Here is a 452,857-nt window from a genome sequence, read left to right on the forward strand (position 1 = left end):
CGCCAGGCCGCTTTCGGCGAGTCGAGAACGATGCGTGCCGCGAGCAACCGCTCGGGCTGTTCGGCACGACGCAGCTGGCGGGACGCCGAGACCTTGAGAACCCAGGGGCCGATCACGTTGAGGACGGCCAGGGCGGCGCCGAACAGTCCGGCGAGGACGACGACGGTGATGACGAAGCCGCCGATTGACGGGAACACCGAGATCAGCACGAAGGCGATGGCGATGGCACCGGCAGCGAGAAGGGCGCGGATCCAGTGCACGCTCGACACGGTCGTGCGGGTGCGGACACCGAGTGGTGAGATCACGACGCGACGGAGGCCGATGACCGCACTCGCGGACGCGAGCACGAGCACACCGGCGAAGACGAGGGCGATCAGTGGCGGTGGAAGGATGACCGCGCCGAATCCGAGCGGTTCGCCCCGGAAGGGGATGAGCCCGATCAGAGGGCTGATCGCGAGGTGCCCGAGGACGCCGGCGAGTGCTCCGGCGGCGGCGACGAGGGCAGACTCGGCGACCGTGACCACGGTGACGCCACCGGGGGTGACCCCCAGCAGGCGAAGTGTCGAGAGTCGTTCGTCACGGCGACGCGCCGACAGGCGTGCCGCCGCGCCGCCGAGCGACATCAGTGGGACGACGAGAAGCACGAGGGCGATCGCCGCGAGCGCCTGATACAGAGGGGCGTAGTCATCGGACCACCCCCAGAACGACTGGGCTCCACCGATCACCGTCAGGACGAGCGTCGTCACGACACCGAACGCGATGACCGGGAGCGCGAGCACGCTGTTCTGCCCGGGAGCAGGGCGCAGCAGCATGGACAGGACATTGCCGTTCACGCGGCCACCGCCGAGGGGATGATGCGACCGTCGCGGACGGCGATCGTCCGGGTGCAGCGCGCGGCGACATCGGGGTCGTGGGTCACGACGACGAGTGTCCGCCCTTGACCTGTCGTCGACCACAGGAGTGCGTCCATCACCTCGGACGACGTCTGCGAGTCGAGGGCGCCGGTCGGTTCGTCGGCGAAGACCAGTTCTGCACCGGTGGCCTGCGCACGGGCGATGGCCACCCGCTGGGCCTGCCCGCCCGACAGCTCGCCGATCCGACGCTCTTCCATCCCGGCGAGCCCGAGCGCGGCGAGCCAGGAGGCCGCGTGCGGGACGGCATCCCGTCGCCGGACACCGTTGATCATGGAGGCGAGGGCGACGTTCTCCACGGCCGTGAGCTCTGGGATGAGGAGTCCCTGCTGGAAGACGAAGCCGAACCGCTCGCGCCGGAGCCGGGAACGGGCTGACTCCCCGAGGGCGGTGACCTCGATCGGCGCGCCTTCGGCCGGACGGAAGACGACACTTCCCGCATCGGGCGCGGTGATACCTGCCAGAACGTGCAGGAGCGTTGTTTTGCCGGAACCGGAGGCACCCATGATCGCGACGGACTCGCCGCGACCGATCGCGAGGTCGACACCGGCGAGTGCGCGGGTCATGCCGAAGGTCTTGCTGAGGGCGTGGGCTTCGATCACAGGAACATTCATGATCCCAGCCTCTCCGTCGCCCCGCCCTGGGTCGTCGGCCTGGCGGATGACGATGCGGACCCGAGGTCATCCCGTCGAATGAGATCGGGTCCGCACGTGTCTCAGAGAGCGCGCTGCCAGCCGCCGGCGTACGACACCGGGACGAAGCCGATCGCCTCATTGATGTTCAGCATCGGCCGGTTCTCCTCCGCGTTGAAGGTGGAGACCACGGTGGAATCCGGCATCAACTCCCGCCAGCGGAGCAGATTCGCACACTTCACGATCGTGCCGAGACGATGCCCCCGGTGGTCCTTGCTGACCAGAGTGCCGAACTGGTGCGTGACCCCGGTGCGGTCGGCCGCGATGAGAAGCTCGTTGTAGGCGACGAGCTCTCCGGTGGACACGTGTTCGACGGCGACGACCGAGACGGCCTGACCTGCACCGAGGAGACGCGCTTCGCGGCGCACGACGCGCTCCGCGTCCCAGGCCTCCTCGGGGAAGTCCATGTCGCCGCTCGGCGCATCCGTCGACAGCCGCGCGAGGACCCCGGCGAAGCCGTCCCGCAGCTGCGGCGGGGTCGGCATGTTCCACTCGATGACGCGATAGTCGGCTCCGGCCACTGCGAGCGCGTCGTCCAGCGCGGTGCGCAAGGGGGCAGGGTCGCTCCGGAGGTCGAACTCGCTGTTGCGCTCGACCTGCTCCAGGACGAACCCGTTCGCCTCGGCCAGGTCGGAGAGTGGGGTCGCCGGGATGCGACCCCACCCGGTGCGCGGAACGAGCATCCGGTCGGCGTCCTTCGGGCGGTGGAGACTCCAGAGCTGCAGAAGACTCCGACCACGCGCACGCGCTTCCACTTCGGCGCGGGCGAGCAGAGCATCCTCGACGCCCCGGCCCCAGTGCGCTTCCGGCACCAGCAGGTCGAGCTCCGCGGCATGCGCCTCGGCCTCCTGCGCGAAGGAGACCGTGATCATCCCGACGATCTCGTCGTCCACGCGGGCGACGAAACCGAGGTCGAGTGAATCGGTGTCGTCCTGCCAGTCCGGGAGCATCTGCGCGGCGTCTGGAGCGAGATCGGGCAGACCGACCTGCTCGTCGCAGATTCGCCGGTTGAGTTCGCCGTATGCGCGGAAATCCGCGGCGTCGTCATCGTCCAGGGAGACCGGCACCACCAGGGGGGTGATCGTCGGTTCGATGGTCGTCATGTCTTTTCCTTCGAGTGGGGCTTCCGAGGGAGCCGGTGTGTGGAGCGGGTGCCCGCATCCGCCCGTGACGAGCACGGGCGGATGCGGCGCGGGGGATGGGGGAGCTGTCACGGCCGGACGTCCGTCAGCGCATCCCCCGCTGCATGTCGAACGTCAGCAGGGCGGACGACTCGGCGGCGGAGCGGTGGCGCTGCTCTCCGAGGAGGAACAGCTCGGACGGGTCGATGTACAGGCCGCGGCGGTGTCGCTGCGGGCGCTGCGCCCTCTGGAACAGCCAGAGGCCGATCCGGAGGGAGAGACGATCCGCGAGCGAGAGGCGGCGCAGTTCGTCGGGACGGGGGATCTGGAGGACCTCACGGTCCTCGATATCGGGCGGGTGGGAGACGCTGCGGTGCAACGTGGTGTTCACGGTGATTCCTTCGTGAGTGATGGTGAGATGGGGTGCGGAAGCACCGACGCCCGACCGCCGAAGCAGTCGGGGACGGTGCGGAGGGATGCGGCTCCTCGGTCCTGCGAAGACGCAGATGCCGAAGGCGGCGGAAGATCCGTGATCTGGAGCAGATCAGAGGGTGGGGCGCGGAAGGACCGACCGGAGACAGCCCACTACGGGCCGGGATTCTCGGGGTGCGGTTCTAGCAGAGCGCGCTCGAGCGGACGCCGGCGGTTACCGAGAACGCAGGGCGCGGCGCAAAGTGCGCGGGCGCGGCGAGGCCAGTGGCCTGTGCGTTGAGCTGAATCATCATCGGTAACCTCCTTTCGTGTGGCGATCCGGAGGCCACCGTAGCGAACGCGCGCCGGAGACGTCAAGCATCTGGTCCCGGACTCGGCGTGTCGCGACCCTATCCGGTTCCGTGGGCATCCGCGCGGGATCACCGTTCCGGCCCGGAATTCCGGTAGCGTAGCCGCGTGATTCTCCCCGGACGAGCGGTGCCCGCATGCATCTGAAGAGCCTGACGCTCAAAGGGTTCAAGTCGTTCGCGCAGCCGACGAGTTTCGTGTTCGAGCCCGGTGTCACCTGCATCGTCGGTCCGAACGGCTCCGGAAAGTCCAATGTCGTCGACGCCCTCGCCTGGGTGATGGGGGAGCAGGGGGCGAAGACCCTGCGCGGCGGCAAGATGGAGGACGTGATCTTCGCGGGCACCTCGACCCGCGGTCCGCTCGGGCGCGCCGAGGTGCAGCTCACCATCGACAATGCCGACGGCGCTCTGCCGATCGAGTACGCCGAGGTGACGATCAGCCGCACGCTGTTCCGGAACGGTTCGAGCGAGTATGCGATCAACGGCGAGGGCTGCCGTCTTCTCGACCTGCAGGAGCTCTTGAGCGATTCAGGTCTGGGGCGCGAGATGCACGTGATCGTGGGTCAAGGACGTCTGGACACGGTGTTGCAGGCCTCTCCGGAAGATCGACGGGGCTTCATCGAGGAGGCCGCCGGAATCCTCAAGCATCGGCGACGCAAGGAGAAGACCCTCCGCAAGCTCGACGCCATGCAGACCAATCTCACCCGTCTGAGCGACCTCGCCGGAGAGATCCGGCGCCAACTCAAGCCCCTCGGGCGCCAGGCGGAGATCGCGCGGGAGGCGCAGACCATCGCTGCCGTGGTCCGTGATGCCAAGGCGAGGATCTTCGCCGACGACGTGGTCGCTCTGCGCACCGCTCTGGCCGACCACACGCGCACCGAGCACGAACGCCACACCGAACGCCTGGTGCTGTCGGACCAGGCGGAGACGGTGCGGGCGAGCATCGCGCGCCTCGAGCACGAGCAGAACTCGGTCGCCGTCGACGAGGCGCGCAGCGTCGCCTTCGGGCTGGAGCAGGTGCAGGAGCGGATGCGCGGCCTCTACACGCTGGCGAATCAGCGCCTCGCGTTGCTCGGATCGGAGGAGGACGACGCCGCCGTCACCACGGTCACCGTCACTCAGGCCACGATCGACGAGGCGAAGGAAGAGATCGACGTGATCTCCGCCGGGCTGGGGGATGCGCAGGACGCGGCCGCGTCGGCGAGCCGCGAAGTGGTGCAGGCCCGCGCAGAACTGGACACGCTCGACGTGGACATCGCCGAGCAGAGCGCACTGGTCTCCGAGTACGACATGCGCATCTCCGCGCTGCGTGGCACGGCCGACGCGGCCTCCTCGGCCCTCGCCGCGGTGCGTGGGGCCGTTCTCCGGCAGGAGAATGCGCTCGAAGCGGCGAACATGCGTCGTCGAGAGGCCGCGGAGGCGCTCGAGGCGATCGACGATGCCGAGGCGCCCGAGGGCACCGCCGTCGAGTACGCCGCCGCGTACGACAGTGCCCAACGCGCCTCCACGGCGGCGGAAGCGGAACGGGAGACCCTGCGCGAGCGCCTGCACACCGCTGAGCGTGAGGTCGATGCTCTGACGGCGAAGGCCGCCGCTCTGAGCAGCGCACTGGCGCTGTCCGGTGGAGCGGCAGAGGTCGTCGAAGCCGGTGGGCGGGGCGTGCGCGGGCTCGTCGGTGACTCCGTGCAGGTCCGCGCCGGCTTCGAAGCAGCGATCGCGGCGGTGCTGGGCCCGCTCGCCGAGGGCGTGCTCATCGATACCGCCGCCGATGCCTTCGCGCAGGCCGAGCAGGCGGCCGAACATCGCCGGGGAGTGGTCGACTTCGTCGTCGCGGACGTGCCTGCCCCCCGGTCCGTGGTCGTCGCACCGATCGACGGTGTCACGCCTGCGGTGGAGACCGTCACCGCCCCCGATGGTGTTCTCGGCATCCTGTCCCATGTCCTCATCGCGAACGACCTGGACGCGGCTCGTGCTGCGCGCACAGCGCTCGACACGGCGGGCGACACGTCCACGACGATCGTGACGGTCGGTGGCGATGTGATCACGGCGCACACCCTGCGAACCGGGTCCGGCGGCGAGCGCTCACGGCTCGAACTCGCCGCGGAGCGGGATGCCGCAGCGGAACGACTCGCCGAGGTCCAGATCGTGGTCGACTCCCTCCGTGAGGCTCGGGAGGATGCAAACGAAGCGGTGGAGACGGCCCGCCGCCAGGCGAAAGATGCGCTGCGGGCTCTCCGCGAACACGACGCCGCTCTCGCCACGCATGCGGAGCAGCTGAACCGGGTCACGGTGCGGCACGAGTCCGCGGTCGCCGAGTGTGAACGGCTCGAGACGGGGCTCGCCCAGGCGCAGGCCGCGGTTGCCGACGCCGAGGCGAAGGCCACCGATGCGAAGGTCGCACTGGACGAGGCGATCGCCACACCGCGGCCGGTACTCGACGCTTCCGCCCGCGACGGACTCCTGGAGGCGCTCGAACTCGCCCGGGAGGGAGAACTGCGGTCACGTCTCGAGATCGAGACTCTGCGTGAGCGGGTGCGGGCTGCCCAGGCGAGGGTGGCGAGTCTCGAACGGCAACGCGAACAGGAGCGGGATGCCGCGGCGGAAGCCGCACGCCGCGCCGTGATCCGTCGCGCTCAGCGCGAGGCTGCCTCCGGGGTGGCCGACGAACTCCCGCGCATCCTCGACTCGCTCGACCGATCGGTCACGGAAGCCCGTGTCGCTCTCGCCGAAGCCGAGGCGGCGCGCTCGGCGCAGAACCAGGAACTCGTCGCCCTGCGTGCCCAGGAGACGTCGCTCCGGGAACGCCTGGCCGGGCTGACGGAGAGCGTGCACGGGCTCGAGCTGCAGATCCACGAGAAGAAGCTGCACCTGAGCAGCCTGCTCGAGCGGGTGTCGTCCGAGCTGTCGCTCGACGAAGATATTCTCGTTGCGGAATATGGTCCCGATCAGCTGGTTCCTCGTGATCCGGGGACGGAACAGGCCGCCGAGGACGCGCACGACGACACCGCCATCCCGTTCGATCGTCGTATCCAGCAGCGTCGTCTGGCCGAGGCGGAGCGGAAGCTCGCGCAACTCGGCCGGGTGAACCCTCTGGCGCTCGAGGAGTTCGCTGCGCTCGAACAGCGCCATGCATTCCTCACGGAGCAGCTCGCTGACCTGACGCAGACGCGGGAGGACCTCCTGACGATCATCGCCGACCTCGACGAGCGGATGGAGACGATCTTCGCGAGCGCCTTCGAAGACACCAAGGAGGCCTTCGGCCAGGTCTTCCCGCTGCTCTTCCCCGGTGGGACCGGGAGCATCTCGCTGACCGATCCCGACAACTTGCTGACGACCGGCATCGAGGTGTCGGTGCGTCCGGTCGGGAAGAAGATCGAGAGGCTGTCGCTCCTCTCCGGCGGTGAGCGTTCGCTGGCTGCCGTCGCGCTGCTCGTGGCGATCTTCAAGGCGCGGCCGAGCCCCTTCTACATCCTCGATGAGGTCGAGGCCGCGCTGGACGACGCGAACCTCGGGCGGCTGCTCACGGTGTTCGAGCAGCTGCGGGAGAGCTCCCAGCTGCTCATCATCACCCACCAGAAGCGCACGATGGAGATCGCGGATGCGCTCTACGGTGTCTCGATGCGTCAGGACGGCGTGTCTGCGGTCGTCGGGCAGCGGGTCGGCGACAGGGCGGCCGCTGCCGTCTGACCGATCGAGGTCGGCTTCGCGGTCGATTCGCCTGCGCTACCCGTAGGCTGGAGGGATGGCGGAGAAGTCTTGGTCACTCGGTCGCGCACTGCGCGGCATGTTCGTCAAACCCACGATCGATGAGACCACGTGGGAGGACCTCGAGACAGCGCTGATCACCGCGGACTTCGGTCCCGACATCAGTGAGCGCGTCGTCGAGGAACTGCGTGCGAAGGTCGACAAGTACCGCACCACCGATCCCCAGGACCTGCAGCGAATGCTGCGGGAGACCCTGGAGGAGCACTTCGCGAAGTTCGACACCACCCTCAAGCTCACCGAGCGTCCCGCCGTCGTGCTGGTCGTCGGGGTCAACGGCGTCGGCAAGACCACGACCATCGGCAAATTCACGAAGTTCCTCCGCGGCTACCAGCGCAGTGTCGTGGTCGGTGCGGCGGACACGTTCCGTGCTGCTGCGGTCGATCAGCTCGCCACGTGGGCGCAGCGCGGGGGTGCAGCGATCGTCCGCCCGCAGCAGGAAGGTCAGGATCCCGCCTCCGTCGCCTTCCAGACTGTCGAGTACGCCAAGCGCGAAGGCATCGAGATCGCGATCATCGACACCGCCGGGCGTCTGCACACCAAGGGCGGTCTCATGGACGAGCTCACCAAGGTGCGGCGGGTGATCGAGAAGCAGGCGCCCATCAGCGAGGTCCTTCTCGTCCTCGACGCGACCACCGGGCAGAACGGCGTGATGCAGGCAGAGGCCTTCCTCGAGCACGCGGGCGTCACGGGGCTCGTCCTCACCAAGCTCGACGGCTCGGCCAAGGGCGGGTTCGTGCTGGCCGTTCAAGAGCGCACCGGTATCCCGGTGAAGCTCCTCGGCCAGGGGGAGGGGATCGACGATCTCACCGGTTTCACGCCTCATGTCTTCGTCCAATCCCTGGTCGGCTGAGGACGGGACTACCGCCGTGAGCACGAGGCTGGTTTCATAGCGTTATGGCGATCGAACACGACTACTTCGGACTCCTGTCCTCGGGCCCCGACGGCTCGATCTTCTGGTCGGAGACCGTGGAGCTCGGTGACCAGAGCGTCACCGTCGATCTGACCGCGCCGGACCAGGACGATGTGTCCGCCGACGCGCTCGACATCGCCGCCGGACTCATCGCCGGCCTCGAGAACGTGGACGGGACGGCACGTCGCGGCATGCTGGCCGAGGTGGACGACCGCACCAGCGAGGTGACCGAGTACATTCTGCAGCAGCAGGAGGCCTACGGCGATGACCTCCCTGACGTCCTCGTCGATGTGTCGGGCGACGCCGCGGTGGACATCATCCGCTCGCTCCGACTGATGAGCATGACGATCCTGGCCGACGAGCACGGCGGTTCGGAACCCTTCGCCGTGCTCGAGTACGCCCTGGACGACAGCTCGTCCGACGATGTCCTGCTCGTGAACCTCGGCTCGGACGGTTCCGTCCAGTCGGTGATGAGCGCCGACTGAGGCGCCACCGCCGCGGGTGGCGCCTCAGACCCGGCAAGGTCAGACGGCCTGCGCGAAACCGAGGTCCGCGCTGTCTGCGATGTGCGCGAGGTGCTCGGGGATCTCTCGTCCCTTCGACACCATCGACTGTGCCCACAGACGACCCGCACGGTAAGACGAGCGCACGAGGGGGCCGGCGAGGACGCCGAGGAAGCCGATGCGCTCGGCCTCTTCCTTGAACTCCACGAACTCGGCCGGCTTCACCCAGCGCGCGACGGGGTGATGGCGCGGTGACGGACGCAGGTACTGCGTGATCGTGATGATGTCGCAGCCGGCGTCATGGAGGTCGTGCAACGCCTGGACGACCTCCTCCGGTTCCTCGCCCATCCCCAGGATCAGGTTCGACTTCGTGATCAGACCGGCGTCGCGGGCCTGCGTGAGGACGTTGAGGGAGCGCTCGTAGCGGAACGCCGGACGGATGCGCTTGAAGATGCGGGGCACGGTCTCGACGTTGTGCGCGAACACCTCAGGGCGGGCATCGAAGATCTGCCCGAGGAAGGCCGGATCGGCGTTGTGCTCGTTCGCGAGCAGTTCGACGCCGGTGTTCGGGTTGAGCTCGTGGATCTTCCGGACGGTCTCGGCGTTGAGCCAGGCGCCCGTGTCGGGGAGGTCGTCCCGCGCGACGCTCGTCACCGTGGCGTAGCGGAGGTTCATGCGCACGACGCTCTCGGCGACGCGGCGGGGCTCGTCGGTGTCGTAGGCGTCGGGCTTGCCCGTGTCGATCTGGCAGAAGTCGCAGCGGCGGGTGCACTGCGAGCCCCCGATGAGGAACGTCGCCTCCCGGTCCTCCCAGCACTCGTAGATGTTCGGGCAGCCGGCTTCCTGACACACCGTGTGCAGGTCCTCGCTCTTCACAAGAGAGTGCAGCGCCGTGTATTCCGGGCCCATCTTCGCTTTGGTCTTGATCCACTCGGGCTTGCGCTCGATGGGGGTCTCGGCGTTGCGGACCTCCAATCGGAGGAGCTTGCGTCCTTCGGGGGCGGCGGTCATGCGGGAACTCCTGCGTACTCGGTGAGGAAGGCGGTCGTGACGTGATCGATGACGTCGGCGGGGGAGACGTCGGCTCCGACGATCTCGCTCACGGTGGTGACTCCGGCATCGGTGATGCCGCACGGGATGATCCCGCGGAATCCCACCAGGCTGTTGTCGCAGTTGATCGCGAAGCCGTGCATCGTGACGCCCTGCTGCACTCGCACGCCGATGGCCGCGACCTTGTCCTCCGAGAGCGGGCGGCGAACCCAGACGCCGCTCCGTCCGTCGACCTGGTACCCGTCCACTCCCAGAGGGCGGAGCACGTCGATCAGGATGCGTTCCAGCCGCCGCACGTGAGCGACGACGTCCATCGGTTCGGGGAGCCGGACGATGGGATACCCGACGAGCTGGCCGGGTCCGTGCCAGGTGATCTTTCCCCCGCGGTCGACGTCGATGACGGGTGTGCCGTCCTGAGGGCGTTCGTGCGGCTCGGTGCGCTTGCCGGCGGTGTAGACCGCCTCATGCTCGAGCAGGATCAGCGTGTCCGGTCGACTTCCGTCCACCACCTCGGTGTGAACGCGGCGCTGCAGTTCCCACCCGTCGGCGTACGGCACGAGGTCCGGAGCCAGTCCCGGAGTGAGGATGTCCAGCATGAACGTCTCCCATCATCGATTAGTTGGATTGGGTCTAACAATACTCCCGACGAGACGCATCGGATGCATACCGGTCGCGCGCGGTAGCGTGAGGGCATGAGTTCCACCGGCCGTGCGGGGCGCCCCAAGGCGTCGTCCCGCGAGACTCTCGCGGAGGCCGCATGCGAGCTCTTCCTCGAACGCGGGTACGACGGCACATCGGTGGCCGACATCACTCAGCGCGCAGGCGTGAGCCGATCGAGCTTCTTCAACTACTTCACTTCGAAGAGTGACGTGTTGTGGTCCGGCGTCGACGAGCGGATCGAAGACGCGCTCGAGTCCCTCGACGATCTCGGGACGCGCGCGACGGGCGAGGCCGTCCGGGACATCCTTCTGCTCGTCGTCCGAGACTTCGCGCCCGATGCATTGGCTCTCGCGCTCCGTAACGCGGCCGCCATGGGGCTCGAGGATGAACTCGTTCGCGACACCGGTCTGCGTCTGGCGAAGCTCTCTGCAGGAGTGTCGCGCGCGGCTCGCGGTTCCGGGGTCGATGCGGTGCGTGCCGACATCCTCGGCGCCGCGCACGCCGCGGCCGTCTTCTCGTCGCTGCGGGTCTGGGCCGAGCAGGGGGCCGGCCGGGGTACTCCGGAAGCCGTACTCGCCGATGCGCTGGGGACGATCCACGACCTTCCCTGGTCGGACTGACCCCGCTCGGCGACCGAGCTCCGCGCTGCGCTGAGCGTGGAGGCTCCGCTCGCGTAGAATCGACAGCACCATGGCTACCTTTGGCACGCTCTCCGATCGGCTCACCGAGACCTTCCGCAACCTTCGCACGAAGGGAAAGCTCACCGCGGCCGACGTCGACGGCACCGTACGGGAGATCCGTCGCGCGCTGCTCGACGCCGACGTCGCGCTCGTCGTCGTCAAGGACTTCACCGCCAGAGTGCGTGAGCGCGCGCTCGGTGACGAGGTCAACAAGGCGCTGAACCCCGCGCAGCAGGTCGTGCAGATCGTCAACGAGGAGCTCGTCCAGATCCTCGGCGGCGAGCAGCGTCGGCTGCAGTTCGCGAAGACCGCTCCGACCGTGATCATGCTCGCGGGTCTGCAGGGTTCGGGTAAGACGACGTTCGCGGGCAAGCTGGCGAAGCAGCTCGAGGGCGAAGGGCACACGCCCCTCCTGGTCGCCGCCGACCTTCAGCGCCCGAACGCCGTCAACCAGCTCCAGGTCGTGGCGGAGCAGGCCGGCGCCACCATCTACGCCCCGGAGCCCGGCAACGGCGTCGGGGATCCGGTGAAGGTCTCGCGCGATGGTGTCGAGTATGCGCGACGTCAGCAGCACGATGTCGTGATCATCGACACGGCCGGCCGTCTCGGCGTCGACGCCGAACTCATGAAGCAGGCCGCCGACATCCGCAAGGCGGTCACCCCCGACGAGGTCCTGTTCGTCATCGACGCGATGATCGGTCAGGATGCCGTCAACACGGCCAAGGCGTTCCAGGAGGGTGTCGACTTCACCGGCGTCGTGCTGTCGAAGCTCGACGGCGACGCACGTGGTGGCGCGGCTCTCTCCGTGGCCTCCGTGACCGGCCGTCCGATCATCTTCGCGTCGACGGGCGAGCGCCTCGAAGACCTCGAGCCGTTCCACCCCGACCGTATGGCGAGCCGGATCCTCGACCTCGGCGACATCCTGACCCTCATCGAGCAGGCCCAGCAGGCCTTCGACGAGGAAGAGGCCATGAAGATGGCCGAGAAGCTTGCGACCGAGGCCTTCACCCTCGAGGACTTCCTCGACCAGCTTCAGCAGATGAAGAAGATGGGTTCGATGAAGAAGATGCTCGGGATGCTTCCGGGCATGGGGCAGATGAAGCAGCAGCTCGAGGACTTCGACGAGCGTGAGATCGATCGCACCGAAGCCATCATCCGTTCGATGACGCCGGGGGAGCGGCGAAACCCGAAGGTGCTCAACGGCTCGCGCCGTCTGCGCATCGCCCGTGGTGCCGGCATGACGGTCACCGACGTGAACCAGCTCGTGCAGCGGTTCGAGCAGGCCGCGAAGATGATGAAGACGGTAGCCCGAGGGGGCACGCCCAACATCCCCGGTATGGGTGCGGTGCCCGGCATGGGACGTCCCGGTGCTTCCTCGAAGCGGGGGAAGGGCAAGAAGGGCAAGTCTTCCGGCGGTTCTCGTTCGGGCAACCCGGCCAAGCGCGCTGCGGAGAACGCGGGCATCACCTCCTCGGCCGCACCCACGGGGTCGGGCTTCGGGTTGGGTAATGCCCCCCAGGCTCCCAGCGAGGCCGATCTCGCGGAGATCCAGAAGCTCTTCGGCAAGGGCTGAGCCTGGTCAGCGCGGAGCGGTGAGCACGGGCGCGACCGCCGAGGCGGCGGGACGTCCCGGTCCTGCTGCCGGACGCGCAACGATCTGGCCCAGCACCAACGCGCCGAGCGTCAGCACGAACCCGATGGCCTGGAGTGGCGTGAACCACTCGCCCGCGACGAGCGCACCGAGCAGGGTCGCGACGATCGGGGAGAGCAGCGCGAGGAGCCCCGGCACGATCACCGGCAGTTGCTGGACCCCGCGGAACCAGAGCGAGTAGGCGACGATCCCGCCCACCGTGCCGAGCCACAGATACCCGAGCGTGGCTTCACCGTCGATCCGCGATGGTACCCCTTCGACGAGCAGAGTGACCGGCAGCAGCAGAAGCCCTCCAGCGCCGAGCTGCCAGCCGGCGTAGGCCACCGGTCCGACCCCGCTCGGCCTGCCCCAGCGCTTGGTGAGGATCATCCCCATTCCGGTCGCGGTGACACCGCCCAGCGCGGCGAGGACTCCCCAGAGATCGAGATCCGCCGCAGGGCCGAGGACGACCAGGGCGACACCGCCTGCTCCGACGACGGCGGCAGCCGCGGTGAGCGGTCGGATGCGCTCCTGCAGCACGAGCGAACCGAGAGCCAGCACGATGACCGGTTGAGCACCGGCAACTGCTGCCGCCACCCCGCCGGGGAGGCGTTCGGCAGCGAGGAACAGGAGAGGGAAGAACGCGCCGATGTTGAGTGCGCCGAGTGCCATCGACTTCCACCACCACGAACCGTGCGGAAGCCGTCGGCTCAGGACGACGGCGAGAATCCCGGCGGGGAGGGAACGTAGGAGCGCGGCGAACAGAGGGTGCCCGGGCGGGAGGAGTTCTGTCGTCACGAGATAGGTGGTCCCCCAGGAGATCGGTGCGAGGGCGGTGAGGAGCACGAGCATCACGCGGTTCATACCTCCAGCGTGCGCGCCGTGCGCCAATGAGTCCAACGCATGTTTGTCACAGCTTGCATGAGGGTTGATCATGGATTCATGGAACTCCAACAGCTCCGGTACGTGGTGGAGGTGGCTGCCACCTCCAGCTTCACCAGGGCCGCCGAGCGTTGCTTCGTGACTCAATCGGCTCTCAGCCACCAGATCGCTGCACTGGAGCGGGAACTCGGCCTGCGACTGTTCATCAGGTCGAGTCGGAGCGTTCGATTGAGCGAGGCCGGCGAAGCGTTCGTCGGGCACGCGCGTGCCGCGGTCCGGGCAGCGGAGCAGGCACGGGAGGATGCCGCCGCCGTCGACGGCGCGGTGGTGGGGACTCTCCGCATCGGTGTCATCCCGACCGTGACCGCAATCGATCTCCCCGCCGTCCTCGTGGCGTTCCGCAGACAACATCCGCAAGCACGAGTCGAACTGCAGGTGGGGAACAGCGACACGCTCGTCGCCCGGCTTCGTCGCGGCGATCTCGATGTGGCGCTTCTGGGCCTGCGCGACGGCGTGGACCCGGTCGGCGTGGCATCACGTGTCCTGTCGCGTGACCGACTCGTGGCGGCGGTCCCTCGCGGGCACGCTCTTGCGGGCGCCGAAGCGATTCAGATCGAGGACTTGGCCGATCAGACCTTCGCGGACTTCCCGGCTGCGACCTCCGGCCGGGCGCAGAGCGACGCCGCGTTCACGTCCGCGGGAGTGACGAGGGATGTCGCGTTCGAAGCCGACTCGGCCACTCTCATCCTCGGGCTCGTCGAGGCGGGACTGGCGGTCACGCTTCTCGCGCCGGAGACGGTGTCGCGATCGGGAGCCGATGTCGTGACCATCGACATCCTCGACGGTCCCCGGCGGGTCGAGTACGTCGCCTGGGACCAGGCTGCGCCCCGGACGGTGGCCCGGGCCTTCCTCGCGGTGCTGGCTGCGGTTCCGGGGGAGCACGGATCCGAAGCCTCGTCCTCCTCATGAGGATGCAGGAAGATGCGAGAAGCGGGTCCGGAGGTGAACTCCGGACCCGCTTCGCTTCACTCGACGCCGTTACTTGACGTCTTCGTCGACCCAGTCCATGGACTTCGTGACGGCCTTGCGCCACAACCGGAGCTGGCGGTCGCGCTCGGCTTCATCCATCGAGGGCTCCCAGCGCTTGTCCTCCTGCCAGTTCGCGGAGAGGTCATCCAGACCGTTCCAGAAGCCGACGGCGAGACCGGCGGCGTAGGCGGCACCGAGAGCCGTGGTCTCGGCGACGACCGGGCGCACGACGGGGACACCGAGGACGTCCGCCTGGAACTGCATGAGCGCGTCGTTGGCGACCATGCCGCCGTCGACCTTGAGCTCCGTCAGATCCACACCGGCATCGGCGTTGACCGCATCCAGCACGTCGCGGGTCTGGAAGGCCACGGCCTCCAGTGCGGCGCGCGCGATGTGGTTCTTGTTCGCATACCGGGTGAGGCCGACGATCGCGCCCCGGGCGTCCGGACGCCAGTAGGGGGCGAACAGTCCCGAGAACGCGGGGACGATGTAGACGCCGCCGTTGTCCTCGACCTGCTCGGCCAGCTTCTCGACCTCGGGGGCCGAGGAGATGATGCCGAGCTGGTCGCGCAGCCACTGGATGAGCGACCCGGTGACGGCGATCGATCCTTCGAGTGCGTAGTGGGTCGGTCCGTCGCCGAGCTTGTAGCCGACGGTGGTGAGCAGCCCGTTCTTCGAGTGGACGACTTCTTCGCCCGTGTTGAAGATCAGGAAGCAGCCCGTGCCGTAGGTGTTCTTGCTCTCGCCGGTCTGGAAGGCGGCCTGCCCGAACGTCGCGGCCTGCTGGTCGCCGAGGATGCCGGCGATCGGCGTCTCCCGCAGGAGCGAGGAGCTCTCCGCGGTGCCGTACACCTCGGACGAGGAACGGATCTCCGGCATCATCGAGCGCGGCACGCCGAACGCTTCGAGGATGTCATCGCGCCACTCGAGGGTTTCGAGGTCCATGAACATCGTGCGGGACGCGTTGGTGACGTCGGTCGCGTGCACGCCTCCGTCGGCGCCACCCGTGAGGTTCCAGAGAACCCAGCAGTCGGTGGTGCCGAAGAGCAGGTCACCTGCTTCCGCCTTTTCGCGGGCCCCCTCGACGTTCTCCAGAATCCACGCGATCTTGGTCCCCGAGAAGTACGTCGCGAGGGGCAGACCGACGACCGGCTTGAACCGCTCGACACCGCCGTCGGCCGCCAGGCGGTCGACGATCTCCTGCGTGCGGGTGTCTTGCCAGACGATCGCGTTGTAGATCGGCTTGCCGGTGTTCTTGTCCCACACGACGGCGGTCTCGCGCTGGTTGGTGATACCGACGGCCGCGATGTCGTGGCGGGTCAGGTCGGCGCGGCCCAGGGCCAAGCCGATGACCTCTTGCACGTTGCGCCAGATCTCCGCCGCGTCGTGTTCGACCCAGCCTGCCTTCGGAAGGATCTGTTCGTGTTCCTTCTGTCCGGTCGCGACGATGCTGCCCTTCTTGTCGAAGATGATCGCGCGGCTCGACGTGGTTCCCTGGTCGATGGCGATGATGTAGTCAGCCACTTGTGCTCTCCTTTGAATTCCAGTGCGGATGGGGTGTCGATCAGCCGGCGAGGCCGAGCAGCACGGGCGCTGCGAGTGCGGCGATCACACCACCGATGAGCGGACCGACGACGGGGACCCACGAGTAGGACCAGTCGCTGGCACCCTTGCCCTTGATCGGCAGGATCGCGTGAGCGATGCGCGGGCCGAGGTCACGGGCGGGGTTGATGGCGTAGCCGGTCGGACCACCGAGGGACGCGCCGATCGCGACCACGAGCAGGGCGACCGGGAGTGCGGTGAGCGGTCCGAGGCCTCCGGGGGTACCGACCTCGATGTCGCCGTAGTCCGCGAACGCGAAGATGACGAACACGAGCACGAACGTTCCGATGATCTCCGTGATGAGGTTCCACCCGTAGGAGCGGATCGCAGGACCGGTCGAGAAGACGCCGAGCTTGTTGGCCGCCTCCGGCTCCTCGTCGAAGTGCTGCTTGTAGGCGAGCCAGACGACGATGGCACCGAGGATCGCGCCGACGAGTTCAGCGGCCGTCGCGGTCAGGAACATCACGAACGAGATCTTGCCGGCGACGAAGAGTCCGATGCCGACGGCGGGGTTGAGGATCGCACCGGAGTACGCCGAGACGAGCACACCGGCGAAGACCGCGAGGCCCCATCCCCAGTTGACCATCAGGAAGCCGCCGCCGAAGCCCTTGTTCTTCGCAAGGGCCACGTTGGCCACGACACCACATCCGAGGAGGACGAGCATCGCTGTGCCGACCAACTCCGAGAGGAAGTAGAGACCGAGATTCACATCAGCCGTGTCTTCTTTGACCTTTCTTATGTGTCGAGGCCCCTCTGCCCCGACACGTTATGGGGGTTGCGCCGCGAGGAGGGCGGCTGTCCGAAGTCCAGTCAGCCGCGGGCGCGGGACTGGATATCGAGTCCGTGCCGCTCGTTGAGCAGCTGACGTGTCTGGTCGAGCTCGGCGTCGTGACGCGCGCGGTCCCAGCCGAGCAGCGGAGCGAGCGCGTCGGCGATCTCATCGAGGACCTCGGCGTCCGCGTTTCCGGTGAAGGCGATGCTGGTGCGCCGCAGCACGACGTCTTCGAGGCGACTCACCATCTCGTTGTGCACCATCCATTCGAGTTCGCGGGTCGAGAGGTCGCCCTTCGCGAGGGGCTCGTCGGTACCCTGCTCGACATACTCCCAGACCTGGGCGGCGCGTGTGCCGTAGCGTGCGATCAGGCGGTCGGCACGTGCGCCGGCGCCGGCGAGGTTCTCCTGCACCCAGATACGCTTCGCCTTCTCCGTACGCGGGAACTCGCGGCCGCCGCCGATTGCGCGCCCGGCCGTCGAGACGGTCCTGGTACGGCCGAGCAGGCCGAGCACGACATCGGACAGCGACTCGCCGAGCGCGCGGAACGTCGTCCACTTGCCGCCGACGAGGCTCACGAGCGGTACCGCGCCCTTCTGGTCGACTTCGATGCGGTAGTCGCGGGAGACGAAGCCCGGTGCCGTGTCCTCATGACGCGGCAGTGGGCGGATACCCGAGAACTTGTAGACGATCTGGTCGCGCGCCACCGGGATCGTCGGGAACACGTGGTGGATCAGGTCGAAGAAGTAGTCGACCTCCTCCTCGGTGCACACGGGCACCTCGCGCGGGTCGGCGTCGATGTCGGTCGTGCCGACCAGGACCCGCCCCTTGAGCGGGTAGATCAGGACGATGCGGCCGTCGGAGTGCTCGAAGAAGATCTCACGGCCCTGCGTGGCCTCGAGCAGCTCGGGGTGGTCGAGCACGATGTGCGACCCCTTGGTGCCGCCCATATACTTCGTGTCCTCGCCGAGCGCATCGTTCGTCAAGTCCGTCCAGGGGCCCGAGGCGTTCACCACGACATCGGCCTGCACGGAGAACTCGGTTCCGCTCTCGCGGTCGCGGAGGATCACCTTGTCGCCGTCGCGGGCGATCGCTTCGACGTAGTTGAGCGCATGCGCGCCCGGGTGAGCTGCGCGTCCGTCCTGGAGCACGTCGAGAGCGAGACGCTCCGGGTCGTGCATGGAGGCGTCGTAGTACGTCGCGGTGTACTTGATCCGCGGGTCGAGCGAAGGCAGTTCGGCCAACGACTTCTTCCGACCGAGGAAGCGGTGCCGCGGGACCATTCCGCCGTCGCGTGAGAACGTGTCATAGATCGTGAGACCAACCTTGATGAGGAAGGCGCCGCGCTCCTGCGGCTTGCCGCTCTTGTGCGTGAGGAACCGCAGGGGAGCGGAGAGGATGCCGGAGAAGGTGGAGTAGATCGGGATCGTCGTCTGCAGCGGCTTGACGTAGTGCGGAGCGATCTTGAGCAGGCCGTTGCGCTCTTCCACCGACTCGCGCACGAGGCGGAACTCACCGTTCTCGAGGTACCGGATCCCACCGTGGATCATCTGGCTCGATGCGGAGGACGCGCCGGAGGCGAAGTCGCCGCGCTCGACGAGGACGACGTCCACTCCCTGCAGTGCCAGATCACGGAACGTGGAGATTCCGTTGATCCCGCCACCGATGACGAGGACGCTCGTACGTCCGGACTCACGGACGGTGCTGACCTCTGCGCGCTCCGCAGACGAGTGTGTGGAATCGATCATCGTCGACCCTCTCTTCCTTACTTGCCAACCAGCATCGACCTGTGTGGCATCTCGCGCAAGCCCACTGCACATATGTGCAAGGATCGGGGGTGAGGAGGTCACGATGGTCGGTCAGGCCGCGGAAACGCGCGACAGCAAACTGATCGCGGCGCTCACCGCCGCGCAGCTCTACTACATGCAGGACAAGACGATGGAAGTCATCGCGCAGGAACTCGGCACCTCCCGATCCTCCGTGTCCCGCCTGTTGAGCTTCGCCAGGGAAAGCGGCCTGGTCGACATCCGCATCAATTCGCCGTTGGAACGTCTCGGGATGCTCGAGCAGCGCATCCGTGACCGGCACCGTGTGGCTGCGCACGTGGTGCCGATGCCGGAGATCCTCAGCGAAGTCGAACGTCTCGAGCGTGTGGCGCTCACGGCGGGTCGTCTGCTGTCGCAGTTCGTCGATTCGAACATGGTCATCGGAGTCGCGTGGGGCTCGACGATCAGTGCGGTGAGCCGTGGACTCACACAGAAGGAGACGCACAACACCACGTTCGTGCAGCTCAACGGGGCCGGGAACACCCAGACGACCGGCGTCGAATACTCCAGCGACATCCTGCAGCGGTTCGGCAGTGCCTTCGGCGCGCAGGTGCAGCAGTTCCCCGTCCCCGCTTTCTTCGATGACCCGGCGACCCGGGAGGCGATGTGGAGGGAGCGGAGCACGCGGCGTGTGCTCGACCTTCAGGCCAAGATGGACGTCGCCGTCTTCAGCCTGGGTTCTCCCGCGGCGGAGGTGCCGAGCCGTGTCTACGTCGGCGGCTACCTCGGGCGTGACGATTACCGCAGCCTGCGCGAGGACCACGCGATCGGCGATGTCGCCACGGTCTTCTTCCGATCAGATGGTTCCTGGCGGGACATCCGCGTCAACGCGAGGGCGACCGGCCCCGGACTCGATCGTCTGCGCCGCGTCCCTCGCCGGGTCTGCGTTGTCTCCGGTATCCCGAAGTTGGTGAGTCTCAGGGCTGCTCTGGCGGCCGGACTCATCACCGACGTGGTCCTCGACGAAGGTCTCGCACGCCGTCTCGTGGAGGACTGAAAGGCGCCGGGAGTGTCAGTCCTCGTCGGTCGACGACTCCGGACCGGAGCGGAACTCGCGGATCAGGTGCTGCACCACGGCGGTGAGATCGCCGCCCGCGGCATCGGCGACGGCGAGCTGCCGCGCGTAGCTGGCGCCGCCCTCCAGGATCGTCCCCACGCCGCCGAATTCGCGTCCGCACCCCAACTCCACCGCGACGGGGGCGAGCGACTCGAGCGTCTCGGTCAGGTGCTCCCGTACGGGGCGCTGGGTGCCTGCGGCGTCGACGATGACGCGGGCGTCGAGTCCGTATCGTGCCGCCCGCCACTTGTTCTCGCGGTGGAACCAGGCGGGAAGTTCAGGGAGAGTCCTGCCCTCGTCGAGTTGCCGCGAGAAGTGCTCGACGAGCACCTGCACGAGTGCGGCGACGGATGCCAGCTCCGGGAGGGTGGACAGGCCGTCGCAGGCGCGTACCTCGATCGTGCCCCACCGTGGGGCGGGGCGGATGTCCCAGCGCACCTCGGTGGCATCTTCCATCACGCCGGTCCGGACCATGTCCTCGAGGTACGACTCGTACTGCGACCAGTCGTGCAACGGCCACGGGAGTCCTGCTGTGGGCAGCTGCTGGAAGACCAGCGCACGGTTCGACGCGTAGCCCGTGCGTTCGCCGGCCCAGAACGGGCTCGACGCCGCCAGAGCCTGCAGGTGCGGGAGGTAGCCGGCGAGTGCGTTGATGAGGGGGAAGACCTTGCGGTGGTCTTCGACTCCGATGTGCACGTGGATGCCCCAGATCATCATGTTGCGTCCCCACCACTGGGTGCGCTCGATCAGGGTGTGATACCGCGACTTGTCCGAGACCTGCTGATCGAACCACTGGGCGAACGGGTGGCTTCCGGCTGACAGCAGCTCGATCCCGGCGGGGTCCGTGGCCGAACGCACGGAGGTGATCGCGTTGGCGATGTCGTCGACGGCGTGCGCCACGGAGTCGCCGATTCCACTCGTCACCTCGATCGTGTTGGTGAGGAGCTCACCCGTGACCGTGTGGCGTTCATCCGCGCTCTCCCTCTCCAGCGCGGCGAGCAGTTCCGGGGCGCGCCCGACGAGGTCACCGCTGGCCGGGTCCGCCAGCATGATCTCCCATTCGAGGCCGACGGTGGAGCGGGCCGAAGAGGCGAACTCGAGTTTCACCCGCACAGTCTGGCACGGGCGCGACGCGACACGGCAACAGCAGTTTCGTCGCGTTTCGCGTCAGGCGCGTGCATCTGGCAGAATAGAGGGCTGGACCACCTGCTCGACCCTCTATCCAGCAGGTACCACTCATTTGAGCTTCCGCCGGGTGTGCACCCCACTCTCCAGGCGATCAGTTCGTTTCCTTCCACACAATTCAGGAGAATCGTGGCTGTCAAGATTCGTCTCAAGCGCCTGGGCAAGATCCGTGCGCCGTACTACCGCATCGTCGTCGCCGACTCGAAGACCAAGCGCGATGGTCGCGTGATCGAGGAGATCGGCAAGTACCACCCCACCGAGGAGCCCTCGTTCATCGAGGTCGACTCCGAGCGTGCGCAGTACTGGCTCTCCGTCGGCGCGCAGCCGACCGAGCAGGTCGCCGCCATCCTCAAGATCACGGGCGACTGGGGCAAGTTCAAGGGCGACAAGGACGCGAAGTCCACGCTCAAGGTCGCCGAGCCGAAGGCTCCCTTCGAGGTCGACGCATCCAAGAAGTCCGTCGTCAAGCCCAAGGCCGAGAAGAAGGCGGAGGCTCCCGCTGAGGAGGCTCCCGCCGCCGCCGACGCGGAGGCCGCTGAGGCTCCCGCCGCAGACGCGGAGTAATCCGTCGTGCTCGCCGCCGCGCTCGAACACATCGTCAAGGGGATCGTCGATCACCCGGAGGATGTCCGTATCAACGAATCCACATCGCCGCGAGGCGATCTCCTCGAGGTGCGCGTGCACCCCGACGACCGTGGACGCGTGATCGGGCGCGGCGGCCGCACCGCGAAGGCCCTTCGCACGCTGGTCAGCGCTCTTGCTGACGGGCGTCGGGTCCGCGTCGATGTCGCGGACGACTGACGTGGTGTCGAAGGACCGCAATCAGGGCAAGAACCAGCTGCGCGTCGGACGTCTCGTCAAGGCGCACGGCCTGAAGGGTGGGCTCAAGCTCGAGCTCTACACCGACAACCCCGAGGGGCGATTCGTCCCCGGTGCCGGTTTCACGTTGCAGGTGCCCGAGGCATCTCCGTGGCACGGCAAGGACATCACCGTACGTGAGTATCGAGTGATGAACGGCAACCCGGTCGTCTTCTTCGAAGACGTCGACGACCGCGACGCGGCCGAGAGCCTCGTCAAGGCGATTCTCTGGATCGACCAGAACGTCGACGAGGTCGAGGACGACGCGTGGTTCGACCATCAGCTCGTGGGGCTCGATGTCGTCCGTGATGACGCCATCATCGGTCGGGTCGTCCGTGTCGAGCACTTTCCCGCCCAGGATCTCCTCATCGTCAAGGCCGGTGAGAGCGAGGTCATGGTGCCTTTCGTCTCGGCGATCGTGCCGACCGTCGACGTCGCCGCAGGGCGTGTCGTCGTGACTCCTCCTGCGGGGCTCTTCGAGGAGCTTCCCGACGTCGCCGACACCGATCCGCAGGCGGACTCGGGCGCCGAAGCGGCCGAGTGACCGCTGATACGGTTCACCCGTGCGCATCGATGTCGTTTCCATCTTCCCGTCGTATTTCGACGGACTGACGCTCTCCCTGCTCGGCAAGGCTCAGGCGTCCGGCCTCATCGACCTCCGTGTTCGGGATCTGCGGGACTGGACTTCGGATCGGCACCGTACCGTCGATGACACGCCGTACGGCGGCGGCGCCGGCATGGTGATGAAGCCCGAACCGTGGGGGCTCGCACTCGATGAGCTGACCGCTGCGTCGGCATCGCACGTCGATGAGCGCCCCACCATCATCTTCCCATCTCCTGCCGGCGAGGTGTTCACACAGAAGACGGCCAGACAGCTCGCGACGCGCCAGCATCTCGTGTTCGGGTGCGGGCGCTATGAAGGCATCGACGAGCGCGTCTTCGAGTACGCCGCGGACCTCGGCGAGGTGCGTCTGATCAGCCTCGGCGATTACGTGCTGAACGGGGGAGAGGTCGCCGTGATGGCGATGATCGAGGCAGTGGGACGACTCATCCCCGGAGTGGTCGGCAATCCGGAGAGTCTCGTCGAGGAGTCGCACGAGGACGGCCTGCTGGAGTACCCGTCGTACACGAAGCCCGCGTCATGGCGTGAACGATCGGTGCCCGATGTCCTGCTGAGCGGTAATCATGCCGCCATCGCGACCTGGCGTCGCGAGCAGCAGTGGGAGCGCACGCGCCGGCGTCGACCCGACCTCCTGCCACGCGACGAGACCTCGGCATTTTGACGTCGATCCCGGTCAGAGGATGCCTTCCGAGGATCGGGTGATCTCGAAGACGACGCCGTGAGGATGTCGCAGTGCCAGCGCGTTCGTCGGGTCGAGTCCTCGCAACTCCGCGCGCAGCATCCGTCCGATCATCTCGTGGCTCACCAGCAGCGGCGCGCCGGTGGCAGCCCACCCGCATGAGCTGAGCGCCTTCCGGGCGCGCACGCGCGCCTGAGCGTAACTCTCCCCACCGGGGAACGCCCATCCGTAGCGGTTCGCAGCTCGCTCCTCCCGGAGCGTGGGATAGAGCTCGTCGATCTCGTCCCAGGTCATCCCCGCGAGTTCGCCGTGGTCGATCTCCGCGAGTTCGGGGACCTCGATCATCTCGGCGCCGATCCGCTCCGCGATGATGGCCGCGGTCTGCGTGGCTCGTCCCAACGGGCTCGTGCACACTGTCAGGACTCCGGCGTCCCGGAGGCGCTCGGCGACGGCGTGCGCCTGCGCCACCCCTTCATCCGTCAACGGCGAATCCCGTTGTCCCTGCAGCCGGTGTTCGAGATTCCAGGTGGTCCGCCCGTGCCGAGCGAGGAAGAGACGCTCGGGGACGTGACGATCCTGCGGAATCATGGACTCAGGATGGCACACGGGCTCCCGGTCAGTCGACGCCGAGGAAAGACCTGTCCGTCAGCACGATCGGTCCGTCCTCGGTCACCGCGATGGTGTGCTCGGAGTGCGCACCTCGGGACCCGTCCGCGCTGCGCAGGGTCCATCCGTCCGGGTCGGTCACCAACTCGTCGGTCGTCGCGAGGAACCAGGGTTCCAAGGCGAGGACGAGTCCTGCGCGCAGGGGGAAGCCGCGGCCTGCGCGACCGTCGTTCGGCACATGCGGATCCCCGTGCATGGTGCGACCCACGCCGTGTCCACCGAAGTCGGTGTTGATCGAGTGCCCCTCGCCGTGTGCGACGGCCGCCACGGCCGCCGAGATGTCGCCGATGCGATTGCCGACGGTGGCGGTCTCGATGGCTGCTGCCAGTGCGCGCTCCGTCGTGTCGATGAGGCGCAGATCCTCGTCGCGCGCGGCGCCCACGACGAAGGAGACGGCGGAGTCGGCGACCCAGCCGTCGACGGCCACCGCGAAGTCGAGGGTCACGAGGTCGCCGTCGCGCAGGGCATAGTCATGGGGGAGTCCGTGCAGCACGGCGTCGTTGACCGAGGTGCAGATGACCTTGCCGAACGGGCTCGCGCCGAAGGACGGGTGGTAGTCGATGTAGCAGGACTCCGCGCCTGCCTTGCGGATCATGTCGTGCGCGCGACGGTCGATCGAGAGGAGGTTGGTCCCGACCTTGGTCTCATCGCGCAGCGTCGCCAGCGTCTCGGCGACGAAGCGTCCTGCGGCGCGCATCTCGTCGATCTCGGCAGGGGTGCGCAGTTCGATCATCGGTTGTCCTCTCGTCATCTCCATTCTCCCTGATCCGAGGCCCCCGGATCTCCGACCGCTCTCAGCGAACATCGGGTCACGGGCACGTGTCCCGTCGTACGATCTGAGCATGTGGTTGCGACGGGCGTTCTTCCGCTGGCTTCTTCCGGCGGCGTTCCTGCTGCCGCTGTGGCTTCTGATCGGGTGGGGAGTCTTCCAGGGCGGCTGGGCGATCCTCTGGGTGTTGCTCATCGCGATGCCGTCCGTCTTCCTCGGACAGCTCCTGCTGACGCTCCTGACGCGCTCGCGTCCCTCCGTTCGCATCGAGCGCGCGGTCTCCTGGTGGGATGTGGGCGGTTTCACGCTCTGGCACGGTCTGACGATCGCGGTCGGTTTCTTCATCGACGGGGTGTTCCCGTGGGTGCTCACCGGCGCGATCGTCGTCGGCATCGCGCTCGTCTGGCTCCAGGTGTGGCAGTTGTGGCAGGAGGCCAGGGGGAGCGGCTCGCGGCTGCGCGAGACCATCACCTGGTCGACGATCCCGACCGCCGACGAGCAGGTCCCTCCGACCAGAGCGCACGAGGTCATCGTGGTGCGGGAGACCGACGGCCGCGACTGAGGTCCGGTTTTGGCCGAGCACGCCTTCCATGGCAGAATGAGTGTTTGTGCTGTGACCGGCTCTGCCACAGGGGAGCCCGCGGACGCATCAGCTCCGTACAGTTCATCCCTTTTCTTGTTCCTTTGAATACATGCATGCGACCTGTGGCGGGTGCAGAGAGAGACGATCATGCAGATCCTCGACGCCGTCGACGCGGCTTCCCTCCGTTCGGACATTCCGGACTTCTTCCCCGGTGACACCGTCAAGGTGCACGTCAACATCACCGAGGGCAACCGCTCCCGTATCCAGGTCTTCCAGGGCGTCGTCATCGGCCGCCAGGGCGACAGCGTGCGCGAGACCTTCACGGTCCGCAAGATCAGCTTCCAGGTCGGCGTCGAGCGTACCTTCCCGGTGCACTCCCCGGTGATCGACCACATCGAGGTCGTCACCCGCGGTGATGTGCGTCGCGCGAAGCTCTACTACCTCCGCCAGCTGCGTGGCAAGAAGGCGAAGATCAAGGAGAAGCGCGACCGCTGAGTCGCAGCATCTCCACAGCACCCCGGGACACGATGTCCCGGGGTGCTTCGTTCTCTCCCCGGTGTGCGAACCTAGATAGCGTCGCCGCACGACGGTGCATGATCGTGAAGGAACCTGATGACTGAATCCTCGTCCGCGCGCACGGCCAGACGTCGCCGCGGGTTCCTGGTCTTCCTCCGCGACGTCCTGGTGATCATCGTCATCGCCGCACTGGTGTCGTTCGTGGTCAAGACGTTCGTCGTGCGGTCTTTCTACATCCCCTCGGCGTCGATGGAGCGCACGCTCCTCGTGAAGGACCGGATCCTCGTCGATGAGCTCACCCCGCGGTGGGCGGCGTACGAACGCGGTGACGTCGTCGTGTTCAAGGACCCGGGCGGGTGGCTCGATCCCCAGCCGCAGACGCCTGCTCAGCCTCCTCTCGTCCAGGCGGTCGACTGGGTGCTGAACTTCGTCGGCATCTCCGCGACCGACTCGCAGGACCATCTCGTGAAGCGGTTGATCGGCCTTCCGGGAGATCACGTCGTCTGCTGCAACGCACTGGGTCAGATCACGATCAACGGTGCTCCGATCGACGAATTGAGCTATCTCAACCTGCCCGACGGCGACACCGCCGCCTCCAATGAGCCATTCGACGTCGTGGTGCCGGAGGATTCGGTCTGGCTGCTCGGCGACAATCGTGATCGTTCCCGCGACGCCCGTGCGCATCAGGACCTTCCCAGCGGAGGCTTCGTGCCCATGGAGAACATCGTGGGCAAGGCATTCCTGACCACGTGGCCGTTGAACCGGATCGGACCCATTGACGGGCATCACGACATCTTCACCGGGGTTCCGGATCCCGAATGACTGTCATCACCCCGAAACTGACTCTCGAGCGCCGGCTCCTGAGGGAGTGCGAGCTGATCATCTCGCTCGACGAGGTCGGTCGGGGGGCACTCGCGGGTCCGGTCGCCGTCGGCGCCGCCATGATGGATGCCACAGGTGCTCGTCGGCGTGTCCCCGAGGGGCTTCGCGATTCGAAGCTCGTGACCGAGAGAAGGCGTCCGGAGGTGGCGGAGCGAGCGGCCGCGTGGGTGCAGGCATCAGCGGTCGGATGGGCGACCGCGCAGGAAGTCGATGACATCGGCATCATGTCCGCCCTCGGCCTCGCCGCCTCGCGCGCGGTGCAGTCGATCGCCGATCAGGGCGCGACTGTCGAAGACGCGCTCATCCTGCTTGACGGCAACCATGACTACGTCTCGAGGATCCATCCCGTGCCGCTGCGTGTCCGGCCGGTGATCAAGGCGGACCGCGACTGTGCATCGGTGTCCGCCGCGTCCGTGATCGCGAAGGTCGCCCGCGACGGGTACATGGCCGAGCTTCACGAGACTCATTCCGCGTACCAGTGGAATCGGAACAAGGGGTACGCGAGCCCGGAGCACCGCGATGCCATCCGCAGCCACGGACTGTCCCCGTTCCATCGGGCCTCGTGGGCGATCGCGGACGTACCCACGCTGTTCTGAGCGGTGCGATGCCGCGCCCAGCGGCCTGCGACTCTAGGATGGACTCATCATGGATGAGGAAGCCTTCGACGATTACGACCGCGAACTCGAGCTGGCCCTGTTCCGGGAGTACCGGGACGTGGTCTCGCAGTTCCAGTACGTCGTCGAAACCGAGCGCCGCTTCTATCTGGCGAACGAGGTCAACGTCGTGCGTCGCGACAGCGAGCACGACTTCTACTTCGAGATTTCGATGACGGACGTGTGGGTGTGGGACATCTATCGTGCCGACCGGTTCGTGAAGGCCGTGCGCGTCCTCACCTTCAAGGACGTGAACGTCGAGGAACTGCAGCGTCGCGAGTTCGAGCTCCCGCAGGAGCTGTCGCTCGACGGTGAGTAACTCTCTCCACACTCCACCCCACGGGTGAATTCTCCCCAGGGCCCGCGCCGACGACGTCGAATCGAGCCGTGCGACGTGAGTGCCGCGTGATGCTGAGTCCATGGCAGCGAAGGATGAACTCGGCAGAGCCGGAGAAGAGCGCGCCGCGCAGCACCTGACGGGGAACGGCTACACCGTTCTCGCGAGGAACTGGCGGTGCGCGCAGGGAGAGATCGACATCGTCGCCACGCTCGGAGAGCACGTGGCGATCGTGGAGGTGAAGACGCGGCGAACGGTCGCGTTCGGGCACCCGTTCGAAGCGATCGATGCACGGAAGCGCCGTCGACTGTGGCAACTCGCGCACGCCTGGGCCCGCGAGAATCCCGAGGCGGCACGGGGGAGGGCCGTGCGACTCGAAGTCATCGGGATCGTGGGAGCCGACCCGGCACGCGGGACGCTCGAGCATCTCGTGGACATCGGATGAGCACTGCGCGTACCTGGGCGGTGGCGCTCACCGGTGTCGACGGGCATCTCGTCGAAGTCGAGGCCGACCTGTCGAATCAGACGCCCGAATTCCGCATCATCGGGTTGCCGGACAAGTCTCTCGGCGAGGCCGTGCAGCGGGTCCACAACGCTTGCAAGAACGCGGGTCTCGATCTCCCTCGACGTCGGCTCACCGTGAACCTCTCCCCGGCGAGTCTTCCCAAGCACGGCGCAGGTTTCGACCTCGGCATCGCCATGGCCGCGCTGGCGGCAGGAGGGGCGATCGGGTTTCGGTCGATCGCGGCAACGGTTCACATCGGCGAACTCGGACTCGACGGGCGGATCCGCCCCGTCCCGGGCGTCCTTCCCGCGGTCTTCGCCGCCGCACGCGCCGGGTTCGAGACCGTGATCGTCCCGCGCGGCAACGAGTCCGAGGCGAGGCTCGTGCCGGGGGTCGAGGTGCGCGCTGCGGGCTCACTCGCAGAGGTCGCGGTTTGGCACGGCGCCGACGTCGAGGTGCCGGACGTCGACGTCGTCGAATCGGCGTCGGTGCCGGTGGCCGATCACCCGAGACTCGATCTGTGCGACGTCGTCGGTCAGGGTGAGGCGGTGGAGGCGCTCCTGGTGGCGGCGGCCGGCGGACACCACATGCTGCTGAGTGGTCCTCCGGGAGCAGGCAAGACGATGCTCGCTCGGAGGTTGCCCGGGATCATGCCGCTGCTCGACGAACAGGAAGCACTCGAGGTTGCGTCCATCCGATCGCTCAGCGGCGAAGCCGTCGGCGCACTCGATCGCGTGCCGCCGCTGGAGGCTCCGCACCACAGCGCCTCGGTCGCTGCTCTGGTCGGCGGCGGCTCGCGGACGGCACGACCTGGGGCGATCGCGAGGGCGCACGGCGGGGTGCTCTTCCTCGACGAGGCAGCGGAATTCTCGCGGGTGGCGCTCGACGCCCTGCGCCAGCCGTTGGAGTCAGGCGCGATCGAGGTCCACCGCGCGGGCTTCACTGCGCGGTTCCCGGCGAAGTTCCAGCTGCTGCTCGCGATGAACCCGTGCCCGTGCGGCAACTATGGCGTGAGAGGGTCCGAGTGCATCTGTCCGCCGATGTCGATCCGCCGGTACTCCACGCGATTGTCCGGTCCGCTTCGTGACCGCGTCGACATCGATCTCCAGGTCAGTCGTGTCGCGGCATCCCGGGCGATGGGTGAGGCCGGCGGGGAGACGACGACGGCGCAGGCGCGGGTCCGGGTACAAGCCGCCAGGGAGCGTGCCGCGCATCGGTGGCGGAGCAGTCCGTGGAGACGCAATGCGGATGTACCGGGGACCTGGCTGCGTCAGGGCACTCAGCGCCTTCCGGCGGCCACGCGATCTCCGCTCGACCGGGCGCTGGAGCGCGGTCTGCTCACCCTGAGGGGATACGACCGAGTGCTGAGAGTGGCGTGGACGATGGCGGACCTGGCCGAGATCGAACAACCCGGTGTCGAGGAGATCGGGCGTGCGTTGCACCTGCGGAGAGGATTGCCGAGATGATGCGGCTACTGCTGGGGGACACCGAACTGATGGCTGCCGCCCGCCGCATCCACGGGGGCGAAGCGGTGGCGGATTGCGTGGCGCGAGCGGCCTGGACGGTGATCGCCGAACCCGGAGATGCAGTCGCAGGCGCACTGATCGGCGCGCTCGGAGCGGTGGAGGCCCTCTCCGTGGCAGCGGGAGGTAGAAGCAGGTCGCCGTTCACCGATGACACCGGCGAGGTAGGCTTCCGGGCGCTTCGGGAAGCCCAAGCGCGATGGCGTCCTCGGCTGCAGCAGGAGGCCGTGCGATCGGCCTTTCTCGGAGCACTCGAGATCGGCGCGCGGTTGGTGATCCCCGGCGATCCGCAGTGGCCGGATGCCCTCGACGATCTCGGACCCCACGCGCCGAGCGCGCTCTGGGTGCGCGGGCGCATGGAACTGCTCACAGCGTCCCCCCGTGTGTCGATGGTCGGCGCCCGCGCCTCGAGCGGTTACGGGGAGCAGGTGGCCGCTGAGCTGGCTGGTGATCTCGCCTCGACAGGGGCTGTGGTGGTGTCCGGCGGGGCCTACGGCATCGATGGGGCGGTGCATCGGGCGGCGCTCGGCGTCGGTGGGGCGACCATCGCGTTCCTCGCCGGGGGAGTGGACCGCGCGTATCCGGTCGGTCATCAGCGATTGCTGCAGCAGATCTCTGAGCACGGGGCGGTGGTGAGCGAGCCGCCATGCGGCACCGCCCCGACGAAGTGGCGCTTCCTCGCACGGAACCGCCTCATCGCCGCACTCGGACAGGCGACGGTCGTCGTCGAGGCCGGGTGGCGCAGCGGCTCTCTGAACACCGCGGGTCACGCCGCGACACTCGGTCGTCCGCTCGGTGCCGTACCGGGGCCGGTGACCTCGGCGTCGTCCGCGGGATGCCATCGTCTGTTGCGCGAGTACGACGCGCAGTGCGTCACTTCGGCAGCGGAGGTGCGGGAGCTGTGGGGGCAACTCGACGGCGTGCCGACAGTCGGTGCACTCGAGGCTCCGAACAGGAGGCGCGTACTCGATGCGCTGACCACGCGGTCGGTGCTCTCCGTCGATGAGATCGCCCGACGCTCTGGCCTGTCTGCCGAGCGGGTGAGGTCTCTTCTCGGGCTGTTGCACTTGGAGGGCGATGTCGATGCCGACGGAACGGGCTGGCGTCGGGCACCACGCCCGCGAGGCGGGTGACTCTCAGGCCGACACCGCGGCGAGGCTCCGGATCACGCTCGCCCGACCGGGGCAGAGTGGGAGGTATGGAACTCACGGCCGCCGCCGAGGCGTTCGTCGATCACCTGGAACGGGTGCGTCGGCTGTCGCCGGCGACCGTGAAGGCCTACCGCTCCGACCTTCGGGACCTCGCAGCGTCCACGGGCAGTGTCCAGCTCGAAGACGTCGACCTCGACGCGCTCCGGGACTGGCTCTGGTACGCGACGCAGCGCGGCGATGCGCGCTCGACCCTCGCGCGGCGTTCTGCGGCAGCACGGTCGTTCTTCCGGTGGGCGCACGAACAGGAGCTCGTCTCTCAGGATCCGAGCCTTCGTCTGGTCACCCCGAAGAGGGGGCGCACTCTCCCGACCGTTGCGTCGCGGGAGGCGATGACCGCGTTGCTCGATGAGTATCGTGACAATGCCGCCGCAGGGGACCCGGTCGACTTGCGAGATCACGCGATCCTCGAGCTCCTGTACGGGTCGGGTATGCGGGTCTCCGAGCTGTGCGGGCTCGACATCGACGACCTCGATCTCGACCGAGCGACGGCGCGGGTGCTCGGCAAAGGGGCGAAGGAACGAGTCGTCCCCTTCGGCGCTCCCGCGCGGGACGCGTTGGACGCCTACCTCCGACGCGGGCGACCCGTCCTGGTCGCCAGAGCACGCACCTTCAGTCCCGCGGTGATGCTGGGGAGTCGGGGCGCTCGGGTCGGACCGCGAACGGTGTACGAGCTCGTCGCACGCGTGCTGGCGCCGATCGTCGGTGCCGAGACCATAGGACCCCACGCGCTCCGTCACACGGCCGCGACGCACCTCCTCGATGGCGGTGCGGATCTGCGCGCCGTGCAAGAGATCCTCGGTCACGCGAGCCTCGGCACCACGCAGATCTACACGCACGTCTCTGCGGAGCGTCTGACGGCAACCTATCGGCTCGCGCACCCGCGTGCGTGATCGTCGCTCACGGAGGTGATCGTCTCCGTGCGTCAGAGCGGCGCGCAGCAGGGGAGCAGGATCGACCGCGGGATATCCCCGAAGAGTAGGAGCGGGTTGATGTAGGCGCCATCCCGTCTCACACCGATGTGGAGGGCCCCAGCCGGCGTGTGCCCGCCGACATCGACCGTGCCGATCTCCTGGCCGGCCGACACCGCATCACCGGGATCGAGCGTCGAGCGCAGGGGTTCGAACGTCGTCACGAGACCGTCGGCATGCGTGATCGTCAACAGCGGGCGATCGACGACGGTTCCGCGGAACGCGATGACCCCGTCTGCCGGAGCGACCGCGATCGCCCCGACGGACGAGACCAGGTCGACGCCTCGATGCCCTGCGCCGTATTCGTGCGCAGGAGCGCGAAAGGGCTCGACCACGGCCCGCGTGCCCAGGAGGGGCCATCGCCATCGAGGGAGGTCCGAGGCTTCCGCAGTGCCGAACGAGCCCAGCGTTGCGAGCAGGACGACAAGGAGGAGTCCGATCACGGAGCCGGACCAGGTGCGAGAGTGAAGGCTCATGCGGGGATCCTGTCGCGTGATTCCGGTCCGTGATCGGCGTTCCTGCGGTATGGATGGCGACGGTGATCAACTCAGCGGGGACCGCCTCGGTGCAGAGGCAGTGAGGCCGCGGCATCCTGTATGCTGGAGGAGCACCTCGATATCGGGGTGACTACGCGTGCCCAGAGCGATCTCATCGCGGCATCGACACCCACAGGTCCTTCTTCCGAGGGGGAGGGTGCGTGCCGGGCACCAGGAAGTCCGGTCATCCGATCGGCTTGACAACCTCAACGGTACAGAAATGTGCCAGAACCAGGAGACGACCATGGCTGTGGTCACCATCCGCCAGCTGCTCGACAGCGGCGTGCACTTCGGACACCAGACCCGTCGGTGGAACCCGAAGGTCAAGCGCTTCATCCTCACGGAGCGCAGCGGCATCCACATCATCGATCTTCAGCAGTCGCTCGGCTACATCGACAAGGCCTACGACTTCGTCAAGGAGACGGTCGCCCACGGTGGCACCATCCTCTTCGTCGGCACGAAGAAGCAGGCGCAGGAGATCCTCGCCGAGCAGGCGACCCGCGTGGGCCAGCCCTTCGTCAACCAGCGCTGGCTCGGTGGACTCCTCACGAACTTCTCCACGATCTCGAAGCGTCTCGCACGCATGAAGGAGCTCGAGGAGCTCGACTACGAGACGCCGGCGAACAGCGGCTTCACCAAGAAGGAGCTCCTGCTCAAGAAGCGCGAGCTCGACAAGCTGCACAAGTCGCTCGGTGGTATCCGCAACCTCACCAAGACGCCTTCGGCTCTGTGGGTCATCGACGCCAAGCGCGAGCACCTCGCGATCGACGAGGCCAAGAAGCTCGGCATCCCGGTGATCGGCATCCTCGACACCAACGCGGACCCGGACGACTTCCAGTACCCGATCCCCGGCAACGACGACGCGATCCGTTCCGTCTCGCTGCTGACCCGCATCATCGCCGACGCCGCGGCCGAGGGCTTGCAGCAGAAGCACAACCCGGAGACGGGTGACGCTGAGCCGCTCGCCGACTGGGAGAAGGAGCTCCTCGAAGCTCCGGCCCAGGAGGTTCAGGAGTCCGCTGACGCCGCTGAGGTCGTGACCGCTGCCGACGAGGCCGCTGTCGTCGAGACCCCGGCTGCCGACGAGACCGCAGCCGACGAGGCCGGTGCCGAGGCTCACGACGAGGCGATCGCCGCTGCTTCCGGTGAGGAGACCGCTGAGGTCGCCGCCGCCGAGGCCGCAGACGCCAAGTAATCCCTCGTACACACCTACCTAACGAAGCAAGGAGCCACCACACATGGCCAACTTCACCATCGCTGACCTCAAGGCTCTGCGCGAGCAGCTCGGCACGGGCATGGTCGACACCAAGAAGGCGCTCGAGGAGGCCGACGGAGACGTCGCGAAGGCCACCGAGATCCTGCGCCTGAAGGGTGCGAAGGGCAACGCGAAGCGTGCTGACCGTTCCACCAGCGAGGGACTGATCGTCGCTCGTGAGCAGGACGGCGCCGTCACCCTGCTCGAGCTCGCCTGCGAGACCGACTTCGTCGCCAAGAACGAGCGTTTCATCACGCTGGCCGACAAGGTCGCCGATGCGGCCGCTGCGGTCAAGGCCGACTCGATCGAGGCAGCTCTCGCCGCCCCCGCGGGCGACAAGAGCGTCGAGCAGCTGATCTCCGAGGAAGCCGCGATCATCGGCGAGAAGGTCGAACTGCGTCGCGTGCGCACGATCTCGGGCGACAAGGTCGAGGTCTACCTGCACCGCACCAGCAAGGACCTGCCGCCGCAGATCGGTGTCGTTGTCGCGTACTCGGGCGACAACGCCGAGACCGCGCGCAGCATCGCGCAGCACATCTCGTTCGCCAACCCGTCGTACCTGTCCCGCGAGGACGTGCCGGCGGACGCCGTCGACAAAGAGCGTGAGATCGTGACCGAGATCTCCCGCAACGAGGGCAAGCCGGAAGCGGCTCTGCCGAAGATCGTCGAGGGTCGCGTGTCCGCCTTCATCAAGCAGGTCGCCCTGCTCGAGCAGGACTACGCGAAGGACAACAAGCTCTCTGTCGCCCAGGTGGCGAAGGACGCCGGTATCACCGTGACGGACTTCGCGCGCTTCAAGGTCGGCGCGTAGCGACGTCGAAGGGGTTCGGATCGTCATGATCCGAACCCCTTCTTCATGCCCACGAGGCACTATCTTGAATCGGGACGAGAGGACACCCACCCATGACTGAACGCACCGGACGCCGTCGCGTCCTTCTCAAACTCTCCGGCGAGGCCTTCGGAGCGGGACAGCTGGGTGTCAGCCCCGATGTGGTGTCCCAGATCGCCCGGGACATCGCCGCGGCCGTCGACCGGGTGGAGGTCGCGATCGTCGTCGGTGGCGGCAACTTCTTCCGCGGCGCCGAGCTCAGCCAGCGCGGCATGGACCGCGGACGTGCCGACTACATGGGAATGCTGGGCACCGTGATGAACGCCCTCGCCCTGCAGGACTTCCTCGAGCAGGCCGGAGCCGCGACCCGCGTGCAGTCGGCGATCTCGATGACCCAGGTCGCCGAGCCCTACATCCCTCGCCGCGCGGAGCGCCACCTCGAGAAGGGGCGGGTCGTCATCTTCGGTGCTGGCGCTGGTCTCCCGTACTTCTCCACCGATACCGTGGCGGCCCAGCGCGCGCTCGAGATCGGAGCCGATGAGGTGCTCGTCGCCAAGAACGGGGTGGACGCGATCTACACCGCCGATCCCCACAAGCACGCCGACGCCGAGCGCATCGAGCAGGTCACCTACCGTGACGCACTCCAGCGCGGGCTCAAGGTCGTCGACTCGACCGCATTCAGCCTGTGCATGGACAACAGCATGGACATGCGTGTGTTCGGGATGGAGCCTGCGGGCAACGTGACGCGCGCCCTGCTGGGAGAGGCCATCGGCACCCTGGTCACCGCGTGAGCGTGTGACACGGCGGAGCCGCCTCCGCCCGATAGAATTTCCAGAACACCCCGACGATAGGAGTCACCGTGATCGCGGACGTCCTCGCTGAAACCACCACTCGTATGAACCGGGCGGTCGAAGCTGCCAAGGAGGACTTCTCCACGGTGCGCACCGGTCGTGCGAACCCGCAGATGTTCCAGAAGGTCCTCGTGGACTACTACGGCACGCCGACCCCCATCGCGCAGCTCGCATCGCTGGCGAACCAGGAGGCGCGCACCCTCATCATCACGCCGTACGACAAGTCGGCGCTCAAGGCCATCGAGCAGGCCATCCGGGACATGCCAAACCTCGGCGTCAATCCCACCAACGACGGCAACCTCGTCCGCGTCACGATGCCCGAGCTCACGGCTGAGCGCCGCAAGGAGTACGTCAAGCTGGTCAAGACCAAGGCTGAAGACGCGAAGGTGCATGTCCGCGGTATCCGTCGTAAGGCGAAGGACGAGCTGGACGCGCTCAAGAGCGAACTCGGAGAGGACGAGATCGCCCGCGGTGAGAAGGAGCTCGACGGTCTGACGCGTCAGCACGTCGAACTCATCGACGACGCGCTGAAGCGCAAAGAGGCCGAACTCCTCGAGGTGTAGTCGGGATGTCTGACGAAACGCGAGATGCCGATGACGGCACGCCACCGACGCGCCGGGATGCGCGTGGTGGTGCGCCGGCCGACGGCATCCCGCTCGTGGACGCGGCGTTTCCGTCCTTCGACGCGGACGCGATTCCGCCGCGTCCGCCGCTCCCGGTGACCCCGGAGAACACGTCGCAGGTCCCCCTCGCGCCGCTGGACACAGCTGACCACAACGCGATCCGTGAACAGTGGCGAGCCGCACGGGATGAGCTCGGCAGCCACGTCTCACACGCACGGGATCAGCTGGATCAGGCCAACGAGCGGATCAAGCAGCGCACAGGCCGCGACCTCATCCTCGCGATCCTGATCGGACTTGCGTTCGGCGCTGCTCTGCTCGCATCCTTGCTGTTCATCAAGGCGCTCTTCGTGCCGTTCGCTCTCGCCGCCGCGCTGTTGGGCGTGTACGAGCTCTCCCGCGCGCTGCGGGCGTCCGGCAGACGGATCGACGTCGTGCCCCAGCTGATCGCCGCGGCTTTCCTGGTTCTCTCCGCGTACTTCGCCGAACCCTGGCTGTGCTGGGTGATGCTGTTCGTCGCGGTCGCCTTCGTGGTCGTCTGGCGCCTGATCGCGCAGATGGTGGTGAAAGACGGTCGTACCTACGGTGACGTGCTGACCGATGCCGTGATCAGCGGATTCGTGCAGGTCTACGTGCCGTTCCTCGCCGGCGTCGCTCTCATCCTGCTGGAGCAGGAGGGCGGTCAGTGGTGGGTGCTCAGCTTCATCGCCATCGCCGTGGCCGCCGACACGGGGGCTTATGCCGCGGGGCTGGCGTTCGGGCGTCATCCGATGGCCCCGAAGATCAGTCCGAAGAAGACGTGGGAAGGGTTCGGTGGCGCCGTCGCCGCGTCCCTGATCGCAGGGGTGCTGCTCGCGATCTTCCTGCTGGAGCTGCCCTGGTGGGCGGGCCTGATCTTCGGCGCATCCATCCTCCTCTCCGCGACGCTCGGTGATCTCGGCGAGTCCATGCTCAAGCGTGACCTCGGTATCAAGGACATGAGTTCCTGGCTGCCCGGTCACGGCGGACTGCTCGATCGGCTGGACAGCATCCTGCCGTCGACCATCCCCGCGCTCTGCCTGTATTTCCTCCTTTCTCCCTGGGTGGTCATGTGATGAGTGACGAACAGCTCGAAGAACAGACGACGACGACACCGCCGGCGTTCGCGCTGACGACCGGGCGTGAGCGCGGCTACCATCGCGCGGCGGTCGACACCTTCCTCGCCTCTGCTCGTCGTGCCTTCGAGTCCGGGGGTGACGAGCTGAGTGCGGAAGACGTCCGCATCGCCTCGTTCCCGCTCGTGAAGGGCGGCTACGTGATCGCTGACGTCGATGCAGCTCTCGGTCGCGTGGAAGACGCGTTCGCCGCTCGGGAGCGCGAGCGCGTCGTGCGCACGCAGGGAGCCGGCGCCTGGGTCGATCAGGCGAGAGCCGATGCGCAGGTGATCCTCGACCACCTCGCCCGACCCCGTCGTCATCGTTTCGCTCGCACCGGCGTGCTGACCTTCGGGTATCGCATCGACGAGGTCGATCACGTGTCGACGAGGATCGTCCGCTATCTGCGTGACGGCGATGCGCTCACCGCGGAACAACTCCGCTCGGCAGCCTTCCGGATGCAGCGCGGTGGCTACCGCGAAGAGCAGGTCGATGCTCTCCTCGACGCGACGATCGACGTCATTCTCGCCGTCCGCTGAGGTTCCTGATGGTCGATTCAGGCGCCTTTGCGTAGACTGTCCTTCATCGTGAACTCCCGAAACGACATGAACCTCGAACGAAGCGACTCCTCGCCGGTGCCCGCGGCCAGGGTGAAAGCCGCGCGCCCGGGTGCTCGCCGTTGGTCGCGTCGACGCGGTGTGGTGAGTGTCTTCAGCGCCCTCGCTGTGGTCGGATTCGCCGGAGCACTCGTCGCACCGACCGGAGTGGCACTGGCGGACCCCACCCCGACCGACTCGCCCGACTCGGCTTACTCGTTGGCTCTCGCCGATACCCAGAACCTCGCGGTCACCGTGAGCGGTGCGGCGATCACGCCGATCGAGCGCGGCACCTTCGAGGTGTACGTGAAGCCGAAGCCCAAGCCGAAGCCCGCTCCCACGGTCGCGTCCAGCTCGAACGGCGGGTCGTCCGGCGGATCGTCGCTGCCCCCGTACTCGGGAGGCGGAGCACCCGCCGAGTGGATGGCTGCCGCCGGGATCGCCCAGAGCGACTGGCAGTACGTCGACTACATCGTCTCGCGTGAGAGCGGTTGGAATCCCAACGCCACGAATCAGTCGTCGGGCGCGTGCGGCCTGGTTCAGGCACTGCCCTGCAGCAAGGTGCCGGGCAACGGCTACAACCCGGTCGACAACCTGCGGTGGGCGACGGGGTACGCCACGGGACGGTACGGCAGCTGGGCCGGCGCCTACAACTTCTGGACCAACAACCACTGGTGGTGAGCAGGCGCCATGCCACGCTCACGCAGACGCCCTCCGGCGCGCCCGGAACCCGAGGACGCGTTCGACAGGTTGCTCGCCGGCTGGAAGCGCACAGAGACGCGCCGCGGCACGGAGTGGACCGTGCAGCCGGTGTCTGCCGTGCAGGCACAGAAGGCGTACGTGTGCCCGGGCTGTGGCGGACAGATCGTGATCGGCACGGCGCACCTCGTGACCTGGCGCGCCGACGGAGTGCTGGGCGACGCGGCGGACCTCGCCGCGCGTAGACATTGGCACACACACTGCTGGAGGATGGCGTGAGCATGGAGATCCGAGGACCGTTGGAGCTTCCGGCGCAGCGCGAGGACATCGAGCTGACGACCGCGGACGGGCTCACGCTCGTCGGCGAGCTCGCCGTGCCGCAGGAGACCGCACCGGTGGCGACGCTCGTGACGCTGCACCCGTTGCCCACCGCGGGCGGCTTCATGGACTCCCACATCATCCGTAAGTCAGCGGCGCGCCTGCCTGCTCTCGCCGACCTCGCGGTCCTGCGCTTCAACACCCGCGGAACGACATCGCCGCGCGGGACCAGCGATGGCGCGTTCGACGGCGGTGCCGCCGAGCAGTTCGACGTGGCGGCGGCGATGGATTTCGTCCGTGACCGCGCCTTGCCGAATCCCTGGCTCGTCGGATGGTCGTTCGGTACGGAGCTCGCCCTCAAGTACGGTCGCGACCATGACATCGCCGGCATCATCCTGCTCTCCCCGCCCTTGCACCGCGCGACGGACGCGGAAGTCGCTGCCTGGGGTGCGGTCGACGTGCCCGTGGTGATCCTGGTGCCGGAACTCGACGACTACCTGCGTCCGGACGAGGCACGTGAACGGTTCGCGTCGATCCCGCACGCGAATCTGATCGCCGTGGACGGCGGCAAGCATCTGTGGGTCGGGGAGACGCAGACCCGGCGCGTGCTCACCGAGATCGTGGCGGCAGTGAACCCGTCGGCGCTCCCGCTGGCGACGCACTGGCCCGAGGCCGACTGAGCCCTTCGCCTCGCCTCAGAGCTCGTTCATGCGGGGGATGAGCACCTGACGGTAGATGATCAGGATGCTCGCGGCGACGGGGATCGCGATGAGCGCCCCCAGCAGCCCGAGCAGGCTTCCTCCGGCGAGTGCGGCGACGACCACGACAGCTCCCGGAACGGAGACCGCACGACTCATGATGCGCGGGGAGATCACGTACGCCTCGATCTGCATGTAGATCAAGTAGTAAATGGCAGCGGCGATCGCGATTCCCGGCGAGCCGAGTCCGGGGATGAGACACACGAGCACGATGATCGTCGAGCCGGTCAGGGTGCCGACGAGCGGGATCAGCGAGAAGAAGAACGCGATGATCGCGAGGACCGTGGGGAACGGCGCATTGATGATGGAGAGGAAGATGGCGCTCAGGACGCCGTTGAGCACACCCTGGGAGACCTGGCCCATCACGTAGTAGCCGACCGAGTCGGTGATCTGCTCGGAGAGATCGATGAACCGATCGCGCTTCGAGGCCGGGGCGAGCTGGTAGACGGCGCGCTTGAGGGAGGGGGTCGACGCGGTCAGGTAGATCGTCAGGATGAGCACGATGAACGCCCCGAAGAGTCCACTGAGGACGGCGCCGCTCGCGACGAGGACCCCTTGGCCGATCGAGCCGCCGATCTCGGCCAGGTTCGTCGTGAGCCATTCCGTCACGTAGGTGAAGACGTCATCGACGAGCAGGTTGGGGAACGTGGCCTGCATCCACTCCTTGAGATCGGGGATCAGGTTCCCGCGTGAGACGATCGCCGAGATCTGTGCGATGAGCTGAGAGATCTGGTCCACCAGCACGGGGAGGATGATCAGGACGATCCCGCTGAACACGGCGAGGACAGCGACGATGGTCACCAGCACGGCGAGCCACCGGGGGAGTTTGCGGCGTTCGAGGAACGAAACCAGCGGATCCAGGCCCAGGCTGAGGAAGAGAGCGGTGCCGACGTACAGGAGCACAGTGGAGAGCGTCTGCACGCTGCTGATCAGCAGGATCCCCAACCCCACTCCGAGCGTCGCCACCAGCGCGGTGCGGAAGGGATTGTGGATCTTCATCTGTGGACTCCTCGAAACGGCTGCAGCAAGGCTACCGAGCGGGAGCCTCGAGCAGCGGGCGACGTGCCGTTTCCTGCCCGCACTGCACCTCCTCGTGGGCAACACACAGCTGATTTCGCTAGTCTGAAATGTCGAGTGTTGCGTCGCGGGCAGATGCCGGTGATGCGTGAGGAGACTATTCGTGCGTTTCGTATGGGCCGTGGTGGCCTTCGTGCTGGCCGCGGTGCTGATCGGGGCGGGGATCGCCCAGCGCACCATATTCATGGGGCCCGACTCGCAGCAGACGCAGGTCGAGATCGATGAGCCCGCACCGTTCGTGCTGCTGGATGGCGACGTCCTGCGGACGAACCCGGGTGCGCAGAAGCTGATCGTCCGCGGCCAGGGAGACATCTTCAGCAGCTACGGCCGGACCGCCGACATGGAGGCCTGGCTGGCTGACTCCGACTACAACCGGGTGACGGTGGACGACGAGGGCGAGTTGTCGGTCGAGCACGTCACGGCTCCCGAGGACCCGGACTCGACGGACGCCGGTGAGGACGCGGGCGAAGGGGCGACCGAGGAACCCGCAGGCCGCGACCCGCGAGGGTCCGACTTGTGGCTGGACTCCTTCGAGGATGAGAACCTCCTCACCGTCGACAAGATCCAGTTGCCCGAGGGAACGAGCACGTTGATCGCCTACGACGGCACGCTCGACGCGCCCGACCAGATCACGGTCTCCTGGCCGTTGGACACGAAGACGCCTCTGGCAGGGCCGCTGATGGTCGCCGGTGGCATCGTGCTGCTGATCGGACTCATCCTGTACGTGCTCGGGATCCGCCATCAGCGGCGAGGTCGCGGCCCTCGTCGCAAGGGTCCCGGCCCGCTTCCGGCGACCGAGCCGATCGACGTCGCCGCGCTTCCACCTGCGGAGCGCGCAGCACTCGAAGCCGGGAACGATACATCGGAATCTCAGACTTCCGTCGACGGGGCATCGGACGGCGGGACCGAGGATGCGGAGATCGTGGACGATCACAAGGGAACAGACTCGAAGAACGCCATGCGTGCGGCGCACCCGATGCGGCGGCGTCGGATGCTGGCACTCCCGGCACTCGGTCTGACGGCCGTCCTCGCTGGGGGATGCTCGGCGGACTCCTGGCCCCAGTTCGACGGCGCTTCGACGTCTCCGTCGCCGAGCCCGACGGTGATCGCCCCCGAGAACCAGAAGCCGCCCGCCGTGACGGAGTCGCAGGCCAAGCGCATCCTGCAGTCCGCGTCCGAGACCGTCGCCGAAGCGGACTCCGCGCTCGACCTCGACCTCGCGACCACTCGTCTCGACGGCCCCGCACTCGCCGCGCGGACCACGGAGTATGCACTGCGGTCGAAGATCGCGGACATGGCGCTGCCCGCAGCCATCCCGACCGACGACTTCGAGGTGGTGCTCCCCGAGGCCACCGACCGCTGGCCCCGCACGGTCCTCATGCTGTCGAAGAGCACCGGTGACGACACCGTGCCCCCGGTCCTCCTCATGATGACGCAGGCGGACCCGTGGTCGAACTACCGGATCAGCAACATGGCGGAGATGTCGGCGGATGCTGTGTTCCCCGACGTCGCCGCCACCTGGCTCGGCACCTCTCTCGTGCCGTCCGATTCCGCCTTCCTGACGCTTCCACCGGCTGAGCTCGCTCCGGCTTTCGCCGATGTCGTCGATGCCGGGGAGAAGAGCGAGTACTACGGTCTGTTCGACGACCTCGCGTTGAATCTCGCGACCTCGATCACCGACAGCAGGCAGGCCGTCGTGAAGAACCTCGCCGACAAGGGGGCGTCAGAGACGTCGAAGGCAGCCTTCGACATGTCCCCGACGACCGCCGAGCCCATCTCGATGACCACTCTCGACAGTGGTGCGATCGTCGCCGTGTCTCTCACCGACAAGGAGACCGTGACTCCGACGTCGTCGGATGTGGTGATCCGATTCGGTGACAACGCCGAGGCCAAGGCGCTGACGGGGGCGACCGAGTCCGCGAAGGGCGTCGAGACGACGTACGAGTTCCAGCTGTTCTTCTCGGTCCCCGCACAGGGATCGACGGAACAGATCCGACTCCTGGCAGTCCACCAGGACCTCCTCTCCGTGAAGGTGATCAAGTGAGTGAAATCTCCCCGGCCGCGCTGCGTGGCGCGGTGGACCTTTCGAGCCTCCGCAATCGGCCGGCATCGCCGTCCGAGAGCACGGCTACGCCCGGCGTCGTCGATGTCGTGGTCGACGCCACCGATGAGACGTTCGGCCAGATCCTCGAGCTCTCGCGCACGGTGCCGGTCGTCGTCGACCTGTGGGCGGAGTGGTGCGGTCCGTGCAAGCAGCTCAGCCCGATCATCGAGAAGGTGACCCGCGAACTCGACGGTCGCGTCCTGTTGGCGAAGGTCGATGTCGATGCGAACCCGCAGCTCGCGCAGAGCTTCCGGGCGCAGTCGATCCCGATGGTGGTCGCGTTGATCGCCGGGCAGCCCGTGCCGATGTTCACCGGTGCGGTGCCGGAGCAGCAGGTGCGAGAGGTCTTTGCCCAGCTGTTGCAGGTCGCCGCACAGAACGGTGTCACCGGCACTCTCGCGGTCGAGGAGACGGCGGCTGCTGACGCACCGAGTGCACCGGAGGAGCCGGAGCTTCCGCCGCTGCACGCCGAGGCCTTCGCCGCGATCGAGGTCGGAGACTACGCCGCCGCGATCCGCGCGTACGAGAAGGCACTGGCCGAGAACCCGCGCGATGAGGAAGCTCTCGCCGGACTGGGACAGGTGCGCCTTCTCGATCGTGTGCAAGGGCTCGATCTGCAGGTGGCCCGTGCGGCGGCCGCCGAGCGTCCGCTCGATGTCCAGGCGCAGTTCGACGTCGCGGATCTCGACCTTTCGGGAGGCCACGTCGACGATGCGTTCGGTCGACTGCTCGACCTCTTCGCGCAGCTGCCCTCCGATGAGCGCACTCCTGTCAGGGAGCGCCTGGTCGAGTTGTTCGGACTCATCGGGGCAGCCGACCCGCGCGTGGTCTCCGCCCGCAACCGGCTCTCTTCGCTGCTCTTCTAGGGAAGACGGGAGCCGGTCGGGTGCACTGTCACCCGTGACTCACGGTGGGCACGTGCGGCTCGGGCTGATGGCGCAGCCAGAGCGTCGAGAGCGCGGGTAGCGTCACCGCCGCGGTGGGAGCGGCGCCCTCGTCCGCGCTCGCGAAGGCCATGCCGAGGTTTCCCGAGCCTCGGCCGCCGTACTCGGCGGCGTCTGTATTGAGCACCTCCTGCCACACCCCTTCCCGGGGGAGCTCGAGGCGATAGCCGGCGTGCTCGACGCCCGCGAAGTTGCTGACCACGACCAAGCGTCCTCCGTGGTCGTCGCGCCGCTCGAAGGCGATCACGGACGGATCCCAGTTCGGCGCACCGAGTCGATGGAAGGAGGACCCGTCGTTGTCGCGCGCCCAGAGCGGTGCCTGTGCGCGATAGGTCCGGTTCATCGCGCCCACGAAATCCTGCAACTGCAGATGCGAGGGCTGGTCGAGAAGCCACCAATCGAGTCCGCGACTCTCCGACCACTCGGCGAGCTGACCGAACTCCTGTCCCATGAACAGGAGCTTCTTGCCCGGATGCCCCCACATGTATGCGAGGTACGCGCGGGTGTTGGCGAGCTTGTGCCAGTGATCGCCCGGCATCTTCGTGAGCAGGCTCCCCTTGCCGTGCACGACCTCGTCGTGGCTGATCGGCAGCAGGTAGTTCTCGCCGAAGGCATAGACGAACGAGAATGTCATCTCGCCCTCATGATGCGAGCGGTACATGGGATCGCGTGAGATGTACTGGAGCGAGTCGTTCATCCACCCCATGTTCCACTTGAAGCCGAACCCGAGCCCCGCGTGATCGGTGGGGGCGGTGACGCCCGGGAAGCTCGTGGATTCCTCGGCGATCATCATGATCCCCGGATGCAGGCGGTAGGCGGTGGCGTTGACCTCCTGCAAGAACCGGATCGCTTCGAGGTTCTCGCGTCCGCCGTGGATGTTGGGCTCCCATTGGCCGGCCTCGCGGGAGTAGTCGAGGTAGAGCATCGAAGCGACCGCGTCGACCCGCAGCCCGTCGACATGGAACTCTCTGAGCCAGTAGAGAGCGTTGGCGACCAGGAATCCTCGGACCTCGGGGCGTCCGTAGTCGAAGATGAGCGTTCCCCAGTCCTGGTGTTCGCCGCGGCGCGGATCAGGGTGCTCGTACAGCGGCTGACCGTCGAAGCGGGCGAGGGCGAACGCGTCCTTCGGGAAGTGCCCCGGCACCCAGTCCATGATGACGCCGATACCGGCCTGATGCAGACGATCGATCAGGTAGCGCAGATCGTCAGGGCTGCCGAACCGGCTCGTCGGCGCGTAGTACCCGCTCACCTGGTAGCCCCAGGAGCCGCCGAACGGATGCTCGGCCAGGGGCATGAATTCGACATGGGTGAACCCTGCCGCCGTCACATGCTCGATCAGCGGACCCGCGAGCTCGCGATACCCGAGTCCGGCACGCCAGGATCCGACGTGGAGTTCGTAGATCGAGAGTGGCTGCGCGACGGCATGCGTTGCCGCACGCCGGGTCATCCACGCACCGTCGGACCAGGCATAGGACGAGGAGGTCACCACGGAGGCGGTGTCCGGAGGAACCTCGGCGGCGAGCGCCATCGGGTCGGCCTTGAGGATCCATGCCCCGTCACGCGTACGGATCTGGTACTTGTACCGGGTGCCGACCGACAGGTCCGGGATGAAGAGCTCCCAGACTCCGCTCACCCCCATCGAACGCATCGCGTGGGCTTCGCCGTTCCAGTCGTTGTGGTCACCCACCACGCGCACCGCGGTGGCGTTGGGCGCCCAGACGGCGAAGGAGACTCCCGGCTCGCCCTCCGCGGTTCGGGGGTGCGCCCCCAGCGCCTCCCAGAGGCGTTCGTGACGCCCCTCGGCGATCAGATGCAGGTCGAGGTCGCCGAGGGTGGGACGGTGCCGATAGGGATCGCCCACGACGGTTTCCGCGTGATCGGCGTAGCGCGTCGCGACCCGGTAGGGGAGAGGGGGACCGACGTGCTGCCCCTCCCAGATGCCGTGCGCGGCGTGGGAGAGCTCGAGTCTGGTGCCATCATCGAAGACGGCGGCGACCTCCGACGCGAGCGGGCGTCGGACGCGGATGACGGTCACCGTCCGGTCGGCGGCGTCCTGGTGGGCATGTGCGCCGAGCACGGAATGCGGATCATGGTGGGTGGCCGAGGAGACCGCCTCCCATTCGATGGATGCGGCGACGTCTTCCGCGTAGCTCATGATCGCTCCCTCACCTTCAGGATGTGGACCGGCTCGGCGAAGGCGTCGAGTCGTACGTAGTTGTGGTCGCTCCAGGTCCAGATCGCGCCGGTGAGTAGGTCCTCGACCTCGAACGGGTGGCCGAGGGGAACACCCCACCGGGTGGTGTCGAGGTGGACGGTGGTCTCCCGCACCGAATGCGGGTCGACGTTGGCGACCACGATGATTGTGTCCGCGTGCCCGCTCCCGGTGAACGGCGCCGCGAGGTGCTTGCTGTAGACGAGGACGGCGTCGTCGTCGCTCCAGTGGGTCGAGAAGTTGCGGAGCTGACGCAGCGCCGGGTGGGCGGCGCGGACTTCGTTGAGCCTGCGCAGCAACGGCGCGAGTGACTCCCCGCGAGCCTCGGCCCCGTTCCAGTCGCGGAACTTGTACTCGTACTTCTCGTTGTCGATGTTCTCCTCGGAACCCGGACGGGCGACGTTCTCGAAGAGCTCGTAGCCGGCGTACACGCCGTAGATCGGTCCTGCCGTGGCCGCGATGCAGGCACGGACCCGGTAGGCGGCCCGACCGCCGAACTGCAGATACTCGGTCAGGATGTCGTGGGTGTTCACGAAGAGGTTCGGGCGCATGTAGTCGGCGGTCTCGTGCGAGACCGAGGTGAGGAACTCCTCGAGCTCCGCTTTCGTGTTCCGCCAGGTGAAGTAGCTGTAGCTCTGCTGGAACCCCACAGCGGCGAGGGCGCGCATCACCGCAGGACGGGTGAACGCCTCCGCGAGGAAGATCACGTCCGGATCGACCGCGTTGACCTCCGCGATCAGCCACTCCCAGAACTGCAGAGGCTTGGTGTGCGGGTTGTCGACCCGGAAGATCTTCACCCCCTGCGCGACCCAGTGCTGAACCACCCGGAGCATCTCCGCCGAGATCCCCGCAGGGTCGTTGTCGAAGTTGAGCGGGTAGATGTCCTGGTACTTCTTCGGCGGGTTCTCCGCGTACGCGATGCTGCCGTCGGGCAGCGTGGTGAACCACTCCGGGTGCTGCCTGACCCAGGGGTGGTCGGGGGAGGCCTGCAGTGCGAGATCGAGCGCGATCTCGAGGCCCTCTTTCCGCGCGGCGCGGACGAAGGCCCGGAAGTCCGCGAGAGTGCCGAGGTCGGGGTGGATCGCGTCGTGGCCGCCCTCTTCCGCACCGATGGCATACGGCGATCCCGGGTCGCCCTGCTCCGCCGTGAGGGTGTTGTTGCGCCCCTTCCGGTTCGTGATGCCGATCGGGTGGATCGGTACGAGGTAGACCACATCGAAGCCCATCGCCGCGACTTCCGGGAGGCGCTTCGTCGCTGTGCGGAACGTCCCGCTCCGCACCGTCCCGTCCCTCAACCGCTTGGCGCCTTCGGAGCGCGGGAAGAACTCGTACCAGGCCCCGACTCCTGCGGCGAGCCGATCGACGACGAGATTCTGCTCGGTGGTGGCGGAGCGGATCGCCGTGACAGGCCGGGCGCGGAAGATCTCCGTCAGCTGGGGGTCCGCGGCGAGGGCCGCGGTCACCGCGCCGTCGCCGCTCCGCAGTGACTCGGCGTCTGTGAGCAGCCGTCGTCGCTGCGCGGCCGGGCGGTCCTTCTCCGCGGCGGCGCGCTCGAGCAGTTCGGCACCCAGGGCCGCCATCACGGGGACGTCGACGCCCGCGGCGACCTTCAACGCCGCCGCGTGGGCCCAGGTCGCGAAGTCATCGGCGAACGCCTCGAAGCGGTAGCGCCAGGTGCCCTGCTCATCGAGCGCAACGTCTGCCGACCACGTGTCGGTGCCGTCGTGACGAGGGGAGAGTCTGTGGAGCGTCTCTTCCCCGGAGGGCGACGTGAGGCGGAGATGCACACCGATGATGTCGTGGCCCTCGCGGAAGGAAACCACGTGGAAGGGGACGACTTCGCCGACGAAGGCCTTGGCGGGAAAACCACCGGGGACCGCGGGCGAGGGGTCGAGCAGCGGGAGCCGGGTCGTACGCAACGCACCGGGGAGGTCTACGTGCCCGGGCGCGCGCGCCGGGATCTGAGCGGGGCTCCGGAGAGCCGAGGACCGAGTACCAGCACGTGCAGCCACATCCCGAATCTACCGCGCGGACGTGATCGCGGGTAGCGCGCCGTGGGGTGCGTCGGAGCCGGGTGTCATTCGACCCGGAACAACCTCATCGACGTGCCCGATACGGGCAGGACGTCTCCGGGGACGAAGACCTCCTCGTCGTCGGAGGGACGCTCCTGCGCACTCGACCACAACGAGACGAAGCGCGTCGCATCCTCGATCTCCTCCGGGAGACGCACGTCGATCGGTGACTCGGTTCCGTGCACGATGAGCAGGATGCGGTTGTACGCCTCGGCGTCAGGAGTGGATGCCGCGACGTACTGCAGGGTGCGGTTGCCGGGATCCGCCCATTGGCTCTGCTCCATCGTCTCGCCGTTCTGGTCGTACCAGTCCATGACGGAGGCGTTCGGGATGTGTTCCCCCAGTCGGGCATAGCGACTGGGACGGAGCGCGGGGTTCTCCTGCCGCAGACGGGTCAGGCGGGAGACATGCGCGCGCAGATCCTCCTGCCACGGTTCGAACTCCCACCCGAGCCACGTGAGGGCGGAGTCCTGCGCGTAGGCGTTGTTGTTGCCGCGCTGTGTGCGCCCGACCTCGTCGCCGGCCGTGAGCATCGGCACGCCCGCGGACAGCAGGAGGGTGCCGAGGAGGTTGCGCATGGCCTTGCGCCGCGCGGCCAGGATCGTCGGGTCGTCCGTCGGGCCTTCGATCCCGTGGTTGAACGCGCGGTTCATGTCGGCGCCGTCGCGGTTGTGCTCCCCGTTGGCCTCGTTGTGCTTCACGTCATAGGAGACGAGGTCGTGCAGGGTGAAACCGTCGTGCGCGGTGATGAAGTTCACGCTGGCGAGGGGACCGCGCTCCTCGCTGAACGTGTTCGAGGAGCCGGCGAGCCGCGTCGCGAACCCACCGATCCCCACCGGTGCTGAGGCGCGACGCGCGTAGTCGATGTCGCTCAGCCAGAAGTTGCGCACGCGGTCGCGGTAGCGGTCGTTCCATTCCTGCCAGCCGGTCGGGAAGTTGCCCGTCTGCCAGCCGCCGAGTCCGACGTCCCACGGCTCGGCGATGAGCTTGGTGTCCGCCAGGATCGGGTCGTTCGCGATGGCAGCGAGGAGCGGATGATCGGGCGTGTAGGTGTGCGTGCTGTCCCGCGCGATCGCGGTCGCGAGGTCGAAACGGAAGCCGTCGATCTGCATCTCCTGCGCCCAGTAGCGGAGGGAATCGAGAACGAGCCTCGCACCGGCGTCGGTGGCCGTGTTCAGAGTATTTCCGCACCCTGTGGTGTCGATGTAGACCCCGGACTCGTCCTGTCGGTAGTAGGAGGCGTTGTCGATGCCGCGCAGGCTCGAGCGGGGGCCGCCGATGCCTTCTTCCGACGTGTGGTTGTAAACGACGTCGAGGATCACCTCGAGACCGGCTTCATGCAGCAGCCTGACCATGCCCTTGAACTCGGCGAGCACGGCCTCGGGGCCCTCCTTGCGGGCCTCCTCGGTGGCGTAGGCCGTGTGCGGGGTGAAGAAGTTCAGGGTGTTGTAGCCCCAGTAATTGGTGAGGCCACGCTCGAGCAGGCGGGGCTCCGGCACGAAGGCATGCACCGGCAGCAGCTCGATCGACGTGATCCCGAGCGAGTGGAAGTACTCGATCATCGCGGGGTGCGCGAGACCGGCGTAGGTGCCGTGCAGAGCAGGAGGAACGTCGGGGTGACGCTTGGTGAGCCCTTTGAGGTGGCCCTCGTAGATGACCGTGCGATCCAGGGGCACGCGGGGCTTCTGCGAGTCGCCCCAGTCGAAGCCGTCGACGATCACGACCGAGCGCCACTCCTCGTATCCGTCGCCCTGAGCGAGGCCGCGGGCGTAGGGGTCGAGGAGGAGGGTCTCCGGGTTGAAGGTGTTCCCGGGCCCGTGCGGCCCTCCGACCCGGATGGCGTATCGCACGCCGGGCTGCAACAGCTCCGTCGTGATCTCCCAGACACCGCCGGGGCGGCGCTCGAGTTCCAGCTCATCCGTCGCCCAGTCGAGGTCGGTGGCGTCGAACACCACGAGCTCGACGGAGGAGGCGTTCTGCGACCAAACGCGCAGCGTGCCGACGCCGTCATGGAGACGGACACCGAGGTGGTCGAGAGTGGAGCCGCCGGGCACGGCGAGGGCAGGGGACACGGGCATGAGTACACACTAGAGGCGATGTGTCGCCGTCTCATCTCCGGGCGTACCGGGTTCCACGCCCACACGCCCCGACCGAGGCCGATTCGCGAGAGAATCGAGGGATGCGGCACTATCTCGATCATGCGGCGACCACGCCTCTGCGCCCGGAGGCGCGCGCCGCGTGGCTCGATGCCTCCGAGACTGTGGGCAACGCGTCGTCGACACATGGGGCAGGACAGGACGCTCGGCGTCTGCTCGAGGAGTCGCGCGAGCGTGTCGCCGCGGTGTTGGGCGCCGATCCCATCGAGATCGTGTTCACTTCGGGTGGTACCGAATCGATCAATCTGGCACTGCAGGGGATGTGGCGATCCCGCGCGACCGGGACAGCGGCGGTCGTGATGCCGGAGGCGGAGCACCACGCCACGATGGACACCGTCTCCGCTCTCCTCGACGACGGCGCCGAGTTGCGTCGGGTGCCGGTCAACGCCCACGCGCGCATAGACCCCGAGGAATTCGCCGCACGCCTTCCCGGTGCCGCCCTCGCGACGGCCCTCGTCGCGAACAACGAAGCGGGCACGATCAACCCGGCCGCGATGCTCGCCCACCATGCGGCGATCGCGCGCGTGCCGCTCCACCTCGACGCCGTGGCCGCGCTCGGCCATGTTCCGGTGTCTTTCCGCTCGATGCGTGGCGATGCCGCCGACGGTGTCGGACTCGTGGCGATGAGCCTGGCCGGCCACAAGATCGGCGCGCCCGTGGGAGTCGGAGTCCTCGTCGCTGCCCGCACCGCACGGATCACGGCGCTGTTGCGCGGCGGTGCCCAGCAACGCGGGCTCCGGGCCGGGACGCAAGACGTCCCCGGAGCTGCGGCGTTCGCCACCGCGGTCGAACTCGCCGAGACCGAGCGCGAACAGGAGGCCGCACGATTGGCCGGACTCCGCGAACGCCTCATCACGGGAATCCGCTCCGCCGTGCCCTCCGCCGTGCTCCTCGGTGACCCGATCGAGCGTCTGCCCGGCAACGCGCACGTGCTCTTCCCCGGTGCCGTGGGGGAGAGCCTGCTGTTCCTTCTCGACGTGGCCGGGGTCGCCGCATCCACAGGATCCGCGTGTCAGGCAGGGGTCGCCGAGCCCTCACACGTCGTGATGGCGATGGGGCGGAGCGAGCGGGAGGCGCGCAGTGTGCTGCGGTTCTCCCTGGGGCGCACGTCGACGGCCACGGATGTCGATGCGGTACTCGCCGTCATCGCCGATGCCTACGCCCGCGCATCCGGCGCCGGCACAGGCACACGCTCGTAGACTGTTCTCATGCGGATACTTGCGGCGATGAGCGGTGGAGTCGATTCCGCCGTTGCAGCCGCCAGGGCTGTGGAGGCGGGACACGACGTCGTCGGTGTGCATCTGGCTCTCTCCCGCGCCGGGGGCACGCTGCGAACCGGTAGCCGTGGATGCTGCACGATCGAAGACGCTCTCGATGCACGCCGGGCTGCCGACGTGCTCGGCATCCCCTTCTACGTCTGGGACTTCTCGGAGCGCTTCCGCGACGACGTGATCGAGGACTTCATCGCGGAGTATCAGGCGGGCCGCACACCCAACCCCTGCATGCGTTGCAACGAGAAGATCAAGTTCGCCGCGCTTCTGGAAAGAGCCATCGAGCTCGGGTTCGACGCCGTGTGCACGGGCCACTACGCCACACTCATCGACGGCGAGCAGGGGCTGGAACTGCACCGTGCCTCGGACAACGCCAAGGATCAGTCGTATGTGCTGGGCGTCTTGACCGCCGAGCAACTCGCTCACACATACTTCCCGCTCGGCACGACGCCGTCGAAGGCGATCGTGCGCGCGGAGGCGGAGTCGCGTGGGCTGAGCGTCGCGCAGAAGCCCGACAGCCATGACATCTGCTTCATCCCCGACGGCGACACCCGCGGCTGGCTGGCGGAGAAGGTCGGCACCGCCACGGGCGAGATCGTCGATCGCAGTGGTGAGGTCGTCGGATCGCACGAGGGCGCCCACGCATTCACAGTAGGACAGCGTCGCGGACTCAAGCTCGGCATCCCCGCCCCGGACGGCAAGCCTCGGTTCGTCCTCGAGGTCCGGCCGGTGTCGAACACGGTCGTCGTCGGTCCGAAGGAAGCGTTGGCGATCGCGGAGATCGCGGGGGAGCGCTTCAGCTGGGCGGGCGCCGCACCCACCGAATCCGCGTTCGAATGCCACGTCCAGATCCGCGCCCACGCAGAACCGGTTCCCGCGCAGGCCGAGGTTTCGGACACCGGCGTCCGCGTCGTCCCGGACGTCCCGCTCGACGGGGTGGCACCGGGGCAGACGGCGGTGCTCTATGTCGGCACCCGCGTTCTCGGACAGTTCACGATCGACACCACGGTCTCGGCGGTTCCGGTCGGCGCGTAGACGTTTCCGGTGTCGGTGCCCACTCATAGACTGTCGAGGTGCCGGAGAACATCTCGCTGGAAGACGCCCGAACCGAAGCCGAGGAGCTGACCACCCGCATCCTCGATGCGAAAGAGGCCTACTACGGCCGAGACACCTCGCTCGTCGACGATTTCACGTATGACGGGTGGATGCACCGGCTCGAAGAACTCGAGAGGCTTCATCCCGAGCTTCAGGGACAGGACTCGCCCACGCAGATGGTCGGAGCCGCCGAGGCCACAGGGCTCGCGACCATCGAGCACGCCGAGCGCATGCTCAGCCTCGACAACGTGTTCTCCGTCGACGAACTGAGGGACTGGGCGGCGAAGACCGAAGCCGCGGCCGGCCGTCGCGTCGCATGGCTCACCGAACTGAAGATCGATGGCCTCGCGATCAACCTCCGGTACGAGAACGGAGTCCTGACCTCCGCGGCAACGCGTGGTGATGGACGAGTGGGGGAGGTCGTCACCGAGAACGCGCTGCGCCTTCCAGAGATCCCTTATCGTCTGAGCGGCGAGGGACACCCCGAGATCGTCGAGGTGCGCGGTGAGGTGTTCATCCCGGTCGCGGCCTTCGAACGTCTCAATGCCGCGCAGGCGAGCTACCGCGATCGCGCCTACGCCGATGCTCTCGCGAAGTGGGAGGCGCGGGGCGGGGTCAAGAAGCCCTTCGACGAAGAGAAGGCGCGCACCGCCGCCGCGCGACGCTTCCCGTCCTTCGCGAATCCACGGAACGCGGCCAGTGGAGGGCTCCGTCAGCAGATCGACAAGAAGAACGGGCTCGAGCTCGAAGCGGGGCTTCTGCGCATCGAGTCCCTGTCGCTCTACGTGCACGGTGTCGGCGCGTGGACGAATCCTCCCGTCGCAGCGCAGAGCGAGGTGTACGAGTTGCTCGCCGGATGGGGACTGCCGACGAGCCCGCACACGAAGGTCTGCGGCACGATCGACGACGTCGTCGCGTTCGTCGAGTACTTCGGCGAGCATCGGCATGACATCGAGCATGAGCTCGACGGCATCGTGGTCAAGGTCGACGAGCTCGAGCTGCACGCTGAACTCGGAGCCACGAGTCGTGCGCCGAGGTGGGCGATCGCCTACAAGTACCCGCCGGAAGAGGTGCAGACCACGCTGCTCGACATCGTGGTGTCGGTCGGTCGTACAGGTCGTGCGACTCCCTTCGCCGTCATGGCGCCGGCGCACGTCGCCGGTTCCGTGGTGCGTCAGGCCACGCTGCACAACAAGGACGTGGTCAAAGCCAAGGGCGTGCTGATCGGCGACACCGTCGTGCTCCGCAAAGCCGGTGATGTCATCCCCGAGGTTCTCGGACCCGTGGTCGAGAGACGAGACGGCACGGAGCGCGAGTTCGTGATGCCCGTCGAATGCCCCGAGTGCGGCACACCTCTTCGGGCGATGAAGGAGGGCGACATCGACCTGAGGTGCCCGAACGCCCGTTCCTGCCCCGCACAGGTCCGCGGTCGCGTCGAGCACATCGGCTCGCGCGGGGCACTCGATGTCGAAGCTCTCGGTGAGGTCACCGCAGCCGCGTTGACGCAGCCGACCTCACCGGCGATCCCGCCTCTCGAGACGGAGGCGGGCCTGTTCGCCCTCACCCTCGAACAACTCGTGCCGATCGAACTCTTCGTGCGCGATGCCGAGACCGGGCTTCCGAAGGAGGATGACGACGGGGTCGTCAAGACGCGTGCTCCCTTCCGCAGGAATCCGACCCCGGCTGAGAGGAAGTCCGGTCTCGAGGGGCCGCAGCCCTCCTCGCAGGCGTTGACACTCCTCGCTGAGCTCGAGAAGGCGAAGACGAAGGACTTGTGGCGTCTGCTCGTGTCGCTGAACATCCGTCACGTCGGCCCGGTCGCGGCGCGCGCACTCGCCCAGTGGTTCGGTTCTCTCGACGCGATCCGCGCTGCGACGCGGGACGAACTCGCCGCCGTGGAGGGGGTCGGGGGGATCATCGCGGATTCGGTCCTCGACTGGTTCGAGATCGACTGGCACCAGGAGATCGTGCAGCAGTGGGCGGACGCCGGTGTGCAGTGGTCTACGCCCGGTCACCCAGGTCCGGGTGGTGCGGTTCCCGCCGGCGGCGTGCTGGAAGGCCTGACCATCGTCGCCACCGGCTCGCTCGACGGATACACCCGGGAGGGCGCTCAGGAGGCCATCATCAAGGCGGGGGGCAAGGCGGCATCCAGCGTCTCGAAGAAGACGGACTTCGTCGCTGCCGGGCCGGGTGCCGGGTCGAAGCTGGCGAAGGCCGAAGAGCTCGGACTCCGGATTCTCGACGCAGCCCAGTTCCACGTGCTGGTGACGGAAGGACCGGGGGCGCTTCCCCCGGCAAGCGAGGGTTCGTGAAGCGATACGGTCCGCTGATCGTCGTCCCGGATGCGCTGGCCGTCGGCGACCCCGGCCGCCATCACCTTCGGCTGACGCCGGAGGCGGTGATGATCCGGGCGGGTGTCGAGAGCCGAAGCATCCTGCCGTGGGCGAGCGTCGAACGAGTCGCGCTCGACGTGCCGACCACCAGGTTTCGTCTGCCGGGTCTGGTCGGCACGCTGGTGCTCGGTGCCGTGACCGCGGCGATGCTGAGCGACCCCGGAGTCGAACCCGAAGACGGTACCGCGACCCTCACGGTCGACGGTGAGAACACCACCGTGCCGTTGAGTCGTCATCATGTCGGCGGATACTGGGCTCCGAGCGTCGCGGGGGCGCACCGCCTGATCGCCCATCTCATCGCGCACCCCGAACGGCGTGCACTGCTCGAGCATCCGGAACGGTTAATCGACGTGGCGGCGCAGCTCGCGCGCGGAACAAGTTAACCCGCACCGCGCGCGACGACGCGTCAGCCCTTGTGGCGGGGCTTGCGGTACGGCTTCTCGTCGCGGTTGTCGCGTGCCGGACGGTCGCCGTGGTCGCGTCGTTCGAACTTGCCACCGTCGCGCGGAGCAGTGCGCCGGGCGCCGCCGGGGCCACGATCGGGCTTGATTTCGATCAGGCGACCGGAGATACGCGTGTCGCGGAGCTTCTCCAGGACGGCGGGGTCGAGATTGGAAGGCAGCTCGACGATCGAGAAATCGGGGCGGATGTTGATGGCTCCGAAATCATCTCGACCCAGCCCGCCTTCGTTCGCGAGGGCGCCGACGATCTGGCGGGGCTCGACACGGTGGCGGCGTCCGACCTCGATGCGGTACGCCGCATAGTCGCCGCGGCTGCGGCGTTCGGTGCGAGGCTCACGCGAGTCGCGGGCGGTGCGCTCCCGAGGCGGACGGTTGTCCGCCTCGACCGCCTTCGAGAGAGGGTCGTTCGCGGGGTCGAGGAGCAGTGGCTTGTCGCCCTGAGCGACGACGGCCAGGGCAGCGGCCACGTCTCCCTCCGGAACGTCGTGGTGGCGGACATAGTGGGCGACGATGTCGCGGAACGCCTCGATCCGTCCGGTCTCCGAGAGTGCGGTGGTGATCGCGTCGTCGAAGCGGTTCAGACGCGTGGTGTTCACGTCCTCCGTGCTCGGCAGCTGCATCTGGGTCGGCTGCTGACGGGTCGCCTTCTCGATGTGCTTGAGCAGGTAGCGCTCACGCGGTGTGATGAAGCTGATGGCGTCGCCCGAGCGTCCCGCCCGACCCGTGCGACCGATGCGGTGCACGTACGACTCGGTGTCGGTGGGGATGTCGAAGTTCACGACGTGGCTGATGCGCTCGACGTCGAGCCCGCGCGCAGCCACGTCGGTGGCGACGAGGATGTCGAGCTTGCCGTCCTTGAGCTGGTTCACGCTGCGCTCACGCTGCACCTGGGGGACATCGCCGTTGATCGCTGCTGCGGAGTAGCCGCGGGCGCGGAGTTTCTCGGCGAGCGTCTCGGTCTCGTTCTTGGTGCGGACGAAGACGATCATCCCGTCGAAGTTCTCGACTTCGAGGATCCGGGTGAGAGCGTCGACCTTCTGCGCGTAAGACACCACGAGGTAGCGCTGGGTGATGTTGGTGCCGGTGGCGGTCTTGGACTTGATGCTGATCTCTTCCGGCTCACGCAGATACTTCTGCGCGAGGCGGCGGATCTGCGGGGGCATCGTCGCCGAGAACAGGGCGACCTGCTTCTCTTCGGGAGTCTGCGCGAGGATCTGCTCCACGTCTTCGGCGAAGCCCATCTTCAGCATCTCGTCGGCTTCGTCGAGCACGAGGTACTGGAGCTGGGACAGGTCGAGAGTGCCCTTCGCGAGGTGGTCCATGATGCGGCCGGGCGTGCCGACGATGACGTGGACGCCGCGACGCAGCGCCGACAGCTGAACGCCGTAGCCCTGTCCGCCGTAGACGGGGAGGACGTGGACGCCCTTCATCTTGGAGGCATAGGACTCGAAGGCCTCGCAGACCTGGAGCGCGAGTTCGCGGGTGGGCGCGAGCACGAGTGCTTGCGGGGTCTTCTGCGAGACGTCGAGGCGCTCGAGGACGGGAAGCGCGAAGGCCGCGGTCTTTCCGGTTCCGGTCTGCGCCATCCCGACGACATCGCGTCCGGCCAGGAGCGTGGGAATGGTGGCCGCCTGGATGGGCGACGGGGTCTCATAGCCGAGATCCTTGATGGCTTTGAGGACGGGCCCGGTGATGCCGAGCTCCTCGAATCCGGGGGTCGCGGGGGAGTCCTCGGGGGCGTCGGTCAGCACTGCATCTTCAGGGGTCACTTCCCAAGGGTAGCGCGCCGCGATGCTCGGCGCCTGTGAGGGCGGCCTCAGACGCCGGTGGTCAGTGAGATCAGCCGCTCCTTCACCTGGCGTCGGAGCACCTTTCCGATCAGGGACTTGGGCAGTTCGTCGACCACGAAGACGCGACGGGGCACCTTGTACGGAGTCAAGATGCTGCGCGCGAAGTCACGGATCTCCTCGACATCGACATCGGTTCCGGGGTCCACGACGATCGCAGCGACGACCTCTTCGCCCGAATGCTCGCTCGGCAGACCTACGACCGCTGCATCGGCGACCTTCGGGTGCTGGCGCAGGACGTTCTCGACCTCGGTGGGAGCGACGTTGAAGCCACCCGTGATGATGAGTTCCTTGATCCGATCGACGATCCGTACGAAGCCGGCGTCGTCGATCGTGACGATGTCGCCCGTGCGGTACCAGCCGTCGACGAAGACGGCTTCGGTCTCCTCGGGCTTGCCGTAGTAGCCCGAGAAGACCTGCGGCCCGCGCACGACGAGTTCGCCGGCCGCCCCGGCTTCGACGTCGTGGCGGGGGTTCTCCGGGTCGACGACGCGACACTCCGTCCCTGGAAGGGGGAGCCCGACGGTGCCGGGCACACGGTTGTCGGCGACCGGGTTCGCCATGAGGACGGGCGAGCACTCGCTGAGCCCGTAGCCCTCGACGAGGTAGCCGTTGGTCGCCTCTTCGAAGGGGACCACCAGCTCATGCGGCAGTGCCATCGCGCCGGAGATCGCGACCTCTATGCCGTCGAGCGACACGTCCTTCGCCTTTGCCGCAGCGAGAAGACGGTCGGCGATCGGCGGCACGAGCGGCAGGAAGGTCGCGGGGTGCTTCTTGACGACGTCGAGGACGAGGTCGGGATCGAACTTCGGGAAGAGAACGAGTCGTGCACCCATCGACATCGCGAACGTGAGACACAGGGTGAGGCCGTAGGCGTGGAACATCGGCAGCACGGCGTAGACGACGCAGCCGTTCCCGCGTTCGATCGACGGTACCCAGGCTTGCGCCTGGGCAGCGTTCGCGAGCAGGTTGCGATGGGTGAGGGCTGCGCCCTTCGGCGTTCCGGTGGTTCCGGACGTGTACTGGATGATCGCGAGGTCGTCAGTTCCCGGTCTCGGATGCGATTCCGGGATCGGAGCCGCCGCGAGCAACGTCTCCCAGGCGACCGCCCCGCGGACCTTCTCGGTCAACGCTGCACGGGATTCGCGCGCCTTCGCCACGGGAAGTCGCAGAGCGACGCGGGTGAGGAATGGCATGGCCCTCGTCACATCGACGGCGATGAGGTTCGTCACGGCAAGATCCGCGGGGAACTCCTGCACGGTGGGGACGACCTTGTTCCACACGATCGCGTGCTTCGCACCGTGGTCCTCGAACTGCTTGCGCAACTCTCGCGGCGTGTAGAGGGGGTTATGTTCGACGACCACAGCACCGAGACGGAGGACGGCGTAGAACGCGATGATGTGCTGCGGGCAGTTGGGCAGCACGATCGCGACCGGGTCGCCGGCGCGGACGCCCAGGTCGCGCAGTCCCGTCGCGGCGCGGTCGATCGCGGTCTGCAGCTGCGCATATGTCGTCTCCCGCCCGAAGAACTGGAGGGCGGGTGCGTCCGGGTAGTCGCGGGCCGACGCGGTGACGATGTCCACGAGAGATCCGTCGACGGGAGGCAGGTCTTCCGGGACGCCTGCGGCGTAGCTGGCGATCCACGGGCGAGGGGGCTGGAACGTGCTCACCCGCCCAGCATATGTCGAGTCGCTCGTCGGGACGGAGGACCGGGGAACGCGCCAACTAGACTGAAGGGGTGTCTGAAATCACCCCTGATCTTGTACGCCATCTCGGCGTGCTCGCGCGCATCCAGCTGAACGACGACGAGGTGACGCGGCTCACGGGCCAGCTCGACGCCATCGTCGACAACATCGCCAAGGTGTCGGAGGTCGCCACCGCTGACATCGTCGCGACGAGCCACCCGATCCCGCTGAGCAACGTGTTCCGTCCCGACGTCGTCGGACAGACGCTCACGCACGAGCAGGTACTGCAGAATGCGCCCGACGCCGCCGACGGCCGTTTCCGCGTCACCGCGATCCTGGGAGAAGAGCAGTGAGCGACATCATCGGACTGAACGCGGCCGATCTCGCCGCGAAGCTGGTCGCGGGCGAGGTGTCGAGCGTCGAAGCGACGCAGGCCCATCTCGATCGCATCACCGCGGTCGACGGCGACGTCCACGCGTTCCTGCATGTCAACGAGGGTGCCCTCGAGGCCGCGGCGGCGATCGATGCCCGTCGTGCCGCGGGTGAGACACTCGGCCCGCTAGCCGGTGTGCCGCTGGCCATCAAGGATGTCCTCGTCACGACCGATCAGCCCACCACCAGTGGTTCGCGCATCCTCGAGGGATACCGCTCGCCGTACGACGCGACCGTCGTCGCCCGTTCGCGGGCGGCGGGACTGGTGCCGCTGGGCAAGACCAACATGGACGAGTTCGCGATGGGATCGTCCACCGAGCACTCGGCATACGGCCCCACTCGCAATCCGTGGGACCTCGACCGCATCCCGGGCGGCTCGGGCGGCGGCTCGGCCGCGGCGGTGGCGGCTTTCGAAGCACCGCTGGCCCTGGGCTCGGACACCGGTGGCTCGATCCGGCAGCCCGCGCACGTCACCGGCACCGTGGGCGTCAAGCCGACCTACGGCGGCGTGAGCCGCTACGGCGCGATCGCTCTCGCATCCAGCCTCGACCAGGTCGGTCCGGTCTCGAGAACGGTCCTCGACTCGGGGCTGCTGCACGATGTGATCGCCGGGCACGACCCGAAGGATTCCACCTCCCTGCGTGACGAATGGCCGTCGTTCGCCGAGGCAGCGCGCGAAGGCGCGCGAGGGGACGTCCTCAAGGGACTCAAGGTCGGCGTCATCCGTGAACTGCCCGACAGTGGATTCCAGCCCGGTGTGGCAGCGTCGTTCCGCAGCGCACTCGCGATGATGGAGGCTCAGGGAGCGGAGATCGTCGAGATCGGTGCTCCGCACTTCGAGTACGGCGTGGCCGCCTATTACCTCATCCTGCCGGCGGAGGCATCGAGCAACCTGGCGAAGTTCGACTCCGTGCGCTTCGGCCTGCGCGTGACTCCCGACGGCACGCCCACGGTCGAGGATGTGATGTCCGCGACGCGCGATGCCGGTTTCGGCGACGAGGTGAAGCGCCGCATCATCCTCGGCACGTACGCGCTCTCCGCCGGATACTACGACGCCTACTACGGGAGTGCGCAGAAGGTCCGCACGCTCATCCAGCAGGACTTCGCGAACGCGTTTGCGGAGGTGGACGTGATCGCGACGCCCTCGGCTCCGACCACGGCGTTCAAGATCGGCGAGAAGGTCGACGATCCGCTGCAGATGTACCTCAACGACATCACCACGATTCCGGTCAACCTCGCCGGCGTCCCCGGCATCTCGATCCCGAGCGGTCTCGCCGACGAGGATGGGTTGCCCGTCGGCATCCAGTTCATAGCTCCTGCGCGTGAGGACGCGCGCCTGTATCGCGTCGGCGCCGCGGTGGAGACGTTGCTCGTCGATTCGTGGGGCGCTCCGTTGCTCACCCGCGCACCCCAGCTCGCAGGAGGGACCCGCTGATGGCCGCCGCCAAGCTCATGGACTTCGACAAGGCGCTCGAGCTGTTCGAGCCGGTCCTTGGTTTCGAGGTGCACGTCGAACTCAACACGAACACGAAGATGTTCTCCGACGCGCCCAACCCGGCCAACGAGGCCTACCACGCTGCGGAACCGAACACTCTCATCGCTCCCGTGGATCTCGGTCTCCCCGGCTCGCTGCCGGTCGTGAACGAGACGGCGATCCGCTCCTCGATCAGCCTGGGGCTCGCCCTCGGCTGCTCGATCGCGGAGTCGAGCCGGTTCGCCCGCAAGAACTACTTCTACCCGGATCTCGGCAAGAACTACCAGATCTCGCAGTACGACGAGCCGATCGCCTATGACGGGTCGGTCGAGGTCGAGCTCGAGGACGGCACGCTCATCACGATCCCGATCGAGCGCGCGCACATGGAGGAAGACGCCGGCAAGCTCACCCACATGGGTGGGGCGACCGGACGCATCCAGGGGGCCGAGTACTCGCTGGTCGACTACAACCGGGCGGGTGTCCCGCTGGTCGAGATCGTGACGAACATCATCTACGGCACCGAGCACCGTGCACCGGAGGTCGCCAAGGCCTACGTGCAGGCGATCCGCGACATCGTGCGTGGCCTCGGCATCTCCGAAGCGCGACTGGAGCGGGGCAACCTGCGTTGCGACGCAAACGTCTCGCTGCGTCGACGTGGCACCGACGAGCTCGGCACCCGCACCGAGACGAAGAACGTCAACTCGATGCGCTCCGTGGAACGGGCCGTGCGGTACGAGATCCAGCGCCAGGCGCAGATCCTCGCCGACGGCGGCACGATCACCCAGGAGACGCGTCACTGGCACGAGGACACCGGGACCACCTCTCCGGGGCGCCCGAAGTCGGACGCCGATGATTACCGGTACTTCCCGGAGCCTGACCTGCTGCCCGTGGAACCGGCCGCCGCGCTGATCGAGGAGCTGCGTGCGGCTCTTCCCGAGCAGCCGGTGGCTCGCCGCCGTCGTCTGATGACGGAATGGGGATTCACCGATCTGGAGTTCCAGGACGTCCGCAACGGCGGCCTGCTCGAGGTCGTCGAGGCGACGATCACCGCGGGGGCGACACCCGCCACTGCACGCAAGTGGTGGACCGGTGAGATCACTCGCATCGCCAACACCCAGGACCAGGACGCCACCGCGCTGATCAGCCCGGAGAACGTCGCGGCTCTGCAGCGGCTCGTCGATGCGGGAACGCTTACCGACAAGCTCGCCCGCCAGGTACTCGAAGGCGTCATCGCCGGTGAGGGCACTCCGCAGGAGGTCGTGGACGCTCGCGGGCTCGCGGTGGTGTCTGACGACGGCGCGCTGATCGCGGCGATCGACGAGGCTCTGGCGGCACAGCCCGACGTGATGGCGAAGATCAAGGACGGCAAGGTGCAGGCGGCCGGAGCGGTGATCGGAGCGGTCATGAAGGCGATGAAGGGCCAGGCGGATGCCGCGCGCGTCCGTGAGCTCATCCTCGAGCGCGCGGCGCAGTAGCGCGCGCCCCCGGGCCTCATGTCAGAGGCTCGGGGGAGAATCCTCGCATGGGACACGGTGACGGCAGAGGGCGGATCGTCTCCGACTCGGGCGCGGAGGACACCGGCACGCGTATCCTGCACGTCGACATGGACGCGTTCTATGCGGCCGTCGAGGTGCTGGACGACCCCACGCTCCGGGGTCTGCCGCTGATCATCGGTGCACCGGATGGCCGTTCCGTCGTCTCGAGCGCCTCGTACGAGGCCCGTCGATACGGCGTGCGCGCCGCGATGCCGGTGTCGCAGGCGCTGCGTCTATGTCCGTCCGCGCGCATCGTCCCGCCGCACTTCGCTCGGTACCAGGAGGTATCCCGGCAGGTCATGGCGATCTTCGAGTCGTTCACGCCGCTCGTCGAGCCGCTTTCCGTGGACGAGGCCTTCCTCGATGTGCAGGGCGTGCGGCGTCTGTGGGGAGCCCGGCGCGCATCGCCGAGCTGATTCGAGAACGTGTGCGCGACGAGGTCGGCATCACGTGCAGCGTGGGCGTCGCGGCGACCAAGCATGTCGCCAAGATGGCTTCGACGATCGCCAAGCCCGACGGGATGCTCATCGTCGCAGGCGACGACACGCTCGACTTCCTCGCGCCTCGGCCGGTACGTGCGATGTGGGGAGTGGGACCGAAAGCTGCGGAGGCGCTCGAAGCACGCGGTATCCGCACGGTGCAGGACGTCCGCGACGCGCCGACGGAGATGATCGATCGTGCCGTCGGAGCCGCGCTCGGGGCCCGCCTCAGACAACTCGCCCGCGGAGAAGACCCTCGAGCCGTCGATACGGAGCGAGTGGAGAAGAGCATCGGCCATGAGGAGACCTTCGACACGGACATCCTGGACCGGCCGTTCCTCCGTGCCGAACTGTTGCGTCTGGCCGACCGGGTCGCGGTCCGGCTTCGACGCGCCGGCTGGGAGGCGTCGACCGTCGCGATCAAGATCCGATTTGACGACTTCCGCACCGTGAACAGATCCCATACTCTGACGGAGCCCACGGCAGTCGGACAGCGGATCGGCGAGGCAGCACAGACGCTCTTCGAGCAGATCGACCGACGCGACCCCGTCCGTCTCGTGGGGGTTCGGGCAGAGAATCTGCGACCTGCCGGTGGCGCGGGAATGGCACTCTGGGACGACGACGAGGACTGGCGCAAGGTCGAAGGCGCGGTCGATGAAGCCATGGCCCGTTTCGGTTCGGCGACGATCAGCCGCGCACGGCACATCGGACGCGGTGAAGGGCGAGGCGCGGCCCAACATCCCAAGGCGCACGGCGTGGATTGATCCCACACGCTCGGCGTTCCTCGACTACCGTGGGCTTATGCCGAACATTGCACTGGAACTCGGAAAGCAAGCTGCGTCCTTCGGCGTGAAGAGCGCGTATGGAGAGCCGCAGGACGTGGATGGGGTGAGCATCACGCCGGTCGCGTTCACCTATTCGGGATTCGGCGGCGGGAGTGGGGACGGCGCCGAAGGCGGTGGAGGCGGGGGTGTTTCCGTCCCGGTCGGTGTCTACGTGCGGCGTGAAGAGGGCCTGCGCTTCGAGCCCAACATCGTCACGCTGCTCGTCGTGGCCGTCCCGTTCGTCTGGGTCGCCGGACGAGCGTTCGCACGCATCATCCGTGCCCTCAAGAAGTGACGACCCGGTCGCGGCAGCACTCGAGCATGCGGCGACCCTGATCGCGCAGGACATCCGATCACTGGCTGCGGCCAACCCGGTCGTCCTCATCGACGGCGGCAGCGGTGCCGGCAAGTCCTCCCTCGCTGCGCGGCTCGTGCGGCGCTGGCCTGTGCTCGGCCACGTGCAGCTCGTGGCGCTCGACTCGATCTACCCGGGCTGGGACGGGCTCGATCAGGGCTCGGAACGCGCTCTCGAGTGGATTCTGCGCCCGCACGGGCGGGGGTACCTGGGGACCTGGCGGCGCTGGGACTGGGAAGCGGAGACCGAAGCCGAGAGCCACGCCGTCGACCCTGCTCTCGGGGTGATCGTCGAGGGCAGCGGGATCCTGCGGCCGTCGACCGCCGGCCTCGCCGACGTCCGGATCTGGGTCGAATCGACGGAAGAATCCCGGAAGAGGCGCGCGCTCGCCCGTGATGGCGAGACCTACCGCCCGCATTGGGACCGATGGGCGGCTCAGGAGCGACGCCACATCGAACGAGACGACCCACGCGCGCTCGCGACGCGCATCTTCGAGGTCCCGTAGCGGTCAGTCGATCGTAAGTCCTTCGGCCTCATCCGCGGCGTGGATCAGCAGATCCAGGCGATAACCCAGCCAGTCGTAGATGCCGTGGCGATCGTCCCCGCCGGGGTCCTCGTCGGAGGTGATGCCCAGTCGGGTGGCGATGACGAGACGGATGGCAGTGAGCGTGCGCAGCCAGGCGTCGATGCTCTCTATGGACACGGACACCTCTCGCGTCGTGAGAGCCGTGTCCTCCGTGAGCGCGTCGGAGTCCGGGGGCAGTGTGCCGAGAGCCGACCGTACGATGCGGGCGTCGGCGAGGCGACGGTCGAGAAGATCGTCTCTCGTCGCTACGCTGAACTCCGCCGCCGCGTCCGAGTCCTCCGGATACGGGGTCGGAGTCAGCCGATCGACGGCGGGGTCAGCGATGTCCCGGGAATCGGTGACGAGTTCCACGAAGTCGTCCACCAGTCGCGCGAGGTGGAACGCCTCGATCAACGTCATCTCCTGAAGGATGCGCTCAGCGGTCACGATGCCGCCTTCCGGACTGTCGCCCAGAGCCCGAAGTCGTGCATCGCCTGGGCATGGACCTCCATCGTCTCTCTGGGGCCGGTCGCGACCACCGCATGGCCTTCGTGGTGGACGGCGAGCATGAGTGCGGTGGCATGGTCGATCGAGTAGCCGAAGTACGTCCGGAACACGCGCACCACGTAGCTCATGAGATTCACCGGGTCGTTCCAGACGACGACCTGCCACGGCTCGAGGGGAGCGGCGCGAAGATCGGTGGTCTCGTCGAGCTCGGGAAGCGCAGCCGGTGTCGTCATGCCCATCCCATCTCATGCAACTGCTCGTCGTCGATGCCGTAGAAGTGGGCGATCTCGTGCACCAGTGTGGTGTGGATCTCATCGCGGAGTTCGTCTTCGGAATCGCACTGTGCCAGGTGCGGGTCACGGTAGACCACGATGCGGTCGGGGAGCTCGCCCATGCCGTACTGGGTGCGCTCGGTGAGGGCCAGACCGTCGTAGAGACCGAGAAGATCGAGGCTGCCGTCCTCCGGGCGATCTTCGACGACGAACACGATGTTCTCCAGCCCCTCGACCATGTCATCGGGGAGCCGGTCGAGCTCGTCGATCACGAGCTCTTCGAAGGCGTCGGCGTTCATTTCCATCGCATCCAGCCTAGAGGCGGTAGCCGCCCGGCGCCCGCTCAGTGCACGACGACGAGGACACCGGCGACGGCGATGAACAGCGTTCCGAAGACCACGTTGAGTACACGCTGTCCACGCGCGGACGCCGTCAGACGTCGGAAGGGCCGTGCGGCAGCAGCGAAGAACCCCCACATGACGATCACGTCGACCACGACCACGGTGGCGATCAAGGTGAGGTACTGGGGGAGTGGCGGTTCATCGAGACGCACGAACTGGGGGATGAACGCCAGGAAGAAGACGATCGCCTTGGGGTTCAAGAGGTTCACCCAGAATCCCCGTCGGATCATCGACCAGTGGCTCTCACGGAGGTCGATCGGGGCCGGGGCGTCGACATCGACGTTGATCGCAGCGGGCCGGGCGAGCAGGAGCCTTACCCCGAGGAAGACGAGATAGGCGGCTCCGGCATAGCGGATGGCGTTGAAAAGGAGTTCCGAGCGTGAGACGAGGAGACCGACGCCGGCAGCGACGATCGCCACGTGGACGACCAGAGCGATCTGCTGGCCGATGATGCCCCAGATCGAGCGCCGCCACCCTTGGCTCATGGCGTTGGACATGGTGTTGATGGCGCCCGCACCGGGCGTGAGGCTGATCACGACGGACGCGGTCAGCAACGAGAACCAGACCGCGAGTGACACGAGGTCAGTCTAGAGCTTCGGGGTGACGTGCCCGGCTTGTTCACGAGGGGACGAAGAAGGCCCGGATCATTCGACCCGGGCCTTCTTCCTGAGGGTGAGTAACGGGACTCGAACCCGCGACATCCGGCACCACAAGCCAGCGCTCTACCAGCTGAGCTATACCCACCATGCGCCCACCGGAGCGGGCAACCATACGAGTCTATTACATGTTCGGAGTGAACTCTGACACCGTGCGGGTCGAGATCTCTCGTGCTTCGTCGCTGGACGGTCCCGGCTCATCGACGAAGACCGCTTCGCGGTAGTAACGGAGCTCTCGGATCGACTCCAGGATGTCAGCGAGCGCACGGTGCCCGCCGTCTTTCGTCGGCGCTTGGAAGAACACACGCGGGTACCAGCGTCGCGAGAGCTCTTTGACGCTGGACACATCGACGTTCCGGTAGTGCAACCACTGGTCGACCTGTGGCATGTACTTGGCGAGGAACATCCGGTCTGTCCCGATCGTGTTGCCGGCGAGCGGCGCTTTGCGCTCCAGCGGCACGAAGCGCTTGATGTAGGCGAGGGTCTGCGATTCGGCCTCCTCCACGGAGACACCGCCAGCGATCTCATTGATCAGGCCCGAGGTCTCATGCATCTTCGTGACGAAGTCGTTCATGTGCGCGAGAGCGTCCGCGCTGGGGCGAATCACCACCTGGAAGCCGGGATCGACAGGGTTGAGTTCGAAGTCGGTGATGACGACGGCTATCTCGACGAGCTCATCGACCGCCAGATCGAGCCCCGTCATCTCGCAGTCGATCCATACGAGACGGTCGTTCTCGGACGCAGTTACCATGCGGCCATCCTATCGACGGGCCCGACATCGCTGACGTGGCGGGCTTCGTGCAAGGCCGCACGACCGCGATACTCTATACGCGTGCGCCTCCGTAGCTCAGGGGATAGAGCAGGAGCCTTCTAATCTCTTGGTCGCAGGTTCGAATCCTGCCGGGGGCACCTCGACTGCGTCAGCCTGAGCTGTCGGCAGGTGTGGTCCGTGTCTCACGAGTGGCGCAGCGCAGCAACGGCGTCGTCCACGTTCCAGAACTCGCCCACGACGCGAAAAGAGCCCGTGGCCAGGTGCAGGCGCTCGGCGCGATACCGGAGCCCGAGCGGATCGGCAGTGATCCTGAGATGCCCCAGGACGTGCTCCCTCCGATCCTGCACGCGCCAGAGGTGATCTGCGGCACGCACGAGGTGCTCACGGCTGGAAGAGAGCCGAGGCGTTGCGTACGGAACGTCGGGGAGGGCAGTGATCAGGTTGTCGGACATCGGAACTCCTTTCGCTCCTTCGAAGATATGACCGACCTCCGACATTCGATCTGCGCTCCGGCACGCGGCCTGATCGGCCCTTTCTGCACTGACAGGCACGGGACGCGATCGGTGCACGTTTCGCGTGATTCCGAGCTATCGAGTCGTGGTCGCGGACGCAGGCTGGAGACCCGGACGACGCGCGTCCGGTCACCGGAAGGACAGGACATGATCGACACGCTGACCATCGTGGGAAGAGTCGCCACGGATCCGACGCAGGGGCAGACGGGCGGCGGTGTGCCCGTGACGAACTTCCGTCTCGCGAGCACCCACCGGCGGTTCGACCCGGCGACGCAAGAATGGACGGACTCCGGGACGAACTGGTTCTCCGTCGCGGCGTTCCGGCAGCTCGGTGAGAACGTGAGGGCCTCACTGCGCACCGGCGACAGCGTGATCGTCACCGGGCGATTGAAGATCCGCGAGTGGGAGAGCAACGGGAAGCACGGCACGAGTGTCGATATCGAGGCCGATGCGATCGGACACGATCTGCGTTGGGGGACGACGGCGTATCGACCGCGGGCCCGCCCGACCGCGGAGCCGGGCCTGCACGCGACCCACAGCGACCGGTCCACGTCGCCGGCCGAAGGCCTTCGAGACGATGAGTCCGTCGGCGGCGAGGAGATGACTCCGCTCGGTCTCTCCTGGACGGAGTCGAGCGCCACGACGGAAGCGGTGCGGTGAGCTCGCACACGGCTCCCGCGACGACGCCGGATCTCCGCGGCGCACAGGGGCTCTTCGGCAGGGGCCGTAGACTCGGCACGTGATTCGTCGAACGGTCTTCTCACCGGCGCGCACGGCCGGCGTGGTGGCTTCGGTCGCTGCCGTCCTCCTGTTCGCCGGTTGCGCGCCGACACCTGAGCCTTCCGCCTCTCCGACGGCTCAGGTGTCGGCGGGCCCCACGCCCGTTCCCGAACCGGCACTGGTTCCCGATGGCACGGCAGAAGAGAACCTTCCTGTCTTCACGGCGGTCGCTGAGCGCGTATGGGCGACCGATCAGCGTGGTTCCGGCCGCGCATACGTGGATGCCCTGGTCGAGGCCGGCTTCGATCGCTACGCCATGCAGGTGACTCAGGACCAGACGACGGTAGGCAATCCGGCGGAGAGCCTTCAGTTCTCCGTGCGGTGGGGTGATGAAGCCTGCCTGGTCGGACAGGTCGGACCGTCCACGGGCCAGGTCGTCGCGACCGTGATGCCGCAACTCGCCGAGGGGCGGTGTCTCGTAGGCACCACGCGCCCGATCGACTGGTGACAGGCCGAGGGGCCGGTAGGCTGGGGTGTCGATCTTCGACGCCAACAGAAGGAGCGGTTTTCGGTGGCTGAGTACATCTACTCGATGGTGCGTGCGCGCAAGGCGGTGGGCGAGAAGCTCATCCTCGACGACGTGACCATGGCGTTCCTGCCCGGAGCAAAGATCGGCATGGTGGGTCCGAACGGCGCCGGAAAGTCCACGATCCTCAAGATCATGGCCGGTCTCGACACCCCCTCGAACGGTGAGGCGAAGCTCTCTCCGGGTTATTCGGTGGGCATTCTGATGCAGGAGCCGGAACTCGACGAGTCGAAGACGGTGATCGAGAACATCCAGGACGGGATCGCCATCAAGGCGAAGCTCGACCGGTTCAACGAGATCTCCGCGCTGATGGCCGAGCCCGACGCCGACTTCGATGCCCTCCTCGCCGAGATGGGCACCTTGCAGGAAGAGATCGATGCCGCCGACGGGTGGGACCTCGACTCCCAGCTCGATCAGGCCATGGATGCGCTGCGCACTCCTCCCGCCGACGCCGCGATCGCCCCGCTCTCCGGTGGTGAGAAGCGCCGTGTCGCGCTGGCGAAGCTGCTCCTGCAGAAGCCCGACCTCCTGCTCCTCGACGAGCCCACGAACCACCTCGATGCGGAGAGCGTGCTCTGGCTCGAGCAGCACCTGCAGGCGTACAAGGGCGCGGTGATCGCGATCACCCACGACCGGTACTTCCTGGACCACGTCGCCGAGTGGATCGCCGAGGTCGACCGCGGTCGTCTCATCGGCTACGAGGGCAACTACTCGACTTACCTGGAGAAGAAGGGCGAGCGCCTCGAGATCCAGGGCAAGAAGGACGCGAAGCTCGCCAAGCGCCTCAAGGAGGAGCTGGAGTGGGTGCGGTCCAGCGCCAAGGGCCGTCAGACCAAGTCGAAGGCTCGCCTGGCTCGCTACGAGGAGATGGCCTCGGAGGCGGAGCGCACCAGAAAGCTCGATTTCGAGGAGATCCAGATCCCGGCGGGTCCGCGTCTCGGCACCGTCGTCATCGAGGCGAAGAACCTCAAGAAGGGATTTGACGGGCGTTCACTCATCGACGGCCTGAGCTTCAGCCTTCCGCCGAACGGCATCGTCGGCGTGATCGGACCGAACGGTGTGGGAAAGACCACGCTCTTCAAGACGATCGTGGGACTCGAGCCGCTCGACGGTGGTGACCTGAAGATCGGTGAGACGGTCAAGATCAGCTACGTCGACCAGTCTCGCGCCAACATCGATCCGAACAAGACGCTGTGGGAGGTCGTTTCCGACGGCCTGGACTTCATCACTGTCGGCAAGACGGAGATCCCTTCGCGTGCCTACGTCTCGAAGTTCGGCTTCAAGGGGCCCGATCAGCAGAAGAAGGCCGGCGTTCTCTCCGGCGGTGAGCGCAACCGTCTGAACCTCGCTCTGACGCTCAAGGAGGGTGGCAACCTGCTGCTGCTCGACGAGCCGACCAACGACCTCGACGTCGAGACGCTGAGCTCGCTCGAGAACGCTCTGCTCGAGTTCCCCGGATGCGCCGTGGTGATCACTCACGACCGGTGGTTCCTCGACCGCATCGCGACGCACATCCTGGCGTACGAGGGCACCGACGAGAAGCCCGACCAGTGGTACTGGTTCGAGGGCAACTTCGAGGCCTATGAGGAGAACAAGATCGAGCGCCTCGGACCGGACGCTGCGAAGCCGCACCGGTCGACGCACCGCAAGTTGACGCGCGACTGAGACCACGATGTCTACGTCGCCGGGGACCCGCCTGCACATCCCGATCCACCTTCGCTGGGGGGATCTGGACGCCTTCAACCACGTGAACAACACCTCGATGCTGAAACTGCTCGAGGAGGCTCGCGTGCGGGCATTCTGGCGGGCGGGCCCCGGCGAAGAGGCGCCGTCCACGGCGGTGCTCGATTCCGGCATCGACGAGGGCATCCTGACCCTCATCGCCCGCCAGGAGATCGAGTATCTCGCACCGGTGCCGTATCAGCGCCGGCCTCTCGAAGTCCAGATGTGGTTCGGCAAGCTCGGCGGCTCCAGCGTCGAAGTCTGCTACGAAGTCCACAACGACCCCACCGCCGCGCCCCGTCAGATCTACGCGCGGTCGACCGCGATCATCGTGCTCGTCGATGCGCAGACCGGGCGCCCGACCAGGCTCACCTCGGAGATGCGCGACGCCTGGGAGCCCTACGTGGGCCCATCGATCGAGTACTCCCACCGCTGAGGCCCCGCGCAACAGCGCGAGGCCGGGGCGGCGTCAGGAGGCGTCTTCAGGGACGCGAATCATGATCTCCTGTGCGACGCTCGCCGCAAGAGAGCCATCGCGTGTGTAGATCCGTCCGGTGGCGAGCCCTCGGCCGCCGCGGGCGTTCGGGGACTCCTGGACATACAGCAGCCACTCATCCACGCGAGCGGGCCGGTGCCACCACATCGCGTGGTCCAGGCTCGCAACCTTCAACCCGGGCAACGCCCAGTACACGCCGTGCGCGCGGAGGATCGACTCCTGGATCGTCATGTCGCTGAGGTAGGCGAGCGCGGCACGGTGCAGGCGCTGATCGTCGGGGAGTGGTGCACGCAGACGCATCCACACCGCCTGGCGCGCGACACGCTGGTCGTCACTCGGCAGATACAGCGGAGAGTCGACGTGCCGGATGTCAGCAGCGCGTTCGCTCAACATGCGCGTGGTGCCCTCGGGAAGGCCGTGAACGCGCTCCTCGTCCGGCGTGAGCTCCTCCGGGGAAGGGATGCCCTCCGGCATCGGCTCGGCGTGCTCCACACCGGGATCACCGTCTTGGAACGACGCGATCATCGAGAAGATCGGCACACCGTTCTGATAGGCCTGCGCCCGCCGGGTCGAGAAGGAACGGCCGTCGTGGATCCGATCGACGGCGATCGTGATTCCCTGACTCGCGTCGCCGGGGCGCAGGAAATAGCCGTGCATCGAGTGCACAGCCCGGTCTTCGGGAAGTGTGCGTTCGGCGGCGAGGAGCGCTTGCGCGAGGACTTGACCGCCGTAGATGCGTCCGCTCGGCATGGGATGCGACGAACCCGTGAAGATATCCTCCGTGGTCCGTGCCTGCGTCGCATCGAGATCGAGGATCTCACGCAGCCGCTCGACGGTCCGGACGGCATGGTCCTCCGCGCTCATATGTTCCTTCCCCGCGACCGCACACGCCGCTCCGTTGGTAGTTTAGAACGCGTGCCGCATCACCTCCTCCTCGCAGACCCGGACACCGCGAAGGATGTCCTCACTTTCGTCGGTCGAGCGACCCGGATCACGGACGACGGGGTGCGGCTGCAGGCAGCGAACGGCGTCCTCGCGCTGACCACCGCCGCGCTGGCGCCGCACGGTCTCTTCGACCAGACTCCGACGATCCTCGCCATGCGTATCGTGCATGCTGACCCGGAACTCCGCTGCGATGTCGTCGTGGATCAGCTCACCACGACGGACGAGCAGGCCCAGCTCGCGTTCCCGGACACCGGACTATCGCCTGCGTGGGCCGGCGTCGCACCGCCCCGCTCCGGATGGGAGCAGGCCTCCGCGCTCCCGGCCTCGACGATTGCGCAGCGCGCGCAGTGGGGGATCTCCGCGGTCGCTCGGGGCGCGGGTGCAGGATCGGGCGAGGAGGCCGTCCGGGCGCTTCGCGCAGCGATCTGGGGTGAACCGGATGAGGACCTCGGCGGACTGCCGCGTGGCATCGCCTTCGCTGCCGACGCCATGGGTTTCATCTCCGGGGACGAACAGGTGCCCGTCACCCGGTCCGGTCGGTGGACCCGGCTGTCCTTCCGCCGCGGTCATGTCCTGGTGCGAGGGCCGATCGCCTCCGGACTCACGGGCGTCCGCGACACGGGCTCCGCAGGCTGAGACGTCGTCAGCGACACGCGCGGCAGACCCGAGGATCAGATCCCGGCTGCGGCCGCACGTCCGGCTGCACGACCGCTGAAGAGACAGCCGCCCAGGAAAGTGCCTTCGAGTGCACGATAGCCATGGACCCCGCCTCCGCCGAAGCCACTCGCCTCGCCTGCGGCGAACAACCCGGGGATCGGTGCGCCCTGAGCGTTCAAGGCGCGACCGTCGAGATCGGTGTTGATGCCGCCGAGCGACTTCCGCGTGAGGACGTGCAGTTTCACCGCGATGAGCGGGCCGGCGCTGCGCTCCTGCAGTCGATGAGGTGCGGCGGTGCGGATGAGCTTGTCGCCGCGATAGTTCCGCATGGACCGCAGCATCGCGATCTGCGCGTCCTTGGTGAAGTCGTTCTCCACTTCACGATCCCGGGCGACCACCTCCTTGCGCACGGCGTCGATGTCGAGCAGCTCTCCGCCGGGATGGCGCTGCATCTGCTCCAGGAGTGATTCGAGATCGTTCTCGACGATGAAGTCCTCGCCCTCGTCGAGGAACGACTGCACGGGACCCGTCGGACCCTTCGCGAGCCGTGAACGGAGCAGCAGCCCGACATCCTTGCCCGTCAGGTCGGGGTTCTGCTCGCTCCCGGACAGCGCGAACTCCTTCTCGACGATCTGCCGCGATGTGACGAACCAGGAGTGGTCGTGCCCTGTCGAGCGCAGATGCTCGAGGGTGCCCAAGGTGTCGAAACCCGGGTACAGCGGAACCGGCAGACGGCGTCCAGTGGCATCCAACCAAAGCGACGAGGGCCCCGGGAGGATGCGGATGCCGTGAGAGGGCCACACCGGGTCCCAGTTCGTGATGCCTTCGACGTAGTGCCACATCCGGTCACCGTTGATCAGCCGCGCACCCGCCGCTTCGCTCACGCCGTGCATCGATCCATCGACGTAGGCCGGTACGCCGGAGAGCATGTGCGCGGGCGGCGCGCCGAGCCTCGACGGCCACGCGGCGCGGACGAGGTCGTGGTTGCCACCGATGCCGCCCGAGGAGACGATCGTGGCACCCGCTGAGATCTCGAACTCCCTGATGACCTCGCGCGTGGTCGGCTCACCCCGCTCCGCACCGCTCGACGCGAGGATGCTGCCGCGCGCCCCCGTCACCGTGCCGTCCGTCACGATCAGTTCCGACACGCGGTGTCGAGGAAGCACGGTCAGGCGCCCCTCACGTTCGCCCTGCTCCACGGCAGCGGCGAACGGTGCCACGATCCCGGGCCCGGTTCCCCACGTGATGTGGAACCGTGGCACGGAGTTGCCCGGGCCGATCGCGCCGTATCCGCCTCTTTCCGCCCACCCCACGACCGGGAAGAAGCCGACGCCGCGTTCACGCAGCCAGGAGCGCTTCTCACCGGCCGCGAACTGCAGGTATGCCTCGGCCCAGCGCCGTGGCCATTCATCCTCCGGGCGGTCGAAGGCGGCATTGCCGAACCAGTCCTGCGTCGCGAGCTCGAGCGAGTCCTTGATACCGAGACGCCTCTGCTCGGGGGAGTCGATGAAGAACAGGCCGCCGAAAGACCACCAGGCCTGACCGCCCAGATTGGTGCGCGGCTCCTGATCGATCAGGATCACGCGCCGCCCCGCATCCAGCGCCTCTGCGGCGGCGACGAGGCCGGACAACCCCCATCCGATCACCAGGACATCCGTGGACAGGGGCGTTGTCGTCATGAGTTCTCCGTTGATTCCTGACGTGAGCGGGTCTCGAGCGTGGGACGGTCGCCGGCTGCGGCGCCGATGCCCGACGGCTCGAATGTGTTCACCATGGCATAGGCCGCGCGCTCCAGGTAGTCCCACAGCGTCGATTCGTGCAGGGGGGACAACTGCGCCTCGTCGACAGCGGTCCTCATATGACGAAGCCAACGATCCCGGGCGTCCGGGTCGATGTGGAACGGCATGTGGCGCATCCGGAGCCGGGGATGCCCGCGGGTCTCCCCATAGGTCGTCGGTCCGCCCCAGTACTGCTCGAGGAAGAGGCGGAGTCGATCCTCTGCGGGCCCCAGATCCTCCTCGGGGTACATCGGCTTCAGCACGGGATCGAGTGCGACCTCACGGTAGAACACAGAGACGATCCTGCGGAAGGTCTCGTGACCCCCGACCTCGTCGTAGAACGTCACTTCGGAGCACTCCCGTCTTCGGTGGGCTTCTTGCGCCGCCAGATCCCGCGATCGGGGATGACGGGAACGCCGGTGACGGCGTTCGGGCGCGTCCTGGGCGGGTTCGCGCCTCGCACCCGGCGTGCGCCGTCGAGGCCGGTGGGGACGACATCGGCCATCCGCGGGACGCTGATCTCCTTCTCGAGGAGGGCCGCGCGCAGGCGGCGGCGCAATTCTTGGGCCACATCGTCCTTCGCGTTGGCTCGGGCCTTGATCACGATGCGGACGACGAGCGCGTCGCCGTCGATGGATTCGAGGCCCCACAGCTCGGGCTTCTCGATGATGCGGGTGCGCCACTTCGGGTCTTTCGCGAGTCCCTGTGCCGTCTCCAGCATGGTGTGTTCGACCAGGTCGAGGTCGGAGTCTGCAGGAACACCGATGTCGATGATCGATCGCGCCCAGCCCTGAGACATGTTCCCGATGCGGGTGACCTCTCCGTTTCGCACGTACCAGAGGGTGCCGTTGACGTCGCGCACCTGAGTGATCCGCACGCTGACGTACTCCACGACCCCGCTCGCCAGGCCGAGGTCGACCACGTCACCGATACCGATCTGGTCTTCGGCCACGATGAACATGCCGTTGAGCACGTCTTTCACGATGTTCTGGGCGCCGAAGCCCAATCCGGCACCGACGGCGGCCGTGAGGAGCGTCAGGGAGCCGAGGAGCGACGAGTTCAGTGCATTGACGATGAGCACGATCGCGATGACGACCAGCATCACGTTGACGATGTTCTGCAGGATCGTGCCGAGTGTTCTGGTGCGCTGCACCAGTCGCATGTCTGCGAGCGGAGAGCGCTCGAGAGCTTGCGTGTCGTCGACCGAGGCTTTGTTCTTGGCGCTGTCGACGATGCGACGCACGACCCGTCGGATGATGAGACGGAGTACCAGGCCGATCACGATGCAGCTGCCGATGATGAGCGCGACGGTGAGCGCGTTCATGCCTACCTGCGTCAGCCAGGCGAGGAGCGCCTTCACCCAATCGGGGAGGGGAATCTCCGCGGGTGAGTCGGTGTCGGCGAAGGGGAGGATCATCAGTGAAGATCCTAGCGATCGGGGCTCTGCGTGGGCTGGGTGCGCGCGCCAGACGAAAACGGAGACCATCCGTCCCCCTGTCGCCGTGTCGGTGAGGGACACGCCGAGTGCGGGACGGATGGTCTCCGTTTCGGATGCGTCGGGGATCAGTCCTCGGCGTCGCGCGCCTGCGCGGCCAGCGCGCGCTCCACATCCGCCAGGTTCTCGAGCACGAGTCGGCGCAGCGCCGGCGCCGCGTCCTGGTGGGTGGAGAGCCAGGCGCGGGTCGCGTCCCGCAGCGCGATGTCGGCCAGCGCCGTCGGGAAGAGTCCGACGATCAAGTACTGCGCGATCTGATAGCTGCGCGACTCCCACACCGGAAGCAGCATGTCGAAGTACGCGGGGACGAACTCGGCGAGCACCGCCGTACCTGCCGGATGCGTGAACCCGAGCGCCGCAGAGCGGACGATCGTGTTCGGAGCGTCGTCACGCTCGATCAGCGATGACCACGCCGCCTTCTTCGACGCCGAGTCGGGAAGGGAAGCGCGTGCCTGCGCGGCGAACTCTCCGCCCTTGGCCGTGTTGTCCGAAGCGAGGGCGGCATCGATCGTCGCGGCATCCGTGGCACCGATCGTGGCGAGGCCGACGAGGAGCTGCCAGTTCAGGTCGGCGTCGACCTCCAATCCGGGCAGGGTGTCCTCTCCGGATCGGAGTCGTCCGACGATGCCTGCGTGCTCCGGGGTGACCAGGGCGTTCGCGAACGCGGTGACGAACTGCAGCTGGCTGTCGCTGCCGGGCTCCGCTGCCTCTGCGAGGCTCCACAGGCCGTCGGCGACCTTGAGGCGGGCAGCCTCGCGATCAGCGGGCGCGACGTACAGCGTCGCGGCGGAGCGGAGCTGAGCGAGCGTGGTGCGCACGGTCGTCGACTCGGTCTCTCGGCCGATGTTGCCGAGCACGAGGTCGATGTACTCCGATGCGCCGGTCTCGGCGTCGCGGGTCTGGTCCCAGGCGGCACCCCACACGAGCGAACGCGCGAGGGGGTCGTGGATGTCGGCCAGGTGAGCAATCGCCGTCGCGAGCGACTTCTCGTCGAGACGGATCTTCGCGTAAGCGAGGTCGTTGTCGTTCAGGAGGACGAGGTCCGGTCGGGCGAGGCCGTGCAGCTCGGGCACTTCGGTGCGGTCGCCGTCGACATCGACCTCGAGGTGATGCGTGCGGGTGAGCGAGCCGTCGGTCAGCGTGTAGAAGCCGATACCGAGGCGGTGAGGACGGATCGTCGGGTAGTCCGCGGGCGCGGTCTGGGTGATGGCGAAGCGGGAGATCGTGCCGTCGTCACCCTCGGCGATGACCGGCTCGAGCGTGTTGACGCCGGCGGTCTCGAGCCACTTCTTCGACCACGTGCTCAGATCGCGCCCGCTCGTGGCTTCGAGCTCCGACAGCAGGTCGCTCAGCTCGGTGTTGCCCCAGGAGTGCTTCTGGAAGTACTGGGATACTCCGGCGAAGAAGGCCTCGATACCCACCCAGGCGGCGAGCTGCTTGAGGACGGAGCCGCCCTTGGCGTAGGTGATGCCGTCGAAGTTGACCTGCACGTCTTCCAGGTCGTTGATCTCGGCGACGATCGGGTGCGTCGAAGGAAGCTGGTCCTGGCGGTACGCCCAGGTCTTCTCCATGGCGTTGAAAGTCGTCCATGCCTCGGTCCACTCGGTGGCCTCGGCCGTCGCGATGGTCGAGGCCCATTCGGCGAAGGACTCGTTGAGCCAGAGGTCGTTCCACCACTTCATGGTGACGAGGTCCCCGAACCACATGTGCGCGAGTTCGTGGAGGATCGTGACGACCCGGCGCTCCTTGACGGCGTCGGTCACCTTGCTGCGGAACACGTAGGTCTCGGTGAACGTGACCGCTCCCGCGTTCTCCATCGCGCCGGCGTTGAACTCCGGCACGAACAGCTGGTCGTACTTGGCGAATGGGTACGGGACGCCGAACTTCGATTCGAAGTAGGCGAAGCCTTCGCGGGTCTTGTCGAAGATGTAGTCGGCGTCGAGATGCTGCCACAGGCTCTTGCGGCCGTACACGCCCAGCGGGATGACGCGGCCGGACGCACTCGTGAGCTCCGAGAAGGTCGACTCGTAGGGCCCGGCGACGAGGGCGGTGATGTAGGACGAGATCCGAGGGGTCGGCTCGAAGCCCCAGGTCGCGGTGACGTCGTCGTCGTGCACGATGGCTTCCGGCGTGGGGGAGTTGGAGATGACCTTCCACGCCGCCGGAGCGGTGACGGTGAACTGGAAGGTTGCCTTGAGGTCGGGCTGCTCGAAGACCGCGAACACACGACGTGAATCGGGGACCTCGAACTGCGAGTAGAGGTAGACCTCGCCGTCGACGGGATCGACGAAGCGGTGCAGACCCTCCCCGGTGTTCGTGTAGAGGCAATCGGCATCGACCACGAGGACGTTCTCCGCCTGGAGCCCCGTGAGCGCGATGCGGGAGTCGGCGAAGACCTCGCTCGGGTCGAGCTGCTCGCCGTTGAGGGAGATCTCGCGCACATCCCGGGCGATGAGATCGATGAAGGTGAAGCTCTCGGGCGTCGCGGTGAAGCGCACGACACTGCGAGAGCCGAAGACCTCGGCGCCCTTTGTCAGATCGAGGGCGACTTCATAGGACTGCGTGTCGATGACGTCGCGGCGCTCCTGCGCTTCGATACGGGTAAGGTTCTCTCCAGGCACAGCTGTACTCCCAGGGGTGAGGGGATGTCACCGGGGCTTGGCGCAGTTGGCGCCGACGGCAACCATGACAGCCTACGCCAGAGCAGCGAATGTCCACCCGCATCGAGGTGGACGCTCCTACGCGGCGGAGGTGAAAGGATGGAGTCGTGACTGCGATCGAGCCGAATGCTGTTCCCTTTGCCTCGCCCGGTGCCGCCGATGGCGCACCGTACGTGACCACGCCGGTGGCCTATGACGCGATCCTCCTCGCGGGGTTCGGGGGCCCCGAGGGGCAGGAGGACGTGATCCCGTTCCTGCGGAATGTGACCCGGGGAAGGGGAATCCCCGACGAGCGGCTCGAAGAGGTCGCGCACCACTACCGTCATTTCGGTGGAGTGAGCCCGATCAACGGGCAGAACCGCGTGCTCAAGGAGGCCCTCCAGAAGGCCCTCGTCGAGCGCGGCATCGATCTCCCGGTCTACTGGGGCAACCGGAACTGGGCTCCGTATCTCGAGGAGGTCGTGAGCGAAGCCTCCGTCAACGGACACAACTCCCTGCTCGCCTTCGCGACGAGCGCCTACAGCTCCTTCTCCAGCTGCCGCCAGTACCGCGAGGACTTCGCTCGCGTGCTGGAGGAGACGGGTCTGGGAGAGACGGTCACGATCGACAAGATCCGTCCGTTCTACGATCACCCGGGCTTCGTCGAGGCCTTCGAGACCGGAGTGCGCGATGCGGTCGAGGGTTTCCTCGCCGAGGGCGTCGCGGCCACCGACATCCAGATCCTGTTCTCGACCCACAGCATCCCGACGGCCGACGCGGAACGCTCCGGAGCCCGCGACATCGAGTGGGGTGAGGGCGGTGCCTACGCCGCGCAGCACCTGGCCGTGGCCGCCTGGGTGATGGACCGTGTCCGCCAGACGGTACCCGGTGCGGAGGACGTGTCGTGGGAGCTCGTGTACCAGTCGCGGTCCGGGCCCGCCTCGCAGCCGTGGCTCGAGCCCGATGTGTGCGACGTCATCGCCGAGCTGCCGAGCCGGGGGCGCAAAGCCGTCGCGGTGGTCCCCGTCGGCTTCATGAGCGATCACATGGAGGTCCTCTGGGACCTCGACACCGAGGCGGCCGAAGCTGCGGAGGAAGCGGGCCTGTCGTTCACCCGCACTCCCACCCCGGGTGTGTCACCTGTCTTCGTCACGGGCATCGTCGACCTGATCGAGGAGCGTCTTCAGGGCCGTCCCAACGAGGACCGACCCCACGTGACGTCGCTTCCCGGGGCGTTCGACGTGTGCCGTCCCGGCTGCTGCGAGAACGTGCGCGCGGGCTTCAAGCCGGCAGCCGCAGGCCTCGTTCCCTGACATCCCGATCGCGATCCGGCACTTCTAGGATGGGAGCCATGCGCATCCACATCGCCACCGACCACGCGGGCCTCGACTTCTCCACCCAGCTCCAGGATCATCTGCGCGCTGCGGGCCATGAGGTCGTCGATCACGGGCCGATCGAGTACGACGCCGTCGACGACTACCCCGCATTCTGCATCCGCGCCGCGCAGGCGGTCGTCGCCGATCAGCGTGCGGGTGTCGATGCGCTCGGCGTGGTGTTCGGCGGCTCCGGGAACGGGGAGCAGATCGCTGCGAACAAGGTCGGTGGAATCCGCGCGGCCCTCGTGTGGAATCTGTCGACCGCGGAACTCGCCCGGGAGCACAACGACGCCAACGTGATCTCGATCGGTGCGCGGCAGCACTCCTACGAGGAGGTCACGTCGTTCATCGACCGGTTCATCGAGACGCCGTTCTCCGGTGACGAGCGCCATGTCCGTCGCATCGGTCAGATCGCGGACTTCGAGCGCGACGGCTCGCTTCTCCCGGACCCCCGGGCCTGACATGCCCGAGGGACATTCCGTCCACCGGATCGCGCGGCAGTTCGATCGGAATTTCGTCGGCAAGACGCTGCGTGCATCGAGCCCGCAGGGACGATTCGCCGAGGGAGCCGCGGTCCTCGACGGGCGGGCGGCGGTGAGCGTGCAGGCCGTCGGGAAGCAGATGTTCCTGGAGGCGGAGGGGGACATCTGGCTGCGGGTGCACCTCGGTCTCTACGGGGCCTGGGACTTCGCGGGGGAGATCCTCGTCGACCCGACCATCGCGTCGGCGAACGGTCGGATGGGGCAGACGAACCAGCGGGGAACCGTCCTGGATGAACCGATCCTGGACGACGCGGGGGAGAACTCGCTGGCGTCGATCGGAGCACCTCGTCGCACGCGGGTCCACGTGCGCATGTCGGAGCAGACCAAGGGGCTCGCGGACGAGGGGCTGGAATGGCCGCCTCCGGTCGTCGGGCAGGTGCGTCTGCGCCTCATGACGGACATCACCGCCGCGGACCTGCGCGGACCGACCGCCTGCGTGCTGCAGTCGCCGGAGGAGATGCTCGCCACGATCGCGAAGCTCGGTCCCGACCCGCTGGTCGGCGATCCGGTGGAGAACGAGGAGCGTTTCGTTCGTGCCGTGCGGAAGAAGTCGACGGTCATCGCGCTGCTGCTGATGGACCAGTCGGTCGTGAGCGGTATCGGCAACGTCTACCGTGCCGAGATGCTCTATCGCCAGCGGTTGAATCCGCACACGCCGGGGCGAGACGTTCCGGAGGAGATCGTCCGGGCGCTCTGGCACGACTGGGTGCGTCTGCTCGCCATCGGCGTCGAGACCGGGCAGATGATGACCATGGACGGTCTCACCGGCGAGGACTATCGGGCGGCGATGGCCAACCGCGACGATCGGCACTGGGTGTACCACCGGGCGGGGCTTCCCTGCCGGATCTGCGGTACCGAGATCGCTCTCGAGGAGATCGGCGCGCGCAAGCTCTACTGGTGCCCGCGCTGCCAGGCGTGAGGTCGGTTCCCCGGACACGCGGGTGGGGGTCCGCTCCGGTCCGCTTCCTGTGAATATGGTGACAGCGTCGAATACGCCGACACCGACAGGAGCCGACATGGATCTCACCAACCTCCAGACAGTTCTCGAGACCGTGAGCGGATTCATCTGGGGACCGTTCTTCCTCATCCCGTTGCTGCTGGGCACGGGTCTGTACCTCACCATCCGATTGGGAGGCCTGCAGTTCGTTCGGCTCGGCTCGGCGCTGCGACTCGGACTCTTCACGCGCAACGACCCCGGCGCCGATGGGGACATCTCCCAGTTCCAGGCCCTCACGACGGCCCTCGCCGCCACGGTCGGCACGGGGAACATCGTCGGCGTCGCGACGGCGATCGGCATCGGCGGTCCTGGCGCTCTCTTCTGGATGTGGATCACCGGGCTGCTCGGCATGGCGTCGAAGTACTCCGAGGCGTTTCTCGGCGTGCGCTTCCGCAAGACCGACGACGCGGGGGAGAAGTCCGGTGGGCCCCAGTACTACCTCGAGCGCGGTATCCGGGGTCCCTTCGGCAAGGTCCTGGCGCTCTCCTTCGCCGTGTTCGCGGTGATCGCCTGCTTCGGCATCGGCAACATGACGCAGGGCAACTCGATCGCGCAGAACCTCCAGGCGAGTTTCGACGTGCCGACCTGGGTGACGGGCATCGTCCTCACCGCGTTCGCCCTGGTGGTCCTGGTGGGCGGTATCAAGTCCATCGGGCGTGTGACAGCGGGTCTGGTGCCGATCATGATCATCTTCTACGTGCTCGGCGCCCTCTACATCCTCATCGCGAACGTGGGGGCGATCCCTGCCGCGTTCGCCCAGATCTTCTCCGAGGCGTTCACCGGCACCAGCGCTGTGGGCGGTTTCGCGGGGTCCGCGATCATCATCGCCGTTCAGTTCGGTGTCGCACGCGGCATCTTCTCGAACGAGTCCGGAATGGGATCCGCGGCGATCGCCGCGGCGGCAGCGAAGACCAGCCACCCGGTGCGGCAGGGTCTCGTGTCGATGACGCAGACGTTCATCGACACGATCATCGTCGTCACGTGCACCGGCCTGGTCATCATCTCGACCGGCACGTGGAAGGAGATCGACCCTGAGACGGGCGAGCAGTTGAGTCCCGCTCTCATGACCGGGGCGGCGTTCTCCCACGGACTCCCCGGGGACTGGGGACACATCATCGTGACACTGGGGCTGGTGATGTTCGCCGGGTCGACCATCCTGGGATGGTCCTACTACGGGGAGCGCAACGTCGAGCGACTCATCGGCCGACGCGCCGTCATGCCCTTCCGGATCATCTTCTCGCTCGTCGTGTTCATCGGGTGCACCGTGCAGCTCGGCGTCGTGTGGGCCTTCTCGGACGCGATGAACGGCCTGATGGCGCTGCCCAACCTGATCGGTCTCCTGCTCCTCTCCGGCCTGGTGGCGAGGGAGACCAAGAAGTACCTCGACAACGATCCGAAGCTGCGCGCGGATCGCGCGCAGATCGATGCCTTCATGGCCGGTTCTCCGGGGTGGGAGGAGTGGAAGACGCAGGCGATCCCTGTGGTCGGGCGCCGTCGACGCTGACGCGGCGAGTGGCCCGATGTCGCGGCTCTAGGCTATTGGCATGCGACAGAACCCCAGCTTCACCCTGGCGGATGTCGACGAGATCCGCCGTGTGATCGACGCCCATCCGTGGGCCACGATCATGAGCGCGGGTGAGGGCGGACTCGTCGCTTCCCACTATGCGGTGCTCCTCGACGAGGGGCGCGATGACTTGACGATCGTCGGGCATGTCGGACGGCCGGACGATCTCATCCACGGCATGGGGGAGCGTGAGCTGCTCCTCGTCTTCCAAGGGCCGCACGGATACGTGTCACCGGGGTGGTACGGCGATGTGCCTGCGGTTCCCACGTGGAACTACACGGCGGTCCACCTCGCGGGCGTTCCTGAGATCCTCGATGCCGAGGAGAACCTCAGGGTGCTCGATCGCCTGGTCGCTCGATTCGAGTCGCGCATGCCGGACCCGAGGCTGATGTGGGAGCGGCCGAACGACGCTGCTTTCGTGGAACGTCTCGCCGCGGGGACGGTGGGCTTCCGGCTCGTGCCGACACGCGTCGTCGCGAAGCGGAAGCTCAGCCAGAACAAGCCTCCGGAGACCATCGAGACGGTGATCGCCGCGCTCGACGCGGAGGGGCCCTACTCGAACCCGGCTCTGGCCGCGGAGATGCGGCGCGCGCAGGACGCACGCCCCGGAGGAGCGCAGTGACCGAACGTGGAACCGCGATCAGCACCGTCCGAGCCGCGCGGATCGCGGGTCCGGGGCGCGAGTTCCTGATCGACGATGAACCGGTCGACATCCTCATCGCCGACGGGCGCATCGTCGACATCGCGCCGACCGGAGCCTTGCGTGCGGGGGGAACGGTCATCGATGTCGAAGGCGCATGGGCCTTGCCGGGATTGTGGGACAACCACGTCCACACCGTTCAATGGGCGTTGGCGTCGGAGCGGGCACCGCTCGGGCATGCCCGGTCGGCTGCCGAGGCCGCGCGGGCGATGCGCGATGTCGAACCGCTGGCGGACGGCCGCCGTGTGGGGACCGGCTTCCGTGATGCTCTGTGGCCCGATCGGCCGACGCAGGAAGTCCTCGATGCCGAGACCGGCGCGGTGCCGACATATCTCATCAATGCGGACGTCCACAGCGTGTGGCTGAACAGCGCGGCCTTGGCCCGTGAGGGCTTCCGGAGTGCTGATGGGATGCTCCGGGAGACGGAGGCGTTCGAGATCTCCCGACGCCTCAACGCCGTTGAGGCCGAGCACGGCGATCGGGCGATGGAGCGTGCCGGACGGCAGGCGGCCGCTCGGGGCGTCACCGGACTCGTCGACTTCGACATGGCGTGGGGCGCGGAGGCGTGGCCTCGCCGAGTTCGGAACGGCTTCGCCTCTCATCGCGTCGAGTTCGCCGTCTATCCCTTCGACCTCGATCGGGCCATCGAGGCGGGCCTCCGTACCGGTGACGTCCGTGAGGATGTCGACGTCCCCGAACGCGGGCGTGGGCTCGTGCATGTCGGATCGTTGAAGATGATCACCGACGGCTCGCTGGGTACGCGCACAGCTGCGTGCTCGCACCCCTATCCCGGTGATCCCGACAACTTCGGGATGCTGACCGTGCCGGCCGAGCAGCTGGTCTCCCTGCTGACACGTGCGACGGGGGCGGGGTTGGCTGTCGCCGTGCACGCCATCGGCGATCGTGCCATCACCAACGCCCTGGATGCCTTCACCACGACCGGGGCTGTCGGTTCCATCGAACACGTGCAGTTGGTCCGTCACGCGGACCTGGCGCGGTTCGCGCGCCTCGGAGTGATCGCCAGCCTCCAGCCGCAGCATGCCGTCGATGACCGGGATCTGGTGGAGCGGCATTGGGCTGAGCAGACGGCGATCGGATATCCGCTCGCCTCGCTGCACGCGGCCGGGGCGGAGCTGCGGTTCGGCTCGGACGCCCCGGTAGCGGCTCTCGATCCCTGGCATGCGATCTCCGCGGCCGTCTCCCGCACGGACGACGACCGCGCGCCCTGGCACCCCGAGGAGCGGCTCGGTGTCGAGCACGCCATCGATGCGAGTGTTCGGACCGCGCTGCGCCCCGGCGAGCCGGCGGACATCGTCGTGTGCGGTGCGGATCCGCTCACGGCGAGCGGCGACACGCTGCGGCGGATGCCGATCAGCGCGACCCTGCTGGCGGGAAACGTCACCCACTTCGGATAGTCCGAAGTCGAACGCCGAAAGGGCCGGCCTCCGATGACGGAGGACCGGCCCTTCCGGATGACGGGTCAGGCGGCGATGTGCGAGAGAAGGAACCAGCGGTCCTTCTCGAGGCCGCGCTGGATCTCGATGGCGACGTCCTGGCTCGTGAGGTCGACCTCGTCGAGGCCTTCGACGGCGGCCTTGACATCGACGAGGATCGCATCGATGTCGGAGATGACCGCACGGATCAGCTCGTCGGACTGTGTGAAACCGGCCGGAACCGAGGTGGCTCCCGCCTTGTCGGCGACGGCGCTCACACGGGCGTCGATCGGAAGACCCAGGGCCACGATCCGCTCGGCTGCGGTGTCAGCGAAGTCGCCGGCGTGGGCGACGATGGTGTCCAGCAGCTCGTGGACGCCGACGAAGTTCGCGCCGCGGACGTGCCAGTGGGCCTGCTTGCCGTTGACGGTCAGGGCCTGGAGGCCGAGGACGACGGGGGAGAGGAACTGGGCCGCCCCCGCAGCCACGGTCGGGTCGATGGCGGTGGTGGAAACGGTCTGTGCCTTGCTCATCCTGTGCTCCTCCTGGAACGGTTCTCTTACCTGATGAAGACAACGCTACTCAGGCTCAGACATTCCGCAAGCAAGCTGAGGCTCGGCTCACTTCCCTGTCATTCCGCGGATCTGAGGGTAGTCTCGCCTCATGACCATCGCCGTGGAAGCCTCCCTCCTCGCCCTGCCGAACAGCGCGCCGTCGGTCGATTCCACGGCATTCGTCGCCGCGGGGGCGCGCATCATCGGAGACGTCTCGCTCGCTGCAGGATCCAGTGTCTGGTACAACGCCGTGCTCCGTGGCGATTCGGCGGAGATCGTCATCGGCCCGGGGTCGAACGTGCAGGACAACGTCTCCGTCCATGTGGACGGCGGACACCCGGTCATCGTCGGTTCGAAGGTGTCGATCGGACACAATGCCGTGGTGCACGGCTGCACGATCGGCGACGGATCGCTCGTCGGCATGGGGGCGGTGATCCTCAGTGGTGCGGTGATCGGCGAGGGGTGCTTGATCGCCGGTGGGGCGGTCATCCTGGGTGGGACGGAGGTCCCCGCGGGCTCACTGGTGGCCGGTGTGCCTGCGAAGGTCCGCCGCGCGCTCAGCGAGGAGGAGCGTGCGGGCCTGATCAGCAATGCCGACGTGTATCGGGGGCACTCGCAGACGCACTCCGCAGCGACCTCTGTGTGAGCTCTGCGTGACCTCGCCGAACGATAGGCTGAGGTGCGTACGGGGCGGTGGCCAAGCTGGTTAAGGCAGTGGGCTCATAACCCAACGATCGCGGGTTCAAGTCCCGCCCGCCCTACTCTTCGCTCCCGAGGTGAGATACCTGCGTTCGTGAGACGAACACGGGCGTGTCCGGGCCGATCCGCCGCTGTCAAGCCCCTCCCGCGCGTGACTCTGCCACGCCATTCTTCGACGGAGCGGCATCGCGTCGCAGAACGGGAGAAACCATGAGCATCGGCAGCGGAATCGCGCTCTTCGTGATCGGAGCAATCCTCGTCTTCGCGGTGAACGTCGACATCCAATGGGTCGACCTCGACATGGTCGGGTACATCCTCATGGGCGCCGGAGTCGTCATATTCCTGATCGGAATCATCCTCCTCGCCCGTCGTCGTCGGACCGAGACCGTCTCACGCACGTTCGTCGACCCTGCGACCGGGGAACCGACCACTCGCCGCTCCGTCAGTTCGAGTGGCGACGAGGCGGTCTGAGGGTGGACTGGCGGTTCCGGGTGGTCGAGCTATCCGGGACCGTCAGTCGGCAGAGCCGCTCTCGAGGTGCTCCTCCACGAGGAGGATCCCTCCACTGGAGCTGGCGGAGTGAGCGAGGTCTTCGATCCACTTCCGGCTCAGTTCCGGGGACTCGGGCTCCTGGAACACGAACCGGAGCGGGATCGAGGGGTGCAGCCACAGGGTCGAGCGTCCGGGTGCATCCCCTTCCGGGTGTCGCCACGAGAGGGTGAAGCTCTCGTTGCGGCGGAGTTTGGTGGCAATGACGACCTTCAGGTGCGCGAGCGCGCGGTCGTCGATCTGGATCGGTGTCTGGGCGTCGCCGTAGTAGAGACTGCCCATCAGCGGGCGGAGGTTTCGATGTCAGAGCGGATCTGGATCATGGGGACTCCTCGACGGTGTGCGCGACAGACCGGGAGGGTGCTCCGGGTACTTGGACTCTAACCACACGGCGGCGAAGCAACGGGGGCGGGAGATCGACTCGCCGTCGGATACGAAGAGATTGTTCGCCCCGTGTCACGGCCCCGTGAGCGACGGCGTGCTGCCGTACGCCTCACGGTAGGCGGCACTGAACCGCGAGGAGTTGCTGAAGCCCCAGCGACGGGAGATCTCCGTGATGGAGCGACCGTTGCCCGCGTGGAGATCGCGACGGGCGCCGTCGAGACGTGCGCGGCGTAGCGCTTCCGCAGGAGTGATGTCGAGAGCCCGACGGAATGCGTACTGCAGGCCCCTCGTCGAGATGAACGACGCCGCGGCGACATCGTCGATGGTGATCGCACGATGCGCGTTCTCGTCGATGTACGCGAGCGCCCTCCGGACTGCTGCCGGTGCCGCGGCGCGCTGGGCAGGGCGATCGAGATACTCGGAGAACGTCGTCGGGAAGGTGGCGAGGGTCATCATCAGGACGTGTCGTTCGAGCTCGGCGATCAGGAGCGGCTCTGCGGCGTCGTCGTCGAGGGCTCCCTCGACATAGGAGAAAGCCCTCTCCCAGCGCTGCGCGGCGACGGCGGAGGGGGGAGCGAATCCCGTGGTGCGCAGCTTTCGTCCGTCGACCCCCGTGATCTGTGCAGCGCGGGTCTCCGCGGCGGCGCGATCGATGACGAACGCGCGGACTCGTGCAGCGCGATCCCATCTCGCCTCGACGCGGGTGCCGTCCGAGATCCACGGTCGCCCCGGGTCGAGCGAGTGGCGAGCGGACCAGACTCTGGCGTCGGGTGCGTCGACACGGCACACCAGCAACTGGTCCTGCGGTTCGGCGAGGGAGTGGATCTGTGCGGCGAGTCGGTAGTTCACGACGGCGACGCTGTCGAGGGTTTCGGAATGCCAGTCGAAGCGGAAGTGGCGAGGGTCGGCGTTCTGCAGCGACGACGAGGGGACGAACTGGTGCCACGTGGACTCCACCTGTGCGATGTCGGTGGATGTGAACTGCATGGCCGTGCTCCTTGTTCCTCGCGCTGCGATCCCACTCGGCAGCACATCACCAGGAGCGTATAGCACCGTGTCTGCTCGTTTCCGGGTCAGGCAGACGCACGTCGACTCGTAGACTCGGATCATGACCGTGCCTTCCCCGTATGCAGACCGCCTGCGTCGCCTCCCCGTGCAGCGACACGAGGTCGAGGTGCGGGGTGCGACGACCGCGTACTGGGTGTACGGGCCCGAGGATGCCGAGACCACCGTCATCGCCGTGCACGGCTTCCGCGGCGAGCACCACGGCCTCGAACCGGTGTTGGCCTACCTTCCCGAAGTGCGTGTGATCGCCCCTGACCTCCCCGGTTTCGGCGAGTCGGCACCGTTGCCCGGGCGGCGGCACGACCTGGACGAGTACGCCGGTTGGCTCATGGACTTCGCGGCCACGGTGGCGCCGGGTGCCGTGATCCTCGGACACTCGTTCGGTTCGATCGTGACGGCAGCGGCCGTCGCGCGAGGTCTGCGCACTCCCCGGCTGATCCTGCTGAACCCGATCGGTGCTCCGGCGCTGGAGGGCCCCAAAGGTCTGATGACGCGCCTTGCCGTGCTCTACTACGCGCTCGGTGCCCGTCTTCCGGAGCGGCTCGGAACCGCGCTGCTGCGCAACCGCGTCATCGTCCGGGTGATGAGCATCACGATGGCGAAGACGAAGGATCCCGCGCTGCGCCGGTTCATCCACGACCAGCACGACACCTACTTCTCGCGCTTCTCAGATCGCGACGTGCTGCGCGACGCCTTCGTCGCGAGCGTCTCGCACGACGTCCGGGAGTTCGCGCCCGAGATCGATGTCCCGACCCTGCTCGTGGCTGCGGAGCGCGACGACATCACCCCGATCGAGGCCGAGCGGAAGCTGGCGAAGACCTTCCCGGATGCCGAATTGGTCGAGATCGCTCACGTCGGTCATCTCATCCACTATGAGACGCCTGCCGAAGCGGCGGGTGCGGTGCGTCGCTTCCTCAGGATTCCCGTCGTGCGAGGCCGATGAGGCCCGCGACGCGGAACGGGATGACCTCGCCCATCGCGAGCGACGTCTCGGTGCGTTCCACCCCCTCGATCGACAGGATGCGGGCGTCGGTGTCGAAGAGATGGCGTGCATCGCGGCATGCGACCCGCGCGAGCAGATCGATCGACCCGCTCAGTCCGTGCGCCTGGACGACCTCGGGGATCCGAGCCAGTTCGTTGATGATGCGGGGGAGTTCCGTCTGTCGCACGCCGATGCTGACGAACGCCTGAAGCGGGAAGCCCAGGACGTCGGGGGAGAAGGACCGCTCGTAGGAGAGGAAGATCCCGCTCTGCTCCAACCGCGCCATCCGCGCCTGGATCGTGTTGCGTGACAGCCCCAGATTCTCCGCCAACGCCACGATCGTCGTCCTCGGGTCGTCGGCGAGAGCAGCGAGGAGTTCGAGATCGATACGGTCCAGTCCGGGCATAGTGCCAAACCTTAGCAGCATCGCCCCCGCGCAAATTAAGCAACATGCTCAAGCCGGGTTCGAATGCTTGAGCGAGGTGTTCAGCGGACGTACTCTCGGACCATGCCGGTGATGACGCCGGCATCACCGCGCGGAGCCTCACGAGGGCCGCCGAGGACGAGGAGGACGATGATGTCACCGCAGATCACCCCCATCGCAGACACCGCCCAGGACCTGGAGCTCTCCGAGCGCATCCTGGCCCCGGACGGAAACCGTGTCGCGAACCCTCGGTTGGACCCGTTCGTCGCGGACGTCGATGCCGAACAGCTGCGCTCCCTGCTCCGCGACATGGTCATCCTCCGCCGGATCGATGCCGAAGGCGTGGCGCTCCAGCGGCAGGGCCAGCTCGGTCTCTGGGCTCCCTGCCAAGGCCAGGAGGCCACGCAGATCGGCACTGCCCGGGCGATCGCGAAGGACGACTTTGTGTTCCCCAGCTACCGGGAGACCGGCGTCATCTACGCGCGCGGCGCAGAGCCCGGTGACTACGTGCGCATGTGGCGCGGGGAAGAGGGGGCCGCGTATGACCCCGCTGCACTCGGCGTTGCTCCGTTGCAGATCATCATCGGCGCGCAGACGCTTCACGCGGTCGGTTACGCTCTGGGCATTCAGCACGACGGTGCCGACGAAGTCGCGGTGACGTACTTCGGAGACGGCGCGACCAGCCAGGGCGATGTGAACGAGGCGATGATCTTCGCCGCGTCCTACCAGGCACCGGTCGTCTTCGTCTGCCAGAACAACCACTGGGCCATCTCGGAGCCGGTCGCGGTGCAGTCCCAGTATCCGATCGCCGGGCGGGCGCCGGGGTTCGGCATCCCCAGCGTCCGCGTCGACGGAAACGATGTCCTCGCCTGCATGGCGGCCATGCGCTGGGCGCTCGATCACGCGCGCTCCGGCAAGGGGCCGGCCTACATCGAGGCGGTCACGTACCGCATGGGTCCGCACACGACGGCCGACGATCCGACGCGTTACCGCGACCAGGACGAACTCGAGTCGTGGCGCCGCCGCGATCCGATCGCGCGGCTGGAGGCACACCTGCGCGCCACCGGGGACCTGACGGACGAGGATCTCGCCGAGACTCAGGCGGCCGCCGACGTCATCGCGTCGGAGATGCGGGCGGCGTGCCTGAACATGGTGACGCGCCCGCCGCTGGCCGTGTTCGATGGGGTCTACGCCGATCCGCACACCGGGCTCGAGCGCCAGCGCGACGAGTACGCGGCGTACCTCGCCTCGTTCGAAGGCGAGGTCTGAGCATGACCGAACTCACGCTCGGAAAGGCCCTCGGCGCAGGACTCCGCCAGGCGATGCGCGACGACGACAAAGTCGTTCTCCTCGGCGAGGACATCGGGAAGCTCGGTGGGGTGTTCCGCATCACCGATGGGCTCCTGGACGAGTTCGGCGCCGCGCGCGTGATCGACACCCCGCTGGCGGAGTCCGGCATCGTCGGTACAGCGGTCGGGCTCGCGTTCCGCGGCTACCGACCGGTGGTCGAGATCCAGTTCGACGGCTTCGTCTATCCGGCCTTCGATCAGATCGTGGCGCAGGTCGCGAAGCTGCACTACCGCACGCAAGGGCGCGTCAAGATGCCCATCACCATCCGGATCCCGTGGGCTGGAGGCATCGGTGCGGCGGAGCATCACTCCGAGTCTCCGGAAGCGTACTTCGTCCACACCGCCGGATTGCGCGTGATCGCGGTCTCGAACCCCGAGGACGCGTACCGCAGCCTGCGGCAGGCGATCGCCTCAGATGATCCCGTGATCTTCTTCGAGCCGAAGCGGCTCTACCACCACAAGGGAGAGGTCGACCTCGACGCACCCCTCGCCGACGCACCTCCGATGGGATTGGCGCGTGTCGTCCGCGCCGGCACGGACGCGACGCTCATCACATACGGAGCCATGGTGTCCACCGCGCTCCAGGCTGCCGAGGCTGCGGAAGACGAGGGCATCTCCCTGGAGGTCATCGACCTGCGCTCGCTCTCGCCGGTCGATTACGACTCGGTCGCCGCCTCCGTACGGAAGACCGGACGAGTCGTCGTTGCGCACGAGGCCTCCCGCGAGGCCGGCGTCGCGGCCGAGGTGATCGCCAGCATCACCGAGCGCTGCTTCGAATACCTCGAGTCGGCGCCGCTGCGCGTCACCGGACACGACATCCCGTATCCGCCGGCGAAGCTCGAGAAGTACCACCTGCCCGACCTCGATCGCCTGCTCGACGCGGTCGATCGCGTGCTGGATCGGCCGAACAGCTTGACGGGAGCAGACGCATGAACGCCGAGTTCCGCCTTCCCGATCTCGGGGAAGGGCTCACCGAGGCCGAAGTGGTGTCCTGGCTGGTCTCTCCCGGCGACACGGTCACGCTCAACCAGACGCTCGCCGAGGTCGAGACCGCGAAAGCGATCGTGGAACTTCCCTCTCCCTATGCCGGAACGGTGGCGACGCTCCACGCCGAGGCCGGCGAGACCGTCGCCGTCGGAGCACCCCTGATCGACTTCGACGTGGTCGGCGACGAGAGCGGGCCGACTCCGGCCGCCGCATCGGGGGAGAAGGCCCAGCCCAACCTCGTCGGTTATGGAGCGGCACCCACGTCTGCGGGACGTCCAGCGCGACGTGCCCGGCGAGTCGGCGTCACCGCGACTGCGGTCGACACGGCGGTCCTCGAGGCGGCGCCGCATGATGCCACCTCGTCCGCCGCCGTCGAGGCCCCGATCGAGCGGCCGCGATCGACACCACCGGTGCGCGCCCATGCGAAACGTCTCGGGATCGATCTGGTGCTCGTCGCAGCCGAGGTGGGCGACCGCGTCGTCACCCGCGCGGACGTCGACGCCTATGCGGAGCGGGTCGGCGCCGTGGGGACAGGGGGCGAGGAAGACGCGGTGAGCGGATCGACCGTGCCGTCCAGTGCCGCAACTCTCGGCGACGAACAGCGGGAGACGCGCATCCCGATCCGCGGTGTGCGCAGACACACGGCTGCGGCGATGGTGCAGAGCGCGTTCACGGCGCCGCACGTCACCGTCTTCCACACGGTGGACGTGACCGGGACGATGGAACTCCTCGCCCGTCTCCGCGAAGACCGTTCGCTCGCCGAGCACCGCATCGGCCCGCTGACCGTCGTGGCGAAGGCGGTCTGCCTCGCGCTGGGGCGCACTCCTGGTCTGAACTCCCGGTGGGATGAGGCGGCCGGCGAGATCGTCCAGCACAACTACGTGGACCTCGGGATCGCCGCCGCGACGGATCGAGGACTCATCGTCCCGATGATCAGGGACGCGGAACAGCTCACGCTGCTCGGCCTGGCGGATGCGGTGAAGTCGCTGGCCGAGGTCGCGCGCGCGGGAAAGACCTCGCCCGCCGAGCTCGCGGGCGGCACGTTCTCGATCTCGAACATCGGCGTCTTCGGAGTCGATGCAGGCACGCCTATCCTCCCGCCGGGGCAGTCCGGGATCCTGGCGATCGGTGCTGTTCGGCGACAGCCGTGGGAGCACCGCGGCGAGATCGCGCTTCGTGACGTCATGACGCTCAGTCTGTCCTTCGACCACCGCTTGGTGGACGGCGCAGAAGGAGCGCGGTTCCTCAAGGACGTCGCCGACATCCTCGAGGAACCGGGAAGAGCGATGCTCCTCAGGTAGTCGCGCGCAGAGCGGCCTCCGCCATCGCGACCAGCACGGTCGCGGTGGCGGAGCGCTGCCTGGCAGCGGCGCGCGTGCTGTGAGGGGTGGAGTTGATGAGTCCGAAACATGCCTGGACACGGAGGCGCAGCTCGTCTTGGTCGACGGTGCCCTCGGAAGCCGCGTGCAACGGCGAAAGCGCCGACATCCAGAGCTCGATGTAGGAGCGCTGCAATCGGCGAACCTCGGCGCGGTCGGAGTCGCTCAGATAAGCCAGGTCACGATCCTGCACCTGGATGACCTCGGCGTTGCCCAGAGCGAAGTCGACGTGGAAGCGGATCAACGCGCGCATCCGCTCGTCGGCGGTCGGAGCTTCCTCGGCGACGCGCTGACCCCCTCGGATGAGGTCCTCGCTGACCTTGACGAGCACAGCGCCCAGCAGGGCTTGCTTCCCCGCGAAGTGGCGGTAGACGGCGGGACCGGAGACACCGACGGCTGCGCCGATGTCTTCCAGGCTCACGCCGCTGTACCCGCGCGCGGCGAAGAGTCGTGCGGCGGCGTGCAGGATCGCATCGGACCGTTCGGCCTTCGCGCGGTCTCGGGCGGTGACCGGGCTTGTCATCTCAGTTAATCCTCGCTAACCTGAAGCAACGGGTTAGTGAACACTAACCGAAAGTGCATGCACCGCGCCAGGGCTGTCGCCTGCGCGGACGTGGGTCGAGGAGGACATCACGATGCCCGCAACTCAGGAGTCACTCGCGCGGGAGCTGCGAGAACGCCTCGCGACGGCCGCGCTCGGGGGACCGGAGGCGTCCCGAGAACGCCATGTCTCCCGGGGGAAGCTCCTCCCGCGCGACCGTGTCGCACGGGTCCTCGACGAAGACAGCCCGTTCCTGGAGGTGGCCCCGCTCGCGGCCGACGGCCTGTACGGGGGAGAGGCCCCGGGAGCAGGTGTGATCGCCGGCATCGGTCTCGTCCACGGCCGTCACGTGATGGTCGTCTGCAACGACGCGACGGTGAAGGGAGGCACCTACTTCCCCCTCACCGTCAAGAAGCACCTGCGGGCCCAGGAGATCGCGCTCGAGAACCGTCTGCCGTGCCTCTACCTGGTCGACTCGGGAGGGGCATTCCTGCCGAAACAGGACGAGGTGTTCCCGGACCGGGAGCATTTCGGCCGGATCTTCTTCAATCAGGCGCGCATGTCCGCGGAAGGTATCCCGCAGCTCGCCGCCGTGCTCGGCTCCTGCACGGCCGGTGGCGCCTACGTGCCCGCGATGAGTGACGAGACCGTGATCGTCAAGGGGCAGGGCACCATCTTCCTCGGCGGCCCACCGCTCGTGAAGGCCGCGATCGGCGAGGTCGTGACCGCGGAGGAGCTCGGCGGCGGTGAGTTGCACGCACGACGCAGCGGCGTGGTCGACCATCTCGCCGAAGACGATGAGCACGCACTCGAGATCCTTCGTGACATCGTCGCCACGCTTCCCCCGCCCGCAGCACCCGCGTGGGAAGTTGCCACCAGCCGGCCGCCGTCGGATCCGTCCAGTCTCTACGACGCCGTTCCGGTCGACGTCAACGCCGCCTACGACGTGCACGAGGTCATCGCGCGGCTGGTCGACGGCGACACCTTCCTCGAGTTCAAGCCCGAGTACGGCACGACTCTGATCACCGGCTTCGCCCGACTCCACGGGCATCCCGTCGGTGTCGTCGCGAACAACGGGGTGCTGTTCAGCGAGTCCGCGCTCAAGGGAGCGCACTTCATCGAGCTGTGCGATCAGCGGGGTATCCCTCTGCTCTTCCTGCAGAACATCACGGGATTCATGGTCGGCTCCGATGCCGAGGCCGGTGGTATCGCCAAGGACGGCGCGAAGATGGTGACAGCTGTCGCGAGCACGAGGGTGCCGAAGCTCACGGTCATCATCGGCGGATCCTTCGGGGCGGGCAACTACTCGATGTGCGGACGGGCCTACTCACCCCGCTTCCTCTGGACCTGGCCGGCCAGCCGCATCTCCGTGATGGGCGGGACGCAAGCGGCTTCGGTCCTCGCGACCGTCAAGGAAGACCAGCTCTCCGCGCGCGGCGAGAGCTGGAGCAGTGCCGAGCGCGCCGCCTTCGAGTCGCCGATCCGCGAACAGTATGAGCATCAGGGAGAGCCGTACTACGCGACTGCTCGACTGTGGGACGACGGCATCGTCGATCCCGCTCAGACCCGCGACCTCCTGGGCCTCGCCCTCGATGTCGTCGCCCGCAGTCCGCTGCCCGAACCGCGCTTCGGCGTCTTCCGGATGTGAGTGCCATGTCGTCGTCACCCGAGATCTCCTTCCACACCGTCCTCGTCGCCAACCGCGGCGAGATCGCCAGGCGCGTGATCCGCACCCTCCGCGCCCTCGGCATCCGCAGCGTCGCGGTGTACAGCGACGCCGATGCCTCGGCACCGCACGTGCGCGAGGCGGACGTCGCCGTGCGGATCGGACCTGCACCGGCGGCGGAGTCGTACCTCGACATCGATGCCGTGATCGCCGCCGCCCGCAGCACCGGTGCCCAGGCCATCCACCCCGGTTACGGGTTCCTCTCCGAGAGCGTCGGACTCGCGGAGGCCTGCGCGGAGAGCGGCATCGTCTTCATCGGGCCCTCGGTGAAGGCTCTGCAGATCATGGGGGACAAAGCGCGCGCTCGTGACCATGTCCTGCGCTACGGCGTTCCCGTGGTCCCCGGCTTCGATGCCAAGGGCCTGTCCGATCTCGAGATCGCCGAGGAGGCGGAGCGCGTCGGGTACCCGCTGCTGGTGAAACCCAGCGCCGGCGGCGGCGGCAAAGGCATGGAGGTCGTCGTCGACGCGACGGGGCTTCCAGTCGCGCTCGCCTCCGCACGACGTGTGGCGGCCGCGGCGTTCGGGGACGATGCTCTGATCCTCGAACGCCTGATCAGGCGCCCACGGCACATCGAGGTGCAGGTCTTCGGAGATGCGCACGGGACGGTCGTCGCGCTCGGCGAACGGGAATGCACGCTGCAGCGACGGCACCAGAAGGTCATCGAGGAGGCACCGTCCGCCGGCATTCCCGCACATACCCGGGAACAGCTGCTCGCGGCGGCCGTCCTCGCGGCTGAGAGTGTCGAGTACGTCGGCGCGGGCACAGTCGAGTTCCTCATCGACGCCGATGCTCCCGATGAGGTGTTCTTCATCGAGATGAACACCCGGCTGCAGGTGGAGCACCCGGTGACCGAGGAGGTCACCGGGCTCGATCTCGTCGCTCTCCAACTCCGTGCCGCGGATGGGCTTCCGCTCGCGATCGCGCCCCGTCTGCGTGGTCACGCCGTGGAGGCCCGCGTGTACGCGGAGTCGCCGGAGCGCGGATTCCTCCCCTCGACCGGGACTGTTCTGCTGTTCGAGCCCCCTATCGGTGTCCGCGTCGACGCCGCGATCGAGACAGGAAGCGCGGTGACGGGTTACTACGACCCGATGATCGCGAAGGTGATCGCGTTCGCAGATGACCGTGCCACTGCACTTGCTCGTCTCGACGAGGCGCTCGCACGCACGGTCGTGTTGGGCGTCGAGACGAACATCGCGTTCCTCCGGGCCCTCTGTCAGGACGAGCGCGTCCTCGCCGGCGACCTCGACACGGGTCTCATCGACACCCTGCTTCCGTTCGACGCGGAGAGGCCTTCGTCGGCGCAGCTCGCCGCGGCGCGAGAGGCGGTTTCCGGGCACGCCGAGCCGGTGCGGACGAGCCCCCTGTGGCATGAGCTTCCGGGGTGGCGCGTGGGGGCCGCAGAGGTGGCAGGCGCGCCGTTCGTCGCACTCACGGACGCCGACGACGAGATCGCGCTCACGGAGACGTCTCCCACCGGGTCGCGCGAAGCGATCCGTGCCGCCGTGGATGGCGATGGAGCCGTGTGGGTCGCCGAGGGCGGTCGCACCGTGCGCCTCCGGCCCCTCGACCGGAAGCAGCGGATGCTGCGACGACTGTCCGCGCGTGACGCGGGGGTTGCGGCGACGGAACCGGAAGGACGCGCCCCGATGCCGGGCAGCGTCGTCGCGGTACACGTCGCGGACGGGGATCCGGTGTCCGCCGGTGATGCACTCGTCTCGATCGAGGCGATGAAGATGGAACACCCTGTGCTGGCACCCCACGACGGGGTGGTGCATCTGCTGGTCGCGGTCGGCGACCAGGTGCGGCGCGACCAACCGGTCGCCCGTGTGACGACGGAGGAGAGCTGAACATGGAAGATCTGTCCGAGGAGGAGCGCGAGCTCGCCGCCATGGTGCGGGAGTTCGCCGACACCGTCGTCGCACCGCAGGCCTACGAGGCCGACCGCTCGCACACGCTGTCGATGGATGTCGTGGCGCAGATGGGCGATCTCGGATTGTTCGGACTGCCGTTCCCGGAGGAGTACGGCGGCCAGGGCGGCGACTACATGGCGCTCGGCATCGCGATCGAGGCCCTCGGTCGCGTGGATCAGTCGATCGCGATCACGCTCGAGGCAGGTGTCAGCCTGGGCGCGATGCCGATCTTCCGCTTCGGCACCGAGGAGCAGCGCCGCGAGCTGCTGCCGGATCTTCTCGCAGGACGAGCGTTGGCGGGTTTCGGTCTCACCGAGCCGGAAGCGGGAAGCGATGCCGGTGCCACCAGGACCACGGCCCGACTCGACGGTGACGAATGGGTCATCGACGGCTCGAAGCAGTTCATCACCAACTCGGGCACGCCCATCACGCGCTTCGTGACCGTCACCGCCGTCACGGGGAACGAGAACGGTCGCAAGGAGATCTCCACGATCATCGTCCCCAACGGCACGCCGGGGTTCACGGTCGAGGCACCGTACGACAAGGTGGGCTGGAACGCGTCCGACACGCATCCACTGACCTTCGACGGTGCCCGAGTGCCCGCATCGAACCTGCTGGGTGAGCGGGGAACGGGCTTCCGCAGCTTCCTCAGCATCCTCGACGAAGGGCGCATCGCGATCGCAGCGCTGTCGACCGGTGCAGCCGAGGGGTGCCTGGAGGCCGCTGTCGAGTACGCCAAGAGCCGCACCATCTTCGGCGCCGCGCTGAGCACTCGGCAGAACGCGCAGTTCACGCTGGCACGGATGCGTGCGCGGGTGCATACCGCCCGACTCGCCTGGCACCACGCCGCCAGGCTGCGGGATGCGGGCAAGCCCTTCGCCGAAGCGGCGGCGATCGCCAAGCTCGTCGGCGGCGAAGCCGCGATGGACAATGCCAGGGATGCGACCCAGATCTTCGGAGGGAACGGGTTCATGAACGAGTTCCCCGTGGCGCGTCACTACCGCGACTCGAAGATCCTCGAGATCGGTGAGGGCACCACCGAAGTACAGCTCCTCGTGATCGCGCGGGGTCTTGGGCTCGCCGGGTAGCGTGGCCGGTATGACCACGCACGACATCCTCCAGCGGGGGCTGTACTACGAGGAGTTCGAGATCGACGCCCGTTACCTGCACCGTCCGGGGCGTACGGCGACCGAGGCCGACAACGTTCTCTTCACGACACTGACCATGAACACGCAGGCGCTCCATCTCGATGCGGCGTTCGCCGATGCGCAGGATCCGTTCCACGCGCGGCTGGTGAACTCGATGTGGACCCTGTCGACGATGGTGGGCTCCTCGGTCGCCCAGTTGACGCAGGGGACCCTCGTGGCACAACTCGGCTTCGGTGACGTGGCATTCCCGCATCCGCTGTTCGCCGGCGACACGCTCTATACCGAGAGCGTCATCGTGGAGAAGCGGCTGTCCTCATCCCGACCGGGGCAGGGCATCGTGAAGATCGCGCACACCGGACGCAACCAGGACGGGACGGTCGTCGCCACCGCCGTGCGCTCTGTGCTCGTGCACTGCCTTCCGGAAGGAGCCACGGCGTGAATTTCGACCTCGGGCCCGCTTTGCTGTTCTGCCCCGCCGATCGCCCTGAGCGCTTCCAGAAGGCCTCCGAGCGAGCCGATGCCGTCATCCTCGACCTCGAGGATGCCGTGCTCCCGGATGCGAAAGATGCCGCGCGTCGGAACGTGATCGCCGCCGATATCGATCCTGACCGCGTGATCGTGCGCGTCAATGCCCCGGACACCGATGCCTTCACGGCCGACCTCTCGGCGCTGGCTCAGACCGACTTCCGCACCGTGATGGTGGCGAAGACGGAGAGCGCGGAGAGCCTCGCGGCATTCGACGCGCGCTTCTCGCTGATCGCCCTCTGCGAGACCGCCCGTGGGATCCACGCGGCGGACCGCATCGCCGCGCACCCGACCGTGTCCGCGATGATGTGGGGCGCCGAGGACCTCGTCGCCTCGCTCGGAGGGACCTCGTCACGGAACGCCGACGGAGGCTATCGCGACATCGCCCGCTACGCTCGCGCGCGCGTTCTCCTCGAGGCGGGCGCACACGGCAAGGCGGCCATCGACGCCGTGCACATCGATCTCGACGATTCAGACGGCCTTCAGCGGGAGGCGCGGGATGCCGCCGCCTCCGGTTTCCGCGCGACCGCCTGCATCCACCCGAGCCAGGTCGAGCACATCCGTGCCGCCTACCGGCCCGATGACACGCGCATCGACTGGGCGCGTGCGGTGCTCGCAGCCGCCGCGAGCGAACGCGGTGTGTTCCGATTCGAAGGACGCATGATCGACGAGCCCGTGCTTCGCCACGCGCGCTCCATCGTCTCCCGCGCACGCTGACAGCGCGCGCGGATCAACTCAGAGGACCGGTGACTCCTCCAGCAGGCGCAGGTATCCCGGAGCCGCCACGAAGCGGTGCGCGGAGCCGTTGCGCAGGACATCGCCCTCACGGGGGAGCGTGCCGCCGGAGACGTGGTCGATCACCGCGCGGATCACGCCGCCGTGCGCGACGACAAGAACGGACTCCGCCTGCGGAGCTGAACGGCGCCGCGCTTCGCGGTCGATCGCGTGGAGCGCGGCGATGGCGCGCACACCCACCTCGTGCAGCGTCTCCGCACCCGGCACCTCGGCGTGCCAGTCTCCGTAGGTGCGGATGTAGTCCTCGACGAGCAGCCCTTCGCCATCGCCGAATTCACGCTCACGGATGTCCGGGACGACGGCGGCGAGCTCCAGTCCGAGCCTGTCCGCGATGATCTCCGCCGTCTCCCTGGCCCGAAGCAGCGGACTCGAGTACACGGCGTGATGGGTCGTCCCCGCGAGCTTCTCCGCGGCCCAACGTGCGTCTTCCCGACCGGTCTCGTTCAGCGGGATATCGGTCGATCCCTGGATGCGCCGTGCGAGGTTCCAGTCGGTCTGGCCATGGCGGACGAGCGTGAGGTAGGTCACGTGAGGAGCTCCTGGAGTGCGGGGAGCACGTCGCTGGTACCTGCGGCGATGGTGAGATCGGCCCAGGTGTCTGCACGCGTCGGCTCCCGGTTGACGATGATGAGGGGGATGCTGCGGCGGCGGGCGCGCTCGACGAGGCGCACCCCTGAGTTGACCACCAGCGACGAGCCGGCGACGATCAGGGCGGAACTGGAGCGGAGCAGCGACTCGGCCGCGCGGAAGCGGTCCTGCGGCACGTACTCGCCGAAGAAGACCACATCCGGCTTCAGCATCCCGTCGCACACCGTGCACACCGGGACGATGAAGCCGTCCGTGCTCTCGGGGAGGACGTCGCCGTCCGGCGCGAGAGCGATGTTCTCGGGGACGGTGATCCAGGGATTGAGTTCCTCGATCTGCACGGCGATGTCGCGGCGATCGAAGACCTGGCCGCAGTGCAGGCAGAGCACCCGGCGCATCGTGCCGTGCACCTCGATCACGTGGGAGCTTCCGGCACGCAGATGCAGTCCGTCGACGTTCTGGGTGATGACCCCGGACACTTTGCCGGCGGCTTCGAGTCGAGCAAGAGCTGTGTGCCCGGGGTTGGGGGCGGCACTGGCGAAGGCACGCCAGCCCAGATGCCCGCCCACCCAGTAGCGTCGCCGCGCCGCTTCGTCGCCGAGATAGGTCTGGATCGTCATCGGGTCGCTACGCGTTCGGGCTCCCTCGCCGCGGTAGGCGGGGATGCCCGAGTCCGTGGAGATGCCTGCTCCGGTCAAGAGGGCGATGCGCTTGCCGTGCAGCAGCTCTGCGGCGTAGGCGACGGTGGCCGACAGCTCGGCGGTGTTCGACACGCTCACGGGGACCTCCTCGAGCGAGTCTACGGTGTGGCGTCGACGGGGGATCGCGCGAGACGCCCCTTGCGCGCGTCGAGCGCGGCGGTGGCAGAGTGGGAGTCGTGCAACTGTTCCCGGTGACCGACGTCCACGATCCACGCCTCGACGACTACCGCGGGCTCACGGACACGGCTCTCAGAGCGATGAACGAACCGGCGGGCGGGCTGTACATCGCGGAATCGACGAAGGTCATCGCCCGGGCGATCGCCGCCGGACACCTTCCGCGCTCCGTCCTGGTGCAGGAGCGCCGGGTGGAGGACATCCGTGCGATCGTCGGTGACTTCGACGTGCCGGTGTACGTCGTCCCCGACGAGGTCGCCGAGGCCGTCACCGGGTTCGCCGTGCATCGCGGGACGATCGCGTCGATGCACCGCCCGGAGCTCCCGTCCGTTCGCACGGTGCTGGAAGGGGCGACGCTCGTCCTCATCCTGGAGAACATCGGCGACCACACGAACGTGGGGGCGGCCTTCCGGGCGGCGGCCGGGCTGGGCGCCGATGCCGTCCTGGTGTCGCCGGGTGGCGCGGATCCGTTGTACCGGCGGAGCGTCCGAGTCAGTATGGGAACGGTGTTCCAGGTGCCGTGGACACGCATCGTCGACTGGGGCTCCGCGGTCGAGGACCTCCACGCCGCCGGGTTCGACATCGCCGCGCTCGCCTTGCGCGATGATGCCGTGTCGCTCGATGCATACGCAGCTGCACGGCCGGAGCGCGTCGCACTCGTGATGGGCTCCGAGGGGGACGGCCTCTCCCGGACGGCGCTCGACGCGGCCGATCACATCGTCACGATCCCGATGAGTGGGGGAGTGGACTCGCTGAACGTGGCATCGGCGGCCGCGGTCGCGCTCTGGGCGATGCAGCGCTGAGGCTCAGTCCCTTTCGGGCAGGACGACCGGCGAGGGCTCGGGCCGCTTGGCGGCGATGTTGTCGCCGGATGACTGGTGCCGCAGCCGACGGAGCACCCACGGGACCAGATGCTCCCGTGCCCAGCCGAGGTCTTCCGACCGCGCCTCCCGCCAGGTCCGCAGCGGGAGGGGCTCGGGCTGCATGGACTCGAGATCGTTCGGGACGTTGAGGGCGCGCAGCACCATCCGGGCCACTTCGTGGTGGCCGAGTGCGTTGTAGTGGAGGCGGTCGTCGTCGAAGAAGCGCATGTCCTGCACGACCTTGAGCGCCCACTGGTCGGCGACGATGCAGTCGTGGCGCTCGGCGATCGCGCGGACGTTCTCGTTGTAGATCGCGACCTTCCCACGAAAGGCGCGGAAGACCGGCGTGAAGCCGGTGTCGATACCGGTGAAGAGCAGCACTGCCGCCCCCGTGGAAGCGAGGCGGGCGACGGCGTCGTCGAGTTGGCTGGCGATCGCGTCCGGGTCGGTGCCGGGGCGGATCACGTCGTTGCCGCCGGCGCAGATGGACACGAGGTCCGGGCGCAGCGCCACGGCGGGCTCGACCTGGTCGGCGACGATCTGCGCGATCAGCTTGCCGCGCACCGCGAGGTTCGCATAGGCGAAGTCGTCCACCTGGGCGGCGAGGACTTCGGCGACGCGGTCAGCCCAGCCGCGGTGGCTTCCCGGATGTGCCGGATCGGGGTCACCGATCCCCTCAGTGAACGAGTCGCCGAGTGCCACGAACCGGCGCCACGGATGCGCCGTCTCGTTGGGTACATAGGGGGTCCGAGTCGAATCCTGGTCGGTCATCCAGCTCTCCTTCGCGAACGTTCCGCGGAGCGGCGGTGGCCGCAGCGCAGTGACAGATCCTACCCCGAGGGACCCACCGATGGGCGGGGCGCGCGCGGGGGAGTGCGCCGGTGACGCAGTGTCGTCGGCAACGATTATCGTGGAGTCGATGCTCTCTCCGTCCTTTCCTCAGCGTGCCCCATGGGGAACCGCGAGCAAGCTGCGTGCCTGGCAGCAGGAAGCGCTCGACCAGTACTTCCGCGACGACCAACGGGACTTCCTCGTCGCGGCCACACCCGGTGCCGGCAAGACCACCTTCGCCTTGACTCTCGCGGTCGAGCTGATGCGCATGGGCGAGGTCAATCGGATCATCGTCGTCGCGCCGACGGAACACCTCAAGACGCAGTGGGCGGATGCCGCGTCGCGGGTGCACATCCGCCTCGATCCTCGGTTCCGCAACAGCGACTGGGCACCGGCGCGGCACTATCACGGTGCCGTCGTGACCTACGCGCAGGTCGCGGCGAAGTCCTCCGTGCATCGGCATCTGACGGAAGACGCGAAGACCCTCGTGATCCTCGACGAGGTGCATCACGGCGGGGACGCGTTGAGCTGGGGAGACGCCATCCGCGATGCGTACGGCCCCGCGAAGCGACGTCTGCTGTTGTCGGGAACCCCGTTCCGAAGCGATACGGCACCGATCCCGTTCGTCGAGTACCATCCCGACGAGTCCGGTGCGCGCGTCTCACGCACCGACTACAACTACGGCTACGGGCGGGCGTTGGCGGACGGCGTCGTGCGCCCGGTGCTGTTCCACATGTATGCCGGAAAGATGCGTTGGCGCACGACCACGGGAGACGAGCTCGAGACGCATCTCGGTCAGGACAACACGAAAGACGTGACGTCGCAGGCCTGGCGCACGGCACTCGATCCCGAGGGCGACTGGATGCCCGCGGTGCTGTCCGCAGCGGACCGACGCCTCACCGAGATCCGCCACCACGTACCCGATGCCGGCGGGCTCGTCCTCGCCACGGATCAGACGGTCGCGCGCGCCTACGCGAAGATCCTCCACAGCATCACACGTCAACAGCCGACGATCGTGCTCTCCGACGACGCCACGGCCTCCGAACGCATCGAGAAGTTCAGCGCGAGCACGGACCGGTGGATGGTCGCCGTGCGCATGGTCTCGGAAGGCGTCGATGTGCCGCGGCTCGCAGTCGGCGTGTATGCCACCTCCTCCTCGACGCCTCTGTTCTTCGCGCAGGCCATCGGTCGGTTCGTGCGAGCCCGGCGTCGCGGTGAGGCCGCCAGTGTGTTCTTGCCGCAGGTGCCTGTGCTCATGGGCCTTGCGAACGAGATGGACAAACAGCGCGATCACGCGCTCGACCGTCAGTCGAAAGAGGAAGACGGTCTCGATGATTCGTTGCTCGAGAGTGCGAACCGGGAAGAGGAGACCTCTGACGCGCTGACACAGGAGTTCAGCTATCAGGCGCTCTCCTCGGTCGCCCACTTCGATCGGGTCGTGTTCGAGGGCCAGGAGTTCGGTCAGCTGGCCGAGCCGGGTACGCCGGAGGAAGAGGAGTTCATCGGATTCCCCGGGCTCCTCGAACCCGAGCACGTGCATGAGCTGCTCATGCAGCGACAATCGCGGCAATCCCGGTTGCGGGAGGCTCGGGAGGCCTCCGCTGGCCCTGCCGAGACGACGACGCTGCCCCCGCCGCTTCACCGCACCCTGAAGGAGCAGCGACAGCTGTTGAACAGCCTCGTCGGCCTGTACGCCCGGCAGAAGGGCGAACCGCACGGCGCGGTCCATGCCGAACTCCGGCGGATCTGCGGCGGCCCCGCGGTCGCACAAGCCACGGTGACGCAACTGCAGTCGCGCATCGAGGTCCTGCGCAAGCGCGTGCGCTCCTGAGCTGAGCGATCGGTGCGTGTCGGACGCGACCTCGTGCCGCCCGATTCGGATCCCCGAAATGCTGTCAATCCGCGTCTGAGCGAGGTGTCGGCGGGGCGGTCCGGATAGCGTGGAACGGTTGCCCGCGCCCCGGGCATTGCCCGTTCTGGAGGATCCATGACAGCGCCCGCTGCCGACACCCCGACCCCCGCCGACCGTCGGCGCTGGGCCCGCTATCTCGTCGAGGAGCGCGCTGAGGGCTCCGTCTACCAGAAGCTCGCAGCCCGACGCACGGGGGAGGAGCGGGAGATCCTGCTCAGCCTCGCTGACGCGGAACGTCGACACGAGCAGCACTGGCTCGACCTGCTCGGAGCGGAGCCCGAGAAGCTCCCCCGGGCGGGTGTCCGGTCGAGGATGCTCGGCTGGATGGCCGGTCGGTTCGGATCGATCTTCGTGCTGGCCCTCGCGCAGAACGCCGAAGCGCGTTCGCCGTATGACTCCGAGCAGTATGCGACCCCGGCGATGCGTGCCGACGAGAAGGTCCACTATGAGGTCGTCCGTGGACTCGCGGCTCGAGGCCGACGGCGCCTCTCCGGCTCGTTCCGCGCTGCCGTCTTCGGTGCCAACGACGGCCTCGTGAGCAATCTCGCTCTCGTGCTCGGTATCGGCGCGACCGGGGTCAGCTCGGGATTCGTCCTGTTCAGCGGCATCGCCGGCCTCCTCGCCGGTGCCCTGTCGATGGGCGCGGGAGAGTTCGTGTCCGTGCGGTCGCAGCGCGAGTTGCTCGCAGCCACCGCCGCCAACGACGATGCCACGGCGTCCGCGGGAGACCTCGACATCGACGAGAACGAACTGGCGCTCGTCTATCGCGCGCGCGGCATGGAACAGGAAGAGTCGCTGGCTCGCGCGCGGCGTATCGTCACCGCCGCGCAGGCCGGGGTCCGTGGAGCCACGACCGGTCCGATCAACGCCCAGCGCGCGGACGACCATGAGATCGTCGGCAGCGATTGGACCGCGGCGGTCTCGAGCTTCCTGCTGTTCGCCTCCGGCGCGATCATCCCCGTGCTGCCGTGGATCTTCGGGCTGGAGGGGACGAACGCGATCGTCGTCGCACTGGTGCTGGTCGGCATCGCGCTGCTGAGCACCGGCGCCATGGTCGGGGTACTCTCGGGCGGACCGCCCTTGCGGCGCGCACTCCGTCAGCTCGCGATCGGCTTCGGAGCGGCAGCGATCACCTACGTGCTCGGCGTGCTCTTCGGCGTCGGGGCGGTCTGACCTATCCGGCCGAGGAGATCGTGATCGTCCGAGCGCCGTCCTCGTCATGGATGATGCCCGGGGGTCTCCGATGGAGTATCTCGCGATCGAACCGGAGCACGAACGAAGAAGCCCCGGAGCATTCCTGGCGAACCAGTCATGCTCCGGGGCTGTCTGTGCGCGGAGGGGGACTTGAACCCCCACGCCCTTACGGGCACTACGACCTCAACGTAGCGCGTCTACCATTCCGCCACCCGCGCAGGTTTTGGATGATCGTTGCCGACCGAAGAATGACATTACCACGTCCTCAGCGGGCACTCGAACCGAACCATACGCCCGGGCGTGGCGCGTGGTTTCGATAGCCTGGAGCCATGACCGATCCGTCTCTTCCGGAGGTCGCGCGCGTCGCGAGCGACCTGATCCGCTTCGACACATCCAACTTCGGCGGAGGGAACGCGAAGGGCGAACGCGAGGCCGCGGAGTACGTCGGGTCCTACCTGGAAGCGTTGGGGCTCGAGGTCGAGTACTACGAACCCGTTGCGCGGCGCACGAACGTGATGGCGCGGGTGCCAGGGCGCGACCGCGACAAGCCTGCACTGGTCGTCCATGGGCACCTCGACGTCGTGCCGGCCATGGCCGAGGACTGGAGTGTCGACCCCTTCGCCGGCATCGTGCAGGACGGCATGCTGTGGGGGCGCGGCGCGGTCGACATGAAGAACATGAACGCGATGATCCTCACAGCAGTCGCCGACATCCTCCGCGCCGGAGAGCGGCCGGAGCGCGATCTGGTGCTGGCCTTCTTCGCTGACGAGGAGAACGGCGGCGTCGAAGGTTCGACTCTGGTCGTGCAGAACCGACCCGAGTGGTTCGCCGGGGCGACGGCGGCGATCAGCGAAGTCGGTGGCTACTCGATCACGGTGGACGACCGTCGGGCGTACCTGCTGCAAGTCGGCGAGAAGGCCCTGATCTGGATCCGTCTGGTCGCGAAGGGGCGCGCGGGGCACGGCAGTCGCCTGCACGACGACAACGCGGTCACGAAGCTCGCCGAGGCGGTGGCGGCGATCGGTCGAACCCGGTGGCCGATCCGCCTGACGCCGACCACGACGGCGCTGCTCGAGGGGCTCAGCGCGCTGAGTGGACGCAGCGTGGACGACCCCGACGCCCTCGCGAAAGCCGCGGGACCTGCCGAGGCGTTCCTGCGTTCCTCGTTCCGGACCACGACGAATCCCACGGTCCTCAGCGCGGGCTACAAGCACAACGTGATTCCCGAGCGCGCAGAGGCGCTCATCGATGTCCGCGTGATCCCCGGGACCGAGGACGACGTGCTCGCCGAGCTCCAAAGCATCGTGGGGGACGACGTGGAGATCGAGACGGTCGTGCGAGACATCGGCATGGAGACGCCGTTCGAAGGCGAACTGGTCGAGGCGATGGTCGCGAGCATCGGACGTCACGACCCGGGCATTCCCGTGATCCCGTACCTCCTCGGCGCGGGGACCGACAACAAGGCGCTGGCCTACCTCGGGATCACGGGGTACGGATTCGCACCGCTGAAGCTCCCCGCCGATCTCGACTTCACAGGGATGTTCCACGGAGTCGATGAGCGAGTGCCCGTAGAATCGCTTGTCTTCGGCCAGCGTGTGCTGGCCGATCTGCTGCGCACGTACTGAGCGCCGGCCGCTCCGTGCCGCGATAACACAGAAAGCCCCTCCATGCACCTGCTCGAAGCACTGATCCTGGGTATCGTCCAGGGACTCACCGAGTTCCTCCCGATCTCCTCCAGCGCCCACCTCCGTATCCTCGGAACCTTCCTTCCGTCAGGGGAGGACCCGGGCGCGGCCTTCACCGCCATCACCCAGATCGGCACCGAGGCGGCTGTCGTCGTGTTCTTCTGGCGCGATATCGTCCGCATCATCACGCAGTGGTTCCGATCCCTCGTCGGCAAGGCCCCGCGCAACGATCCGGATGCCCGCATGGGGTGGATGATCATCATCGGCAGCATCCCGATCGTCGTCCTGGGTCTGCTCTTCCAGGACCAGATCGAAACCGTCCTGCGGTCGATGTGGATCGTCGCGATCATGCTCATCGTTTTCGGAATCCTGCTCGGCGTCGCCGACCACGTCGGTGCGAAGCGTCGCAAGCTCAACGATCTGACCTACCCCCACGGCGTCGCCTTCGGATTCGCTCAGGCATTGGCGCTGATCCCCGGGGTCTCTCGCTCGGGTGGCACCATCACCATGGGGCTGTTCCTGGGCTACGAGCGCGCTGCTGCCGCTCGCTATGCGTTCCTCCTGGCGATTCCCGCGGTCTTCGGCAGCGGTTTCTACCAGGTCTTCAAGAGCTGGGACGAGCCGTCGTTCTTCTCGTTCGGGGACACTCTCGCAGCCACCGGCATCGCCTTCGTGGTCGCGCTAGGAGTGATCGCGTTCTTCATGAGCTGGATCTCGAAGCGCAGCTTCCTGCCGTTCGTGATCTACCGGATCCTGCTGGGCACGGTATTGCTCGTGCTGCTCGGGACCGGTGTGATCGCGGCCTGATCCGGCGTCAGCGCTTGCGGTCGCCCGGTCCGTCGTCGCGGCGACGGAGGTAGCGCTCGAAAGCCTGCGCGATCGCGTCACCGGAGGCTTCGGGGGAGTCCCAGGTGTCTCGGGTGCGCTCGAGCTGGCGGATGTACTCGGCCATGTCCTCGTCATCGGCCGCTGCCGCGTCGATCGAGGCCTCCCAGGCGGCGGCCTCGGTGCGGAGCGCCTGGCGGTCGACATCGACGCCCGTGAGCTCCTCCAGCCGATCGAGGAGAGCGAGCGTCACCTTCGGTGAAGGCGTCGCCGAGGCAACGTAGTGGGGAACGCTGGCCCAGAGGCTGGCCGTGGGGATTCCCGCGTTCTCGGCGAAGTGCTCGAACACGGTGAGGATCCCGACCGGGCCCTCATAGAGCGAGCGTTCGAGTCCATGCGCCTCACGGACCTGCTCGTTCTGACTGGACGCGAAGATCGAGATCGGCCGGGTGTGCGGAACATCCGAGAGCATCGCACCGAGGGTGACGAATCCCGTGATGTCGTCGCGCAGAGCGACGTCGATGAACTCCGAGGCGAACGCCTGCCAGGTACGTGCCGGTTCGGCTCCCGTGAGCAGCCAGAATTCCGGGCCGGGCGCGGGGTTCCGTGGGCGCCAGAGTCCGGCTTCCGGCCAGGTGAGCTGGCGGCGGCCCTCGGCATCCATGCGAGTCGACGGTCGCGTGTACTGGTAGTCGAAGTAGAGCTCGGGGTCGACCGAGTGCACGAGGTCGTACTCCGTCGATGTGCGCAGTGCCTCTATCGCAGCGCTGGCGGCTTCACCCGCATCGTTCCAGCCGTCGAAGGCGGCGATGACGATGCGCGGACCGAGAACATCCATCGAGGGCTCCCTTCGAGTTCGCAGATGTGATCCTTCCAGGCTAGTCCGCGACGGCGGGATGCGGGTGGCACCCCGGCTAGCATGGGTTCGGTGAGCAGAAAGCCCAGCGCAGTCCTGTGGGACATGGACGGAACACTCGTCGACACCGAACCGTATTGGATGGCCGCCGAGACGGCGCTGGTCGAGTCCTTCGGCGGATCATGGAGCCACGAAGACGCATTGCGACTCGTCGGCAGCGGTCTGATCGACAGCGCCGTGATCCTGCAGAACGCGGGTGTGGCGATGGAAGCCGAGGCGATCGTCTCGCACCTGACCGACGTCGTGCAGCAGTCGCTTCGCACCCAGGGTGTCCCGTTCCGGCCTGGCGCGCGCGAACTGCTCCGTGATCTCCGGGACGCGGGCATCCCCACCGGTCTGGTGACCATGTCACTGCGCCGGATGGCACTGGACGTCGTGGAACTGATCGATTTCGAGGCGTTCGACATCGTCGTCGCCGGTGATGACGTGGAGAACCCGAAACCGCATCCGGAGCCGTATCTGCAGGGGGCGGCACTCCTGGACGTCGACATCGCCGAGGCCATCGTCATCGAAGACTCGCCCACCGGGGTGCGAGCGGGACTTGCCTCGGGCGCAGTGACGCTGGCGGTGCCGCACATCGTGCCGCTGGACGGGCTCGGAGCGCACGATCTGTGGGCGACACTCGCCGGACGTGGCGCCGACGATCTCACCGACCTGTTCGACAGCCACAGCGCCGCGACAGGAGCGATCCGATGACCGATATCGCCGCGCCGCGGCCGAGCGGCCCGTTCCGCGCGGGCGATCGCGTCCAGCTCACGGGACCCAAGGGACGCCTGCACACCGTGACGCTCCGCGAGGACGGCGAGCTCCACACGCATCAGGGTGTTCTGCGCCACCGTGACCTGATCGGGCTTCCGGACGGTTCCGTCGTGGCGAACAGCTCCGGGCACGACTATCTGGCACTCCGGCCTCTGCTGCGTGACTTCGCGATGTCGATGCCGCGCGGCGCGGCGATCGTGTACCCGAAGGACGCCGCCCAGATCGTCATGCAAGCGGACATCTTCCCTGGGGCGACCGTGGTCGAAGCAGGTGTCGGTTCCGGTGCCCTGTCGCTGTCGCTGCTGCGCGCGATGGGTCCGGCAGGGAAACTGATCTCGTTCGAGCGTCGCGAGGACTTCGCCGATGTCGCGCGCGCGAACGTCGAGACCTTCTTCGGTGAGAACCCGGACACCTGGCGTGTCGTCGTGGGAGACCTCGTCGAAGCCCTGCCGATTGAGGTGCCGGCGGCATCCGTCGACCGCGTCGTCCTCGACATGCTCGCGCCGTGGGAGTGCATGGACGCCGTCGCCGACGCGCTCACGCCGGGTGGAGTGGTCCTCTGCTACGTGGCGACGGCGACGCAGCTCTCGCGAGTCGCGGAGTACATCAGGGGCACCGGGCTCTTCACCGACCCGGACGCGTCGGAGACGATGGTCCGCGGATGGCACGTCGAGGGACTCGCGGTGCGCCCCGACCACCGGATGGTCGCCCACACCGGTTTCCTCCTCACCGCGCGCCGACTCGCCCCGGGAGCGATCGCTCCGTCGGTCAAGCGCCGTGCGTCCAAGAGCAGCTACGGCGACGAGGACGTGGAGGCCTGGACACCCGGAGCCGTCGGCGACCGTGAGATCAGCGACAAGAATCTGCGCAAACGCGCGCGGGAGGCGGAGAAGGCAGCAGAGGGGGCACGCCTGGCGGCCGCTTCGCGCGATTCCTCGCACCCGACGGAATAGACTGGAGCGCGTGCGTAAAACGTCCGCCGTTCTGGCCTCCCTCAGCCTTGCCGTCCTCGCCCTGACCGGCTGCACCGTCGCGTCGCCCGACAGCGGTGCCACCTGTGATCGTGGCACCGACGACAAGGTCTTGAACATCGCCGACGTGAGCGGCGACCTCGGCTCGGTTCCCGACGTCGATGTCTTCGGCCCGGTCAAGACGGACGAGACCTCGTTCGCCGACGTCACCGTCGGGGACGGTCTGGCACTCGGATCGGACTTCCAGCCCGTGGTGCTCGATATCGCCTTCTTCGGCGGAGACAGCGGCAAGGCTCTGTACAAGTCCGAGTTCAACGGCGACCCGAGCCGCGTGCACAGCATCGATTATTGGGCGCAGCGTTCCGCGGGCCTTGCAGACGTGCTGGAGTGCGCCACCGGTGGCAGCCGTGTCCTCGCCGTCCTGACTCCGGAGGACTTCGGGGCCCAGAACGTCCAGGCGTTCGGACTCGACGAAGGGGAGAACATCGTCGCGGTCATCGATGTGCTCGATGTCATGCCGTCGAAGGCGTCCGGTGCGTTGCAGTTCAATGACGCGCGCGGCCTTCCCAGCGTCGTGCGGGCTCCCGACGGCACACCCGGCATCATCGTCCCCGACGTTCCGGCGCCGACCGAGATTGTCACGCAGACGCTGATCAAGGGCGATGGTCCGAAGGTCGAGGAGGGTGACATCGTGGTCTCCAATGTCATGGGCGTCGACTGGGATGAGAAGACCGTGACCACGTCCTCGTGGGGCAAGGACGCGAGCGTGAGCGTCGCCGCCGAGCAGATGGTGGGTGCCACCGTCGGTTCGCAGCTCCTCGTCGTGTTCCCCGCAACAGAGAGCGCTCCCGCCACCGCGATCGTCGTCGACATCCTGGGCGCAGTGGCGGCGCCGACGCAGTGATGGCCGCCCGTATCCCCGCGGAGGAGCGCCTGACGAATCTCGTCGTGGCGCTGATGGCCACGGAGATCGGGCTGACGAAGCAGCAGATCCTCGACAACGTCTCCGGCTACCGCCAACGAGCGGAAGCGGGCACGCGTTCCGACGCGCTCGAGAAGATGTTCGAACGCGACAAGGACGAGTTGCGGACGCTCGGCGTACCGATCGAGACGATCGGTGACGCCGCTGATCCGAACGATCTCCGCGAGGCCCGCTACCGTATTCCGCAGGCAGAATACGACCTTCCGAGTGACATCGTGTTCTCTCCGGCGGAACTCGCAGTGCTGCGTCTCGCCGGCAGCGTCTGGAGCGCGGAGTCCGTTTCCGGGGATGCACAGTCCGGCGTGCGCAAGATCCGCGCTCTCGGGATCGACGGTGACGAGCCGATCATCGGCTTCGCCCCACGCATCACGGCGCGTGACGCGGCGTTCGCTCCTCTCCAGGATGCGATCGAGCGCTGTCGGGTCGTGACGTTCGACTACCTGAAGCCCGGCGAGGAGGCGCCGCGGCGACGACGCATTCGTCCGCTCGCCCTCGTCGACTACGAGGCTCGGTGGCATGTGTTCGGGATCGATGTCGATGTCGATGAGGACCGGACGTTCCTGCTGGGCCGGATCGTCGGAGACGTCAAGGTGAGTTCGACGGGCTTCGACGCGTCCCTGCGCGACGGTGCGGGGGAGAGGGCTCTCGCCGGGCTCGAACGCGTCGCGTCGGAGAACTCGGCATTGCTCGAGGTCACGCCCGGCACCGAAGCCGCGCTCCGCCTCGGACGACGCGCGGTTCCGGCGACGCAGGGGATCCATGTTCCCTTCGTCGATCTGCACATCCTCGCGGATGAGCTCGCGTCCTACGGCCCAGAGGTCCGCGTGGTCGAGCCCGCCCCGCTCCGCGATGCGGTGATCTCCCGGCTCCAAGCAGTCGTCGATGCGCATGCTGATGCGGAGGACGCAGGATGAATCCGAAGCCCAAGCCGCTTCTCGCCGCCGAACGGGTCCGGCTCTATCTGACGCTCGTCCCCTATCTCCTCGAACACGGCCAGGTCTCGCTCGCGGAAGCGGCGGAGGAGTTCGGCGTCACGCCGCAGGAGATGCGCGGGATGGTGGAGAAGCTCACCGTCATCGGGCTTCCCGGGGAGTCCGGGTACTGGCAGCAGCCGCAGGAGATGTTCGACATCAACTGGGACCTGCTCGATCTCGAGGACGTCATCGAGATCACGAACGACGTCGCGCTGCGGCGAGTGCCTCGGTTCACCGCTCGTGAAGCCGCGGCCCTGCTCGCAGGCCTCCAGATGGTCGCGGCCGTGCCCGCGGTGTCGGATTCCGGACTCGTCGCGGGTCTCATCTCGAAGTTGTCCCGTGGCGCCGCCGATGCGCCCGCAGATGTCGTCGTCGCGCCGAGCGCGGTCGACGAGGTCCGCGAAGCGGTCGCGCGTGGTCTTCACGACGGTGTCGCGATCTCCTTCACCTACCAGGCCCCTGACGCCGCCCCGACCACACGCACGGTCGACCCGATGCAGATCCTGATCACCAACGGGCAGTGGTACCTGCAGGGGTGGTGCCACCTGCGTCAGGCGATGCGCACGTTCCATCTCGATCGTGTGAGCGCGCCCCAGCTGACGCAGATCCCGATCACCCACGGCGGGGATCACGTACCTGAGGCGTTCGCCGGTCTCGACGACGAGCGCGAGGTCACGGTTCGCGTGCCGGAACGCCTCGCCCCGCTGCTGGCCGGATTCGTCCCCACGGGGGAGCTCGAGGTGGTAGACGGTTTCGTGGCCACGCAACTGCACCTCGCCGACCCGCGCGGGATCAAGCGGCTCGCGGCGCGCTTCGGCGGGGCGATGGAGGTCATCGATCCCGGTGTCGCACGCACGGCCACCAGGGAGTGGGCCGCCTCGGGACTCGCGCTGTATCACCAGCCCGATGCGAAGAATTGATCTGTAGACTGAATCGAACGCTCACCGACGACGGGAATCCTGACATGTTCGCTGGAATGCAAGGCTGGCACCTGCTTATCGTGCTCGCCGTGATCCTCCTTCTGTTCGGTGCCGCCAAGCTGCCGGCGCTCGCGAAGAGCATGGGCCAGTCCGCTCGCGTGTTCAAGGGCGAGATGAAGGCGATGAAGGAAGAAGACGCGACCCGCGCAGATTCGACCGTCGCCGACCCCACCTCGGCCAAGGACTCGGGCGCTGACCCTGAGACTCCGCCTCGCGCCTGACCGGCCGTGGCAGCCATCGAACCGTCCGTGATGCCGAAGGCGGATCGGGATCGACGGATGTCGCTCGGCGCGCATCTCGTCGAACTGCGCAAGCGTCTGATGTACGCGGCGCTGGCACTCGTGGTCGGGATGGTCATCGCGTTCATCGTGGCGGACCCCGTGATCCACTTCATCACGGAACCGATCCGTATCATCACGGAGAAGCGCGGCGATAATTTCAGCGCGTTGAACTTCGGTACGGTCACGTCCGCGTTCGACATGCGCATGCGTATCGCCTTTTCCATCGGTCTGTTCATCTCGGCGCCTGTGTGGCTCTGGCAGATCTGGGCGTTCATCATGCCCGGACTGACCCGCAAGGAGATCAAGTACACCGTCGGGTTCGTCGTCGCGGCGGTTCCGCTGTTCTTCGCCGGCTGCTATCTCGGCGTGATGATCATGCCGCACGTGATCGAGCTCATGTGGAGCTTCACCCCGGACGGCGCAACCAACTTCTACTACGCGCAGGAGTACTACGACTTCGTCTTCAAGCTGATGATCGTGATCGGCGTCTCCTTCGTGCTCCCCGTGTTCCTGGTGGCGCTGAATCTGTCCGGGGTCATGTCGGGCCGGGCGATCCTGAAGGGATGGCGTGTGGCCATCCTCATCGCGACCGTGTTCGCGGCCCTGGCGACGCCGGCAGCCGACGTGGTCAGCATGCTGATGCTCGCCGGAATCCTGATCGTCCTGTTCTTCGCCGCCGCCGGACTGTCCCTCATCTTCGATCGGCGAAAGCGGAAGCGTGACGATGCGTCAGGGCTCCTGCCGGACGCGGTATGAGTTCACCTTCCGAGAAGTACGCCCGGGCGCGCCAGGCGGCCGAGCACCCGGAGTCGTCCGCGTTCGCCGCGTTGCAGAAGTTCCAGCTGGATCCCTTCCAGGTGGCGGGGTGCCACGCGCTGGAGAACGGACGCAGCGTGCTCGTCGCCGCACCGACCGGAGCAGGAAAGACGATCGTCGGCGAATTCGCGATTCACCTCGCGATGCAGACGCCGACCGACAAGGCGTTCTACACGACACCCATGAAGGCCTTGTCGAATCAGAAGTTCCGGGAGCTGGTCGACGTCTACGGCGCCGATCAGGTGGGACTGCTCACCGGCGACACCAACATCAACGGCAATGCGCGCATCGTGGTGATGACGACCGAAGTCCTGCGCAACATGATCTACGCCGACTCCACGGCGCTCCGGGATCTCCGTTACGTGATCATGGACGAGGTCCACTACCTCGCTGACCGTTTCCGCGGCGCCGTCTGGGAAGAGGTCATCATCCACCTGCCTGCGCAGGTGCGGCTGGTCTCCCTGAGCGCCACGGTCTCGAACGCCGAGGAGTTCGGGGACTGGCTCGACACGGTGCGCGGCGACACCGAAGTGATCGTCTCCGAGATCAGGCCGGTGCCGTTGGAGCAGCACGTGCTCGTGCGGGACGACCTGCTTCCCCTGTTCGATGACCGCGCCGGCCTCGCCACGGCCCAGGTCAACCAGGAGTTGATGCGCATCCGCTCATCGACCGCGTCGACGTATGACAACAACCGACAGGCGCAGGCGTATCGGAGCAATCGGCATGCGGGCCGACAGGCGCAGCGCCCTTCCCGAGGAGGCCGCCGTCCCGTCCGTGCCGCGAATGCGCGCCGGATCGAACGGATGGATCGTCCGGATGTCGTGCGCCTTCTGGAGCGCTCGAACCTCCTCCCGGCGATCTTCTTCATCTTCAGTCGCGTGGGGTGCGACGCGGCCGTGCAGCAGGTGCGTCGCTCCGGCGTCCGTCTGACGTCGACGGAGGAGAGAGCTGAGATCCGGGCCATCGTCGAGGACCGCACCCGCACCCTCCAGGACGAAGACCTCGACGTCCTGGGCTACTGGGAGTGGCTGGACAACCTCGAACGCGGTGTCGCCTCTCATCACGCCGGTCTTCTACCCGCCTTCAAGGAGGTCGTGGAAGAGCTGTATCAGCGCAAGCTCGTCAAGGTGGTGTTCGCGACCGAGACCCTGGCTCTCGGCATCAATATGCCGGCTCGTACGGTCGTGCTCGAGAAGATGGAGAAATTCAACGGCGAGGCACGCGTCGCGATCACGTCGGGGGAGTACACACAGCTCACCGGTCGCGCCGGACGCCGTGGCATCGACGTCGAGGGCCACGCCGTCGTGCAGTGGACCGAGGGGATGGATCCCCAGGCCGTCGCTGCCCTCGCGTCCCGACGCACATACCCCCTGAACTCGAGCTTCCGTCCGACGTACAACATGGCCGTGAATCTGATCGACATGTTCGGCAAACCCCGAGCGCGGCAGATCCTCGAGTCGTCCTTCGCGCAGTTCCAGGCGGATCGTGCCGTCGTCGGCCTCGCTCGGCAGGTGCGCGAAGCCGAGGAGTCGCTCGCCGGTTATCAGAGCGCGATGGCTTGTGAACACGGGAGCTTCCCGGAGTACGCCGCGATCCGCCGCGAACTGAGCGATCTCGAGAAGAAGAACCGCCAGGACTCCCAGGCGCCGCGAGCGTCACGGGACAAGCGGATGAAGCGCATCCAGACCCTGCGTACGCAGATGCAGCGCCACCCGTGCCACCGTTGTCCTGACCGCGAGGCTCATGCCCGCTGGGCGGAGCGCTATTGGAAGCTCAAGCGCCAGACAGACCGGATCCGGCGCCAGATCGAGACACGCACCGGAACGGTCGCGCGGGTGTTCGACCGCGTCGTCGAGGTCTTGGAGACACTCGACTACGTGACGCATGATGGCGCGGACACGACGCTGACGGATGCCGGACGCACGATGCGCCGTATCTACGGCGAGCGGGATCTGCTGGTGGCCGAGTCCCTGAGACAGGGGCTCTGGGCGGGCTTGGATGCTCCTTCGCTGGCAGCCATGGCCTGCTGCCTCGTGTACGAACCGCGACGCGATGAAGCCAATTCGGGGGAGCGCGGCCTGCCGCGTGGCGCATTCCGCACCGCCTACGAGAAGACCACCACGCTCTGGGCTGAGTTGGATGACCTGGAACAGGACCACCATCTTCCCGGCAGCGAGCCGCTCGCCGCCGGTCTGGCGGGCGCCATGCACGCCTGGGCGCGCGGGGGAGCGCTGGACCGGGTCCTGATCGACGCCGACATGGCAGCGGGAGACTTCGTGCGCTGGGCCAAGCAGACCATCGATCTGCTGGATCAGCTCTCGATCGTCGCGGAGGATGCCGCGCTGGCGCGTACCGCGCGGAGCGCTCTCGACGGAGTCCGCCGCGGCATCGTGGCCTACTCGTCGATGTGAGGGTGGACACGATGCCCGAACGCCCCGCTCCGCAGCGCGCCCTTCTCCCGCTCTGGGCGGCCGTCCTCACCGCGGGCGTCGCCGCCGCCCTCATGGACCTGGCGTATCCGGAGGCAGCCGTCTGGGTTCTCGCTTTCCCCGCTGTGGGGCTTCTGCTCGTCGCGCTGATCGGCCGTCGCTTCGGGGGCGCCCTGCTCGTCGGACTCGTGTACGGAGTTCTCTTCTTCGCGCTCATGGTGTCGTGGACGTCGCGCTACCTCGGTCCGATCCCCTGGGGTGCGCTCAGTGTCGTCGAAGGCGGACTCACCGCGTTCGCCCTCATTCCGATCGCTCTGGCCTACCGGTGGCTGCCTCGTGCCTTCCCCGGTGCCGCAGGGCGCCTCCTGGGGCTTCCGGCTGTGGTGGCCGCTCTCTGGGTCGGCAGGGAGCTCTTCGTCGGCTCCTGGCCCTACGGCGGCTTCCCATGGGCCCGGCTCGGCATGAGCCAGGCCGAGAGCCCGCTCGCCCCCGTGTCCTCCTGGCTCGGGGTCAGCGGACTCAGCTTCCTGATGGTGCTGCTGGTCGCGATGCTGGTGGAGGTGGTGCGGCTGCGCCTGTGGCGGTGGCCCCTCCGATTGTCGGCACCGGCCGTGGTCATCCTCGTGCTGCTGTTCACCCCGCTCTTCCCGACCTCGCCCTCGGGCTCGATGCGGATCGCGGCGGTGCAGGGGAACGGCCCGACGGGATACTTCGATGAGCGCGAAGCGTTCTCCGTGATCCAGGCGCAGACGGACGCCACCGCACCTCTGTACGGAGAAAACGTCGACCTGCTCGTGTGGCCGGAAGGGTCCTTGGACGCCGATCCGTTCCAGAACGACGCGATCGCCCGGCGGATGACGCTCGTCTCGAACCGCATCGATGCGCCTCTGCTCGCCAACGCGGCGACGGGGCGTGACGACGTCTACTTCAACACGTCGATGCTCTGGACGGCCGACGGCACGGCTACGCAGCTGCACGACAAGAGACATCCGGTCCCGTTCGGCGAGTACGTTCCGGATCGTCCCTTCTTCAACGCGCTGGCGCCCGATCTGATCGGTCTGATCCAACGGGAGTACACGCCGGGATCCAACCCGCCGGTCGTCGACGTGGACGGCGTCACGATCGGCCTGGCCATCTGCTTCGACGTCATCTATGACGACGTCATTTGGGAAGGCCTGAACGACGGTGCCGAGGTCCTGGTGTTCCAGACCAACAACGCGGACTTCCGCGGCACCGACGAGAACCTCCAGCAGCTCGCGTTCGCACGGATGCGAGCGATCGAGACCGGTCGCAGTGTCGTGAACGTGTCGACGGTCGGCACCAGCCAGGTCATCCGCGCGGACGGTTCGACCGTCACGAGCCTCGACGCAGGAGAGGCCGGTGCGATGCTCGACGATGTCGAACTTCGTACCGGCCTCACAGCGGGTGTGCTCCTGGGCCCCGTGATCCAGCAGCTGCTGCTCTGGGGCGGTGTCGGCGCGCTCCTCTTCGGGTGGTGGCGCGCCAGGGGGCGTTAAGCCCCGATCTTCTCCCGCGTCGGGTCTTCTCCTGCACCGCGACGGGCGCGGATGAAGGCGAGGCGCTCTTCCAGGAGCTCCTCGAGCTCCGCTCGCGTGCGGCGCTCCATCAGCATGTCCCAGTGGGTGCGTGCGGCCTTCTCATCGCTTGCTTCGAGCGTCACGGCCTCGCCGTCGACGTTCAGACGGGCTTCCGCGCCGCACGCACGGCACTCCCACGTCTGGGGCGGCTCGGCGTCCGCTGCGAACATCAGGTTCGTGACGTGTCCGCACGTGTCACAGGTGTAGGTCGTTTCGCGGCGCTCCATGAAAACGACGCCCTCTTCGCTCTGTAGGCTCTGGGCGCCGAGCCGGATGCCGCGCAGGCTGCGATCTGCCATTTTGTGGTCCTCTCGTCGCTGTCAGGTATAACGCTCCAGCCTGTGCGCTTCATCCACGCGGGCGACTTCGCGGCGGAATTCACAGCCGAATCCCAGCGCCGGAGGTTATGGGGCGCGTCGGCGACTACTTCGCAGAGAGCGTGGCCAGTGCGACGTCGGCATGGTCGGACACGATGCCGTCCACTCCGGCCGTAACGAGTCGGAGCATGTCGACGGGGTCGTTCACGGTCCAGACGTGGATCTCGACGCCGCGGCGGCGGGCGGTGCGGAGCAGGGCCGGGGTGAGTACGGTCAGCTTCCCGTGGCGCTCCGGGATCTGAAGCGCATCGATGTCTTCGAGCACACGACCGGGGGAGAGGTGCAGTGCGGAGAGTGCTCGGAGAGCGGCGATGGTGCGGCTCCCCCCGGAGGTGGCCGGTCGGAGCGCGGCGCCCGCCTTCAGCACGGACGCGACCGTGCCACGGCGATTCGAGTCAGAGAAGCTCGTCACCAGCACGCGGTGAGCGTGGTCGGCGAGGATCGGCCCAAGTGGCTCGACAGCGGCGGACGTCTTCACGTCGACGTTGAAACGGACTTCGGGGAACGAATCGAGCGCCTCCGAGACGGTGAGCAACCCGCCATGGTCGGCGAACATCTCGCGCAGTTCGCGCGTGCGAACGTCGCGTACGGCTCGCTTGTCGCCCAGGAGGCGATCGAGTGTCGAATCGTGGAACAGCACGACGTCACCGTCAGCGGTCACCTGGCAGTCGGTCTCGACGTACTCGGCGCCGGCGGCATGGGCGGCGGCGATGGCTGCGGCCGAGTTCTCCCAGACGCCCGAGTCCTCGCCGGCCGCGGTGATCAGACCGCGGTGGGCGAGGACTCGGGGATGCCGTGCCTTCGAGAAGTACGGGTGCGTCACGCGCCCGGCAGTGTGTTGGTCGGGCCCTGGCCCGGCTTCGGCGTGAATGCGCTGCCGATGCCCTTGAGCGCCTCGGTGAGTTCGCTCGGGATGATCCACAGCTTGTTGGACTGGCCTTCGCTGATCTTCGGCAGCATCTGCAGGTACTGGTAGGCGAGCAGCTTGTCGTCCGGCGCACCCTGATGAATGGCGCTGAAGACGTTCTGGATCGCTTCGGCTTCACCCTGGGCACGGAGCACCGCAGCCTGCTTGTCGCCCTCTGCCCGGAGGATCTCGGCTTGACGGGAGCCCTCCGCTTCGAGGATCGCCGACTGCTTGGTGCCCTCGGCGGTGAGGATCGCCGCGCGACGGTCACGCTCGGCGCGCATCTGCTTCTCCATGGAGTCCTGGATCGAGATGGGCGGGTCGATCGCTTTCAGCTCGACGCGTCCGACACGGATGCCCCACTTGCCCGTCGCCTCGTCCAGCACGACGCGCAGCTGGCCGTTGATGTTGTCGCGACTGGTGAGTGCCTCTTCGAGGTTGAGCCCACCCACGACGTTACGCAGGGTAGTGGTGGTCAGCTGCTCGACGGCACCGAGGTAGTTCGCGATCTCGTAGGTGGCGGCGCGGGCATCCGTGACCTGGAAGTACACGACGGTGTCGATCGAGACGACGAGGTTGTCCTCGGTGATCACCGGTTGCGGCGGGAACGAGACGACCTGCTCGCGCATGTCGATGAGCGGACGAAGACGGTCGATGAAGGGGACCAGGATGTTCAGACCTGGAGTGAGGGTCTTGTGGTAGCGCCCGAGGCGCTCGACCACGCCGGCAGTCGCCTGCGGAATGATGCGGATGGCCCGTGCGACGGTGACCACCACGAAGATGATCACGGCGATGGCGAGGATCCATCCGATCGCTGCGGGGATGAACGATGCGTCGTCCACGGGAACTCCTAGTCGTTGACGGGTCGGACGATGGCGGTGGCGCCGTTGATCACGCTCACGGCGATCGGCGCCCCCGAGGGAATCGGAACGGAGGTCGAAGTCCGCGCGGTCCAGGTGTCGCCGTTCGCGAGCTTCACTTGCCCGGAGATCTGGGTGATCTCACTCAGGGCCACACCGCGCAGGTCGAGAAGGGCATCGACGTTCGATTTCGTCGGATCCTCCCCGCGGTGCAGACGCTTAAGCAACGGGGGCCGGAGGAACAGGATGAAGACCGCCGCAGCGGCCGCTGCGATGATCACCTGCACCCACACGGGCACACCCAGCAGATCGGTCACGAGACCGACGACGCTGCCGAAGGCGAGCATGAGGAACGTGAAGTCCAGCGAGAGCATCTCGATGACGAGGAAGACGGCGATCAGGACCAGCCAGCCGATCCACGCCCATTGGTCGATGAACGTGACGAATGTCGTGAAGTTGTCCATGCGGCCTCCTTTCTGGTCAACGTACCACGCGGAGGCCCGCCCATCCGGGTGCCCCGGCGCGCGCTTGATAGTGTGAGAGGGCCGTGCGATCACGGCTTTTTCACGCATCATGAGGAGTCACCGTGACCGACGTTCTTCCCGCAGGATCCCTCGAAGGCAAGGTCGCGCTTGTCACCGGTTCATCACGCGGGATCGGCGCCGACACCGTGCGCTACCTCGCGGAGGCTGGCGCCGATGTGGTCATCAACTACCGCAACAAGGCGCCGCGAGCAGAGAAGCTCGCCACGCAGCTGCGCGAGCTCGGTCGCCGCGCGCTGGTCGTCGGCGCGGATCTCACAGATCCGGCCTCGGTCGCCGAGATGTTCGAGGCGGTCCGCGCTGAGTACGGACGCCTCGACGTGCTGGTGCTCAACGCGTCCGGTGGCATGGAGTCGGGGATGGCGGAGGACTACGCGCTCACGTTGAACCGTGACGCACAGCTGAACGTGCTCGAGGCTGCGACGCCGCTGCTCGGAGACGGTGCACGGGTGGTCTTCGTCACCAGCCACCAGGCCCACTTCATCCGCACCACGCCCACGATGCCGGAGTACGAGCCGGTCGCGCTGTCGAAGCGCGCCGGGGAAGACGCGCTTCGTGAGCTCATCCCGAGCCTTGCCGAGAAGGGGATCGGCTTCACGGTCGTCTCCGGAGACATGATCGAGGGAACGATCACTGCGACCCTGTTGGAGCGGGCGAACCCCGGCGCGATCGCCGAGCGGCGGGAGTCGGCAGGCAAGCTCTACAACGTCTCCGAGTTCGCTGCCGAGGTGGCCAAGGCCACGGTCGATCCTGTGCCGGCTGACAACACACGCCTGGTCGGCGATGTGAGCGCGTTCGCCGCGGAGTGACCTCCGACCTACGGAACGGCCCCGTCCTGCTGGATGCAGGACGGGGCCGTTCTGTTCGAGGGGGAGATCAGCTGGCCGTGTCTCCCTGAACGGCGGCCACATACTCCTTCTCGTCCTTGCCGAGCGTGAAAGCACGCACGATCTGGATGATGCCGAGAACGATCAGGGAGATGCCGAGCAGCAGCCAGAATGCGAAGCCGGCGATCAGCGGCGAGAACAGGACGATGATTCCGGCGACGATGCTCAGGAGTGCGTAGAGAACGGTCCAGACGCGCGAGCCATCGCTGCCCAGAAGCGTCAGGGCCACGACGCCATCGACGATCCAGCTGATGCCGATGAAGATCACGACCACGAACGCGAGCGTGGCCGCAGCTGCATTCAAGTTGAAGAACGCGATGATGCCGGCCGCGACGTAGAGCAGTCCGAGGACGATGTGCCCCACGCGGGCCCATCCGCCCTTGGCGCTCGAGAAGATGCCCAGCCCGATGTAGACGAGTCCGGCGACGACCAGGTAGGAGGCGAAGATCGCCGTCACGATGACCGCGGACTTCACCGGCCAGACGAGGAGGACGATTCCGGCGACGAGCGCGAGAACACCGGCGACGGCGAGCGAGATGCGAATCGATTTGAACAGTGACTTCGCCTCGGTGAGTGGTTCAGACATGGTTGGGGACCCCTTTCTGAGAAAATCCTGTGAGGATGCTTCCTCAGGGTAGCGCCCTCACAGCCCCGAATGGGGAGGAGTCGCCGTTCGCGTTTCATTCCGTCACACCAGGACACCCGGCGTCATGACACTATCGACTTCGTGACGGGTCCGGATGATGCGCGCTTGCGCGAGCTCACAGTGATGCGAAGAGGGCGGGATCGCATCGATCGCGAGTATGCCCGGCCGCTGGATGTCGAGGCGCTGGCCCTGGGTGTGCACATGTCGGCGGGGCACCTGAGTCGGTGCTTCCGGGACGCATACGGCGAATCGCCGTACTCGTACCTGATGACGAGACGGATCGAGCGGGCGATGGCACTCCTGCGCCGTGGCGACCTCACGGTCACCGAGGTCTACTTCGAAGTCGGCTGCTCATCGCTCGGCACGTTCAGCACCCGGTTCACCGAGCTGGTCGGTGTCTCACCCCGCGTGTACCGTGAACGAGCAGCGCACGTCGAAGGGATTCCCTCGTTCCAGGCCAAGCAGGTCACACGACCGATCAGGAATCAAGAAGCACCCCGCATCGATGCCCATCTAACGTGAAAACCATGAACATCAGCATCCACTACGCCTTCCTGCCTCACACCGACGCCGAAGCTGCGCTCGGGTTCTACCGAGATGCGCTCGGCTTCGAGGTGCGCAACGACGTCGGGTACGACGGTCTCCGCTGGCTCACGGTCGGACCGGAGGGACAGCCCGAGACATCGATCGTGCTTCACCCACCGGCAACCGACCCCGGCATCACCGACGCCGAGCGGCAGACGATCCTCGAGCTGATCGCCAAGGGCAGCTACGCCGCGCTCACCCTCGCGAGCGACGACCTCGACGGGCTCTTCGAACGGCTCGTCGAACGAGGGGCCGACGTCGTGCAGGAACCCATGGACCAGCCTTACGGCGTCCGCGACTGTGCTTTCCGGGATCCGGCAGGCAACCTGCTCCGTATCAACCAGGCCGCCTGAACCCTCCACCGAATCGACGAAGGACGCTGATGACCACCGAGCACCCCGCCGACACCCACGACCTGATCCGCGTTCAGGGCGCGCGCGAGAACAATCTGAAGGATGTCAGCGTAGAGATCCCGAAGCGACGTCTCACCGTGTTCACCGGCGTATCGGGTTCAGGCAAGAGCTCCCTCGTCTTCGACACGATCGCCGCGGAATCCCGCCGGATGATCGATGAGACGTACAGCGCTTTCGTGCAGGGATTCATGCCGTCGGTGCCGCGTCCCGACGTCGACGTCCTGGAGGGGCTGACCACGGCGATCATCGTCGATCAGGAGCGACTCGGCGCGAATCCGCGCTCGACCGTCGGAACGGTCACCGATGCCAACGCGCTGCTGCGCATCCTGTTCAGCAAGCTCGGGCAGCCCTACATCGGCGGACCGACGGCCTTCTCTTTCAACATCCCGACGCAGAAGGCCAGCGGCGTCATGACCGGTCCCGGCGGCGAGAAGAAGATCGTGAAGGATGCGATCTATCTGGGCGGCATGTGTCCGCGTTGCGAGGGGAGGGGAGCGGTGTCGGACCTCGATCTCACGCAGATCGTCGACGAGTCCAAGTCGCTCGATGAGGGCGCCATCATGGTCCCCGGCTACACCGCCGACGGGTGGATGGTGAAGGGCTTCTCCCAGTCGGGGTTCTATCCGTCCGACAAACCGATCTCGGAGTTCACGGACAAGCAGCGGCATCTGTTCCTCTACGGCGAGGTCACGAAGGTGAAGATCTCGGGGATCAACATGACCTACGAAGGTCTGATCCCCAAGATCACCAAAGCGATGCTCTCGAAGGATCTCGACGCACTCCAGCCGCACATCCGAGCCTTCGTCGAACGCGTCGCCACCTTCGCTGTCTGCCCGGAGTGCGACGGCACGCGGCTCACTGAAGGTGCGCGCTCTTCGAAGATCGAGGGCGTCAGCATCGCGGATGCGTGCCGAATGCAGGTGACCGACCTGGCTGAGTGGGTGCGCGGCCTCGATCTTCCCGGCGCCGGACCGCTGTTGCAGGCGCTCAGCGCCAACCTGGACGCATTCGTCACGCTGGGACTGGGATACCTCAGCCTCGAGCGGCCGTCGGGCACGCTGTCCGGGGGAGAGGCGCAACGCATCAAGATGCTGCGGCACCTCGGCTCTTCGCTCACGGACATCACTTACGTGTTCGACGAGCCGACGATCGGCCTGCACCCGCACGACATCCAGCGGATGAACGGCCTGCTGCTGCAACTGCGCGACAAGGGGAACACCGTTCTCGTCGTCGAGCACAAGCCTGAGACCATCGCGATCGGCGATCACGTCGTGGATCTGGGGCCGGGAGCCGGCAGCGCGGGCGGAGAGATCTGCTACGAGGGCTCGGTCGAGGGGCTGAAAGCGAGCGGAACGAAGACCGGAGATCATCTCGAAGACCGCGCGACGTTGAAGGACGAGGTGCGAACGGGGTCGGGAACGATCGAAGTACGCGGCGCATCGGCCAACAATCTGCAGGACGTCGATGTCGATATCCCTACCGGAGTCCTCACCGTCGTGACCGGTGTCGCCGGGTCGGGCAAGAGCTCACTCATCCATGGATCGGTGTCCAATCAGGATGGCGTCGTCGCGATCGACCAGGCCGCCATCAAGGGGTCCCGCCGCAGCAACCCTGCCACCTACACAGGGCTCCTCGAACCGATCCGGAAGGCGTTCGCGAAAGCGAACGGCGTGAAGCCGGCGCTGTTCAGCGCGAACTCGGAAGGCGCGTGTCCGTCATGCAAGGGGGCGGGCGTCATCATCACCGAACTCGGTTTCATGGACACGATCGAGACGCCGTGCGAGGACTGCGGAGGTAAGCGCTTCCAGGCGGGCGTGCTGGAGTACAAGCTCGCGGGCAAGGACATCACCGAGGTCCTCGATCTGCCGGTCGCCGAGGCCCGGCTCTTCTTCGGCGACGGCGAGGCGAAGCTACCCGCCGCAGCGGCAATCCTCGGTCGCATGGAAGACGTGGGACTCGGATATCTGTCGCTCGGGCAACCGCTGTCGACGCTGTCAGGCGGCGAACGCCAGCGTCTCAAGCTCGCGATCCAGATGGGGGAGAAGGGCGACGTCTACGTGCTCGACGAGCCCACGACAGGTTTGCACCTCGCGGATGTCGACAAGATCCTGGGCCTGCTGGATCGACTCGTCGACGCGGGGAAGACCGTGATCGTGATCGAACACCATCAAGCGGTCATGGCGCACGCGGACTGGATCATCGATATCGGCCCGGGGGCCGGTCATGACGGCGGGAAGATCGTCTTCGAAGGAACGCCGAGAGATTTGGTATCCCAAAAGTCGACGCTCACGGGGGAGCACCTCGCGGAGTACGTCGGAGCGTGAGTCGGGCAGGGGGACAGTCCGCCCGGCGTTGCGCCCCGCTTTGTCGCGGTCTCAGTCCCGGCGAGCGATGATCGTGTAGGTGCACGGCAGCTTGTCGCGCTCTGCATCGGGCCAGGCATAGCCGCCGGGAACCTCTACCATGCGGTCACTGAAGCGCCACGGCAGGGTTCGGCCTTCGTCGAAGTGGATGAGTCGGAGACCAGCGCGCAGCAGAGCACCGAGGATCTCGGACAAGGGGTGCGGCCACTCGTACGTGCGCGTGTGAGCGAGGCGCCCCTCACCGACGTAGGTGCTGTCGTCGTCCCACTGCTGCGCATGCCCGGTCGCGAAGTAGGAATAGCGTGTGGTGAGCTCTACAGCGTTCTCATCGAGTGCGTAGAGGGCGGGGTGGCCGTCACGGATGAAAAACATGCCGCCCGGGCGCAGCAGGGCCACGATCTGGGCGGCCCAGCGGTCCAGATCGCTGAGCCAGGTGATCGTCCCGATGCTCGTGTAGACGACATCGAAGTCGCCGTCGACTGCGGCACGCGCATCGAGAACGTCGGTCTCCACCCAGGTGGCATCGATACCAAGGCGCGCAGCGAGTTGGGCGGCAGCACGGAGCGCGGACGGCGAGAAGTCGACACCGGTGACCGTGGCGCCCGCGCGAGCCAGCGAGACCGTGTCGGTGCCGATGTGACACTGCAGATGGCACAGGTCGAGCCCGGAGAGCGAACCCGACGGAAGGAATGACTTCATCGCGACCAGATCGTCGCGCACGACGTCGCTGAGATGAGCCGGGTCGTCGAACGCGTCGAGACCGTACGCTTCTTCGTGCACAGGCACGCGATCTTCCCAGTTCTCCTGGTTCGCCAGCCGCGCAGATTCCCAGTCGACGTCGACGCTGTTCCCGTTCACGCAGCGAGCCTATCGAGCACCCCGCTCTAGTTCGAGCGATATCCGATAATGCACATTATGTCAGCGCGAACTCTGGCACTCACCCCGCTAAGCGCAAACCATCCCGGCCCTGAATCAGTCCCAACGACTGGCCCTCATCCCCTGACGCCCGTCGCTCCCGCAGCATTCAAATGGGGAGACACACGACAGCCAGCGGAAGCCGCTCGGCGTGAACCGCCTCTAAGTCTCGTAGGGGCTGGCCTTCACCCTGCCTCGTAGCCATTGGACCGGCCACACGAAATGCGCAACGGAGAGGGCGAACACGCCCCAAGCAATGGCCAAAAGTCCCCAAAGTACCGCGGCTGCGGACGCGCCGCCCTCCCCCGGGCTCACGGCCAGCGCCGCGGTGATTCCGATTAGAGCGATGAATCCAACGACCGCACCGGCCACCGTGATCGCGCCGTTCGCGAGCCACCGAGACCGAAGCGCCGGAAGGAGTCGAATCGGCAGTCCGATGACCATTGCGAGGACCATCGATGGTACGGCGACCAACACGCCACTGAAGACGATTCCGATGAGTGACATCGCTCCGTCATACTCGTTGCCGCCGGCCCCTGAGGCGATCATGCCGGTCCCCACGATCACCGCCGCTACGAACAAGACGAACCCACCCACAAAGAACTGAGCGATCGTCAATCTCCGAAGGTCGATCTCCGGCCGCGAAGTGCCCTCATCGCCAGCGGTTGACACGTTCGCCGCCCCGTTTGTGCTCACGTCTCGATCTTACGAGTTCGCCCCGCGGAGGTGGAGAAGCCGCCCATCACCCTCGCGCTCCCCGTCGCACCGCGTTGCTGCTGGGGCTGCGGACGCTCCCGATCCTCCCGAACCGGGGCGCCCACCGAGCCGCCTCCGCGTTGCACGACGTCATCGAAACGCCACCAAGTGACTACGAGCTGTTGGAAAGCGGCGACACAGGATCGCCAGCAGTCTCGATCAGGTCTCTCCTCCTCTCGCTGCGGCAGGAACTGCGAGGATAGGTTCGATGACTTCCGCCGGCAGTGACTCCACGTGTCTCGTCATCCTGCGCGGCGATGCCGCGTCAGGCAAGACGACGACGGCGACGGCACTGCGGCAGGTTCTCCACGGTCGTCGGGTGGCTCTCATCTCTCAGGATCACTTTCGCCGCGAGGTGCTGCACGACCCCGATCGGCGCCGGCTATCCCGGGACGCGAGCACGCTGAACATCGGTGCAGCCAGACAGGCGTTGGACTTCGGATATGACGTCATCCTCGATCGGGTCTCAATCTCCGCGACTATTCCGACGTCCTCGAACGTTTGCATCTCGATCACCTCGGAACCACGCTCATCTACCAGTTCGACGTCGGCCTCGACGAGACGATTCGGCGTCATGCGGGAAGACCGCTCGCGACCGCCTTCGGAGAGGACGAGCTCCGCGCATGGTACGACGGATGGCAGCCCCTCCCCTGGTTCGAAGAGACGCGAGTGGGCCGCGAGGTGTCGACCGACGAGCTGGTGTCATCGATCCTGCAGAACCTCAGGCATAGGGGTCCGCACCGCCCGACAGGCGAGAGCGCCTAGTCCGAAGTCGGCATCGACGAATGAACCTCGGCGATAGGCTCCGATCGTGGACAGAGTGAAAGATGATGTGTATGGGTTCCTGGTGGCGGCGTCACGCGCCGATGAACTCGTGCGCTTGGACGAGATCATCCGTGAAGCACTGCCTGGGGTGGACCGTGTGCTGTGGCGAGGCAAGATGTGGGGCGGCACGGATCAAGCGATCGTGGGCTACGGCACGATCGCTCAGCCCCGCCCTCGGGGCGGGAGCGTCGACTGGTTCCTCGTGGGGCTCGCGGAGCAGAAGAGCCACTTGTCGGTCTACGTGAACGCGGCTGAGAACGGCGAGTACCTCGTGCGTGCGCGCGCTCATCAGCTCGGGAAGGTCAAGGTCGGCGCTGCGGCGATCACCTTCCGGTCGGTCGACGACCTTGACCTCGCGGAGTTCCGCTCGTTGCTCCAAAAGGCGCGGGAGCTCGAACTCCCCGGATAGCACGTCCGCGTAACGCCTCGTAGCGCCTGGGTCGCGGTGAGATGAGAGCCCCGGCGGGACTCCTACTGTGTGGACCAGACGCCGAGCTCGTTGCCCGTCGGGTCTGCGAAGTGGAGGCGTCGTCCACCGGGGAACTCGTACGGCGCCTGGAGGATCGTGCCGCCGGCCTTCTCGATCACAGCTTGCGTGGCGTCGAGGTCTTCGGAGTAGAGGAGCACGAGAGGACCGCCGACCGGCCGCGGCTCATCCGCGAGCATCAGCCCACCGGATTCATTGCCGTCGTCACGCGGTGAAACAATCCCTGCGTATCCGGGGCCGTAGTCGTGGAAGCCCCAACCGAACGCCTCACGGAAGAAGTCCTTGGACTTCTCCAGATCGGTGACGACGAGCTCGATGTAGTCGAGTGAGTGGTGCAGAGATGAACCTGTCATGACGCCACCGTAGCCACCGTCACCGACAACGCTCCGCGGGCACTGAAGCCCGGTGGGAGAGGAGTAGCGTTGAGGCGTGCCGCCGGTCTCCCCCTCCCCCGTGTCGACGCCGGGGTTGCGCGCATGGATCATCTGGTCGGTCGGTGTCGCGGCCTACGTCCTCGCCATCACGAATCGCACCTCCCTCGGCGCGGTCGGCGTCGAAGCGGCGGACCGGTTCCAGGCGGATGCGTCGACGCTGGCAATGTTCGCCGTGGTGCAGCTCGCCGTCTACGGCGGAATGCAGATTCCTGTCGGGGTGCTCCTCGATCGCTTCGGATCACGACCGATCATGACGGTCGGCATGCTGCTCATGGCGGCTGGTCAGCTGACGATGGCGCTGTCTCCGAACATCGGGATCGCGATCTGCGCGCGTGTGCTGCTCGGCGCCGGCGACGCTGCGATCTTCCCCGCCGTGCTTCGACTCGTCGCGACCTGGTTCCCCGCGCAGCGTGGACCGCTGATGGTGCAGTTCACCGGAATCATCGGCCAGGCCGGCCAGCTGATCGCGCTGGTCCCGCTTGCAGCGCTGCTCCACGCGACGACCTGGAGCATCACGTTCGGAAGCATCGCGGGACTCGGTCTGCTGTTCGCGATCCTCGTGGCGCTGGTCATCCGCAACCATCCCCCGGAGCAGGGCGCGGACGTCACCGTCAACACGGATACGGGTGTGGTCCGCGTCGTCACGTCTGCGATAGATACCGGTGTCGGCATACGCGCGGCGTGGGCTCATCCCGGCACCAGGCTCGCCTTCTGGTCGCACTTCACCACTCCCTTTGCGGGTACTGCTTTCGTGCTGCTGTGGGGAATGCCGTTCCTCACAGCCGGCGAGGGTCTCGACACAGCGCACGCGGCGGGCATCATCTCCGTATATGTCGTTGCGGGAATGTTTCTCGGGCCGATCATCGGCGACCTCTCCCGCCGACACCCGAATCACCGCTCGCTCGCGCTCGTGCTCCCCGCCGTCGGAGTGCAGATGGCAGCGTGGATCGCTGTCATCGCTCTCCCCGAAGCGGCGCCGATCTGGCTCCTCTACGTGCTGGCGATCGCTCTCGCCACCGGCGGCCCCGCTTCGATGATCGCCTTCGACCACGCTCGGACGCACAACCCGAGTCATCGTCTGAGCACCGCGACCGGTGTCACGAACGCGGGAGGCTTCATCGCCGCATTGATCGCGATCTTCCTCATCGGACTCGCGCTCGACCTGCAGGGCGCGGGGACCCCCGAGACTTATTCGTTGGAGGCCTTCAGGATCGCCTTCCTCATGCCCATCCCGCTGTGGATCCTCGGGGTGACCTTCATCCTGATCGAACGCAAACGCACTCGGATCCGCATCGGCCTCGATCCGGAACGTCGGCGCTGAGGGACGCTCAGCGGAGCAGGTGCTGGAGTGTCTCCACGATCAACTCCACGCTGACGCGCTCCGGCACCTCCGCATCGCCTGCTTCGAACTCCGCGAGCTCGATCCCCCGCACGGAGTCCGGCGGTAGCGCAGCGAAGATCGCGGCGATCTGGTGAGGCAGCAGTCCTCCCCCGACGCGGTACGCGGCAGGGATGTAGCCAGGCTCGAGGACGTCCCAATCGACGTGGATCCACACCGGGCGACCCGCGACCGACTCGAGGACGCGCTCGGGCGTGCTCTCCGACGGGGGGATGACGGTGACGCCGGCATCGGCGAGCAGCTGCTGCTCAGCGGTGTCGATGTCCCGGCCACCGACCACCACCACCTGTCTCGGATCGAGGCCCGCCCCGTGTCCGCTGTCCCAGAGCCCACACGCAGCGGCCAGGACCATACCTCCCAGATACCCGGAATCGGTCGTATCGGGTGTGTTGAAGTCGCCGTGCGCGTCGATCCAGAGCACGACGGCCTCGGGGTGATGCGCGGCCGCCGTCGGCAACGTGCCGAGGCTCGCCGCGCAGGTGTTGGTGATCAGGAGAGGCGTCGTGCCATCCGCGATGGCGTCGCTCACCGCGGTGCGCAGCCCTCTCAACGTCGTCTCCGCTTCGGGAAGTGCGACGGACCAATCATCGATCTCGCTCGGTGTCGGCGTGCCGATGATCAGCGGGTCGACAGCGAGAAGTGACGACACCGCTTCACCCACGCGTCGTGCGCCCGCGAGCGCCCCATCGGTACGATCGGCGACGCGGCCCTGGGAGACGATGAGCGAGTATTCCGATGCCATGGAAACAGCTTTCCACCCGTGCTGCTCCCCGCCAAACCGTCGGACGGCGAGACTTCCCTCTGCGGACTCCGGAGACTGCGAGAGAGACGTCACCGTCGACGCGGCGTCCAACCCGACGGAAGCGGCCCGTCCTGCACAGCACGCTCGCGGTCGGCTCGGGCTGACCACCCCTGTGCCTGTTCGAGCGTGTTGAACGCTCCTCGAGCAAGCCGGAGGCCGACGTCTTCGTGATGCATCCGCGGCGCTCCCCCTCGGCGGACGGAGGCGCGGACACTCCACGCATCGTCAGCGAATCCGCCCCCGCGGAACACCCGGTAGTCGTCGTAGCGGGCAGGATCCAGGAGGTCCCAGCACCACTCCCATACGTTGCCGAGGGTGTCGAAGAGACCGTGGAGGTTCGGGAGCTTCCCCCCGACATCTTGCGGAGACGAGACGCCGTCCGTGCTCGTCCACGCCGCGTCGGCAAGAGGCGCATAGTGCGGCCCGGTCGACCCCGCGCGACACGCGAACTCCCATTCCGCCTCGGTGGGCAGTCGGTAGCCGTCGGCCGTCGTGTCCCAGGCGACCTCCTCGCCCTCGAACAGATAGACCCGGTCCAACCCTTCCCACTCGGAGGCGGCGTTGCAGAAGTGGACGGCGCGCAACCAGCTCAGGTCGGCTGCGGGGCGTCGCGGGTGGCGCATCGGAATGCCCAGTACCTCGGTGAGCTGCGCCTCGGTCACCGGGTACACGCCGATCTCGTATGGCTCAAGCGTCACCTCACGCTGCTCGCCGCGTCGCGCATCGCGGAGCGTCACGACCCCGGCGGGGATTCGCGCGAGCTCGATGTCGGTCACTCCGCGTCACTCCGCGGCATCACGACGGGACCCGTTCGACCCAGGCCGGGTATTTCGCCGCACGACCGTCGCCCGACGAGGTGCGCGTCACTCGTCGGCGCACCCAGGGCCCGACGAACTCTCGGTAGTACGCGAGGCCCGATGGTCCTGCACCCATGCGATCGCTCGGCGCCCACCAGGTCTCCGGAGGCTCGAACCCGAGCGCGTGGAGCACCCTGGCAGCGACACGGTGATGGCCGGCCGCGTTCATGTGCAGACGATCGTCGGCCCAGTACGCGCCGCGAGAGAGTTCGCGATCGGGCCAGTTGAGCGCCCGGATGACGTCGGGGCGTCCTTCGATGCGTCGGAGCACCGCCTCGGAGAGCAGGTCTCCCCTGCGCTGGACGAGGGAACCCATCGGCAGCTGCCCGCTCGGGTTCGCACCGGAGAGCAGGATCATGGTCACGCCCTCCTCGTCGCAGCGACGCAGCACCCGGCTGAAGGCGTCGGCGATGTGCTCGACGTCGGTGCGCGGTCGCAGCATGTCGTTGCCACCGCCGTTGAAGGAGAGGTGGGTCGGGCGCAGCGCGAGCGCTGGTTCCAACTGCTGCTCCACGATCGGCCAAGCCAGCTTGCCCCGGATCGCGAGGTTCGCATACTGGATCGGGTGTCCGGCCGCATCGGCCCATCCTTGAGCTGCGAGGTCCGCCCAACCGCGCTCCCGCCCATCCGGAAGGACGTCACCGACCCCCTCTGTGAAGGAGTCGCCGATCGCCACGAACCGCACATCTGCCATCGTCCCAGCTTATTGCGGGTCGACGACACCAGGGATCAGCGATCGTCGAGCGCTCGCCCGCGTCGATCGACGAGCCCCCAGGCGGCGGCGGCAGCTCCGAGGAAGCATGCCCCGAAGACCGCGAACAGCAGCGGCGCTCCCCCGGCGACCAGCAGCACGGGAACGGACAGCGGAGCCACGATCGACGCGATACGGCCCACTCCGGCAGCCCAGCCCGCTCCTGTCCCCCGCAGCGACGTCGGATAGATCTCGGGCGTCACGGCGTAGAGCGCACCCCACGCACCGAGGTTGAAGAACGACAGCGCCATGCCCGCCGCGATGATCGCACCCTCTGTCGTCGCGGTGCCGAAGATCACGGCGGCGACCGCCGAGCCGAGAAGGAACACCGACAGCGTCACACGGCGCCCCCACACCTCGATCAACCACGCGGCGACGGCATAGCCCGGAAGCTGCGCCAACGTGATGATCAACGTGAAACCGAATGAACGCACCAGATCGAACCCGGCGTCGACGAGGATGCTCGGGATCCAGATGAACGCTCCGTAGTAGGCGAAGTTCACCCCGAGCCACACCACCCACAGGCACAGGGTGCGCAGCCGGAACTCCGGGTTCCAGAGTGTCGCCAGCCGCGCTCTCGCCGTGACCGCGATCGCACGGGAGGCGGGTTCCTTCCGGATCGCGGGTGCGACTTCCACACCGGCATCGGTCTCGAACGCCGACACGATGCGGTCTGCCTCCGCGATGCGTCCTCGTGAGGCGAGCCAGCGAGGTGACTCCGGCATGCGCCAACGTACGAAGAGTGCGTACGCCGCGGGGATCGCGCCCAGCGCGAACGCCCAGCGCCAGCCGTCGTCCGAAGCCGGGATGACCAGGAAGCCGATCACCGCGGCGGCGGTCCATCCGAGCGCCCAGAAGGCCTCCAGCACCACGATCAGGCGGCCACGGATCCGCGCGGGTGCGAACTCGCTCACATAGGTCGACGCCACCGGGAGCTCTGCGCCGAGGCCGAGTCCCACCAGGAACCGCAGGACCAGGAGCGCCACCAGTCCTCCCACCAAGGCGCTGGCACCGGTCGCGATGCCGTACACGAGCAGCGTGAGGGCGAAGACCTGCCGCCGGCCGAAACGATCGGCGAGGAGCCCGCCGAGTGTGGCCCCGACTGCCATGCCGATGAATCCGACCGAGGCGATCCAGCCGGCCTCGCCTTTCGTCAGCCCCCACTGCTGCGTGAGCGCGGCGAGGATGAACGAGATGAGGCCGACATCCATCGCGTCCAGCGCCCAACCGACCCCGGACCCTGTCAGCAGGCGGAGGTGTCGACGTGTGAACGGCAGGACGTCCAGGCGCTCAGCCAGCGATGAGCGGCCCGGCAGGGCGGAGTTGGCCATGTTCTTCATCGTAGAGCCGAGCGCCTGACGTCCTGCGCGTGATGTCGTCAGTCCTGCGCGTCGAGGATCCGCTTCACGCGCGGGATCACTTCGGTCCCGTACAGCTCGATGCTGCGCATCATCGACTCATGCGACAGGGTGCCGGTGGCGTACTTCAGGTCGAACCGCCCGAGACCGAGCATCGTGATCGTGTCTGCGATCTTCGCGGCGACACGGTCCGGTGAACCCGCGTAGATCGCGCCTTCCGGTCCGACGTCATTCTGGAAGCGCGCGCGACTGTACGCCGGCCAGCCGCGCTCCCGGCCGATGGTGTTGTTCATCGCTTCGAACCCGGAGTAGGCCGCGTCCCAGGCTTCCGCATCCGTCTCGGCGATGTGGCCGGGCGAATGCACCGAGACAGGGTGCGAGGTGGTTCCGAAAGACGCGACAGAGCGGTGGTACAGATCGACGAAGGGCTTGAACCGTGCCGCCGGCCCCCCGATGATGGCGAGCATCAGACCCAGACCGTGACGCGCGACCCGTACGACGGACTCCGGGCTGCCACCCACCCCCACCCAGGTACGAAGACCCTTCTCGGTCTTGGGGAACACGTTCGCATTCTCCAGCGAGGCGCGCATGGTACCCGACCATGTCACGGGCTCTTCCTTGAGGAGTTCGACGAACAGCTCGAGCTTCTGCTCGAACAGCGCGTCGTAGTCCCGCAGGTCGTAGCCGAAGAGCGGAAAGGACTCGATGAAGGAGCCGCGGCCGAGGACGACCTCGGCTCGGCCGTTCGAGAGGGCGTCCAAGGTCGAGAAGCGCTCGAACACGCGGACCGGATCATCCGAAGACAGCACCGTCACCGCCGTGCCGAGGCGGATGTGTTCGGTGCGCGCAGCGATAGCGGCGAGCACCATCTCCGGCGCGGACACCGCGAACTCTTCGCGGTGGTGCTCCCCCACCCCGAAGAAGTCCACACCGACCGTGTCTGCGAGTTCAGCCTGCTCCACGACGTTGCGGATCGTCTGCGCCCCGGTCAGGAGCTTCCCGCCCGCGTCCCTCGTGATGTCGCCGAAGGTGTCCAGTCCGAATTCGATGCCCATGTCATCCCTCTCTATTCAGGTGAATGAACATTCATCGACCGGATCCCATTCCCGTCAGCGCGGAAGCAGAGCGCTGCGCAGCGTGTCGAGGCCGACGCCGCCCAGGTCGAGCGCCTTCTTGTGGAAGTCCTTGAACGAGAAGGCATCTCCCTCGGCGGCACGGACTCCGTCGCGCACCTGCTCCCAGATGCGCTGGCCGACCTTGTACGACGGCGCCTGTCCCGGCCAGCCGAGGTAGCGGTTCACCTCGAACTGCACGAACTGATCCGACATGTTCACGTTCTGGCGCATGAAGTCGAGTGCATAATCCGCGTCCCACACTCCGGTGCCGTCGAGACGCGGCTTGCCCAGGTGCACACCGATGTCGAGGACGACGCGGGCGGCCCGCATCCGCTGTCCGTCGAGCATGCCGAGCCGGTCGGCGGGGTCGTCCAGGTAGCCGAGCTGCTCCATCAGACGCTCCGCGTACAGAGCCCAGCCCTCGGCATGACCCGAGGTTCCCGCGAGCAGCCGACGCCAGGAGTTGAGCTCGGCCCGGTTGTACACCGCCTGAGCGATCTGCAGATGGTGACCCGGGACGCCCTCATGGAAGACCGTGGTGAGCTCCCGCCACGTGTCGAACTCCGTGACGCCCTCGGGGACGGACCACCACATACGACCGGGACGTGAGAAGTCGTCGGTCGGGCCGGTGTAGTAGATCCCGCCCTCCTGCGTGGGGGCGATCATGCACTCGAGCGTGCGAATGGCTTCGGGGATGTCGAAATGCGAGACACCGAGTTCAGCGACGGCGCGGTCGCTCGTCTCCTGCATCCACTTCTGGAGAGCGTCGGTGCCGACGAGCTTGCGCGCGGGGTCGGCTTCCAGGTGGGCGACCGCTTCCTCGACGGACGCACCGGGGAGGATCTCGTTCGCGATCGCGGTCTGCTCCTCGACCATGCGCGCGAGTTCCTCACGCCCCCACTCGTAGGTTTCGTCGAGATCGATGGTCGCCCCGAGGAAGCGACGCGAGTTGAGCGCATAGAGATCACGACCCACCGCGTCGTCGTCGCCTGCGGCAGGAGCGAGCTCCTCCGCGAGGAAACGGCGCAGCTCGTCATAGGCGACACGGGCCGAGGCCGAATTGTCGGCGAGAGTGCGGGCGAGAGACGCGGGCAGCTGCCCCTCCTCGGGGTCCGCGTTCGCGACGAATGCGGCGAAGAAGCCGTCATCGGCGGTGTAGCGGTCGACCTGCGTCGCCACCTCGGTCACCTGCCTGCGCGCCGGCACGATGCCTTCAGCGATACCCGTCCTGAGGGTCTCGACGTAGCCGCGAAGGGCATCGGGCACCGCGGCGAGGCGGGTCGCGATCACGTCCCAGTCCTGCACCGTCGCCGTGGGCATCAGGTCGAACGCCGCGCGCACATCCTGTGCGGCAGAAGCGATCACGTTGAGATCGCGCAGGTGCCACTTCGCGTCGTGCAGCTCGAGGTCGAGCCGGAGCTCGGCACCGAGGTCGGTCTTCGTCACCTCGTCGATCGCGTCCACGGGCTCGAGCGCGGAGAGCTTGTCCAACGTCGCACGCGTCGCCGCAGCGATCTCCTCATGCCCGGCGGGGCTCAGGTCGCCGAAGCGGTCGTTCACCTCGTCGCGCCCGATGTAGGTGCCGAGAGTGGGTGCCAGAACCGCGATCGTGTCGACCCATTCATCGGCGACGGCGTCGATGGCGGAAGGGGTGCGGGGAGCTGAAGTCATAACTGCCAGCCTAGCCCCGGCCCCTCCCACGGCGGAGGTCAGTGCGCGGCTTCGTTCCAGTCACGGCCGCGGCCGACCTGAACATCGAGCGGCACCGACAACTGTGCGGCATCACCCATTCGAGCGCGGACGATCTGCTCCGTGGCGTCCCACTCCCCCGGGGCGACCTCGACGACGAGTTCGTCATGGATCTGAAGCAGCACGCGCGAGGACAGCTGCTGGGAGCGAAGGTCGTCGTGGATGTGGAGCAGCGCGATCTTCATGATGTCGGCGGCGCTCCCCTGGATCGGCGCGTTGAGGGCAGCGCGCTCGGCGTTCTCCCGCAGTACCCGGTTCGGGCTCGCGAGGTCGGGGAACGGCCGACGGCGCCCGAAGATCGTCTCGGTGTAGCCGACCTCTTTCGCCTTCATGACCGAGGCGCGCAGATAGTCGCGCACCGCGCCGAATCGTGCGAAGTACTCCACCATCAGCTGCTTGGCCTCGGACTGCTCGATGCGCAGCTGCTTCGAGAGCCCGAACGCCGAGAGTCCGTAGACGAGTCCGTAGGACATCGCCTTCACCTTCGTGCGCATCGCCGGAGACACCTCGCTCGGCTCGACCCCGAACACGCGGGCGCCGACGAACCGGTGCAGGTCCTCGCCACTGTTGAAAGCCTCGATCAGCCCCTCGTCGCCGGACAGATGGGCCATGATGCGCATCTCGATCTGCGAATAGTCGGCCGTCAAGAGAGCGTCGTACCCCTCGCCGACTTCGAATGCGCTCCGGATACGGCGCGATTCCTCCGTACGCACCGGGATGTTCTGCAGATTGGGATCGGTACTGGACAGTCGCCCGGTCTGGCTCCCCGTCTGCACATACGTCGTGTGCACGCGGTGGTCGTCGCCGATCGCCGTGTCGAGGGACTCGATGATCTGCCGGAGCTTGGTGGCCTCACGGTGCTGCAGCAACAGGCTGAGGAACGGGTGCGGGTTGCTCTCCTGCAGGTCGGCGAGTACCGCGGCGTCGGTGGAGTAGCCGGTCTTGGTTTTGCGGGTCTTCGGCAACTGCAGGTCTTCGAACAAGACCTCCTGCAGCTGCTTGGGTGAACCGAGATTGAACTCACGACCGACGACCGAGAACGCCTCCTGCGCGAGTCCCTCGGCGCGAGCGGCGAGCTCGCCGGAGAACGTGGAGAGCACCTCGTGCGAGACCGCGACGCCCGCGACCTCCATGTCGGCGAGTGTGAGCAGGGTCGGCAGTTCGATGTCGACCAGGACAGCGGCGACCGACTCGGGGATGTCTTCGCGCAGCGCATCGGCGACGCGCAACGCGAACCACGCCTCCTGCGACGGTGTGGCTCCCTCGGTCTCGGGCACCAACTGGGACGGGTCGGCCTCGGGCAGCTTCTCGCCGAGGTAGCGCTCGACCAGGTCGGACAGGGTCTTGTCCGGGAAGCTCGGCCGCAGGAGCCACCCGGCCAGGCTCGTGTCATAGGCGAGACCGCGGAGGCGGATTCCCTGACGGATCAGGGCCTTCACCTGCGGCTTCGCATCGTGCAGCACCTTCGGCGCGTCGGACTCGATCCATTCGCGCAGAGCCTCTGCGGCGCTCTCCGTCCAATCCGACTCGCGGAGGTCGGTGAGAGTCGCGGCGCCGATCCGTGTGGGGGAACCTCCCTGCGTCATGATCCGCAGGGAGACATCGCCGTCCTGCGCGACAGCCCAGGCCGCCAGCTCCGCGGGTGACGTCTCGACCGGTGCGGGCACCACGACGACCGACGCCGGGTCGTCGGCGACCTCCCCGGCTCCGACGGCCTCGAACACCCGCGGTAGCAGGGTGCGGAACTCGAGCCGGGCGAAGATGTCGCGCACGGCCTGCGCATCGATCGGTGCCACGGCCAGGTCGGAGGGCCCGACCGGGAGCTCGACATCGGTGAGGAGACGGTTGAGCTTGCGGTTGCGTCGGACATCGTCGATGTGGTCGCGGAGGTTGCCGCCGACCACTCCCTTGATCTCGTCGGCACGGGCGATCAGCTCATCGAGCGATCCGAACTGCGTGAGCCACTTGACCGCCGTCTTCTCTCCGACCTTCGGAACACCGGGCAGGTTGTCGCTGGTCTCGCCGACCAGGGCCGCGATGTCGGGGTACTGCTCTGGACGCACACCGTAGCGCTCCTGCACGGTCGTCGGGTCATAGCGCTTGAGCTGCGAGACGCCCTGCACCGACGGGTAGAGCAGGGTGACGTCGTCGTTCACGAGCTGGATGGTGTCACGGTCTCCGGAGACGACGAGCACCTCGAAGCCCTGCTCGGCGCCCTGTGAAGCGAGCGTCGCGAGGATGTCGTCGGCCTCGATCCCCTCCTTCGTCAGGACAGGGATCGACATGGCGGCGAGGCAGTCCTGCAGAAGCGGGATCTGACCCTTGAACTCCTGCGGCGACTCGGAACGCGTGGCCTTGTACTCGGAGTACTCCTCAGTGCGGAAGGAGTGACGCGAGGTGTCGAAGGCGATCGCCAAGTGCGTCGGCTGCTCGGCTTTGATGAGGTTCACCAGCATCGAGAGGAAGCCGTAGATGCCGTTGGTGTGCTGATTGTCCTTGGTCGTGAAATTGTCGACCGGGAGCGCGAAGAAAGCACGGTAGGCGAGCGAGTGGCCGTCGACGACCATGAGGGTAGGCTTTGCGGAGTCCGTCACCCTGTCAGCCTAACGAGGACGACAGACACCCGCTGAGGAGGATGCATGAGCGACGTCGCGACGAGCGAGGGACTCGACTGGGCCACGGCCCGCGGAATGGGTGCCCTGGCCGAGAAGATGGGCATGGAGTTCGTCGAGTTCGGCATCGACCGTTGTGTCGCGACGATGCCTGTCGAAGGCAACACCCAGCCTGTCGGCCTCATGCACGGTGGCGCGTACGTGGTGCTCGGCGAATCGCTCGGTTCGATGGCGGCGAATCTGCATGCCGGTACCGGCCGTCTCGCCGTCGGCGTCGACATCAACGCGACGCACACCCGATCGGCCACGTCGGGCGTCGTCACCGGCGTATGCACACCGGTGCACCTGGGACGGAGCATCACCGTGCACGAGATCGTGGTGACCGACGATCAGGGACGCCGCTGCTCCACGATCCGCATCACCAACATGATCAAGGACCTTCCCGCCGCGAACTGAGCGGTTCCTCGAGCAGTCGCTGGAACAGCAGATGGTCCTGCCACTCCCCCGCGATGCGGAGGTACTTCGGCGCCATGCCGATGCGCTCGAAGCCGTTGCCGATCAGCACGCGTTGGGAACCGAGGTTGTGCAGCAGGGTGGCGGCCTGGAGCCGGTGAAGGCGGAGCTGCGTTCGTGAATACTCGATGAGCTGAGCGACCGCGCGACTCGCGAGGCCGCGACGCAGCCGCGTGGCATCGACCCAGTAGCCGAGGTCAGCGCTCCAGAACGCACCCCGGACGATGTTGTTGATGTTCATCCGACCGCGGATCTCCCCGTCATCGGATTCGATGACGAAGCGGAGACTCCGCCCGGCGTCCGCGTCTTCCACGCAGAGCTGTGCGTGCTGCTCCTGCGCGGCGACGGTGAAGAACGCCTCCGAGCGCGCCGGCTCCCACGGCGCAAGATGTTCGCGATTCGCGACATACGCGCGGGCGAGTGCAACCCCATCCCCCTGCCTCACCGGCCGCAGGATGTGCTCGGTATCGAGCCGGATCGTGCCGGCGCTCACCGCTACTTCTTGGGGGCGAGCTGCTCGATGATCGCCTTGGCGACGTCCTGCATCGTCAGACGACGGTCCATGGATGCCTTCTGGATCCAGCGGAACGCCTCAGGTTCGCTCAGACCCATCTTCTCGTTGAGCAGGCCCTTGGCCCGGTCGACGAGCTTGCGGGTCTCGAAGCGCTCGACCATGTCGGCGACCTCGGCCTCGAGCGTGATGATCTGCTCGTGACGAGCCAGCGCGATCTCGATCGCGGGCAGGAGGTCGTTCGGGGTGAACGGCTTCACGACGTACGCGAGCGCACCGGCCTCGCTCGCGCGCTCGACGAGCTCCTTCTGGCTGAACGCTGTGAGCAGGACGACCGGCGCGATGTTGCCCTTGTGCAGCTTCTCCGCGGCGCTGATGCCGTCGAGCTGCGGCATCTTGACGTCCATGATGACGAGGTCCGGTCGGAGCTCGGTCGCCAGAGCGACCGCGGTCTCTCCATCCCCCGCCTCGCCCACGACATCGAAGCCGTTGTCGCGAAGGATCTCGACGATGTCGAGACGGATCAGCGACTCGTCTTCAGCGACGACGACGCGTCGGGGTGCGGATGACGTGGGCTGCTCAGCCTGCTCTTCTTGCTCTGTCACACAACCATCCTAGTGGAGAGCCCCTGTTCGCAGGCCCCAGGCGGTCGGCGCGGAGAATCCGGCTCTCACCTGGATCGTGTCACCGTCGGGTGATTTCGCGGGTTGAGGACTGTTGAGGCTTGATTTTCCGGGGGTGTTGGTGCCTCGTGCGGGGCACTAACGGCGTCGATCTAGACTCGCTCGGTGGGGTGGTTCGTGCGGAAGGTGCGCACCGCGTCGGGTGCGACGGCGGTGCAGATCGCGTCGAAGACCCGTGGTGTGCGGACGATCGTGGAGCACCTCGGCTCCGCGCACGACGATGAGCAGCTCGCGGTGCTGGTCGCGATCGCGCGGGAGCGGATCGCGGAGCTGGCCGGGCATGTCCCGTTCGATCTGGACGGGCTGGGCGCGACGCCGCCGGCCACGACCGCGCCGACGGTGACCGGGTCGAGGTCCAGGTTGTTGTGGGATGTCCTCGAGGACGCCTACGCCCGTCTCGGGTTCGACGCGGTCGGCAACGACACATTCAAGAAGCTGGTCCTGGCCCGCGTCGTCGAGCCGACCAGCAAGGCGGACACGCTGCGGGTGTGGGACGAGCTCGGTGTCCCGGGTGCGCCGTCGCTGTCGACCGTGTGGCGGACCCTCGCCCGCAGCGTTGAGCAGGACTGGCGGTCGAAGATCGCCGCCGCAGCCTACGCGCATGCGACCCGATCTGGCCCGCTCACCGTCGTGCTCTACGACGTCACCACCCTCTACTTCGAGGCGGAGCGTGAAGACAAGCTCCGCAAGGTCGGGATGAGCAAAGAGCGCCGCGTCGACCCGCAGATCCTCGTCGGCCTCCTCGTGGACCAGGGCGGGTTCCCCCTCGAAGTCCACGAGTTCGCGGGCAACAGGGGCGAGACCCTCACCCTGCTGCCCGTCCTCGACCAGTTCCGCGAACGTCACTCCGCGACCGAGGTCGTGGTCGTCGCGGACGCCGGCATGCTGTCCGCAGCGAACCTGAACCGGCTGGAGGACGCCGGGTTCGGGTTCATCGTCGGCTCCCGCACCTCCTCCGCGCCATACGATCTCGCCGAGCACTACGCGACCGTCGGGAACATCGTCACCGATGGGGAGACGGTCGAGACCACCCGAACCATGGGTGCGGGTGTGAACGCGCGGGAGCGGCGAGTGGTGTGGCAGTACTCCCACAAGCGGAAGATCCGCGACAACATCACGTTGAACAAGCAGATCGAACGCGCCGAGCAGATCGCTGCCGGCACCCGCCCGGCGAAGAAGGACCGGTTCGTCACCCTCGGCACCAAGCCCGGCGTGAACTGGGCAAGAGTCGAGAAGGCCCGCGAATACATCGGCCTCAAGGGGTACGTCACCAACCTCAGCACCGCGACGGCTTCCGCTGCAGAGATCGTGGCGGCCTACCATGACCTGTTCCAGGTCGAGGCGACGTTCCGGATGGCGAAGACCGACCTGCGGGCGAGACCGATGTTCGCGTCGACCGCGGACTCGATCCACGCGCACCTCACCGTCGTGTTCTGCGCTCTCGCGATCAGCCGGCACCTCTACAAGACCACCGGCGTGACGGTCCGCCGTATCGTCCGCGCGCTGCGCCCGCTGCGTGACGTCACGATCACCATCGACGGACACGAACTCACCGCGACCACCCCGCCAACGGGGGAAGCCGCCGACATCATCGCCGCACTCCGGCCGGGCGTGGGGCACTAATCTGACACGATCCAGGGCGGATGACGTGGGCTGCTCAGCCTGCTCTTCTTGCTCTGTCACACAACCATCCTAGTGGAGAGCCCCTGTTCGCAGGCCCCAGGCGGTCGGCGCGGAGAATCCGGCTCTCATGCTGCGCTAAAGTCGTAGACGCGACACACGAGCCGGCGTGGCGGAATGGCAGACGCGGAGCACTCAAAATGCTTTGTCCGAAAGGGCGTGTGGGTTCGAGTCCCACCGCCGGCACCGTTTGATGAAGAGAGCCCTCAGTGCTCCTCTGCGAGGACAGCCAGCTCGGCGAGCACCCGGGGATGCGCGAGGATCCGGAAATGCCCTCCGGTGTTGAGGCGGACGTTCTTGGCACCGACGAGTTCGCTGCCCTCCGGGATGTGCGGGTCGAATTCCGCGTAGATCGAGACGATCCGATCGTTCACCGACCGCCTCTGGGTGAGGCTGATGATTCCCGGGTCGTCGGGGGCGAACTCCCGCAGCGTCCGCGAGAGCATCACACGGGCATAGCTCGAACCGCCGAACGGTGTCGCGATCGCCAGCATCGAGCGCACACGGCCGGCCGCCGGTCCCGTCATGACCAGCTTGCCCGCGAGCCCGCCCTTGCTGTGGGCGACCAGGATCACATCCGTGAGGTCATGGCGCTCCAGGAAGTCCCCGACGCTCTGCGCCATCTCCACCACCGGACGTCGATTGCGATGGAGGGTGTCGACGACCTGGACCGGATGGCCTCGCTCATGCAGCGCCGCGACGAGAGGCTGCATGAACTTCCAGGTCTCGTAGACGCCGGGAAGGACAACGATCCGCGCACCGCTCCCGGAGGCGAACGATGCAGGATCCGTGCGGTCGAACATCGCGCGCAGCTGCCAGAACCCCGCGTACGCGTAGTCCGCGCACCACCACCCCGCCTTCCTCAGCGCGCCGATGACGTGCTCCTCGGAAGACGATGCGGACCCATGAGGGAAAACTACCGGATCGCACGGCAGAGGGGGCGGAGCCGAAGCTCCGCCCCCTCGATGCGCGATGTCAGACGCCGGCCTTGTAGATCGGTGCCGCGCCGCGGATCGCATCGCCCACCTTGTGCACGCGCAGGTCGTTGGTCGATCCGACGATTCCGGGAGGGGAACCGGAGATCACGACGACCTTGTCCCCCTCCTGTGCGAGACCGTTGCCGAGGAGATACTCGTCCACCTGGTGATACATCAGGTCGGTGTGCTGGACCATGTCGACCAGGGTGGAGCGGATGCCCCAGGTCAGAGCCATGCGGCGACGGATTCCCGGCTCCGGGGTGAACGCGATCATCGGGATGCGCGAACGCAGACGCGACAGACGACGCGCGGAATCTCCGGACTGCGTGAACACGCAGAGGAACTTCGCCTCGACGAACTCCGCCACCTCGAGAGCAGCGAGCGTGATCGCGCCTCCCTGCGTGCGGGGCTTGGTCGTCAGCGGCAGGATGCGCTCCAAGCCGTGCTCTTCCGTGGAGGCGATGATCCGCGCCATGGTCTCGACGACCACGACCGGGTAGTCACCGACACTGGTCTCACCGGAGAGCATGACGGCATCCGCACCGTCGAGGACGGCGTTCGCGACGTCCGAGGTCTCGGCGCGCGTGGGAACCGGGCTGCTGATCATCGACTCGAGCATCTGCGTCGCGACGATCACCGGCTTGGCCATCCGGCGAGCGATCTCGACGGCGCGCTTCTGCACGATCGGCACAGCCTCGAGCGGAAGCTCGACGCCCAGGTCACCACGGGCGACCATGATCGCATCGAACGCGTCGACGATCTCTTCCAGCGCATCGACGGCCTGCGGCTTCTCGACCTTGGCGATGACGGGAACCTTGACGCCCTCTTCCGCCATGATCTCGTGAACGCGGGTCACATCGGCGGCATTGCGCACGAACGACAGCGCGATCAGATCGGCCCCGATGCGCAGTCCCCAACGCAGGTCGTCTTCGTCCTTCTCGCTGAGAGCGGGGACGTTGACGGCGACACCGGGGAGGTTGATGCCCTTGTTGTTGGAGACGGCGCCGGCCACGATGACCTTGGTGGTCACCGTGACGCCGTCGGTCTCGACGACCTCGACGCGGACCTTGCCGTCGTCGATCAGCAGGAAGTCGCCCGGCTTGACGTCCTGCGGGAGACCCTTGAAGGTCGTTCCGCAGATCTCCTTGTTGCCGATGATGTCTTCGGTCGTGATCTTGAAGATGTCGCCCTTGGCGAGCTCGTACGGCCCGTCCTCGAACTTGCCGAGGCGGATCTTCGGCCCCTGCAGGTCGACGAGGATTGCGACGGCCCGGCCGGCATCCTCTGCGGCACGACGCACGTTCGCGTAGTTGTTCTCGTGAACCGAGTAGTCGCCGTGGCTGAGGTTCAGTCGCGCGACGTCCACCCCCGCATCGATCAGTGCGCGCACCGTCTCATACGTGGAAGTTGCGGGGCCCAAGGTGGCGACGATTTTCGCGCGTCTCAACAGATACTCCAGGGTAGAAATGGGGGATGTAAATCAGGCGACGGTGCCGGCCTCAGCCTACGCGGGCTGGAGACCGATCGCGACATCACTCGGTCGCACCGGCTCGGGAAGCACGGTGGTGCCCATCAGGAAGCGATCGACGTTCGCGGCAGCTGCGCGACCCTCGGCGATGGCCCACACGATGAGCGACTGACCGCGACCGGCGTCTCCGGCGACGAACACTCCGGGAACCGTTGACTCGTACGACGAGTCGCGGCGGAAGGCGCCACGGTCGGTGACCTGCGGAAGCGTGTCTTCGGTGTACCCCTCCTGCTCGGGTCCGGTGAAGCCCATCGCGATCAGGACGAGGTCCGCGGGGATCTCTCGCTCGGTGCCGCTCTTGGGGACGCGGCGGCCGTCGACGTACTCGGTCTCGGCCACGCGCAGCGCACGCACCTCACCGACGTCGTTGCCGAGGAACTCGACGGTGGACGCGAGGTACACCCGCTCTCCACCCTCCTCGTGAGCAGAGGACACCTCGAAGATCGTCGGCATCATCGGCCACGGCTGGTGGTCCGGACGGACGTCGCCCGGCTGCATGCCGATCGCCAGGTTGGTGACGCTGAGAGCACCCTGACGGTGCGCGGTTCCGATGCAGTCCGCGCCGGTGTCTCCACCGCCGATGACGATGACGTGCTTGCCCTCTGCGCTGATCTGGTCGGTGACCTTGTCGCCCGCGACCGCGTGGTTGGACTCGACGAGGTACTCCATGGCGAAGTGCACCCCGTCGAGGTCACGGCCGGGGATGGCGAGGTCACGCGGAACCGTGGACCCCGTCGCGATGACGACTGCGTCGTAGCGGGCACGCAGATCGGGCCAGGAGATGTCCTTGCCGATCTCCACGCCGGCACGGAAACGCGTGCCTTCCTCCTGCATCTGGCGAAGGCGCGATTCGAGCTGCGTCTTCTCCATCTTGAAGTCCGGGATGCCGTACCGCAGCAGGCCGCCGATGCGGTCGTCCCGCTCGAAGACCGCGACCGTGTGCCCGGCACGGGTGAGCTGCTGCGCGGCAGCGAGACCCGCGGGGCCCGATCCGACGACGGCGACCGTCTTTCCCGTGAGGCGTTCGGGCGGCTCCGGCTCGACCCACCCCTTCGCGAAGGCCTCATCGATGATCGAGACCTCGATCTGCTTGATCGTGACCGCCGGCTGGTTGATGCCGAGCACGCACGAGCTCTCGCAGGGCGCGGGGCACAGCCGCCCCGTGAACTCCGGGAAGTTGTTCGTGGCGTGCAGGCGCTCGATCGCCGCGCGGCCCTCACCGCGCCAGGTGAGGTCGTTCCACTCGGGGATCAGGTTCCCGAGCGGGCATCCCTGATGACAGAACGGCACGCCGCAGTCCATGCAACGTCCGGCTTGACGACGAAGGACCTGCTTGTCGCCCGGCTCGTAGACCTCTTTCCAGTCCATGATGCGCACAGGCACCGGACGTCGTGCGGGAAGTTCCCGCTCGGTCACCTTCAGAAAGCCTTTGGGGTCAGCCACCGGTCACCTCCAGGATGCGGTTCCAAACGATGTCGCCGTCGGGGTCGATCCCCTCGGCCAATGCTTCTTCGCGCATGCTCCGCACCGCGGCGAAGTCGCGAGGAAGTACCTTCACGAACTCCGCGGCGACATCATCGAAGTTCTCGAGGAGCGCGGAGGCCCGCGGTGAGGCCGTGCGCTCGGCATGCGCGACCAACAGGCTTCGCAGCACCTCGAGATCTGCGCGATCGAGTGGTTCGAGCAGCAGTTCTCCACTCCCGAGCGACTGCGCGTTCACCTTGCTGGTGTCGAGGGCGTGCACGTAGGCCACTCCCCCGGACATACCGGCGCCGAAGTTGCGGCCGGTCGAGCCGAGGATCACAGCTAGGCCACCCGTCATGTACTCGAGCGCGTGGTCGCCCACTCCCTCGACGACGGCGGTCGCGCCCGAGTTGCGGACGAGGAAGCGTTCACCGACGACACCGGAGATGAACATCGTCCCCGACGTCGCGCCATAGCCGATCACGTTGCCGGCGATCACGTTGTCCTCCGGAGCGATGGAGGACCCTCGCGGCGGGCGGATGGTGATGTCTCCACCGGACAGCCCCTTGCCGACGTAGTCGTTCGCGTCGCCCTCGAGTCGGAGCACGATGCCCGGCGGCAGGAACGCGCCGAGCGACTGCCCCGCGGTGCCGTGCAGTGTGACGTCGATGGTTCCCTCAGGCAAGCCGGCGGCACCGTGGCGCGAAGTGACCTGGTGCCCCAGCATCGTCCCCACGGCACGCTCGGTGTTCGCGATGGGCAGCTCCGCCACGACGGGTTCGCCGTTGAGCAGCGCCCCCTTCGCGATGTCGATGAGCTGCACGTCGAAGTGCTTCTCGAGTTCGTGATCCTGCGCGCGGCCGCTGCGACGCGGCTCGCCCGCCGGGAAGACCGGGCCTTCGAGCACGGGTGTCAGGTCGAGACCCTCTGCCTTCCAGTGCTCCACGGCGGCGTTCACCTCGATGAGATCAGCGCGCCCGATCACCTCGTCGAGAGAGCGGTATCCCAGCTCAGCGAGGAGTTCGCGCACCTCTTCGGCGATGAACTCCATGAAGTTCACGACGAACTCCGGCTTTCCTGTGAAGCGCTCGCGCAGCACCGGGTTCTGGGTCGCGACGCCGACCGGGCAGGTGTCGAGATGACAGACCCGCATCATGATGCAGCCGCTGACCACGAGGGGCGCCGTCGCGAAACCGAACTCCTCCGCTCCCAGCAGCGCACCGATGATCACGTCACGACCGGTCTTGAGCTGACCGTCGACCTGCACGACGACACGGTCCCGCATGCCGTTGAGCATGAGCGTCTGCTGGGTCTCGGCGAGACCGAGCTCCCACGGCGTGCCGGCGTGCTTGAGCGAGTTCAACGGGCTCGCTCCTGTTCCACCGTCGTGGCCGGAGACGAGGATCACGTCGCTCAGAGCCTTGGCGACACCCGCCGACACCGCACCGATGCCCGACTGGCTCACCAGCTTGGTATGGATACGCGCCTCGGGGTTCGCCCGCTTCAGGTCGAAGATCAGCTGCTTGAGGTCTTCGATCGAGTAGATGTCATGGTGCGGCGGTGGCGAGATGAGACCGACACCGGCCGTTGCGTGACGGGTGCGGGCGACCCAGGGGTAGACCTTGGTCGGCGGCAGCTGTCCTCCCTCGCCGGGCTTGGCCCCCTGAGCGAGCTTGATCTGGATGTCGTCCGCCTCGGTGAGGTAGAGGCTGGTCACACCGAAACGACCGGAGGCGACCTGCTTGATCGCGCTGCGGCGTTCCGGGTCGACCAGGCGATCCGGGTCCTCGCCGCCTTCACCGGTGTTCGACTTCCCGCCGATCCTGTTCATGGCGATCGCGAGCGTCTCGTGCGCCTCCCGGGAGATCGAGCCATAGCTCATCGCCCCCGTCGAGAACCTCTTGACGATCGCGGACACCGGCTCGACCTCGTCCAGCGGGACGGGCTTGCGGGTACCGGTGCGCAGCGTGAACAGCCCGCGCAGCGTCTTCAGCTCCGCCGCCTGCTCGTCGACGAGCTTCGTGTATTCCCGGAAGATGTCGTAGCGACGCGTGCGGGTCGAGTGCTGAAGCTTGAACACCGTCTCCGGGTTGAACAGGTGCGGAGAGCCGTCACGGCGCCACTGGTACTCGCCACCGGTCCACAGACGCTCGTGCGCACGCGCCGCCGCATCCTCCGGGTAGGCGTAGTCGTGACGCGCCTGGTTCTCGGCGAAGATCTCCTCGATGCCGACGCCGCCGAGCTTGGACTCGGTGCGCGTGAAGTAGGCGTCGATGAACTCCTGGCTGAGGCCGACGGCCTCGAACACCTGAGCGCCTGCATAGGACGACACGGTGGAGATGCCCATCTTCGACATGATCTTGAGCACGCCCTTACCGAGGGCGTAGATCAGGTTCTTGACCGCCTTCTCGGGCGTGATGCCGTTGATGTAGCCGGTGCGTACGAGGTGCTCGACCGTCTCCATCGCGAGATACGGGTTCACGGCAGATGCGCCGTAACCGATCAGCGTCGCGACGTGGTGCACTTCACGCACGTCTCCGGCTTCGACGATGAGCCCGACCTTCATACGGTTCTCACGCCGGATGAGGTGGTGGTGGATCGCCGACACCATCAGCAGGGACGGGATCGGGGTGAGGTCCTTGTTCGAGTCGCGGTCCGACAGGATGATGAACTCGGCGCCGTTCTCGATCGCCTCGTCGACCTCCGCGCACATCTCCGTGAGACGGTCCTGCAGGGTCTGGGGGCCCGCGTCGAAATGGTAGAGGCCGCGGATGGTCACACTCGACCGGCCGGGCATCGCCTTGTCGATGTGACGGATCTTCGCGAGCTCGTCGTTGTCGATCACGGGGAAATCGAGCGACACGGTGCGGGTGTGCTCCGGCCCCCAGGAGAGCAGATTGCTCTCGGGCCCGAGACCCAGCTTGAGACTCGTGACGACCTCTTCACGGATCGAGTCGAGCGGCGGGTTCGTCACCTGTGCGAACTGCTGCGTGAAGTAGTCGAAGAGCAGTCGCGGACGTTTGCTGAGCACCGCGATAGGCGTGTCGGAGCCCATGGCACCGAGGGGCTCGACGCCGGTCTGCCCCATCGGGGTGAGCAGGATGCGGACTTCTTCCTCGGTGTATCCGAAGGTCCGCTGACGGCGGGTGATCGAGGCCGGAGGGTGCACGATGTGCTCGCGCTCCGGCAGCTCGGCGAGACGCACGGCGCCGGCATCCAGCCACTCCTGCCACGGGTGCATGGTGGCGAGGTCGCGCTTGATCTCGCTGTCCTCGACGATGCGACGCTGTGCCGTGTCGACGAGGAACATCTTTCCGGGCTGCAGTCGGCCGCGACGCTTGATGCGCTCCGGCTCGAACTGCAGCACACCGGTCTCGGAGCCGATCACGACCAGACCGTCGGTCGTCTCCGTCCACCGTCCCGGGCGGAGACCGTTGCGGTCGAGTGTGGCACCGACGAGCGTGCCGTCGGTGAAGATGAGGGCAGCGGGACCGTCCCACGGCTCCATCTGGTTCGAGTGGTACTCGTAGAACGAACGCAGCTCCGGCGAGATGTCGGTCTGCTTCTCGTAAGCCTCCGGAACCATCATCATGATGGCGTGCGGCAGGCTCCGTCCGGTGAGTGTGAGCAGCTCGAGCACCTCGTCGAAAGAGGCGGAGTCGCTCGCGCCGTCGGTGCAGATCGGCAACAGCGGATCGATGTCGCCGAGCAACTCCGATTCCAGCTGCGACTGGCGCGCACGCATCCAGTTGCGGTTCCCGCCGACGGTGTTGATCTCACCGTTGTGCGCGAGCATCCGCAGCGGCTGCGCGAGCGGCCATGACGGGAAGGTGTTCGTGGAGTACCGGGAATGCACCACCGCGAGCTCTGACGCGAAACGCTCGTCCTGCAGGTCGGGGTAGAACGGTTCGAGCTGCAGCGTCGTGACCATGCCCTTGTAGCCGAGCGTGCGGGCCGAGAGCGAGACGAAGTACGCGCCGAGTTCGTGTCCTGCACGCTTGCGCAGGCGGTAGGCGACACGGTCGAGGGCGATGCCCGTGAGGGGCGCATCGGCGTGGGTCGCTCCCCCGGCGCTCACGAAGAGCTGCTCGAAGGCGGGACGCGCCTCATCGGCGAGCTTGCCGAGGTTCTCGTTGGCTGTGGGGACATCGCGCCACCCGAGGACACGGAGTCCTTCGGAGCGGGCGATCTTCTCGATCCCGGCCTTCTGCTGACGGCGCTCGCTCGAATCGCGAGGCAGGAACGCCAGCCCCGCGGCATACTCGCCCACCGGCGGCAGCTCGAAGCCGACCACAGCGCGGAGGAACGCATCGGGCATCTGCGTCAGGATGCCCGCACCGTCTCCGGTTCCGGCGTCGGAACCGATGGCACCACGGTGCTCCAGATTGCGAAGAGCCTGAAGGGCCAACGCGATGATGTCGTGCCCGGCTTCGCCGCGCAGCGTGGCGACCATGGCCAGGCCGCAGGCGTCCTTCTCGAACGCCGGGTTGTACATGCCCTGCTTCGGGGGGTATGCGCCGGAGGCGCCGTAAGGGGGCTGGAAGTACACCAGTTACCGTCCTCAGATCGTCGAGTGAAACCCGGGGACGACGTCGGCCCGCTCGTTCAGTGCAATGGTTCTCCCGCCACGAGGCGGCGTTATCGAGAGCCGTCCTCGCTCGTGGGAGCAGTGCTTGTGGCGGTGGCTCCTGCGGTGACTTCTTCGGTCGGAGGCTCGCTCACGTCTACGAAGTCAGAGGGATTGTTCTGCGATTGTACATCAGCGTCCGCGTCGGTCCGTTCGCGGCCCGGCTGATACGGCGAGGGCTCGAGACCGGGGTGGCGACGCGTCTGCACGATGAGGATCGCGAGACCCACGAGGACGCCGATGATGGCCGCGAGGACGTTGCTGCGCAGCCCCAGGATGATCTCGCTCGGGTCGATGCGGATCGACTCCCAGACGATGCGTCCCGCGCTGTACCAGATGAGGTACATCGCGAACAGGCGACCCCACTGGAAGAAGAGCTTGCGGCCGAGCCAGAGCAGGACGATGACGCCCAGCCCGTTCCACAGCACCTCGTAGAGGAAGGTCGGGTGGAACAGCGTGCCCTCGGGAAGACCGGGAGGGAACGCGGAGTTCGTGGACTCGATCTCCAGTCCCCACGGCAGGTCGGTGGGGAGGCCGAAGAGTTCGTGATTGAACCAGTTGCCGAAGCGTCCCATGGCCTGCGCCAGCAGCAGCCCCGGCGCCAGAGCGTCGGCGAACGTCCAGAAGCGGATGCCGGTCCAGCGGCAGCCGAGATACGCACCGATCGCGCCACCGATGAGCGCACCGAAGATCGCGATACCGCCCTCCCAGATGGCCCACACCGAGCCCGGTTGGAAGGGGTTCCAGGTGTTGATGCCCTCGCCGAAGTAGTCGTTCGGGTGGGTGAGGACGTGGAAGATCCGGGCGCCGATGATCGCCAGGGGCACCGCGAGGATCGAGATGTCGATCACGACCCACGGCTCCGCACCGCGCTTGGTGAGACGGTGGTTGGTCAGCAGCGTCGCGGCGATGATGCCCGCGATGATGCACAGCGCATAGAAGTGGATCCGTATGGGCCCGAGGTCGAAGTAGGACACCGGGGGGCTCGGGATGCTGGCGAGCACACCGGTGAAGGTGCTGTGGAGCGCGAGTGACATGAGTGCGATTCTAGTTCTCGTGATCGGGGCGCGCCGACGAGGTGCCGGCGGCCAGGTTGCGGGTGACCTCGGCGAGGGCGGGGACGCCGCCGTCGCGCAGGGCACGGACGAGGGCTGTGCCGACGATGGCACCGTCGGCGTACTCCGACACCCCGGCGATCTGCTCGGCCGTGGAGATGCCGATGCCCACGCACGCGCGTCGGGCGCCGTGCGCGCGCAGACGTCCGACGAGGGTGCGTGCGGCGCGGTCGAGTTCGGCGCGTTCGCCCGTGATACCCATCGTCGAGACGGTGTACACGAACCCGGTGGACGACGTCACGACGAGGTCGAGCCGCTCGTCGGAGGAGGTGGGCGCAGCCAGGAACACACGGTCGAGGCCCGTCCGCTCGCTTGCGGCGATCCACTCCCCCGCGGCATCGGGCGTGATGTCGGGCGTGATGAGTCCGGCGCCGCCCGCGGCGAGCAGGTCATCCGCATAGCGGTCGACGCCGTACTGCATGACCGGGTTCCAGTACGTCATGACGAGGACCGGCACATCGGTCGCAGCCGTGATGGCGCGGATCGCCGTGAAGAGGTCGGCCATCCGGAAGCCCGCGGCCAACGCTGTGGTGGTCGCCTCCTGGATGATCGCGCCATCCATCACCGGGTCGCTGTAGGGCGGGCCGAGCTCGATGATGTCGACACCGTTCTCGGCGAGGGCGATCGCCGCCTGGATGCTCGTCTCGAGGTCGGGGAATCCGACGGGCAGGTAGCCGACGAACGCGCTGCGGCCGGCGTCCTGGGCGCGCTGGATCGCCTGTTCGACTCGGCTCATAGCTGGGGCTCCCCCTTCGATGCAAGCTCTTCCTCGGCGCTCTCCTCCGCGACTTCGTGGGCCAGAGCGGCCTGGTCGTAGAGCTCGAAGTAGCGGGCTGCGGTGTCCATGTCCTTGTCGCCACGACCCGAGAGACACACGGCGATGAGTCCGTCGGGGCCGAGCTCGCGCCCGATGCGCAGCGCACCGGCGAGGGCATGAGCCGATTCGATGGCGGGGATGATCCCCTCCGTCCGACTCAGCAGACGCAGAGCCTGCATGGCTTCGTCGTCGGTCGCCGGGATGTACTCGGCGCGGCCGATGTCCGCGAGCCAGGCGTGCTCCGGGCCGACACCGGGATAGTCGAGCCCCGCGGAGATCGAGTGCGACTCGATCGTCTGGCCGTCCTCATCCTGGAGCACGTAGGTCTTGGCGCCGTGAAGCACTCCGGGCCGCCCACGCTCGATCGATGCCGCGTGCTTCTCGGTGTCGACGCCGTCACCCGCCGCCTCCACGCCGTAGAGGGCGACGCCCTCATCGTCGAGGAACGCATCGAACATGCCGATCGCGTTCGACCCGCCGCCCACGCACGCGAGGACCGCATCGGGGAGCCGTCCGACCTCGTCGAGGAGTTGTGCACGCGCCTCCTCACCGATGATCTTCTGGAAGTCGCGGACCATCGCCGGGAAGGGGTGCGGTCCTGCGGCGGTGCCGAAGATGTAGTTGGTGGTCTCGACCGACGCCACCCAGTCGCGGTAGGCATCGTTGATCGCGTCCTTGAGCGTGCGGGAACCGGACGTCACCGGAACGACCTCCGCACCGAGCAGGCGCATGCGGGCCACGTTGAGCGCTTGACGCTCGGTGTCGACCTCACCCATGTAGATCGTGCAGTCCAAGCCGAACAGCGCCGCAGCGGTGGCGGTCGCGACGCCGTGCTGTCCGGCGCCCGTCTCGGCGATCACGCGGGTCTTGCCGAGCCGCTTGGTCAGCAGCGCCTGTCCGAGGACGTTGTTGATCTTGTGCGAACCCGTGTGGTTGAGGTCTTCCCGCTTGAGGAAGACGCGTGCCCCACCGGCGTGCTCGGCGAACCGCGGCACCTCGGTGATCGCGGACGGCCTCCCGGCGTACGAGCTCAGCAGGTGCGCGAGCTCAGCCCGGAAATCCGGGTCGACGATCGCCGCCTCGTACGCCACGGTCAACTCGTCGATCGCGGCGATGAGCGACTCGGGCATGTAACGCCCGCCGAATTCGCCGAAGAAGGGGCCGTGCTGGTCGCGCAGGCTCATTATGCCTCCAGGAAACGCGTGAGAGTGGCGACGGGGTCGCCGGTGACGAGAGCCTCGCCGATCAGGACGACGTCGGCGCCGGCGGAGCGGTAGTGCGCGACGTCTTCGGGGGTGAGCACTGCGGACTCGGCGATCTTCACCGCGGTGTCCGGGATCCGATCCACCAGGCGACCGAACAGGTCGCGGTCGAGTTCGAGTGTCTTCAGATCACGCGCGTTCACACCGATCAGCGGAGAACCGAGGTCGATGGCGGCTTCGAGCTCCTCGGCCGAGTGCGTCTCGACGAGAGGGGTCATGCCGAGTTCGGTGATGAACCCGAAGAGGTCTCGAAGCACCTCGGAGTCGAGACCGGCGACGATGAGGAGGACGAGATCAGCGCCCGCGGCACGGGCCTCGAGGACCTGGTAGCGGGTGGCGATGAAGTCCTTGCGCAGCACCGGCAGCGAGACCCTGGCGGTGACCGCCTCGAGGTCGGCGAGGCTCCCCCCGAATCGACGTTCCTCGGTCAGCACGCTGATCGCCGAGGCGCCTCCCTCTTCGTAGAGAGATGCCTGGAGCGCCGGGTCGGGGATCTCCGCGAGAGCGCCGCGCGAGGGGCTCGCGCGCTTGACCTCTGCGATGATCTTCACACGATCGGCCGGCGCGAGGAACGCCAGCGCGTCCTTCGCGGCGGGACGCGCGAGCGCATCGCGCTCCACGGCGGCCAACGGGCGCGACGAGGCGCGACGCTCAGCGTCTGCGACAGCGCCGGCCGTCAGGTCGGCGAGGACCATTAGTGCGCCTTCGGAGCGTACTTCGGACCCTTCACGCCATAGCCGGCCCTGGCCAGCACCCAGCCCATGATCGCGCCGATGGGAACGAGAGCGATCGAGATCATCACGAGGACCGGCTGCTCGAAGCAGAACGCGACAGTGGCGGCGGCGACGCCGACCAGCATGATGACGACGGCGGTCCAGGCGGCAGGCGAATGTCCGTGGCCGGGATCGGCGATCGGGTTGGTCATGTTCTCCTCCGGGGGACGACGTGCAGTTCGGAATCAGTCTATCGGGGTCAACGAGTCGGATCGGTCCCGCGGGACAGCTCATCCCACGAATCGACGGCATCCACAGGCCCATCGTGGGCGACGTCGACGCGATCGGTGCGGTACCGACGTCCGCCCGTCTTCCATCCGCGCCAGGTCACGAGGACGACGACGGACGCGACCAGCAGGATCGTCCAGCCGACCAGCGCGATGTACGGCCACGCGGAAGGCACGATGCTCAGGACCGTCTCGTGGACCGCCGCGCCGCCGGCCAGCCCCGTCACCTCGGTCACGGTGGCGGCGACGGCGCCGAACGGCTCGGTGAGCAGGAGCTGGAGTGTCGACCAGCCGAGGAACAGTGCTGTCACGGCCGCCAGAACTCCGAAGACGAAGCGGACCGCCTTGCCGGCGATCGAGAGCGCCGCACCGAGGGCGAGAACCGCAAGGCTGAGCGGGGCGAGGAGAACGAGGGCGGACGCGCCGGGCACGAGGATCGCTTCTCCCGCATCCGCGCGCTCGACCGTGAACCAGGTCTGGGTCGAGGAGATGATGCCGATCGCGCCGGCGAGCAGGAAGCCGGACACTGAGATCGAACGACCGCGTTTCGTGAGTGTCACGACTGCTCCTCCCCCACCATGGCCTCGAGGTCGGTCGTGTCGAAACAGGTGCGGGTACCCGTGTGGCAGGCCGGACCGTGCTGCGCCACGAGGAGCAGGATTGCGTCCCCGTCGCAGTCCAGCCGCGCTTCGTGCACGACCTGGATGTGACCCGAGGTGTCGCCCTTCCGCCAGTACTCCTGACGTGAACGCGACCAGTACGTGGCGCGGCCGGAGGTCAGGGTGCGTCGCAGGGCCTCCGCGTCGACCCACGCGAGCATGAGGACCTCTCGCGTGTCCCACTGCTGCACGATCACCGGGGCGAGACCGTCCGCGTTGAAGTCGACCTGCGCGATGCGCTCGTCCACGGTGGTCATCTGATCACCACTCCCTCTGCGCGGAGCGCATCCTTGACGTCGCCGACCGTGAGCGCGCCGGTATGGAACACGCTCGCCGCCAGGACCGCGTCGGCGCCCGCTTTGATGGCCGGAGCGAAGTCGGCGGCCTTGCCCGCACCGCCCGAGGCGATCACGGGCACCGGCGCGACCTCACGCATCAAGCCCACCAGCTCGAGATCGAAACCGTCTCGCGTGCCGTCGGCATCGATGGAGTTCACGAGGAGCTCCCCGGCTCCTCGATCGACGGCTTCACGAGCCCAGTCGAGTGCATCGAGCGTCGTCTCCGTGCGGCCGCCGTGCGTGGTGACGACGAACCCGGAGGACGTGGTCGGGGCGCGCTTCACGTCGAGGGACAGGACGAGCACCTGGGCGCCGAAGCGGTCCGCGATCTCTCCGATGAGGTCTGGGCGCGAGATCGCGGCGGAGTTCACGCCCACCTTGTCGGCACCGACCGAGAGTAGTCGGGCCACGTCTTCCACGGTGCGCACTCCCCCGCCCACGGTCAACGGCACGAAGACCTGCTCGGCGGTGCGCTGCACCACGTCGTAAGTGGTCGCCCGGGCGTCGACCGTGGCGGTCACGTCGAGGAAGGTGATCTCGTCAGCACCCTGTGCCGCATAGTGCCGCGCCAGCTCGACAGGATCACCCATGTCCCGCAGGTTCTCGAAGTTGACGCCCTTGACGACGCGACCGGCGGCGACATCGAGGCACGGGATGACACGACTGGCGAGAGTCATCACAGCCTCGCGTTGTGGATGGCCGTCACCAGGATCGCGCGCGCGCCGAGGGCGTAGAGCGCATCCATGACGGGGTTGACGCGCGAGCGCGCGACCATGACGCGCACCGCCACCCACTCGGGGTCGCGGAGCGGGGAGACGGTCGGCGATTCCACGCCTCCGGCGATCTTCACGGCGTCGTCGAGGAGCGCCACCGGGAGGTCGTAGTCGATCATCACGAACCGTCGTGCGACCATCACGCCACGCAGGCGGCGGAGCAGCGTCTCCGCACCGTCCGCATCGACCGGTCCGGCGATGAGCACCGCCTCCGACTCCAGGATGACGGGGCCGAACACATCGAGACCCGCCTGACGCAGTGTGGTCCCGGTCTCGACGACGTCGGCGACCGCATCGGCGACCCCGAGTCGGACCGCGGACTCGACTGCGCCGTCGAGCGGCACCAGGTCGACCGCGATGTCGCGCTCGTCGAGGAACGCATCCACCAGGCCCGGGTAGGAGGTGGCGACGCGCAGCCCGTCAAGCTCCGACACGTCGGTGTAACGCCCCGTCGGTGCAGCGAAGCGGAACGTGGAGCCGGCGAACCCGAGCGCCTCGATCTCGCGCGCGCCGGGCATCCGCGCATCGAGCAGGAGGTCGCGTCCGGTGATGCCGACGTCGATGGCGCCGGAGCCCACGTAGGTCGCGATGTCCTTGGGACGGAGGAAGAAGAACTCGACGTCGTTCTCGGCGTCGACGACATGGAGGGTCTTGGGATCACGACGCCCGGCGTAGCCCGCTTCGGCGAGCATCTCGGCGGCGGTCTCGGAAAGGGAGCCCTTGTTGGGAACAGCGATGCGCAGCATGGATGGCTTTCAGTTCGAGGAGGTCGGAACGGAGCGCATCACAGATGTCGGTAGACGTCCTGCAGGCTGAGCCCCTTCGCGAGCATCATCACCTGGACGTGGTACAGCAGCTGGGAGATCTCCTCGGCGGCAGCGTCGTCGGACTCGTACTCCGACGCCATCCACACCTCGGCGGCTTCTTCCACGATCTTCTTGCCGATCGTGTGCACGCCGCCGTCGAGCTCGGCGACCGTGCCCGATCCTTCAGGGCGGGTCTCTGCCTTGACGCTGAGCTCGGCGAACAGCTCGTCGAAAGTCTTCACGCTTCCAGGCTAGCGGCTCGGGCGAGGTCTCTCAGCCGGGTGACGGCCGCCTCGACGTCATCGGCCCCGTACACGGCCGATCCGGCGACGAAGGTGTCGGCGCCGGCCGCCGCGGCGATCTCGATCGTGCGGTCGGAGATGCCTCCGTCGACCTGGAGCCAGACCCGGGAGCCACGCCGACGCGCCTCTGCCGCAAGCGCCTCGAGCTTGGGCATCGTCTCCGGCATGAAGCTCTGCCCGCCGAAGCCCGGTTCGACCGTCATCACGAGGATCTGGTCGAACTCATCGAGGATCTCGAACAATGAGTCGACGGGCGTCGCCGGCTTCACCGCGACACCCGCACGGGATCCGATGTCACGCAGTCGGCGAGCGAGCGCCACGGGGTCGGACGTGGCCTCCAGATGGAACGTGACACTCGCGGCGCCGATCTCGGCGTACTCCGGCGCCCACCGCTCCGGCTCCGTGATCATCAGATGCACATCGAGCGGGATGGGGCTGGTCGCCTGGATCCGCTCGACCATCTGCGGGCCGAACGTCAGGTTCGGCACGAAGTGGTTGTCCATCACGTCGACGTGGGCGAAATCCGCGGTGGCGATCCGGGCGAGATCCGCCTGCATGTTCACGAAATCGGCGGCGAGGATACTCGGGTTGATGCGCGGGGCGCGGGGCAGATCCACGGTCCTAGTCTTCCTTCCCGGATGAGGTGTTCTCGGTCGATGGGCGCTGCAGGAGCGCGAGGAACATGGCGTCGGTGCCGTGTCGATGCGGCCAGAGCTGGGCGCTGCCGGAGCCGGAACGGCCCTCGACCGCGAGATCGATCGGCGACATCGAGACATCCGCGATCGCCGCACGGGCATCGAGCTCCACGATGTCCGTGCGCTCCCGCAGCACTTCCTGCACGACGCCGGTGGTCTCCGCGAGATGCGGCGAGCACGTCACATAAGCGACGACGCCACCGGGAGCGAGCGCATCGACCGCAGCGGACAGCAACTCGACCTGCAGCGGGACGAGTTCGGCGACATCCGCCGGCGACTTCCGCCAGCGTGCCTCGGGACGGCGACGAAGCGCGCCGAGACCCGTGCAGGGCGCATCGACGAGGATCCGGTCGAACTCCCCCGGTCGGGATGCGGCGAGAGCCCGCCCATCCTGCTCGTGGACGACGATGTCAGCCGGTACGGCCCGGAGAGCCTTGCGGACGAGTCGTGCGCGGACGGGGACGACCTCGTTCGCCTCCAGCGTGGCGTCATGCTCGAGCGCGATCGCGGCGAGGAGCGCGGTCTTCCCTCCCGGACCCGCGCAGAGGTCGAGCCAGCGCTCCCCCGAGACGATGGGCGCAGCGCCCGCCAGCGCGAGGGCCACGAGCTGGGAGCCCTCGTCCTGTACGCGCACGGTGCCGCCGGAGGCTTCGACCGAGCGTCGAGGGTCGCCCCCGGGAGACGCGAAAGCGGTCGGCGCGTAGGGAAGACGAGGCTCGGCAGGTTCGGCAAGCCCCGGCAACGCGACGAGGGTCACCTCGGGCGAGATGTTGTCGGACTCCAGAAGCGCCTCGAGCTCGTCGCCGCGCCCTTCGGCTGCGAGGGCCCGACGGAGCGCCCTGATTACCCAGACCGGATGCGCGGTGCGCAGGGCCAGCCGCTCGTCATCGGAGCGTGCCTGCTCCTCGATGCGCGCCTGCCAGACCTCTCCCGAGTCGCGAGTGATGCGACGGAGGACGGCGTTCGCGAAGCTCGACGCCCCACGCCCTGATGTCGTCGCCACGAGGTTCACCGATTCGTTCACAGCCGCGTGCGAAGCGACGCGGGTGGCGAGCAGCTGATGCACCGCGAGCCGCAGTGCGTCGAGCACCGCAGGGTCGATGCCGGCCGTCGGGCGGTCGGCTGCCGATGCGATGATCGCGTCATACGTGCCGAGCCTTCGCAACGTTCCGTACGTGAGCTCCGTCGCGAGCGCCGCGTCCTGCGGCGTGAGCTTCGCGTCGGCGATCGCGGTCGGGAGCACGAGGTTCGCATAGGCATCGGTCTCGGACACCGCGCGCAGCACGTCGTACGCGACCCGACGAGCGGGTTGAACAGCGCGCACAGGACCGCGCCGCTCCGTGCCCCGTCCCTCGCGGGAGGACTGCCCGGACGGACGTCGTCCCTGCGGTCTCGGGGTGCGACGCTCCCGTCCTTCGTCGCTCATGATCCTGCCTGCAGCTCATCGCCACCGCGCTGCCCGCGCCACCAGTCGACCGCGTTCATCGCTCCCTTGCCTGCCGGCTGCACGCGAGTCACCGCCAGCGCCCCCGATCCCGTTCCGATGAGGAGCGCCTTCTTCGTGCCACGAAAACGTCCGGGAGCGAGGGGCTCCGCATCGGCAGCGGGCACCGCTTCGAGCACCTTGAGCGCCTGACCGCCGACCGTCGTGTGCGCGCCGGGTTCGGGAGTCGCACCTCGAAAACGTGCGAACACCGTGTCGAGCGGCGCGTTCCAATCGAGGAGGCCGTCGGCGTGTGACAGCTTGACCGCGAAACTCGGCTCCCCCACCTGCGGTCGCGCGTCAGCTGTGCCGTCAGCGATCGCGTCGACCACCTGGGCCGTGAGGTCGGCACCGTCATGGGCGAGAGTGTCGAGCGCCTCGCCCGCGGTCGCCGTCTCCGCGACCTCGATCTCCCGCGTCGCATAGACGTCGCCCGCATCCAGCTCGGCGACCAGCTGGAAGACACTCGCCCCGAGAACGTCGTCTCCGGCGATGAGCGCTCGTTGCACCGGGGCGGCTCCGCGCCACGCCGGAAGGAGGGAGAAGTGCAGGTTGATCCATCCCCTCGTCGGCATGGACAGGAGCGGCTCGCGGACCAGGCCCCCGTAGGCCACGATCACGCCGAGTTCCACCTCCAGGGCCGCGATCTCCGCGGTCGCGGCGTCGTCGAGCCGAGCGGCCTTGATCACGGGAAGTCCGAGTTCGAGGGCCGCCTGCGCGACCGGAGATGGCGTGAGCACACGCCGACGCCCGAGTGCGGCATCGGGCCGCGTCACGACCGCGGCGATGTCGTGCGAGGTCGCGAGACGACGCAGGGTGGGCACGGCCGCAGCGGGTGTGCCGGCGAAGACGAGGCGCATGAAGGTTCTCCGGAAGGGTCAGAGCTCTGGATCGAGGATATCGAGACGGACCGAGAGTGTGCTCTTCGTCGACCGCCCCTTGCGTCGGCGGCCGCTCACGGCTTCGGCGACCACTGCCGCGCGCAGGGCCGTGGCGACACGGCTGCCGGCGCTGTAGTCGAAACGCACGAGGGCACGTACGCGGGGAGGCACCTCGTCGGACTCGACGGGAACGGGTCCGAGGACGGCATCGCTGGGGAGGGCGAGTTCCTTGAGCGCGGCGAGAGCGTCACCGACGGCGGAAGCCGACCCCTGCACGAGTGCCACGCGCGTCGTGGGCGGCATGTGCAGGGGCGCCCGACTCTCCAGCTCGGCGCGCGCATGGGCCGCGTGGTTCCAGGTCGCGAGCGCTTTGGCCGCTGCGCCGTTCACTCCGACCAGGTGGACCGGTGCTCCGGGCGCCGCGAGGGCCGCGGCGTTCGACCACCAGCGCAGACACGATTCCGCGACACGCAGGTCGGGGGCCTGGAGCATGCGCGGCCCGTCCAGCAGGACGACCGCTCGGTAGCCGCCGTCGGCGATCGGCTCCGCTCCACGGGTCGCGACCACGAGTGCGGGTCTGTCCGTGACGCGTTCGACCGGATGCGCACTGTCGGCGACGATCACGCGGACACCCGGAAAGGCGCGTCCGAGCTCATCGGCGGTGCGTTCGCTCCCGGACGACGCGAGGCGCAGCTTCGTCGAGGAGCACGACGGGCACGTCCACGCGCTCGCACCTCGCCCACACCAGCCGCACACCGGCACGGCCCCGCGATGCCGCGCACCGAGTGGTCCCCCGCAGTGGGGGCAGCGTGCGGGCGCTCGGCAGTCGGCGCACACCAATGATGGGGAGAACCCCGGGCGCGAAACCTGCACGAGGACGGGTCCTTCGGCCGCGGCGTTGCGCGCAGCGAGGAACGCCGATGACGGCATGCGTTGAGCCGTCGGCTGCTCCATCTCCTGTGCCGTGCTGAGGACGACCCGTGGAAGCACGCGACGCGTGGCCCGGACATCCTGCAGCCAACCGAGGACGACGAGGCGCTCGACGTCGGTCGTACGCGAATGCCCCGCGAACAGCAGTGCGGAGCTCTCGAGCTCTTGTCGGAGGAGCGCCGCGTCACGGGAATTGACGTACGGCGACAGCGGTTCTCCGAGCAATGGGTCGCCATCGTCCCAGATCGCCACCAGCCCGGCGGCCACAGGCGAGTAGACCGCGGAGCGATTGCCGACGACGATGCAGGGAGCATCCTCGAGTGTGCGCAGAAAAGCCCGATAGCGGTCGGGGTTGGTCTGCCGGGAGTCGTGACGCACCACCGTGCCAGCGGGCACGAGCGGCTCGAGCGCGGCGAGCAGACGATCGAGATCGCGATGGTCCGGAACGACGATGATCGAGGACCGTCCCGACGACAATGTCCGCGCTGCAGCCGAGGCCAGGAGTTTCGCCCACCCCTGCACGCCGTCGAGGAGCTGCGGGATCGCTTCGACCGCGGCGCGTCCTCCGGTATCGAGGACGGCGCCGAGGCCGTCGTAGGCCGCGATGGTTTCCTCCGCGATATCGCGAGCGGCGGCATCAGGCTGCATTTCGGGCGAGTCCGCCGTCCAGGCCTTCTCGACCCGCACCTGACGCTTGGGGATCACGAGGCGCAGCACGTCCGAGGCCGACCCGGCGGCACGATCGGCGACTCGACGTGCCAGCGTGTAGAGGCGCTCCGGAAGGACGGGCACGGCCGAGACAACGCTCTCGACCTCGGACAACGGGCGGTCGGCGTCGTCTTCGGTGTCGATCTCGACGATGTATCCGTCGATCACCCGCCCCGCGGTGCGCAACGGCACGCGGACACGAACGCCGAGTGGTACGTCGCCGAGCTCTGCGGGAAGCGCGTAGTCGAAGAGCCGGTCGAGTTGAGGCAGCGGCGAATCGAGGAGCACGCGCGCGATGCGCCGGCTCTCCGGAGGCATCAGGACCGCGGTCCCATCAGAGCCCGGCAGCGCGGCGAAGCTCTTCGGCGCGGTCGGTGCGCTCCCAGGTGAAGTCGGCGAGCTCTCGACCGAAGTGACCGTAGGCCGCGGTCTGGGCGTAGATCGGCCGCAGAAGGTCGAGCTGCTCGATGATCGCCTGCGGGCGCAGGTCGAACACATCGGTGATGGCCCGGGTGATCACCTCGTCCGAGACCTTTCCGGTGCCGAAGGTCTCGACGTACAGGCCGACCGGACGCGCGACGCCGATCGCGTAGGCCACCTGCACTTCGAGACGGTCGGCGAGTCCTGCCGCCACCGCGTTCTTGGCCACCCACCGCGTGGCGTAGGCGCCGGAGCGGTCGACCTTCGACGGGTCTTTGCCGCTGAACGCTCCACCGCCGTGGCGCGCTGCCCCGCCGTAGGTGTCGATGATGATCTTGCGTCCGGTGAGTCCGGCGTCGCCCTTCGGGCCTCCCGTGACGAACGGGCCCGCGGGGTTGATGTAGAGCGTGACGTCGTCGAGGTCGAGGCCCGTCGTGGCGAGGACCGGGTCGATGACGTGCCGGCGCACCTGCTCCTGCAGCTCGTCCTGGGACATCTCCGGGTGGTGCTGCGTGGAGACGACGACCGCGTCGACGGTCTTCGGCGTGAAGCCGTCGTAGCCCAGCGTGACCTGAGTCTTGCCGTCGGGGCGCAGGAACGGCAGCACTCCGCTGCGACGGACCTCGGTGAGACGTTCCGCCAGGCGGTGTGCGGTCCAGGCAGCCATCGGCATCAGCTGGGGCGTCTCGTTCGTCGCGAAGCCGAACATGATGCCCTGGTCGCCGGCGCCGAGCCCGTCGAGCGGATCGACGGACGACCCGTCGCGGTGCTCCTGCGCGCTGTCGACGCCGTGAGCGATGTCGGTGGACTGCTCCCCCACCGAGACGCTCACGCCGCAGGACGCGCCGTCGAAGCCGGTCTCGCTGGAGGTGTAGCCGATACCGTTCACGACCTGGCGGACGATCGTCGGGATATCGACGTAGGCCTCGGTGCGGATCTCACCGGCAACGTGGACGAGGCCGGTCGTGACGAGCGTCTCGACGGCCACGCGAGAACCGCGGTCCTTCGCGATCAGACCATCGAGGATGCTGTCCGAGATCTGGTCGCAGATCTTGTCCGGATGCCCTTCGGTGACGGACTCGGACGTGAACAGACGCAGCGCGCTCATCGATTCTCCAGAACGGGACGGACAGAAGGGGGTGTGGCACCCATTCTGGACTGCGCCTCCGACAGACGGGAGGCGCAGTCTCGAATATCACTCCGCGTGACGCAGGCGGAGCTTGTCCTCGTTGATCTCGTGCAGCGCGATCGTGAGCGGCTTGTCCTCGACGGAGGAATCGACCAGCGGGCCCACGTTGTCGAAGAGGTTGCCCTCGTGCAGGTCCGAGTAGTAGTCGTTGATCTGGCGCGCGCGCTTTGCGGCGTAGATCACGAGCTCGTACTTGGAGTCGACGCGGTCGAGCAGGTTGTCGATGGGGGGATCGATGATGCCGTTGTTGTGTCCGGCCATGGTGAGACCTCCTGATCAGGCGACGGGATCGTCGCGAAGACGGTGCGAAAGGCGCGCGAAGACGCTCAGCGCGCAGAGCTTCAAGACAATTCTACGACCTCGCGGGCCGCGGTGGCGACGTCCTCGTTCACGATCAGGTGATCGAACTCGTTCTGGGCGGCCAGTTCGACCTTCGCGGTACGCAATCGGCGGGCCCTCTCTTCGGCCTCTTCGGTGCCGCGCCCGACCAGTCGATGCACCAGCTCATCCCAGCTCGGCGGCAGCAGGAAGATGAGCGTCGCGGCGGGTTCCGCTCGCCGCACCTGACGCGCCCCCTGCAGGTCGATCTCGAGGAGGACCGTCTTGCCCTCGGCCAAAGCGGCGTCGATCGGTGCGCGCGGGGTGCCGTACCGGGAGCGATTGTGGACCACCGCGTACTCGAGGAGCTCGTCGTCGGCGATCAGCCGGTCGAAATCCGCGTCATCCACGAAGTAGTAGTGGACACCGTCGATCTCGCCCGGACGAGGCGGCCGCGTGGTCGCCGAGACCGACAGATGGATCTCCGGGTTGTGCTCACGGATATGCGCGGCCACCGTTCCCTTGCCCACGGCCGTCGGGCCGGCGAGCACGAGCAGGCGACTCCGCTCCCCACGCGGCTCCGGTACCGGGAAGCGCGTGTCGAGCCACGTCTCCAGTGCACGCCGCTGACGTGCGCCGAGGCCTCCGAGACGTTTGACCGGCGAGATGTGGAGCTCCTCCAGGATCCGGTCGCGCTTGCCCGCACCGATGGCGGGGAGAGCCAGCAGGAAGTCGGTGATGCGCATCGACCCCTCGACGGAGTCGGCGTCCGCTGTGGCGCGACGCAGCACCGCCTGCGGCGTGACCACCCGCATCGTCAGGTCGCGCTTGACGGACGCTCTGGCACGGCGACGTTCGACCGCACGGCGGGCGGCCGCAGCTCGATCGACCTCGGGAACGGTCCGCTGGGCGTCAGACACCGGCCACCTCGAGATACTCGGCCGCGCGTGCGGCGACGGTCCGGGCCAGGTCGACCGGGCCTGCGGAGAGGATGCTGCGGCTCTCGCTCGCGATCACGGCGTCCGACAGCGCACCGAAGCGCGGCCGCAGGTCGGAGGGAGCAGCACCCTGCGCACCGAAGCCCGGAGCCAGGATGGGGGCGACGGGCTCGAAGGGTTCGATACCCGCTGGGGCCCACTCCACGGTGGCGCCGATGACGAAGCCGAAGCTCCCCCACTCCCCTGCCCCGACCTGCTCGGCGTTGCGTCCCGAGACCTCGGAGATGATCGATGCCGACACGGTCGCCCCGTCGGATGACATGGACCGCTGGAGCCCCTCGGCCTGGGGGTTGCTGGTCGCCGCGAGGACGAAGAGTCCCTTGTGGTGCTCTCCGGCGAGGGCGAAGGCCCCGTCGAGGGCACCGACACCGAGGAAAGGACTCACCGTGAGTGCGTCCGCCTCCAACGGCGAGCCCGGCGTGAGCCAGGCGCGTGCGTAGTCATCCATGGTCGACCCGATGTCGCCCCGCTTGGCGTCGGCGATCACGATGAGGCCGGCGGCGCGCGCTGCGGCGAGGACGTCTTCGAGCGCGGCGATGCCCCGGGAGCCGAAGCGCTCGAAGAACGACACCTGCGGCTTCACGAAGCCGACTCTCCCGGTGGCAGCCTCGACGGTCCGCAGGCCGAATTCCCGCACGCCCTGCGCGTCGTCCGACAGTCCCCACGACGCGAGCAGCGCGGCGTGGGGGTCGATGCCGACGCAGAGGGGTCCTTGTGCGCCGAGCACGGAGCGGACCCGCTCGCCGAAGCGTGCGCTCACAGTGCCGCCTTCCGGTCCAGTGCGTACTCCTGGAGGCTCTTGACCTGGAAGCCCTCATGGGCGGCGTCCATTCCGCTCACGGCCGCCCCGAGCACCGCCATCGTGGTGAACAGTGCCTTGTCGGCTGCGACTGCTGCGGCACGGATCTCGTAGCCGTCCGCGCGGGCTGTGCCACCGGAGGGAGTGTTCACGACGATGTCGATCTCCCCCTCGTTGATGAGGTCGACGATGTTCTTCGCGCCCGTCTCCTGCGTCGAGCTGTACTTCTCGACGACGGTGACCGCGATGCCGTTGCGCGAGAGGATCTCGGCGGTCCCCTCGGTCGCGACGATCGTGAAGCCGAGCTGTCGCAGACGGTGCGCGGGAAGGATGACGGCGCGCTTGTCCGAGTCGGCGACCGAGATGAACACCGTCCCCGACGTGGGCATGCCCCCGTAGGCCGCGGCCTGGCTCTTCGCGAATGCGGTCGGGAAGTCGCGGTCGATCCCCATGACCTCCCCGGTGGATCGCATCTCCGGTCCGAGCACGGAGTCGACCGTCTTGCCGTCGGCGGTGCGGAACCGCTTGAACGGAAGCACCGCTTCCTTCACGGACACCGGCGCGTCGAGCGGGACCCGCGAGCCGTCCTGCTCGGGAAGCATGCCTTCGGCGCGCAGCTCGGCGATCGTCGAACCGGTCATCACGCGGCTCGCCGCCTTGGCCATCGGGATGCCGAGCGCCTTCGAGACGAAGGGCACGGTACGGCTGGCGCGCGGGTTCGCCTCGATCACGTAGAGCACTCCGGCGCTGATGGCGAACTGCACGTTGAGCAGTCCGCGGACGCCCACGCCCTTCGCGATGGCGAGCGTGGCCTCCCGCACGCGGTCCACGTCGGTGCGGCCGAGCGAGACGGGCGGCAACGTGCAGCTGGAGTCGCCGGAGTGGATCCCGGCCTCTTCGAGGTGCTCCATGACACCACCGACGAACAGGTCGGTGCCGTCGTAGAGGGCGTCCACATCGAGCTCGATCGCGTCATCGAGGAATCGGTCGACCAGGAGCGGCTTGCCCTCTTCGATCACGACTTCACCCGCGGTGCGCACGAAGTAGTCCCGGAGCGACGCGGTGTCGTAGACGATCTCCATGCCGCGGCCGCCGAGCACGAAACTCGGACGCACCAGAACCGGGTAGCCGATCTCCTCGGCGATACGCACAGCGCCGTCGACGTCGATCGCGGTGCCGTTGCGCGGGGCGACCAGACCGGCCTCGTCGAGCAGGCGGGAGAAGAGCTCGCGCTCCTCCGCCAGGTCGATCGCCTCGGGGCTGGTGCCGAGCACGGTGTAGCCCGCCGCTTCGATGCCCTTCGCGAGGCCGAGCGGCGTCTGACCGCCGAGCTGGCAGACGACACCGAGGATCGTCCCGCTCGCGGCCTCCGCGTCCAGCACCTCCAGCACGTCCTCGAGCGTCAGCGGCTCGAAGTACAGGCGATCCGAGGTGTCGTAGTCGGTCGAGACCGTCTCCGGGTTGCAGTTGACCATGACAGTCTCGAAGCCCGCATCCGACAGCGCGAACGAGGCATGCACGCACGAGTAGTCGAACTCGACACCCTGACCGATGCGGTTGGGACCGGAGCCGATGATGACGACCTTGGTCCGATCGGACGGAGCGACCTCGGTCTCGAAGTCATAGCTCGAGTAGTGGTACGGAGTCAGCGCCGGGAACTCGCCGGCACAGGTGTCCACCGTCTTGTAGACCGGTCGGATCCCGAGGCCATGGCGCACCCCGCGCAACTCCGCCTCCGAGGTTCCGCGGAGCTCGGCCAGCTGAGCGTCCGAGAAGCCGTGCTCCTTGGCGTAGCGGAGAGTGGCGGCATCGAGCTCGGGCGCCGTGCGCACGATCTCCGCGACCTCGTTGATGAGCACGATCTGGTCGAGGAACCAGGGGTCCATCGCCGTCGCCTCGAAGGCCTGCTCGACCGTTGCACCCTTGCGCAATGCCTGCTGCAGCGTGACGATACGACCGTCGGTCGGCGTCTTCGAGATCTCGAGCAGCTCCTCCACGGAACGCTCCTCCGCACCCCAGTGGAAGCTCGAACCGCGCTTCTCCAGCGAACGGAGCGCCTTCTGCAGGGCGGTCGCGTAGTTGCGGCCGATCGCCATCGCCTCGCCCACGGACTTCATGGTCGTGGTCAGCGTCGCGTCCGCAGCCGGGAACTTCTCGAAGGCGAAGCGCGGGACCTTGACGACCACGTAGTCGAGCGTCGGCTCGAAGCTCGCCGGCGTCACACCGGTGATGTCGTTCGGGATCTCATCGAGGCGGTAGCCCAGGGCCAGCTTGGCTGCGAGCTTCGCGATCGGGAAGCCGGTGGCCTTCGACGCCAGGGCGCTCGAGCGCGAGACACGCGGGTTCATCTCGATGACGATGATCCGGCCGTTCTTCGGATCGACCGCGAACTGGATGTTGCAGCCTCCGGTGTCGACGCCCACGGCGCGGATGATGTCGATGCCGATGTCGCGCATCTTCTGGTACTCGCGGTCGGTGAGGGTCAGTGCCGGAGCGACCGTGATCGAGTCACCCGTGTGCACGCCGACCGGATCGACGTTCTCGATCGAGCAGACGACGACCGTGTTGTCGGCCGTGTCGCGCATGAGCTCGAGCTCGTACTCCTTCCACCCGAGGATCGACTCCTCGAGGAGCACCTCGGTGGTGGGCGAGTCGCGCAGGCCCGCTCCGGCGATACGACGGAGGTCTTCCTCGTCGTAGGCGAAGCCAGAGCCCAGGCCCCCCATCGTGAAGCTGGGACGGACCACCATCGGGTAGCCGAGCTCGTCCGCGGCAGCCAGCACCTCCTCCATCGTGTGTGCGATGCGGGAGTCTGCCACGTCGGCGCCGGCGTCGAGGACCAGCTGCTTGAAGATCTGGCGATCCTCGCCCTTGTTGATTGCCTCGAAGTTGGCGCCGATGAGCTCGACGTCGTACTTCTCGAGGATGCCGTGGTTGTGGAGCTCGATCGCGGCGTTCAGCGCGGTCTGTCCGCCGAGGGTCGGCAGGATCGCGTCGGGGCGCTCCTTGGCGATGATCGTCTCGATGACCTCCCACGTGATCGGCTCGATGTAGGTCGCATCGGCGAAGTCGGGGTCGGTCATGATCGTGGCGGGGTTGGAGTTGACCAGGATGACCCGGACACCCTCCTCGCGCAGCACACGACAGGCCTGAGTACCGGAGTAGTCGAACTCGCAGGCCTGGCCGATGACGATCGGGCCGGAACCGATGACGAGGACGGAGTTGATGTCGTCGCGCTTGGGCATTACTTGGAGTCCTTCTGGCTGGCGATGACCAGGTCACGGAACCTGTCGAAGAGATAGTTGGCGTCGTGCGGGCCCGCTGCCGCCTCGGGGTGGTACTGCACCGAGAAGGCCGGGATGTCGAGAGCGCGGAGTCCCTCGACGACGTTGTCGTTCAGCCCGACATGGCTGACCTCGACCTTGCCGTACCCGTTCGGGCTGTCGAAGGTCCCCTCGATCGGAGCCTCGACGGCGAAGCCGTGGTTGTGGGCGGTGATCTCCACCTTGCCGGTCTGCTTGTCGAGCACGGGCTGGTTGATGCCACGGTGGCCGAACGGCAGCTTGTAGGTGCCGAGACCCAGCGCACGGCCCAGGAGCTGGTTGCCGAAGCAGATGCCGAAGAACGGCAGCCCGTCGTCGAGCACCGCACGCAGCAGCTCGACGTGATCGCCCGAGGCCGCGGGGTCACCGGGGCCGTTCGAATAGAAGACGGCGACGGGGTCCACTGCTCGGATCTCATCGATGGTCACGTTCTGCGGGAGTACGTGCACCTCGAAGCCGCGGGCCGCGAGATTGTCGATCGTCGCCTGCTTCACACCGAGGTCGAGTACGGCGAGGTTGCCGACCCGCTCCCCCATCGCGGTCGTCACGGTCGCGACGTCGACGGAGACCTCGGCGGACAGATTGCGTCCCGCCATCTCGGGTGCCTCGCGGACGATGCGCACCTGCTCCTCGGGGTCGAGCGACGCATCGGCGCCCGAGAAGATGCCGCCGCGCATGGAGCCGGCTGAGCGGATGTGGCGCGTGATCGAACGGGTGTCGACCCCGCTGATGCCCACCACGCCGTCCTGGACGAGCACATCGTCGAGCGACGCGTTGGCGCGCCAGTTCGAGACGACGCGCGAAGGGTCGCGCACGATGTAGCCGGAGACCCAGATGCGGCGCGACTCGGCGTCTTCGTCGTTCATGCCGGTGTTGCCGATGTGCGGTGCCGTCTGCAGGACGATCTGACCCGCGTACGAGGGGTCCGTGATGGTCTCCTGGTATCCGGACATGCCGGTCGCGAAGACGACTTCGCCGAGGGTGCGTCCGCGTGCGCCGTAGGCGCGTCCGGCGTGACGCGTGCCGTCCTCCAGGACGAGCACGGCGGGGTCGGGCAGCTGGGCCGCGGGGGCCTGCCCGGCGGGTGTCGAGAGAGTCATGACTTTGCTCCTGTGTCGGGGGCGGCGGGGACGAGCCGCTGCAGGTCGGAGATGAGGTTCTGAGGCTCGCCGGTGGCGAGGCGCAGGTAGCTGTCGACGACGGTGTCGTCGGCGATCTTCCAGGCGATGCGCACGAGGCCGCCGGGCTCGACCACGCGGTCGATCGTGACGGTGGCACGATCGACGGTGACGAGCCGCTCGTTCGCGAGGAAGACCGTCGGGGTTCCGTCGAGGCAGAGGGCGATGCCGCGATCCGTGAGGGCGAGCTCGCCGCGTGCCCGATACGCGAGAGGGGACACCGCGAGGCGTTCGAGCGGCTGCTCGTGTCGTGTCGTCGACACGTACAGCACCTCGTCGCGGCGGACGATCTCCGCATGCTCAGGGACTCCGAGCGGCGCCGTGAACACGGAATCGCGGCGCATTCGTCGTCGCCAGGCGAAGAGCATCGCCAGCAGAATCAGGAGCGCCACCGCGATCATGATCGCGACGGCGAGGTCCCGAGCGCTCATGCGCGGAGCTCCTCGACGACGTGTCCTCCGTCGACGGTGAGGGTGCCGCCGTGGATGGTGTACTCCACGCGTCCGGGGAGCGTCCGGCCGAGGTAGGGCGAGTTCACGCTCCGGCCGTGGAGATCCGCCGCCGTGAAGACGCCGTCGACAGAAGCGTCATACAGCGTGAGGTGGGCCGGCTGTCCGACGTCGAGCGGAGTGCCGTGGCCGGCGAGCATACCGATGCGTGCCGGTGTCGAACTCATGACGCGCGCGACGTCGGACCATTCGAGCAGCCCGGTCTGCACCATCGACTGATGCACCACGCGGAGCGCGCTCTCGAGGCCCACCATGCCGTTCGCGGCCGCCTGCCACTCGCACGCCTTGTTCTCGCTCGGATGCGGTGCGTGATCGGTGGCCACGATGTCGATCGTTCCGTCGGCGAGGCCCTCGCGCACGGCGTGCACATCCTCTTCGCGACGCAGCGGCGGATTGACCTTATAGCGAGCGTCGTAGCCGCGCACGAGCTCGTCGGTCAGCAACAGGTGGTGCGGGGTGACCTCAGCGGTGACGTCGATGCCGCGCTTCTTGGCCCAGCGGATGATGTCCACCGACCCTGCCGTCGAGAGGTGACAGACGTGCAGGCGTGATCCCACGTGCTCGGCCAGCAGCACGTCGCGGGCGATGATCGACTCCTCCGCCACCGCGGGCCAGCCGCTCAGACCGAGTTCGGCCGACACGATGCCTTCGTTCATCTGGGCACCCTCGGTGAGACGAGGATCCTGAGCGTGCTGGGCGATGACCCCGCCGAAGGACTTCACATACTCCAGCGCGCGGCGCATGATGAGCGGATCGAACACGCAGAAGCCGTCGTCGCTGAAGACGCGCACCTTCGCGCGGGACGACGCCATCGCTCCCAGTTCCGCGAGACGCTCGCCCTTCTGCCCGACCGTGACGGCGCCGATGGGCTGCACGGTGGCATAACCGGCTGCCTCGCCCAGGCCGAGCTCCTGCTCGACCACTCCGGCGGTGTCCGCCACGGGAGAGGTGTTGGGCATCGCGAACACCGCGGTGAAACCACCGGCGGCTGCGGCCCTCGTCCCGGTGAGGATCGTCTCCGACGCTTCGTAGCCGGGTTCGCGCAGATGCGTGTGCAGGTCGACGAGCCCGGGCAGGGCCACGAGCCCCGCGCCGTCGATGATGCGCGCACCGGCGCGATGCAATCGCTGACCGATGTCGGCGATGCGGCCGTCTTCGATGATGATGTCGGCGCTCTCGGCACCGAGCAACTGTGCGCCAGTGATGACGAGGGTCTCGCTCACAGGTCTCCCCCTCGTTCGTCGTCTCGTTCTCCTGCCAGCAGCAGGTACAGCACCGCCATGCGGACGGACACCCCGTTCGTCACCTGTTCCAGCACCGTCGAGCGGGGGGAATCGGCAGCTTCCGAAGAGATCTCCAGTCCCCGGTTCATGGGTCCGGGGTGCATGACAATGCTACCTGCCGGAAGACCTCCCACACGCCGTGCGTCCAGGCCCCAGCGGCGGGAATACTCCCGCTCAGTCGGGAAATACGCCGCGTTCATCCGTTCCAGCTGGATACGCAGCATCATCACGGCGTCTGGGTCCTCCGCCAGCGCCCGATCGAGGTCGTACTCGACCCGAACCGGCCAGAGAGACACGTTCTGCGGCACCAACGTGGGTGGTGCGACCAGGGTGACGTCGGCACCCAAGGTGGTGAGCAGCCAGACGTTGGAACGGGCGACCCGGGAGTGCAACACGTCACCGACGATCACGACCCGCAGCCCGCTGAGGTCCCGTCCTCGGCTGTCGCCACCGAAGCGACGCTTGCGGATGGTGAAGGCGTCGAGCAGCGCCTGCGTCGGGTGCTCGTGGGTGCCGTCCCCGGCATTCACCACGCCGGCCGAGATCCAGCCGCTGGTGGCGAGGGTCTGCGGCGCTCCGGAGCCGGGGTGCCGGACCACGACCGCGTCGGCGCCGATCGCCTCGAGCGTCTGCGCCGTGTCTTTCAGGCTCTCGCCCTTGGAGACGCTGGAGCCCTTCGCGGCGAAGTTGATCACATCGGCGGAGAGACGCTTGGCGGCTGCCTCGAACGAGATGCGCGTGCGGGTCGAGTCCTCGAAGAAGAGGTTCACGACGGTCTTGCCGCGCAGTGTCGGCAGTTTCTTGACCTCGCGGGACTGCGTGTCCGACATGTCTTCGGCGACGTCGAGGATGCGCAGTGCGGTGGCCCGATCGAGGGTACGGGTGTCGAGGAGATGCCTCATTCGCCGATCGTCACCTCCTCGGCCCCGTCGTTCTCGAAGAGGCGCACGTTGACGCGCTCCGTGCGCGCGGAGGGGATGTTCTTGCCGATGAAGTCCGGCCGGATCGGAAGTTCACGATGCCCGCGGTCGACCAGGATCGCCAGCCGGACGACAGCGGGGCGGCCGATCGACTGGATCGCGTCCAGTGCGGCCCGGATGCTCCGCCCGGAGAAGAGCACATCATCGACGAGCACGACCGTCTTGCCGTCGATGCCTCCGACCGGGATCTCCGTGGGCTGCGGCGAACGGGTCGGGTGCTTGGCGAGGTCATCCCGGAACAGGGTGACATCGAGCGCGCCGACGGGAACGGACTGTTGGGCGATCTCGCTGATCAGCAGGCCGAGGCGATGGGCGAGAGTGACCCCGCGGGTCGGGATTCCCAGCAGGACGAGGTTCTCGGCTCCTCGATTGGACTCGAGGATCTCGTGCGCGATACGGGTCAGCGCGCGTGAGATGTCGGCTTCGTGCAGCACGGTGCGCATGCTCATCGGCCGCTCCCTTCTCCGCCTCACAGGACGGTGTTAAAGGTTGCTAGTCAGGCCAGTCTATCGGAGCGCGGGCTCTCCGCGATCAGCTCGCCTCCTGCAGCACGGGATCGGTGACGTCGTCGACCTTGGCGGAACGGATCGGGTGCCCGGCCGTGGAGAGGCATCGACCGGTCTTCAGGTCCCACTTCCAGTCGTGCATGCTGCAGGTGAGGATCCCGTCCTCGTCGACGGTGCCCGTTCGGGTGAGGTCGGCGCGCAGGTGCGGGCAGCGCCGCTGGACGACCCAGTCCCCGATCTCCGCATCCTCCGTCTGATCCGTCTGCTCCTGATACCAGTTCTCGACGTATTCGATCCGGTCGACCGAGAGGCACTTGAGGAACGTGGTGAGGAACTCGTTGAACTTGCCGCTGCGCCCCACCGAGAACTGCATCGAGAGGAAGATCGAGTTCGACCAGTCGATCTCGTGATCGACGATGTTCGTGGAGACGAGATCTGCGGGGATGGTGTACCAGTACACGCACTCCTCCCCCGCGTACTCGCGGACCTTCGCACGAGGGAAGTCGACGACCATGTCGAGCTCGCCGATGCGGAAGCGCACGCATCCGCCGACGCCCAACCGGATCGTGCGGGACTTCTTCAGCAACGGCTCCCACCAGGTCTTGATCGCCTCGAGCATCTCGGCCGGGGGGATGATCTCGGCACGAGACGCCTCTTCGTCGCGGATCTCCTGCTGCCGGCTCGCGCGCTGCTCCTCGAGGTACTCCCACTTCTCGTCGAAGATGTGAGCGATCTCGGCGTCGCTGTAGAGCGTCTGCTCGGAGGTGACGTTACCTCCCTCGACCGTGACGACGGTCCCGGGGATGAAGAGCTGACCGTCGTACTGCGGAGCGAGCTCCTTCATGTGCGCGAGGAACTGCTTCTGGTCCGTGAAGATCGATTCGCCGTTCTTGCCCAGACCATTGAAGTCGAACAGATCGTCGCGCAGGAACATGGGCGGACCGGCCATCGGGAAGACGTGCGGAGCATCGACCTTCTCGATGTAGTACATGGCGCGCTTGTTCTGCGCTTCGCGCTTGAGGCGGGCGAAGTTCTGCTTCGCGTCGAGCGGCAGGTCGTAGACCATGGGCCACCAGATGGCACCGGAGACCTGGGTGAAGTAGGCGTCGGGCGTGCCGAAGTCGAGCAGCTTCTCGAGGTCGAGTGGATGCGAGTCGTTCTGATTGAGCACCGAACCGGTGCCGTCGTCTACGCTCAACGAGGAGTCGCCGATCGGTCCGTCGCTGGGAGCGCGCAGCGGCGTGATCATCATCTTGAGGTCGCCGCGCTGGATCACCTGACCTGCCGGAGCGTAGGTGATGTTCGTGTAGCCGAGCGCGCGGATGTCCTTCTCGAGATCATCGGTCGGGTACTCCGGGAGCAGCACCTCGATGTCCTTGCGGATGTAGCGCTCGAGGAGACGCGGATCGAAGTGGTCGCGGTGGCGGTGCGAGATCCAGAGGAAGTCGGCTTCGCGGCCGAATCGCTCCCAATCCAGCCCCCGGTTGTCCGGGAACGGGAACCAGGATCCGTAGAAGGAGGGTCCGAGAACCGGGTCGCAGATGATGTTCCCGCCCACGGTCTCGATGAACATCCCGGCGTGGCCGAGTCCGGTGATCCGCATTGCATTCCTCCCGAAAGTGAACCGTTCGATTGTACCGAGGGCTCCCTGTGCGGCCGGTCGACCGAGCCGGGAGTATTCATCTCACCCCTCGAACAAGCCGCGGATGTCGTCGGCGGTCAGCGATTGTGCGAACAGCGCTTCCTCATCGAGGACGGCGGTGAACAACCGGGCCTTGCGGCGCTGCAGCTCGAGCACCTTCTCTTCGATGGTCCCGGTGGAGATCATCCGGTAGACGAACACCTGACGGTCCTGTCCGATGCGGTGCGTGCGGTCGATCGCCTGCGCCTCCGCCGCGGGATTCCACCACGGGTCGAGGAGGAACACGTAGTCGGCTTCGGTCAGCGTGAGGCCGAATCCCCCTGCCTTCAAGCTGATCAGGAACACCGGCTGCTCCCCGCCGGTGAATCCGTCGACCACCTTCTGGCGATGCCTGGTCGTCCCGTCCAGATGGGCGTACGGGATTCCCGCGGTATCCAGACGGGCTGCGGCCAGGTCGAGGAAGGAGGTGAACTGACTGAACACCAGGGCCCGGTGGCCCTCGGCCTGGAGCTCGATCACCCTCTCGAGGAGGACGTCGAGCTTGCGCGAACCGATCTTCGCGTCTTCCGGGTCGATGAGACCGGGAGCGAGGCTGAGCATCCGCATCAGGGTGAGCGAGCGGAACACGATGAAACGGTTGCGATCGAGGTCTTCGAGTAGGCCCAGCACCTTCTGACGTTCCCGCTGCAGCACCGTCTCGTACAGGGCGCGGTGGGAGGCACCGAGCTCGACCTCGAGGATCTGCTCCTGCTTCGCAGGGAGTTCCGGAGCGACGATCTCCTTCGTGCGCCGCAGCAGCAACGGGCGTATCCGTCGTCGCAACTGCGCGAGGCGTCGTTGCCGGTACTCGCCGCCCTCCTCGTTCTCCGGCACCTTGCCCTGCTCGATCGGCTGGATGTACCGCTCGCGGAATTTCCGCGCCGACGGGAAGAGTCCGGGCGCCGTGAGCTTCAACAGTGCCCATAGCTCGCTGAGGCTGTTCTCCATCGGGGTTCCGGTGACGGCGAAGGTCACATCGGCCGAGAAGGAAGCGACGGCGCGGTGCAGCTTCGTCGCGGGGTTCTTGACGAACTGCGCCTCGTCGAGGATGAGCCCCGCCCAATCCACAGCCGCGTACTCGGCCTCATCGAGCCGGGCGACGGCATAGGTCGTGATCACGAGATCGGTCTCGCCGAGGTGGTCGACCAACCCGGGACCCTGGGTGCTCGCCCGGAGCAGCACCCGAAGCGAGGGCGTGAATCGAGCGGCCTCGCTCCGCCAGGTGGCCAGCACGGATGTGGGTGCGACGACCAGGAACGGGCGATGCTCCCCCGCCTCCCTGGCGTGTGCGATGAGTGCGAGGAGCTGGAGCGTCTTGCCGAGTCCCATGTCATCGGCGAGGATTCCTCCCAGGCCGTGGTTCCAGAGGAATGCGAGCCAATCCAGCCCCTCCTTCTGGTACGGCCGCAGCGTGGCGTTCACCGCCGGCGGCACCGGAACCGAGGGCACGGAGGAAGCACGACGCAGAGCGTCGGCGGTGGCGCGCCAGGTGACGGCCGGGAGAGCCTCGTCGGCGAGGTCCTCGAACTCCTCCCAGAGGTCTGTCTGATACCGGCTGATCCGAGGACCCGTCTCCCACTCGTCGAGCGCGCCCGCTTCGTCGATGAGCTCACGCAGGTGATCGAGGGATCGATGGTTCAGCGAGAAGTAGCTGCCGTCGACGAGGAGGAGCTTCTTCCGACCAGTGCTCAGTGCCGTGAACAGCGGTTCGAACGGGATCGTGCGCCCATCGATCTTGACCAGCACGCCGAGGTCGAACCAGTCCGGATCCGTGCTCTCCACGGTCGACACGGTGATCTCCGGGTCGCCCGTCAGCTCGTGATAGCTCTTGCGCCGGCCCGAGACCACCACCGTGACGCCGTGGGCTTCGAGAGCGGGGACGATCCGGGTGACGAACTCGGCTGCCGCGACGTCGTGGAACGAGCCCGTGGCCTGGAGAGCCTCCCCCAGATGCTCGGTCCAGACGTTCTGAAGCGCGTCGCGGTGCGCCGCCTCCGCCGTGGTGTCGCGCACCGCATGATCACTGGCGGCGAACGGAACCCGTCCGAATCCGCGATACTCCCACGCGAAGGTATAGGAGACCGTGTCACCCCGACGGAACGACAGCTCCAGCACGGCATGAGGTGCGGGCAGCGCAGGCAGTTCGACACGGTCGGCGGAGCGCACGGCGATCCGACGCCCGAGCAGCGGATACGCATCCTGGAAGAACGCCGCTTCGTCGCCCGCCGGAACCTCGAGACCCGCCGCGGGACCGATCAGGGCGTGGACGGGCTCGCTGAGCGGTACCTCGGCGAGTGTCACGTGCAGACGCGTGCCGTGCTGCGCGATCTCGTACACGCCGCTGCGACCGATCGCCCGGACGTCCCGGGGCTCGACCTCGCGGCCGTCGATCGTGATGTCGGGGCGCACCACGAGCCCTCCGTCCTCGGCGCGTCCGATCGTCGCGCCGATGGTGGCCTGCTCCGCCACGGCGACGCTCGTGTTCTTCTGCGTGGCGACGAGCGGTATCCCGAGGTCCGCAGCGGTTCGCAGGTGCCCCCACAGCAGGCCGGATTCGATCAGATCCGCGACCAGCCAGTCACCGGCGGTACCCGACAAGAGAGTGTCCCGGGCGATGCTCAGCAGGTCGGCGAACCACCGCGATCGATCCCGCCCGTACTGCGAAGACGAACGCCGCACCGCGTCCCACGTCGCAGACCCCTGCACCCAGGCATCCGTCGCGGCGCTCCGCTCGAGCGGGCGGATCCCGAGAAGGATCTCCCCCGTGCGCTTCGCCACGTCGCGGGCGGTGGCCGTACGTTGCGGTCGCGAGGCCCAGGGGTTCGCCCCGCGTCCGTCGCGCACCCGCAACTCGACACCGAGGGCGAGGGGCGTCTTCGCGTCGTCACGCGAAGGACCGAGGATCGTACGCCAGTCTGCGTACGGCGGCCCCTCGGATCGGGATGGTTCGAACGGAAGAGCCATGCTTCCATCCTCTCCGCCACCGCCGACAGTACGACGCGTCGGACGGGTCAGGCCGCGCGAGCCACCCGGGCGAGGACGCCGTGCACGAAGGCCCCGGAGTCGTCGGTGGAGAACTCCTTCGCGAGTTCGACGGCCTCGTCGATCGCGACCGCAGTCGGCACTTCGTCGTTATACAGGATCTCCCACACCGCGATCCGGAGCAGCGCGCGATCCACCGCGGGCATGCGCTCCAGCTTCCAGTCCCGACTGTGCGTCGTGATCTGCTCGTCGATCTCGTCGCGGGTGTCGATGATGCCGTCGACGATCTCGCGCGCGTAGAGCCACGAGGCCTCGCGTGCGGGCTCACTCGCGGCACGCTTGGCCTCGGAGGCCAGGGTCACGGCGAGGTCGTCCCCGCGCACATCGGAGGAGAAGAGGATGTCGAGAGCGCGCTTGCGCGCCTTCGTCCGGGCGCTCACGCCTTACTTCTCGCGGCCGAGGTAGTCACCCGTACGGGTGTCGACCTTGACCTTGGTGCCGGCCTCGACGAACAGCGGCACCTGGATCTCGTAACCGGTCTCGAGCGTGGCGGGCTTGGTGCCTGCCGACGAGCGGTCACCCTGCAGGCCGGGCTCGGTGTAGGTGATCTCCAGGATCACGGAGGCCGGGAGGTCGAGGTACAGGGGGTTGCCGTTGTTCAGGGCGATCGTGACGGCCTGGTTCTCGAGGAGGAAGTTCTTCGCGTCGCCGACCGTGGCGGCCCCGACCGTGATCTGGTCGAAGTCGGTCTGGTCCATGAACACGTAGCCGTCGCCGTCCGTGTACAGGTAGGTGTAGTCGCGGCGGTCGACGTTCTCGATCTCGATCTTGGCGCCGGCGTTGTAGGTGCGGTCGACGACCTTGCCCGACACGACGTTCTTCAGCTTGGTGCGCACGAACGCGCCACCCTTGCCGGGCTTCACATGCTGGAACTCGATGACGCTCCAGAGCTGCCCGTCGATGCTGAGGACGACGCCGTTCTTGATGTCTGCGGTAGATGCCATGCGCTGCGAGTTCCGTTCGTGTGTCTGCGGGGTCGGACGAGACCGACAGTCGATTCTACGGGATGAGTGCGGCGAGCTGTCGCACAGCGTCTGCGTAGCCGTCGACGCCACGGCCGGCGACCCGCACGGCCGCCACATCTTCCAGGTAGGAATGGTGGCGGAAGGCCTCACGCGCGAGCACATCGGAGATGTGGACCTCCGCGAACGGCAGCGCCACCCCGGTGAGCGCGTCACGCAGCACCACCGACGTGTGCGTGAGCCCGCCCGGATTGATCACGATCCCGGCGCAGTCCTCCCGTGCCGCATGGATCGCGTCGACGAGCACGCCCTCGTGGTTGCTCTGCAGCGCCCGGACCTCGAATCCGACCGCGGCTGCGGCCTCGGTGGTGATCCGTTCCACGTCCGCGAGAGTCGCCGTGCCGTACACGTCGGGCTCGCGGGTACCGAGGAGATTCAGGTTCGGCCCGTTGACCAGGAGGATCCGGCGGCTCACTCCCCGACCTCCTGATAGGCGGCGAACAGCAGCGACTCGTCCGGAGCCTGCAGGACGGTGGGCTTCGCGAGGTCGTCGAGGAGGATGAAGCGCAGCATCCCGCCGCGGCTCTTCTTGTCGCGCTGCATGGTGGCGAGCAACTGCGGCCATGCCCCCGCACGGTACGAGGTCGGAAGGCCCAGCGACTCCAGGATCGTCCGGTGCCGCTCGGCAGCGGAGTCGGACAGACGACCCGCGAGCCGTGAGAGCTCGGCGGCGTAGAGCATCCCGACCGAGATCGCGGCGCCGTGCCGCCAGCGGTACCGTTCCGCATGCTCGATCGCGTGTCCGAGCGTGTGCCCGTAGTTGAGGATCTCGCGGAGTCCGGCCTCGCGGAAGTCATCCGAGACGACCTTCGCCTTCATGTCGATCGCCAGTTCGACCGCGCGGCGGAACTCCTCGGATGTCGTGTCGACGGCGCGGAGCGGATCGGCCTCGATGATGTCCAGGATCTCCGGAGCCCAGATGAATCCGGCCTTGACCACCTCGGCGAATCCTGCGGTCGCCTCGTTGGGACTCAGGCTGGCGAGCTCGTCGAGGTCGCCGATCACGGCGCTCGGCGCCCAGAACGCCCCCACGAGGTTCTTGCCCTCCGCGGTGTTGACACCGGTCTTGCCGCCGACGGACGCATCGACGAGGCCCAGCACCGTGGTCGGCACCTGGATCAGCTGCACGCCCCGCAGCCAGGTCGCGGCGACGAACCCGGCGAGGTCGGTCACCGCTCCCCCGCCGTATCCGATGACCGCATCGCTGCGGGTGAAGTCCGCCTGGCCCATCACCTGCCAGCAGAAGGCCGCGACCTCGATCCGTTTGCCCTGCTCGGCATCCGGGATCTCCGCGAGCAGTACCTCGCGCGGACCGTCGGTGGTGTCGGCGAGAAGTCTGTCGCGCAGCTCGGCCGCGCGGGACGCGAGCGTGGGCGGATGCACCACCAGCACCTTGCGGACGCCCGGCGCGAGCGCGGCGGAGACCCGATCCAGTATCCCGCGTCCGATGGTGATGTCGTAGGCGTCGTTCCCCGTGATGCTGATGGTCGTCGTGCTCATCGCTGTTCTCTCCTCCATGTCACGATGTCATCCGCGATCTTCTGCATCGGACGACGCGAGGTGTCGAAGGTGGTCGAGGCGACCTCGGCGTACCACCCCCGGCGTTCCTCGAAGATCTTCTTCCAGCGCTCCACCGGATCCTCATCCCCTGACAGGAGGGGGCGGTTGCTGCCGCGGAGCCTGTCCGCCACTGCGTCTGGGTTCACCGTCAGGAAGACGACAGGATGCGCTTTCAGGAGTTCGCGGGTGGCCGCCTGCGTGACCGCGCCTCCACCGAGGGAGATCACGCCCCCGTCGGCGAGGGCCTGGGCGACCGCGGCGCGTTCGAGCTCCCGGAAGTGCGCCTCTCCATACTCGGCGAAGATGCCGGGGATCGGACCATGTTCCGCCACGATGCGTTTGTCCGTGTCGACGAAAGCGACGCCGAGCCGCCGAGCGACGCGGCGTCCGACGCTGGTCTTGCCTGCGGCCATCGGGCCGACCAGCACCAGCGTCAGCGGATCAGCCGCGCTCGTCATGCGCGATGAGCGCCGCCTCGGACGCCGGTGTCGTCCGCAGCCCCGCCGGGATGCCTTCGAGGTAGCCCTCGAGGTTGCGACGGGTCTCGCGGATACTGTCGCCACCGAACTTCTCGAGCACGGCGTTCGCGAGCTCCACGGCGACCATCGCCTCGGCGACCACTCCGGCGGCGGGCACAGCGCACACGTCGGAGCGCTGGTGGTGAGCGGTGGCGTCGTCACCCGTGGCGGTGTCGATCGTGCGGAGGGCATGCGGAACGGTCGCGATCGGCTTCATCCCGGCGCGGACGCGCAACACGGTTCCGGTGGACATGCCGCCTTCCGTGCCTCCGGCCCTGTCCGAGCCGCGCGTGATGCCGTCCGCGGTGGCGAAGAGCTCATCGTGGGCGGCCGAACCTCGGCGGCGCGTGGTCTCGAAGCCGTCGCCGACCTCGACGCCCTTGATCGCCTGGATGCTCATGAGCGCCTGAGCGAGACGCGCGTCGAGGCGTCGGTCCCAGTGCACGTGGGAGCCGAGTCCCGGGGGAAGGCCGTATGCGAGCACCTCGACGATGCCGCCCAGCGTGTCGCCGTCCTTCTTCGCGTCATCGACCTCGGCCACCATCAGAGCGGAGGTCGCGGTGTCGAAGCACCGGAGCGGATCGGCATCGAGCGCCTCGACATCGTCGGGCGTGGGGAGCGGAGACCCCTCGGGCACCCGCACCGGGCCGATCGACAGAGTGTGGCTGACCAGGCGGATACCGAGTTCGCCGAGGAACGATCGGGCGATCGCCCCGAGCGCGACACGCGCAGCCGTCTCCCGCGCGCTCGCTCGTTCGAGGATCGGACGCGCCTCGTCGAAGTCGTACTTCTGCATGCCCACGAGGTCGGCGTGCCCCGGACGTGGACGTGTGAGGGGCGCGCTGCGCCCACGGGACTTGTCGGTGAGCTCCACGGGCTCGGGGTTCATGACCTCGATCCACTTCGGCCACTCGGTGTTGCCGATGCGCAGAGCGATCGGGCTGCCGAGGCTCTTGCCGTGCCGCACACCGCCGGAGATGGTCAGCGCGTCCTGCTCGAACTTCATGCGCGAGCCACGGCCATAGCCCAGCTTGCGACGAGCGAGATCGGCCTGGATGGCCTCGGAGGACACAGGGACGCCGGAGGGCAGGCCCTCCATGACGGCGATGAGTTCTGGGCCGTGCGATTCGCCGGCCGTGAGCACGCGGAGCATTGCTCCAGTCTCCCACGGGTTGGCCCCCTCGCCGCGCCGCGTTTCGACGCCGTCCGCTCAGAGCGCGGCGCGCATGGCGGAGACGACCTCTGCTTCGGCGGGCAGCGGGAGCGCCGGATCCCCGTGCCGGAAGATCCGGATCTGGCGCACGGCCTGATGCAGCAGCATCCCCAAGCCGGACACCACCGTGCCGTCGCTCCAGCGGGACGCGAGGGCGGAGGGCCAGGGCGCATAGGCAGCATCGAACAAGGCTCCGCCGGTCTCGGCCAACCCCACCGCGGTTTCGACAGGAAGGGCGGTCGCACTGGGCAAGGTCGAGAGGGTCAGATCGACCGCGTCGCGTCCGCCGCCGAGGGAGCGCGCTTCGACTGGCATACCCAAGCGGTCGCCGAGGGCGACGAGTGCCTTCGCCCGCTCCGGGCGTCGAGCCCGCACCTCCACGTGCTTCACCCCGATCTCGGAGGCGGCGACGAGCGCGGACGCGGCAGTGGCGCCGGCACCGATGATGCGCGCCGTCTCCGCAGCGGTGATCCCCGCCTCCGACAGCGCGTCGATGATCCCGCCGACATCGGTGTTGAAACCGGCGGGCGCCGCCCCGAGCACCAGGGTGTTGACGGCGCCGGTGAGCTCTGCGTGGCGATCCCTCGTCGCAGCGGCGCGGTAGCCCTCCCCCTTCAACGGCATGGTCAGCGACAACCCGCGCCACGTGTCGTCGAGTCCACCGAGTACGGCGGTGAAGGCCTCCGCAGAGACCTGACGCCGTCCGTACTCCCATTCCAGACCGAGGACCCGATACGCGGCGGCATGCAGGTCAGGGGATTTGGAGTGCGCGATCGGGTCCCCCCAGACCGCGAGTCGCGTACGCGTCACCGCGTCAGCACCCGGCGTCGGGGTTCGCGCGGCACCATTCGCGCCACTTCTCGATCCCCTGCTCGTGCTCGGCCATGGTCTCGGAGAACTGCGTCTCCCCCGTGCTGAGGTTGATCGTGACGAAGTAAAGCCACGGGCCATCGACGGGGTTCATCGCCGCCGAGATCGCGGCGTCACTCGGACTCGCGATCGGCGTCGCGGGGAGGCCCTCCCGCACGTAGGTGTTCCAGGCGTTGTCGTCTTCCAGCGCTTCCTTGGAACTCGAGACGACGCCCTCGTGCAGCGAGCCGTAGCCGTACTGCGCGGTCGAGTCCATCTGCAGCTTCATATTGATGTCGAGACGGTTCTGGATCACGCGCGAGACCTTCGCGAAGTCATCGAGCCGACCTTCCCGCTGGATGATCGAGGCGATGGTCAGTATGCGCTCCTCGTCGCCGGCGGGGACCCCCGCAGCGGCCAGCGATTCGCGGGTACGATCGACCATGCGCTGGATGACCTGCGTGGCCGTGACCTCGGGATCGAACGTATAGACGGCCGGGAACAACCAGCCTTCGAGGCTCTGCGCTTCCACGCCGTACTGCGAAGGATCCTTGACGGCCGCCTCGAAGTCCGCCAGCGGCAGACCGAGGGTCTCGGCCATGGCAGGGAGGGAGGAGACGATGGTTCCACCTTCAGCGACCGAGACGGTGTTCTCGAGCTTGTTCGCGTCGTCCCGGAGTGCCGCGAGGGCGGCCTCGGCCGTCATCTTCGTCTGAAGCTTGTACACGCCCGGGTAGAAGATCACGGCGATGTTCTCGTCGACGAGGTAGTCGTAGAAGACGCTCTCGGTCTTCGTCACCCCCGCCTCGTACAGTGCGGTCGACACGGGAGAGCCGGTGTCGCCCTCCTTGATCGTGACGAAGGCCTCGCCGGTCGCCAGACCCGGCTCCCAGTCCTTCGAATCGCCCCAGCCCATCGCGTCACTGATCTTCTCGCCGTAGGTGTTCGCCACCCAGACTCCGGCCGCCGCGATACCACCGAAGATCACCAGGACGATGATCAGCGCGATCAAGCACCCCTTGCGGCGCTTCTTCTTCGGCGCGGCGTCGATGTGATCGTCATGGGGAACGAAGAGGTCGTCCAGCCCACCGCCGAGCACAGGCTCCGGTGTCGCCGCGGCACCCGAAGGCGACTCGATCCGGGGCACGGCACGGGTGGGGGTGTCCGCGGCATCCGCGGAGGCACGGACCGGAGTCGGCGAGGGCACCCCACCGGCGGCGGCGACGGCGTCGTCCGCAGAAGCGCGAACAGGCACGGGAGAAGCCTCGGCCGCTGTATCGGCACCGGTGACGGGGCGGGACTCCCCCGCGGCCGCTTCTCTGGCCGCCCGACGCGAACCCGGAACGGGCGCGCTGTTGTCGACCGTGGGAATCTGCGCGGTCGGCTCGGGGAGGTTCTCGAAGAGATCCCCCAGGCGGGAATCTGCGTCGTGCCGCGGCGTTTCGTTGTCGCGTTCGGACATCGTCAGGCGTGCTCCTCGTCAGGCGAGATGATGGCACCGGCCGGGTTTCCGGTGCTCTTCTCCATGTCGATCGCCTGCTGCAGAAGCACCACGGCGGCGACCTGATCCACAATGCTACGAGACTTCTTCTGAGATCTCCCGGAACTGCGCAACGCAGCATGGGCCGTCACAGTGCTCAAGCGCTCGTCCACGAGCCTCACCGGAGTGCCGCTGCGCCGGCAGAGTTCGGCGGCGAACTCCCGCGCGTCCGTGGTCGACGCGGTATCCGCACCCTGCATGTTGACCGGCAGACCGACCACGAACTCCAACGGGTCGTACTCGCTCGCGATCTGAAGGATCCTTGCGATCGAGGCCTCGTCGCGAGGCACCGTCTCCACGGGGACGGCCAGCATCCCGTCGGGGTCGCAGCGCGCGACACCGACCCGCGCGCGCCCCACGTCGATGCCGAGCCGCACACCGCGGCGGAAAGTGCTCACGCGCCGCGCAGCTCCTGTGCGATGGCTTCGAGCGCCGCCGGCAGAGCCGCCGTGTCGGCGCCGCCACCTTGCGCGACATCATCGCGCCCGCCGCCACCGCCGCCGAGCACGCCTGCCGCGCGCTTCGCGAGCGCACCGGCCTTCGCTCCCGCCAAGCGTGCCGCGTCATTGGTCGCGACGACGACGACGGGCCGCCCGCCCACGACCGCCCCGAGTGCCACCACAGCGGCCTCCGAGCCGAGCCGATCGCGCACGCCGTTGACGAGGTCTCGCACGTCATCCGCCGATGCGACTTCGCCCAGACTCTGCGCGGCCAGTCGGAACGCACCGACGCGCGTCGCGGCGTCGACGATGGCCGGCACCTGTCCGGCTCTCTCCTTCGCCTCGAACTGCGCGATGCGCTTCTCCGCAGCCTTCAGGCTGGCCGTCAGGTCGGCGATCCGCTCCGGCAGCTGCTCCCGCGGCGTCTTGAGGGAACTGGTCAGCTGCGAGACGATCGCCCGCTCAGCCGCGAGCTCACGGAAAGCATCGGCGCCGACGAGAGCTTCGATACGACGGTTGGAGGCGCCCACCGAGGACTCCCCGACCAGGCTGACCAGCCCGATCTCGGCACTGGTGGTCACGTGCGTCCCGGCGCAGAGTTCCCGCGACCACGGCCCACCGATGTCGACCATGCGCACGACGTCGCCGTACTTCTCGCCGAACAGCGCCATGGCGCCGGCTTCCTTGGCCTCGTCGAGCGAGACGATGCGCGTGGTCACTTCCAGGGCGTCCTGCACCGCGCGGTTGGTGATCTCCTCGATCTCGCTGCGCGTATCCGCCGAGAGCGCCTGCGACCAGGCGAAGTCGAAGCGCATGTAGCCGGCACGATTCAAAGAACCGGCCTGCGTCGCCGTGGGACCGAGGGTGTCACGGAGCGCGGCGTGCACGAGGTGCGTGGCCGAATGCGCCTGGCGGGCTGCACGGCGGTTCGCCGCGTCCACGACCGACGTCGCGACATCGTCGACGGCCACGCTTCCGCGCGTGACTTCGACGGTGTGGCTGATGAGTCCGGGGACCGGCTTCTGAACGTCGAGCACTTCGAGCGCGTAGCCCGGGCCGACGATCGTGCCCTTGTCGGCCACCTGACCACCGGACTCGGCATACAGCGTCGTCTCGGCGAGCACGACCTCGGCGATCTGCCCTTCGGATGCGCTGCGCACAGGCACTCCGTCGACGAGGAGTCCGAGCACACGGGACTCGACCTCGAGCGCGGTGTATCCGTCGAAACCGGTCTCGCCCAGGGAGCGCAGCTCCCGGTAGACCGATACGTCGGCGAGCTGACGCTTGCGGTTGCGGGCGTCGTCCTTGGCCCGCTGACGCTGCTCCTGCATGAGCGTGTCGAAAGCGGCGCGATCGACGTCCAGTCCCGCTTCCTCAGCGACTTCGAGCGTGAGGTCGATCGGGAAGCCGTAAGTGTCGTGGAGCAGGAACGCCTCGGGACCGCTGAGCGTCTTCCCCCCGCCCTTCCTGGTCTCGTCGAGGGCGAGATCGAGGATCGTGGAGCCGGCCACGAGGGTCCGGCGGAACGTCTCCTCTTCGGCGAACGCCGACGCGGACAGTACCGCCCAGTCCCTCTCGAGTTCCGGATAGGTCGTCTTCATCACATCGCGCGATGCGGCGAACAGCTCGGGGAACACCGGCTCATCGACGCCGAGCAGTCGCATCGAGCGGACCGTGCGGCGCATCAGACGGCGGAGGATGTACCCACGCCCCTCGTTGGATGGACGCACCCCGTCGGACAGAAGCATGAGGGAGGAACGCACATGGTCGGCGACAACGCGGAATCGCACGTCGTCCTCATGCTGCACGCCGTACGGGCGGCCGGAGAGCTCGACGGCGCGATCCAGCACCGGACGCACCTGATCCGACTCGTACATGTTGTCGACGCCCTGCTTGAGGAACGCGACACGCTCGAGTCCCATCCCGGTGTCGATGTTCTTCATCGGCAGCTCGCCGACGATGTCGAACTCCGTCTTGCTGCGGATGTTCTCGATGAAGTCCTGCATGAACACGAGGTTCCAGATCTCCAGGAACCGTGAGTCGTCGACGGCGGGACCGCCGTCCTTCCCGTAGGCCGGCCCGCGGTCGAAGAAGATCTCGGAATCAGGACCGCCCGGTCCGGGCTGCCCTGTGTTCCAGTAGTTGTCCGCGCGCCCGAGGCGCTGGATGCGCTCCGGCTTGAGACCGATGATGTCGCGCCAGATGGCCTCGGCCTCGTCGTCCGTCTCGTAGACGGTGACCCACAGGTCCTTCTCGTCGAAGCCGAGCCCCCCGTCCGACTCGGAACCTGTCAGAAGCTCCCAGGCGTATCGGATCGCGCCTTCTTTGAAGTAGTCGCCGAACGACCAGTTGCCCAGCATCTGGAAGAAGGTGCCGTGACGGGCGGTCCGACCGACCTCTTCGATGTCGTTGGTGCGAATGCACTTCTGCACGTCCGCGATCCGCGGATGCGGCGCAGGGACGACGCCCGTGAGGTACGGGATCATCGGCACCATGCCGGCGACCGTGAACAGCAGCGACGGGTCGTCGCTGACGAGCGAGGCCGAGGGGACGATGAGGTGGTCGTTCTTCTCGAAGTAGTCGAGGTAACGCTGCGCGATCTCCGCAGTTTTCATAGAGTGCCGGGTGTCCTTGCGTGAAGATGCCGCGCCGGGGCGCTGCTGCGGTGGTTCAGTTGTCGCCCGGCTCCGTGAGCCGTGCCTCCTGCTCGCGGTAGGCGTCGCCGAGGATCGCGGTGAATCCGTTGATCCGGGCGTCGACCTCGGCGAGGATGTCGTGACCACGCGGGTCCTTGTTCATGAAGTGAGCCGCGACGAAGCCGCCGATCACGCCGATCAGGAACCACAGCACGTTCTTCATGTCGTCATCCTTGCCTTTGACCCGCGAAGGCGCGGTCTCACCATCGTATGCGGAAACGACAGGAGGCGTCGGGAATCCCGACGCCTCCTGCCTGATTGCTCTTTCGCTGTATCAGCGAGCTGCGTAGTACTCGACGACGAGCTGCACTTCACAGGTCACGGGGACCTCGGCGCGCTTCGGGCGACGGACAAGACGCGACTGGAGCTTGTCGAGCTCGACCTCGAGGTAGCCGGGAACGGGGGGCAGGACCTCGGCGTGACCGCCGGCTGCTGCCACCTGGAAGGGCTCGGTGCCCTCGCTCTTGGCCTTGACGTGGATGAGCTGACCCGGCTTCACGCGGAAGGACGGGCGGTCGACGAGCTGGCCGTCGACGAGGATGTGACGGTGTACGACGAGCTGACGAGCCTGCGCGGTGGTGCGGGCGAAGCCCGAGCGCAGAACCAGAGCGTCGAGACGCATCTCGAGGAGCTCGACCAGGTTCTCACCGGTCAGGCCGTCGTGACGACGGGCCTCGTTGAACGTGTTGCGCATCTGCTTCTCGCGGATGCCGTACTGCTCGCGAAGACGCTGCTTCTCACGCAGACGGACGGCGTAGTCGCTGTCTGCCTTGCGCTTGGTGCGGCCGTGCTCGCCGGGAGCGTAGGGACGCTTCTCGAGGTAGCGGGCGGCCTTCGGGGTGAGCGGGATACCGAGGGCACGGCTCAGACGAACCTTGCGACGGTCCTGGGACTTCGTGGTCACGAAGCTTTCCTTCCGATGACGTGGTCGCGTCTTTCACGACTCACGGACGTATCGTCCGCGTTCTGCCTTGGAGCGCACGCCGGGGCGCCAGCCAAGGTGGGGTGTGAACGAGGAGATGCCCGAAAACTCGGTTTCGAGCCGCTCAAGTCTAACAGATCGCGGTTCCGCAACCGCGTGGTGACTCAGCGGTCGCCGAGGATGCGGCGGATGCGCTCGAGTCGCGCGGCGATGTCACGCTCGGCACCGAGGTTCTTCGGCTCGTAGTAGTGCTTGCCGTCGAGCTCGTCGGGCAGGTACTGCTGCGGCACCACGCCGTACTCGCTGTCGTGGGAGTACACGTATCCCTTGCCGTGTCCGAGACGCTTCGCTCCCGGGTAGTGGGCATCGCGCAGGTGCAGCGGCACCCGTCCGAACCCGCCGGAGCGGATGTCGGCGATCGCCGCGTCGATGCCCACGTAGGCCGCATTGGACTTCGCCGTGGTCGCGAGATACACCGTCGCCTCAGCGAGCGGGATGCGCCCCTCCGGCATGCCGATGAAGGCGACCGCATCTGCCGCCGCGACGGCGATGCCGAGAGCCTGAGGATCGGCGAGGCCCACGTCTTCCGAGGCCGAGATGACAAGACGTCGAGCGATGAAGCGGGGGTCCTCCCCTGCTTCGATCATGCGAGCGAGGTAGTGGAGTGCGGCATCGGGGTCGGATCCTCTGATCGACTTGATGAACGCGCTGATGACGTCGTAGTGCTCGTCACCCTGACGGTCGTATCGCAGCAGAGCCTTGTCGACGGCTTGCGCGATGTGGTCGGCGGTGATCTCCGCGGCACCCGACGACGCATGCGCCGCTGCGGCCCCGTCGTCCGACTCGTCCTCTTCGCCGGTGTCGGCCGCGTGCGAGACGGCGACCGCCGCGCCTGCTTCGAGACCGGTGAGGGCACGCCGGGCATCCCCCGACGCGAGCCGGATCAAGGATGCACGCGCCTCGGGGCTCAGGACCACGGCGCCGTTCAGCCCCCGCGCGTCCGTCACCGCACGATCGACGAGCACCCCGATGTCCTCATCGGTGAGGGGCTGGAGCGTGAGCAGCAAGGAGCGCGACAGCAACGGCGAGATCACCGAGAAGGAGGGGTTCTCGGTCGTCGCCGCGATCAGGATGACCCAACCGTTCTCGACACCGGGAAGCAGCGCGTCCTGCTGCGCCTTGGTGAAGCGGTGGATCTCGTCGAGGAAGAGGATCGTCGTCTGCCCGTAGAGATCGCGCTGCGTGATCGCCTCCTGCATCACCTCCCGGACGTCCTTCACACCGGCGGTGATCGCCGAGAGCTCGACGAAGCGGCGCCCTGAGGACCGCGCGATCGCCTGAGCGAGCGTGGTCTTGCCCGTGCCCGGTGGGCCCCACAGGATCATCGACACGGCACCCGGGGAGGTCGCTTGCGGGTCGGCGAGGGCCACGATGGGGGAACCGGCTCGCAGAAGATGACGCTGTCCCGCGACCTCATCGAGGGAGACCGGGCGCATGCGCACGGCGAGGGGCGTCTGCCCGGAGAGCAGCGCGGCGGGGGACGTCATCCATCCAGGCTACCGGCGGGCTCGGACACTTCGGGCGACCGCGCGCATCCCGGTAGGCTCTCAGGCGACGTCGTGTCATGACGTCGGGATGGGAGATCGAGGCATGGCCGCACGCGGTTCCAAGAAGGCACAGTCGCGCACGTCAGCCGAGCGCGCACGGCTGCACGCCGCGCGCACGCAGTGGCACGAGGGCCAGATCCGTCGTCGCGTCCGGGACAACACGATCGCCGCGGTCGCCGCGAGTCTCATCGTCGTCGCCGCGATCGGCAGCCAGGTCGTGCATGCACAGGTCACCGCACCCGAGCCGGAACCCACGCCCGCTCCCACCGTGGAACCGACGACCCCTCCCACGGACGCCCCGTCGGAGACTCCCACGCCGCTCCCCTCCGACACCCCGGCTGGATAGTAGGTTCCGCGACCTGATCACTGCTCGGTGACGGCCAAGCGATAGCCGCGCTTCACGACGGTCTGCACCAGATCGATACCGTCGAGCGACTCGCGAAGGCGCGCCACGGCGACCTCCACCGCCCGACCGCTGCGTTCCCCACCCGGGAGTCCTCGGCCGAGCTCGGCGCGCGAGAGGACCCGACCACCTGCGAGGAACAGCGCTTCCATGACGCCCGTGGCCCCGCGAGACAGGGGGATGAACCGCTCGTCGACGACGACACCACCGCTGCGGACCTCGAGGCGGCCCGCGTCGGTGACCAGCGCTGCCATACCGCTGTCGTAGTGCGCGACCACCCCCCGGGCGAGTGCTGTGACGCTGGATCCCTCCGTGCGCATCACGGAGAGGCGGGCGAGGCGCAGACGGTCCGCATCCTCCCGGTGGAGTGCGCCCAGGAGCAACCTCCCCGAATCCGACCTTCGGCGGATGGCCTCGAGCGCTCCTGTGCTCTCGGCCGTCTCGAGCCAGGGCGCCGTGGGGGCCAGGAACAGCACGGCGTCGATCCCGCCTCTCGCTGCACGTTGGACGACGCTCCGCAGGGCGGCGGACGTCCGTGCACCCCCTCGTGGCACCGTGACGCGGAACACCGCCGCCCCCGCGTCCGTCAACACCCCGATGAGACCTTCCGATCGTCCGTCGGCGACGCCGTCGCGCGGGGGCTCCGCAGCTCTCGCATCATCCGACACGATGATCCTGCATCCCGCGAGTGGCGGGCGTCGACCGGTCACCGGGGTCATGAGGCAGGACTCCCCACTCGACGAAGCGGCACTCGGCGGGCGCTCCCCTCGCCCGCGCGAGCTTTCCCCGGCTTCCCCTGATGCGGCAGGCCCTTCTCCTGCACGTCCGATGCCACTCGCGGATCGTCCAGCCGCGGCAGATCCTCGGCGACGAGGAGCACCGCTTGTTCGCCGGCGCCGGACGCCGACGCGAGTCCCGCCGCAGCCAGACCGGCACGCACGGACCGCAGGTGCTCGGTCCGCACCCCTCGCAACTCGATCCTCGCGTCCGCGATCCGTGCTCGCAATCCGTACCGCTCGGCGAGCTCCCCGATGGCCAGCAGCTCCTTCGGGGTGAGCGTATCGTCGCGCATCACCGGAGAGACGACGTGCGTTCCGTCCGCCAGGACCCGGCTGTGGCCCTCCCTCTGCGCCTCGGGCGCCGCCGTCGCATGCCGGAGATCCCTCTGGACGGCGATCTGCAGGAGAACTCGAGCGATCGCCAGTGTGCATCGCCGACAGCCACGTGCGAAGCCGAAACGGTCGCGGATCGACGTGAACGTCACCTCGACGGCTCCACTCACCGTAGCGAGGAGGTCCTGCGCGCTCAGGGTGGCGTGATCGCAGATCTCCACCGCATCCGCGCCACCGACCGCCGACAGCAGGCGTGCGGCGTGAGCGGGCCGCCACGCTTCTCCGGCCAGGGCCCGGAGCGCCGCATACCCACTCGTGTCGCCGACCAAGACCCCTCCGACCACTGTGCGTCCGTCGTCGGAGACCACGAGCTTGCGATAGATCCCCGCCTGGGGATCATCGTGCGTGACGATTTCGACCGCGGACGCCGGCGAGGCGAGCGGATCGCCGAACGTCGCGATGTCGACCCCGGCGACCGCGACGTTCCCGCCTTCGAGGTCGCGAGGGAGACGTGCGTCCCTGCCTCGAACGTGCGCTGCGGCGACGTCAGCCGTGACCCGCACCGCGCCGACGTACCCGGGGCCTCGTCCTTCGAGCCGCGCCACCTCTCCGATCGCGAGGATGCTCGGAACCGAGGTCTCACCTCTTTCGTCGACGAGCACGCCCCCTTCAGGATGCACACCGAGACCGGCGTTGCGGGCGAGCTCGTCGCGGGCACGCACCCCGACGGTGAACACCACCACGTCGGCGCGTTGGAACGAGCCGTCCTGAAACTCCAGCGAGGCGACCGAGCCCGACTCGTCCGGATCGAGTCGCGTCGTGCGAACGCCCGTGCGCACCGGTATGCCTCGTTTTCGGAAGACGCCCTGCACCACGGCTGAGGCCGACCGATCGAGTTGACGGGGCATCACGCGGTCCGAGAACTCGATCACCGTCGTGTCGACCCCCAGCTCGCTCAACGCCTCGGCGGCCTGAAGACCGTGCAACCCCGCACCGACCACGGTCCCGCGCAAAGGACGCCCGAGTTGCCGGGACCTCGACCCCACGAACGCTCGGATCGCCTCGACGTCTTCGACGGTGCGGAACCCGAAGCACCCGGGAAGGTTCGCGCCGTCCACGGCGACCTTCGCCCCGAAGGAACCGGTCGCCAACACGAGCGTGTCGTAGGCGTAGGTGCGCCGTGCTCGCGTCCGCACAGTGTGTCCCGAAGGGTCGATCCGGAGAACCCGGTCGTCGCGGATCAGCCGAACCCGGTCGTCGCGGAACACGCTTCGCTCGAGTTGGATCTCCTCCGCACCGACACCCGAGAACACGCGTACCAGCGCCGAGCGGTCGTACGGGCCCGATCCTTCGTCACCGATAACGGTCACCCGCACCGGCGCATCGGGATCGCGGAGCAGCTGTTCGACGAACCGATGGGCTGCGACACCCGCTCCGACGACCAGGATCTCGCTCGCCGCGGGTGCCGTGCCGTTCATCGTGCTCCTGTCGACCGGAAGACTGTCGTCCTGGTGACGATAGGAGCGTCGTGTTTCCCGGAGGTGACGTCGAATGTTTCCTCCGTCGAACTTTCTGCTCACAGAACGGTAACGACGCGGCATCGGGGACCACGGCCTCACCCCCGGTGCTCGGGCGTACTAGGCTGAGCCTCGTCCTTTCCGCCTCCCGCGGCCCTACCGCGCAAGGAGAATCACGTGTCTGCCACCGAGCCTTCGAAGCCGACTCCCCCCGTCCCCGGACCGCCCGCCGTGCCGATGCCGCGAAAGGCGCCGACGCCGGCCGCCGTCGCGCCCGTCACCTCGGTGCCGGCCGCATCGTCGACATCCGCCGAATGGGGCCGCGTCTCCGACGACGGAACCGTCGAGGTCCGCGAAGGCGACGCCTGGCGCGTCGTCGGACAGTACCCCGACGGCACACCGCAGGAGGCTCTCGCCTACTTCGTGCGCAAGTTCGACGACATCGCGTTCAAGGTGCACACGCTCGAACAGCGCCATCAGGCCGGTGGCGCATCGGCCGCCGACCTCGTCAAGCAGGCGGGTCACCTGATCGATGAAGCGACGGATGCCGCCGCGGTCGGCGACCTCGAAGGACTCCGAGACCGCTTGAACGCCCTCACCTCTTCACTGTCCGAGGCCACCGAGCAGGAGGCGCAGCAGGCCAAGGCGCTCGTCGACCAGGCGATCGCCGAGCGCACCGCCCTGGTGGAGAAGGCGGAGGCGATCGCCGCCCGCGATCTCAGCAAGGTGCAGTGGAAGCAGGTGACCGCCGAGCTCGGGGAACTGTTCGACGCCTGGCAGGCCCAGCAGCAGAACGGCCCTCGTCTGTCGAAGGGCGTTTCGCAGCAGCTGTGGAAGCGTTTCCGAGACGCACGCGCCGTGGTCGACAAGCAGCGCCGAGCCTTCTACTCGGAGCTCGACGATGCACACAAGCTCGCTCGCGACGCGAAGACACGTCTTGTCGAGCGCGCCGAGGCTCTCGCCCCGCGCGGAACGGACGGCATTCCGGCGTACCGCACTCTGCTCGACGAGTGGAAGGCCGCCGGACGCGCAGGACGCAAGGCGGACGACGCACTCTGGGCCCGGTTCAAGGCTGCAGGCGACGCCCTGTATGCCGCCCGCGCGGAACAGTCCGCCGCCGAGGAAGCCGAGTCCGCGCCGAAGATCGAAGCGCGCGAAGCCCTCCTCGAAGAGGCCAAGGCTGTCGCTGACGAGTCGAACATCAAGCGCGCTCGCGCGCTTCTCACGCGTATCCAGCGGCAGTGGGACGAGATCGGTCGCATCTTCCCCCGCGAGAAGGAGCGTGCTCTCGACGACAAGCTCCGCACCATCGAGCAAGCACTCAAGGCCCGCGAGGACGTCGACTGGAAGAAGAACAACCCCGAGACCAAGGCGCGCGCGAACGACATGAGCTCGCAGCTGCTCGAGGCCATCGAGAAGCTCGAGGCCGAGGTGGCCGCAGCCGAGAAGGCCGGTGACAAGAAGGCCGCGAAGGAAGCGACGGACGCCCTCGAGGCTCGTCGCGCCTGGCTGAGCGCTCTCGGAGGCTGATCGGTTTCTCCACAGTTCTCCGCGCCCACGGCGCAGGCGGGGTGCAAGACGTCAGACTGACGTCATGCACCCCGCTTTCCTCTACCTACCCGGCGAACGTCTGAGCGAGAGCGAGCTCAGCGCCGCACGGATCGACGGCCATGTCGTCGAGGTGGGTGACGCCTACATCCCGGCCGACCTGGTCGCAGGACCCGACGTCCGCGCGAGCTCGGTGGCCGCACTCGTCCAGCCGGGCACGGCTGCCTGCACGCAGACGGCCGCATGGATCCACGGCGCCGGAGACGTTCCCCCGGTCGTTCATCATGTGAGGCGCTGTATCGAACGTCGGATCCGACCGATCACGAGTGCGCGCCTGGTCTTCCACGACACCGTGCTGCCTGACGCCGATGTCGAGCTGATCGGCGGCGTTCCGGTCTCGACACCGGGGCGCACGATGCTCGACCTCGCCACGACGCTCCATCGCGACCCCCGCGTCCTGGTCTGGATGGACCGACTCGCCGTCGCAGTCCCCGGCACCGCGGAGCTGGCTGTTGGCGTTCTGCGCGACCTGCGGAGAGTACCGGGGAGCCGTGTCGGGCTGGCCGCGCTGGAGCGACTCGCGCTCAGGAGGAGGTGACGCGATAGACGTCGTAGACGGCGTCGATACGTCGGACGGCGTTGAGCACGCGGTCCAGGTGCACCGCGTCGCCCATCTCGAACACGAATCGGCTGAGTGCCAACCGCTCGTCCGTCGTCGTCACCGTGGCAGAGAGGATGTTGACGTGGTGTTCGCTGAGGACACGCGTCACGTCGGAGAGGAGCCCCGACCGGTCGAGAGCCTCGACCTGGATCTGAACGCGGAACACGCTCTTCGTGGTCGGAGCCCAGGACACCTCGACGAAACGATCCTGCTCGGATTCCAACGCCTTCACGTTCACGCAGTCCGCCCGGTGGACCGATACTCCGCTGCCGCGAGTGACGAAGCCGACGATCTGGTCGCCGGGCACCGGGGTGCAGCACTTCGCGAGCTTCACGAGGATGTCGTTGGCCCCCCGGACGAGCACGCCCGAGTCACCGGAACGCGGCTCCCGGCTCGGTACGCTGCCCGGCAGGTCGATGGCACCGGTCGTCGGGTCGTTCGCCGCCACCAGGGCGGTGACCTTCTCCAGGACCGACTGCGTCGAGACATGACCCTCACCGACGGCGGCGTAGAGCGCGGAGACGTCTTCGTAGTGCATCCCCCGAGCCACCTCGGCGAAAGAGTCGTGGCTCATCAGACGCTGCAGCGGCAGGTTCTGTCGACGCATCGCCCGTGCGATGGCCTCCTTGCCCTGCTCGATCGCTTCCTCGCGGCGCTCTTTCGTGAACCAGCCACGGATCTTGTTGCGGGCGCGCGTGCTCGCGACGAAGCCGAGCCAATCCTGGCTGGGACCGGCGTCGGGGTTCTTCGACGTGAAGACCTCGACGACGTCACCGCTCTTGAGCTCCGACTCCAGCGGCACGAGTCGGCCGTTGACCTTGGCCCCCATGGTGCGGTGGCCGATCTCGGTGTGGACGGCGTACGCGAAGTCGACCGGAGTGGCACCCGACGGGAGACCGATCACGCGCCCCTTCGGTGTGAAGACGTACACCTCCTTCGCGCCGATCTCGAAACGCAGGGACTCGAGGAACTCGCCCGGGTCGGCGGTCTCCGCCTGCCAGTCCGAGATGTGGGCGAGCCACGCCATGTCGGTGTCGGAGGCGCGCACCTCGGTCTTGCCGCCGCCGTTCATCCGCTCCTTGTACATCCAGTGCGCGGCCACTCCGTACTCGGCCTGCTGGTGCATCTCGTGGGTGCGGATCTGGATCTCCACGGTTCGGCCCGACGGACCGATCACCGTCGTGTGGAGCGACTGGTAGAGGTTGAACTTCGGCGTGGCGATGTAGTCCTTGAACCGTCCGGGCAGCGGTGTCCACCGTGCGTGGATCGCGCCGAGGACCGCATAGCAGTCACGCACGGAGGCGACGAGCACGCGGATGCCGATCAGATCGTAGATGTCGTCGAACTCCCGACCGCGGATGACCATCTTCTGGTACACCGAGTAGAGCTGCTTCGGACGGCCGACGACCTTGCCGCGGATCCGGAGGTCGCGCAGGTCTTCGTCGATCTCCTCGACGACCTGGTTCAGGTACTTCTCCCGCTGAGGCGTGCGCTGGGCGATGAGACTGTGGATCTCGTTGTAGATCTTCGGGTGCAGGACCGCGAACGAGAGATCCTCCAGTTCCGACTTGATCGCCTGGATACCGAGTCGATTCGCCAGCGGCGCGTAGATCTCGAGGGTCTCCTTGGCCTTCTTCGCCGCCTTCTCCGGCGGGACGAAGCCCCAGGTGCGCGCGTTGTGCAGGCGGTCGGCGAGCTTGATCAGCAGGACGCGGATGTCTTTCGACATCGCCACGATCATCTTGCGGACGGTCTCCGCCTGGGCGCTCTCACCGTACTTGACCTTGTCGAGCTTGGTGACGCCGTCGACGAGCATCGCGACCTCGTCGCCGAACTCGGCAGTCAGATCAGTGAGCGCATAGCCCGTGTCCTCGACCGTGTCGTGCAGAAGGGCGGCCGCGATCGCTCGGGGACCGAGACCGAGCTCCGCGAGGATCTGAGCGACCGCGAGAGGGTGGGTGATGTACGGTTCACCGCTCTGACGCTTCTGCCCCTCGTGCTTCTCCTTGGCGACGGCATAGGCCCGCTCGATGACCGAGAAGTCACCCTTGGGGTGGTTCACACGCACCGTACGGATCAGATTGTCGAGGTCGTTGATCCTCGACGCGCGGGAGAAGATCCGGGGAACCAGTCGTCGCAGACTAGAACCCTGCGTCGACGTCTGCGGTTCCGCCATCAACCCACCTCCCGATCAGTTCATCCTACGCGTGCTGTGCGGGCCGAGCTCCCGCTGCGGGCAGCCGATCAGGCTTCGACGGACGCCCTGCTGCGGGCGTCGCGGATGCGTGCGTCCCGCTCCTTGAGCTGCGGCTCGTTCTCGCGGAACAGCGAGTAGAGCGGCGCGGCCACGAACAGCGTCGAGTAGGTGGCCACCAGGATGCCGACGAAGATCGACAGGGAGATGTCGGTGAGCGATTCCGCACCGAGCCAGAAGGCACCGATGAAGAGCACCGCGCCGACCGGAAGTGCGGCGACGACAGACGTGTTGATCGAGCGCACGAGCGTCTGGTTCACCGCGAGGTTCACCGATTCACCGAACAACCGGGCAGACTTCTCCCCGTCCTCCGTCGTATTCTCTCGAATCTTGTCGAAGACGACGGTGGTGTCATACAGGGAGTAGGCAAGGATCGTCAGGAAGCCGATCACCGCCGCCGGCGAGATCTCGAATCCGGCCAAGGCGTAGACGCCGACCGTGATCACGAGCACGTCGAGCAGGCCGATGATCGCCGCGGCCGACATCTTCCAGGTGCGGAAGTAGATCGCCAGGATCAGGAAGGTCAGTGCGAGGAAGATCGCGAGACCCCACAGTGACTGCTTGGTGACGTTCTCGCCCCACGCCGGACCGATGAACGACGAGGTGACGTTGGCGGCCTCGACGCCGTAGGCGTCTGCAAGTGCGTCGGCGACCTGCTGCGTCTCGGCGGCGCTCATCTGGTCGGTCTGCACGCGGATGTCGGCGTTGTTCACGACGACGACCTTGGTCGAAGCACCGGGTACGACCGACTGCACGGCCTCGGTCGCGGCGCCCTGGTCGAGCGTCTCGGGCGCCTGCACCGTGAACTGCGACCCGCCGGTGAACTCGATCGAGAACTGGATGGGACGGAACAGCGGAACGAGCGCGGAACCGACCACGAGGGCGATCGCGATGATGAACCAGAGCCGACGCTTGCCGACGAACGGGAAGGAGGTCTTCCCCGAGTACAGATTGTTGCCGAACTCATTCATGGAAGGCATCAGGCGTCTCCCTCACTTCCGGCGTTGGTCTGTCTGTCGCCCGCGAGCGCTTCCGCGCGTTTGCGTTCGGCAATGGTCTGTCGACGTTCTGCTTCGCCGCGGGACCGCGAGTTCTTCGCGCCGCGCCCGGCCGAGGCCGTCGAGACCTCCCGGTACTGGGAGCGACTCCGATAGACGGCGCCGAGCGCTTCGGGGTCGAGCCCCGACAGCTTGTGTCCCCCGCCGAAGAAGCGCGTGCGGGCGAGCAGTTGCATCACCGGGTGTGTGAAGATCACGAAGATGAACACGTCGATCAGCGTCGTGAGTCCGAGCGTGAACGCGAAGCCCTTCACTGTGGCGTCGGCGAGGATGTACAGCACGACAGCGGCGAGGACGTTGATCGACTTCGAGATGTAGATCGTCCGCTTCGCGCGACCCCAGCCGTCTTCCACGGCAGCCGTGATGGACTTGCCGTCGCGGAGTTCATCTCGTATTCGTTCGAAGTAGACGATGAACGAGTCGGCCGTGAAGCCGATCGAGACGATGAGACCCGCGACACCGGCGAGCGACAGGCGGAAGCCGATGCGCCAGGCCAGGATGCAGATGATGATGTAGGTCAAGATCGCCATCACCGCGATGGAGGCGATGATCACCGATCCGAGCGCGCGATAGACGATGAGTGAGTAGATCGCGACGAGGGCGAGACCGATGAGACCGGCGATCAGACCGATCTGCAGCTGCTGGGTACCGAGCGTCGCGGAGATCGTGTCGGAGCTCTGCACGGTGAAGCTGAGCGGCAGCGCACCGAACTTGAGCTGATCCGCGAGCGTGGTCGCGGTCTCCTGCGTGAAGCTGCCCGAGATGCTGGGGCGTCCGTCGAGGATGACGCCGTTCATGCGCGGCGCGCTGATCACGTCTCCATCGAGCACGAAGGCGAACTGATCGCGCGGCGAGAGCCCATCGATGCGGTTCTGGTTCAGGCGCGTGCTGACCTTGCCGAAGGCGTCTCCGCCCTCGCCATTCATGGTGAGCTGGACGATCCAGGCGCCGGACTGCTGGTCGCGACCGGCGGAAGCGTCGGTGATGGCGGTGCCGTCGAGCTCGGTCGGCCCGAGCAGGAACTTCTGCGTGTCATCCGGCGAGCAGGCGATGACCGGCTCATCCTTCGGCGCCCGGGCCGGGTCGTTGTCGGGGTTCGCGCAGTCGTATGCCTGGAACTCCGCCGCGAGCTTCTCGGTCACCCAGGAGAGATCGCTCGCATCGGTCGGCGTCGCGGTCGGCGTCGCGTTCAGGGTGGGATCCGGCGTCGGGAACGGCGTGGAGTTCCCGTCCTCCCCGACGAACTCGGTGCCCGCCGCGTTCGTGTAGAGCACGGGCCGAAGCTCGAGCTGTGCACTCGCCTGGATCCGCTCACGGGTCTGCGCGTCGGCCTCGCCCGGGATCTGGACGACGATGTTCTGCCCGCCCTCGGTCGTGATGTCGGCCTCAGCCACCCCCGACGCATCGACGCGTTGCCGGATGATCGCCGCGGCCTGGTCGAGCTGTTCCTGCGTGGGAGCAGCTCCATCTTCCGTCTCGGCGCTCAGGACGATCTGTGTGCCGCCCTGGAGGTCCAGCGCGAGCTCGGGTGTCCACGAACTCACCGGCGCGCCGTCAGCGTCCTTGAAGACGTACACACCGAGCGAGTTGATGCCGAAGAGCACACCGGTCACGAGGAGCAGGCCGAGGAGGACCCGCCAGGCGTGACGGACGGGAGAGGATGAAGCCACGTGTGTTCAGCTTTCTGAAAGGACGGAGATCCGGCGGGCCGTGTCGGCCGCGGACTTACTTGTCGTCGGCGTCCCGCTCGAGGCGGGCGCGGGTCTCCTCGGGGGTCTCGACCGGAGGCGCGGCCGGCTCGTCCGCGTCCTGCTCCTCGACCGCGTCGACGGGCGTCTCGACGACGGCGTCCTTCGGTTCGACGACGCGCAGGATCGCCTGGCTGTGGACGTCGATGATCGTGCCGGGCGCGATCTCGACGAGCGCCGGGGTGTCGAGGTCCTCGGGGTCGTAGGAGACGATCGTGCCGTAGATGCCGCCCTGCAGGAGCACCTTGGCGCCGGGAACGGTCTTGGTCGCCTTCTCCTCCTGCTCGGCCTTCATCTGCTTCGTGCGCTTGCGCGTGTTGAAGATCATGAAGACGAGGAGGACGGCAAGAAGGCCGAAGAGCAGGAATTCCATGGGCATGGGGGAAGCGCCTTTCTCAGGTGCACGCTCCAGCCTTTGGGCGCGCGAAGGTATCCGGGAAGTCTTCAGTGATTATAGGTCATCCAACTTAAGCATCCCGTCCGGATGCGGAACGCCCAGGTGGGTGTAGGCGTCGGGCATCGCCACACGGCCGCGCGGAGTCCGGCCCAGGAAGCCGATGCGCACGAGATACGGCTCGACCACGCTCTCCACGGTCTCGCCCTCTTCTCCGACGGCCACGGCGAGCGTGCTCAGGCCGACCGGACCTCCACGGAAGCGCCGCACGAGGGCATCGAGGACCGCCCGGTCGAGCCGATCGAGGCCGATCGCGTCCACGTCATAGAGCTCCAGCGCCGCCCGCACGTCGCCGATCGTGGCCGCGCCGTGGCCGTGCACGAGCGCATAGTCCCGGACTCGGCGGAGCAGACGGTTCGCGATACGCGGTGTGCCCCGAGAACGACGCGCGATCTCGGACAGCGAGTCGGTCGGCAGGTCGACACCCAGCACCGCGGCGGAACGCGCGATGACCTGTTCCAACTCGGACTCCTCGTAGAACTCCAGGTGCCCCGTGAACCCGAAGCGGTCCCGCAGGGGATTGGGCAGCAGGCCGGAGCGGGTCGTCGCCCCCACGAGAGTGAACGGCGAGAGCTCGAGCGGGATGCTGGTCGCGCCCGCACCCTTCCCGACCATGATGTCGATCCGGTAGTCCTCCATCGCAAGGTAGAGCATCTCCTCCGCCGAGCGAGCCATGCGATGGATCTCGTCGATGAAGAGCACCTCCCCCGGGACCAGGCTCGACAGTAGCGCCGCCAGGTCGCCCGCGTGCTGGATCGCGGGGCCGCTCGAGAGACGCAGCGGCCGCTCGCTCTCGTGCGCGACGATCATCGCGAGGGTCGTCTTCCCGAGCCCCGGCGGGCCCGCCAGAAGGATGTGATCGGCCGGCCGGCTCTGGAGTCGCGCCGCTTCGAGGAGCAGCTGCAGCTGTCCTCGGACTTTCTGCTGCCCGACGAAGTCTCCGAGGCTCGTGGGGCGCAGTGCGCCCTCGATCGCGAGTTCGGTCTCGTCCGAGGGTTCCGATGCGTCGAGAGGGTCAGACATGCGGCTGGGCTCCCTTCGCCGGGCCCAACAGGGCGAGGGTGCGTCGGAGCAGCGCCGCGACAGATGCCCGCTCCGCCTCCGTGGCCTCCTCTGCCGTCTGGGCTGCCGCTTCGGCGGCGATCTTCTCCGACCACCCCAAGCCGACCAGGGCGGCGGAGACCTGGGTGACGACATCGGTGTTCCCCGCGGCGACGGACCTGGACGGGGCGGCGAACGCCTGCACCTTGCCCGCGAGCTGAAGCACGATGAGCTTGGCCGTCTTCGGGCCGATCCCGGAGACACGCCGGAACGGTGCATCGTCCTCGGCGGTGACGGCCTCCGCGATCTGATCGGTGGTGAGGTGCGACAGCACGCCGAGCGCCGACTTCGGCCCGACTCCGGTCACCCCGATCAGGAGTCCGAAGATCTCGAGTTCGCCGCGGTCCGCGAAGCCGAACAGCGACAGGGAGTCCTCTCGCACGATGAGACTCGTGTGCAGGAGGAGCTTCTCCCCCACCGTGGCGGTGTGCGCGACATCGGCCGGGACGGCGACGGCGAACCCGACCCCGCCCACATCGATGACGACCTGATCGGACGTCGCGTGCAGAACGACGCCGTGCAGAGAGGAGATCATCGTCTCAGCCTACGGTGTCGCTCGTAGCTATGTTCGAGCGACACGCTCCGCCGCGGCCCAGGCGCGTTGCGCGGGCGTCAACGCGCTCTGACCGGATGTGGTCGGTCCTCCGCGACGCCAGGCATGACAGAGCGCGATCGCCAGCGCATCCGCCGCGTCGGCGGGCTGGGGCAGCGCATCCAGACGCAGGATCCGCGCGATCATGGTCTGCACCTGCCGCTTGTCGGCGGCGCCGTACCCGGTGACGGCCGCTTTCACTTCGCTCGGGGTATGCGTGGCGGCCGGCAACCCGGACTCGGACGCGATCAGCAGCGCGATCCCGCTGGCCTGCGCCGTGCCCATCACCGTGTGCGTGTTCTGCTGAGCGAACACCCGCTCGACGGCGACGGCATCGGGCCGGTGCTCAGCGATCACGGCGCGGATCCCTGCGGCGACGATCGCGAGGCGATCACCGATCTCCGCATCCGGCGACGATCGGATGACCCCCACGTGAACGAGGGATCCCCGACGGGAACGGTCGACGTCCACGACACCGACACCGCACCGGGTCAGGCCCGGGTCGATGCCGAGCACGCGCAGAGAGGAAGCCACTCCCCCAGGCTAGGCGGCGGAGCGGACACCGGGGGTCCGGCGCGCCTAGGCCTCGTCGTTCTCCAGCTCGGCCTGGACCTCGGTGCTCAGGTCGAAGTTCGTGAAGACGTTCTGCACGTCTTCACTGTCTTCGAGCGCATCGATGAGACGGAAGACCTTGCGTGCGGTATCGGCGTCGATCTCGACCTTGAGGTTCGGAACGAACTCGACGTCAGCGGATTCGTAGTCGATCCCCGCTTCCTGGAGCGCGGTGCGCACGGCCACCAGGTCGGTCGCCTCGGTGATGATCTCGAAGCCCTCCGCGTGCGGCTCGATCTCCTCGGCGCCCGCCTCGAGCGCGGCCATCATGACGTCATCCTCGGTGGTGCCCTCGGAGCCGACGACGATGACGCCCTTGCGGCTGAAGTTGTAGGCGACGCTACCCGGATCGGCCAGAGTGCCGCCGTTGCGGCTGAGAGCCGTACGCACCTCTGCGGCCGCACGGTTCTTGTTGTCGGTCAGACACTCGATCATGAGGGCGACGCCGTTGGGTCCATAGCCTTCGTACATGATCGAGAGGTATTCGACGGCCTCGCCGCCGATGCCCGCACCGCGCTTCACCGCACGGTCGATGTTGTCCTTGGGGACCGAGGTCTTCTTGGCCTTCTGCACCGCGTCGAAGAGCGTCGGGTTGCCCGCAAGATCGGGACCGCCGAGCTTCGCCGCGACCTCGATGTTCTTGATGAGCTTGGCCCAGGACTTCGCGCGCCTGGAGTCGATGATGGCTTTCTTGTGCTTCGTGGTCGCCCACTTGGAATGCCCGGACATAAGTCTCCGCTCGTCGTATCCGCCCCGGAGCGTGCCCAGGGCATCGACCATTCTATCGAAAAGCCACGATTGCCCGAGTGGCGTCCACTGCGGCCGACCGCACGGCCGTCAGTCGCGCGGGTCTCGCGCGGGCAGCCACGGCGACCGTGCCGGCCGCGCGTGACCTCTGGTGCGATCGGGCCGCCGGGTGTAGGCCTGAGGCATGAAAGAGACGGCTCCCGACGACCGGACCCGCGCACTCGAGACCGCGCACCGTACCGCGCTCCGCTTCCTCGACTCGGTGGCCGAACGGCCGGTGTGGCCGAGGGCTTCGCTCGACGAGATGCTCACCGCCTTCGGGGGTCCGCTCCCGGAACATGGCGTGGACGCGGCGGCAGTGGTGGAGGAGATGTCCGTGCTCGCCGACCCCGGACTCGTCGCGATCCCCGGCGGCCGGTTCTTCGGTTTCGTGATCGGCGGAACCCATCCGGCAGCCCTGGCCGCGGACTGGCTCGTCTCGGCGTGGGATCAGAACTCGGGCTCGTCGACTCTCACGCCGGCCACTGTGGCGATGGAACGCATCGCCGGGCAATGGATGCTCGAGGCCTTCGGGCTCCCGCGACCGCCAGCGTCGGCTTCGTCACGGGCGGGCAGCTCGCCAACTTCACCTGCCTCGCCGCCGCGCGACACTCTGTGCTGGCGGGCGCGGGGTGGGACATCGCCGAGCAGGGATTCCACGGGTCTCCGCCGCTGCGTTTCGTCGTCGGCAGCCACCGGCACGGGTCCATCGACCGCGCCGCCCGGTTCCTCGGGATCGGACGTGCGGGACTCACGATCGTCCCGACCGACAGCCAAGGGCGCATGAGCCCGGAGGCGCTCGATCAGGCACTCGTCGGCGCGGAGGGACCCCTCATCGTGTGCCTGCAGGCGGGAGAGGTGCACACCGGCGCCTTCGACGACTTCGCGGCGTTGATCCCCCTCGCCCGCCGGCACGGTGCATGGATCCACGTCGACGGCGCGTTCGGACTGTGGGCTGCGGCGTCTCCCGGGCTGAGCCACCTCACCGCCGGCATGGCGGACGCCGACTCCTGGGCGACCGACGCGCACAAGACGCTCAACGTGCCGTACGACTGCGGCATGGCGATCGTGCGCGACCCGGCCGACTCGATCGCCGCGTTCCGCACCGGAGGCGACTATCTGATCTATTCGGGGCTCGACCCGTGGGATGTCACCCCGGAACTCTCTCGACGCGCCCGCGGGGTTCCCGCGTGGGCCGCACTGCGCAGTCTCGGTCGGTCGGGCATCGCGGACCTGATCGACCGCCTGCATGCGAACGCGGTCGCGATGGCGGCGGGGCTCCGAACAGTGGAGTCGGTGGAAGTCATCAACGACGTCGACTACACACAGGTGATGTTCCGCCTCGGCTCCGACGAAGCGACGCGTGCGCTCGGCGCGGCGATCCTCGTCGACGGGACGGCCGCGATGACGGGTGCCGAATGGGAAGGTCGTGCGGCTCTGCGGTGCTCGATGTCGTCCTGGGCGACCACCCCGGAAGACATCGTCCGCACGGTCGAAGCCATCCGCGGCCTGGTCGCCGCAGGGTCGCCCGCCGGTTGACCGAGACCGTGGGCTCCACATCCGGCTGCCCGCTCCGCACATCGTTCCCTCGGAAGACCGGCACACATGGCGCAGGATGGACACATGCGCAGATCGCGACACATCACTCCTGCCTCCCGCTCTTCGGACGTGCGGAACGGCGAGCAGACGCCGGCCGACTCCCTGCGGTACCTGCTCCATCTCCCGGACGACTACGACGCCGACCCCGACCGACGGTGGCCACTCGTCCTGTTCCTGCATGGTTCGGGTGAGCGCGGTACCGACGTCGAGCTCGCCGCCGTGCACGGTCCGCCGAGTCTGGCGGATGCCGGGCAGGAGTTCCCCTTCGTCCTCGTCACGCCTCAGTGTGGCGAATCGAGTCAGTGGGTCGCGGAGCTCTCGACGTTGTCCGTGCTTCTCGACGAGGTCGTCGCGGCGCACCGCATCGATGCGTCCCGCATATCGGTGACAGGACTCAGCATGGGCGGATTCGGGGCCTGGAGCCTGGCGGTGCGCTATCCCGACCGGTTCGCGTCGATCTCGCCGATCTGCGGAGGACTCTGGATGCAGAGCGCTGCGCCGCTCCGTGACGTCCCCGTCTGGGCTTTCCACGGTGATGCCGACGATGTCGTGCCGTTCTCCGCCACGGAACAGATCGTCAGCGAACTCCGGGGCCTCGGTGCCGACGCCCGGTTCACTCGATATGCAGGCGTCGGTCACGATTCCTGGACCGAGACCTATGAGAGCCCCGAGCTGTACGACTGGCTCCTCTCTCACCGGCGCCAGGTCTGACCCGGACCCTCGGCCGGACCTAGGCGCTCTGCGGAGCCCTCGTGCGGTGCCGATACTCGACCAGTGCGAGGAAGCGTTGGTGAAAGCGGCGCTCCCCCGTGATCTCGGGGTGGAAGCTCAGTCCGAGCAGATTCCCCTGCTCCACCGCGACCACGCGCCCGTCGGGCAGCGCCGCGAGCACGGTCGCGCGCGGACCGACCGACTCGACCACGGGCCCACGGATGAAGGCCGCCGAGACTGGGCCCCCGCCGAACGCAGGGACCTCGAGTTCCGCCTCGAAGGACTCGACCTGGCGACCGAAGGCGTTCCGGCGCACGACGACGTCGAGCCCTCCGAACGACTCCTGCCCGTCGATCGCGTCGACGATGTCATCCGCGAGCATGATCAAGCCCGCGCAGGTGCCGAGCACCGGCATGCCCGAGGCGATCGCGTCGCGGATCGGCTCCTGCATGCCGAAGATCCGGGAGAGCTTGTCGATCACGCTCGACTCGCCCCCCGGGATCACGAGTCCGTCGACCGCGGCGAGCTCGTCGGGGCGACGCACCGGAGTGGCATCGGCGCCGAGTTCCGTCAGCAGGGCGACATGCTCGCGCACGTCGCCCTGCAGTGCGAGGACGCCGACCTTGCCTCTACCAGCCACGCTCGGCGAGACGGTGGGGTGCCGGGAGGTCGCTCACGTTGATGCCGACCATCGCCTCGCCCAGCCCACGCGAAACCTCGGCGATGACCTTGGCGTCGTCATAGAAGGTCGTCGCCTTGACGATGGCCTTGGCCCGCTCTGCCGGGTTGCCCGACTTGAAGATGCCGGAGCCGACGAAGACGCCGTCAGCACCGAGCTGCATCATCATCGCGGCATCGGCGGGGGTCGCGACCCCTCCGGCCACGAACAGCACGACCGGGAGCGTGCCGGTCTCAGCGATCTCGGCGACGAGTTCGTACGGCGCCTGCAGCTCCTTCGCCGCGACGAAGAGCTCGTCCTTGGGAAGCGCGGTGAGCGCGGCGATCTCTCCGCGGATCTTGCGGATGTGCTTCATCGCCTCGGAGACGTCACCGGTCCCGGCCTCTCCCTTGGAACGGATCATCGCCGCACCCTCATTGATGCGGCGGAGCGCCTCGCCGAGGTTCGTCGCACCGCACACGAACGGGACGGTGAAGCCGTACTTGTCGATATGGTTGACGTAGTCGGCCGGTGAGAGCACCTCGGACTCGTCGATGTAGTCCACACCGAGCTCCTGCAGCACCTGCGCCTCGACGAAGTGCCCGATGCGGGCCTTGGCCATCACGGGGATGGAGACGGCGTCGATGATGCTGTCGATCATGTCGGGGTCGCTCATGCGGGAGACACCGCCCTGCGCACGGATGTCCGCCGGCACACGCTCGAGAGCCATCACGGCGACGGCGCCCGCGTCTTCGGCGATCTTCGCCTGCTCTGCCGTGACGACGTCCATGATGACGCCGCCCTTGAGCATCTCGGCGAGGCCGCGCTTGACGCGCGCGGATCCGGTGGTTGTCTGCTCTGCCATGGGAACTCCTGTCGGATGCACCGAAGTCGGGTTTGATCTAGGTCAAACATAGCACTGTCCGATTCGACCTAGAATCACAGAGGAGGACCATGAGCGACCAGATCACCGGGACGACCGCAGCGGACATCGCCGACAGCGTGCGTTCCTTGCGCGACCGCGGAATCCTCCGGGTCGGTGCTGTCCTCCCCCCGGTGCGCGAACTCGCTGCCACGCTCGGCGTCAACCGCAACACGGCTGTGGCCGCGTACCGGCAGCTCGCCCAGGCCGGCCTCGTCGTCTCGCGCGGGCGTGCGGGCACCGTCGTGGCGGGTCTCGAATCGGTGGCCCAGGAGGGATACGCGCCCGACACGGTCCTTCGCGACATCGGCACGGGCAACCCCGATCCCCGGCTCATCCCCGACCCGGCACCCGCACTGATGACGATCGCCTCCCGTCCCGTGCTCTACGGCGAACCCGTGATCGATCGTGGCCTCGAAGAATGGTCCCGGCAGTGGATCTCGTCCGATCTCCGCGCCGACGACTTCCGGATCACGGTGACGAGCGGTGCCGTCGACGCGGTCGAGCGTCTGCTCGCGCAGGCACTCATGCGCGACGACGCCGTGGCACTCGAAGACCCCTGCTTCCTCGCGAGCATCCACACGGTGCGTCTGGGCGGCTACCGGGCGGTCCCCGTGCCCGTCGACGGCGAAGGCATGACCGTCGACGGACTGCGAGCAGCGCTGGACGCGGGCGTCCGCGCCATCATCTGCACACCGCGCGCACAGAACCCGACCGGGGCGAGCCTCACGGCTACCCGGGCGGCCGAGCTTCGCGCGGTCCTCGCCGACCATCCGTACGTGCTGATCATCGAGGACGACCACTTCTCGATGCTGTCGCAGCGGCCCTACGAGTCCCTCATCGGCGCCGAGCACAGACGGTTCGCCCTCGTGCGGTCGGTGTCGAAGTTCCTCGGACCCGACATGTGCCTCGCGATCGCGGCGACGGATGCCGAGACCGCGGAACGGCTTGCGATGCGCCTGAGCCCGGGAACCACGTGGGTCAGTCACCTCTTGCAACGCCTCGCGCTGACGCAACTGACCGACGAGACGGTCAGGACCGAGGTCGCCGCGGCGGCCGCGCACTATGCCGAGCGGAACGCGTCGTTCGTCGAGAGACTGCGCGCGCACGGGATCGACGCGACCGAGTCCGACGGTCTCAGCCTGTGGGTGGAGCTGTCGCAACCCGCGCGGACGGTTGCCGATCGACTCATGCGACGCGGGTGGCTCGCCCGCACTGGAGACGACTTCGCGCTCGACGAACGCGCGGAGCCCTCCCACCACCTGCGTCTGACCGTTCACGACCTGTCCGATGCCGACGCGGAGACGCTCGTCGCTGACCTCGTCGCCGCAGGACGATGACCACCACCTGTCGCGGGCAACGCCCCGCCCTGAACGAAAGGGTCGGAGAATGAAGATCCTCTCCATCCAGTCCGCCGTCGCTTACGGACACGTCGGCAACTCGGCGGCCGTGTTCCCGCTGCAGCGCATCGGCGTCGAAGTGCTGCCGGTCTACACGGTGAACTTCTCCAACCACACCGGCTACGGCGCGTGGCGCGGACCGCTGATCGCCCCCGATGACGTGCGTGAGGTCATCACCGGGATCGAAGAGCGTGGCGTCTTCGGGGGCATCGACGCGATTCTCAGCGGCTACCAGGGCGGAGAGGGCATCGGCGACGTGATCATCGACGCCGTCGCGCGGGTGAAGTCGGCGAACCCGAACGCCGTCTACGCGTGCGATCCGGTCATGGGCAACGCCAAGTCGGGGTGCTTCGTGGCCCCGGCGATCCCCGTACTCCTGCGCGAGCGCGTGGTGCCGGTCGCCGACATCATCACGCCGAACCAGTTCGAACTGGGTTTCCTCACCGACACCGAGCCGGACACGCTGGAGTCCACGCTCGCTTCGGTCGACCTCGCCCACGCGATGGGTCCGCGGACCGTCCTCGTGACGAGCGTCGAACGACCCGACCGCGAAGAGGGCACGATCGAGATGCTCGCCGCCGACGAGAAGGGTGCCTGGGTCGTGCAGACCCCGCACCTTCCGATGAAGGCGAACGGCTCCGGTGACGTGACGGCAGCACTGTTCACCGCGCACTACGTCGAGACCGGGAGCGCGAAGGTCGCGCTCGAACGCACGGCGTCCAGCGTGTACGACCTGCTGAAGGCGACGCTGGAGTCCGGCGAGCGTGAGCTCCAGTTGGTCGAGGCGCAGGAGTTCTACGCGAACCCGCAGATGCAGTTCACGGCGCGTCAGGTGCGCTGACCTTCTCGGTCGGCCCTTCCGGCTGCGGCCACGCGGCAGCCACGGCGTGACGCACCTCGCCGAGGAGCTGCGGCAGCGCCTTGGTCTTCGCGATGATCGGGAAGAAGTTCGCGTCCGACGTCCACCGCGGAACCACATGCTGGTGCAGATGGGCATCGACGCCGGCTCCTGCCACCGCGCCTTGATTCATGCCGAGGTTGAAGCCGTCGCACCGGGAGACTTCCCGCAGCACGCGCATCGCGGTCTGGGTGAGAGCACCGATTTCGGCGACCTCCTCCGGCGTCGCCTGGTCGTAGGTGGCGATGTGACGGTACGGGCATACGAGCAGATGGCCCGAGTTGTACGGGAACAGGTTCAGCAGCACGTAGGCGGTCTCACCGCGAGCGACCACGAGGCGCTCGGTGTCCGGGAACTTCGGCGCCTCGCAGAACGGACATTCCTCACGGAGGGGTTCAGGCCCGGCCTGGATGTACGCCATCCGATGCGGGGTCCACAGCCGCTGGAACTCGTCGGGCACGCCGGCCAGACGTCCGGCGTCCTCCAGCGGCTGCTCCCCCTCGGTCACGCCAGGTCCCCTGCTGTCTGCACCAGGGCGTGGCTGTCGATGGCTGCGCGGATCCGAGCCACGGCGTCCGCGATCGGAACCCCGTTCTCCTGGGCGCCGTCGCGGTAGCGGAACGAGACGGTGCCGGCGTCGCGGTCCTTCTCCCCCGCGATCAGCAGCAGCGGCACCTTGCCGGTCGTGTGCGTGCGGATCTTCTTCTGCATGCGGTCGTCCGAAGTGTCGAGCTCCGCGCGCACACCCTGGGCGCGCAGCGTGTCGACGACCTCGCCCAGGTAGTCGGCGAAGTCTTCGGCGACCGGGATGCCCACGACCTGCACCGGCGAGAGCCACACCGGGAAGTCGCCCGCGTAGTGCTCGAGCAGGATCGCGAAGAACCGCTCGATCGAGCCGAATAGCGCGCGGTGGATCATGATCGGGCGCTTCTTCTGCCCGTCCTTGTCCATGAACTCGAGGTCGAAGCGCTCGGGCAGGTTGGGGTCGACCTGCACGGTGGAGAGCTGCCAGGTGCGACCGATCGCATCGCGCGTCTTGAGGTCGATCTTCGGACCGTAGAACGCGGCCTCACCGGGGACCTCGGTCAGCTTGAGGCCGGAGGCGACGGCGACGCGGCGCAGTGCATCGGTGGACGACTCCCAGAACTCGTCCGTGCCGATCCACTTCGACTTCTCGTCGTCCTTCATCGAGAGCTCGAGCTCGAAATCGGTCAGACCGAAGTCGCGCAGCATCGAGAGGATGAACTCGAGGACCTTGGCGACCTCGGCCTCGAGCTGATCGGGCGTCACGAACAGATGCGAATCGTCCTGGGTGAAGCCCCGCACGCGGGTGAGGCCGTGCAGCGCGCCGGAGAGCTCGTTGCGGTAGACCGTGCCGTTCTCGGCGAACCGCAACGGCAGGTCACGGTAGCTGCGCGCACGCTCCTTGTAGATGAGGATGTGCATCGGGCAGTTCATGGGCTTCAGGTAGTAGTCCTGGCCCTGCTTGGTGATGTTGCCTTCGTCGTCGCGCTCCTCGTCCATCACGATCGGCGGGAACATGCCCTCCTTGTACGTGACGAGGTGGTTCGACGTGAGGAACAGGTCTTCCTTCGAGATGTGCGGTGTGTAGACGTAGGTGTAGCCGCCCTCGATGTGGCGCTTGCGAGCGTGCTGCTCCATCTCGCCTCGGATGACGCCGCCGCGCGGGTGCCAGACCGAGAGGCCGGAGCCGATCTCCTCGGGGAACGAGAACAGGTCGAGTTCCTTGCCGAGGCGACGGTGGTCGCGCTTGGCGGCCTCCTCCAGCCGGTGCTGGTATGCGCGCAGCTCATCCTTGGTGGGCCACGCCGTGCCGTAGATGCGCTGCAGCTGCGGGTTCTTCTCGCTGCCCCGCCAATACGCGGCGGCGATGCGGGTGAGGTCCCAGCCGTTGCCGATCATGCGCGTGTTGGGCAGATGAGGGCCGCGGCAGAGGTCCTTCCAGACGACCTCGCCGTCGCGGGTGGTGTTGTCGTAGATCGTCAGCTCGCCCTCGCCGACCTCGACGGAGGCGCCCTCCGCCGCCTCCTTCCCGCCCTTGAGACCGATGAGCTCCAGCTTGAACGGCTCGTCGGCGAGCTCGGCGCGCGCCTCGTCGTCCGTCACCACCCGGCGGACGAAGCGCTGGCCCTCGCGGACGATGCGCTGCATCTCCTTGGTGATGGCCTTGATGTCTTCGGGCGTGAACGGGGTCTCGACGCCGAAGTCGTAGTAGAAGCCGTCGGTGATGGGCGGACCGATGCCGAGGTTCGCCTGCGGGTTGATGCGCTGCACCGCCTGTGCCAGCACATGGGCCGCGGAGTGGCGGAGGATGTTCAGTCCGTCCTGACTGTCGATCGTGATCGGCTCGACCTCGTCGGTGTCGGTCAGGGTCGTGGCGAGATCCTTGAGTTCGCCGTTGACGCGCATCGCGACGACGTTTCGGTCAGTGAACAGGGCGAAGCCGTCATTCGGCCGGGCGTTTTCAGGCACAGAAACTCTCCATCTGGGTCGATACCCAGGTTACTCGCTCGGAGTCCGGCGTTCGGTCCACCGGCGATCACGTAACGTGAACGGATGGACAGAGCAGTCGCACGGTGGATCCTGGGGATCGCGCTCGGCGCGATCGGTGTCGGTCACTTCCTCAGCACGCGCGGATTCCGGGTGGTGGTTCCGGACTGGGCCACCCGCGTGACGCGGCTCGACAAGGACACGATCGTCATCGCCTCCGGTGCCGCGGAAGTCGCGCTCGCCGCAGGCTTGCTCGCGCTTCCGAAGGAACGCCGGCGCATCGGATGGGCGACGGCCGCGTTCTTCGTCGCCGTGATGCCCGGGAACATCCACCAGTGGCAGACCAAGCGCTCGACGCCGGGGCTCGACACGGATGCTCGTCGCTTCGGCAGACTGTTCCTGCAGCCGGTCCTCGTGCTGTGGGCGCTGTGGTCGACCGGCGGTGAGAGTCCGCGCCGCGTCCTCCGCCGTCGTCGTCGGTGAGACACGACCGGTGTCGGCGGAGTCCGGGAGAATGATTCCATGACGTCCCCCTCGCTCGTGTGGTTCCGCGATGATCTCCGCCTCGCCGACAACCCTGCGCTTCGAGCCGCTCTCGATCGAGATGAGCCGGTGATCGCGCTGTACGTGCTCGACGAGGAATCGCCGCAGGTCCGTCCCTTCGGCGGCGCGGCACGCTGGTGGCTCCACAACTCGCTCGCATCGCTCGACGAGCGCCTCCGCGACCGAGGCGGCGCACTCGTGCTGCGGCGTGGCCCGGCGAACCGGGTCGTCCGCGAGACGGTCGCCGATGTCGGAGCGGGTGCCGTGTTCTGGAACCGCCGGTACGGGGGCGCCGAACGTGCGATCGACTCCGCGCTGAAGTCGTCCCTCCGTGCAGACGGGCTCGAAGTCACGTCTTTCGCCGCCTCGCTGTTGCATGAGCCGTGGACGGTGAAGACCGGCAGCGGCACGCCGTACTCCGTCTTCACCCCGTTCTGGCGGGCCTGTCTGGCCCTCCCGGCGCCCCGTGCTCCGCTCCCGGAACCACGAACGGTCGAGAGCCCGCATCGTGCGCCCGCATCCGATCTCCTCGACGACTGGGAGCTGCTGCCGACTCGTCCGGACTGGGCCGGCGGGTTGCGCGAGACCTGGGAACCCGGCGAGCTCGCCGCACGGCGTCGTCTGCGCCACTTCCTCGACGAGGACCTCGCGGACTATGACCGGGCTCGCGATGAGCCGTCAGCCAGTGCCACCTCGATGCTGTCGCCGCACCTGCGCTGGGGGGAGATCAGTCCGTTCACTGTGTGGCATGAGGCGGTCGGCGTCGATGGCGCCGGTGGCTTCCTCTCCGAGCTGGGGTGGCGAGAGTTCGCCTGGCATACGCTGTATCACTCCCCCGACCTCGCGAGCGAGAACCTGCGGCCGGAGTTCGACGCCTTCCCCTGGCCGCCGCTCGACCCGTTGCAGCTGGATGCCTGGCAGCACGGGGAGACGGGTGTGCCGCTCGTGGACGCCGGGATGCGCGAGCTCTGGCACACCGGCTACATGCACAACCGGGTGCGGATGGTGACGGCGTCGTTCCTCATCAAGAATCTGCTGATCGACTGGCGACTCGGCGAAGAGTGGTTCTGGGACACGCTCGTCGACGCCGACGAAGCCAGCAATCCCTTCAACTGGCAGTGGGTCGCCGGGTCCGGAGCGGATGCCGCGCCGTACTTCCGCGTGTTCAACCCCGAGCTGCAGGCCAAGAAGTTCGACCCGCAGGGCCTCTACATCCAGCGCTGGGCATCCAAGGCGCCGACCGAGCCGATCGTCGATCTCGCGGAGACACGGAAGGCTGCGCTCGCAGCGTACGAGGTCGTCAAGCGGACCCCGAAGACACGGCGCGAGGGGAACGACGGCGTCCGCGATCGGTAGGCGTGCGACGGTGGTTCGCGCCGTCCGTGCCAGACTGGAAGCGTGACCGAATCCAGGAAGCCAGCCGTCATCCGCGGCTTCGCTGCGTCGTCACTCGCGATCTTCGTCGCACTCGCCGGCCACGTGACCGGCGGCGGGGAGGTGCCCGGCGCGCTCGGCATCCTCGTCCCGTGGATCTTCTCGTTCATGGTCTGCGTCCTCCTCGCCGGACGCTCGTTGTCACTCATCCGCCTCGGAGTGTCCGTCGCGGTGAGTCAGTTCCTGTTCCATGCGCTGTTCGTGCTCGGCACCGTCACACCCTCCGGAGTCTCGACGCCGCACGTGCACGGCGGACCGCTCGTGATCCCCGCGGGGCCCGGTATCCCGGAGGCGGTCGCCGCTGACACCTCGATGTGGCTCGGCCACACGGTCGCGGCGCTGCTGACGGTGGCCGCGCTGTACCGGGGCGAGCGTCTGGTCCTCGCCGTGCGAGACCTCGCCCGGCAGCTGAGCCGATGGCTGCGCCGACGTGTCGATCACGTCCTGCTCCTCCCGGCGCTCCGTCTGCCCCGGCGCCTGCGCGGCGTCTTCGACCTCGCCTGCAGCCGCGGCCTCATCCTTCTCGCGACCCTCCGGGGCCGCGCTCCTCCTCTCTCCGCTGCGATCTGATCCGTGCCCTGGACCCTCACGGTCCAGAGGCGCGTCACACCGTGCGCGATCGTCGCGCGCGGGTTCTGAACGCATGCATGAACGCCGCACACGCGGCGTCTGATGAGAGGTCATCCCATGTCCCCTGTCCGCAGGATTGCGGCCGGGTTGGCGTTGGCGACGATCGCGACCCTCGCGATCGCCACGCCCGCGTCCGCCCACGACCAGTTGGTATCCAGTTCCCCGGCCGCTGACGAGCAGTTGGCGGCCGCGCCAGAAGAGATCACGATGTCGTTCTCCGGTGAACTCCTGGTCCTCGATGAGTCGCTGACCGGGGCTGTCGTCATGGTCGTCGACGCCTCGGGGAAGGACTGGGTCTCCGGCGACGTCACGGTCGCCGGGCGCACGGTCACCGCAAGGCTCGAAGCGGGGATGCCCGTTGCCGGCTACCAGGTGCGATGGCAGGTGGTCTCGGAAGACGGTCACCCGATCGCCGGGGTCATCCCCTTCACGGTCGGCGATGCCGAACCGATGCAGGTCCCGACATCCGGTGACACGGCGACGACATCCTCCGCAGGCGAAGAACAACCGGATCAGAACGCAACAGGTTCGAGCACCACCCTCCGGGTGCTGCTCATCGGCGCAGGCGGAGCGGCTGTGGCCGTCCTCCTCCTCGTGCTCATTCGATTCCTTCGTCGTCCCCGGACGACAGCAGATGACCTGTGAAAGGCACCATTGTGAACACCACCAAGAACCTCCCCCGACTCGCCGCTGTGATCGCGGTCTCCCTGCTCGCGCTCACCGGGTGCGCTCCTGAGAGCCCCACGAGTGAGCCCACGACGCGTCCCGCCGGTGACACCGTCACGATCGAGGATGCGTGGGTGAAGTCCGCCGAAGAGGGAATGTCCGCCGGCTTCGGAACCCTCGCCAACAGCGGAGACGACGACGTGACCGTCGTGTCGGTGACGTCCGAGGCGTCGCCGATGATCGAGCTGCACGAGACCGTCGAGAACGAGGCAGGCGAGATGGTCATGCGCGAGAAGGCCGGCGGATTCGTCATTCCCGCCGGAGGGACGCTCGCGCTGGAGCCGGGAGCGAACCACATCATGCTGATGGATCTGAGCGCCCCGCTCACCGCCGGCAACGACGTCATCTTCACCGTGACGTTCTCGGACGACTCCACCTACGAGTTCACGGCCCCGGTGAAGGACTACTCCGGCGCGAACGAGAACTATGAGGACGGCGAAGAGCACGAGGGTATGGATCACTGATGTCGGCGCCCTCTGAGGGCGCCCGCTCCCGACGCTCCGGGTCGACCCGGCGACAGTTCCTTCTCGGAGGAGCTGTCGCCGGTGTCGGCGCGGTCGCTGCCGTCGGAGTGGATCTCGCCCTGAACCGCGCGGATGCTGATCCGGCACCCGCCTCCACCCCGATGAACGGTGAGCAGACCGTACCGTTCTTCGGCGACCATCAAGCGGGCATAGACACGGCTGCGCAGGCGCACGGGCTCTTCGTCGCCCTCGACCTGCATGACGACGTCGATCGCGACGGGCTGGCCCGGCTGATGGGACTCCTGACCGATGACGCCGCACGCCTGACGCAGGGCCGCGCCGCGCTCGCCGACTCCGAGCCGGAGCTCGCGCTCGCTCCGGCGAGGCTCACCGTGACATTCGGCTTCGGCCCGAGCTTCGTCGCGCGTGCAGGCGGCGTGGGTCCATCGTGGCTCGCCCCCTTGCCTGCTTTCGGGGTGGACCGGTTGCAAGCGGAATTCTCCGACGGCGACCTCCTCCTGCAGATCGCCGCCGATGACCCGCTGACCGTGGCCCACGCGACCCGGATGCTGTTGAAGGACGCCCGGGGCTTCGCCGACGTCCGGTGGACGCAGCAGGGCTTCCGCCGCGCGTACGGAACCGAGCGCCCCGGCACGACGATGCGGAACCTCTTCGGCCAGGTGGACGGCACGACCAACCCGGAACCCGGCACGGCGGACTTCGATGAGGTCGTGTGGAGTGCGCACGGCTGGCTCGCCGGCGGGACGGGCATGGTGCTCCGACGCATCCACATGGACCTCGACAAGTGGGACCGGCTGGACCGCAGCGGACGCGATGCATCGGTGGGGAGGACACTCGCCGATGGAGCGCCGCTGACCGGCACCGAGGAGTTCGATGAACCGGACTTCGATGCGAAGACATCCCTCGGCTTCCCCGTGATCCCGCAGTTCGCTCACATCCGCCGTGCCCGCGGCGACGGTGCCGAACGGATCTTCCGGCGCGGGTACAACTACGACGAACGCCCTTCGGGCGCTTCCGTCTCGGAGTCGGGCCTGCTCTTCGTCTCCTTCCAGGCCGATGTCGAGTCGCAGTTCGTCCCGATGCAGCGGAGGCTCGACGAGCTCGACCTGCTCAACGAGTGGACGATCCCGATCGGCTCGGCCGTCTTCGCGATCCCGCCGGGTTGCGCGGAGGGCGGGTTCATCGGTGAGACGCTCCTGTCATGAGTCGACGTTCTGGAGTGAGCGCATGGCGCACGTAGGAGAGTCGACCCACGCGGGTGTGCAGCTTGCGATCGACTCGTGGGGGCATTGGGCGCTGCGCTCCGTGGCGACGTTGGCTTCACATGCCCCATACGTGATTCACGTGGGAACACATGGTGTCGTCATCCGCTACCGAGGCAGCGGCCGGCGAGAGAGACCCCCACCTAGGCTTTCGCCCGGGTGAGGGTCTTTCGTCACGCCTAGGTCAGGCGATCAGTCGGTGGATGTTCCAGCCGTGTCCGACCTTGATGCGAGTGCCGAAGCCGGATCCACCGAGCCCTGGGTAGAGCCAGAGATCGCCTGCTTCGTCACGCGAGAGGACGTCGGCATAGCCGTCCGCACCGAAGTCGACGCCACCCGTGATCGCCGTCATGGTGTTCCAGCCGTGACCGACCTGGTAAGGGTTGTTGAGCGTTGACCCGTTGCCAGGATAGAGGAGAAGTTTGCCGCTGGTGTCACGTGCAAGGATGTCACCCTTGCCGTCAGTCCCGAAGTCTCCCGCGAGAATCGTGCTGAAATTGCCCCAGCCGTTTCCGATCTGTATAGCTCCGGCGTTGAACCCGCCCGCGCCGTTCCCCGGATACAGATAGAGGTTGGCGTCATTGCCGATGGCGACGAGGTCGGCCCGTCCGTCGCTGTTGAAGTCGGCACCCCCTGTCACTAGCCGCATGGTTCCCCAGCCGTGCCCAACCTGAGAGGCCTGGAACGAGTTGCCTCCTACGCCTCGGTAGAACCAGAGGGTGCCGTCGTCCCGCACAGCGATCGCGTCCCCCTTGCTATCCCCGTTGTAGTCACCGTGGATAAGAGCGCGAGTCGTTCCCCAGCCGCCGCCGAGTGTGTCGGTGGCCCACCCACCGTTGCCATTGCCGTTGTAGGCGGTCATCTGACCGGTGGTCGACACTGCGAGCACGTCGGCCTTGCCATCCCCGTTGTAGTCAGCATTGACGCCGGTACTGCTGCCTCCGAGACCCGGAAAGTCCATGGGGATCGCGGCGCCTCGTGTGACGTTCGTCTTGCAGGTGTACCCCTGGTTGGCGACGTTGGTACCGTTGCGATAGATCTCGAAGTGAAGGTGAGCTCCTGTTGAGTTTCCGGTGCTTCCCACGACGCCGATCTGCTGGCCCTTCGTCACCGTCTGCCCAGGGTTCACTGAGCCGGGGGACGCCATGTGCGCATACAACGTGGTGTATCCACTCGGGTGGGAGATCACCACATAATTGCCATACCCGCTGCTAAACGTGCGAGTGCTGACCGTCCCACCGTAGGCAGCCACGATCGGCGTTCCTCCGTTGTGCGAGATGTCGATGCCAGTGTGGCTGGGCCGCTCGCCTCCGCAGCCATCGGCGACGCGGGACACGATGTATCCGGTTGCCGGTTGAATCATCACGCCGTATGCGGCTTGCGCAGCGGGCGGTGCCGCAAAGGGTACGAGCGCACCGACGACGACCGCGAGAGCCGTCATGATTCCGATTCGGGCGCGACGAAGCGCCTGGGTTCTCTTCATTTTCAGTTCCTAAAGTTGGATGGGTACCCGCGGCCGAGGGCGTTTCACGTTCACGCTACCGATCGGCGTGCACGCGGCGCTGTCCCCTCTTCTGCCTACAGACATGCCATGCGAACGCGAGATACGTTGAGAGATCCCCACGCGCGCTCCGGCACGCACAGGTTCTTTCGTACCGGCGCCCGCGCCGCGATCCTCGTGTCGCCCTTTCGCATTCTTGAGCCAGCGTGAGAAGGCGCGAAATCAATTGGTTCGGTCGATCTGTGATTGCTGTCACCGATGGGATTGGAGGTCAGAGAAACCCCGCAAACACGCTCCAACCGCGGCGCCGCATGCGGACCCCTCCGCGCCGATCCGGCACCAATGAGCAACGGCCCCACCCAACCGAAGTTGAATGGGGCCGCCGATGCGCTCTCTAGACGGAGCCGTAGTTTAGGCTCATTTTGGCAACTCGGGTCTGGTTGACGCCACCTTGCGGGGATCGCGCCGCCACGAACAAGTAGTTTCCCGCCGGCACCGGAATGATCGTGCTGAATTCGATCTGTGCGACGCCATCCGTCACGCCCGGGAATGTTGCCGCGAACCCACCGCTGTACACGCCAGTGCTAGCGTGCAGAAGGTAGTACTGGAGCATGAGCGTCTTTTCGGGCGTAAGACCCGTGAAGTAGGCATGGGTGGTGATCTGATAGAGTCCCGCGCCTCCGGCTCCCCCGGCCATATCGAACACACCCGATGAGAAGTACAGGCGAGTGTTCGATGTCGTACCAATCGGCACGGTGTAGTCGCCTTGCTTGCGGTGGTAAATCGGCACGTCATCCTCCGGTAGTGGTGTGGGCGTGGTTGATCCTGAGTACTCCCAGTGCCACGCCTCTGGGTGAGCTCCGTTCGGTTCCGCCCAGGAGGGATGGAACCATCCGAACTTTTGCGCATTGGCCTTCATCCACACGTAGATGGGATTACTCCAATCCGTGCGTCCGACGCCGATATCGATCGCGAGTGCCCAGCCGTGGTTGGATGTCCCCGGCACGGCTGCCAGCCCGCAGTTCCCCTGACCGCACCAGTAATTGCGGGCTTCAACCTGGCCCGCGAAATCGCGGTAGGCATCGCTTAGCGGCAGGTCTCGTCCCAACGCGGCCCGGAAGGCCTTATTCAAGGCGATCAATGCCGTCACAGCATCCGAACGCAACCGTCGGGCAGTGTTCCACGGCACGGTGGACAGCGCTGACAGCGGGATCCTGCCGTTCGCATGCCCGCCCCATGCGCCCGCCTTGACCACGAGAGAGGCTGCGCTCGCGCTCGTAGGTCTGGAGAAGAGGTCTGCTCCGACTGACGATGCGGCGACGAAAACCCCGGCAGACGATAGGAGCGTTCGACGCGAGATCCCGTGCGCGCTCATCATCGGGATGTCAGGGGACACAGGTGCACTCGATTCAGTCATGCTCTCGATCTCGCTGTTCGAAGGATGTGAGTTTCTTTGACCGTCATACGTCTCCGTAGTCGAAGGCGGGCGCTTGGATGTGAGTTACCTGATCGCTGCTGAAGCGAAGCCTCACGAAGTCGAGTCCCACTTCCCCTGGCCTCGTGAGCGATTGAGTGTTCGTTGCCTCACGGGCGGTGATGCCGAGGAAGTCCGCGCCCTCTCCGACGTCACGCGCCTCACCTGCCAGCGCCGAAGCACGATCCGAACCGACTTTGATCCCCTCGAGCGTTGCGGCGTTCACACCACCCACAACCGGAGCGGAGATCGTAATGCTCGCACGAGCGTCAGTTAGGCGCAGCACGCGCGCGCCTTGCCAGTCGTAGAAAGTCACTTCGTATCCGTTCGGATCCTCAGTGATGCTCGGCGAGGATCCGAACGCATCGGTGAGCGCCTGAATCAGCGCGTCAGGATCGTTGTAGCTGAAGGTGGTCAACTGGTCACCGTCCATCAGGGTTACCGCGCTGACGCCAATCGTAAGGTCGCTCATGGTCTGAAGCCTACGAACAGATGAGCGCCGAGCGCTGTCCCCTCTTCGGCCTACAGACGCGTACACGTGTAGCCCACTACACTGCCCTCCCCCGAGGCATGCGGGAGCGAGTGATAGACAGGGTGAGCCGCCACGCCCTGCGGGTAGTTTCGAACCCACAGTCCGTCGCGGGAGACGCGCAGGTTCTTATTCCCCAGATGTTGCCCAACGGACACGGGACACGAAAAAACCCCCGGAAATCCCGGGGGTTTGTCTGTGCGCGATACTGGGATCGAACCAGTGACCTCTTCCGTGTCAGGGAAGCGCGCTACCGCTGCGCCAATCGCGCCCGTTGGGGCTATTCAGTTTTCCCGTGAGGTGGCGACGGGATTCGAACCCGTGTAAACGGCTTTGCAGGCCGGTGCCTAGCCGCTCGGCCACGCCACCGTGTGGATTGACCCCACGTGCGAAGGACCTTCCGAAGAAGATCCTCTGCACTCGAGCGGATGACGAGACTCGAACTCGCGACCCCAACCTTGGCAAGGTTGTGCGCTACCAACTGCGCTACATCCGCATTTCGTTCCCGGTTGTCCCGGGCACTCATGAAACATTAGCCGAAGATTTCCCGTCCGCCAAACCCGTTGCGAATCTCGCGCGTGTCTCGCTGACTGGTCCGCGAGGAGCCCGAGCGTCGGGTAGTATCGGTTGACGTACCCCGCGGGTATGGGCGATTGGCGCAGTTGGTAGCGCGCTTCCTTCACACGGAAGAGGTCATCGGTTCGAGTCCGGTATCGCCCACCATAGCCTCCGATTCGCCGCTACTCCAGCATGATGCGGATGACTCTGTCGTCGCCGGACGCAGGCCGACCCCGGCCATCCGTGTTGTTGGTCAGAACCCAGAGCGCGCCATCCGGAGCCACCGCCACATCGCGGATCCGACCGTACTCACCCGGGAAGAACTCGGTGGAGGCGGACAGGTCATCCAGCGGTACCCGACGCACTCGCTCGCCGCGGAGGTTGGCGACGAAGATCGCACCGTCCGCGATCGCGATTCCGCTGGGACTCGCCGTATCGGGAGCCCACTGCTGCACCGGATCGATGAAGGTTCCACGTTCTCCGACGCCCTCGACCTCCGGCCACCCGTAGTTGCCGCCCGCCTCGATGACGTTGAGCTCATCCCAGGTGTCCTGGCCGAATTCGCTCGCGTACATCGTGCCGCGATCGTCCCAGGCGAGTCCCTGCGGGTTGCGGTGGCCGAGGCTGTACACGGGTGAGCCCTCGAACGGGTTGTCCTCGGGTATGCCGCCGTCCGGTGCGATGCGGAGGATCTTCCCCGAAAGACTCCTCGGATCCTGTGCGCTCTCGCGATCGCCGGCGTCACCGACGGTCACGTACAGCATGCCGTCCGGACCGAACGCGATGCGGCCTCCGTTGTGATTCGTCGCGGCCGCGAGTCCCGAGAGAACCATCTCGGGATCACCGAGCTCGATCGATCCCGGGGAGCCGGACAGCGCGAACCGCTGCACCCGGTTCTCGTCCGCCGCAGTGGAGTACGCGTAGAGCCATCCACCCTGGACGGCGATGCCCAGGAGACCGCCTTCGCCTCGTGGCTCCACGCCGTCGATCACCGCGACCTCACGCACGTCCCCGTCGTCGAAGATCTCCAGCACCCGCGCGGTGTCGCGCTCGCTGATCAGCGCGGCCCCCTCATGGAAAGCGATGGACCACGGCGCGGCCAGATCTTCGACGACCGTCGACGTCTCCCCCGGGGCTTCGCGCTGAGAGACGCTTTGCGGCAGCGGCGCGCAGGCGCTCAGAAGCAACGAGGACAACGACGCGATGCCCAACGCGCGCAGGACACGTCGCACCTTCGACTCCATCACCGCTCCTTCCGGACCGTACGCTTCCCCTCGAGGCTAAACGCACGACCACGCAGGCAGAAGACCCGGGCGCGCCGTTCCTCGGTCGCATCGTCGGTTCTGTCCGACCGTGCGCGTAGTCTGCCCCGGTGTCGACGACTCACGCTCTCCCCGGCCCGTGCGCGCTCTGCGGCGGCGGCGCAGGGATCCGCACCGAGGAGCACTGGTGCTGTGCGGCGTGCGGCTGGCGCTACGGTGATGTACCGGACGCCGACCTCCCGCTCCCCCGCGTCGACGTCGTCTACTACATCCGCTTCGACGAGCGCGTGAAGATCGGGACGAGCAGCAACCCCCGACGGCGCCTCTCCACGCTTCGGCACGACGAGCTCCTCGCCTTCGAACGAGGAGGGCGTTCCCTGGAACAGCAGCGCCACCGCGACTTCGCCTCCATCCGCGAGGGCGGCGAATGGTTCACCCTCAACGCGGCTCTGCGCGCGCACGTCTCGCAGCTCCGCCACGAGGGCGAACCCTGGGTGCTCTACGCGCGTTGGCTGAGCGCAGCGCTGCGCGGAGACGATGACCGCAGGTGAACCGCCACATGACGATGCCGGGCGACTGCTTCGGGAAGTCCAGTCGCCCGGCACCGCGTATCGGCGCGTGATCAGGCCGTGGCTGCGCGTCCTCGTGCGTTCGCAGGCTCCGGCTGCGAGAAGAGGACGACGACGATCACCGCTGCCCCCACCACGACGTGCGGCAGCCAGACGTTGAGAGCCTCTCCGGAGAAGCCGAAGATCCAGGGCGACAGCGCGAGGAACAGGCTGGCGACGATGTCGAACACGAGATGCACGGGCATCGGGATGAAACCGAACGGACCCCACTCGTACTTCGTGAACAGGCTGTAGACGATGAGCCCGATGCCGAGGAAGATCGGGATGATGACCGCGGGTCCGCCCATGCTCGCGAAGCCGAACAGCCAGGGCGCGGCGATCAGGGCGATGCCGACGATGTAGTCGAGAGCTCCGTGGACCTTGGTGGGGATGAAACGCATGATTCCTCCTTGTGTGGCGCCGCTGAACGCGACTCACCACTGGTTCGAAGCCCTCCTCGCATCGGATTGCCCGCGGCGTCAGCAAGGGTCACGGGCGAGCGTTCGCGGCTCGGTCCCAGGCGGCGCTGCTACGGTGAGCAGTGTCGGCAACTCGCCGACATCAGGGAAGACTTCTCGTCGACCAACGGGCCTCAACGGTCATTTCGTTCTCCGTCGCCTCCTCTGTGTGAGCCCGAGGAGCGTCATGCCCATCCCGTCAACCCCTGCTTTCCGAGACCCTGCGCACGCGTGGGCCGACCCCATCGCCCTCCCGACCGGCTCGACGGCGATCGTCTACTGCGAAGGCCAATTCGGGGAGCAGGACGGCAAGACGGCGAACGGACTGGTCCGCCACTCCGAGAAGTACGAGATCCTCAGTGTGATCGACAGCACCCGCGCCGGTGCGGATGCCGGGATGCTGCTGGACGGCACCGCGAACGGCCTCCCGATCGTCAGTGATCTCGTCACGGGCATCGCGCACGCCGGTCACGTCCCGGACTACCTGATCTGCGGCGTCGCACCGGCAGACGGCCTCCTCTCGGCAGGTCAGCGCACCGTACTCCTGGACGGGATCGCTCGAGGCATGCACATCATCAACGGTCTGCACGAGTTCCTCACCGACGACGCCGAGTTCGTGGCCGCCGCGCTGCTGGCCGGAGTGACGATCACCGACATCCGCCGCCCGCGCGAGAAGAAGGATCTCCACCTGTTCTCCGGGCGGATCTTCGACGTGACCTGTCCGCGCATCGCGATTCTCGGCACCGACGGAGCCATCGGCAAGCGCACCACCGCGACGATCCTGGTTCGTGCGCTGAACGAACGCGGCATCCATGCCGTCATGGTCGGCACCGGACAGACCACGATCATCCAGGGCGGCCGCTACGGCGTGGCGCTCGACGCACTCGTCCCGCAGTACTGCTCAGGTGAGGTTGAGAACCAGGTGGTCGCGGCGTTCGAGGGCGAAGACCCGGACGTGATCATCGTCGAGGGGCAAGGCGCGCTCAGCCACCCGGCGTACATCACGTCGGCGCACATCCTCCGTGGGAGCCGGCCGGCCGGAGTGATCGTGCAACATGCCCCGGGCCGCACGGTGCTCGGAGACTTCCCGATGGTCGCGATGCCGACCGTCGACAGCGAGATCGCCCTCATCGAAGCCTTCGCCGACACGCGTGTGATCGGTGTGACCGTGAATCACGAGAACCTCTCCGCGGATCAGCTCACAGCGGCGATCGACGGGATCGAGATCGACACCGGCCTCCCCGCCACGGATCCGCTGACCCGCCCGCTGGGGGAACTCGTCGACATGGTGCTGCAGGCGTTCCCTGCCCTCACCCCGCGGCCGACCATCCGTAGCGTCGTGTGAGAGCGGCACCGACCCGGTCGTAGCGGCGTCGGTCCAGGACAGCGGCTTCTCGACGGAGTCCTCGCTCGTGCACGCTGTAGAGCTGTTCGATGTCGACCCAGGATTCGCGTCTCTGCGCGTCCCACTCCCCCGTGCCGATCGAGAGATAGTCGCGGTCGCCGTCATGGGGTCTGCTCGTCATGCGTACGGCGTACACGCGCTCAGCGGACTCGCGTCCGATCACGAGAACGGGACGATCCTTGCCGCGTCCGTCGTTCTCCTCATACGGCACCCAGGTCCAGACGATCTCCCCGGCATCCGGCGCCCCGTCGCGCTGCGGCGCGTAGGCGACCTCCAGACGGGTGATCCGGTCCGGATCGACGCGAACGGTCTCGCTGCCGCTCATCCGCCCCCGCTCCACCGTCGACGACGACGGCGCGGGTCGTTGCTCCTCGGTGCGCAGACGCGCGACCGGGCGCCTCGGACCTGATGTCCGAGGCGCCCGGCCGGAACCCACTGCCTTGCGCAGGATGTCCAGGAGTGATGTCAGGATGCTGTTGCTCTTGCCCACTCGGTCACCCTAACCGCAGTTCAGGCGTCGACGAGTGCGTATCCCTCCTCGCCGTGGACGACCTGGTCGACACCGGCGATCTCGTCCTCGCTCGTGACGCGGAATCCGATCGTCTTCTCGATCGCGAAGCCGATGAGGAAGGCGACCACGAAGGAGTAGATCAGCACGCCGACCGCGGCGATGACCTGCACGGCGAGCTGGCGGGCGTCGCCGCCGACGAACAGACCCGTGTCGGTGGCGAAGAAGCCGAGGTACAGGGTTCCGATCAGACCGCCGACGAGGTGGATACCGACCACATCGAGCGAGTCGTCGAAGCCGAGACGGAACTTCAGCTCGACAGCGAGGGCGCAGACGATACCGGCTACGGCACCGAGCAGGAGGGACCAGCCCGGGGTGAGGTTGGCGCAGGCCGGGGTGATGGCGACGAGACCGGCGACGGCACCGGAGGCTGCACCGACCGAAGTCGCCTTGCCGTCCTTGATGCGCTCGATGAGGATCCAGCCCAGGATCGCGGCCGCGGTGGCGCCGAGCGTGTTCAGTCCGATGAGTCCGACTCCGCCCATGTCCTCAGCGAGCCACTCCGCACCGGCGTTGAAACCGAACCAGCCGAACCACAGCAGTGCGGCACCGAGGAGGGTCAGCGGCACGTTGTGCGGCTTCAGGATGCCCTTCTGGAAACCGATGCGCTTTCCGAGGACCAGAGCGAGCGCCAGGGCGGCTGCACCCGCGTTGATGTGGACCGCAGTACCGCCGGCGTAGTCGATCACGCCGATGCCGCTGTCCTCACCGAAGAGCGTCGTGCCGAGGTTCATGATCCAGCCGCCACCCCAGACCCACGCGGCGACCGGGAAGTAGCCGACCGTGGCGAAGATGCCGGCGAAGATCAGCCAGCTGCCGAACTTGGCACGATCCGCGATCGCTCCGGAGATCAGCGCGACGGTGATGATCGCGAAGGTCGCGCCGTAGGCGACGCCCAGGAGCGCGACGTTCGATCCTTCACCGGACGCCAGGCTGGATAGCCCGAAGTCGGCGAAGGGGTTGCCTGCGAAGGCGGTCGGGCTGTCGACGGCGCTCATCGAGAAGCCGAAGAGAATCCACAGCACGGCGACAAGTCCGATCGAGCCGAAGCTCATCATCATCATGCTGACGACGCTCTTCGCCTTGACGAGACCTCCGTAGAAGAAGGCGACGCCGGGCGTCATGAGCAGAACGAGCGCTGTCGCGGTGATCGCCCACGAGATGTTGCCGGGAGCATCCATAGGAAAACCTCACATCCGAAGTAATTGAGAGCTTCAGTGTGACGACGCGCCGTTTCGCGCATGCGTGAGGTTTGTTTCCCCGCTGTTACAGCGCCGCTCCTGGTGTGAACATCGCGTTACGCGGCACTTCGGGGTTACGCAGAATGCGTCAAGGCGTTGAGTCGAGAGACGGCGCGCAGGTACTTCTTGCGGTATCCGCCGGCCAGCATCTCCTCGGAGAACACCGAATCGAGCCCGAGCCCGGTCGCGATGACGGGGATCTGGGCGTCGTACACGCGGTCGACGAAGGCGACGAAGCGCAGCGCCTCGGACTGATCGGTGAGCTGATGCACGTCGCGCAGCCCGACCTGATCGAGACCTTCGATCAATCGGATGTAGCGAGACGGGTGTACCTGGGCGAGGTGACGGATCACATCGTCGAACCGGTCGTCGGACGCCGTGCCGTCCGCCGTCGCTGCTGCCGCTTCATAGGCGTCGGCATCCAGGACCACGGCGTGTCCGTCGATCGCCCGCTGGCGGAAGTCCACTCCGTCGATGCGCAGGGTCTGGAAGCTGTCGGACATGGCGTGGATCTCGCGGAGGAAGTCCTGTGCGGCGAATCTTCCCTCGCCGAGCGCGTTCGGTGGGGTGTTGGAGGTCGCCGCCAGGCGGGTCCCCGTGGGAACGAGCTCTCCGATGAGGCGGGTCATGACCATGGTGTCGCCCGGATCGTCGAGCTCGAACTCGTCGATGCACAGTAGATCCGCGCCTTTGAGCAGTTCGACGGTGTTCTTGTATCCGAGAGCCCCGACCAGGGCGGTGTACTCGATGAAGGAACCGAAGTACTTCCGTCGGGCCGGCATAGCGTGATAGATGGAGGCGAGCAAGTGGGTCTTGCCGACACCGAAGCCGCCGTCGAGGTAGACACCGGGTTTGAGCTCGGGTTCCTTCTTCGCGCGGCTGAAGAGGCCGCCGCGCTTCACCGCGGGGCCGCGGCCCGCGAAACGCATCAACGTCTCTTTCGCCTCCTCCTGCGAAGGATAGGCAGGATCCGCGCGATAGCTGTCGAAAGTCGCCGTGTCGAACTGGGGCGGCGGCACCAGGCTCGCCAGCATCTCGGGTCCGGTGACCATCGGCTGACGATCGGTGAGGTGCACGGTGCGGCTGGTCGTGTCGGTCATCACGGTCCTGAATCGGGTGCTGGCCTGTGTCGAAGTCTTACGAATCGGGCGCAGGGTGCTCGGCGGGGATCTATCGTCGAAGGGACGGATCAACACTACGCCGTCCGCACTCACCCCCTCGTCCGCTCACACGCTTCGGAGATCCCATGGCCATCGAGTTCGATTCCTCCTCCCCCAAGTTCGCCGAGTACGCCGAGCCCGGTCGCCTCGTGACCACGGAGTGGCTCGCCCAGCGGCTCGGAACGCCCGGACTCGTCGTCGTCGAGTCGGATGAGGACGTGCTTCTCTATGAGACGGGCCACATCCCGGGTGCGGTGAAGGTCGACTGGCACACCGAGCTCAACGACCCCGTCGTCCGCGACTACGTCGACGGCGAGGGCTTCGCGGAACTGCTGAGCCGCAAGGGCATCTCCCGTGACGACACCGTCGTGATCTACGGCGACAAGAACAACTGGTGGGCGGCCTACGCCCTCTGGGTCTTCTCCCTGTTCGGCCATGAAGACGTCCGCCTTCTCGACGGCGGACGTGATCGCTGGATCGCCGAGGGCCGAGAGATCACCCGCGAGGCGACCAGCCGCCCAGCGACCGAGTACCCGGTGGTCGAGCGCGACGACTCGGTGCTCCGCGCCTACAAGGAGGACGTACTCGCCCACATCGGCAACCCGCTGATCGATGTCCGCTCCCCCGAGGAGTACAACGGAGAGCGCACGACGGCACCCGCATACCCCGAAGAGGGTTCGCTCCGTGCCGGCCACATCCCGACCGCGCAGAGCGTGCCGTGGGCGAAGGCTGTCGCGGAAGACGGCGGTTTCCGCAGCCGCGCCGAGCTCGATGAGATCTACCGCGACGGAGCAGGTCTGAACGAGGGCGATGAGATCGTCGCCTACTGCCGCATCGGCGAGCGTTCGAGCCACACCTGGTTCGTCCTCAAGCACCTCCTGGGCTTCGAGAACGTGCGCAACTACGACGGCTCCTGGACCGAGTGGGGTAGCGCTGTACGTGTTCCCATCGTCACCGGATCCGAACCCGGCACGCTCTGAGCATGTGACAATGACAGGGATGAGCACAAGCGACGTTCCTGAGGCCCTCGCCGACATCCGCGACGGATTCCTGGAGATTCCCGAAGCCGACCGTCTCCTGCTGCTGCTCGAGTTCTCGGACGAGCTTCCCGACGTGTCCGAAGAGGTCGCGGCGCACCCGGAGATGTACGAACGGGTCGCCGAGTGCCAGTCGCCGGTGTATATCCACGTCGAGGTCGACGACGACATCGTCACCATGCACGCCTCAGCGCCGCCCGAGGCGCCGACCACGCGTGGGTTCGCGAGCATCCTGGTCCAGGGCCTGACCGGCCTCACCACCGATGAGGTGCTCGCGATACCGAACGACTACCCGCAGTCGATCGGACTCACCAAGGCCGTGTCGCCGTTGCGGATCGGGGGCATGACCGGAATGCTCATGCGCGCGAAGAACCAGGTCATTCAGAAGCGGTGAGGCCCTGAGCCTCGAGCCAGTCCGTGATCGCGGTCGTCCAGCCGACCTGATCGTAGTTCCACAGCTTCGTGTGGCGGGCGACCGTGAACCGCGGCATGGTCACGAGGTCGGGGCGCGCCTCCTGCAACGCATGTGAGGAATCCGCCGGCACGAATCCGTCGTCGTCGCTGTGCAGGATCAGCACCGGCGCGGTGAGTTCGTCCGCACGAGCGACCATGTCCAACCGGTCGAACGGGATCGGTGCATCCGCTCCGCTGAGGCGTGCGGTGAGGGGCATCTGCAGCGCTCCCATGGCCAGCTCCGGAAGCGGCGCCCGCACGCGGGCGAGCTTCGCCTGGAATCTCAGCACCGTGCGCCAGTCGACGACCGGTGATTCGAGGATGATCCCGGCGATGCGGTCGCGATGCCCGGAGGTGACCGCTGCCTGCAGCGACACTGCACCTCCCATCGACCAACCCATCAGGATGACGCGTTCGGCACCGTGCCGCAACGCATAAGCGATCGCGGCATCGACGTCACGCCACTCCGAGGCACCGAGGGCGTACGCACCCGCCTTCGTGCGCGGGGCCTCGCCGTCGTTGCGATAGGACACGACGAGGTTGGGAAGGCCGGCGGCATGCAGCACCGGCACCGCACGGAGACACTCGGCGCGTGTCGCCCCACGGCCGTGCACCTGGACCACCCAGGTCTTCGACGACGCCGGGAAGTACCAGGCCGGGCACGGCCCCGCGGGCGAACCGATCAGCAGGTTCTCCCACCGCAGATGAAGCTCACTCGGCGAGGAGTAGTAGTAGCCGCTGAAGGCCGCGGCGCGGTCGACGCGAGCACCGGGCTCGATCTGTGTGAGGAGCTTACGACGCACCGTCCCCGCGTCCGCGCTGAGCACGGCGCCGAGCTTGACATAGCCGTAGGTGCCCGTCGTGAACAGGCCGTAGCGACCGGGAAGCTCGGTGTCGAGAGTGCGCTGCAGCTCGATGGTCTGTGCGCCGGTGTCGACGGCGAGGATCTCGGTGTCGGTCGCGCGACGCATGGGGGTGACCACTCGCCGAGCCACGGCGAACACGACGAGAGCGAACGCCGCCCCGAAAGCGAACAGGGCGGGGACAAGGAGGGTAACGGCGTGCCTGAGACTCTTCATCGCTTCCTGACTCTAGCCTGTTGCCGTGACCGCACCCCCCGAAGCCGGGACGCCCTTTGAGAGCGCCGTGGCCGAACTGCGCGCGACCGAGTTCCGCGATGACATCACGGTGCGCGAGATCGCCACACCGCAGGGCCTCGCGCCCTTCGCCATCGCCCTCGCCGCCGATGTGCGCCCGGAGGGTGACGGCGAGTCCGTGTACGGCACCGGCCGGTTCGTCCTGCTGCACGATCCGGAGGAACCAGGGGCATGGGGCGGCTCCTGGCGCATCGTCATCTTCGCGCAGGCCCCGCTCGAGACCGAGATCGGCACCGACCCCCTCCTGGCCGATGTGACGTGGTCGTGGCTGGTCGATGCGCTCGACTCCCGCCAGGCCGTCTACCACTCGGAATCGGGCACCTCGACCAAGACACTGTCCAAGGGATTTGGCGGGCTCGCCATCGAGGGCGATGGAGCCCAGATAGAATTGCGGGCGTCCTGGACTCCGGAAGGCCCGTTCCGACCCCACGTCGAAGCATGGGCCGAGCTGGTCGGAATGCTGGCGGGACTTCCGCCCGGCTCCGAGGGCATCGCCGTGATCGGCGCGCGAAAGGCTGTACGTGACTGAATACTCCGTGATCTCGGATGCTGGGGAGTTCCGCGCGGCGTGCGCCGTGCTCGCCGCCGGTACCGGGCCCGTGGCCGTGGACGTGGAGCGCGCGTCCGGCTTCCGATACTCGCAACGCGCCTACCTCGTGCAGGTCTTCCGTCGCGACGCGGGGGTCTTCCTGTTCGATCCACCGGCGATCGGTGACTTCGCTCCGCTCCAGGACGCGATCGGCGACCTGGAGTGGGTGCTGCATGCCGCGAGTCAGGACCTCCCGTCCCTTCGGGAGCTCCACCTGGAACCGCGGACCATCTTCGACACCGAACTCGCCTCCCGCCTGCTCGGTCACGAGCGCGTGGGGCTCGGGGCGGTCGTCGAGGACACCTTGGGCATCACACTCAAGAAGGAGCATTCCGCCGCCGACTGGTCGACGCGTCCGCTTCCGGACTCCTGGCTGGAGTATGCCGCTCTCGACGTCCTGCATCTGATCGATGTCCGGGATGCCCTCGTCCTGGAGCTCGAGGAGCAGGGCAAGACGGAGATCGCGGCGGAGGAGTTCGCCGCCACCCTGACACGCGCACCCAAACCCCCGAGAGAAGACCCGTGGCGCCGACTCAGCGGCCTGCATCAGGTGCGCGGTGCCCGTAACCTCGCGGTCGCCCGTTCTCTGTGGCAAGCCCGCGAGGCATACGCGCAGGACCAGGACGTCTCGCCCGGACGACTCGTGCCGGACCGCTCCCTGGTGGCCGCGGTGATGGCGAACCCGCCGTCGAAGCAGGCTCTGGCCGGCGTCAAGGAGTTCCAGGGGCGCGCCAGTCGCACACAGCTCGACCGCTGGTGGCAGGCCATCGTCGAGGGCAGGGCGACGGAAGACCTCCCCCGTGAGCGCGTGCCGAGTGACACCCTTCCCCCGCCCCGCGCGTGGGCAGACCGGAACCCCGAAGCGGATGCGCGACTCAAGGCTGCGCGACCCGTCGTGGAGGCCACGGCCGAAGAGCTGGGGATGCCGACGGAGAACCTCCTGACGCCGGAGTATCTGCGCCGCGTGGCCTGGGAGCTGCCGGGAGAGACTCCGGAGGAGATCGGCGCTGCACTGGCCGCACTGGGCGCCCGCCCCTGGCAGATTGCACAGACTGCACAGAAGATCGCTGCGGCCTTTGTAGAAGCCGCGCAAACGCCCGACGGGACCCCCGCGACCGCTTCGTAGGTTCGATCCAACCGATTCCTCCCGGTTTTCACGGGCTTCGTAGACTGAGGCCACGCACTAACTTGGAGGCAGAGTGGCCGAGATCTCGGACGTCTTCTTCGTCGATGGAGTACGCACCCCTTTCGGGCGCGCCGGCGAAAAGGGCATGTACTGGAACACCCGCGCGGATGACCTCGCCGTCAAGGCGACCATCGGCCTGATGGAGCGCAACGCCGCCGTGCCGGCCGACCGCATCGACGATGTCGCGATCGCGGCGACGAGCCAGACCGGCGACCAGGGGCTGACGCTCGGGCGATCCGTGGCGATCCTCGCCGGCCTTCCGCAGACCGTGCCCGGTCTCGCGGTGGAGCGCATGTGTGCAGGCGCGATGACGAGCGTGACGACCATGGGGGCGTCGATCGGCGTCGGCATGTACGACTTCGCCCTCGCCGGCGGCGTCGAGCACATGGGCCACCACCCCATCGGTGGCAACGCCGACCCGAACCCGCGCTTCGTCGCCGAGAAGATGGTCGATCCCGGCGCGCTCAACATGGGCGTCACCGCGGAGCGGATCTTCGACCGTTTCCCGCACCTCACGAAGGAGCGCTCGGACCGGTTCGGGATGCTCAGCCAGCACAAGGTGCAGGCAGCGTACGACGCCGGCAAGATCCAGCCCGACCTCGTCTCGGTCGCCACCAAGGGTCCGGATGGCGCCTGGGGTCTCGCGACCGAGGACGAGGGCCGCCGCCCGCAGACCACGATGGAAGATCTCGCGTCCCTCAAGACACCGTTCCGCCCGCACGGGCGCGTCACCGCCGGCACTTCCTCCCCGCTCACCGACGGTGCGACGATGTCGCTGCTCGCCGGGGGCGGAGCGGTGAAGGAATTCGGACTCGCGCCGAAGATGCGGATGGTCTCGTTCGCCTTCGCCGGTGTGCAGCCTGAGATCATGGGGATCGGACCGATCCCGTCGACCGAGAAGGCCCTCAAGAAGGCCGGACTCACGATCGCCGACATCGGCCTGTTCGAGCTCAATGAAGCGTTCGCCATCCAGGTGATCTCTCTGCTCGACCACTTCGGCATCGCCGACGACGACCCCCGCGTCAACCAGTGGGGCGGCGCGATCGCGCTGGGGCACCCGCTCGCGGCGTCCGGGGTGCGTCTGATGATCCAGCTCGCGGCCCAGTTCGCTGAGCGCCCCGATGTCCGCTACGGTCTGACCGCCATGTGCGTCGGCCTCGGTCAGGGCGGTTCGGTCATCTGGGAGAACCCGCACTACGACGGCAAGAAGAAGAAGTGAGCGCCACTGTGACCAACTACGACGAGATCGACTTCTCCCCCATCCAGGCGCTCACCGAGGGCGAGGTCATCACGCAGTCGCCCGTGCGCGACATCCGTCTCGCCTCCGGCAAGGTGCTCGCCCTGATCACCCTCGACAACGGCCGTGATCACACGCGTCCGAACACGCTGGGTCCGGCGACCCTCACTCAGCTGGGTGAAACACTCGACGCTCTCACGGCACGAGCGGCCGCGGGCGAGATCCAGGCTGTCGGCATCACGGGAAAGCAGTACATCCTCGCCGCCGGCGCCGATCTGTCCGACATCAGCAAGGTCGGCTCGCGTGACAACGCCCGCCTGATCGCGCAGCTCGGCCACAAGGTGCTCGGCAAGCTCGGCGATCTCGGTGTGCCGTCGTTCGCGTTCGTGAACGGCCTCGCCCTCGGCGGTGGCCTGGAGATCGCTCTGAACTCCAGCTACCGCACGGTCGACGCATCGGCGGCGGCGGTGGCCCTGCCCGAGGTCTTCCTCGGCATCATCCCCGGTTGGGGTGGCGCATACCTCCTGCCGAACCTGATCGGCATCGAGAACGCGCTCGAGGTCGTCATCTCCAACCCGCTCAAGCAGAACCGCATGCTCAAGCCTCAGCAGGCATTCGATCTGGGCATCTTCGACGCGATCTTCCCCGCGGCGAACTACCTCGAGAACTCCCTGTCGTGGGCGGACGCCGTTCTCGGCGGCAAGAAGGTCGAGCGCAAGAACGAGCCCGGCAAGATCGAACGCCTCACCAAGTGGCCGATCGCCATCAAGATGGCACGCGGGATGCTCGAGTCGAAGATCGGCACCGTGCCGAAGTCGCCGTATGCCGCACTCGACCTGCTGGACAAGGCCAAAGCCGGAACCAAGGCAGAGGGCTTCGCCCGCGAGGACGAGGCGCTCGCCGAACTCGTCACGGGCGATCAGTTCGCGGCGTCCATGTACGCCTTCGACCTCGTGCAGAAGCGCGCGAAGCGTCCTGTCGGCGCTCCGGACAAGCAGCTCGCGAAGAAGGTCACCAAGGTCGGCATCATCGGCGCCGGTCTCATGGCGAGCCAGTTCGCGCTGTTGTTCGTGCGCAAGCTACAGGTGCCCGTGCTCATCACCGACCTGGACCAGGCGCGCGTCGACAAGGGCGTCGCGTACATCCACGAGGAGATCGGCAAGCTCGAGGCGAAGGGACGCCTGGACGCCGACTCGGCCAACAAGCTGCGCGCGCTCGTCACCGGCACCACCGACAAGAGCCTCTACGCGGACTGCGACTTCGTGATCGAGGCCGTGTTCGAAGAGGTCGGCGTCAAGCAGCAGGTGTTCGGCGAGATCGAGAAGGTCATCGCCGAGGACGCGATCCTCGCGACCAACACCTCGTCGCTGTCCGTCGAGGAGATCGGCTCCAAGCTGGCGCACCCCGAGCGTCTCGTGGGCTTCCACTTCTTCAACCCGGTCGCAGTGATGCCGCTGATCGAGATCGTGAAGACACCGGCGACGGACGATGCCGCGCTGTCGACGGCTTTCGTCGTCGCGAAGAATCTCGGCAAGAACGCGGTACTCACCGCCGACGCGCCAGGCTTCGTCGTGAACCGACTGCTCGCCAAGGTCATGGGCGAGGCGGCCCGCGCGGTCTACGAGGGCACGCCGATCGCCGACGTCGAGAAGGCGTTCGGCCCGCTCGGTCTCCCGATGGGGCCGTTCCAGCTGATCGACCTGGTCGGGTGGAAGGTCGCCGCCCACGTGCAGGACACGATGGTCCACGCCTTCCCCGACCGGTTCTACGCCAACGAGAACTTCCATGCGCTCGCGGAACTCGACGCGGTCGTGGAGAAGGACAAGGGCGGACGCGTCATCGGCTGGACCAAGCAGGCCGAAAAGGTGCTGAAGCCGGCGGTCGGCAAGACCCCTGCCTCCGCAGCGACCATCCTGCAGCGCGTTCAGGACGGCCTGGCACAGGAGATCAAGCTGATGCTGGACGAAGGCGTCGTGCCCGAGGTCGAGGACATCGATCTGTGCCTCATCCTCGGCGCCGGCTGGCCGTTCATCGACGGGGGCGCCTCGCCGTACCTCGACCGTGAGGGAGCGTCCGAGCGGGCCTTCGGCAGCTCGTTCCACACTCCGCAGATCCGCGGCGTCGAGAGCCGCTGACCGCGAACACCATCACGCGACGCGCCCCACGGGATTCCCAGCGAATCCGGTGGGGCGCTTCGTCGTCCGTTCTGCGATGACGTGGCACCGCAGATTCCCGTCGCCGAGGCTCAACCGGCGGACTGAACCGGTCGGCCGTCGACCTCACCGTAGCGAGGCCAGTACGACAGTGCCCTCTCCGCAAGCGCGGTGATCGTGAGCGAGGGGTTCACCCCGGGATTGGCGGGCACAGCGGCACCGTCGACGACGTGCAGCCCGGGATGCCCCCAGACGCGGTGATACGCGTCGATGACCCCGTGTGCCGGCGATGCGGAGATCACGGCACCTCCGAGGAAGTGCGCCGTGAGCGGGATGCCGAACACCTCCGGCCAGGATCCGCGCGGAGATGCGGGCACCCCGCCCTCGGCCTCGACCCGCGCGGCGATCGCCGCAGCCGCGGTGTGAGCTTGGGGCAGGTAGCTCGGGTTCGGCGATCCGTGACCCTGCGCACTCGTCATCACGAGGCGACCGAAGCGGCGGCGTAGCGAGAGGGTGAGCGAGTTGTCCGCCGTCTGCATCACCAGCGCGATGATCCCCCGCTCACTCCAGCGCCGGAGGCTCCCCAGACGGAACTGCCGCAGCGGGGAGCGGAGCACCTGCGCGACGAGGCTGCGCAGCCGCACCCCCAGCGGCCGCCCTCCGGGGACGATCACGGTCGCCAGCGCCCCCATCAGGTTCGAGCCCGGCCCGTAGCGGACGTTCTCGACGTGCGTGCGCTCGTCGATGTGGAACGAGGTCGTGATCGCGACGCCGCGAGCGAGCTGGAGAGACTCCGGGACGTCCGTGGCGACCGCGCCGTCCAGCGCTTCCGAATTGGTGCGAGTGAGACGGCCGACCGACCCCGAGATCCGCGGCAGTGCGCCGGACTCCTTCATCCGATGCAGGAGCTGCTGCGTGCCCCACGTGCCGGCCGCCAGCACCACCTGCCTGGCGGTCACCGTCCTCCGCGCGCGCCGGAGCCACGCCCCGCTGCGCTGTGTCGTGACCGCGAATCCCCCGCCGGGGAGTTCCCGCACCTCGCTGACCGTGCGCAGCGCCTCGATCGCGACCCCGCGGCGTTCCGCGAGAGCGAGGTAATTCTTCATCAGTGTGTTCTTCGCGCCGACACGACAACCCACCATGCAGTTCCCGCAGAGGGTGCATCCGGTGCGATCGGGGCCCTCGCCGCCGAAGAAGGGGTCTGGTGTGCGCTCCCCCGGCTTTCCGAACCAGACCCCGACCGGCGCGCGCCGGAAGGTGTCGCCGACGCCGAGGTCCTCCGCGGCACCGGCCATGATCCTCTCCACAGGCCCCGTATGCGGGTAGTGCTCGACGACGCCGAGCATCCTCTTCGCCGTGGCGTAGTGCGGTGCGAGCTCCGTCTCCCACTCCGCGATACCGCGCCATTGCGGGTCCGCAAAGAAGGCCGATCCGGGCTGGTAAAGCGTGTTCGCGTAGTTGAGCGATCCGCCTCCCACGCCTGCCCCGGCCAGGATCATCACATGCGGCAGTCGGTGGATGCGCTGGATCCCGTAGCAGCCCAGGGCCGGTGCCCACAGGTACCGGCGGACGTTCCAGTTGGTCTTCGCGAAGTCGTCGTCCTCGAAGCGACGCCCCGCTTCGTAGACGCGCACACGGTAACCCTTCTCCGCCAGTCGCAGTGCGGCGACGGAACCGCCGAATCCGGAACCCACGACCACGACATCTTCGTCAAACTCAGTCATCGCCCTCCTTCGGCACCATCATCGTGAGCGCTCCCGGAATCACCGAGATCGTGCACTCATCCTCGCCGATCCGCTCGCCGTCGGCGTAGACCACGAGACCCGGGGCCGACACCGTGACCGCCCGCGCGCGACGGTGCGCGACCTCAGGGCGGGCGAGATGCGTTTCGCGGAGCAGCAGCGGAAAGAGCCGCAGCAGGCGCAGTCGGCCCAGCGGAGCGACATGAACGATGTCGAGGAACCCGTCGTCCGGCACAGCCCCGGCGCAGATCGGCATCCCGCCCCCGTAGCTGGAGGTGCTGCCGGCCGCGACGAGCGTGCCCGGCGACCTCCTGGCGGGTTCACCGTCCACCGCGAGCGTGAAGTCCATCGGCGTCAGTCGCAGGAGCTCGATGAGCAGTGCGAGGTAGTAACGCGGCGCGCCGTGCGGCCAGCGGAGCCGGTTGGTGCGATCACTGACTTTCGCGTCGAAGCCCAGCGCAGCGATGGTCAGGAACCTCCGGCTGCCCTCCGCGGTGCGGACCACGCCGACATCGATCGCTCGTGGCACGCCCGTGAGGGCGAGTTCGGCGGCAGCCCGGGCGTCTCCGCGCGGGAGCCCGAGCGCCCGGGCGAGATCGTTGCCTGTGCCCGCGGGCACGAGGACGATGGGGACGGCGGCGTCGCACACCGTGTCGAGCACGCCGGAGAGCGTACCGTCACCCCCCACGACCACGAGGACACGCGGCTCATCCGCCAGCGCGGCGACGGCGAGCCGGGCGGTATCCGTTGCCGAGACGCCCGCGTAGGTGCGCACGTCGACGCCGCGCTCCCGGAGGAGTCGGACGGCCATCTCGGTCGCCCGCTCGCCTCGGCCTTTGCCTGCGTACGGGTTCGCGAGCACGGCGATGTGCTCGGACACGTCAGTGCATCCCCTCGAGAGGGAGCACAGCGCCGGGGTTGAGGACACCGGCGGGGTCGAGTTCGCGCTTGATGGCGGAGAGGATGCGGATGCCGGTCTCGCCGATCTCCTGACGGAGCCAAGGCGCATGATCCCTGCCGACCGCATGGTGGTGGCTGATGGTCCCGCCCGAGTCGATGATCGCATCGTTGACGCGCGCTTTCACTGCGTCCCACACCCGGAGCGGCTCTGCACGGAGAGCGGCGAGCACCGTGAAGTACAGCGACGCCCCGCTCGGGTAGATGTGGGACACATGGCACATGACGTAAGACTTCGCACCGACGTCGGCGAAGCCGGCCTTGAGCGCCGATTCGACGGCCGAACGCAGCGCCTGCAGGTTCGACCAGGTCGTCGCGGTCTCGAGCGTCTCGCAGAAGACTCCGGCGTCGAGCAGCGAATCGCGCAGGTAGGGGCCGTCGAATCGGCCCTTCCGCCATTCCTCGGCCGGCCCTTCGCCCGCAGAGACCCCTCCAGCGGCAGCGAGTCGGGCTCCTGTCCGGGCGCGCCGCTCGGCGATATCCTCTCCTTCGTAGACCGTCACCACGCTCGCGCCCTTCGCGAGGGCCTTGCCGATCCTGCCGACCTGGGCGAGACTCACCGCGGTCTCCGCCTCATCCGACAGTCGGATGACGGTGGGGCCGCCACCCTGCTGGGCGACCCCGCGGAGTCCCTCGGCACCGCTCGCGAAGTCGGGGAAGGACCACGACTCGAACATCCGGTCGTGCGGGATCGGGCGCACACGCACCCGTACCTCGGTGATCACACCGAAGATGCCCTCCGAACCGAGGAAGATCCTGATCAGGTCGGGCCCCGCCGCGGACCCCGGAGAGCGTCCGAGTTCGATGTCACCCGTGGGTGTCGCCACCCTGATCCCGGTGACCATCGTGTCGAAGCGCCCGTTGCCCGCGGAGTTCTGCCCCGACGACCGCGCCGCCGCGAATCCTCCGATCGTGGCGTAGCGGAAGCTCTGGGGGAAGTGGCCGAGCTCGAATCCGCGCGCAGACAGCAGCGCCTCCACCTCCGGCCCCGTCGTTCCCGCCGCCAGCACCGCATCCCCGCTGATCTCATCGAGCCGGATCAGACCGCTCAGGCGTCGCAGATCGAGGCTCACGACAGCGTGGTGCGGGCCCCGTTCGGGATCCAGCGCTCCGACGACACTCGTACCGCCACCGAACGGGATCACCGCGATCCCCCGTGCGACGGCGACGTCGAGGCACGCTCGGACTTCTGCATGATCCGCGGGACGAAGGACGGCGTCCGGCGCGTCCTGATGGACCTCGCGGCGCCGGAGGAGGTCCGGTGTCGACCGCCCGCCGGCGTGACGGATACGCGCCTCGGCGGCGGCATCGACGTTCTCCGGGCCGACCGCGGTGCAGAAGGCCGCATGGTCCTCATCGGTCAACCGTGAGGGTGCCAACTGCACATGTGCCAGCTCCACGGCGGGCTCGGGCTTGCGTACCCGCCCGAGCAGCATCGGAAGCAACGCTCGCACGGCGAGCGGCAGGTCCTTCGCCTTCGCCGGATCACCCCAGCCGTTCCATCTCATCGACGGGTCCGCATCGACCACGACATCTCGTTGCGCCATGCGTTACAGTGTGACACATCATGGAAGAACGTCAACCTCTCAGTGATGCGACACAGACCCGGATCCTCGATGCCGCCGACGACCTCCTCGAACGGCGCGGCGTCCGAGGTGTCACGATCGCAGAGCTCGCGCGTCGCTCTGAGCTGAGCCGCCCCACGATCTACCGCAACTGGGCTGACGCCGACGATGTCGTCCGCTCGACGCTCCTGCGCAGGGTCGAACGCATCCTGAGCGCGCTCCCCGCCAGAGTGCACACCCGTGCGGCGCTCGTCGACGACATCCTGCTGTTCACCGCCCTCTTCCGCCGCGACCCGCTCTTCGCGCGCCTGCTCGCGGATGAACCCGAAGCCTTCACCCGATACACGCTCGAACGGGTGGGATCGAGCCAGCGCCTGATCCTGCAGTGGCTGACCACCGCGATCGACACCGCGCAGGCTCAGGACTTGGTCCGCCCGGCGCCGCCCTCGGAGATCGCGGTGATGCTCCTGCTCGTGGCCCAATCCGCGGTGCTGTCGCATGGGACCGTGTCGGAGCTGATCTCCGAGGACGCGTGGGAACGCGAACTGCGGGCGGCACTCGACGGGCTGCTCCGGCCATGATGTCCGAGTCGTCCGCACTGAACGTCGCGCGAAGACGAGTGGAGTTGGCGCGGTCCGCGGAGGAGAAGGTCGACGTCCTCGTGGTCGGCGGCGGAATCACCGGCGCGGGCGTCGCTCTCGATGCGGCATCCCGCGGGCTTCGCGTCGCCCTGATCGAGGCGGAGGATCTCGCGTTCGGTACCAGCCGCTTCAGCTCGAAACTCGTACACGGCGGACTGCGCTACCTTGCCACCGGTGACTTCGAGACAGCGAAGGAGAGCGCGCTCGAACGGCATCTGCTCCTGACGACGATCGCCCCGCATCTGATCCACCCGCTCGGACAACTCCTCCCGTTCGCATCGGGCATCTCGCTGCGTCAGCGCGTCGCGGGCGCGGTGGGCATGGGAATGGGCGACCTGCTTCGGATGCGGGCGCGTACGCCCCGCGCGGTCCTCCCCGCCCCCTCGTTCGTGTCGGCCCGCTCGGCGACCCGCTTGGTGCCCGCACTGGATCCACGAGGCCTCCGTGGCGGCATGCTGTCCTACGACGGCCAGCTCGTCGACGACGCCAGGCTCGTCACGACCGTCGCCCGGACAGCAGCAGCACTCGGCGCCCGCATCCTCACCCGGGTCCGCGCCGTCGCCCTGCGCGGCGATGGGGCATCCGTGGAGGAGACGATCACCGGCGAGCGGTTCGAGATCAGCGCGCACGCCGTCATCAATGCGACGGGGGTGTGGGCGGGAGGGCTCGACCAGTCGATCCATGTGCGGCCGAGCCGAGGAACCCATATCGTCCTCGACGCCGCCGACCTCGGAAACCCGACGGCCGCGCTCACCATTCCGCACGAGGGATCGATCAGTCGCTACGTCTTCGCCCTGCCACAGGCTCACGGCCGCATGATCATCGGCCTCACGGACGAAGACGCACCGGGTCCGGTGCCTCAGGTCGCCGAGCCGACCGAGCACGAGATCGAGTTCCTTCTGGCAAGCCTCAACCGCGTCGTCGCCATGCCGATCCGGCGTGAACAGGTGCTCGGCGCTTTCGCAGGACTGCGCCCCCTCGTGGATAGGGGGGCCGATACGACAGCGGACGTCTCGCGGAAGCACCTGGTGACGACGGCCGACGACGGCTTCATCACCGTGCTCGGCGGAAAGCTGACGACCTATCGGAGAATGGCCGAGGATGCGGTCGATGTCGCCGTCCGCACTCGCGCATTGCCGGCATCGCCCAGCAGAACCTCCTCGCTCCGGCTCGTCGACCGAGTGGTCGCCGGTTCCGACGAGGTGATCGACGCGTCCACCGGCCTGACCCATGCTGAGGTCGACTTCGCGGTGCGCGTCGAGGGGGCGCTGACCGTCGAGGACGTGCTCGATCGCCGTACGCGCATCGGTCTCGTCGCCGCCGATCGCGAACGCTGCCGACCGATCATCGCACCGATCGTCGCGCACACGCTCGCCGACCTCGGCTGAACGATCAGACGCCGTATCAGCGGCTTTCGCGCAAAGGCAGATCGATCGTCCCGGTCTCCCCTGCGTGACGCGCCTTCGGGATCCGGGTGCCGAGCACCTGGGACACGATGTCCTGGGCGATCTTCGGCGCTGTCAAACCCGCGTCACCGAGGATCTGGTCCCGTGACGCGTGATCGATGAACTCGTCAGGGAGGCCCAGCTCGTCGACAGCGGTGTCGATCCCGGCCTCGCGGAGCACCTGCCGCACTCGCGTTCCGATCCCGCCGACGCGGATGCCGTCTTCCAACGTGATCACGAGGCGGTGGTGAGCGGCCAGCTCGACGATCGACGGCTGCACCGGGATGGCCCAACGCGGATCGATGACGGTCGCCCCGATCCCCTGCGCCCGCAGCCTGTCGGCGACATCCAGCGCGAGTTCGGCGAAGGGACCGATCGCCACGACCAGCACGTCCTCGGATTCACCACGGGCGAGCACGTCGACACCGTCATGCAGCCTCTCGATCGCCGGAAGGTCTGGCGCCACCTCCCCCTTCGGGAATCGGATGACGGTCGGCGCATCATCGACCTCCACGGCTTCTTCGAGCGCTTCGGTCAGCCGAGCGCCGTCGCGAGGAGCCGCGATGCGGATGTGGGGAACGATCTGCAGCATCGCCAGGTCCCACATGCCGTGGTGGCTGGGGCCGTCAGGGCCGGTCACGCCGGCACGGTCGAGCACGAAGGTGACGCCCGCGCGGTGGAGCGCGACATCCATCAGGACCTGGTCGAAAGCACGACCCATGAAGGTGGCGTACAGCGCGACCACCGGGTGCAGCCCACCGAAGGCGAGTCCGGCGGCCGACGCCACCGCGTGCTGTTCGGCGATGCCCACGTCGTACACCCGATCCGGGAACCGCTCGGCGAACGGCGCGAGACCCGTCGGTCGCAGCATCGCGGCCGTCATCGCGATGACATCGTTCCGGCGCTCCCCCACCGAGACCAGAGCATCGGAGAAGACGTCGGTCCAGCCGCGCCCACCCGATGACAGAGTCTCACCGGTCGTCGGATCGATCTTGCCGACGGCGTGGAACTGGTCCGCCTCGTCATCACGCGCCGGCTGGTAGCCGCGGCCCTTCTCGGTGATCGTGTGGACGATGACCGGTGCGCCGTACGACTTCGCGAGCTCGAGCGTCTCGAGGAGGGCGGGAAGATCGTGTCCGTCGACCGGGCCGAGGTACTTGATGTCGAGGTTCGAGTACAGCGCCTCGTTGTTGGCGAAACGGGAGAGGAACCCGTGCGTGCCACCCCGGACACCGCGGAACACGGCACGCCCCACCGGACCGAAGGCGCGGAACAGTCGGTCCGACTTGCGGTGGAGATCCTTGTACGCGGCAGCGGTGCGCACGCGGTTGAGATACCGCGACATGCCGCCGATCGTCGGCGCATACGAACGGCCGTTGTCGTTGACGACGATCACCAGGTTGCGGTCGTTGTCGTCGGAGATGTTGTTCAGCGCCTCCCAGGTCATGCCGCCGGTGAGCGCGCCATCACCGACGACGGCGACGACATAACGATCCGCACGCCCCGTCGCTGTGAGGGCCCGGGAGATGCCGTCCGCCCAGCTGAGGGAACTCGATGCGTGCGAGGACTCCACCACATCATGGTCGCTCTCGCCGCGCTGCGGATAGCCGGCGAGCCCGCCGCGCACCCGGAGGCCGGAGAAGTCCTGTCGCCCGGTGAGCAGCTTGTGCACGTAGGACTGGTGGCCGGTGTCGAAGATGAACGGATCGTCCGGCGAGGAGAAAACCCGGTGCAGAGCGATGGTCAGCTCGACGACGCCCAGGTTGGGGCCGAGATGGCCGCCGGTGCGGGACACGTTCTCGACGAGGAAGGTGCGGATCTCCGCGGCGAGTTCTGCGAGCTGATCCGTCGACAGCGCATCCAGATCACGGGGTCCTGAGATGCTCGGAAGAATGGGCATCTGCGCCTCCTCACAGGCTTCACCGGAAGCGTCGGACAGGGCGCCGACGCCATCCCGATCCTATCGCGCTCACACGGGAGAACCGGGTGAGCGAGCACCCCCTTGACAGGACGATGGGGCTCGGGTCCGAAGACCCGAGCCCCATCGTCCTCGCGATCAGACCAGCGAACGCAGCACGTACTGTGGTGTGAGTTGTGAGTTACTAGGGCAACTTTCACACCGGAAAACCGCGAGCTGTCGTTCGCCTATGACGTGCACGACGCCGCCGAGGTCGCCCTCGAGAACGGCACCAAGGCCTACGAGCTGCGCGACCTCGACGTCCACGAGTTCACGTACGTACTCGTCGGCGCGAACCGCGGCAACTCCATCACGGCCGTGAAATCGGCCCCGGCGCATTGCCCGCGGTTCGCCAGGGCACGCGCCACGTTCGCGCCGCTGCGCAGCCAACAGGACCTGGTGTCGCCGTCGTGGGGTCGGCCACACCAGAACCACTGCCCGTCCCGTCCTTGCCCACTGGCTCTGGCATCCACAGCGGTTCGGTGCCAAGCTGAGACGGATGAACCGCTCTCAGAAGGTCGCCACTGTCGTGTCCGTGCTCGTCGTCGCGGGCCTCACCGCTGTCGCTGCTCCTGCTGTCGGCACGGTCGCATCAACGGTCGGCGGCTGGGCACTGTTCAACCAGCCCGCCGCTGCCGCTCCGGTCGATACGGCCGCTGCCGCTCCGGTCGATACGCCCGCTGCCGCTCCGGCTGATGAGCCGGTCACGTCTGCCGCGCCGATCACGGACCGCACGCATGGCGACTGCGAGGCGCTGTACTACCCGAACACTCCGGAGGCCAAGCCGCGGCTCGACGCACCCGTCGACAGCGGTCCGCGCGAGTTCGCGGTGGGCGAGGTCGGCCTAGTCGACGGCATCCCGACGACCTACACCGTCGCACCGGGCGATGCGATCCAGGGAATCGCTACCCGCTTCTGCGTGTTCGGGACAGGCCTGTTCTACTTCAACGACGTTCACTTGCAGGGCACCATCCAGCCAGGCGACGTTCTGCGCCTGCGGCCGTAGCACAGAGCTGGCCTTCGCTGTGTGGCGGACGCTGCGAGGGCGTCAGCTCATCCCGTGATTCTATGAGCGATCCCAACGCAAAGCGCCCCGCCTGGCTGGTGCCGGACGGGGCGCTCATTGGTTCAGAAACTATACGAGCGAACGCAGCACGTACTGCAGGATGCCGCCGTTGCGGTAGTAGTCGGCCTCACCGGGGGTGTCGATGCGGACGACCGCGTCGAACTCCACCGGCCGCTTGCCCTCGGGCGAGTTCTCGCTCGGGGTGGCCGTGACCTTGACCGTCTTCGGCGTGACTCCGTTGTTGAGCTCTTCCAGACCCGAGATCGAGACGATCTCGGTGCCGTCGAGACCCAGCGACTCCCAGCTCTCGCCCGCGGGGAACTGCAGCGGGACGACACCCATGCCGATCAGGTTCGAGCGGTGGATGCGCTCGAAGCTCTCGGTGATGACCGCCTTGACGCCCAGCAGGCTCGTGCCCTTGGCCGCCCAGTCACGCGACGAGCCCGAGCCGTACTCCTTGCCACCGAAGATGACGAGCGGCGTGCCCTGCGCCTGGTAGTTCATGCTCGCGTCGTAGATGTACGACTGCGGCCCACCCGGCTGGGTGAAGTCACGCGTGAATCCGCCCTCGACGACCTGTCCGTCGTTGACGGCCGCGACCATCGCGTTCTTCAGACGGATGTTCGCGAAGGTGCCGCGGATCATGACCTCGTGGTTGCCGCGACGCGAGCCGAAGGAGTTGAAGTCCTTGCGGTCGACGCCGTGCTCGGTGAGGTACTGGGCCGCGGGCGTACCGGGCTTGATGTTTCCGGCCGGCGAGATGTGGTCGGTGGTGACCGAGTCGCCGAGCGTCGCCATGACGCGAGCGCCCTCGATGTCCTTCACCGGGGTGAGCTCCATCGTCATGCCGTCGAAGTACGGAGCCTTGCGGACGTAGGTCGAGTTCTCGTCCCACTGGAAGATCGCGTCATCCGGGGTGGGCAGGCTGCGCCAGCGCTCGTCGCCGTCGAAGACCGTCGCGTACTGCTTGATGAACTGGTCTCGTGAGATGGACGAGTCGACGATCTCCTGCACCTCGTCGGGTGTCGGCCAGATGTCCTTCAGGAAGACGTCTTCGCCGTCGGTGCCCTTGCCGAGCGCGTCGTTCTCGAAGTCGAAGTGCATCGAGCCGGCGAGAGCGTACGCGATCACCAGCGGCGGGCTGGCGAGGTAGTTCATCTTCACGTCGGGGCTGATGCGTCCCTCGAAGTTGCGGTTACCGGAGAGGACCGCCGTGACGGCGAGGTCGTGCGAGTTGATCGCCTCCGACACCTCTTCGATCAGCGGACCCGAGTTGCCGATGCAGATCGTGCAGCCGTAGCCGACGGTGTAGAAGCCGAGGCCCTCGAGGTCCTTGTCGAGACCGGACTTCTCGTAGTAGTCGGTGACCACCTTCGAGCCCGGACCGAGCGTGGTCTTCACCCAGGGCTTCTGCTTCAGGCCCTTCTCGAGCGCGTTGCGTGCGACGAGGCCGGCGGCGATCATCACCGACGGGTTCGACGTGTTGGTGCAGGAGGTGATGGCCGCGAGGGTGACCGCGCCGTTGTCGAGGATGTACTTCTCCCCCGACGGCGTGGTGACCGGCACGGGCTTCGAGGCATTGGCGGGAGCGCCGCTGTTGATGTGCACCGGCCGCGTGGACGGCTCCTCGTCGCCGGGTGCCTGACCGGGGTCGGACGCCGGGAACGAGTGCTTCGACTCGAGGTCGACGATCGAGTCCGAGGTGGACGGCGACGCGTAGCTCAGGATGTCCTGCTCGAACTGCGACTTCGCCTCGGAGAGGAGGATGCGGTCCTGCGGGCGCTTCGGACCCGCGATCGACGGGACGACCGTGCCGAGGTCGAGCTCGAGGTACTCGCTGAAGGTCGGCTCGTGCGCGGCATCGTGCCAGAGCTTCTGCTCCTTGGCGTAGGCCTCGACCAGCGCGACGGCCTCTTCGCTGCGGCCGGTGAGGCGCAGGTAGTCGAGCGTCACGTCGTCGATCGGGAAGATCGCGGCGGTGGAGCCGAACTCCGGAGACATGTTGCCGATGGTCGCGCGGTTGGCGAGCGGAACGGAAGCGACGCCTTCGCCGTAGAACTCGACGAACTTGCCGACCACGCCGTGCTTGCGCAGCATGTCGGTGATCGTGAGCACGACGTCGGTCGCGGTCACGCCGGCGGGGATCTCGCCGGACAGCTTGAAGCCGACGACGCGCGGGATGAGCATCGACACGGGCTGACCGAGCATCGCGGCCTCGGCCTCGATACCGCCGACGCCCCAGCCGAGCACGCCGAGGCCGTTGACCATGGTGGTGTGCGAGTCGGTGCCGACGCAGGTGTCGGGGTAGGCGCGGAGCACGCCGTTGACGTCGCGGTCGTAGATGACCTTGGCGAGGTGCTCGATGTTCACCTGGTGGACGATGCCGGTTCCCGGCGGGACGACCTTGAAGTCGCTGAACGCCGTCTGACCCCAGCGCAGGAACTGGTACCGCTCCCCGTTGCGCTCGTACTCGATCTCGACGTTGCGCTCGAGAGCGTTCTCCGAGCCGAACAGGTCGGCGATGACGGAGTGGTCGATGACCATCTCGGCGGGCGAGAGCGGGTTGATCTTGTTCGCGTCGCCACCGAGTGCCGTGACGGCCTCACGCATGGTGGCGAGATCGACGATGCAGGGGACGCCGGTGAAGTCCTGCATGACCACGCGAGCCGGCGTGAACTGGATCTCGGTGCTGGGCTCTGCCGCGGCATCCCACGATCCCAGCGCCTCGATCTGCGCCTTCGTCACGTTCGCGCCATCCTCGGTGCGAAGCAGGTTCTCCAGGAGGACCTTGAGACTGAAGGGGAGCTTCTCGAAACCGGGCACCGTGTCGATGCGGAAGATCTCATAGTCGGTGCTGCCGACTGTCAGGGTGCTCTTGGCACCGAAGCTGTTCACCGTGGACACGAATCCGTCTCCTTCTATTCGGATGGGAGCGACAGGCGCCTCCATCTTGCTCGCCAGCGAGCCCCTGCGGCTAGCAAGGCGGACCTAACCAGTCTGCTCCGCGCAGCCCGCGGGCGAAAGCCTGCGATTTATCTTGATATCAAGATAAATCTATCACGCCTCGGAGGCATCCTCGCGCGCCGGCTCTCGCGGGTGGAGAGCGCGGACGACCAGCCAGGTCACCGCGATGAGGGGGGCGAACAACGGCAACCCCATGACGAGCTTGAGGGTGCCGAGGGCGGTGACGTCTCCCGCGAGATAGAGCGGCAGCTGCACGGCGAGACGCGCGAAGAACAGCGCAGCCCATGCGATCCCGAGCCAGAAGTAGGCACGGCGCTTACGGCGATCACTGCGCCACGTCGTGCCCTCCCCCATCAGGAATCCGACCGCGAGGCCGATCAGCGACCATCCGATCAGGGCCGACACCAGGATCACCGATCCGTACACCGCGTTCGTGATGAGTCCGGGAACGAAGTTGTCCGCCCCTCGACCGGTCCACAGCGCGAGGGCGGCGGCAGCCACAGCGGCGATGAGACCGCCGAGCGCGGCCGACGGCGGCGACTTCTGCAGGAGTCGGACGACCGTGAAGACCGCCGCGAGCCCGACCGAGACGCCGAGCGACAGGATCAGCGGTTCGGGGCGGATAGTGAAGATGATGACGAATGCGAGGCTGGGCAGCACCGATTCGAGGATGCCGCGCCACCCACCCATCGCGGACCACACGACCTTGTGCGTGCTCGAACTCTCCGCCGGGTCGAGGCCGGCCCGACGAGCGGCACCGCCGAGCGCCTCACCGAGGATCTCGGAGGTGCGCTTCTCTCGCTCGGGGTCCTGGTCCGGGGTGCTCACGCGGATCCCGGGGTCGCCGGCATCTTGAGCGGGATCAGGTCGCGAGGGGGCATCGGCGAGCCGCCGCGGACGACGACGATCGATCGGAAGAGATCCTCGACCTTCGCACCCGCTTCCGGATCCGACGCGCCTGCTCCCCCGATGACTCCACGAAGGAACCATCGCGGACCGTCGATGCCGATGAAGCGCGCGAGACGCAGGCCGGACCCCTCGCTCGCGGTGGCGGGAACCTCGGCGAGGAGTTCCTTGCCGAGCGGACCCTCGCGCTCTTCGACGCGACCGCCCTGCGCCTTGACCTGGTCGCGCAGCTGCACACGGGTCTCGTCCCACAGACCGCCCGATCGCGGTGCGGCGAACGGCTGCACCTGCAGCGAGGAGTCCGCGTAGTCGAGCCCCACGGCGACGATGCGCTTGGTCTGCTCCTCGACCTCGAGCCGAAGGTTCAGGCCCTCCCTGGGGAGAATCTTGATCCCACCGAGGTCGATGTAGGGACGAACCGGATTCGCCTCGGAATCGTCGAAGGGCCCCTCGGTGGCGCGGTTCTCGGGCGCCGACTTCGGGGAAGTCTCGTTGTTGTCAGTCATTGGCCTGCCCTGCTTCGTTCTGCGTGTGCCCCGCCTGGTAGCCGGTGGAGCCGAATCCGCCGGCGCCGCGGACGCTCTCCGGCAGCTCATCGACCGGAAGGAACGTGGCGCGAGTCACCGGCATGATGATCAGCTGTGCGATGCGATCGCCGACCGCCACATCGTACGCGCTGTGGATATCGGTGTTGATCAGACTCACCTTGATCTCGCCCCGATATCCGGCGTCGACCGTCCCGGGCGAGTTCACGATCGAGATCCCGTGCTTGGCTGCGAGACCGCTGCGCGGAACCACGAACGCGGCGTAACCGTCGGGAAGGGCGATACGGACGCCCGTGCCGACGAGCGCGCGCTCGCCCGGTCCGAGATGCACGGCCTCGGCCGCCACCAGATCAGCGCCGGCATCACCCGGATGCGCGTATCCGGGCACCGCCGCGGCGATAATGGGGATATCAACGGAATCGGTCACCCCATGAGGCTAATGCAGAACACCGGCACAGACACACGCCCGCGCTATCGCGAACGACTCGCTCCCAGCCTGTGGCTGCTGGTCACCGTCGCGGTGGCGGGGCCGATGGTGTCGCTCGTCTTCGTCCCGATCGGATCGACGGTCGCGCTCGTCGTCGGAGCGGCCGTCTCCGCGCTCCTGGTGCTGACGTTCGTCGCCGCGACGCCGGTCGTGTCCGTCGAGGGCGCCATCCTGCGCGCCGGCCGCGCACATATCGATGTCGCGCACCTCGGCGATCCCGTGGCGCTGACCGGAGCGGATGCGCGTCATGCACGCGGGCCCGGACTCCCGGCGCGTGGTTGGCATCTCATCCGCGGTGGGATCGACGGCATCGTCGTCGTGCCGAATCTCGATGTCGACGACCCGGTCGACGCCTGGACCATCTCAACGCGGACTCCGGACCGCCTGGCCGCAGCGATCCGCGCGGCGCAGACCGGCGCCTGACCGGAGACGACAGCGCGCCCCGGACCACGATGGTCGGGGGCGCGTGAGACGTCGCTCGAAGGGCTGCTACGCAGCGCACTCCTTGCAGATGGGCCCGGATGCGCCCTCGTGGTCGAGCTGCGAGCGGTGCTTCACGAGGAAGCAGCTCATGCATGTGAACTCGTCCTGCTGCGCGGGCAGCACGACGACATCGAGCTCGAGGTCGGAAAGGTCGGCACCCGGAAGGTCGAAGCTCGACGGGTTGTCGGAGTCTTCGTCCCCGCTTGAGCCGGAGTTCTTGTCCGGCACACGCTCCTTCAGGGCTTCGATCGACTCGGAGTCGTCTTCGCTCTTTCGGGGGGCGTCGTAATCGGTTGCCATGCGGTAGATCTCCACTTTCATGGTGCGAGTGGGTGGTGCGCCGTCGGGTATTCGGCGGCCATAGTTTGCACGACCCGAGGTCATAACGCAAATGCTCGTCCGTGCGACAGAGGAAACTCACGGCACGCCCACGCTATTCCCGGTCACGAGCCCCCTCGCGTGACACCATGAACGGACACCCACCAGAGGGGCATTCGCATGGAAAACGTCACCATCGTCGGCACAGAAGCAGGAGTCCTCGTACTCGCGACCGAGTCGGGCGAGCGGTTCGCGCTGCCCATCGACGACATGCTGCAGCGCGAGATCCGTCGCGCCACCCGACAGGCCGAGCCGACCGCTCAGAAACTTGCGGCGAGCCCTCGTGACATCCAGGCCCAGATCCGCGCCGGGCTGACGGCTCCCGAAGTCGCCGAGCTGCTCGGGATCAGCGTCGAGGACGTCGCGCGGTTCGAAGGTCCGGTCCTCGCCGAGCGAGAGCACATCATCGGCCAGGCTCTCGCTGTGCCGGTCTTGATCGGCAGCGAGGTCGAGCCCGATGCGCAGCCCACCTTCGGCGTCGCCGTCCGCGCCAAGCTGGCCGAGATCGAGGCGACTGCAGAGCGCTGGGCCAGTTGGAAAGAGGACTCCGGCTGGACCATCAAACTCGAGTTCACGGCCAACGATGTCGAACACGACGCGCGCTGGAGCTTCGATCCTCGCCGCAGTGCACTGTCACCCCTGAACGCCGACGCGACCCAGCTCTCACGGCAGGGATCCCTGCCGGAGGGGCTCATCCCGCGACTGCGTGCGGTCGACGCCGAACGCACGACCTCGCCCTACAAGGATGAGAGCCGCTTCGATTCGGGGGCGTTCGGTCCGCGTCTCCTGCCGACTCCGGAGGCGGAGTTCGAAGATCCCTCCCTCCCGGAGCGCTCCGATCTCGCGGCGCAGGACGCCGCGATCAAGCGTGCGCCCTCGACACCGAGCACGAACCCCGAGACGGCCGACCTGCTCGAGGCCCTTCGACGCCGTCGCGGACAGCGCGAAACGGCTCCGCTGCTCGACGACGTCGAGGACGCAGAACGCTCCGACCCGATCTCCCTCTTCGACGCGCTGGATCAGCCGGAAGAGGAGCCGGAGGCATCGACGCCCGCATCGTCGCAGCCCACACCCACGGATTCCGGCGAGTCCGGTGGGCGCCGTCGCCGTCGAAACGCGATGCCCTCGTGGGACGAGATCGTCTTCGGCGCTCGCACGGATGAATGACGCCACATCGTCGTCGCCGCGCCGACGACGATCAGCGGGCGAAAGCCCCGAGTCTGATCAGCGGAACCTGACGCTCCTCGGGCGTGAGAGCGCCGTGTTGACCGATCATCGCCCGCCCGCGTTGGTCGGCGGCCGTGCCGTCGTACACGGCCCAGGTTCCGCGCGCGATCACCAGCACGTCACCGATCCGTGACGCTGCGGCATCGGTGACCGTCGGGCCGAAGAGGCGCGCATCCACCGCGTCTCCGCGGGTGAGGACATCGGCGGACCCTTGGAGGTCGGAACGCCAGCGCGTCATCACCTCAGCGACATCGACCTCAGGCTCGAGGTAGGCGTGCAGCATCCGGGGTTCGCCCCCCAGATGACGGATCCCCGTGAGATGCGCTTCCTCCAGGACGATCTGACGTTTCTGCGGCACGTCGACCATCCCGTGGTCGGACGTGACGAGAACGCCGACCCCTGGAGGCACGCGTGCGGAGAGCGCCGCATCGACGTCCTCGAGCGCCGCAACCCACTCCCGCGAAGCGATCCCGTGCTTGTGGCCGGCTTTGTCGACCTCGGGGAGGTAGCAGTAGACGAGCGCCCCAGGATGGGTCTGAGCGAGTGCGTAGGCGGCTTCGATCCGGGATGCCGCGGTGTCCGCCGCGACGAACTCCGCGCCACGAAGAGTCGCCTTCGTGAAACCGCTGTGCGCATAGGCGGCCAGACCGACGGCGAAGCTCTCGTGACCGCGGCGTCCGGCGCGCTCGAAGATCGTGGGCGCCGCCTGCCAGACGAGCGGATCGATCCCGTCGCTCTCCCAGCCGCTGAGCTGGTTGACGAGTACGTCGCGACTCGGGTCGAGCACGCGGTACCCCACGAGGCCATGCGCGCCCGGCCACACTCCGGTGACGATGCTGGTGAGGGCCGCGGCCGTCGTCGAGGGGAACACCGACTGGGCGACGTCCTTCTTCGCCATGCCCGCCGTCAGCGCCCGCGCGTGTCCGGCGTGTCCCCGAAGGCTGATCGCGCCGAGCCCGTCGATGACGACGAGGACGACCGATTCCGCCGGGGGCAGCACCTCGGACTCGCCGCGCAGGGCGGCGAACAGGTCCGCCGCCACCCCGACGACGCTCCGGGCGCTCGAAGAGTCGGACGGTAGCATGAAGGACATCCGAGCCAGTCTGACACAGGCTCCCGTACGCCCTCAGGAAGTCCATGCCGAAAACCCCGCCGCCCGAGCCCGTCGAGGAACGCATCCAGGACATCGACCTCTCCACGGAGATGCAGGGTTCGTTCCTCGAATACGCGTATTCGGTGATCTACTCGCGCGCCCTGCCCGACGCCCGCGATGGCCTCAAGCCCGTCCAGCGCCGCATCCTCTACCAGATGGCCGAGATGGGCCTGCGCCCGGATCGCGGCCATGTGAAGAGCGCTCGCGTCGTCGGTGAGGTCATGGGGAAGCTCCACCCCCACGGCGACTCCGCGATCTACGACGCGCTCGTGCGCCTCGCCCAGGAGTGGGCGTTGCGCGTCCCGCTCGTCGACGGCCACGGCAACTTCGGCTCCCTGGATGACGGTCCGGCCGCCGCGCGCTACACCGAAGCCCGACTGGCCGCCGCCGCACTCGCCCTCACCGAGAACCTCGATGAGGATGTCGTCGACTTCATCCCGAACTACGACGGACAGTTCCAGCAGCCGGCCGTACTGCCGGCCGCGTTCCCGAACCTCCTCGTCAACGGTGCCAGCGGCATCGCGGTCGGCATGGCCACCAACATGGCCCCGCACAACCTCATCGAGGTCGTGGCGGCGGCGACCCACCTGCTGGAGAATCCGGACGCCACGACCGAAGAGCTCATGGAGTTCGTACCCGGGCCGGACTTCCCCTCCGGGGGCATCCTGATGGGTCTGGACGGCGTCAAGGACGCGTACACGAACGGACGTGGCGCCCTCAAGGTCCGGGGCAAGACGTCCATCGAACCTCTGGGCCCGCGGCGCACCGGCATCATCGTCTCGGAACTGCCGTACATGGTCGGTCCCGAGCGTCTGATCGAAAAGATCCGCGATGCCGTACAGGCGAAGAAGCTGCAGGGCATCAGTGATGTCACCGACCTCACCGACCGCAACCATGGACTGCGCGTCGCCATCGGCGTGAAGACGGGCTTCGACCCGAACGCCGTCCTCGAGCAGCTGTACCGCCTGACGCCGCTCGAAGACTCCTTCAGCATCAACAACGTCGCGCTCGTCGAGGGCCAGCCTCGCACGCTCGGTCTCAAGGAGATGCTGAGCGTCTACGTCGGACATCGCCTGGAGGTGATCACCCGGCGCAGCCGGTACCGTCTCGCGCGCCGTGAGGAGCGCCTGCACCTCGTCGAGGGATTGCTCATCGCGATCCTCGACATCGACGAGGTCATCCAGGTCATCCGCTCCTCCGACGACTCCGAGCAGGCCCGCACCCGGCTGCGTTCGGTGTTCGATCTGAGTGAGCTCCAGGCCGAGTACATCCTCGAGCTGCGGCTGCGTCGCCTGACGAAGTTCTCGCGGATCGAGCTCGAGAGCGAGCGCGACGCGTTGCTGGCTGAGATCGCCTCGCTCCGTGAACTCCTCGGGAGCCCCGTGTTGCTCCGCGCGGCGGTCGCGAGAGAGCTGGATGCCGCTGCCGACGCCTACGGCACACCTCGCCGGACGCTCCTGATGAACGCGGCTCCCCCGAAGCCCCGGGCGACCAAGGGCGCGGTCGACCTGCAGATCGCCGATGCCCCCACGGTGCTCGTCCTCTCGACCACCGGCAGAGCCGTGCGCGTCGATCTCGGAGAGGGCCAGGAGCTCACGGTTCCGGCGCGTCGGAGCAAGCACGATGCCATCCTCGCGACGGTCGAGACCACGGTACGCGCCGAGATCGGAGCGCTGACGAGTCTCGGCCGAGTCGTACGGTTCTCCCCCGTCGACCTTCCCTCCGTCCCCTCCTCCTCGGTGCAGTTGGCGGCCGGTACGCCGTTGCGCGACTACCTGGGCATCACGACCAAGAACGAGCGTGTCCTCGGCTTCGTGCGCTTCGACAGCGACATCCCGATCGCTCTCGGCACCGCCCAGGGCACGGTGAAGCGCGTCGTTCCGTCCTCGCTCCCCGCGCGCCCCGATCTCGAAGTCATTGGCCTGAAGGCCGGCGACACGGTCATCGGTGCGGCGGAGGCAGCGGATGACACCGAGATGGTGTTCGTGACGACCGACGCCCGGCTGCTCCACTTCCCTTCGTCATCGGTACGTCCCCAAGGTGCCCCCGCCGGAGGCATGGCCGGGGTCAAGCTCGGCCCCGGGACCTCCGTCCTCTTCTTCGGCGTGGTCGATCCGACAAGCGATGCCGTGGTCGCCACGGTCTCCGGCGGCGAGAGCATCCTGCCGGGAACGGATCCGGGTCGCGCGAAGGTGTCGTCGTTCGCTGAGTACCCCGCCAAGGGGCGCGCGACGGGTGGCGTGCGCGCGCACGCCTTCTTGAAGGGCGAGGATCGGCTCACGGTCGCGTGGGTGGGCCCCGGTCCGGCGCAGGCCGTGGACCCGACCGGTGCGGTGCGCAAGCTCCCCGAGTCCGGTGCCCGTCGCGACGCCTCCGGCCAGCCCATCGACGGCGTGATCGGGACCATCGGACGCACGATCGTGTGACGTCGTCCGGGAGGCCTCCGTCACCGGCGGCCTCCCGGACGCCCGAGATCAGTTCAGGTCAGGCGTCGATCGACTCGCGCGAGAGCCGGTCGGAGGACTCGATGATGAACTCGCGCCGCGGGGCGACCTCGTTGCCCATCAGCAGCTCGAACATACGGCCTGCCGCCTCCGCATCCTCCATGCGCACCCGGCGCAGCAGACGCCCGGAGCGGTCCATGGTCGTGTTGGCCAGCTGCTCGGCATCCATCTCTCCGAGTCCCTTGTAGCGCTGGATCGGCTCGTGCCAGCGCTTGCCGGCCTTGCGGAGCTTGGTGAGCAAGGCCTGCATCTCCTGCTCGCTGTAGGTGTAGATCGTCTCGTTGGGCTTCGAGCCCGGGTTCATCACGATCACCCGATGCAGCGGGGGAACGGCAGCGAAGACACGGCCGTCCTCGATCAGCGGCCGCATGTAGCGGAAGAACAGGGTGAGCAACAGTGTGCGGATGTGCGCGCCGTCCACGTCGGCGTCGCTCATCAGGATGATCTTCCCGTAGCGTGCCGCGCTGAGATCGAACGTCCGGCCCGAGCCGGCGCCGATCACCTGGATGATCGATGCGCACTCCGCGTTCGAGAGCATGTCCCCCACGGAAGCCTTCTGCACATTGAGGATCTTGCCGCGGATCGGGAGGAGGGCTTGGAACTCGCTGTTGCGTGCGTTCTTGGCCGTGCCGAGAGCCGAGTCGCCCTCGACGATGAACAGCTCGCTGCGATCGACCTCGTTGGTGCGGCAGTCGACCAGCTTCGTCGGAAGCGTCGAGGACTCGAGCGCATTCTTGCGTCGCTGCGTCTCCTTGTGGGCGCGCGCCGAGACACGGGCCTTCATCTCCGAGACGATCTTGTCCAGGAGCTGTGATGCCTGGTTCTTGTCGTCGCGCTTGGTCGACGTGAAGCGCTGGGCGAGATCCTTGCGGATCACCTGCGCCACGATCTGTCGAACGGCCGGCGTCCCGAGGACCTCTTTGGTCTGGCCCTCGAACTGCGGCTCCGGAACGTTGACCGTGAGCACCGCGGTGAGTCCGGCCAGCACGTCGTCCTTCTCGAGCTTGTCGTTGCCGACCTTGAGGCGGCGGGCGTTCTGCTCGACCTGTGTCCGGAGGACCTTGAGGAGTTCCTGTTCGAAGCCCTGCTGATGGGTTCCGCCCTTGGGCGTCGCGATGATATTGACGAACGAGCGGACCCGGGTGTCGTAGCCGGTTCCCCAGCGCAGCGCGATGTCGACCGCGCAGACACGCTCGACCTCGGTGGCGATCATGTGACCGTCCGCTTGGAGCACCGGGACGGTCTCCTTGAACGTGCCTTCTCCCTGGATGCGCCAGGTGTCGGTCACCGGAGGGTCGATCGCCAGGTAGTCGACGAACTCGGAGATACCGCCCTCATAGAGGTACGAGGTCTCCACGGGCACGGGGGCCGCGACGGGCCCGGCGCCCTCCTCCTCGGTGACGTTCGAGAGCTCGGGGACGGGGACGGCGCGCTCATCCTTCACCACGATCTCGAGACCGGGAACGAGGAAGGCGGTCTGCCGCGCACGGGTCTCGAGCTCAGCGAGTTGGAACGCCGCGTCCTTCGTGAAGATCTGACGATCCGCCCAGTAACGGACACGCGTGCCGGTGACACCTCGTGGCGCCTTGCCGACGACCCGCAGCTCGCTCTTCTCCTCGAAGGGAGTGAACGGCGCGTCAGGACGCTTCTCGCCGGAGTCCGTGAAGATGCCCGGTTCGCCGCGGTGGAAGGACATCGCATAGGTCTTGCCACCGCGGTCGACCTCGACGTCGAGCCGCTCGGAGAGCGCATTCACCACCGAGGCACCGACTCCATGCAGACCACCGGACGCAGCGTACGAGCCACCTCCGAACTTCCCACCCGCGTGCAGCTTCGTGTAGACGACCTCGACACCGCTCAGACCGGTCCGGGGCTCGACGTCGACGGGGATTCCGCGCCCGCGGTCGTGCACCTCCACACTGCCGTCGCTGTGCAGGATGATGTCGATCTTCGAGCCGTTGCCCGCCACCGCTTCGTCGACGGAGTTGTCGATGATCTCCCAGAGGCAGTGCATGAGACCCGGGGAGCCGTTCGACCCGATGTACATACCCGGGCGTTTGCGGACAGCCTCGAGCCCCTCAAGCACCTGGAGGTGGTGGGCAGAATACTCGGCATTCACAATCTCCGAGTCTATTCTCGCCACCTCCGCTCGGGCTGCCGACACTCCCCACGCGGAGCGAGTCCGAGGCGCACGCGTACGCGCTGAGCGAAACACGCCGCAAACCGGGCATGCACACAGGTACAGCGTGGTTGTATTGACCAAATCACGAAGCGAAGCCGACACCCGAGGAGGCACCGAGATGAACGCAACGACCGAACGTGACACCTCCACCGTCGAGTTCCGCCTGACCGCCATGGATCGTTGTGATTCCTGCGGTGCGCAGGCGTACATCGCCGCCGAGGTGAACGGCTCCGAGCTCCTGTTCTGCGCCCACCACGGCCGCAAGTACGAAGAGAAGCTCCGCAGCGTCGCCACCAGCTGGCACGACGAGACCGCGCGTCTCATCGAAGCCGTCTGATCACCCTCGACGGGCCAGGGGTCAGTCGATCACGACCCTGCGCACTCGCGCGGTGAGCCGGGTGAGGATCTCTTCGCCGACCGTGTCGATCCGCTCGGCGAGCGTGGTCGCGGAAGACTCCCCGGATTCGCCCGCGCCGAACAGCGTCACTTCGTCGCCGACCCGGGCTCCCGGCCAGCGGTCGACGACCGACGTCGTCTGACCCACGGCGGTGAGCACTCGGGCTCCACCGGGAGTCCCCACGCTCGCTCCGCCCAAGGTCGACGGGAGACCGTCGAAGCTGCCGATAGCGATCACGGCATCGTCATCGGCGACCTCGACGACCGTGGCCACGAGGCTTGCTGCAGGTCGCACACCCTCGAGGTCCGGGCCGTCCGCGGATCGGATGCCGTAGCAGAACGCTCCGATGCGCGAGACCGAGCCACGCAGCTCCGGTCGCCACCAGGATGCCGCGGACGCGGTCAGGTGCAATGCGCGCGGAACCGGACCCGACTCCCCCACCACTCGCACGGCGTCCAGGAACACTGCCTGCGCCTCGTCGTCCTCCGCATCGCTCGCCTCAGCGATGTGGCTCCAGACCCCCTCCAATTCGAGGAGTCCTGCGGCCTCCGAGGCCCTGACCTCGGAGACAACGTCGGCCCAGTCCTCCGGGAGTATGCCGTTGCGGTGCAGGCCCGTGTCGATCTTGAGGTGCACGCGCGCCCGTGCGCCCAGCGCCTCCGCGCGGGCGATGATCCGTCGCAGATACTCGGCGGTGCCGACTCCGAGATCTATGCGGTGCAGCAGAGCGTCATCGACCTCCGCGTCCGTCGAGGTGGCCCAGGCAAAGATGCGCGCGTCTCCTCCGACGACGCGCCGAACCTCTGAGCCGCCCGCGATGTCGTAGCTCCCGAACCAGTCGACGCCCGCCTTCGACGCCGCCTCGACCGCCCACGCGAGCCCGTGGCCGTAGGCGTCGTCCTTGAGCACGAGCATGAGGGTCGACGGCGCGATCCGCGCCTTGACGGCATCGACGTTCGCGCGGAAGACGTCACTGCTGATCCGCAGCTGCGGGCGGGTCATGCCTCCCACCCCCGCACAGCGTGCGCGCCCGCGACCGTGACGAGTTCCGCCGCCGTCAGCCCGGTGATCGCGCTCCATCGGGCGACTCCGGCCTTGGCCGTGCCCCACCCACCGAAATAGGTGACCTCCGATCCGGGCGCGATGTCGACCTCCGGGCCTTCCAGGTCCACGACGCAGACATCCATCGCGACCCGTCCGATGATGGGTCGCGCCGTCCCGGCGGCGTCGACGTGCGCGTGATTCCCGAGGGCACGGACGATCCCTTGCGCATAACCGCCCGTCACCAACGCCACGGTGGTCTCCGCGGGCGCACGGAAGGTGTATCCGTACGACACCGCATCCCCGGCGCGCAAGCGTTTGGTGGACATCACTCGGCCGCTGAGGCGCATCACCGGCTGCGTCGAGAGGACTCCGCGCTCGTCCGGCAGCCCGTAGAGCAGAGTCGGGTCGATATCCGCCTCAACCGAGGTGACCCCGACGATTCCCTCCAGCCGCAGCGCCTCGATCTCACCGACGGAATCGACCAGCACCCGTTCGGCGCCGGCTGCGGTCACCGCCTGCGCGACGGCGAGGATTCCGTGGCCCCAGGCATCGCGTCGCAGATCCGCGATACGTCCTCCTGCGCGCACTGCCGCCGACGCCCCTGCCGCCAGCGCCGAGCGGGAGATCATCGCGAAAGGCAGGGCGCTGGAAGTCGTCTCACACACGTCCTCCACCCTAGCTTCCGCCTCCCAGGTGGACCTCCGAGTCCCCCGTAGACTGGTGGGGACCCCGACCCTGGAGCCATATGTCTCGTCTTTCCCTCGCGCCCCGCATCCGCTACCTGCTGGGACGCGCTCGCCGCATCGACGTCGGATCGGTGGTGGAACGGGCCAAGGAGGCATCGGAACAGCACCACAAGGCCGTCCCTGCCATCGTCGTCGACATGCTCTGGTCCGCGGCCCGGCACAACGTCGGGTTCCAGGACTACATCGACTACGACTTCGCCATGCTCACCAAGGCGGAGCGCGAGACCTACATGACCCACCCCGTGTCGAACCAGCTCTCGCAGCGATTCGACCACCCTGACTATCGCTGGATCTTCCAGGACAAGGTCGAGTTCGACAAGCAGTTCTCCCCCTTCCTGAAACGCGAGTGGATGACGGTCGAGGAAGGCAACGCCGCTGCGGTGCGCGAGCTGACCGAGCGCCTCGGCACGATCGTCACGAAGGAGCCGGTAGGGCAGGCGGGAACCGGTGTGCATCGCTATCACGCGGCGGACATCGACGACTGGGACGAGTTCCATCGCGGACTGCTGGACCGCGGCGAGCTTCTCATCGAAGAGGTGATCCGGCAGCACGACGCTCTGGCCGCCGTCTGCCCCGGCACTGTGAACACGACGCGCATCACCGCCTTCTTCGACGGTGAGAAAGCGCACATCCTCGCGATCGCGCAGAAGTTCGGCCGTGGCGCTGTCAGCGACCAGATGACCTTCGGCGGCTTCTACACGATGCTCGACCAGAACGGACACGCGATCGGCGCCGGGTACGACTCCCACGGACATGTGCACGAGACACATCCGGATTCCGGCTTCCGCATCGCCGACTTCCAGCTGCCGTACATGGAGGAGGTTCGTGCCTTCATCGACGACGTCGCGCGCGTCGTGCCGCAGGTGCAGTACGTGGGCTGGGACATCGTGGTCTCCCCCGACGGCCCCGTGCTCGTGGAAGGCAACTGGGGAGCCGGAGTGTACGAGAACAAGCCCAGCGTGACCGGCATCCGTACCGGCCACAAGCCGCGCTACCGCGAGGTCATCGGCTTCTGAGGAAACGCAGAAGGCCCCGGATGCTCTGCGCATCCGGGGCCTTCTCCGTAGATCTGAGCGAGTCAGACCGCGCGGACGATCCCGAGCGGCGTGGACTCCAGTCCCTGACCGAGCGGGTTGTCACCGAGGATCTTCACGAGCCGGTGCTCACCGTTCTTGTCGAGCGTCGAGCCGAGGATGTTGCCACCCAGGTCATTGATGTCGACGACGGCGACCTCTGCCTGGCCACCGATCAACGCCTTCAGCCGAGCGGCGACGCCATCCGGGTCCTTGGGTCCGAGCACGACCGCCTCGTTGTAGGGCGGGATCGTGTGCTTGGTGGGACCGTCGATGGCACGCGCCTTGTCACCCGCGATGCGGTAGAAGTCACCACGGCGACCGAACGCTTTGGTGACGGCGGCCACGGCGGACGCGAACAGGATACGGGGCGTGCCGCATTCGCGGAGCGCCATCTCCATCGTCTCGGGCATGCCGAGTCCGATCCCGTACGGCGTGCGCGTGACGTACTTCGAGAGGAAGAGCGCGAGCTTGCGCGGCTTGATCTCGTCGAGACGGTACGACCGACCCTGGGTGATCGCCACGATCTTCTCGGTCACGAACAGCAGGTCACCCGGCTGCACCGCATCCTTCGCATACTCCGTGATGATCGCGTCGAGGTCGTCCTCGGGCATGACCACACGGGTGCGCAGCGGGATACGCGCATAGCTCGTGCCGTCGACGACCGTCTCGAGCGCCTTGCCGTCGTTCGCCTGGCTCATTCGAGGTAGTCCCGCAGCGACTGCGAGCGGCTCGGGTGCCGGAGCTTCGCCATGGTCTTCGACTCGATCTGACGGATGCGCTCGCGCGTCACCCCGAACGTGTCGCCGATCTGGTCGAGGGTCTTCGGCTGACCGTCACCCAGGCCGAAGCGCATGCGGATCACACCAGCTTCGCGCTCGGACAGCGAGTCCAGGAGCTGCTCGAGCTGGCGCTGCAGCATGGTGAAGCCCACGGCATCCGCTGGCACGACGGCCTCGGTGTCTTCGATGAGATCACCGAACTCGCTGTCGCCGTCCTCACCGAGCGGCGTGTGCAGCGAGATCGGCTCGCGGCCGTACTTCTGGACCTCGACGACCTTCTCCGGCGTCATGTCGAGCTCACGGCTGAGCTCTTCCGGGGTGGGCTCGCGTCCCAGGTCCTGGAGCATCTGACGCTGCACGCGGGCGAGCTTGTTGATGACCTCGACCATGTGCACCGGGATACGGATCGTGCGGGCCTGGTCGGCCATCGCGCGCGTGATCGCCTGACGGATCCACCAGGTGGCGTACGTCGAGAACTTGAAGCCCTTGGTGTAGTCGAACTTCTCGACCGCGCGGATGAGACCGAGGTTGCCCTCCTGGATCAGGTCCAGGAACTGCATGCCGCGGCCCGTGTAGCGCTTCGCGAGCGAGACGACGAGTCGGAGGTTCGCTCCGAGCAGGTGACTCTTCGCGCGCTGACCGTCGCGGGCGACCCACTGCAGGTCGAGACCGAGCTGACTCGTCTTCTCGGCCGGCGTCATCGCTGACAGCTTCTCCTCGGCGAAGAGACCGGCTTCGATGCGCATCGCAAGCTCGACCTCTTCGGCGGCGTTCAGCAGAGCGACCTTACCGATCTGCTTCAGGTAGTCCTTGACCGGGTCAGCCGTGGCGCCGGTGATCTGCGTCGAGTAGACCGGCACGTCTTCGTCGTCGTTGGACGAGATGACGATCGCGCCGGTCGGCAGCGGCTCGGTGAACTTCGGCTTGGAGTCCTCGTCCTCTTCGTCGGCGTCCTCCGCAGCGACGACAGGGGCCTCGTCTTCTTCGACGACGTCGTCGGACTTCTTCTTCTTGACCGGGGCGCGCTTGGCAGCAGCGCGCTTGGCAGCGCTCAAGGGCGCGGGCTTCTCAGACGCTTCGGCCTCGACCTGGGCGTCGACGGCGGTCTCAGCGGCAGCCTTCTTCGTCCGGGTGTTCTTCGTCGTGGCAGGAGTCACGTTTCGCCTTTCACGGGGCGAATCTCTCACCCCGGGACATTTCGGACACTAGTAAGACCCTTGTCAAGTCCAGCGCTCGAAAACGCCGATTGACAACGGGTCAGAGTCCTAGTATCGCACACGTGTGGCGATGCAGGCGCATTCCGACGAAGTTCTCCCCGAACGGACTCAGGCGCGGCCGGGCTTGTCCTCGTCGCCGGAGGGACGGGAGGCGAGATAGCGCTCCAGTTCCGCAGCCAGTTCGTCGGCGCTGGGAAGATCGCGCTCGCTGAACCCGCCCTCGTCGTACGAGTCGTCGTCGGGGTTCCGACCCGCCATGTACGCGTCGTATCGGCGCTCGAGGTTGTGGACCATCTGCTGGAGCTCATCGTTCCCGGCGACCTGTTCGTCGACACGGGCCACGTAGTCTTCGCGACGCTCCTGCACCTCGTCCAGCATCAGCACGAGCCCCGTCGAGGCCATCAGACGCTCGGCGGCGGCGATCACCGCATCCGGGTTCTCCGTCTCGGCGAGGTAATGCGGCACCAGCAGCACGAAACCGACGGCGCGGTCGCCGCGCTCGACGAAACGGAACTCGAGCAGGTGCCCTGCCGTCGCCGGCACCTGGGTGCGCGGACGCCAGACGGAGTGCGCGACGGTGAGCTCTCGACGATTGCCGCTGACCGTCGTACCGATGGGACGCGTGTGCGGAACCGGCATGGCGATCGAATGGACCCAGTGGAACCCGGAGACCTCGAACTCCGCAGCCAGCGCGAGGACGGTGTCCGCGAAGCGGTTCCAGGCGAAGTCAGGCTCGTAGCCGGCGAGGAGCAGGAAAGGACGACCGAGCGCGTCCGTCGCGAGCGACAGCTCGAGTCGCGATGGCTTGAACTCGGTGAGATGGTCCTGATCGAAAGAGATCACCGGCCGCCGCGCGCGGTAGTCGAGAAGGGCATCGTTGTCGAAGACCACGACGGGCTCAGGAGAGGCTGTCTCACGCAGGTGCTCGATGAGCCCGGAGACTGCACTCCCCGCGTCGGTGAAGCCGGTGAGAAGCAGCACCAGTGGCAGGCCGTGCGGCACGGTCGGCGCATTCGCGACGCGTTCGTGGATCTCTCCGGAGAAGGGCATGTGTCCATGCTACGAGCAGGTCCCGGTGCCGGGCCCCGAGCCGTCTCGCTGAGAGCGAACACACCCACCCGGCGCGCGACTCCCCGCACCGGCGGAGATCCTAGGATGGAGGCATGACGCTTCCCGTGCTCTCGCACACCACCGCTCAGTTCCCCGGAAGCGCTGCCGATGCCGCAGTGCTCGTCGTCGCCGCTCTCCCCGAGTCGGCGGAATCACTGGCCGGTTATCCCGGCCTCGCGGAGGCCTTGGCCGGTGTCGGATTCACCGGCTCCGCCGGATCCTTCACCCGCGTGTATGCCCCCGAGGTGACCTCCCTGCCGTTCGCCGTCGTCGGCGCCGGCAGCACGCCGGATGCCGCGACGGTGCGCAATGCGGCCGGAACGGCGCTGCGCACGCTGACCGGCTTCGAGCACGTCGCGGTCGCCCTCGCCGACGGGCTCGAGGGCTTCGCCCCGGCAGCCGCAGAGGGCGCTGTGCTCGGTGGACACAAGTTCGACGGCTACCGCACCGAGAAGGGCAAGACGCGCGCCGGTGAGATCACTCTGCACGCCGCGCTCGACGATGAAGACGTCGCGCACGCCCAGGTCATCGGCGAGGCGGTCGCGCTCATCAAGGACCTCGTGAACGTGCCCGCCGAGTGGCAGAGCCCCGCGCAGCTCGCTCAGAGCGCGGCTGACAGCGTCGCCGACCTCGATGTCACGGTCGAGATCTTCGACGAGAAGGCCCTCGCCGAGCAGGGCTTCGGCGGCATCCTGGGCGTGGGACAGGGCTCCGACCGGCCGCCGCGTCTCGTTCGCCTCGACTACTCCCCCGCTGACGCTGTGCGACACATCGCGCTCGTCGGCAAGGGCATCACGTTCGACACCGGGGGCTTGTCCCTGAAGCCCGCGGCCTCGATGGTCGGCATGAAGTTCGACATGGCGGGCGCCGCGACGTCCCTCGCCGCGATCCGGGCGATCGCCGCACTCGGCCTGCCCGTCCACGTCACCGCGTGGCTCTGCATCACCGACAACATGCCCTCGGGTCGTGCGTTGCGCCCTGGCGACGTCATCCGCATCCTCGACGGCACCACGGTGGAGGTCCAGAACACCGACGCCGAGGGACGGCTCGTCCTCGCAGACGGCCTCGTGGCCGCGAGCCGCGAGAATCCGGACGTCATCATCGATGTGGCGACCCTCACGGGCGCCATCGTCGCCGCACTCGGCCACCGGCACACCGGAGTCTTCGGCGACGTCGAGACGGTCTCGTCCTTCATCTCGGCAACCGCCCAGGTCGACGAGCCCGCCTGGCACATGCCGCTGCCGGACTACATGGAGGAGTCGCTCGAGTCCCCCATCGCCGACCTGCAGAACGCGAACATGAGCGACCGGATGGGCGGCGCCTCCTATGCAGGCCTGTTCCTGCGGCGCTTCGTCGGGCGCACCTCGGACGCTGAGGACGCCCCCCGCATCCCCTGGGTGCACCTCGACATCGCGGGATCCGGCGAACATGCCGGCGCCCCGTACGGCTTCACGGAGAAGGGCCCCACCGGAGCGATGGTCCGATCGATCGTCGCCTTCGCCGAAGCATCCCACAAGGAGGCATGACCTATGACAACCCACACCTTCGACATCGTCGTCCTGGGCGGCGGAAGCGGCGGATACGCCGCGGCGTTGCGCGCGAGTGAACTCGGCAAGTCCGTCGCGCTGATCGAGAAGGACAAGGTCGGTGGGACCTGCCTGCACCGCGGGTGCATCCCCACCAAGGCCCTGCTGCACGCGGCAGAGGTCGCCGAGCACGTGCGCGATGCCGCTTCCGTCGGCGTGACCGCCACGCTGGAAGGCGTCGACCCGGCAGGAGTCCGTACGTACCGCGAGGGGATCGTCGCCAAGAAGTTCAAGGGCCTCGAGGGACTCGTCAAGGCTCGCGGCATCACCACGGTCGCCGGACTCGGTCGTCTGAACCCGGACCGCAGCGTGAGTGTCGGCGACGACGTCTACGTGGGCGCGGATGTCGTGCTCGCGACCGGATCGTACAGCCGATCGCTCCCTGGCCTCGAGATCGGCGGACGCGTCCTCACGAGCGAGCAGGCCCTCGCCCTCGACGTCATCCCGGAGCGGGTCCTCATCCTCGGTGGTGGCGTGATCGGAGTCGAGTTCGCCAGCGTGTGGCGTTCGTTCGGCTCGGAGGTCACGATCATCGAAGCGCTCCCCCATCTCGTCCCGAACGAGGACATCGCCCTCAGCAAAGGACTGGAGAGGGCGTTCCGCCGACGTGGCATCCAGTACTCCCTCGGCACCCGCTTCCAGAGCGCGGTTCAAGACGATTCCTCCGTCACCGTCACGCTTGAAGACGGCAAGGAGTTCACCGCCGACTACCTGCTCGTCGCCGTCGGGCGTGGTCCTGTGACCGCCGATCTCGGCTTCGAGGAGGCGGGCGTCACGCTCGATCGTGGCTTCGTGATCGTCGACGAAGACCTGCGCACCGGTGTTCCGGGGCTCTGGGCCGTCGGCGACATCGTCCCCGGCCTCCAGCTCGCGCATCGCGGATTCCAGCAGGGCATCGCCGTCGCCGAACGGATCGCGGGTCTCTCGCCCGTGAACATCCCCGATGCGCAGATCCCCAAGGTCACTTACTCGAGTCCTGAGGTCGCCTCGGTCGGCGTGACCGAGGAAGCGGCCGCTGCCGAACACGGCGCGGACGCGATCGTCGCCTACGAATACAACCTCGCGGGGAATGGCAAGAGCGAGATCATCGGAACCGGTGGTCTCGTGAAGGTCGTCCGCCTCAAGGACGGCCCCGTCATCGGTGTCCACCTGCTCGGCGACCGCGTCGGCGAGCTCATCACCGAGGGGCAGCTCGCCGTCGCCTGGGAAGCGCACCCGGAGGACATCGCGCCTCTCATCCACGCGCACCCGACCCAGAGCGAGGCACTCGGCGAGGCGTTCCTCGCCCTCGCCGGCAAGCCCCTGCACGCCCTCTGAGCACCAACCGGTGCCCGAGTCACTAAGCTAGACAAGCGTCATACAACTTCCTGAAGGAGACTCAGTCATGAGCACATCCGTCGTCCTCCCCGCTCTCGGCGAGAGCGTCACAGAGGGTACGGTCACCCGCTGGCTCAAGCAGGTGGGAGACACCGTGCAGGCGGACGAGGGCCTGCTCGAGATCTCGACCGACAAGGTCGACACCGAGATCCCCTCCCCTGTCACCGGTGTGATCGAGGAGATCCTCGTGGCCGAGGATGAGACCGTCGAGGTCGGAGCCCTCCTGGCCCGCATCGGCGACGGCAGCAGTGCCGCTCCGACCCAGGACGCCCCGGCCGCTGCCGCCCCGGCTGCCGAAGAGGCTCCTACCGAAGCCGCACCCGAGGCATCCGCGCCGGCTGAGCAGGCGGCACCCGCACCTGCGGCGGAGACGCGCGCCCCGGCCGCTGAGTCCGCGCCGTCGGCGTCCGCAGGCGATGCGACCGACATCGTGCTTCCGGAACTGGGCGAGAGCGTCACCGAGGGCACCGTCACCCGCTGGCTGAAGCAGGTGGGTGACGAGGTCGCCGTCGACGAGGCTCTTCTGGAGATCTCCACCGACAAGGTCGACACCGAGATCCCCTCGCCGGTCGCCGGCGTGCTCCAGGAGATCGTTGCCGGAGAAGACGAGACCGTCGCCGTCGGCGCCGTGCTCGCCCGCGTCGGTTCGGGTGCCGCTCCGGCATCCGCCGCCGAGCCGGAAGCGCCCGCTGCGGAGGCACCCGCCGCTACTCCGGCCCCCGCCACTGAAGCGCCGGCTGCTGCTCCGGCACCGGCTGCTGCTCCCGCACCGGCTGCGGCTCCGGCTGCTCCCGCACCGGCCGCTGCTCCGGCACCCGCCGCCGCTCCCGCTGCACCGAAGCTCACGCTGCCGACCGAGAGCGACAACCTCTACGTGACGCCCCTCGTGCGCCGTCTGGCCTCGCAGCAGGGAGTCGATCTCGCCTCCGTCCAGGGAACCGGCGTGGGGGGTCGTATCCGCAAGGAAGACGTCCTCAAGGCCGCTGAGACCGCGTCCGCTGCCCCCGCCGCAGCCAGCGCTCCCGCCCCGGCGCCGCTCGAGGTCTCCCCGCTGCGCGGCACCACCCAGCCGATGTCGCGTCTGCGGAAGGTCCTCGCCAAGCGTGCGGTCGAGTCGATGCAGCAGACCGCTCAGCTGACGACGGTCGTCGAGGTCGATGTCACGGCTCTGGCCGAGTACCGCGACAGTGTCAAGGCGTCCTTCCTCGAGAAGACGGGCGACAAGCTCTCCTTCCTGCCGTTCTTCGCGCTGGCGACCGCCGAGGCCCTCCAGGCCTTCCCGATCATCAACGCCACGGTCGACGGCGAGAACATCGTGTACCCCGAAAGCGAGAACGTGTCGATCGCGGTCGACACCGAGCGCGGACTGCTCACCCCCGTGCTGCGCGACGCCGCCTCGAAGAACATCGCGCAGATCGCTCATGAGATCGCCGATCTCGCCGCCCGGACCCGCGACAACAAGCTGAAGCCCGACGAGCTCGCCGGTGGAACGTTCACGCTGACCAACACGGGTTCCCGTGGTGCCCTGTTCGACACTCCGGTGGTCTTCCTCCCGCAGTCGGCGATCCTGGGCACCGGAACGGTCGTGAAGCGCCCCGGTCTCGTGAAGGTCGGCGGTGCGGATGCCATCGCTGTCCGGTCGTACGTGTATCTCGCACTCTCCTACGACCACCGGATCATCGACGGTGCCGACGCTGCCCGCTTCCTGGGCGCCGTCAAGGCACGCCTCGAGTCGGCGCAGTTCGCCGCTCAGCTCGGCGCCTGACCCGAGAGTTCACCCTGGCTGGTCCGCGACGTCATACACGTCGCGGACCAGCCATTTCTCTTGCATGCGGAGAAGCACCATGATGAGACGCCCTGCCGTGTCAGCGGCATCCGCCTCTGCGTCCACGGCGACACGAACGACGGCGATGTCCCCGTACTCATCCACCAACTCGAATCTCGGTGTTCCGTCCGTCGCCGCGTCGAGGGCATCCAGGACCCTGGTCGCCCCCTCCGCCACGGCGTCCTCGCAGGACACGTCGCCCTGAACCCGACAGTCCGCGATGATACGGAGCAACGCCGCTGCCGCCGTGGCAGGGTCGTCTTCTGCGGGAGTGACCTCGTCCGGCTCCGGCGACACCCCGTCGGGGCCCGGCGACCCGGCGCGTCGACGGGAATCCTGCGTCTCCTCGGAGTCCGCCCCGGCCTCGGTCGACGCTGCAGTGGAAGGTTCCGGGGAAGTCGCACCGCCCTCCACATCCGGTGCCTCCACATCCAGTGCCTCCGCATCCGCAGCCTCCACATCCGCTGCCTCTCCGGACACGCCCCCGCTGGGCCACAGCAGCCCGACGGCCAGCACCGCCGCGGCAGCCGCACCCGCGATGAGCAAAGCCCGCCGCCGCGACACATCGGCGCTCCCGGAGCCCGCACTCTCCGTCGCTCGCGTGGGCCCGTTCCGGCGGGCGGACACCGTCCATTCCCGCACCGTTGTGCCGAGCACCCGCACGAGGGCGCCCGCCGCCCGTACCCGGTCCGCGATGTCCCTGTCGCCCCGCGGGCGGAGGAGCGCCCTCCTCCCGCGACGACGACCACGCAGGCCCACTGCGGATCGAGAAGCCTCCCCGCGTCGCGGTGACACGCGAAGGTCGTGCGACGTGACCGCGCGCGCGACCTCCCGAGCGCGCTCCGGAGCATGCGGCGCGCGATCGAGGGGTTGCGGAGCAGCGACGCCCAGCAACTCCTGCTCCCACTGTGCCAGCAGCTTGACCGGGAGGCGCGGCTGCGCTGCCGCCTTCTCCAGCCCTCGCCCGACGCTGTCGAGCACCCGCTTAACCACCTTGTCGGGGCTGTGCTCTTGCAGCCGCTCGAGGATGACGCCGATGCCCTCCCGCGCATCCCCTCCCTGGCCGAAGACGAAGACCGGGCGGCCGCCGTCGGTCACCCACCATTCCCCGCTGCGGGCCTCCCCGGGGTCCTCCCCGACCTCGTGGAGACCGCGCAACAGGCTTATGACGAGAGTGCTGCACTCCCCGGGTGTCAGCACCGTGCCCGCAGCCGTGCGACGGACCAGGAACCCCAGCACCCGGTCCGTGCACCACGGCAGCAGTACGTCATGCCCTCCCCTCCGACGCACCACATCGAGAGGCGCAGCGACATGCTCCGCCCCGGCGTGGCGCCACCCCACCCAGCCGCTGAGTGTCGCTGCATCGACACGCACTGCCACCCCCTCCCCAGAGGTGACGAGCGCACCGGCGAAGGGCCCCTCCGCGCCGTCGAGTGTCCGAACCACCCGGTGCGCCCCGGGAAGGAGCACCTCGCCCCGTCGGGCACCCGCTTCGATCTCCGCCATTGCTCCATCAGAGCGCACCGAGCGCGCTCGACGGGCTGTTCGGAGGCATTGTGAATAGACTCCGAGGGTTTCCACGCATGTGCAGAAGAGGTGCGTGCGCCTCCGCTTCGCGCGAACGCCGACATCAGGAGGGTCGAGGACTCGGTAGGCTGGTCCTCATGGCAAAGCGTGCTTCTGAACCCGAAAAGCGTCCTGGGTTCTTCTCCCAGATCAAGTCCCTCTTCCGGTTCACCCGCGAGGCCTACTCGTGGCTTCCCTGGGCACAGCTCGCGATCCTCATCGGCGGCGTCCTCCTCGGCCTCGTCGCCGGCTATCTGATCCCGCCCTTCCAGGTCTGGACCCTCATCCTCTGGGGCATCACCGGCCTGATGCTGGGTATCCTCGGCGCGCTGTTCCTCATGACGCGCCTGTCGACGTCGGCCATGTACGCGAAGATCGACGGCATGCCCGGCGCCACCGGCCACGTGCTCAGCACCAGTCTCGGCCGCAAATGGCAGGCCTCGGAGACACCGGTCGGCATCAACCCGAAGACGCAGGAAGCCGTCTACCGCACGATCGGCCGCGGTGGCATCGTCGTCGTGGGCGAGGGCGCGCGTGGCCGACTCACCCGCCTGGTCAACGAGGAGCGCAGCAAGGCCCAGCGCGTCGCACACGGCGTCCCGATCACGGTGATCTATGTCGGACACGGCGAAGACGAGGTCGCGATCGCCGACCTCGCGAAGACGATCAAGAAGATCCCGAAGGCGATCGACAAGGCCACCATGGCTGCCGTCATCCGCCGCGTGGAATCCGTGTCGCAGTCGTTGTCGTCGCTGCCGATTCCCAAGGGGATCGACCCCACGAAGGTGCGCTCCCAGCGCCCGCGGTGATCTGACACCCGCACGAACAACGCGGCCGTCCTCTTTCGAGGGCGGCCGCGTTCTCGCTCACTCCGAGAGCGGCTGGCGTGGCAGGCGGCGAACCTTCGCGCGACGACGACGCCGCTCGGGGACCATCGAACGCATCTCGTCGAGCTTGCCGAAGCAGAACAGCCTGTCGTCCGCTTCCAGCACGACGTGCTTGCGAGGATTGGGAATCACGCTGACGCCGCGGTGGAGCGTGAGGACCGTGATGTCGCGCTCCCAGAGCCCTGCCTCGCCGAGAGTCTTCCCGACCAGGTCGACGGCGCCGTGCACCATGAGCTCGGCGACGCCGTAGCCCGTCGAGACGGTCAGACGCTGGCGGACATCGATCTCGGGGAAAGCGACCTGCCCGGCGATGTAGTCGATGATCGCACCGGCGACGTCGAGCTTCGTCGCGGACTCGATCCCCTGAAGCCCCGGCGAGGAGTTGACCTCCATGACCAGCGGGCCGTCATCGCCCTCGAGCATGTCGACACCCGCCACCCGCAGACCCATGATCTGGGCGGACCGCACGGCCGCACGCTCGTAGACGGGGTCCAGTTCGATCGCCTCGACCGATCCGCCGCGGTGCACGTTCGAGCGGAACTCGTCGCCGGCCGCGGATCGACGCATCGCCGCGACCACTCGATCGCCGACCACTAACGCCCGGATGTCGCGGCCACGGCTCTCGGAGATGAACTTCTGGATCAGGACGTTCTGCTTGGTGGAGTGGAGCGTCTCGATGATCGCCTCGGCCACCTTGACCTGCGGAGCGAGGATGACACCGATCCCCTGCGTTCCCTCCAAGAGCTTGATCACGACGGGAGCACCACCGACCCGCTCGATCGCCGGTCGCACGTCGGCGCGGTTGCGCACGAACGCGGTCGGCGGCATCGCGATGTTGTGCCGTGACAGGATCTGGTTCGCCCGCAATTTGTCGCGGGCATTCGAGATCCCGTTGGCGGTGTTCGGCGTGTAGACGTCCATCTGCTCGAACTGCCGCACCACGGCGGTGCCGAAATACGTGATCGAGTTACCGATGCGCGGCAAGATGGCGTCGTAGTCACTCAATTGGCGACCGCGGTAGTGGAGATCGGGTTCATCGGCAGTCAGATCGATCGCGAAACGCAGGGTGTTCAACACCTTCACGTTGTGTCCGCGCTGAAGCGCCGCGGCGCGCAGTCGCTGAGTGGAGTACGCCTGCGGCGCGCGGGAGAGCACTGCGATCTTCACGGGGGATTTTTCCTGCCAGGATGTATCAGGTGAGTAGGTCTACCCCCCATTCAAACACCCTTACGGGGTGGCGAGAATGGGTGAGCCTGCCCGATCTCGGAGTGGACTGGATCAAGGCCAAGATCGACACGGGTGCGCGAACCTCGTCGTTGCACGCCTTCGACATCGTGGAGTTCGCACAGGACGGCGAGACCTGGGTCCGCTTCAAGGTCAAGCCCTGGCAGGACAGCCAGGAGGATGCCGTGGTCGTGGAGTGCCCGGTGCACGACCGTCGGGCCGTACGAAGCTCCTCAGGGCACGCGCAGGAGCGTCTCGTGGTGGAGCTGCTGATCCGTCTCGTGGACCGCGAAGTGCTCGCTGAGGTGACGCTGAGCAACCGCGACGAGATGGGGTTCCGCATGCTCATCGGACGCGAGGCCCTTCGACAGGGTTTCTCCGTCGATCCGGCGCGATCGTTCCTCGGCGGCCGCGCGCCCCGCGAAGCGCGACGTCGCAACCGCGGCAAAGTCTGAGCGCTCGACTCCGGCGCGGATCACGTCTCAGGCGCGGATGAGGATCGTCCCGATGGCCTTGTCGTGGAGGCCGCGCTGGTCGCTGTCCCAGATCACTGCGGGGACGACGACGATGAGCAGCAGTGTCCGCACCACAGGACGCCACAGACCGATCCAGCCGCCGTCTCGACGCACCAGACGCATTCCGAGGATGCGGTGGCCCGGGCTGCCGCCCGCCGTCGGGATGAAGAGGATCTGAAGCACCGCGAACACGAGCATCGGCGCGAACTGGGTGAGCCCGGCCTCCGTGGGGAGCGCGAACTGGTCGTATCCAAGAAAGCCCGTCGCGATGATCGTCGCCGCGGCGTAGTCGATCAGAAGAGCGCCGATGCGCCGACCGGGGCGGGCGATGCTCCCGGTACCCGACTCCGGGAGTCCGAGTCGCTCACCGGGGTACGTGTTCACAGCATCCGTCACTCCCCCAGCCTACCGAGCCCGAAAAGTCGCGGTGACGACCTCACGCCTGTAACACGCCCGAAACAAAGCGGATACCGTAGAGAAATCCCCCGTCCGTACTCTGCAGAGTGGCCGTGAAGCCATCGATCCGCATTACAGGAGTCGTACATGTTCAAAGATTCGTCCGAAGTACTGACCTACATCAAGGAGAACGACGTCAAGTTCCTTGACATCCGCTTCACCGATCTCCCGGGTGTTCAGCAGCACTTCAACATTCCTGCATCGACGGTCGACGAGGCTTTCTTCACCGACGGCCAGCTGTTCGACGGTTCCTCGATCCGCGGCTTCGCGAGCATCCACGAGTCGGACATGCAGCTCATCCCCGACGTCACGACGGCGTACGTCGACCCGTTCCGCGAGGCGAGCACGCTCGTCATGCTCTTCGACATCTACAACCCGCGCACCGGCGAGATCTACTCGAAGGACCCGCGTCAGGTCGCCAAGAAGGCCGAGAAGTACCTGGCCTCGACCGGCATCGCCGACACCGCCTTCTTCGCCCCCGAGGCGGAGTTCTACATCTTCGACGACGTCCGCTACTCGGTCACCGCCGGCGAGAGCTTCTACAAGGTCGACTCCGAGGAGGCCGCGTGGAACACCGGCCGTGAGGAAGAGGGCGGCAACCTCGCCAACAAGACCCCGTACAAGGGCGGCTACTTCCCGGTGAGCCCGGTCGACAAGACCGCCGACCTGCGTGACGACATCACCCTCAAGCTCATCGAGTCCGGGTTCACGCTCGAGCGTTCGCACCACGAGGTGGGAACCGCCGGTCAGCAGGAGATCAACTACCGCTTCGACACGATGGTCCACGCGGCGGACGACATCCTCAAGTTCAAGTACATCGTCAAGAACACCGCTCAGGAGTGGGGCAAGGTCGCGACCTTCATGCCGAAGCCCCTCTACGGCGACAACGGCTCGGGTATGCACACGCACCAGTCGCTGTGGAACGACGGCGAGCCGCTGTTCTACGACGAGGCCGGCTACGGTCAGCTCAGCGACATCGCGCGCTGGTACATCGGCGGCATCCTGGCACACGCGCCGGCGCTGCTCGCGTTCACCAACCCGACCCTGAACAGCTACCACCGTCTGGTCAAGGGCTTCGAGGCTCCGGTCAACCTGGTCTACTCGGCCGGCAACCGTTCCGCCGCGATCCGCATCCCGATCACCGGCTCCAACCCGAAGGCCAAGCGCATCGAGTTCCGCGCCCCCGACGCCTCCGGCAACCCTTACCTCGCCTTCGCCGCACAGCTGATGGCGGGCCTCGACGGCATCAAGAACCGCATCGAGCCGCACGAGCCCGTCGACAAGGACCTCTACGAGCTCCCGCCCGAGGAGGCCAAAGACATCCCGCAGGTCCCGAACTCCCTGCTCGACTCGCTCGACGCGCTGGCGGCCGACCACCAGTTCCTCCTCGAGGGCGGCGTGTTCACCAAGGAGCTCATCGAGACTTGGATCTCCTACAAGTACGAGAACGAGATCCTGCCGATGGCACAGCGCCCGCACCCGTTCGAGTACGAGCTGTACTTCGGGGTCTGACCGCCCCGCAACGGCACGGAGAGGCCCCACAACCGCGTCTGCGGCTGTGGGGCCTCTCTGCGTCTCCGAAACCCGCCGCTCCCTGCGCCGTGGCGCGCTTGACCGCGTGGCATCCGGGTGATCAACTTGTGAGTCTGAGCGTCGACCGGGGGAACCATGCGCCGTAGAAGAATGACCGTGAAGACCGAGCTGCACGCGCCGGCGGAAGACACCGCGACCCAGCGATCGAACGCCGTCACCGCGTATGCGCGCACGAACCCGTTCAAGTTCGGTCTGCTCGGTGCACTCGGTGTGCTCGTGGCCCTGGCCATCGGTGGCGTCATCGGTCAGCTCGCCACGGTGCTCGTGTACATCGGTGTGGCGATCTTCCTCGCGCTCGGCCTCGACCCGATCGTCACCTTCATCGAACGGAAGCTCCCCCGACCGGCAGCGGTCACGATCGTCGTCGCGGGCGTGATCCTCGCTTTCGCGGGCATCATCCTCGCCATCATCCCGCTCCTCGTCGAGCAGATCAGCAACCTGATCAAGGACGGCCCGCAGATGGTCGAGGACTTCATGGCCAGCGCCTGGTACAAGGACGTCAGCGGCCAGTTCGGCTCCACCATCACGGACGCCGTCCAGGGCGTTCTCGACTTCGTCCAGGACCCGGACAACTTCCTCGACATCGGAGGTGGTGTCTTCGCCGTCGGAGCGGGCATCGCGGGCGGGGTGACCGGCGTCACGATCGTCCTGATCCTGACCCTGTACTTCATGGCTTCGCTGCGGAGCATGAAGCACGTGGCCGCCCGCTTCGTGCCGGCCTACCAGCGCGACACCTTCAGCGGACTCCTCGAAGACGTCTCCGGCGCCGTCGGCCGCTATGTGATCGGCCAAGCGAGCCTGGCGCTCATCAACGGCATCCTGAGCCTGATCTTCCTCAGCATCATCGGCGCGCCCGTTCCTGCGCTGCTCGCCCTGATCGCCTTCATCGGGTCCCTGATCCCCTTGGTGGGAACGCTGACCGCGTCGATCATCAACTCGTTGATCTGCCTCTTCGCGTCACCCCTGACAGCCCTGATCGCGATCATCTACTACCTGGTCTATATGCAGATCGAGGCATACGTGCTCTCCCCCCGCATCATGAGCAGAGCCGTTGCGGTGCCGGGAGCGCTCGTGGTGATCGCCGCCGTGGCCGGTGGAACGCTGGGCGGCATCCTCGGCGCGCTCGTCGCGATCCCGGTCGCCGCGAGCATCATCATCATCGTGCAGAAGGTGACGTTCCCTGCGCAGGACCGGAAGATCGTTCCCCCGGCGACGTCGCACTGATCGGACTCCGCCGCCGTTCGCGGAAGCGGAGTCCCTACCGGACGAGCAGAGCGCCGGGCTCCACGCGCACCTCGAAGGCGGAGACTTCCCCCATCTCCTCGCCATCGATCTCGAACATGAGCGGCGTCGCCAACTCGACGTCGATGCGCTCGACGGGAAGGTGGCGCGTGGAATCCGTGCTGACGGCTTCGTCGGTGGCGCCGAACAGACGTCGGATGCCGTTGTCCCAGACGAAGGACCGCAGGGTGTCGAGCCACTGCAGCGCCCCGTCTGCACTGACCATGAGCACATCGAGCTTGCCGTCGTCGAGCACGGCGTCCGGCAGCAGTCTGATCCCGCCCTGCACCATCCCGCAGTTGCCGATCAGCATGGTGTGCCCGCGCAGGGCGACCGCCTTCTCCCCGTCGATCGCGAGAGTGATCTCGGTCATCTCGGTGCCGGCGAGGGCGCGGCCCATCGCTTCGACATAGGCGAGCCATCCGGCCTTCGACTTGAGGTCGTCGTCGGTCTCGACCAACATCTGCGCGTCGATACCGAAGCCGACCATCACGGCGAACGCATGCTCGGTTCCGTCGTACGACACCCATCCCAGGTCGATGCGACGTGCCTCGGCATCACGGATGCGTTCCAGCGCGGCGGTCACATCGTTCAGCGGGACCTCGAGGTTGCGAGCGAGAAGGTTGCCCGTCCCCTGCGGCACGATCCCGAGCGCCGTCTCCGAGCCCGCCAGCGCCTCTGCGACCGCGCGGACGGTGCCGTCGCCACCGACCGCGATCACCAGGTCCCTGGCGTCAGCACGCGCCTCCCGAGCCATGCCGCGACCGGGGTCCTCCGGAGTCGTCTCCCACCAACGGACGTCATACGAATCGTCGAAGACGCCGGCTACCGCATCGTGCAGATCCTCCTGCTCGACCTTCGAGGGATTCCAGACGATGCCGATGCGCGCGTGAGTCATATCGTCAGCTTGGGACACGCGCCCCGATACTGCAAACTCGCGGCGCGGATTCAGCCGTAGAACAGGTCCTCGAAGGTCTTGCGTGCACGCCGTGTGACACCCAGGTAGTCCTCCTCGAGCTCGGTCGCCGACCGGTCGGGATAGCCCAGAAGGCGACCGATGGCATCCAGCTGTCGTCGATCCACCGGAAGCAGATCGCTCGTCTTGCCCGTCAGGAGGGTGATCGCCGAGCGGAGCCTGCTCGACAGTCGCCACGCCTCGCGCAGCCGCTCGGCGTCGTCTTCGGTCACGAGCCCCGCTTCGACGGCGGCATCGAGCGCGCCCAACGTCGAGGTCGTGCGCAGACCGGGAATCGCATGAGCGTGCTGGAGCTGCAGCATCTGCACCAGCCATTCGACGTCGCTGAGCGTTCCGGGGCCGAGCTTCAGATGCCGCCTGGGGTCCGCGCCCTGCGGCAATCGCTCCCCCTCGACCCTGGCCTTGATGCGCTTGATCTCGCGCGTGCTCTGGAGGTCGACCGCCTCGGGATAGCGGATCGTGTCCGCCAGCGCGGTGAACTTCTCGATCAGCTTCGTGCTCCCGGCCACGCCTCGTGCGCGCAGCAGCGCCTGCGCCTCCCACGACAACGACCAGCGACGGTAGTACTCGGTGTACGCCTCGATCGATCGAACGACGGGACCGTTGCGCCCCTCCGGACGGAGATCGGCATCGAGGTCGAGCGGGAGCCTGTGGTCGGTGACGTGCTCGCGGAGCCCGGCGACGATCTGCGTGGCGAGCTTCTGCGCACGCTGCGGGTCGACGCCGTTCGCGTCGTACACGTAGAGGATGTCGGCATCCGAACCGAAACCGAGCTCGGCTCCCCCGAAACGTCCCATCGCGATGACGGCGAAGTCCAGATCCTCGTCCTCTGCGGGGACCACCTCGCGGAGCACGGCGCGCAGGGCGGCCTGGATGGTCGCCTCGGTGATGTCCGTGAGCGCCGTCGCCACCTCTTCGATGGTGAGTACTCCGAGAACCGCCCCCATCGCCGTACGGAGGAGCTCCCGGCGACGCAGCGCGCGCACGGCACGCAGGGCGTCGCCGATGGTCTCGTGACGCGTCTGGATCGCCCGCGCCTCCTCATCCAACGCCGCGGCTCCGCGGGGGCGCAGCCGTCCGGAGCTGTCCAGCCACGCGACAGACTCGGGGATCCACTCCAACAGCTCACCGATGTACCGCGAGGAGGAAAGCAAGCGTGTCAGGCTCTCGGCAGCGCCGGAGGAGTCCCGCAGCATCCGGAGGAACCAGGGGGTGTCGCCGAGGCGCTCGCTGATCCGCCGGAAGGCGAGGAGCGCATAGTCGGGGTCGCTCCCGTCGGCGAACCAGCGCACCATGATGGGCATCAGATGACGCTGGATGGTGGCCTTGCGAGAGAGCCCGCTCGTAAGAGCGCCGATGTGACGGAGGGCTCCCGCGGGGTCGCGGAACCCGATCGCCGCCAGTCGGTCATGTGCCTGCGCAGCCGAGAGCGTGCGCTCCTCTTCGGGGAGTCCGGCGACCGCGCTGAGAAGCGGTCGGTAGAACAGCCGTGTGTGGATCTCCCGCACCTCACGCCGCACGCTCTCCCACCGCGACCAGACCGCGCCACCGCTCTCGGCCAATCCGCTGGCACGAGCGAGCACCCGCAGCCCCGCGGGGGTTCGGGGCATGAGGTGGGTCCGGCTGAGCTCGCGCAGCTGCAGACGGTGCTCCATCAGCCGCAACACCCGGTAGTCGTCGGCGAAGGTGGCCGCGTCCGCGCGCCCGATGTATCCGCCGGCGACCAGTGCATCGAGGCTCTCGAGCGTGCCGCGCGTACGCAGCGTCTCGTCGGTGAGGCCGTGGACGAGCTGCAGCAGCTGGACCGTGAACTCGATGTCCCGGAGTCCGCCGGCGCCGAGCTTGAGCTGATAGGGCACGTCTTCGGGGTCGATGTACTCCATCACCCGCTCACGCATCCGCTGGACGCTCTCGACGAAGTCCTGCCTGGCCGCGCTCGACCAGATCTTCGGTTGCACGGCAGCGATGTACTCCGCACCGAGCTCGGGGTCCCCTGCGAGGGGGCGCGCTTTGAGCAGGGCCTGGAACTCCCAGCTCTTGGCCCAGCGATCGTAGTACGCCAGATGGGAGGCGACGGAACGGACCAGTGCTCCTTGCTTGCCCTCCGGTCGGAGCGCGGCGTCCACCTCCCACAGCGGCGGCTCGATCTCGATGCCGCTCAGATTCCGCATGGTCTCGCGTGCGAGCCGGGTGGCGATGTCCATCGCCTTCGCCTCGCTCACGACGTCTTCGTCTCTGGTGCCGCCGACGAAGATCACGTCCACGTCGCTGACGTAGTTCAGTTCCCTCGCACCGGCTTTGCCCATACCGATCACGGCGAGGCGCGTGGCGGCGACCTCGTCCGTGCTCAACGACTCATGCAGCCGTGTCCTGGCGACGGCGAGCGACGCTTCGAGAGCGGCGCCGGCGAGATCGGCAAGTGCGGCCGACACCTCGGCGACGATGGTCGCGGGCGACGGGTGCGTGAGGTCGTACGCCGCGATGGCGGCGAGGCAGCGACGGTACGCGACCCTGATCGCGACCACGGCGTCGTCATCACCCGTCTGCGCGAATCCGTCACGCGCGCCCACCGACGCGAGCAGGCGCTCTTGCAGCTCCCGCGAGGTCGGCAGACCGCTGATCGAGCCTTCGAGGACCGAGAGCTGCTCGGGGTGACGGAGGAAGAAGTCAGCCAGCCCTTCCGACGCACCGAACACGCGCCACACCTGTCGACGGGTCACCTCGTCGTCAAGCAGCGCCCGCAGGGGTCCCGCATCCCGGCGCGCCACTCGGAGGAGCCCGCGCACGGCGGCGTCGGGGTCCGCGGCGTCGTCTGCTTCGAGCAGCACGCCGTGCGGTCGGTCGAGGATCTCGGCGAGTTCCGTGAGGGAAGCCGCGGCCTCGCTCAGTTCCGCGAAGCCGAGCCGGGCCAGCGCCGAGAGCGAGACGGAGTCGTCCGGACGGACCATGCGCGACTCAGAGCAGCTCGAGGTTGTTCTTCAGCTCCAGCGGGGTGACCTGCCCCCGGTACGCCTCCCACTCCTTGCGCTTGTTGAGCAGCACGTAGTTGAAGACCTGCTCGCCGAGCGTCTCGGCGACGAGCTCCGACTCCTCCATGTACTCGAGGGCGTGGTCGAGGCTCGCCGGCAGAGCCGAGTAGCCCAGCGCACGTCGCTCGGCGTCGCTGAGCGCCCACACGTTGTCCTCGGCCTCGGGCGGGAGCTCGTAGCCCTCTTCGATGCCCTTCAGCCCGGCAGCGAGCATGAGCGCGTAGGCGAGGTACGGGTTCGCCGCGGAATCGAGCGCACGGTACTCGACTCGAGACGACTGCCCCTTGTTCGGCTTGTACATGGGCACCCGCACGAGCGCGGAGCGGTTGTTGTGTCCCCAGGTGATGAAGCTCGGGGCCTCGTCGCCGCCCCAGAGCCGCTTGTACGAGTTGACGAACTGGTTCGTGACCGCGGAGATCTCGTTGGCGTGCTTCAGCAGGCCCGCGATGAAGTGGCGCCCGGTCTTGGAGAGCTGGTACTTGGCGCCCTCTTCGTAGAAGGCGTTCTGGTCGCCTTCGAAGAGCGACATGTGGGTGTGCATCCCACTCCCCGGCTGCCCGCTGAGCGGCTTCGGCATGAACGTCGCGTAGACGCCCTGCTCGATCGCCACCTCCTTGATCACGGTGCGGAAGGTCATCACGTTGTCGGCCGTCGTCAGCGCATCGGCGTAACGCAGGTCGATCTCGTTCTGTCCGGGACCGCCCTCGTGGTGGCTGAACTCGACGGAGATGCCGAGGTCTTCCAGCATGCGCACCGAACGGCGGCGGAAGTCGTGTGCCGTGCCACCGGGGACGTTGTCGAAGTAGCCGGCCGAGTCCACGGGGACGGGTCCCTCGGGCCCGAACGACGACGACTTGAGCAGGTAGAACTCGATCTCGGGGTGCGTGTAGAAGGTGAAGCCCGCGTCCGCAGCCTTCGCGAGCGTGCGCTTGAGCACATGCCGCGGGTCAGCGACGGCCGGCTGACCGTCGGGCGTCGTCAGGTCGCAGAACATGCGCGCCGTCGGATCGATCTCGCCGCGCCACGGCAGCGTCTGGAACGTGGTCGGATCAGGCTGGGCCAGCAGGTCGGACTCCTGCGTACGGGTCAGTCCTTCGATGGCGGAGCCGTCGAAGCCGATCCCCTCCGCGAACGCGCCCTCGACCTCGGCCGGGGCGATCGCCACCGACTTGAGCGTGCCGATGACGTCCGTGAACCACAGGCGCACGAACTTGACGCCGCGCTCTTCGATCGTCCGCAGGACGAAGTCCCTCTGCTTGTCCATTGCTACTCCGCGCCCTGGCCCTTTGTGTCGCCCTTGACGTCCCAGCCCTGCTCGACGGCCTCTTCCTCCGCCCAGGCGCGGGAACGCTCGCGGAGCACCTCGGGCGCGCGGCGGGCTTCCGCTTCCGTGTCGAACGGACCGATGCGATCGATGGAGGGCGAGATCATCCCGAACTCGACCTCGCCGGTCTCCGAGTTGTACCAGTACTTGTGGTCACCGTCAGTCATGGCTGCCCCTTCTTCACGTGATGTCATCGATCCTACTGGCGTGCACGGCGGTCGCTAAGCTATCCCCCATGGCAAAAGCGATCGGCGTCGACATCGGCGGCACGGGAATCAAAGCGGGAATCGTCGACCTCGAGCACGGTGTCATGGCATCCGATCGGGTGCGGGTCCCCACTCCGGCGGGCGCATCACCGCAGGACGTGCTCGTGGCCGTGCAGACGGTCCTGAAGACCCTCGACGTGCATGAGTCCACGCTTCCGCTCGGTGTGGCGTTCCCGGCGATCGTGAAGCGGGGCAAGACGCTCTCCGCCGCCAACGTGTCCAAGGAATGGATCGACTTCGACGCGGAGCGGTTCTTCCGCGACGGACTCGGCCGCAACATCGTGTTCGTGAACGACGCGGACGCCGCCGGCGTCGCCGAAGCCCGCCACGGCGCGGCCAGGGATGTGCGTGGCTTCACCCTGCTCACGACGCTCGGAACAGGCATCGGTTCCGCTTTCCTCTACGACGGCATCCTGTTGCCGAACACCGAGCTCGGACACCTCAACTTCCGCGAGTACGAGTCGGTCGAGACCTACGCCGCGACGTCGGCGCGCGAACGCGAAGGCCTCACCTGGGCCGAGTGGGCGGAGCGTCTCCAGGCGTTCTACTCGCATATCGAGTTCCTGTTCAGCCCCGACCTGTTCGTGGTCGGCGGTGGCGTGTCGAAGAACGCCGGCGACTTCCTCCCGCTGCTCGACCTGAAGACGCCGATCGTCCCGGCGATCCACCGGAACAACTCGGGCATCATCGGTGCGGCGTCTCTGGCCGGCGACTGATCCCGTCCCTCCAGACACAGTGAAGGCTCCGACGACGCGGTCGCCGGAGCCTTCATCCGTCCCGCGCGCCCTCAGGCGCTGGATGTCAGGCCGTGGAGCATCTTCTGGATCTGCTGCTGCACCTGCGCATCCTCGACATCGAACATCGCGTAGCTGATCCCGGCCGACTGGAGAGGTCGGTTCGGATACTTCTGATAACTGGGAAGAACGCTCAGCAGTCGCGCTGCCATCTGCGGTGCCTGCCACGTCTTCTCCGCGAAACTCGTCATGAAGATGTCGTACCGCTCTTGCGGATCCTGCCAGAGATCGAAGAGCTCGGGCACGATCGCCGTGTAGGACGAAGGCCCGCGCCACTGATCCCGGACATTCCAGATCGCCTTCCACTTACCGACACGCACGGCTCCGGGGATCATCTCGGTCTCCGTCATGTAGAGCCAGTGGTCTCGCGTGGAGCCGCCCTCGCCCTTCAGAAGCGCCGATTGGTCGTAGCTGTCGAAGATCGTCGGCTCCCCCTCGCGATCCTCCGTGGGGAGGTCCACTCCCGCTAGACTCGCGAACGTCGCCATCAGGTCGAGCGATCCGACGATCTCCGAGTTGCGACGACCGGCTTCGATGGTTCCGGGCCACCAGGCGATCGCGGGGACCCGACTGCCGCCCTCGTAGTCCGTGCCCTTGGTCCCGCGGTACGGCGTGTACCCGCAGTCCGGATACACGTCCTGCCAGGCACCGTTGTCGGTGGTCCACACGACGAGGGTGTCTTCGGCGATCCCGAGTTCGCGGATCTTGTCGATGACGGCCCCCACCCGGTGATCGAGCTCGACGAGTGAGTCGAGGAACTTCGACTTGCCCAGCGAGGCCCCCTCGAAGTCCGGGTGCGGGAGGTTGGGCTGGTGCAGCTTGGCGGTGTTCAGGTAGAGGAAGAACGGCTCATCGGCATTCGCATGGGCTTCGATGTAGTCGATCGCGCGATCCGTCGACTTCTCGTCGATGAACGGGATGTTCTCGGAACTCAGCTTCTCCACCTCGGTCGGCTCCTCACCAGCCTTCCCGTCGAGCGCTCCGATGACGTTGCCCCACATCTTCATGGTCGCCTCGTCGTCGAACGGGAAGTCGGGGTTGAACGCCTTGTCGGTGTAGGTGTACGCGTTCAGGTGATAGAGAGTCGTGTTGTACATCTCGTCGAAGCCGTGGGCTGTGGGCATCGCGTAGTCCGCTTCACCCAGGTGCCATTTCCCGATGTGGCACGTGGCGTAGTCGGCCTTCTTCAGCACGCTCGCCAACGTCCACTCCGGGGCCGGCAGCCCTCCCCCGTCTCCGGGGAACGCGACCGTCGTCATCCCGCTGCGGATCGGGAGGCGGCCCGTCAGAGCGGCAGCGCGTCCGGGCGTGCAGCTCGGCTGTCCGTAGAAGGACATGAACTGCAGTCCCTCTGCGGCGAGTCGGTCGAGGTTCGGCGTCGGAGCACCGCGGTTCTCGCCGCCTCCGTAGCATCCGAGGTCGCCCCACCCGACGTCATCGGACATGAAAAGAATGATGTTGGGCTTCTTCGCCATGAGCTCTCCTCCGTCGTTTCGTGCGTGATGGAGGCGAACGTAGCAAGCGGCTCCTCGTGCGGGAACCGCCGCTCACCCTTTCGGGAGGAGACGATCGGTACAAGCGGTGCGAATGGGCCGACCTGTACGCCGGGTTCTGTTCCGGGGTTCTTCGCCCCTTCGACGGTCATCTCTCTCGGCGACACGTTGCCGTGGCACTCTAGCGGTCTACCCGAGGACTCGGCGGGCCGCGTCCACATCCTCTGTCTGACCTTGCTCCGGACGAGGTTTACCTGGCGGGCCATGTCACCATGGCCCCCGGTGGTCTCTTACACCACCCTTTCACCCTTACCCCTTGCGGGGCGGTCTACTCTCTGTGGCACTTTCTCGCGGATTACTCCGGGTGGGTGTTACCCACCGCCCTGCCCTGTGGAGCCCGGACGTTCCTCGGTGCGGTTCCCCGCAACGCGACCGTCCAGTCGACCCATTCGCATACCCAGTCTACTTTCTCCCCGCGCACGCTCCCGCTACTTCTCGGCGGACTCGGCGATGCGCAGATCGAGGGGCACATCGATCGGGAATGAGCCGAAGAGGCGGGTGGTGGCGACGGATGCGGCTTCCCGGACCGCCTCTGCCGCGGCATCCGCATGCTCCTGCGGGACGTGCAGGATCACCTCGTCGTGCAGGAAGAAGGCGAGGTGCGGGACCCGGGCGAACGGACCCGAGGCCGCGGCCGCCGTGAAGACCTCCGGGATCAGCTGCAGGCGATGGCGAATCTCGGCGAGCCAGATGAGCGACCATTCCGCAGCGGTTCCCTGCACCACGAAGTTGCGCGTGAACCGTCCCCAATCGCGTGCCCTGCGTCGGGCGAGCGCCACCACCGCCGGCTCGGCATCGGCCCCCGTCGCATCCGACTGCAGACGCATCCACTCCGTCGACGGCCGCGGCGACGAACGGCCGAGCCACGTGGACACGATTCCTCCGTCCTCGCCGGTGCGTGCCGCTGCGTCGACCAACGCCATCGCGCGCGGGTACACCTTGCGCAGGCGCGGCACCAGCCGTCCGCTGTCTCCCGTCGTGGCGCCGTACATCGCTCCCAGCACCGCGTACTTCGCCTCCTCCCGCGTCGCGACCGCACCGGAGTCGACGACGCCGGCGTAGAGGTCACTCCCCCGCGCCGCGAGCGCCATCGCCTCGTCCGAAGCCATCGCGGCGAGCATGCGGGGCTCCAGCTGCGCCACGTCGGCGACGACGAGAGTCCATCCGGGATCGGCCCGAACCGCAGGACGAAGGCTGCGAGGCAGCTGCAGCGCTCCCCCGCCGGCCGACGCCCATCGTCCGGTGACCACGCCCCCGGGGATGTACACCGGACGGAACCGCCCGTCATGCACCCACTCGGCGAGCCAGGCCCAGCCATTGGCGCTCAGGAGCCGGGACAACTTCTTGTACGCGAGCAGCGGTTCGACGACCGGATGATCGTGTTCAGCGAGCTCCCACCGGCTCGTGGACTCGACCTGCACCCCCACGCGGTGCAACGCACGGAGCAGCTTCTGCTGGCTGTCGAGGTGAAGGGATGCGTCCCCCAAGAGGTCTCGCACGCGATCACCGAGCTCGACCATCCGGCTCGGCACGCCTCCGGCGACGGGACGGGTGCCCAGGGTCTCGGTCAGGATCGCATCGTGCACGTCCTCATCCCAGGGCAGGCCCGCGACCCGCATCTCCTCCGCGATGAGACCGCCCGCCGACTCCGCGGCACACAGCAGAGTGAGGCGTCCGTCCGGCGCGGCAGCGATCACCCGACGTTGCGCACGATATTGATCGAGCGTCGAGGCGATCGGATCGTCGCCTCGCTCATCGTCGAACACATCGAACAGCGAGGGCACCGCCACGGTGGGCTCGCGACGCTCCCATTCCGGGGAGGATGGCAGCGGAGTCTCGACCGAGGACGTGTCCCGGAGGATCGCGTGACAGAGCACCAGATCATGACTGCGCGAGATCCGTACCCCGTCGGCGAGGAGAAGCGCGTACGTCTCCACGGCCGAACGCATGATCCATCGCGGAGCGTCGGCGGCCTCGATGGACTGCACCCACGTCGCGAGATCGTCTGAGCGCAGTGGCGTGCGGTTCTGCTCTTCGTCGTCGGCATCGAGCTCGATGGCGACGTGGTCCTGCGGCCCCACCGAGATCAGCGCGATCCGCCGTTCGACGCCCGACGCCGGCACCGTCATGAGCGGTGCGTGCGGGCGCCGCTCATGCGAGCCCGGACTCCTCGGTACGAACCAGGATGCAGCCGCACTCGGGGCACGACACGACGAGGTCGTCCGCCGCACGACGGATGTCGTTCAGGTCGGTGCTGGGTAGCAGGATGCGGCAGCCTTCACAGGTTCCCCGGGTGAGCAACGCCGCGCCCGCACTGTTCGCTGCGCGGCGCGAGTACTCGGCGAGCAACTGCGGCGGCACGCTCTCGGCGACAGCCGCACGGTCGCGGGCGAGCTGACTCCCCAGATCGGTCGCCGCCGCGACGTCGGCCTTCGCCTGGGCCGTGAGCGACGTGCCTTCCGCCGTGGTCGTCTCCAGCAGCGCCTGCTGCGCTGCGACGGAGGCCTCCGCCTCTTCGAGTCGTCCCATCACATCGAGCTGCGCGTCTTCGAGATCGCTCTGCCGCTTGGCGAGGCTCGCCAGTTCGTGTTCGAGGGCCTGTGCGTCCTTTGGGTTCGTGGCCGTGGCGAGGCGCTCGGCGTCGCGGTTCCGACGCGCCGCGACGACCGCGACGTCGGATTCGAGCCGTGTCAGTTCGGTGCGAACGTCATCGCGGGCACCGGTGAGAGCGGTCAGCTCACGGAGCTGCTCCTGACGGATGGCGACGAGTTCGGTGATCCGGCCCGCCTGACTCGGCTTCGTTCGTGCACGCTCTGCCTGCGCGATGCGCCGATCCAGGTCGGCGATGTCGAGCAGGGTGCGCTGGTTCTCGGGGCTGGCGTTCACGCTCTCAAATCTAGTCGCTACAGCGACATCCGCCCATCAGCGGACATCTCCGTCGACGTAGAGCCACTGTCGGTCCTCGCGCACGAAGCGGCTGCGCTCGTGCAAGGAACCGCGCTCCGCACCCTGGCGCCAGAAGGCCTCGAACTCCACGACCCCCTCCCGATCGAACGGACCACCCGCCCCGCGATCCAGGACGATCAGACGCCGCCAGCGCAGCTCCGGGTCGAACTCGATGGCCTGGGGCTTCGTCGTCGGGTGCCAGGTCCGCAACAGATGCGCGGCATCGCCGAGGCGGAACGCGGTGTAGCGGGAGCGCATGAGACGCTCCGCGGTCGGGGCCGGTGCGCCTCGCAGCAACGGTGCGCAGCACCGCCCGAACACGTCCCCGGAGGAGCATGGGCACCGCGACGACTCGACAGCCGAAGCGTCATCCAGCGCCGTGTCCGCGTCCTTTGTCATCCCTCCAGCGTACGCTCGGGAGAAACGCCCAGAAGGAGAATCGTGACCACTCGACCCGTCGTCCCCTCGTTCACCGCGCACAACGGCTTCGCCCTTCCGGCCATCGGCCTCGGCACCTATCGACTGAACGGCGATCGCGGAGCGGATGCCGTCGCCGGGGGCATCGGGGCGGGCTACCGCCTCATCGACACGGCTTTCAACTACGAGAATGAGGGCTCGGTCGGACGAGGGGTCGCCGCCGCAGAGGTGGATCGCTCGGAGATCGTCGTCACGACGAAGCTCCCCGGCCGCCACCACCCGTCCGAGAGAGCGCGCGACAGCATCGAGGAGAGCCGCTCGCGTCTGGGACTCGACGTGACGGATCTGCACCTCATCCACTGGCCGAACCCCAGCCAGGACGAGTACGTCCAGGCGTGGGCCGCTCTGGTCGATGCACAGTCCCGTGGCGTCGTGCGGCAGATCGGCGTCTCGAACTTCCTCCCTGAACATGTGGAGCGCATCGAAGCCGAGACCGGTGTCCGTCCGGTCGTCAACCAGATCGAGGTGCACCCCTACTTCCCCCAGGAGGAGCAACTCGCGTACCACCGGGAGAAGGGCATCCTCACGGAAGCCTGGAGCCCCCTCGGTCGCGCGAAGGCGCTGCTCGACGAGGCGGTGATCCGCGAGGTCGCCGCGGCGCACGCGATCTCTCCCGCGCAGACCGTGCTCGCCTGGCACGTGGCACGAGGGACCGTGTCGATTCCGAAGGCCTCGACGCTGGAGCACCAGGTCGCGAACCTCGCCGCCGCAGAAGTCGTGCTCGACGAAGGCGAGGTCACGGCCATCACCGCGCTCGGACGCCCGGACGGACGACTGTTCGACGCGGATCCCCGGACGCACGAGGAGTCCTGACCCGGTATCGCGTCAGACGCGCTGCGTGCCGAGCACGCGAAGGAACTCGAGCTTGCCCGCCGATTCGCTCCCGGGTGCGGCGGTGAGGACGATCAGCGCCTGCGATTCGTCCTCACTGAACAGCGCCTGGCAGTCGACCTCGATCTCCCCCAGCTCCGGGTGCACCATCACCTTGTGCTGCTCGAACCGTCGGCTCACCACGTGCGCCTCCCACAGCTCCACGAATTCCGGGCTCCGGGCTGACAGCGCCTCGACGATCTCCCCCGCCCGCGACCGGGGACCCATCACCCCGTGTGCAGCGCGCAGAGCGCCGACGAGGGCACGAGCCTGTCGCGGGTGATCGACCTCGCGATACCGCCGCCGCTCGACGTCGGGATGGGCGAACCAGCGGTAGATGCCGCTCCGGTCGAGCCCGGTGAGTGCGGTCGAATCGCCCACGAGAGCGCGGGAGGCATCGTTCTGCACGAGAACTTCATCGAGCAGCGAGACGACGAATGCCGGGGTGTCGTGCAGCCGGTCGAGCACGCGGAGGATGCCGGGACGCACGTACTCGGTGAGGGGGGCGCGGTCCGGGGCACTGTGTCCGCAGAGCCGGAAGAGGTAGTCGCGCTCGTCTTCGGTCAGGCGCAGAGCACGTGCCAGGGAGGAGAGGATCTGCACGCTGGGCTGGGGTCCCCGCCGCTGCTCCAGGCGCGTGTAGTAGTCCGTCGACATGGTCGCCAGCTGTGCCACCTCTTCTCGGCGCAACCCGGAGGTCCGGCGTCGAGGTCCGGACGGAAGTCCCACGTCGGCAGGCCGCAGTGCCTCACGTCGCCGGAGCAGGAACTCGGCCAGTGCATCACGATCCACCACTGAAGTATCCCCCGACGTCCGCGCAGGTTCCAGGGACCGGTGATCCCTGGATGACCGCTCTCTGGAGGGACGGTTCCGAGACGCCGAGGCTGATCGTATGAACATCAGCGGAAACACCATCTTCATCCCGGGCGCGACGAGCGGCATCGGCCTCGCCCTCGCCGTGCGTCTGCATGCCCGCGGCAACACCGTGATCGTGGGAGGACGCCGCGAAGACCGGCTCACAGCCATCGCCGGCGAGCACCCCGGTATCCACACGGTGCGGATCGACACGACCGACGCCGACAGCATCCATGCGGCCTCCCGAACTGTCCTCGCAGAGCACCCCGCCCTGAACGTGCTGATCACGATGGCCGGTGTCATGCGAGCCGAGGACTGGACCACGCCCACCGGATTCCTCTCCACCGCCGAGGAGACGGTCGAGACGAACATCCTCGGGCCGATCCGGCTGATCGCCGCTTTCGTCGAGCATCTGCGTGCGCAGCCGGAAGCGACGATCATGACGGTCTCGTCCGGCCTCGCCTTCGCCCCGCTCCGCGCGACGCCGAGCCACAACGCCAGCAAGGCCGCGATCCATATGCTCAGCGAATCCCTGCGCCTGCAGCTCGAAGGGAGCAGTGTGTCGGTGCTCGAGCTGGAACCGCCGGCCGTGCGCACGCCTCTCATGCCCGGACATGAGGAGAACGAGTCGGCTATGCCGCTCAACGAGTTCATCGACGAAGTGATGGAGCTGATCGAGTCGCGGCCGAACGCTACCGAGATCCAGGTGGAACGCGTGAAATTCCTCCGCTACGGAGAGGTCCGCGGTGACTACGACCGGGTCGTCGCCGCGCTGAACGCCACCGACCCGCACGGGCGCTGAGCCGACGCGGGGTGCCGGTCGCGCACCGGCACCCCGCTCACGGACGCAGAGACGCCGCTGCCGCCGTCAACGCGTCGGCGGACTGCCGCAGCAGCGCGAGCTCGTGGTCGGAGAACGACGTGTTGCGGATCGGGACAGCGCCCGTCGCACTGACGATCGAAGGCACCGACAGCGCGACTCCGTCGACACCGTGGAAGTCGCGCAATACCGTGCTCACGGGCATCACCGCGTGCTCATCGTGGAGGATGGCCTCGACGATCCGCGCACTCGACAGGCCGATGGCGTAATTCGTCGCCCCCTTGCCGAGGATGACCTTGTAGGCCGCATCGCGCACGTCGACGGCGATCTCCTGCAACTCCTCGAGCGTGAAACGAGGGTGTCCCGGCGTCTCCCACTCGAGGATCGGCACAGTGCCGATGGTCGCCCGAGACCACAACGGGAACTCCGTGTCACCGTGCTCGCCGACGATATGGGCGTGGACGCTGGCGGTCGACACGCCCGCACGCTCGGCGAGTTTCCAGCGCAACCGCGAGGTGTCGAGCACCGTACCGGACGCGAAGATCCGCTCCGGCGGGAGTCCGGTCTCCTCGTGAGCGATCACGGTGAGCACGTCGCACGGGTTGGTGACGATCACGTACACCGCGTTCGGTGCGACCTCGAGCAGTTCGGGCATCATGCGGCGGATGATCCCCGCGTTGACCTCCGCGAGCTCGATCCGGGTCTGGCCCGGCTTCTGCTTGGCTCCCGCCGTGATCACGACGACGTGCGAACCCGCGGCCACCGAGATGTCGCTGCCACCGACGATGTCGCTCGAACCCGTGAACTGCGTTCCGTGCGCGAGGTCGAGGACCTCGGCTTCGACCTTCTCCGTGGCGATGTCGTAGAGCGCGACATGACGCGCAGATCCGCGGATCAGTGCGGCATAGGCGACGCTGGATCCCACGCTTCCCGCGCCGACGACCGTGAGCTTCGAGTTCTCGATGATCTCCATGCGCTCAGTCTCGCAGTGCAGTGCGCCTCTCCGGCAGGGGGAAGCCGTCGGAAATGCTCACAGCGCGGCGGCGACCGCCTGAGCGACCGTCGGATGAGCGAACTCGAAGCCCCCGCGCTCCAGAACCCGCGGCCGCACATCGGCGTCAGGAAGGAGCAGCGAGTCCGCTGCGTCGCCGAGGGCGAGGCGCAGAGCCCAGGCCGGCGCGGGGAGCCAGAACGGTCTGTGCATGCGCGCAGCGAGCTCCCGGCCGATGTCGTTCGCAGACGCGGGGGTCGGCCCCGTGAGGTTGACGGGTCCGGCGATCTTCGTGTCCAGGACGTGCCGGATCCCCCGCACCTCATCGTCGAGCGAGATCCAGGGCCAGATCTGTGTTCCGCGTCCGAGAGGACCGGAGACGCCGAAGCGGGTCAGCTGGATGAGCGGCTTGAGCACTCCGCGACGATGGATCACGGGGGCGGTGCGGAGTAGCGCGACCCTGGTGTGGTCCTCGGCGCGTCGAGCCTCGGCCTCCCAGCGCACGGTCAGATCGGCGAGAAAGGTCTCACCGGCTGCGGACTCCTCCGTGAGGACCTCCCCGGGAGCGGACCCGTAGTAGCCGACCGCGGACGCCGAGACCAGTGCCGGCGCGTCCGAGCGCAGAGCGCGCAGGGCGGTCGTCATGGTGCGGGTCGTCTGCAAGCGCGAATCGACGAGTTCCGCGCGGTAGCGACGCGTCCAGGGCAGACGGCCGACGCTGGCGCCGCCGAGAGCGACGACAGCTTCCGCGCCGGCGAGCAGGTCCGGATCGAGCGGACGCTCCCCCGGTGCCCATTGCGCCTCGCCGGCTCCGCGCGGCGCACGACGGACCAGAACGGTGACGTCGATCCCGTCGGCGCGCAGGGAGGAGACGAGGGCTGAACCGATCAGGCCCGAGGCCCCACTCACGACGATGCGTCGCGCCATGTGCTGCAGCTTCCTGTCCGTCGGTCGTCGAATCGTATGGTTCACCAGCGTACGCGCCGTCCCTGCGATGCCCCTAGCCGAGGTCAGTCGGCGCGACGGTAGTGCAGGGCTATCGCACCGCTACGGAACGGTGTCGACGAGACCAGCGCCAGGCGTCGAGTGGCGGGGAGCCCCCGCTCGTACAGAGTGGGACCGTGGCCCGCGATCCGCGGATGCACCAGGAACCGGTACTCGTCGATCAGGTCCAACCGGTCGAGTTCGGTCGCGAGCATGCCGCTTCCCAGGAGGACCCCGTCGCGCGTCTCGTCCTTGAGTCTCTGCACTCCGGTGCGCAGATCGCCGTGGATCCGGTGGCTGTTCGTCCACGGGAAGTCCTGGCGTGTGGCGGAGACCACGTACTTGGGTGTGGCTTCCAGGGCGATAGCCCAGTCGCGCAGCGCCGGCGGGGCATCCGTCTCTCCGCGCGCGACGGCGGGCCACGCATCCTCCATCATCTCGTAGGTGGTGCGCCCCCAGAGCATCGCGCCGGATTCTTCGAGGAGACGGGTGTAATAGGCGTGTGTCTCGTCGTCGGCGATGCCCACTTCGTGATCGATGCAGCCGTCGAGGGTGACGTTGATGCTGAAGGTCAGGAGTCCCATGCCGGGAGCCTAGATCTGTGGCCGCGTGACCGCCAGAGTCCGCAGGCGTGCGGTGGGCATCGCTGGGAGTGGGCTCACTCGCTCCGGTCGGGGTCCGCCTTGTCGCTCGACGACGAGCTCAAGGCGTACTCGCGCACGCGGTCGGTGATGTAGGAGACCACGGTTCCCGATGTGATGCCGATGATGACGATGCCGCCCAGCATCAGGAGCACGGCGAAGAACCGCCCCGCGACGGTCACGGGGTACATGTCGCCGTAGCCGACCGTCGTCAGGGTCACGAACGCCCACCACACGGCATCGCCGAAGCTGTCGATGGTCGCACCCGGCGCGGACCGCTCCACGCTCAGCGTCGAGAGAGCGAGGAAGTACACGAAGGTCACCGCGTACGCGGCGGAGTAGATGATCAGCTCGGTCCTCACCACGCTGCCGGTGCGGGCATGGAAGAACGGCAGTTGACGAGCGAGGTCGACCACGCGCACGGCCCGGAACACCGGAAGCAGGACCGCGAGGAGCTCCATGGGGTGTCGCACCACGTAACGCCATCTCGTGCCCTTCCGAGTGAGGCAGACGCGCACGACATAGTCCACAGCGAACACGAACCACGTCAGGATCGTCGCGTTGCCTGCGGCCGCACGCACCGGCGGTGGCAGGTCGGGAGCGATGACGACCATCGAGAAGCCGACGATGAAAATGATCCCGGCGAACACGAGCGGCACGCGCGCGAAGCGATCCCAGCGATCGAAGGACGAACGTGACGAATCCATGCGCCCATCTAACACGAGCGTCTCGCGCGAGGTGGGCCCTGCCGGGATCGAACCGACGACATCCACGGTGTAAACGTGGCGCTCTACCAGCTGAGCTAAAGGCCCTGGTGTCGTCAGTCTATCGGGAGGCCGATGCGCACCCGCGTCGTGGAAGAGGGATAGGCTGAATCCGGCGCGCGTTGTGCACAGCTGACAAGGCTGCCCGTGTCGCTTCCCGTTTCCTTGGCATGACCTGCCAGCTTGACGAAAGGTTCCCCCGTGACCGTGCACGACCAGGATCCGTACTCCCAGGGCCCCCTCGACAGCGATCCGGAGGAGACCGGCGAGTGGCAGCAGTCCCTCGATGAGCTGGTGGATGCCAAGGGCCACGGCCGCGGCCGCGAGATCATGCTCAGCCTGCTCAAGCGTTCCAAGGAACTGCACCTGGGCGTGCCGATGGTCCCGACGACGGACTACATCAACACGATCGCCCCGGAGAACGAGCCCGAGTTCCCGGGTGACGAAGAGGTCGAGCGCCGCTATCGGGCCTGGATCCGCTGGAACGCTGCGATCACGGTGCACCGCGCACAGCGCCCCGGCATCGGCGTCGGCGGTCACATCTCGACGTATGCCTCGTCGGCCGCTCTCTACGAGGTCGGCTTCAACCACTTCTTCAAGGGCGCTGACAACCCCGGCGGGGCCGACCAGATCTTCATCCAGGGTCACGCCTCCCCCGGCACCTACGCACGGTCGTTCCTCGAGGGACGGCTGAGCGAGGACCAGCTCGACGGTTTCCGTCAGGAGAAGTCGCACGCGCCGTACGGCATCCCCTCCTACCCGCATCCGCGTCTGATGCCGGAGTACTGGCAGTTCCCGACCGTGTCGATGGGCCTCGGCCCCATCAATGCGATCTACCAGGCGATGTCGAACAAGTACCTCGAGAATCGCGGCATCAAGGACACCTCCCAGTCGCACGTCTGGGCGTTCCTCGGCGACGGTGAGATGGACGAGGTCGAGAGCCGCGGTCAGCTCCAGGTGGCAGCGAACGAGGGGCTCGACAACCTGACCTTCGTCGTGAACTGCAACCTGCAGCGTCTCGACGGTCCGGTGCGCGGCAACGGCAAGATCGTCCAGGAACTCGAGTCGTTCTTCCGCGGCGCGGGCTGGAACGTCATCAAGGTCGTCTGGGGCCGCGAGTGGGACGATCTGCTCGCCCGCGACACCGAGGGTGCGCTGCTCAACCTGATGAACGTCACCCCCGACGGCGACTACCAGACCTACAAGGCCGAGTCCGGCGCGTACATCCGCGAGCACTTCTTCGGTCGCGATGAGCGTGCCGCCGCCCTCGTCAAGGACTACTCCGACGACGACATCTGGAACCTGAAGCGCGGAGGCCACGACTACCGCAAGGTCTACGCCGCGTTCAAGGCCGCGACCGAGCACAAGGGCAAGCCCACCGTCATCCTCGCGAAGACCGTCAAGGGCTACGGCCTCGGTCCGCACTTCGAGGGCCGCAACGCGACCCACCAGATGAAGAAGATGACGCTGGACAACCTCAAGACGTTCCGCGACGCGATGCACATCCCGATCACGGACGCGCAGCTCGAGGAGAACCCCTACCTGCCGCCCTACTACAACCCGGGGCCCCAGGACGAGACGATCCAATACATGCTCGAGCGCCGTCAGGCTCTCGGCGGATTCCTCCCCGAGCGCCGGTCGACCCATGTGGGTCTCTCGCTGCCGGACGACGCCGCGTACGCGCTTCCCAAGAAGGGCTCCGGCACCCAGGAGATCGCCACGACCATGGCTTTCGTCCGTCTGCTGAAGGATCTCCTCCGCACGAAGGACTTCGGCCACCGCATCGTGCCGATCATCCCCGACGAGGCACGCACGTTCGGTATGGACGCGTACTTCCCGACCGCGAAGATCTACAACCCGAACGGCCAGCACTACACCTCGGTCGACCGCGAGCTGCTCCTCGCCTACAAGGAGAGCCCGCAGGGGCAGATCGTGCACGTCGGTATCAACGAAGCGGGCGCGGTCGCGGCATTCACGGCTGCGGGAACCTCCTACGCCACCCACGGCGAGCCGCTCATCCCGATCTACATCTTCTACTCGATGTTCGGCTTCCAGCGCACGGGCGACGCCCAGTGGGCGGCGGGCGACCAGATGGCCCGTGGGTTCATCATGGGCGCGACGGCGGGTCGCACCACCCTCACGGGTGAAGGACTGCAGCACGCCGACGGTCACTCGCACCTCCTGGCCGCCACCAACCCGGCGACGCTCTCGTACGACCCGGCCTACGGCTACGAGATCGCGCACATCGTGCGATCAGGCATCGACCGCATGTACGGCGGCGAGCACGAGGACCCGAACGTGATGTACTACATCACGCTCTACAACGAGCCCCTCGTGCAGCCGGCCGAGCCGGAGAACGTGGACGTGGACGGCATCGTGCGAGGCATCCACCGCGTGTCGGTCGGCGAGGGCGACGGCCCCCGCGCCCAGCTCTTCGCGTCGGGCGTCGGCCTGCCGTGGGCGCTCGAGGCGCAGGAGCTCCTGAAGAACGACTGGGGTGTGATCGCCGATGTCTGGTCGGTCACCTCCTGGACCGAGCTGCGTCGTGACGGCCTCGCCGCCGACGAGCACAACTTCCTGCACCCCGAGGCCGAGCCGCGCACCGCGTACCTCACCGAGAAGCTGCAGGGTGCCGAGGGTCCGGTCGTCGCCGTGAGCGACTTCATGCACGCCGTGCAGGATCAGATCCGCCCGTGGGTTCCGAACCGCTTCGCCACGCTCGGCGCCGACGGCTTCGGTTTCTCCGACACCCGTGCCGCCGCACGACGGTTCTTCAAGATCGACGGACCATCCATCGTCGTCCGGACGCTGCAGTCGCTCGCCGAAGAGGGTACGGTCGACCGTTCGCTCGCGGCACAGGCGATCCAGAAGTACAGCCTGCACGATGTGAACGCGGGAACCAGCGGCAACGCGGGCGGCGAAAGCTGAGCCCTCGGTGACAGGATCCTCTCCTTCCGGCATGGACAAGGCCGCGACGCTCACCTGGCTGCGCCGGATCTCCGGTGACATCGCCTCGGTGACGATCAAGCGCCTGGAGGACACCCTTCCGTGGTACGCCGACATGCCACCAGCCCGCCGCTCCGCGGTCGGGCTGGTGGCCCAGGCGGGCATCACGTCGTTCATCCAGTGGTACGAGGATCCGACCTCCACCCCGTGGATCGCGGCCGACATCTTCGCCGCCGCTCCCCGGGAGCTGCTGCGCAGCGTCAGCCTCCAGCAGACGCTGCAACTCATCCGCGTGACGGTGGAAGTCACCGAGGAGCGCGTCGCCGGGCGCGGGAACGACCTGCGCGAGGCGATCCTGCTCTACTCCCGCGATGTCGCCTTCGCTGCGGCCGACGTGTACGCCAGGGCCGCGGAGGCCCGAGGGCTCTGGGACGCACGTCTCGAGGCCCTCGTCGTCGACTCGATCCTCACCGGTGAGGCCGACGAAGAGCTTCCGAGCCGCATCGCGGCGCTCGGGTGGCACGGTCACGGCGAGGTCGCTGTCCTCGTCGGTACGACACCGCCGCAGTTCGACGTGGACCTGGTCCGCCGAACCGCCAGGAAGCTCGCCGTCGATGTCCTCATCGGCGTGCAGGGATCGCGTCTCGTACTCGTCCTCGGACGCGCACGCGTGGACGGTCAGGAGAGCGAGGAGGAGGAACTCGGGTTCCAGGAGATCGCCTCCCGCCTCGAGCCGTCGTTCGGACCGGGTTACGTCGTCCTCGGACCGCCCGTGGCCGCACTCGTCGATGCGAGCCAGAGCGCTCGGGCCGCCCTCGCCGGGTTCGCGGTCGCGCGTGCCTGGCGCGGTGCTCCGCGCCCCGTCGAAGCCGATGATCTGCTGCCTGAGCGGGCGCTCGCCGGAGATCCGCTCGCGAAGCAGACCCTGATCGAGCGGATCTTCCGTCCCCTGCAGGCGCATTCGACCGATCTGGTCACCACGCTCTGGAGCTACCTCGACAACGGACGCTCCCTCGAGGCGACGGCGCGCGAGCTCTTCGTGCACCCCAACACCGTGCGCTATCGCCTCAAGCGCGTGAGCGAAGTCATCGGTTGGGACGCCACGGGGCCCCGCGAGGCGCTCATCCTGCAGACCGCCCTCATCCTCGGATCCATCGGCGCCGCCGAGCAGGTGCGCAAGAGGGCGCCGCTGCGACGCCCGCAGCGCTGAGCCCGTCCGCCGCCGTTCTGTACGCCACACACAAGGGTTTTTCGGAATCTTGTGATGGATCATCCACCGCTCTGCCGCAATCGTTGGCAGACTGGGTGGGTGATTGTCGTCGTATGCCCTGGTCAGGGCTCGCAGACCCCCGGTTTCCTCGCTCCTTGGCTCGAGCTCGACGGAGTGGCCGAACGCCTCGCCGCGTACTCGGACGCCGCGGAGGTCGATCTTCGCGAACACGGCACGGTGTCCGACGCCGACACGATCCGCGACACGCGTATCGCGCAGCCGCTGATCGTCGCGGCTTCGTTGATCGCCGGTGACGCACTGGTCCAGCGAGCGGGCCGACGCGCCGACGGCATCGCCGGACACTCCGTCGGTGAGATCGCCGCTCTCGTCGGCAGCAACGTCATCGACGCCGACACCGGGATGCGCCTCGTCGGCATCCGGGGCCGCGCGATGGCCGACGCCGCAGCGCAGGAGCAGACGGGCATGAGCGCTGTGCTCGGCGGCGATGAAGAAGCCCTCCTGGCGCGACTCGCCGAACTCCACCTCTCCCCCGCGAACTACAACGGCGGCGGCCAGATCGTGGTCGCCGGCGCGCTTCCGGCTCTCGCCGCTCTCGGCGAGGAACCGCTCAAGGGAACCCGCGTGGTTCCGCTGCAGGTCGCCGGCGCGTTCCATACCCGGTACATGGCCTCCGCGGTCTCCGTCCTCCGTGACGCGGTCGCCGACGTCACCCCCGCGAACCCCGACATCACGCTCTGGACCAACCGTGATGGTTCTGCCGTCACGGATGGTACTCAGGCGCTGAGCTTCCTGGTCGACCAGGTCTCGTCGCCGGTGCGCTGGGATCTCTGCATGACATCCTTCGCAGACGCCGGCGTCACCGGTGTCATCGAGCTCGCGCCCGCCGGGGCGCTGGTCGGCCTCGCCAAGCGCGGCCTCCGAGGCGTACCGACTGTCGCCGTGAAGACCCCCGAAGACCTCGATGCAGCCGTCGCGCTGCTGAACGGAGAAGCCGCATGAGCGCCACCCTCGCCCAGGTGACCGGACCGGCATACACGCGTATCTACTCCTACGGCGCTGCCCGCGGCGAGAACGCCGTGCCGAACGAAGATCTGATCGGCCCGATCGACTCCAGCGACGAGTGGATCCGCCAGCGCACCGGCATCATCACCCGCGTCCGCGCCGACAAGAACACCGATGCGATCGACCTCGCCGCGGCGGCCGCATCCGAAGCCATCGAGAAGTCGGGCGTGCCGGCCGATCAGGTCGACCTGGTCATCGTCGCGACCATCAGCAACCCGAAGCAGACCCCTTCCGTCTCGGCCATCGTCGCCGACCGCGTGGGCGCGAACCCCGCCGCGGCGTACGACATCAATGCCGCCTGCGCCGGCTACGCCTACGCGATCGCCCAGGCCGATGCACTGATCAAGGCCGGCGCCGCGCGCTACGCCCTGGTGATCGGCACCGAGAAGCTGTCCGACGTCGTCGACCCAACCGATCGCAGCATCTCCTTCCTCCTCGGCGATGGTGCGGGCGCCGCGCTCCTCGGTCCGAGCGACACGCCGGGGATCGCACCTGCCGTCTGGGGTTCCGACGGCTCGAAGGCCGATGCCGTGGGCATGAACGCCACGCTCACGGACTTCCGCGACGGTGTCGCGCCCTGGCCGACACTCCGTCAGGAAGGGCAGACCGTCTTCCGCTGGGCGGTGTGGGAGATGGCCAAGGTCGCCCGAGAGGCACTCGACAAGGCGGGTGTGGAGCCCACCGATATCGCCGCGTTCATCCCGCACCAGGCCAACATGCGCATCATCGACGAGTTCGCCAAGCAGCTGAAGCTCCCCGAGTCGACGGTGATCGCCCGCGACATCGAGACCACGGGCAACACCTCGGCCGCGTCGATCCCGCTCGCGAGCCACCGGCTGATGGCCGAGCACCCCGAGCTCTCGGGCGGGCTCGCCCTGCAGATCGGGTTCGGAGCAGGACTGGTGTTCGCCGCGCAGGTCGTCGTCCTTCCCTGAGAATGCGCTGACCTTCTCTAGACTGTTCCACGGTTCCGAATACAACCCGTAAGAAAGAGGAAGACCACATGGCTTTCACCAACGATGAGGTCCTCGCGGGCCTCGCAGAGCTCATCACCGACGAGACCGGCATCAACGCCTCCGAGGTCGCCCTGGAGAAGTCGTTCACCGACGACCTCGACATCGACTCCATCTCGATGATGACGATCGTCGTCAACGCCGAAGAGAAGTTCGGTGTCACGATCCCCGACGACGAGGTCAAGAACCTCAAGACCGTCGGCGACGCCGTCAACTTCATCGTCGCGGGCCAGGAGTAATCCCGGCAGGATGCCACCCCCGCACCTCGCGGGGAGTGGCATCCTCCGCCTTGCCCTCTCACCCGTTCGACTACGTTTCGACAAGGAACCACACCCCATGACCAAGCGCATCGTCGTCACCGGCATCGGCGCCACCTCCGCCATCGGCGGAACGGCTCCGGAGAACTGGACGAACCTGCTGGCCGGTATGTCCGGCACCCGCACGCTCGAACACGACTGGGTCCAGCAGTACGAGCTGCCGGTCACCTTCGCCGCCGAGGCGATCGTGCGCCCGGAAGAGGTTCTCCCCCGCCATGAGGCGAAGCGCCTCGACCCGTCCTCGCAGTTCGCCCTGATCGCAGCACGTGAGGCGTGGTCGGATGCGGGCACCCCCGAGGTCGCCCCCGAGCGCCTCGGTATCGACTTCGCCACCGGCATCGGCGGACTCTGGACTCTCCTCGACGCCTGGGACACGCTGCGCGAGAAGGGCCCCCGTCGGGTCATGCCGCTCACGGTCCCGATGCTCATGCCCAATGCGGCCGCCGGCAACCTCTCCCTGCAGTTCGAGGCTCGCGCCTACGCGCAGACCGTCGTCAGCGCGTGCGCCTCGAGCACCGAATCGATCATCCACGCGTACCACCATCTGCAGGACGGTCTCGCCGACGTCGTGATCGCCGGCGGTACCGAGTCCGCGATCCACCCGATCACGATGGCTTCCTTCGCTTCGGCGCAGGCGCTGTCGCGTCGGAACGACGACCCGGCCCACGCTTCCCGCCCCGGCGCGATCGACCGTGACGGCTTCGTCATGGGCGAGGGCGCCGCCGCGCTGATCCTCGAGACCGAAGAGCACGCCAAGGCTCGCGGCGCCAAGATCTACGGCTACGTTCTGGGTGGCGGAGTCACCGCCGACGCGTACCACATCACCGGCAACGACCCCGAGGGCAACGGCGCGGCCCGTGCCGTCACGCAGGCGCTCGAAGAGGCCGGCATCACCGCTGATCAGGTCACGCACATCAACGCGCACGCGACGTCCACTCCGGTCGGCGACCCCAACGAGTACGTCGCGCTCAAGAAGGTCTTCGGAGACCGGATCGATGAGATCCCCGTCTCCGCCACGAAGGCCTCCACGGGACACCTGCTTGGCGGCACCGGCGCACTGGAGGCCATCTTCTCGATCCTCGCCCTCCGCGACCGTGTCGCACCCCCGACGATCAACATGACCGAGCCGGACCCCGCCGTGCCGTTCCGCCTCTCGGGCGCACCCACGGCGCTCGGCGAGGGTCCGCAGATCGCCATCAGCAACTCGTTCGGCTTCGGCGGACACAACGCGGTCCTCGTGGTCGCCAGCGCCGACTGACACCACCGTGCTGCGAGAGGCCTTCCGGGATTCCGGAGGGCCTCTCTTCACATATGCATGAGAATCCGACGGATGTCTGGCCTCCTCCTGGCGCTCGGTCATGCAGGCGTGCGCGAATCATGCACGTGTCGAGCGCATTTCGGTCCGGAAGCCGCCGGACGGATGCGGAAGACCCGGGACGGATGCGGATGTGCCGCTCAGGCTGGGCGCAGTGTTCCGAGTCGCCGCGAACGAGCCTCACGCCATCGGGTGAGATACGGGAGGAAGACCCCGATCAACGGGCCGACCCCGAACGCGAAAAGCACCGTACCGACGCCGACGGGGCCTCCGAGGATGAAGCCGATCACCAGGACGCTGCCCTCGATCAGGGTGCGCACCACCCAGACGGCCCATCCGGTGCGCCGAACCAGACCGGTCATCAGCCCATCACGCGGACCGGGACCGAAGTCCGCGGCGATGTAGAGGCCGGTCGCGAAGGCCAACAGCACCAGCCCGAAGACGAACATCGGAGCCCCGATCCAGACGGACGGAGGCTGCGGGATCAGGAGCAGCGCGAGATCAGCGCTCGGCCCGACCAGGAGCGCGTTCAACACGGTTCCGAGGCCCACACGCTGACGCAGCGGGATCCACAGCAACAGGACGACGACCGAGACGATCACGGTCATGGCGCCGTAACCGACACCCGTCTGGCCGGCCAGTCCGAGCGCTAGGACGTCCCACGGCGCCACCCCGATGCCGCCGCGCACCATGAACCCGAGCGCGACGCCGTAGAGGAACAGGCCGAACACGAGCTGCATGAGACGCTCGACGAGGTCCCTGCGGGAGGAGGCCTGGATGGGGAGCAGCACGGCACGGAGGAACATGATTCCACTCTGGCTCCCGCATACAGCGCGATGCCGAGGCCACTGGCGACAAGTGGCCTGCCGATGCGAGTCCAGTTTGCGCCATGCTGGACTCATGGGATCACGACTCGTCGAACAGCTCGGGGCGCACAACGTGGCCGGTGCCGCCGCGAGCGTGCTGGCCGATCGCATCCGCGCCTTGGTCCTCGACGGCCGGTTGACCGTCGGCGAACGCCTGCCCAGCGAACGCGCCCTCGCGCGGGAGCTGCGGCGGTCTCGCTCGACCATCACCCGCGCCTACGGCCTGCTGGAGGATGACGGCTACGTCACCCGGCTGCACGGGGGCAGCACGCGCGTCGCCCTCCCCCACGATCACGCAGCCCCCGGCCTCGACGCCGACGACACGGCCATCGACCTCTCCATCGCCTCCATGGACTCCACCCCCGGACTGTACGACGCCACCGTGCGGTCGCTCCCGCGGCTGGCCGCACTGCGCGGCACGAGCGGGTACTCGCTGCAAGGACTGCCGGAACTCCGAGACGCGGTCGCGCAGCGGTTCCGTGAGCGCGGAGCTCCGACATCCGCGGAGGAGATCATCATCACCTCCGGGGCGCTCAACGCGGTCAACCTGATCCTCACGGCGATCGGCCGACGGGGCGAGAGAGCGCTCGTCGAGCAACCGACCTTCCCCCACGCGCTCGAGGCTCTGCACCGCCACGGGTACCGATTGGTCCCCACGCCGGTCGACGTGGAGGGGTGGGATACACGGCACCTCAACGAGACGCTGCTCAGCGCGCGTCCTCATGTCGCCTATCTGATCCCCGACTTCCACAACCCGACCGGGGCCACCCTGCCGGACGAGGACCGCCAGCGAATCGTGACGACCTCGCGCAACGTGGGCACGCATCTGATCGTCGACGAGACGACCACGGAGTTGGACATCGACCGAGGGTGGTCGCCCACGCCGATGGCCGCGAGCGGGCCCAACGTCATCACCGTCGGATCGATGTCCAAGATCGCCTGGGGAGGAATGCGGATCGGATGGATCCGTGCCGAACGCTCCGTCGTCGCGCGGCTGCTCGCGGTACGGCCTTCCTTCGAACTCGGTACCGCACTGCTGGAGCAGTGCATCGCGATCGAGCTGCTCACGGAGATGCCCGCCCTCACCTCGCACGTGGGCCGACGTCTGCGCGCTGGACGCGCTGCCGTCGAAGCCGGCGTCGCCGGAATCCCCGGCTGGCACATGCCTCGCACACCGGGTGGGCTCTCGGCCTGGGTCGACATCGGCGGCCCGCTCTCCACCGCGTTGTCACTGGCCGCGCGTGAACGGCAGCTCATCCTGCCGCCGGGCCCACGTTTCACCACCGGTGGTGTCCTGGAACGACGGTTGCGTCTGCCCATCACCCTCCCGCCCGACCGTACCGCGGAGGCGATGACACGGTTGGCCCTGGCCTGGGAAGACGTGCGCAAGGGCACCGCATCCCATGCCGACGAACTCGAGCACGCCGCCGTGATCTGATCCGGAGACGAGGACCCCGCCTCGTCTCCGGGGCGGGGTCCTCATCGTGCGGGGTGGGGATACGTCTTCTCAGCGTCCGGGATGATTCACCGGCATCCGATACTCACGCCTCCCCGCTCCCGGTCTCTGGAGTCGGGACTACCCGACCTTGTGGAGCCAGACGACCCTGGCGTCGTCGCTGGCGTGCCTGAAGGGCTCGAGCTCCTCGTCCCACGCGGACCCGAGCGCGATGTCGAGTTCGCGCTGCAGTTCCACCGCGCTGCCCGCAGCGATCTCCATCGCGTAGCGGATCCGGTCTTCACCGATGACGATGTTCCCGGCCGCATCGGTCTGTGCGTAGTGGATGCCGAGGTCGGGGGTGTGCAACCAGCGGCCGCCGTCGCTGCGCGGTGTCGGATCCTCGGTGACCTCGAAGCGGAGGTGCTCCCAGCCGCGGATCGAGGTGGCGAGGGCAGCACCGGTGCCGACCGGACCGTCCCAGTAGAACTCGGCGCGTCGCGCGCCGTTCAGCACGGGCTGCTCGGTCCAATCGAAGTTCACTGCACGCCCAATAGCGCGACCCACCGCCCATTCGAGGTGCGGGCAGAGCGCGCGAGGCGCAGAGTGGATGAACACCACTCCGCGTGCGTAAGCCGTCGCCATGATCTCTCCGTTTCATCAGGTGCGTCTTCCCCAACGACCTGAACCACGAAGTGGCGAGAATATGCGGTTGTGCGCCCATTCTCGCCGAGTTCGCCCGAAATCACAAGCATGTCATTCATGACGAAGGCCCCGGTCACCGGGACCGGGGCCTTCGGACCGCAGTCGGTCCGGAGTCTGACGAGATCAGGCCTCGCTCATGGCCTGCTTCACCTGCTGGCCCTTCGCTGCATAGTAGGCCGCGCGAGCGGCGTCCTTGCGGGCCTGCTCGGCGTACCCGAACTCGAGCGTCTCCTGGTCGACCTCGTAGTTGGGCACGTCGTCGGTGCCGTGGTACTTCTCGATGTAGGCGTCGAGCTCGGGGCCCGAGGTCCACGACGTGATGAGGCAGTAGCGCGGCTCGGTGCCGTTGTGCGTCGCCGCGTGCCACAGGCGCTGCGTGTCGACGATGAGCTGCGCGCCGGCCGGGAGCGCGATGCGGTACTCGATGCTCGGGTCCGTGCGGTTCTCGCGCAGGACGAAGTAGCTGTCCTTGTCATCGGTCAGGTTGAAGAACCCGCGCACGACCCAGCCGGTGCCGTCGGGGTTCAGACGGTTGTTGTCGTCCTGGTGGAGGTTGTAGAGGCAGTCGCCGTACGGGGTCGGCTGCAGCTCGATGACGCGGCAGCGTCCGACGTTGGCGCCCGGCTCCTGCGCACGACGCGTCAGGTTCGGGGCCTTCTCGGTCTGCGAGTCGATCCAGACGCCGTCCTTGTCGGTGCGCGGCGGCTTGTGGTTCCAGAAACCGTTGCACTCGATGTCACCGAAAGCGCTCGCGAGCGGAGCGAAGCGGGTGTCGCCCGACGACTTCCAGTCGTTGTACTCGATGTCGAGCCACTCCTTGGGGTCGAGCTCCTGGTTGTAGCTGTCGAGGACGACGAATCCCTTGTCCTCGAGGGCAGCGGACTTGATGTAACCCATGATCGAGTCATGTTCCTTTCATCGGGGGCCAGCACGTTTTAACAGGCCCTGATAAGGCAAGCCTAACAGCGAAGCCTGCGCCCCCTTCGGAGGTCGGCCGTGCATAACCGAATAGACTGATCGGGGTGCCCGGCGAAGTCTCGGCACCCGTCGCTACGGGAGGACGAGACACCAGTATGAGCACCGCGACCAACGTCGAGGCGACAGCAGTCAACACGATCGAATGGCTCGCGGCGGACACGTCCACGATCGTGGTGCCGGTGTACCAGCGCCAGTACCGGTGGGACATCGGCGGCTGCGAACGGCTCCTCTCCGACATCCGTGCTGTCGCGCGCGAAGACGACGCACACCGCCACTTCCTCGGGTCGATCCTGTCCGCGCAGGACGGTGCATCGAGGGAGTCCGACCTCATCCTCATCGACGGACAGCAGCGCATCACGACGCTCATGCTTCTCGTCGCGGCCCTGCACCATGCCATCCGCGACACCGACCCCGTGCTGGCGTCGTCGCTCGAACGCGTCCTGGTCCGCTCCGATGACCCAGGACGCACGAAGCTGCGCCCCCACGACGCCTGGGCCGAGCTCTACGAATCCGTCGTGCTCGACCGCCGCGACGACGCGGATCGCGAGTCGCGCTTCGACGACAACTACGCGTTCTTCCGCAGCCAGATCCACGTGGATGAGGTCCCCCTGATCTGGCGCGGGCTGCAGCGGCTCGAGCACGTGTCGATCACGCTCGGCGCCCGAGCGAACGCGCAGCAGATCTTCGAGAGCCTGAACTCGACCGGCGAGCCTCTGCGCGATCACGAGCTCATCCACAACTACATCCTGATGGGCCTCAGCCACGCGGAACAGGTCGACGTCGAAGCCCGCTTCTGGGTGCCGATCGAGCACCACACCGGAGAGTCGATCGGCGCGTTCTGGCGGCACTACCTCGTCCTCGTGACGGGGCGTGAGGTCGCAGCGAACGGTGAGCACGGCGTGTACAGCGCCTTCCGCCAGTCCTTCCCCCGCGTCGACGTCGCGCATCTCCAGGCCGACGCCGCGGAGTGGCGACATCATGCAGAGATCTACGGCATCCTGCTCGACCCGACGCGCGAGCCGGATCCGGAGATCGCCCGGCAGCTGCGTCAGGTCACGACCTTCGGCCGCGCCTCCGCCCCGTTGGTGATGAGCGCCTACAGCGACCACCTCCGCGGTCGCATCGACCGCGCCGAACTCATCGAGACCCTGGAGTGGCTTCAGGCGCTGTATCTCCGTCGGGCACTGGTCAACCTGCCGTCCGAACGTCTCATCGCGCGCCTCTGCCGCGCGCGCCGCGACGGCCGTGACGCGCTCGCACGCGCGTTCGCCCGCATCACTCCGTCGGACGAGCGAGTGAGCGCAGTTCTGAAGTACAGCGAACTCCCCCACCCCGCCTATGTCCTGGGGCGTGTGGAAGGCGTCGACGACCTCGACGCGTACGACATCGAGCACATCGTCCCGACCGTTCCGGGAGACGCCTGGTCCGGCGACGGTGAGCGCCCGTGGAGCGAATACACCGAGGATGAGCAGAACAGCCACCGGGCGCTCGCGCCGACCCTCGGCAATCTGACTCTTCTCGAGCAGCCGTTGGCGGAACGGGTGTTCGGTGCTTCCTTCCCGATCAAGCGCGTCGAGGCCTACGCCCGAAGCTCCGTGCCTGCGACTCGTGACCTCGCTGAGATCCCCTCGTGGGGCACGGCGGCCATCACCCAGCGCACCGTCGCCCTCACCGCCGAGCTGATCCGCATCTGGGCGCGCCCCGCCCTCCCGGAGATCGACGACGACGGACTCACACCGATCCTGGACGCCGTGCGGCGTCGCGGATGGCCCACCGGATGGGAGCGCGAGTTCGACTATGTCGAGTACCGCGGTGAGCGCTGGGAGGTCCCCGACGTCAAGTACCTGTTCAACCGGGTCTTCCGTCGTGCCTGGACCGACACGAGGGAGGCAGCCCTGGCTTATTGCGCGGCACACGGTGGACCGATCTACCAGGACATGGCGTGGAAGGGCCAGTGGGACCAGCTCGACGAGGGCCACTTCCTCTACATGGGCTGGGACTCCAACTACATGATGACCGCTGTGCAGGGCGTGCTCGAGGAGTCGGGCATCGCCTCAGAGGTCTTCGTCAAGTACTCCTACATCGGGAACGTGATGTGACCATGAGCACCACCGTCCGCCAGCTGCTCGACCTCACCATCGAGGACCACACCCTCACCGTCCCCCTGGTCTGGGACGACGCCTCCGACCCCCGCACGATCGAGGTGTTCGCCCGTGTGGTCTCCCGCGCCGGCGGGGAGTCGCTCCCGTATCTGGTCTTCCTCCAGGGCGGTCCGGGCCACGAGGCGCCGCGTCCGTTCCACTCCTCGACCGCGCCCGCGTGGCTCGACGGCGCACTCGCGCACTATCGGGTGGTGCTCCTCGACCAGCGGGGTACCGGGCGCTCGACTCCGGTCGGAGATCACGACCTGGAGCGCGGTACGGACGCCGTGGCCGAGCACCTCACCCACCTGCGCGCGGATGCGATCGTGCGCGACTGCGAGGCCGTGCGCGAGCACCTGGGTGCCACCACCTGGAGCGTGCTCGGACAGTCGTTCGGCGGCTTCACCACCCTCGCGTATCTCTCCACCGACGCCTCTTCGCTCGACGAGGTGTTCATCACCGGCGGCCTCAGCGCCGTCGGGCGCCACCCGGACGACGTGTATGCGCTCTGCTACGACAAGATGCGCGACGCCTCGGAGCGCTACTACCGCCGCTTCCCCGAGCATCGCGACGTGATGCGGCGCCTCGTCGAACGTGCGGATGCCGGAGACATCGTCCTACCCGACGGAGAAGTCGTCTCACGCTCGCGGCTGCGGTCGCTGGGATCCGCTCTCGGCACCGACGACGGCTGGCAGACGGTGTGGTCGATTCTGGAACGCGACCCGTCCTCCAACGCCTTCCGGTACGACCTGATGCACGCGATGCCCTTCGACGGCCGCAACCCGCTCTACTTCGCCTTCCACGAGTCGAGCTACGCCGACGGACACGCCACGCGGTGGTCGGCTGAACGCACCGAGCCCTCCGACTTCCGCGACGACCCGACGCTGTTCACGGGCGAGCACATCCGTCGCGAGTGGACCGAGACGGTGCCCGCTTTCCAGCCGTGGCGCGATGTCACCCTCGCGCTCGCGGAGCACGAGTGGCCGAGCATCTACGATGCAGACGCGATCGCCTCATCCGGAGCGACGGGCGCCGCCGCGGTCTACGTCAACGACGTCTACGTCCCGATGGAGTTCTCCCTCGAGACGGCACGCCTGCTTCCCGACGTCACGCTGTGGGTGACGAGCGAACACGAGCACAACGGACTCCGCTCCGGGCCGGTACTGTCGCGCCTGATCGACCTGGCCCACGGGCGCCGTCTGCGCTGAGCGACTCCTCCCCCTCGGGGCAGATGCCCTCGTTCCCGCTGCCGTCTACCCTGGAGGGCATGGAAGAGGGTGTGGGCGTACTCGTCACGGTCGGCGTGCTGCTGCTCCTGCTTTCCGCCGTGATCGTCGCCATCGCGTTCGGCTTCTCGCGGATACCGATCGAGAAGAAGTACGAATCCGGCGGAGGGGCCTCGGCGGCGCGTTCGATGCCGTCTGGTCGCCGTCTGCGCATGAGGCGGGTATCGAGCGCGACCGTCAGACGCAGCGGACCGCCCCGGCCCCATCCCCGGGCGATCCTCCGGACACGATCGACGACGGCCGGATCCGGCTCGACATCTGACGACCGGATCCGACGCACACGGCCGGGCACGACGAAGGCCCCACGCTCCGAGGAGCATGGGGCCTTCGTCGTGGCAGTCGTTACTTGGACGAGCCGCCGAAGCCCTTGAAGCGCTGGTTGAACTTCTCGACGCGACCGGCCGAGTCCATGATGCGCTGCTTGCCCGTGTAGAACGGGTGCGATGCCGAGGAGATCTCGACGTCGATCACCGGGTACTCCACGCCGTCCAGCTCGATGGTCTTGTCGCTGGTGACGGTCGAACGGGTGAGGAACGTCTCGCCCGAGCCGAGGTCGCGGAACACGACTGCCTGGTAGTCGGGGTGAATGTCAGTCTTCATGGGATTCCTTAGTTGCTGCCCTGGATTGTGCCAGGGACGAGGGAAGTCTGCGGTGCAGAGAGCACCAAGGGTCGATTCTATCAGACGCTGGTCACGCAGCTGCGCGGGCGGCGTAGCGGCCGTCTTCGCTGCTGAGCACGATGGGCATGCCGAACGCCTCGGTCAGGGTCTCGGCCGTGAGCGTCTCGCCGATGGGGCCCGCCGCGACGACGGAACCCTCACGGATCAGCATCACGTGCGTGAAGCCCACGGGGATCTCCTCCACATGGTGCGTGACCATGAGCATCGCCGGGGTGGTCGGGGACGACGCGTATCCGCTGAGCAGCGCCAGAAGCTCCTCCCGCGAACCGAGGTCGAGGGATGCCGTCGGCTCGTCGAGCAGCAGCAGCTCCGGGTCGGTCATCACCGCACGCGCGATCTGCACACGCTTCTGTTCTCCGTCGCTGAGAGTGCCGAAAGTGCGGTCGGCCAGGTGGTCGAGACGCCAGTCGCCGAGAACGCGGAGGGCCCGACGCTCGTCGATGTCCTCGTAGTTCTCGTTCCAGCGGCCGAGCACCGAGTACGCAGCGGTGAGCACGGTGTTGAGGACCGTCTCGTCACGAGGGACACGCTTGGCCATCGCCGACGACGCGAATCCGATGCGCGGACGCACCTCGAACACGTCGGTGCGTCCCAGAGTCTCTCCGAGCACGGTGACGGTTCCCGACGTCGGGTGCATGAGCGTGTCGGCGAGCTGCAGCAGCGTCGTCTTGCCCGCGCCGTTCGGGCCGAGGATCACCCATCGCTGATCGTCGTCGACCTCCCAGGTCACGTGATCGATGATGTTGCGCCCCTCACGGCGCACGACGACGTCGGTGAATTCCAGAGCACTCGGCATGGTCCCAGCCTATCGGCTCAGGGCGTCAGCTCCGCGTAGAGCGCGCGCGTCGTCTCCGCGATCGATGCCCAGCTGAAGTCGCTGCGCGCACGCTCCCTCCCGGCCTCGCCGTAGGCCCGCGCCCGCTCCGGATCCATGGCCACTTCGGTGAGCACGGCGGCGAGATCGGCGACGAAGCGGTCCGGGTCGACCGGCGTGCCGGTACCGTCCTGCACCTGATCGATCGGCACGAGCCGACCCGTGCGCCCTTCCGCGACCACCTCAGGGATACCCCCGGTCGCGGTGCCGACGACGGCAGCTCCACAGGCCATCGCTTCGAGATTCACGATGCCCAGAGGCTCGTACACCGAGGGGCACACGAACGTCGTGGCGGCGGTGAGAATCGCGGAGAGTTCATCACGCGGCAGCATCCGCTCGATCCAGATCACTCCGTCGCGACTCTGTTGGAGCATCCGCACCCCCTCCTGCACCTCCGCCATGATCTCCGGAGTGTCCGGGGCCCCGGCGCACAGCACGAGCTGGACCTCAGGCGGGAGCAGCTGCGCGGCCCGGAGCAGATACGGCAACCCCTTCTGCCGAGTGATGCGCCCGACGAAGACGACGGACGGTCGCGAGGGATCCATCCCGATCGATCGCAGGAACGCCTCGTCCTGCACCGGCCGCCAGCGTTCGACATCGATGCCGTTGTGGATCACGCGCACTTTCGCGGGATCCACCTGGGGGTAGCTGCGCAGGATGTCCTCCCGCATGCCGGCGCTCACGGCGATCACGGCGGCGGCGTTCTCGTAGGCGAGGCGTTCGACGCCGCTGGAGATGGCGTAGCCCCCTCCGAGCTGTTCGGCCTTCCACGGGCGCAGGGGCTCGAGGCTGTGGGCGGTGAGCACGTGCGGGATGCCGTGCAGCTGAGAGGCGAGATGACCGGCGAAGTTCGCGTACCAGGTATGGCTGTGCACCAGGTCGGCGTCGGTGATCGCTGACACGATCTCGAGGTCCGTCCCCAGCGTCTGCAGCGCAGCGTTGGCATCAGCGAGCTCGACAGGCGTGCGATAGGCGAACGTACCCGCTTCTTCGCGCGGCTCGCCGAACGCACGCACCCGCACATCGACGTGCTCGCGGAGCGCAGCGACCAGTTCCGCGACGTGCACGCCGGCACCGCCGTAGACCGCGGGCGGGTACTCCTTCGTGATCATTTCGACTCGCATGTCTGAACGCTAGTACAGCAGCCGTGAACGCATCTATGGTGGAGCCATGTCCGCTCCAAAGAAGGTTTTCGGGATCATCCTCGCCGGCGGCGAGGGCAAGCGACTCATGCCTCTCACCGCGGATCGCGCGAAACCGGCGGTGCCGTTCGGCGGACAGTACAGACTCATCGATTTCGCGATCTCGAACCTCATCAATTCCGGTCTGCGACAGATCGTCGTGCTGACGCAGTACAAGTCCCACAGCCTCGATCGCCACATCTCGCAGACCTGGCGCATGTCGGCCCTCCTCGACTCCTACGTCACCTCGGTCCCCGCGCAGCAGCGCCTCGGCAAGCGCTGGTTCTCCGGCTCCGCCGACGCGATCCTGCAGAGCATGAACCTGATCAACGACGAGAAGCCCGACATCGTCGTGGTCATCGGCGCCGACCACGTGTACAGGATGGACTTCCGGCAGATGCTTGAGGCCCATGTCGCGTCCGGGGCGAAGGCGACTGTCGCGGGTATCCGCCAGCCACTCGCCCTCGCCTCGCAGTTCGGCGTGATCGATGCGGACGCGGAGTCGGGAAGGATCAAGCAGTTCCTCGAGAAGCCGACCGACATCGCCGGTCTCGAGGACTCGCCGCACGAGGTGCTCGCCTCGATGGGCAACTACATCTTCGATGCCGATGCCCTCATCGCGGCCGTCGAGGCCGACGGTGAGTCACCCACCTCGGGCCACGACATGGGCGGCGACATCGTCCCCTACTTCGTCGACCGGGGCGAGGCCGGGTACTACGACATGAAGCAGAACGAGGTTCCCGGGTCCTCCCCGCGTGACCGCTCGTACTGGCGCGATGTCGGAACCATCGACTCCTTCTTCGACGCGCACCGCGACCTGATCTCGACGCTGCCCGTGTTCAACCTCTACAACATGGAGTGGCCCATCCACTCGCAGGCGGTCAATTCGCCTCCGGCGAAGTTCGTGCGCGACTCCGTCGGGCGGATCGGCAACGCGATCGACTCGATCGTGTCGCTCGGTTCCGTGCTCTCGGGCACCCATCTCGAACGCAGCGTCGTCGGACCGTGGACGCTCGCCGGTGGCGGGTCGACCATCACCGACTCGGTCGTGTTCGACCACGTCCAGGTGGGTCAAGGAGCCCGCGTGCATCGTGCGATCCTCGACAAGAACGTGGTGCTGGCCGACGGCGCGACGGTGGGCGTGGATCGGGAGCGCGACCTCGCTCGTGGCTTCACGGTGACGGAATCAGGCATCACGGTGGTCGGCAAGGGCGTCTTCATCGAACGCTGAAGACGTCACGCGGCGCGTCGACCCACCGGGTGATGGATAGGCTCGACGAGTGACTGCTGCACGATTCCTCGTCGTCCTCGATGCCGATTCCACCCTCATCCGCAATGAGGTGATCGAACTGCTCGCCGACGAGGCCGGACGGCGCGACGAGGTGCAGGCTGCCACGGAGGCGGCGATGCGCGGCGAGGTCGACTTCGCGACGAGCCTGCGTTCCCGGGTCACCGCGCTGAAGGGCGTTCCGGTGTCGGCATTCGAGCGTGTGCGCGCGCGGATCGAACCCACCCCGGGCGTGCGCGAACTCACCGCCGCCGTCCGCACCCGCGGCGGTGTCGTCGGCGTCGTCTCCGGAGGCTTCCACGAGATCCTCGACGTGGTGGCGCCCGACCTGGGCGTGGACCGCTGGCGGGCGAACCGGCTCGAGGTGGTCGACGGCTCGCTGTCCGGTCACGTCGACGGAGACATCGTCGACGGGGCGGCGAAGGCGCGCTCCCTCCAGGAGTGGGCGGCCGAGCTCGGGGTCGCGCCACACGCCACGATCGCGATCGGTGACGGTGCCAACGACCTGGCGATGATGGCCGTCGCCGGGCTCGGTCTGGCCTTCAACGCGAAGCCCGCGGTCCGTGAGGCGGCGAGCCTCGTGATCGGCCCGCAGGACCTTTCCGAGGTCATCGCGCTGCTTCCGTAGGAGAACTCCTGGCGATTGTCCGAACCCGCCACTAGCGTCGGCTCATGGACATCATCCTCATTCCCGGACTCTGGCTCGACGCATCCAGCTGGGACGACGTGATCCCGGCGCTGGAGGAGGCAGGTCATCGGGTGCACCCGCTCAGCATGCCCGGAATCGGCGAAGACGCATCCGTCTCCTCCGAGATCGGCATCGCAGAGTGGATCGCTGCCGCCGCCTCCGCCGTCGATGCCGTCGATGCCGTCGACGGCGACGTCGTGGTCGTCGGGCACAGCGGCGGCGGCAATGTCGCCTGGGGTGTCGCAGACGCTCGCCCCGACCGGGTGCGCCGCGTGATCTTCGTCGACACGGCGCCGCCCGCGGACGGACACGGGATCAGCGAGTTCGACGTCGTCGACGGGGTCGTGCCGTTCCCGGGATGGGATCACTTCCCCGACGAAGACGTCAACGACCTCGATGAGGCCACGCGCGCACGGACTGCACCGCTCACGCACAGCGTCCCTGCACGGGTGCCGACGGACGGCATCGCGCTCCGCGATCCGGCGCGCTACCGTGTGCCGGTGACCCTGCTGATGGGCGACCTCGATCAGTCCGCGTTCGAGAAGGTGATCGAGCAGTGGGGCCCGTTCGCCGACGAGTTCCACGCGATCGAGTCAGCCGAAGTCGTCCGCATCGGATCCGGCCACTGGCCGCAGTTCTCCGTGCCGGAGCGGCTGGGCGCGCTCCTCAACGCCGCGATCGCGCGGTGATGCTCTCGGAATGCGTCAGTGCCCCATCCCGAGACCGCCGTCGACGGGGATGACCGCACCGGAGATATAGCCGGCATCGTCGCCGGCGAGCCACGTCACCACACCGGCGACCTCGTCCGGCGTGGCGAAACGGGCAGCCGGGATGTTCGCCTTGTACTGCTTCTGCGTCTCCTCCGGGAGCTCCGCGGTCATGTCGGTCTCGATGAACCCGGGAGCGACGACGTTCGCCGTGATGCCGCGAGCACCGAGCTCGCGCGTGATCGAGCGGGCGAAGCCGACCAGTGCGCTCTTGGACGCGGAGTAGTTGACCTGCCCCGCGGAGCCGTACAGACCCACGACGCTGGAGATCAGGATGATCCGGCCGAAACGAGCCCGAAGCATCCCCTTCGAGGCGCGCTTGACCACGCGGAACGTCCCGCCCAGGTTGGTGGCCACGACGCTGTCGAAGTCGTCCTCGCTCATGCGCAGCAACAACGTGTCCTTCGTGATCCCCGCGTTCGCGACGACGATCTCGATCGGACCGAGCTGTTGCTCCACCTCGGTGAAGGCGGCGTCGATCGCTGCGGCGTCGGTGACGTCCGCACGGACCGTGAGGGTGCCTTCAGGGCCCTCGCCGCTGCGCGCAGTGACGGCGACCCGGTATCCCTCGCGCACGAAGCGCTCTGCGATCGCGCGGCCGATGCCGCGATTGCCGCCGGTGACGAGGACGACGCGCTCAGCGCTCATGGGGACACTCCTGATCTGGGCCGGTGGCGCGGGGTTCCGGGCCGTCATCGATCCTACCGATGTTGCCGACGCCGGCCGCGGCACCGCGTTGACAGACACTCTGCATGCTGGGAATCTGAAATCGACGAAAGGCTTCCTCGTGAGCGACAACCGCACCCCCTCTTCCGGAGACGAGACGCCGGTCAGCCCGCCGCCACCGCCCGCTCCGCCCGCACCGTCCGCGCCGCCGATCGCGCCGCCCCCGCAGAGCGGTCCCGGCCCCGCACCGTCGTACACGCACCCTGCGGCACCGTTCCCCGGAACTGCCCCTGCCGCTTCCCCGGTGCCTGGGTACGGCCCGCCGCCCCAGCCCGGCTACGCCCCGCCGCCCCAGCCGGGGTATGCCCCGCCCCCGCAGCCGGGATACGGCGTCGCTCCGTCGCAACCCGGATGGGGAGCGGCACCCGTCCAGCCCGGTTACGGCCCTCCTTCGGCGCCCGTGTACCCCGTCGTCACTTCGCGCCCCACCAGCCCCCTGGCCGTCACCTCGTTGGTCTGCGGCCTTGCCGGGATCGTGCTCTTCTGGGCGGTCATCCCGCTCCTGGCATCCGTCGCGGCGGTCATCACCGGTCACATGGCGCTCGGACAGACCAAGCGCAATCCGGGAATCGGTGGCCGGGGAATGGCGATCGCCGGACTGATCCTCGGCTATGCGGTGGTGGGCGTGGGCGTGTTCATCCTGGTCAGCACGATCATCAGCTTCCTGTTCCTCGGGGCTTTCAGCCTGCCGTTCATCTTCGCCGGCTGAGTCCCCGAAGGGCATCCGAGGGGTCTGCATCGGCGTAGGCTGGATGCATCGTGAAGAACGCGCGTCAAGTCCCGGCCGTCACCTCACTGCCGCAGTCTCCGCGGGATGAGGCAGACCATCGTGTGCGCCGCTATGCCTTGACGATGACGATCCGCATCGTGTGCTTCGGGCTCATGGTGCTGGTCCAGCCGTACGGGTGGTACACCTGGGTCTTCGGCATCTCCGCCGCTGTCCTGCCCTACATCGCCGTGGTGTTCGCGAACGCCGGGAGCGACAGCACCGAGACCACCGCGGAATCCCCCCTGCGGGAGATCGATGCCCCGCGGCCCACGCCGCTCGACTCCGAACCGTCGGCTCCGCAGATCTTCACGATCCACGAAGGCCCCAAAGAACCATGAACGACTTCGAGTGCTCGCGTGCCGGTTGCCGGAGCGCGGCGACCCGTCAGGTGGTGTGGCGCAATCCCCGTATCCATGCCGCCGATCGCGAGAAGATCTGGTTGGCGTGCGATGCACATGTCGATTTCCTCCGCGACTACCTGGCGGCGCGCGACTTCCCGGTGACCGTCCGTGATGGGGTTCCCGCATGAGCCGGCGCCTGACCCGCTGGACCGTGTACGTGCTCATCGCGATCGGCTTCGCGATCGCTTGCGTCTTCCTCTCGAACTGGCAGTTCGAGAGGAACGAGACGCGCGCCGCGCAGATCGAGCTCGTCGAGCAGAACTACGACGCGGCTCCCGTCCCGCTGTCCGCGGTGATCGGCGAGGACGGTGCGCTCGATCCCGACGACGAGTGGCGGCCCGTCACGCTGCAAGGTGAGTATCTGGCCGATCAGGAGCTGCTGGTGCGCAACCGTCCGCACGGCGGGACGAGCGCCTTCGAGGTCTTGGTCCCGTTCCGTGACGCCGATGGGCGCATCTTCATCGTGGACCGCGGCTGGGTGCCTCCGGGCGAGGGCGCTGAGCCGGACTCGGTGCCGTCACCACCGGACGGAGAGGTCGAGGTGACCGTGCGTCTGCGCCCGGGCGAGCAACTTCCCGCCTCGGGACGTGGGGCGCCCGAGGGGCAGGTGCCCACGATCAACCTGCCCTCGATCGCCGAGCAGGTCGACGGCGAGGTGATCACGGGGGCCTATGGTCGGGTGATCAGCGAAGAGCCCGCAGGATCCGGGTCTCTGGGAGGCTTCGACTCCCCCACCGATGACCCCGGCCCGCACCTGTCGTACGCGATCCAGTGGATCCTGTTCGCCCTCATGGGATTCATCTTCATCGGGTACATCATCCGCACGGAGATCGTGAAACACCGGGAAGAGGTCGAAGGTGTTCCTGCGCCCGTGAAGAGTCCGCGTCGCCGTGATCACGACGCCGATGTCGAGGATGAGCTGCTCGACGTGCGGTGACGCCGGGTCGGGCGTTCAGTCCACCCAGGGCATCGGCCGCTCCGGCAGACGCGCGCTGTCATCCGGAAAGTGCGGCAATTCCTCGCCGCCGGCGCGGAGACAAAGCCAGCGCAGCTCCCCCGGGCTGTCCGGTCGTGCTCGCCAGGTGCGGGCGACGCCCTGACCGACGCGGATCACGGTTCCGGGTCCGACCTCGACGATGTCGTCGTCGAGACCCATCTGACCGCGCCCACCGAGGAACACGTACACCTCTTCGATCTTCCTGTGCACGTGCCAGTACCCGGCCTCCTCACCCGGTTCGAGCGCGTTCGCCGTCATCCCGATGTACTGCATGGTCAGCTCGTGATCCACGACCCTTCGCCCGTCGCGCGCCCGGGCGGCGTCGAAACCTCCGTGGTGGGCACGCCACTCGTCGAGCGCCCCGATCTCGACCACCTGATAGTCACTCATGCCTGCTCCTCGATGCTCCAACCGGCGTCGGTACGCTCATAGACGATCCGTGTGTGGCGCCGGTCAGGCGCACCCTGCCAGAACTCGACACGGGTCGCGAGGAGCCGCCAGAGGACCCACTCCCCGGGCGCCACACCGGCACGGGCCTCGGCCGAACGCGCCGCGAGGTCCGCTGCGCTCTCCTCGACGGATGCCTCTTGAATCCGTCCGCGGACACGCACGGCACGCAGGACGGGCTGCCACCAGAAGTTCAGCGCGGCCACCGGGTGCGCGTCGAGCTGGGCGGCCTTGCGCGAGGAGCGGGAACCCGCGAAGGCCCATCCGCGCTCATCCACGTCTTTGAGGATCAGCGTCCGGGCGTCGGGTATGCCGTCGAGGTCGAGCGTCGCCAGGGTCATCGCGTGCGGCTCCGGCACTCCCGTCGCGGCCGCCCTCGTGATCCACTCCCGGAAGAGCGGTACCGGGTCATCGGGACGATCGACGGCTTCACCCGGAGGTACTGCTCCCGTGAGCGAGGGCTGCACGCGCAACCACGCACTCATCTCGGAAGGACGGGATCGCGGCTCAGTCTGCATGCTCCCGACTATGCCACGAGTCGCCGTGTGGATCCGTCATCGACCTGCACAGCAGGGTGAGCGCGGTCAGGCGAGCTCGATGAGGTCCTGGTACTCCTGGCTCCAGATGTCCTCGACGCCGTCGGGCAGGATGAGCACGCGCTCGGGGTTGAGCGACTGCACGGCGCCGGGGTCGTGCGAGACGAGGACCACCGCGCCCTCGTAGTGCGCGAGCGCTCCGAGGATCTCCTCACGTGAGGCGGGGTCGAGGTTGTTTGTCGGCTCATCGAGCAGCAGCAGGTTGGCGGACGAGACGACGAGCGTCGCGAGGGACAGGCGGGTCTTCTCCCCACCGGAGAGCACCCCCGCCGGCTTGAGCACATCGTCCCCGGTGAACAGGAAGGAGCCGAGCACCTTGCGCGCTTCGGTCTCGGTGATGTGGGGCGCAGCAGACACCATGTTCTCGAGCACCGAGCGGCTGACGTCGAGATTCTCGTGTTCCTGCGCGTAGTAGCCGACCTTCAGTCCGTGACCGGGCTCGAGCTGGCCGGTGTCGGGCTGATCGACGCCTGCGAGCATCCGCAGCAGCGTGGTCTTTCCGGCACCGTTGAGGCCGAGCACGACGACCTTGGACCCGCGGTCGATCGCGAGGTCGACATCGGTGAAGATCTCGAGCGAACCGTAGGACTTCGAGAGGCCGCTCGCCATCATCGGGGTCTTGCCGCACGGTGCCGGCTTCGGGAAGCGCAGCTTCGCGACCCGGTCCTCCTGACGGACCTCGTCGAGACCGGCGAGCAGCTTCTCGGCGCGGGCGATCATCTGGTGGGCGGCCGCGGCCTTCGAGGCCTTCGCGCCGAAACGGGCGGCCTGCAGCTGCAGCGTCGTCGCCTTCTTCTCGGCGTTCGCGCGCTCCTTCTTGCGACGCTCCTCATCCGCCACCCGCTGACGCAGGTAGTTCTTCCAGTTCATGTTGTAGGTGTCGATGATCTGGCGGTTCGCGTCGAGGTAGAACACCCGGTTCACGGTCTCGCCGACCAGTTCGACATCGTGGCTGATCACGATCAGACCACCCTTGTAGCCCTTGAGGAACTCTCGCAGCCACACGACGCTGTCCGCGTCGAGGTGGTTGGTCGGCTCGTCGAGGATCATCGTCTGCGCGTCCGAGAAGAGAATGCGCGCGAGCTCGATGCGTCGACGCTGCCCACCGGAAAGCGTCGACAGCGGCTGGTCGAGGATGCGGTCGGGAAGGGAGAGGTTGTTGGCGATCGAAGCCGCCTCCGCCTCCGCCGCATAGCCGCCCTGACCTTCGAACTGCTCGGTCAGACGCGCGTAGCGCTTCATCGCCTTGTCGGCCACGGCCGGATCATCCGATCCCATCGCGAGTGCCGCCTCGGTCATCCCGAGGTTCAGCTGGCCGAGACCACGAGCGTCGAGGATGCGGGTGCGGGCGAGGTCTTCAGGATTGCCCGAACGGGGGTCCTGCGGCAGGTAGCCGAGCTCGCCCGAGCGGGTCACACTGCCGCCGGACGGCAGGACGTCACCGGCGAGCACCTTGGTGAGCGTCGTCTTCCCGGCCCCGTTGCGGCCGACGAGTCCGATCTTGTCTCCGTCGGCGACACGGAACGAGACGTTCTCCATCAGCAGGCGCGCGCCAACGCGGATCTCGAGGTCGTGCACGGCAAGCACAGCGGACGTCCGTTCTTTCGGGGAGGGTGGTCGGCCGATCGGCCAGCCTCCCAGTATATGCGTCGTAGCCGGGGGCCTCGCTCAGCAAGATCAATCCGGAGAGTGACGCAGGCGATACCGCGGAGGGATGCCCACCGCCGCACCCGCCGCATAACGTGCTCGAGTGGACATCCTCAACGAGCTCATCATGCAGGCCATCGCCTCCCCCTGGCTGTACCTGGTCCTCTTCGCGGTCACGGTCATCGATGGCTTCTTCCCACCCGTGCCCAGTGAGACCGTGCTCGTCGCCGCGGCGGCCGTCACCGCTTCGACGGGCGAGGGGAATCTCCTGCTCCTCGGTGCGGTCGCGGCGGTCGGTGCCGCGATCGGCGACAACCTCGCTTTCCTGATCGGGCGGGCGATCGGCACCACACGCTTCGCCTGGATGCGGCGCCCCAGGGTCGCCGCCACCTTCGCCTACGCCCAGCATGCGCTCGACCGACGCAGCGCCACTCTGATCCTCGGCGCCCGCTACATCCCGGTGGGTCGCGTCGCCGTCAACATGTCCGCCGGCGCTCTCGGCTTCCCCTGGCGGCGGTTCCTCCCGTTGAGCCTGATCGCCGGCACCAGCTGGAGTGTGTTCAGCCTCGCGATCGGCCTGCTCGCCGGTGCCTGGATCAAGGATCAGCCGCTGCTCAGCGCCGGCCTCGGGATCGTCATCGCCCTCGTCGTCGGGCTCGTGATCGACCGGATCGCCGCAGCCCGTCGCCGCCGCGTCCCTGCCGCTCAACTGGCAGGATGACAGTCATGGCACGCCGACGCGAGCGCACACCTTTGCGCCAACGCATCAGCCGCCGCACCGCCGCCCTCGTGGCCTTGGGTGCGGCGGCCGCGGCGCTGTACGCCGTTCTGGTGTCGCTGCAGACCGTGTTGTACGGCACACCGCTGCCCCTGTCGTTCATCCTCGGTGCCGCTCTGTGCGCTTCGCCGCTGCTCGCACTCTCCCGCCCGGCGTTGGCCATCGGCCTCTTCACGGCGGCCGCCCTCACCCTGCCCCTCACGGTCGTCACCGAGATGGCGGTCGAGTCCCCGTGGCCGTGGTCCGTCCCCGCACTCCTGACGTTCGTGCTCTTCGTGGGCGTCGTCACCTTCGTCCACGGCGGACGACTCGGCGCGTTCGCCCTGCTCCTCGGTGCGATCGCGTCGCTTCTCGCGCCGGTCATCCGCCCCGACCTGGTGGCGCGGCCGGAGTCCTCGGCGAGTGCCACAGCCGACCTCATCGTCACGACGGCGGTCGCCGCCGCGATGTTCCTCATCGCGGCTCTGGTCGCCGGCCGCGTCCGGGTCGCCGCCGAGCTGACGCGCGAGAAGGAGCACAGTGCGCTCGAGGAAGCCAGGCGCGCCCTCGTCGAGGAGCGCACCCGGATCGCCCGCGAACTGCATGACGTCGTCGCGCACAGCATGTCGGTGATCCAGGTCCAGGCGTCGACCGCGCGGTACCGCATCCCCGAGCTGGGAGACGTGGCGACGGCCGAGTTCGACGACATCGCCGCGACCGCGCGCAGCTCGCTCACCGAGATGCGACGGATGCTCGGTGTCCTCCGAACCGAGGATCAGGATGCCGAGCTGGCCCCCCAGCAGGGCATCGACGACATCCCTGCCCTGGTCGACAGCATCCGGCGCGCCGGTGTCGAGGTCGGCCTCGTGCTCGAAGGCGGAGACACGACGAACGCCGAACCCGCCGTGCAGATCGCCGCGTTCCGTATCGTCCAGGAAGCACTGAGCAATGCGGTCCGCCACGCGCCCGGCGCGAGGATCGCGGTGCGGTTGCACGCGGACGCTCGCACCGTCCACATCCGTGTGCACAACGCCGCGCCGCCACACCGTCCTGATGGTCACGGAGGCGGCTACGGCCTGCGTGGCATGCGGGAACGCGCCGAGATCCTCGGCGGGAGCCTCTCCGCCGGCCCCGCGGAGGACGGCGGGTGGGATGTCGACGCCGTCCTTCCCGTCGCCCCCGGTAGCACCGCCTCTTCCCTCGACAAGGAGAATCCGTGACGATCAGCGTGCTCATCGCCGACGACCAGGCCATGGTCCGCGCCGGATTCGCCGCGCTCCTCGATGCCCACGAGGGGATCCGGGTGGCCGGACAGGCATCGACCGGGGACGAGGCCGTCACCCTCGCAGCACGTCTCGATCCCGACGTGATCCTGATGGACGTGCGCATGCCCGAGCTCGACGGGATCGAGGCGACCCGACGCATCCTCGGCCCGTCGTACCCGGCCGCGCATGTCCCCAGGATCCTCATGCTCACCACTTTCGACATCGACGACTACGTGTACGACGCGCTCGAGGCCGGGGCGAGCGGATTCCTGCTCAAGGACGCGTTGCCCGAAGAGCTCGTCCACGCCGTGCGGGTCGTCGCCGGCGGAGACGCCCTCCTCGCACCGAGCGTGACGCGGCGGATGATCGAGCAGTTCGCCGGCCGCCGCCCCCGCGCGCCACGCTCCGCGACCGCGCTCGCAGAACTCACCGATCGTGAACGCGAGGTGCTCGTCCTGATCGGCAGGGGCCGCTCGAACACCGAGATCGCCGCCGACCTCTTCATCGCCGAGCAGACGGTGAAGACACACGTCGGCAAGGTGCTCGCGAAGCTGAACCTGCGCGATCGCGTGCACGCCGTGATCCTGGCGTACGACACCGGTCTGGTCGAGCCGTCGTCCTGACTCAACCCCCTCGTAGGGGGTCGCAACGGCACCCGGGGGTGATGCCGCTGCGGTCACCGCATCCATAGTCTCCTGGGACACCGCTCCCGAGGAGGACTCATGGCCATCGTCCAGACGCCGCACGCCGCCGTTTCCGCGCGTCCCCGGCGCCCAGCCCGCGACACCGGGATCGACTTCGTCCGGGCGCTCTGCGTGCTGGGCGTGGTGCTCCTGCATTCGATCATGGTGGGGGTCACGGTCGCCGACCAGGGCCCTGTCTTCACCAATGCCAGCGACGGCACCGCGTGGATCGCGCCGCTCAGCTGGTTGCTCCAGGTGATGCCTCTCTTCTTCGTGATCGGCGGCTTCTCCGGACTCCTCGCCTACCGGCGGACTCGGGAGCGCGGAGGCACGGCGATCGGATTCATCGCGGGTCGACTGCACCGCCTGCTGCGGCCCGCCGTCTTCACGATCGCGGCCGTCGGGGTGGGTCTGGCACTGCTCACGGTCGCCGGGGTCCCTGCCGACCTCATCGCGACCGCGGGATTCCGCTACGGCCAACCCCTGTGGTTCCTCGGCGTGTTCCTGCTCTGCCAGACCCTGCTCCCGCTGCTCGCCTCGGCGCACGAGCGGGCTCCGCATCGCACGATCACCGTGCTGGCCGCGGCGGCGATCGCCGTCGATGTGCTGCGCGCCGTGACCGGACTGGAAGGGCTCGGCTTCCTGAACCTCGCCTTCGTCTGGCTAGCCCTGCAGCAACTCGGCTTCTTCCTCGCCGACGGACGCATCGACGCGCTCCGCAGGCGCACACGGGCGGCAGCCGGATTCGGTGCGTTGCTGGTGCTCGTCGCCACGTTCGCGTCCGGCCTCTACTCCTCCGACCTGATCGCGAACATCAATCCGCCGACCGGAGCGCTCCTCCTCGTGGGTGTTGCGCACACGAGCCTGCTGTCCTTGCACCGCGAGCGGCTCGAACGTTTCAGTCGGCGACCCCGCGTCGCAGCCTTCACCGGATTCGTGACCGCCCGCACCATGACGATCTACCTCTGGCACATGCCCGTGCTGCTCATGATGGCGGGCGTCACCGCGGTCTCCGCGATGGCCGTCGGGGCCACCCTTCCCGCACTCGACAGCGCGGGCTGGTGGGCCGGCCGTCCACTCTGGCTCGTCACCGCCCTGGCACTCACCGCGCTCGCCGCCGTCGCGTTCACTCGATTCGAGGCACAGCCCGCGCCGCAGGCAACGGCTTCGCGACCGAGGCTGGTGGTCGGTGTCCTGAGCGGTCTGATCGGCATCGTGTTGCTCCTGGTGCTCGGCACCTCGGTGGCCACCGCGCTGATCGCCGTCGCACTGGTCCTCAGCGCTCTCCGCCTCTGCTCCCAGGAGAAGCCCTCGCCGTCACCGGCAACGGGTGTCCTCGTCCCGGCCTAGAGGTCAACCGATACCCCGGGCCGCCAGCGCGTCACCGACCTCATCCGCATGACGCAGGGCCAGCACGAGCAGAGGGACGACCGCGCGCACCCCCAACCGCACGCCACGGGCGCGCTCCGCCTCCCGGAGGCGCGCGAGGAACCCGGCCATCACCGGGATCGTCGTGAGGGTGAGTGAGACGGTGAGGGCCGCCGCATCGGGATCCACCCCGAAACGGTGGAGCGGCCGCAGGAAGCGACGGAGCACAGCGAGGAGGTCGGACACTCGCGTCGTGAGCGTCAAGAGACTCGCAAGGAGGAGCACGGCGACGACTCGCCCCGTGTTGACCCAGGCGGCAGAAGGCGAGACGAAGACCGCCAGAGCGACGCCGAGCACGACGACGAGCCAGCGCAGACGCCAGATCTCGACGAACGGCACCCGGAGCGGGAGACCGCCGATGGCGTACAGCGCCAGCACGAGGGTCAGAGAGACGGCGATGCTGAGCGGGTCATGCGGGTACAGCGACAGGACGAGGGATCCGAGCGCCAGGGCCGCCAGCTTGAACGTGACACGAGCCCGATGGAGGATGCCGTGCCCGGGAATGTACAGTGCGATCATGCGCACGCCCGACGGTAGGCCTCGATCACCGTCGCCGGCTCACCCACGGTACTGACCCGCCCCTCCTCGAACAGCACGACCGCCTCGCAGCGCGCGGCCAGTTCGAGATCGTGCGTCACGACCACCACCTGGGATGGCTGCGCGAGCAGGAGATCGCCGATGCGGCGCGCGTTGCGGAGATCGAGGAGAGTCGTTGGCTCATCGGCCACGATCAACTCAGGCTCGGTGATGAGCACGGAAGCGAGCGCGAGCATCTGCTTCTGTCCGCCGGACAGACTCGACGCCGGGACATCGGCGTGGCGCGCCAGACCATGCGCGTCGAGCGCCGCGCGCACCAGCGCGTCCGCCTCTGCTTTCGGACGCCCGCGCACCGAGAGCGCGAGATCTTCAGCCGGTGTCGGCATGAGGATCTGCGCGTCGGGATTGGTGAAAACGAACCCCACGCGTCTGCGGACGTCCGCCCGATCCCGCTGCGGATCGATCCCGTGTACCGACACGTGACCGCGGCTCGGTGCCACCAGCCCGTTCAGAAGTCGCACGAACGTCGACTTCCCCGACCCGTTCGCTCCGATCACGGCGATCGTGGGGGCGCTCAGCTCCAGCGTGACGTCCTCGAGCACGGAGCGACCATCGAACTCCACTGACACCCCGTCGACCGCGATCACACCGTGTGTGACCTGGGTTCGTCCTGCCTTCGTCATCGCTTCCTCCGCTGCGCCAGTGAACCTGAACAGTGTTCACCTGAACGCCGTTCACTATAATGGGCGCATGACCCCCGACCCCAATCCGGCACGACACGATCGAGACAGCGTCGCCCGCAACGCGCTCGAACTCCTGGATGAGGTCGGGCTCGCGGACCTCTCGATGCGGCGCATCGCCGGTCGGCTCGACGTCCAGCCGAGTGCCCTGTACTGGCACTTCGCGAGCAAACAGGAACTGCTCGCCGAACTCGCCGATCGCATCACGGCGTCGATCCCCCTCTACGGCACCGACGTCTTGGAGACCGCACGCGGGATCCGTGACGCCCTGTTCGCCTATCGCGACGGCGCGGAACTGGTGCTCAGCACCTATGCCCTGCAGCTCGGCTCATCGCACGCCCAGTCTGCGCTGACACAGGCGCTGCGAGCCCAGGGGGCGATCGATGCCGACGAGCGTGGAGCCGCCCTCCTGCACTTCGTCCTCGGGCACGCCACCCTCGTCCAGCAGAGAATGCACGCCGACAGTCACGGAGCACTGCTCCCCACCACGGAGCCCGATGTCACGGCCGGGCTCGACCGGGTCTTCGACCTCGGTGTCCGCGCCCTCGCCGGCGAACTCAGCGCGCGGGCGACTCCGACGCCTCCCCGAGGCTGAGGCTGAGGCTGAGTCCGGGATCCTCGGCTACCACGGTGAGCGGTGCCGCCCCGTGGAGCGACGACCACGCACGTCTCAGCATCGGGCCAGGGGTCAGCGATCGACGAGCGCGGCGATGCGCTCGACTGCTTCGGTGAGAATCTCCGGACTCGTGCCGAAGTTCAACCGAACGTGCCCGGCGCCTTCGATCCCGAACGCGGGGCCGAAGTGCAGAGCGACTTTGGCGTCCCTGAGGATACGGCGTGCGGGGTTCTCCCCCCATCCCAGGGCGGAGAGGTCGATCCAGGCAAGGTATCCCGCGTCGGGTATGCGATAGCGGGCGCCGGGCAGATGCGAGGCGAGCAGGTCTTCGAGGAGGACGCGATTCTCGTCCAGGGTGCGCAGCAGACCGTCGAGCCACTCATCGCTCTCTTCCGAGAACGCGGCGACGGCAGCCAGGAGCCCGAACTGCCCCGTGCGCCACTCGACTTCCACCGGAAGACCCCGCACGACCGCGGTCGTCTCCTCATCGGCCGTGACCATCAGCGCGCACTTGAGCCCGGCGAGGTTGAACGCCTTGCTGGCGCTGACCACCGCGTATCCGACCCGTCGAGCGGCGTCGCTCGCGGCGAGGAAAGGAGTGAACCCCGTCCCGGGTTGTGCGAGCGGCGCGTGGATCTCGTCCGAGATGACCGCGACGCCGAACTCCTCGGCCAGGTCCGCGAGAGCAGCCAGACTCTCCCGAGCGTGCACGGTTCCGGTCGGATTGTGCGGATTGCACAGCAACATCGCCGTCGCGCCGTCTTCGAAGGCGCCGCGGATCCCAGCGAGGTCGAGCTCCCACCCGATCCCCGTGTCGCGCAGCGGCACCCTCTCGACCTCGGCACCGGACTCGGCGACCAGGTCGTAGAAGGGCGGATACACCGGCGGGGTCACGACGACTCGCTCACCCGGCTGGGTCACCCGACGCAGGATCTCGACGAGGCCCATGCTGACATCCGCGGTGCTGCGCATGCGGGCGGGATCCGGGGACCACCCGTAGCGGCGCGCCGCGAACGCCGCGAACGACTCGGCGAGGGGTGTCCGGGAAGCCACGTAGCCGGTGTCGCCGACCGCCACCGCTCGCTGCAGCGCAGCCGAGACGGCAGGTGCGAGCGGGAAATCGGTCTCTGCGACGAAGAGCGGAAGCACGTCGGCCGGGTACTCGCGCCACTTCTCGCTGCTGCGTTCACGGAGTTCTGCCAGAGGCAGCGCCTTCACCTGAAGCATTCGTTCTCCCGAGATTCGACACACGCCATCGCGGTGTCCCCCGAACCGGCGCGCGTCGATGACGCCGACCGACGGTCCTCCGTGACCGTCAGATCGCGAAGCCGAGAGCGCGCATCATGTCGCGCCCGTCGTCCGTGATCCGCTCCGGACCCCACGGCGGCATCCAGACCCAGTTGATCCGGAAGCGATCGACGACGCTGTCCAGAGCCTGAGCCGTCTGGTCCTCGAGGACATCGGTGAGCGGGCACCCGGCGCTGGTCAGCGTCATGTGGATGACGAGAGCATCGTTCTCGTCATCCCAGGCGAGGTCGTAGATGAGGCCGAGGTCGACGACGTTGATCCCGAGCTCGGGGTCCATGACGTCTTTGAGAGCTTCGGTGACCGCGTCGTACTTCTCGTCCGTGAGGGTCGCTGTCATGCGATCAGCCTACGCCTCGATAGGGGCTGCAGGGTCGAGGAAACGGTCGTATCCCTCGTTCTCCAGCCGGTCGGCGAGCTCCGGGCCGCCCTCTTCCACGATCTTGCCCGCGACGACCACGTGGACGAAGTCGGGACGGATGTAACGGAGGATGCGGGTGTAGTGGGTGATCAGCAGCACGCCGAGCCCGGTGGACTCCTTCGCACGGTTGACACCTTCGGAGACGATCTTCAGCGCGTCGACGTCGAGGCCGGAGTCGGTCTCGTCGAGGACCGCGAACTTCGGCTTGAGCACCTCGAGCTGCAGGATCTCGTGACGCTTCTTCTCACCGCCGGAGAAGCCCTCGTTGACATTGCGCTGCGCGAACTTCGGGTCCATGCGCAGGTTCGACATGGCGGCCTTGACGTCCTTGGTCCACCCGCGGATCGCCGGTGCTTCACCGTCGAGCGCGGTCTTCGCAGTACGCAGGAAGTTCGTCACCGTGACGCCGGGGATCTCCACCGGGTACTGCATCGCGAGGAACAGTCCTGCGCGAGCGCGCTCGTCGACGCTCATCTCCAGGACGTCCTGGCCGTCGAAGGTGATCGAACCGGAGGTCACCGTGTACTTCGGGTGACCTGCGATCGTGTAGGCCAGGGTCGACTTGCCGGAGCCGTTGGGGCCCATGATGGCGTGGGTCTCACCGGTGTTCATGGTGAGGTTGATTCCGTTGAGGATCGGGGTGGTCCCCGCCTCGGTCTCGACCGTCACGTGCAGGTCGCGGATCTCGAGAACAGACATTCTTCAGACTTCCTTAATCACAGTCGGATCGATGAGCACGTCGTCGCCGTCGATCTGGACGACGTAGACCGGGACGGGCTCATATGCGGGGAGATTCTGGGGCTTGCCGGTGAGCAGCGAGAATGCCGAGCCGTGCGCCCAGCACTCCACGGTGTCTCCCTCGACGAACCCCTCGGACAGCGAGATGTCGCCGTGGGTGCAGGTGTCGCCGATGGCGTGGATGACTCCGTCACCGTCCTTGATCACGGTGATGGGCACACCACCCGGGTCGACGCGCAGAGGCGTGTCCTGCTCGAGGTCGGCGACACCGCAGACGCGTTCGGCGGTCATGCACTCACCTCGGCGAGCTCCGCCTCGATCGCCGCCAGCAACTCGGTCTCGAGAGCGGGGATGCCGAGACGCTGCACGATGTCGGTGAGGAAGCCGAGCACGACGAGTCGTCGCGCTTCTTCTTCCGTGATACCGCGGGCCTGGAGGTAGAAGAGCTGCTCGTCGTCGAAACGACCGGTGGCGCTGGCGTGGCCTGCACCGAGGATGTCGCCGGTCTCGATCTCGAGGTTCGGGATCGAGTCGGCGCGCGCGCCCTCGGTCAGCACCAGGTTGCGGTTCGCCTCGTAGGAGTCGGTGCCCGTGGCGTCCGCACCGATCAGCACGTCGCCGATCCAGACGCTGTGGGCGCTCTGTCCCTGCAATGCCCCCTTGTAGAGGACGTCGCCCTTCGTGTGCGGCCCCTTGTGGTGCAGATACACCTGGCTCTCCAGGTGCTGCCCGGCGTCCGCGTACGAGAGGCCGTAGAGGTACCCCTCGGAGCCGGCGCCGGCGAGCTCGACACTCGGGTTGACCCGCACAACGCCGCCACCGAAGCTGACCACGAAATGCTTGAGGGTCGCATCCGCGCCCACCCTGGCCTGGTGCGCGGCGGCGTGCACGGCGTCATCGGCCCACTGCTGCAGGCTGATGACGGTGAGCTTCGCCCCGTCGCGGACGATGATCTCGACGTTCTGCGCGTACTGCGCTGAGCCGGTGTGCTGGAGGACGACCGTCGCCGCGCTGTGCTCGAGCGCTTCGATGACGATGTGCGCATCGGCCCGACGCTCAGCGCCCAGACCCGTGATGGCGATGAAGATCGGCTCTGCGACCTCCTCTTCACGCGGGATGCGCACATGAAGGGCCTCGGAGCTGCCCTGCCAGGCGACGGCGGCCGTGATGTCCTCCGCGAGGAAGACCTCACCACGGGGCTCCGCGCCGACGGCGAGCGGGGCGGCGATGTACTGCTCCCCTGCGCTGTGCGCGTAGCTGACGCCGTCGTTCGGTGACGCGACCTCGAACAGCGGCGTGAGCTGCGCGATCGGGGTGTGCTTCCAGTTGACCTCGCGCCCGGTGGGGGCGCCGAAGTCGGAAGGTTCGAAGGAGTGCGGCCGCTCCGAGCGGGTCTGCACCGGGACGAATCCGGCTTCTGCGACCTGGGCCGCGGGGTCGATGTGCGCGTTCGTGTGCTGCGCCTCGGCAGGCGCTGTCGTAGCGGCGGTCACTAGCCGACCGATCCTTCCATGCCCATCTCGATGAGCTTGTTCAGTTCCATCGCGTATTCCATGGGCAGCTCGCGTGCGATCGGCTCGATGAAGCCGCGCACGATCATCGCCATCGCCTCGTCCTCGGGCATTCCGCGCGACTGCAGGTAGAACAGCTGCTCCTCGCTCACCTTCGAGACCGTGGCCTCGTGGCCGAGCTGCACGTCGTCGACACGGATGTCGATCGCCGGGTAGGTGTCGGAGCGTGACTTGGTGTCGACGAGCAGCGCGTCGCATCGCACGGTGTTCGCCGAGTGGTGCGCCGCGGCGTCCACGCGCACCTCGCCGCGATAGCCGGCGCGCCCGCCGCCACGCGCGATCGACTTCGAGACGATCGACGACTGGGTGTACGGCGCCATGTGGATCATCTTCGCGCCCGCGTCCTGGTGCTGACCGGGGCCGGCGAAGGCGACCGAGAGCGTCTCCCCCTTGGCGTGCTCGCCCATCAGATAGATCGACGGGTACTTCATCGTCACCTTGGAGCCGATGTTGCCGTCGACCCACTCCATGGTCGCTCCCTCGTGCGCCACGGCGCGCTTGGTGACCAGGTTGTAGACGTTGTTCGACCAGTTCTGGATCGTCGTGTAGCGCACGCGGGCGTTCTTCTTCACGATGATCTCGACGACGGCCGAGTGCAGGGAGTCCGACTTGTAGATCGGAGCCGTGCAGCCCTCGATGTAGTGGACGTAGCTGCCCTCGTCGGCGATGATCAGGGTCCGCTCGAACTGGCCCATGTTCTCGGTGTTGATCCGGAAGTACGCCTGCAGCGGGATCTCGACGTGCACGCCCTTGGGGACGTAGACGAAGGAACCGCCCGACCACACGGCCGTGTTGAGCGCGGCGAACTTGTTGTCACCCGCGGGGATGACGGTGCCGAAGTACTCCTCGAAGAACTCCGGGTGCTCACGCAGAGCCGTGTCGGTGTCCATGAAGATCACGCCCTGCTGCTCCAGATCCTCGCGGATCTGGTGGTACACGACCTCGGACTCGTACTGAGCGGCGACACCGGCGACCAGGCGCTGACGCTCGGCCTCGGGGATGCCGAGCTTCTCGTAGGTGTCCCGGATCTCGGCCGGAAGGTCTTCCCAGGACTGCGCCTGCTTCTCCGTGGAGCGGACGAAGTACTTGATGTTGTCGAAGTCGATCTCACTGAGGTCTGCGCCCCACGTCGGCATCGGCTTGCGCCCGAAGAGCTGATAGCCCTTGAGACGGGTCTTCAGCATCCACTCGGGCTCGTTCTTGAGGGCCGAGATGCCGCGGACGACCTCTTCCGAGATACCGCGTTTCGCGATGGCACCCGCAGCGTCCTCATCGTGCCAGCCGAACTCGTACACCCCCAGTCCGTCAAGCTCCGGGCGGTCGATCAGTACATCCGACATCCAACACTCTCCTCACAGGTCCCAAACGGTGTCATCCGCCCCGACACACCTGATCCCCGTCGAGTCTGCGGGAGCGGGTGCCGTTGGTGGGCCCTCATCACCGGCGCTTCCATCGCGCCTAAACTGTTGACGATGCTTCAGCGCGGTCAGCGCTCATCGCAACAATCCGATTCTACAGGTTCCGCCTGACAGACGGGCCATGCCCGCCGCGTCGCGCGCGGTCCGGAGGACTTATGCCCGAGACGATGATCCCCGCCTCCCCGAAGACGGACACGGCACCGCCGCGTTCAGCGCTGTGGGGCCGTGCGTTGACGGTCTTCGCCTGGCTCTCCTTCCTCAGCGAGACCATCATCATCGGCACCGGTGGCGCCGTGCGCCTCACCGGTTCGGGACTCGGCTGCTCGGATTGGCCGCTGTGCACTCCCGAGTCCCTCGTCCCGGTCTTCGAGGTGCAGGGCATCCACGGCCTGATCGAGTTCGGCAACCGCCTGATGACCGGCGTCGTCGGGATCATCGCGCTCGTGGTCGTGCTCCTGGTCCTGCGTCGGTACAGCGGGAAGCGCGGCCTGGTCCGGGCATTGTGGTTCGCCGTCGGCGGCATCGTGGGAGCCGTTCTCACCTACTTCCTCGTGACCCTCGTCTCCGGCCTGTCCGGAGCGGAAGAGGCTCCTCTCGCGTTCCCCTTCGCGACGGGTGTCCTCCTCCTCGCGATCATCGCGGCCGCGGTCCACTCGGTGCGCACGACCGCCGCACGACGCGATCTCGTCACTCTGGCCTGGATCGTCCTGGCGGGCGTCGTGGCACAGGCGCTCGTCGGCGGCATCACGGTCCTCACCGGACTCAACCCCTTCATCGTGGGATTCCACTACGCGTCATCGCTGCTGCTGGTGTGCGTCACGGCTGCCTTCCTGGTGCGTCTGAAGACCGCGCCGGGGCCGCGCGAGCGCGCGGTGCCGACCTGGTTCGCGATCGTCACCCACCTGACCGGCCTCGTCCTGGCCATGACGATCCTGTTCGGCGTCCTGACGACCGGTTCCGGTCCGCACTCCGGTGACGCCGACGTGCTGCGCCACGGCTTCGATGCGACCGTGCTCGCGCATGTGCACTCCTGGCCGGGATACATCCTCGCCGGCCTGGTGCTGTTCTTGACGATCGCTGCCTGGGTGCTCCGTCTGGAGCCCCGGCGCTGGCTGCTCGTGCTGGTCCTCGCGATCGTCGTGCAGGTCGGCGTCGGGGTGTGGCAGGCCCGCGAAGGACTCCCCCCGGTGCTGGTCGGCATCCACATGGTCCTGGCCGCACTCTCTGCCGCGACCTACACGGTGGTCGTGCTTCGCTTGCGGCGTCCGGTCCCTGCGGAAGACTGACGTCGCACAGGCGATGCACAGGCGGCGCATCGCCGACTCATCAGCAGGTCGGCGATGATGGCCGCATGAACAAGTCACTCTCACGAAGCATCGGCTTCTGGCTCCTGCTCGTCGTCTCCCTCGCCGCGACCGCGGTGGGTGGATGGCTGATCTCCGGTCAGATCGCCACGATGACCAGCACGCTGCTCGATGGCACCGCCACCGGCATCGAGGTGTACGTCGGACAGTCGCTCGTCGTCGTGGGCGCCGGCGTGCTCGCTGCCGGCATCGTCGGCATCCTGCTGACGCTCGGACTTGTCGCCGCGCGTTCGCTCGTCCCCTCCCCTGCTCCGGCCGTCGTCGAGACGATCGACTGGACGGTGGAAGCGGAGGAGCCGTCGACTCCGGTCGCACCCGAGTCCACCGCGGTCCCGACCACCGAGGTTCCCGCGGACGGTGCCCCCGGCGCCGTCGAGCAGGCGGCCGACGCGAAGACCGAGGACGACCCCTCCGTCACCCGCTGATCACCCGAGCTGGAACGCGACGGGGCGGCACCGAGAATCGGTGCCGCCCCGTCGTGTTCGAGGAGTGGTCAGAAAGGCAGCAGCGGATCGACCGCGACCGCGACGAAGATCAACGTCAGGTAGGTGATCGAAGCGTGGAACACGCGCATCGGGCGAGGCTCGGTACCGCGCACCGCACGGTTGTACAGGCGATGCGACTCGTAGATGAACCATCCGCCGAACACCGCGGCGGAGACCGTGTACACGAGCCCCATGTCCGCGATCGGCACGAGCAGGAGCGAGCAGGCGACCGTGGCCCAGGCGTACAGGATCACCTGGAGGCCGACCTGCGAGGCGTTGCGCGTGACCCCGAGCATCGGGACGTCGACGTCCTCGTAGTCGTCCTTGTACTTCATCGACAGCGGCCAGTAGTGCGGCGGGGTCCACAGGAACACGAGAAGGAAGAGGATGAACGCCGGCCAGTCGAGCGAGCCGGTCACGGCGGACCAGCCGATGAGCACCGGGAAGCACCCGGCGATGCCACCCCACACGATGTTCTGCTCGGTGCGGCGCTTGAGGATCATCGTGTAGATCACGACGTAGAAGAAGATCGCCGTGGCGGAGAGCGTCGCCGTGAGCCAGTTGGTCGTGACCAGCAGCCAGACGGACGAGGTGATCGCGAGCGTCCACGAGAAGACGAGTGCGCCGCGCGCACTGACCTCGCCGGTCACCAGCGGCCGATTCTCGGTGCGATGCATGTGCGCATCGATGTCGCGGTCGAGGTACATGTTGAACGCCGCCGCGGAACCGGCGCTGAGGGATCCGCCGATGACGGTGGCCAGCACGAGCCAGAGGTCCGGCAGTCCGCCCTGCGCGAGGAACATCACCGGCACGGTCGACACGAGCAGCAGCTCGAGGACACGCGGCTTGGTGAGTGTCACGTAGGCCTTCACCGTGCGACCGATGGACGACTTCCTCACGGTCTGATCAGACATCGTCGAGATCTCGATCGCCTCCTCCGCGCACGTAACCGGACAACCTCTCCAGTGTATGACACGGCGTGACGTCCTCTGCGCCGTCGATCCGCGTAGCACGACAGTCGTCTTCGCTATGCTGAAAGCACTCGCGCGCCCGGCGCTGCGCACTCCCCTCCACCCGTCCCCGCGACGGTGCAGGATGCGCCAGGGAAGTTGCGGATGCGCCAGGGAATACGGGCGCCCTCGAAACTGTCGGAAAGGGCATGAACGTGTCGGAATTGCAGTGGGATGAGATCGATCGACGTGCGGTGGACACCGCCCGGATCCTGGCGGCCGATGCCGTCGAGAAGGTCGGCAACGGGCACCCCGGCACGGCGATGAGCCTCGCTCCGGCCGCGTATCTCCTCTACCAGCGGGTACTCCGCCACGACCCGACCGACACCGACTGGCTGGGCCGCGACCGCTTCATCCTGTCCGTGGGGCACTCCTCCCTCACCCAGTACGTGCAGCTCTACCTCGGTGGTTTCGGGCTCGAGCTCGACGACCTGAAGGCGCTTCGCACGTGGGGCTCGCTGACCCCCGGACACCCGGAGTACGGGCACACCAAGGGCGTCGAGATCACGACCGGACCTCTCGGCCAGGGACTCGCCTCGGCTGTGGGCTTCGCCTACGCCGCCCGCTACGAGCGCGGCCTGTTCGACCCCGAAGCCGCTGCGGGCACGAGTCCGTTCGACCACTTCGTGTACGTGATCGCCGGTGACGGCGACCTGCAGGAGGGCGTCACGAGCGAAGCCTCTTCTCTGGCCGGCCACCAGCAGCTCGGCAATCTGATCGCGATCTACGACTCCAACCAGATCTCGATCGAGGACGACACCAACGTCGCCTTCACCGAGGACGTCGCGAAGCGCTACGAGTCCTACGGCTGGCAGGTCCAGGTCGTCGACTGGAAGAAGACCGGCGAGTACGTCGAAGACGTCGCCGAGCTCAACGCGGCCATCGAGGCGGCTCAGGGCGAGACCTCGAAGCCGTCGCTCATCATCCTCAAGACGATCATCGGCTGGCCCTCGCCCGGCAAGCAGAACTCCGGCAAGATCCACGGCTCCGCCCTGGGTGCCGACGAGCTGGCCGCGACCAAGAAGGTCCTCGGCTTCGACCCCGACCAGAACTTCGTGGTCGCCGACGAGGTCATCGCGCACACGCGTGGTCTCGCCGCTCGCGCTGCCGAGGCACGTGCCGCGTGGCAGGAGTCGTTCGACGCCTGGGCATCAGCCAACCCGGAGAAGAAGGCCCTGCTCGACCGGCTCGAGGCCCAGGAGCTCCCGGCCGACATCACCGGCGCGCTGCCCGTGTTCGAGTCCGGCAAGGAGGTGTCGACCCGCGCCGCATCCGGCCAGGTCATCAACGCCCTCGCCGCCGAGCTCCCCGAGCTGTGGGGCGGATCGGCTGACCTCGCCGAGTCGAACCTCACGACCATCAAGGATGCGCCGTCGTTCATCCCCACCGAGTGGTCGACCCACGAGTGGTCGGGCAACCCCTACGGACGCGTGCTGCATTTCGGCATCCGCGAGCACGCCATGGGTGCGATCGTGAACGGCATCGTGCTGCACGGCCCGACCCGCGCGTTCGGCGGCACGTTCCTGATCTTCAGCGACTACATGCGGCCCGCGGTTCGCCTCGCGGCGCTCATGGACATCCCGTCCGTCTTCGTCTGGACGCACGACTCAGTCGCCCTCGGCGAGGACGGGCCCACCCACCAGCCGATCGAGCAGCTCGCCACCCTCCGCGCGATCCCGAACTTCACGGTCGTGCGCCCCGCGGACGCGAACGAGACCTCGGCCGCGTGGCTGGAGATCCTGCGTCGCCACGGAGGCCCCGCCGGCATCGCCCTGACGCGGCAGAACATCCCGGTATTCGAGCGCGGCGACGGTGCGGCCTCGGGTGATGTGTTCGCCTCCGCGGACAATGCGTCCAAGGGCGCCTACGTCCTGGCCGAAGCACCGAACGGAACGCCCGACGTCATCGTCATCGCGACCGGCTCGGAGGTGCAGCTCGCCGTGGGCGCCCGCGAGGCGCTGGCCGCGGAAGGTGTGAACGTCCGCGTCGTCTCCGCTCCTTCGCTGGAGTGGTTCCACGAGCAGGACGAGGCGTACCGTGAGAGCGTGCTCCCGGCTTCCGTCACGGCCCGCGTCTCCGTGGAGGCGGGATCGGTGCTCGGCTGGCGCGAGATCGTCGGCGACCGCGGTCGCTCGATCGGCATCGACCACTTCGGCGCGTCCGCCGATTACAAGACCCTGTTCGAGAAATTCGGAATCACGACCGAGGCCGTCATCGCGGCCGCACGCGAGACCATCGCCGCACACAGCACCAAGGAGAACGCATGAGCACCCCCACCGCACAGCTCGCCGCCGCAGGTGTCAGCATCTGGCTCGACGACCTCTCCCGCACCCGCATCTCCTCCGGCAACCTCGCCGAGCTGATCTCGTCGCGCAACATCGTCGGAGTCACCACGAACCCGACGATCTTCGCGAACGCGATCACGGACAAGAACGACACCTCGTACGACGCGCAGGTGACCGAGCTCGCGGCATCCGGGGCGAGCGCAGAGGAGGCGGTCTTCGCCGCCACCACGCAGGACGTGGCCGCGGCACTCGACGTCTTCCGTCCGGTCTGGGAAGCGTCAGACCACGTCGACGGTCGTGTCTCGATCGAGGTCTCCCCCGACCTCGCCCACGACACCGCGCGCACCGTGGCACAGGCCAAGGAGCTGTGGGCGAAGATCGACCGCCCCAACCTGCTCGTCAAGATCCCGGCGACCAAGGCGGGTCTCCCGGCGATCTCCGACGCGATCGGTGCCGGGATCAGCGTCAACGTCACGCTGATCTTCAGCCTCGAGCGCTACGCCGAGGTCATCGACGCCTACCTCACCGGACTCGAGACCGCGAAGGCAGCCGGCATCGACCTGTCGACCATCCACTCGGTCGCCTCGTTCTTCGTCTCCCGCGTCGACACCGAGACGGACAAGCGTCTCAGTGCCATCGGGACCGACGCCGCGGAGGCGCTCAAGAGCAAGGCGGGCCTGGCGAACGCCCGCCTCGCCTACGAGCTCTTCGAGCAGAGCTTCGCCGGTGACCGCGCCAAGACCCTGCTCGATGCCGGAGCCAACCCGCAGCGTCCGCTGTGGGCTTCGACGGGCGTGAAGGATCCCGCACTCCCCGACACCCTCTACGTGACCGAGCTCGTCGCTCAGGGCGTCGTCAACACGATGCCGGAGAAGACCCTCGAGGCGACGTTCGACCACGGCGTCGTCACCGGCGACACGATCACGGGCGGCTACGAAGAGGCCCGCGCCGTCTTCGCCGGACTCGCCGAGGTCGGCATCGACTTCACCGATGTCACCCAGGTGCTCGAGGACGAAGGCGTCGCGAAGTTCATCGACTCGTGGCACGATCTGCTGACGCAGGTCGCCGAAGGTCTGGAGTCCCAGCGATGACATTCTCCATCCACGCATCCGGAGCCGCGCGCGCCGCGATCGATGAGACGGTGCCGAGCCTCGTCCACGATCTCGTCGCTTCCCGCATCACCGGCGGAGATCCCACGCTCTGGGGTACCGCGGCAGAGGCGGAGGCGTCGATCCGGCTCGGATGGGTCGAGGCCGTCTCGGTCTCGCGCCCCCTCGTCGCCGAGATCGTCGCCCTGCGCGACGACCTCCACGCCAAAGGGGTCACGCGGGTCGTCCTGGCAGGCATGGGAGGCTCCTCGCTCGCTCCCGAGGTCATCGCACAGACCGCAGGGGTGCCGCTGACCATCCTCGACTCGACCGCTCCCGGCCAGGTGCTCGCCGCCCTGGATGAAGGGCTCGAGGGCACCGTTCTGGTCGTGTCGTCGAAGTCCGGGTCCACGGTCGAGACCGACTCGCAGCGTCGTACCTTCGAGGCTGCTTTCCGCGACCTCGGCATCGATCCCGTGGAACGCATCGTCGTCGTGACCGACCCCGGTTCCCCGCTCGATGCGTCGGCGCGCGACGCAGGGTACCGCGTCTTCAACGCCGACCCGAACGTCGGAGGGCGCTACTCGGCGCTCACAGCGTTCGGACTGGTGCCGACGGGTCTCGCGGGCGTCGACATCGACGAGCTGCTGAACGAAGCCGAGGCCTCGTCGCTCGAGGTGGCCGTCGACTCCGCCGAGAACCCGGCGCTCCGCCTCGGTGCGGCCATCGCCGCGACGAACCCCCGCCGCGACAAGCTCGGTCTGATCACGGACGGCACGCACATCAAGGGTCTGCCGGACTGGATCGAGCAGCTCATCGCCGAGTCCACCGGCAAGGAAGGTACCGGTATCCTCCCGGTCGTCCTCCTTCCGGTCTCGCCGGAGCTCGACCCGGTGCCCGCCGACCTGCAGATCGTGCGGCTCGTCGACGACGCGAACGAGTTCCACCTGCACGAACGCTACGAGGGCGAGATCCTCGTCAGCGGGACGCTCGGCGCGCAGCTCATCGTCTGGGAGTACGCGACCGCGATCGCAGGCCACCTGCTGCACATCAACCCCTTCGATCAGCCCGATGTCGAATCCGCCAAGGTCGCTGCCCGTGGCCTTCTCGACGCACGCCCCGAGCCAACCGCCCCGGCCTTCGTCGAGAACGGCGTCGAGGTGCGTGTGTCCGACCCGGCACTCGCGGCCTCCGGCACCGTCGAGGGCGTCCTGGACGCACTCTGGGCGCAGCTCCCCGCCGACGGCTACGTGTCGATCCAGGCCTACGTCAACCGGCTCGAGGTGCCTCAGCTCCAGGGGCTGCGCGAACTGGTGGCCGCCGACTCCGGACGACCGACCACCTTCGGATGGGGTCCGCGGTTCCTGCACTCGACCGGCCAGTATCACAAGGGCGGTCCCGCGCAGGGGGTGTTCCTGCAGATCCTCGAACGCACGGACGTCGATCTCGAGATCCCGGATCGTCCCTTCACCTTCGGGCAGCTCATCCAGGCCCAGGCCGCCGGTGACGCCGCTGTGCTCGCCGAGCACGGACGTCCCGTCGTCACGCTGACGATCACCGAGTCCTCGGACGACGTGCTCGCCCTCTTCGAAGCCGCACAGAAGTAACAGCAGGAGAATCCCCCACTGATGTCTGTTCCCCTCTCGCGCGGGCACAACCCGCTGCGTGACCCCGATGACCGCCGCCTCAATCGGATCGCGGGGCCCAGCGCCCTCGTGATCTTCGGCGTCACCGGTGACCTCTCACGCAAGAAGCTGATGCCCGCGGTCTACGATCTCGCCAACCGCGGGCTGCTTCCTCCGGGGTTCGCCCTGGTCGGGTTCGCTCGCCGCGACTGGGAAGACCAGGACTTCGCGCAGGTCGTCTACGACGCGGTGAAGGAGCACGCCCGGACGCCGTTCCGCGAAGAGACGTGGACTCAGCTGCTGCAGGGCATCCGCTTCGTCTCGGGTGAGTTCGACAACCCGGACTCGTTCCACAAGCTTCGTGAGACCGTCGAGAAGCTCGACCTCGAACGCGGCACCATGGGGAACCACGCGTTCTACCTGTCGATTCCGCCGAAGGACTTCCCGCTCGTCGCCAAGCAGCTGAAGGATTCCGGGCTCGTCGGTGAGAACAGCGACGATGACGAGCGCTGGCGGCGGGTGGTGATCGAGAAGCCCTTCGGACACGACCTCGAGTCCGCGCGTGCCCTCAACGCTGCGCTCGAAGTGGCCTTCCCGGCCGACTCGATCTTCCGCATCGACCACTACCTGGGCAAGGAGACGGTCCAGAACATCCTGGCGCTGCGCTTCGCGAACGAGTTGTACGAGCCGATCTGGAACCGCAACTACGTCGATCATGTGCAGATCACCATGGCCGAGGACATCGGCGTGGGCGGCCGGGCCGGTTACTACGACGGCATCGGCGCCGCGCGCGACGTGATTCAGAACCACCTCCTCCAGCTCCTCGCCTTGACCGCCATGGAAGAGCCGATCAGCCTGTCGGCTGCGGACCTGCGTGCCGAGAAGGAGAAGGTGCTCGCTGCCGTCCACGTCCCGGAGGACCTCTCCCTCGCCACCGCGCGTGGGCAGTACGACGGCGGCTGGCAGGGCGGCGAGCAGGTGACCGGCTTCCTGGCGGAGGAGGGGATGAACCCCGAGTCGACCACCGAGACCTACGCGGCCATCAAGCTCGAGATCGACACGCGTCGGTGGGCCGGCGTGCCGTTCTACCTGCGCACCGGCAAGCGTCTCGGACGCCGTGTGACCGAGATCGCCGTGGTCTTCAAGCGCGCACCCCAGCACCTGTTCGGGCGTGGCAACGCCTCGGAACTCGGACAGAATGCGCTGGTCATCCGGGTGCAGCCCGACGAGGGCGTCACCATCCGGTTCGGCTCGAAGGTTCCGGGCAGCGGATCCAACGTCCGGGACGTCACGATGGACTTCGGCTACGGCCATGCGTTCACCGAGGCGAGCCCCGAGGCGTACGAGCGTCTGATCCTCGACGTCCTCCTGGGCGACCCGCCGCTGTTCCCGCGGCACGAGGAGGTCGAGCTCTCCTGGAAGATCCTCGATCCCGTCGAGAAGTACTGGGCCGCCGAGGGCGGCCCGGTCGAGCAGTACGCGCCAGGCTCGTGGGGACCGGCATCAGCCGATGACCTGCTGGCCCGCGATGGACGAGTCTGGAGACGCCCGTGATCATCGATCTTCCCGACACCACCGTCAGCCAGGTCGCGAAGCAGCTGGTCAAGGTACGCGAAGAGGGCGGCGCCGTCGCTCTCGGTCGCGTCCTCACCCTGGTCATCTCCGCACGCAACGGGGTGGCCGAGGCCGCCATCGATGCCGCCAACGATGCGTCCCGCGAGCACCCCATGCGCGTCATCGTGCTCACGACCGGCGAAGGGGATTCCCGCCTCGATGCGCAGATCCGCGTCGGCGGGGACGCCGGCGCCAGCGAGGTCGTCGTCCTCCGTGCCTTCGGTGACGCCGCCAGCAACGAGGAGAGCCTGATCACCGGCCTCCTCCTGCCGGACGCTCCCGTCGTCGCGTGGTGGCCCGAAGCAGCTCCGGTCGCACCGGCGCAGTCACCACTCGGCAAGATCGCCCAGCGACGCATCACGGATGCGGCGACGGCGAGCGACGTCCGCGACCGGCTCGCCCTCCTCGGCGAGACCCACGCCCCCGGTGACACCGACCTCGCCTGGACCCGGCTGACGCACTGGCGTGAACAACTGGCAGCCGTGCTGGATCAGCCGCCCTACGAGCCGATCACCGGCGTCGAGGTCCGTGGAGCCGCGGCTTCCCCGTCCACCGCTCTGCTGGCCGCCTGGCTGCAGATGGCGCTCGAGGTTCGGGTGCGCTGGTCGTACGAGGATCCTGAGCACTGGGAAGAGGGCATCAAGTCCGTGCGCCTGACCCGTGAGTCCGGCGACATCCTGCTGGAGCGCCCGACCCCGGGCGTCGCGGTGCTCACGCAGCCCGGACAGCCGAACCACGACCTCCACCTGCCGCGCCGGACCCTTCGTGAGTGCCTCGCGGAGGAGCTGCGTCGGTTGGACCCCGATGTCCTGTACGGTCGAGTCATCACCGAGGGCTGGGAGAAGCTGGGTCCGCCCGAGACTGGAGAGTGACGTCGATGCAGGTATCATCCGCAGAGAAGCGGGTCGTGGTGGAATCCACACCTGCCGCCCTCGCCCACCGTGTCGCCGATCGATTCCTGACGCGTGTCCGCGCGCGCACGAGGAACGGTCGTCTGGCCCACATCGCCCTGACCGGCGGATCGATGGGTGGAGCGGTGTTGCGCGCGACCCTGGAAGACCCTCGGTCGGCCGAGATCGACTGGTCGCTGGTGCACTTCTGGTGGGGTGACGAGCGATTCGTTCCGCGCGATGACGCCGACCGCAATTCCCTGCAGTCGCGGCAGGCTCTGCTCGACCACATCCCGGTACCCGCCGAGAACGTGCATGAGGTGGCCGGCCCCGACACCGGGCTCACTCTGGACGAGTCTGCCGCAGCCTATGCGGCGGAACTCGCCCGCTTCGGCACCGAAGACCACGCATGGCCGTCCTTCGCCGTGTGCTTCCTCGGAGTGGGGCCGGACGGCCACGTCGCCTCGCTCTTCCCCGACCGCGACGAGGTCACGGTCACGGATGCCGCAGTGCTCGCCGTCCGTGACTCGCCCAAGCCGCCGCCGGAGCGTGTGACGCTCACTCGTCCGGTGCTGAACTCGTCGAAGCGCGTCTGGCTGGTGCTGACCGGCGCAGACAAGGCCTCTGCCCTGGGACTGGCCCTCGCAGGCGCCAGCTACACGAGCGTGCCCGCCGCGGGCGCCAAGGGACGCAAGCGCACGGTGTTCTTCGTGGACGAGGCCGCCGCCGCCGAGGTCTCCCCCGACCTCATCGATCAGGCCTACTGAACGGACATCGCGGCTAGGGTGCCGCTCTAGGGCTGTTCCGGCGAACCGGAACGCCATGGCTGGTCGCGCGGATCCTCCGGGTTGTCCGGACGATCCGTGGCCCCGGGGGTCCCGGGAGAGGCTGGAGGGGGCACGGACGTGCTGGCAGCAGCCGGTGTGGTCTGGGCCGTGTCCGGCGAGGTGCTGCCGCGCGCGATCCCCAGCTCCTGGCTCTCGCTGAGCACCTGCGGGTGGTAACGGGCGAGCCCGACGACTCCCCACACCGCGATGGCGCCCGCGATCACGAAGATCACCATCACCCAGGGGGGAGCTGCCGCGGCTTCACCGAGGACGACCATGCCGATGACGACGGCGACGAGCGGATCGACGACCGTGAGCCCGGCGATGACGAGGTCGGGCGGACCCGAGCTGTACGCGGTCTGCACGAAGTAGCCACCGACGGCTGCTGCGGCGACGAGCGCGAGCACGCAGATCGCCGTGATCCACTCGAACTGCCCGGCCTCGATGCGCTTGATGACGACCTTCGCGAGCGTGGCGACGAAACCGTAGAGCACGCCGGCGCCGATCACGTAGAACAGCGCACGCATGCGGTGCCGGAGGATGAGCCAGCCGCCGCCGAGGATGATGATGACCACCAGGAGCAGAGCGAGGATCACGAAGAGCTCACGATCGGTCACCTCCTGCTCGGTCGCATAGATCGCCGCGAAGAAGACGAAGAGGAAGATGCCGCCTACGCAGCACACGATGGCGGTGAGCGACTGTTTCGTCGGAGCGTGACCGGAGACCCGCGCATTCAGGAGGGTCGTGATCACGAGAGCGATCGCCCCGAGGGGCTGGACGACGATCAGCGGGGCCTTCACCAGAGCCGCGAGCTGGCAGACGACGGCGAGCCCGAGCATCAACGTGCCGATGAGCCACGACGGCCGCGTCAGCAGGCGCCGGATCTGGTCGAAGCTGAGTCCTGACGCGCCGTCGGAGCCGCTGAGACGCTCGACCTTCTCCACGCCGCGGTGCTGATACTGCGCTCCCAGCGACATGAAGACGGCGCCGGCGAGGGCGAGAGGGATCCCCAGAAGCAGACCGGGGTTCTGAAAGGCGCCGACGAGCTGGTCGCCGACGTCGTCCACCGCGTTCATCCACACCCCAGCAGTCACGATATGAGCCTACCTGCCGCATCGTGCCGACTAGGGTTGTGACGTGGCTGTACTACCGATTCGCATCATGGGCGACCCCGTCCTGCACTCCCCCGCTTCACCCGTCGACGAGATCACGGACGAGATCCGCGCCCTCGTCGAGGACATGTTCGAGACGATGGACACCGCCCCGGGCGTCGGGCTCGCCGCGCCTCAGGTCGGTGTGCCCCTGCGCATCTACACCTATGCCTACGTCGACGACGACGACGAGCCCTGGCGCGGCGTGCTCATCAATCCGGAGCTCTGGATGGTTCCCCTGGAGCCGGGCGACCCCGACCCGGAGCTGGAGTCGGAGGGCTGCCTGTCTTTCCCCGGCGAGCGGTTCCCGCTTCGACGCTCCGAGCGCGTCCGCGTCACAGCGACCGACCTCGACGGGCAGCCTGTCTCGATCGACGTGGACGGATGGCGTGCCCGCATCATGCAACACGAGTTCGACCACCTCGACGGCATCCTCTACGTGGATCGCCTCTCCGACGGGGACTGGAAGACCGTGCAGAAGCTCGCGCGCAAGCGTGGATGGGGACGCCCGGGCGCAAGTTGGATGCCTGGCGTGGACGACCTCGAAGGATGACCCGAATGAAGCTCCATCCCGGACTCTCCCTGTTCCTCGCCACCGGCGCCCTGACCCTCTCGGTCGTTCTGACCGGTTGTGGTGGATCCGCCTCCGCACCGGAGCCGAGCTCGACGGCGGACGGCGCGGAGACCGAAAACGTCACGACTCCTGCCGTGCAGGTCGGCGATTGCCGCCTCGAAGCCGCCTCCGGGATGCCCGAGGACGCCGAGGTCGTGCCGTGCGACGAACCGCACGACGAAGAGGTCTTCCACCAGGTCACCGTGCTGGAGGAGGACTTCAGCATCGAAACGGTCGACGCATACACGACGGAGTGCGTGGGTGAGGCGTTCACCGAGTTCGTCGGAGTCGCGCGCGAGGAGTCGGCACTCATCGTGTATCTGATCCCCCCCACGGCCGAGACCTGGGACCAGCCTGACGGACGCGTGATCTCCTGCCTGCTCGCCGATCCGGCCGGCCCCGTCGAAGGAACGCTCGAGGGCGCGGCCCGCTGACCGTCCGCACCGGGTGCGGAGAGCGCCCGGGGGAATGACGAAAGCCCCCTCCGAAGAGGGGGCTTTCGTCATTGGCTCCCCGGCTTGGACTCGAACCAAGAACCTGCCGGTTAACAGCCGGCTGCTCTGCCAATTGAGCTACCGAGGAATGCGCCCGCTGCGCGGGCAACTCGACAAGCTTAGCAAACTCCCGACGTAGTTCATGACACCGGGGCGCCGTTCGCGTATGCCGGGCGTGTCGGCGTCAGCGCCGCGAATCCGACTCCGCGTTCGGCACCCAGAGCAAATCGCGGCCGACACCGCGGGCGACCACATGACCGCCACGGAGCATGAGAGTCTCGGCGTTCAGTTCGCGGATGAAGTCCGCGTCGTTCGTGACGAGCAGCGCCGCCATCGACTGTTCCCTACGGCGACGGGTGATCGCATCGAAGACCACGGGGCGGACCTCGAGGTCGAGGTTGGCGAGCACCTCGTCCGCGATGAGCACCCGCGGCTCGAGGACGAAGGAGCGGGCGATCGCCACGCGCTGGCGCATACCGGCGCTGAGCTCATACGGGAACTTCGCCGCCGTCCCGAGCGGAAGGTGGAGTTCGTCCAGCAGCGTGGCCACGCGGATCGACAGAGCCTTGGTGTTGACCCGCCGTTCGCGGATCAGGATCGGTTCGGCGATCACCTCGTTGACCGTCAGGCGCGGCGGAAGATCGGCGCCCGCCCCTTGGGGGACGAAACCGGCGCGATACGTGAGGATCCGGTGCTTGCGTCCGGGGCGGCGGACGTCCACCCCGCACACCTGTGCGCTGCCTCCGACGACCTTCACCGAGGGATCGGTGGAGCCGGCGAGGGCCGCCACCAGCGTCGACTTCCCGGATCCGGTCGGCCCCGCGACGCAGATGAGCTCCCCGGGCGCGAGCGAGAACGTGACACCGTCGACGGCCCGCGTCGGCATGCCATGACCGATCCGGTCGATCACCAGATCGGAGCAATCGATGGCGTTCGTGGGTTCGGGCTTGCGGGACATGTCTCCATCCTGCCCGCTGCGCGATGCCGCGCGGGGTTACGACTCGGCGAAGCGTTGACGCTCGGCGTCGATGTCGCGCAGGCGCATGCGCAGCGCGCGTCCGCCGTCGGAGTCTGCGGGCACACGCTGCACCGCCCCGAGGAGCTCCTGCTTCTCGGACTCGAGCTGGCGTAGCACGAGTCTGCGGGCCAGGTCTGAAACGGTCGCGACGGCCCGCTCCTCGTCGCGCGCAGGGAACGGAGTCATCAGCAGTTCACCGGCGAGCGAACGATACGGCTCACGCACCGCGTTCACCGCCTCCGTCACCCAGCCCGCCCTCGTCCGATCCGGCGCCCCCACCACGGCTTCGCGCACCGCGTCCAGCCCCGGAGTGCGGAACGGCACGGCCAGTGCCCTGCTCAGCAGTGCCTGGTCGACCTGATGCCCGTACTGCAGGGCGCCCATCAGGGCGTCGCGCTCGACGGCCACATCGGGGCTGCGCGGCAGAGTCGCCAGAGTGACCGGCGCCATCACGGGCGCACCCGTCGCCCCATCGACCTGCTGCGGAGCCTCCCGACGCACCGGCGGAGCCATCGAGGCACCGCGGGCCGCGCGCTCGACCTCGCTGCGCACCTCGGTCGGATCCATCCCGAGCCGGCGTGCCAGGACCCGTTCGTAGCCCGGGCGCAGAAGCCGGTCGCGGATCTCCGCCACGATCGGTGCCGCGGCGCGAAGAGCACCGACGCGTCCTTCCACCGTGCCGAGGTCGAAGCCGGCCAGCTTGCGGTCGATCGCGAACTCGAACATCGGCTGCTTCTTGTCCATCAGTCCGCGCACGGCGGCGTCGCCCCGCTGGAGTCGCAGATCGCACGGGTCGAGCCCATCCGGTGCGACCGCGACGAAGGTCTGTGCGTTGAATCGATCGTCCTCGGTGAACGCGCGCAGCGCCGCCTTCTGACCGGCCTCGTCGCCGTCGAACGTGAACACGACCTCGCCCGAGGCGTTGTCGTCGCCCATCACACGACGCAGCACCTTGATGTGCTCGGTGCCGAACGCCGTGCCACAGGTCGCGATGGCCGTCGTGAGACCGGCCAGGTGGCACGCCATCACGTCGGTGTACCCTTCGACCACCACGACACGTCGAGGATCACCCCGCGCGATGTCCCGCTTCGCGAGGTCGAGTCCGTAGAGGACTTGCGCCTTCTTGTAGATCGGGGTCTCCGGGGTGTTCAGGTACTTCGGCCCGTTGTCGTCATCGAAGAGCTTGCGCGCGCCGAATCCGATCGTCTGACCGGAGACGTCGCGGATGGGCCACACCAGACGCCCGCGGAACCGATCGTAGACCCCCCGCTGTCCGGTCGAGACGAGTCCTGCCGTGCTGAGTTCCTCGCGGGTGAACCCCTGCGCCGTGAGGGCCTTCAGCATCCCGTCCCACCCGCGCGGTGCGAACCCCACTCCGAAGTGCGCGGCGGCACCGGCGTCGAATCCGCGTTCTCCGAGGAAGCGACGACCGGCCTCGGCGTCCGGCGACAGCAGCTGCGCCCGGAAGAACTCCGCCGCCGCCGTGTTCGCCGCGTAGAGGCGACTTCGACCGCTCGTCTCCGGTGCCGCTCCCCCGTCTTCGTAGTGCAGGGTGTATCCGATGCGTCCGGCCAAGCGCTCGACGGCCTCAGTGAAGCTGATGTGATCCATCTCGCGCAGGAACGAGTAGACATCGCCCGACTCGCCGCAGCCGAAGCAGTGGTAATAACCCACCTGCTGACGCACGTGAAAGCTGGGGCTCTTCTCATCGTGGAACGGGCACAGGCCCTTGAGCGATCCCACGCCGGCCGACTTGAGCGCAACCCGCTCACCGACGATGTCCGCGATGTTCGTGCGCGCCTTGACCTCGTCGACGTCGGCCTGCCGGATGCGTGGCATCAGTGCGCCCCTTCGGCGACGGGCCGCCGTTCGACGTGCGCGCGTGCACCGGGTCGTGCGTGACGCGGGGTCCAGATGCCGACCTCGGCCGGATCGATCTCCCCGACCAGGCGATTGTGCCAGTCGATCGCGCTCTGGTCGGTGAGGCTGGCGATCTGATCGACCACGACCCTCGCGCGCTGGGCATCGTCCTCGGCCGCCACGAAGTCCGCCGCGAATGCGGGCTCGAGAACGTCCGAACCGGCGGACCACAGCGCATCCGTCGACCAGAGCGCGTCGGCGAGACGCTTCAGCACCCGCCGCTGCTCCTTGTAGACGCCTTTTCGCGCTTCGATCGTCACGATCGCCTGGCCCATGATCCCCTTCAGGACAGCGATCTCGACCTCGACCACCCGCGGCACGATCACGTGCGCGTTGTAGCGCACGAGTGCGGTCGAACCATAGGCGTCTTTGGTGGCGGAGACCGACGCGCGGGCGAATCGGCCGATCAGGTCGCTCGTCAGGTTCTTCAGGCGGGCGAGAGCCTGACGGGAACGGTCGAACGACGCGAGCCACATCGGCTGGGATGCCAGGCGATACAGGGCATCGGCGAGTTCGTCCCTGGTGAAGTCGTATCCGACCCACTGCTGGATGCGTCCGACGAGGGCGTCGTGGGCGAGGGGATCCGCGAGCTGGGCGACATCGACGTAGCCGTTGACGATCGCGTCCTCGAAATCATGCACCGAGTAGGCGATGTCGTCGGAGAGATCCATGATCTCCGCCTCGATGCAACGCAACCGACCGGGCGCGCCTTCGCGCATCCAGCGGAACACGGCCTCGTCCTCGGGATACACGCCGAACTTCAGACGGCCTCCGGGATCCGGCACGGGGCTGTCCACGGTCCACGGATACTTGCACGTCGCGTCGAGGCTCGCACGGGTCAGGTTCAGGCCGACGGAGCGGTCGTCATCGTCGAGGACCTTCGCCTCGAGCCGGGTGAGGATGCGCAGCGACTGCGCGTTGCCCTCGAAGCCGCCGATGTGCTCGGCCCACTCGTTGAGTGCCCGTTCGCCGTTGTGACCGAACGGAGGGTGTCCCAGATCGTGGCTGAGGCACGCGGTATCGACGACATCCGCGGAGACGCCCAGTGCCACCGCGAGTTCCCGCCCGACCTGGGCCACTTCGAGCGAGTGGGTCAGTCGGTTTCTCGCGAAGTCCGCCGTGCTCGCGGGGCTCAGCACCTGCGTCTTGGCGGCGAGACGGCGCAGCGCGGCGGAGTGCAGCACGCGCGCGCGGTCTCTCGCGAAGTCGTTGCGCTCGGATCGATGGGTCTCGGCGAAGAAGCGCTCGGCGTCGCGCGCATCGTAGCCGTCGGCGCGAAGCCCGACCGGGGAGTCAGCCGCCACTGTTCTCGATCTCCGCTCCACGCATCATCTCCGAGGCGGAGGACGCGAGCTCGCGCGACTCCAACCACTTGTCGGGCAGCGCCGTGCGCTTGGGGTGTCCTGCCCGTCCGCGCTGGCCCTCCGCGTCCGCGCCGGGGTACGGCGCCGTGTGATCGAGCCGTGCGAGCAACTCGTCGATCTCCGCCAGGCTTGACGCGGTGGCGAGTCCCGTCCGGATGTCCCCACCGACCGGATATCCCTTGAAGTACCACGACACATGCTTGCGCACATCCCGGCAGCCCCGGTCTTCGTCCTCGAAGAACTCGACGAGCAGTTCGGCATGTCGGCGGAAGGCGTCCGCCACGAAGCCGAGCGTCGCGTCGACGACCTTTCCCTCGCCCCCGAACGCCGTGGCGAGTTCGCCGAACAGCCACGGGCGTCCGAGGCAACCGCGACCGACCACGACCCCGTCGCAGTCGGTCTGGGCCATCATCCGCACGGCGTCGTCGGCCGACCAGATGTCGCCGTTGCCGAGCACCGGGATGCTGGTGACGGCCTGCTTCAGCTCACCGATGGCGTTCCAGTCTGCGTGTCCGGAGTAGAACTCGCCCGCGGTGCGCGCGTGCAGCGCGACAGCAGCCGCGCCGGCATCCTCGGCGGCTCGACCGGCATCGAGGAACGTCAGGTGATCCTTGTCGATGCCCTTTCGCATCTTGACGGTGAGAGGCACATCCCCGGCGGCCTTGACGGCCTGATCGACGATGTCTGCGAACAGCTTCGACTTCCAGGGCAACGCCGCTCCCCCGCCGCGACGGGTGACCTTCGGCACCGGACACCCGAAGTTGAGGTCGATGTGATCGGCGTGGTCTTCGGCGACGATGATGCGCACCGCTTCCGCGATGGTCTTCGGGTCGACGCCGTAGAGCTGGATGGAGCGCGGTGTCTCGGACTCGTGGTGCCTGATGAGTCGCATCGTCGTGTCGTTGCGTTCAACGAGTGCGCGCGAGGTGATCATCTCGCTCACATAGAGTCCGGCTCCGTACTCACGGCACAGACGTCGGAATGCGGTGTTCGTGATCCCCGCCATGGGTGCGAGGACGACCGGCACGTCGAGATCGATCGGACCGATGCGAAGGGGGCGGGCGGTGGTGGCGAGAGTCATGTCGTCTCTATTCTCCCAGACGCGGAGCCGGGAGGGATGCGGCGATCTAAGCTGTGGATATGACCGAATCCTCGCTCCGCACGATCCCGTTCACCGACGCGAAGGGCGAGCAGAAGACGCTCGACGATCTCGGCGCCGATGTGGTGCTGGTGGTGAACGTCGCGTCGAAGTGCGGCCTCACACCCCAGTACGAACAGCTCGAGGAATTGCAGCGTCTCTACGGTGACCGCGGGTTCACCGTGGTCGGGTTCCCGTGCAACCAGTTCTTCGGTCAGGAGCCGGGTTCGGTCGATGAGATCCTCGAGTTCTGCTCGACCACCTACGGCGTGAGCTTCCCTGTCACCGACAAGGTCAAGGTGAACGGCAAGAACGCCGCCGAGCTCTACAAGGCACTCAAGGAGACCCCCGATGCCGGCGGGAAGGCCGGACGGGTTGAGTGGAACTTCGAGAAGTTCCTTGTGCTGCCGGACGGGGACGTCCTGCGCTTCCGTCCGAAGCAGAAGCCGGACGCCCCCGAGATCGTCAGCGCGATCGAAGCGGCGCTGTCCCGCTAGACCGCGGCGGCCTCCGCCTCGGTCTCCCCGCGCTTCGCCCAGAGATCGCGAAGGACGTTCTCGAATGCGGCCGGCGGCTGCGCACCGCTGATGCCGTACTGGCCGTCGACGACGAAGAACGGCACCCCTTGGATGCCGTAGGCGCGCGCCTGAGCCTGGTCCTGACGCACGGCGGGCAGGTACTGCTCACTCTCCAACGCCGCACGAGCACGGTCGGCGTCGAGACCGACCTCGACAGCGAGCGCGACGAGATCGTCGATGCGCCCGACATGCTTGCCCTCGGTGAAGTAGGCGGACATGAGCCGCTCCTCCATCTCGTGCTGCAACCCCTCGGCCTTCGCGAAGTGGAGCAGCTCGTGCGCCTTCACCGTGTTGGTGTGCTGCAGCAGATCGAAGCGGTACTGGAGCCCCGCGTCGGCGGCGACACCGGTCACGTTCGCCAGCATCTGCTCGACCTGGTCGCGGGGCATGCCCTTGTGGCCTGCGAGGAAGTCGATCTCGTCCCCGTCGAAGTCGACGGGGGTGTCGGGTGAGAGCTCGAACGAGTGGAACGTGATGTCGACCTGCGGCGCATCCGCGTCGGCAGCTACGGCTTCGAGACCCTTCTCGAGGTTGCGCTTGCCGATGTAGCACCAGGGGCAGGCGATGTCGGACCAGATGTCGATGGAGATGGGTTCAGTCACACTTTGATCCAACCGCATGCGCCTGTGAGCTATTCCGCTGCTGCGGGGACCGGCGGATAGGATTCTCGGATGCTCTCCGTGGACGACCCGCTCCCCTTCCGCCCGAAGAGGGTGCTGGTGGCCGGGGTGTCCGGGTCGGGGAAGACCACACTGGCAGGTCGCATCGCGGAGATGTGGGACCTTCGTCACGTCGAGATCGACGGGCTGTTCCATGGGCCGGGCTGGACTCCGAGGCCGGAGTTCCTCGACGACGTACGCGCCTTCGCGTCGGACGACCGCTGGATCACCGAGTGGCAGTACACGAGCAAAGGCACGGATGCCGTCCTCACCCCGCGCGCGCAGCTCGCGATCTGGCTCGACTATCCGTATCCCGTGGTGCGCAGACGTCTGATCAGGCGCACCCTGGCCCGCGGCGCCCTGCGACGAGAGCTCTGGAACGGCAACCGCGAGAAGGGGCCGTGGAACATGCTCAGCCGCGATCCCGAGAAGAACATCCTCGCGTGGCAGACGGCCACGCTCCACAAGTGGGCCGAGCGCTTCCCCGAGTTGCAGGACGACTTTCCCCACCTCACGATCGTCCGGCTGCGTCATCCGCGGGAGACGGAGCGGTGGCTGCGCTCTCAGGCTGAGGCGTCCGGGGTGTCGATCGCGCCCCCGAAGCGACGGTCGCGCGCCACGTAGATCGCGATCGCCCGCCACAGCTCCTCCCGGGAGAAGTCCGGCCAGAGCGTGTCGAGGAACACCATCTCGGCATACGCCGACTCCCAGAGCAGGAAGTTCGAGGTGCGCTGTTCCCCGGAGCTGCGCAGGAACAGGTCGACGTCCGGCATGTCGGGCACATATAGGTGGCGGCGGACCATTTTCTCGCTGATCGCCTTCGGCTTCACGCGTCCGGCAGCGACATCCTCGGCGATGGCTCGCATCGCGTCGACCAGCTCCACCCTTCCGCCGTAGTTCACGCACATCGTGAGGGTGAGGACGTCGTTGCCGCGGGTCAGCTGCTCGGCGTACTGCAGCTCCTTGATGACGCTTCCCCAGAGCCTCGGCTTGCGCCCCGCCCACCGGATGCGCACGCCCCACTCGTTCAGTTGATCGCGTCGCCGGTGCAGCACGTCACGGTTGTATCCCATGAGGAAGCGGACCTCTTCGGGGGAACGCGCCCAGTTCTCCGTCGAGAAGGCGTACACGGAGAGGTGCTTCACGCCGGCCTGGATCGCACCGGCGACCACGTCGAGGAGCACCTCCTCCCCTGCCTTGTGACCTTCGATGCGATTGAGCCCCCGGCGATTCGCCCACCGACCGTTGCCGTCCATCACGATCGCCACGTGCTCCGGCACCGCAGCGAAAGCGGGAGGATACACACCGGTCCAGTCCAAGGGACGATACGGAACGGCGTCTTTGTGCGTGTACGGCTTGGGAGTCACCGTGCTCCTTCGGAGGGGATGTCGGACACATGCGCGAGCGAGCGGATGCCGCGCTCCAGGTGCCATTGGGCATAAGCGGAGACGAGGCCGGAGGCTGCGGCCGTGTCGGCGTGCGAAGCGGCATCGATCACGTCCCACTCCCCCGCGAGGAGGGAGCGGAGCAGCGCCAGCGTCCTCTCGGCGACGCGCGGGCTTCCCGCCGGAGCGCAGTTCTCGCACACCACTCCGCCCAGCTGTGCGACGAACCGCGCATGCGGGCCGGGCACGCCGCATCGGGCGCACTCGTCGAGGGACGGCGCCCACCCCGACAGGGACATCACCCGCAGCAGGTAGGAGTCGAGGATGCTCCGTGCTCCGTGTTCGCCGCGCGACAGAGCACGCAGTCCGCCGACGAGGAGCAGGTACTGGTCGGAGGTCGCTTCGGCATCGCTCAGCCGATCGGCCGTCTCCACCATGGCGTTCGCCGCGGTGAAGCGGTCGTAGTGCGCCGCGATGTCCGCGCCGTAGGAGCCGAGCGACTCGGCCTGCTGCACGATGTCGAGCGAACGTCCCTGGTAGAGCTGCACGTCGGCCACCATGAACGGCTCGAGCTTGGCGCCGAACTTCGACGAGGTGCGGCGCACCCCCTTCGCCACCGCACGGATTTTGCCATGACGTCGGGAGAGCATCGTGACGATGCGATCCGCCTCACCGAGTTTGTGGGTGCGCAGGATCACCGCTTCGTCTCGATAGGTGGGCACCCTTCGATTATCCTCCGTGCGCGAGAATGGACGCGTGACCGAACCGCTCTTCATCATTCCGCTGTGGGCGGACCTGCTCGGCGTCGGCCTGGGCGGGGTCCAGGGTGCGATGTTCGCCTCGGGGTTCCAGGGCCAACGACGGCTCGACTGGCTCGGTGTCGCCATCATCGGGATCATGATCGGGATGGGCGGCGGTTTGATCCGCGACATCCTGCTCGGGCAGACGCCCGCGACCCTGCAGAACCAGTGGTACCTCGTGACGGCCGGTGGTGCGGCCCTCTTCGGGATGCTGCTCGCCGGCCTCTTCACCCGGCTGAACACCGCGATCGTGGTCCTCGACGCCGTCGTGATCGGGATGTTCGGCGCGTTCGGGACGAGCAAGGCTCTCGCGTTCGGGATCCCCGAGGTCCCGGCCGTGTTCATCGGGGTCTGCGCCGCGGTGGGCGGAAGCGTCCTGCGCGACATGCTCATGGGGCTGCCGACCGCGATCATGCACGTCGGATCCCTCTATGCGGTGGCCGCCGGCGCGGGGTGCACCTTCATCGTGATCGCCGTCGCACTGGGGATGCCGATCACGCTCGCGGCGATCATCGGGATCGCGGTCACCGCCGTCATCCGCGTCCTCGCCGTCACCTTCGACGTCTCCCTCCCGGAGCAGCGCCGCATCTACCGACGCAAGGTCGCCGCGGAGACGGGTGCGATCGCGATCGTGAAGCCCAGCGCCGACCTCTGAACCTCGGCTTCCGGGATGCGGCGCGGCAGCAGACGATCAGAGTGATCCGAATGCGAAACGCCCCCGGTACAAGGCCGGGGGCGTTCCACGTCGGAGATCAGACCGCTGCGAGCTCGTGCTGCCGAGTGCGGATCGAACGGTTCACACCCGACACGATCGCCTTGAGCGACGCCGTCGAGATATCGCCGTCGATACCGACACCCCACAGCCGCTGGTCGCCGACCTGCAACTCGACGTAGGCCGCAGCCTGCGCGTCGCCGCCCGCGCTGAGAGCGTGCTCGACATAGTCGTACACCGTGATGTCGAAGCCCTGGCCGCGCAACACCTCGACGAAGGCGGCCACAGGTCCGTTGCCGTTCCCCGACACGGCCAGCTGTTCGTCATCGTCACGCAGGACGACATCGAGCACGACGTCACCCGACATGTCGCTGCGGGTCTGCGTGGCGAGCAGCTCGAAGCGCCCCCACTTGGCCGTCGAGTCATCGGCAGGCAGATACTCGTCGTTGAAGATCGACCAGATCTGGTCGGACGTGACTTCACCGCCTTCGGCATCGGTCTTGGCCTGCACGACCCCCGAGAACTCGATCTGCAGCTTGCGCGGCAGGTCGATCGCGTGGTCCGACTTCAGCAGGTAGGCGACTCCGCCCTTGCCGGACTGCGAGTTGACGCGGATGACCGCCTCGTACGAACGTCCGAGGTCCTTCGGGTCGACCGGCAGATAAGGAACGGCCCACTCGATCTCGTCGACCGTCACGCCCTCGGCGGTCGCCCGCGCCTCCATCGCCTCGAAGCCCTTCTTGATCGCATCCTGGTGCGATCCGCTGAAGGCGGTGAAGACCAGGTCGCCGGCCCACGGGCTGCGCTCCGGCACGGGGAGCTGGTTGCAGTATTCGACCGTGCGCTTGACCTGGTCGATGTCGCTGAAGTCGATCTGCGGGTCGATGCCCTGCGTGAAGAGGTTGATCCCCAGAGCCACGATGTCGACGTTGCCCGTGCGCTCGCCGTTGCCGAACAGGCATCCCTCGATGCGGTCGGCACCGGCCATGTAGCCGAGCTCCGCGGCCGCGATCGCGGTGCCGCGGTCATTATGCGGGTGCAGGGAGAGGATGACGTTCTCGCGGTGGTTCAGGTGCCGGCTCATCCACTCGATGGAGTCGGCGTAGACGTTCGGAGAAGCCATCTCGACGGTGGCCGGCAGGTTGATGATCACCTTGCGGTCCGCCGTCGGCTCGAACACCTCGATGACCTGGTTGCAGATGTCGACCGCGAACTCGAGCTCAGTACCCGTGTAGCTCTCGGGCGAGTACTCGTAGTACACCTTCGTGTCGGGGATCGTCTTCTCGAACTTCCGACACAGGCGCGCTCCTTCGAGCGCGATGTCGATGATGCCCTGCTTGTCGGTGCGGAAGACAACCTCGCGCTGCAGCACGCTCGTGGAGTTGTAGAGGTGCACGATGGCCTGCTTCGCACCGGCGATCGACTCATAGGTGCGCTCGATGAGGTGCTCGCGGGCCTGGGTCAGCACCTGGATGGTCACATCGTCCGGGATCAGGTTCTCTTCGATGAGCTGACGGACGAAATCGAAGTCGGTCTGGCTCGCCGACGGGAAACCGACTTCGATCTCCTTGTAGCCCATGCTCACGAGCAGCTCGAACATGACCCGCTTGCGCTCCGGCGACATCGGGTCGATCAGAGCCTGGTTGCCGTCGCGGAGGTCGACGGCGCACCAGCGGGGAGCCTCGGTGATTCGGGCGTCCGGCCAAGTGCGGTCGGGCAGGTGGACGTTGATCTGCTCGTGGAACGGCCGATACTTGTGGATCGGCATCGCGGACGGGCGCTGAGTGTTCTGCATGATGGGGCTTCTTCTCTTCGTCAAAATGAACGGGCCAACACAAGCGCCGCGACGAGGGAGGCCCTAGCTTGAGGACTCGTCGCGGCAGCTAAGAAGAAGCAGACCGCCGAAAGGCATGTCGTCATGCTAGCAGGGAACACGCCTCCACTTCGACGAATCTGAGACGATTGCGCGCCGCGCGACACTTCCCGCACATGAGCACATCGCTACGTTCTCTGACCCTCGCCGCGGTATCCGCCGTCGGTCTCCTGTTCCTCGGCGGTTGCGCGTTCGTCCCAGGACCCGCGGCGGCACCCACGAGCACCACGGTTCCGTCCGATCAACGGCTGGAAGAGGCGCACCCCGTGCCGCCGGAGGGGCGTGTGGTCGGGGTGGGCATGGTGCTGGACGCGAGCGGGGACGTGCAGTTGTGCCTGGGGGCGATCATGGAGTCCTACCCGCCGCAGTGCCTCGGCGTGCCGTTGGACGGCTGGACCTGGGACGGCGTCGAAGGCAGCGACGACAGCGGCGAGACGACCTGGGGCGACTATGCGGTGTACGCCACCTACGACGGCGAGCGACTCACCATGACCGATCCGCCGATCATGGCCGCACTGTACGACTCGATCGCTCCGGAGGATCCGACGGGAGGAGTCGACGGCACGACTCCCGAGGATGAGCTCGCACGGGTCCAAGACGACATCGCGGCACGCCTCGGCACGGAAGCGGTCACGGTCGGGACGGATCGCGGATATGTCTGGGTACAGGTCGTCTGGGATGACGGCGCGATCCAGGAAGCGATGGACGCCGAGTACGGCGAACGAGTGGTGGTCGTCAGCTCCGCACTTCGCGAGACCGACTGACCTCCGGGATCAGAGCCAGCTTGCCTCCGGGGTGTCCCGTCGCCAGGAGGCGGTGGGCGTCTTGGGCTCGCTCGAGCGGGAAGGTCTGCGCGAGCGGCACCTCGAGGTCGCCGTTCTGGGCCAGCGCGATCAGCTCCCCCCGCACCTCGTCGCGGAAGCGGGCACTGGCCGGCTGGGAACCCGCGATCGCGAGGAACCCAGCGGCCTCGGCGCGACCGGGGGCCGCGATCGTGACGATGCGGCGAGGGGCGGAGACGAGAGCGAGCGACACGTCCACGGCCTCGTCCGTACCGACAGCATCGAGTGCCGCCGAGATGGGCCCCGCCGCCACCTCCCTCACGCGATCGGCGAGCCCCGTGCCGTAGCGGACAGGTATGCCGCCGAATCGGGTCACCTCGTCGAAGCGGTTCTCGCTCGCCGTACCGATCACACGGATGCCTCGCAGCCGGGCCTGTTGCAAGACGCTCACCCCGACCGCGCCTGAGGCACCGTGGAGGAGGATGGTCTCCCCTGGCGTCGCCCCGGTGACCGCGAGCATCTCGGCGGCCGTGGTGCCCACGAGCAGCAGGTTCGCCGCCTCCGGATGCGAGAGGGTCGACGGTTTCGCGAACACCTTCTCTGCGGGAACGGTGAGTGCCGTCGCGTATCCGCCCCGCACCCGGAAAGCCACGACCTCATCGCCCTCCGACGCGGTCCCGGAGCCGATCCGCGTGTCCGGTCCGATCGCGATGATCTCACCGGAGACCTCGTAGCCGATCGGGACCGGAAGAGCGGAGTCAGACCTCGCCGCGGCGACGTGTTTCGCGTCGGCCGGGTTCACCCCCGCGGCGCGCACACGGATCGTCACCTCACCCGCCGTCGGCGGCGGAATGCTGACGTCGGTGAACTCCCATGCCTCGGGCGAGCCCCACGACGTGGCGACCCAATGTCGTGCTTCGAGGAGCTTCTTCGACGTCGACATCGGCGGACTCGCTCAGGCGGCGCAGCGAAGGTTGTTCACGGTACCGGACACGTTCGCCCAGTTTCCGGCACTCACCGTCTTCAACACGGTGGCACCGTTGCGTGCCTGGACATATCCGGCACTGCGCGCATTCGCCACGGACCGCACGGTGAAGCTCGGCGGCACGGTGTTGACTCCGCAGCCTCCGAACGAGAGCGAACCTCCGGCCAGGGAGAGCGCGTTGTATGCGCAGAACCTACCGGTCGCACAGCTCCCGACGGAGCGCGCCGTCAGGTCCGATGCCGACGGCACGCTCAGAGCCATGTCCAGCGCCGGCCACACGGCGTGAGTCGCATCGACGATCACACCACCGGGGACCTCGTCGAGCATCGCCGCGACCAGCGGGTCCACGTCATGATCATCGCGCGCCGAAGCCATGGTCGGCACCGCTGCCCACGCCAGGACGGCGCCGAACAGGACGGCCGCCAGCACGGTGCGGAGCTTCATCGGACGGTGTCCTCATCGAGGTCCCACATCCGGTAGGAGATGATGGCGCCCGCGGAGAACACCCCGTCATCCTTCAGCACCGTGCGTTCGATGCCGACGATCCGACCGGTCTCGCGCGATACCAGGATCAGGTCGCTCACGGCCCCGTCCGGTGACAGGACGCGGATGCCGGCCACCGGTCGGCCCAGTCGATCCGTCGTCGTCCCGAGAGCTTCGCCGCCGCCCGTCTCCGCGAGCAGAACGAGCAGTTCCTCGTGCTGCGCGTCGGTCAGCGTCCACTGGTCGAGCGCCGTGGTCATCGCCGTCTCCACCTCGAAGGCCGTCGGATCCTCCGGCATGCCGAACGCGCGGAGCATAGCGACCATGTCCTCGCCGGTCTCGCCGGGAACCGTCTTCCACGGGGTCTCGAAGTCGCCTTCTCCCATGATCAGATCGGTGACGACCTCGCCGCTGCTGGTGACCTCGGCCCCATTGCTGGCGACCGCGTCTTCCGGATCGTAGGGAACACCCGCGATGATGGTCATCCGTCCGGAACCGTCGGGCTCCCAGGTGAGCGTCGAGAGTTGGGGGACGACGGTCGTGGTCTTGGTGTCGACCTCGACCGAGAATCCCCACGAGGCCGTCCTGACCGTGCGCGACGGGATCGAAGGTCCCGTCGAGTTCGCGAGGGCGACGCCCGCCTCATCGACGATCTGGGCGACGGTCGACGAGCCGCTGAAGTCGAGCGGCGACGGCGTTCCGGCGACGGCGGCACCCTGCGGTGCGAAGACGGCGAACGCCAGCGCCGCGGACGCCGCGACCGCGGTGAGACCGCCGGCCCACCCGAGCGTGCGCGCGCGACGTCGTCTCGGAGCACGCGTCGTGCGGAGGATGCGATCGCGGGTCGCGAGCGCCCGCACATCCGGCGACGCGTCACGAGGCGTGGAAGCAGGGTCGGCGTCAGTCAGCATGCGCTCGAGCACCGCGTTCTGCGTCATCACCCGTCATCACCCCCTCCCAGGCCCAGCTCCGCACGCAGGCGATCCTGTGCTTGGCTCAGCCTCTTCCGCACGCGGAACTCGGAAGCGCGCAACAACTGTGCGATCTCCCCCACCGCGAGTCCATCCCAGTACGTCAGCATGATGATACGCCGTTGTTCCTGAGTGAGGACACCCAAAGCACGGATGACTTCGAAACGACCCTGCCGGCCGGATTCCTCGTCCTCCCCGACGACCCCCTGATGCACGGCCTCGAGCGCACTGTGCGGCATCGACTTCGGTCCGACACGCGCACGCAGGTGCCGGTCGGCGACGCGGAGCAACCAGACCCGGCCGGGTGGACGAGCAGGCCGGAGCCGGGTCCACGCGCTCAGGAAGACCTCCGAGACGATCTCGGTGACTTCCTGGTCGTCCGCGACGACTCCTTCTATGTGGTGCCGCACAGCTGCCCAGTGCTCATCGAACACTCGGATGAAGACCTCGTCGCGCAGCGGATTCGGGTCTTCGCTGCGATCGTTCATGTCGCCGGGGTCGGCGGCCTTCCCGCCGCCATCGACGTGTGACCTGCTCGCATGTCAGAAGCCGAGTCTGCCGAGTTGCTTCGGGTCGCGCTGCCACTCCTTCGCGACCTTGACATGCAGGCCCAGGAACACACGGGTGCCGAGCAGTTCCTCGATACCCGTACGGGCACGAGCTCCCACCTCGCTGAGACGCTTGCCCTTGTGACCGATGATGATCGCCTTCTGGCTATCGCGTTCCACCACGATCGAGGCGTGCACGTCGGTCAGGTCGGTGCCCTCGCGCGGCGCGATGTCGTCGATCACGATCGCTATCGAGTGCGGGAGCTCGTCACGCACTCCTTCGAGCGCTGCTTCGCGGATCATCTCGGCGATGCGGTCCTCCTGGGACTCATCCGTCGTGATCCCCTCCGGATACAAGGCGGGGCCCTTCGGCATCAGCAGCAGGATCTCGTCGGAGAGCACATCAAGCTGATCGCGGGTGAGTGCCGAGAGCGGGATGACCGCTGCCCAGTCCTCGCGCAGAGCATCCACCTCGAGCAGCCTCGCGGTGATGTCGTCACGGGCCGCCGCATCGGTCTTCGTCACGATCGCGATCTTCTTCGCCCGCGGGTAGCCGTCGAGCGAAGCCGCGATCCGTCGATCCCCCGGGCCGACCTTCTCATTGGCCGGGACACAGAATCCGATCACGTCGACGTCACCGAGCACCTGCTCCACGAGGTCGTTCAACCGTTCGCCGAGCAACGTGCGCGGCTTGTGGATCCCCGGGGTGTCGACGATGACGAGCTGCCCTTCCGGGCGGTTCACGATGCCGCGGATGGCGCGCCGTGTCGTCTGGGGCTTCTCGCTGGTGATCGCGATCTTCTCGCCGACGAGAGCGTTCGTCAGCGTCGACTTGCCGACGTTGGGTCGACCGACGAACGTCACGAACCCGCTTCGGGTTTCCTCAGTCATCGTCTCGCTCTCCTTCATCCTGCGTCGCGACAGGTTCCCCTGCCGCCCGTTCCGCGAACACCGTCGCGATCCCGCGACCACGACCACGAGATGCCCCACCCGTCAGAACCAGCCCTGCCACGGTGGCCGTCGCACCGGGCTGCGGAACCTGTCCCAGCGCCTTGCCGAGCAAGCCGCCGATCGAGTCGACGTCTTCATCCTCGAGTTCGAGGCCGAAGAGATCGCCCACGTCTTCGAGGGAGAGACGCGCACTCACGCGGTATCGTCCGTGACCGAGATCGACGAATTCTGCGGATACCTGATCGTACTCATCCGAGATCTCTCCCACGAGTTCCTCGATCAGGTCCTCCAGCGTCACGAGCCCCGAGATTCCTCCGTGCTCGTCGATCACCAGGCACACGTGCACGGCGTCGCGCTTCATCTGCTGCAGCAGGGTCTCCGCGCGCATGGACTCCGGTACGAAGGTCGCAGGCCGTGCGATCGGCCGGATCGACGCGGCCCGCCAAGCACTGTCATCGCGGTAGGCGAACTGCACGAGGTCCTTGAGATACAGAACGCCGACGACGTCATCCGCGTCATCATCCACGACCGGCATCCTCGAGACGCCACGGTTCAGGAACAGCGACATCGCCTCGTCGGTCGTGGCGGTCGCATCAACCGTCACCATCTCGGTCCGGGGCACCATCACGGCGCGGACGAACTGATCGGTGAAGTCGAACACCGAGTGGATGAGGTCGCGATCGTCTTCCTCGATGAGGTCGTTCGAGGCGGCCTCGTCGACCATGCTGAGCAACTGATCCTCACTGGTGAAGGAGCTGCGACCGGTGCCCGGCGTGACCCTGTTGCCCAGCACCACGAGAGCCTGGGCGAGCGGGCCGAGGATGATGCGGAGGCCGCGCACGATCGACGCGGTTCGGCGGATCATGCCTTCGGCGTGCTGGCGGCCGAAGGAGCGCGGACTCGCACCGACGAGCACGAACGTGATCGCCGTCATCAGCACCGCGGCGGCGAGCATCGCCCACCAGTTGTTGTCGATGAGGATCGTGAACGCGACCGTCACGAGGACGGCTGCGGTGACCTCCGCCAGCACGCGGATGAAGGCGACGGCGTTGACGTGCGCATCCAGATCGGCGGCGATGCGTCGCAGAGCCTTCGCTTTGCGCCCCTCATTCGCCATGTCGGCGAGACCGACGCGAGAGGTGACACCGTACGCGGCATCGATCGCGGCCATGAGACCGCCGAAGGCGACCAGCAGGACGGCTCCGATGAGCAGGAGGACGGCCGTCATCGGCGGCGTTCGGACGCGGCGAAGCCCTGGATCAGCTCCTTCTGCAGTCCGAACATCTCACGCTCCTCGTCGGGCTCAGCATGATCGAAGCCGAGAAGGTGGAGCAGCCCGTGCGTGGTGAGCAGGATGAGCTCGTCCATCAGGGTGTGCTTCGCCGCCTGAGCCTGCGTCTCGGCCACCTGGGGGCACAGCACGATGTCGCCCAGCAGTCCGGGAGCGGTCGGACGGTCCTCGGTGCCGGGACGGAGCTCGTCCATCGGGAAACTGAGCACATCGGTGGGACCGGGCTCGTCCATCCACTGCACGTGAAGCGCCTCCATGGCCCCCTCGTCCACGAGGACGATGGCGACCTCGGCATCCGGGCTGACGTGGAGCTGCGCGAGGTTGTAGTCCGTGAGCCGCTGGAGCACGGTCTCGTCGACATCGATGGCCGACTCGTTGTTGATCTCGATCATGAGAGTCCTCGTTTCGGCATGCGGTCCCGCGGTCCGGGGCGCTGCGCCCCTCGGCGGTCGGCCCTGTTGGCGAACTCGGCGGCCTGTTCGCGTTCGAAGCGCTGGGCGGTGCGCTTCTCGTCGTACTCGCTGTACGCGTCGACGATGCGGCCGACCAGCGAGTGCCGCACGACGTCGGCGCTGGTGAGCCGCGCGAAGTGGATGTCGTCGATACCGTCGAGCACACGCGTCACGAGCCGGAGACCGGACGAGCCCTGCGGGAGGTCAACCTGGGTGATGTCGCCAGTCACCACCATCCGCGTGCCGAAGCCGAGACGGGTGAGGAACATCTTCATCTGCTCGGGCGTGGTGTTCTGGGCCTCGTCGAGCACGACGAAAGAATCGTTCAGCGTGCGCCCGCGCATGTACGCGAGTGGAGCGACCTCGATGGTCCCCGTCGCCATCAGACGCGGGACGATCTCCGGGTCCATCATCTCGTTGAGGGCGTCGTACAACGGCCGCAGGTACGGGTCGATCTTGTCGGTGAGCGTGCCGGGAAGGAACCCGAGCCGCTCCCCCGCCTCGACCGCGGGCCGCGTGAGGATGATCCGGGTGACCTCCTTGCGCTGCAGCGCCTGAACGGCCTTCGCCATCGCGAGGTAGGTCTTGCCGGTACCAGCAGGGCCGATGCCGAAGACGACCGTGTTCTCCTCGATCGCGTCGACGTACTCCTTCTGGCCGAGGGTCTTCGGACGGATCACCTTACCGCGCGTCGTCAGGATCGCCTCACCGAGCACCTCGCTGGGACGCGGTCCCCCCTCCTGACGCAGCATGCGTGCGGAACTGGAGACGTCGCTCGGAGCCAGATCGTGCCCGGCCCGGGTCATTGCAAGCAGCTCCTCCACGAGCGCCTTCGCCTTCCTGACCGCGTCGGTGTCACCGCTGAGGGTGATCTCGTTCCCGCGAACGAGCACCTGGACGTCAGGATGCTCCCTCTCGAGCATCCGCAGCAGACGGTCCTGCGGACCCAGCAGCTGCACCATGGCGACTCCGTCGGCATAGATCGTCTCGACGGACTCGGGAGGCCGGCCGCCCAGGCTGCGCTCCTGCGGTTCGTGATTCTCAGGCACCGACACTCTTCTCAGTCAATCCTCCGGCCAGCACATGCGCATGGACGTGGAAAACGGTCTGTCCGGCACCGGCGCCGGTGTTGAAGACGAGGCGGAAGTCGCCGTCGTCGCTGTGCTTCGCAGCCAACTCCGTGGCGAACGCGACCATCTCGGCCAGGAGCGACGGGTCTCCGGCAGCGAGTTCGGTGACGTCGCGGTAGTCGGCGGACTTGGGTACGACGAGCAGGTGCACGGGAGCCTGCGGAGCGATGTCCCGCAGCGCGAAGACCCGCTCCGTCTCCCCGAGGATCTCGGCAGGGATCTCCCCGTTCAGAATGCGCGTGAAGATCGAGGGTTCCGTCATGTGCTCAAGTCTACTGATCGCGGCATGCGCGCTCCCCTGTCGCCTCGGCGCGGGAGGTCACCAGCGCCCGAGGGTCACGGAGAGCACGGCGATCGCGGCCGGACCTGCCGTCGATGTGCGCAGCACCGTGTCGCCGAGACGTACGCGCTCGGCACCCGCCTCGGTGAGCCGGTCGAGTTCCTCGTCCGAGATCCCGCCTTCCGGCCCCACCACCAGAATCAGATCACGGCCGTCTGCCTCGATCTCCGACAGGCGCACCGCCGCGGTGGGGTCGAGCACGAGGACACGCTGTGAGCTCGCACGTTCGGCGAGTTGTCTCGTCGACACCGGGGCGACGACGTCCGGAAGCCACGAGCGGTGGGCCTGCTTGGCGGCTTCGCGGACGATGGTCGCCCACCGCTCGCGGCCCTTCACCGCCTTCGGCCCTTCCCAGCGGGAGACACTGCGCGCCGCCTGCCAGGGCACGATCTCGTCGACTCCGAGCTCGCAGGCCGCTTGCACGGCGAGCTCGTCCCGGTCGCCCTTCGCCAGCGCCTGGACGAGGGTGATCCGCGGAGACGGAGCCGGGTGCTCCGAGCGCCGGGCGATTCGCACCTCCACGCGTGTCGGGGACACCTCCTCCGCTGCACCGGTCAGCCACACTCCTGCTCCGTCGCCGACGGTCACCTCTTCACCGACCCGAAGTCGACGGACGACTGCCGCGTGCTTCGCCTCGGCCCCGGTCAAGGAGACGACATCGCCGGCGACCGCGTCCGATGCCGACTCGACCACGAAGTGCAGCGCCATGATCAGTGGCTGCGGAAACGATCGCGGAGCTTCGAGAAGAGGCCCTGCTGGAACTGCGCGAGCTGGGGGTCCGGGGCCTTGGTCTTCTTCGCGAAGTCCTCGATGAGAGCCCGCTGCGCCGAATCGAGCCGGGTCGGGGTGAGCACCTGGACGCCGACGCGCAGATCACCGCGCTGCGTGCCACGGAGCGGGGTGATGCCTCGCCCCTTGATGGTCAGCACGTCACCCGACTGCACGCCGGCCCGGATCTCGAGGTCGACCTCACCATCCAGTCCCTGGATCGTGGTCTCGGTGCCGAGGATCGCGTCGGTCATCGACACTTCCAGCGTCGCGAGCAGGTCATCGCCGTCACGGCTGAACGCCGGGTGGGCGTTGACCGTCACCTCGACGTACAGATCTCCGTTCGGACCGCCCGCCTTGCCGACCTCGCCGGAACCGGGAAGCTGGAGGCGGAGTCCGGTCTCGACGCCGGCCGGGATGTCGAGGGAGACCGTCCGGCGCGAGCGCACGCGTCCCTGCCCGCCGCAGGTGCCGCACGGATGCGGGATGGTGGTGCCGTACCCCTCGCAGGTGCCGCACGGCTGGGAGGTCACGACGTTGCCGAGGAGGCTCCGCACCTGCCGCTGCACGTGCCCCGACCCACCGCAGATGTCGCACGTGACGGGCGAGGTGCCCTCCTGGCAGCAGGACCCCTGACAGGTCTCGCACAGCACGGCCGTATCGACCTCGATGTCGCGATGCGCACCGAACACCACGTCGCCCAGATCGAGGGACACCCGCACGAGTGCGTCCTGCCCGCGCTCCCGACGCGAACGCGGACGCGCGCCGCGCCCACCGCCCTGCGACGCACCGAAGAAGGTCTCGAAGATGTCCCCGAAGCCGCCGAAGCCGCCGAAGTTGCCGGCAGCGCCGTCCCCGCCCCCCATGTCGTAGCGGCGACGCGAGTCGTCATCGCTGAGGACGTCGTACGCGTGAGTGACGAGCTTGAAGCGCTCTGCGGCGTCTTCACCGGGATTCACATCCGGGTGCAGCTGTCGCGCAAGACGTCGATACGCCTTCTTGATCTCGTCGGTGGAAGCGTCCCGGGACACCCCGAGAACCTCATAGTGGTCCGCCACAATCGCCTTTCTGCGTGTGTTCTCTCGGCGGCCGCGTCAGCGGCCGGCCTCGTCTTCGTCGAGCATCCGCGACAGGTAGCGGGCTACGGCCCGTGCTGCGGCGAGGTTACTCGGGTAGTCCATGCGCGTCGGCCCCATGACGCCGACTCGCGCCGTACCGCTGGGGGCGGCGTAGTTGCTGGCGACGATCGATGCCTCGCCGAGGCCGAACGGCGCGTTCTCCGTGCCGATGCTGGCCGCGAGTCCGTGCTCGTCGGTCACCATCTCGCTCATCAGCCGCAGCAGCGTCACCTGCTCCTCGATCGCTTCGAGAAGCGGGTGGATGCTTCCACGGAAGTCCTGTTCTCGACGTGCGAGGGTGGCGGCACCCGCCATCACCAGACGCTCCTGCCGGAACCCGCCGAGTTCATCCATCACGACACCGGCGATCGAGCGCAGCACGCGGTCCTTGGCCACTTCATCCTCCGCGAGCAGCCCCTGGAGCCGGTCGGATGCCTCGCCGATGCCCTGCCCCGTGATCAGCGCCGATAGGCGCGCCCGCAGCACGGCCATCTCGGCCTCGTCGATCGCCTCCGGCAACATGGCCACACGCTGCGACACTCCGCCGGCGTCGGTGACGAGGACGATCAGGAGCCGATTGGGCGCCAGCGCGACGAGCTCCACGTGCGTGACGTGTGCGCGGGCGAACGAGGGGTACTGCGCGAGTGCGACCTGGCCGGTGAGCTGGGTCAGCACCCGGACCGTGCGCACCATGAGGTCGTCGAGGTCGGCCGGCTCGCCGAGGAACGACTCGATGGCGGACCGCTGCGCCGAGGAGAGTGGTCGCAGCTGCGCGAGATGATTCACGAAGACGCGATAGCCCTTGTCGGTGGGCACCCGCCCTGAAGACGTGTGCGGCGCCGTGATGAGTTCTTCGTCTTCGAGTAGCGCCATGTCGTTGCGAATGGTCGCCGCGGAGACCCCGAAGGAGTGGCGGTCCACGATGGAACGGCTGCCGACGGGTTCGTGGGTCTCGACGTAGTCCTGCACGATCGCGCGGAGAACCTGGAGTCCTCGCTCTGTGACCATCGCCTTCCCTTCCGCTGGCACTCGGACGTTCAGAGTGCCAATCCTACCCCGTTCAGCTCGGTAGTCTCCGTACTGCAGACGCACAACCCTAGGATGACGCTCATGACCACCTCACCCCAGGCCACCCTGTCGTGCGGCATCGTCCGCGGCACCGAGGAGGGCGAGGTCGTCCGTTACCTCGGCATTCCCTATGCGCAGGCGCCGTTCGGGGCGAACCGATTCCGCGCCCCCCAGCCGGTCGATGCCTGGTCCGGCATCCGCGAGGCCACCCGCTTCGGCCCGACCTCACCGCAGGTGCCGTACGCGGGTCCGATCGGCGAGCTGCTGGGATCGGTGATCCTCGACGGTGACGACATCCTGACCGCGAACGTGTGGGCTCCGACCGATGCATCCGATGCCCCCGTGCTGCTGTGGATCCATGGCGGAGCGCTCGAGCGGGGCACCGCCGCGCTGCCGCTCTACGACGGGGCGGTGTTCGCCAGGGCGGGCATCGTCTTCGTCTCCATCAACTACCGTCTGGGTTCCGAGGGCTTCTCCGTCCTCGACGGCGCCCCCCGCAATCTCGGTCTGCGCGACGCCGCCGCGGCCGTGGAGTGGGTGCACCGCGAGATCTCGGCGTTCGGCGGGGATCCATCACACATCACGGCGATGGGGGAATCGGCGGGCGGCGCGATCGTGGCGGCCTTGCTCGCCCGAGACGACTCCCGCGCTCTCATCAGTCGCGCGATCATCGAGTCGGGCCCGCTCCAGGCGCAGACCCCGAAGAAGGCGGGACGTGTGACGGCGCAGCTCGCGAAGCGCCTCGGGGTCCGCGCCGATCGGGACTCGTTCGCCGCCCTCTCGCCCGCGCAGCTCCTCGACGCGAGGAGAGAACAGTCCGCAGGCTCCTCCCCGCTCGGCGGCGCACCCGGCTTCCAGATCGCGATCGATCCGGACAGCCTTCCGCGGTCCCCTCACGAGGTCCTCGGCGAGATCGACACGCCACTGCTCATCGGCAGCAACACCGACGAGTACCGATTGTGGTTCCCGCCCGAGGCGCTCGCCGGCATCAGCGAGTTCAAGCTGCAGGCCGCACGTCTCCTCTTGCGCATCCCGCGCCGCGCGGTGTCCGAGTACCGGTCCGCATTCCCCGGAGCCAACACGGGAGAGGTTTTCGGGCAACTCGTCACCGACATGATGCTGCGCGCACCGCTGAGCCGTGTGGCGTCCGCACGCCCCGAGAGCACGCATGTCTACGAATTCGCGTGGCCCAGTCCCGTCCGAGACCTCCGAGCGGCGCACGCGCTCGAACTCGGCTTCGTGTTCGACCGGCTCGACGACGAGGAGGCGCGACGACTCGCAGGCACCGCTGCACCGGGCGCACTCGCGACCGAGATGAACACAGCCTGGGTCGGGTTCGTGAGCGGCGGAGATCCGGGCTGGCCCGTGTACGGCTCCGATCGTCGCACGCGGGTGTTCGATACGGTCAGTGCGACGGTGCCGCAGCGCCGCACCGCGGGCATGGACCTGCTTCCGGGCTGACAGCGCTCCGGCGTCAGTCGGTCAGCGCACGTACCACGGCATCCGCGAGGAGCCGCCCTCGCAGAGTCAGCTGGATGCGCCCCCGGATCGCGGCCGCAGGGTCGACGAGGCCATCGGCGATGAGGCCCGCGACCCGGCTCCGGTTCCCGGCGGGCACCTCATCGACGGCGATCCCCTCGCGGATCCGGCTGAGCAGCAGGATCCGCTCCAGCGTGCGCGACTCCACATCGGGGCGCTCGGTTCCCGCCGCCGGCGACTCGGATGCCGCGAGCCTCTGCGCGTAGGCGGCCGGGTGCTTCACGTTCCACCACCGCAGACCGGCCACGTGGCTGTGCGCACCGGGGCCGAACCCCCACCAGTCGCTCCCCCGCCAATAGGCCAGGTTGTGCCGCGAGCGTCGCTCCGGAGTGCGCGCAAAGTTGCTCACCTCGTACCAGTCGAAACCCCCTGCCCCGAGGCGGACATCGGCGAGCTCGTACATGTCGGCCTGCAGATCATCGTCCGGCGTCGGGACCTCGCCCCGACGAATCTGGCGCGCGAGCTTGGTGCCGTCCTCGATGATGAGCGCGTACGCCGAGATGTGGTCGGGTTCGAGGGCGAGTGCCGCATCGAGAGAGGCCTCCCAATCCGCGAGCGACTCCCCCGGTGCGCCGTAGATCAGGTCGACGCTCACCGCCAGTCCGGCGTCCTTCGCCGCAGCCACCGCCGTGCGCACGTTCTCGGGGCGGTGCGTGCGATCGAGGGCCGCGAGCACGTGGGGGACGGCGGACTGCATGCCCACCGACATCCGCGTGACGCCGGCGTCGGCGAGTGTGCGGGCGACCGCGGGGGTTACGGTGTCGGGGTTCGCCTCGACGGTCACCTCCGCCCCGTCTGCGAGGCCGAAGGCTCCGGTCGCCGCCTTGAGCATGCGGGCGAGGTCTCCCGCGGGGAGGAGTGTCGGAGTGCCACCCCCGAAGAAGACCGTGTCCATCGGACGCAGTGCCCCGGCATCAGCCAGCACCCGACGGGCGAGCGCGATCTCGGAGATCAACGTCGATGCGTAGTCTTCCTGCTTCGCCCCGCGCAGCCCGGTCGAGGTGTAGGTGTTGAAGTCGCAGTAACCGCAGCGCACGGTGCAGAACGGAATGTGCAGGTAGGCGGAGAACGGGACGTTCGGGTCGATCACGAGGTCGGAGGGAAGATGCCCGTCCGTCGGCGCCGGATCTCCGAGAGGGAGCGGTCCCGCCATCAGACGGGGGTCGCGTAGAGCGGCGAGATCGCCCGCAGGTAGCGCGCGAACAGCTCGCGGCGACGACGCTTCATGAGGGCGGGAATCGTCCGGTAGATGAGGGCGTTCGGTGCGTCGAACGCTCGCACGGTGAACCACACCTCGTCGTTGTCCTCACGCCAGTCGACGTCGAACGACTCCTCACCGCTGACGACGGACCCGCCGACGGTGCCGAGGACGAATCCGATGCGCCGGGTCTCTTCCGTGACCGAGATCACGCGGAGCTCGGCGTCGGCGCGCATCCCCGCGACTCGTCCGCGCAGGTGCAACGTCATCCCTGCACCGACGAACGGCATGCCCTCGGCGTCGTAGCGGGGCTCGACATCGCGCTTGCTCGGGGCGATCGGATTCCCCTCGGCGTCGAAGCTCACGCCCGCGTATGCGGGTCCGGGTGCCGGCCGCACGTCTTCGACCGAGAGCCCGGCAGCGCGCTGCGCCGTCCAGGACAGGAGAGCTTCCCCGGCGGTCTGGAACCGCTCGACGCCGCTGCCGATCCGCCAGGATTCCTCCGCGGGGATGCTGCGCTCCGGCGGGTAGTGCATCAGATCGGGCGCATGGGTCGCACCCACGGCCGCATAGTCCACCGTGTCGTCTCGGAAAGTCCCGCGCCGCATGACCTCCACCCTACTTCGCGTTGCCTGAGCGAACACCCCCACGCGCCGCACGAGGTCACATGGCGGCCCCGAACCGCTCAGCGCGGGGTCTCCGCCTCTGCTGCCCTCGCCGCCTCCTGGACGATCCGGACGTACTCGGCGTGGGTCGAGCGCTGCATCCTCCGCAGAGCAGGCGCGAGCATCCGCCAGAACCAGGTCGAAGGGCGCGAGACGGACCGTGCGGTGAACACGCCCCGCTCGTCGATCCGGAACGACTCCTCGCCGTAGATCGGATGCCCCGGACGGGTCTCGTAGCCGAAACCACTCGCGTCGGCCCAGACGACGCGCACGGGCTCCGCAAAGCGGATGCCGAAGACACGCTTGGCGAGCACGCCCTCGAGTTCGGGCATCGGTTCACCCGCAGGTGTCTCGAAACCCGCGCGCCGCTTGAACTCCCACGTGCTCACCAGCGCCGCGACCGCGTCGCGTACCGCCGGTGCCACGGTGGTCGAGTTCTCCTCGCCGAGCATGCCGTCGGGCACGGCGACGAGCGGATGACGCGTCATCCCCCGCGGATACGCGGGCAGCGGCACGACTACTTCTTGTCCTTGCCTTCGACGTCTCCCGAGAGCGCGGCGATGAACGCCTCCTGGGGGACCTCGACGCGGCCGACCATCTTCATGCGCTTCTTGCCCTCCTTCTGCTTCTCGAGGAGCTTGCGCTTACGGGTGATGTCGCCGCCGTAGCACTTCGCCAGCACGTCCTTGCGGATCGCCCGGATGGTCTCACGGGCGATGATGCGCGCGCCGATCGCCGCCTGGATCGGGACCTCGAACTGCTGACGAGGGATGAGCTTGCGCAGGCGCTCGGCCATCATCGTGCCGTAGGCGTAGGCCTTGTCCCGGTGGACGATCGAGCTGAAGGCGTCGACCTTCTCGCCCTGGAGGAGGATGTCGACCTTGACGAGGTCGGCTTCCTGCTGTCCGGAGGGTTCGTAGTCGAGAGAGGCGTAGCCCTGCGTCTTGGACTTCAGCTGGTCGAAGAAGTCGAACACGATCTCACCGAGCGGCATGTTGTAGCGCAGCTCGACACGCTCCTCGGAGAAGTACTCCATTCCGAGCAGGGTGCCGCGGCGCGACTGGCACAGCTCCATCACGGTGCCGACGTAGTCCTTCGGCAGCAGGATCGCGGCCTTCACCATGGGCTCCGAGACCGATCCGATGCGCCCGTCCGGGTACTCGCTCGGGTTGGTCACGGTGACCGTCTCGCCCGTGTCACTGGTGAGCACCTCGTAGATCACGCTGGGCGCGGTCGTGATGAGGTCGAGTCCGAACTCGCGGGCGAGGCGCTCCGTGACGATCTCCAGGTGGAGCAGACCGAGGAAACCACAGCGGAAACCGAAACCGAGCGCGACCGAGGTCTCGGGCTCGTACTGGAGCGAGGCGTCCGAGAGCTTGAGCTTGTCGAGAGCCTCGCGGAGCTCCGCGTAGTCACTGCCGTCGATCGGGTAGATACCGGAGAAGACCATCGGCTTCGGGTCGGTGTACCCCGGCAGAGGTTCCGATGCCGGCTTCCGAGACGTGGTGATCGTGTCTCCGACCTTCGACTGGCGAACGTCCTTCACACCCGTGATCAGGTAGCCCACCTCGCCGACGCCGAGCCCCTTGGTCGGGGTCGGCTCCGGGCTCGACACGCCGACCTCGAGCGCCTCATGGTTGGCCCCGGTCGACATCATCTGGATGCGCTCGCGCGGCGAGAGACTGCCGTCCACCATGCGCACATACGTGACGACACCGCGGTACGCGTCGTACACCGAGTCGAAGATCATCGCGCGGGCGGGCGCATCCGCGTCGCCGACCGGAGCAGGGATGTCCTGGACCAGCCGGTCGAGCAGTTCCTCGACGCCGACGCCGGTCTTGCCCGAGACACGCAGCACATCCTCGGGCTTGCCTCCGATGAGCGAGGCCAGCTCCTTCGCGTACTTCTCGGGGTCGGCGGCCGGCAGGTCGATCTTGTTCAGCACCGGGATGATGTGGAGGTCGTTCTCCAGCGCGAGGTACAGGTTCGCGAGCGTTTGCGCCTCGATTCCCTGCGCCGCGTCGACGAGCAGGATGGCTCCCTCGCAGGCCGCGAGCGAACGCGAGACCTCGTAGGTGAAGTCCACGTGGCCGGGTGTGTCGATCATGTTCAGGGCCACGGTCTGACCGTCGAGCTCCCACGGCATCCGAACGGCCTGGCTCTTGATGGTGATCCCGCGCTCGCGCTCGATGTCCATGCGGTCGAGGTACTGGGCCCGCATGTCTCGGTCCGAGACGACGCCGGTGATCTGGAGCATCCGGTCGGCGAGCGTCGACTTGCCGTGGTCGATGTGGGCGATGATGCAGAAATTGCGGATCTGCGCAGCCGGCGTCGAGGCAGGCTGGAGAGGTGTGAGAGCGCGTGGGGACATGTCCCTTCGATTCTACGGTGAGGGGGCGCTAATCCCCGATTCCCGCATTCCGGTGATAGTCTCCCGAAGTTGCCTGGGAAATTCCGTGACACCGGATCCCGCAAGCGATAAGACTCCATCACAGACCCCGTGGCGGTTGTCGCATCGCAGAGTTCGGTGGATGGCGATTCCGTAATCCAACTGACTCAGCGTTGCGTCGGCTGATCCCGAGCGCGTCTGTAGAAGAGAAAGACTGACCCCTTGATCAAGTACCTCCTGCGCCGAACACTCGGCTGGCTGCTCATGATCGTGGTCGCGACGAACCTCACGTTCTTCCTCGCGTGGGGATTCCTCGACCCGCGCAGCAACTACGTGGGGCGACGACCACCCCTGACGCCGGAGCAGATCGACAACGTCCTGATCCCGCGCAACCTCAGCGACACCGTGCCGCTCATGGAGCGGTGGTGGAACTGGTTCAGCGGCATCCTGTTCCGCTGGGACTGGGGCACGAGCCCCACCGGGCAGTCGGTCAACGAGCAGGTCGCCTACCGCATGTGGGTCAGCGCGGAGCTCGTGCTCGGTGCGACGATCATCGCCGCCGTGCTCGGCATCTGGCTGGGTGTCTACACCGCATCCCGCCAGTACAAGCTCGCCGACCGCATCGGCCAAGCGACCTCGATCATCACGATGAACATCAACATCATCGTCGCCGGCCTCGCGGTCGTGCTCCTCGCCATCGCCCTCAACGAGTGGACAGGGGTGCGGATCTTCTACGTCACCGGCTCCTCCAGCCCGGGCGTGACCGGCTTCTTCCCGACCATCATCGACGCGCTCCAGCACGTCACGCTGCCCACGATCGCGCTCGTGCTCGTCGGCTACGCGCAGTACCACTTCCTCCAGCGCTCGCTCCTGCTCGACAACATCAACGCGGACTACGTGCGCACCGCTCGCGCCAAGGGACTGACCAAAGCGCAGGCGGTCCGCAAGCACGCCCTCCGCACGTCGCTCATCCCGGTCGCGACCCAGGTCGCCTTCACGATCCCGACGATCTTCACCGGCGCGATCCTGACCGAATCGATCTTCGCCTGGCAGGGCATGGGCCGCTACTTCCTCGACACCATCAACCAGAACGACATCAACGGCGTGGTGGCGGTCGCCGCGTTCGGCGCCGTACTGACGGCGATCGGCGCGGTCCTCGCGGACATCGTCGTCGTCGTCCTCGACCCGCGAGTGAGGGTGAGCTGATATGACCACCGAAATGATCGATCCGCTGGTCGAGCCGTCCACCGAGGCAGCTCCCCGCAAGTCCCTCTCGAAGTGGACGCTCTACACACGCCGTTACATGCGCAACAGACCGGCCGTCGGCGGCATCGTCGTCCTGCTCGCCCTGATCCTGTTCGCGACCCTCGGCCCGGTGCTGTCTCCGTACGCCGTCAACGACATGGACTTCCTCGCGCTGAGCACGCCGCCCTCCGCAGCGCACTGGTTCGGCACGAACGGCGCCGGAAACGACACCTACACCCAGACCGCGGTCGGCTTGCAGCGCTCGCTCATGATCGCGATCACGGTGTCGGTCGGAACCACCATCCTGTCGGCCCTCGTCGGCACGGCCGCCGCCTATTTCCGCGGTTGGTTCGAACGCATCGCCCTGCTGGTCATCCACTTCATGATGGTGGTCCCCACCTTCCTGATGCTGTCCGTCATCTCGAACGACTCGGGAGGCGTCTGGTGGGTCATCGCCCTCGTGATGATCTTCGTGAGCTGGTTCTTCCCCGCGCGCATCATCTGGACCATGGCACTGTCGCTTCGCGAGCGGGAGTACGTGCAGGCGGCGCGCTACATGGGCGTCCGAGGCACACGCATCGTGCTGCGACACCTCGTCCCCAACATCGGTTCTCTGCTGGTCATCAACTTCACGCTCGGTATCGTCGCGGCCGTGACGACGGAGACCGGCCTGTCGTTCATCGGCTTCGGTGTGAAGATCCCCGACGTCTCCCTCGGATCACTGATCGGAGAGGGCAGCACGTCGATCACGAGCTCCCCGTGGCTCTTCTACTTCCCGGCGTTGGCGCTCACGCTGCTGACCGTGTCGATGGCGTTGATCGCCGACGGCCTGCGTGACGCGCTCGACCCCACTTCGGCTGCAGGAGGCCGCGCATGAGCCCCGTACTGTCCGTCCGCGACCTCACCGTCAGCTTCGCGTCCGAAGCCGGCCGCGTCGATGCCGTTCGCGGCGTCTCCTTCGATCTGGAGGCCGGCAAGACCCTCGGCATCGTCGGTGAGTCCGGCTCCGGGAAGTCCGTCACCTCACTGGCCGTCATGGGCCTGCTCGACGAGAACGCGAAGATCTCCGGCTCGATCCTGTTCGATGGACAGGAGCTCCTCGGAAAGACCGACGCACAGCTCTCCCGGATCCGCGGCAACGGCATCTCGATGATCTTCCAGGATCCGCTGACCTCGCTGACGCCCGTGTACACGATCGGGTCCCAGTTGATCGAGGCGCTCACGGTGCATCGCAATCTCAGCGTCAAGGAGGCGAACGCCCGGGCGATCGATCTTCTCAAGCTCGTGGGCATCCCTGAACCTGAGAAGCGGATGAAGGCGTTCCCCCACGAGTTCTCCGGAGGAATGCGTCAGCGCGTGGTGATCGCGATCGCGATGGCGAACGACCCGAAGCTGATCATCGCCGACGAGCCGACGACCGCGCTCGACGTCACGATCCAGGCGCAGATCCTCGACCTGATCGACAAGGCGCAGGCCGAGACCGGCGCCGCTGTCATGATGATCACGCACGACATGGGCGTGGTGGCCCGCACCGCCGACGATGTGATGGTGATGTACGCCGGCAAGCCTGTGGAGCAGGCCCCCGTCCGCGAGCTGTTCCACCAGACGAGGATGCCGTACTCCATCGGCCTCCTCGGCGCGATCCCCCGCGTGGACAAGGCCGAGAAGGAACCGCTCACCCCGATCGTGGGCAACCCGCCCCTCCTGATCAACCTCCCCGACGCCTGCCCCTTCGCCGACCGCTGCCCGATCGTGATGGATGCGTGCCGGACGCGTGAGCCGGAGCTCCTCCCCGTCCTGACCAGCGGTGGCGAGGCACATCGCGCCGCCTGCATCCGCTCGAACGAGATCGAGGACGGCGGCATGCTCGGCGGACTGCCGGTGTATCCGGTCAGGGAAGCGCCGGAGAGCGAACTCACCCGCCTGCCCCGCGAGGAGCGTCCGATCACGCTCGAGGTGAAGAACCTCACCAAGACCTTCCCGCTGCTCAAGGGCGCCTTCCTCAAGCGCAAGGTCGGCGAGGTGCATGCCGTCAAGGGCATCAGCTTCGACGTCCGCGAAGGCGAGACCATGGCGATCGTGGGCGAGTCCGGGAGCGGGAAGACCACGACGCTGCTCCAGATCATGGACATGGTCAAGCAGTCCGAGGGTGACATCGTCATCGCCGGGACGAGTGTCAACGACATCCGCAGCCACAAGGTGGAGCGGGCGTTGCGGCGCGACATCCAGATCGTGTTCCAGGACCCGATGGGTGCGCTCGACCCGCGCATGACGGTCGCGGACATCATCTCCGAGCCGCTGACGGCCATCGGCACCCCGAAGGCGGAGGTGAACCGACGCGTCGGTGAGTTGATGGATCTCGTGGGCCTCAACCCGGCGCACCGTGATCGGTTCCCGCAGGCGTTCTCCGGCGGGCAGAGGCAGCGCATCGGCATCGCCCGTGCACTGTCGACGAACCCCAAGATCGTGGTGCTCGACGAGCCGGTGTCGGCGCTCGACGTGTCGATTCAGGCGGGCGTCATCAACCTCCTGGACGATCTCAAGGTCAAGCTCGGGCTGTCGTACCTCTTCGTGGCTCACGACCTCTCCGTGGTGCGTCACATCGCGGATCGCGTCGCCGTCATGTACCTGGGCGACTTCGTGGAGCACGGCGACGTGGACGACGTCTTCGACAACCCCCAGCATCCCTACACCAAGGCTCTGCTGTCGGCGATCCCGGTCCCCGACCCCGACATCGAGCGGACGCGGCAGCGGATCGTCTTCGACCCGGAGACCACCTCGGGCCTGTCGAACGCCTCCTGACCGGAGACGGATCACCGTCCGATAACGGTTAGGCGGCATTCACTTGGCTCGGCCGCATTCGTGTACCGGGCGAACTATTCTCCCCTTATGACACGCCGAAAGGCGAAAGGAGCACCATGAAGCAGTACAAGCTGATGGGAGCGCTGGCACTCACCGGCGCTTTCGCACTCGCGCTCAGCGGGTGCGCTGCCGGCAACAGCGGCAGTGGCGACAATGGCGACAACGGCGAGAAGACCGACGTCGAGATGGCGGACTACAACCCGCAGCCTCGCGAGAACCTCCAGGAGGGTGGCGAGGTCAACTTCGCGATCCGTGAGGTGCCGCCGCAGCTGAACGCCTTCAACAGTGACGGCAGCGCCGACACCGCACGCATCGCCGCGTGGTACACGCCGCAGCTGATCCTGATGGAGCCGGACGGCACGCAGTACAAGAACGACAACTACCTCGACGAGTGGAAGCACGAAGTCAAGGACGGCAAGACGGTCCTGACCTTCACGTTCACCGATGAGGCCCACTGGAACGATGGCACGGACATGGACTGGACCGCCATCGACGCCACGTGGAAGGCCAACCGCTCCTACGACGAGGGCTTCAACCCGAACGCCACCGACGGGTACAAGGACATCGAGTCCGTCGAGCAGGGCGACACCGCCAAGACGGCGATCGTCACCTTCAAGGGCGAGTTCGCCTGGCCGCAGATGCCCTTCAACGGTGGCGTCATCCACCCGGCACTCGCAGACCCGGACACCTTCAACGAAGCGATGATCGAGAACCCGCACCCGGAGTGGGGCGCCGGTCCCTACACGGTCGACGAGTATGACGCGACCAAGGGCTACATCTCGTTCAAGCCGAACCCCGAGTGGTGGGGCGACGCTCCGCTGCTCGACAAGGTCACCATGACGGGTATGGACGGCCAGGCCGGCGTCAACGCCTTCAAGAACGGCGAGGTCGACATGGTGGAGACGGGCTCCCAGGAGCTCATCGACCAGGTCAAGGACGTCGACGGCGCCAAGGTCTACCGCGCGCAGCAGACCGCCAACACGATCCTGCAGGTCGACTCCTCCAAGCCGCAGTTCGAGGACGTCAAGGTCCGCGAGGCGTTCTTCAAGGCCATCAACATCGACCAGCAGAAGCAGATCGCGTGGAACGGCCTCGGCTATGAAGAGGACCCGGCCGGCTCGCTGACCCTGTTCTCGTTCCAGCCCGGCTACACCGACTCGATGAAGGGCGCCGGCTGGGAGTTCGATGTCGAGGGCGCCAAGAAGCTGCTCGACGAGGCCGGCTGGACCGAGGGTTCGGACGGCATCCGTGAGAAGGACGGCGTGAAGCTCTCGGTGGTCTACCCCATCTGGAGCGACACGGCGACGCAGAAGGCTCTCGCGCAGTCGCTGCAGGCGCAGGAGAAGGAGGTCGGCATCGACGTCCAGGTCGAGGTCCGTCCCGCCAGCCAGTTCTCTGAGGACTACACCTCGAAGAACTGGGATGTCTCCGGTCTCCGCTTCACCTCGTCCGACCCGTTCGGTGCCGCCTGGTTCTGCCAGCTGTACTGCTCGGACTCGGGTCTCAACCTGTCGGGTGTCGGTGACGCCGAACTCGACGCCGAGATCAAGGACAAGGTCGAGTCGCAGTCCGACCCCGAGGCTCAGACCGCTGCCGCGATGGAGCTCGAGCCCGAGATCTACAAGCGCTGGGGCCTGATCCCGCTGTACAACGGCCCGCAGATCTACACGGTCCAGGAAGGCCTCGCCAACCTGACGCCGGAGCCCTACGTGGGTCTCGACCTGTTCGGCATCCAGCCCGTCGAGAACGTCGGCTGGGAGAAGTAACATCCTCTGACGTTCGCGTCGAAGCGGGGCCGGTGGTTCATCCACCGGCCCCGCTTTCTTTATGCTGTTCGCGTGAGCACCCAGATCGTCCTCGTGCACGGCATCCGCACGTCCGCGACGATGTGGCGCGCACAGACCACGTATCTCGACGAGCAGGAGTACGCGTCGACCGCGGTCGATCTTCCCGGGCACGGAAGCCGCATGGACGAGGACTTCACGCTGCACGAAGCGCTCCACACGATCGATGCCGCCGTACGTGCGGCAGCGGAGAAGGGCCCCGTCGTGCTCGTGGGGCATTCGATGGGTGGGCTGCTGTGTCTCGCCTACGTCGGCGGGGCGCAGCGACCGCCGGTGGCCGCGCTCGTCGCGGCGTCGTGCACCTCGCTCCCCCACGGTGCGGGACTCCGCGCCTATCGCCTCTTCGCCCGGGCCGTCGACTCGCTGCCCGATCGCGGTATGTGGCTGACCGGTCGCGTCCTCGAGGCCACCATCCCCACGGAGACCAGATCCGACTTCGCCGCCGGTGGATATGCACTGGACATGCAGGACACGGCGCTGCGCAGCCTCGCCGCACTGGACATCGCCGCCGCCGTCCCCCGGATCACGGTCCCGCTCTGGTTCGTGAACGGGCAGTACGACCAGCTGCGTCTGAACGAGTCCTTGTTCCGACGTCTCGCGCCCCATGCGGAGCTCCTCATCGTGCCCCGCACGACGCACCTGGTCACGGCAATGCGGCCACGGGTCTTCAATGCCGTGCTGCGGCTGGCCATCGCGACGGTGGAAGAGGAGCAGCCCGGCTCATGAGCGCGACGGCTGGCGCGCGAACGCGGTGAGCAGTCCTCCCACCAGCGAGAGCACGGCAGCAGCGACGAAGACGAGCCAGAAGCCGCCGACGAGAGCGACCAGTGCCGCACCGAGCACCGGTCCGATCAGCTGTCCCAGGGCTGCGGTGACGTTGACGATCCCGAGGTCCCTGGCGTGATCCTGTGCGTCAGGGAGCAGGTCGGCCGCGAACGCGAGACCGACCGTCGAGAAGGCTCCGTACCCCAATCCCATGAGAGCCGCGGCCACCATGGTCATCTCGAACGTCGGCACCAGGGCGATCGCCACGCCCGATGCCGCCTGGACAACGGTTGCGGCGACGGTGAGCGTGCGCCTGTTCCCTGTCCGGTCCGACACGATGCCGGTGACCACGGAAGCGAGCACGACGAACACGGTGTACACCACGATCAGGAGCAGGAGATTGTCCTGAGCGGCAGCGGTCGGCTGGCCGAGACCATGCAAGAGGAAGAAGAGGAACAGCGCGGTGCCGAGAGCATTGCCGACGTTCGTCACGAGGCGTCCCGAGAGCATCCAGGCGAAGTCGCGGTCGCGGAGGGAGGCGAGCGGTCTGCGTCCGCCAGGTTTCGGCCGCAGCGCCTCGGTACTCGGCGGATCGGGCAGCAGCAGGGCCGCACCGGTGCCGACGACGGCGATCACCGCGGCGAGCAGCAGATAGCCGGCGCGGACGTCGAGCCCGAGCAGTACCACCAGTCCGACACCGAGCACGATGCCCACCGCCTGACTCGATCCCACCGCCGCGGACGCCGCACCGCGCTGCGTCGAGGGCAGCTGGTCGGCGATGAGCGCCGTGAAAGCCGCGGAGGAGACGGCGACGCCGATCGACACGCCGACCCAGCCCGCGCCCACGGCCCAGGGGCCCTCGGCGAAACCGGTGAGGATGAGACACAGGGCGGTGAGCAGAACGCCCCCGAGGGCCCAGGGGCGTCGGCGGTGGCGTCCCGCGGCCGCACGATCGGAGAGCGCCCCGGCGGCGGGGCCCGCGACGATACCGGCGAGTCCCCCGATCCCGAGGACGAGCCCCGAAGACACCACGCCGCGGATCCAGTCGTCTTCGGGAGTGTCCAGCTGCAGAGGAAGCAGCAGTTGCACGGGAGTGAGCTGCACCGTCCAGATCGCGAGCCACGCCAGCGTGAACACCGACATCCATCGTGCGCCCGCCTTGACCGTGCGGGTGCCGGAGACGCCGGTCACCGCGCCTCCTCCGCGGCGACGGATGCCGCCCGCGACCGCGCGATGAGGTCGCGATACCACTCGTACGACGCTTTGGGAGTGCGCTCGCCGGTCTCGAAGTCCACGTGCACCAATCCGAACCGTTGGGTGTACCCGTCGGCCCACTCCCAGTTGTCCAGGAGCGACCACACCGTGTACTCCTCGACGGGCACGCCGGCGTCGATCGCCTCGCCGACCGCCGCGATGTGACCTGAGAGATAGTCGATGCGGTCGGTGTCGTCCACGAATGCTGCCCGCTCGGGCTCCGGGAAGGACGCCCCGTTCTCTCCGACGATCACGGGCGGGAGATGCGGATGCCGCGTGTGCAGGTCGATCAGCAGATCGCGCAGGGCACCGGGCATGATGGGCCACTCGGGTCCGAAGCCGGTGACGGGGACGCCGGGGGTCGGCACGATGGCGAACGGTATCGGGCTTCCCTCCGCCGCAGCGGTGACCGTCGTGGGGTTGTAGAAGTTGATGCCGTAGAAGTCGATCGACCGTGCTATCTCCTCCAGATCGCCGTCGCGCACGGGCAGCGGTGACAGCCCGAGTGCCTCGAGATCCGGATAGTGGCCGGCGAGGAGCGGTTCGCTGAACACGCGGTTGTGGATCACGTCGTACACGGCGGCGGCCTGGTGGTCTTCGGCGGTGTCGCGGAGCGGGAGGACCCAGGTGTGATTGTTCACGAGGCCGACGGAGGCGGCGCCGTGGCCGTGCAGCACCGTAGCCGCACGGGCGTGCGCGAGGAGCTGATGGTGGGCGGTGGGCAGGGCGCCGAAGAGCAGTTCCTTCCCGGGAGCGAGCGCGCCGACCGCATACCCCTGCAACGTCGTCATCGCCGGCTCGTTGAGCGTGTACCACTGCTCGACGCGATCACCGAGGCGGGCGGTGACGATGGCCGCGTAGTCAGCGAAGCGCTCGGTCGTGTCTCGCTGGAGCCAGCCACCGTCGGCCTCGACCTCGCTGGGCATCTCCCAGTGGAACAGGGTCGGGAACGGTGCGACCCCGGCCTCGAGCAAGCGGTCGACCAGCCGGGAGTAATGGTCGAGCGCCGCGCGGTCCCCCGAGCCCCGACCTCCGGGTTGCACGCGTGCCCACGGGATGGAGAATCGGTAGCGGTCGAGGCCCAGCGCCGCGGCGAGGGCCACGTCGGACTCCGGTCGTCGGTAGCTGTCACATGCAGGGTCGGCCGTCGACCCGTCGATGATCGCGCCCGGCCGTTCGAGGAAGTCGTCCCAGATGGAGCGCCCGGTCGGCCCCGTGGGACGGGACCCCTCGATCTGGAAGGCCGAAGTCGCTGCGGACCAACGGAGCCCGACGGGCACAGACGGACGATCACGTGCAGGGATCATGGGGCTCCTTGACATCGATGTCGGGACAGTGATGATTCTGCACCCGGTACCATCGATTGCGCGACCGAGTTTCGCATTCTGCTCGCCGTTTCGCGCGAGCGCCCCGTCTGCTGGTAGACTCAACTCTTGGCTTGCGTGTGGGTTCTTCCCTCACGACCGCTGTGCAGCAGCCCTCTTCTGCTGCCGGCATTCCGAACACTCCTGTACAGAAAGCGTCCACACGTGGCAAACATCAAGTCGCAGATCAAGCGCAACAAGACCAACGCGAAGGCACACGAGCGCAACAAGGCCGTGAAGAGCGAGCTCAAGACCCTCATCCGCTCCACCCGCACGGCAGTCACCGCCGGCGACAAGGCAGCAGCCGAGGCCGGCCTGAAGAAGGCTTCCGTCAAGCTCGACAAGGCCGTCAGCAAGGGTGTCCTGCACAAGAACCAGGCGTCGAACCGCAAGTCGTCGCTCGCCAAGCAGGTCGCTTCCCTCTGAGCCGAAGCTTCTCAGGAAGGCCCGTCCCGTTCATCGGGGCGGGCCTTCTTCGTCCCCTCGAGTTCGAGGCCCCCGCGGGATCGAGAAAGCGGGGGGACGGTTACTCGCCGAAGGGCTGGCGCGTGGCGATCACGGTGACCATGCGCTCCAGGGCGAAGATCGGGTCGCGGGCCGCTCCCTTGACCTCACCGTCGGCTCTGGCGGTCGCCTGGATGGCCATCCCGAGAGAGCGCTCGTTCCAGCCGGCCAGGTCGCGGCGGGCGCGATCGACCTGCCAATCCTTCATCCCCAGGCGCTGCGCAAGCTGTCGGCTGGGCTCGCGGTTGCCTGCCACGCGTGCCATCGTCCGGAGCTTCATCGCGAAGGCGGCGACCATCGGCACCGGGTCGGCGCCGGACGACAGCGCGTGCCGGAGCGCGACGAGCGCTTCGCCGTAGCGGCCGGCTATCGCCGTATCCGCGACGACGAACGCTGAGACCTCGACGCGACCGCCGTAGTACTTCGTGACGATCTCTTCCGAGATGTCTCCGTCGACGTCGCCGATGAGCTGCTGGCAGGCCGCCGCCAGTTCGGTCAGGTCGTCCGCGAACGCGGAGACGAGCGCACGCAGGGCTGCTGGCGCGATGCGCTTCTTGGCCGCCCGGAACTCTCCGGCGGCGAAGTCCACTCGGTCGCTGTCGCGCTTGACCGCCGGGCAGGCGATCTCGATGCCTCCGCCGGTACCGGCGCGAAGAGCGTCGAGCAGCTTCTTGCCACGCACGCTGGCGCCCGTGTGGCGAAGGATGACGGTCGCCCCCTCCTGGGGGTTGTCGAGGTACGACACGGCTTCCTGGATGAAGGCGTCGGAGCACTTCTCGACACCCGAGACGCGCACCAGTCGCGGTTCTCCGAACAGCGAGGGAGAAGTGAGGGACAGCAGTGTGCCCGGGGCGTAGTCGTCGGCCCGCACGTCACTGACTTCGAGTGCAGGATCTTCCGCGCGCAGGTAGTCGCGCACGCCGGCGATCGCACGCTCTGCGCACACCTCTTCCGGCCCCGAGACGAGCACGATCGGCGCGGGGTGCGGTTCGCGCCACGACACCCGCGGGATCTTGGTGGGCTTCGCACCACTGCGAGAGGGGGTACGCGGAGCTGCCATGGGTCCAGCCTACCGGCGCTCACCGACACCGCCCGGCTGGCGTTCTCCTCACTCCTCACCTGCACGCTCCGTCCACACCTGCAGTTCGTCGCCGTGCACACCGAGCAGGATCCTCCCCTGCTGGTCCGTGCGCAGATCCTGCGCCCCGGTCGCTGTCAGAAGGTCGAGGGTCTCGATACGCGGATGACCGTAGTCTTTGTCCGCACCGACACTGAACAACGCCACCCGGGCCCGAAGCGCCTCGTACAGGCCGGGATCTTGATCCGCGCTGCCGTGATGGGCCACCTTGACCACGTCGTACCCGCCGAGGTCTGCCGCACGCATCAGCATGCGCTGGGGGGCCGCAGCGAGGTCTCCGAGGAACAGGGATCGCGGCACTCCTCCCCCGTCGAACTCCATCACCACGCTGGCGTCATTCCCTGAGGGAAACACGGGAGACCCTCTCCGGGGCCAGAGGACACGCCACGTCGCCTCCCCGAGTTCGCCCCGCTGTCCTGCCCACGCCTCGTCGACACGTGCACCCCCGTCGAGGAGCACGGCGAGGAGGCGCCGCTCGGAATCCTCGGTGATGGGTCCGTGCAGCACCGCGTCCACCCGACCGACGACGGCGGCGGTTCCGCCGACGTGGTCGAGGTCGAAATGTGTCAGGACGAGGAGGTCGATCCGCTCCACCCCGAGAGACCGCAGACACGCTTCCAGCGGTTCCGGCGCCGGCCCGGTGTCGATCAGTGCGACGCGGTCGCCGGACCGGACGATCAGCGCATCTCCTTGACCGACGTCGCACGCGGCGACAGACCATCCCTCCGGCGACGCCACGGTCGCGAGCGGACCGTCGAGGAGAACGCGGGCACCGGCGAGCGACGACACGATGATGAGGACCGCCGCCGCGCCGCGCCGCAGGAACACCATCGCACGCACGGTGGCCGGCCGGCGCGGAACATCAGCGGATCGGAGGAGGACAACCGACACGCACGCGCTGACGAGTGCCACCAATGCCGCGCTGCCGATCCCCGCCGGAAGCAGCAGCTGCGCGTTCGGCAGTCGCGCCGTCGTCGTGGCGGTCGTCGCAATCCAGGCGGCGGGAAGCCAGGACGCCGCTGTCAGCAGATCAGCGAGGAACGGCAACGGCGCAGCAAGACACGCCAACAGACCGATCACCGTGGCGATCGGTGCCGCCGGAGCGGCGAGGAGATTCGCAGCGACCCCGATCAGCGATTGCTGCTCTGCGAACAGGGCGATGATCGGCCCGCATGCCAGTTGCGCGGCGAGCGGGACCGCGATCGCCAGCGCCACCGTGTCGGGCATGACTGTCGCCAGCCCCCGGGCAAGAGGCGGGGCGAGCAGTATCAACGCCCCGGATGCCGCCACCGAGAGCGCGAAACCCGGCGACGTCGCGAGCCACGGATCGGCGAGGAGTATGCCCACGGTGCACAGGCAGAGCATGCCCGCGCCCGCACTCGGACGCCCCCACAGCACGGTGAGCATCCCGGTGGCCGCCATGACCGCTGCGCGGATGACGCTCGGCTCCGGGGTGACCAGCACGACGAACCCGGCCAAGCCCACGAGGGAGAGCGCGACACGCAATGCGCGCCCTCCTCCGCACAACGCCGTCAGTCCGAAGAGCGCGACGACGACGATCGCGCAGTTCGCGCCGCTCACCGCCGTCAAGTGGCTGAGTCCACTCGTGCGCATGTCGTCGTTCAGCTCCGGGGTGACCGCCCTGGTGTCGCCCACCGCGAGCCCCGGCAGCAGACCGGCACCGGGTTCGGGCAGACGCAACGACCGCTCGACGAAGGCGTGCTTGAGGGTCGCCGCGGCACCGAACACACCACCCGCAGGCTCGACCACCTCCGCCTCGCTCGCGAAGACGACCAGGGTGGCGCGCTCCCCCGCGTCCGTCGCGGACGCCTCCCCCACGACGCGAATCCGTGCACCGAGTTCGAACCCGTCGCCCGGTTCGATCCCGATGCGTACCGGTGCAGCCGCAGCCTCCGTCTGGCCCGGGGGTCCGACGGCAGCGGTGGCTGCATCGAACCACAGACGTCCGTCCTGTCCGATCGATGCGGAGGACGTGACGTCGGCGACGATCTCGACGACACGGCCTCCCTCTTCCGACACCCGCTCGCGCACAGGTTGCGCGAATCCCACTGCCAGAGCGGTGCCTGCGGCCGCGGAGAGCACGACGACGAGAACCCCACCGCACGTGAACGGCCGCGCGAGCGAGCCGCGGCGGTGGAGAAGATGCGCCAGGACAGCCACCGCTCCGGTTCCGCAGAGGGCCGCGCACCCCCACGCCGCCGCGGGGAGCAGCACGCACAACAGCGCCACCGCCCAGACCGCGACGGCGAGAGGCAGCAGCCGCAGGTCACGACGCCTCACACCCGTGCGCCATCGCGAATGCCGGCGAGAAGCTTCTCCCCGATGCCGGGGACGGCGAGCAGGTCGTCCACGGAACGGAAGCGACCGTTCTCTTCCCGCCAAGCGATGATCCGTGCCGCGAGTGCCGGACCGATGCGCGGGAGAGTCTCCAGCGCCGCATGGTCCGCGGTGTTGAGATCGATCCTGTCGTCCCCGGGAGGGGCGGCTCCCGACTCGGCAGCAGCGGCGCCGACCGTCGGCACGATGATCTGCTCGCCGTCTTCGAGCAGCCGCGCAAGATTGACCGCGGCGAGGTCGGCGACGTCCGTGGTCCCGCCCGCGGCCGCCAGGGCGTCGACGAGTCGCGCGTCCGGATCGAGCACGTAGAGACCGGGAGCCGCCACCGCGCCGAGCACGTGGACGTAGAGCTCTCCGGTGGACCCCGCCCTCGCCTCATCGTCCGTGAGCGACACGGACTCGGTGGGCGGCGTCTGCCCGCGGAGGATACCCAATCCGACAGCCGCCGACAGGACCACGAGTCCCAGCACCACGGCCGCGCCGATGCTCAGCCGCAGCCGACGCCGGAGCGGCGGAGGAGACGGTGCCTGCGGGGATGCCATCCGGCCAAGCTAGGCGAGGGCGCGGATCCCCAGAGCGTCCCGAAACATCCACGGTGGACAACCCGTTCCGGGCGTCCACCGTGGAGAAGAGGCGATCAGCCCTTGACGACGAAACTGACGATCTTGGGCGCCCTCACGACGACCTTCACGATCTCGCGGTCTCCGATGGAACGGATCACACGCTCGTCCGCACGGGCCAGCGCCTCGAGCTCGGACTCGCCGATCCGCGCCGGAACCTCGAGCTGCGCACGCACCTTGCCCCCGACCTGCACGACGGCCGTGACCGTGTCCTCGACCAGAAGCGCCGGGTCGGCGGAGCGCCACGTCACGAGGCCGACGGAAGGCTCGTGTCCGAGCATCTCCCACATCTCCTCCGCGGTGTGCGGCGCGATCAGGTCGAGCATCACGGCGATCGTCTCCGCCGCCTCGCGCACGGCGGGGTCCCCTGCACCGGCGGCACCATCGATCGTCTTGCGGGTGATGTTCACGAGCTCCATGAGGCGCGCGACCAGGACGTTGAACTTCGTCTGCTCGACGAGTGCCGGTGCCTCCGAGAGCAACTTGTGCGTGGCACGGCGGAGAGCGGCATCACCGCCGTCGAAGACCACGTCGACGGGGCTCGACACCTCGCCGGCGACGCGCATCGCGCGTGCCAGGAACTTCTGAGCGCCGGTCGTCGAGACGTCGGCCCAGTCCTTGTCGTCTTCCACGGGCCCGGCGAACGCCAGCCCGACACGCAGGGCGTCGGCGCCGTGGGCGTCGAGCTCCTCCTGGAAGAGCACCAGGTTGCCCTTGCTCTTGGACATCTTCTGCCCGTCGAGCAGCACCATTCCCTGGTTGATCAGGTTCGAGAAGGGCTCGGTGAAGTCGATCAGCCCCATGTCGAAGAGCACCTTCGTGATGAAGCGCGCGTACAGCAGGTGCAGGATCGCGTGCTCGACGCCGCCGATGTAGGAGTCGACCGGCGCCCAGCGGGCCGCCTGCGCCGGATCGAACGCCACGGTGTCGCTGTTCGGCGAGAGGAAGCGCAGGAAGTACCACGAGCTGTCCACGAACGTGTCCATCGTGTCGGGGTCGCGCAGCACCGGGTCGCCCGTCTGCGGGTCCGTCGTACGGACCCAGCTCTCGGCACCCCCCAGCGGCGACGTCCCCTTGGGCTTGAGGTCGAGCCCCTCGACGCTCGGCAGCTTCACGGGGAGCTTGTCCTCGGGAACCGGGATGATGCTCCCGTCCTCGGCGTGCAGCATCGGGATCGGTGTGCCCCAGAACCGCTGACGCGAGATCAGCCAGTCACGCAGACGGTAGTTCTTGGCGGCACGGCCGGTCCCCGATGCCTCCAGCTGCTCGATCGCCCGCGCGATGGCGTTGCGCTTGGACAGACCGTTCAGAGCGCCCGAGTTGATCATGCGGCCCTCGCCCGTGAGAGCGATGCCGGTGGCCGCGGGGCTCTGCTCCTCGAGCGCGGCACCGGTGTCGATCGGCACGCCGTCTTCGTCGACCTCGATCACGGGCATCGCCCCCGTGACGGGAGCGGTCGTGTCGACGACGACCTTGACGGGCAGGTCGAACGCACGGGCGAAGTCCAGGTCGCGCTGATCGTGTGCCGGGACAGCCATGACCGCCCCGTGTCCGTAGTCGGCCAGCACGTAGTCCGCTGCCCACACCGGCAGCTTCTCGCCGTTGACCGGGTTGATCGCGTAGCGCTCGAGGAACACACCGGTCTTCGGGCGGTCCGTGGACTGCCGATCGATGTCCGTCTCCTTCTGCACCTGCTCCAGGTACGTCTGGAAGCGCTCACGCACATCCTCGGAGGCACCGGCGGCGAGCTCGGATGCCAGGTCGGAGTCGGGTGCGACCACGAAGAACGTCGCGCCGTGCAGCGTGTCGGGGCGCGTCGAGAACACCGTGACCGGCTCCTCGCGACCCTCGATCAGGAAGTCGACGTCGGCCCCCACCGAGCGACCGATCCAGTTGCGCTGCATCTGCAGCACCTTGTGCGGCCAGAATCCCTCGAGCTGGTTGAGGTCGTCGAGCAGGCGGTCGGCGTAGTCGGTGATCCTGAAGTACCACTGCGTGAGCTTCTTCTTGACCACCTCGGCGCCACAGCGATCACAGCGTCCGTCGACGACCTGCTCGTTCGCCAGCACCGTCTGGTCGTTCGGGCACCAGTTGACCGGACTCTTCTTGCGATACGCCAGCCCGCGCTCGTACAGCTTCAAGAACAGCCACTGGTTCCAGCGGTAGTACTCGGGGTCGGAGGTGTGCAGCACGCGGCTCCAGTCGAACGAGACGCCGTACGCCTCGAAGCCCACCTTCTGCTGCGCGATGTTCTGATAGGTCCAGTCCCGAGGATCGGCTCCCTGACGGATCGCGGCGTTCTCCGCGGGCAACCCGAACGAGTCCCAGCCGATCGGATTCAAGACGTTGTGCCCGCGGTGGCGCCAGAAGCGCGCCACGATGTCGGAGTAGAGGTAGTTCTCCGCGTGGCCCATGTGCAGGTCGCCGGACGGGTACGGGAACATCGCGAGCACGTACCGGCGCGGCCGGGTGTCGTCGTCGCCGCCCGTGAGGAACGTGCCGTTCTCCGCCCAGTACTTCTGCCACTTGTTCTGGATGGCGTGCGCCGACGGGGCCTCGTCGTCGGCGGGGGGGGTGGACAGGTTCTCAGACAACGAACGCACGACCAATCTGAAGGGAAAAGCGGGATCAGTTCAGGATATCGGAACGCCAGGACGCAGGCGTTTCCGCACCGAGGGCGGCGAGCGGCGCCCGCGCCTTGATCGCCACCTCGGCGACCTCGGCAGCGGCGACCGAACCCCAGGTGATTCCGCCGCCCGCACCGACCACCGCCTTCTCCCCGTCGAGGAGGATGCTGCGGATGACCATGGCGAGGTCGAGCACCCCGTCCGCGCCGATGTAGCCGAAGCACCCCGCGTACACTCCCCGCGCGCCGCCTTCGAGTTCATGCAGCCTGGTCATCGCCGAGAGCTTTGGCGCTCCCGTCATGCTGCCGGCGGGGAAGGTCGCGTCGAGAAGGGCGCCGACCGTGGCCCCCGGCTCTGCCGTTCCACTCACGGTGCTCACCAGCTGGTGCACGGCGGGATAGCTCTCGACCACCCAGAGCCCTTCCACGCGGATCGTCCCCGGCACGCACACCCGCGACAGGTCGTTGCGCATGAGGTCCACGATCATGACGTTCTCCGCACGCTCCTTGCGGTCGCCGGCGAGTTCTGCGGCGAGCGCGGCGTCTTCGAGGGGATCGGCGCTCCGGGGCCTCGTTCCCTTGATGGGGCGCGTCCGGATCACTCCCCCTTCGGCGTGGAGGAACTGTTCCGGACTGGCGCTCAGCAGCGTGTGGTCGCCGATGCGGACGAAACCGCCGTGGTGGGCGGGGGTCGCTCCTCGGAGGCGGTCGTACACGGCGACCGGGTCATGGGTGCCGGGAACGGTGAAGCGTGTGGTCAGGCACAGCTGGTAGGCGATGCCTGCGCGGATGAAGTCACGGCAGCGTTCGATGAGTGCGAGGTATTCGTGTGGGGTGTGCCTGGGCTCCGCAACACGTGGGGCGGCGGCCACGCCCGCAGAGGGCTCCTCACTGCCGGGGCTCTCAGCGGCTTCCGTCGCTGAGCGGACCTCTTCCGTCCAGAGCTCGAGGTCATCTGCGGAGGAGAGTGCCCAGGTGCGACGGCGTGCATGATCGAAGGCGACGACATGCGTGACGAGCAACCAGGACCCTCCTGGCGTCTCCTCCGACTGTGCGACCGGTGCGCCGGACGCCGATGCTCCGCTCTCGTAGTCGAGCCAGCCCACCCACCCCCCGGTGAACGGCGGCCGCGACGGGTCGGTCGAAGGGGCGTCGAGAGGCACGTCCCGCGGGAGGCTCGAACGCTTCCCCGTCCCGATGAAGCTCCAGCCTTCCGTCGCCCGCGCGCCGGCATCCAGCCAGAAGACGTCGATGCCCCGCGCCTCGATCATCCGAAACACGGATGACGGCTCCACCCAGGTGGGAAGCGGATGAGCACTCAGCGGTTCGGGCACCTTTCCAGCCTAGGACCGGGCTGCTCCCGTATCCTCATGGGGTGGACGACCTCCTGATCTGGCTCCTCGACACCGTGCAGTCGGTCGATCCGGTCGCTCGCACCCTGATCGCCGGACTCGCTGTCATGCTCGAGACGAGCATCCTGATCGGGCTCATCGTTCCCGGTGACACGATCGTGATCATCGCCTCGATGGGGGTGGCGACTCCCCTGGAGGGCATCGCGATGGGCGTCGCGGTCGTGATCGGCGCCTTGATCGGCGAGAGCATCGGGTTCTGGCTCGGGCGCTGGCTGGGACCCCATATCCGTGTGTCCTGGCTGGGACGACGGATCGGCGAGCACAACTGGGTGCGCGCCGAGAACTACCTCGAACGCCGCGGCGGCATCGCGATCTTCCTCTCGCGCTTCCTGCCCGTCCTGCATTCCCTGGTGCCCCTGACCGTCGGCATGAGCGAATACCCGTACCGCAAGTTCCTCGCCTGGACGGCCCCCGCGTGCGTCCTCTGGGCGACCGCCTACGTGAGCGTCACCTCCCTCGCGGCGGGCAGCTTCCGGGAACTCGTCGACCGCGTGCACTTCGCGGGGTACATCTTCGTCGGTGTGATCGCCGTGTTCCTGCTGCTGATCTACCTCGGCAAGAAGCTGCTGCAGCGGGCAGAGGCCCGTCACCTGAACGCTCCGGAGACAGAGGCCGACGCCGACGTGAAAGACTGAGGCAATGGCATCCGCTCCCCCGGCGCCCCGGATCCACTGGTTCGCCCGACTCGAACACCGCCTGCATGTCTGGCGTGAAGGTCGCGCGCGCCGTCGTGGCCGCGTCGCGACGATCCTCCCGTTCCCCGGATACGGGGGTCCCGGCTGGGTGCGTGTCGTGGGCCGTGTGCTGATCGTCCCCCCGCAGCGCCGCACACGCGACGGGGAGCCTGCGAGTGTCCGCGGCTGGCGCAGCTTCGTCGGCATCCCGGTGGGTTTCGCCGCGGTGACCGTGCAGATCGGCGACTCCACGCACCAGGTCGTCGCCGATCGTGGCGGGGTGGTCGACTCGACGATCCACGTCGACCTGGAGCCGGGTTGGCAGACGTTCACGTTTTCCGTGGAGGGACAGGAGCCCGTGGAGGCACGAGCTTTCGTCGTCGCCGAGGGCACCAGGTTCGGCGTCGTGTCCGATGTCGACGACACCGTGATGGTGACGGCCCTGCCTCGTCCCTTCATCGCTTTCTGGAACTCCTTCGTGCTCGACGAACACGCGCGCCTCCCCGTGCCGGGGATGGCCGTGCTGCTCGACCAGCTGCTGCGACAGCATCCGGGTGCCCCGATGGTGTACCTCTCCACCGGCGCGTGGAACGTCGCCCCGACGCTGTGGCGCTTCCTCGGCCGCCATCTCTTCCCCGCGGGTTCCATGCTCCTCACCGACTGGGGACCGACGCACGAGCGCTGGTTCCGCAGCGGACGCGAGCACAAGCTCACCAACCTGCGACGTCTCGCGACGGAGTTCCCCGATGTCAAGTGGCTCCTGATCGGAGACGACGGACAGCACGACGAGGCCATCTACTCGCAGTTCATGGACGAACATCCCGATTCCGTCGCCGGGGTGGCCATCCGTCGCCTTCTTCCCGCCGAGGCGGTCCTGGCCGGTGGCCGCGCCGGCCGCGAGCCCCATTCCGAAGACGTCGCCCCCTGGGTGAGCGCCGAAGACGGCGCCGGGCTGCGCGATCTGCTCGGCGAGGCCGGCATCCTGCACTGACATGTCCCTCGCCCGTCAGGACTGGCTGCTCCGTGAAAAGGCGCATCGCGACCGCGCGGATGCCCTCACCGCTGCTCACCGGGATCGTGCAACCAGGGCCGAGAAGCACCCGGTCTGGGACTTCCTGTTCACGTATTACTCCTACAAGCCCGCACAGCTGCGTCGCTGGCATCCCGGAGCGGGTGTCGAGCTGGCCGACGCCGTCGAACGCCTCGACTGGCGCTGGTACTCCCCCGGACGATCTGCGGGGAGCGCCGTGCCCGATGCCGCCGCTTTCGGCAAGGAGAAGGCGGAGCTGGCGGCTCTCATCGAGAAGATGCTCCGCCGCACGGCATCGCGTCCCGGGCAGTTCGGCTGCTTCGGTCTGCACGAGTGGGCGATGGTGTATCGCGCCGAGGAGCACCGCCACGCGGTTCCGCTGCGGCTGGGGCAGGCCGCGACGGATGCCGTGGTCGAGAATCACGACCTCCGCTGCACCCATTTCGACGCCTTCCGCTTCTTCACTCCCGAAGCGGTCCCCCGAAATCGCACCGCGTTGAGCCGCGACGAGCAGCCTCTGTTCGAGCAGCCCGGCTGTCTGCACGCGGGCATGGACCTGTACAAGTGGGCGACGAAGCTCGGTCCCCTGATCCCCGGCGAACTGCTCCTGGATTCGTTCGAGCTCGCGCGCGACATCCGACTCCTCGACATGCAGGCGGCACCGTACGATCTCTCGGCGTGGGATGTGGTTCCCGTGCCCATCGAGACACCCGAGGGAAAAGCAGAGTACGTGCGGAGGCAGCGGGTCTTCGCGGACCGTGGCGCTGCCCTCCGCACCGCGTTGCTGAACGCCTGGCTCGGCGACGGGGCGCGCGAGGCCGCCTGAGCACCGGTCAACCTACCGGCGTGCAATCGTCGCAGACCGTCCACGGTGCTGCGGCCGCAGTCCGCTCCAGCCGCAGTGCGACGACTCGCGTCGCTGCTTCTTCGAGCCGCTCAGCCGGCAAGGTGCCCTTTTCCACCGCCGCGGCGATGCCCGCCGCCATCGAGCCCGCTGTACTCCCATCGGAACCGGCGATCATCAGCACGAGGTCGTTGCCTGCCGCGATCGCGGCCACTCCGTTCGCGACCGGATCCGCATAGGCGGGATCGCCGGATGACAACAGCATTCCGAGATCATCCGTCACCGCGACCCCGTCGAAGCCGAGCTCCTCCCTGGCGATCTCATGCCACTTCGCGGAAAGGGACGCCGGCGATGTGTCGACGGCCGTGTAGGCGAGGTGGCCGTACATCAGGAGGGATGCCCCGGCGTCGATCCCCGCCGCGAAGGGCGCCGCCTCGGTCTCGCGCCACTGGTCGAGTCCCATCGTCGTGCTCGGGATCACATGATGCGAGTCGCCGGGCGCTGCACCGTGTCCGGGGAAGTGTTTGAGGGTAGAGGCGACGAACTGCTCCTGGGCGGTGGTCGCGGCGGACACCCGGTCGGCGGCGCTCGCCGGGTCGGTGCCGAGGGCACGTCCGTAGATGAAGGTCCCGGGATCTGCGGTGACGTCGGCGACAGTTCCGAAGTTCACCGTGATCCCCGCGCGCCCGACCAGCGAACCGCGGGCGGTGAACGCCGAGGTCGTCTCGGCGACCGGGAGGTGCTTCAACGACGAGGACGCCGGGTAGTCATCACCGTGCAGGCGCGACACGATGCCACCTTCCTGGTCGACCGCGATCAGCGGAGGCAGCTCGGGATCCACCGTCAGGGCGGTGGTCAGACTCTGCAGTTCGCCCTCGGTCGCCGGAATGTTGGCACCCATGAGGATGAACCCGCCGAGGCCGGACTCCATGTACGAACGGAGCATCGCCGGATCCGTCCCTGCCACATGCCCCATGACCACGGTGGATGCCTGCTCCGCCACCGACATCCCTCGCACGAGCGCGGTCGCATGGGCGGTCGAGTCACCGGGCTCGGCAGCTGTTGCGGCGACGGTCGGAGTCGTCGTCGGCACAGCGCTCGACGCCGCAGCCGCCGGTGAGACGCAGAGAACCGTGGTCGCGACGATTGCGAGGGCACCGGCGGCCCATCGGCGGGGTCGGGACATGGTGACTGCTCCGCGGCGCCGCCGTGTCAGCAGCCGAGCGCGTCGGCGATGGGCACCGCCGACGCCGGGTCGCCGTTGCCGAAGCGGATCGTCCGCCCGATCGTGCACGGCCCGTGCAGCGACGCGGCGATGACGGCGGCCACATCGGCTCGAGACACCGCACCCCGCCCCGTGGGGTCGATCTGGATCCGTGAGGTCGGTCCGTCGAAGGTGAGCGCGCCCGGTGCGAGGATCGTGCCCTCGAGCCCGCTCGCGCGCAGGTGTTCGTCCGCAGCCCACTTGGCATCGGCGTAGGGGAAGAAGGAGTCGTCCTCGGGAACGCCGTGGTCCGCCGTCGACCCGAGCCACGAGACCATCACATAGCGCCGCACGCCGGCCCGCTCCGCCGCGTTCATGGAGCGCTTCGCGGCATCGCGATCGACCGCGTAGGTGCGCTCCGGGGATCCGCCCCCGGCACCGGCGGACCAGACGACCGCGTCGTGACCGCGGATGATCTCGGCGAGTGCCTCGACGTCCATACTCTCGACATCGGCGACCAGCGCCTTCGCGCCGACGGCTTCGACGTCGGCGACATGGGCCGGGTTGCGGATCACCCCCGTCACCTCATCGCCTCGCTCGACGAGCAAGGGAGCGAGCAGGAGGGCGATACGGCCGTGGCCGCCGAACACGAGGATGCGTGACATGCCCTCACCCTACGCGCCTGAGCTGACGTCGGCTCGGTCCGGAATCGCCGTCCCCGCGATGAGTGCGAGTACTCGCTCCGTCTCGGCGGCATTCCCCACAGTGATCCGGATGCCGGTTCCCAACCGCCGAACCGAGATCGCAGCCTGAGCTGCCCGCGCTTCGAACGCCTCTGCGTCGCGAGCATCGAACCAGACGAAGTTCGACTGGGATTCCAGAGGAGCTTCCCCTACCGCTAACAGCGCGGCGTGGATCGCGCGTCGCCCCTCGCGAACTTCCGCCACGTGCCCGGCAAGACCGTCGGCGTCTTCGAGAGCGAGCACCGCCGCACGTTCAGCGAGCGCTGTGACTGCGAACGTCGGTCGGATCCGCCACATCGCGTCGGCAAGCAGCGTCGAGACCATCGCGTAGCCGACGCGCAGACCTGCAAGTCCGAAGGCCTTCGAGAAGGTGCGCAGTACTGCGACGTTCTGGTGCGCTTTGAAGGCCGCAAGCCCGTCGAGAGCGGAGGGATCTTCCACGTACTCGGTGTAGGCCTCGTCGATGACGATGAGCACCTCCGGGGGGACACGACCAACGAAGCGAGTGAACTCCTCCTGCCCGATGACGCCACCGGTCGGATTGTTCGGGGTGCACAAGAACACTGCTCTCGTGCGATCCGTGATCGCCTCGGCCATGGCATCGAGGTCGTTCGCCCCGCTGTCCGTCAGCGGAACGGGAACACCCGCCGCCCCGGCGACGGACACCAGTATCGGGTATGCCTCAAACGACCGCCACGGATACACCACCTCCGGTGGTCCAGGCACCGTTTCGTCGCGCCCGTACCCCTGCCATCGCGGGATAAGAGCGTCAAGGAGCAAGCGCAGGGCTCCGAGACTGCCGCTCTCGGTCACGATCTGTTCGGCCGGTACTCCGAGCCGTGACGCGAGGGCCGAACGCAGTTCGGTGTTGACGGGATCCGGGTAGCGGTTGAATCTGACCTCTTCGAGCAGTCGCGCTCGCAGCCCGATGCTCGGTTCCATGCTTCGTTCGTTCGATGAGAGTTTCACGGCGTCGAGGCCCGGCACCGCTGTCGCCGGCTTGCCCGCACGATACTCGGGCAGGTCGGAGATCTCGGGGCGGGGCTTTGGTTCGCCGATGGCGCTGGTCATGGTGGCTCCTCAAGTGGGGTCGAACATCCGGGGGAATGCGAACTCCGAGGCTCAGTCGTCAGCGCCTGTGATCAGCTCGTCCGGTACGTACTGGGTACGTTTCGCGAGTGGGTAGTAGACCGCTGCGGTGACGACGATCGCGACGATCCAAGAGACGTCAGCCCCACCCATCGCGTTCGCAAGGGGGCCGGTGTAGAGCGCCTGATTCATGAACGGCATCTGTACGGCGACGCCGAGGAAATAGCATCCGATGGCGACCCAGTTGAAGGCGCGGTAGGGACCACTCGAATCGTAGAGAGCGGGGATATTGACACGCTCTTTGGAGATCAGGTAATAGTCGACGAGGTTGATGACACTCCACGGCACGAACACCGAGAGGAGCGCCAGCACGAAATTCCTGAAGGCACCGAGGAATCCGACTTCATTAGCGAGGATCGCGAAGACGACGGCGAGCACGGTGAAACTCACGATGATTCCCGTGCGCACCGATTGCGAAACACGACGCTGCTTGGTCCACGCGGTGAAAATCGTAAGAATGCACATGAACCCGCCGTACGCATTCAGGGAGTTCACGGAAAGCTTGTTCACCACGATGACCACATACATGATGATCGCGATGAGACCGCCTCCGGCGATTTCACCGAGTGTGCCGACCTGGCTGTTGAGGAAGACTCCAGCTCCCACCGAGCCTGCGATCAGCACGCCGAGCGTCATTGCGAGCTGAGCTCCGATGACGGAACCGAGGAAGGTCGTCCAGAACGTCGAAGCCACGGTCGTCTTGCTCGGCAGGTAGCGGGAATAGTCGGCGACGTAGGGTGCGAACGTCATCTGCCAGCCCGCAGCAAGCGCGACGGCGAGCATGAACGATGCACCGCTGAAATCGACTTGACCGAAGGCGCTGGACACGTCATATCCCAGAAAGAGTCGTATGGCGACGTAGCCGAAACCTACCGCGCCGATCACGGCAGCGATTCGCCCGATCACGTGGATCAGCTTGTATCCGACGACCGCCACGACCGTCGTGAGAGCACCGAAGACGAGCATGCCGATCATCGGGATCTCGAGCCCGAAGATCAGGTTTATCGCTTGCCCGCACAGCACGATGCTCGTGGCCTGGAAGCCCAGATACATCAAAATGGTGAGGAAGAGCGGAAGCGCAGCCCCCTTCACGCCGAACTGAACACGACTCGAGATCATCTGCGGAACCCCGAGACGTGGCCCTTGCGCGGAATGCAGGGCCATCGTGATGCCGCCGATGACGTTTCCGAGGAATAGTCCGATGATCGCGGCCAGGGCTTCGGTTCCGAATGTGACAGCGAGCGCCCCGTCCACGATCGCGGTGATCTGCATATTCACGCCGAACCACAGGCTGAATTGGTTGCTTGGGTTGCCGTGTCTTTCGCTCTCGGGAACTCGTTCGATCGTTCTGATCTCGCGAGTCATGATCCCCGCAGGGGGCGTTGTCGTCGTGCTGATTTCGGTCACCATTGCCCGTACCTCCGCCTGATTCAGTACAGCCAGACCACACCTTTTTGTGTGACCCGCGCTCCATTTGCTGCAGTATTGCCCACTGCCTGCGACAAATGTCCGATGAGTCACGCGAGATGTCTGGTATCTCAGACGTTCAGGTTTTCGGGGTTCCAGCCCGAGGAGGTGCTCAACCGGTGGTGACGCGGGCGTCCGACGATCGCAGTGCTCGCTGGACACCCTTCGCGGCCGAGCGACCGGCACGGTTCGCACCGATCGTGCTCGCCGAGGGGCCGTAGCCGACCAGCTGCACGCGGGGATCGACGACAGCGGTCGTGCCTCGCCCGTTCCGGTCGAGCTGGATACCTCCGGCCGCGCTGCGCAGGTGGAGAGGAGCCAGATGAGTGATCGCGGGGCGGAACCCCGTGGCCCACAGGATGACGTCGACCCGCTCGAAACTCCCGTCCGCCCAGCGCACACCGTCGGGTTCGATCCGCTCGAACAGGGGGCGTCGGTCGGCATACGCTCCGAGACGCTCCGCCTCGCGCTCCTGCGGGCGCAGCATGAGCCCGGTGACGCTGACCACGCTCTGCGGAGGAAGCCCGGCCGCGACGCGCTGCTCGACGAGGGCGACCGCTGCGGCCCCCGCCTCGGGGGTGAAGTCGTCGTCCCGCCAGACCGGCTCCCGGCGGGTGACCCACAGGGTCTCGGTGATCGGCGCGAGCGCTCCGAGGAACTGCACGGCGGACGCTCCTCCCCCGACCACGAGCACACGTTTGCCGATGAAGTGCTCCGGCCCCGGATAGTCCACGGTGTGCAGCTGCTCTCCGACGAACGTCTCCATGCCGGGGAAGTGCGGCAGGAACGGGTGCGACCAAGTACCGGTCGCATTCACGAGCGTGCGGCTCGTCCACTCCCCCTCCCGGGCTCGCACGACGAGCACTCCATCCTGGTCTTCCACGCGCTCGACGTGCACCGGGCGGAGCACGGGAAGCGCATGGGTCTTCTCGTATCGGGCGAAGGAGGCGGGCACGGCCTCGTTGGCGCGTGCACCGTCACGCGGCGGCGGAGTGTCGCCCGGAAGCTCCGCGACACCGTGAACGTCACGCATCGTCAGCGCGTCCCATCGGTGCTGCCACGCGCCGCCGGGCCGCTCGTCGGCGTCGAGGACCACGTGCGAGATCCCGAGGCGCGAGAGGTGGAACGATGCCGAGAGACCGGCCTGCCCTGCGCCTATCACCAGACTGTCGAGGATACTCACGCCCACTTCAACGTCTCGGCCGGTGCGCTTGTTCCTGCACACTCCTGCCGCACACGAGGACGCGCCCGGGATGCTCACCCGGATTGGTGCTCGCGTCGATTCGTGTAGTACTCTTTTCAAGTTGCTCCGGCTGGTTCGGAACAGCGTCTGGGCCTGTGGCGCAGCTGGTAGCGCACCTGCATGGCATGCAGGGGGTCAGGGGTTCGAGTCCCCTCAGGTCCACCAAAAAGCCCCTGGTGATTCAGGGGTTTTTGCGTTTATGAGGAGCACCGTTTCGAGGTCACTCACGACTTGCTCACGTTTTTCGACGAGCACTAACCGTCTCAGACAACAAACAACGAGAGCCGCACGTGCTCACAGAAGCCAGTTCGCCGCGCATGTAGTGAGCATGACGACACACGCGCCGACTGACACGAAGCCTCTCATCGGGAGGAAGCTCGACGACCTCCCCGACGTGCTCACCATCAAGGAGCTCTCGACCTGGGCGCAGATCCCCGTCAGCACCCTCTACCAGTGGAACTTCAAGGAGATCGGCCCCCGTCCGATGAAGTTCGGCAAGCACCTGCGCTATTCACGCACTGAGGTTCGCGAGTGGATGGAAAGCCTCGACCGCCACCACTGGTCACAGGCCTCGCAGCAGTCCGCAAGACGACTATGGGCATACCAGAGATGACCCCAGGATCCTGGGGCTGGATACGCATCAAGCAGGCCTCGGACGGCAAGTTCCTCGGACGCGTCAGCTTCCGAACCCACGAAGGCCGACGCGGCGAGACAACAGCGCAGGCCACGACGAAGGTCGGCGTTGAACGAAAGCTCAAACTCAGACTGCCCGCCCTCATCGCAGCGTCACACTCCCCCGCAACTGTGAGCACCGTCACGTTCGCGACCCTCGCTGCAGAGTGGGTTACGTTTGAGGAGCTGAAGATCCCTGATCACCTGAAGGCTCGAGGCACCCATGCGGAACACCTCCGTATCCTTCGACGTCATCTGCTGCCCGCCTTCGGCGACGCCTACGTCACCGATATCACCGCTCCGATGGTGTTTCACTACTACATGAGGCTTGCTGCGGACCACGCGCCGCTCGCCCGGAACGTGAAGGCTCTTCTCACCCAGATCCTGGCTCATGCCGTCAACCTTGGGTACATCGCCGGACAGAACCCTGCAGCATCGGTCAGGAGACTCCGTCGACCGCGAAGGACGATCTTCGCGCCCGAGGGAGACGAGCTACGAACCCTGCGGGAGGCGACGCTCGCCTACATGAATGACGACACCCGGCCCGGGCCCGCTCCGAGCATGCTTCTCCTCGACAGCATCGATCTGATCCTCGCCACCGGAGAACGAATCAGCGAGGTCTTTGGACTTCGTTTCGGGAAGGACATCCACCTCGAAGGCGAAGTCCCGTACTGCACCGTCAACGGTGCCATCAAAGAGAAGGGCGGTCCGAAACGGTGGGAACCGTTCCCGAAGACTGAGCCCGGCCGCCGAGAACTTCCCCTCCCCGACTACGCCGTCGCCATCATCCTCCGACGAACCATTGAGAACCAGACCGGGAGCGAGTTCCTGTTCCACACTCGTACGGGCGCACCTAGCGGGCCGCAAGACGCCCATCGCGCACTGCGGCAAGTAAGAAAGCACAGCGGACTGCCCGATACCTTCGTTCCTCACGCGCTCCGCAAAACTGTGGCAACACAAGTCGCACGAACCCTCGGACTTGACGCGGCGGCGATGATACTCGGGCACAGCAAGTCCCGGGTCACCGAACAGTCATATGCAAAGCGCGATGTTCGCGCGCCCGATGCCCGAGGTCTCCTTCAGTCCCACATGGAGCACATCATCGCCGCGGATCCGAGCGCGGGCGCAACGCGACGGGCAACGGGCTAGTCCTCCAGAGAGCTATGGGTGAAGCGAACGGAATGCAGTTCCCGGGAGCTTGGCCTCAGATCTCACAAAGCTGTTGCCTGGCCCTTCGGAGCCGCGGTGCTCCAGCTTCTTCCTGAGACGCGCCTGATGCACTTCGACAACCCGTAGGAGGAGGCCACCAACGCCGCACTCTTCGGCGAGTGCTCGCAGTTGTCTAAGGCCTCGCAAGCGTTGAATCTCCGTGGCGGTCTCGTCGAGAGCGATCGCGTGAGCGAACGAGGACCATTCGTCCGGCGAAGAGGCGGTCGTCCCGTCCACCTGATGGGCGGCCGCGATGTGAGCCATCTGGAGCGCGCCCGGCACCGTCAGAACGTCTTCCGTGAGCCGGCTATTCCTCAGCCGAGCCAAGTCGGCTTCACACCGCCGCACCCGTTCGCCGTCGGTCAGCTCGACATGGAGCATTTCCGCGTCCTGTGGGAGCAGATTGACCAATGCGCTTCCGACGCGCGCGAAGACGGCTGACGATCCCTGGGCCGAGATCCGCGTCACGGGCGCAAGGTCTGTCACGGCAATGTTCTCCCAGCCGATGCCGGCAGCGAAGGTTCGGATCGCCATTCGACGGTCTGAATTCGACAGGTGCCGGGACGCGGGGATTTCGATGCCGAGCTCAGCGCATGCTCGGACGAGCCCCACTTGCAGGATGATGGAGAGCTCGAGGTATTCAAGCACGTCGTTCAGGAAGTCAGCCACGAGGAAGGTACGTGGGGTGCCGTTCTCGCGAACCGTCACGCCGCTCTCATCGACGTTGAAAGCTGAGTGCCCTGCAGCGTTGCGAAGCGTTCGATTTAACGTACCCAGCTGCAGTTCCGGGAATTGAGCCTCCGCCGATTTGAAGACCGTGCCGGTCGACACCGACAACAGCGCCTCATAGTTTCCTGCGTCTGAGACGTGGAGCACGGTGGCGAGGAGGTGCTTAACGTGTCCCTCCTTCAGCTTCAACACCATGTCGAGCAGCTCGCTTACTGTCTGGAGTTCAGAGCGGTCTGCAATTCCCGTAAACGTTCTGACAAGCATGGCCGAGAGCAGCGCAACTACCCGCCCGTGCTCTTCCGCCCACACGTCGTGCAGAGCTAGGCTCCGGAGGCGCTCGCTTCGTATAGTGCGCTCGATAAGGGGGACGATTCGGGCAACGCGATCTTCGTCGAGCGCCAGCACGACAACGGGCCGGTACAGGTCCAGTTCCACGCCCGCGCCAGATGTTGCTCCGCTACTCAGCCCGTGCCTTTCGCGCAGTGCAGCGTCAAGTTCCGTGAGACTCGAGCTTGAGGATTCGAGCCGGTTCGATGTCATGAACTGTTCGATGAAGACGCCGACATCGTCATCGAATGAGGCATATTTCCGATACTCAGCGAGGTCATCCAGTCGCTCTTTGGCCTGATCGAAAGCACCCTGCGCAAGTCGTGCTGCCGCCTGCGCTGCGAGTGCCGTAGGAGCGATGAGCGCTTCGACGAACAAATCACCAGCGTCACGCAGGGATTCGACGGCGAGCCCGACGGTGCGTGCCCAGTTCCGACGAGGACGCGGGTGCGGCTGAGTCCATGCGGAAACCGTGAGGTCAAGCATGTAGAACGCGTGGACGAGGGGTTGCGGGTCATTCCCGCCGGAAGCAACGCCAGCGAGAGCACTCGCAAGGTTGTCCAAGGTGTCATCGAGTTGGTCTCTCAGGCCCGCAGCCTCACCCCAGGACGCAGTCGCGGGCACACGCTGTTCACGGAACAGCTTCACTACGCTCCTGCGGCGCTGCAGGTGAGGTTGTGTCTCAGCGAAGTGTGGCTTCTGCCCGCACGAAGAACATCGCTCCCCGCCAAGACGTTCACTCCCGCAACGATCGCACCGCACCTTCGCGAAGGTCAGTGTCACTTCGAAACGGCGTCCCATGAGAGCAACGTTAGCTATCGACTCCGACACTCACAAAGACTCAGTGACGACTGCGCAGCGGTCGGCTGCTCGACCTCGTTCCGCAGGTGGATAGCGCGGCCCGCTTGCTGCTGTGCCCATCCGAGGGCGACTGCACACGTGCAAAGGCTGCTCGGCGCCTTCATCACCTGGGTCGCCGGTGGCCCGAAGCCCACGCTGCCACTGAGCGACTCCGGTCCTGTCTGCGTGACGTACCTAACGGGTACGCCCTCGTCGCTTGGCAGGACGACGACAGGGCGAAGCTTGCTCGAAGGAACCGGACAACCAAGCCTGCCTAGCTCGGCCGACAGTGCCCCAGGATTGCCCTCCTGGGACACGTCCTGCCCTATTGAGGCTAGGGCAGGAACTTGATCGTTGAACCGTTCACGGGCGCGTTGAGACCGTTCGATCGGAGGAGAGACTTCACGCCGTATACCCGTTGACGTTCACTCTGACCAGTGGGAGGACCTACTCGAACCTCCATGATCGGAAGACTCGCGTCGGGCTTCCCAATGCCCTGTAACCCCGCATGCTCCCATCCGAAGTTCTCGTAGTGAGTGATCTCGATGTAGGGGATAACACCGCGGGCAGCACCGCGATACTGGAGCTCGATTCCGTCGAAGGGCAGTGTGATCAGGCGAACTTCTCGTTCCTCGGCATACGCGCTGTCCTTCATGGATGCCGCGAGGACAGACAGCACTCCGCGGATCAACTCGTTGGCGGCCTTCTTGGAGGACTTCAGGACGGGGGCGATGTCACCCTTCGTGAGTCCCTGAAGAGTCGACTCGATACGAGCGTCCTGACGCGTCGGATCGTAGAGAACCTCGACCCATTCCGGCTGAAACATGAACCCTTCCTCGCGCATCGGTGGGTCGACAGGGATGAGATCAGCATGCGGTTCAAGACGAACCGCCACGCCCTGCGTCGACCCATAGTTCCGCCACTGGTTTAAGACGCGATAGCTGGTCGACGCGCATACAACGTAGGCGGGCACTGCCGTGACATGAGCCTTAAACGTGTGAAGGATCTCCGTAAGCTGCATGTGGAGTTCCGCGTCCTTGGGAAGGAGTTCTCTTCCGTGTGTCTTATACCACCAGATGATGCGCTTCGCGCCGTAGACGAGTTCGCGTGGATCGTTGAGCATCGGTGCCGCCGACGCCCATAGACGACGATTCTTGACCATGCTGACGAGCGCGGCCGAGTCTGTGAAGTGCCAAATCTCGCCGTGGTAGTGCTCACGGATCGGGTTAGTGTACACACCTGCGTTCTTGGAGGTGTCATGATCCCCCGGGACGGCTTCATCGCTCATCGGCACAGAATATCCCGCGGCAGCGGCTCTGGGTCGGGAAGCTCATCTCTGCGTCATGAGTCGTCATTAACGTCGAATGTTTCGGGCTCCGTGACGATGTAAGCAGAAGGGGCTCCTCCTAGCCATGCGCGAGGACTGCAGGTGTGCTCGGCGCTGGAAGCGACCGGCGATGCTGGCCGAGCGGGATCAACGGCTCTTAGCTGGTGGAGCGCGAAGAGCAGTGCGGAGCATCGGGATCCGCGACCGCGTTCACCTTGGTTGCCTTCGGGCCCTGAGGAGCGGACAATGACTTCACCTAGCGGTCTGCCGGTAGCTCAACCTCGTCCCCGATCCAATCTGACCCGAGACAACCCGGAACTTGCTCAGAGTCGGCTGAGGGCGCCTAAGCTGCTAGCGGATTAGGGCGACCCTTTTGGCACTGACAGAGCGCGTTTGGACCATCACATGATAGATCGCCCCTGAGGGCGGATCGTGAGAAGACGCGTCATGCTCTAGTGGCCGACTGATAGCAAGCTTCGAGCAGCCGCGCCGCGTCTTCTTCAACGCGAGAGTGCGGCTTGATGTAGTACCGCACTGTCGTGTCCAACCGTGCGTGTCCGAGGAGGTCCTTCGAGATTTCGGCGCTCCCGAGCCTCGCGACTGTCGTCGCAGCGGCCTTACGGAACATGCGTGGACTGAGTCGCTCCGCGTCCACCCCAAGAGCCGCGATTTCTTGAGGCAAGAACGCCCGAAAGCCGCGAAACACCCGGTCTACGTTGTTGACGGTGTATCCGGTGCCACGATTCGTAGTGAAAACGTATCCTTCCTGCCTTCCAGGCAGATGTCCATACGCGATCGCAGCACGTCCGATGCGAAGGTTGGGAGCGGAATCAGCCTGGCTTGGCGCGCGCGCTTCGGGGTGCTCTTGCGGTAGCTTCCGTCCGGCTGCAACGTGCTCACAATCGTTCCGTTAACGTCTACGGCCAACCGGCCATCTATCTCGACAACACCTGTCTTCGTACAGCAAGGATTTCACCAGTTCGCATGGAAGACCCGAGCGCAAGGAGCATCACGTCACGAACCAGACAGAAAGGACCAGACTGCACGCAAGCCATGCAGGGGGTCAGGGGTTCGAGTCCCCTCAGGTCCACCGAAAAGCCCCCGGTTCTGCGGGGGCTTTATCCGTTCTCGGAACAGTCCTAGCGCGCGTCCTCACGACCGTCAACCCGGTTCAGCGCGTGCACGGTCCGTCGTATCGTCGACACATCTCGACGAAAGGATGCGATCATGTCGAACCCGATCATTCCCCCGATTCCTCCGATCCCCCACGACGAGGACCGCGAGGGCGCGCCCACCCAGGAAGTCGACGGTGAGCGCGTCCTCGACCCGGACGTGGATGACGCGCTCATCGACAGCGCCGAGGCCGACCGCGTCGCCGCCGGAGCCGACGACGCCGACGACACCGAGGTCTGAAACCGAGGTCTGAAACCGACGGTGTCGACGCGACCCGATCGGAGCCTTTAGGTCGCCAACAGCGGCGGCTGACTGGGGATGGAGATCGGTCGTGTCGCTCGGCTCGATTCACGTAGCCGCTCCACGTCCTCGAGCACCTCGAACACCGTCCCGTAGCGTGTCGCGAGCGGCAGATCGCGCAACCACGTGACCTCAACCTCGGTCTCGGCGAGTTCGTACACGCACGCCACCACGTGACGCGGATCGTTCGGCGAGTAGCGAAGGTCGTTGATCACCCACTCCGACGCCGTGATGCGGTTGAGCATGAAACGCGGATCCGGCAGTTCAGACATGTAGGCCCTCCAGGACTTCCTCTCTGAAGAGAGTGCGCCACACAAGCGTGGCGCGGAAGCCCCTTGACACCGCGCGCCGAGGGTGCCGTCGGCCTATGACCCAGACTCGGCAGACCCCGCCGAGGCGACTTGAGCCCGCCACCACGGTGTCTCGATGAAACCGCGCTTCATGAAGACCAGCTCCATCGCCGCGTTCCAGCCTCTGACGCCCTTGAGGTGCGCGATGGTTCCGGTGAGGAAGTCGTGCAGCGTCTCGGTGCTCGGCAGGATGATCTCGCAGTAGAGCGAATTCTCCTCGAGCGCGGCCGCGAGGAATCGCACGGACACGTGCTGCGCCAGAGTCTGCGCCACGGAAGCGATCCGCGACGGCTCGACCCGCAGGATCAGCAGGGTCTCCGCGCTCATGCCCAACGCCGACGCCGGCACCATGGTCACCGTGGTCAGGCACCCGGCGTTGCGCATGCGCTCATAGCGACGGCGCACACTGCTCTCGTTCATGTCGAGCGTGTCGCCGATCGACTGGAACGACGCGCGTCCGTTGTGGCGAAGCTCCTCCACGATGGCACGATCGGCATCGTCGAAGTGCGTGGGATCGCACGTGTTCGGCGCCGGCATGTACGACTGCGGATCGCTCGCGGCTTCGGCATGGGCGTCATAGAGCTGTCGCCCCCAGTCGAAGCTCACCTTGTAGGTGTGCACGACCAGGTCGCTCCGCCAGCGTTCGACTCCCGGAATGGCCTGCAGATCCGTGAGCACGTGTGCATAGGTCGCCGAGTCGCCGGGGATGACGACCTCCGCGAAGACGTCGAACTTTCCGGTGACCAGGGTCACGAACCGCACGTACGGCGAGCCGATCAGCGCCTGCGCGACGGTCAGTTGCGATCCGGGCGTGCAATTGATCCGCACGAAGAAGGTCTCGACGTGCCCTTCGCTGCCCAGGGTCGGCACGATGCCCACCCGGACCAGCCCTTCGGCGAGCAGTTGCTGTCCGCGACGGGTCACAGTGGAGACGGGGGCCCCCGCGAACTCCGCGATCGACGTCCAGCTCGCCCGGCCGTCCTGCTGCAGAGCGACGACGATCCGTCGATCGAGATCGCTCACTTCCCTCGTCAGGTGAACGCTGCTCATCGGGTCGGCGGGTACACCCGGTGCAGGAACGAGCGCACGGTCTTCGTCCACGCCTCTGCCTCCTCGATCTGCGGGGAGTGCCCCGATTTCTCGAACACCACCATCTCGGAGTCCGGGATGAGATCGGCGATCGTCTGGCTACACGATACTGGCGTGATCCAGTCCGTCCGCCCCACCGTGATGAGTGTCGGCACACCGATCTCCGGCAGCCGCGGCTTGAGATCGTAGTTCGGGAGGTTCACCGAGAAGGCGTAGTTGTGCGCGCGATAGCGATACGGCGTCGCCTGCACTTTGCGTTCGGTGGCCTCCGGGTCGTAGACGAAGTCGTACAACGGGAGGATCTCGCGCCAGCAGTCCTTCAGGTCCTCGTCGTCGTACACCTGCCCGACGTCGATGCGGTCGAACTTCTCCATGTCGATCGTGACGCGGTCAGAGGCCAGGGCGTTCTCGCGCGCGAGGTGCGCGTTGGAGTTGTCGGGCGACGTATCGCGCAGCACGATCGCGGCCACGCGCTCCGGATACCGCAGGGCGTATTCCATCGCCATGAACCCACCGTAGGAGCCACCCGCCATCACGATCTTCTCGGCACCGATCCACTCCCGCAGCCCGTCGATGTCCGCAGCCCACTGTTCATGGCTGTAGATCCCCTCGCCCTCGCTCACCCCGCTGCCGCGTGCATCGAACACCACGACGCGGTACTCGTCGGCGAGGCGGCCGAAGCTGGCGCGCGGTTCGGCGCGCGACCCGAGCCCCGGTGCGCCGTGATGGGTGATGATGACCGGCGCACCCTCAGGGCCGAGTACCTCGACGGCCAGGTGGTTTCCGTTGATCTCGACCCATTCGTGGTCACTGGTGGCTGCGGCGAACTCCGGGGACACCGGCGGGGTGGTCGTCATGGTTCTCTGTCTCTCTCTCTCGAAATCCGGGGCGTCAGAGCGCGATGGTGCAGTCGTCGAGGCTGCGGGGGAAGGAGGTCAACGGCTCGGCACCGGTGTCGGTCACGAGCATGCTGTCGCTGATGCGGTATCCGGCATGCCCCGGAACGTAGATGCCGGGCTCATTCGAGACGACCATGCCCGCTTCCAACAGCGTGGGATCGCCGTCCTCCAGCCACGGAGCCTCGTGCATGCCGAGGCCGATTCCGTGTCCCTGGCGGTGGCGGATGAACTCGCCCAGACCCGCATCGCGGATCACGTCGAGGCACAGCCGGTTCGCCTCACGGCATTCGAGCCCGGCGCGGATGGTCTCGCGTCCACGCAACTGGGCCGCATGGATCGTGTCGTGATAGCGGCGTTGCTCCGCTGTGGGCTCGCCCAGCACGAAGGTGCGCTCGCCTTCGATGAAGCGACCACCGACTGCGCATCCCAGCGACAGCATGAAGGTGTCGCCGGCTTTGAGGCGGTTGACCGACGGAAGACCGTGGGGGAACGCGGAGTTCGCGCCCGAATAGACGAGCCCACCGGCGAGCAGCGAGGCCACCACCACGTTGTGATGCTCGGCGTACATGATGCCGGCGCCTGCCGCGGTGACGTGACGTTCGAGCTCAGCCTCGGTCGGCAGGTCGCCCCCGGCGCCGATGGCCTCCGTCACCAGCGCCACACCGGCGTCGAGCATCCGATCGGTGATGCGAGCGGCTTCGCGGTGGAGCACGACTTCTTCGGGGAACTTCACATAGCGGGTGCGGGTGACCAGGTCCGACCCGACGAGGTCTGCACCGGGCATCGCTTCCCGTGCAGCCGCGAGTCGTGAATACGGCATGGTGGAGGTGAATCCCACCCGGCCCCGCGGTGTGACCGCGCGGGCCAGCACCTCGAACGGTGCGACGACTCCGGGGAACTCGAAGAACGAGACCAGCTCCGCCCGGGAGGACTGGGACTGGGCGTACTCGCGCTCGAGCTCCGGCAGCAGCATGACGACCCTGCCCGTCGCTTCGAGCCAGACCGCCACGGGGCGCTCGGACGGGTGGTGGAAGAAGCCGGTGAGATACGCGATGTCCTCCGGGCTGTCGGTGAGGAACGCGTCGAAGCCTTCCTCGGCCATGCGCTCGCGCACGCGTGTCTGCACACGGTCGAAGAACTCGGGTGAGAGTCGCTGGTCGAACTCGGTCATCACAGGCTCCTATCGGGCGAGGTGGCGCGGGTTGCGCGCGTCGTTGTAGGCGATCGAGAGCAGCGTGGCCGAGAGCACCAGGATCAGGATCGCGATCGAGGGGAAGAGCGTCAGCCACCAGGCGCTCACCATGGCACCGGCCTGCTGCGCTTCGTAGAGGATGCGCCCCCAGGACCAGGTGGTCGGATCCCCGAGGCCCAGGAAGGCGAGTCCCGCCGCCGAGAGCACCGCCCGTGACGCCGTCACGACCACCGAGACCACGACAACCGGGGTCACGGCGGGGAGGATGTGTTTCGTGATGATCCAGACCGGCGAGGTGGTCATCAGGCGCGAGGCATCGACGTAGGGCAGCCCGACGACGGTCAGCGCCTGTGAACGCACGAGACGGGTCACTTCGGGCCACGAGAACGCCGCGACGACGAAGATGATCGTCGACGTGCTCGGCCCCACGAGCGCGGCGATGAGGATCATGAGCGGCAGCACCGGCAGCGAAAGCGTCATGTCGACGATCACGCTGATGACACTGTCGAGCTTGCGGAAGTAGGCGCCGAGCACGGCGATGATCGTGCCGAAGACGATCGCGATCAGTGAGGCGGCGACCGCGACGAGCACGCTCTGCTGCGTGCCCCAGATCACTTCGGAGAACACGTCGCGCCCGAGGGCGTCGGTGCCGAACCAATGGTCGCCGCTCGGCGGCCGCAGCACGTCGGGGCCGTAACTGGCCGGATAGGGCGCGATCAGCGGAGCAGCGAGCGCGACGATGACGAGCAGGATCAGAAGGCCGAGTGAGATCATCCCGAGCGGGTCACGGCGGAACGCGCGCCAGGTGTGCGCGCTCGCCCGTTCGCTGCCCGTGGCGGTCGGTTCGCTCGGTGCGAGGGTCTCGGAGGAGGGCATCGGAGCGGTCATGAGGTCTTCACTCTCGGGTCCAGGTAGCCGTAGATGATGTCGGTGATCGTGTTCGCGACCACGACGGTGATCGCGAGCATGAGGAAGGCCCCTTGCAGCACGGGGAAGTCGAGCTGGGTGACCGCCTCGTAGATACCACGGCCGATACCGGGGTAGGCGAAGACGGTCTCGGTGAGCACCGCTCCCCCGACCAGGAATCCGAGCTGCAGGCCGATCAGCGTGGTCGTGGGAAGCAGCGCATTGCGCAGCGCGTGCTTCCAGAGAATGCGGCTGCCGCGGATGCCGTTCGCCTTGGCCAGGAGGATGTAGTCCTCCCCGAGCGTCTCGATGAGCGTCGACCGCATGGTGAGCACGTAGGAGCCGACTTGGATGAGCATGAGTGACACCGCGGGGAGGACGAGGTGCTGCGCGACGCTGAGGTACCAATCGAACCCGTAGGTGTTGTTGGTGTACGCACCGCCGATCGGGAACCAGCCGAGGTTCAGCCCGAACACGAACAGCAGGAGGATCGCGACACTGGGGACGAACAGCGACTGTCCCGTGACACCGACGACCTGCACGGCCCTGTCGATGAACCGTCCCTTGTGGGAGGCGGCGGCGACACCGAGCGGCACGCCGATGACGATCGTGAGTACCAAGGCTGTGACGGTCAGGAGCAGCGTCCACGGCAGCCGTTGCAGGAGCACGTCGGTCACCGGGATCGACTGCGTGAACGAGATTCCGAGGTTGCCCTGCAACAGCTGCCACATGTAGAGCCCGTATTGCACGATCAAGGGCTGGTCCAGCCCGTACTGCTCGAGGATGGTCGCCCGGATGTCGTCCGTCATGTTCGGGCTCGCCAGCGCCAGCGCCGGATCGCCGGGAAGCAGACGCAGGAGCAGGAACGTCACGGTCACGGCGAACCAGATCGTGAGCAGACCTCGACCTGCGCGACGGAGAATGAACGATGCTCGGGACACCCGGGCGACCTTCCTCGAGAGTGCAGTGGTGGTTACTCGACCGGGTACGCGCTCGCGAGCGAGAGCGGGTTCACGATCGAGAGCAGTTCGCTCGGCTTCGAGATGAAGCCGGCCCATTTATCGCTGGCCGCGAAGAACAGATTCTGCGTGTACATGATGTTGTCGAAGACCTGCTCGTGCACGATCTTGTTCGCCTCGCGCATGATGGAGATCTTCTCGTCTTCATCGAAGGTGACCATGCCCTCCTCGATCAGCGCGTTGAGGTCGGGGTCGTCCACGTGGGTGTAGTTGATCGCTCCGCCGGGGAGGTACGAGAGCGCGAAGTTCGTCACCGGGTCGTCCATGATGGCGAAGTTGCCCGCATAGATGTCGTAGTCCCCCTCATTGGTCATCGAGAGGTAGGTGTTGCGTTCCGTGCCCTGCAGCTCGATCGTGATGCCGGCCTCCGCCGCGCTGTCCTTCACCATCTGCGCCCACTGGCTGGTCACGCTGTCCTGCAGCGAGTAGATCAGCCGGAACGAGAGGGGGAACTTCCCGCTCGCGTCCGCCGTGTAGCCGGCCTTCTCCATGAGGGAGCGCGACTTCTCAGGATCGAACTCGTACTCCTTCACCGAGTCGTCGTAGTACTTCGCGAGCACCGGCATCAGCGCACTCGAACCCGTCGAGACGGCCTGCCCCTGGAGCACAACGGTGCGGATCGCGTCGTAGTCGACCGCGTGGGCGAGCGCCTGGCGCACCTCGGTCTTCGCGAGATCGGGCTTGTCCATGTTGTAGACCAGGTGGGCGTACCCGAGTCCCGGCGCCTCGATGACCTGCAAGCCGTCGGTGCTGCTGAGCTGCTCGACTTGCGCCGGCGGCAACGCGTTCGCGATCACGTCGATCTCGCCGCTCTGCAGCGCCAGGATCTCGGTGTTCACGTCGGGATACACGCGGTACACCACCTCTGCGGGTCCGGGCACTCCACCCTCGACGAGCGGGTAGTCCTCCACGCGCTCCAGGGTGTAGTGCTGGCCGACCTGGAAGTCGCTCATGATGAACGGCCCCATGCCGACCCAGCCGCCGTCGCTGCCGTCGTTCGCGAACTCCGCGATCGACCCCTGCGGCTCGAACACGTGCTGCGGAACGACGACACCCCAGAACCCGATCTCCTCGATGATCGACGAGTCCGGCTGGGTGAGCGAGAGCTCGACCCTCGTGTCCGATACAGCGGTCGCGGTGTCGAGGTTGCCCAGCTGTCCGTAGAACGTGCCGGGTGCCTGGTCGCGTTTGACGGCGTTGAGCGTCCACGCGACGTCCTCGGCGGTCAGGGGCTCGCCGTCGCTCCAGGTCAGGTCGTCGCGGATCTCGTAGAAGCCGGTGGTGTCATCCACGTAGCCCCAGTCGGTGGCGACATGCGCCTCCTTGGTGCCGTCGTCACTGATGCTCAGCAGATGCGGATACATCAGGTTCGTGATCCACGAGTCCGTGCGGCTGTTGCCGAGGACCGGATTGAAGTTCACGACGTCCGTCGTCGTGCCGATGCTGATCGTCTCCTCGCTGGGGCCGGAGGAGCCGGACGACTCCCCCGGTTCCGGCGCAGACGGGGCGCACGCGGCGAGACCGACGGCGAGAGCCGCGGCCGCACCGAGGGCGAGGAACTTGCTGTACTTCATCAGACCCAGACCTCCTCGAGTACGCGCAGGGTGTTCCCTCCGACGACGGCGCGAATCTCGTCGTCGGAGTAGTCGTGCTTCACGAGCCAGCCGATGATGTTGTAGAAGGCCTCGGCCGGGTTCTCGATGCCGTCGACGTACGGCTGCTTCTCGTAGTCGACGTTGGCGTGCGCCTGGCCGAGCGACAGGTTCGACGAGAACGCGTCGTGCAGGCCCACGTGATCGCCGAACAGCGTGTCGGGACCGAAGCTGACGTGCTCGAGGCCCACCAGGTCGACGCAGTACTGGAAGTGATCCATGACCGACTCCAGCGAGTGCTGCGGGTGCTGGGGCGAGATCGTCGTGTGCGGGGCCGCCTCGATACCGATCACGCCGCCGCGCTTCGCGCACTCGATGATCGTCTCATCGGTCTTCATGCGGTTCGTCGGCCACAGCCCGCGCGCACCGGCATGTGTGATGAACACCGGCTTGGTGGAGTGGGCGATCACGTCGAGACACGTCTGGTCTCCCGAGTGGGAGATGTCGATCGCGATGCCGAGCTTGTTCATCCGCTCGACGGCGCGCTCGCCGAAGTACGTCAGACCGCCGTCGCCGCGCTCCTTGAGCCCACCGCCGAGCATGTTCGCCTCGGAATAGGCGATGCCCATCTGACGCACGCCGAAGCCATAGAGGACGTCGAGGCGGTCGACCTCGTTCTCGATCATCGTCGAGGCCTCGAGAGCGAAGATGTGTGCGACACGGCCGGTCTCTGCGGCGTGACGGATGTCCTTGATCGACTCGGCCTTGATCACGAAGTCCTGGTGCGCGAGGTCGGCCATGCGCACACCGAGGTCGAACAGCACGTCCTGGTACTTCCATCCGGCGTCACTGGAGATGCAGCAGGTGCCGTCCATGCCGTTGTCGAACACGGCCGTGAGACCCGAGCGGGCCAGGCCCTGGTAGGCGGTGGGTTCGCGGCCCTGGCGGATGTGGTCGCGCAGCTCGCCCATGTCCTCGGGGAACACCTGCACATGCTCGTGCAGGGAGATCACGGTCTCCTCGCGGAGCAGACGCTCGGTTCGTTCCTGCTGGGCGTCGTTCAGCCCGAGGTCATACGCCGGCACGCGGCCGATCTGCGGGGCGTAGCGGAACTCGCGGTAGTCCTTGCCGGCTTCGAGATAGTCGTACGCGGTGTAGCCGGTATACCGGCCAGCTTGTTCGAGCACGAATGCGCTCCTTCGGTTCGATGATGCGGGTGCCACTCCCGATCGACGAGCGGGAGATTCCTCGAATCTGGAGGATTTCGGCACAGAAGTCAACCCTGGTGATTATCTTCGGCTGAAATGTTTCCTGTTCGAAACATTTCAGAGCCAGGATGCTGGCATGATGGCATCCATGGAGAACACATCCGCCCCCCAGAACGCCGTGGTCCTGGACGTGAAGGGCCTCACCGTCACCCTCACCGGCGAGGGACGCCGACACCGCGTGGTCGACGACATCGACGTCGTCGTGCGACGTGGAGAGGTGTTCGCGCTGCTCGGCGAGTCGGGCTCGGGCAAGTCGATGACCGCACGCGCGATCATGGGGCTCCTCGACGACGGAGATGTCGAGGCGTCGACCATGTCGCTGAGCGGGACCGACCTCCTCTCCCTTTCCGCCGAGCAGCATCGACGCCTGCGTGGCGTGCGCATCAGCCTGGTCATGCAGGATGCCCTTTCCGCTTTGAACCCGGTCCTCAGCATCGGCGACCAGATCATCGACCTCCTCCGCGCTCATCGCAGCATCGGCCGCCGCGCTGCCGAAGCACGCGCGGTCGAGCTGCTGACCCTCGTCGGTATCCCCACCCCCGACAAGCGCGTGCACGACTATCCGCACCAGTTCTCCGGCGGTCAGCGCCAGCGCATCCTGATCGCCATGGCGATCGCACTGGATCCTGATCTCATCATCGCGGATGAACCGACGACCGCGCTCGATGTGACGGTGCAGGCACAGATCCTCGATCTGCTGCTCTCCTTGCGTGAGCGGCTGGGGATGGGCATCCTGCTCATCACGCACGATCTCGGCGTGGTGATGGAGGTCGCCGATCAGGTCGCGGTCATGCGCACGGGACGCATTGTGGAATCAGGGTCCGCCGATGAGGTGCTGACGAAACCTCAGCACCCGTACACGGCGCAGTTGCTGAACTCGATGCCGCGCGATGTGAGCGCCGCCGCAGATGACGACGGTGGCGCCCCCATCCTCGAAGGACGTGGCCTGGAGCGCACGTTCCGCTCGGGCAGTGGTCGCCGCGCGCATCGCGTCGCCGCGGTCGCCGGCGTCGATCTCGAGCTCCGACAGGGCGAGATCCTGGCGGTCGTCGGCGAATCAGGCAGTGGCAAGTCCACACTGGCGCGCATGCTCGTGGGGCTGGATTCCCCCGACGCGGGCACCCTGCGCTACCGCGATCAGGACGTGACCAAGGGACGACTGCGCGACCGGAAGATCCTGCGACGCGGAGTGCAGATGGTGTTCCAAGACCCGTACCTGTCGCTGAATCCGCGGATGACCGTGCAGCAGATCATCGCAGAACCACTCGCCGCCACTCATGCCGGAACACCGGCGACCCGACGTGCGCGAGTCGCAGAGCTGCTCGAACTCGTGGGCCTGACTCCGGAGATGGGCTCGCGATTCCCCCACCAGTTCTCGGGCGGTCAACGTCAGCGGATCGGTATCGCGAGGGCGCTCGCCCTCGACCCCGACGTCCTGGTGTGCGACGAACCGGTGTCTGCACTGGATGTCTCGATCCGCGCGCAGATCATCGACCTGCTGTGCGACCTGCGTGAACGGCTGGGCATGTCGATCGTCTTCATCGCACACGACCTCTCGCTCGTGCGTCATATCGCCGATCGCGTCGCGGTGATGTACCTGGGCAACCTGGTCGAGATCGGAGACACAGAAGAGGTCTACCGTCGTCCCGAGCACCCGTACACGCGGTCGCTCCTTTCGGCGATCCCCCCGCAGACGCGCGCCGATCGCGGCATGCTCGCCCGTCGCACACGGCTGACGGCCTGAGCCCAACCCGGCGCCGGGTCAGCGGCCCGGTCGCACCGTGAGGTCGGTGATCTCCGCGTCGCGCGGGAGGTCGAGTGCGGTCAGGATCGTCGTGGCGACGGACTCCGGCGTGATGAAACGCTCGGCATCGTAGTCCTGCCCCTCCTGCTGATGCACGCGCTCCTGCATCGGGGTGGCCGTGCGCCCCGGGTAGATCGACGTGACGCGAACGCCGTGCTGCGCCTCTTCGGCCCGCAGCGCATCAGCGAGAGCGCGGAGCCCATGCTTCGACGCCGCATAGGCGGACCAGCCGGCGTGGGCGCGGAGTCCCGCACCGGAGTTCACGAACACGATCTGTCCCTGCGACACACGGAGGACCGGAAGCAGGAGACGTGTGAGCTCGGCGGGCGCGACGAGGTTCACCGCGAGCTGCTGCTCCCAGAGCGCGGGCGGCAGGTCGGCCACCGCGCCGAGATCGACGACTCCGGCGACATGGATCAGTGAGTCGATGCGATCCGGGAGCTGCTGCTTCGAGAGCGCCCACGACAGACGGCCCGGTTGCGCGAGGTCGCCGACGAGCACACGAACACCCGGTAGCGCCTCCGCGACCTCCCGGGCACGCCCGGCGTCGCGCACGAGGGCGACCACGTCATCCCCGCGATCTCGAAGACGACGGACGAGGACCGCTCCGATGCCGGACCCTGCACCGGTGATGAGGTGCGTGGGCATGTCAGCTGGCGTCTGCGGCGGGCTCGACCACGTCGATCGGAACGACGGGGCAATCCTTCCAGAGACGCTCGAGGCCGTAATACACGCGCTCTTCCTGGTGGAAGACGTGCACGATCAGGTCTCCGAAGTCCAGCAGGACCCACCGGGCCTCCGCACGACCCTCGCGACGGACACGCTTGTGCCCCGACTCGATCAGTCGGTCTTCGATCTCATCGGCAATTGCGGCGACGTTCCGCTCGCTGTTCCCGGTGACGAGAAGGAAGATGTCGACGAGCGGGAGGGGCTCGGAGACGTTGAGCGCGACGAGGTCCTCACCGCCCTTGTCGACGGCGGCTTGTGCTGCGAGGCGCAGCATCTCTTCGGCAGTTTCAGGTGATTGCATCAAATCAATTTCGTGGTGAAGGCGATGACGAGAACGACGCCGATCGCGAGGGCGAGGCCGCCGGCGATGATGGCGAGGGTCACCATCAGTCGGTTCCCCTTCTCGGGGGCAGGAGGTCGGATGACCTCACCCGCGGGCTTGATGGTGCTGATCGCCGAACTCGCGGCGATCGGTGTGGGCGAGGACGCCGGCGGGAGCTCCCCGTCGATGAGGACCGCGTCGATGTCCTTGCCATCGGTCGTTCCGAGTGCATGTCCTTGAGAGCCCATGCCCTGCGGGAGCTCATAAGACCCGGTGACCAGGATCTCGCCCGTGGATGCGACGGGCCCCGAGAGCGAACCCTCCCCCGGCGACGGGGTGAAGATCAGAGCGTTCGGAGCGGAGTGCTGCGAACCGGTGGAGTCGCCGACGGCGAGCAGTTCGTCGAACGACGGACGGAACGGCGCATGTGCATCGGAGGCATCCGCAAGGATTCCCTCCCCAAACGCGGAGTTGACCGTGGGACGCTCCTCGATGGGTTCGTCGTCAGCACCCACATCGGCCAAGACGTCCTCATCGGCCGCCTGCTCGTCGCTGTCGGTCGTAAGACCGAGCACGGCTTCGACGTCCTCGCTCACAGGCTCTTCGGCCGGTTCTTCCGTGGTTTCGGCTTCGGCTTCGAGGGGGACCTCGCCCACGGCATCAGCCGCGACGGACGCACTGACCGGCGCCACGGCGACCTCGTCGTCCACATCATCGTCGTCGGCGTCGCCGGGCTCTTCGTTCACGGAGATGAAGGTCGGGATCCCCGAGACGATCTCCGCCGGCTCGTCCGCACCGGCCGCCGTCTCAGACGGCTCTTCGACTTCGGCCTCTTCCGTGACCTCCGCCTCGACGACGGGCACCGACGCGGTCCGGACCTTCTCGAGCTCACGCGCTTGGCGCCGGGTCAGCGGGGCTTCACCGCGCTTCGCCTCGACGCTGCCGCCCTCGTCGGCGTCGGGGGCCGACCGCGGTGCCGCGTCCGGTTCCGCCGCGGCGGACTCTCCGACCTCTGCGGGTGCGACGACAGGCGGCAGCGGCGGCGCGGGCGGTGCCGCTTCGGCCGCCGCAGCGGCTTCCTCCGAGGAGATCACCGGGGTGGAACCCGTCAACCGGATCTCTCGCAACTGCTTGCGCGTCAGCGGACCCTGCCCCTGCTGATCCGATGTACTCATGCCTTGCTCCGATACAGATGATGCTTCGCGATGTACTGTACGACCCCATCAGGGACCAGATACCAGACCGGCTGATCGTCGCGAACGCGTTCACGGCAGTCCGTCGACGAGATCGACAGCGCCGGCACTTCCAGTTGGCTGACGTTGTCGCTCGGGAGGCCGTCTGTGCTCAGGACATGTCCTGGCCGAGAGACCGCGACGAAGTGGGCCAACTCCCACAACTCATCATGGTCCCTCCAACTGAGAATTTGCGCCACGGCATCCGCGCCGGTGATGAAGAAGAGCTCCGCATCCGGCCGATCCTTCTTCAGGTCACGCAGCGTGTCGATCGTGTAGGTCGGGCCCTCACGGTCGACGTCGACCCTGCTCACGGTGAACTGCGGGTTCGAAGCGGTGGCGATCACGGTCATCAGGTAGCGGTGTTCGCTCGGCGAGACGCCCGACTTCTGCCACGGGTGCCCGGTGGGGACGAAGACGACCTCATCGAGGCCGAAGGAGTTCGCGACCTCGCTCGCTGCGACCAGGTGGCCGTGATGGATGGGGTCGAACGTACCGCCCATCACGCCGATGCGCGGGGTGCGCGGGGTCGCAGCGTCGCTCATGGGGGCCTAGTGGCCGTGTCCCGCCTCGTGGCCGTCCTTGCCGTGCTTCGCCGCCCAGGCCTCCGCCTTCGCCGAGTGCCGGTTGGCGACGTTCTTGTAAGACAGGGTCACCAGCGCGAGGAAGGCGAACACGATCGCGGCGATGACTCCGAAGATCACCGTTTCGAGCGCGACGTTGCCGTGGTGCTCGGTTTCGGCAGCGGCCATCGCGATCTGTGCGACGAGGTTCATCCTGACTCCGTTTCGTGGCGTGCTGTTCGGGATCCTGTGAGGTACAGCGTCTCCCAGTCTAGCGCTCAGCCGCGGGTCTGCCCCGATCCACGCGCAAGCCATTTCGTGCTGGTCAGTTCGGCGAGGCCCATCGGTCCGCGCGCATGCAGCTTCTGGGTCGAGATGCCGACTTCCGCGCCGAAACCGAACTCGCCGCCATCGGTGAAACGGGTGGAGGCATTCACCATCACGACAGCCGAGTCCACCTCCGCGAGGAAGCGTTCCGCGTTGCGTGAGTCCGTCGTGATGATGGACTCGGTATGACCTGTGCTGTACCGACGGATGTGGTCGAGTGCCTCGTCGAGCGAGTCCACCACCTTCATCGCGATATCGAGGCTCAGGTACTCGGTGGCCCAGTCCTCCTCCGTGGCGGGGATCACATTCGACATGAGACCTGCCACCACGTCGTCACCGTGGATCGCGACCCCCTCACTCTGCAGGGCGCTGGCCACCAGCGGCACGAGCCGCGGCGCCGCCTGTCGATGCACGAGCACCGTCTCCACCGCGTTGCACACGCTCGGCCGCTGCACCTTGGCGTTCACGACGATGTCGCGCGCCCACTCGTCAGGGGCGGTCTCGTCGAGCACGATGTGCACGTTGCCCGCTCCCGTCTCGATGACCGGCACGGTGGACTCCGTCACGACCGCCTCGATCAGGCCGGCGCTCCCCCGCGGGATCAGGACGTCGATGAACCCACGACCGTGCATGAGGGCCTTCGCTCCGTCGCGCCCGAAGTCGTCGACGGTCTGGATCGCCTCCGCCGTGAGTCCTGCCCGCTCGATCGCTCCGCGCATGACCTCGACGAGCACCGTGTTGGACTCGCGTGCGGCACTGCCACCTCGCAGCACCACGGCATTTCCGGAGCGGAGTGCGAGCGCGGCGATGTCGACGGTCACGTTGGGACGCGCCTCATAGATCGCGCCGACCACCCCGAACGGCACCCGCACCTGTTCGAGGGCCACCCCGTTGGGCATCCGGTGTCCGCCCACCACACGGCCGACCGGGTCGGGCAGCGAGGCGACCTCGCGCACGGCCGCGGCCAACGCGGCGACGCGCTTCTCATCGAGGCGCAGACGATCGATCAACGACTCCCCGATACCGTCCGCACGGCCACGTTCGATGTCGCGACCGTTCGCTTCGATGATGCGCGGCGCAGCTTCCTGGAGCGCGACGGCGATCGCTTCGAGCACCCGGGCCTTGTCGTCGCTCGTGAGGGCCGCGGTGGCTCGGGAGGCCTCTTTGGCGCGCTCGAGGCGCACCTGCGGGGTCTGGTCGGTCATCCGCCCAGTTTAGGAGGTGGCGGGTTCGAACCAGGTTCCTATTTCCGCACCGGAGAGTGCCTGATCCACCAGGTCGGCGCTGGTGACGAGGACGCCGATACCCGAGGCCGCGGCGAGGCGCGCTGCCGAGACCTTGGTGGCGGCGCCGCCGGTGCCGACGCTGTTGACCACGGTCGATCCGAATTCCAGTCCGGCGAGGTCGGCGTCAGGCGCGACGATGTCGATCGGCTCGGCGTCGGGGTCCGTCGGAGGCTTCGTGTATAGCGACTCGATGTCGCTGAGCAGGATGAGCGCGTCCGCCTCGATCAACTGGGCGACCAGGGCGCCGAGGCGGTCGTTGTCTCCGAACCGGATCTCCTGCGTGGCGACCGTGTCGTTCTCGTTCACGATCGGGAGGGTGCGCAGTCCGAGCAGGCGTTCCATCGCACGTCGCGCGTTGGAGCGCGAGGTGGGGTTCTCGAGGTCACCGGTCGTCAGGAGCACTTGTCCCGCGACGATGTCGAACGGGCGCAGCGATTCCTGGTACCGATACAGGAGGATGTTCTGCCCCACGGCCGCCGCGGCCTGCTGCGTCGCGAGGTCGGTGGGGCGGGCGTCCAGCCGGAGGAACGGGATCCCGGACGCGATCGCCCCGGACGACACCAGCACCACCTCAGCACCGCGCGCATGGGCAGCGGCCAAGGCCTCGACGATGACGGGGATCCGCCACGACGAGTCACCGCTGATCGACGACGAGCCGACTTTGACGACGATGCGGGACGCGGTCGCGAGATCCGCGCGGGTTCGTGCGGTCACTCGCCATCCTCGCGGTATGCGGCGAGACGCTGCGCTTCCACCTCGGCACGCGCTTCCGCCTTGGCGTCCATGCGCTCGTAGTACTGCTCGCGGCGCTCCGACGTCGTCCGACGAGCGTTGGGGGCGAGGCGAGGGTCTGTTCCACGGGGAGCACTCATCAGCTCCGCGGCAGAGGACATGGTGGGCTCCCAGTCGAAGACGATGCTGTCGCCCTCGCCGATCACCACGGTCGAGCCCTGGACCGCGCCGAGGCGGAAGAGCTCATCCTCGACACCGAGCTTCTCCAGACGGTCGGCGAGGTATCCCACGGCCTCCTCGTTCTGGAAGTCGGTCTGCTGCACCCACCGCACCGGCTTCTCCCCCAGGATGCGGTACACGTTGCCGTACGTGCCGCCCTCGACACGGATGGAGAAGTCCTTCTTGGAGCCGCGCGGGCGGATGACCACGCGCTCCGGCGGCGTCTCGACCGCCGCTTCTGCGCGGTGCTTCTCGACGAGCTCACCCAGTGCGAAGGTGAGCGGACGCAGTCCCTCATGCGAGACCGTGGAGATCTCGAACACCCGGAACCCGCGGGCCTCGAGGTCGGGACGCACCAGCTCAGCGAGATCGCGGGCTTCGGGGACGTCGACCTTGTTCAGAGCGACGAACTGCGGCCGCTCGAGCAGGGGGGTCTGCCCTTCGGGAACCTCGTAGGCGCCGAGCTCGGCGAGGATAACATCGAGATCCGAGATCGGGTCGCGTCCGGGCTCCAGCGTGGCGCAATCGAGCACGTGCAGCAGCGCGGAGCACCGCTCGACGTGACGGAGGAACTCGAGACCGAGTCCGCGCCCCTCGCTCGCGCCCTCGATGAGACCGGGCACGTCGGCGACCGTGTAGCGGAAGTCGCCGACCTGGACGACTCCGAGGTTCGGGTGGAGCGTCGTGAACGGGTATTCGGCGATCTTCGGGCGGGCCGCGGAGATGGCACCGATCAGGCTCGACTTGCCCGCGGACGGGTACCCGACGAGAGCGATGTCGGCGACCGTCTTCAGCTCGAGGACGACGTCGCCCTCATAGCCGGGAGTGCCGAGCAGGGCGAAGCCGGGAGCCTTGCGCTTCGGGGTGGCCAGCGCAGCGTTGCCGAGTCCGCCCATTCCCCCCTTGGCGACCACGAAACGTTCGCCGGGGATGATCATGTCGATCAGGACGTCACCTGCGGTGTTCTTCACCACGGTGCCGACCGGGACGGGGAGCTCGAGCGTCTCGCCCAGGAATCCGGATCGGTGATCGCCCATACCGGGGCCGCCGTTGCCGGAGGAGCGGTGCGGCGAGTGGTGGTAGGAGAGCAGCGTGCCGGTCTGCGGGTCGGCCACGAGGACGACGTCACCGCCGTCACCGCCGTTGCCGCCATCCGGGCCGCCCAGCGGCTTGAACTTCTCGCGGTGCACGGAGACGCAGCCGTTGCCGCCCTTACCCGCACGAAGGTGCAGTGTGACGGTATCGACGAACGTGACCATGTCCTGGTTCCCCTGAGTTCCTGTGTTGTTTCGGTGTGCAGATACACGGACGGGGCGAGCCGAAGCCCGCCCCGAACCGGATGACTAGTGTCGCGCTGAGATCACTCAGCTGCAGCGACGATGTTGACGACCTTGCGGCCGCCCTTCGCGCCGAACTCGACCGCGCCTGCGGCCAGAGCGAACAGCGTGTCGTCGCCACCACGGCCGACGTTGACGCCGGGGTGGAAGTGCGTGCCGCGCTGACGGACGATGATCTCGCCGGCGAGAACCTGCTGACCGCCGAAGCGCTTCACGCCGAGGCGCTGAGCGTTGGAGTCACGACCGTTACGGGTTGAGCTTGCGCCCTTTTTATGTGCCATGTCCTAGTCCCCTCGGGCTTACTTGATGCCGGTGATCTTGACGCGCGTGAGCTCCTGGCGGTGGCCCTGACGCTTCTTGTAGCCGGTCTTGTTCTTGTACTTCTGGATGATGATCTTCGGGCCGCGGAGGTTGCCGATGACCTCAGCCGTGACCTTGACCTTCGCCAGCGAGTCAGCGTCGGTGGTCACCGTGGCGCCGTCGACGAGCAGCACAGCGGCCAGCTCGATCTTCTCGCCCTGGGCAGCCTTGACACGGTCGAGCTGAACGATCGTGCCGACCTCGACCTTCTCCTGCCGCCCACCGGCGCGCACTACTGCGTAAACCACTTCATACCTTGTTTCGTTGGGGAGCACTTCGGCTCCGAGAATGTCACGGGAAGACTGTTGCTTGCATGCGTCGCAGGACGACGGGCGCGAACGCAAGGCTCTCCGCCTCAACCGACGAGGAAGACGCGGCATACGCACCAAGGGACTACTTTACCGGATGCGGGTCGGTGTCGCAAAGCCACGCCGACTCCGGCGGTTCTCGCTCGCGTTCAGCGTCCCGACCCGACGGCACGGTCGTAGGCTGACCAGGTGACCGTGCTCGTCGACTCCCCCCTCTGGCCCGCTCACGGACGCCTGTGGGCGCATCTGGTGAGCGATGAGAGCCTCGATGAGCTGCACGACTTCGCGAGGGCGCACGACGTCCCCGCGCGCGCCTTCGACCTCGATCACTACGACGTGCCGCAGGAGATGATCCCCCGACTCGTCGCCGCCGGCGCCCAGCAGGTGCAGGGCAAGGAGCTGGTGCGCCGGCTGATCGCGTCAGGACTCCGAGTCCGCGCCCGCGACCGGCGCTGACGGCTCGGAGTTCACCGACACCGGGGTGCCGGTCAGCGCCGCCGTGCTCACCCGACGGCGTCCTCGACCCTGCCCCGGAGCCTTCGGCTCGGGAAGCGCATCGAGCACCGAATCGAGAAGCTCTTCCGCAGGACTCTTGGGCCCCTTGCGATCCCCGCCGCGCTTCTTGCGTGCCTTCTTGGGGCGCTCCGCCGCCGCAGGTGCCTCGTCCGCTGCGACCGGCGCCGGCGTCTCCGCCGTCCCGTCCGCGGCGGGAGCGATGGTCGACGCCGCGATCTGAGCCAGCGCGGACTTCGCGCCCTCAGTGATGCTGTGGGTGACGTGCGGGGCCGCCGGAGCACTCTGGCTCTGACCGTTCCCGCCGTTGCCGCCGCGCTGGCGACGACCGCCCTGACCGTTTCCGTTGCTACCGCCGTTGCTGTTGCCCGAGCGGTGCTTCACGACCGGATCATGATGCACGATGACGCCGCGGCCGGCGCAGACCTCGCACGCCTCGCTGAAGGTCTCGAGCAGGCCCAGACCGAGCTTCTTGCGGGTCATCTGCACCAGACCGAGCGAGGTCACCTCGGCGACCTGGTGCTTCGTCCGGTCACGGCTCAGGCACTCGATCAGACGACGGAGCACGAGGTCACGGTTGGATTCCAGCACCATGTCGATGAAGTCGACCACGATGATGCCGCCGATGTCGCGCAGCCGCAGCTGGCGGACGATCTCCTCGGCCGCCTCGAGGTTGTTCTTGGTGACCGTCTCCTCGAGGTTTCCCCCCGAGCCGACGAACTTGCCGGTGTTGACGTCGACGACCGTCATGGCCTCGGTCCGGTCGATCACGAGCGACCCACCCGAGGGCAGCCACACCTTGCGGTCGAGGGCCTTCTCGATCTGCTCCGTGATGCGGAAGGCATCGAACGGGTCCGTCTCGTCTTCGTACGCCTCGACCCGCTCGAGCAGGTCGGGAGCGACGCTCTCCAGGTAGGCGCGGATCGTCTGCTGCGCGTCCTCCCCCTGGATCAGCATCTTCGTGAAGTCCTCGTTGAAGACGTCACGCACGATCTTGACGAGCAGGTCCGGCTCGGCGTGCAGGAGCGCAGGCGCCTGCTGGCTCTCGACCTGCTTCTGGATGTGCTCCCACTGCGAGGTGAGACGCTGCACGTCGCGCGTGAGCTGGTCTTCGGTCGCTCCCTCGGCCGCGGTGCGGACGATCACGCCGGAGGACTCGGGGAGGACCTCCTTGAGGATGCGCTTGAGGCGCGCCCTCTCGTTGTCGGGGAGCTTCCGGCTGATGCCGTTCATCGACCCGCCGGGGACGTACACGAGGTAGCGGCCGGGGAGGGAGATCTGGCTCGTCAGGCGCGCACCCTTGTGTCCGACCGGATCCTTCGTGACCTGCACGAGCACACGGTCGCCCGGCTTCAGTGCGAGCTCGATGCGCCGCGGCTGATTGCCCGTCTCGACGCCGTCCCAGTCGACCTCACCCGAGTAGAGCACGGCGTTGCGACCACGACCGATGTCGACGAATGCAGCCTCCATGCTCGGGAGCACGTTCTGGACACGACCCAGGTACACATTGCCGATCAGCGACGCATCCTGGTTGCGGGCGACGTAGTGCTCGACGAGGACGCCGTCTTCCAGCACACCGATCTGCGTGCGACCGTTCTTGGAGCGCACGACCATCTTGCGGTCGACGGACTCGCGGCGCGCGAGGAATTCGGCCTCGGTCACGACCGGACGACGACGGCCGGCGTCGCGCCCATCGCGGCGGCGCTGCTTCTTCGCCTCGAGACGGGTCGAACCCTTGATGGCCTTCGGCTCCGTGATGTACTCGACGACACGCTGACGCTGGCGCGGCTCGTCGCGCTGGTCATCCCCGTCCGAGCCGCCACGACGGCGACGTCCGCGACCGCGCGGCGCGGACTCGTCTTGCGGCTGATCGCGGTCGGCGATGCGGTCGAAGACGCGCTCACGACCGGGACGCGCCGGCAGCGGCACGACCTCCGGAGCGTAGAAGTGCAGCTGGGTGGAGACCTGCGAGACGAAGACCTCTGGCAGCAGTCCCAGCGACACAGCGGTCACCGGAGCCGGCGCCTCGGGAGCAGCAGCCTCGGGGGCAGCTGTCTCGGCGGCAGCAGCGGGCGCTTCCTCGACAGGGGGCTCGTCCGTCGAGGGCTTCTCCTCCGCCGGCTCCGTCTTCGCAACCTGCTCATCGGCAGCGGCCTCGGCCACGGCACTCTCGCCAGCGTCGGAGGAGCTCTCGGAGTCAGTGCTCTCGGAGTCAGTGCTCTCGGAGTCAGTGCCCTCACGTGCCTCGTCGTGATCGGCGGCGTCGCGTGCGACCGCGTCCGCCGCGTCATCGGCGGCGGCTGCAGCGTCCTCGGCGGCGGCGTACCCTGCGGCGACATCGTCCGCGGCAGCGTCCGCGGCGGCATCGGCTGCGTCGGCGGCGGCCTCCGTTGCCGCGGCGTCGTCGCCCGAAGACCCGGTGAGCTCGTCGGCCTCCGGAGCAGCAGGCTCCGTCAGCGCATCCGCGGCGTCAGCCGGGAGATCGAGGGCAGGTACGTTGTTGTCATTGTTCTCATCGGCCATCTCTGGCTTACTCCCTGCACGGAGCACTGGGTGCTCCATGAAATCTCATGCGGTACCCGCGGGTTCCGCGAACTCACTCGGTGTGCGACCGGCTCATGGCTCTGATCGCGTGGGGCATAGGACCCCGAAGTCTGCGTCGACGCGTGTCGCGGCGGGGCCGTTCATCGCGTCACAGGCCATTATCGCACCAAGTGGCCCCGTTCATGGCATCAGGTCGTGACCAGCGCGTTTTCTCCGGCCTGTTGTCGTCCTATCCATAGCCGCCGCTGAGATAATCGCCCGTATGAGCGAGCAGCGCACCCGCCCCGTCTTCTATGCCGTGTGGTTGATCATCGCGAGCGTCATCGGGTGGTTCGCCGCTTTCGAGCTGACCGTCGAGAAGTTCGCACTGCTGGAGAACCCGAAGGAAGCCCTCGCCTGCGACTTGAGCCCCTTCATCCAGTGCAGCACGAACCTGGAGTCGTGGCAGGGATCGGTCTTCGGCTTCCCCAATCCGATCATGGGCCTCACCGGATGGATGGCGCCCCTGGTGGTGGGCGTCGCGATCCTCGCCGGCGCACGGTTCCCCCGCTGGTTCTGGGCGGCGTTCGGATTCGGCATCACGTTCGCCTTCGGCCTCGTGTGCTGGCTCATCGGCCAGAGCCTCTACGACCTTTTCGTCCTCTGCCCTTGGTGCATGGTCACGTGGGCGGTCACGATCCCCACCTTCTTCGCGACGATGGTCCATCTGACCCGCAACGGCACGTTCACCCGGAACGAGAAGGTCATGGCCCGCGCCGACACGCTCATGCCGTGGGTGCCGCTTGCCACGATCGTCGCCTATGCGCTGATCATCCTCCTCGCACAGCTCCAGGGGCTCGACTTCCTGGGCGAGATGAGCAGGATCCTCTTCTGATCCGCGGTCTCCGCAGACGAGAAGCCCGCCCGCCGAGATCCGGCGGGCGGGCTTTTCGTCGGCGTGCGGGCGGACGGACTCAGTCGAACCAGATGCCGAGCTCGCGTGCAGCCGACTCGGGGCTGTCCGAACCGTGCACGAGGTTCTGCTGCACGGGGAGTCCCCAGTCGCGGCCGAAGTCTCCGCGGATCGTGCCGGGCGCGGCGGTCGTCGGGTCGGTGGTTCCCGCGAGCGAACGGAATCCTTCGATCACCCGGTTGCCCGCGAGGCGGATCGCGACGGACGGGCCGGAGAGCATGAACTCGAGCAGCGGCTCGTAGAACGGCTTGCCCTCGTGCTCGGCGTAGTGCTCGGCGAGAAGGTCGCGGTCGGGCTCCACCAGGCGGATGTCGACGAGGGCGTACCCCTTCGCCTCGATGCGGGCGAGGATCGCGCCGGTGAGGCCGCGGGCGACGCCATCGGGCTTGACGAGGACGAGGGTTTCTTCGGTGGCCATGTCATTCACTCTCTGTCTGAGTCTCGGTCGTGGGAGCCGCGGAACGTCGTGCGTCCAATCGAGCCCCTCCGATGGTCGCATACGCCCACATGCCGCCGAAAATCAGGACGACCAGCAGGATCGCCGGCACGAAGAACGCCGACAGGGCGACGAGGGCCTGGACGACCCATCCGGCGGTGAGTGCCCACGGCTTCGTGATCATGCCGGCGATGAGGATGCACACGAGCGCGAGGACTGCTCCGCCGACGATCCCCCACCACTGCTCGATGCCCTCGGGAAGCTGTCGCAGCCCGAAGATCGTGAGCCCGACCAGGAACACCACGATCGCCTCGAACCCCAGCACGACGGGCGCGAGCTTCTGCACGAGGGTGCGCGGCGGCCGAGGCGATCGCGCGGCAGGCGCATTCGCGGTCATGCGCGCCACCCCGACTTCCAGTCCTCTTCCTCGGCAAGGGCGATCGCCTCGCCGGCGAGCACGACGGAACCGGCGATGATCACGGCACGACGATCGGAGGATGCGGCCCACTCACGGGCGGCGTCGGCGGCGTCGGCGAGCGAGTCATGCACGGTCGCGCGCTGTCCGGTCTGCTCGACGAGGTCGGCGATCGCATCCGCGTCGCTCGCGCGATCGGACTCCGGAGCCGTGGCGAACACGTGCGCGGCCCGTGGTGCCAGCTCCGCGACGATGCCCGCGGCGTCCTTGTCGGCGAGTACGCCGAGCACCAGACCCCACTCATCGAAGTCGAAGCTGTCGCCCAGAGCCTGCGCGAGCGCCTTGGCACCGTGCGGGTTGTGGGCGGCATCGACGATCACGGTCGGCGCGATGCCGAGCAGCTGCAACCTGCCGGGCGACGTCGTGCCCTGCAGGCCGTCGGAGATGATGTCCGGGGCGATCGCCTGAGACGCACCGCCGATCAGCGATTCGACGGCCGCGACGGCGAGTGCGGCGTTGTGACCCTGGTGAGCGCCGTACAGCGGGAGGTACTCCTCGGCGTATTCCCCGGCCAGTCCCCGGACGCTGAGCAGCTGCCCACCGACCGCGAGCTTCTGCTCGGTGAGACCGAACTCCTCGCCCTCAAACGCGATGGTCGCGTTGCGCTCGGCCGCCACTCGGCGCAGGACCTCGGCGGCCTCCGGGGGCTGCTGCGCGGATACGACCGCGGCACCTTCCTTGATGATGCCGGCCTTGGTCTGCGCGATCTCCGCGATCGTCCCGCCCAGGCGGTCCGCGTGGTCGATGTCGATCGGCGCGAACACCGCGACGTCGCCGTCTGCCGTGTTCGTGGAATCCCACTCACCGCCCATGCCCACCTCGAGCACCAGCACGTCGACCGGAGCATCCGCCACCGCGACGAAGGCCAGCACCGTGAGCAGCTCGAAGAACGTCAGCGGCGCGTCTCCCGCGGCCTCGAACTCGGCGTCCACGATGTCGACGAACGGCTCGATCTCGTCCCACGCATCCGCCACCGCCTCGTCAGAGATCGGCTCTCCGTCGATCATGATCCGCTCCGTGAAGCGCTCGAGGTGCGGGCTGGTGAATAGACCTGTCCGCAAGCCGTGCGCGCGGAGGAGGCTCTCGATCATCCGTGCCGTGGACGTCTTGCCGTTCGTGCCTGTGAGGTGCACGACGCGATAGGTGCGCTGCGGGTCGTCGAGGAAGGCGAGGATGCGCGCGGTGCGCTCCTTGCGAGGCTGCACCCACCGCTCGCCCGCCCTGCTCAGCAGGGCCTCGTAGACGGCATCCGCCCGTTCCCTGTCACTCATGCGCCTGCTCCGATCCTGGTGACGGCGATCGTGAAGTCGCCACGGTTGGCGTAGGTCCCGCTCGGGATGTCCGCCGTGAACTCGGCTGCGAGAAGCGCGGCATCGTCACGGTGAAGCGCGTGCTCCAACGCGAGGGTCTCTCCCGCGACATCGGCGACCTCGAAGGCGGCTGCCACCGCATCCGCGTCCTCGGCACTCGCGAAACGCAGTTCCAGGCGGATGCGGTCGCTGACGTCGAAGTCCGCGTTCTTGCGGGTCTCCTGTACGGCGCGGATGACGTCGCGGGCCAGTCCTTCGGCCTCCAGGTCGGGCGTCGTCTGCGTGTCGAGCAGGACGAACCCTCCGCTCGGGACGATCGCGAGCGCTTCGCCGTCGGGACGACCCGTCGTCTCGAGCACGAGCTCGTACTCCGCCGGCTCCAGCGCGATGCCGCCGGCGATGACCACGCCGTCCACTTCGTTCCAGTCGCCCGAGCGTGCGGCCTGGATCGCCTTCTGCACGTCCTTGCCGAGGCGCGGACCGGCCGCGCGAGCGTTCACACTCAGTCGGTGGTCGATGCCGTACTCGACCGCGGTCGTGTCCGTGAGCGGCACGACCTCGACGGATTTGACGTTGAGCTCCTCGCGGAGGATGTCCTCGAACTGTCCGAGTGTCCCCGCGAGCGGCGACACGACGGTGAGGCGCGCGAGCGGCAGACGCACGCGGAGCTTCTCCTTCTTGCGCAGGGCGTTGCCGACACTGGAGAGTTCGCGGACCGCATCCATCGCGTCGCGGATCTCGTCCGCGGCCGGGTACTGCGCGTCGTCGGGCCAGTCGGTCAGGTGCACGCTGCGTCCGCCGGTGAGCCCCTGCCACACGCGCTCGCTAACGAGCGGCACGAGGGGTGCCGCCACGCTGGTGAGCGTCTCGAGCACGGTGTAGAGCGTGTCGAAGGCCTCACGGCTCTTCGGATCGTCCGTGACGCCGGTCCAGAAGCGATCACGGGAGCGACGGATGTACCAGTTCGTCAGCACCTCGGCGAAGTCACGCAGACGCGCAGAGGCCGTGGTCGAGTCGAGACCCTCCAGATCCGCACGTACCTCGCGGACCAGATCGCCGAGCCTGGCGAGGATGTAGCGGTCGAGGACATCCGAGGAGTCCGTGCGCCAGGACGCCTCGTACCCATCGGCACCGGAGGCGTTGGCGTAGGTCGCGAAGAAGTACCACGAGTTCCACAGCGGCAGCAGGAATTCGCGGACGCCCGAGCGGATGCCCTCCTCGGTGACCGCGAGGTTTCCGCCTCGCAGCACCGAGCTCGACATCAGGAACCAGCGCATCGCGTCGGAGCCGTCTCGGTCGAGCACCTCGGACACGTCCGGGTAGTTGCGCAGCGACTTCGACATCTTGTAGCCGTCGCTGCCGAGCACGATGCCGTGACAGCTGACGCCCGTGAACGCCGGGCGGTCGAACAGCGCGGTCGAGAGCACGTGCATGACGTAGAACCAGCCGCGGGTCTGGCCGATGTACTCCACGATGAAGTCCGCCGGTGAGTGCGAGTCGAACCACTCCTGGTTCTCGAAAGGATAGTGCACCTGCGCGTATGGCATCGACCCCGAGTCGAACCACACGTCGAAGACGTCCTCGATACGGCGCATCGTGCTCTTGCCCGTCGGGTCGTCGGGATTCGGACGCGTCAGGTCGTCGATGTAGGGGCGGTGCAGGTCGATCTCGCCCTCAGGGTTGCGCGGCAGCGTCCCGAAGTCCCGTTCGAGATCTTCCAGGGACCCATAGGCGTCGACGCGCGGGTACTCCGGGTCATCGCTCTTCCAGATCGGGATCGGAGAACCCCAGTAGCGGTTGCGGCTGATCGACCAGTCGCGGGCGCCCTCGAGCCACTTGCCGAACTGTCCGTGCTTGACGTTCTCGGGCACCCAGGTGATCTGCTCGTTGTTCGCGAGCAGGTCGTCCTTGATGTCGGTCACCCGGATGAACCAGCTCGACACCGCCTTGTAGATCAGGGGGTTCCGGCAGCGCCAGCAGTGCGGGTACGAGTGCTCGTAGCTCTGGAGCCGGATGAGGCGGCCGTTCTCCCGGATCAGGCGCACCAGCGGCGTGTTCGCCTCCATCCACAACTGACCCGCGACATCGGTGACGTTCGGGAGGAACCGGCCACCGTCGTCCAGCGAGAGGATCGTGGGGATGCCGGCAGCGCCCGCGACCCGCTGGTCGTCTTCACCGTAGGCCGGAGCCTGGTGGACGATGCCCGTGCCGTCGCTCACGGTGACGTAGTCGTCGACCAGGATCCGCCAGGCGTTCTCGGTGCCATAGGTCTCGGCGTCGGCGTAGTAGTCGAAGAGGCGGTCGTACGTGACGTCCTGCAGCTGCGCGCCACGCACGGTCGCGTCCACCGCGGCGAGCGCGTCCTCCGTGCTCTCGTAGCCGAGGTCCTTGGCATAGCCACCGAGGAGGTCACGGGCGAGGAGGTAGCGATGCGCGGAGGACTCGATGGCGGCGTCCTCGGTCCCCGCCGTCTGATGGACGTCGGCGGCACCTGCCGGTCCCGCGGGGAGCGCCACGTACTCGATGTCGGGACCGACGGCGAGCGCGACGTTGGTCGGCAGGGTCCAGGGCGTGGTCGTCCAGGCGAGGGCGCGGACGCCGGTGAGCCCGAGTGCCTCGGCCTTGGCTCCCGTGAGCGGGAAGGTCACCGTGACGGACGGATCCTGGCGCATCTGGTACACGTCGTCGTCCATGCGCAGCTCATGGGCGCTGAGCGGCGTCTCGTCTCGCCAGCAGTACGGCAGGACGCGGTATCCCTCGTACGCGAGGCCCTTGTCGTACAGGGTCTTGAACGCCCAGAGCACGCTCTCCATGTACCCGAGGTCGAGCGTCTTGTAGCCGCGGTCGAAGTCGACCCAGCGCGCCTGGCGGGTGACGTAGTCCTGCCACTCGCGCGTGTACGTGAGCACCGAGTCCTTCGCCTTCGCGTTGAAGACGTCGATGCCCATGTCCTCGATCTCCGACTTCTCGGTGATGCCGAGCTGCTTCATGGCCTCGAGCTCGGCCGGCAGACCGTGGGTGTCCCATCCGAAGACCCGATCGACCTTGTGGCCGGTCATTGTCTGGAAACGCGGGAAGACGTCCTTGGCGTAGCCGGTCAGGAGGTGCCCGTAGTGCGGCAGGCCGTTCGCGAACGGCGGACCGTCGTAGAACACCCATTCCGGTGCGCCCTCACGCTGCTCGATCGAGGCGCGGAAGGTGTCGTCGGATTTCCAGAACGCGAGCACCTCTTCCTCGATCTGCGGGAAGCGGGGGCTGGGCGCGACGGAGTCGGCGGCGGGGCCGAAGGAGGAACGGGGGTAGGTCATCGTGTCTCGCAGTGTTCGTCGTGGCGGATGCTCCTGCGAGGACGACCCTCGCGGACCGCGGTACCACCTCGCGTGCCACGCCCTGCGACGCGACCACTCTCACTGCGGCTGTGACGGGCCTGCCCCGCTCGGTTCTACTGAGCGCCGCCCGGGGGCCGCACCGTTCTTCCGAGAGCTCCCCGGTGATGGCCGGATCGATGCTCGTCCCTCCAGTGTACGCGGCATCCGACCTCCGACGCTGTCCGTGGCAGCACCTACCCTCAAAGGATGGCCCGCACCTCGGAATCACCGGCCCCGCCCCGCGTGACCGCTCCCGACCTCCCGTCCGTCCTCGAGCAGGCCGCCGCTGCGCGCAGTGCCGACATCCTGGGGTCGAGCCTCGAGCTCACCGGCACCGTCGACCTCGCCTACGCGACGCTCGAGCAGTGCGCCGTGAGGGCCGATGCCGACGCCGTCGATCTCACCGGAGCGACCGTCATCGACGTCGACATGTCGGGCGCGCGGATCGCCTCACTCCGCCTGCGTGACGCCGGAGTGCGGCGGATGCGGATCAGCGGAGGACGCATCGGCACGCTCGACCTGAGCGAGGCGCGTATCTCGGAACTCGACCTGCGCGACGTGCGCATCGACTACCTGAACCTCGGCGCGTCGAAGGTCACCGACCTCGAGGTCTCGGAGTGCACCATCCGAACGATCGACATGCCCCAGGCCGAGCTCACGCGCGTGCGGTTCAGCTCCACGTCGACCGAAGAGGTCGATTCCCGAGGCATGCGGGCGAAAGACCTGGATCTGCGCGGCCTCGACGCCGTCGCGTTCCTCGATGCCAACAGCCTCCGCGGGGCCACCCTCACCTCGTTCCAGGTGCAGCAGCTCGCTCCGGTGATCGCGGCGGGCATCGGCATCCAGATCAAGGACTGACGGCCGATCAACGACCGGCAGCGCCGCCGGCATCGAGCAGCTCCCGAGTGAACGGGTGCTGAGGCGTCGCGAACACCTCCGCGGTGGTGCCCTGCTCGACGATCCGCCCGTCCTGCATCACCAGCACCTCGTCGGCGACCGCTCCGACCACGTCGAGGTCGTGCGAGACGAAGATCATCGTCAGCTGCCGTTCCTGCTGCAACCGTGCGAGCACCCGCAGCACCCGCTCCCGCACCGACGGATCGAGCGCCGAGACGGGTTCGTCGAGCACGAGCACCTGCGGATCCGCGGCGAGCGCCCTCGCGATGGCCGCGCGTTGCCGCTGCCCGCCGGAGAGCGCGCTCGGACGCCGCTCGGCGAGTTCCGGTGCGAGGTCGACCTCGGCGAGGAGGCCGGCTACGCGCGCCGGCCGCTGAGCGCGAGGCACTCCCCCGGCTTCCAGCGCCTCACGCAGCGAACGGCCGATCGTCCAGCGCGGGTCGAACGCCCCGAGCGGATTCTGGTGCACGAGCTGCACCCTGCGCTCCGTGGTCCACTGCAGAGAGCCGGAGTCCGGTGCGTCGACGCCGACGATCATGCGGGCCAGCGTCGTCTTGCCCGACCCCGATTCGCCGACGATGCCAAGCGTCCGCCCGTCTTTCAGCGTGAACGAGGCGTCGATGACCGCAGGCACCGTGCCGAAGCTCCGTGACACCCCGTCCGCGATCAGCACCGGCGGGGAGTCGGCGGGGACCGAGGCTCGCGGTTCGTGGATCGTGGCCGCGAGGAGCTGCTTCGTGTACTCGTGCCGTGGATTCTCGAGCACCTCGGCCACCGGCCCGGACTCCACGATGACGCCGCCCCTCATCACCAGGACGCGGTCGGCGATCCGGCGGACGGCCGCGAAGTCATGACTGATGAACACGAGAGCTGTTCCGGCATCCGTGATCTCGCGCAGCAACCCGAGGATCCGCGCCTGCACGGTCGCGTCGAGAGCGGTCGTCGGCTCGTCCGCCACCAGCACGGCCGGAACCGCAGCGAGCGCGGAAGCGATGAGCGCGCGCTGCCGCAACCCGCCGGAGAGTTCGTGCGGGTGCTGGCGGGCACGGCGGTCGGGATCCGGCATCCACACCTTCCGCAGGAGATCCCGCACCCGAGCCGCCCGCTCCGGGCGTCCGCGGACGAGCCGATGAAGGAGCAGCGGCTCGGCGATCTCGGTCCCGATCCGTCGCAGAGGATCGAGAGAGACCAGTGCATCCTGGGAGACGAGGGCGATCCCGGCGCCGCGCACCGCACGCCACGCGTGCTCCGTGAGCCCGGCGGTGTCCGTGCCGTCCACGATGAGCTCATCCAGCGAGACGTCGGCCTCCGCGGGAGTCAGACCCAGCAGTGCGCGTGCCGTGAGGGACTTGCCCGCACCGGACTCCCCCACGATCGCGATGCACTCTCCGCGGTCGACGGTGAAGGACACGTCGTCCACAACCGGCTCACCCTCGAAGGAGATGCGCAGACCCCGCACCTGCAGTGCAGCGCTCATGCCGTCCTCCCGTCTCCGCGCGCGCGGAGGATGCGCCCGACCACGGTCGCCGAGACGACGGTGAGGGTGATCGCGATGCCGGGGAAGACCGAGATCCACCATGCCTGCCCGAGCACGTTGCGGCCGCCCGCCAGCATCAGTCCCCACTCCGGTGTCGGCTCGGACGGCCCGAGACCGAGGAAGCTGAGCCCCGCCGCGGCGAGGATGCTCGACCCGATGCCGATCGTCGCCAGCACGCTCAGCGCCCCGAGCACACCGGGAGCGACGTGTCGCAGGAAGGCCGTCGCTCCCGGCACCCCGAGGATGCGCGCAGCCTCCACGTGCTCGGCGGCCCGGAGGGTCTGCGTCTGCACCCGTGCCAGTCGGATGTACACGGGAACCGCGGCCAGCGTCACCGCGATCGCGATGTTCACCGTGCCCGGGCCGAGCACCGCGACGACGACGAGCGCGACGAGGAATTCGGGAAAGGCCATCAGGATGTCGTTCACCCGCATCACGGTGGCGTCGACGCCCCGCGGCGCGACCCCCGCGAAGGCTCCGAGGAGCAGACCGACCGTGAGGGCGACGACGGTCGCGAGTAGTCCGATGCCGAGGGAGCGTCCGGCTCCGTACACGACCCGGGAGTAGACGTCGCGCCCGCTCTGGTCGGTGCCGAACAGGTGCTCCGTGCTCGGCGGGAGCAGGGCGGAGCGCACCTCTGTCTGGAGGGGGTCGTGGGTCGCGAGGGCAGCGGGCCAGAGCGCCGAGAACGCGATCACGGCGAGGACGGCGACGGCGGCCCACAGCAGCACGCGTTGCGCCCGCTTCATCGGGTGCCTCGACGGGTGCCTCGAGACGGAGCCGCCACCACCCGGGGATCGATCAACGGATGCACGAGCTCGACGACGAGGTTCACCACGACGAACGCCAGGGCGCTCAGCAGGATGATGCCCGTGATGACGGGAAGATCGCGGTCGTTGATCGCAGCGAGCGTGACCCTGCCCAGACCCGGGCGTGCGAACACCGTCTCCACGAGCACGGCACCCCCGAGGACGGATCCCGTGAGGTACGCGGTCAGGGTGACGCCGGAAGCCGCGCCGTGTCTGAGCCCGTGCCGCAGCGTGAACCACGAAGGGCTCGCACCACGGGCCCGGACGGTCTCGGCGAACGGCATGCGCTCCGCCTGCACCAGTCCGTCGCGCAGCACCTGACTCAGCAGCGCGGCCACGGGAAGCGCCAGAGTGATCGCCGGCAGCACGAGGGTGGCGGGGTTACGGGCACCCGACACCGGGAACCAGCCCAGCCCGAAGGCGAAGACACTGAGCAGGACGAGCCCGATCCAGAACACCGGCGAGGAGAGGATGACCAGCTCGATGCCGGCGGCGACCGTGCGTCCGACCTGCCCGCGGACGAGCACCGCCACGGCGAGCGCGAGGACGACGGCGATCACGAGCGCCAGCACGGACAGCTGCACCGTCGCACCGAGTTGACGCCCGATAACCTCCGTCACGGGCATCCGCAGCTGGTACGACTCCCCCAGGTCGCCCCGCGCGAGCTGACCGATGAAGCCGAGGTACTGCTCGAACGGGGGTCGATCGAGCCCGAGATCGGCCCTGATGCCGTCCTTGACCGCGTCACTCACCTGCGCCTGCGGCCCCAGCATCACCGACACCGGGTCTCCGGGGATCACCCGGAACGCGAGGAAGGCCACGGTCGCCGCACCCCACAGGACGAGCACGACGGAGGCGACGAGGCCGGAGATGCGGACGAGAGCAGTCTTCACCACTCGTGCCCTCCGCTCAGCCGGTGGTTCAGCCGACCGTCACATCGTAGAACAGCGGCCGACCGTAGAGGTCGTACTGCAGGCCCTCGACGCGGTCGCCGACAGCCGTGATCGCCGAGGGGCTGTAGAGCGGCACGATGGCCGTGTACTCGGCGTTCCACTGCTGCAGCTGCGCGTACAGCTCATTGCGCTGATCCTGGTCGCTGGTCGCCACGGCCTGTTCGAGCAGTGCGTCGATCTGCGGGTCGCTCACCTGTGACGCGTTCTGGATCCCGTCGGTGTGCAGGTGGCTGCGCAGCAGATCGGGGTCGACGCCCGAGAAACCCCAGTCGGTGAGGTCGAAGGTCTTCGGCTCGTACTGCGCGTTGTACGCACCGGGCTCGAGAACCTCGCGCTCGACCTCGAAGCCGATCCCCTTGAGGTCGGACTGGATCGCGTTCGCGAGAGCGGCACGGTCATCCGACACCGGGGTCCAGGCGATCCATCGCACCGACAGCCGCTCGCCGTCCTTCATCCGGATGCCGTCGGTGTCGCGTGCGGTCCACCCTGCCTCGTCGAGGAGCGTGTTCGCGGCGTCCTGGTCGAACGGCCAGCTGCCCTCCAGCGACGCGTCGTAGCCCGGGGTCGTCGAACCGAGGATGCTCCATGCACGCGGGAACTGGCCGAAGTAGATCTCTTCCACCGCGGCGTCGATGTCGATGCCGCGGGCGAACGCCTGACGCACCTTCTCGTCTGCGAACACCCCGTACTTCTCGTTCAGGTAGAGCGAGTACGGCAGACCGGGGTACTCGATCGAGTCGACCGTGATGCCGTCGCCGAGGTCTTTCGCGAGGTTCGGCGGGATGTTGCTGGCGAGGTCGGCCTCACCGCTCGTCACCACGCCGGTGCGGACGGCGGCCTCCGGCTGGATCTCGACGCGGAGCGTCTCGAACTTCGGGGCCTTCGTATCGTGCGGACCCCACGCGTAGTCGTCGTTGCGGGTGTAGACGATCTCCTGATCCGGGGTGTACTCGGTGAGTTCGAACGGACCGGTGCCGACGGTGATGTCGGGCCCGCCCGCCTTCAGCTTGTCCGCCGAGGTCTCGAGGACGGCCGGCGAGTAGAAGCCCAGCTGCGGCGTGCTCGCGGCCTGCAGGAAGGGGGCGTACGGCTGCGTGAAAGTCACCGTCACCGTGTACTCGTCGACGACCTCGGTGCCTTCGTAGAAGTCGGCGCCGAGCATGCTGGCCGCCTGCGCGGACACGGTCTCGGGGTCGACGATGCGGTCGAAGTTCGCCTTGACCGCAGCGGCGTCGAACTTCTCACCGTCGGTGAAGGTCACGTCGTCGCGGAGGGTGAACGTGTACTCGGTGCTGTCGTCCGAGACGGTCCAGTCCTTCGCGAGCCAGGGTGAGAAGGATCCGTCATCCTCCTGGAACACGAGCGAGTCGAGCACCGCCCGCTGCACCATGCCGGAGACGTCGAGTTGACTCACCTGCGGATCCATGTGCCCGGCCGAGAGGTTCGCCCCTTCGATGGACCAGACGAGCTCTCCGCCGTCCCCGTCGGAACCGGGGGTGGCGCAGGCGCTCAGCACCAGAGCGGTGGTGGCGGCGAGCGCGGCGAAGGGCAGCAGGCGGCGCGCGGGGTGTGCGGGCATGACGATTCCTCAGAAAGAACGGGTCGGGGTGATCCCATCCTACGGCGAATTGTTGGACTGGGTCGATATGCCAGGTCGGCCGCTCTCCGGGACGCTCGGTAGACTGATCGGCACACCCACACTCAGGCACGCTCACACAGTGCCGCATACATCGTTCGAGGAGACCTTCCATGCCTGCATCCGAATCGACGCAGAACCAGATTCCCGACAAGCCCGTTCTCGAAGGCCTCGAAGCGAAGTGGGACTCCGCGTGGGCGGAGCAGGGCACGTACCTGTTCGACCGCCTGCGTGCGGCACAGGCCGGCCGTGAGGGCGTGTACTCGATCGACACCCCGCCGCCGACGGCCTCCGGCAGCCTGCACATCGGCCACGTGTTCTCGTACACCCACACCGACGTGAAGGCGCGATACGAACGCATGCGCGGCAAGACCGTGTTCTACCCGATGGGCTGGGACGACAACGGCCTGCCCACCGAGCGCCGTGTGCAGAACTACTACGGCGTGCGCTGCGACCCGTCCCTCCCCTACACCCCGGACTTCGTCCCGCCGTTCGAGGGCGGCGACAACAAGTCGAGCCGTGCCGCCGACCAGCAGCCGATCAGCCGTCGCAACTTCATCGAGCTGTGCGAGCGCCTCACGATCGAGGATGAGAAGCAGTTCGAGGCGCTGTTCCGCCAGCTCGGGCTGAGCGTGGACTGGACGCAGACCTACCGCACGATCTCGGACGACACGATCCGTCAGAGCCAGCTCGCGTTCCTCCGCAACATCGAGCGCGGCGAGGCCTATCAGGCCCTGGCCCCGACCCTGTGGGACATCGACTTCCGCTCCGCGATCGCGCAGGCCGAGCTCGAGGACCGCGACCAGCAGGCGGCCTATCACACGATCGAGTTCCCCTTCGCCGACGGCTCGGGATCGATCGCCATCGACACCACCCGCCCGGAGCTGCTTCCCGCCTGCATCGCTCTCGTGACGCATCCGGAAGGGCCCCACAAGCACCTCATCGGCACCAAGGTGAGGACGCCGTTCTTCGGTGCGGAGATCGAGATCCACGGTCATCACCTCGCCCAGCCCGACAAGGGCACCGGCGCGGCGATGGTCTGCACCTTCGGTGACGTCACCGACATCGTGTGGTGGCGCGAGCTGCGGACCACCGACGACCAGCCGCTGCCGAACATGACCACGATCGGCCTCGATGGTCGCTTCCTGCCCGAAGCACCCTCCTCTGTCGCGAACGGCGACGCGATCGCCTGGTACGCCGAGGAGCTCGCGGGCAAGACCGTCTTCAGCGCGCGCAAGGCGATCGTCGAGAAGCTGCAGGCGACCGGCGACATGACCGCGGTCGGCAAGCCCTTCAACCACGCCGTCAAGTTCTTCGAGAAGGGCGACCGTCCGCTCGAGATCGTCTCCACTCGCCAGTGGTACATCCGCAACGGCGCCCGTGACGGCGAGCTGCGCGACAAGCTCCTCGCACACGGTCAGGAGCTGGCCTGGCACCCGGAGTTCATGCGGGTGCGGTACGAGAACTGGGTCGGTGGCCTGACCGGCGACTGGCTGGTGTCCCGTCAGCGCTTCTTCGGCGTGCCGATCCCCCTCTGGTACGCCCTCGACGAGAACGGGGAGCGCGATTACGACCGCGTGCTCACCCCGGATGCGGCGACGCTCCCGATCGACCCGACGACCGATGTGCCGGCGGGGTACACCGAGGACCAGCGCGGTGTCCCGGGCGGGTTCGAGGCCGAAGCGGACATCCTCGACACCTGGGCGACGTCGTCGCTCACGCCGCAGCTGGCCGGGGGCTGGCAGCGCGACGAGGAGCTCTGGCAGCTCACTGCGCCGTTCGATCTCCGCCCGCAGGGACAGGACATCATCCGTACCTGGCTCTTCTCCACGATGCTGCGTTCCACGCTCGAGGATGACCGGACGCCGTGGCGCAACGCCGCGATCTCCGGCTTCATCGTCGACCCCGACCGCAAGAAGATGTCGAAGTCGAAGGGGAATGTCGTCACACCCGCCGACGTGCTCGACGCCCACGGCTCGGACGCGGTGCGCTACTGGGCCGCATCGAGCCGCCTCGGCATGGACGCCGCCTTCGACCCGCAGAACCCCACGCAGGTGAAGATCGGCCGCCGTCTGGCGATCAAGGTGCTCAACGCCGCGAAGTTCGTGCTGTCGTTCCCCGTGCCGGAAGGTGCGCAGGTGACCCACGCACTGGATGCGTCGATGCTGACCGCGCTCGACGACGTGGTCGTCGAAGCCACGAAGGCCTTCGACCGGTATGACGCCGCGCGGGCCCTGGAGCTCACGGAGGCGTTCTTCTGGACGTTCTGCGACGACTACCTCGAGCTCGTCAAGGAGCGTGCCTACGACCAGACCGACGTGGGGCAGGCATCCGCGGCACTCTCGCTGCGGCTGGCGCTCTCGACGCTGCTCCGTCTGCTCGCCCCGGTGCTCTCGTTCGCGACCGAAGAGTCCTGGTCGTGGTTCGAGGAGGGCTCGGTGCACACGGCCGCGTGGCCGACGCCCCTCGGCATCGACGGCGATCCGGGGGTCCTCGCCGCCGCGAGCGAGGCGCTGATCGGCATCCGTCGTGCGAAGACCGAAGCCAAGGCGTCGCAGAAGACCCCCGTGTCCCGCGCCGCGATCTCCGCGCCTTCCGTGAAGCTCGACGCACTCCGTGCAGCGGCGGATGACCTGCGTGCGGTCGGCCGCATCGCCGAGCTCGAGTTCAGCGAATCGGAGGAGTTCGCGGTCACGGCGATCGAGCTCGCCCCGGTCGAGGCGTCCTGATGCAGCTCGGTACGCGCTGGGCCGCAGGGTCGGAGGCTCCGGCCTCGGTGCCCGCCTCCCTCCGGGCCGCCATCGCGGAGGTGGAGTCGAAAGGCTTCACGGGCCACTGGACGCTCACGTGGCTCGAGGGCCGCGCGATCGCAGAGCTCGATGCCGGCTGGGAGGTCTTCCAGGACCGCTCCGGCGAGATCATCGCGCGCCCCTTCGAGGACTGACGCGAGACCCCCGTGCAGCGCCGAGACCCCCTGCTGGCCGCGTAGGCAGCAGGGGGTCTCGGCATTCAGCGGGGGCGTCGGCGCGTGTCCGGACGAGTCAGCGGCGGGGAGCTCCCAGCTGCGCGAGCAGGTGGTCCACCGCGCGGGGGTCCTGTCGTCGCGCCTGCTGTTCGCGAAGGAGGTCGAGCGCGAGCACGCGCTTCTGCGCACGCCGGGCGATCCGGTGCTCGACGTAGGCCGTGAGGCGGTCGGCCAGCTTCAGCAGCCCCCGCTCGGTCTGCGTCGGCGCCGTCAGGTGAAGTGTCGCACTGGTCATGATTCCTCCACAGCATCGTCGGTCGAACCCTGCACCGCGGTCGACGGCGTCGGCAGGTCGAAGAGTTCCGCGCGGAGCGATACCCGCCGCACGTCGGGTCCGGTCTGACCTCGGTAGCGCTCGATGGCACTCTCGACGATCGCCTCGAGATCCTGCCGGAGGGACATCGCCTGGTCGGGAGTCATGTCGAGGTGGGTCGTGATCGTGATTCCCACCTCGCTCCAGGCCTCGGGCACCTCGGACTGCGGGCGATTCAGGTACGACATCAACGTCTCATGACGCAGGCGGAAGAACTCCGAGGTCACGATCTGCGCCGCCGCGCGATTGGCCGGCGACGTCATGTCATCAGGCCCGGGCACGTCGATGCGCCCCTTGGGCCGCTCCCACCAGCGCTCCCGTGCGGTGCCCCGCCCCTCGACCTCGCGGATCAGGTCATGAGCGGCGAGAGCGCGGAGGTGATAACTCGTGGATCCGGAGGTCTCTCCCACGAGGGCCGCGAGTGAGCTGGCGGTCTGCGGGCCGCGTGAGGCGAGCAGGTCGAAGATCTTCACTCGGAGCGGATGCGCCAGAGCCTTCAGTGCACCGGCGTCGAGGGTGCGTACCTGCGTCTCGTTCGTCATGCATGCAAAGATACTCTTGCAAAGACCTCTTTGCAAGTACTTCTTTGCAAGGTTTCCTTTGCACTCACGTCTAGGCCACGGCAGCACGGGCCGCGACGAACGCCGCGACACATCTCTCCACCTGCTCCGGCGTGTGCGCCGCCGAGAGCTGCACCCGTATCCGCGCCAGGTCGCGGGGGACGACCGGGAAGCTGAAGGCGGTGACGTAGACCCCTCGCTCCTGCATCTCGCGAGCGATCCGTGCTGTCTTCGCGGCGTCCCCGAACATCACCGGGACGATCGGATGCTCACCGGGAAGCAGGTCGAATCCCTCGGCTTCCATCCGCTCGCGGAAGAGTGCCGCGTTGCTGCGCAGACGCGACCGGAGGTCTGCCGAGCCCTCCACGAGATCGAGTGCGGTCAGGGTCCCGGCGACGATCGCGGGCGCGAGCGTGTTCGAGAACAGGTACGGGCGCGAACGCTGACGCAGCAGCGCGACGATCTCCGCATGCGATGCGACGTAGCCGCCGGATGCTCCGCCCAGGGCCTTCCCGAATGTTCCGGTGTAGATGTCGACGCGGTCGGCGACTCCGCACAGCTCCGGCGTCCCCCGCCCGTTCTCGCCCACGAACCCGACGGCATGGGAGTCGTCCACGAACACCAGGGCGTCGTAGCGCTCGGCCAGGTCGCAGATCTCAGCGAGGGGTGCGATGTAGCCGTCCATCGAGAAGACCCCGTCGGTCACGATGACCCTGTGCCGCGCATCCGACGCCGCCCGCAGCTGGTCCTCGAGGTCGGCCAGGTCACGGTTGCGGTAGCGGAGTCGGCGCGCCTTCGAGAGCCGGATGCCGTCGATGATCGACGCGTGGTTGAGCTCGTCCGAGATGATGGCGTCCTCCGCGGAGAAGAGCGTCTCGAACACTCCCCCGTTCGCATCGAAGCACGACGAGTAGAGGATCGCTTCGTCCGTCCCGAGGAAGTCGGCGAGACGGCGTTCGAGCTCGAGATGCTGCTCCTGCGTACCGCAGATGAAGCGGACGCTCGCGAGTCCGTAGCCCCATTCCTGCAGTGCCCCGGTCGCCGCATCCAGGATGCGCGGGTCATCGGCGAGGCCGAGGTAGTTGTTCGCGCAGAAGTTCAGCACCTCCGCGCCGTCCGCCGTGATCTCGGCACTCTGGGGGCCGCGAATGCCACGCTCATGCTTGGTGAGCCCGGCCTCCTCGATGGCCGCCAGCTCTCCCGCCACGTGGTCCTTGAAGGTTCCGTACATCACAACTCCGTCCAGTCGAGGATGATCTTGCCCGTTCCCGCTGACTCCGCCGCAGCGAAGCCTCGTCGCCAGTCGCGCACCGGGACGACGTCGGCGATCACACGTCCGATGGCATCGCGCAGGGTCGCGCTCGTCTGGAGCATCGCTCCCATCGCGTTCCAGGTCTCGAACATCTCGCGACCGTAGATCCCCTTGATCGTGAGCATGTGGGTGACCAGCTTGCCCCAGTCGATCTCGAAGCCGCTGCTCGGCAGACCGAGCATGGCGATGCGCCCGCCGTGGTTCATGTTGTCGATCAGCGCCGGGAGCGCCGATGCCGCGCCGCTCATCTCGAATCCGATGTCGAAGCCCTCCCTCATGCCGAGGGCCTGCTGCGCGTCGCGGATGTCCCGCACCGAGACGTCGACGACCTCGTCGGCACCCATCCGGCGAGCCATCTCCAGCCGCGGGGCGCTCACATCGGTCGCCGCGATGAAACGGGCTCCGGCATGCCGGGCGACGGCGATCGCCATGAGTCCGATCGGACCGCAGCCCGTCACCAGAACGTCTTCGCCGACGAGCGGGAAGGTCAGCGCCGTGTGGACGGCGTTCCCCAGCGGATCGAAGATCGCTCCGAGCTCCGGCGTCACATCGGCGTGATGCACCCAGACGTTCGCCGCGGGCAGCGCGAGGAACTCCGCGAAGGCGCCGTCCCGCTGCAGCCCGAGGCCGATCGTGCGGATGCACATCTGACGACGACCTGCTCGACAGTTGCGGCACGTGCCGCACACGATGTGCCCTTCTCCCGAGACGCGGTCCCCGACTGCGATGTCGTGCACCGAGGGTCCCACCTCGACGACTTCGCCGTAGAACTCATGGCCGGGGATCAGCGGGGCGGCGATCGCCGAGGCCGCCCAGTCGTCCCAGCGGAGGATGTGCAGGTCGGTGCCGCAGATCCCGGTGCGCAGGACCCGGATCACGACCTCATCGGGGCCGGCGGTCGGGTCCGGACGCTCGACGAGCTCCAGCCCGGCACCCGGTGCGTCCTTGAACAGTGCCTTCATGCTTCCGATCCCAGCGCATCCGACCATGTAGAACAATCGCCATCGTCTGCAGTGATCATTTAGCAACTGCTAATGTTTTGCGGATGGAGCTCCATCAGTTGCAGATCCTGCGCGAACTCAGTGCGCTCGGAAGCGTCACGGCCGTGGCCGACGCCCTCCGGGTCACCCCCTCCGCGGTCTCGCAGCAGCTCACGGCACTCCAGAGAGGCTTCCCCACACCCCTCACCAAGAAGCAGGGACGGACCCTCTCCCTCACTCCCGCGGGCGCGGTCCTCGCAGCGGCGGCGACCGAGGCGATCGATGCCATGGCCGCAGCCCGGCATGCCGTGGAGGAGTTCGAGGACTCCCCGACCGGGGTCGTCAGCGTCAGCGGATTCCACAGCGTGGGGCAAGCCCTGTTCGGACCGTTGTTACGCGAGTTCACGGGCGACGCGTCCGCACCGAGCGTGCAGGTGACCGACGAGGACGTCGCACAGAGCGAGTTCCCCGCATTGACAGCGCGCTACGATCTCGTCCTGGCGCATCGCATGGAGCATTCGGCACCCTGGCCGACAGCGGGGATGCGAAGCCTGACGCTCGTACGCGAGCCCCTCGACGTCGCCCTGTCGAAGTCGCACCCGCTCTCCACCCGGTCGAGCCTCATGCCGGCCGACGTCGCTGGGGAACGGTGGGTCACCAGCCGCATCGGCTACTCCCCCGACGACGTGCTCCGCGCCGTGTCTGCCGTCGCCAACCGGCCCGTCGAGATCCATCACCGCATCAACGACTACGGTGCCGTCTCCGCTGTCGTCGCCGCCGGCGGGGTGCTCGGGATGCTGCCGCGATACACATCGCGCAGCGTCGACGACCGGGACATCGTGCGCATCCCGCTCGAAGGGGTGAGCACCCATCGGATGATCGACGTGCTCGCACGTCCGGAGAACCTGCGTCGACGCTCGGTCCGCACGGTCGTGGAAGCACTGCGGCGGGTGATGACGCGCCTGAGCGAAGACGGTTCCTGAGCCTGCGCAGGTCGGTGGATAGGCTCGGAGGATGACCGACGCCACGAACCCGTTGCTGCAGCCGTCGCCCCTCCCGTACGGCCTCCCCGACTACCCGGCGATCCGGCCCGAGCACTACCTCCCCGCGTTCCAGGCGGGGTTCGACGAGCAGCTCCGCGAGATCCAGCGCATCACGATGGTCCGGTCGATGCCGACGTTCGAGAACACCGTCGAGGCTCTGGAGCGCTCCGGCGAGTTGCTCGACCGCGTCGCACACGTCTTCTACACCGTGAGCTCAGCAGATGCGACGCCGGAGATCCAGGAGATCGACGAGCAGCTCGCGCCGCTCATGGCCGCACACCAGGACGCGATCACGCTCGACGGCGCCCTGTACTGGCGGATACGGCAGGTGTACGAGCAGCGCGATGCTCTGGACATCGACGCCGAGCAGCGGTATCTGGTGGAACGTCATCACCGGGAGATGACGCACGCGGGCGCGGGCCTGGATGACGAGGCCAAGACGCGGCTGACCGCGCTGAACCAGCGGCTGTCCACTTTGACCAACACCTTCGAGCGCAACCTGCTCAACGACACGAACGACCTCGCCGTCGTCTTCGACTCCGCGGCCGAGCTGGAGGGTCTGAGCAGCGGTGAGCTCTCGGCGGCCACACGTGCGGCGGCCGACCGGGGGCTGGAGGGGAAGTTCCTCATCACGCTTCCGCTTTTCACCGGGCACCCGGCGCTGGCCCAGCTGCGCGTGCGGGAGTCTCGTCGTCGCATCATGACGGCATCGCTCGCACGCGCTTCGCGAGGGAACGCGAACGACAACCGTGCCGTGCTGACCGAGATCGTGCGGCTGCGCGCGGAGCGAGCGGTTCTGCTGGGGTACGAGTCGCATGCCGCCTACGTCACCGCCGACGAGACGGCCGGTACTCCGGACGCTGTCGAGCAGATGCTGCGTCGCCTCGCCGGCCCCGCAGCGCGGAATGCGCGCGAAGAGCGGGCGGCGCTCCAGGCGATCGTCGACGAGACCGAGCCTGCGCCGTTCGCCGTCGAAGCCCACGACTGGGCGTTCTACACCGAGCGGGTCCGCACTGCGCGCTACGACATCGACTCCAGTGCCCTGCGCCCCTGGTTCGAAGCGGAGCGTGTCCTGCAGGACGGTGTCTTCTACGCGGCGACGCGGCTGTACGGCGTCACCTTCGCCGAGCGTGAGGATCTCGTCGCCTACCACCCGGGTGCGCGGGTCTTCGAGGTGCGCAACGCCGACGGCTCACCTGTCGGCCTCTACGTGCTCGACCTCTACACGCGTGACTCGAAGCGCGGCGGCGCCTGGATGAACGCGATCGTGAGTCAGTCGCGACTGCGCGGCACAGCTCCCGTCGTGGTCAACAACCTGAACGTGCCGCTGCCGGGTGACGGGGAGCCGACCCTGTTGACGCTCGACGAAGTGACGACGCTGTTCCACGAGTTCGGGCATGCCCTGCACGGACTCTTCGCGCGCGTGTCGTACCCGCACTTCGCGGGGACGAACGTGTTCCGCGACTTCGTCGAGTTCCCGAGCCAGGTAAACGAGATGTGGATCCTGTGGCCGGAGGTCCTCGACAACTACGCGCGTCATCATGAGACCGGCGCCCCTCTGGATCCCGCGATCGTGGAGCGTCTGCGCGCCACCGAGACGTTCGACCAGGGGCACGCGACGAGCGAGTACCTGGCGGCGGCCTGGCTCGACCAAGCCTGGCACCGGCTGGGCACCGACGCGAAGGTCATCGACGTCGCCGCGTTCGAGGCTGCCGCGTTGGCCGACATCGGCCTCGATGACCCCGCGGTGCCGACGCGCTACTCCTCCACCTACTTCGCCCACGTGTTCTCCGGCGGATACAGCGCGGGCTACTACTCGTACATCTGGAGCGAGGTGCTCGACGCCGATACCGTCGAGTGGTTCCGCGACAACGGCGGTCTCACTCGTGGCAACGGCGATCGGTTCCGCGATCGGCTGCTCGGTGTCGGGGGCTCGAAAGATCCTCTCGCCGCCTACCGTGACTTCCGTGGACGCGACGCCGAGATCGAACCGCTCCTGAAACGGCGGGGACTCAGCGACGGAATCGTGGGAGGCTGACCGCTTTCCCCGCTTCCCATAAGCTGCGAAACCCGCGGGAGCAGCGTCGTCGTCACCGTCGGAGCCAGTCCATCGCCTTGTACCAGGTGAGCTGGTGGTAGCTCTGGGAGAGGTAGTCGCTGAGTCCCTCGAGTGACAGCACGTGTACAGCGATCGCCTCGCTGTCGTCGAGTGTCTGTTCCCCGATGCGCATGCAGCGTCGCGCGAGGAAGTGATGCACACGGTTGGTGTGGTTGCCGAAGTTAGCCCAGGTCGCACCCAGCTCGA

Annotated in this window: 425 protein-coding genes, 12 tRNA genes, 1 other RNA gene and 1 pseudogene (2 of these 439 only partly in view); 186 read left to right on the forward strand and 253 right to left on the reverse strand. The window is 67.5% G+C overall.

Annotated elements, in window-relative coordinates; genetic code table 11:
* The 4 genes from LRQ07_RS08020 to LRQ07_RS08035 form a co-directional block, all read right to left on the reverse strand.
* Window positions 1–833, reverse strand: the 5' portion of a protein-coding gene (locus LRQ07_RS08020; RefSeq protein WP_256536344.1) for an FtsX-like permease family protein. Its footprint begins 490 nt before the window's first position; the window shows 833 of its 1,323 coding nt (coding positions 1–833); the start codon lies at window positions 831–833; its stop codon lies beyond the left edge, outside the window.
* A complete protein-coding gene (locus LRQ07_RS08025; RefSeq protein WP_131490931.1) occupies window positions 830–1,525 on the reverse strand; it encodes an ABC transporter ATP-binding protein in 696 nt (231 codons plus the stop codon). Before LRQ07_RS08025 ends, LRQ07_RS08020 begins: the two co-directional genes overlap by 4 nt.
* 101 nt (window positions 1,526–1,626) lie before the next feature.
* On the reverse strand, window positions 1,627–2,706 hold the full coding sequence (locus LRQ07_RS08030; protein WP_256536345.1) for a GNAT family N-acetyltransferase: 1,080 nt from the start codon (window positions 2,704–2,706) through the stop codon (window positions 1,627–1,629).
* Window positions 2,707–2,830: 124 nt separating this feature from the next.
* A complete protein-coding gene (locus LRQ07_RS08035) occupies window positions 2,831–3,115 on the reverse strand; it encodes a hypothetical protein (protein ID WP_047523395.1) in 285 nt (94 codons plus the stop codon).
* A gap of 526 nt (window positions 3,116–3,641) precedes the next feature.
* On the opposite strand from LRQ07_RS08035, the gene smc reads away from it, so the two are divergent.
* The 3 genes from smc to LRQ07_RS08050 are packed head-to-tail and all read left to right on the forward strand — an operon-like array spanning window position 3,642 to window position 8,663.
* Window positions 3,642–7,190 (forward strand): chromosome segregation protein SMC, encoded by a 3,549-nt coding sequence (smc, locus tag LRQ07_RS08040; RefSeq protein ID WP_256536346.1) that lies wholly within the window; start codon window positions 3,642–3,644, stop codon window positions 7,188–7,190.
* A gap of 55 nt (window positions 7,191–7,245) precedes the next feature.
* A complete protein-coding gene (gene ftsY / locus LRQ07_RS08045) occupies window positions 7,246–8,118 on the forward strand; it encodes a signal recognition particle-docking protein FtsY (protein WP_047523393.1) in 873 nt (290 codons plus the stop codon).
* A gap of 44 nt (window positions 8,119–8,162) precedes the next feature.
* A complete protein-coding gene (locus LRQ07_RS08050; RefSeq protein WP_047523392.1) occupies window positions 8,163–8,663 on the forward strand; it encodes a DUF2004 domain-containing protein in 501 nt (166 codons plus the stop codon).
* Between the two features lie 39 nt (window positions 8,664–8,702).
* Here LRQ07_RS08050 and lipA read toward each other — a convergent pair whose 3' ends face one another.
* Together lipA and lipB are read right to left on the reverse strand one after the other, a co-directional pair.
* Window positions 8,703–9,692, reverse strand: coding sequence for a lipoyl synthase (lipA, locus tag LRQ07_RS08055; RefSeq protein ID WP_256536347.1), 990 nt, complete (start codon window positions 9,690–9,692; stop codon window positions 8,703–8,705).
* Window positions 9,689–10,327 carry a lipoyl(octanoyl) transferase LipB gene (gene lipB / locus LRQ07_RS08060; protein WP_232761934.1) on the reverse strand — a complete coding sequence of 213 codons (639 nt, stop codon included), beginning with the start codon at window positions 10,325–10,327 and terminating at the stop codon, window positions 9,689–9,691. The genes lipA and lipB overlap by 4 nt, the downstream gene beginning before the upstream one ends.
* 96 nt (window positions 10,328–10,423) lie before the next feature.
* Here lipB and LRQ07_RS08065 point away from each other — a divergent pair, with 96 nt between their 5' ends.
* Window positions 10,424–11,011 (forward strand): TetR/AcrR family transcriptional regulator, encoded by a 588-nt coding sequence (locus tag LRQ07_RS08065; protein WP_256536348.1) that lies wholly within the window; start codon window positions 10,424–10,426, stop codon window positions 11,009–11,011.
* Window positions 11,012–11,081: 70 nt separating this feature from the next.
* Complete coding sequence (gene ffh, locus LRQ07_RS08070) at window positions 11,082–12,644, forward strand: signal recognition particle protein (protein WP_047523388.1); 1,563 nt, start codon at window positions 11,082–11,084, stop codon at window positions 12,642–12,644.
* A gap of 6 nt (window positions 12,645–12,650) precedes the next feature.
* Here ffh and LRQ07_RS08075 read toward each other — a convergent pair whose 3' ends face one another.
* Window positions 12,651–13,565, reverse strand: coding sequence for an EamA family transporter (locus LRQ07_RS08075; RefSeq protein WP_256536349.1), 915 nt, complete (start codon window positions 13,563–13,565; stop codon window positions 12,651–12,653).
* A gap of 78 nt (window positions 13,566–13,643) precedes the next feature.
* On the opposite strand from LRQ07_RS08075, the gene LRQ07_RS08080 reads away from it, so the two are divergent.
* Entirely contained in the window at window positions 13,644–14,552 is a 909-nt protein-coding gene (locus LRQ07_RS08080; protein WP_256536350.1) for a LysR family transcriptional regulator, read from the forward strand.
* A gap of 69 nt (window positions 14,553–14,621) precedes the next feature.
* Here LRQ07_RS08080 and glpK read toward each other — a convergent pair whose 3' ends face one another.
* From glpK to LRQ07_RS08095, 3 genes are all read right to left on the reverse strand, one after another.
* On the reverse strand, window positions 14,622–16,136 hold the full coding sequence (gene glpK, locus LRQ07_RS08085) for a glycerol kinase GlpK (protein ID WP_131490940.1): 1,515 nt from the start codon (window positions 16,134–16,136) through the stop codon (window positions 14,622–14,624).
* Between the two features lie 40 nt (window positions 16,137–16,176).
* Window positions 16,177–16,923, reverse strand: coding sequence for an MIP/aquaporin family protein (locus LRQ07_RS08090; protein WP_256536351.1), 747 nt, complete (start codon window positions 16,921–16,923; stop codon window positions 16,177–16,179).
* A gap of 101 nt (window positions 16,924–17,024) precedes the next feature.
* On the reverse strand, window positions 17,025–18,734 hold the full coding sequence (locus LRQ07_RS08095) for a glycerol-3-phosphate dehydrogenase/oxidase (protein ID WP_256536352.1): 1,710 nt from the start codon (window positions 18,732–18,734) through the stop codon (window positions 17,025–17,027).
* Between the two features lie 103 nt (window positions 18,735–18,837).
* Here LRQ07_RS08095 and LRQ07_RS08100 point away from each other — a divergent pair, with 103 nt between their 5' ends.
* On the forward strand, window positions 18,838–19,809 hold the full coding sequence (locus LRQ07_RS08100; RefSeq protein WP_047523383.1) for a sugar-binding transcriptional regulator: 972 nt from the start codon (window positions 18,838–18,840) through the stop codon (window positions 19,807–19,809).
* 15 nt (window positions 19,810–19,824) lie between these two features.
* Here LRQ07_RS08100 and LRQ07_RS08105 read toward each other — a convergent pair whose 3' ends face one another.
* Entirely contained in the window at window positions 19,825–20,976 is a 1,152-nt protein-coding gene (locus LRQ07_RS08105) for a glutamate--cysteine ligase (RefSeq protein ID WP_256536353.1), read from the reverse strand.
* 207 nt (window positions 20,977–21,183) lie between these two features.
* Between LRQ07_RS08105 and rpsP the strand changes: the two genes are divergently transcribed.
* The 4 genes from rpsP to trmD are packed head-to-tail and all read left to right on the forward strand — an operon-like array spanning window position 21,184 to window position 23,195.
* On the forward strand, window positions 21,184–21,618 hold the full coding sequence (gene rpsP / locus LRQ07_RS08110) for a 30S ribosomal protein S16 (RefSeq protein ID WP_047523381.1): 435 nt from the start codon (window positions 21,184–21,186) through the stop codon (window positions 21,616–21,618).
* 6 nt (window positions 21,619–21,624) lie between these two features.
* Window positions 21,625–21,855, forward strand: a complete 231-nt coding sequence (locus tag LRQ07_RS08115) for an RNA-binding protein (RefSeq protein WP_017830729.1) — start codon at window positions 21,625–21,627, stop codon at window positions 21,853–21,855.
* Window positions 21,839–22,456 carry a ribosome maturation factor RimM gene (gene rimM / locus LRQ07_RS08120; protein ID WP_256536354.1) on the forward strand — a complete coding sequence of 206 codons (618 nt, stop codon included), beginning with the start codon at window positions 21,839–21,841 and terminating at the stop codon, window positions 22,454–22,456. Before LRQ07_RS08115 ends, rimM begins: the two co-directional genes overlap by 17 nt.
* Before the next feature lie 19 nt (window positions 22,457–22,475).
* Window positions 22,476–23,195: a tRNA (guanosine(37)-N1)-methyltransferase TrmD gene (trmD, locus tag LRQ07_RS08125; protein ID WP_232761925.1), complete on the forward strand. Its 720-nt coding sequence runs from the start codon at window positions 22,476–22,478 to the stop codon at window positions 23,193–23,195.
* Window positions 23,196–23,207: 12 nt separating this feature from the next.
* Here trmD and LRQ07_RS08130 read toward each other — a convergent pair whose 3' ends face one another.
* Both LRQ07_RS08130 and map read right to left on the reverse strand, forming a co-directional pair.
* Window positions 23,208–23,801 carry a histidine phosphatase family protein gene (locus tag LRQ07_RS08130; RefSeq protein WP_131490946.1) on the reverse strand — a complete coding sequence of 198 codons (594 nt, stop codon included), beginning with the start codon at window positions 23,799–23,801 and terminating at the stop codon, window positions 23,208–23,210.
* 28 nt (window positions 23,802–23,829) lie between these two features.
* A complete protein-coding gene (map, locus tag LRQ07_RS08135; RefSeq protein WP_256536355.1) occupies window positions 23,830–24,612 on the reverse strand; it encodes a type I methionyl aminopeptidase in 783 nt (260 codons plus the stop codon).
* Window positions 24,613–24,721: 109 nt separating this feature from the next.
* Between map and LRQ07_RS08140 the strand changes: the two genes are divergently transcribed.
* The 9 genes from LRQ07_RS08140 (at window position 24,722) to LRQ07_RS08180 (ending at window position 31,748) form a co-directional block, all read left to right on the forward strand.
* On the forward strand, window positions 24,722–25,210 hold the full coding sequence (locus LRQ07_RS08140) for an MFS transporter permease (protein WP_256536356.1): 489 nt from the start codon (window positions 24,722–24,724) through the stop codon (window positions 25,208–25,210).
* 168 nt (window positions 25,211–25,378) lie between these two features.
* Entirely contained in the window at window positions 25,379–25,726 is a 348-nt protein-coding gene (rplS, locus tag LRQ07_RS08145; RefSeq protein ID WP_045265383.1) for a 50S ribosomal protein L19, read from the forward strand.
* A gap of 117 nt (window positions 25,727–25,843) precedes the next feature.
* Window positions 25,844–26,569 carry a signal peptidase I gene (lepB, locus tag LRQ07_RS08150; RefSeq protein WP_047523375.1) on the forward strand — a complete coding sequence of 242 codons (726 nt, stop codon included), beginning with the start codon at window positions 25,844–25,846 and terminating at the stop codon, window positions 26,567–26,569.
* Window positions 26,566–27,225, forward strand: coding sequence for a ribonuclease HII (locus tag LRQ07_RS08155; RefSeq protein ID WP_131490948.1), 660 nt, complete (start codon window positions 26,566–26,568; stop codon window positions 27,223–27,225). The genes lepB and LRQ07_RS08155 overlap by 4 nt, the downstream gene beginning before the upstream one ends.
* A gap of 49 nt (window positions 27,226–27,274) precedes the next feature.
* Window positions 27,275–27,601, forward strand: a complete 327-nt coding sequence (locus tag LRQ07_RS08160) for a DUF2469 family protein (RefSeq protein ID WP_047523373.1) — start codon at window positions 27,275–27,277, stop codon at window positions 27,599–27,601.
* A gap of 100 nt (window positions 27,602–27,701) precedes the next feature.
* Window positions 27,702–28,064, forward strand: coding sequence for a YraN family protein (locus LRQ07_RS08165; RefSeq protein WP_134353656.1), 363 nt, complete (start codon window positions 27,702–27,704; stop codon window positions 28,062–28,064).
* The gene (locus tag LRQ07_RS08170) at window positions 28,061–29,590 is read left to right on the forward strand and encodes a YifB family Mg chelatase-like AAA ATPase (protein WP_256536357.1); all 1,530 of its coding nucleotides are present in this window, start codon (window positions 28,061–28,063) and stop codon (window positions 29,588–29,590) included. Before LRQ07_RS08165 ends, LRQ07_RS08170 begins: the two co-directional genes overlap by 4 nt.
* Window positions 29,587–30,780, forward strand: a complete 1,194-nt coding sequence (gene dprA / locus LRQ07_RS08175) for a DNA-processing protein DprA (RefSeq protein WP_256536358.1) — start codon at window positions 29,587–29,589, stop codon at window positions 30,778–30,780. Before LRQ07_RS08170 ends, dprA begins: the two co-directional genes overlap by 4 nt.
* A 65-nt stretch (window positions 30,781–30,845) precedes the next feature.
* Complete coding sequence (locus LRQ07_RS08180) at window positions 30,846–31,748, forward strand: tyrosine recombinase XerC (RefSeq protein ID WP_248540371.1); 903 nt, start codon at window positions 30,846–30,848, stop codon at window positions 31,746–31,748.
* Between the two features lie 32 nt (window positions 31,749–31,780).
* Here LRQ07_RS08180 and LRQ07_RS08185 read toward each other — a convergent pair whose 3' ends face one another.
* Window positions 31,781–32,302 carry a murein hydrolase activator EnvC family protein gene (locus tag LRQ07_RS08185; RefSeq protein WP_256536359.1) on the reverse strand — a complete coding sequence of 174 codons (522 nt, stop codon included), beginning with the start codon at window positions 32,300–32,302 and terminating at the stop codon, window positions 31,781–31,783.
* 304 nt (window positions 32,303–32,606) lie between these two features.
* Here LRQ07_RS08185 and rpsB point away from each other — a divergent pair, with 304 nt between their 5' ends.
* The 9 genes from rpsB (at window position 32,607) to LRQ07_RS08230 (ending at window position 39,343) form a co-directional block, all read left to right on the forward strand.
* Window positions 32,607–33,557, forward strand: a complete 951-nt coding sequence (gene rpsB, locus LRQ07_RS08190; protein WP_047523368.1) for a 30S ribosomal protein S2 — start codon at window positions 32,607–32,609, stop codon at window positions 33,555–33,557.
* A gap of 43 nt (window positions 33,558–33,600) precedes the next feature.
* Window positions 33,601–34,428, forward strand: a complete 828-nt coding sequence (tsf, locus tag LRQ07_RS08195; RefSeq protein WP_047523367.1) for a translation elongation factor Ts — start codon at window positions 33,601–33,603, stop codon at window positions 34,426–34,428.
* Between the two features lie 92 nt (window positions 34,429–34,520).
* Window positions 34,521–35,237 carry a UMP kinase gene (gene pyrH, locus LRQ07_RS08200; RefSeq protein ID WP_047523364.1) on the forward strand — a complete coding sequence of 239 codons (717 nt, stop codon included), beginning with the start codon at window positions 34,521–34,523 and terminating at the stop codon, window positions 35,235–35,237.
* Between the two features lie 68 nt (window positions 35,238–35,305).
* A complete protein-coding gene (frr, locus tag LRQ07_RS08205) occupies window positions 35,306–35,860 on the forward strand; it encodes a ribosome recycling factor (protein ID WP_047523362.1) in 555 nt (184 codons plus the stop codon).
* Window positions 35,861–35,865: 5 nt separating this feature from the next.
* Window positions 35,866–37,011, forward strand: coding sequence for a phosphatidate cytidylyltransferase (locus tag LRQ07_RS08210; protein WP_256536360.1), 1,146 nt, complete (start codon window positions 35,866–35,868; stop codon window positions 37,009–37,011).
* Entirely contained in the window at window positions 37,011–37,589 is a 579-nt protein-coding gene (locus LRQ07_RS08215) for a DivIVA domain-containing protein (protein WP_256536361.1), read from the forward strand. The genes LRQ07_RS08210 and LRQ07_RS08215 overlap by 1 nt, the downstream gene beginning before the upstream one ends.
* A 48-nt stretch (window positions 37,590–37,637) precedes the next feature.
* Window positions 37,638–38,327, forward strand: coding sequence for a transglycosylase SLT domain-containing protein (locus tag LRQ07_RS08220; RefSeq protein ID WP_231555052.1), 690 nt, complete (start codon window positions 37,638–37,640; stop codon window positions 38,325–38,327).
* Between the two features lie 9 nt (window positions 38,328–38,336).
* Window positions 38,337–38,624, forward strand: a complete 288-nt coding sequence (locus LRQ07_RS08225) for a hypothetical protein (protein ID WP_153244010.1) — start codon at window positions 38,337–38,339, stop codon at window positions 38,622–38,624.
* 2 nt (window positions 38,625–38,626) lie between these two features.
* Complete coding sequence (locus tag LRQ07_RS08230) at window positions 38,627–39,343, forward strand: alpha/beta hydrolase (protein WP_047523351.1); 717 nt, start codon at window positions 38,627–38,629, stop codon at window positions 39,341–39,343.
* Window positions 39,344–39,358: 15 nt separating this feature from the next.
* Here the strand turns inward: LRQ07_RS08230 and LRQ07_RS08235 are convergent, their stop codons facing one another.
* On the reverse strand, window positions 39,359–40,420 hold the full coding sequence (locus LRQ07_RS08235; RefSeq protein ID WP_047523349.1) for an AI-2E family transporter: 1,062 nt from the start codon (window positions 40,418–40,420) through the stop codon (window positions 39,359–39,361).
* Window positions 40,421–40,601: 181 nt separating this feature from the next.
* Here LRQ07_RS08235 and LRQ07_RS08240 point away from each other — a divergent pair, with 181 nt between their 5' ends.
* Window positions 40,602–42,542, forward strand: coding sequence for a glycosyl transferase (locus tag LRQ07_RS08240; RefSeq protein ID WP_256536362.1), 1,941 nt, complete (start codon window positions 40,602–40,604; stop codon window positions 42,540–42,542).
* A complete protein-coding gene (locus tag LRQ07_RS08245) occupies window positions 42,539–43,468 on the forward strand; it encodes a tetratricopeptide repeat protein (protein ID WP_256536363.1) in 930 nt (309 codons plus the stop codon). Before LRQ07_RS08240 ends, LRQ07_RS08245 begins: the two co-directional genes overlap by 4 nt.
* 28 nt (window positions 43,469–43,496) lie before the next feature.
* Here LRQ07_RS08245 and glgB read toward each other — a convergent pair whose 3' ends face one another.
* From glgB to glgX, 3 genes are all read right to left on the reverse strand, one after another.
* Entirely contained in the window at window positions 43,497–45,701 is a 2,205-nt protein-coding gene (glgB, locus tag LRQ07_RS08250; protein WP_256536364.1) for a 1,4-alpha-glucan branching protein GlgB, read from the reverse strand.
* The gene (locus tag LRQ07_RS08255) at window positions 45,698–47,770 is read right to left on the reverse strand and encodes a maltotransferase domain-containing protein (protein WP_413775537.1); all 2,073 of its coding nucleotides are present in this window, start codon (window positions 47,768–47,770) and stop codon (window positions 45,698–45,700) included. The genes glgB and LRQ07_RS08255 overlap by 4 nt, the downstream gene beginning before the upstream one ends.
* A gap of 65 nt (window positions 47,771–47,835) precedes the next feature.
* Window positions 47,836–49,908 (reverse strand): glycogen debranching protein GlgX, encoded by a 2,073-nt coding sequence (gene glgX, locus LRQ07_RS08260; RefSeq protein ID WP_256536365.1) that lies wholly within the window; start codon window positions 49,906–49,908, stop codon window positions 47,836–47,838.
* A gap of 101 nt (window positions 49,909–50,009) precedes the next feature.
* Between glgX and LRQ07_RS08265 the strand changes: the two genes are divergently transcribed.
* Genes LRQ07_RS08265 through LRQ07_RS08280 form a run of 4 tightly spaced genes read left to right on the forward strand, consistent with a single transcriptional unit; the run spans window position 50,010 to window position 55,128 of the window.
* Window positions 50,010–51,185, forward strand: coding sequence for a cysteine desulfurase family protein (locus LRQ07_RS08265; RefSeq protein WP_256536366.1), 1,176 nt, complete (start codon window positions 50,010–50,012; stop codon window positions 51,183–51,185).
* Between the two features lie 9 nt (window positions 51,186–51,194).
* Window positions 51,195–52,292, forward strand: a complete 1,098-nt coding sequence (mnmA, locus tag LRQ07_RS08270; RefSeq protein WP_256536367.1) for a tRNA 2-thiouridine(34) synthase MnmA — start codon at window positions 51,195–51,197, stop codon at window positions 52,290–52,292.
* Window positions 52,293–52,330: 38 nt separating this feature from the next.
* Window positions 52,331–54,664, forward strand: a complete 2,334-nt coding sequence (gene ligA, locus LRQ07_RS08275; protein ID WP_232761896.1) for an NAD-dependent DNA ligase LigA — start codon at window positions 52,331–52,333, stop codon at window positions 54,662–54,664.
* Window positions 54,661–55,128 carry a hypothetical protein gene (locus LRQ07_RS08280; protein WP_256536368.1) on the forward strand — a complete coding sequence of 156 codons (468 nt, stop codon included), beginning with the start codon at window positions 54,661–54,663 and terminating at the stop codon, window positions 55,126–55,128. The genes ligA and LRQ07_RS08280 overlap by 4 nt, the downstream gene beginning before the upstream one ends.
* A 23-nt stretch (window positions 55,129–55,151) precedes the next feature.
* On the opposite strand, the gene LRQ07_RS08285 is transcribed toward LRQ07_RS08280, so the two are convergent.
* Window positions 55,152–56,975 (reverse strand): DEAD/DEAH box helicase, encoded by a 1,824-nt coding sequence (locus tag LRQ07_RS08285; protein WP_413775538.1) that lies wholly within the window; start codon window positions 56,973–56,975, stop codon window positions 55,152–55,154.
* A gap of 47 nt (window positions 56,976–57,022) precedes the next feature.
* Window positions 57,023–58,723, reverse strand: a complete 1,701-nt coding sequence (locus tag LRQ07_RS08290) for a long-chain-fatty-acid--CoA ligase (protein ID WP_256536369.1) — start codon at window positions 58,721–58,723, stop codon at window positions 57,023–57,025.
* 68 nt (window positions 58,724–58,791) lie between these two features.
* Between LRQ07_RS08290 and gatC the strand changes: the two genes are divergently transcribed.
* From gatC to LRQ07_RS08320, 6 genes and pseudogenes are all read left to right on the forward strand, one after another.
* The gene (gatC, locus tag LRQ07_RS08295; protein WP_047523335.1) at window positions 58,792–59,091 is read left to right on the forward strand and encodes an Asp-tRNA(Asn)/Glu-tRNA(Gln) amidotransferase subunit GatC; all 300 of its coding nucleotides are present in this window, start codon (window positions 58,792–58,794) and stop codon (window positions 59,089–59,091) included.
* Window positions 59,088–60,605, forward strand: a complete 1,518-nt coding sequence (gatA, locus tag LRQ07_RS08300; protein ID WP_256536370.1) for an Asp-tRNA(Asn)/Glu-tRNA(Gln) amidotransferase subunit GatA — start codon at window positions 59,088–59,090, stop codon at window positions 60,603–60,605. Before gatC ends, gatA begins: the two co-directional genes overlap by 4 nt.
* Window positions 60,605–62,119, forward strand: a complete 1,515-nt coding sequence (gene gatB, locus LRQ07_RS08305) for an Asp-tRNA(Asn)/Glu-tRNA(Gln) amidotransferase subunit GatB (RefSeq protein WP_232761893.1) — start codon at window positions 60,605–60,607, stop codon at window positions 62,117–62,119. The genes gatA and gatB overlap by 1 nt, the downstream gene beginning before the upstream one ends.
* Before the next feature lie 47 nt (window positions 62,120–62,166).
* Window positions 62,167–63,422 (forward strand): annotated as a pseudogene (gene dinB, locus LRQ07_RS08310) (DNA polymerase IV).
* A gap of 37 nt (window positions 63,423–63,459) precedes the next feature.
* Window positions 63,460–63,777, forward strand: coding sequence for a hypothetical protein (locus tag LRQ07_RS08315; RefSeq protein ID WP_047523330.1), 318 nt, complete (start codon window positions 63,460–63,462; stop codon window positions 63,775–63,777).
* Window positions 63,761–64,342, forward strand: coding sequence for a hypothetical protein (locus LRQ07_RS08320; protein WP_232761891.1), 582 nt, complete (start codon window positions 63,761–63,763; stop codon window positions 64,340–64,342). The genes LRQ07_RS08315 and LRQ07_RS08320 overlap by 17 nt, the downstream gene beginning before the upstream one ends.
* 3 nt (window positions 64,343–64,345) lie before the next feature.
* On the opposite strand, the gene LRQ07_RS08325 is transcribed toward LRQ07_RS08320, so the two are convergent.
* The 6 genes from LRQ07_RS08325 to orn form a co-directional block, all read right to left on the reverse strand.
* A complete protein-coding gene (locus tag LRQ07_RS08325; RefSeq protein WP_232761890.1) occupies window positions 64,346–64,849 on the reverse strand; it encodes a DUF2017 family protein in 504 nt (167 codons plus the stop codon).
* The gene (clpS, locus tag LRQ07_RS08330; RefSeq protein WP_232761889.1) at window positions 64,846–65,142 is read right to left on the reverse strand and encodes an ATP-dependent Clp protease adapter ClpS; all 297 of its coding nucleotides are present in this window, start codon (window positions 65,140–65,142) and stop codon (window positions 64,846–64,848) included. Before clpS ends, LRQ07_RS08325 begins: the two co-directional genes overlap by 4 nt.
* Window positions 65,139–65,486, reverse strand: a complete 348-nt coding sequence (locus LRQ07_RS08335) for a metallopeptidase family protein (protein WP_047523326.1) — start codon at window positions 65,484–65,486, stop codon at window positions 65,139–65,141. Before LRQ07_RS08335 ends, clpS begins: the two co-directional genes overlap by 4 nt.
* Window positions 65,487–65,524: 38 nt before the next feature.
* The gene (locus LRQ07_RS08340) at window positions 65,525–66,160 is read right to left on the reverse strand and encodes a LysE family transporter (RefSeq protein ID WP_256536371.1); all 636 of its coding nucleotides are present in this window, start codon (window positions 66,158–66,160) and stop codon (window positions 65,525–65,527) included.
* 93 nt (window positions 66,161–66,253) lie between these two features.
* Window positions 66,254–66,326: transfer RNA gene (locus LRQ07_RS08345), tRNA-His, on the reverse strand.
* Between the two features lie 36 nt (window positions 66,327–66,362).
* Window positions 66,363–66,989, reverse strand: a complete 627-nt coding sequence (orn, locus tag LRQ07_RS08350) for an oligoribonuclease (RefSeq protein WP_131490977.1) — start codon at window positions 66,987–66,989, stop codon at window positions 66,363–66,365.
* 85 nt (window positions 66,990–67,074) lie between these two features.
* Here orn and LRQ07_RS08355 point away from each other — a divergent pair.
* A tRNA-Arg gene (locus LRQ07_RS08355) sits at window positions 67,075–67,147 on the forward strand.
* A gap of 45 nt (window positions 67,148–67,192) precedes the next feature.
* Here LRQ07_RS08355 and LRQ07_RS08360 read toward each other — a convergent pair.
* Entirely contained in the window at window positions 67,193–67,462 is a 270-nt protein-coding gene (locus tag LRQ07_RS08360) for a hypothetical protein (protein ID WP_047523321.1), read from the reverse strand.
* A 207-nt stretch (window positions 67,463–67,669) separates the two neighbouring features.
* Between LRQ07_RS08360 and ssb the strand changes: the two genes are divergently transcribed.
* The 4 genes from ssb to LRQ07_RS08380 all read left to right on the forward strand — a co-directional run bounded on the left by ssb (window position 67,670) and on the right by LRQ07_RS08380 (window position 70,986).
* Window positions 67,670–68,182 carry a single-stranded DNA-binding protein gene (gene ssb, locus LRQ07_RS08365; RefSeq protein ID WP_256536372.1) on the forward strand — a complete coding sequence of 171 codons (513 nt, stop codon included), beginning with the start codon at window positions 67,670–67,672 and terminating at the stop codon, window positions 68,180–68,182.
* A gap of 79 nt (window positions 68,183–68,261) precedes the next feature.
* A complete protein-coding gene (locus tag LRQ07_RS08370; protein WP_256536373.1) occupies window positions 68,262–68,750 on the forward strand; it encodes a DUF6993 domain-containing protein in 489 nt (162 codons plus the stop codon).
* A 63-nt stretch (window positions 68,751–68,813) separates the two neighbouring features.
* Window positions 68,814–70,493 carry an energy-dependent translational throttle protein EttA gene (ettA, locus tag LRQ07_RS08375; protein ID WP_047523319.1) on the forward strand — a complete coding sequence of 560 codons (1,680 nt, stop codon included), beginning with the start codon at window positions 68,814–68,816 and terminating at the stop codon, window positions 70,491–70,493.
* Between the two features lie 7 nt (window positions 70,494–70,500).
* The gene (locus tag LRQ07_RS08380; protein ID WP_256536374.1) at window positions 70,501–70,986 is read left to right on the forward strand and encodes an acyl-CoA thioesterase; all 486 of its coding nucleotides are present in this window, start codon (window positions 70,501–70,503) and stop codon (window positions 70,984–70,986) included.
* A 33-nt stretch (window positions 70,987–71,019) separates the two neighbouring features.
* Here the strand turns inward: LRQ07_RS08380 and LRQ07_RS08385 are convergent, their stop codons facing one another.
* Complete coding sequence (locus LRQ07_RS08385; RefSeq protein ID WP_256536375.1) at window positions 71,020–71,910, reverse strand: acyl-CoA thioesterase; 891 nt, start codon at window positions 71,908–71,910, stop codon at window positions 71,020–71,022.
* Between the two features lie 51 nt (window positions 71,911–71,961).
* Here LRQ07_RS08385 and LRQ07_RS08390 point away from each other — a divergent pair, with 51 nt between their 5' ends.
* Entirely contained in the window at window positions 71,962–72,627 is a 666-nt protein-coding gene (locus tag LRQ07_RS08390) for a hypothetical protein (protein WP_131490982.1), read from the forward strand.
* Between the two features lie 35 nt (window positions 72,628–72,662).
* On the opposite strand, the gene LRQ07_RS08395 is transcribed toward LRQ07_RS08390, so the two are convergent.
* The 4 genes from LRQ07_RS08395 to pepN form a co-directional block, all read right to left on the reverse strand.
* Window positions 72,663–74,327 (reverse strand): FAD-binding dehydrogenase, encoded by a 1,665-nt coding sequence (locus tag LRQ07_RS08395; protein WP_256536376.1) that lies wholly within the window; start codon window positions 74,325–74,327, stop codon window positions 72,663–72,665.
* A complete protein-coding gene (locus LRQ07_RS08400) occupies window positions 74,324–74,773 on the reverse strand; it encodes a globin (RefSeq protein WP_131490984.1) in 450 nt (149 codons plus the stop codon). The genes LRQ07_RS08395 and LRQ07_RS08400 overlap by 4 nt, the downstream gene beginning before the upstream one ends.
* Window positions 74,770–75,843, reverse strand: coding sequence for a mechanosensitive ion channel family protein (locus LRQ07_RS08405; protein ID WP_256536377.1), 1,074 nt, complete (start codon window positions 75,841–75,843; stop codon window positions 74,770–74,772). Before LRQ07_RS08405 ends, LRQ07_RS08400 begins: the two co-directional genes overlap by 4 nt.
* Window positions 75,844–75,989: 146 nt before the next feature.
* Window positions 75,990–78,542, reverse strand: a complete 2,553-nt coding sequence (gene pepN / locus LRQ07_RS08410; RefSeq protein WP_256536378.1) for an aminopeptidase N — start codon at window positions 78,540–78,542, stop codon at window positions 75,990–75,992.
* Between the two features lie 146 nt (window positions 78,543–78,688).
* On the opposite strand from pepN, the gene LRQ07_RS08415 reads away from it, so the two are divergent.
* From LRQ07_RS08415 to LRQ07_RS08440, 6 genes are all read left to right on the forward strand, one after another.
* The gene (locus LRQ07_RS08415; RefSeq protein WP_256536379.1) at window positions 78,689–79,873 is read left to right on the forward strand and encodes a ferrochelatase; all 1,185 of its coding nucleotides are present in this window, start codon (window positions 78,689–78,691) and stop codon (window positions 79,871–79,873) included.
* A gap of 38 nt (window positions 79,874–79,911) precedes the next feature.
* A complete protein-coding gene (locus tag LRQ07_RS08420; RefSeq protein WP_047519663.1) occupies window positions 79,912–80,397 on the forward strand; it encodes a ribose-5-phosphate isomerase in 486 nt (161 codons plus the stop codon).
* A gap of 1 nt (window position 80,398) precedes the next feature.
* On the forward strand, window positions 80,399–81,397 hold the full coding sequence (locus LRQ07_RS08425) for an Fpg/Nei family DNA glycosylase (RefSeq protein ID WP_256536380.1): 999 nt from the start codon (window positions 80,399–80,401) through the stop codon (window positions 81,395–81,397).
* A gap of 97 nt (window positions 81,398–81,494) precedes the next feature.
* Window positions 81,495–82,979 (forward strand): alanine/glycine:cation symporter family protein, encoded by a 1,485-nt coding sequence (locus LRQ07_RS08430; protein ID WP_256536381.1) that lies wholly within the window; start codon window positions 81,495–81,497, stop codon window positions 82,977–82,979.
* A gap of 40 nt (window positions 82,980–83,019) precedes the next feature.
* Window positions 83,020–83,661: an FMN-binding negative transcriptional regulator gene (locus LRQ07_RS08435; RefSeq protein WP_256536382.1), complete on the forward strand. Its 642-nt coding sequence runs from the start codon at window positions 83,020–83,022 to the stop codon at window positions 83,659–83,661.
* The gene (locus tag LRQ07_RS08440; RefSeq protein ID WP_256536383.1) at window positions 83,658–85,154 is read left to right on the forward strand and encodes an amidohydrolase; all 1,497 of its coding nucleotides are present in this window, start codon (window positions 83,658–83,660) and stop codon (window positions 85,152–85,154) included. Before LRQ07_RS08435 ends, LRQ07_RS08440 begins: the two co-directional genes overlap by 4 nt.
* A gap of 65 nt (window positions 85,155–85,219) precedes the next feature.
* On the opposite strand, the gene LRQ07_RS08445 is transcribed toward LRQ07_RS08440, so the two are convergent.
* Window positions 85,220–85,705, reverse strand: a complete 486-nt coding sequence (locus LRQ07_RS08445; protein WP_047519653.1) for a Dps family protein — start codon at window positions 85,703–85,705, stop codon at window positions 85,220–85,222.
* A 130-nt stretch (window positions 85,706–85,835) separates the two neighbouring features.
* On the opposite strand from LRQ07_RS08445, the gene LRQ07_RS08450 reads away from it, so the two are divergent.
* The 3 genes from LRQ07_RS08450 (at window position 85,836) to LRQ07_RS08460 (ending at window position 86,896) form a co-directional block, all read left to right on the forward strand.
* Window positions 85,836–86,372: a gamma carbonic anhydrase family protein gene (locus LRQ07_RS08450; RefSeq protein WP_256536384.1), complete on the forward strand. Its 537-nt coding sequence runs from the start codon at window positions 85,836–85,838 to the stop codon at window positions 86,370–86,372.
* A 41-nt stretch (window positions 86,373–86,413) separates the two neighbouring features.
* A tRNA-Ile gene (locus LRQ07_RS08455) sits at window positions 86,414–86,487 on the forward strand.
* Between the two features lie 148 nt (window positions 86,488–86,635).
* Window positions 86,636–86,896, forward strand: coding sequence for a DUF6458 family protein (locus tag LRQ07_RS08460; RefSeq protein ID WP_153244104.1), 261 nt, complete (start codon window positions 86,636–86,638; stop codon window positions 86,894–86,896).
* Between the two features lie 42 nt (window positions 86,897–86,938).
* Here the strand turns inward: LRQ07_RS08460 and LRQ07_RS08465 are convergent, their stop codons facing one another.
* Window positions 86,939–87,256 carry a hypothetical protein gene (locus LRQ07_RS08465; protein ID WP_153244105.1) on the reverse strand — a complete coding sequence of 106 codons (318 nt, stop codon included), beginning with the start codon at window positions 87,254–87,256 and terminating at the stop codon, window positions 86,939–86,941.
* Window positions 87,257–87,430: 174 nt separating this feature from the next.
* Window positions 87,431–88,345, reverse strand: coding sequence for a helix-turn-helix transcriptional regulator (locus LRQ07_RS08470; RefSeq protein ID WP_256536385.1), 915 nt, complete (start codon window positions 88,343–88,345; stop codon window positions 87,431–87,433).
* A gap of 121 nt (window positions 88,346–88,466) precedes the next feature.
* Between LRQ07_RS08470 and LRQ07_RS08475 the strand changes: the two genes are divergently transcribed.
* Complete coding sequence (locus tag LRQ07_RS08475) at window positions 88,467–89,366, forward strand: alpha/beta fold hydrolase (RefSeq protein WP_256536386.1); 900 nt, start codon at window positions 88,467–88,469, stop codon at window positions 89,364–89,366.
* Here LRQ07_RS08475 and LRQ07_RS08480 read toward each other — a convergent pair.
* Window positions 89,338–89,811 (reverse strand): Lrp/AsnC family transcriptional regulator, encoded by a 474-nt coding sequence (locus LRQ07_RS08480; protein ID WP_028501915.1) that lies wholly within the window; start codon window positions 89,809–89,811, stop codon window positions 89,338–89,340. The two genes, LRQ07_RS08475 and LRQ07_RS08480, sit on opposite strands and share 29 nt — an antisense overlap.
* Window positions 89,812–89,982: 171 nt before the next feature.
* Between LRQ07_RS08480 and pdhA the strand changes: the two genes are divergently transcribed.
* Genes pdhA through LRQ07_RS08495 form a run of 3 tightly spaced genes read left to right on the forward strand, consistent with a single transcriptional unit; the run spans window position 89,983 to window position 93,466 of the window.
* Complete coding sequence (gene pdhA, locus LRQ07_RS08485; protein WP_256536427.1) at window positions 89,983–91,098, forward strand: pyruvate dehydrogenase (acetyl-transferring) E1 component subunit alpha; 1,116 nt, start codon at window positions 89,983–89,985, stop codon at window positions 91,096–91,098.
* 2 nt (window positions 91,099–91,100) lie between these two features.
* Complete coding sequence (locus LRQ07_RS08490; protein ID WP_131490996.1) at window positions 91,101–92,111, forward strand: alpha-ketoacid dehydrogenase subunit beta; 1,011 nt, start codon at window positions 91,101–91,103, stop codon at window positions 92,109–92,111.
* Window positions 92,108–93,466: a dihydrolipoamide acetyltransferase family protein gene (locus LRQ07_RS08495; RefSeq protein ID WP_256536387.1), complete on the forward strand. Its 1,359-nt coding sequence runs from the start codon at window positions 92,108–92,110 to the stop codon at window positions 93,464–93,466. The genes LRQ07_RS08490 and LRQ07_RS08495 overlap by 4 nt, the downstream gene beginning before the upstream one ends.
* Here LRQ07_RS08495 and LRQ07_RS08500 read toward each other — a convergent pair.
* Window positions 93,459–94,067 carry a TetR/AcrR family transcriptional regulator gene (locus LRQ07_RS08500; RefSeq protein ID WP_256536388.1) on the reverse strand — a complete coding sequence of 203 codons (609 nt, stop codon included), beginning with the start codon at window positions 94,065–94,067 and terminating at the stop codon, window positions 93,459–93,461. The genes LRQ07_RS08495 and LRQ07_RS08500 overlap by 8 nt on opposite strands.
* A 112-nt stretch (window positions 94,068–94,179) precedes the next feature.
* Between LRQ07_RS08500 and LRQ07_RS08505 the strand changes: the two genes are divergently transcribed.
* From LRQ07_RS08505 to LRQ07_RS08525, 5 genes are read left to right on the forward strand one after another with little or no spacing between them, the layout of a single operon-like run.
* Entirely contained in the window at window positions 94,180–95,733 is a 1,554-nt protein-coding gene (locus LRQ07_RS08505; protein WP_232761871.1) for a carboxyl transferase domain-containing protein, read from the forward strand.
* A gap of 5 nt (window positions 95,734–95,738) precedes the next feature.
* Window positions 95,739–97,661: a biotin carboxylase N-terminal domain-containing protein gene (locus LRQ07_RS08510; RefSeq protein WP_232761870.1), complete on the forward strand. Its 1,923-nt coding sequence runs from the start codon at window positions 95,739–95,741 to the stop codon at window positions 97,659–97,661.
* A 2-nt stretch (window positions 97,662–97,663) separates the two neighbouring features.
* Window positions 97,664–98,812, forward strand: coding sequence for an acyl-CoA dehydrogenase family protein (locus tag LRQ07_RS08515; protein WP_232761869.1), 1,149 nt, complete (start codon window positions 97,664–97,666; stop codon window positions 98,810–98,812).
* 10 nt (window positions 98,813–98,822) lie between these two features.
* On the forward strand, window positions 98,823–99,311 hold the full coding sequence (locus LRQ07_RS08520) for a MaoC family dehydratase (protein WP_256536389.1): 489 nt from the start codon (window positions 98,823–98,825) through the stop codon (window positions 99,309–99,311).
* Window positions 99,308–100,114: an HpcH/HpaI aldolase/citrate lyase family protein gene (locus LRQ07_RS08525; RefSeq protein WP_232761867.1), complete on the forward strand. Its 807-nt coding sequence runs from the start codon at window positions 99,308–99,310 to the stop codon at window positions 100,112–100,114. The genes LRQ07_RS08520 and LRQ07_RS08525 overlap by 4 nt, the downstream gene beginning before the upstream one ends.
* Before the next feature lie 18 nt (window positions 100,115–100,132).
* Here LRQ07_RS08525 and LRQ07_RS08530 read toward each other — a convergent pair whose 3' ends face one another.
* Together LRQ07_RS08530 and LRQ07_RS08535 are read right to left on the reverse strand one after the other, a co-directional pair.
* Complete coding sequence (locus LRQ07_RS08530; RefSeq protein WP_256536390.1) at window positions 100,133–100,720, reverse strand: histidine phosphatase family protein; 588 nt, start codon at window positions 100,718–100,720, stop codon at window positions 100,133–100,135.
* Window positions 100,717–101,556 (reverse strand): Sir2 family NAD-dependent protein deacetylase, encoded by an 840-nt coding sequence (locus tag LRQ07_RS08535; protein WP_256536391.1) that lies wholly within the window; start codon window positions 101,554–101,556, stop codon window positions 100,717–100,719. Before LRQ07_RS08535 ends, LRQ07_RS08530 begins: the two co-directional genes overlap by 4 nt.
* A gap of 98 nt (window positions 101,557–101,654) precedes the next feature.
* On the opposite strand from LRQ07_RS08535, the gene LRQ07_RS08540 reads away from it, so the two are divergent.
* Window positions 101,655–102,455 carry a TrmH family RNA methyltransferase gene (locus LRQ07_RS08540; protein WP_047519725.1) on the forward strand — a complete coding sequence of 267 codons (801 nt, stop codon included), beginning with the start codon at window positions 101,655–101,657 and terminating at the stop codon, window positions 102,453–102,455.
* Between the two features lie 3 nt (window positions 102,456–102,458).
* Here LRQ07_RS08540 and LRQ07_RS08545 read toward each other — a convergent pair whose 3' ends face one another.
* Window positions 102,459–103,286, reverse strand: a complete 828-nt coding sequence (locus LRQ07_RS08545; protein ID WP_256536392.1) for an SGNH/GDSL hydrolase family protein — start codon at window positions 103,284–103,286, stop codon at window positions 102,459–102,461.
* A gap of 148 nt (window positions 103,287–103,434) precedes the next feature.
* Between LRQ07_RS08545 and LRQ07_RS08550 the strand changes: the two genes are divergently transcribed.
* Complete coding sequence (locus LRQ07_RS08550; RefSeq protein WP_052193259.1) at window positions 103,435–105,177, forward strand: DEAD/DEAH box helicase; 1,743 nt, start codon at window positions 103,435–103,437, stop codon at window positions 105,175–105,177.
* A 156-nt stretch (window positions 105,178–105,333) separates the two neighbouring features.
* Entirely contained in the window at window positions 105,334–106,431 is a 1,098-nt protein-coding gene (locus tag LRQ07_RS08555) for a VIT1/CCC1 transporter family protein (protein ID WP_232761865.1), read from the forward strand.
* Window positions 106,432–106,587: 156 nt separating this feature from the next.
* Here LRQ07_RS08555 and LRQ07_RS08560 read toward each other — a convergent pair.
* A tRNA-Leu gene (locus LRQ07_RS08560) sits at window positions 106,588–106,670 on the reverse strand.
* A 111-nt stretch (window positions 106,671–106,781) separates the two neighbouring features.
* Between LRQ07_RS08560 and LRQ07_RS08565 the strand changes: the two genes are divergently transcribed.
* On the forward strand, window positions 106,782–108,077 hold the full coding sequence (locus LRQ07_RS08565; protein ID WP_256536393.1) for a M20/M25/M40 family metallo-hydrolase: 1,296 nt from the start codon (window positions 106,782–106,784) through the stop codon (window positions 108,075–108,077).
* Window positions 108,078–108,119: 42 nt separating this feature from the next.
* Window positions 108,120–108,944 (forward strand): undecaprenyl-diphosphate phosphatase, encoded by an 825-nt coding sequence (locus LRQ07_RS08570; RefSeq protein ID WP_232761863.1) that lies wholly within the window; start codon window positions 108,120–108,122, stop codon window positions 108,942–108,944.
* Window positions 108,945–108,951: 7 nt separating this feature from the next.
* Here LRQ07_RS08570 and LRQ07_RS08575 read toward each other — a convergent pair whose 3' ends face one another.
* Entirely contained in the window at window positions 108,952–109,800 is an 849-nt protein-coding gene (locus LRQ07_RS08575) for a PAC2 family protein (RefSeq protein WP_047519614.1), read from the reverse strand.
* Between the two features lie 90 nt (window positions 109,801–109,890).
* Between LRQ07_RS08575 and LRQ07_RS08580 the strand changes: the two genes are divergently transcribed.
* Genes LRQ07_RS08580 through lnt form a run of 9 tightly spaced genes read left to right on the forward strand, consistent with a single transcriptional unit; the run spans window position 109,891 to window position 119,587 of the window.
* Entirely contained in the window at window positions 109,891–110,574 is a 684-nt protein-coding gene (locus tag LRQ07_RS08580) for an HAD family hydrolase (RefSeq protein WP_256536394.1), read from the forward strand.
* A complete protein-coding gene (locus LRQ07_RS08585; RefSeq protein ID WP_256536395.1) occupies window positions 110,571–111,590 on the forward strand; it encodes a tRNA (adenine-N1)-methyltransferase in 1,020 nt (339 codons plus the stop codon). The genes LRQ07_RS08580 and LRQ07_RS08585 overlap by 4 nt, the downstream gene beginning before the upstream one ends.
* 10 nt (window positions 111,591–111,600) lie before the next feature.
* Window positions 111,601–112,512, forward strand: coding sequence for a hypothetical protein (locus tag LRQ07_RS08590; RefSeq protein WP_232761861.1), 912 nt, complete (start codon window positions 111,601–111,603; stop codon window positions 112,510–112,512).
* Window positions 112,512–113,504, forward strand: coding sequence for a helix-turn-helix transcriptional regulator (locus LRQ07_RS08595; RefSeq protein ID WP_232761860.1), 993 nt, complete (start codon window positions 112,512–112,514; stop codon window positions 113,502–113,504). Before LRQ07_RS08590 ends, LRQ07_RS08595 begins: the two co-directional genes overlap by 1 nt.
* Complete coding sequence (locus tag LRQ07_RS08600; protein WP_131491014.1) at window positions 113,501–114,484, forward strand: helix-turn-helix transcriptional regulator; 984 nt, start codon at window positions 113,501–113,503, stop codon at window positions 114,482–114,484. The genes LRQ07_RS08595 and LRQ07_RS08600 overlap by 4 nt, the downstream gene beginning before the upstream one ends.
* A gap of 44 nt (window positions 114,485–114,528) precedes the next feature.
* Window positions 114,529–114,765 carry a twin-arginine translocase TatA/TatE family subunit gene (tatA, locus tag LRQ07_RS08605; RefSeq protein WP_047519604.1) on the forward strand — a complete coding sequence of 79 codons (237 nt, stop codon included), beginning with the start codon at window positions 114,529–114,531 and terminating at the stop codon, window positions 114,763–114,765.
* Window positions 114,766–114,822: 57 nt separating this feature from the next.
* Entirely contained in the window at window positions 114,823–115,581 is a 759-nt protein-coding gene (gene tatC / locus LRQ07_RS08610) for a twin-arginine translocase subunit TatC (protein ID WP_131491103.1), read from the forward strand.
* Window positions 115,578–118,052, forward strand: coding sequence for a DEAD/DEAH box helicase (locus LRQ07_RS08615; protein ID WP_153244114.1), 2,475 nt, complete (start codon window positions 115,578–115,580; stop codon window positions 118,050–118,052). The genes tatC and LRQ07_RS08615 overlap by 4 nt, the downstream gene beginning before the upstream one ends.
* 11 nt (window positions 118,053–118,063) lie before the next feature.
* Entirely contained in the window at window positions 118,064–119,587 is a 1,524-nt protein-coding gene (gene lnt / locus LRQ07_RS08620; protein WP_256536396.1) for an apolipoprotein N-acyltransferase, read from the forward strand.
* Here the strand turns inward: lnt and LRQ07_RS08625 are convergent.
* The 4 genes from LRQ07_RS08625 to LRQ07_RS08640 all read right to left on the reverse strand — a co-directional run bounded on the left by LRQ07_RS08625 (window position 119,584) and on the right by LRQ07_RS08640 (window position 122,276).
* Window positions 119,584–119,967, reverse strand: a complete 384-nt coding sequence (locus tag LRQ07_RS08625) for an RNA polymerase-binding protein RbpA (protein ID WP_047519600.1) — start codon at window positions 119,965–119,967, stop codon at window positions 119,584–119,586. The genes lnt and LRQ07_RS08625 overlap by 4 nt on opposite strands.
* Window positions 119,968–120,091: 124 nt before the next feature.
* Entirely contained in the window at window positions 120,092–120,868 is a 777-nt protein-coding gene (locus LRQ07_RS08630) for a glycerophosphodiester phosphodiesterase family protein (protein ID WP_256536397.1), read from the reverse strand.
* Window positions 120,865–121,794, reverse strand: coding sequence for an SPFH domain-containing protein (locus tag LRQ07_RS08635; RefSeq protein WP_052193254.1), 930 nt, complete (start codon window positions 121,792–121,794; stop codon window positions 120,865–120,867). The genes LRQ07_RS08630 and LRQ07_RS08635 overlap by 4 nt, the downstream gene beginning before the upstream one ends.
* Window positions 121,795–121,802: 8 nt before the next feature.
* Complete coding sequence (locus tag LRQ07_RS08640; RefSeq protein ID WP_232761857.1) at window positions 121,803–122,276, reverse strand: NfeD family protein; 474 nt, start codon at window positions 122,274–122,276, stop codon at window positions 121,803–121,805.
* 122 nt (window positions 122,277–122,398) lie between these two features.
* Between LRQ07_RS08640 and LRQ07_RS08645 the strand changes: the two genes are divergently transcribed.
* Complete coding sequence (locus LRQ07_RS08645; protein ID WP_047519594.1) at window positions 122,399–123,163, forward strand: SDR family oxidoreductase; 765 nt, start codon at window positions 122,399–122,401, stop codon at window positions 123,161–123,163.
* A gap of 67 nt (window positions 123,164–123,230) precedes the next feature.
* Here the strand turns inward: LRQ07_RS08645 and LRQ07_RS08650 are convergent, their stop codons facing one another.
* The gene (locus LRQ07_RS08650) at window positions 123,231–123,827 is read right to left on the reverse strand and encodes an HdeD family acid-resistance protein (protein WP_047519592.1); all 597 of its coding nucleotides are present in this window, start codon (window positions 123,825–123,827) and stop codon (window positions 123,231–123,233) included.
* Window positions 123,828–124,010: 183 nt separating this feature from the next.
* On the opposite strand from LRQ07_RS08650, the gene LRQ07_RS08655 reads away from it, so the two are divergent.
* The 3 genes from LRQ07_RS08655 to LRQ07_RS08665 are packed head-to-tail and all read left to right on the forward strand — an operon-like array spanning window position 124,011 to window position 127,209.
* Complete coding sequence (locus LRQ07_RS08655) at window positions 124,011–124,409, forward strand: helix-turn-helix transcriptional regulator (protein ID WP_256536428.1); 399 nt, start codon at window positions 124,011–124,013, stop codon at window positions 124,407–124,409.
* A 5-nt stretch (window positions 124,410–124,414) separates the two neighbouring features.
* Window positions 124,415–124,825 carry a VOC family protein gene (locus tag LRQ07_RS08660; RefSeq protein ID WP_131491019.1) on the forward strand — a complete coding sequence of 137 codons (411 nt, stop codon included), beginning with the start codon at window positions 124,415–124,417 and terminating at the stop codon, window positions 124,823–124,825.
* A gap of 29 nt (window positions 124,826–124,854) precedes the next feature.
* On the forward strand, window positions 124,855–127,209 hold the full coding sequence (locus tag LRQ07_RS08665) for an ATP-binding cassette domain-containing protein (RefSeq protein ID WP_256536398.1): 2,355 nt from the start codon (window positions 124,855–124,857) through the stop codon (window positions 127,207–127,209).
* A 51-nt stretch (window positions 127,210–127,260) separates the two neighbouring features.
* Here LRQ07_RS08665 and LRQ07_RS08670 read toward each other — a convergent pair whose 3' ends face one another.
* Together LRQ07_RS08670 and LRQ07_RS08675 are read right to left on the reverse strand one after the other, a co-directional pair.
* Complete coding sequence (locus tag LRQ07_RS08670) at window positions 127,261–128,106, reverse strand: class I SAM-dependent methyltransferase (protein ID WP_256536399.1); 846 nt, start codon at window positions 128,104–128,106, stop codon at window positions 127,261–127,263.
* A gap of 219 nt (window positions 128,107–128,325) precedes the next feature.
* The gene (locus LRQ07_RS08675) at window positions 128,326–128,781 is read right to left on the reverse strand and encodes a hypothetical protein (RefSeq protein ID WP_256536400.1); all 456 of its coding nucleotides are present in this window, start codon (window positions 128,779–128,781) and stop codon (window positions 128,326–128,328) included.
* Window positions 128,782–129,127: 346 nt separating this feature from the next.
* Between LRQ07_RS08675 and LRQ07_RS08680 the strand changes: the two genes are divergently transcribed.
* The gene (locus tag LRQ07_RS08680) at window positions 129,128–129,721 is read left to right on the forward strand and encodes a zeta toxin family protein (protein ID WP_256536401.1); all 594 of its coding nucleotides are present in this window, start codon (window positions 129,128–129,130) and stop codon (window positions 129,719–129,721) included.
* Window positions 129,722–129,730: 9 nt separating this feature from the next.
* Window positions 129,731–130,153 carry a DUF1801 domain-containing protein gene (locus LRQ07_RS08685; RefSeq protein WP_256536402.1) on the forward strand — a complete coding sequence of 141 codons (423 nt, stop codon included), beginning with the start codon at window positions 129,731–129,733 and terminating at the stop codon, window positions 130,151–130,153.
* Between the two features lie 62 nt (window positions 130,154–130,215).
* On the opposite strand, the gene LRQ07_RS08690 is transcribed toward LRQ07_RS08685, so the two are convergent.
* Window positions 130,216–130,584 (reverse strand): VOC family protein, encoded by a 369-nt coding sequence (locus tag LRQ07_RS08690; protein ID WP_256536403.1) that lies wholly within the window; start codon window positions 130,582–130,584, stop codon window positions 130,216–130,218.
* Between the two features lie 76 nt (window positions 130,585–130,660).
* Here LRQ07_RS08690 and LRQ07_RS08695 point away from each other — a divergent pair, with 76 nt between their 5' ends.
* A complete protein-coding gene (locus LRQ07_RS08695; RefSeq protein ID WP_256536404.1) occupies window positions 130,661–131,986 on the forward strand; it encodes an MFS transporter in 1,326 nt (441 codons plus the stop codon).
* Window positions 131,987–131,993: 7 nt separating this feature from the next.
* On the opposite strand, the gene LRQ07_RS08700 is transcribed toward LRQ07_RS08695, so the two are convergent.
* The 7 genes from LRQ07_RS08700 to polA all read right to left on the reverse strand — a co-directional run bounded on the left by LRQ07_RS08700 (window position 131,994) and on the right by polA (window position 141,290).
* Entirely contained in the window at window positions 131,994–132,806 is an 813-nt protein-coding gene (locus LRQ07_RS08700) for an arginase family protein (protein ID WP_256536405.1), read from the reverse strand.
* Window positions 132,807–132,895: 89 nt separating this feature from the next.
* Window positions 132,896–133,642, reverse strand: coding sequence for a formylglycine-generating enzyme family protein (locus tag LRQ07_RS08705; protein ID WP_256536406.1), 747 nt, complete (start codon window positions 133,640–133,642; stop codon window positions 132,896–132,898).
* A 19-nt stretch (window positions 133,643–133,661) separates the two neighbouring features.
* Window positions 133,662–134,417: an SGNH/GDSL hydrolase family protein gene (locus tag LRQ07_RS08710; RefSeq protein ID WP_256536407.1), complete on the reverse strand. Its 756-nt coding sequence runs from the start codon at window positions 134,415–134,417 to the stop codon at window positions 133,662–133,664.
* 35 nt (window positions 134,418–134,452) lie between these two features.
* A complete protein-coding gene (locus LRQ07_RS08715) occupies window positions 134,453–135,805 on the reverse strand; it encodes an MFS transporter (protein WP_256536408.1) in 1,353 nt (450 codons plus the stop codon).
* Window positions 135,806–135,852: 47 nt separating this feature from the next.
* Window positions 135,853–136,887, reverse strand: coding sequence for an LLM class flavin-dependent oxidoreductase (locus LRQ07_RS08720; RefSeq protein ID WP_256536409.1), 1,035 nt, complete (start codon window positions 136,885–136,887; stop codon window positions 135,853–135,855).
* Window positions 136,888–136,941: 54 nt separating this feature from the next.
* The gene (locus tag LRQ07_RS08725) at window positions 136,942–138,618 is read right to left on the reverse strand and encodes a DUF885 domain-containing protein (RefSeq protein ID WP_256536410.1); all 1,677 of its coding nucleotides are present in this window, start codon (window positions 138,616–138,618) and stop codon (window positions 136,942–136,944) included.
* 38 nt (window positions 138,619–138,656) lie between these two features.
* On the reverse strand, window positions 138,657–141,290 hold the full coding sequence (gene polA, locus LRQ07_RS08730; RefSeq protein WP_256536411.1) for a DNA polymerase I: 2,634 nt from the start codon (window positions 141,288–141,290) through the stop codon (window positions 138,657–138,659).
* Between the two features lie 45 nt (window positions 141,291–141,335).
* Between polA and LRQ07_RS08735 the strand changes: the two genes are divergently transcribed.
* Entirely contained in the window at window positions 141,336–141,764 is a 429-nt protein-coding gene (locus LRQ07_RS08735; protein WP_153244124.1) for a hotdog fold thioesterase, read from the forward strand.
* Here the strand turns inward: LRQ07_RS08735 and LRQ07_RS08740 are convergent.
* Together LRQ07_RS08740 and LRQ07_RS08745 are read right to left on the reverse strand one after the other, a co-directional pair.
* Window positions 141,739–142,314, reverse strand: coding sequence for a GNAT family N-acetyltransferase (locus tag LRQ07_RS08740; RefSeq protein ID WP_232761847.1), 576 nt, complete (start codon window positions 142,312–142,314; stop codon window positions 141,739–141,741). The genes LRQ07_RS08735 and LRQ07_RS08740 overlap by 26 nt on opposite strands.
* A 2-nt stretch (window positions 142,315–142,316) precedes the next feature.
* Window positions 142,317–142,937, reverse strand: a complete 621-nt coding sequence (locus LRQ07_RS08745) for an ANTAR domain-containing response regulator (protein ID WP_017830602.1) — start codon at window positions 142,935–142,937, stop codon at window positions 142,317–142,319.
* Between the two features lie 183 nt (window positions 142,938–143,120).
* On the opposite strand from LRQ07_RS08745, the gene LRQ07_RS08750 reads away from it, so the two are divergent.
* Both LRQ07_RS08750 and LRQ07_RS08755 read left to right on the forward strand, forming a co-directional pair.
* Window positions 143,121–144,638, forward strand: coding sequence for an IS1634 family transposase (locus LRQ07_RS08750; RefSeq protein ID WP_076689818.1), 1,518 nt, complete (start codon window positions 143,121–143,123; stop codon window positions 144,636–144,638).
* Between the two features lie 160 nt (window positions 144,639–144,798).
* Window positions 144,799–144,881 (forward strand) — tRNA-Leu (locus LRQ07_RS08755).
* 20 nt (window positions 144,882–144,901) lie between these two features.
* On the opposite strand, the gene LRQ07_RS08760 is transcribed toward LRQ07_RS08755, so the two are convergent.
* The 43 genes from LRQ07_RS08760 to LRQ07_RS08970 form a co-directional block, all read right to left on the reverse strand.
* The gene (locus LRQ07_RS08760; RefSeq protein ID WP_256536412.1) at window positions 144,902–145,498 is read right to left on the reverse strand and encodes an esterase/lipase family protein; all 597 of its coding nucleotides are present in this window, start codon (window positions 145,496–145,498) and stop codon (window positions 144,902–144,904) included.
* 172 nt (window positions 145,499–145,670) lie between these two features.
* The gene (gene pyk, locus LRQ07_RS08765; RefSeq protein ID WP_131491032.1) at window positions 145,671–147,119 is read right to left on the reverse strand and encodes a pyruvate kinase; all 1,449 of its coding nucleotides are present in this window, start codon (window positions 147,117–147,119) and stop codon (window positions 145,671–145,673) included.
* Between the two features lie 57 nt (window positions 147,120–147,176).
* On the reverse strand, window positions 147,177–148,643 hold the full coding sequence (locus LRQ07_RS08770) for a glutamate synthase subunit beta (RefSeq protein ID WP_134353723.1): 1,467 nt from the start codon (window positions 148,641–148,643) through the stop codon (window positions 147,177–147,179).
* Window positions 148,636–153,159: a glutamate synthase large subunit gene (gene gltB, locus LRQ07_RS08775; RefSeq protein WP_256536429.1), complete on the reverse strand. Its 4,524-nt coding sequence runs from the start codon at window positions 153,157–153,159 to the stop codon at window positions 148,636–148,638. The genes LRQ07_RS08770 and gltB overlap by 8 nt, the downstream gene beginning before the upstream one ends.
* A gap of 143 nt (window positions 153,160–153,302) precedes the next feature.
* Window positions 153,303–154,328 carry a prolipoprotein diacylglyceryl transferase gene (lgt, locus tag LRQ07_RS08780; protein ID WP_047519559.1) on the reverse strand — a complete coding sequence of 342 codons (1,026 nt, stop codon included), beginning with the start codon at window positions 154,326–154,328 and terminating at the stop codon, window positions 153,303–153,305.
* 10 nt (window positions 154,329–154,338) lie between these two features.
* Window positions 154,339–155,142 (reverse strand): tryptophan synthase subunit alpha, encoded by an 804-nt coding sequence (trpA, locus tag LRQ07_RS08785; RefSeq protein WP_232761842.1) that lies wholly within the window; start codon window positions 155,140–155,142, stop codon window positions 154,339–154,341.
* Entirely contained in the window at window positions 155,139–156,407 is a 1,269-nt protein-coding gene (trpB, locus tag LRQ07_RS08790) for a tryptophan synthase subunit beta (protein WP_256536413.1), read from the reverse strand. The genes trpA and trpB overlap by 4 nt, the downstream gene beginning before the upstream one ends.
* Window positions 156,407–157,180 carry an indole-3-glycerol phosphate synthase TrpC gene (gene trpC, locus LRQ07_RS08795; RefSeq protein ID WP_256536414.1) on the reverse strand — a complete coding sequence of 258 codons (774 nt, stop codon included), beginning with the start codon at window positions 157,178–157,180 and terminating at the stop codon, window positions 156,407–156,409. Before trpC ends, trpB begins: the two co-directional genes overlap by 1 nt.
* Entirely contained in the window at window positions 157,180–157,410 is a 231-nt protein-coding gene (locus tag LRQ07_RS08800; protein WP_256536415.1) for an HGxxPAAW family protein, read from the reverse strand. Before LRQ07_RS08800 ends, trpC begins: the two co-directional genes overlap by 1 nt.
* A gap of 47 nt (window positions 157,411–157,457) precedes the next feature.
* Window positions 157,458–158,045 carry a Trp biosynthesis-associated membrane protein gene (locus LRQ07_RS08805; RefSeq protein WP_256536416.1) on the reverse strand — a complete coding sequence of 196 codons (588 nt, stop codon included), beginning with the start codon at window positions 158,043–158,045 and terminating at the stop codon, window positions 157,458–157,460.
* Window positions 158,042–158,401 carry a phosphoribosyl-AMP cyclohydrolase gene (hisI, locus tag LRQ07_RS08810; RefSeq protein WP_256536417.1) on the reverse strand — a complete coding sequence of 120 codons (360 nt, stop codon included), beginning with the start codon at window positions 158,399–158,401 and terminating at the stop codon, window positions 158,042–158,044. Before hisI ends, LRQ07_RS08805 begins: the two co-directional genes overlap by 4 nt.
* The gene (hisF, locus tag LRQ07_RS08815; protein WP_256536418.1) at window positions 158,398–159,159 is read right to left on the reverse strand and encodes an imidazole glycerol phosphate synthase subunit HisF; all 762 of its coding nucleotides are present in this window, start codon (window positions 159,157–159,159) and stop codon (window positions 158,398–158,400) included. The genes hisI and hisF overlap by 4 nt, the downstream gene beginning before the upstream one ends.
* Window positions 159,159–160,001 (reverse strand): ATP phosphoribosyltransferase, encoded by an 843-nt coding sequence (gene hisG / locus LRQ07_RS08820; protein WP_047519543.1) that lies wholly within the window; start codon window positions 159,999–160,001, stop codon window positions 159,159–159,161. The genes hisF and hisG overlap by 1 nt, the downstream gene beginning before the upstream one ends.
* Before the next feature lie 38 nt (window positions 160,002–160,039).
* The gene (locus LRQ07_RS08825) at window positions 160,040–160,303 is read right to left on the reverse strand and encodes a phosphoribosyl-ATP diphosphatase (RefSeq protein ID WP_047519541.1); all 264 of its coding nucleotides are present in this window, start codon (window positions 160,301–160,303) and stop codon (window positions 160,040–160,042) included.
* Window positions 160,300–160,980 carry a ribulose-phosphate 3-epimerase gene (rpe, locus tag LRQ07_RS08830; protein WP_153244130.1) on the reverse strand — a complete coding sequence of 227 codons (681 nt, stop codon included), beginning with the start codon at window positions 160,978–160,980 and terminating at the stop codon, window positions 160,300–160,302. Before rpe ends, LRQ07_RS08825 begins: the two co-directional genes overlap by 4 nt.
* A 4-nt stretch (window positions 160,981–160,984) precedes the next feature.
* A complete protein-coding gene (locus LRQ07_RS08835) occupies window positions 160,985–162,484 on the reverse strand; it encodes an RsmB/NOP family class I SAM-dependent RNA methyltransferase (protein ID WP_232761838.1) in 1,500 nt (499 codons plus the stop codon).
* Window positions 162,481–163,401: a methionyl-tRNA formyltransferase gene (gene fmt, locus LRQ07_RS08840; protein WP_256536419.1), complete on the reverse strand. Its 921-nt coding sequence runs from the start codon at window positions 163,399–163,401 to the stop codon at window positions 162,481–162,483. Before fmt ends, LRQ07_RS08835 begins: the two co-directional genes overlap by 4 nt.
* An 18-nt stretch (window positions 163,402–163,419) precedes the next feature.
* Window positions 163,420–165,378, reverse strand: coding sequence for a primosomal protein N' (locus LRQ07_RS08845; protein ID WP_256536420.1), 1,959 nt, complete (start codon window positions 165,376–165,378; stop codon window positions 163,420–163,422).
* A gap of 16 nt (window positions 165,379–165,394) precedes the next feature.
* On the reverse strand, window positions 165,395–166,588 hold the full coding sequence (gene metK / locus LRQ07_RS08850; RefSeq protein WP_256534376.1) for a methionine adenosyltransferase: 1,194 nt from the start codon (window positions 166,586–166,588) through the stop codon (window positions 165,395–165,397).
* 87 nt (window positions 166,589–166,675) lie between these two features.
* A complete protein-coding gene (rpoZ, locus tag LRQ07_RS08855; RefSeq protein ID WP_017204385.1) occupies window positions 166,676–166,930 on the reverse strand; it encodes a DNA-directed RNA polymerase subunit omega in 255 nt (84 codons plus the stop codon).
* Between the two features lie 80 nt (window positions 166,931–167,010).
* Window positions 167,011–167,907 (reverse strand): guanylate kinase, encoded by an 897-nt coding sequence (gmk, locus tag LRQ07_RS08860; RefSeq protein ID WP_256534377.1) that lies wholly within the window; start codon window positions 167,905–167,907, stop codon window positions 167,011–167,013.
* On the reverse strand, window positions 167,900–168,745 hold the full coding sequence (gene pyrF / locus LRQ07_RS08865) for an orotidine-5'-phosphate decarboxylase (protein ID WP_256534378.1): 846 nt from the start codon (window positions 168,743–168,745) through the stop codon (window positions 167,900–167,902). The genes gmk and pyrF overlap by 8 nt, the downstream gene beginning before the upstream one ends.
* Entirely contained in the window at window positions 168,742–172,029 is a 3,288-nt protein-coding gene (gene carB / locus LRQ07_RS08870; protein WP_256534379.1) for a carbamoyl-phosphate synthase large subunit, read from the reverse strand. The genes pyrF and carB overlap by 4 nt, the downstream gene beginning before the upstream one ends.
* Window positions 172,029–173,207 (reverse strand): glutamine-hydrolyzing carbamoyl-phosphate synthase small subunit, encoded by a 1,179-nt coding sequence (gene carA / locus LRQ07_RS08875; RefSeq protein ID WP_256534380.1) that lies wholly within the window; start codon window positions 173,205–173,207, stop codon window positions 172,029–172,031. Before carA ends, carB begins: the two co-directional genes overlap by 1 nt.
* A complete protein-coding gene (locus LRQ07_RS08880) occupies window positions 173,204–173,716 on the reverse strand; it encodes a hypothetical protein (protein ID WP_256534381.1) in 513 nt (170 codons plus the stop codon). The genes carA and LRQ07_RS08880 overlap by 4 nt, the downstream gene beginning before the upstream one ends.
* On the reverse strand, window positions 173,713–175,017 hold the full coding sequence (locus tag LRQ07_RS08885) for a dihydroorotase (RefSeq protein ID WP_256534382.1): 1,305 nt from the start codon (window positions 175,015–175,017) through the stop codon (window positions 173,713–173,715). Before LRQ07_RS08885 ends, LRQ07_RS08880 begins: the two co-directional genes overlap by 4 nt.
* Window positions 175,014–175,979, reverse strand: coding sequence for an aspartate carbamoyltransferase catalytic subunit (locus LRQ07_RS08890; protein WP_131491049.1), 966 nt, complete (start codon window positions 175,977–175,979; stop codon window positions 175,014–175,016). The genes LRQ07_RS08885 and LRQ07_RS08890 overlap by 4 nt, the downstream gene beginning before the upstream one ends.
* Entirely contained in the window at window positions 175,976–176,506 is a 531-nt protein-coding gene (pyrR, locus tag LRQ07_RS08895; RefSeq protein ID WP_131491050.1) for a bifunctional pyr operon transcriptional regulator/uracil phosphoribosyltransferase PyrR, read from the reverse strand. Before pyrR ends, LRQ07_RS08890 begins: the two co-directional genes overlap by 4 nt.
* Window positions 176,507–176,588: 82 nt before the next feature.
* Complete coding sequence (locus LRQ07_RS08900) at window positions 176,589–178,166, reverse strand: Rieske 2Fe-2S domain-containing protein (protein WP_256534383.1); 1,578 nt, start codon at window positions 178,164–178,166, stop codon at window positions 176,589–176,591.
* Window positions 178,167–178,247: 81 nt separating this feature from the next.
* A complete protein-coding gene (locus tag LRQ07_RS08905) occupies window positions 178,248–181,208 on the reverse strand; it encodes a DEAD/DEAH box helicase (RefSeq protein ID WP_256534384.1) in 2,961 nt (986 codons plus the stop codon).
* A gap of 47 nt (window positions 181,209–181,255) precedes the next feature.
* On the reverse strand, window positions 181,256–181,666 hold the full coding sequence (gene nusB, locus LRQ07_RS08910) for a transcription antitermination factor NusB (protein WP_256534385.1): 411 nt from the start codon (window positions 181,664–181,666) through the stop codon (window positions 181,256–181,258).
* A 3-nt stretch (window positions 181,667–181,669) separates the two neighbouring features.
* Entirely contained in the window at window positions 181,670–182,230 is a 561-nt protein-coding gene (efp, locus tag LRQ07_RS08915; RefSeq protein WP_047519512.1) for an elongation factor P, read from the reverse strand.
* A gap of 55 nt (window positions 182,231–182,285) precedes the next feature.
* On the reverse strand, window positions 182,286–182,723 hold the full coding sequence (locus LRQ07_RS08920; RefSeq protein ID WP_047519510.1) for a type II 3-dehydroquinate dehydratase: 438 nt from the start codon (window positions 182,721–182,723) through the stop codon (window positions 182,286–182,288).
* A complete protein-coding gene (gene aroB, locus LRQ07_RS08925; protein ID WP_256534386.1) occupies window positions 182,720–183,808 on the reverse strand; it encodes a 3-dehydroquinate synthase in 1,089 nt (362 codons plus the stop codon). The genes LRQ07_RS08920 and aroB overlap by 4 nt, the downstream gene beginning before the upstream one ends.
* A complete protein-coding gene (locus tag LRQ07_RS08930; RefSeq protein WP_232761826.1) occupies window positions 183,805–184,326 on the reverse strand; it encodes a shikimate kinase in 522 nt (173 codons plus the stop codon). Before LRQ07_RS08930 ends, aroB begins: the two co-directional genes overlap by 4 nt.
* Complete coding sequence (gene aroC, locus LRQ07_RS08935; protein ID WP_131491055.1) at window positions 184,310–185,539, reverse strand: chorismate synthase; 1,230 nt, start codon at window positions 185,537–185,539, stop codon at window positions 184,310–184,312. The genes LRQ07_RS08930 and aroC overlap by 17 nt, the downstream gene beginning before the upstream one ends.
* A gap of 57 nt (window positions 185,540–185,596) precedes the next feature.
* Complete coding sequence (locus LRQ07_RS08940) at window positions 185,597–186,409, reverse strand: shikimate dehydrogenase (protein WP_256534387.1); 813 nt, start codon at window positions 186,407–186,409, stop codon at window positions 185,597–185,599.
* A gap of 4 nt (window positions 186,410–186,413) precedes the next feature.
* On the reverse strand, window positions 186,414–187,910 hold the full coding sequence (mltG, locus tag LRQ07_RS08945) for an endolytic transglycosylase MltG (RefSeq protein ID WP_256534388.1): 1,497 nt from the start codon (window positions 187,908–187,910) through the stop codon (window positions 186,414–186,416).
* Between the two features lie 2 nt (window positions 187,911–187,912).
* A complete protein-coding gene (ruvX, locus tag LRQ07_RS08950) occupies window positions 187,913–188,386 on the reverse strand; it encodes a Holliday junction resolvase RuvX (RefSeq protein ID WP_232761823.1) in 474 nt (157 codons plus the stop codon).
* Window positions 188,383–191,043, reverse strand: coding sequence for an alanine--tRNA ligase (gene alaS / locus LRQ07_RS08955; protein WP_256534389.1), 2,661 nt, complete (start codon window positions 191,041–191,043; stop codon window positions 188,383–188,385). Before alaS ends, ruvX begins: the two co-directional genes overlap by 4 nt.
* Before the next feature lie 55 nt (window positions 191,044–191,098).
* On the reverse strand, window positions 191,099–191,287 hold the full coding sequence (locus LRQ07_RS08960) for a hypothetical protein (protein WP_017202147.1): 189 nt from the start codon (window positions 191,285–191,287) through the stop codon (window positions 191,099–191,101).
* A 111-nt stretch (window positions 191,288–191,398) separates the two neighbouring features.
* On the reverse strand, window positions 191,399–192,028 hold the full coding sequence (gene rpsD, locus LRQ07_RS08965) for a 30S ribosomal protein S4 (protein ID WP_047519497.1): 630 nt from the start codon (window positions 192,026–192,028) through the stop codon (window positions 191,399–191,401).
* Between the two features lie 182 nt (window positions 192,029–192,210).
* Complete coding sequence (locus LRQ07_RS08970) at window positions 192,211–193,593, reverse strand: replication-associated recombination protein A (protein ID WP_081996884.1); 1,383 nt, start codon at window positions 193,591–193,593, stop codon at window positions 192,211–192,213.
* Window positions 193,594–193,696: 103 nt separating this feature from the next.
* On the opposite strand from LRQ07_RS08970, the gene LRQ07_RS08975 reads away from it, so the two are divergent.
* Window positions 193,697–193,999 (forward strand): hypothetical protein, encoded by a 303-nt coding sequence (locus tag LRQ07_RS08975; RefSeq protein ID WP_227991631.1) that lies wholly within the window; start codon window positions 193,697–193,699, stop codon window positions 193,997–193,999.
* Between the two features lie 17 nt (window positions 194,000–194,016).
* On the opposite strand, the gene LRQ07_RS08980 is transcribed toward LRQ07_RS08975, so the two are convergent.
* Complete coding sequence (locus LRQ07_RS08980) at window positions 194,017–194,724, reverse strand: winged helix-turn-helix domain-containing protein (protein WP_256534390.1); 708 nt, start codon at window positions 194,722–194,724, stop codon at window positions 194,017–194,019.
* A gap of 47 nt (window positions 194,725–194,771) precedes the next feature.
* Window positions 194,772–196,646, reverse strand: coding sequence for an NAD(P)/FAD-dependent oxidoreductase (locus LRQ07_RS08985; protein ID WP_256534391.1), 1,875 nt, complete (start codon window positions 196,644–196,646; stop codon window positions 194,772–194,774).
* 216 nt (window positions 196,647–196,862) lie between these two features.
* Between LRQ07_RS08985 and LRQ07_RS08990 the strand changes: the two genes are divergently transcribed.
* Both LRQ07_RS08990 and LRQ07_RS08995 read left to right on the forward strand, forming a co-directional pair.
* A complete protein-coding gene (locus tag LRQ07_RS08990) occupies window positions 196,863–198,215 on the forward strand; it encodes a DUF349 domain-containing protein (RefSeq protein WP_256534392.1) in 1,353 nt (450 codons plus the stop codon).
* Window positions 198,216–198,279: 64 nt separating this feature from the next.
* Window positions 198,280–198,831, forward strand: coding sequence for a type IV toxin-antitoxin system AbiEi family antitoxin (locus tag LRQ07_RS08995; RefSeq protein ID WP_256534393.1), 552 nt, complete (start codon window positions 198,280–198,282; stop codon window positions 198,829–198,831).
* On the opposite strand, the gene LRQ07_RS09000 is transcribed toward LRQ07_RS08995, so the two are convergent.
* The 8 genes from LRQ07_RS09000 to LRQ07_RS09035 form a co-directional block, all read right to left on the reverse strand.
* Window positions 198,818–201,070 carry a RelA/SpoT family protein gene (locus tag LRQ07_RS09000; protein WP_047519493.1) on the reverse strand — a complete coding sequence of 751 codons (2,253 nt, stop codon included), beginning with the start codon at window positions 201,068–201,070 and terminating at the stop codon, window positions 198,818–198,820. The two genes, LRQ07_RS08995 and LRQ07_RS09000, sit on opposite strands and share 14 nt — an antisense overlap.
* 68 nt (window positions 201,071–201,138) lie before the next feature.
* Window positions 201,139–202,128: a protein translocase subunit SecF gene (secF, locus tag LRQ07_RS09005; RefSeq protein ID WP_047519491.1), complete on the reverse strand. Its 990-nt coding sequence runs from the start codon at window positions 202,126–202,128 to the stop codon at window positions 201,139–201,141.
* Window positions 202,128–203,876, reverse strand: a complete 1,749-nt coding sequence (secD, locus tag LRQ07_RS09010) for a protein translocase subunit SecD (protein ID WP_248540456.1) — start codon at window positions 203,874–203,876, stop codon at window positions 202,128–202,130. Before secD ends, secF begins: the two co-directional genes overlap by 1 nt.
* 55 nt (window positions 203,877–203,931) lie before the next feature.
* Complete coding sequence (locus tag LRQ07_RS09015) at window positions 203,932–204,333, reverse strand: preprotein translocase subunit YajC (protein ID WP_372491375.1); 402 nt, start codon at window positions 204,331–204,333, stop codon at window positions 203,932–203,934.
* Window positions 204,334–204,405: 72 nt separating this feature from the next.
* Complete coding sequence (gene ruvB, locus LRQ07_RS09020; protein WP_047519487.1) at window positions 204,406–205,431, reverse strand: Holliday junction branch migration DNA helicase RuvB; 1,026 nt, start codon at window positions 205,429–205,431, stop codon at window positions 204,406–204,408.
* Window positions 205,424–206,044, reverse strand: a complete 621-nt coding sequence (ruvA, locus tag LRQ07_RS09025; RefSeq protein WP_248540457.1) for a Holliday junction branch migration protein RuvA — start codon at window positions 206,042–206,044, stop codon at window positions 205,424–205,426. Before ruvA ends, ruvB begins: the two co-directional genes overlap by 8 nt.
* Window positions 206,045–206,071: 27 nt before the next feature.
* Complete coding sequence (gene ruvC, locus LRQ07_RS09030) at window positions 206,072–206,635, reverse strand: crossover junction endodeoxyribonuclease RuvC (protein WP_232761813.1); 564 nt, start codon at window positions 206,633–206,635, stop codon at window positions 206,072–206,074.
* Window positions 206,636–206,680: 45 nt separating this feature from the next.
* Window positions 206,681–207,442, reverse strand: a complete 762-nt coding sequence (locus LRQ07_RS09035; RefSeq protein WP_047519481.1) for a YebC/PmpR family DNA-binding transcriptional regulator — start codon at window positions 207,440–207,442, stop codon at window positions 206,681–206,683.
* A gap of 570 nt (window positions 207,443–208,012) precedes the next feature.
* Between LRQ07_RS09035 and LRQ07_RS09040 the strand changes: the two genes are divergently transcribed.
* The gene (locus LRQ07_RS09040; protein WP_256534394.1) at window positions 208,013–209,038 is read left to right on the forward strand and encodes a pyridoxal phosphate-dependent decarboxylase family protein; all 1,026 of its coding nucleotides are present in this window, start codon (window positions 208,013–208,015) and stop codon (window positions 209,036–209,038) included.
* A gap of 84 nt (window positions 209,039–209,122) precedes the next feature.
* A complete protein-coding gene (locus LRQ07_RS09045) occupies window positions 209,123–209,809 on the forward strand; it encodes an alpha/beta hydrolase-fold protein (RefSeq protein WP_256534395.1) in 687 nt (228 codons plus the stop codon).
* 19 nt (window positions 209,810–209,828) lie between these two features.
* Here the strand turns inward: LRQ07_RS09045 and pdxT are convergent, their stop codons facing one another.
* Both pdxT and pdxS read right to left on the reverse strand, forming a co-directional pair.
* On the reverse strand, window positions 209,829–210,449 hold the full coding sequence (pdxT, locus tag LRQ07_RS09050) for a pyridoxal 5'-phosphate synthase glutaminase subunit PdxT (protein WP_256534396.1): 621 nt from the start codon (window positions 210,447–210,449) through the stop codon (window positions 209,829–209,831).
* Window positions 210,439–211,332, reverse strand: a complete 894-nt coding sequence (pdxS, locus tag LRQ07_RS09055; protein WP_047519474.1) for a pyridoxal 5'-phosphate synthase lyase subunit PdxS — start codon at window positions 211,330–211,332, stop codon at window positions 210,439–210,441. Before pdxS ends, pdxT begins: the two co-directional genes overlap by 11 nt.
* Window positions 211,333–211,421: 89 nt before the next feature.
* Between pdxS and LRQ07_RS09060 the strand changes: the two genes are divergently transcribed.
* Window positions 211,422–212,729: an aminotransferase class I/II-fold pyridoxal phosphate-dependent enzyme gene (locus tag LRQ07_RS09060; RefSeq protein ID WP_256534397.1), complete on the forward strand. Its 1,308-nt coding sequence runs from the start codon at window positions 211,422–211,424 to the stop codon at window positions 212,727–212,729.
* 49 nt (window positions 212,730–212,778) lie between these two features.
* Window positions 212,779–213,630 (forward strand): pyridoxal kinase PdxY, encoded by an 852-nt coding sequence (pdxY, locus tag LRQ07_RS09065; RefSeq protein WP_131491073.1) that lies wholly within the window; start codon window positions 212,779–212,781, stop codon window positions 213,628–213,630.
* On the opposite strand, the gene LRQ07_RS09070 is transcribed toward pdxY, so the two are convergent.
* On the reverse strand, window positions 213,608–214,195 hold the full coding sequence (locus LRQ07_RS09070) for an HIT family protein (RefSeq protein ID WP_052193242.1): 588 nt from the start codon (window positions 214,193–214,195) through the stop codon (window positions 213,608–213,610). The genes pdxY and LRQ07_RS09070 overlap by 23 nt on opposite strands.
* Complete coding sequence (gene thrS, locus LRQ07_RS09075; protein WP_052193241.1) at window positions 214,192–216,117, reverse strand: threonine--tRNA ligase; 1,926 nt, start codon at window positions 216,115–216,117, stop codon at window positions 214,192–214,194. Before thrS ends, LRQ07_RS09070 begins: the two co-directional genes overlap by 4 nt.
* 147 nt (window positions 216,118–216,264) lie before the next feature.
* Between thrS and LRQ07_RS09080 the strand changes: the two genes are divergently transcribed.
* The 6 genes from LRQ07_RS09080 (at window position 216,265) to LRQ07_RS09105 (ending at window position 221,221) form a co-directional block, all read left to right on the forward strand.
* Window positions 216,265–216,681 (forward strand): hypothetical protein, encoded by a 417-nt coding sequence (locus LRQ07_RS09080; RefSeq protein WP_232761807.1) that lies wholly within the window; start codon window positions 216,265–216,267, stop codon window positions 216,679–216,681.
* Window positions 216,682–216,720: 39 nt separating this feature from the next.
* A complete protein-coding gene (locus LRQ07_RS09085) occupies window positions 216,721–218,097 on the forward strand; it encodes a cryptochrome/photolyase family protein (protein WP_256534399.1) in 1,377 nt (458 codons plus the stop codon).
* A gap of 42 nt (window positions 218,098–218,139) precedes the next feature.
* Complete coding sequence (locus LRQ07_RS09090; RefSeq protein ID WP_232761805.1) at window positions 218,140–218,745, forward strand: hypothetical protein; 606 nt, start codon at window positions 218,140–218,142, stop codon at window positions 218,743–218,745.
* A gap of 117 nt (window positions 218,746–218,862) precedes the next feature.
* The gene (locus tag LRQ07_RS09095) at window positions 218,863–219,450 is read left to right on the forward strand and encodes a copper resistance protein CopC (RefSeq protein ID WP_256534400.1); all 588 of its coding nucleotides are present in this window, start codon (window positions 218,863–218,865) and stop codon (window positions 219,448–219,450) included.
* Window positions 219,451–219,461: 11 nt separating this feature from the next.
* On the forward strand, window positions 219,462–219,995 hold the full coding sequence (locus tag LRQ07_RS09100) for a copper chaperone PCu(A)C (protein ID WP_256534401.1): 534 nt from the start codon (window positions 219,462–219,464) through the stop codon (window positions 219,993–219,995).
* Window positions 219,995–221,221 (forward strand): Dyp-type peroxidase, encoded by a 1,227-nt coding sequence (locus tag LRQ07_RS09105; protein ID WP_256534402.1) that lies wholly within the window; start codon window positions 219,995–219,997, stop codon window positions 221,219–221,221. The genes LRQ07_RS09100 and LRQ07_RS09105 overlap by 1 nt, the downstream gene beginning before the upstream one ends.
* A gap of 241 nt (window positions 221,222–221,462) precedes the next feature.
* On the opposite strand, the gene LRQ07_RS09110 is transcribed toward LRQ07_RS09105, so the two are convergent.
* The 6 genes from LRQ07_RS09110 to LRQ07_RS09135 form a co-directional block, all read right to left on the reverse strand.
* A complete protein-coding gene (locus LRQ07_RS09110) occupies window positions 221,463–222,719 on the reverse strand; it encodes a VCBS repeat domain-containing M23 family metallopeptidase (RefSeq protein WP_256534403.1) in 1,257 nt (418 codons plus the stop codon).
* 454 nt (window positions 222,720–223,173) lie between these two features.
* Window positions 223,174–224,034 carry a M15 family metallopeptidase gene (locus LRQ07_RS09115; RefSeq protein WP_227991633.1) on the reverse strand — a complete coding sequence of 287 codons (861 nt, stop codon included), beginning with the start codon at window positions 224,032–224,034 and terminating at the stop codon, window positions 223,174–223,176.
* A gap of 205 nt (window positions 224,035–224,239) precedes the next feature.
* Window positions 224,240–224,725, reverse strand: coding sequence for a hypothetical protein (locus LRQ07_RS09120; RefSeq protein ID WP_256534404.1), 486 nt, complete (start codon window positions 224,723–224,725; stop codon window positions 224,240–224,242).
* 256 nt (window positions 224,726–224,981) lie between these two features.
* Window positions 224,982–225,053 (reverse strand) — tRNA-Val (locus LRQ07_RS09125).
* Window positions 225,054–225,080: 27 nt separating this feature from the next.
* Window positions 225,081–225,151, reverse strand: a tRNA-Cys gene (locus LRQ07_RS09130).
* 54 nt (window positions 225,152–225,205) lie between these two features.
* Window positions 225,206–225,278: transfer RNA gene (locus LRQ07_RS09135), tRNA-Gly, on the reverse strand.
* A gap of 151 nt (window positions 225,279–225,429) precedes the next feature.
* Here LRQ07_RS09135 and LRQ07_RS09140 point away from each other — a divergent pair.
* Window positions 225,430–225,505: transfer RNA gene (locus LRQ07_RS09140), tRNA-Val, on the forward strand.
* Window positions 225,506–225,522: 17 nt separating this feature from the next.
* On the opposite strand, the gene LRQ07_RS09145 is transcribed toward LRQ07_RS09140, so the two are convergent.
* Entirely contained in the window at window positions 225,523–226,584 is a 1,062-nt protein-coding gene (locus tag LRQ07_RS09145) for a PQQ-dependent sugar dehydrogenase (RefSeq protein WP_256534405.1), read from the reverse strand.
* Between the two features lie 128 nt (window positions 226,585–226,712).
* On the opposite strand from LRQ07_RS09145, the gene LRQ07_RS09150 reads away from it, so the two are divergent.
* Entirely contained in the window at window positions 226,713–227,153 is a 441-nt protein-coding gene (locus LRQ07_RS09150; RefSeq protein WP_256534406.1) for a GIY-YIG nuclease family protein, read from the forward strand.
* A gap of 71 nt (window positions 227,154–227,224) precedes the next feature.
* Here LRQ07_RS09150 and LRQ07_RS09155 read toward each other — a convergent pair whose 3' ends face one another.
* Window positions 227,225–227,611: an SPW repeat protein gene (locus tag LRQ07_RS09155; RefSeq protein ID WP_256534407.1), complete on the reverse strand. Its 387-nt coding sequence runs from the start codon at window positions 227,609–227,611 to the stop codon at window positions 227,225–227,227.
* Between the two features lie 244 nt (window positions 227,612–227,855).
* Here LRQ07_RS09155 and LRQ07_RS09160 point away from each other — a divergent pair, with 244 nt between their 5' ends.
* Entirely contained in the window at window positions 227,856–229,013 is a 1,158-nt protein-coding gene (locus LRQ07_RS09160) for a DUF1611 domain-containing protein (protein ID WP_256534408.1), read from the forward strand.
* Here LRQ07_RS09160 and LRQ07_RS09165 read toward each other — a convergent pair.
* From LRQ07_RS09165 to zapE, 3 genes are all read right to left on the reverse strand, one after another.
* Complete coding sequence (locus LRQ07_RS09165; RefSeq protein WP_197055602.1) at window positions 228,979–229,563, reverse strand: type II toxin-antitoxin system PemK/MazF family toxin; 585 nt, start codon at window positions 229,561–229,563, stop codon at window positions 228,979–228,981. The genes LRQ07_RS09160 and LRQ07_RS09165 overlap by 35 nt on opposite strands.
* A 20-nt stretch (window positions 229,564–229,583) precedes the next feature.
* Window positions 229,584–230,822, reverse strand: coding sequence for an ammonium transporter (locus tag LRQ07_RS09170; RefSeq protein ID WP_047519451.1), 1,239 nt, complete (start codon window positions 230,820–230,822; stop codon window positions 229,584–229,586).
* Window positions 230,823–230,956: 134 nt separating this feature from the next.
* Entirely contained in the window at window positions 230,957–231,982 is a 1,026-nt protein-coding gene (gene zapE / locus LRQ07_RS09175) for a cell division protein ZapE (protein ID WP_256534409.1), read from the reverse strand.
* A 146-nt stretch (window positions 231,983–232,128) separates the two neighbouring features.
* On the opposite strand from zapE, the gene LRQ07_RS09180 reads away from it, so the two are divergent.
* Window positions 232,129–233,022 carry a sulfurtransferase gene (locus tag LRQ07_RS09180; protein ID WP_047519447.1) on the forward strand — a complete coding sequence of 298 codons (894 nt, stop codon included), beginning with the start codon at window positions 232,129–232,131 and terminating at the stop codon, window positions 233,020–233,022.
* A 19-nt stretch (window positions 233,023–233,041) separates the two neighbouring features.
* Window positions 233,042–233,473, forward strand: coding sequence for a SufE family protein (locus LRQ07_RS09185; protein WP_232761797.1), 432 nt, complete (start codon window positions 233,042–233,044; stop codon window positions 233,471–233,473).
* On the opposite strand, the gene LRQ07_RS09190 is transcribed toward LRQ07_RS09185, so the two are convergent.
* On the reverse strand, window positions 233,457–234,611 hold the full coding sequence (locus LRQ07_RS09190; protein WP_256534410.1) for an alpha/beta hydrolase family protein: 1,155 nt from the start codon (window positions 234,609–234,611) through the stop codon (window positions 233,457–233,459). The two genes, LRQ07_RS09185 and LRQ07_RS09190, sit on opposite strands and share 17 nt — an antisense overlap.
* Window positions 234,612–234,636: 25 nt before the next feature.
* Between LRQ07_RS09190 and LRQ07_RS09195 the strand changes: the two genes are divergently transcribed.
* From LRQ07_RS09195 to LRQ07_RS09210, 4 genes are all read left to right on the forward strand, one after another.
* Window positions 234,637–235,218 (forward strand): DUF3000 domain-containing protein, encoded by a 582-nt coding sequence (locus LRQ07_RS09195; RefSeq protein ID WP_047519441.1) that lies wholly within the window; start codon window positions 234,637–234,639, stop codon window positions 235,216–235,218.
* On the forward strand, window positions 235,211–236,404 hold the full coding sequence (locus tag LRQ07_RS09200; protein WP_256534411.1) for a ribonuclease D: 1,194 nt from the start codon (window positions 235,211–235,213) through the stop codon (window positions 236,402–236,404). The genes LRQ07_RS09195 and LRQ07_RS09200 overlap by 8 nt, the downstream gene beginning before the upstream one ends.
* A gap of 73 nt (window positions 236,405–236,477) precedes the next feature.
* Entirely contained in the window at window positions 236,478–237,683 is a 1,206-nt protein-coding gene (locus tag LRQ07_RS09205) for a thiolase family protein (RefSeq protein ID WP_256534412.1), read from the forward strand.
* 8 nt (window positions 237,684–237,691) lie between these two features.
* Window positions 237,692–239,836: a 3-hydroxyacyl-CoA dehydrogenase NAD-binding domain-containing protein gene (locus tag LRQ07_RS09210; RefSeq protein WP_248540745.1), complete on the forward strand. Its 2,145-nt coding sequence runs from the start codon at window positions 237,692–237,694 to the stop codon at window positions 239,834–239,836.
* 110 nt (window positions 239,837–239,946) lie between these two features.
* Here LRQ07_RS09210 and LRQ07_RS09215 read toward each other — a convergent pair whose 3' ends face one another.
* The 3 genes from LRQ07_RS09215 to LRQ07_RS09225 are packed head-to-tail and all read right to left on the reverse strand — an operon-like array spanning window position 239,947 to window position 244,100.
* Window positions 239,947–241,578 (reverse strand): GMC family oxidoreductase, encoded by a 1,632-nt coding sequence (locus tag LRQ07_RS09215; RefSeq protein ID WP_256534413.1) that lies wholly within the window; start codon window positions 241,576–241,578, stop codon window positions 239,947–239,949.
* Window positions 241,571–242,476 (reverse strand): YegS/Rv2252/BmrU family lipid kinase, encoded by a 906-nt coding sequence (locus tag LRQ07_RS09220; RefSeq protein WP_256534414.1) that lies wholly within the window; start codon window positions 242,474–242,476, stop codon window positions 241,571–241,573. Before LRQ07_RS09220 ends, LRQ07_RS09215 begins: the two co-directional genes overlap by 8 nt.
* Window position 242,477: 1 nt before the next feature.
* Window positions 242,478–244,100: an FAD-binding oxidoreductase gene (locus LRQ07_RS09225; protein ID WP_256534415.1), complete on the reverse strand. Its 1,623-nt coding sequence runs from the start codon at window positions 244,098–244,100 to the stop codon at window positions 242,478–242,480.
* A gap of 20 nt (window positions 244,101–244,120) precedes the next feature.
* On the opposite strand from LRQ07_RS09225, the gene LRQ07_RS09230 reads away from it, so the two are divergent.
* Together LRQ07_RS09230 and LRQ07_RS09235 are read left to right on the forward strand one after the other, a co-directional pair.
* On the forward strand, window positions 244,121–244,699 hold the full coding sequence (locus LRQ07_RS09230) for a TetR/AcrR family transcriptional regulator (RefSeq protein ID WP_256534416.1): 579 nt from the start codon (window positions 244,121–244,123) through the stop codon (window positions 244,697–244,699).
* The gene (locus LRQ07_RS09235) at window positions 244,696–246,147 is read left to right on the forward strand and encodes a glycerol-3-phosphate dehydrogenase/oxidase (RefSeq protein WP_256534417.1); all 1,452 of its coding nucleotides are present in this window, start codon (window positions 244,696–244,698) and stop codon (window positions 246,145–246,147) included. The genes LRQ07_RS09230 and LRQ07_RS09235 overlap by 4 nt, the downstream gene beginning before the upstream one ends.
* A gap of 16 nt (window positions 246,148–246,163) precedes the next feature.
* Here LRQ07_RS09235 and dxs read toward each other — a convergent pair whose 3' ends face one another.
* Window positions 246,164–248,104, reverse strand: coding sequence for a 1-deoxy-D-xylulose-5-phosphate synthase (gene dxs / locus LRQ07_RS09240; RefSeq protein WP_256534418.1), 1,941 nt, complete (start codon window positions 248,102–248,104; stop codon window positions 246,164–246,166).
* A 556-nt stretch (window positions 248,105–248,660) separates the two neighbouring features.
* On the opposite strand from dxs, the gene LRQ07_RS09245 reads away from it, so the two are divergent.
* Complete coding sequence (locus LRQ07_RS09245; RefSeq protein WP_256534420.1) at window positions 248,661–249,167, forward strand: hypothetical protein; 507 nt, start codon at window positions 248,661–248,663, stop codon at window positions 249,165–249,167.
* 129 nt (window positions 249,168–249,296) lie between these two features.
* Here the strand turns inward: LRQ07_RS09245 and LRQ07_RS09250 are convergent, their stop codons facing one another.
* The 4 genes from LRQ07_RS09250 to dut all read right to left on the reverse strand — a co-directional run bounded on the left by LRQ07_RS09250 (window position 249,297) and on the right by dut (window position 254,069).
* Window positions 249,297–252,131, reverse strand: coding sequence for an aconitate hydratase (locus LRQ07_RS09250; protein ID WP_413775519.1), 2,835 nt, complete (start codon window positions 252,129–252,131; stop codon window positions 249,297–249,299).
* A 153-nt stretch (window positions 252,132–252,284) separates the two neighbouring features.
* Window positions 252,285–253,019: a DUF3159 domain-containing protein gene (locus tag LRQ07_RS09255; protein ID WP_134353779.1), complete on the reverse strand. Its 735-nt coding sequence runs from the start codon at window positions 253,017–253,019 to the stop codon at window positions 252,285–252,287.
* Entirely contained in the window at window positions 253,016–253,603 is a 588-nt protein-coding gene (locus LRQ07_RS09260) for a DUF3710 domain-containing protein (protein WP_047519423.1), read from the reverse strand. The genes LRQ07_RS09255 and LRQ07_RS09260 overlap by 4 nt, the downstream gene beginning before the upstream one ends.
* Complete coding sequence (gene dut, locus LRQ07_RS09265) at window positions 253,596–254,069, reverse strand: dUTP diphosphatase (RefSeq protein WP_131491128.1); 474 nt, start codon at window positions 254,067–254,069, stop codon at window positions 253,596–253,598. Before dut ends, LRQ07_RS09260 begins: the two co-directional genes overlap by 8 nt.
* A gap of 12 nt (window positions 254,070–254,081) precedes the next feature.
* Here dut and LRQ07_RS09270 point away from each other — a divergent pair, with 12 nt between their 5' ends.
* Complete coding sequence (locus tag LRQ07_RS09270; RefSeq protein ID WP_232763133.1) at window positions 254,082–254,552, forward strand: DUF3093 domain-containing protein; 471 nt, start codon at window positions 254,082–254,084, stop codon at window positions 254,550–254,552.
* Between the two features lie 66 nt (window positions 254,553–254,618).
* Here LRQ07_RS09270 and LRQ07_RS09275 read toward each other — a convergent pair whose 3' ends face one another.
* Complete coding sequence (locus tag LRQ07_RS09275) at window positions 254,619–254,912, reverse strand: DUF4193 domain-containing protein (RefSeq protein ID WP_046747247.1); 294 nt, start codon at window positions 254,910–254,912, stop codon at window positions 254,619–254,621.
* A gap of 198 nt (window positions 254,913–255,110) precedes the next feature.
* Here LRQ07_RS09275 and sepH point away from each other — a divergent pair, with 198 nt between their 5' ends.
* Window positions 255,111–256,157, forward strand: coding sequence for a septation protein SepH (gene sepH, locus LRQ07_RS09280; RefSeq protein WP_232761785.1), 1,047 nt, complete (start codon window positions 255,111–255,113; stop codon window positions 256,155–256,157).
* Between the two features lie 31 nt (window positions 256,158–256,188).
* On the opposite strand, the gene LRQ07_RS09285 is transcribed toward sepH, so the two are convergent.
* Window positions 256,189–257,310: an alkaline phosphatase family protein gene (locus tag LRQ07_RS09285; protein WP_232761784.1), complete on the reverse strand. Its 1,122-nt coding sequence runs from the start codon at window positions 257,308–257,310 to the stop codon at window positions 256,189–256,191.
* A gap of 44 nt (window positions 257,311–257,354) precedes the next feature.
* On the opposite strand from LRQ07_RS09285, the gene LRQ07_RS09290 reads away from it, so the two are divergent.
* A complete protein-coding gene (locus LRQ07_RS09290; protein WP_256534422.1) occupies window positions 257,355–259,796 on the forward strand; it encodes a DNA topoisomerase (ATP-hydrolyzing) subunit A in 2,442 nt (813 codons plus the stop codon).
* Window positions 259,797–259,854: 58 nt separating this feature from the next.
* Here the strand turns inward: LRQ07_RS09290 and LRQ07_RS09295 are convergent, their stop codons facing one another.
* Entirely contained in the window at window positions 259,855–261,993 is a 2,139-nt protein-coding gene (locus LRQ07_RS09295) for a DNA gyrase/topoisomerase IV subunit B (RefSeq protein WP_413775520.1), read from the reverse strand.
* A gap of 181 nt (window positions 261,994–262,174) precedes the next feature.
* Here LRQ07_RS09295 and LRQ07_RS09300 point away from each other — a divergent pair, with 181 nt between their 5' ends.
* On the forward strand, window positions 262,175–262,393 hold the full coding sequence (locus LRQ07_RS09300; protein WP_047519411.1) for a hypothetical protein: 219 nt from the start codon (window positions 262,175–262,177) through the stop codon (window positions 262,391–262,393).
* Window positions 262,394–262,414: 21 nt separating this feature from the next.
* Here the strand turns inward: LRQ07_RS09300 and LRQ07_RS09305 are convergent, their stop codons facing one another.
* Window positions 262,415–263,455 (reverse strand): alanine racemase, encoded by a 1,041-nt coding sequence (locus LRQ07_RS09305; protein ID WP_256534423.1) that lies wholly within the window; start codon window positions 263,453–263,455, stop codon window positions 262,415–262,417.
* Window positions 263,452–264,162 carry an alanine racemase gene (locus LRQ07_RS09310; protein WP_256534424.1) on the reverse strand — a complete coding sequence of 237 codons (711 nt, stop codon included), beginning with the start codon at window positions 264,160–264,162 and terminating at the stop codon, window positions 263,452–263,454. The genes LRQ07_RS09305 and LRQ07_RS09310 overlap by 4 nt, the downstream gene beginning before the upstream one ends.
* An 80-nt stretch (window positions 264,163–264,242) precedes the next feature.
* Here LRQ07_RS09310 and LRQ07_RS09315 point away from each other — a divergent pair, with 80 nt between their 5' ends.
* Window positions 264,243–265,259, forward strand: a complete 1,017-nt coding sequence (locus LRQ07_RS09315) for a sugar-transfer associated ATP-grasp domain-containing protein (RefSeq protein WP_131491132.1) — start codon at window positions 264,243–264,245, stop codon at window positions 265,257–265,259.
* Window positions 265,260–265,321: 62 nt separating this feature from the next.
* On the opposite strand, the gene LRQ07_RS09320 is transcribed toward LRQ07_RS09315, so the two are convergent.
* From LRQ07_RS09320 to LRQ07_RS09330, 3 genes are all read right to left on the reverse strand, one after another.
* A complete protein-coding gene (locus LRQ07_RS09320) occupies window positions 265,322–266,017 on the reverse strand; it encodes a coenzyme F420-0:L-glutamate ligase (protein WP_153244169.1) in 696 nt (231 codons plus the stop codon).
* Window positions 266,014–267,255, reverse strand: a complete 1,242-nt coding sequence (locus LRQ07_RS09325) for an RNA polymerase sigma factor (RefSeq protein ID WP_047519402.1) — start codon at window positions 267,253–267,255, stop codon at window positions 266,014–266,016. The genes LRQ07_RS09320 and LRQ07_RS09325 overlap by 4 nt, the downstream gene beginning before the upstream one ends.
* 168 nt (window positions 267,256–267,423) lie before the next feature.
* A complete protein-coding gene (locus LRQ07_RS09330) occupies window positions 267,424–268,365 on the reverse strand; it encodes a proteasome assembly chaperone family protein (protein ID WP_131491133.1) in 942 nt (313 codons plus the stop codon).
* Between the two features lie 113 nt (window positions 268,366–268,478).
* Between LRQ07_RS09330 and LRQ07_RS09335 the strand changes: the two genes are divergently transcribed.
* From LRQ07_RS09335 to sucB, 3 genes are all read left to right on the forward strand, one after another.
* Window positions 268,479–269,951 carry a leucyl aminopeptidase gene (locus LRQ07_RS09335; protein ID WP_256534425.1) on the forward strand — a complete coding sequence of 491 codons (1,473 nt, stop codon included), beginning with the start codon at window positions 268,479–268,481 and terminating at the stop codon, window positions 269,949–269,951.
* 3 nt (window positions 269,952–269,954) lie between these two features.
* Entirely contained in the window at window positions 269,955–271,328 is a 1,374-nt protein-coding gene (gene lpdA / locus LRQ07_RS09340; protein WP_131491135.1) for a dihydrolipoyl dehydrogenase, read from the forward strand.
* Window positions 271,329–271,395: 67 nt separating this feature from the next.
* The gene (gene sucB, locus LRQ07_RS09345; protein WP_256534426.1) at window positions 271,396–273,153 is read left to right on the forward strand and encodes a 2-oxoglutarate dehydrogenase, E2 component, dihydrolipoamide succinyltransferase; all 1,758 of its coding nucleotides are present in this window, start codon (window positions 271,396–271,398) and stop codon (window positions 273,151–273,153) included.
* A 9-nt stretch (window positions 273,154–273,162) separates the two neighbouring features.
* Here sucB and LRQ07_RS09350 read toward each other — a convergent pair whose 3' ends face one another.
* A complete protein-coding gene (locus LRQ07_RS09350) occupies window positions 273,163–274,719 on the reverse strand; it encodes a hypothetical protein (RefSeq protein ID WP_256534427.1) in 1,557 nt (518 codons plus the stop codon).
* A gap of 158 nt (window positions 274,720–274,877) precedes the next feature.
* Here LRQ07_RS09350 and LRQ07_RS09355 point away from each other — a divergent pair, with 158 nt between their 5' ends.
* Entirely contained in the window at window positions 274,878–275,588 is a 711-nt protein-coding gene (locus tag LRQ07_RS09355) for a DUF4191 domain-containing protein (protein ID WP_047520099.1), read from the forward strand.
* Between the two features lie 57 nt (window positions 275,589–275,645).
* Here LRQ07_RS09355 and LRQ07_RS09360 read toward each other — a convergent pair whose 3' ends face one another.
* Entirely contained in the window at window positions 275,646–276,833 is a 1,188-nt protein-coding gene (locus LRQ07_RS09360; RefSeq protein WP_256534428.1) for a RimK family alpha-L-glutamate ligase, read from the reverse strand.
* Between the two features lie 20 nt (window positions 276,834–276,853).
* Here LRQ07_RS09360 and LRQ07_RS09365 point away from each other — a divergent pair, with 20 nt between their 5' ends.
* A complete protein-coding gene (locus LRQ07_RS09365) occupies window positions 276,854–277,345 on the forward strand; it encodes an ATP-dependent zinc protease (protein ID WP_232761774.1) in 492 nt (163 codons plus the stop codon).
* Between the two features lie 27 nt (window positions 277,346–277,372).
* On the opposite strand, the gene LRQ07_RS09370 is transcribed toward LRQ07_RS09365, so the two are convergent.
* A complete protein-coding gene (locus tag LRQ07_RS09370) occupies window positions 277,373–277,801 on the reverse strand; it encodes an RDD family protein (RefSeq protein ID WP_047520095.1) in 429 nt (142 codons plus the stop codon).
* Window positions 277,802–277,948: 147 nt separating this feature from the next.
* Here LRQ07_RS09370 and glnA (LRQ07_RS09375) point away from each other — a divergent pair, with 147 nt between their 5' ends.
* Together glnA (LRQ07_RS09375) and LRQ07_RS09380 are read left to right on the forward strand one after the other, a co-directional pair.
* On the forward strand, window positions 277,949–279,373 hold the full coding sequence (gene glnA / locus LRQ07_RS09375; RefSeq protein WP_226533076.1) for a type I glutamate--ammonia ligase: 1,425 nt from the start codon (window positions 277,949–277,951) through the stop codon (window positions 279,371–279,373).
* A 171-nt stretch (window positions 279,374–279,544) separates the two neighbouring features.
* Window positions 279,545–280,678: an AI-2E family transporter gene (locus tag LRQ07_RS09380; protein WP_232761773.1), complete on the forward strand. Its 1,134-nt coding sequence runs from the start codon at window positions 279,545–279,547 to the stop codon at window positions 280,676–280,678.
* Between the two features lie 34 nt (window positions 280,679–280,712).
* On the opposite strand, the gene LRQ07_RS09385 is transcribed toward LRQ07_RS09380, so the two are convergent.
* Genes LRQ07_RS09385 through LRQ07_RS09400 form a run of 4 tightly spaced genes read right to left on the reverse strand, consistent with a single transcriptional unit; the run spans window position 280,713 to window position 286,231 of the window.
* Window positions 280,713–281,633 (reverse strand): diacylglycerol/lipid kinase family protein, encoded by a 921-nt coding sequence (locus LRQ07_RS09385; protein WP_256534430.1) that lies wholly within the window; start codon window positions 281,631–281,633, stop codon window positions 280,713–280,715.
* Between the two features lie 50 nt (window positions 281,634–281,683).
* Complete coding sequence (locus LRQ07_RS09390; RefSeq protein ID WP_256534431.1) at window positions 281,684–284,659, reverse strand: bifunctional [glutamine synthetase] adenylyltransferase/[glutamine synthetase]-adenylyl-L-tyrosine phosphorylase; 2,976 nt, start codon at window positions 284,657–284,659, stop codon at window positions 281,684–281,686.
* A gap of 7 nt (window positions 284,660–284,666) precedes the next feature.
* The gene (gene glnA, locus LRQ07_RS09395; RefSeq protein ID WP_047520084.1) at window positions 284,667–286,004 is read right to left on the reverse strand and encodes a type I glutamate--ammonia ligase; all 1,338 of its coding nucleotides are present in this window, start codon (window positions 286,002–286,004) and stop codon (window positions 284,667–284,669) included.
* Window positions 286,005–286,006: 2 nt separating this feature from the next.
* Entirely contained in the window at window positions 286,007–286,231 is a 225-nt protein-coding gene (locus tag LRQ07_RS09400) for an SPOR domain-containing protein (RefSeq protein ID WP_256534432.1), read from the reverse strand.
* A 68-nt stretch (window positions 286,232–286,299) separates the two neighbouring features.
* On the opposite strand from LRQ07_RS09400, the gene ppgK reads away from it, so the two are divergent.
* Window positions 286,300–287,046 carry a polyphosphate--glucose phosphotransferase gene (gene ppgK, locus LRQ07_RS09405; RefSeq protein ID WP_047520080.1) on the forward strand — a complete coding sequence of 249 codons (747 nt, stop codon included), beginning with the start codon at window positions 286,300–286,302 and terminating at the stop codon, window positions 287,044–287,046.
* 71 nt (window positions 287,047–287,117) lie between these two features.
* Here the strand turns inward: ppgK and LRQ07_RS09410 are convergent, their stop codons facing one another.
* The 5 genes from LRQ07_RS09410 to LRQ07_RS09430 all read right to left on the reverse strand — a co-directional run bounded on the left by LRQ07_RS09410 (window position 287,118) and on the right by LRQ07_RS09430 (window position 292,022).
* Window positions 287,118–288,599, reverse strand: a complete 1,482-nt coding sequence (locus tag LRQ07_RS09410) for an arylsulfatase (RefSeq protein WP_256534433.1) — start codon at window positions 288,597–288,599, stop codon at window positions 287,118–287,120.
* 109 nt (window positions 288,600–288,708) lie between these two features.
* An RNA gene (gene rnpB / locus LRQ07_RS09415) (RNase P RNA component class A) lies at window positions 288,709–289,065 on the reverse strand.
* A 40-nt stretch (window positions 289,066–289,105) separates the two neighbouring features.
* The gene (locus LRQ07_RS09420; RefSeq protein ID WP_256534434.1) at window positions 289,106–290,806 is read right to left on the reverse strand and encodes a bifunctional 3'-5' exonuclease/DNA polymerase; all 1,701 of its coding nucleotides are present in this window, start codon (window positions 290,804–290,806) and stop codon (window positions 289,106–289,108) included.
* A gap of 22 nt (window positions 290,807–290,828) precedes the next feature.
* Window positions 290,829–291,563 (reverse strand): zinc ribbon domain-containing protein, encoded by a 735-nt coding sequence (locus LRQ07_RS09425; RefSeq protein ID WP_047520074.1) that lies wholly within the window; start codon window positions 291,561–291,563, stop codon window positions 290,829–290,831.
* Between the two features lie 36 nt (window positions 291,564–291,599).
* Window positions 291,600–292,022 (reverse strand): YchJ family protein, encoded by a 423-nt coding sequence (locus LRQ07_RS09430; protein WP_256534435.1) that lies wholly within the window; start codon window positions 292,020–292,022, stop codon window positions 291,600–291,602.
* Between the two features lie 42 nt (window positions 292,023–292,064).
* Between LRQ07_RS09430 and LRQ07_RS09435 the strand changes: the two genes are divergently transcribed.
* Window positions 292,065–292,913, forward strand: a complete 849-nt coding sequence (locus tag LRQ07_RS09435) for an aldo/keto reductase (protein WP_256534436.1) — start codon at window positions 292,065–292,067, stop codon at window positions 292,911–292,913.
* 12 nt (window positions 292,914–292,925) lie between these two features.
* Here the strand turns inward: LRQ07_RS09435 and LRQ07_RS09440 are convergent, their stop codons facing one another.
* The gene (locus tag LRQ07_RS09440; RefSeq protein WP_256534437.1) at window positions 292,926–293,762 is read right to left on the reverse strand and encodes a helix-turn-helix transcriptional regulator; all 837 of its coding nucleotides are present in this window, start codon (window positions 293,760–293,762) and stop codon (window positions 292,926–292,928) included.
* Between the two features lie 100 nt (window positions 293,763–293,862).
* Here LRQ07_RS09440 and LRQ07_RS09445 point away from each other — a divergent pair, with 100 nt between their 5' ends.
* A complete protein-coding gene (locus LRQ07_RS09445; protein WP_256534438.1) occupies window positions 293,863–294,627 on the forward strand; it encodes an SDR family oxidoreductase in 765 nt (254 codons plus the stop codon).
* Window positions 294,628–294,664: 37 nt separating this feature from the next.
* Here LRQ07_RS09445 and LRQ07_RS09450 read toward each other — a convergent pair whose 3' ends face one another.
* From LRQ07_RS09450 to LRQ07_RS09470, 5 genes are all read right to left on the reverse strand, one after another.
* Window positions 294,665–295,618 carry an L-lactate dehydrogenase gene (locus LRQ07_RS09450; protein WP_232761765.1) on the reverse strand — a complete coding sequence of 318 codons (954 nt, stop codon included), beginning with the start codon at window positions 295,616–295,618 and terminating at the stop codon, window positions 294,665–294,667.
* Between the two features lie 57 nt (window positions 295,619–295,675).
* Window positions 295,676–296,563 (reverse strand): TIGR01777 family oxidoreductase, encoded by an 888-nt coding sequence (locus LRQ07_RS09455; RefSeq protein ID WP_256534439.1) that lies wholly within the window; start codon window positions 296,561–296,563, stop codon window positions 295,676–295,678.
* 83 nt (window positions 296,564–296,646) lie between these two features.
* Window positions 296,647–297,204: a dihydrofolate reductase family protein gene (locus LRQ07_RS09460; protein ID WP_256534440.1), complete on the reverse strand. Its 558-nt coding sequence runs from the start codon at window positions 297,202–297,204 to the stop codon at window positions 296,647–296,649.
* 74 nt (window positions 297,205–297,278) lie between these two features.
* Window positions 297,279–297,968, reverse strand: coding sequence for a potassium channel family protein (locus tag LRQ07_RS09465; protein ID WP_256534441.1), 690 nt, complete (start codon window positions 297,966–297,968; stop codon window positions 297,279–297,281).
* 32 nt (window positions 297,969–298,000) lie between these two features.
* Window positions 298,001–298,073: transfer RNA gene (locus LRQ07_RS09470), tRNA-Val, on the reverse strand.
* Between the two features lie 153 nt (window positions 298,074–298,226).
* On the opposite strand from LRQ07_RS09470, the gene aceE reads away from it, so the two are divergent.
* The 6 genes from aceE (at window position 298,227) to LRQ07_RS09500 (ending at window position 305,852) form a co-directional block, all read left to right on the forward strand.
* On the forward strand, window positions 298,227–300,953 hold the full coding sequence (gene aceE / locus LRQ07_RS09475; protein ID WP_047520066.1) for a pyruvate dehydrogenase (acetyl-transferring), homodimeric type: 2,727 nt from the start codon (window positions 298,227–298,229) through the stop codon (window positions 300,951–300,953).
* A 31-nt stretch (window positions 300,954–300,984) separates the two neighbouring features.
* A complete protein-coding gene (locus tag LRQ07_RS09480) occupies window positions 300,985–302,181 on the forward strand; it encodes a PucR family transcriptional regulator (protein ID WP_248540510.1) in 1,197 nt (398 codons plus the stop codon).
* Between the two features lie 99 nt (window positions 302,182–302,280).
* The gene (locus tag LRQ07_RS09485) at window positions 302,281–303,201 is read left to right on the forward strand and encodes an ACP S-malonyltransferase (RefSeq protein ID WP_256534442.1); all 921 of its coding nucleotides are present in this window, start codon (window positions 302,281–302,283) and stop codon (window positions 303,199–303,201) included.
* On the forward strand, window positions 303,198–304,199 hold the full coding sequence (locus tag LRQ07_RS09490) for a beta-ketoacyl-ACP synthase III (RefSeq protein ID WP_232761760.1): 1,002 nt from the start codon (window positions 303,198–303,200) through the stop codon (window positions 304,197–304,199). Before LRQ07_RS09485 ends, LRQ07_RS09490 begins: the two co-directional genes overlap by 4 nt.
* A gap of 68 nt (window positions 304,200–304,267) precedes the next feature.
* Window positions 304,268–304,516, forward strand: a complete 249-nt coding sequence (locus LRQ07_RS09495; RefSeq protein WP_017202249.1) for an acyl carrier protein — start codon at window positions 304,268–304,270, stop codon at window positions 304,514–304,516.
* 97 nt (window positions 304,517–304,613) lie between these two features.
* Window positions 304,614–305,852 (forward strand): beta-ketoacyl-[acyl-carrier-protein] synthase family protein, encoded by a 1,239-nt coding sequence (locus LRQ07_RS09500; RefSeq protein WP_256534444.1) that lies wholly within the window; start codon window positions 304,614–304,616, stop codon window positions 305,850–305,852.
* Between the two features lie 197 nt (window positions 305,853–306,049).
* On the opposite strand, the gene LRQ07_RS09505 is transcribed toward LRQ07_RS09500, so the two are convergent.
* A complete protein-coding gene (locus LRQ07_RS09505) occupies window positions 306,050–306,715 on the reverse strand; it encodes a YczE/YyaS/YitT family protein (RefSeq protein ID WP_256534445.1) in 666 nt (221 codons plus the stop codon).
* A gap of 94 nt (window positions 306,716–306,809) precedes the next feature.
* Between LRQ07_RS09505 and LRQ07_RS09510 the strand changes: the two genes are divergently transcribed.
* Window positions 306,810–308,213, forward strand: coding sequence for a PLP-dependent aminotransferase family protein (locus LRQ07_RS09510; RefSeq protein WP_256534446.1), 1,404 nt, complete (start codon window positions 306,810–306,812; stop codon window positions 308,211–308,213).
* Between the two features lie 138 nt (window positions 308,214–308,351).
* Here the strand turns inward: LRQ07_RS09510 and LRQ07_RS09515 are convergent, their stop codons facing one another.
* Both LRQ07_RS09515 and LRQ07_RS09520 read right to left on the reverse strand, forming a co-directional pair.
* Window positions 308,352–308,855, reverse strand: coding sequence for a DUF3145 domain-containing protein (locus tag LRQ07_RS09515; RefSeq protein WP_028501717.1), 504 nt, complete (start codon window positions 308,853–308,855; stop codon window positions 308,352–308,354).
* A gap of 183 nt (window positions 308,856–309,038) precedes the next feature.
* Window positions 309,039–309,812 (reverse strand): hypothetical protein, encoded by a 774-nt coding sequence (locus tag LRQ07_RS09520; RefSeq protein ID WP_047520053.1) that lies wholly within the window; start codon window positions 309,810–309,812, stop codon window positions 309,039–309,041.
* A 176-nt stretch (window positions 309,813–309,988) separates the two neighbouring features.
* Between LRQ07_RS09520 and LRQ07_RS09525 the strand changes: the two genes are divergently transcribed.
* Both LRQ07_RS09525 and LRQ07_RS09530 read left to right on the forward strand, forming a co-directional pair.
* Window positions 309,989–311,992: a DUF262 domain-containing protein gene (locus tag LRQ07_RS09525; protein WP_256534447.1), complete on the forward strand. Its 2,004-nt coding sequence runs from the start codon at window positions 309,989–309,991 to the stop codon at window positions 311,990–311,992.
* A 2-nt stretch (window positions 311,993–311,994) separates the two neighbouring features.
* Window positions 311,995–313,242: an alpha/beta fold hydrolase gene (locus tag LRQ07_RS09530; protein ID WP_319944128.1), complete on the forward strand. Its 1,248-nt coding sequence runs from the start codon at window positions 311,995–311,997 to the stop codon at window positions 313,240–313,242.
* Between the two features lie 420 nt (window positions 313,243–313,662).
* On the opposite strand, the gene LRQ07_RS09535 is transcribed toward LRQ07_RS09530, so the two are convergent.
* The 3 genes from LRQ07_RS09535 to glgA form a co-directional block, all read right to left on the reverse strand.
* Window positions 313,663–313,920, reverse strand: coding sequence for a type B 50S ribosomal protein L31 (locus LRQ07_RS09535; RefSeq protein ID WP_047520045.1), 258 nt, complete (start codon window positions 313,918–313,920; stop codon window positions 313,663–313,665).
* Window positions 313,921–314,011: 91 nt separating this feature from the next.
* Entirely contained in the window at window positions 314,012–314,797 is a 786-nt protein-coding gene (locus tag LRQ07_RS09540; RefSeq protein ID WP_047520043.1) for an ABC transporter ATP-binding protein, read from the reverse strand.
* A 17-nt stretch (window positions 314,798–314,814) separates the two neighbouring features.
* Window positions 314,815–315,999, reverse strand: coding sequence for a glycogen synthase (gene glgA, locus LRQ07_RS09545; protein WP_256534449.1), 1,185 nt, complete (start codon window positions 315,997–315,999; stop codon window positions 314,815–314,817).
* 46 nt (window positions 316,000–316,045) lie between these two features.
* On the opposite strand from glgA, the gene LRQ07_RS09550 reads away from it, so the two are divergent.
* The 3 genes from LRQ07_RS09550 to LRQ07_RS09560 are packed head-to-tail and all read left to right on the forward strand — an operon-like array spanning window position 316,046 to window position 318,721.
* Window positions 316,046–317,287 carry a glucose-1-phosphate adenylyltransferase gene (locus LRQ07_RS09550; RefSeq protein WP_131491161.1) on the forward strand — a complete coding sequence of 414 codons (1,242 nt, stop codon included), beginning with the start codon at window positions 316,046–316,048 and terminating at the stop codon, window positions 317,285–317,287.
* A 49-nt stretch (window positions 317,288–317,336) separates the two neighbouring features.
* Window positions 317,337–317,972: a phosphoserine phosphatase SerB gene (gene serB / locus LRQ07_RS09555; protein WP_256534450.1), complete on the forward strand. Its 636-nt coding sequence runs from the start codon at window positions 317,337–317,339 to the stop codon at window positions 317,970–317,972.
* Window positions 317,973–318,016: 44 nt separating this feature from the next.
* Window positions 318,017–318,721, forward strand: coding sequence for an alpha/beta fold hydrolase (locus tag LRQ07_RS09560; protein ID WP_256534451.1), 705 nt, complete (start codon window positions 318,017–318,019; stop codon window positions 318,719–318,721).
* A 15-nt stretch (window positions 318,722–318,736) separates the two neighbouring features.
* Here the strand turns inward: LRQ07_RS09560 and LRQ07_RS09565 are convergent, their stop codons facing one another.
* Window positions 318,737–319,447, reverse strand: coding sequence for a beta-ketoacyl-ACP reductase (locus LRQ07_RS09565; RefSeq protein ID WP_047520033.1), 711 nt, complete (start codon window positions 319,445–319,447; stop codon window positions 318,737–318,739).
* Between the two features lie 139 nt (window positions 319,448–319,586).
* Between LRQ07_RS09565 and LRQ07_RS09570 the strand changes: the two genes are divergently transcribed.
* From LRQ07_RS09570 to LRQ07_RS09585, 4 genes are read left to right on the forward strand one after another with little or no spacing between them, the layout of a single operon-like run.
* Window positions 319,587–320,234 carry a DUF4190 domain-containing protein gene (locus tag LRQ07_RS09570; RefSeq protein ID WP_232761752.1) on the forward strand — a complete coding sequence of 216 codons (648 nt, stop codon included), beginning with the start codon at window positions 319,587–319,589 and terminating at the stop codon, window positions 320,232–320,234.
* A gap of 50 nt (window positions 320,235–320,284) precedes the next feature.
* Window positions 320,285–320,632, forward strand: coding sequence for a DUF3099 domain-containing protein (locus tag LRQ07_RS09575; RefSeq protein ID WP_047520031.1), 348 nt, complete (start codon window positions 320,285–320,287; stop codon window positions 320,630–320,632).
* Window positions 320,629–320,823, forward strand: coding sequence for a hypothetical protein (locus LRQ07_RS09580; protein ID WP_047520029.1), 195 nt, complete (start codon window positions 320,629–320,631; stop codon window positions 320,821–320,823). The genes LRQ07_RS09575 and LRQ07_RS09580 overlap by 4 nt, the downstream gene beginning before the upstream one ends.
* Entirely contained in the window at window positions 320,820–321,632 is an 813-nt protein-coding gene (locus LRQ07_RS09585) for an SURF1 family protein (RefSeq protein ID WP_232761751.1), read from the forward strand. The genes LRQ07_RS09580 and LRQ07_RS09585 overlap by 4 nt, the downstream gene beginning before the upstream one ends.
* A 15-nt stretch (window positions 321,633–321,647) precedes the next feature.
* Here LRQ07_RS09585 and LRQ07_RS09590 read toward each other — a convergent pair whose 3' ends face one another.
* The 3 genes from LRQ07_RS09590 to LRQ07_RS09600 all read right to left on the reverse strand — a co-directional run bounded on the left by LRQ07_RS09590 (window position 321,648) and on the right by LRQ07_RS09600 (window position 324,322).
* Window positions 321,648–322,082, reverse strand: a complete 435-nt coding sequence (locus LRQ07_RS09590; protein ID WP_232761750.1) for a cupin domain-containing protein — start codon at window positions 322,080–322,082, stop codon at window positions 321,648–321,650.
* Window positions 322,079–322,657, reverse strand: a complete 579-nt coding sequence (locus LRQ07_RS09595; RefSeq protein ID WP_256534453.1) for a pyridoxal 5'-phosphate synthase — start codon at window positions 322,655–322,657, stop codon at window positions 322,079–322,081. Before LRQ07_RS09595 ends, LRQ07_RS09590 begins: the two co-directional genes overlap by 4 nt.
* A 66-nt stretch (window positions 322,658–322,723) precedes the next feature.
* On the reverse strand, window positions 322,724–324,322 hold the full coding sequence (locus LRQ07_RS09600; protein ID WP_047520019.1) for an ABC-F family ATP-binding cassette domain-containing protein: 1,599 nt from the start codon (window positions 324,320–324,322) through the stop codon (window positions 322,724–322,726).
* 163 nt (window positions 324,323–324,485) lie between these two features.
* Between LRQ07_RS09600 and LRQ07_RS09605 the strand changes: the two genes are divergently transcribed.
* The 4 genes from LRQ07_RS09605 (at window position 324,486) to LRQ07_RS09620 (ending at window position 328,437) form a co-directional block, all read left to right on the forward strand.
* Window positions 324,486–325,103: a DedA family protein gene (locus LRQ07_RS09605; RefSeq protein ID WP_232761748.1), complete on the forward strand. Its 618-nt coding sequence runs from the start codon at window positions 324,486–324,488 to the stop codon at window positions 325,101–325,103.
* A 5-nt stretch (window positions 325,104–325,108) separates the two neighbouring features.
* The gene (locus LRQ07_RS09610) at window positions 325,109–326,359 is read left to right on the forward strand and encodes a sensor histidine kinase (protein ID WP_256534454.1); all 1,251 of its coding nucleotides are present in this window, start codon (window positions 325,109–325,111) and stop codon (window positions 326,357–326,359) included.
* Entirely contained in the window at window positions 326,356–327,027 is a 672-nt protein-coding gene (locus LRQ07_RS09615) for a response regulator (protein WP_131491169.1), read from the forward strand. The genes LRQ07_RS09610 and LRQ07_RS09615 overlap by 4 nt, the downstream gene beginning before the upstream one ends.
* A gap of 99 nt (window positions 327,028–327,126) precedes the next feature.
* On the forward strand, window positions 327,127–328,437 hold the full coding sequence (locus LRQ07_RS09620) for an acyltransferase family protein (RefSeq protein WP_256534455.1): 1,311 nt from the start codon (window positions 327,127–327,129) through the stop codon (window positions 328,435–328,437).
* Window positions 328,438–328,440: 3 nt separating this feature from the next.
* Here the strand turns inward: LRQ07_RS09620 and LRQ07_RS09625 are convergent, their stop codons facing one another.
* Together LRQ07_RS09625 and LRQ07_RS09630 are read right to left on the reverse strand one after the other, a co-directional pair.
* Window positions 328,441–329,034, reverse strand: coding sequence for a CbiQ family ECF transporter T component (locus tag LRQ07_RS09625; RefSeq protein WP_256534456.1), 594 nt, complete (start codon window positions 329,032–329,034; stop codon window positions 328,441–328,443).
* Window positions 329,031–329,735 (reverse strand): energy-coupling factor ABC transporter ATP-binding protein, encoded by a 705-nt coding sequence (locus LRQ07_RS09630; RefSeq protein WP_256534457.1) that lies wholly within the window; start codon window positions 329,733–329,735, stop codon window positions 329,031–329,033. The genes LRQ07_RS09625 and LRQ07_RS09630 overlap by 4 nt, the downstream gene beginning before the upstream one ends.
* 67 nt (window positions 329,736–329,802) lie before the next feature.
* Here LRQ07_RS09630 and LRQ07_RS09635 point away from each other — a divergent pair, with 67 nt between their 5' ends.
* On the forward strand, window positions 329,803–330,387 hold the full coding sequence (locus LRQ07_RS09635) for a TetR family transcriptional regulator (RefSeq protein WP_256534458.1): 585 nt from the start codon (window positions 329,803–329,805) through the stop codon (window positions 330,385–330,387).
* A 93-nt stretch (window positions 330,388–330,480) separates the two neighbouring features.
* Here the strand turns inward: LRQ07_RS09635 and LRQ07_RS09640 are convergent, their stop codons facing one another.
* From LRQ07_RS09640 to sufB, 6 genes are all read right to left on the reverse strand, one after another.
* A complete protein-coding gene (locus LRQ07_RS09640) occupies window positions 330,481–331,635 on the reverse strand; it encodes a MalY/PatB family protein (RefSeq protein WP_232761742.1) in 1,155 nt (384 codons plus the stop codon).
* 88 nt (window positions 331,636–331,723) lie between these two features.
* The gene (locus LRQ07_RS09645) at window positions 331,724–332,053 is read right to left on the reverse strand and encodes a metal-sulfur cluster assembly factor (protein WP_021200756.1); all 330 of its coding nucleotides are present in this window, start codon (window positions 332,051–332,053) and stop codon (window positions 331,724–331,726) included.
* A 9-nt stretch (window positions 332,054–332,062) separates the two neighbouring features.
* A complete protein-coding gene (gene sufC / locus LRQ07_RS09650; RefSeq protein WP_047520007.1) occupies window positions 332,063–332,833 on the reverse strand; it encodes a Fe-S cluster assembly ATPase SufC in 771 nt (256 codons plus the stop codon).
* Between the two features lie 3 nt (window positions 332,834–332,836).
* Window positions 332,837–333,163, reverse strand: a complete 327-nt coding sequence (locus tag LRQ07_RS09655; protein ID WP_131491174.1) for a non-heme iron oxygenase ferredoxin subunit — start codon at window positions 333,161–333,163, stop codon at window positions 332,837–332,839.
* Window positions 333,160–334,365, reverse strand: a complete 1,206-nt coding sequence (sufD, locus tag LRQ07_RS09660; protein ID WP_047520003.1) for a Fe-S cluster assembly protein SufD — start codon at window positions 334,363–334,365, stop codon at window positions 333,160–333,162. Before sufD ends, LRQ07_RS09655 begins: the two co-directional genes overlap by 4 nt.
* Window positions 334,365–335,783 (reverse strand): Fe-S cluster assembly protein SufB, encoded by a 1,419-nt coding sequence (gene sufB, locus LRQ07_RS09665; RefSeq protein WP_131491175.1) that lies wholly within the window; start codon window positions 335,781–335,783, stop codon window positions 334,365–334,367. Before sufB ends, sufD begins: the two co-directional genes overlap by 1 nt.
* 233 nt (window positions 335,784–336,016) lie before the next feature.
* Between sufB and LRQ07_RS09670 the strand changes: the two genes are divergently transcribed.
* Both LRQ07_RS09670 and LRQ07_RS09675 read left to right on the forward strand, forming a co-directional pair.
* Window positions 336,017–337,147, forward strand: a complete 1,131-nt coding sequence (locus tag LRQ07_RS09670) for a COX15/CtaA family protein (RefSeq protein WP_232761741.1) — start codon at window positions 336,017–336,019, stop codon at window positions 337,145–337,147.
* A gap of 65 nt (window positions 337,148–337,212) precedes the next feature.
* A complete protein-coding gene (locus LRQ07_RS09675) occupies window positions 337,213–337,650 on the forward strand; it encodes a tetraspanin family protein (protein WP_256534459.1) in 438 nt (145 codons plus the stop codon).
* 68 nt (window positions 337,651–337,718) lie between these two features.
* On the opposite strand, the gene LRQ07_RS09680 is transcribed toward LRQ07_RS09675, so the two are convergent.
* Window positions 337,719–338,624 (reverse strand): heme o synthase, encoded by a 906-nt coding sequence (locus LRQ07_RS09680; RefSeq protein WP_256534460.1) that lies wholly within the window; start codon window positions 338,622–338,624, stop codon window positions 337,719–337,721.
* 251 nt (window positions 338,625–338,875) lie between these two features.
* Between LRQ07_RS09680 and tkt the strand changes: the two genes are divergently transcribed.
* From tkt to pgl, 6 genes are read left to right on the forward strand one after another with little or no spacing between them, the layout of a single operon-like run.
* Window positions 338,876–340,987, forward strand: a complete 2,112-nt coding sequence (gene tkt / locus LRQ07_RS09685) for a transketolase (protein WP_256536431.1) — start codon at window positions 338,876–338,878, stop codon at window positions 340,985–340,987.
* Window positions 340,984–342,096: a transaldolase gene (tal, locus tag LRQ07_RS09690; protein WP_256534461.1), complete on the forward strand. Its 1,113-nt coding sequence runs from the start codon at window positions 340,984–340,986 to the stop codon at window positions 342,094–342,096. The genes tkt and tal overlap by 4 nt, the downstream gene beginning before the upstream one ends.
* On the forward strand, window positions 342,093–343,700 hold the full coding sequence (locus tag LRQ07_RS09695; RefSeq protein ID WP_256534462.1) for a glucose-6-phosphate isomerase: 1,608 nt from the start codon (window positions 342,093–342,095) through the stop codon (window positions 343,698–343,700). The genes tal and LRQ07_RS09695 overlap by 4 nt, the downstream gene beginning before the upstream one ends.
* Window positions 343,701–343,721: 21 nt before the next feature.
* Entirely contained in the window at window positions 343,722–345,272 is a 1,551-nt protein-coding gene (zwf, locus tag LRQ07_RS09700; protein ID WP_047519990.1) for a glucose-6-phosphate dehydrogenase, read from the forward strand.
* A complete protein-coding gene (locus LRQ07_RS09705) occupies window positions 345,269–346,204 on the forward strand; it encodes a glucose-6-phosphate dehydrogenase assembly protein OpcA (RefSeq protein ID WP_047519988.1) in 936 nt (311 codons plus the stop codon). The genes zwf and LRQ07_RS09705 overlap by 4 nt, the downstream gene beginning before the upstream one ends.
* 5 nt (window positions 346,205–346,209) lie before the next feature.
* Window positions 346,210–346,989 (forward strand): 6-phosphogluconolactonase, encoded by a 780-nt coding sequence (gene pgl / locus LRQ07_RS09710; RefSeq protein WP_194239242.1) that lies wholly within the window; start codon window positions 346,210–346,212, stop codon window positions 346,987–346,989.
* A 26-nt stretch (window positions 346,990–347,015) separates the two neighbouring features.
* Here the strand turns inward: pgl and LRQ07_RS09715 are convergent, their stop codons facing one another.
* Entirely contained in the window at window positions 347,016–348,125 is a 1,110-nt protein-coding gene (locus tag LRQ07_RS09715; RefSeq protein WP_256536432.1) for a DMT family transporter, read from the reverse strand.
* 61 nt (window positions 348,126–348,186) lie between these two features.
* On the opposite strand from LRQ07_RS09715, the gene def reads away from it, so the two are divergent.
* Together def and LRQ07_RS09725 are read left to right on the forward strand one after the other, a co-directional pair.
* Window positions 348,187–348,753, forward strand: a complete 567-nt coding sequence (gene def / locus LRQ07_RS09720) for a peptide deformylase (protein WP_256534463.1) — start codon at window positions 348,187–348,189, stop codon at window positions 348,751–348,753.
* A gap of 5 nt (window positions 348,754–348,758) precedes the next feature.
* Window positions 348,759–349,247 carry a septum formation family protein gene (locus LRQ07_RS09725; protein WP_256534464.1) on the forward strand — a complete coding sequence of 163 codons (489 nt, stop codon included), beginning with the start codon at window positions 348,759–348,761 and terminating at the stop codon, window positions 349,245–349,247.
* 72 nt (window positions 349,248–349,319) lie between these two features.
* On the opposite strand, the gene LRQ07_RS09730 is transcribed toward LRQ07_RS09725, so the two are convergent.
* The 5 genes from LRQ07_RS09730 to dusB form a co-directional block, all read right to left on the reverse strand.
* A tRNA-Asn gene (locus tag LRQ07_RS09730) sits at window positions 349,320–349,395 on the reverse strand.
* A 96-nt stretch (window positions 349,396–349,491) separates the two neighbouring features.
* Entirely contained in the window at window positions 349,492–350,265 is a 774-nt protein-coding gene (locus LRQ07_RS09735) for an ATP-binding cassette domain-containing protein (RefSeq protein WP_256534466.1), read from the reverse strand.
* A 36-nt stretch (window positions 350,266–350,301) separates the two neighbouring features.
* Window positions 350,302–352,164 carry a DNA primase gene (gene dnaG, locus LRQ07_RS09740; RefSeq protein WP_131491184.1) on the reverse strand — a complete coding sequence of 621 codons (1,863 nt, stop codon included), beginning with the start codon at window positions 352,162–352,164 and terminating at the stop codon, window positions 350,302–350,304.
* A complete protein-coding gene (locus tag LRQ07_RS09745) occupies window positions 352,164–353,549 on the reverse strand; it encodes a deoxyguanosinetriphosphate triphosphohydrolase (RefSeq protein ID WP_256534467.1) in 1,386 nt (461 codons plus the stop codon). The genes dnaG and LRQ07_RS09745 overlap by 1 nt, the downstream gene beginning before the upstream one ends.
* A complete protein-coding gene (gene dusB, locus LRQ07_RS09750; RefSeq protein ID WP_232761732.1) occupies window positions 353,539–354,690 on the reverse strand; it encodes a tRNA dihydrouridine synthase DusB in 1,152 nt (383 codons plus the stop codon). Before dusB ends, LRQ07_RS09745 begins: the two co-directional genes overlap by 11 nt.
* Before the next feature lie 59 nt (window positions 354,691–354,749).
* Between dusB and LRQ07_RS09755 the strand changes: the two genes are divergently transcribed.
* Window positions 354,750–355,244, forward strand: a complete 495-nt coding sequence (locus LRQ07_RS09755; protein WP_256534468.1) for a glutathione peroxidase — start codon at window positions 354,750–354,752, stop codon at window positions 355,242–355,244.
* On the opposite strand, the gene LRQ07_RS09760 is transcribed toward LRQ07_RS09755, so the two are convergent.
* Entirely contained in the window at window positions 355,241–355,927 is a 687-nt protein-coding gene (locus LRQ07_RS09760) for a DsbA family protein (protein ID WP_047519972.1), read from the reverse strand. The two genes, LRQ07_RS09755 and LRQ07_RS09760, sit on opposite strands and share 4 nt — an antisense overlap.
* 69 nt (window positions 355,928–355,996) lie before the next feature.
* Here LRQ07_RS09760 and LRQ07_RS09765 point away from each other — a divergent pair, with 69 nt between their 5' ends.
* A complete protein-coding gene (locus LRQ07_RS09765) occupies window positions 355,997–356,608 on the forward strand; it encodes an AAA family ATPase (RefSeq protein ID WP_153244229.1) in 612 nt (203 codons plus the stop codon).
* Here the strand turns inward: LRQ07_RS09765 and LRQ07_RS09770 are convergent.
* Window positions 356,548–357,351 carry an isoprenyl transferase gene (locus LRQ07_RS09770; protein ID WP_256534470.1) on the reverse strand — a complete coding sequence of 268 codons (804 nt, stop codon included), beginning with the start codon at window positions 357,349–357,351 and terminating at the stop codon, window positions 356,548–356,550. The genes LRQ07_RS09765 and LRQ07_RS09770 overlap by 61 nt on opposite strands.
* Entirely contained in the window at window positions 357,348–358,091 is a 744-nt protein-coding gene (recO, locus tag LRQ07_RS09775; RefSeq protein ID WP_232761728.1) for a DNA repair protein RecO, read from the reverse strand. The genes LRQ07_RS09770 and recO overlap by 4 nt, the downstream gene beginning before the upstream one ends.
* Window positions 358,092–358,125: 34 nt before the next feature.
* Here recO and LRQ07_RS09780 point away from each other — a divergent pair, with 34 nt between their 5' ends.
* Window positions 358,126–358,824 carry a trimeric intracellular cation channel family protein gene (locus tag LRQ07_RS09780; RefSeq protein ID WP_047520132.1) on the forward strand — a complete coding sequence of 233 codons (699 nt, stop codon included), beginning with the start codon at window positions 358,126–358,128 and terminating at the stop codon, window positions 358,822–358,824.
* Window positions 358,825–358,921: 97 nt separating this feature from the next.
* Here LRQ07_RS09780 and leuA read toward each other — a convergent pair whose 3' ends face one another.
* Window positions 358,922–360,676 carry a 2-isopropylmalate synthase gene (gene leuA, locus LRQ07_RS09785; protein WP_153244230.1) on the reverse strand — a complete coding sequence of 585 codons (1,755 nt, stop codon included), beginning with the start codon at window positions 360,674–360,676 and terminating at the stop codon, window positions 358,922–358,924.
* 194 nt (window positions 360,677–360,870) lie between these two features.
* Here leuA and LRQ07_RS09790 point away from each other — a divergent pair, with 194 nt between their 5' ends.
* Complete coding sequence (locus LRQ07_RS09790; RefSeq protein ID WP_256534471.1) at window positions 360,871–361,518, forward strand: hypothetical protein; 648 nt, start codon at window positions 360,871–360,873, stop codon at window positions 361,516–361,518.
* On the opposite strand, the gene LRQ07_RS09795 is transcribed toward LRQ07_RS09790, so the two are convergent.
* From LRQ07_RS09795 to hrcA, 12 genes are all read right to left on the reverse strand, one after another.
* Window positions 361,490–362,479, reverse strand: a complete 990-nt coding sequence (locus tag LRQ07_RS09795) for an NADP-dependent oxidoreductase (protein ID WP_232761726.1) — start codon at window positions 362,477–362,479, stop codon at window positions 361,490–361,492. The two genes, LRQ07_RS09790 and LRQ07_RS09795, sit on opposite strands and share 29 nt — an antisense overlap.
* A 12-nt stretch (window positions 362,480–362,491) precedes the next feature.
* Complete coding sequence (locus LRQ07_RS09800) at window positions 362,492–362,965, reverse strand: hypothetical protein (protein WP_256534472.1); 474 nt, start codon at window positions 362,963–362,965, stop codon at window positions 362,492–362,494.
* Window positions 362,962–363,942, reverse strand: coding sequence for a hypothetical protein (locus LRQ07_RS09805; protein ID WP_256534473.1), 981 nt, complete (start codon window positions 363,940–363,942; stop codon window positions 362,962–362,964). The genes LRQ07_RS09800 and LRQ07_RS09805 overlap by 4 nt, the downstream gene beginning before the upstream one ends.
* A complete protein-coding gene (locus tag LRQ07_RS09810; RefSeq protein ID WP_256534474.1) occupies window positions 363,942–364,463 on the reverse strand; it encodes an RNA polymerase sigma factor in 522 nt (173 codons plus the stop codon). Before LRQ07_RS09810 ends, LRQ07_RS09805 begins: the two co-directional genes overlap by 1 nt.
* Before the next feature lie 54 nt (window positions 364,464–364,517).
* A complete protein-coding gene (era, locus tag LRQ07_RS09815) occupies window positions 364,518–365,432 on the reverse strand; it encodes a GTPase Era (RefSeq protein WP_372491377.1) in 915 nt (304 codons plus the stop codon).
* The gene (locus tag LRQ07_RS09820; RefSeq protein ID WP_232761721.1) at window positions 365,407–366,702 is read right to left on the reverse strand and encodes a hemolysin family protein; all 1,296 of its coding nucleotides are present in this window, start codon (window positions 366,700–366,702) and stop codon (window positions 365,407–365,409) included. Before LRQ07_RS09820 ends, era begins: the two co-directional genes overlap by 26 nt.
* Entirely contained in the window at window positions 366,699–367,157 is a 459-nt protein-coding gene (gene ybeY / locus LRQ07_RS09825) for an rRNA maturation RNase YbeY (protein ID WP_047519949.1), read from the reverse strand. Before ybeY ends, LRQ07_RS09820 begins: the two co-directional genes overlap by 4 nt.
* Complete coding sequence (locus tag LRQ07_RS09830; RefSeq protein WP_232763129.1) at window positions 367,154–368,179, reverse strand: PhoH family protein; 1,026 nt, start codon at window positions 368,177–368,179, stop codon at window positions 367,154–367,156. The genes ybeY and LRQ07_RS09830 overlap by 4 nt, the downstream gene beginning before the upstream one ends.
* Before the next feature lie 79 nt (window positions 368,180–368,258).
* A complete protein-coding gene (locus tag LRQ07_RS09835) occupies window positions 368,259–368,609 on the reverse strand; it encodes a histidine triad nucleotide-binding protein (protein ID WP_232761720.1) in 351 nt (116 codons plus the stop codon).
* Between the two features lie 57 nt (window positions 368,610–368,666).
* A complete protein-coding gene (locus LRQ07_RS09840; protein ID WP_232761719.1) occupies window positions 368,667–369,395 on the reverse strand; it encodes a 16S rRNA (uracil(1498)-N(3))-methyltransferase in 729 nt (242 codons plus the stop codon).
* A gap of 2 nt (window positions 369,396–369,397) precedes the next feature.
* Complete coding sequence (gene dnaJ, locus LRQ07_RS09845; RefSeq protein WP_131491196.1) at window positions 369,398–370,513, reverse strand: molecular chaperone DnaJ; 1,116 nt, start codon at window positions 370,511–370,513, stop codon at window positions 369,398–369,400.
* A 36-nt stretch (window positions 370,514–370,549) separates the two neighbouring features.
* Window positions 370,550–371,581: a heat-inducible transcriptional repressor HrcA gene (hrcA, locus tag LRQ07_RS09850; RefSeq protein WP_256534475.1), complete on the reverse strand. Its 1,032-nt coding sequence runs from the start codon at window positions 371,579–371,581 to the stop codon at window positions 370,550–370,552.
* 102 nt (window positions 371,582–371,683) lie between these two features.
* Between hrcA and LRQ07_RS09855 the strand changes: the two genes are divergently transcribed.
* On the forward strand, window positions 371,684–373,102 hold the full coding sequence (locus LRQ07_RS09855) for a carboxylesterase/lipase family protein (protein WP_256534476.1): 1,419 nt from the start codon (window positions 371,684–371,686) through the stop codon (window positions 373,100–373,102).
* Between the two features lie 13 nt (window positions 373,103–373,115).
* Here the strand turns inward: LRQ07_RS09855 and hemW are convergent, their stop codons facing one another.
* The 4 genes from hemW to lepA all read right to left on the reverse strand — a co-directional run bounded on the left by hemW (window position 373,116) and on the right by lepA (window position 377,414).
* Entirely contained in the window at window positions 373,116–374,333 is a 1,218-nt protein-coding gene (gene hemW, locus LRQ07_RS09860; RefSeq protein WP_256534477.1) for a radical SAM family heme chaperone HemW, read from the reverse strand.
* Entirely contained in the window at window positions 374,333–374,986 is a 654-nt protein-coding gene (locus LRQ07_RS09865) for a DUF1990 family protein (protein WP_047519935.1), read from the reverse strand. Before LRQ07_RS09865 ends, hemW begins: the two co-directional genes overlap by 1 nt.
* Window positions 374,987–375,063: 77 nt before the next feature.
* Window positions 375,064–375,558, reverse strand: coding sequence for a DUF1990 family protein (locus LRQ07_RS09870; protein ID WP_256534478.1), 495 nt, complete (start codon window positions 375,556–375,558; stop codon window positions 375,064–375,066).
* A gap of 2 nt (window positions 375,559–375,560) precedes the next feature.
* Entirely contained in the window at window positions 375,561–377,414 is a 1,854-nt protein-coding gene (lepA, locus tag LRQ07_RS09875) for a translation elongation factor 4 (RefSeq protein ID WP_047519933.1), read from the reverse strand.
* A 240-nt stretch (window positions 377,415–377,654) separates the two neighbouring features.
* Here lepA and LRQ07_RS09880 point away from each other — a divergent pair, with 240 nt between their 5' ends.
* The 5 genes from LRQ07_RS09880 to LRQ07_RS09900 all read left to right on the forward strand — a co-directional run bounded on the left by LRQ07_RS09880 (window position 377,655) and on the right by LRQ07_RS09900 (window position 384,109).
* Window positions 377,655–378,638, forward strand: coding sequence for an ABC transporter permease (locus tag LRQ07_RS09880; RefSeq protein ID WP_232761713.1), 984 nt, complete (start codon window positions 377,655–377,657; stop codon window positions 378,636–378,638).
* 1 nt (window position 378,639) lies between these two features.
* Window positions 378,640–379,554, forward strand: coding sequence for an ABC transporter permease (locus LRQ07_RS09885; protein ID WP_232761712.1), 915 nt, complete (start codon window positions 378,640–378,642; stop codon window positions 379,552–379,554).
* Complete coding sequence (locus tag LRQ07_RS09890) at window positions 379,551–381,479, forward strand: ABC transporter ATP-binding protein (protein WP_232761711.1); 1,929 nt, start codon at window positions 379,551–379,553, stop codon at window positions 381,477–381,479. Before LRQ07_RS09885 ends, LRQ07_RS09890 begins: the two co-directional genes overlap by 4 nt.
* A gap of 116 nt (window positions 381,480–381,595) precedes the next feature.
* Window positions 381,596–383,305, forward strand: a complete 1,710-nt coding sequence (locus tag LRQ07_RS09895) for an ABC transporter family substrate-binding protein (protein WP_232761710.1) — start codon at window positions 381,596–381,598, stop codon at window positions 383,303–383,305.
* A 72-nt stretch (window positions 383,306–383,377) separates the two neighbouring features.
* The gene (locus LRQ07_RS09900) at window positions 383,378–384,109 is read left to right on the forward strand and encodes an alpha/beta fold hydrolase (RefSeq protein ID WP_256534479.1); all 732 of its coding nucleotides are present in this window, start codon (window positions 383,378–383,380) and stop codon (window positions 384,107–384,109) included.
* On the opposite strand, the gene LRQ07_RS09905 is transcribed toward LRQ07_RS09900, so the two are convergent.
* Complete coding sequence (locus tag LRQ07_RS09905; protein WP_256534480.1) at window positions 384,104–385,339, reverse strand: MFS transporter; 1,236 nt, start codon at window positions 385,337–385,339, stop codon at window positions 384,104–384,106. The two genes, LRQ07_RS09900 and LRQ07_RS09905, sit on opposite strands and share 6 nt — an antisense overlap.
* Window positions 385,336–386,709, reverse strand: coding sequence for a glycoside hydrolase family 1 protein (locus LRQ07_RS09910; RefSeq protein ID WP_256534481.1), 1,374 nt, complete (start codon window positions 386,707–386,709; stop codon window positions 385,336–385,338). The genes LRQ07_RS09905 and LRQ07_RS09910 overlap by 4 nt, the downstream gene beginning before the upstream one ends.
* Before the next feature lie 222 nt (window positions 386,710–386,931).
* Between LRQ07_RS09910 and rpsT the strand changes: the two genes are divergently transcribed.
* Window positions 386,932–387,192, forward strand: a complete 261-nt coding sequence (rpsT, locus tag LRQ07_RS09915) for a 30S ribosomal protein S20 (protein WP_047519918.1) — start codon at window positions 386,932–386,934, stop codon at window positions 387,190–387,192.
* 100 nt (window positions 387,193–387,292) lie between these two features.
* Here the strand turns inward: rpsT and holA are convergent, their stop codons facing one another.
* The 5 genes from holA to LRQ07_RS09940 all read right to left on the reverse strand — a co-directional run bounded on the left by holA (window position 387,293) and on the right by LRQ07_RS09940 (window position 395,346).
* Window positions 387,293–388,330 carry a DNA polymerase III subunit delta gene (gene holA, locus LRQ07_RS09920; protein WP_256534482.1) on the reverse strand — a complete coding sequence of 346 codons (1,038 nt, stop codon included), beginning with the start codon at window positions 388,328–388,330 and terminating at the stop codon, window positions 387,293–387,295.
* A gap of 48 nt (window positions 388,331–388,378) precedes the next feature.
* Window positions 388,379–390,709, reverse strand: coding sequence for a ComEC/Rec2 family competence protein (locus LRQ07_RS09925; RefSeq protein WP_256534483.1), 2,331 nt, complete (start codon window positions 390,707–390,709; stop codon window positions 388,379–388,381).
* A complete protein-coding gene (locus tag LRQ07_RS09930) occupies window positions 390,706–391,308 on the reverse strand; it encodes a helix-hairpin-helix domain-containing protein (protein ID WP_256534484.1) in 603 nt (200 codons plus the stop codon). The genes LRQ07_RS09925 and LRQ07_RS09930 overlap by 4 nt, the downstream gene beginning before the upstream one ends.
* Window positions 391,309–391,403: 95 nt before the next feature.
* Window positions 391,404–393,980: a leucine--tRNA ligase gene (gene leuS / locus LRQ07_RS09935; protein ID WP_256536433.1), complete on the reverse strand. Its 2,577-nt coding sequence runs from the start codon at window positions 393,978–393,980 to the stop codon at window positions 391,404–391,406.
* Window positions 393,981–394,014: 34 nt separating this feature from the next.
* Window positions 394,015–395,346 carry an anthranilate synthase component I family protein gene (locus tag LRQ07_RS09940; RefSeq protein ID WP_256534485.1) on the reverse strand — a complete coding sequence of 444 codons (1,332 nt, stop codon included), beginning with the start codon at window positions 395,344–395,346 and terminating at the stop codon, window positions 394,015–394,017.
* A gap of 41 nt (window positions 395,347–395,387) precedes the next feature.
* Between LRQ07_RS09940 and LRQ07_RS09945 the strand changes: the two genes are divergently transcribed.
* The 3 genes from LRQ07_RS09945 to LRQ07_RS09955 are packed head-to-tail and all read left to right on the forward strand — an operon-like array spanning window position 395,388 to window position 397,954.
* Window positions 395,388–396,059: a DedA family protein gene (locus LRQ07_RS09945; protein ID WP_232761702.1), complete on the forward strand. Its 672-nt coding sequence runs from the start codon at window positions 395,388–395,390 to the stop codon at window positions 396,057–396,059.
* Window positions 396,060–396,063: 4 nt separating this feature from the next.
* Window positions 396,064–397,089 carry an App1 family protein gene (locus LRQ07_RS09950; protein ID WP_134351417.1) on the forward strand — a complete coding sequence of 342 codons (1,026 nt, stop codon included), beginning with the start codon at window positions 396,064–396,066 and terminating at the stop codon, window positions 397,087–397,089.
* Between the two features lies 1 nt (window position 397,090).
* Complete coding sequence (locus LRQ07_RS09955) at window positions 397,091–397,954, forward strand: 3-methyladenine DNA glycosylase (RefSeq protein WP_256534486.1); 864 nt, start codon at window positions 397,091–397,093, stop codon at window positions 397,952–397,954.
* 7 nt (window positions 397,955–397,961) lie between these two features.
* On the opposite strand, the gene LRQ07_RS09960 is transcribed toward LRQ07_RS09955, so the two are convergent.
* The 5 genes from LRQ07_RS09960 to LRQ07_RS09980 form a co-directional block, all read right to left on the reverse strand.
* Complete coding sequence (locus LRQ07_RS09960; RefSeq protein WP_256534487.1) at window positions 397,962–399,158, reverse strand: glycoside hydrolase family 3 N-terminal domain-containing protein; 1,197 nt, start codon at window positions 399,156–399,158, stop codon at window positions 397,962–397,964.
* A gap of 26 nt (window positions 399,159–399,184) precedes the next feature.
* Window positions 399,185–399,841, reverse strand: a complete 657-nt coding sequence (locus LRQ07_RS09965; RefSeq protein WP_232761699.1) for an SDR family oxidoreductase — start codon at window positions 399,839–399,841, stop codon at window positions 399,185–399,187.
* Between the two features lie 9 nt (window positions 399,842–399,850).
* A complete protein-coding gene (locus LRQ07_RS09970) occupies window positions 399,851–400,990 on the reverse strand; it encodes an aminotransferase class I/II-fold pyridoxal phosphate-dependent enzyme (protein WP_256534488.1) in 1,140 nt (379 codons plus the stop codon).
* A 51-nt stretch (window positions 400,991–401,041) separates the two neighbouring features.
* A complete protein-coding gene (locus tag LRQ07_RS09975) occupies window positions 401,042–402,478 on the reverse strand; it encodes a purine-cytosine permease family protein (protein ID WP_232761697.1) in 1,437 nt (478 codons plus the stop codon).
* A gap of 169 nt (window positions 402,479–402,647) precedes the next feature.
* The gene (locus tag LRQ07_RS09980) at window positions 402,648–403,718 is read right to left on the reverse strand and encodes an NAD(P)-binding domain-containing protein (protein WP_256534489.1); all 1,071 of its coding nucleotides are present in this window, start codon (window positions 403,716–403,718) and stop codon (window positions 402,648–402,650) included.
* Window positions 403,719–403,867: 149 nt separating this feature from the next.
* Between LRQ07_RS09980 and LRQ07_RS09985 the strand changes: the two genes are divergently transcribed.
* The 3 genes from LRQ07_RS09985 to LRQ07_RS09995 all read left to right on the forward strand — a co-directional run bounded on the left by LRQ07_RS09985 (window position 403,868) and on the right by LRQ07_RS09995 (window position 405,599).
* Window positions 403,868–403,943: transfer RNA gene (locus LRQ07_RS09985), tRNA-Ala, on the forward strand.
* A gap of 163 nt (window positions 403,944–404,106) precedes the next feature.
* On the forward strand, window positions 404,107–404,391 hold the full coding sequence (locus tag LRQ07_RS09990) for a helix-turn-helix domain-containing protein (RefSeq protein ID WP_256534490.1): 285 nt from the start codon (window positions 404,107–404,109) through the stop codon (window positions 404,389–404,391).
* Window positions 404,373–405,599 (forward strand): tyrosine-type recombinase/integrase, encoded by a 1,227-nt coding sequence (locus tag LRQ07_RS09995; protein ID WP_256534491.1) that lies wholly within the window; start codon window positions 404,373–404,375, stop codon window positions 405,597–405,599. The genes LRQ07_RS09990 and LRQ07_RS09995 overlap by 19 nt, the downstream gene beginning before the upstream one ends.
* A gap of 12 nt (window positions 405,600–405,611) precedes the next feature.
* Here the strand turns inward: LRQ07_RS09995 and LRQ07_RS10000 are convergent, their stop codons facing one another.
* Both LRQ07_RS10000 and LRQ07_RS10005 read right to left on the reverse strand, forming a co-directional pair.
* Window positions 405,612–407,363, reverse strand: a complete 1,752-nt coding sequence (locus tag LRQ07_RS10000) for a hypothetical protein (protein ID WP_256534492.1) — start codon at window positions 407,361–407,363, stop codon at window positions 405,612–405,614.
* Between the two features lie 526 nt (window positions 407,364–407,889).
* The gene (locus LRQ07_RS10005; protein WP_256534493.1) at window positions 407,890–408,843 is read right to left on the reverse strand and encodes a DUF2971 domain-containing protein; all 954 of its coding nucleotides are present in this window, start codon (window positions 408,841–408,843) and stop codon (window positions 407,890–407,892) included.
* A gap of 1,266 nt (window positions 408,844–410,109) precedes the next feature.
* On the opposite strand from LRQ07_RS10005, the gene LRQ07_RS10010 reads away from it, so the two are divergent.
* Window positions 410,110–410,295: a hypothetical protein gene (locus LRQ07_RS10010; RefSeq protein ID WP_232761695.1), complete on the forward strand. Its 186-nt coding sequence runs from the start codon at window positions 410,110–410,112 to the stop codon at window positions 410,293–410,295.
* 47 nt (window positions 410,296–410,342) lie between these two features.
* Here LRQ07_RS10010 and LRQ07_RS10015 read toward each other — a convergent pair whose 3' ends face one another.
* The 8 genes from LRQ07_RS10015 to LRQ07_RS10050 all read right to left on the reverse strand — a co-directional run bounded on the left by LRQ07_RS10015 (window position 410,343) and on the right by LRQ07_RS10050 (window position 418,589).
* Window positions 410,343–410,627 (reverse strand): hypothetical protein, encoded by a 285-nt coding sequence (locus LRQ07_RS10015; RefSeq protein ID WP_256534494.1) that lies wholly within the window; start codon window positions 410,625–410,627, stop codon window positions 410,343–410,345.
* A 93-nt stretch (window positions 410,628–410,720) separates the two neighbouring features.
* A complete protein-coding gene (locus tag LRQ07_RS10020; RefSeq protein ID WP_232761694.1) occupies window positions 410,721–411,728 on the reverse strand; it encodes an Lrp/AsnC family transcriptional regulator in 1,008 nt (335 codons plus the stop codon).
* 23 nt (window positions 411,729–411,751) lie between these two features.
* Window positions 411,752–412,651, reverse strand: a complete 900-nt coding sequence (locus LRQ07_RS10025; protein WP_232761693.1) for an alpha/beta fold hydrolase — start codon at window positions 412,649–412,651, stop codon at window positions 411,752–411,754.
* 34 nt (window positions 412,652–412,685) lie between these two features.
* Entirely contained in the window at window positions 412,686–413,864 is a 1,179-nt protein-coding gene (locus LRQ07_RS10030) for a M24 family metallopeptidase (RefSeq protein WP_232761692.1), read from the reverse strand.
* A gap of 9 nt (window positions 413,865–413,873) precedes the next feature.
* Window positions 413,874–414,773, reverse strand: coding sequence for an ABC transporter permease (locus LRQ07_RS10035; RefSeq protein WP_194239255.1), 900 nt, complete (start codon window positions 414,771–414,773; stop codon window positions 413,874–413,876).
* Window positions 414,770–415,732 carry an ABC transporter permease gene (locus tag LRQ07_RS10040; RefSeq protein ID WP_131491221.1) on the reverse strand — a complete coding sequence of 321 codons (963 nt, stop codon included), beginning with the start codon at window positions 415,730–415,732 and terminating at the stop codon, window positions 414,770–414,772. Before LRQ07_RS10040 ends, LRQ07_RS10035 begins: the two co-directional genes overlap by 4 nt.
* A 32-nt stretch (window positions 415,733–415,764) precedes the next feature.
* Window positions 415,765–417,384, reverse strand: coding sequence for an ABC transporter substrate-binding protein (locus LRQ07_RS10045; protein WP_256534495.1), 1,620 nt, complete (start codon window positions 417,382–417,384; stop codon window positions 415,765–415,767).
* Window positions 417,384–418,589 carry a dipeptidase gene (locus LRQ07_RS10050; RefSeq protein ID WP_256534496.1) on the reverse strand — a complete coding sequence of 402 codons (1,206 nt, stop codon included), beginning with the start codon at window positions 418,587–418,589 and terminating at the stop codon, window positions 417,384–417,386. The genes LRQ07_RS10045 and LRQ07_RS10050 overlap by 1 nt, the downstream gene beginning before the upstream one ends.
* Before the next feature lie 157 nt (window positions 418,590–418,746).
* Between LRQ07_RS10050 and LRQ07_RS10055 the strand changes: the two genes are divergently transcribed.
* Entirely contained in the window at window positions 418,747–420,414 is a 1,668-nt protein-coding gene (locus LRQ07_RS10055) for a dipeptide ABC transporter ATP-binding protein (protein ID WP_256534497.1), read from the forward strand.
* An 18-nt stretch (window positions 420,415–420,432) separates the two neighbouring features.
* Here the strand turns inward: LRQ07_RS10055 and LRQ07_RS10060 are convergent, their stop codons facing one another.
* The 10 genes from LRQ07_RS10060 to rplU all read right to left on the reverse strand — a co-directional run bounded on the left by LRQ07_RS10060 (window position 420,433) and on the right by rplU (window position 427,829).
* Entirely contained in the window at window positions 420,433–421,122 is a 690-nt protein-coding gene (locus LRQ07_RS10060) for an SDR family oxidoreductase (RefSeq protein ID WP_232761688.1), read from the reverse strand.
* 1 nt (window position 421,123) lies between these two features.
* The gene (gene rsfS / locus LRQ07_RS10065) at window positions 421,124–421,504 is read right to left on the reverse strand and encodes a ribosome silencing factor (protein ID WP_047519881.1); all 381 of its coding nucleotides are present in this window, start codon (window positions 421,502–421,504) and stop codon (window positions 421,124–421,126) included.
* Complete coding sequence (locus LRQ07_RS10070) at window positions 421,504–422,700, reverse strand: hypothetical protein (protein ID WP_256534498.1); 1,197 nt, start codon at window positions 422,698–422,700, stop codon at window positions 421,504–421,506. Before LRQ07_RS10070 ends, rsfS begins: the two co-directional genes overlap by 1 nt.
* Window positions 422,697–423,302, reverse strand: coding sequence for a nicotinate-nucleotide adenylyltransferase (gene nadD / locus LRQ07_RS10075; protein WP_047519877.1), 606 nt, complete (start codon window positions 423,300–423,302; stop codon window positions 422,697–422,699). The genes LRQ07_RS10070 and nadD overlap by 4 nt, the downstream gene beginning before the upstream one ends.
* Window positions 423,303–423,308: 6 nt before the next feature.
* The gene (locus tag LRQ07_RS10080) at window positions 423,309–423,533 is read right to left on the reverse strand and encodes a hypothetical protein (protein ID WP_047519875.1); all 225 of its coding nucleotides are present in this window, start codon (window positions 423,531–423,533) and stop codon (window positions 423,309–423,311) included.
* A 65-nt stretch (window positions 423,534–423,598) separates the two neighbouring features.
* Window positions 423,599–424,852: a glutamate-5-semialdehyde dehydrogenase gene (locus tag LRQ07_RS10085; protein ID WP_248540600.1), complete on the reverse strand. Its 1,254-nt coding sequence runs from the start codon at window positions 424,850–424,852 to the stop codon at window positions 423,599–423,601.
* A 9-nt stretch (window positions 424,853–424,861) separates the two neighbouring features.
* Window positions 424,862–425,647 (reverse strand): glutamate 5-kinase, encoded by a 786-nt coding sequence (proB, locus tag LRQ07_RS10090; protein WP_256534499.1) that lies wholly within the window; start codon window positions 425,645–425,647, stop codon window positions 424,862–424,864.
* Entirely contained in the window at window positions 425,644–427,143 is a 1,500-nt protein-coding gene (gene obgE / locus LRQ07_RS10095; RefSeq protein WP_047519869.1) for a GTPase ObgE, read from the reverse strand. The genes proB and obgE overlap by 4 nt, the downstream gene beginning before the upstream one ends.
* 101 nt (window positions 427,144–427,244) lie before the next feature.
* A complete protein-coding gene (gene rpmA / locus LRQ07_RS10100) occupies window positions 427,245–427,502 on the reverse strand; it encodes a 50S ribosomal protein L27 (protein ID WP_017202370.1) in 258 nt (85 codons plus the stop codon).
* Between the two features lie 18 nt (window positions 427,503–427,520).
* On the reverse strand, window positions 427,521–427,829 hold the full coding sequence (rplU, locus tag LRQ07_RS10105) for a 50S ribosomal protein L21 (protein WP_028501602.1): 309 nt from the start codon (window positions 427,827–427,829) through the stop codon (window positions 427,521–427,523).
* Window positions 427,830–428,078: 249 nt separating this feature from the next.
* Here rplU and LRQ07_RS10110 point away from each other — a divergent pair, with 249 nt between their 5' ends.
* Window positions 428,079–428,345 carry a DUF4031 domain-containing protein gene (locus LRQ07_RS10110; RefSeq protein ID WP_232761685.1) on the forward strand — a complete coding sequence of 89 codons (267 nt, stop codon included), beginning with the start codon at window positions 428,079–428,081 and terminating at the stop codon, window positions 428,343–428,345.
* On the opposite strand, the gene LRQ07_RS10115 is transcribed toward LRQ07_RS10110, so the two are convergent.
* Entirely contained in the window at window positions 428,310–430,925 is a 2,616-nt protein-coding gene (locus tag LRQ07_RS10115) for an Rne/Rng family ribonuclease (RefSeq protein ID WP_256534500.1), read from the reverse strand. The genes LRQ07_RS10110 and LRQ07_RS10115 overlap by 36 nt on opposite strands.
* Window positions 430,926–431,208: 283 nt before the next feature.
* Here LRQ07_RS10115 and LRQ07_RS10120 point away from each other — a divergent pair, with 283 nt between their 5' ends.
* Window positions 431,209–431,820, forward strand: coding sequence for a vitamin K epoxide reductase family protein (locus LRQ07_RS10120; protein ID WP_256534501.1), 612 nt, complete (start codon window positions 431,209–431,211; stop codon window positions 431,818–431,820).
* Window positions 431,821–431,899: 79 nt separating this feature from the next.
* Here the strand turns inward: LRQ07_RS10120 and ndk are convergent, their stop codons facing one another.
* Genes ndk through ileS form a run of 4 tightly spaced genes read right to left on the reverse strand, consistent with a single transcriptional unit; the run spans window position 431,900 to window position 437,427 of the window.
* The gene (gene ndk / locus LRQ07_RS10125) at window positions 431,900–432,316 is read right to left on the reverse strand and encodes a nucleoside-diphosphate kinase (protein WP_047524000.1); all 417 of its coding nucleotides are present in this window, start codon (window positions 432,314–432,316) and stop codon (window positions 431,900–431,902) included.
* A gap of 1 nt (window position 432,317) precedes the next feature.
* Complete coding sequence (locus tag LRQ07_RS10130) at window positions 432,318–432,731, reverse strand: DUF4233 domain-containing protein (RefSeq protein ID WP_227991679.1); 414 nt, start codon at window positions 432,729–432,731, stop codon at window positions 432,318–432,320.
* Complete coding sequence (locus LRQ07_RS10135) at window positions 432,728–434,080, reverse strand: bifunctional folylpolyglutamate synthase/dihydrofolate synthase (RefSeq protein ID WP_256534502.1); 1,353 nt, start codon at window positions 434,078–434,080, stop codon at window positions 432,728–432,730. Before LRQ07_RS10135 ends, LRQ07_RS10130 begins: the two co-directional genes overlap by 4 nt.
* Window positions 434,077–437,427 carry an isoleucine--tRNA ligase gene (gene ileS / locus LRQ07_RS10140; RefSeq protein WP_256534503.1) on the reverse strand — a complete coding sequence of 1,117 codons (3,351 nt, stop codon included), beginning with the start codon at window positions 437,425–437,427 and terminating at the stop codon, window positions 434,077–434,079. The genes LRQ07_RS10135 and ileS overlap by 4 nt, the downstream gene beginning before the upstream one ends.
* Before the next feature lie 267 nt (window positions 437,428–437,694).
* Here ileS and LRQ07_RS10145 point away from each other — a divergent pair, with 267 nt between their 5' ends.
* The gene (locus tag LRQ07_RS10145) at window positions 437,695–438,345 is read left to right on the forward strand and encodes a pentapeptide repeat-containing protein (protein WP_256534504.1); all 651 of its coding nucleotides are present in this window, start codon (window positions 437,695–437,697) and stop codon (window positions 438,343–438,345) included.
* 7 nt (window positions 438,346–438,352) lie between these two features.
* Here the strand turns inward: LRQ07_RS10145 and LRQ07_RS10150 are convergent, their stop codons facing one another.
* Genes LRQ07_RS10150 through LRQ07_RS10165 form a run of 4 tightly spaced genes read right to left on the reverse strand, consistent with a single transcriptional unit; the run spans window position 438,353 to window position 443,262 of the window.
* Window positions 438,353–439,861, reverse strand: a complete 1,509-nt coding sequence (locus LRQ07_RS10150) for a dipeptide ABC transporter ATP-binding protein (RefSeq protein ID WP_256534505.1) — start codon at window positions 439,859–439,861, stop codon at window positions 438,353–438,355.
* Window positions 439,858–440,670: an ABC transporter permease gene (locus LRQ07_RS10155; protein ID WP_256534506.1), complete on the reverse strand. Its 813-nt coding sequence runs from the start codon at window positions 440,668–440,670 to the stop codon at window positions 439,858–439,860. Before LRQ07_RS10155 ends, LRQ07_RS10150 begins: the two co-directional genes overlap by 4 nt.
* Window positions 440,667–441,623: an ABC transporter permease gene (locus tag LRQ07_RS10160; protein ID WP_256534507.1), complete on the reverse strand. Its 957-nt coding sequence runs from the start codon at window positions 441,621–441,623 to the stop codon at window positions 440,667–440,669. The genes LRQ07_RS10155 and LRQ07_RS10160 overlap by 4 nt, the downstream gene beginning before the upstream one ends.
* 28 nt (window positions 441,624–441,651) lie before the next feature.
* A complete protein-coding gene (locus LRQ07_RS10165; RefSeq protein ID WP_256534508.1) occupies window positions 441,652–443,262 on the reverse strand; it encodes an ABC transporter substrate-binding protein in 1,611 nt (536 codons plus the stop codon).
* Window positions 443,263–443,432: 170 nt separating this feature from the next.
* Here LRQ07_RS10165 and valS point away from each other — a divergent pair, with 170 nt between their 5' ends.
* Complete coding sequence (gene valS / locus LRQ07_RS10170; RefSeq protein WP_256534509.1) at window positions 443,433–446,048, forward strand: valine--tRNA ligase; 2,616 nt, start codon at window positions 443,433–443,435, stop codon at window positions 446,046–446,048.
* Window positions 446,048–446,263, forward strand: a complete 216-nt coding sequence (locus tag LRQ07_RS10175; protein WP_134351457.1) for a hypothetical protein — start codon at window positions 446,048–446,050, stop codon at window positions 446,261–446,263. The genes valS and LRQ07_RS10175 overlap by 1 nt, the downstream gene beginning before the upstream one ends.
* 97 nt (window positions 446,264–446,360) lie before the next feature.
* On the opposite strand, the gene LRQ07_RS10180 is transcribed toward LRQ07_RS10175, so the two are convergent.
* From LRQ07_RS10180 to tdh, 4 genes are all read right to left on the reverse strand, one after another.
* Window positions 446,361–446,579 (reverse strand): hypothetical protein, encoded by a 219-nt coding sequence (locus LRQ07_RS10180; RefSeq protein ID WP_232761674.1) that lies wholly within the window; start codon window positions 446,577–446,579, stop codon window positions 446,361–446,363.
* Window positions 446,576–447,199, reverse strand: coding sequence for an ArsR/SmtB family transcription factor (locus LRQ07_RS10185; RefSeq protein ID WP_256534510.1), 624 nt, complete (start codon window positions 447,197–447,199; stop codon window positions 446,576–446,578). The genes LRQ07_RS10180 and LRQ07_RS10185 overlap by 4 nt, the downstream gene beginning before the upstream one ends.
* Window positions 447,200–447,269: 70 nt before the next feature.
* Complete coding sequence (locus LRQ07_RS10190) at window positions 447,270–448,448, reverse strand: glycine C-acetyltransferase (RefSeq protein ID WP_256534511.1); 1,179 nt, start codon at window positions 448,446–448,448, stop codon at window positions 447,270–447,272.
* The gene (tdh, locus tag LRQ07_RS10195) at window positions 448,448–449,491 is read right to left on the reverse strand and encodes an L-threonine 3-dehydrogenase (RefSeq protein ID WP_232761672.1); all 1,044 of its coding nucleotides are present in this window, start codon (window positions 449,489–449,491) and stop codon (window positions 448,448–448,450) included. Before tdh ends, LRQ07_RS10190 begins: the two co-directional genes overlap by 1 nt.
* Window positions 449,492–449,574: 83 nt before the next feature.
* On the opposite strand from tdh, the gene LRQ07_RS10200 reads away from it, so the two are divergent.
* Window positions 449,575–450,492 carry a LysR family transcriptional regulator gene (locus LRQ07_RS10200; RefSeq protein WP_256534512.1) on the forward strand — a complete coding sequence of 306 codons (918 nt, stop codon included), beginning with the start codon at window positions 449,575–449,577 and terminating at the stop codon, window positions 450,490–450,492.
* 31 nt (window positions 450,493–450,523) lie between these two features.
* Entirely contained in the window at window positions 450,524–452,590 is a 2,067-nt protein-coding gene (locus LRQ07_RS10205) for a M3 family metallopeptidase (RefSeq protein WP_256534513.1), read from the forward strand.
* 52 nt (window positions 452,591–452,642) lie between these two features.
* Here LRQ07_RS10205 and LRQ07_RS10210 read toward each other — a convergent pair whose 3' ends face one another.
* Window positions 452,643–452,857, reverse strand: partial view of an NUDIX hydrolase gene (locus tag LRQ07_RS10210; protein ID WP_256534514.1) — the 3' portion only. The gene runs 199 nt beyond the window's last position; the window shows 215 of its 414 coding nt (coding positions 200–414); its start codon lies beyond the right edge, outside the window; it ends in the stop codon at window positions 452,643–452,645.

Origin of the sequence: Microbacterium sp. J1-1, assembly GCF_024498615.1 — a bacterium.
In the GTDB taxonomy this organism is placed as follows: Bacteria; Actinomycetota; Actinomycetes; order Actinomycetales; family Microbacteriaceae; genus Microbacterium; species Microbacterium aurugineum.

What these genes read in the sequence shown, in the direction of transcription:
- LRQ07_RS08025 (WP_131490931.1), bottom strand. Translation starts at nt 1,525, where the DNA reads ATGAATGTTCCTGTGATCGAAGCCCACGCCCTCAGCAAGACCTTCGGC.
- LRQ07_RS08030 (WP_256536345.1), bottom strand. Translation starts at nt 2,706, where the DNA reads ATGACGACCATCGAACCGACGATCACCCCCCTGGTGGTGCCGGTCTCC.
- smc (WP_256536346.1), top strand. Translation starts at nt 3,642, where the DNA reads ATGCATCTGAAGAGCCTGACGCTCAAAGGGTTCAAGTCGTTCGCGCAG.
- ftsY (WP_047523393.1), top strand. Translation starts at nt 7,246, where the DNA reads ATGGCGGAGAAGTCTTGGTCACTCGGTCGCGCACTGCGCGGCATGTTC.
- LRQ07_RS08050 (WP_047523392.1), top strand. Translation starts at nt 8,163, where the DNA reads ATGGCGATCGAACACGACTACTTCGGACTCCTGTCCTCGGGCCCCGAC.
- lipA (WP_256536347.1), bottom strand. Translation starts at nt 9,692, where the DNA reads ATGACCGCCGCCCCCGAAGGACGCAAGCTCCTCCGATTGGAGGTCCGC.
- lipB (WP_232761934.1), bottom strand. Translation starts at nt 10,327, where the DNA reads ATGCTGGACATCCTCACTCCGGGACTGGCTCCGGACCTCGTGCCGTAC.
- LRQ07_RS08065 (WP_256536348.1), top strand. Translation starts at nt 10,424, where the DNA reads ATGAGTTCCACCGGCCGTGCGGGGCGCCCCAAGGCGTCGTCCCGCGAG.
- ffh (WP_047523388.1), top strand. Translation starts at nt 11,082, where the DNA reads ATGGCTACCTTTGGCACGCTCTCCGATCGGCTCACCGAGACCTTCCGC.
- LRQ07_RS08075 (WP_256536349.1), bottom strand. Translation starts at nt 13,565, where the DNA reads ATGAACCGCGTGATGCTCGTGCTCCTCACCGCCCTCGCACCGATCTCC.
- LRQ07_RS08080 (WP_256536350.1), top strand. Translation starts at nt 13,644, where the DNA reads ATGGAACTCCAACAGCTCCGGTACGTGGTGGAGGTGGCTGCCACCTCC.
- LRQ07_RS08095 (WP_256536352.1), bottom strand. Translation starts at nt 18,734, where the DNA reads ATGATCGATTCCACACACTCGTCTGCGGAGCGCGCAGAGGTCAGCACC.
- LRQ07_RS08100 (WP_047523383.1), top strand. Translation starts at nt 18,838, where the DNA reads ATGGTCGGTCAGGCCGCGGAAACGCGCGACAGCAAACTGATCGCGGCG.
- rimM (WP_256536354.1), top strand. Translation starts at nt 21,839, where the DNA reads ATGTCGCGGACGACTGACGTGGTGTCGAAGGACCGCAATCAGGGCAAG.
- LRQ07_RS08130 (WP_131490946.1), bottom strand. Translation starts at nt 23,801, where the DNA reads ATGATTCCGCAGGATCGTCACGTCCCCGAGCGTCTCTTCCTCGCTCGG.
- map (WP_256536355.1), bottom strand. Translation starts at nt 24,612, where the DNA reads ATGATCGAACTGCGCACCCCTGCCGAGATCGACGAGATGCGCGCCGCA.
- LRQ07_RS08140 (WP_256536356.1), top strand. Translation starts at nt 24,722, where the DNA reads ATGTGGTTGCGACGGGCGTTCTTCCGCTGGCTTCTTCCGGCGGCGTTC.
- rplS (WP_045265383.1), top strand. Translation starts at nt 25,379, where the DNA reads ATGCAGATCCTCGACGCCGTCGACGCGGCTTCCCTCCGTTCGGACATT.
- lepB (WP_047523375.1), top strand. Translation starts at nt 25,844, where the DNA reads ATGACTGAATCCTCGTCCGCGCGCACGGCCAGACGTCGCCGCGGGTTC.
- LRQ07_RS08155 (WP_131490948.1), top strand. Translation starts at nt 26,566, where the DNA reads ATGACTGTCATCACCCCGAAACTGACTCTCGAGCGCCGGCTCCTGAGG.
- LRQ07_RS08160 (WP_047523373.1), top strand. Translation starts at nt 27,275, where the DNA reads ATGGATGAGGAAGCCTTCGACGATTACGACCGCGAACTCGAGCTGGCC.
- LRQ07_RS08165 (WP_134353656.1), top strand. Translation starts at nt 27,702, where the DNA reads ATGGCAGCGAAGGATGAACTCGGCAGAGCCGGAGAAGAGCGCGCCGCG.
- LRQ07_RS08170 (WP_256536357.1), top strand. Translation starts at nt 28,061, where the DNA reads ATGAGCACTGCGCGTACCTGGGCGGTGGCGCTCACCGGTGTCGACGGG.
- dprA (WP_256536358.1), top strand. Translation starts at nt 29,587, where the DNA reads ATGATGCGGCTACTGCTGGGGGACACCGAACTGATGGCTGCCGCCCGC.
- LRQ07_RS08180 (WP_248540371.1), top strand. Translation starts at nt 30,846, where the DNA reads ATGGAACTCACGGCCGCCGCCGAGGCGTTCGTCGATCACCTGGAACGG.
- LRQ07_RS08185 (WP_256536359.1), bottom strand. Translation starts at nt 32,302, where the DNA reads ATGAGCCTTCACTCTCGCACCTGGTCCGGCTCCGTGATCGGACTCCTC.
- rpsB (WP_047523368.1), top strand. Translation starts at nt 32,607, where the DNA reads ATGGCTGTGGTCACCATCCGCCAGCTGCTCGACAGCGGCGTGCACTTC.
- tsf (WP_047523367.1), top strand. Translation starts at nt 33,601, where the DNA reads ATGGCCAACTTCACCATCGCTGACCTCAAGGCTCTGCGCGAGCAGCTC.
- pyrH (WP_047523364.1), top strand. Translation starts at nt 34,521, where the DNA reads ATGACTGAACGCACCGGACGCCGTCGCGTCCTTCTCAAACTCTCCGGC.
- LRQ07_RS08210 (WP_256536360.1), top strand. Translation starts at nt 35,866, where the DNA reads ATGTCTGACGAAACGCGAGATGCCGATGACGGCACGCCACCGACGCGC.
- LRQ07_RS08215 (WP_256536361.1), top strand. Translation starts at nt 37,011, where the DNA reads ATGAGTGACGAACAGCTCGAAGAACAGACGACGACGACACCGCCGGCG.
- LRQ07_RS08225 (WP_153244010.1), top strand. Translation starts at nt 38,337, where the DNA reads ATGCCACGCTCACGCAGACGCCCTCCGGCGCGCCCGGAACCCGAGGAC.
- LRQ07_RS08230 (WP_047523351.1), top strand. Translation starts at nt 38,627, where the DNA reads ATGGAGATCCGAGGACCGTTGGAGCTTCCGGCGCAGCGCGAGGACATC.
- LRQ07_RS08235 (WP_047523349.1), bottom strand. Translation starts at nt 40,420, where the DNA reads ATGAAGATCCACAATCCCTTCCGCACCGCGCTGGTGGCGACGCTCGGA.
- glgB (WP_256536364.1), bottom strand. Translation starts at nt 45,701, where the DNA reads ATGAGCTACGCGGAAGACGTCGCCGCATCCATCGAATGGGAGGCGGTC.
- glgX (WP_256536365.1), bottom strand. Translation starts at nt 49,908, where the DNA reads ATGCCCGTGTCCCCTGCCCTCGCCGTGCCCGGCGGCTCCACTCTCGAC.
- LRQ07_RS08265 (WP_256536366.1), top strand. Translation starts at nt 50,010, where the DNA reads ATGCGGCACTATCTCGATCATGCGGCGACCACGCCTCTGCGCCCGGAG.
- mnmA (WP_256536367.1), top strand. Translation starts at nt 51,195, where the DNA reads ATGCGGATACTTGCGGCGATGAGCGGTGGAGTCGATTCCGCCGTTGCA.
- gatB (WP_232761893.1), top strand. Translation starts at nt 60,605, where the DNA reads ATGGCCGCCGCCAAGCTCATGGACTTCGACAAGGCGCTCGAGCTGTTC.
- LRQ07_RS08315 (WP_047523330.1), top strand. Translation starts at nt 63,460, where the DNA reads ATGCCGAACATTGCACTGGAACTCGGAAAGCAAGCTGCGTCCTTCGGC.
- clpS (WP_232761889.1), bottom strand. Translation starts at nt 65,142, where the DNA reads ATGACGACACCGGCTGCGCTTCCCGAGCTCGACGAGACCACCGATCTT.
- LRQ07_RS08335 (WP_047523326.1), bottom strand. Translation starts at nt 65,486, where the DNA reads ATGGAAATGAACGCCGACGCCTTCGAAGAGCTCGTGATCGACGAGCTC.
- orn (WP_131490977.1), bottom strand. Translation starts at nt 66,989, where the DNA reads ATGGTAACTGCGTCCGAGAACGACCGTCTCGTATGGATCGACTGCGAG.
- LRQ07_RS08360 (WP_047523321.1), bottom strand. Translation starts at nt 67,462, where the DNA reads ATGTCCGACAACCTGATCACTGCCCTCCCCGACGTTCCGTACGCAACG.
- ssb (WP_256536372.1), top strand. Translation starts at nt 67,670, where the DNA reads ATGATCGACACGCTGACCATCGTGGGAAGAGTCGCCACGGATCCGACG.
- LRQ07_RS08380 (WP_256536374.1), top strand. Translation starts at nt 70,501, where the DNA reads ATGTCTACGTCGCCGGGGACCCGCCTGCACATCCCGATCCACCTTCGC.
- LRQ07_RS08385 (WP_256536375.1), bottom strand. Translation starts at nt 71,910, where the DNA reads ATGAGCGCGGAGGACCATGCCGTCCGGACCGTCGAGCGGCTGCGTGAG.
- LRQ07_RS08395 (WP_256536376.1), bottom strand. Translation starts at nt 74,327, where the DNA reads ATGACGACAACGCCCCTGTCCACGGATGTCCTGGTGATCGGATGGGGG.
- LRQ07_RS08405 (WP_256536377.1), bottom strand. Translation starts at nt 75,843, where the DNA reads ATGATCCTCCCCTTCGCCGACACCGACTCACCCGCGGAGATTCCCCTC.
- LRQ07_RS08420 (WP_047519663.1), top strand. Translation starts at nt 79,912, where the DNA reads ATGCGCATCCACATCGCCACCGACCACGCGGGCCTCGACTTCTCCACC.
- LRQ07_RS08425 (WP_256536380.1), top strand. Translation starts at nt 80,399, where the DNA reads ATGCCCGAGGGACATTCCGTCCACCGGATCGCGCGGCAGTTCGATCGG.
- LRQ07_RS08430 (WP_256536381.1), top strand. Translation starts at nt 81,495, where the DNA reads ATGGATCTCACCAACCTCCAGACAGTTCTCGAGACCGTGAGCGGATTC.
- LRQ07_RS08435 (WP_256536382.1), top strand. Translation starts at nt 83,020, where the DNA reads ATGCGACAGAACCCCAGCTTCACCCTGGCGGATGTCGACGAGATCCGC.
- LRQ07_RS08445 (WP_047519653.1), bottom strand. Translation starts at nt 85,705, where the DNA reads ATGAGCAAGGCACAGACCGTTTCCACCACCGCCATCGACCCGACCGTG.
- LRQ07_RS08450 (WP_256536384.1), top strand. Translation starts at nt 85,836, where the DNA reads ATGACCATCGCCGTGGAAGCCTCCCTCCTCGCCCTGCCGAACAGCGCG.
- LRQ07_RS08460 (WP_153244104.1), top strand. Translation starts at nt 86,636, where the DNA reads ATGAGCATCGGCAGCGGAATCGCGCTCTTCGTGATCGGAGCAATCCTC.
- LRQ07_RS08465 (WP_153244105.1), bottom strand. Translation starts at nt 87,256, where the DNA reads ATGGGCAGTCTCTACTACGGCGACGCCCAGACACCGATCCAGATCGAC.
- LRQ07_RS08470 (WP_256536385.1), bottom strand. Translation starts at nt 88,345, where the DNA reads ATGCAGTTCACATCCACCGACATCGCACAGGTGGAGTCCACGTGGCAC.
- LRQ07_RS08475 (WP_256536386.1), top strand. Translation starts at nt 88,467, where the DNA reads ATGACCGTGCCTTCCCCGTATGCAGACCGCCTGCGTCGCCTCCCCGTG.
- LRQ07_RS08480 (WP_028501915.1), bottom strand. Translation starts at nt 89,811, where the DNA reads ATGCCCGGACTGGACCGTATCGATCTCGAACTCCTCGCTGCTCTCGCC.
- pdhA (WP_256536427.1), top strand. Translation starts at nt 89,983, where the DNA reads ATGTCACCGCAGATCACCCCCATCGCAGACACCGCCCAGGACCTGGAG.
- LRQ07_RS08490 (WP_131490996.1), top strand. Translation starts at nt 91,101, where the DNA reads ATGACCGAACTCACGCTCGGAAAGGCCCTCGGCGCAGGACTCCGCCAG.
- LRQ07_RS08495 (WP_256536387.1), top strand. Translation starts at nt 92,108, where the DNA reads ATGAACGCCGAGTTCCGCCTTCCCGATCTCGGGGAAGGGCTCACCGAG.
- LRQ07_RS08500 (WP_256536388.1), bottom strand. Translation starts at nt 94,067, where the DNA reads ATGACAAGCCCGGTCACCGCCCGAGACCGCGCGAAGGCCGAACGGTCC.
- LRQ07_RS08505 (WP_232761871.1), top strand. Translation starts at nt 94,180, where the DNA reads ATGCCCGCAACTCAGGAGTCACTCGCGCGGGAGCTGCGAGAACGCCTC.
- LRQ07_RS08510 (WP_232761870.1), top strand. Translation starts at nt 95,739, where the DNA reads ATGTCGTCGTCACCCGAGATCTCCTTCCACACCGTCCTCGTCGCCAAC.
- LRQ07_RS08515 (WP_232761869.1), top strand. Translation starts at nt 97,664, where the DNA reads ATGGAAGATCTGTCCGAGGAGGAGCGCGAGCTCGCCGCCATGGTGCGG.
- LRQ07_RS08520 (WP_256536389.1), top strand. Translation starts at nt 98,823, where the DNA reads ATGACCACGCACGACATCCTCCAGCGGGGGCTGTACTACGAGGAGTTC.
- LRQ07_RS08545 (WP_256536392.1), bottom strand. Translation starts at nt 103,286, where the DNA reads ATGACCGACCAGGATTCGACTCGGACCCCCTATGTACCCAACGAGACG.
- LRQ07_RS08550 (WP_052193259.1), top strand. Translation starts at nt 103,435, where the DNA reads ATGCTCTCTCCGTCCTTTCCTCAGCGTGCCCCATGGGGAACCGCGAGC.
- LRQ07_RS08555 (WP_232761865.1), top strand. Translation starts at nt 105,334, where the DNA reads ATGACAGCGCCCGCTGCCGACACCCCGACCCCCGCCGACCGTCGGCGC.
- LRQ07_RS08565 (WP_256536393.1), top strand. Translation starts at nt 106,782, where the DNA reads ATGACCGATCCGTCTCTTCCGGAGGTCGCGCGCGTCGCGAGCGACCTG.
- LRQ07_RS08570 (WP_232761863.1), top strand. Translation starts at nt 108,120, where the DNA reads ATGCACCTGCTCGAAGCACTGATCCTGGGTATCGTCCAGGGACTCACC.
- LRQ07_RS08575 (WP_047519614.1), bottom strand. Translation starts at nt 109,800, where the DNA reads ATGGATGTTCTCGGTCCGCGCATCGTCATCGCCGCCTTCGACGGCTGG.
- LRQ07_RS08585 (WP_256536395.1), top strand. Translation starts at nt 110,571, where the DNA reads ATGACCGATATCGCCGCGCCGCGGCCGAGCGGCCCGTTCCGCGCGGGC.
- LRQ07_RS08595 (WP_232761860.1), top strand. Translation starts at nt 112,512, where the DNA reads ATGGCCGCCCGTATCCCCGCGGAGGAGCGCCTGACGAATCTCGTCGTG.
- LRQ07_RS08600 (WP_131491014.1), top strand. Translation starts at nt 113,501, where the DNA reads ATGAATCCGAAGCCCAAGCCGCTTCTCGCCGCCGAACGGGTCCGGCTC.
- tatA (WP_047519604.1), top strand. Translation starts at nt 114,529, where the DNA reads ATGTTCGCTGGAATGCAAGGCTGGCACCTGCTTATCGTGCTCGCCGTG.
- tatC (WP_131491103.1), top strand. Translation starts at nt 114,823, where the DNA reads ATGTCGCTCGGCGCGCATCTCGTCGAACTGCGCAAGCGTCTGATGTAC.
- LRQ07_RS08615 (WP_153244114.1), top strand. Translation starts at nt 115,578, where the DNA reads ATGAGTTCACCTTCCGAGAAGTACGCCCGGGCGCGCCAGGCGGCCGAG.
- lnt (WP_256536396.1), top strand. Translation starts at nt 118,064, where the DNA reads ATGCCCGAACGCCCCGCTCCGCAGCGCGCCCTTCTCCCGCTCTGGGCG.
- LRQ07_RS08625 (WP_047519600.1), bottom strand. Translation starts at nt 119,967, where the DNA reads ATGGCAGATCGCAGCCTGCGCGGCATCCGGCTCGGCGCCCAGAGCCTA.
- LRQ07_RS08640 (WP_232761857.1), bottom strand. Translation starts at nt 122,276, where the DNA reads ATGGACAACTTCACGACATTCGTCACGTTCATCGACCAATGGGCGTGG.
- LRQ07_RS08650 (WP_047519592.1), bottom strand. Translation starts at nt 123,827, where the DNA reads ATGTCTGAACCACTCACCGAGGCGAAGTCACTGTTCAAATCGATTCGC.
- LRQ07_RS08655 (WP_256536428.1), top strand. Translation starts at nt 124,011, where the DNA reads ATGCGAAGAGGGCGGGATCGCATCGATCGCGAGTATGCCCGGCCGCTG.
- LRQ07_RS08660 (WP_131491019.1), top strand. Translation starts at nt 124,415, where the DNA reads ATGAACATCAGCATCCACTACGCCTTCCTGCCTCACACCGACGCCGAA.
- LRQ07_RS08665 (WP_256536398.1), top strand. Translation starts at nt 124,855, where the DNA reads ATGACCACCGAGCACCCCGCCGACACCCACGACCTGATCCGCGTTCAG.
- LRQ07_RS08680 (WP_256536401.1), top strand. Translation starts at nt 129,128, where the DNA reads ATGACTTCCGCCGGCAGTGACTCCACGTGTCTCGTCATCCTGCGCGGC.
- LRQ07_RS08690 (WP_256536403.1), bottom strand. Translation starts at nt 130,584, where the DNA reads ATGACAGGTTCATCTCTGCACCACTCACTCGACTACATCGAGCTCGTC.
- LRQ07_RS08700 (WP_256536405.1), bottom strand. Translation starts at nt 132,806, where the DNA reads ATGGCATCGGAATACTCGCTCATCGTCTCCCAGGGCCGCGTCGCCGAT.
- LRQ07_RS08710 (WP_256536407.1), bottom strand. Translation starts at nt 134,417, where the DNA reads ATGGCAGATGTGCGGTTCGTGGCGATCGGCGACTCCTTCACAGAGGGG.
- LRQ07_RS08715 (WP_256536408.1), bottom strand. Translation starts at nt 135,805, where the DNA reads ATGGCCAACTCCGCCCTGCCGGGCCGCTCATCGCTGGCTGAGCGCCTG.
- LRQ07_RS08720 (WP_256536409.1), bottom strand. Translation starts at nt 136,887, where the DNA reads ATGGGCATCGAATTCGGACTGGACACCTTCGGCGACATCACGAGGGAC.
- LRQ07_RS08725 (WP_256536410.1), bottom strand. Translation starts at nt 138,618, where the DNA reads ATGACTTCAGCTCCCCGCACCCCTTCCGCCATCGACGCCGTCGCCGAT.
- LRQ07_RS08735 (WP_153244124.1), top strand. Translation starts at nt 141,336, where the DNA reads ATGAGCGACGTCGCGACGAGCGAGGGACTCGACTGGGCCACGGCCCGC.
- LRQ07_RS08760 (WP_256536412.1), bottom strand. Translation starts at nt 145,498, where the DNA reads ATGTTCGACCGCACGGATCCTGCATCGTTCGCCTCCGGGAGCGGTGCG.
- gltB (WP_256536429.1), bottom strand. Translation starts at nt 153,159, where the DNA reads ATGTACAACCCGGCGTTCGAGAAGGACGCCTGCGGCCTGGCCATGGTC.
- lgt (WP_047519559.1), bottom strand. Translation starts at nt 154,328, where the DNA reads ATGTCACTCGCGCTCCACAGCACCTTCACCGGTGTGCTCGCCAGCATC.
- trpA (WP_232761842.1), bottom strand. Translation starts at nt 155,142, where the DNA reads ATGAGCCGAGTCGAACAGGCGATCCAGCGCGCCCAGGACGCCGGCCGC.
- trpB (WP_256536413.1), bottom strand. Translation starts at nt 156,407, where the DNA reads ATGAGCCTGCGCGACCAGCACGGCCCCTTCTTCGGCGAATTCGGCGGG.
- trpC (WP_256536414.1), bottom strand. Translation starts at nt 157,180, where the DNA reads ATGGTCCTCGCCGACCTGACGGCCGGCGCTGTCGCAGACGCTGAGCGT.
- LRQ07_RS08800 (WP_256536415.1), bottom strand. Translation starts at nt 157,410, where the DNA reads ATGACCAACCCGATCGCCGATCCCGGCCACGGACATTCGCCTGCCGCC.
- hisI (WP_256536417.1), bottom strand. Translation starts at nt 158,401, where the DNA reads ATGACCACCGTGGACGAGCGCATCGCGCAGGTCGACTTCAACGCGGAC.
- hisF (WP_256536418.1), bottom strand. Translation starts at nt 159,159, where the DNA reads ATGACTCTCGCCAGTCGTGTCATCCCGTGCCTCGATGTCGCCGCCGGT.
- hisG (WP_047519543.1), bottom strand. Translation starts at nt 160,001, where the DNA reads ATGCTGCGCATCGCTGTTCCCAACAAGGGCTCCCTTTCCGAGACCGCC.
- LRQ07_RS08835 (WP_232761838.1), bottom strand. Translation starts at nt 162,484, where the DNA reads ATGAGCGACGAAGGACGGGAGCGTCGCACCCCGAGACCGCAGGGACGA.
- fmt (WP_256536419.1), bottom strand. Translation starts at nt 163,401, where the DNA reads ATGCGCCTCGTCTTCGCCGGCACACCCGCTGCGGCCGTGCCCACCCTG.
- LRQ07_RS08845 (WP_256536420.1), bottom strand. Translation starts at nt 165,378, where the DNA reads ATGCCTCCGGAGAGCCGGCGCATCGCGCGCGTGCTCCTCGATTCGCCG.
- metK (WP_256534376.1), bottom strand. Translation starts at nt 166,588, where the DNA reads ATGAGCGCGCTGCGTCTGTTCACGTCCGAGTCCGTCACCGAAGGGCAT.
- rpoZ (WP_017204385.1), bottom strand. Translation starts at nt 166,930, where the DNA reads ATGGCCGGACACAACAACGGCATCATCGATCCCCCCATCGACAACCTG.
- carB (WP_256534379.1), bottom strand. Translation starts at nt 172,029, where the DNA reads ATGCCCAAGCGCGACGACATCAACTCCGTCCTCGTCATCGGTTCCGGC.
- carA (WP_256534380.1), bottom strand. Translation starts at nt 173,207, where the DNA reads ATGACTCTCTCGACACCCGCCGGGCAGGCCCCCGCGGCCCAGCTGCCC.
- LRQ07_RS08880 (WP_256534381.1), bottom strand. Translation starts at nt 173,716, where the DNA reads ATGAGCGCTCGGGACCTCGCCGTCGCGATCATGATCGCGGTGGCGCTC.
- LRQ07_RS08890 (WP_131491049.1), bottom strand. Translation starts at nt 175,979, where the DNA reads ATGAGGCATCTCCTCGACACCCGTACCCTCGATCGGGCCACCGCACTG.
- pyrR (WP_131491050.1), bottom strand. Translation starts at nt 176,506, where the DNA reads ATGAGCATGCGCACCGTGCTGCACGAAGCCGACATCTCACGCGCGCTG.
- LRQ07_RS08900 (WP_256534383.1), bottom strand. Translation starts at nt 178,166, where the DNA reads ATGCGGATCACCGGACTCGGCCACGCCGGGATGTTCATCGAGACCGTG.
- LRQ07_RS08905 (WP_256534384.1), bottom strand. Translation starts at nt 181,208, where the DNA reads ATGGCTCTTCCGTTCGAACCATCCCGATCCGAGGGGCCGCCGTACGCA.
- efp (WP_047519512.1), bottom strand. Translation starts at nt 182,230, where the DNA reads ATGGCATCTACCGCAGACATCAAGAACGGCGTCGTCCTCAGCATCGAC.
- aroB (WP_256534386.1), bottom strand. Translation starts at nt 183,808, where the DNA reads ATGAGCACGACGACCATCAGCATCACGGGGAACGACGCCTACGACATC.
- LRQ07_RS08930 (WP_232761826.1), bottom strand. Translation starts at nt 184,326, where the DNA reads ATGACGAGCGCGGCTGATCCGCTGACGCTGGTGCTGGTCGGCCCGATG.
- aroC (WP_131491055.1), bottom strand. Translation starts at nt 185,539, where the DNA reads ATGCTCCGCGTGCTCACGGCCGGCGAATCGCACGGCCCAGAACTCATC.
- mltG (WP_256534388.1), bottom strand. Translation starts at nt 187,910, where the DNA reads ATGTCCGAACGCGACAACGAAACGCCGCGGCACGACGCAGATTCCCGC.
- alaS (WP_256534389.1), bottom strand. Translation starts at nt 191,043, where the DNA reads ATGAAAACTGCGGAGATCGCGCAGCGTTACCTCGACTACTTCGAGAAG.
- LRQ07_RS08960 (WP_017202147.1), bottom strand. Translation starts at nt 191,287, where the DNA reads ATGAAGAACGTGCTGTGGTTCCTGATCGGCGTGATCGGCGGCTTCGTC.
- LRQ07_RS08970 (WP_081996884.1), bottom strand. Translation starts at nt 193,593, where the DNA reads ATGACGTCCCCCGCCGCGCTGCTCTCCGGGCAGACGCCCCTCGCCGTG.
- LRQ07_RS08975 (WP_227991631.1), top strand. Translation starts at nt 193,697, where the DNA reads ATGGCCGCACGCGGTTCCAAGAAGGCACAGTCGCGCACGTCAGCCGAG.
- LRQ07_RS08985 (WP_256534391.1), bottom strand. Translation starts at nt 196,646, where the DNA reads ATGAACGGCACGGCACCCGCGGCGAGCGAGATCCTGGTCGTCGGAGCG.
- LRQ07_RS08995 (WP_256534393.1), top strand. Translation starts at nt 198,280, where the DNA reads ATGCACCCCGCTTTCCTCTACCTACCCGGCGAACGTCTGAGCGAGAGC.
- LRQ07_RS09000 (WP_047519493.1), bottom strand. Translation starts at nt 201,070, where the DNA reads ATGGCGGAACCGCAGACGTCGACGCAGGGTTCTAGTCTGCGACGACTG.
- secF (WP_047519491.1), bottom strand. Translation starts at nt 202,128, where the DNA reads ATGCCTTCCATGAATGAGTTCGGCAACAATCTGTACTCGGGGAAGACC.
- LRQ07_RS09015 (WP_372491375.1), bottom strand. Translation starts at nt 204,333, where the DNA reads ATGCCCATGGAATTCCTGCTCTTCGGCCTTCTTGCCGTCCTCCTCGTC.
- ruvB (WP_047519487.1), bottom strand. Translation starts at nt 205,431, where the DNA reads ATGTCTGACCCTCTCGACGCATCGGAACCCTCGGACGAGACCGAACTC.
- ruvA (WP_248540457.1), bottom strand. Translation starts at nt 206,044, where the DNA reads ATGATCTCCTCTCTGCACGGCGTCGTTCTGCACGCGACGTCCGATCAG.
- LRQ07_RS09035 (WP_047519481.1), bottom strand. Translation starts at nt 207,442, where the DNA reads ATGTCCGGGCATTCCAAGTGGGCGACCACGAAGCACAAGAAAGCCATC.
- LRQ07_RS09040 (WP_256534394.1), top strand. Translation starts at nt 208,013, where the DNA reads ATGGATGCTCGAGGCCTTCGGGCTCCCGCGACCGCCAGCGTCGGCTTC.
- LRQ07_RS09045 (WP_256534395.1), top strand. Translation starts at nt 209,123, where the DNA reads ATGCGCAGATCGCGACACATCACTCCTGCCTCCCGCTCTTCGGACGTG.
- pdxS (WP_047519474.1), bottom strand. Translation starts at nt 211,332, where the DNA reads ATGGCAGAGCAGACAACCACCGGATCCGCGCGCGTCAAGCGCGGCCTC.
- LRQ07_RS09060 (WP_256534397.1), top strand. Translation starts at nt 211,422, where the DNA reads ATGAGCGACCAGATCACCGGGACGACCGCAGCGGACATCGCCGACAGC.
- pdxY (WP_131491073.1), top strand. Translation starts at nt 212,779, where the DNA reads ATGAAGATCCTCTCCATCCAGTCCGCCGTCGCTTACGGACACGTCGGC.
- thrS (WP_052193241.1), bottom strand. Translation starts at nt 216,117, where the DNA reads ATGCGCGTCAACGGCGAACTCAAGGATCTCGCCACGACCCTGACCGAC.
- LRQ07_RS09080 (WP_232761807.1), top strand. Translation starts at nt 216,265, where the DNA reads ATGGACAGAGCAGTCGCACGGTGGATCCTGGGGATCGCGCTCGGCGCG.
- LRQ07_RS09085 (WP_256534399.1), top strand. Translation starts at nt 216,721, where the DNA reads ATGACGTCCCCCTCGCTCGTGTGGTTCCGCGATGATCTCCGCCTCGCC.
- LRQ07_RS09095 (WP_256534400.1), top strand. Translation starts at nt 218,863, where the DNA reads ATGTCCCCTGTCCGCAGGATTGCGGCCGGGTTGGCGTTGGCGACGATC.
- LRQ07_RS09105 (WP_256534402.1), top strand. Translation starts at nt 219,995, where the DNA reads ATGTCGGCGCCCTCTGAGGGCGCCCGCTCCCGACGCTCCGGGTCGACC.
- LRQ07_RS09110 (WP_256534403.1), bottom strand. Translation starts at nt 222,719, where the DNA reads ATGACGGCTCTCGCGGTCGTCGTCGGTGCGCTCGTACCCTTTGCGGCA.
- LRQ07_RS09120 (WP_256534404.1), bottom strand. Translation starts at nt 224,725, where the DNA reads ATGAGCGACCTTACGATTGGCGTCAGCGCGGTAACCCTGATGGACGGT.
- LRQ07_RS09145 (WP_256534405.1), bottom strand. Translation starts at nt 226,584, where the DNA reads ATGGAGTCGAAGGTGCGACGTGTCCTGCGCGCGTTGGGCATCGCGTCG.
- LRQ07_RS09155 (WP_256534407.1), bottom strand. Translation starts at nt 227,611, where the DNA reads ATGCGTTTCATCCCCACCAAGGTCCACGGAGCTCTCGACTACATCGTC.
- LRQ07_RS09160 (WP_256534408.1), top strand. Translation starts at nt 227,856, where the DNA reads ATGCCCATCCCGTCAACCCCTGCTTTCCGAGACCCTGCGCACGCGTGG.
- LRQ07_RS09170 (WP_047519451.1), bottom strand. Translation starts at nt 230,822, where the DNA reads ATGGATGCTCCCGGCAACATCTCGTGGGCGATCACCGCGACAGCGCTC.
- zapE (WP_256534409.1), bottom strand. Translation starts at nt 231,982, where the DNA reads ATGACCGACACGACCAGCCGCACCGTGCACCTCACCGATCGTCAGCCG.
- LRQ07_RS09180 (WP_047519447.1), top strand. Translation starts at nt 232,129, where the DNA reads ATGGCCATCGAGTTCGATTCCTCCTCCCCCAAGTTCGCCGAGTACGCC.
- LRQ07_RS09185 (WP_232761797.1), top strand. Translation starts at nt 233,042, where the DNA reads ATGAGCACAAGCGACGTTCCTGAGGCCCTCGCCGACATCCGCGACGGA.
- LRQ07_RS09190 (WP_256534410.1), bottom strand. Translation starts at nt 234,611, where the DNA reads ATGAAGAGTCTCAGGCACGCCGTTACCCTCCTTGTCCCCGCCCTGTTC.
- LRQ07_RS09215 (WP_256534413.1), bottom strand. Translation starts at nt 241,578, where the DNA reads ATGACTGAGTTTGACGAAGATGTCGTGGTCGTGGGTTCCGGATTCGGC.
- LRQ07_RS09225 (WP_256534415.1), bottom strand. Translation starts at nt 244,100, where the DNA reads ATGGCGCAACGAGATGTCGTGGTCGATGCGGACCCGTCGATGAGATGG.
- LRQ07_RS09230 (WP_256534416.1), top strand. Translation starts at nt 244,121, where the DNA reads ATGGAAGAACGTCAACCTCTCAGTGATGCGACACAGACCCGGATCCTC.
- LRQ07_RS09235 (WP_256534417.1), top strand. Translation starts at nt 244,696, where the DNA reads ATGATGTCCGAGTCGTCCGCACTGAACGTCGCGCGAAGACGAGTGGAG.
- dxs (WP_256534418.1), bottom strand. Translation starts at nt 248,104, where the DNA reads ATGCCCATTCTTCCGAGCATCTCAGGACCCCGTGATCTGGATGCGCTG.
- LRQ07_RS09245 (WP_256534420.1), top strand. Translation starts at nt 248,661, where the DNA reads ATGAACCGCTCTCAGAAGGTCGCCACTGTCGTGTCCGTGCTCGTCGTC.
- LRQ07_RS09260 (WP_047519423.1), bottom strand. Translation starts at nt 253,603, where the DNA reads ATGACTGACAACAACGAGACTTCCCCGAAGTCGGCGCCCGAGAACCGC.
- LRQ07_RS09270 (WP_232763133.1), top strand. Translation starts at nt 254,082, where the DNA reads ATGCAGAACACCGGCACAGACACACGCCCGCGCTATCGCGAACGACTC.
- LRQ07_RS09275 (WP_046747247.1), bottom strand. Translation starts at nt 254,912, where the DNA reads ATGGCAACCGATTACGACGCCCCCCGAAAGAGCGAAGACGACTCCGAG.
- sepH (WP_232761785.1), top strand. Translation starts at nt 255,111, where the DNA reads ATGGAAAACGTCACCATCGTCGGCACAGAAGCAGGAGTCCTCGTACTC.
- LRQ07_RS09285 (WP_232761784.1), bottom strand. Translation starts at nt 257,310, where the DNA reads ATGTCCTTCATGCTACCGTCCGACTCTTCGAGCGCCCGGAGCGTCGTC.
- LRQ07_RS09290 (WP_256534422.1), top strand. Translation starts at nt 257,355, where the DNA reads ATGCCGAAAACCCCGCCGCCCGAGCCCGTCGAGGAACGCATCCAGGAC.
- LRQ07_RS09300 (WP_047519411.1), top strand. Translation starts at nt 262,175, where the DNA reads ATGAACGCAACGACCGAACGTGACACCTCCACCGTCGAGTTCCGCCTG.
- LRQ07_RS09305 (WP_256534423.1), bottom strand. Translation starts at nt 263,455, where the DNA reads ATGACCCGCCCGCAGCTGCGGATCAGCAGTGACGTCTTCCGCGCGAAC.
- LRQ07_RS09315 (WP_131491132.1), top strand. Translation starts at nt 264,243, where the DNA reads ATGTCTCGTCTTTCCCTCGCGCCCCGCATCCGCTACCTGCTGGGACGC.
- LRQ07_RS09320 (WP_153244169.1), bottom strand. Translation starts at nt 266,017, where the DNA reads ATGAGCCAGGCGAACGACGGCAAGGCGCTCGAGACGGTCGTCGACGGC.
- LRQ07_RS09330 (WP_131491133.1), bottom strand. Translation starts at nt 268,365, where the DNA reads ATGCCCTTCTCCGGAGAGATCCACGAACGCGTCGCGAATGCGCCGACC.
- LRQ07_RS09335 (WP_256534425.1), top strand. Translation starts at nt 268,479, where the DNA reads ATGACGCTTCCCGTGCTCTCGCACACCACCGCTCAGTTCCCCGGAAGC.
- lpdA (WP_131491135.1), top strand. Translation starts at nt 269,955, where the DNA reads ATGACAACCCACACCTTCGACATCGTCGTCCTGGGCGGCGGAAGCGGC.
- sucB (WP_256534426.1), top strand. Translation starts at nt 271,396, where the DNA reads ATGAGCACATCCGTCGTCCTCCCCGCTCTCGGCGAGAGCGTCACAGAG.
- LRQ07_RS09350 (WP_256534427.1), bottom strand. Translation starts at nt 274,719, where the DNA reads ATGGCGGAGATCGAAGCGGGTGCCCGACGGGGCGAGGTGCTCCTTCCC.
- LRQ07_RS09355 (WP_047520099.1), top strand. Translation starts at nt 274,878, where the DNA reads ATGGCAAAGCGTGCTTCTGAACCCGAAAAGCGTCCTGGGTTCTTCTCC.
- LRQ07_RS09365 (WP_232761774.1), top strand. Translation starts at nt 276,854, where the DNA reads ATGTATCAGGTGAGTAGGTCTACCCCCCATTCAAACACCCTTACGGGG.
- glnA (WP_226533076.1), top strand. Translation starts at nt 277,949, where the DNA reads ATGTTCAAAGATTCGTCCGAAGTACTGACCTACATCAAGGAGAACGAC.
- LRQ07_RS09380 (WP_232761773.1), top strand. Translation starts at nt 279,545, where the DNA reads ATGACCGTGAAGACCGAGCTGCACGCGCCGGCGGAAGACACCGCGACC.
- LRQ07_RS09385 (WP_256534430.1), bottom strand. Translation starts at nt 281,633, where the DNA reads ATGACTCACGCGCGCATCGGCATCGTCTGGAATCCCTCGAAGGTCGAG.
- LRQ07_RS09390 (WP_256534431.1), bottom strand. Translation starts at nt 284,659, where the DNA reads ATGGTCCGTCCGGACGACTCCGTCTCGCTCTCGGCGCTGGCCCGGCTC.
- glnA (WP_047520084.1), bottom strand. Translation starts at nt 286,004, where the DNA reads ATGGACAAGCAGAGGGACTTCGTCCTGCGGACGATCGAAGAGCGCGGC.
- LRQ07_RS09400 (WP_256534432.1), bottom strand. Translation starts at nt 286,231, where the DNA reads ATGACTGACGGTGACCACAAGTACTGGTACAACTCGGAGACCGGCGAG.
- ppgK (WP_047520080.1), top strand. Translation starts at nt 286,300, where the DNA reads ATGGCAAAAGCGATCGGCGTCGACATCGGCGGCACGGGAATCAAAGCG.
- LRQ07_RS09410 (WP_256534433.1), bottom strand. Translation starts at nt 288,599, where the DNA reads ATGGCGAAGAAGCCCAACATCATTCTTTTCATGTCCGATGACGTCGGG.
- LRQ07_RS09420 (WP_256534434.1), bottom strand. Translation starts at nt 290,806, where the DNA reads ATGACGGTGCCGGCGTCGGGCGTCGAACGGCGGATCGCGCTGATCTCG.
- LRQ07_RS09430 (WP_256534435.1), bottom strand. Translation starts at nt 292,022, where the DNA reads ATGACAAAGGACGCGGACACGGCGCTGGATGACGCTTCGGCTGTCGAG.
- LRQ07_RS09445 (WP_256534438.1), top strand. Translation starts at nt 293,863, where the DNA reads ATGAACATCAGCGGAAACACCATCTTCATCCCGGGCGCGACGAGCGGC.
- LRQ07_RS09450 (WP_232761765.1), bottom strand. Translation starts at nt 295,618, where the DNA reads ATGGAGATCATCGAGAACTCGAAGCTCACGGTCGTCGGCGCGGGAAGC.
- LRQ07_RS09455 (WP_256534439.1), bottom strand. Translation starts at nt 296,563, where the DNA reads ATGGCGCGACGCATCGTCGTGAGTGGGGCCTCGGGCCTGATCGGTTCA.
- LRQ07_RS09460 (WP_256534440.1), bottom strand. Translation starts at nt 297,204, where the DNA reads ATGGGACTCCTGACCTTCAGCATCAACGTCACCCTCGACGGCTGCATC.
- LRQ07_RS09465 (WP_256534441.1), bottom strand. Translation starts at nt 297,968, where the DNA reads ATGGATTCGTCACGTTCGTCCTTCGATCGCTGGGATCGCTTCGCGCGC.
- LRQ07_RS09480 (WP_248540510.1), top strand. Translation starts at nt 300,985, where the DNA reads ATGGACAAGGCCGCGACGCTCACCTGGCTGCGCCGGATCTCCGGTGAC.
- LRQ07_RS09490 (WP_232761760.1), top strand. Translation starts at nt 303,198, where the DNA reads ATGAGCGCCACCCTCGCCCAGGTGACCGGACCGGCATACACGCGTATC.
- LRQ07_RS09495 (WP_017202249.1), top strand. Translation starts at nt 304,268, where the DNA reads ATGGCTTTCACCAACGATGAGGTCCTCGCGGGCCTCGCAGAGCTCATC.
- LRQ07_RS09500 (WP_256534444.1), top strand. Translation starts at nt 304,614, where the DNA reads ATGACCAAGCGCATCGTCGTCACCGGCATCGGCGCCACCTCCGCCATC.
- LRQ07_RS09505 (WP_256534445.1), bottom strand. Translation starts at nt 306,715, where the DNA reads ATGTTCCTCCGTGCCGTGCTGCTCCCCATCCAGGCCTCCTCCCGCAGG.
- LRQ07_RS09510 (WP_256534446.1), top strand. Translation starts at nt 306,810, where the DNA reads ATGGGATCACGACTCGTCGAACAGCTCGGGGCGCACAACGTGGCCGGT.
- LRQ07_RS09515 (WP_028501717.1), bottom strand. Translation starts at nt 308,855, where the DNA reads ATGGCGACGGCTTACGCACGCGGAGTGGTGTTCATCCACTCTGCGCCT.
- LRQ07_RS09520 (WP_047520053.1), bottom strand. Translation starts at nt 309,812, where the DNA reads ATGGGTTACATCAAGTCCGCTGCCCTCGAGGACAAGGGATTCGTCGTC.
- LRQ07_RS09525 (WP_256534447.1), top strand. Translation starts at nt 309,989, where the DNA reads ATGAGCACCGCGACCAACGTCGAGGCGACAGCAGTCAACACGATCGAA.
- LRQ07_RS09530 (WP_319944128.1), top strand. Translation starts at nt 311,995, where the DNA reads ATGAGCACCACCGTCCGCCAGCTGCTCGACCTCACCATCGAGGACCAC.
- LRQ07_RS09535 (WP_047520045.1), bottom strand. Translation starts at nt 313,920, where the DNA reads ATGAAGACTGACATTCACCCCGACTACCAGGCAGTCGTGTTCCGCGAC.
- LRQ07_RS09540 (WP_047520043.1), bottom strand. Translation starts at nt 314,797, where the DNA reads ATGCCGAGTGCTCTGGAATTCACCGACGTCGTCGTGCGCCGTGAGGGG.
- glgA (WP_256534449.1), bottom strand. Translation starts at nt 315,999, where the DNA reads ATGCGAGTCGAAATGATCACGAAGGAGTACCCGCCCGCGGTCTACGGC.
- LRQ07_RS09550 (WP_131491161.1), top strand. Translation starts at nt 316,046, where the DNA reads ATGTCCGCTCCAAAGAAGGTTTTCGGGATCATCCTCGCCGGCGGCGAG.
- LRQ07_RS09560 (WP_256534451.1), top strand. Translation starts at nt 318,017, where the DNA reads ATGGACATCATCCTCATTCCCGGACTCTGGCTCGACGCATCCAGCTGG.
- LRQ07_RS09565 (WP_047520033.1), bottom strand. Translation starts at nt 319,447, where the DNA reads ATGAGCGCTGAGCGCGTCGTCCTCGTCACCGGCGGCAATCGCGGCATC.
- LRQ07_RS09580 (WP_047520029.1), top strand. Translation starts at nt 320,629, where the DNA reads ATGAACGACTTCGAGTGCTCGCGTGCCGGTTGCCGGAGCGCGGCGACC.
- LRQ07_RS09585 (WP_232761751.1), top strand. Translation starts at nt 320,820, where the DNA reads ATGAGCCGGCGCCTGACCCGCTGGACCGTGTACGTGCTCATCGCGATC.
- LRQ07_RS09590 (WP_232761750.1), bottom strand. Translation starts at nt 322,082, where the DNA reads ATGAGTGACTATCAGGTGGTCGAGATCGGGGCGCTCGACGAGTGGCGT.
- LRQ07_RS09595 (WP_256534453.1), bottom strand. Translation starts at nt 322,657, where the DNA reads ATGCAGACTGAGCCGCGATCCCGTCCTTCCGAGATGAGTGCGTGGTTG.
- LRQ07_RS09610 (WP_256534454.1), top strand. Translation starts at nt 325,109, where the DNA reads ATGGCACGCCGACGCGAGCGCACACCTTTGCGCCAACGCATCAGCCGC.
- LRQ07_RS09620 (WP_256534455.1), top strand. Translation starts at nt 327,127, where the DNA reads ATGGCCATCGTCCAGACGCCGCACGCCGCCGTTTCCGCGCGTCCCCGG.
- LRQ07_RS09625 (WP_256534456.1), bottom strand. Translation starts at nt 329,034, where the DNA reads ATGATCGCACTGTACATTCCCGGGCACGGCATCCTCCATCGGGCTCGT.
- LRQ07_RS09630 (WP_256534457.1), bottom strand. Translation starts at nt 329,735, where the DNA reads ATGACGAAGGCAGGACGAACCCAGGTCACACACGGTGTGATCGCGGTC.
- LRQ07_RS09635 (WP_256534458.1), top strand. Translation starts at nt 329,803, where the DNA reads ATGACCCCCGACCCCAATCCGGCACGACACGATCGAGACAGCGTCGCC.
- LRQ07_RS09640 (WP_232761742.1), bottom strand. Translation starts at nt 331,635, where the DNA reads ATGCTTCAGGTGAAGGCGCTGCCTCTGGCAGAACTCCGTGAACGCAGC.
- LRQ07_RS09645 (WP_021200756.1), bottom strand. Translation starts at nt 332,053, where the DNA reads ATGACAGCGACCCTCACGGACGAGAAGTACGACGCGGTCACCGAAGCT.
- sufC (WP_047520007.1), bottom strand. Translation starts at nt 332,833, where the DNA reads ATGTCTGTTCTCGAGATCCGCGACCTGCACGTGACGGTCGAGACCGAG.
- LRQ07_RS09655 (WP_131491174.1), bottom strand. Translation starts at nt 333,163, where the DNA reads ATGACCGCCGAACGCGTCTGCGGTGTCGCCGACCTCGAGCAGGACACG.
- sufB (WP_131491175.1), bottom strand. Translation starts at nt 335,783, where the DNA reads ATGTCGGATGTACTGATCGACCGCCCGGAGCTTGACGGACTGGGGGTG.
- LRQ07_RS09670 (WP_232761741.1), top strand. Translation starts at nt 336,017, where the DNA reads ATGCCCGAGACGATGATCCCCGCCTCCCCGAAGACGGACACGGCACCG.
- LRQ07_RS09675 (WP_256534459.1), top strand. Translation starts at nt 337,213, where the DNA reads ATGAACAAGTCACTCTCACGAAGCATCGGCTTCTGGCTCCTGCTCGTC.
- LRQ07_RS09680 (WP_256534460.1), bottom strand. Translation starts at nt 338,624, where the DNA reads ATGTCTGATCAGACCGTGAGGAAGTCGTCCATCGGTCGCACGGTGAAG.
- tal (WP_256534461.1), top strand. Translation starts at nt 340,984, where the DNA reads ATGAGCACCCCCACCGCACAGCTCGCCGCCGCAGGTGTCAGCATCTGG.
- LRQ07_RS09695 (WP_256534462.1), top strand. Translation starts at nt 342,093, where the DNA reads ATGACATTCTCCATCCACGCATCCGGAGCCGCGCGCGCCGCGATCGAT.
- zwf (WP_047519990.1), top strand. Translation starts at nt 343,722, where the DNA reads ATGTCTGTTCCCCTCTCGCGCGGGCACAACCCGCTGCGTGACCCCGAT.
- pgl (WP_194239242.1), top strand. Translation starts at nt 346,210, where the DNA reads ATGCAGGTATCATCCGCAGAGAAGCGGGTCGTGGTGGAATCCACACCT.
- LRQ07_RS09715 (WP_256536432.1), bottom strand. Translation starts at nt 348,125, where the DNA reads ATGAACGCGGTGGACGACGTCGGCGACCAGCTCGTCGGCGCCTTTCAG.
- LRQ07_RS09725 (WP_256534464.1), top strand. Translation starts at nt 348,759, where the DNA reads ATGAAGCTCCATCCCGGACTCTCCCTGTTCCTCGCCACCGGCGCCCTG.
- LRQ07_RS09735 (WP_256534466.1), bottom strand. Translation starts at nt 350,265, where the DNA reads ATGTCCCGCAAGCCCGAACCCACGAACGCCATCGATTGCTCCGATCTG.
- dnaG (WP_131491184.1), bottom strand. Translation starts at nt 352,164, where the DNA reads ATGCCACGCATCCGGCAGGCCGACGTCGACGAGGTCAAGGCGCGCACG.
- dusB (WP_232761732.1), bottom strand. Translation starts at nt 354,690, where the DNA reads ATGACTCTCGCCACCACCGCCCGCCCCCTTCGCATCGGTCCGATCGAT.
- LRQ07_RS09755 (WP_256534468.1), top strand. Translation starts at nt 354,750, where the DNA reads ATGACCGAATCCTCGCTCCGCACGATCCCGTTCACCGACGCGAAGGGC.
- LRQ07_RS09765 (WP_153244229.1), top strand. Translation starts at nt 355,997, where the DNA reads ATGCTCTCCGTGGACGACCCGCTCCCCTTCCGCCCGAAGAGGGTGCTG.
- leuA (WP_153244230.1), bottom strand. Translation starts at nt 360,676, where the DNA reads ATGCAGAACACTCAGCGCCCGTCCGCGATGCCGATCCACAAGTATCGG.
- LRQ07_RS09790 (WP_256534471.1), top strand. Translation starts at nt 360,871, where the DNA reads ATGAGCACATCGCTACGTTCTCTGACCCTCGCCGCGGTATCCGCCGTC.
- LRQ07_RS09795 (WP_232761726.1), bottom strand. Translation starts at nt 362,479, where the DNA reads ATGTCGACGTCGAAGAAGCTCCTCGAAGCACGACATTGGGTCGCCACG.
- LRQ07_RS09800 (WP_256534472.1), bottom strand. Translation starts at nt 362,965, where the DNA reads ATGAAGCTCCGCACCGTGCTGGCGGCCGTCCTGTTCGGCGCCGTCCTG.
- LRQ07_RS09805 (WP_256534473.1), bottom strand. Translation starts at nt 363,942, where the DNA reads ATGACGCAGAACGCGGTGCTCGAGCGCATGCTGACTGACGCCGACCCT.
- LRQ07_RS09810 (WP_256534474.1), bottom strand. Translation starts at nt 364,463, where the DNA reads ATGAACGATCGCAGCGAAGACCCGAATCCGCTGCGCGACGAGGTCTTC.
- era (WP_372491377.1), bottom strand. Translation starts at nt 365,432, where the DNA reads ATGAAGGAGAGCGAGACGATGACTGAGGAAACCCGAAGCGGGTTCGTG.
- LRQ07_RS09820 (WP_232761721.1), bottom strand. Translation starts at nt 366,702, where the DNA reads ATGACGGCCGTCCTCCTGCTCATCGGAGCCGTCCTGCTGGTCGCCTTC.
- ybeY (WP_047519949.1), bottom strand. Translation starts at nt 367,157, where the DNA reads ATGATCGAGATCAACAACGAGTCGGCCATCGATGTCGACGAGACCGTG.
- LRQ07_RS09830 (WP_232763129.1), bottom strand. Translation starts at nt 368,179, where the DNA reads ATGGTGCAGCTGCTGGGTCCGCAGGACCGTCTGCTGCGGATGCTCGAG.
- LRQ07_RS09835 (WP_232761720.1), bottom strand. Translation starts at nt 368,609, where the DNA reads ATGACGGAACCCTCGATCTTCACGCGCATTCTGAACGGGGAGATCCCT.
- LRQ07_RS09840 (WP_232761719.1), bottom strand. Translation starts at nt 369,395, where the DNA reads ATGGCGCTGCACTTCGTGGTCGAGTCGGCATCGGACGCGGTCGCCGGC.
- hrcA (WP_256534475.1), bottom strand. Translation starts at nt 371,581, where the DNA reads ATGGTCACAGAGCGAGGACTCCAGGTTCTCCGCGCGATCGTGCAGGAC.
- LRQ07_RS09855 (WP_256534476.1), top strand. Translation starts at nt 371,684, where the DNA reads ATGACCACCTCACCCCAGGCCACCCTGTCGTGCGGCATCGTCCGCGGC.
- hemW (WP_256534477.1), bottom strand. Translation starts at nt 374,333, where the DNA reads ATGGCGGGACCGCTCCCTCTCGGAGATCCGGCGCCGACGGACGGGCAT.
- LRQ07_RS09865 (WP_047519935.1), bottom strand. Translation starts at nt 374,986, where the DNA reads ATGCGGCGCGGGACTTTCCGAGACGACACGGTGGACTATGCGGCCGTG.
- lepA (WP_047519933.1), bottom strand. Translation starts at nt 377,414, where the DNA reads ATGTCCCCACGCGCTCTCACACCTCTCCAGCCTGCCTCGACGCCGGCT.
- LRQ07_RS09885 (WP_232761712.1), top strand. Translation starts at nt 378,640, where the DNA reads ATGACCACCGAAATGATCGATCCGCTGGTCGAGCCGTCCACCGAGGCA.
- LRQ07_RS09890 (WP_232761711.1), top strand. Translation starts at nt 379,551, where the DNA reads ATGAGCCCCGTACTGTCCGTCCGCGACCTCACCGTCAGCTTCGCGTCC.
- LRQ07_RS09895 (WP_232761710.1), top strand. Translation starts at nt 381,596, where the DNA reads ATGAAGCAGTACAAGCTGATGGGAGCGCTGGCACTCACCGGCGCTTTC.
- LRQ07_RS09910 (WP_256534481.1), bottom strand. Translation starts at nt 386,709, where the DNA reads ATGATCCCTGCACGTGATCGTCCGTCTGTGCCCGTCGGGCTCCGTTGG.
- holA (WP_256534482.1), bottom strand. Translation starts at nt 388,330, where the DNA reads ATGGCAGCTCCGCGTACCCCCTCTCGCAGTGGTGCGAAGCCCACCAAG.
- LRQ07_RS09930 (WP_256534484.1), bottom strand. Translation starts at nt 391,308, where the DNA reads ATGGCATCCCCGCAGGCACCGTCTCCTCCGCCGCTCCGGCGTCGGCTG.
- LRQ07_RS09950 (WP_134351417.1), top strand. Translation starts at nt 396,064, where the DNA reads ATGGCATCCGCTCCCCCGGCGCCCCGGATCCACTGGTTCGCCCGACTC.
- LRQ07_RS09955 (WP_256534486.1), top strand. Translation starts at nt 397,091, where the DNA reads ATGTCCCTCGCCCGTCAGGACTGGCTGCTCCGTGAAAAGGCGCATCGC.
- LRQ07_RS09960 (WP_256534487.1), bottom strand. Translation starts at nt 399,158, where the DNA reads ATGTCCCGACCCCGCCGATGGGCCGCCGGTGCCCTCGCAATCGTCGCG.
- LRQ07_RS09965 (WP_232761699.1), bottom strand. Translation starts at nt 399,841, where the DNA reads ATGTCACGCATCCTCGTGTTCGGCGGCCACGGCCGTATCGCCCTCCTG.
- LRQ07_RS09970 (WP_256534488.1), bottom strand. Translation starts at nt 400,990, where the DNA reads ATGACCAGCGCCATCGGCGAACCAAAGCCCCGCCCCGAGATCTCCGAC.
- LRQ07_RS09975 (WP_232761697.1), bottom strand. Translation starts at nt 402,478, where the DNA reads ATGGTGACCGAAATCAGCACGACGACAACGCCCCCTGCGGGGATCATG.
- LRQ07_RS09990 (WP_256534490.1), top strand. Translation starts at nt 404,107, where the DNA reads ATGACGACACACGCGCCGACTGACACGAAGCCTCTCATCGGGAGGAAG.
- LRQ07_RS09995 (WP_256534491.1), top strand. Translation starts at nt 404,373, where the DNA reads ATGGGCATACCAGAGATGACCCCAGGATCCTGGGGCTGGATACGCATC.
- LRQ07_RS10005 (WP_256534493.1), bottom strand. Translation starts at nt 408,843, where the DNA reads ATGAGCGATGAAGCCGTCCCGGGGGATCATGACACCTCCAAGAACGCA.
- LRQ07_RS10010 (WP_232761695.1), top strand. Translation starts at nt 410,110, where the DNA reads ATGTCGAACCCGATCATTCCCCCGATTCCTCCGATCCCCCACGACGAG.
- LRQ07_RS10015 (WP_256534494.1), bottom strand. Translation starts at nt 410,627, where the DNA reads ATGTCTGAACTGCCGGATCCGCGTTTCATGCTCAACCGCATCACGGCG.
- LRQ07_RS10025 (WP_232761693.1), bottom strand. Translation starts at nt 412,651, where the DNA reads ATGACGACCACCCCGCCGGTGTCCCCGGAGTTCGCCGCAGCCACCAGT.
- LRQ07_RS10030 (WP_232761692.1), bottom strand. Translation starts at nt 413,864, where the DNA reads ATGACCGAGTTCGACCAGCGACTCTCACCCGAGTTCTTCGACCGTGTG.
- LRQ07_RS10035 (WP_194239255.1), bottom strand. Translation starts at nt 414,773, where the DNA reads ATGACCGCTCCGATGCCCTCCTCCGAGACCCTCGCACCGAGCGAACCG.
- LRQ07_RS10045 (WP_256534495.1), bottom strand. Translation starts at nt 417,384, where the DNA reads ATGAAGTACAGCAAGTTCCTCGCCCTCGGTGCGGCCGCGGCTCTCGCC.
- LRQ07_RS10055 (WP_256534497.1), top strand. Translation starts at nt 418,747, where the DNA reads ATGATGGCATCCATGGAGAACACATCCGCCCCCCAGAACGCCGTGGTC.
- LRQ07_RS10060 (WP_232761688.1), bottom strand. Translation starts at nt 421,122, where the DNA reads ATGCCCACGCACCTCATCACCGGTGCAGGGTCCGGCATCGGAGCGGTC.
- rsfS (WP_047519881.1), bottom strand. Translation starts at nt 421,504, where the DNA reads ATGCAATCACCTGAAACTGCCGAAGAGATGCTGCGCCTCGCAGCACAA.
- LRQ07_RS10070 (WP_256534498.1), bottom strand. Translation starts at nt 422,700, where the DNA reads ATGAGTACATCGGATCAGCAGGGGCAGGGTCCGCTGACGCGCAAGCAG.
- nadD (WP_047519877.1), bottom strand. Translation starts at nt 423,302, where the DNA reads ATGAGCGACGCTGCGACCCCGCGCACCCCGCGCATCGGCGTGATGGGC.
- LRQ07_RS10080 (WP_047519875.1), bottom strand. Translation starts at nt 423,533, where the DNA reads ATGAACCTCGTCGCACAGATCGCGATGGCCGCTGCCGAAACCGAGCAC.
- LRQ07_RS10085 (WP_248540600.1), bottom strand. Translation starts at nt 424,852, where the DNA reads ATGACCGACCAGACCCCGCAGGTGCGCCTCGAGCGCGCCAAAGAGGCC.
- obgE (WP_047519869.1), bottom strand. Translation starts at nt 427,143, where the DNA reads ATGGTCACGTTCGTCGATACCGTCACACTGCACCTTCGTGCGGGTAAG.
- rpmA (WP_017202370.1), bottom strand. Translation starts at nt 427,502, where the DNA reads ATGGCACATAAAAAGGGCGCAAGCTCAACCCGTAACGGTCGTGACTCC.
- LRQ07_RS10115 (WP_256534500.1), bottom strand. Translation starts at nt 430,925, where the DNA reads ATGGCCGATGAGAACAATGACAACAACGTACCTGCCCTCGATCTCCCG.
- LRQ07_RS10120 (WP_256534501.1), top strand. Translation starts at nt 431,209, where the DNA reads ATGAGCGAGCAGCGCACCCGCCCCGTCTTCTATGCCGTGTGGTTGATC.
- ndk (WP_047524000.1), bottom strand. Translation starts at nt 432,316, where the DNA reads ATGGCCACCGAAGAAACCCTCGTCCTCGTCAAGCCCGATGGCGTCGCC.
- LRQ07_RS10130 (WP_227991679.1), bottom strand. Translation starts at nt 432,731, where the DNA reads ATGACCGCGAATGCGCCTGCCGCGCGATCGCCTCGGCCGCCGCGCACC.
- LRQ07_RS10135 (WP_256534502.1), bottom strand. Translation starts at nt 434,080, where the DNA reads ATGAGTGACAGGGAACGGGCGGATGCCGTCTACGAGGCCCTGCTGAGC.
- ileS (WP_256534503.1), bottom strand. Translation starts at nt 437,427, where the DNA reads ATGACCTACCCCCGTTCCTCCTTCGGCCCCGCCGCCGACTCCGTCGCG.
- LRQ07_RS10145 (WP_256534504.1), top strand. Translation starts at nt 437,695, where the DNA reads ATGGCCCGCACCTCGGAATCACCGGCCCCGCCCCGCGTGACCGCTCCC.
- LRQ07_RS10150 (WP_256534505.1), bottom strand. Translation starts at nt 439,861, where the DNA reads ATGAGCGCTGCACTGCAGGTGCGGGGTCTGCGCATCTCCTTCGAGGGT.
- LRQ07_RS10155 (WP_256534506.1), bottom strand. Translation starts at nt 440,670, where the DNA reads ATGAAGCGGGCGCAACGCGTGCTGCTGTGGGCCGCCGTCGCCGTCCTC.
- LRQ07_RS10165 (WP_256534508.1), bottom strand. Translation starts at nt 443,262, where the DNA reads ATGCCCGCACACCCCGCGCGCCGCCTGCTGCCCTTCGCCGCGCTCGCC.
- valS (WP_256534509.1), top strand. Translation starts at nt 443,433, where the DNA reads ATGCCTGCATCCGAATCGACGCAGAACCAGATTCCCGACAAGCCCGTT.
- LRQ07_RS10175 (WP_134351457.1), top strand. Translation starts at nt 446,048, where the DNA reads ATGCAGCTCGGTACGCGCTGGGCCGCAGGGTCGGAGGCTCCGGCCTCG.
- LRQ07_RS10180 (WP_232761674.1), bottom strand. Translation starts at nt 446,579, where the DNA reads ATGACCAGTGCGACACTTCACCTGACGGCGCCGACGCAGACCGAGCGG.
- LRQ07_RS10185 (WP_256534510.1), bottom strand. Translation starts at nt 447,199, where the DNA reads ATGACGAACGAGACGCAGGTACGCACCCTCGACGCCGGTGCACTGAAG.
- LRQ07_RS10190 (WP_256534511.1), bottom strand. Translation starts at nt 448,448, where the DNA reads ATGTACGGAACCTTCAAGGACCACGTGGCGGGAGAGCTGGCGGCCATC.
- tdh (WP_232761672.1), bottom strand. Translation starts at nt 449,491, where the DNA reads ATGAAGGCACTGTTCAAGGACGCACCGGGTGCCGGGCTGGAGCTCGTC.
- LRQ07_RS10200 (WP_256534512.1), top strand. Translation starts at nt 449,575, where the DNA reads ATGGAGCTCCATCAGTTGCAGATCCTGCGCGAACTCAGTGCGCTCGGA.
- LRQ07_RS10205 (WP_256534513.1), top strand. Translation starts at nt 450,524, where the DNA reads ATGACCGACGCCACGAACCCGTTGCTGCAGCCGTCGCCCCTCCCGTAC.